A 361,819-nucleotide genomic window follows, 5' to 3' on the forward strand; every position below is an offset into this window, starting at 1 on the left:
GCGGTGACAGCCGTCATGGCCATACCTCTGGCTCTGGGAGGGCACAGTTCGAGGCTGTCAGCATAGCGCTAGCGGACCTTGTCGACGGCCTCCTTGGCGACCGCGGCCACCAGCGGATTGTCGCCCGCCGCAGCCTGATCCGGCTTGGTGGTCAACACCGCGATCACCACGGGAGCCCCGCCGCCCGCGGGCCAGGTGACGGCGACGTCGTTGGCGGTGCCGTAGTCGCCGGTGCCGGTCTTGTCGCCGGTCTTCCAGTCCTTGGGCAGGGCCGCCCGAATACGGGTGTCGCCGGTGGTGTTGGCCAGCAGCCAGGCGGTGAGCCGGGTGCGTTCGCCCTCGGCGAGGGCGTCGCCGACGACGAGCTTGCGGTAGTCCTCGGCCAGGGCGGTGGGGGTGGTGGTATCGCGTTCGTCGCCGGGGATGTTCGTATTGATATCGGGCTCCCAGCGGTCCATGCGGGTGGTCTGGTCGCCGATCGAGCGCAGGAAGTCGGTGAGGGCGCTCGGCCCGCCGAGCAGTTTCAGGATCTGATTGCCCGCGGTGTTGTCGCTGTGGGTGATGGCGGCGTCGCAAAGTTCGGTCACCGTCATGCCGGTGTCGACCTTGGTGCCGGTGACCGGTGAATAGGTCACCAGGTCGGCGGCGGTGAAATGAATGATCTGGTCGAAGAAGCCGGTTCCGAGCGGATGGGCGTGCAGCAGCGCGCCGCAGGCGAGGGTCTTGAAGGTGGAGTCGAAGGCGAAGCGTTCGTCCTGGCGGTAGCCGAGGGTCTTGCCGGTGCCGGTATCGATCGCCACCACGCCGACGCGAGCGCCGTGCTGCTGTTCGAGAGCGCGCAGTGCGGCGTCGGCGGTGGCCACGCTGATCGTCGTCGAGCTGGGCTGTGCGGCATCGCTTTTCGTGTCGGTGCCGCATCCCGCCAGCGGTGCGAGGAGCAACAGTGACGCCAAGGCACGGTATTTCAGGGTCGACAAAACAAGCCTCTCTGTGGAGTGCGTTGAATGGATTCGGCTCGCGCCGTGTGGAATTGGTCTGTGCGGCTCAGCGCTGAGCGCGCAGCATGCGGCCCGCGGCCTCGACGGCCGGTTCGGAACTGCCCGCGTCGCTGATGAATACCGCGAACGCCAGATCGCCGTCGATGCCGACGAACCAGCCGTGTGCGTGCTTGTCGTCGATGTATTCGGCGGTGCCGGTCTTGCCGAGCAGGCCCGGAATATCGCGCAGCGCGGTGGCGGTGCCGCCCGTAATCGTCTCGCGCATCATGGATTTCACCTGATCGGCGATACCGGTCGGGAGCGCGGGCGGCTGCTTGTCGGCGGTGCCGGGCTGCCCCTGCACCACCATCGGCGGCTTGACCGCGCCCTGGGCGAGCGCGGCGGCCACCAGCGCCATGCCGAACGGCGACGCGGTCACCTTGCCCTGGCCGATGCCCTCCTCCACCCGCAGCGCGGGGGTGTCGGCGGTCGGCACCTTGCCGGTCACGGTGGTCAGGCCGGGCGTCACGTAGTCGATGCCGAGCCCGAGCTGGGCCGCCGCGGTGGTCAGCCCGTCCGGTGCGAGCTGGACGGCCAGGCGGCCCATGGTGGTGTTGCAGGACTTGGCGAAGGCGGTGTGCAGCGGCACCTGGCCGAGGTCGAAGTTGTTGTCGTTGGGGATCTCCCGGCCCTCGATGTTCTCCTTGCCGGGGCAGGCGACCATGGAGTCGGGGGTGACCTCACCGGCCTGCAGGGCGGCCGACACCGTGACCGTCTTGAAGGTCGAGCCCGGCGGGTACAGGCCGGTCAGGCCGATCGGGCCCTGCGCGTCCCCGGCGGCGTTCTGGGCCATGGCCAGCACGGCTCCGGTCGAGGGTTGCAGGGCCACAATGGCCGCCGGAGTGGTGATGGGAGTCAAGGCGGCCTCGGCCGCGCGCTGTAGGCCGACATCGAGGGTGGTGCGAATATCGGTGACCGGCTTGGGATCCGGGCCGCCGACCCGTTGCGTGCCGTCGCCGCCCTGGGCGCGGACCGCCCAGCCCGCCGCGGCGTCGGCCTGCTGCTGCCAGAGGTCGGACAGGCCCGAGAAGGTCGGGGAGGCAAGGGATTTGTCGACGGTCAGCAGGCGGGTCTGCTGGGCCAGGGTGACATTCGGCAGATTGGTGAGCGCGGCCTGGACCGTGGCGTAATCGGAGTCGCGCAGGGTGACCGCGGTGATCGGCTTGCCCTGGGCCGCGGCCAGATCCGATTGCAGACTCGCCGCGGTCACATCCGGTGCCACCGGTCGCAGGGCCGCCGCCACGGCCGCCAGATCCGCGCCCGGTGCGACATTCACCAGCGTCACCACCTGCTGGGTGAGCAGCGGGCCGCCCGTGCTGTCGAGAATCTTGGCCGGATCCGGGTAGACGACGGAGTACGACAGCGGTCCGACGTTCAAACCCGGTGCGACGGTGGCCGGATCCCACTGGATCTTCCAGTCACTTCCGGACCGATTCGCCCGGCCGGTCGTCGTGTAGGTCCACTCGTCCTTGCCGTCTTTGCCGAGCTTCCAGGTGGCGTTCAGGGTGAAAGTGCCGCCGCTGTCGCTCTTGTCGACCTTGCTCGCGCTGAAGTGCACCTGTTTGCCCAGGTTGTCGTACAGCGTGCCGAGCGTGGTGGCGGCCGTGGCCGGATCGCTGGTGGCCTGCGCGGCGGCGGGCACGTCATCGCGATTCAGCGCGTCCGCGAAGCCGTCGACCGTCTTGGACAGCCCGGACGTGGAATCCGACGAGCACGCCGTCGCCGTCGCCGTCACCAGCATCGCCGCGGCGCAGACGCCGGTGAGTGCCCTCCTGCTGAACTGTGCCATGACTGCCACCCCAACATGGATGACCGGTGGCTGTCCAAGACCAACACGGACCGAAACCGATATAGGTATCGATATCGTTGCTGCTAGCAGCGGCCTTCCGGAACCGTGTCGCGGGCGGTTGACGGCCGGATCGGGGCACCCGGAATGCTGGGGGAGTGGACGAGATCTTCCGAACGGCCGGTGTCGAGGGGCGGGTGCACGCCCGCTGTTTCGACTGCGACGGCGAATTCGGCTGGGGTGCCGACGAACCGGTGGTGCTGTCCTCGGTGGTGAAGGTGCCGCTGGTGCTGGAGTTCGCGCGGCAGGTGGCGGCGGGCCAGCTCGACGCCACCGATCGGGTGCGGGCGACGGCGGCGGATCGACTCGGCGGCGTGGGGACCGCGGGCTGTCTCGACGATGTCGAGTACAGCCTGCGCGATGCCGCCTACTTCGCGCTCACCATGAGCGACAACACCGCCGCGGACCTGCTGTTCGACCGGGTCGGGGTGGAGAACGTGCGCTCGCTGGTGCGCGAGCTCGGGCTCACGCGGACCCGCGTGGACGGGTCGCTGCGGGACATCCTCTACAGCATGGCCGAGGATATCGGGGCGCGTGACCTGCAGGAATTCGCGCGGCGCTATCCGGAATCGAGTGCCGCGGAGGTGTTCGGGTCGCGGGCGGTGGATCCGCTGCGAACCACCGCGAGCACGCCGCGCGACATGACTCGGCTGCTGCTGTTGATCGGTCGCGACGAGGCCGCCGCGCCCGAGGCCTGCGGGTGGGTGCGAGACCTCATGCGGCAGCAGGTGTTCGGGCATCGGCTGCCCTCGGGGTTCCCGCCCGGGACCGACATCTGGTCCAAGACCGGGACGCTGCCCGGGATCCGCAACGAGATCGGGGTGGTCGGCTACCCCGACGGAAGTCGTTACGCGGTAGCGGTTTTCACCGTGTCACACCGGCTGGCCGGGCGACAACCCGCGGTGGATCGGGCCATCGGCGAGGCGGCGCGCACGGCGGTCGAGCGCATCGCTCACGCCCGTCCCGCCACCACGTCCCACGGTCGGCGCTGCGGCGTCTGCTGAGGCGGTGCCGGTCGGGACGCGCCATCGCCCTGCAGCACGGTGGCGATGAGTTCCGCGAGTTCACGCACCAGCGGATGCGGGGCCGCGGCGGGCCAGGTCAGGGCCAGACGCCAGCTCAGCGTGCCTTCGGGCAGCGGCCGCCACACCACGCGCGGCTCCTTCTGCGCGACCAGGCCCTGGTCGAAGGCGACACCGCGCCCGGAAAGCACCATGCCGAGCACGAATTCGGGATTGCGGGCGTGCTGCACCGACGTGGGGCGGAAGCCGTGCTCCCAACACGTGCGCAGGGTGGCGTCGTAGAGGCCGGGCGCGGCGGCGCGCGGGAAGATCACCAGTCCGTGTCCGGCCAGATCGGCCAGGGTCAGCGCGGCGCGGGCTGCCAACGGGGAGTCGCGCGGCAGCACCACGCCGAGCGGAGTCTCCACCGCCGGACCGGACTCGAGCCCGACCACATCCACCGGGTACTGCAGCAGCCCCGCGTCCAACTGCCGATCCGCCAGCAGCCGAACCTGTTCGGCGGTGGTCAACTCCTGCAGATCGACCCGCACCTCCCGGCTCTCGAACGCGGTCACCAGCGCCGCGAGCACCCGGCCCGCCAGCTCGGGCGGCACCCCGACCCGCAGCGCGTCGATCTCCCCGCGATGCGCCTTCCCGACCAGCGAGGTGGCCCGCTCCCACCGCGCGATCAAATCCCGCGCCTCCACCAGCAGAATCTGGCCCGCCTCGGTCAACTCCACCCGGCGGCTGTCGCGCTCGAGCAGTCGCGCGCCGAGATCGCTCTCCAACTTCCGGATCCGCTGACTCAGCGCGGGCTGCGCGATCCGCAACCGCTCCGCCGCCCGCCCGAAGTGCAGCTCCTCGGCCACGGCGATGAAGTAGCGCAACTGACGCAGCGGATCCATTCCCCGACGATATAGGTTTCCTTATCGCCGGGCTCAGGCTCGGGCGCGGACCTCGAGAATCTGCATGCCGCGACCGATCGGTCCCTGCTCGTCGTGCAGCACGGTCGAGCACAGGCCGACGCCGTCCGGGCCGATGGTGGTCTCGACCGCGAGGCCGATCCATTCGCCGACCGGGAGGCGGTACAGGTCGATGGTCAGGTCGGTGTTGAGAAACGTCCACTGGGACGGGTCCAGTTGTGCGCCAACGCCATTGGCGACGTCGGCGACCGAGAAGACTCGGACCAGGGGTGAGATGTGTTCGCCCTCGACCACGTCGACCAGGGGGCGGACCCACACCCGCCGGGTGATCGCGTCGCTCTCGACGGCCCGGATCTCGACCGAGCGGACGTAGCCCACATCCCAGCCGTCCGGTACGCCCCAGCCGATCTCCGCCGACTCGGGCAGGGCGGGCAGGGCCGGATCCGCGTAATGGGTCACCGACGAGCTGTCGGAGGTGGCGATGCGCCAGGCCGACGCCTTGGCCACCACCCGGCCGCTGCCGTCGGGTTGCGGCGCAATCAATTCCGCGGCCACCAGTTCGACCCGCTTGCCCGGCCGCTCCACCCAGGCCCGCACGCCGATCTCGCCGACGGGTACCGGCCCCAGGATCTCCATCGTGAAGCGCGCCACCCGTGTGCCCTCGCGCGGTGCGCAGCGCTCCACGGCCCGCGCCAGCAGCGCCGACGGGGGCGCGCCGTGCTGCATGGATGCCGCCCACACGCTCACGGTCGACTCGCTCGCCGCATAGCGCTCGTAGCCGTCGGCTCCCGGGCCCCGTGAGACGTAGTACGCGGGCAGTTCGGCCGCTTCGGCCGTCGCGGGCTCATGGGCCGCTGTCATGTCGACTCGGGTCACCAAGGCAACGTATCAGCCCACGTCCGAACCACTAGACGCCGTACGACACAAGCGGGTTCGCATTGTGCCGTCGGTCACAGTCGGTTGCACCTCCACCCGGGTGGAGCTCCTAGCGTGCTGGGCACCAACGAGAAAGGCAGCACCATGGTTGCTACGCAGGACGAAATCGTGGCCGGTATCGCGTCGATCATCGAGGAGGTGACCGGTATCGAGCCCTCCGAAGTGGGCATCGAGAAGTCGTTCGTGGACGATCTCGACATCGATTCCCTGTCCCTGGTCGAGATCGCCGTCCAACTCGAGGACACCTACAAGGTGACGGTGCCCGACGAGGATCTGGCGAGTCTGCGGACCGTCGGCGACGCGGTGGCCTACGTTCAGAAGATGAGCGTCGACAAGCCCGAACTCGCCGCTGAGTTGGAAGCGAAATTCACCGAGGTCAACGGCGAGGCCCCCACCGGGACCGAGTAGGTGATAGCCGATGCGGGCCGGGACCCCGCCACCGTCGAGCTCGGCAGCTTCCTGTCTCGACCGCCGGCCACGGTCTGGCGCTTCCTGACCGACCCGGACCTCCTCGCGCGATGGTTGTTGCGCCCGAAGGGGTTTGCCGCATCGGTGGGCACGCGATTCACCTTCCCGCTACCGAACCCCTCGGCCGGGCAGATCTCCTGCGAGGTCCTCGCCGTTCGCCCGGCCGAACAACTGACCTACACCTGGCACGGCCGCGTGGACGAGAACCCCACCCACTGGATCGTCCACTGGATCTTGCACCCGGAAGGCCGCGGCACCCGATTCCTGGTAACCCAAACAGGTTTCGACATCACCCACCGCCGCCACAAAATGGCCCGCAATGCCGTGGAACGCAGCTGGACCCGAGCCCTACCTCGCCTCGACCAGGCACTCCACCATCTCAGCTGACCCCGCCGCGCGGGTGCGGCGGGCGGCCGAGGTGTACCAGTAGGCGGCTCCCACCAGCAGTCCGCCGCCGACGATATTGCCGGGGATCGTGTAGACGAGGTTGTGGAGCAGGGCGGTGAAAGTGGTTTGGCCTTCGAAGATTCCGATGGTGTAGAGGGACATGTTGGCCACGCAGTGCTCGAATCCCACGGAGACGAAGACCAGGACCGGGAGCCAGAGTAGGGCGAGTTTGGCACCGGGGGTCCGGACCCGGGTGAACATCCACACCGCCAGGCAGACGAGCATGTTGCAGAGGACCGCGCGCCAGAACAGCTGACCGCCGTGCAGGGCATCCTTCGCCGAAAGCAGTTCGGCGAGCATGGATTTGGCGGTCGGGGAGGACATCACGCCGGAGGCGTGGGTCATGGCGGCGAAGAGCAGGGTGCCGAGGAAATTGCCGATCAGGGTGGCCGCCCACGCGGTGAGCATGGGTTTCACGCCGGTGCGGCCGGAGAGCACGCCGACGAGCATGACCATCACCGTCGAGGTGAACAGTTGGGCTCCGGCGAACATCACCAGGGTCAGTGCGATGGGGAAGACCGCGCCCTCGAGCAGTTTCACCGCGGGGGAGTGCTCGGCCACGAACGGCGAGACCGCGACGAGCAGGAGCACCTCGCCGACGGCGATGTAGACACCGGCGAGCATGGCCGACACCAGAAAACGTCCCGGACTCCGCAACTCCTCGGCCTTGTGCACGGCCTGGTCGACGGTGTCGGCGATGGTGTCGGGAACGGTATTCACCAACTCGACTTTAGAAACCGCCGACCTCGATGGATACGGACGAATGTCCCGACCGCCGAATCGGTGTGCGTCACTTGATCACGACATCGTCCGGCGGCGGCAGGGTGGTGCCGTCGCGCAGCAGGACGGGACCGACGGTGGTGGGCGTGGCCACCGGCGGGGGTGGCGGCGGTGTGGGCGTCGGCCTCGGCTGGGGCGGCGGCGGTTGCACGATGGTCGTGCCGAACGCCGGTGGGGCGGGCATCAGCGGGACGCGAGCATCCGGGCGCTGCTCGACCAGGTCGGCCAGGCCCGGATCGTCGTCCACGCGCGGCACTCCCAAGGGCGGCAATCCCAGCAGCTGCAGAACCGTTTTGGTGATGCTGGTGTGGCCGCACCACCGGTGGTCGATACCGGGACGCACGCGGCCGCCGAACATGAGCAGCGGCAGCCTCGAACCGTAGGCGAGCTGATGGCCGGAAAGATCGGATTCGATGTGCGGCGGGACGACATGGTCGTCGTAGCCGCCCCAGTCGTCCCAGGTGAGCAGGAATACCGTCGAATCCCACAGTCCCGCGGCCACAATCGCGCTCACCGTCTGCCATACGGCGTTGTGGCCGATGGTGACGTCGGCGGCCGGATGCTCATCGCTGGGCGAATCGTGCCAGAGCATCGACAGCGCCGGAAGCGTGCCCGCCGCGGCGTCGGCGGCGAGCTGATCGCTGCGGACGATATTCGGCGAGCCCTGCAGCTGCCGGTAGAACTCGACGGGATAACCCGAAGTCCCGGTGTAAGCGCGCCAGGAGATTCCGTGATCCCCGGCGTGGCCGGGCAGGCTCGGCATGTCCCAAACGGGTTGCGGCCCTTTGCGAGACGGATTCTTCAAGGTCGGCGTCTGTCCGCCGACGATCAACAGATGATTCGGCGTGGAGTTGGTCCCGAACCCGCTGCAGTGGTTTTCCAGTAGCGCCCCACTCGCCGCCAGCCACGCGTAGAACGGCATTACCGCGGCGGTATCGAATTGCACATGCGCCCCGGTGATCTTCCGCGCCAACCACCGGACCCAGGTCGCGCGATCATGCGGCTGATCCGACGCGGGTGGATTCGTCGCGGTCGGCCAACCCGTGGCAATGTTCGCGCCATAGGCGGCCGCGGACCGCAAATAATTGTCGGTGGTGTGATTCTCCTGCACCATCACTACGACGTGCTCGATGGGCCCCGGCGTTCGGCTGTGTGCCATACCCCGCACGCTATCGCTGAGTATTTGCCGAACCGTGGATGGCACGCCGACCCGGCCAACCTATCGGGAATCGCCTGTGGGCGGCTGTGTTCCGACCGACCATTATGTCGGAGGTTGCCATGTATCAGCAGATTCTCGATCCGGTCGCCCATTCCCTCGCGTGGAGTTCACTCGTCGCGGCGCTACCCCTACTGACCTTGTTCGTGCTGCTGGGCGTGCTGCGCTGGGCCGCGTGGATCGCCTCCCTGGCAGCGCTCGCGGTCGCCCTGATCGTCGCGGTCTGGGCCTACGGCATGCCGGTCGGTCAGGCCGCGTTGGCCGGATCGGAGGGGGCGGCCTTCGGGTTCTTCCCGATCCTGTGGATCGTCATCAATGCCATCTGGGTCTACAACATGACCGTCGCGACAGGCCATTTCGACGTGTTGCGGCGCTCGTTCGCCAGCGTCAGCGACGACCAGCGCATTCAAGCCATGCTCATCGCCTTCTGCTTCGGCGCGCTGATGGAGGCGCTGGCCGGATTCGGGACGCCGGTCGCGGTGACGGCTGTCATGCTGATCGCCCTGGGATTCGCGCCCCTGAAGGCGGCCGTACTGGCGCTGACCGCGAATACCGCGCCGGTCGCATTCGGCGCGATGGCTACGCCCATCATCACGCTGGGCACCGTCACCGGGCATTCCTCGGACACTCTCGGCGCGATGGTGGGCCGCCAGACTCCCATTCTGGCGCTGTTCGTTCCGCTGGTGCTGGTGTTGATCGTGGACCGCCGGAACGGGATTCGCGACACCTGGCCCGCGATTCTGGTCTGTGGAACGTCTTTCGCCGTCGCCCAGTACCTGACGTCGAACTTCATCTCGGTGCCGCTGGCCGACGTGGTGGCCGCACTGGTCTCGGCGGCCGCGGTCATGGCGCTGGTTCGCCTCTGGCGGCCTGCCCGGGTCTACACGGAAGCCGTTGTGGCACCGGTCATGTCGGGTGCCGCGGGAGATGAGCGGTCCCCCGAGGCACCGGAGGAGAGCCGCGACCTACCCCACGACCCGCCCCGCGAGATCGCCCGCGCCTACGCCCCGTACCTGATCATCATCGCCGTCTTCGTGCTCGGCCAGATCGGCCCGATCAAGTCCTGGCTCAACCGCGCGACCCACCAATTCGCCTGGCCCGGACTGCATCTGCTGAACGCCAAGGGCGGCAAGGTCGGCTCGGTGAGCTTCACCCTCAATATCGCGACCACGCCCGGCACCCAGATGCTGGTGGCGGGCGTGGTCACGATGGCGGTCCTGGGTATCTCGATTCCCCGGGCGCTGCGGGCCTACGGCGTGACGCTGTTCCAATTGCGCTGGGCCATCCTCACCGTGATGGCGGTGCTGGCCCTGGCGTATGTCATGAACGCCTCGGGCCAGACCATTACGCTGGGCACCTGGATGGCCGCGGCGGGCGGGTTGTTCGCCCTGCTGTCCCCACTGCTGGGTTGGCTGGGCACCGCCGTCACCGGCTCGGACACCTCGTCGAATTCACTGTTCGGCGCCCTGCAGGTGACCGCCGCCGGAAAGGCCGGGCTGTCACAGATCCTGATGGCCGCGGCCAATAGTTCCGGCGGCGTGCTGGGCAAGATGGTCTCACCGCAGAACTTGGCCATCGCGGCCGCCGCCGTCGGCCTGCACGGCCGTGAGGGCGACATCTTCCGCCGGGTGCTGGGCTGGAGCGTGCTGTTCCTGCTCGGCATGTGTCTGCTGGTGTACCTGCAGTCCACCGTCGTGCTGTCCTGGATGGTTCCGTGACTGGTTGCCCAGCACCGAGTTCCGGCGGCTGTAGGCGAAGTAGATCACGATGCCGATCGCCATCCAGATGACGAATCGCAGCCAGGTCTCGATGGACAGGTTCAGCATGAGCCACAGGCAGGCCAGGGCCGCGAGGATCGGAACGACCGGGACGAACGGGACGCGGAAGCCGCGCTTCAGGTCCGGGCGGGTGCGGCGCAGGATCGGAACGCCCAAGGAGACCAGGACGAACGCCACCAGGGTGCCGATATTGACCATCTCTTCGAGCGTGCCGAAGTCCACGAACCCGGCCAGCAGCGCGCACACGACGCCGACGATGACGGTCAGCCGCACCGGCGTCCCGTGCTTGCCGGTGTGAGCGAGGCCGCGGGGGAGCAGTCCATCGCGAGCCATGGCGAACAGCACGCGGGTCTGGCCCAGGAACATCACCATGACGACGGTCGACAGTCCGGCCAGCGCCCCGATGGAGATGATGTTCTTCACCCAGGTCGCGCCGTGCAACGCGAAAGCCGTTGCCAGGGTGGCGTTTCCACTGGCGAGTTCGGTGTAGGGCACCATGCCGGTCAGCACCAGCGACACCGCGACGTACAGCACGGTCACAATGGCCAGCGATCCGAAGATGCCGCGCGGCACATCACGCTGCGGATTGCGGGTCTCCTCCGCGGTGGTGGCGACCACGTCGAACCCGACGAAGGCGAAGAACACCAGCGAGGCCGCCGCCAGCAGGCCGTACCAGCCGAAATTCGTTCCGCCGGAACCGGTCAGGAAGGAGAACAGCGACTGATGCGCGCCGCTCGCCTGCGCCGAGGGCTGCGACGGCGGAATGTAGGGGCTCAGATTGGAGGCCTTGAAGTAGGTCGCGCCGACCACCAGCACCAGCGCGATCACGGCCAGCTTGATGGCGACCGCGACCGCCGAGACCCGCGAGGACAGTTTGGTTCCCGTGGCCAGCAGCACGCCGACGATCGCGATGATCAGCACCGCGCCCCAGTCGAAGGAGATCGACCCGACGTGCGCGACCGGATTCACCACATTGCCCAGCACCTCGCCGAGATACTGCGACCACCCCTTGGCGACCACCGAAACCGCCAGGGCGAATTCGAGAATCAGGTCCCACCCGATGATCCAGGCGATGACCTCGCCGAAAGTGGCGTACGCGAAGGTGTACGCACTGCCCGCCACGGGCACCGTCGAGGCGAATTCGGCGTAGCACAACGCCGTCAATCCGCACGCGATGGCCGCGAACACGAAGGCCAGCGAGACCGAGGGCCCCGCGACCGTGCCCGCGGTCCGGGCGGTGAGCGTGAAGATGCCCGCCCCGATGACCACCGCGACACCGAAGATGGTCAGATCCCGCGCCGTGAGATCCTTGCGTAGCTTGGAATCCGGTTCATCGGTATCCCTGATCGATTGCTCGACGGACTTGGTGCGGAACACTCCGCTCGCGAACGCCACTTTGCGTCTCCTCTGTTGAAAAACTACGGCGATCAGAGGGCCCGCGGAATGGCGTCGAGACGCCGCTCCGCGAACCGATTCGCCGCCGCACCGGTGCCGATTCCCTCGGCCTTGCTTTCCGCGATGATGTCGCGGCAACGGTCGAAGATGCCCCTCACCGCGTCTTCGACCTCGGCCGGTGCCGCCTTGCGCAGCTCACCGGCCACCTGAATGAGCCCACCGGCATTGGCCACGAAGTCCGGGACCCAGGTGATGCCGCGCTCGTTCAGGGCGTATTCCACCGCGGGCGTGGCCAACTGGTTGTTGGCGGCGCCGCAGACGAGTTTCGCCTCGATGGCCTCGGCGCTGGACGCGGTGAGCGTGCCGCCGAGGGCGCAGGGGGCGTAGACGTCGACCGGAGCGGTGGAGACATTGCTCAACAGTCGAACCGAGGGATGAGTCTTCGAAACGCGTTCCAGCGCGGCCTCGTTCACGTCGGTCGCGCAGACCTCCGCGCCGTCGGCGAGCAGCAGCGCGATGAGCTCGTTGCCCACCTTGCCGACACCCTCGACGCCGACCGTGCGGCCCGCCAGGGTCGGTGCGCCCCAAACGGATTCGGCACCGGCGCGCATGGCGTTGAAGACACCCAGCGCGGTCAACCGGGCGCTGTCGCCAGAGCCGCCCGCGGCCTTGCTGCGGCCGGTCACGTAGCCGGTGTAGCGGCCGATGGTGTCCAGATCGTCGGTGTTGGTGCCGACGTCACCCGCCGTGATGTACCGGCCGCCAAGGGATTCCACGAATCGCGCGTACGCCGCGAAGAGCTCCTCGCTCTTGTCGACCGCGGGATCGCCGATGATGACGGCCTTGCCGCCGCCCAGATCGCAGCCCGCGGCCGCCGCCTTGTAGGTCATGCCCCACGACAGGCGCAGCACATCGTCGAGTGCGTCCGACTCCGAGGCGTACGGGTACATCCGCGTCCCGCCCAGCGCCGGACCCAGCGTGGTCGAGTGAATGGCGATGATCGCCTTGAGCCCGCTCTTGTCGTCTTCGCAGAACACGACCTGCTCGTGGCGACGGCCACTGAGCTCGTGCGAGCGGCCGAAGACCCCTGCGTCGGTGTGCATTGCGGTCACAATCGATTCCTTTCGTGGGCGCCGCTTGTGGCGGCTGTGGGGTGGCCGCGTGGTGGGCGGCCGGTTGTGGGCGCACCTCGTCACCCCCGGCATGGGTGTGCCGGGAGGACAGGGCGATCGGGGTTAGTGGTCGAGGCCGAGTTCGCGCAGGCGGGCTCGGTAGAGCTCGACATTGCCGAGCTTGACGTCCTCGTAGCCGCGGACCAGGTCGGGTAGACCGGCGGCCTCGGTGGCCGTGGCGTAGGTCTGGTCGGTGAGTCCGGCGGCGAGGCGGTGGATCATTTCGGTGTAGTGGGACAGCAGCTCCCGCTCCACCTTGCGGACGTGCGCGTAGCCGAACGGGTCCAGCTTGGTGCCGCGCAGTGCCTTGCCCTTGGCCAGAATCTTCAGGGCCACATGGGTTTTGGGGGTCAGGCCGATCTTCTTCTTGCGGCCCATGGCCCGCAGCATCGGGGGATGCAGCTTGTAGGTGAGCTTCTCGCCGCCGGGCACCTGGGCCTGCACATCGGCCAGGAAGGCGGGATCCACCAGCAGCCGCGCCACCTCGTACTCGTCCTTGTACGCGGTGAACTTGTACAGTCCGCGCGCGACGGCCTCGCTGAACTCGGTGCGGTCGGTGACCGCCCGCTCGGCGTTCCAGGCGGCCTGGACCGTCTCGATGTAGCGGCGCGCCACCTTCACGTTCTGGTAGTCGATCAGTTCGGCGGCCCGCAACTCGACCAGCCGCCGCACCTCACCGTCGAAGCCGGTGCCCGCCAACAGTTCCGCCGGTACCGTGCGCGGCGCACGCCGCGCGGTGGTCGATTCGGTGGCGACGGCGAAGGCGTCCGGATCGGCGATGGCCACGCGTCCCCAGCGGAAGGCCGCGATATTGGCCTTCACCGCGACCCCGTTGATGGTGATCGCCTCCTCGATCGCCGCCGCGGGCAGTCGCAGCCCACCGGTCTGGAAGGCCGCGCCGACCATGAGGAAGTTGGCGGCGGCGGTATTCCCGAACAGCTGCTGCGCGGCCGCGAGTGCGTCGAAGTGGAACAGCGAATCCGACACCGCCGCAAGACGATCCAGCATCGACCCGGTGTCGGGGTAGGTGACCGACTTGTCGTAGACCATGTCGCCGGTCGGGGTCTGGCTGGTCGAGGCCACCACAACCGTGCTGCCCGGATTGCCGTACGCGAGATTCTTGGGGTCGGCCGCACCCAGTAGGTCGATGGCCATGATGCAGTCCGCGCTGCCCGGTGTGAGCCGGTTGGACGGCTCCAATTCCGTGGTGGCGAAACGCAAGTGCGACAGCACCGGACCGGCCTTCTGGCTCAGCCCGATCTGGTCCAGGCTCTCCACGAAATACCCGGCCCGCAGCGCGGCGGTGGCCAGCACCTGGTTGACGGTCACAATCCCGGTCCCGCCGATACCCGCGATGAGCACGTTCTGCGTGCCCAGCGGTGCGCCCAGGCCCGGGTCGGTGACGGCGGGCGGCTCGGGGGTCTTGCGCTTGGCGGCCTTGCCCTTGCCCTCCGGGTTCAGCTCCACGGTCACGAACGACGGGCAGTCCCCGTCCAGGCAGCTGTAGTCGGTATTGCACGAGGTCTGGTCGATGCGCGTCTTGCGCCCGAACTCGGTCTCCACCGGCTGCACCGACAGACAGTTCGACTTGGTGCCGCAGTCGCCGCAGCCCTCACACACCGCCTCGTTGATCACCACGCGGGTATTGCGCACCGGCAGCGTCCCCCGCTTGCGCTGGCGACGCGCGTCGGCGGCGCAGTGCTGGTCGTAGATCAGCACGGTCACGCCCTTGATCTCGCGCAGCATCCGCTGGGCCTCGTCGAGCCGATCGCGATGCCACAGCAGCGTGCCCTTGGCGAGCGCCTTCTTGTTGTGCCGCTTGGGATCATCGGCGCAGATGATGATCTGCTTGACGCCCTCGGTGGTCAGCTTGTGGGTCAGCTTCGCGACCGTGAGCCCGCCCTCGACGTCCTGCGCGCCGGTCATCGCGACGACCTCGTTGTAGAGCAGCTTGTAGGTGATGTTCACCCCCGCCGCCACGCACGCCTGCACCGCCAGCTGCCCGGAGTGGAAGAACGTGCCGTCGCCGATGTTCTGGAACAGGTGCGGCACATCAGTGAACGGCGCCTGCCCGATCCACTGGCTGCCCTCACCGCCCATCTGGGTCAGCCCGGTCACCGCGCTGTCGCTGCGGCCGGACAGCGTCACCAGCGTGTGGCAGCCGATGCCGCCGCCGCCGATCGACCCCTCCGGAATCGCGGTGGAGCGATTGTGCGGGCAGCCGCTGCAGAAGTACGGGGTGCGCTTGGCCGACAGCACCTCCAGCGAAAGCGCGGGCGGTGGAGCCTTTTTCAGCTCGACGTGATCGCGCAGCACCCGCCGCAGCGGGGCCAGCAGGCGGCCCGCGGTGAGCTCGCCGTCGAACGGCATGAGCGGCATGCCCTTGGCATCCAGCTTGCCGATGATGCGGGGCGCATTCGCGGTGCCGTACAGGATCTCCCGGATCTGGGTCTCGATGAAGGCGGTCTTGTCCTCGACCACGATCACCTGCTCGAGCCCGTGCGCGAACTCGAGAACCCGCTGCGCGCCAACGGGATACGGCATGCCGATGCGCAGCAGCCGGATTCCGGCGCGGTGCATGGCCGCCTCGTCGACCCCGAGGTCCACCAGCGCCTGCCGCACCGCGTCGAAAGTGGTTCCGGTGGCTGCGATTCCGATCTTCGCGTCGGCCGGATCCACCTCGATGACATCGAGCTCGTTGGCCGCCCCGAAGGCCCGCACCGTGGCCCAGCGCGGCCCGTACAGATCCGCCTCGGCCAGCACGCTGTCGGCGGGGGCCGCCATCGGCCGCTGCCGATAGGTGAAAGTCTTCCCCTCCCACTGGATCTCGGGCACCTCGATGGGCAGCTCCGCGACCGAGGAGTCCACGGTCCACGCGCCGTCGGCGACATCGGCCACGATCTTCATGGCCACGATGCACCCCGAGGCCCGCGACAGCGCCACCCCCTGCATGCCCATGGTGATGATCTCGCGGGCATTGCGCGGGAACAGCACCGGAACACCCATGGCCGCCAGCGACCGCTCGCTCACCGCGGGCACGGTCGAGGACTTCGAGGCCGGATCATCACCCACCAGCAGCAGCACGCCGCCGCGCGGATTCACCCCGTACATATTGGCGTGCCGAATGGCATCGGTGGCCCGGTCCACGCCCGGCCCCTTGCCGTACCACACGCCCACCACGCCATCGTGTGTCGCCGTGCCCGCGGGCAGATCGGCCTGACTGCCCCACACCGAGGTGGCCGCGAGCTCCTCGTTGAAACCCGGAACGAAGGTGATGTCGTGTTCGGACAGCACATTCGGCATGCCCAGCAGCATCTTGTCGACCCCGCCCAGCGGGCTGCCCTGATAGCCGGAGACGAAGGTCGCGACCCGATGCCCGGCGCGCATGTCGCGCACGTGCTGCTCGACCAGCAGTCTGGCAATGGCCTGCACACCGGTGAGAAGAACCGGACCCGCGCCGGACCGGTAGCGGTCGGCGAGGTCATAGGGCGCAGCTGGTTCGGCCTGCCGAACAGGCGCCCAGGCAACGTCGGTCATTGACAGTCACCACACTCTCTACAGCCTCGTGAGCTGCATAGGACGGGGATCAAGCGATCGGTGCAGCGAAATCTGCCGTGATGTGTGATGTGTGTCAACTGAGGCGCGAAAAGTTGATCAGATTGCTCAAAAGTGATCTGGAACACTGTGACGCGCGCATCATTTTGCTCAGGCGGTCATTCGACGGCTGGATGACGTGTCAGGTGCTCGACGAGGGGCAGCGAGCGGTACTCGACCGGAGTCGCCAGGGCGAGCATGGTTTCGGTGTGCTTGACCCCCGGGATGGAGTGCACGCGCTGAATGATCGCCAACAGATCCGGCTGCGACCGCGCGGCGATCCGCACCAGTAGATCCCCGCGCCCGGTCGTCGCGTGCACCTCGAGCACGTTCGGGAACTCCCGCAGCGCCTCGACGATGTCGTTCATCTTGTTCTGGTTCAGCTCGATCCCGAGGAACGCGTGCACCGCGAACCCGATGGCCTCGAGATCCACGTCCGGCGGATATCCCCGCACCACGCCCGACGCCTCGAGCCGTTTCATCCTGGCCTGCACCGTGTTCCGTGCGATCCCCAGCCGCTGCGCCAACTCCAGGATCGGCGCGCGCGGATCGGCCGCCAACTCCGCGAGCAGCGCGGAATCCAGGCCATCGATCTTGATGCTCATAACGCATTCTCGCATTCCGCTACATTTCCAACGCGCACCTCTGCCGGGTTCGCGGCGGGGATAACGCGATTTCCCGCGAGCCCGATCATCATGTCGTGAAGCGAGACCGGAGGGGATTCATGAAGGCCAGGTCAATGGCGGTGGCGGCAGCGGCGGCGGGCGTGGTGCTCGCCGTCGGCGGATGCGGGGGCGGGTCCACGTCGGCGGGTTCGACGACGGAATCCGTTGCCGCACAGCAGCCGGCGGCACCGGCGGGCAGCGGGCACGGGCTGTGCTTCGACGTGAATTCCGATCTCGCCCGGCAGGCCATGGCCCGGCTGTCGGCGCCGCCGCTGGGAAAGTGGCAGGTGGGGCAGTCCAGTGACGATCAGATCTCGGCGGGCTGCGACGGCGTGCTGTCGTGGATGGAGGTGGGCTCGACCGTGAATCACCCGTATTCGCACCTGCTGTTCTTCACCAACGGGACCTATCTGGGCACGGCGACCTCGGAGCCGTACATGTACACGAAGATCACCGGGCATACCCGGACGAGTCTGACGCTGACCTACCACTGGATCAAGGACAACGAGCCCATGTGCTGCCCGCAGGGTGGGCCGAGCGTGGTGACGTTCAGCCTGAACGGCACCAAGGTCACGGCGGACGGGCAGTTCCCGCCGCATACATAGGCATTCGATTTATAGACAGCAGCACTATCGGATAGTTACGCTATCCATTATGAACAGTGTTGCTGTCGCACCCGTTTCCGTCCGAGAGCGTTGGCATCCGCCGCTGGTTTGGCTGGCGGTCGCGATGTTCGCGCTCGTGTTTTTCGCCGCCGGGGGGATGGTGATCGACCATCGGGTCATCACCGGCCTGCCCGCGTGGGACAAGCCCGCGAAATTCGCCCTTTCCGTACTGATTTATGCGGTGACCTGGGCATGGCTCATCCCGCAGCTGCCCAGGGGAAGGCGGGTGGCCCAGCGGGCCGGGACGGTGGCCGCCGCGCTGTTGGGCGTGGAGATGGTCGTCATCGTGGTGCAGGTGGTGCGGGGCACCACCAGTCATTTCAATGTGAGTTCGCCTCTGAACAGCGCGCTTTGGTACACGATGGGGGTGTCGATCGCGGCCACCTGGTTGGCGACCGCGGTGATGAGCGCGCTGCTGTTCCGCAATCCCGGGCCGGATCGGGCGCGCACCCTGGGCATTCGATACGGCAGCCTGCTGTCGCTGCTCGGGATGGCGTTGGGATTCCTCATGGTCGGTCCCAAGGTGGGTCAGCACGATCTGCCGCGCACCATCTCGGGCGCGCACACCGTGGGCCTGCCCGACGGCGGGCCGGGACTGCCGCTGCTCGGCTGGAGCACGGTGGGCGGGGATCTGCGGATTCCGCACTTCGTGGGAATCCATGCGCTGCAGGTGATTCCGCTCGTGGTGATCGCGCTCGAGCTGCTCTCGCGCCGGGTGGGGCCGCTGCGCGACGGGCAGCGGCGGGCCACGCTCGTCACGATCGCCGTCGCCGCCTACACGGCCTTGCTCGGCGTGGTCACCTGGCAGGCGCTGCGCGGTGAGTCGGTGGTGCATCCCCAAGCGCTGACGCTGGTGTCGGTCGCGGCCATTGCCGCGGCGACCGCCGGTGCCGCCACCTGGGTGGTGGTGCGCCGATGACCACCACCCTGTTCTCCCTCGTCTTCTGGCTCGCCGCCCCGTTCTGGGCCGCCATGATCCTTGCCCCGCACCGGGTGTGGACCCGCCGCCTGGTCGCGTCACCGTGGATCGTGTTGCCGCCGCTGCTGGTCTATCTGGCGCTCATGCTCCCGCACTTCGCGCGGTTCTTCGCCGCCATGCTCCGCCCCGACCTCACGACCCTGCGCGACATCCTCGGCGACGACTGGGGCGCGGCCACCGTCTGGGCCCACCTGATCGCCTTCGACCTTTTCATCGGCCGCTGGATCTACCTCGACAGCCGGTCCCGCTCCATCTCACCGCTGCTCGTCTCGCCGATCCTGTTCGTCACCATCCTGCTCTCCCCGATCGGCCTGCTCTCCTATCTGCTGGTGCGCGAACTGGTTTCGCTCACCCGGCGCGGTTCAGCGGGGCTGGACGCTGTGACTGTAGACCTCGGCGGCGAGGGCGGTGTCGCCGCGCGGCGTGGGATGGAAGGGCAGCCCGACCAGGCCCACCTTGGGGTCCAGGACGGCCAGTAGCCACGGGTCGGCGGCGCAGAGGCCGTGGCCTGCGGTGACGGGGCGGGCGTCGACGAAATCGATCGAGAGCAGTTGGGCCGCATCCCGTTCGGCATTGTCGACGCGATTCCAGAACTCGTTGATGGCCCGGGCCCGCGGCTGGACGTAGCGGAAGACGCCCAGCACGTCGAGGCACCAGACCGACGAATTCTCCGGGGCCAGTTCGGGATAGCCGACGAGCTCGGTCCGGGCGTTCGGGGCGTAGTACTTGACGTAGTCGACGACCTTGCGAATGCGGTCGGCGTAGGCGGCCCCGGTGACCGCGTTCAGGTCGGGCCAACGCCCCTGGGTCACCGCGTCGGTGTCGCAGCCGTCGGCGAGGTTGAACGCGCAGGTGAGCTGGGCGGGGGCGTCGGCGGTGGTGGCCGAGTCGCGCGGCCACTCGTCATTGGCGCCCAGCTGGATGGCCACCACCTGGGTGCGCGGGCCGAACGCGCCGTTCCCGGCGGCCTTGATGGCCAACTGCGCCAGGGTGTATCCGTCGCGGCCGGGGACCTGCTGTCCGGTCGAGGTCACCGGGCCGCTGTCGATGGAGGCGTTGGTGCAGGTGGCGTTCTCGAAGTCGGCGGTGCCCGCGACACCCATGAGCGCGCTCAACTGGACGGGCCAGGAGGTGTCGCGGTGCAGGCATTCGTGCGCGGAGGTGTCGTTGTTGCCGTCGCACTTGACCAGCACTCCGTCGCACGGCGGATTGGCGGCGAACGAATCACCGAGCACCACAAGCGTTTTACCCGGGGCGGGAGCCGGTTGATCGGCCCTGGCTGTACCAATCGAACCGGCGGTGCCGATCGACCCGGCCGCGGCGAGCATCGCGACGGTGGCAGCCAGTCGGAGTGGCCACGCGCGGCCCCCGAGGGCCTTGAAACTCATCATGCAATTCCTCGACAACCAAGTAGTGATGCCTCGACAGTGTTGCTCACGAAGCCGGTGGCACGATCATGTAGGTCAAACTCGGCCACGCGACCGACAGCGGCACCCGCGGTTCGCGACAGACCCAAATGGTCACGTGGTGGTTCTGCCCGGCGATGCCGAGCGGATTGTCCATCCGCAATGCCGGTGTGGTGTGGGCGAATTCGGCCAGGAAGGCGCGGACCTGGGGGCCGTCGTTGTAGCCGACGTAGAGGAAGGTCCGGGCCGAGTCCGGCGGTGCGCCGAATTCCGCGAAACCGCGATTGGGGCTGTAGACCGGCGGAATCCATTGGGAGCGACGGTAATGGTCGAGCGCGCCCGCCTCGTTGTAGGCCTCGGTGACGACCACGGCACCGGCCCGGTCCTCGGCGGACAGACCTATCGCGACCCGGTGCACGGCGTCGGCCAGATCCGACCAGTCGTCATTGCCGTAGTGCTGCAGGAAACCCCAGTACCCGGTGTTCGGGACGTCGATCCAGCTGCGCGGGTAGGGGAGGGTCGCCAGGAAGGCGGTCAGCACCGCGGACGCGACGGTCAACGTTGTGAACAGCCGCCGCAGATGTGAACGGGCGTCGGGTGTTTCGAGCAGCCCGGACAGGATCGCGGCCCCGCTGCCGAAGATGGCGGGGACGATTCCGGCCACGTAGTAGGACCGGCCGTGTCCGCCGACGACCAGGACGATCATCAGCAGGCCCGCGACGAGGACGAACCGGTAGGGCCGCAGTCGCGGGTTCCGGGCCAGACCGTACAGGCCCAGCAAACCCAGTCCGCCGCCGAGGAATCCGGTCGTCACCATGATCGCCACGATCGTGCCCCACTGGCCGCCGTCGCTGCCCGCCGTCTCCTGGGCGATGGCCGCATTGGTGGCCAGCTGCGGCCAATCCCGGGTGGCCTGCCACAGCAGGGCCGGGGTCATGGCGACCGCGAAGATCAACAGCCCCAACCACAATGCGGGGCGGCGCAGGATCTCGCGCGGGCCGACCGCGAGCATGGCGAGGCCGATACACGCCGCCAGCATCAGCACCAGCCACTTGTCCTGCACGTCGATCGCGGCGGCCACGCCGACGCCCAGGAGCAACCGGTCGTCGCGGACGCGCACCCAGCGGATCAGCAGCCACAGGATGACCGCCTGGCAGGCCACATCGAAGGCGACACTGTCCAGCACCGTGAACGCCACGACGAACGGCGACAGCGCGTAGGCCGCCGCGGCGAGCATTTGATAGCGCGGCCGCGCGCCGCATTCGGCGGCCACCGCGGCGGCCAGCACCGACACCGCGAACAGCAACAGCAGTCCCGGAATCCGCAGGGCGAGCACCGATCCGGGCGCGAGCAGCTCGCACAGCCGGGCGATCAGCGGAATCACCGGGCCGTTGTCCACGTAGTCGACGGCCAGCCGCCGCCCGCACGCCAGGTAGTACAGCTCGTCGCCCGCGAGTTGGAAGCGCGCCGCGGAGGCCGACCAGACGAGCGTGATCAGGCCGGAGACCAGCACGACGCCCCGCCACGCGAAGCGCGGTGGCGCGACGGGCGATTCGGATTCAGAGGTGTAGGTGAGCGTCATTGCTTCTCCGGGTGCTGCCACGCGGTACTCGATCGCGGGGTGGTGCTGTCAGTTGGGCTGCGCGACGTGGTGGTAGACGGTGGCGGCCACGGCGGCGTCGCCGTGGGCGGAGGGGTGCAGCGGCAGGCCGGAGTGGTCCGGGCGCGGATCCAGCAAGCCGTTGAACCAGGGATCGTTCGAGCACAGGCCGTGGCCCGCGGTCGCGGGCCGCACATCGACGAAGTCGATGCCGAGCAGCCCGGCGGCCTCGCGTTCGGCCGTCTGCAGCCGGTCCCAGAACTCGACCATGGCCCGGGCGCGGGGCTGCACCCAGTTGCCGAGCCCGAAAAGGTCGAAGCACCACACCGAATCGCCTTCCGGCGCGACCTCGGGATAGCCGACGAGTTCGATCCTCGCGTTCGGGGCGTAGTACTTGACGTAGTCGACGACCTTGCGAATCCGCTCGGCGTAGGCGGAACCGGTGATGGCGTCGACGTCGGGCCAGCGGCCCTGGGCCACCGCGTTCTCGTCGCAGCCCTCGAGAATGTCGAAGACGCAGGTGACGACCCGGGACGCGTCGGCGGTGACCGTGGAGTCGCGGGGCCAGGCGTCATTGAAGCCCAGTTGGATTGCCACCACCCGGGTTCGCGGGCCGAATGCGCCGTCCTTCGCGGCGGCCAGGGCCTCCTGTGCCAGCGTGTAGCCGCCCCGACCCGGAACCTCCTGTCCGGTCGAGGTCACCGGGCCGGTGTCGATGGTCGCGCTGGAACACGAATTGTTCTCGACATCCTCGGGGTCGAGGGCCATGAGCGTGCTCAATTGGGCTGGCCAGGAGGAGGGTCCGTGCAGGCAGGCGCGGGGGCCGGTGCCGTCGGTGTCGACGCATTTGGTCAACAGCCCGTCGCAGGGCGGATTCGCGGTGTATGAATCACCGAGGACGACGAGTGACCGACCGGTCGGTGCTGACTCGGCGTCGGCGACCCCCGCCACGACCCCCGTGGCGAGCACGCCGACGGCGGCCAGCCGAATCAGGGACACGGCCGGACCTGTTGTCCAGGAGCTGGTCAATACACAATCCTCATCAAGCCACACACACCATGACGCAGGTCACAGCCATTGACAGTCAAAGCAAAATAGCGTTATTTCACTTAGTTGACAAGCAAGCCCCCGGCACGGCTCGCGTGCCGTCGCGATCACGCCGCGGTATGCGCGCTCGTATTGGAATTATGTTGCCGCGCAGGCGAATTCGACCCGAAAGCGGAGCGCCCCGGCTACAGTGGGCGTCCGGATCGACAAGAGGTACACGGCCAGTGAACAGATCGGCTCGGTTGCGGATGCTCGTGGCATCCGCGGTCTGCGGCGTCGCGGCGGCGGTCGCTGCGGCGGCACCGGCGACGGCGGAGGACCCCGAGGGCAAGGCTCTCGTGGTGATCGGCGATTCCTTCTCCGCGAACGGGGCGATCCTCGATCTGCTGAACTCGAACGGCGATCCGGGCTGCAAGCACGTGCCGACCTCGTGGCCGCTGCAGCTGGCCCAGCGTCTCGGCCTGTCCGACAACGACGTCGAGAACACCTCGTGCCAGGGCGGCTCCATCGACACCTCGGGCTGGACGCTGGCGCATCAGGTGAAGCGGGCGATGGCCGACGGCGCGCTCGGCGCCCGCACCCGGACCGTCACGATTCAGCTCGGCATGAACGACGCCTGGGGCACCGACAATCCGGTCGCCCTGTCCCGTGCCTTCTCGTGTCTGACCGATCTGATCAATGGTTGCGGTCCGGAAGCTGTGACGCAGGGGCGCGCGCCCGATCCCGACACCATCACCGGCCAGGCGTACGCCGATCGGGTCCGTCAGGCGGTGGTGTACCTCCGGTACTACACCCCGAACGCGCGGATCGTCTTCGTGGGATATCCGGAGATACATTCTCCCGGTCACGATTCCGCCTGCGCGGGCATTCTCGGCGTCGATGTGGTCCAGCCCCGGGCCGGTGCGGTCACCGGGTTCCTGGACCATATCGACGCGGCCCAGCGCGCGGCCGCCGCCCAGCTGAACGCGGATTTCCTCGACGCCCGCGCGATCACCGCCGGGCACGGCGCGTGCACCGCGGACGCCTGGGTCGACGGGGCGTTCGACCCGCGCACCGAACTGTTGGGCTTCCCCTGGCATCCCACCGCGCGCGGTGATGCCGCGCTCGCAATTGCCTTGCAACAGTTGATCGCTCAGCGCTGAAACGGTTCCCGTTCGCGGCCTCGCGCGCGCCGAAGTTTGTCGGTGGGTCGCCGTAGAGTTGCGGTCATGAGGATTTCGATGAGTCGGCGCGCAGGGCCGCATGAATTCAGTTGCGCGGCCGGTGGTTCGGATAACACTCTGTTCGGCGTAAGCGATTCACGAGATGGGTCATGGGGAGTGGCCCTCCGGGGGAAGGAATGAATGCCATGAACGGCAACATGATTCGCGGGGCTCATCGCGGCCCCAGGTTCGCCAAGAGCAGTTTCAGCTATGGCGGCGGCGATTGTGTCGAGGTCGCGTACCACGAAGGCCAGATCGCAGTGCGTGATTCCAAGGATCGGCACAGCCCGATCCTATGGTTCACCAAATCCGAGTGGCGAGCGTTCACTTCGGGCGTGCGCGCCGGCGAATTCGATTTCGCCGACTGACGTGCTGGTGGTGTCGCAGCGAATTCGCTGCGACACCACCACCCCCACGTGCGGCCGACCCCTCGACGGCCGCTGGAAAAAGGGGCTTGGGTTGTTGTGCGGGGGGTTTAGTCCCGAAGGCCGGTGAGAAATTCATGAGCATCGGTGCCGAACATGGCCATTCGAGTCAAGGCGTCCCAGCGACGGCGGTGGGCGTCGACGAGATCGGGGCCGCGGGTGACCATGCTGCCCGGAATCGGTTCCGCGGACGCGAGGGCGTGATCCTCGTTCTCGTAGATGACGAAACCGTGCGGAATGGTGGTGCTGGCCTCGATGTCCTGCGCGATGACCCCGATGGTGACCGTATCGAGGGTCTCGATCGAGATGATCCGGTCCAGTTGGGCGAGCAGGACGCGATGCGGTCCGGGGCGAAAGCGCAGGGCCGCTTCGGTAATCAGGAATTCGAAGCGTTTGGTGGGGTCGTACAGCACCCGCTGGCGTTCCAGGCGCGCGGCGAGCGCGGCGGCCGCGGCATCGGGGGTATACGGCGGATCGAAGGTGGCGAACACCCGGCGGGCGTAATCGGCGGTCTGTAGCAGGCCCGGTATCAGCGAGGGCTGGAAGTTGCGCACCACCTGCGCGTCCTCCTCGAAGGCCCGGACATCGTCCTGCAGGTGCGGGCGGTCGGCGAGTGAGGAGGCCCAGTCGCGCACCTCGGGCGTGTGCGCCACCTCGGTGAGCGCACGTAGCGAATGTTGCGAATCCGCGTCCGCCCCAACCGCTTTGGCCCAGTCGAGCACCTGCGGTAGTGGCGGAACCACATGGCCCGCCTCGATCCGGGACAGGGTCGACTGGCTGATTCCGACTCGCTTGGCCAGCTCCCGGCCGGAGATTCCGGCCATGTCCCGCAACCGGCGCAGCTCCACGCCCAACTGCTGGCGTGGGTGCGACTGGCGCGCAACCGCATTCGCGGCGGACACCGCTGCCGCGGTGGTGTGCCCCGCTGCCGCCGCGGTCGCGCGCTCTGTCGGTTGATTCGCTGAAACCATGATGATTCAGATCGAATCACCTTGATTCACAAGAGTCAAGACTCGGCCGGTCAGAACCTGAATCATGCGTGAATCGCATGGCCGACCCGACCGCTGCGCGCCGCGTTGCCGGGCCGGGCCCGCTGCGCGCGGGTTCGACCCTCTGTACGCTGAACCGGCTGGCAGGACGAGTGCGGCTGGGACAGTTGAGCAATGGCGGGGAGGTTGCGTGACCGGAGAACCGGAGAATCCCGATGTACGGCCCGAATGGGCGCCGCTGACGGTCGATCTCGATCGGCCCAGCGCGGCGCGGGTGTGGGACTACTACCTCGGCGGTTCGCACAACTTCCAGGTCGACCGCGCCCTGGCCCGGCAAGCCATGGAACGCATGCCGGACGCCCCGCTCATCGCCCGCGCGACGCGCGCCTTCCTGCATCGATCCGTGCGATTCCTCACCGCCGCGGGCATCGACCAGTTCATCGATGTCGGCTCCGGCATCCCGACGGTCGCCCCGGTGCACGAGGTGGCCCGCGAAACCCTTCCCGGCGCGCGCGTGGTCTACGCCGACAATGACCCGGTCGCCGTCACCCACAGCCGCGCCCTGCTTCACACCGACCCCGAAACCCTGGTCCTGGAAGCCGATCTGCGTCGCCCCGACGAACTCTTCGGCCCCGACGGCGCGGCGGGGCACCTCGACTTCACCCGGCCGGTGGCGGTGCTGCTGATCGCGGTCCTGCACTTCATCCCCGACTCCGACGATCCGGCCGCGATTCTCGCGAACATTCGCGCCCGCCTGGCCCCCGGCAGCTACCTGGTCATCGTCCACGGCAGCGCCGCGACCGAGGTCCACCAGGAAACCGCCGACCTCTACCGCCGCACCCCCAACCCGATCACCCTGCGCCCCTACGACGAGATTCTGCGTTTCTTCGACGGATTCGACCTGGTCCCACCGGGATTGGTGCCGCCGACCTCCTGGCGACCGGAACTCTCACCCCCCGGCACCCGACTCGCCATCCACTCACCCGGCTTCGCCGGTGTGGGCCGCCTCTGACCGTCGGTCGTTCAGCGGTCGAGTCGGTCGAGGATCTGTCGCGCAATACGGGTGGTGCCCTCCAGATTCGGGTGATAGGAACCGGCGGCCGCGCCCAGGCCGCCTGCGGTGGTGAGGGGATCGACCAGGCCGGAGACCCAGGGTTCGGGGCTGCACGCGGTGTGCGCTTCGGCGTCGGGGATGGTGATCACCACCGCGTCGGTTCGTTTTCCGGCGCGCTGGGTCGCGTCGAGTAGTCCGTCATAGGTGTGCCGGGCGGTGGCTGCTTGGTCCGGACGCATGGGGGCCGTGGCACAGGTGTCGCCGGTGCGGTCGAGGGCGGGTAGATAGTCGATCAGCAGCACCCGCGCTTCGGGTGCGCGCGTGTGGACGGCGTCGACCACCGCCCCGATCGCCCGCTCGACGGCATCGAAGTCGTCCCGGGTGGGAGTCTTGGCGCCGGTGAGGTTTTCGCACACCCCGGGCACGGCTCCCACGAGGGCGGCGCATCCGCTGGCGGCAACCATCGAGCCAACCAGGTTGAGGTCATTGCCCCCGATGCTGACCGTGACCAGCCGAGTATCCGCGCTCACCGCCTCGATCTGCGGCGCGCCAACCGTACCGATCGCGGTCCGCTGCGCCCGCTCGAGAATGTCGGCCGTCGTCGCGCCGCCGCAACTCACGTCCACCAGATCCAGGTCCAGGGCCCGCGCGACCTGATGCGGGTAGTTCTGCGCCGACCGCTGGCAGGCCCCGTCGATCTGATCGGGTAGCCCGGGGCCCGAGGCGTACGAACTGCCGAGCGCCACATACCGGGCACCGGCCGAGATCGGTTGCGCCGCAGCCGCTCCCGGTGATACGACCGCGGCTGCGAACGCGCAGCACAGGGCGATCCACGGGTACCGGGTCATCACGACTCCTCCTCGGTTGTGCAGGATATCGGTCGACCCGGGCAGAACCGCGCAGGGACACGTCGCCCCGCCGACGGCCACCAGCGCCGCCGGATGATGTCGGGGGTGACATCCGGCGGCGCTGGCGTCCGGTACCACCCCGAGTGACGTGGGGTGATCTACGGGCCGCGAAGGGGTTGGGCCCGTAGCGTGGCTGCCGACCAGCGGGTATCGGGGCGCCCGGAGTTGACTTCGGCCGAGATCCGTTGGTGCGGCAACGATTTCGACCGTAGATCAAGATCGTCGAAATGTCTGTATTCCGCCACCGAATTAGGGCCCTTCGCCCCCATCATTAGGGGCTTGCACAAACGACCAGTCTGTATCGCCGGTCATGCGGGTTGGTCCATCTCCGACGGCAGCCAGGCCTGCAGGTTGACCGGGTTGATCGGAACCGAGATGTGTTCGTGGGTGATGAGCCAGCGGCCGTTCGTGCGGCGCAGGCAGGTGGTTTCGCGGACCCAGATCGCGCTCTGCAGGCCGCCCTTTCGGGTTCCCGAGTCCAGGTGCAGCATAGTGGCGAAGGCGGTATCACCCTCGGTGACGACGGTCAATTCGTGCGTGTCCAGACTGATGGGTCCCTCGTATCCGTCGAACCACCGCAGGAAGTTGGCGCGGACCTCGTCGGTGCCGGTGAAGCGCAGCGGGGGAACGACATCGTAATAGACGATGTCCGGGGCGTAGTGGTGCATCAGCGCGTCGATGTCCTTCGACTGCTGAGCCTCGGCGCGGGTCTTCAAGAACGTTTCGAGCGCGAAATCGTCGGCGGTCATCGCATCCTCCATTCGACAGGCCCGGCGGCAACGACCTTTCTGGGTGCCGCCGAGGTGGTTTCACTGCTTCGACGACGCAGCCCACGCGAATGTGAGGTGGCGCAGGTCCCAGCATCGCGCTCGATGCGAGAGGCGATGGCGGCCACCGACCAATAGTCGGACGTAGGCGCGGGATGGCGGCGGGGGTGCAGCGGTACCAGCCAGGCTGCGGTGATGCCGGTGGTCAGGCCGATGAGGAAGGGCAGCCATAGGGTGGTCATGGGGTGCCTCCGTCGGTGAGATGCTCAAAACTGTTGGTGTTGCAGGTCTTCGGGGTGGGTGGTGATGAAGTCGGGGATGCGGCGGGTGCGGGCGGTCAGGTCGTGGGAGAGTTCGGCGTAGGCCAGGGAGAGTTCGGCCAGCCGGGTCCAGGCCCGGTGGAGGCCGCATTCGGTATCGCCGGTCTCGAGTGCGGTGTGGGCGTCGACCGAGAAGCGGGCCAGGCGATCGACGACCATGCCGAGGGTCTCGGTGTGCAGTGCGGCGGCGGCAAAGGGACGCGGCAGCTCGTGCGCCGTCCACCGGTCGATATCGCGAATCAATTGGACTCGGGCGCAGTCGATCTCGTGCATCGCCTCCGGTGCGGCGGCGTCGCGCGCCTCGTGCAGACTGGCCAGCTCGTACGCGGCCCGCAACAGTGGATGGGCCGAGTCGACGGTGCCCGCGCACGCCTCCAGGAGCAGATCCTTCGACGGCAGGAATGTGGTCATTGCTTGCTCCCCTCGGCTTTTCGCGTTCAGGAGTTCAGTAGACACCTGCGGCAATAGAATTGGGAATGTCCAGTTAGATTTGTGCAGAAAATGATTGGCGTTCCAGCTAGAGCATTCCAGGATGGAGTCACCCAGATAGCGAGGCAAACGAAATGGTCGGATCATCGCTTCCCAGAAGAGCTCTCGGCCGAAGGCTTCGTAGTTACCGAGAACAAGCAAATAAGAGCCAATTGGCGGCTGGTCTGCACATCGATCTTTCGCCGCAGAGCATCGGTCGGATTGAGGACGGGCAGAAGGTCAAACTCTCCACCGGCCAGATCCGAGATCTGCTCGATCTCTATGGGGTGCCGGTCGACGGCACGGAGCGTGAGGAAGTGCTGGGACTGTGGCAGGAGGTCAAGGATCAGGCGCAGGCGGCGAAACTGGCTGGTACGACCAAAGGTTGGTGGCACGCATATACCGATCAGTACGCGCCGCATTTCGACCATTACCTCGGACTCGAGGCCGTAGCGACCCATTTGACCACCCATCAGGTCGTATTGTTGCCCGGACTGCTGCAGACAGCCGGATACCGGCGGGCGGTCAGTGAGATCGCCTATCCGAATCACTCCGCAGGCGATATGGACCGACGGCTGGAATTGGCCTCGCACCGGCAGGTTCGTTTGTCGGACAGCAACTTTCGTGTGGATGTTCTACTGTCCGAAGGTGTACTTCGGCATACGCCCGGTGGCCCGTTGGTAATGGCCGACCAGTTGAACCATCTGCTCCAGATGGCCGAAGCCCGATCCAACGTGTCCATTCGGGTCGTGCCATTGAACTCTGGAAGCCATCTGGGATTGCTGGTCCAGTCGTTCACCCTGCTGGAATTTCCACCCCTGGCGAACCATCTCGTGGAGCCGCCCATCGTCTACGTGGAGGGCTATGAGGGAGGGCTGTATCTGGAGCGACCCGACATGATCGAGCGTCATCGCCGGGCGATCAGCGACATTCGACGGGTAGCGTTGAGCGAGGATGACACCAAGCAGTTGGTGCACCAGCTTGCGAAGGAGTACGTGGCGTGACTTCAGATCTGTCCCATGCCCGCTGGTTCAAGAGCACCCGCAGCCAGCCGAACGCGGATTGCGTTGAGATCGCCCATCTTTCGGCGGGCGCGGTCGGCGTCCGCGACTCGAAGGACCCGCACGGCCCCGCGCTGGTGTTCTCCGCCGACCAGTGGGACAGCTTCCTCGCCAGCGAGATCTGGCGCGGCTGAACCGCATCGGACGCGCGAATTCGGCATGCGCGGTTCGGGTCAGTCGCGGACGGTGATCGTGAGGCGGGGCTTGTCGGCGTCGGCGGATTCGGTTACGCGCTCCCATACCGCGTCGATCATCGGGGCCAGGAGCAGTTCGCCGAACTGGCTCACCAGGACGTCGACGATCTGGGTCGACTCGCGTCGGCTGGTGGAGGCCAGGCCCGCTTCGCGGAGGATGCCGACCTCGCGGCGGGTCAGCTCGATGAGCGACTCGAGCAGGCGCATTTGGGTTTCCGCCGGTTCCAGGACGGCGCGGCGGACGTAGTTCACCACGGCGGGGTTGTCGCGCAGCATCTTTCGCACGGCCTCGTTGCGGGCGGCGGCGTTCTCGCCGGGGGTTCCGGCCAGCGGCACCGAGGAGACCGCGGCGGCGAAGTAGTCGACGACCAGCTGGTCCACCGCGTCGATGAGGCCCGCCTTGGTCTTGAAGTGGTGCTGCACCAGGCCGAGGGTGACGCCCGCCTCGGCGGCGACCGCGCGCAGCGAGACCCGCGATTCGCCGTACTGGGCGAACAGGTCCATGGCGGCATTGCGAATGCGCGCCTTGGCGGTGAGGTCGTCGTTGGTGGCCCTGGGATTCAGCATCTGCCCTCGGTTCGTCGGAATGCCGTGATTCTACGGGCGGTAGTAGTCAGTGGGTCGCAGGTAAAGAATCCGCTACCATTGACCGGTCGACTATACAACCGTATCGTTCCTGCAATGTCCGAACTTTTCCCCGACTACCGGCCCACCTGGGAGACCGACGAGCACCGCGAGCTGCGCAAGCACGCGGCGGAGTTCTTCCGCAAGGAGGCCGTGCCCCACCGCGAGCGCTGGACCGGGCAGCACATGGTCGACCGTGAATTCTGGAACAAGGCGGGCGACGCCGGTCTGCTGGGCCTGGATCTGCCCGAGGAATTCGGCGGCGCGGCAGGCGATTTCGGTATGCAGGCCGTCGTGCAGGAAGAGCTGGTCTACGCGCACGACAACGGGTTCGGGTTCTCCGTGCACTCACCGATCGTGTCGCACTACATCTACAAGTACGGCAACGAGGAACAGCGCGCGAAGTGGCTGCCGGGCATCATCGGCGGTGACCTGGTGCTGGCCATCGCCATGACCGAGCCGGGCACCGGGTCGGACCTGCAGTCGGTGCGCACCACCGCCATTCGCGAGGGTGACCACTACGTCATCAATGGCTCGAAGACGTTCATCTCCAACGGCACCCACTGCGATCTGCTGGTGATCGTGGCCAAGACCGACCCGTCCCAAGGTGCCGCGGGTGTGTCGCTCATCGTGGCCGAGACCAAGGATCTGCCGGGCTTCGAGCGCGGGCGGGTGCTGGAGAAAATGGGCCAGCACGCCCAGGACACCCGCGAGCTGTTCTTCTCCGACATGCGGGTCCCGGTCGCCAATCTCCTTGGCGCACAGGAGGGCCTGGGCTTCTACCAGCTCATGGAGCAGCTGGCGCGGGAGCGGCTGATCATCGCCAGCCTGTGCTCGGCACTGGCCGAGGCCGCGGTCCTCGAAGCGCTGAAGTACTCGCGGGAGCGGGAGGCCTTCGGCCGCCCGATCGGCAAGTTCCAGCACAACGCGTTCACCCTGGCCGAGGTCAAAACCGAGGCGCTGGCCATCAAGACCTTGGTGGACTACGCGATTCAGCAATACATCGACGGCAAGAACGACCCCGCCACCGCCTCCATGGCCAAACTGTTCGCGGCCGAGACCTGCGACAAGATCGTCGACCGCTGCCTACAGCTGTTCGGCGGCTACGGCTACATGATGGAGTACCCCATCGCGAACATGTACACGGGTTCCCGCGTGAACCGAATCTACGGCGGCACCAGCGAAATCATGAAGGAGATCATCTCCCGCTCGCTGTGAGACCCGGCGGGTTCACGGGCAGACGACCGAGGAACCACGGCGGCCCGGGCGAGAGGCCCGGGCCGCCGTGTCGGGTGTGGCTGTTGCTCAGGAGCGGATGAAGGCGAGCAGGTCGGCGTTGATGGTGGCGGCCTCGGTGGTCGGCATGCCGTGGGGGAAGCCCGGGTACGTCTTCAAGGTGCTGTTGGGCAGCAGTTCCGCCGAGCGGACGCCGGTGTTGTCGATGGGGACCACCTGGTCGTCCTCGCCGTGCATGACGAGGGTGGGGATGGTGATCTTCGTGAGTTCCTCGGTGAAATCGGTCTGCGAGAACGCGACCACACCGTCGTAGTGCGCCTTGGCGCCGCCGGACATGCCCTGACGCCACCAGTTGGCGATCACGCCCTCCGACGGCTGCGCGCCGGGCCGGTTGTAGCCGTAGAACGGCCCCTCGGCGAACGTGCGGAAGAAGTCCGACCGGCGGGTCGCAACCTGCAGCTGAATGTCATCGAACACCGACTTGTCCAGTCCGCCAGGATTATTGGCGGTCTTGGCCATGATCGGCGGCACGGCGCTGATCAACACGGCCTTGGCCGCGCGGTCCTGCCCATGACGGGTGAGATAGCGCACCACCTCGCCACCGCCGGTGGAGTGACCGACATGCACCGCGTCGGTCAGATCGAGATGATTGACAACCGCGGCCAGATCATCGGCGTAGTGATCCATATCGTGACCGTGATCGACCTGAGCCGACCGCCCATGACCGCGCCGATCATGCGCGACCACCCGGAACCCGTGGTTCAAAAAGAACATCAGCTGCGCATCCCAGTCGTCCGACGACAACGGCCAGCCATGGCTGAACACAATGGGCTGCCCACTGCCCCAGTCCTTGTAGTAGATGTCCACACCGTCGGACGTTGTGATGGTAGGCATTCGAGACTCCTTCGAGTAGATGTTCGACGCCGGATCATCCTGCGGCATCACAGAATTCGTCCGCCCCGCCTGACGAGCCACGAATCCCGCTTTTTCGGCCAAGGATTCGCGCCGGTTCCCTCGCCGTCGGACACCTATGCCGTGGCAATCCAGTCCGACGGTACGAAGTCCGGATCGGCCTGGGCGACAAGGTCTTCCCCGGCCCATGCCTTGGCGTTGCGGACATGGAAGTCGACCGCCTGGCGCTGGTAGGCGACCGGGTCGCGGGTGATCGAGTCCAGGGTGGAGCGGATCGTCGCCAGGGCGTGCGTGTTGTCGGGTTCGAGGTCGGCGATCGGGCGGATGTCGCCGCGCTCGGCCGCGCGGACATGGGTGGAGCGTCCGACCCAGCACAGCAGGTTCTCGCCGACCTGTTCGCGCAGGAACGACAGATCGTCCTCATCGCAGATCTTGTTGCCGACCACGGCGATGTGGATGCCGAAATCCTTCGCGTAGGCGCGGTATTGGCGATAGACGCCGACGCTGCGCAGTGTCGGCTCGCACACCAGCGCGGTCAGATCGAAGCGGGTGAACAATCCGGAGGCGAAAGAGTCGGCCCCGGCGGTCATGTCGACCACGACGTACTCGCCGGGCCCGTCGACCATGTGGTTGAGCAGGATTTCCGCGGCTCCCACCTTCGAGTGGTAGCAGGCCACCCCGAGATCCTCCTCGGCGAACGGACCGGTCACCATGAGCCGCGCGCCCCCGACCTCGCGCACGCACGCGGCATAGATCGGGTTGTCCTCCACCACCTTCAACAGCCGCGACCCCGCCCCCGGCGGTGTCGTCTTGATCATCGCCGCCGCCGACGCGATCCGCGGATTGTCCCCGCGCAGATACTCCTTGATCAGCGGCAGACTCTCGCTGAGCGTCGGCAGCGTCACCGCCTCTTCCTCGCTCGCCCCCAGCGCCGCCGCCAGATGCTGGTTGATATCCGCGTCGATCGCCAGGGTGGGCAGCCCCTGTTCGGTGAGATGTCGAATGAACAAGGACGACAACGTCGTCTTACCGCTGCCACCCTTGCCGACGAACGCAATCTTCACCGGCGCTCCTCTCTTATCGGTAACGCCTTTCATGTGCAATACGGCCGGGGTCACTGTAGCCGATCGCCTACAAGCAGAAGGCCCAGGCGAGAGAAGTGTCTCCGGCCTGGGCCTGGCGGCTGAACGCCTGAATCAGAAGTGAACGCGCCCCGGGTCGGCCAGCGCCATGCTCACCATCGGATTGGCCAGCACCAGGGTGATCGCCACAGCAAGGACGAGCATGAACAGCGACACATAGCGGCTGAGAGACGACATAGCGGTCTCCTTCGATTTCGATCGATCTCACGAACCAATTCGGTCCCGATAACAATCGTTTGCGCTCCGAGCAGCCCGGTCAAGACTCGCGATGGCCACCAATTCGGTTGCTGTGCAAGACAATCGCCCCGTTCGTCGACAGCGCACAATCGCGCAATCCGCCATCACCGCACGACGACGGCCATCCACCGCCACCCCAGAACCGCTTCGGCGCTGGACGATTAGTTGCTACCTGGATATCCGCGCCACCAACTCGTCGGCGTGGCACGCCGCGACACGCCGACAGCATTCGAAGGTTGGAAACGCCTGGCTGCGGCTGCGGTTTGGTGCATGCCCGTCGGCGGAGGTAATGACGTGGGTTCCACGGCTGTTGCCAATCTTTGGGAACTGGTTGGGACACACCTGAACTCGAAGGCGCGCGGATTGTCGCCGACCGATGAGCTAGCCTGCTCCGCTGTGCCGCTGATGCTGTTTCGCCGCCGCCGGGTTCTGGCAATCTGGTCGGCACAGCTGCTCTCGGTCCTGGGCGATCGGTTCTACGCACTGGCGATCATGTGGCTGGCTTTGGAACGTGGTGGCCCGGTTGTCATGGGCGCGGTCGCTATCGCCGAGTCGATCCCGTTCATCGTTATCGGCATCTTTGGAGCACGTCTGCTGCAGCGGTGCGCGGCGTTTCGGACTCTCGCTGCCATCGACGTGGTGCGAGCTGCTCTGGTTCTCGTGATGCCGTTGCTCTGGGCGGTCGGCGGGACGGCCGCCATGTTGGCCACTACGGCCTTGCTCGGAGTGATGGCCGCGGTCTTCGATCCTTCGCTCGGTGCCCTGGTGCCTGATCTGGTGGACGAGAACGAGCGGCCCGCGTTGGTGGCGGCAATGGATCTCAATGGCAGGATCGCGCGAATCGCAGGCCCCGCACTAGCCGGTGTCCTGCTTCTGGCCATTCCGGTGTCGGCGCTGTTCATCGCGGACGCAATGACATTCACGGTATCAGTAGTGGCGTTGCTGTACCTGGCTGTCGGTGACTCCGCGAGCCGTGCAATACCTAAACCTGCCGAGGTGCCCGAACCGCCGACCCGGGGTGCTTCAGCGCGGGCGTTGCTGCGTGAGAGGCCTGAGCTCAGTGCTGCATTCACTGTTCACGCGGCCGGTCTGTTCTTGACCGCCTTGCCGGCTATCGGGTTGCCGCTGCTGCTCGTACAGCAGATCGGTGCGGGACCCTCAGCCTATGGATCGGTACTCACCGTAACCGGCTGTGCAGCACTCGTAGGAAATCTCACCGCCGCCCGAATCCGTTGGAGGACCGCATTTCTGCCGCGTTTCTGTCTGGCCTGGGCGACGGCCGGCGGGCTGATGGTCGCGACCGGCGCGGCTCAAAGCCTTGCCCTGATACTGGTATTCGCCGCGATGTCGGGGTTCGTGACCCCCTTCATCTCGATTGCCCTGGGTACCCGACTGGCCGCATACCCGCAACCCACTCGCCTACGGCTGATCACGGTCAACCACACCGTGATGCGCTCGGCCGGCACCGCGGGTATGGCGATCATCCCGGTGCTGATCGCGCCTTCGCCAGCCCGCGGCTTCATCCTCGGCGGCACCGCGCTGGCCGCCGTCGCAGGCACGGCTTGGGCCATCACCTTCGCCACGGCGCGGGCACCTCGGATACGAAGCGTGCAGGCAGCAGAGACCATTCCCACCACCCACACGAATTCAGCCGATCAGACCACTCGCGCGACCGGATCAACGAGGTAGCCGGTTTTCCCATCGCCGAGCTCCGCGGCGCTAGGCCATGTTTCGGTGCGATGGGCCTATTCGTGCACAAATCGCTGCCGGAGGGCAGTTTCCCGCCAATTCCGCTGCCTTAGTTGTTGTGGGTCATGACATTGGTGACAGCGGGGAGGCCCATCTCGGGAAGCTGATGTGGGTGTGGTGGGGGACACGATTGCGGTCGGATGAAGTAGGACAGATTCTGGCCTGGTCGGGTTCTAGGTTGAGCTGCATGAACGCTGACATCAATTCCTTTCGGATTCAGATTCCGCAGGTTGAGCTCGATGATCTGCGTGACCGTTTGGCGCGGACTCGCTTGCCGTTTCCGGTGCCGGGGGCCGGGGATCGGTGGGACCACGGTATTGCTCCGGACTATTTGCGGGAGTTGGCCGCCTATTGGGCCGACGGGTTCGATTGGCGTGCCCACGAAGCCGAGTTGAACACACTGCCGCATTTTGTGACCGAGATCTATGGGCAGAGGATTCATTTCCTGCACTTGCGCTCACCCGAACCCGATGCGATCCCGTTGTTGCTCAATCACAGTTATCCGACCTCGTTCGTGGAATTCCTCGCCGCCAGCGGGCCGTTGACCGATCCCCGTGCCCATGGTGGCGACCAGGCGGATGCGTTTCATCTGGTGATCCCCTCGCTGCCGGGCTTCGTGTTCTCGAGCCCGCTCTCGGCGCGCGGCTGGAACCTCGATCAGACCGCGCTGGCATTCGGGGAGCTGATGACGCGGTTGGGTTATGACCGTTTCGGTGTCGAGGGCGGCGACATCGGTGCCGGTGTGACCGGCCGGGTGGCCGCGTTGCTGCCCGAGCGGGTGATCGGAGCGCATATCCATGGTGACCGGCTCCAGCTCGGCATGGTCGGCGAGGACCTGCCCGTGCCCGACGGGCTCGACGCCGAGGAGCTCGAGCAACTCGAAGCGGCGCAACACAGTTGGGCGCAGATGAAGGGCTATCGAGTGTTGCAGTCGACCGAACCCAATGCCCTGTCGGCGGGACTGGCGGATTCGCCGATCCTGCAATTGGCCTGGATCGCGGAGAAATTCGTGGAGTGGGCCAACCCGGAAACCCCCATCAGTCGCGAGAACGTCCTGATCACCGCGAGCCTGTATTGGTTCACCCGGACCGGGCCCGCGGCGGCCGACTTCTATTGGGAGATGGCCCACGCCGAGAACACCGGCTGGGGCGGGCCTTCCCCAGTGCCGCAGGGTCAATCCCTGTTCTACAGCGACCCCCTCGTCCGCAAGGTCCTCGGCGCTGGCGACAGCGTCGCCTTCTTCCGTGATCACCCCGAAGGCGGCCACTTCCCGGCCCTCGAAGTTCCCGACCTGTTCGTCGACGACATCCGTGGCTTCTTCCGACAACTCCGCCACTGACATCCTGTGATATAGGACTCAACCTGAATGGATTGAGACATGGGGCATCTGGCCGGTCGCCGACGAAATATTCACCGCTCGAGCGTCGATAGTTGCTGAGAGTTGTCTGAAATCGTTGGAAGCTCCATTCGAGGAAGTTGGGATTGTCATGCGCAAACTGTTCGCCACCGCTGCCATTGCGGGCACTCTGACCGCCGGAGTCGTCGTTGCGGGAGTCGGCACCGCGGGTGCCACCCCGCCGCCGGCCTCGCCCCAGTGCTCGCTCGTCTCCTATCCCCTGGTCATCCTGATCGAGGCCACCGGTGGAGCATCGAGCCCGCTTCTCCCGCTGGCCAACTCGATCCAGGCCGCGGTCTGCCAGTAACCCGCGTCAGTGAAACGGCGCGACCACTTCGAAAGGTGTCACCGATGAGGCGTTTATTGATCGCGTTCGCTGGCCTGGCTCTGATCGCGAGTGTCGCTGCCTGCTCCCATGATTCGACGCCCGCGCCGAAGGCGAGCAGCACCACACCGGTGCCCACCACCTCCGGTGTCGCCTCGACCACGCCCGCACCCCCGACCACGACGCCCGTGCAGCCCACCACCGGCAAGCGCGGTGCCGACGGCTCCACCGGCAACGGGCTCAGCGCCGAATACTGTGCGAAAAACCAGGATCCGGGATGTCCGGTCGGCAGCTACATCGGCCCGAACGCCATCCAGAACCCCAACGGGGACGGCACCTGGGTGCCCTGCGAGGGCACGATCTGCACCAACCCCAACCACGGGGCAGGGCCGGGCACGACCACGACCGCGCCGGTCGAACCGACCACCACAACGCAACCCGCCACCGACCGGGTCGAAGGCGCCCCCTGCGAGGGCGATGGCCACTGGGTGCACCTCGAAGGTGGCAACGCCGACCACTACGGCACCGACTGGCTCTGCCGGCACTGAACCGCAGCCCGCGTTCATTGAACGGATCGGTCTGCAAGCCAAGAACTTTGGAGTGCATCCGATGCTCGCCGCCCGGCTCGGGACTTCCGCCCTGTGAGCGAAGCGGGCCACGCCCGCACGATCAGATGACCGCGGCCACGGTCGGTCCCGCTACTCCCTCTTACTGGCTTGCGGTAATCGGTTGTGGAAGAGGGCGTTTAGCCGTACGTCCGTCGCCGGAGGACTTTCCGGTCAGGCGGCGTGCCAGCCACGGACCGAGAAAGGCTGCCGCCCAGCGGAATTCGCTGGCGATGGCGGTGAGTGCGTCACGGTCGGGCGGGGGTGGCAGCGGCAGGCTCCAGCTGCTGTCGGCGCCCGGCAGGTGTAGTGCTTCGGCGAGGGCCGCGGCGATGCGCTGGTGTCCGGCGGGCGCGCAGTGCAGTCGGTCGGTGCTCCACATGCGGGGATCGGTGACGACGTCGTGGTCGGCGGTCTCGGCCACAATGACGCCGTGGTGGGCGGCCGCGGTGCGAATGTGGTTGTTGAGCGCGGTGATCCGGCCGCGCAATGGTCGCGCGATGGGGATGATCCGCGTGATGTCCGGGACGGTGAAGGTGGCCACCGTCGCGCCCTGCGCCGTGAGTGCGCCGAACATGGCGTCCAGGTGTGTGCCGACCGCGTCGGCGTCGAATCCGGGGCGCAGCAGGTCGTTCACCCCGGCGAGGACCGTCGCCAGATCCGGGCGCAATGCCAGCGCCGCGTCGAGCTGCTCGGCGTGCACCTGTGCGGCGAGGCGACCCCGGATGGCGAGGTTGGCGTAGGTCAACTGCGGATTGAGTTCCGCGAGGCGCTCGGCGAGCCGGTCGGCCCAGCCGCGGACGCCGGTCCGGTCGTCGCCGTCGCCCACGCCTTCGGTGTGGCTGTCACCCAGGGCGACATAGCGGAAGTACATGCACTCTCCAGTATTCAACTAATTGAGTATCGAAGGAGAAACTTAGCGGCGCTAATCCCAGGATGTCCAGAGGTGATTAGAAAACTAATTCAATAGTCTCGCATGCTGCTAGCCTGACCTGATGGCGCTGAGGAACGCGGTACTGGCAGCCTTGCTCGAGGGTGAGGCCTCGGGCTACGACCTGGCCAAGGGCTTCGACGCCTCGGTCGCCAACTTCTGGCTCGCCACCCCGCAACAGCTGTACAAGGAGCTCGAGCGCATGGCAGCGGAGGGCCTGATCGAGACCCGGGTCGTGCAGCAGGAGCGCCGCCCGAACAAGCGCCTGCACTCGATCACCCCCGCCGGCCGCGCCGCCCTGCACGCATTCATCGCCGAACCCGCCAAACCCACCGCCATCCGTGACGAGCTGATGGTGAAAATCCAGGGTATGGAGCCCGAGGACGCGCCCGTCGTGCGGGCCGCCCTGGTCGAGAAATCGGACTGGGCGAAGGCGAAACTGGCCCGCTACGAACGCCTACGCACCCGTTTGCTGAACGGCCGCAGCGAGCAGGCCTATCTAGAGGAGTCCGACCGAATCGGCCCCTACCTCACCCTGCTGCGCGGCATCTCCTTCGAACAGGAAAACATTCGCTGGTCAGAGTTCGCCCTGTCCGTCATCGACCGCCGAATCGCCGCCCGCGCCCAGTAATTTCGGCAACAAGTTTCCTACCTGCTGTCGAAGCTGGCCGTGCAGTCCGCCTGATCGTCATGTGCGCCCGGCCCGTTATCTTCGCGGGCCGGCAGGCGATTGTCGTGTACCGAGTGGGCCGGGTTACATAGATTGAACCTTACTTAGATCGAATCTATGTAAGACCGGATCTATATTTCGCGTTCGGGAGGTGGGCCCTTGCCCGCAGGGACGCTAACCCCGTTGCTGAATACCTTGCAGGACAAGCGAATCGTGGCCGCGGATGTCCCACTGTCGACCAAGCCCGACAGTAAGAACAAGCGGTACCGCATCGCCGACTCGTACCTTCGCTTCTGGCTTGCCTTCCTGCAGCGCGCGATCCCGCTCGTCGAACGAGGCAGGGGAGACTTGGCTTTGGAGCGCATCGAACGATCGTGGACAACCTGGCGAGGCCGCGCGATCGAGCCGGTGATCCGAGAATCGTTGCAGCGCTTACTGCCTGATGACCGCTGGCCCGACACCGAAGCGGTGGGCGGTTGGTGGAACCGGCAGAACAACCCCGAGATCGACCTGATCGGCACCGACCGCGAGCCTGTCGCCGGCGCGGTTCACTTCGTCGGATCGATCAAATGGCTGGAGGACCGACCGTTCGACCGGCACGACTACGACGCCCTGGCCCGCGCTGTACTCGCCGTTCCCGGTACCCAACTCGATACTTCACTCGTAGCGGTCTCGAGATCGGGCGTCGAAGGTGACCTGCCGATCGCCGCGCACTGGGGGCCAGAGGATCTGCTCCGCGCCTGGCGGTAATGCCACGACTCGGTCCCGCAGATCCGATCCGCACCGGTGGTGGCTTCAGCTGAAACATGTTCTGGGGTCGCGAGTGACCGCCGAGCATTGGTGAGAAGTTGGAAAGACGTCAAATAAGCAGAAGGCCCAGGCAAGAGAAATTTCTCTGGCCTGGGCCTTGTGGGGTGGCTGACGGGACTCGAACCCGCGACACCCAGGATCACAACCTGGTGCTCTACCAGCTGAACTACAGCCACCATTGCCGGTAACTTCCGGCGCGGTAGAGCTTAACGTGTTGGCCGGTCGAGTACCTAATCGGCTGTTCAGGAGGGGTTTACGGGGGGTTGGGCGGGGGTGGAGAGTTCGGCGGCCACGGCGGCTATTTCGGCGGTGGAGGGGCCGGGTGGGGCGACGAAGGCGGTGCGGCGGTAGTACTGGAGTTCGCGGATGGACTCCTGGATGTCGGCGAGGGCGCGGTGGGCCAGGCCCTTCTCGGGCTGGCCGAAGTAGATGCGGGGGTACCAGCGGCGGGCCAGTTCCTTGATGGAGCTGACGTCGATCATGCGGTAGTGCAGGTGGGCGTCCAGGGTCGGCATGTCGCGGGCGATGAAGCCGCGGTCGGTGGCGATGGAGTTGCCCGCGAGGGGGACGGTGCGCGGGGTGGGGACGTACTGCTTGATGTAGTCGAGGATCTGCTGCTCGGCCTCGGCGACCGTCACGGTGGAGCGGCGGACCTCGTCGGTGAGCCCGGAGCGGGCGTGCATCTCGGTCACCACCGGCGGCATGGCGGCCAGCGCGGCGTCGTCGGCGTGGATCACGATGTCCACGCCCTCGCCGAGGATATTGAGGTCACTGTCGGTCACGAGCGCGGCCACCTCGATCAGCTTGTCGCTGTCGAGCCGTAGGCCCGTCATCTCGCAGTCCATCCACACCACGTACTTATCGCTCACCCGCCAAACCCTAGCCCTTCGCGGCGCGCCGCCCCGGTTACCCGGCCGCGTCGAGGCCGCTCGCCCGCCCGGCCGGGCAGTATCGTTCTCGGCAGATCCGCGCAAAACGAGCGGTCGGCATGTTGGTTGGGCAGTTCCACGCATATCGCAGGGCAGTCGCAGTTGGCAGAGCAGACGGAGGAAGCGCGATGACCACCCCGCAGGAGAAGGCAGCGGCGGCACGGAAGGCGGCGGAGGAGGCGGCGCGGATCGCGGCGGAAGCGGCGGCGGCCGCCGAGGCCGCGGAGAAGGAAGCGGCCGATCAGGAAGCCGCGGAGAAGCAGGCCGCGGCCGCACAGGCGGATGCCGACAGCAAGGCGGCGGCCGCGGACAAGGCGGAGGCGGCTGCCGCACAAGCCGATTCGGGAGCCAAGGCCGCGAAGCCGAAGGCCGGTGCCGCCGACAAGGACGAGGCGGCCGCCCAGGAGATCGCGGCGGGCTACGCCATGGAGGGCCTGGCCCTCGAACTCGGCACCGTGATCACCGGCGGCACTGTGCATCCCGATGCGCGCGTGCGGATTCCGATGAAGACCATGAACCGCCACGGCCTGGTCGCGGGTGCGACCGGTACCGGTAAGACCAAGACTGTGCAGGGCATCGCCGAGCAGCTCTCGGCGGCCGGTGTGCCGGTCGTGGTCGCCGATATCAAGGGCGACCTGTCGGGCCTGTCGCAGCCGGGCCAGTCCAATGACAAGCTCCTCGCCCGCGCCCAGGAGACCGGCGACCCGGACTGGAAACCGCAGGGCTTCCCGTGTGAGTTCGTCTCGCTCGGCACCGAGGGCATCGGTGTGCCGATCCGCGCCACGATCACCTCGTTCGGCCCGATTCTGCTCAGTAAGGCGTTGGGGCTCAACGAAACCCAGGAATCCACCCTCGGTCTGATCTTCCACTGGTCGGATCAGAACGGCTTCCCGCTGCTGGATCTCAAGGACCTGCGCGCGGTCATCCAGTTCCTCACCAGCCCCGAGGGCAAGGAGGACCTCAAGGGCATCGGCGGCGTCTCCGCGCAGACCGCGGGCGTGATCCTGCGCGCGCTGGTGAACTTGGAGGCCGACGGCGGCGACACCTTCTTCGGTGAGCCGGAACTGGACCCGGCCGATCTCATGCGCACCGCGGGCGGCATGGGCGTGATCACCCTGTTCGAGCTCGGCGCGCAAGCCGCACGGCCGCAGATGTTCTCGACCTTCCTCATGTGGGTGCTGGCCGATCTGTTCCAGACCCTGCCCGAGGTCGGCGATATGGACAAACCCAAGCTGGTGTTCATCTTCGACGAGGCGCACCTGCTGTTCAACGGCGCGTCCAAGGCGTTCCTGAACCAGGTCGAGCAGACGGTCAAGCTGATCCGCTCCAAGGGTGTCGGCGTCTTCTTCTGCACCCAGTTGCCCACGGACATCCCGAATTCCGTGCTCTCGCAGCTGGGCGCGCGCATCCAGCACGCGCTGCGCGCGTTCACCCCGGAGGATCAGGCGGCCCTGTCGAAGACGGTCCGCACCTACCCCAAGACCGCCACCTACGATCTCGAAAAGGCCCTCACCTCACTGGGTATCGGTGAGGCCATCGTGACCGTGCTGTCGGAGAAGGGCGCGCCCACCCCGGTCGCCTGGGCGCGCATGCAGCCGCCGCGCTCACTCATGGACACCATCGGCGACGATCAGATCCGCACCCGCGCACAGCAATCCAGCCTGTACGGCAAGTACGGCACCACGGTGGACGCGGACTCCGCCTACGAGATCCTCGCCGAAAAACTGGCCGCCGCCCAGCAACAGGCACAGGACGAGCCCCCGGCGAAGTCCTCCCGCTCCTCGCGGCCCGCCCCCGAGCCGGAGTCCATGGCGGAGAAGATCGTCAACAACCCCGCCTTCAAGAACCTGCTCCGCTCGGCCGCCACCGTCGCGGGGCGCGAAATCAGCCGCAGCATCTTCGGCACCCGCAAACGCTGATTGCCCGCCCGCAATGGCCACCGCGGCCTTGCCATCCCGGCATGCTTCTTGACCGGGATCCACCGCAGCAGGGTGGATTCCGGCCAATAGCGTGCCGGAATGACGGAGGGTTCTTCCGGACGGACGCGGCGTCAGTGGCCGATGTCGCGGCACATCAGGTCGTCGATCGTCTCGCGGCGAACCAGTTCGCGGGATTGCCCGTCGCGGACGGCGACGATGGGGGGACGGCCGACGCCGTTGTAGGAGGAGGCCAGGCTGTGGTGGTACGCGCCGGTGCAGGGCATGGCCAGCACCTCGCCGGGCCGCAGGTCCGCGGGCAGTCGGACGTCGTGGGCGAGGAGGTCGCCCGCCTCGCAGTAGCGACCCGCGATGGTGGCGGTCATGTGCGGGCCGGTGGGGTGGCGGTTGACCACGACGGCGTCGTAGCGCGCGCCGTAGAGGGCGACGCGCGGGTTGTCGCTCATGCCGCCGTCGACGGTCACGTAGGTGTGGCCGCCCTCCACGTGCTTGACCGACAGCACCCGGTAGAGGGTGACGCCCGCGCGGGCCACGATGGCGCGCCCCGGCTCCAAAGCGATTTGCGGGCGCGGGAATCCGTGCCGGGCGCAGGCCGCGTCGAGCGAGTCCTCGACGATGTCGGCCAGCTCGGCCAGGTTCATTTCGGCGTCGCCGCTGCGGTAGGCGACCGCGTGCCCGCCGCCGAGATCCAGATCGGTGAGGGTGATGCCGAATTCGTCACGGATGCGGGCCATTTCGCCGATCATCCGGCGGACCGCCTCGCCGTAGGGGAAGGTGTCGTAGATCTGCGAGCCGATGTGGCAGTGCAGGCCCACGAGTTCCAGGTTCGGTTGCCGCACAATGCGATCCACGGCCTCCTTGATGCCCTGGCCGCCGATCGGGAAACCGAATTTCTGGTCGGTCACCCCGGTGCGAACCGCGGGATGCCCGTGCACGTCGATATCGGGGGTGACCCGGAGCAGCACGCGCTGCGGCTTGTTCGCCAGGGCCGCGAGCGAGGTGATCTCGGTCAGCGAGTCGATGACGATGCGCCCGACCCCGCAGTTGATGGCGGTCTCCAGCTCGCCGAACGGCTTCCCGTTGCCGTGCAGCATGATTCGCTCCGGCGCGGCCCAGGAGGACAGGGCGACGGCCAGTTCACCGGCCGAGCACACGTCCAGGGACAGACCCTCGTCGGTGATCCATTCGGCCACCGCCCGGGTCAGCAGCGCCTTGCCCGCGTAGATGATCTCCGCGTCGGGGAACCGCTTGCGGTACGCCTGGCAGCGTCCGCGCACCTCGCCCTCGTCGAGGACATAGGTCGGAGTGCCGTACTGATCGGCGATATCGGCCAGTGCGACCCCGCCGACCGTAATGCGCCCGTCGTCGTCATAGTGGGTCTCGGCCGGCCAGATGGCCGGATCGAGGCGGGGCACCATGCCCCCGTCACGCAGCGACGGAAAGATCTCGAGCAGCGTCAAGGTGTCTCCTGTTGGCGTCCCCGCTTTCCTTTCTGCGGGGCCTACTCAGGAGTACGCCCGTACCGGTGGCCGGGATACCTCCGGCTACGCGGCCTTGACGATCGCCGCGGCGATCCTTACGGGTTGTTGACCTTGAAGTGGGTTCACTCACCCAGCTTCTTGTAGGCGGCACCCGCGACCACCGAGGTGATCGAGCGCGGCCCGAACTGTCCGGCCAGGCTCATACCCTTGCTGATCAGGCCAGGAACCACGCGCATCTTGTTGCGGGCCAGCGCGTCGATGGTGATCTTGGCGGTGTGGGCGGCGGTGACCCAGATGAACTCCGGGATCTTGTTGCCCATCTCCTCCTGGTCCGGATTGTCGGTGCGGACCGGGCCGGGGGCCAGCAGCGTGACGTGCACACCGGTGCCCTTGAGCTCGCCGCGCAGCGACTCGGAGAAGGTGTTGACGAACGCCTTGCTCGCCGAATACGTGGTGTTGTGCGGAATGGGCATATTGCCCGCCGCGGAACCGGTGATCATGATACCGCCCGCGCGCCGCTCCAGCATGCCGGGCAGCACGGCCAGGGTGAGGTCGTGCACGGCAACGGCATTCAGTTCCATGATGGCGCGCTCGTAGTCCAGATCCAGCTTGGACAGCGGCCCGAAGGTGGCGACGCCGGCGTTGTTGCACAGGATCGCGATATCGCGGGCGGCCAGTTCCTCGGCCAGCGGGGCGCGCTGCTCGCGGTCGGACAGGTCCACCGCGCGCACCTCGGCGGTGATGCCGTACCGCTCGGTCAGCCGCTGCGCCAGCTCGGCCAGCAGATCGCCGCGCCGGGCGACCAGGATCAGCGAGTAACCCCGCGAGGCAAGCTCTTCGGCGAGGGCGACGCCGATCCCGGAAGAAGCTCCGGTGACGACGGCACGGTTGTCGGCGGTGGGTGCAGGCAGGCTCACGACATCGCAGCCTACCCACACCCCGGCGCGGGATTCACCCCGTGGCGGTATCGGTCAGCCCGCGTTGCCGGTGCACTGCGAATCGCTGATGTGCACCTGGCTCGCCTCGGCGCTGCCCAGGCTCACCAGGATCGGGTTCGGGCCCGAGCCGCTGGCCGCGATGGCGTTCTGCTCGGCCTGCGCCTTGGTGCGACCCAGGCCGGTGAACAGATTGCCGTCCCGGTTGGCGATGGCGGCGCATCCGTTCACGAAACGGACCTTCACATAGCAGTTGGAGAGCCCGCACTGGTCCAGCGCGCCGGCGTCGGCGGCGCCCTGGTCGGTGTAGTTCCAGGCGGTGCCGATGCTGTAGGAGTAGCCGTCGTCGCCGACGGCCATCGCGCCGTAGAGATCTCCGGCGGCCTGGGCGGTGCCCATTCCACCGATGGACAGCGCGGCGGCGGTGGCGGCCACCATGGCGAGAGCGGCCTTACGAGACAGATGCATTGAGAATTCCTCCCCCAAGATCGTTTGAATCAGGTGCCTCGCGATCATGGCAGAGCGGTACGACAGTCTTTACCATCTGAATCGGTTGCCATATAGGTCATTTCGCTTCCGGGCGGAAGATCGTGCGGTTAGCTAGGGCGTGGGGTTCCCGGAATAGACGAAGGCCCCGCCGGATTCGGCGGGGCCTTCGTCGTCTCGATGGGTCAGCTGAGCACGACCGACGTCAGCGGCACGGTGAGCGTGCGCGCATTGCTGGCCATGCAGTCGGCGGCCAGGGCGCCGGCATTGTCGATCGGTCCGGTGTTCACCGCGAGGGTCGAGCCCTCTCCCGAAGTCACGTTCAGGGTGTTGCTCGCGGCCGGCGGGGTGGGGCCGCCGGGCACGTGGAACGGGCCGGACACGTGGGTGCGGTCGCCGTTGTTCCAGATCAGGTCGGCGTCGACATTGACGTTCACATCGTCGCAGTTGCCGTTGCCGGTGAAGGTGCCCTGGAACCCGCTGATGTCGCAGCCGGTGACGGTTCCGCTGATATCGCCGTTGACCGGGCCGGGCGCCATCCCGATCGGGCTGGTGGTGATGGTGAGGCTGCCGCCGTTGCACGCCGCGCTGCCAGCGGCGGCGGCGTGCGGGGCGAGCGTGACCAGGGCTCCGCCGGCCAGGGCGGAACACACGAGGGCAAAGGTCTTGCGGGGTAATGCCATTGTGCTCGTCTCCTTGGATCAGTGCAGATCAGATGGGGCGATGCAGTGGCGAACGTGGAACTCTCGCGCGAAAACGCAGGAGACTATACCCCTGCCGATTTGGGTTCCATGAAGGCGATTCCCCAGGTCAGGTGACCAAACCAGACGCTGGCGATGCGGCCGCCCTGGACGGCCGGTTTCGGATCGCCGATGGGTCCGCCTGCGGCCCGGACGGCGGCCACCGTCGCGTCCAGATCTGACGCCATGAAGGCGACGCCGACCAGCGCGGGCGGCCGACCCGAGGTGACCGCCTCGATGAACGGCTCGCCCACGCGGTAGAAGGCCATCTCGGGCCCCTGTGGGCCGCGCGGGAAGAAGCGCCGTCGCGGCGGAACGCCGAGGACGGCAGTCAGATTGGTGACGGCGTCGTCCAGATCGGGCACCCAGTACACGACGTGATCGACGGTCGTCACACCGTTGGCGTGGGTGGGAACCCAATCGGACTCGGGCGGCTTCGATTCCAGATACGGGACGCCGAGAGTGCCCGGGTCGGCGTGGGTTTCGTCGAATCCCCAGGCCGCCTCGCCGAGCGTGCAATCGATGGTGCCGATCCGGATCCGCCCATCACCGACGGTGAAACCCAAGGCCGCCCAGGACTGCTCGTCGCCGGGCAGCCCCAGGCGGGTGAGGTTGGCCATTACAGGCCTGCCGCCAGGCGGGTGCCCTGGTTGATGGCGCGCTTGGCGTCGAGTTCGGCGGCCAGGTCCGCGCCGCCGATCAGATGCACCTTCACCCCGGCATTCTGCAGCGGCTCCTGCAGATCGCGCACGGATTCCTGTCCGGCGCACAGGATCACGTTGTCGCACTCGATGACCCGCGGGCGCTGGCGCTTCTCGCCGAAGCTGATGTGCAGCCCGCGATCGTCGATGCGCTCGTAGTTGACCCCGCCGATCTGCTCGACGCCCTTGGCCTTGACCGCGGCCCGGTGCACCCAGCCCGAGGTCTTGCCCAGGTCCTTGCCGAACGAGGACGACTTGCGCTGCAGCAGTACGACTTCCCGGGCAGCGGGGGAGGGCTTGGGAGTGGTGACGAAGCCGGGGACATTGGGATCGTCGGAGACGCCCCACTCTTCCTTCCACTCGTCGAGCTTGAGGCTGGGATGGCCGTCGACGGTGAGGAATTCGCTCACGTCGAAGCCGATGCCACCCGCGCCGATGACCGCCACCTTCTTGCCGACCGGCTTGCCCTCGCGCACCAACTCGGCATAGGTGAGCACCTTCGGATGGTCGATGCCCGGGATGTTCGGGATGCGCGGCTTCACCCCGGTGGCCAGGATGATCTCGTCGTAGCCGCCCGCGATGAGCTGCTCGGCGGTCGCTTTGGTCTGCAAATGCAAACGCACGCCGGTGATCTCGATCTGCCGGGTGTAGTAGCGGATGGTCTCGCTGAACTCCTCCTTGCCCGGAATCCGGCGCGCGATGTCGAACTGTCCGCCGATCTTGTCGTCGGCCTCGAACAGATCCACCCGATGCCCGCGCTGGGCCAGGCTCACCGCCGCCGAGAGTCCCGCCGGCCCCGCGCCCACGACCGCGAACTTGCGGGTGCGCCGGGTCGGCAGCAGCTTCAGCTCGGTCTCGTGTCCGGCGCGCGGATTCAGCAGGCAGGAAACGGTTTTCGCCTGGAAGGCGTGGTCCAGGCAGGCCTGGTTGCAGGCGATGCAGGTATTGATCTCGTCGGTCCGCGCGTCCTGCGCCTTGCGCACCCAGTCCGGGTCGGCGAGCAGCGGGCGGGCCAGCGACACCAGATCGGCGTCGCCGCGGGTCAGGATCTCCTCGGCGGTCTCGGGCATATTGATGCGGTTGGACGCGCACACCGGAATGTCCACCAGGTCTTTGACTTTCGCGGTCCATTCCACGAACGCCGCGCGCGGCACCGAGGTGACGATGGTGGGCACCCGGGCCTCGTGCCAGCCGATGTCGGTATTGATGATGCTGGCCCCGGCCGCCTCCACATCCTTGGCGACCGCGGCGATCTCGTCCCAGGTCTGGCCCTGCTCCACGAAATCGGCCATGGACAAACGGAATACGATGATGAAGTCCGGCCCGACGGCCTGGCGCACCCGGCGCACGATCTCACCCGCGATGCGCCGCCGGTTCTCCGGCGAGCCGCCCCACTTGTCCTTGCGTTTGTTGGTGCGCTCGGCCAGGAACTGGTTGATGAAATACCCTTCACCACCCATGATTTCGACGCCGTCGTACCCGGCGAACTTGGCCAGCGACGCGCAGCGCGCGTAGTCGTCGATGGTCTCCTCGACGCCCTTACTTGACAGCGCGCGCGGCTTGAACGGGTTGATCGGGGCCTTGATGGCCGAGGCCGACACGCTGGTCGGCATGTAGGAGTAGCGGCCCGCGTGCAGGATCTGCAGGGCGATCTTGCCGCCCTCGGCGTGCACGGCCCTGGTGATGGCGCGGTGGCGGTAGGCCTCGGTCCTGTTGGTCAGCTTCGCGCCGAAGGGCAGCAGCCAGCCGGTGCGGTTGGGCGCGTAGCCACCCGTGATGATCAGGCCCACACCGCCTTTGGCGCGCTCGGCGAAGTAGGCGGCCAGTCGGTTGATGTGCCAGGCCCGATCCTCGAGGCCGGTGTGCATGGAACCCATGACCACGCGATTGCGCAGCGTGGTGAATCCCAGGTCCAGGGGTTCGAAAAGGTGCGGGTACGCGCTCATCGACGAGTGCCTTTCGTGTCGCGCTTCAGGGCGTCGAGTACTTCCTCGCACCAGTCCACGATGCCCTCCTCGACGCGGATGCCGCCGCGCAGGACGAGGTACTGGTGCAGCTTCTTGCCGGAGAGCTGATCCGGCGCGGGGTAGTCCTTCTTCTCGAAGGTGCGGTACAGGTCGAGCCGGTGCTCGTGCTGGTCGCGATGGCGCTTCACCTCGGCCATGAGCGCCGATACGTCGCCGAGCGAGGCGGCGCGCAGTTTCACGCCGAGCTCGTTGCGCATGGGCTCGAGTTCGGTGGGCTCGCCGATCCAGCGGATCAGTTCCTCGCGCCCGGCCTCGGACACGGTGTAGACCTTCTTGTCGGGGCGGCCGTCCTGCGGGACCGTCTCCGCGGTCACCCAGCCCTGCTCGTCCATGCGCTTGAGGACGCGGTAGATCTGCTGGTGGGTGGCGTGCCAGAAGAATCCGATGGACTTGTCGAAGCGCTGGGCCAGGTCGTAGCCCGAGCTGGCGCGTTCGGTCAGCGATACCAGCAGCGCGTGTTCGAGAGCCATGCGGTCAGGGTAACTGCTACAACCCGTACTATGCAATTCAGTGCATATTATTGAGCCCTGCGTGTCCACAGATCACTTCTGTGGCGTACGGTTGGTTGTCTCACAATTAGCCGTGCCGGTAGCGACTTATTGGTCGCGACAGGGCATTGTGGTGGTACAGAGACTGGGCGATCGGACGTGATAAGCCCGGCTCATCGACAGAAAAGATTGAAGTAAGCAATGGCTCAAGGCAGCGTGAAGTGGTTCAACGGCGAGAAGGGCTTCGGCTTCATCGCGCAGGATGGTGGCGGCCCTGACGTCTTCGTCCACTACTCGGCCATCTCCGGCTCGGGTTTCAAGTCCCTCGAAGAGGGTCAGCGCGTGGAGTTCGAGATCGGCCAGGGGCAGAAGGGGCCGCAGGCCCAGGATGTCCGCGCTATCTGATTCACGGTAGCTCCGAAAAGCCCCGCACCAGCAGGTGTGGGGCTTTTTCGCGTCCGCGTCGGGCGCGCCGGGGAGCGCTCGGTTAACGCGCCCGTGCGCGGGGTGGATTTCAGAGCGAATCAAACGCCCGGGTCCGCCGGGCGGAGGACACTGAACGGCGAATCAGGGGAGGCAGCCGTGCGTTCGAAACTCACCACCGTCACCGCGGCGGTACTCATCGCGAGCTCCGCGATGCTCATGACAGCGTGCAACGACAAGGACACCACCAAGGCGACACCGGTGAGCACGGTCAGCGGCACGCCGCTGGGCGGGGCGAATCCGGGCGGTACCGACAAGACCGGCGGTACCGACAAGACCGGCGACTCGAATTCGCAAGCGACAGTGCGGACCATCGGCAAGACCGGCTGGTACGAGGGCTTCGAGGTCTCCGTCGACAAGGCGACCGTCACGCCCGACGGTTCCGGCGGCGCGAGCGTGCGCGTCGACATGACCTTCAAGAACACCACCACCAAGGACGCCACGCCCAGCGTCATCCCCGATATCCAGATCGACGGCGCGATCTCCCCGGGCACCGGCTTCGACCTGCCGGATGTGCCCGGAAAGGGTTCGGCCGCAGGCGATGTCACCACCTCGGTGAAGAAGCTCGACAGCGCCGAGCACCTGCTCGACACGATCACCGTCGTGTTCGGCACCTCGGCCGACAATCAGACCAAGATCCCGCTGAAGGCCGATGCCAAGGCCGACAGCGTCGCGCCCAAGACCCTGACGGTCTCCGGGAAGCTGGTGCAGGACCAGACCGGTGTCGAAATCACCAGCGGCACACTGACACCCAGCTACGTCAAGGGTGAGCGCAACAAGATGAATCTGGCCTTGCACATCAAGCTGGTCGGCGGCTCGGGCATCGGTGACGGCGGCCTGAATGTCTTCACCGAGTACTTCAGCCTCAAGACACCCGACGGCCAGACCGTCGTCGCCGACAGCCGCGGCTTCATCGACGAGCTGCTCGATCGCAATCAAACCATCGACAAGGCAGACCTTTTCGCCGTGTTCGTGGTGCCCGCCCCGGGGACCGGCAACTACACGGTGAGCTACGACGCGACCAAGGGTGCGAGCACCGCGCCCACCTACACATTCACCGTCAACTGAGAAGACCTGCGCGCCCGGGACTTTCAGGCCCCCGCGGTCACCCGGGCGCGCAGTCCGGCGGCGAAGGCGCGTGCCGCGTCGAGATCGGCCGCGTCGGGCTTGCCCTTGTTGACCCCGCCCACCAGTCGCAGCGGGGCCCAGGTGTCGAAGGCGCGCACCGAGAAGGTGTCGAGCACATCGAATCCGGCGCGCCGGGCCAGCCGGGTCATCGGCCACAACTGCGGCGGGAACCCGCTGGTGGCGAAGACGAATGCGTTGCCGCGCGGCTGTTTCGGCAGCGCCCGCACGAAGGCCCGCAGCCGCGGGTGGAACATCTGATTGAAGATTCCCGACCCGAAGCCGACCAGGTCGTACCGGTCGAGGTCGCTCACCTCGACCTGTTCGGGCTCGGCGATGGTGGCCTCGAGCACCTCGCCCATGGCCTCCGCGACGCGGCGCGTATTCCCATGCGACACCGAAACACACACGATCAGGGCCTTCATCTCGCACTCCTTCGTTTCCCCGAATGACTCGGACATGACTGGAGACACCGCCCGGACCGGCAACCGTGACACCGCATCGGTGTGTCGCCGATCACTTCTCGCGCACCAGCCCGTATACAGACACCATGCGGACATTCGCTCGTGTGTTGCAGGCTGCCGTGGCAACGGCGCTGGTCATGGCGGTCGGTCATGGCGTGGCCGCGGCCGACCCGGTGGCGAGCCCCCCTCGTACTCTGTTGCCCTGGACCGATTCCGAGCCCGAGGGCGTGCAGGCCCCCGCGGCCGCGCTGGCCGACGGGATAACCGGCACGATGCTGTGGTCCCGTCAGCAGGACACCCCGGTCCCGATCGCCAGCATCGCCAAGGTGATGACCGCGCTGGTCGTGATCACCGCGGGCGACCTCGAGCGACCCGTCACCGTCCCGTCGGAGGCCATCGCCTACTGCGTCCGCAATGACGGCAGCACGGCGGGCCTGTCCGCCGGTGAGGTGCTGCCCACCCGCGAACTGCTCTATGCCCTGCTGCTGCCCTCGGGCTGCGACGCCGCCTACACCCTCGCCGACGCCTACGGCCCCGGCCTGGACGGCTTCCTGGCCAAGATGAACGGCACCGCCGCGCAAATGGGCCTGGCCGCAACCTATTTCGCCGACCCCAGCGGCCTGCCCGTCCCCGCCGACGACTCCACCTACTCCACCCCCGCCGACCTGATCGCGCTGGGCCTGCGCGCCATGGTCCTCCCGGTGTTCCGCGAAGTGGCCGGATCCCAGAGCCACTTCCTGCCCGGCGGCCCCGGCCACCGCGAACACAATTGGCAGACCACCAATCTCCTGCTGCGCCACTATCCGGGCACCATCGGCATCAAAACCGGCTCCACCGACGCCGCCGGAGCCTGTCTGCTCTTCGAAACCGTCCGCGCCGGAATCCCTTTGATCGGCGTGGTCCTGCACAGCGCCGCATGGAGCGGCGCCGCCGCGAGGGACGACGCCGAACGCATGCTCAACTGGGCCTACGACCCGGTCCTGGCGGTACTCCCGATCCGCTAGCGCGCGGCACGGAAGGCGAAGGCCGCGGCCACGAGTGCGGTGACGGCCTCCGCGAAGGCGGTGACGCCGACCGCGTGGGCGGCCGACAGGGCGGTCCCGCCCGCGATGGTCAGGAACACGGTGCCGAAACTCGCCACCCCGATGACCACACCCAACTGGACACAGGTGACCAGGATGCCGCTGGCGTCGGCGGCCAGCGCCACGGGGATCTTGCCGGTGGTGCGGGCCATCAGAGGACTGAAGGCGAGGCCGTAGCCGATACCCATGAGCGCGAAGGTGATCAGGTCGAGCGGGCCGATGTCATGGGCGTCGCGCAGTTGCAGGCCCATGACAACCATGGTGACGGCGGCGATCAGCAGCCCGGTGGGAATCATGGCGCGGTGCAGCCGTGCCGGGATGCGGGTCCAGTACAGGCTCACCAGGCCGAAGGTCACGCCGTTGGGCAGGAACACCAGCCCGGCGTGCAGGGCGCTGTAGCCCAGCGTGGATTGCAGGTGAATGGTGAGGACGAAGGTCCAGCCGCCGAAGGTGCACATGATCAGGAACAGGGTGATGGCGGCGAGCACCACGCCGGGAGCCCGCAGCACGCGGTCGGCGAACAGGGGTTCACCGCCAACGCGATGCGCCCGCCGTTCCACCAGCGCGAAGCCCGCGAATCCGAAGACGGCCGCGCCCAGGGCAATGCGCGTCCACAACGGCCAATCCTGTTCGTGGCCGAGCACCAGCGGCACCACCAGGGCCAGCACCGAGACGGTCAGCACGGCCAAGCCGGGCAGGTCCAGCTTGCGGTCGACCCGGACGGTGGCCGCGGGCAGGATGCGGGGCGCGGCGACCAGCAGCGCCAGCCCGATCGGGACGTTCACGAGAAACACCCCGCGCCAGCCGGTTCCGGCGATATCGGCATCGAGGATGAGCCCGCCCGCGATCTGGCCCGCGACAAAGCCGCTGGAGATCACGGCCGCGTAGGTCGACAGGGCCCGGGCCCGGGTGGCACCGGTGAACTGGCGCTGGATCAACGTCATGACCTGCGGCACCATGGCCGCCGAGCCGATGCCCTGCAGGAATCGGAAGACGATGAGCGCGCCGGAGCTCCAGGCCAGACCGCAGGCCAGGGAGGCGACGGTGAACACCGTCAGCCCGGTCACGAACAGGGTGCGCTGCCCGAACCGGTCGCCCAGGCGTGCGCCCGTGACCAGCAGCACCGCGTACGCGATGACGTACCCGGAGACCACGAGCTGCAGCCCGGAACCCGTGGCGTGCAGGGAGGTTCGAATCGAGGGGATGGCGACATTGACGATGGAGGCGTCCAGGACGGCCATGAACTGGCCGAGCAGAATGACGGCGAGGACCGCGATCGGCCGCCGGGTGGCGACCGGGGCGGGTGCCGCCGCGGTGGGGGATTGGGTCAAGCTCTGTGTCATGAACCGAGGGTGCGGTGGCGCGGGAGCGGGGAACAGGAGCCTGGTTATACGGGTACCGACACCACCTGGATACGAGTAGCGGGAACCGCCACCATGGACGCATGGTGTCAGGAGCGGATCCGTGCGGACCCTTGATCGATACGATGTCCGACGCCGCGGTGCGGAACGGTCAATCGCGCTCGGTGCGCAAGGCGCGTCGGGAGGAGCTGTCGACCTTCTTGAAATCGCGGCGGGCGCGTATTCGGCCGGAGGAGGTGGGCCTGCCGGTGGGGACGCGGCGGCGCACACCCGGGTTGCGGCGCGAGGAGGTCGCGCAGTTGGCCGGGGTGGGGATCACCTGGTACACGTGGCTCGAGCAGGGGCGCGACATCAATTGCAGCGTGCAGGTTCTCGATGCGATCGCCCGGGCGCTGGCGCTGGACGGTGCGGAGCACGCGCATCTGTACCGGCTCGCGGATGTGCCGACCATCCCGTCGCCGGTCGTGGAAGAGCCGGTGCCCGAGGAGGTTCAGATCATTCTCGATCACATGCATCCGCTGCCCGCCGCCCTGTTCAGCGCGAAATACGATGTCATCGCCAACAATGCGGCCTACACCGTCATGTATCCCATGTTCATGAGCGGCTCGCGCAATGTGCTGCGCAAGGTGTTCCTGGCCGACGAGTGCTGCACCCCCTACCCCTCGCACTCCGAACCCGAGCATCTGGCCCGCATGGTCGGCTACCTGCGCGCCGCCTACGCCCGCAATATCGGCGATCCGGAATGGGTGGCGTTCATCGACGAAATGGTCGCGCTCAGCCCGCGTTTCGCCGAACTGTGGGCCCGCAATGACGTCGCCGTGCCCCTCGGCCGCACCCGCGTCATCCGCAACCTCGCCGTCGGCGAACTCGTCATGTACATGACCAGCATGTCCATGCCGTCGATAGCGGGCGCGTGGATGCAGGTCTGGACGCCCGCCGACCCCGACGCCTGGGACAAACTCCACGCCCTGCTCGCCATGACCGACGACCAACGCCGCCGCCCCTGGGCCGACCACGTCGAACAGGCCCACGGCCGGGCACTGGAGACCTGGGTCCCGGCGAACATTCACGCCTGCGGAACGAGAAGATCCGACGCCGACACGACGGGGGCAGACCGCATTTCCGAACTGTCGCCCGCTCCCTGACGCTCGCCGTCATTCCGGCGCGGACTCCCCTCGTCATTCCGGCCAAAGCATGCCGGGATGACGGAGTGAGGCATGCCGGGCGGCCGGGTTGAGCGACATTTCGGGTGGAATGGCCGGCCGGGGCACATTTTTCGGCCGAGGTCAGTAGTCTGCGCTGCATGAGCGAGGGCTCGGGGGTCGAGGGGCGGGCGGCGGTTGGGCAGGCCACCGGGCGGGGGCCGGTGCTGGCGTGGGGGTTGTGGGATTGGGCGGGGGCCTCGTTCAATGCCGTGATTCTCACCTTCGTGTTCTCGGTGTATTTGACCGACAAGGTGGGCGAGGGGCTGCCGGGCGGGGTTTCGCCGAGCGCGTGGCTGGGGTGGGCGCTGGGGGCCGCGGGGTTGGTGGTGGCGCTGACCGCGCCGGTGGCGGGGCAGTGGTTCGACGCCACGGCGAAACGCAAACTGGCGCTGGGGATTTTGACGGCGTTCACCGTCGTGGTGATGGCGGCCATGTTCTTCGTGCGCAAGGACTACCACCATCTGTGGGTCGGGCTGGTGCTGCTGGCCGTGGGGTCGGCCTCCTTCGAGCTCTCGCATGTGCCGTATTTCGCCATGCTGCGGCAGGTGTCGACCCCCGCCACGGTCGGTCGGATCTCCGGATTCGGTTGGTCCATGGGCTATTTCGGCGGCATCCTGCTGCTGTTGATCTGCTACTTCGGGTTCATCGCCGGCAAGGGGGATTACCGCGGACTGCTCGGCGTGCCGATCGATGACGGGCTCAATATTCGCCTGGTCGCGGTGTTGGCGGCGGTGTGGTTCGCCGGATTTGCCGTGCCGCTGTTCCGCTACGTCCCCGAGGTGCCGCGCACCGACGCCGATCCCGGTGCGGCGGTGCCCGCCCGGGCCTTCCTCGGCTCGTATCGCGTGCTCTGGCGCGATGTGCGCGAACTCTGGCGCGTGGACCGCCGCACCGTCGGATTCCTGCTCGCCAGCGCCATCTTCCGCGACGGCCTGGCCGGGGTTTTCACCTTCGGCGCGATCCTGGCCGTCCGCGTCTACGGTATCGCCGACTCCGACGTGCTGCTGTTCGGCATTGCCGCGAATGTCGTTGCGGCGCTGGGCGCTCTGGTCGGCGGCCGGTTCGACGACCGCACCGGACCCAAGGCCGTGATCGTGACGGCACTGACCGGCATGATCATCTGCGGGTCCTTCCTGCTGCTGCTCTCCGGCCCGCTCATGTTCTGGATCTTCGGCCTGCTGTTGACCGTATTCGTCGGTCCCGCACAGGCTTCGGCACGCTCGTTCCTGGCGCGACTGGCCCCACCGGGCCGCGAGGGGCAGCTGTTCGGCCTCTACGCGACCACGGGGCGAGCCGTATCATTCCTCGCCCCAACCCTTTTCGGCTTCTTCGTCTGGACCTTCAACGCCGAGCGCGCCGGAATCATCGGTCTGCTCCTGGTCCTCGTCATCGGCCTGATGCTCTTGCTGCCGGTTCGCGGAGACGACCTGCGCGGCCGCTGAATTCAGGGCTTCCATACACCCATGCCGAGCGCGATGAGCCGAACCTGAAGCACCGCACGCTCGATGACGCGCGCACCCTCGCGGCCGTCGCTCATCAGGTAATCGGCGATCCGGTCGGCCACCGTGGACACGATGAGCCCCGCGGCCAACTCCAGATCGTCGGGCGACCACGCGTCCAGCGCCCGCACCCGCGACAGGTCCGCCACCAATTCCCGCTCGATGAGCTGCATTTCGGCGCTGATCGCCCCGCGCAGCGCCGCCGATCCGCCGTAGCGCTCGCGCAGCAGGAATCCCCACAGGTCACGCTGCCCGTCGACCTGATCGAACACGAAGCGCACGGTCTGCGCGAGCTTGGCATCGGGCGTGCGCCGCATTTCCCGTAGCGCCAGCCGCAATTGGCGCACACCCGCCTCGACCAGGGTGGTGCCGAGCTCGTCGAGCGAGGTGAAGTGCCGGTAGAAGGCCGTGGGCACGATCCCGGCCGAACGCGCGATCTCACGCAGCGAGAGCGCGGCGAAACCGCGATCCGCGGCCAGGGCGAGGGTGCCGTCGAGCAGCGCCGCGCGGGTGCGCTCCTTGCGCTCGACTCGGGTTGCTGCCTGCTCGCTCATCTCGATGAGCATACATGCGTTCACATTCGTTCCATTCGAGAGATGTCGCGTGGGTCACACGAACTGCCGGTTGAACTGGAGGGGTTCCTTTCGGCACACTAACTCAGTGTACAGATGTGCACCGAAATCCAGGAGGCTCACATGGTCGGACTACTCGACCTGGTGCAGAAGACCATGACCACCCCGCATCCGCTGGACCGCTACCTGGAGCTGGTCCGGCCCACGCTGACCCGGCGCTCGCTGCGCGCGGAGATCACCCACGTGCGGCGCAGCGCGCTCGGATCGGTCACGCTGACGCTCCGGCCGAGTCGCCAGTGGGCAGGACATGTCGCGGGGCAATACATCCAGATCGGTGTGGTGATCGACGGCGTTCGCCACACCCGCTGCTATTCGCCGGTCAACGCCGACGGCCGTCGGGACCGGCACATCGAGCTCACCATCAAGGCGCACCCGCACGGGCTGGTCTCGAACTACCTGCACGAGAACGCGATTCCCGGCATGGTCGTGGACCTCGAACCCGCCGCGGGCGTCTTCCATCTACCGCAGCCGCGGCCCGAACAGATCGTGATGATCAGCGGCGGCAGCGGCATCACGCCCGTGCTGTCCATGCTGCGCACCCTGGCCAATGAGGGCTATCGGGGCCGGATCCTGTTCCTGCATTACAACCGTTCTCCGGAATTCGTGCCGCATCGCCAGGAGCTCGAGGCGATCGCCATGCAGCACGGCAATATCCGCATCGAATTCCGCTACCCGGAGACCCAGCGCCACGCCCACTTCGGCTACGACGAACTCGAGGCGCTCGCGCCCTGGTTCCCGACCGCGCAGACCTACCTGTGCGGCCCGCCGCCGCTGATGGCCGCGGTGCGCACGGTCTACGAGGCCGAGCAGCTGGGCGATCGGCTGCACAGCGAGGAGTTCACCCTCACCACCGCCGTGGTGGACCCGGCCGACGCCGAGGGCAAGGTGAGCTTCTCCGGCAGCGGCGTGGTCGCCGAGAACAGCGGTGAAACCCTGCTCGAGCAGGCCGAATCCGCGGGATTGAGCCCGCAGTACGGCTGCCGCATGGGCATCTGCTTCACCTGCACGGCCGTCAAGCGCAGCGGCTGCACCCGCAATCTGCGCACCGGGGAGCTCGACAGCGACCCGGATCAACCCATCCAGCTCTGCATCAACGCCCCCGTCGGGGACGTCGACATCGCTATCTAGGAGGGATCATGGCGATTCTCACCGAAACCACCGAGGGCCCGTTGGTTCTCAGCGTCGAACAGGTCGAGGAGATCGGCCGCGAACTCGACGCGCTGCGCGCCCGCATCACCGAGGACCTCGGCGATCGCGACCGCGAGTACATCTACAGCGTCATCCGCGCCCAGCGCGGCTTCGAGATCGCCGGTCGCGGGCTGCTCTACCTGGGCTTCCTGCCGCCATTCTGGCTGGCGGGCGTGGCCGCGCTGAGCATCTCCAAGATTCTCGACAATATGGAGATCGGCCACAACGTCATGCACGGCCAGTGGGACTGGATGCGCGAGCCGACGCTGAATTCCCGTGTCTTCGAATGGGATACGGTCTGCCCGGGCGACCAGTGGCGGCACTCGCACAACTACATGCACCACACCTACACCAATATCCTCGATATGGACCGCGACATCGGGTACGGCATCCTGCGCGTGGACGAGGCGCAGAGCTGGAACCCGCTGCGGCTGGGCAACCCGCTCTACGCGTTCATCCTCATGCTCGCCTTCGAGTGGGGCGTCATGGGCCACGACCTCGAGGTCGAGAACATCGTCAAGGGCAAGAAGTCCTGGGACGAGATCAAGACGCTGGTCAAGGGCCAGTGGCGCAAGGCCAGCCGCCAGGTGCTCAAGGACTACGTGGTGTTCCCGGCGCTGACCGGACCGCTGTTCGTGTCCACGCTGGCCGCCAACTTCAGCGCCAATCTGGTCCGCAACCTGTGGACCTTCTCCATCATCTTCTGCGGCCACTTCCCGACCGGCGTACAGACGTTCACCCAGGAGGAATGCGCCGAGGAGACGCAGGGCGAGTGGTATGTGCGGCAGATGCTGGGTTCGGCGAACATCAAGGGCTCCAAGCTGTTCCACATCATGTCCGGCAACCTCTCGCACCAGATCGAGCACCATCTGTTCCCGGACCTGCCCGCCAACCGCTACCCGGAGATCGCGCCCGAGGTGAAGGCGCTGTGCGAGAAGCACGGGCTGCCCTACAACACCGGTCGGTTCGCCAAGCAGATCGGCTCGGTCTGGGTGAAGCTGTTCAAGCTCGCGCTGCCGCCGTTCCTGGTGAAGAATTCGTCCGTACCCGGTGTTATCGTCATGCGGCGGGGGCAGCCGAGTGAAGTGGGCGTGTGAATGATTTCTAAATTCGAGAGCAACAAGGATCTGATCCAGGAACTGACGGCGTCGGGAGCCCGGCACGTCGGCAATATCGCCTCGATCATCACCGGCACGGTGGCCGAGGTGACGCGCGAGATCGGTGACTGGATCACCGACGCCATCGAGATGCGGGAAGCCGCCGCGGCCGCCGCGCAGGACGCCGCCGCCCAGCGCGCCACCGCCGAGGACCTGGCCGACAACCTCGATGACGAACCGGAACCCCCACCCGCCCAGGAGGATTCGGCAACGAAGCCGGTCGTGAGCGAGCGCATCGACGGCTCCGACGTCATCGACGCCGAGGTAATCGACCCGCGCTAGTTGGCGGGGTCCGGGGCGGAGCCCCGCATTCTCGAGGGGGTTCGGGGGCGAAGCCCCTGAGAGTCCCGAGAGCTGGGTTTTCTACCAGGTCGGGAGCCGTCTGCGGTGCTGGGCGACTTCCGTGATCAGATCCTTGTAGCCGTCGGCGAGTTCGGCGAGGCGGTACCACTGCAGGTGGGCTTCGGTGTCCACCCCGCGTCGGGGGCGGTCCTCGCTGATGCGGTGGGCGACCGGCCGTCGCCGTCCCCGCCCGTCGGCCGCTTTCGAACCCACGTCGGCGGGTTTCACGCCCCCGTCGGGAATTGTGGTGGCGCGCAACGGTTCCTGGTCGGTGCTGACCAGGGCCTGTTGCGCCACAACCCATTTCGCGGCCATGCGGTCGATCACCGCGCCGAGGGTCTCGGTGTGCAGCGAGGCCCCGGCGCGGTGTGGAATGTTCGCGGCCACCCAGTCGTCGATGCGGGCCACCAGCGCGGCCCGGCGGGCGTCGATCTTGTCGATCAGATGGGTGCAGCTCGCCACATCGTCGGGGGTGGCGGTGGGTGCGTGCGCCAGTTCCAGGGCGCGGTGGCGTCCCTCATGGCATTGCACCAGTTCGTGAGCGGATTCGAGGACGTCGCGGTCGTGCCGATCGGAGCCGACCGGTTCTCGGAAGGCGCGTAAGAGTGTGGCGGGCGAGGGGAGCTCGGCCCCGAATCCCGCTCCGGAGTACTCGATTGCCATTATTCCCACCCTCGGCCGTCGCATGGTTGGATGCGCCAGGGCCGAGGGGGTTTCGGGGAGGGGCTCCCCTCGGCTCCGGCGCAGCCCCGCACCCGGAACGCAACAGCCCACCACCAGCGACACGGTGAAGTAACCGGGAAATCCGCGACGATGCGATGAGAAGACTGTCCGATAATGCGGGACATATTCAGGAAAGCGCGATAGTCGGAGGGGTGCAACCGTCCGGCGCGTGATCGGCGAAGGTGCCTGAAAATTGTTATACAGCATTACAAGACGGTCACATGGCCGCGGCGGTTACGGGCTGATCGACACCTGCGCGGGTGCTGGACGAGACGGGTTCGACGGCTGGGCTCGACCTGCGCGAGGCTTCCGGCCCGGATGTGCGCTTACCAAGGCTTATGAATAGCTACCTTTGCGGCGCGCCGAAGGCGCGGCGCGCCATAGTCCGTTAGCCTCGGTATTCGTGCCCGCATACGCGTCCTCGCCGGAGCTACGATTCGGTTTCATGTTCGCGCTGGAAGACCCCGAGCGAATTGCCGAGGTTGTCCGGAATCTCATTGTTCGCCGGACGGTGTCGGTCTTCCGGCTCGCGCATCTCTCCGACGACAACGGACCGCCCGATCGGTTCGTCGTGAACTGGGGAGCGCTCCCGCAGATCTCCATCACCACCGCCGCGCCGGACCCCGACGAATTGCGTTCCAGCGGAACGATGCTGGTCAACGCGTTTCTCGGGGAGGATGGCGAGGTGAGTCTGTACTCGGCGGGCGCGCAGCCGCCGCAGTAGAAACTGGACGGTCCTCTCTCTTGTGACGGGTCACACATCGGGTCTCAGCTACGCCTCAGCTACGGGCAAGGTTCGCCTCAGTGTGCCTCGGCAGTGTGGGTCCCGTCGCCGAGCGGAAATCCCGAACGGCGGCGTCCAACAGAGAGAGGTTGAAACATGATCCCGGTTATCATCGACACTGGTTCCGCGGCGCTGAACGGCGTGCTCAACACCGGTAGCGCGGCTCTGGGTGGTCTTCTCAACACCCTGTGGACCGGATCTTTCGGCCGCTAATTCGCATAAAAGCGAAGGGTTTTCGGGCAATCGCCCCGGGTGCGTTCGCACCCGGGGCGATTTTTGGCGTCAGCCCACGAGGGCGGGGGTGCGGCGGGACTGCAGGATCTGTTCCAAGAGCGCTACGAGAACGAGCTTGACCGATTCGCGGTCGCGCGCATCGCAATCCAGCAGGCGGATGGTGGGGGAGAGGTCGAGGGCCTCGCGTACCTCTTCGAGGGCGTAGCGGGCGCCGGTGTCGAATCGGTTGACCGCCACCACGAATGGCGTGCCGCGCTGTTCGAAGAAGTCCAGGACCGGATAGCAGTCCTCGACGCGCCCGGTGTCGACCAGGATGACCCCGCCCAGCGCGCCGTCGAGCAGGTCGTCCCAGAGGAATTCGAAGCGCTCCTGGCCCGGCGTGCCGAAGAGATAGAGGACCAGGCTCGCGTCCAGGGTGATGCGGCCGAAGTCCAGCGCGACGGTGGTGGTGGTCTTGCCCGTGGCCAGGCCCGGATCATCCACGCCCATGGACACTTCGGTCATGGCCGCCTCGGTGGCCAGCGGTTCGATCTCGGAGATGGCCCCGATGAAGGTGGTCTTCCCGACCCCGAAGCCGCCGCTGGTCACGATCTTCACCGAGGAGGCCAGCGGGGCGGGTTCGTCAGAGGTTCCGAACAAGGTCCCGGATCCTTTCCAGTGCGGCGGTGGAGAGTTCGTCGGTGTGCCCGACCGACGCGTGCCCGGCGGACACCAGATCGCTCACCAGCACCCGGGCCACGCCGACCGGCACCCGCAGCGCCGCACCGATTTCGGCGATGGAATGCGGACGCTGGCACAACCGCACCACCCGTTCGAGCTCGAAACGCAGCGGTGCGGACAGCGCCGCGGGGGTGGCGCGCACCAGCGTCTCGAGGCGCAGGCCGTCGACCACGGGCGTGGTGCGGCCGGAGGTCATCATGAAGGGCCGCACCACCTGCTCTTCGGCCTCTTCGAATCCCCGCTCCCGGTCGGCGTTTTCGGGCGCGGCGGCACCGGACCACCCGGTGGGGCGGGTCAGCGCGATCATGCGCTCGTCCGGGAGCCGATGCGAATCGTTCATCGGCTCAACGACTCCCGCAATTCGCTGATCAGGGCGGGGGTCAGCAGTGCGCCCGCGCGATCGGCCAGCACGGCCATCTGATAGCCGACCAGGCCGACATCGGCGTTGTTGTCGGCGATCACGCCGATGCAGCTGCCATTGGCCATGGCCGAGACCAGCAGGAAGCCCCGGCCCATCTCGATCATGATCAGCCGTAAGCCGTCGAAATCGTAGCTGCGCGAGGCGCTTCGGCCCAGGCTGGTGAGCCCGGAGACAATGGCCGCGAGCCGGTCGCCCGCGGAGCGGTCCAGCCCCTGGGACATGGCCATGAGCAGCCCGTCGGAGGACACCGCCACGGCGTCGCGCACGCCGTCGGTGGTGCGCACGAAGTCGGCCAGCAGCCAGTTGAAGGTGTGCGGATCGGTGTCGGTGTAGTGGGTCGTCACCCGGTTCCTCCTATGCTCTCGGTCCGGGTCGAGGCGGTTCCCCGCTCTGCCCGCGCTGGTGGCCGGAGCGGAATCCGGCCAGCATGCTGCGTATTTCGTCGGGCGAGCGGTCCGCGGCCGACGCGGCGGGTCCCCCCGTGCTCGGCTGGGCGCCACCCGGTGCGGCGCCCGAATGCTCGCGAGTCTTCCGGTTGCGCTTGACGAGACCGTTTCGCGTACGTTGCACCTCCGGGACGCCTCCCGAAACGCCGGTCCCGCCGACCGGTGAGCCCACTGAAACCGATGGCGCGACACCGGTGCCCGACGGCGCGACACCGGTGCCCGACGGTGCGCTGGCGGGCCGTTGCCCCGATACGGGCGACTGCCCCGGAATCGATTGGATCGCAAAGGATCCGGTGGTCGGTCCGCCGAAGAGGCGCTCGGCGGCCGTGGCGTGCGGAGCGGTGGCCGAGTGGAGTGCGGTGTCCACGGGGCCCGGCGACGCGGTACCGGTCGGGTCGGGCAGGGGCACGAGCTCGAGCGGATTGGCGTGGGCGGATCCCGCGTCGACGCCGCCGTTCGGCCGGGACGTGCCGTTGATCCGGGGCAAGGTCCCCGAGGGCCCGGTGCCCGGCCGTGGTTCCGGTGCGGCGGACGCGTCGAACGCCTCGGTGAGCGCGACGAAAGCGGCCGTCCCGGTGTCGAATACGGGATCGGTGGCCGAGACCGCGGCATGCTGGGGCCGCTCGCCGCCACCGGGCGCGGGCGCCGGTGGTGAGCTGTGCCGACCCGCCCGCGGTTCCGGCATGGTCTCGAGCGCCGTGGGAAGCTGCGCTGCCGCAGCGTGTTTCGCGTCCTCGGGCGGTGCGGGCCGCTCACTGGCCGGATCACCCAGCAGCTCGGCGGGCAGCTGCATGCGCGCCACCACACCGCTGGTGGGCGAGACCGTCAGCTCGACCTCGACACCCAGCCGCCGGGCCAGGCGGCCGACCACGTAGTGCCCCAGGAAGCGGGTCGGCGCGACCAGGAAGTCGGCCTCCCCGCGCAGTCGTGCGTTGGCGGTGGCGAGCTGGTCGGGCGGCATTCCCACGCCGTGGTCGACCACCGCGATCATGTACCGGGAGCCGAGGCGGCGGCCGTAGATCTCCACCTCGAGGTCGGGCGGTGAGAAGGACAGCCCATTCTCGATGAGCTCGGCCAGCATGTGCGCGACCTCGCTGACATGCGCGCCCGCGATGGCCACCTCGTCGACGCGCCGCAACACCACGCGCCGGTAGTCGTCGACCTCGGACAGTCCGGCGCGAATGACGTCGGTCAGCGGAATCGGTCGCGACCAGCGACGCGGGCTGGACTCGCCGACCAGCACCAGCAGGCTCTCGGCATTGCGGCGCATGCGAGTGGCCAGGTGGTCGAGCTCGAAGAGGTTCGACAGCGCGCTCGGGTCGAGTTCCTCGCGTTCAAAGTCGCTGATCAGCCCGAGCTGGCGGCGCACCAGATTCTGATTGCGGCGGGCCAGGTTGGCCATGGACTCGGTGGTGTTGCGGCGCAGGCGCGCCTGGGCCGAGGCCAGTTCGTAGGCGGTGGTCTGCACCCGGTCCAGCGCGGTGGCCACCGAGACGATCTCGGTTCCGGCGCGGTGGTCGGCGCGCACCGGTTCCGGCGGATCCGGGTCCGCGCCCTCGGAGCTCTGCCAGCCGGCGATGAGCCGCGGCAGCCGCTCGTCGGCCACCTCGTCGGCCTGCTCGGCCAGCTTCGCCAGCGGACGCACGATGGCCCGCACGCTGGCCACCACCAGCGCCACCTCGGCGGCGATGGCCAGCAGCGCGGCCAGCGCGTACAGGCTCAGCCGTAGGGCGGCGTGGCGGCGCAGTTCGTTTGCGCGCGAGGTGATCTCGTCTCCCACGCTGCGCTGCACCTGCCGCTCGCCGTCGATGATGGAGGTCATCTGCCGCCACCAGTCGGCGGCATTGACCGGCTCGGTGAGCGTTCCGTGGTCGGAGGCGATGGCGATGGCCTCCGCCTCCCCGGCCCGCACCGACTCATCGGTCCGCATGGCGGTGTAGAGCAGTGACCGCTGCGCGGGGGTGGCGTCGCGTTCGAAGGCGGTGACGGCGGCCTGCTTGGCGGCCCGGATATCGAGGAACTTCACGTACTCGCCGGGTGCGAAGGCCCCCGCGGCGAACACGCCGTTGAGGAAGCCGCGTTCCTGGCCGGTGAACTCCTTGACGTCACCGAGCGCGTAGAGAGTCTGCAATCCCCGCCACAGCTGTTCGTCCTGCGCGTGATCCAGCCCGGGCCGCGCCTGGTTCAGCGCGCCGATGGCATTGGTGTAGAAGGTGAACGAGGCCGACCGGTCGGCCCGTCCGCCGTCCACATCCGCGCGATTGGCCGTCACGCCGGAGAACTGATTGAGCGCCGTGCGCACCAGATCGGCCCCGGGGGGCTGTCCCGCCAGGGTCGAATTCAGTGCCGACAGCGCACCGTCGGTGGCCAACCGCTGATTGCCCACCGCGGGCCGCGAGGCCGTGTCCCCGCCGAGCAGACCGTTGGTGAGCCCGCGCTCGCGCTGGATCTCGTGCACCAGGTCCTGAACGGCCAGCGCCAGCTGGACGGCCCGGGCGGTATCGCCGGTATCGCGATAGTTCTGGACCTCGCGGGTGACGATGATGGTCAGCAGGGCCAGCACCAGCGCCACCGACACAATGAGAATGCGGCGTAGTCGAGCCCGAATGGTGCGTGGCCGAAGCAATTCCACCGCTGGCGTGAGCTTCGTGTTACCCGAAGGCAACAATTTCGGCTGCCGCACCTGCACTCCGTCTCCCCAGAATCCGCTCCAGCGTCGACCCGGGTCGAACACATGGAGAATTGTCAGCAACGTCGCACATGAGCCCGGTGGCCGCAATTCGAAACGGGTCGATGTGGTGTGCGGAACTCGCTGTCGTGCGCGCTATTACGAATCTGGTCACAATGTGTGAGAAGCAGATGTGATCTCCGCGTCGCCGGGGAAACAATGGGGTGAACAACGGCTCACCGCTGTTCGGGTGGCGGTCGCGAGGGCGTGGCCGCCCGCACTCGAGAGGAGTGACGGCCATGCAGCCAAATCCCGTTTATCCGGTGCGCGTACGCGGCGATCTCGACCCGGGGCTGTCCCGCTGGATGTGGATCGTCAAGTGGATCCTTGCCATTCCACACTATATTGTCCTGATCTTTCTGAGCATCGCCTATCTCGTCGTCTCGATCATCGCCTTCTTCGCCATCCTGTTCACCCGGTCGTATCCGCGTGCGCTCTTCGACTTCAATGTCGGTGTGCTGCGCTGGAGTTGGCGTGTGCGTTTCTACGCGTTGTCGCAACTGGGCACCGACCGTTACCCGCCGTTCACCCTCGCGTCGGACCCGAGTTATCCCGCCGATCTGGAAGTCGACTATCCCGAAACGCTCAATCGCTGGATGGTCTTGATCAAATGGTGGCTGCTGGCGATTCCGCAGTATCTGATTGTCGCCGCGTTCATGGGCGGTGGCCGGAATACGATGTCGCTCTTGCTGATTCTCTTGCTCATCGCCGCCATCGGTCTGCTGTTAACGGGCGCGTATCCGGCGGGCCTGTACGACTTCGCGATGGGAATCAACCGCTGGACGCTGCGGGTGCGCGCCTACGCCTCGCTCATGACCGACGCCTATCCGCCGTTCCGGCTCGATCAGGGCGCGAGGGAACCCGACGCCGCGGCCTCGTAGAGCCGCCGCACCACGTCCTCGATATCGGGTTCCTCGATGGACAGGTCGCGGACCTCCGCGCGCGCGGACACCGCCGTGAGCAACTGTGCGGCAGTGGTTATTTCGGTGTCGAAGGCCAACCGCTGCCGCATGCCCGCGCCCGCGCTGTCGAGAAGCTTGGCCCCGGGCAGATCGGCCAGGTCCGGGGTGGGCTCGGCGAGGTCGACGGTCAGCACCCGCTGTGCGCCGACCATCGCGCCGAGCCCGGTCAGCGAGCCGTCGTAGACCAGTCGACCGTGGTCGACCACCAGCACCCGCTCGCACAGCCGCTCGATATCGCCCATATCGTGGGTGGTGAGCAGCAGGGTGGTGCCGCGCTGGGTGCGCTCGTAGCGCAGGAATTCGCGTAATCGCTGCTTGGACAACACATCCAGGCCAATCGTCGGCTCGTCGAGGATGACCAGCTCCGGCGAATGCAACAGGGCCGCCGCGACTTCCGCGCGCATGCGCTGACCCAGCGAGAGCTGGCGCACCGGGGTGTCGAGGGTGCCCTCCATCTCCAGCTGGGCGACGAGCTCCGCGGTGCGGGTGCGCGCCGCCGACGGGGTCAGCCGGTGAATGGCGGCCAGGATCGAAAACGATTCGCGCAGCGGCAGATCCCACCACAGCTGCGAGCGCTGCCCGAACACCACCCCGATGCGCCCGGCCAGCTCGCGCCGCTGCCGCACCGGGTCCAGTCCGCAGGTGCGCAATCGCCCGGCGGTGGGCACCAGGATGCCGGTGATCATCTTGATGGTGGTGGACTTGCCCGCCCCGTTCGCGCCGATGTACCCGACCGCCGCGCCGGGTTCCACTCGAAAGCTCATGTCGTCCACCGCGGTGAGCAGTTCGCGCCGCCGTCGCCAGCGGCCCTCCTTGCGGCTGAGCACGAATGTTCTTGTCAGTCCCTCGATATCGATGATCGCGTCGCTCACCCGCCGCCTCCTTGATAGTGCCTGGTACCCAGTCGCCACAGGAACAGCGCCGCGGCCCACACCCACAGCGCCGCGAACGGCGCGGCCCACGCCAGCCAACTCGGCAGCAGTGCCGGTCCGGGCTGTCCCAACAGCGCGATGGCGGGCAGGTACGAGGTGAAGGCGACCGGGATGAGAAATCCGAAAACAAGTTTCATCGGGGCGGGGAACACCGATGTCGGCTGCATGGACGCGTACGACCCGCCGTAGGTGAAGGAATTGGTCAGTTCCGCGCCGTCGATGAGGAAGAACTGCACCCCGGCCGCGCACACGAAAAGCCCGGCGAAGATGGCGATTCCGGAAAGCAGGGTGATGACGAACAGCACCGCGTGCGCGGGCGTCCATTGAATATCGTTGCGCACCAGTCCGAATGCCAGCACGGTGGCGGCGACCCCGATCCGCGCGACCCGCCGCAACTGGATATCGCTGGTCATGAGCTGCATCAGCAACGGCTGCGGCCGCAGATAGAACGCGTCGAGCTGGCCCATTCGAATGTAGTTGGGCAGCGTGTCGGCGTGCCCCACCACCATGTCCGCGATGGCGAAACAGGTATTGCTGAGCCCGAACAACAGCAGCATGCCGTTCAGGTCGAGTCCGCCCAATCGCGACACATTGTGGAAGATCACCCACATTTCGGCGAATTCCACCAGCCCGATCAGGAAGGCGCTCAGCAGATCCGTGGCGAAGGACAGCGGATAGGCCCGTTGCGCGCGCAGCCGCGACCCGAGCACGGCGCGGTAGGGCGTGAGACGTGAGGGGCGTGCCTCACCCACCCTGCACCTCCAGCTTGCGGCGTCCGGCCCGCAGCAGCAGTTGGCCGACGCTCACCAATACCAGTAACCAGAAGCATTGCACGACAAGGATTTCCACCGCATCCATCCCGGTGGTTCGGCCGGAGAGAACATCGATCGGCCACTGCAGCATGGACGGGAACGGCGTGGCGTAGGCAATGGCGCGCAACCACCCCGGGAACAGGTGCAGGGGCGCGAACAGCCCGGCCAGGAAGGTGCCCAGGATCATGTGCAGCGCGCGCAGGCCGCGCGTCTCGATGAGCCAGAATCCGGCCAGGCACACCGCGAACATGGACAGGAACGACAGCACCATGGCCAGCAGCAGGCTGATCGCCCCGAGCACGTAGGGGCCGGGTGTGGTCGGGAAGGCCAGCCCGAAGGTGATGACCCCGACGGCGACGCTCGGCAGCCCGCGTGGCACCAGCGTGCACACCGCGCGCCCCAGATACTCGGCCAGGTGCGCGAATTGGATGTCGATGGGCCGCAGGAAGTCGATGACCACGTCGCCGGTGCGGATGCGCTCCACGATGTCGGGCAGGGTCCAGAAGGCGATGGCCCCGAGCAGTCCCTGCGAGAGCCAGATGTACGCGCCGATGGTGCCGCGGTCGTAACCGCCGAAGCCGCTGTTCACCCGGACCGCGGTCATGAGCACCGCGGCCCGGACGAATCCGAACACCAGATTGGTGATGAGCCCCGCCAGCATGGCGAGGCGGTAGTGCGATTGCCTGCGAAACCCTGCCCGGACGAGCTGCCAGTACACCCCCACGTCACTGCGCACAAGAGGTTCACCTTACGGGAACTGTCATGTCCGAGTCCAGGTTTGGGTGAAACGATGGTGGGGACGACCGAATTTGTCGAAAATGGTCATGTTTCAGAGTTGGCGATGGTAGAAACATCAACGTTTCACTCTGTTGCGAACGCTAGGACCGCCGATGACCATTGCCGAGACGACCGTTTTCGAGGCGCTCGAATCCAATGTGCGTGGTTACTGCCGTTCCTGGCCCGCCGTGTTCGACACCGCGCGCGGCGCCTGGCTCACCGACGTCAACGGCAAGGAATACCTGGACTTCTTCGCCGGAGCCGGCGCCCTGAACTACGGGCACAACAATCCGCTGCTCAAGCAGGCCCTCATCGACTATCTGGTCGGCGACGGCATCACCCACGGGCTGGACATGTCCACCGTCGCCAAGCAGCGGCTGCTCGAGACCATGCGCGATCTGCTGCTGGTACCGCGCGGCCTGGACTACAAGGTGCAGTTCCCCGGCCCGACCGGAGCCAATGCCGTGGAGGCCGCGCTCAAGCTGGCGCGCAAGGTCACCGGCCGCACCACGGTCCTGAACTTCACCAATGCCTTCCACGGCATGACCCTGGGCGCGCTGTCGGTCACCGGCAATGCCGCCAAGCGCGCGGGCGCGGGCGTGCCGCTGGTGCACGCCACCCCGATGCCCTACGACGGCTTTCTGGATGAGCCCGAGGACCTTTCGTGGATGCGCCGTGCCCTCGACGACAGCTCCTCGGGCCTGGACAAGCCCGCCGCGGTGATCGTGGAGACCGTGCAGGGCGAGGGCGGGGTCAATGTGGCCCGCGCCGACTGGCTGCGCCACCTCGCCGAACTGTGCGCCGCCCGCGGGATTCTGCTCATCGTCGACGACGTGCAGATGGGCTGCGGCCGCACCGGCCCGTTCTTCTCCTTCGAGATCGCGGGCATCACACCCGATATCGTCACGCTGTCGAAATCCATTGGCGGCTACGGCCTCCCGATGGCGCTGGTGCTCATGCGCCGCGAGCTCGACCAGTGGGCTCCCGGTGAGCACAATGGCACCTTCCGCGGCAACAATGCGGCCTTCGTCACCGCCGAGGTGGCGCTGCGCCACTACTGGTCCGACGATCGTCTGGAGCACTCGACGCTGGCCAAGGGCGAGCGCATCCACCGGCACCTGGCCACGCTGGCCGACTCGTTCGACGGAATCATCACGCGCGGACGCGGTCTGGTGCAGGGCCTGGTCTTCGCCGACGCCTCGCAGGCGACCAAGGTCTGCCGCGTCGCCTTCGAGCACGGCCTGCTCGTCGAGACCTCCGGCTCCTGCGACGAAGTCGTGAAACTGCTTCCCCCACTCACCGTCACCGAGGACGAAATCACCCACGGCCTGGGCATTCTCAGCCGAGCCGTGGATATCGTCCGCGACGGTCACTAGACGTCGGTCACCGCCCACACCGGTGCCGACCCGGTGCCGGGTTCCCAGCTGCGGAGGGAACCCGGCACCACCTACACGGTGAAGTACTTCTCGAACCAGGCGCGCAGCGCCGCATCGTCTTTGGGCGAGTTGCCCGGGTAATCGGCGGGCGATCCGTTGACAATGACGAACAGGTGCAGGTCCTCGTAGATGGCGACCAGTGCGGGCCGGGCCGGATCGGCGACCTTGGACACGAAGCAGAAATACCGCCCGATGGGCGTGTTCTGCTTGCGCCATACCTCGTCCGAGCCGGAGCCGCCGCACGCGTGCCCGCCGAACTGGCTGAGGTCGGCCTGGTAGAGCGCCTTGGCCGAGTCTGTGTTGGGGAGGGCGACGAACGAGACGCCCGGATCGTCGACCTTGGTGTCGCAGTCGACGATCGCGGTCGCCGGACCGACGGGTGGATTGGTGTGGCGGCAGTTGCGGCGGACATAGGGATCGTTGAGACGGCCGAGCAGGCTTTGGTCGGCGCTGGTGAAATCGTCGGGATCACGTGCCCGGTCCTTCGTGAGCAGTTGCCCGATGGACCATTTCGCGTAGTAGTCGCGTAGCGCGGTGCTGTTCGCACCGGACCAGATGTAGGAGACCAGCGCCAGTTCGGTCTCATCGGTCATCACCAGGCCGGGATTGGCGTCACCGTTGCTGCGGTCGACGTAGCACGCCTTGCGGCCGATCTCCTTGCCGTCCTTCAGCGATGGTCCGTCCTTGCCCGCCGGATCCGAGGAGCAGGCGGTGGCGCCGAAGATTCCCATGAAGTTATCGGTGTAGAAGTCGTGCATCCCGCTCGCGGTCTTGAAGCGGAAGAACCGGGCGGCCGGTGCCGAGGCGTCCGGATTGGGATCGCACAGCACGAAGGCCACGGTGGCGGCGTCGGGATTCCCGTGCACGCAATTGGCCCGGTGGTATCCGGCCGAACTGGACAGCGAGAGCAGGTCGACATCGGGTCCGCGCAGGGTCGACGCGTCCCCGACCGGTGTCCCGGGTGTCGTGTGCCGCCAATAGGCCCAGCCCGCGAAGCCCAGCGACGCGGCGACCGCGATGAGGACACCCAGCAGGGCTGCTGCCTGGCGTAGCCGACCGCGGGAACGCGCACGGGAATTCGGGCCCGATTTCTCCCCTGTCGGATCCGATGCCGTCGGTGCGGGTGTCTGTGCCTCGCCGGAACCGGTGCCTGTTGTGACGCCGCTCGTGATGGTCTCAGTCGTATCCGTGTGCCCGCGTGCCGGATTCGCGGCGGTACGCGGGCCGGACCCGGTGGCCGTCGGCGCGCTCGGATCCGCATGCCGCCCGCTCGCACGGTCACCGAGGGCCGCGCGCGCCGCAGCGGCGAGTTCGCCTGCCGTGCCATAGCGTTCGCCGGGTTCCTTGGCCATCCCGCGGGCCACGACCGCGTCGAAGGCGGCCGGCACCGTGGGACGGACCAGACTCGGCCGGGGAATCGGATCGAAGAGGTGCGCGCGCATCAACTGCGCCTCATTGCTCGCGGAGAACGGGCGTGTGCCGGTGAGGCATTCGAACAGCACACAGGTCAGGGCGTAGACGTCGGCGGGCGGGCCGAGCTCGACGCTGGAGAAGCGTTCGGGGGACATGTAGCGGTAGGAGCCGACGGCCTGGCCGTCGCGGGTGAGGGATTCGTCGGTGGCGGACTGGGCGATGCCGAAATCCACCAGGTACACGAAGCCGCCGTGGGTGACGAGGATATTGTCCGGCTTCACATCTCGATGCAGCAGACCGTCACGGTGGGCGGCATCCAGGGCCGCGGCCACCTGTTCGACGACCGAGACCGCGTCCTCGGGTGAGCCGGGACCGTGCCGGTGCAGCAGCGAGCGCAGGCTGTCGCCGTCGACCAGGCGCATATCGATGAACAGGCGGCCGTCGATCTCGCCGTAGTCGTGGATCGGGATGACGTGCGCCTCCCGAAGCCGCGCCGCCGCATGGGATTCGCGCTGGAAGCGCTGCCGGTACACGGTGTCCTCGGCGAGCCGCTCGGGCAGCACCTTGATGGCCACCGTGCGGTCCTTGACCGTGTCGTAGGCCTGATAGACCTCCCCCATGCCCCCGCGTCCGATCAATTTCTCGAGCCGGTAGGGCCCGAATCGGGATCCGACGGTGAGCGGGTGATTCGGACCGTTCATGCGTGTCCTCGGCTCCTCGCTGCGGATTCATTGTGGCAGCCGAGCTCTCGGGCAAGCCCAGAATCACGCGGATTACAACCGGTGACCGGGCGGGACGCGACCGGCAAGGTCGATGGACGGCGGGCTGTGTTTGCGCTACCACGAGCGCAGGCCCTCGACCGCCGCCGCATTGCCTGCGGGTAATGCGCATTGCCTCCGGGCAATGACCGTCCCCGTCCCCGTTCGCCCGAGGTGCTGTCGTGTCCTCAATTGCCGTGCAGGCCAGGCCGCTTGCGGCCCGTGTGCGTCTGCCGCGCGTGTCCGTCCTGGCGCGGTTCGTCGCGCCGGTGCTGCTGGTGGTGATCTGGCAGGTGGCCAGTGCCACCGGGGTGTTGCCCGAGCGGCTGCTGGCCTCGCCGGTGACCGTGGTACAGACGGCCATCGATCTGATCAAGGACGGCACCCTCGGCAAGGCGCTGTCGGTGTCGCTGCAGCGCGCGGCCCTGGGCTTCGTCATCGGCGCGGCGTTCGGCATCGGGCTGGCGCTGGTGGCCGGATTGAGCCGGGTGGGGGAGTACCTGGTCGACCCGATTCTGCAGATGCTGCGGACGCTGCCGTTCTACGGCCTGATCCCGCTGTTCATCCTGTGGTTCGGCATCGGTGAGCTGCCCAAGATCGTGCTGGTCGCCTTCGGCGTCGCGGTTCCCCTGTACCTCAATACCTTCGCGGGCATCCGCAGCGTGGACGCCAAGCTGGCCGAACTGGCGCAGGTGCAGCGGTTGAGCCGCTTCCAGCTGATCCGCCACATCGTGCTGCCGGGCGCGCTGCCGCAGACGCTGGTCGGGCTGCGGCAATCCCTCGGTGTGGCGTGGCTGGCGCTGATCGTGGCCGAACAGGTGAATGCCGATGCGGGCCTGGGCTTCATGATCAACGACGCCCGCGAGTTCCTGCGCACCGATGTGGTCGTGGTCGGCCTGCTCGTCTACAGCGCGCTCGGTCTGCTCACCGACGCACTGGTCCGTTCCATCGAGAGGAGAGCGCTGACATGGCGACGCGACTTCCTGGCACACTGACCGATTCGGTGATCGCGGCGACGCTGGCCGAGCTGACGGAGACCGCTGCCGATGCGGCGGTTCCTACCGACACCGTGCCTCCCGCCGACACCTCGGCCACCATCGACACTGAGGACACGGCCGCCGCCGAGCCGCCGGTGGTGCGAATCCGTGGTCTGGTCAAGGACTTCGGCGAACGCCGGGTGCTGCACGGACTGGATCTCGACATCCGACCCGGCGAGTTCGTGGCCCTGCTCGGCCGCAGCGGCTCCGGCAAATCGACCCTGCTGCGCGCCCTCTCGGGCCTGGACGATCACACCGAGGGCGAGCTGACTCGCACCGGCGAGGTGGCCGTCGCCTTCCAAGAGCCGCGCCTGGTCCCGTGGAAGCGCGTGCGCGACAACGTCACCCTGGGCCTGCGCCACGAAAACCCCAAGGCCGCAGCGGAAGCCGCACTGGCCGAGGTGGGCCTGGCCGAGCGCGGCGGGGCGTGGCCGCTCACCCTCTCCGGCGGCGAGGCCCAGCGTGCCTCGCTGGCCCGCGCCCTGGTCCGCGAGCCGGATCTGCTGCTGCTCGACGAGCCCTTCAGCGCGCTGGATGCCCTGACCCGCATCACGATTCACAACCTGGTGCTGGACCTGTGGGCCAAGCACCGACCCGGCGTGCTGCTGGTCACCCACGATGTGGACGAGGCGCTGCTGCTCGCCGATCGCGCGCTGGTGCTGGTGGACGGCCGCATCGGCCGCGAGATCGCCATCGACCTGCCGCGTCCACGTCGCCGCGACCATCCCGAATTCCTGGCCCTGCGTACGGCTTTGCTCGCCGAGCTCGGCGTCTCCCCGGAAGGAACCCACGAATGAGATCCAAACGCCTGTTCGCCGCCCTGGCGGTCGCCACGGCCCTGGTCGCGGCGGCGTGCTCGTCCGGCGGCGACGATACCAAGGGCGTGAACGCGGACGGTTCGGTGGACCTGTCGCAGGTGACCCTGCACCTGGGCGATCAGAAGGGGCAGGCGCTGCAGGCCCTGCTCGAGGTCTCCGGCCAGGCGAAAGACCTGCCCTACAAGGTGGAATGGTCCAGCTTCACCGCGGGCCCGCCGATGCTCGAGGCCATCAACGCCGGGTCCATCGACTTCGGCGGCGTGGGTGACGCCCCGCCGGTCTTCGCGGCGGCGGCCAAATCGCAGATCAAGATCGCCGGTGTCTACGACTCGGGCGCGGCTGGCAGTGCGGTGGTGGTGCCCAAGGATTCGGCCATCAAGGATCCGAAGGATCTGCGCGGCAAGAAGATCGCGGTCACCAAGGGCAGCTCGGCGCACTACCACCTGCTGTCGGTGCTGACCAAGGCCGGGCTCACCTTCGCCGATATCGAGCCGCAGTACCTGCAGCCGGCCGACGCGCTGGCGGCCCTGTCCACCGGCCGGGTGGACGCCTGGACCGTGTGGGATCCCTATGTGGCCCAGGCCGAACTGTCGGGCAACCGGGTCCTGGTGGACGGCAACGGCTATATCAAGCCGGACAGCTTCTGGGTGGTGGGCTCGAAGACCTTGGGCAACAAGGCGAATGCCGCCGCGGTGCGCGACCTGCTGGGCCGCATCCAGCGCGCGCACACCTGGATCACCAGCCACCGCGAGGACTGGGCCAAGCAGTCCTCGGCCATTACCGGCGTGCCCTACGACGTCACGCTGCTGGCGGTGAATCGCGGCAATTTCCAGGACCATCCGCTCGACGACGCCACCATCACCGCCGAACAGCAGGTGGCCGACGCCTTCTCCGACGCCAAGCTGATCCCCGGCAAGGTGAAGATCACCGACTACATCGACACCCGCTACAACGACCGCTTCACCTCCTAGGAGTCCCCGAATGAGCCTGTCGTTCCACTGGTTCCTGCCCACCTCCGGCGACTCGCGCGGCCTGGTGGTCGGCGGCCACGGCACCCCGATGTCCGGTGACCGTCCGGCCTCGCTGCACTATCTGAACCAGATTTCGGCGGCCGCCGAGAGCAATGGTTTCGAGGCCGTGCTCACCCCCACCGGTTCCTGGTGCGAGGACGCCTGGCTGACCACCGCCATGCTGGTGGAGACCACCGAGACGCTGAAATTCCTGGTGGCCCTGCGGCCCGGGCTGATGAGCCCGACGCTGGCCGCGCAGATGGCGGGCACCTTCCAGCGGCACTCCCGGGGACGGCTGCTCATCAATGTGGTCACCGGCGGCGAACCGCTCGAGCAGGCGGCCTACGGCGACTTCGCCGACAAGGAGTCCCGCTACACCCGCACCGGCGAGTTCCTGCACGTGGTGCGGTCGCTGTGGGAGTCGCACGAGCCGATCACGTTCCGCGGCGAGCACATTCGCGTCGAGAATGCGCTGCTGCACAATCGGCCCGACCCGATTCCGCCGGTGTTCTTCGGCGGCTCCTCGGCCCCGGCCGGACCGGTCGCGGCCCGCTACGCCGACACCTACCTCACCTGGGGTGAGCCGGTGCTGGCCGTGAGCCGCAAGCTGGACTGGATTCGCGGGCTCGCCGTGGACCACGGCCGCCGCCTCGACTACGGCCTGCGCATTCACGTCATCACCCGCGACACCGCCGAGGAGGCGTGGGCGGTGGCCGACAAGCTGCTCGCCGGCATCGACCCCGCCGATATCGAGCGCGTCCAGGCCGCCCTGGCCAAGAGCGAATCCGAGGGCCAGCGCCGCATGTCGGAGCTGCACAACGGCAGCACCGACCGCCTCGAGATCGCGCCCAACCTGTGGGCGGGTGTCGGCCTGGTGCGCGGCGGCGCGGGCACCGCCCTGGTCGGCTCGCACGCGGAGGTCGCCGAGCGACTCATCGAATACTCGAAGGCGGGCATCTCCCACTTCGTCCTCTCCGGCTACCCGCATCTGGAGGAGGCGTACTGGTTCGGCGAGGGCGTGCTGCCGATCCTGGAACGAAAGGGCCTGTGGCAGCACCCGATTCGCCGTCCCGCCGGCCAGCTCGTGACACCCTTCGCCAGCGCCTCCAGCAGCTAGACCGTCACCGGTCGGGGGGCGGCGGCAATGGTGCGGAATCGTGGGTATTCGGGTTCATGCCGCCGTCCGGTGGGTTGAGTATCGGCGATGAGTATTTCGGCCGACGTCTGGAGCCCAGGAGCCTTCGTACGCTTCCGGCATCACCCCGCCGCGGGTGGTTCGAAGGAGGCAAATCATGTCCTACATCCACATCACCCACACGCCCGGCCTGGGCCTGAAGGAATACCGGAAGGTCCGCGAGGAGTTGGGGCCGGAGCCGATCGAGGGCAACCGGTTACACATCGTCGGCGAGCTCGACGGTGTGCTGCACATCGTCGACGTCTGGGATTCCGCCGCCGTGGGCGACAAGTTCGCCGCCGAGCGCCTCTTCCCGGTCTTCGAGCGCCTCGGCATCAAGCCCGGACCCGATGCCACCATCGAGGCCTTCGAGGGCGAGGTCACCAACCGGGGCTGACCGACCGGATATCCCGGGCGGGTGCCTCGGCCTGCGGGTAGCGTGCGGTCCGGAGGTATCCGTGTCGATGGATTTCGTCGGGCGCGACCGTGAGCTCGCGGAACTGCGACGCCGTTGGGAGGCGGCGGAACGGGGAGCGCCGTGCCTGGTCGTCTGCACCGGTGAGGCGGGCATCGGCAAGACCCGCCTGGCCGACGAATTCACCGCATGGGTCCGCACGCGGGGTGGCCGCACACTGCACGCGCGGGCACTGGAAGCCCGGGATACGCCGCCGTTCTGGCTGTGGCGGCAGGCCTTCGGCTCGCCCGGCCCCGAGATCCCCGATCCCGAGGCCGCGCGGCCGCTGCTCTTCGACGGCTTCGCCGCCCGGCTCACCGGGGACGGCACGGCGGTGCTGCTGGTCATCGACGACATCCACTGGGCCGACGAGCCGTCGTTACTGGCGCTGCGGCACATCGCGCGCGGCTGGCGGGACCGGCGCATCATGGTGTGCGCCACCGCCCGCGACACCGCCGCCGACGCCTCGGACGGCTGGCGCGCCATCGCTGCGGCCCTGTTGCGGGAACCGGCGACCCACGTCCTCGAGCTGACCGGCCTGTCGCCGACGAGTGCCGCCGCCTGCCTGAGCGCCGCCGCCGAACAACCCGTGCCCGACCACATTGCCGCCGAGGCCTACGCCCTGAGCGGCGGAAACCCGTTCTATCTGCGCGAACTCGGGCGGGGGTGGCGGAGCGCGGCCGATGGCCGGACGCCTGGCACCGGCGCGGGGCCGCGCGAGGCGGTCGGCGGTGAGCTGCGACTTCCGGCCACCGTTCGCGAGGTGGTGCGCGGCCGCCTGGCGACCCTGCCCGCGCGATCGCAGGAACTGTTGCGCGCCGCCGCCATTCTCGGCGAGGACTTCTCCGTCGCGGTGGCGGCCCGCCTCATCTCCCGACCCGTCATGGACTGCCTGCACGCCCTGGACGCCGCCGTCGAATCCGGACTGCTGGTCATCGAATCACCCGGCGGCATGGTGCGATTCACGCACGCCCTGGTCCGTGCCGCGCTGCAGGACGGTTTACCGCTACAGCAGCGCGTGCTGCTGCACGCCCGGGCCGCACACGCCATCGAGGACCTCTACCCCGAGGCCCTCGACGAGCACGCCGCCGCCCTGGCACGCCACTACTCGGAATCCGCGCTGGCCGGAGATCGCGCGCTCGCGGTCCGCTGGGCTCGGCGCGCGGGTGACAATGCCCTGCGCGCCTTGGCCTTCGAGGAAGCCGCCCGGCTCTATGGCATGGCGCTCGACCACGCCGCGGGTCTCGCGGCCCCCGAACGCGCCGGACTGCTGATGGCCCGGGCCACCGCGCGACTGCGCGCGGGAGCCCTCGAATCCGCTCGTGCCGACTGTGCCGCCGCGGGCATGCTGGCCCGCCGGGCCCGGGACGCGGTCCTGCTCGCCGAATGCGCCCTGATTCTCGAGCCTGTCGGAGATCGGCTGTGGGACAGGAACATTCATGAGTGGTGTACCGAGGCGCTGGCGGTCGAAGCCGAGTATGCGTCGGTCGATGCCATGGGTCTCGCCGGCGGGGGCGAAGGCGCTGAAGTCGGTGACCACATGAACCAGACGGGAGGCGCGGACCTCAGCGGCGCGGTAGATCCCGGCGGCCGGGCGTCGGGTGGTGCCGGATTGTCGGAGGCGCTGCGGGCTCGGCTGCTGGCGCGCTCGACCGAGGCGGCCGTCTATCTGGGCCAGTGGGACGAGGTGGAGCAAACCAGTACGCGCGCACTGGCACTGGCGGCCGCGTGCGGTGACGCCGAGGCGCAGGTGGCGGCACTGCGGGCGCGGCAACTGGTGGCCACCGCGCCGGAGCAGGGACAGGAGCGCGCCCGGCTCGCGGAGCGGATGATCGCCCTGGGAGTCGAGACCCGCCGCCCGTCCACCGAGATGTGGGGACGGTTGTGGGCGATCGACAGCTACTGGGAGCAGGCCCGGCTCGCCGATATCGCCGCAGAGCTGTCCCGGCTGCGCTGGTGCGTCGAGCACACCGGCGGACCCATCGCGGAGTGGCACCTGCTCGTTGTCGAGGCGGCGCTGGCCATGGGCCGCGGTGACTGCGACGAGGCGGTGCGCATCGCCGAGCAGGCCCGCGAACGCGCCGAATCCCTCGGTCACCCGGCCGGTTTCGGCACCTACCGGGCCCAGCTGGCCAGTGCCGGTCACCATCGCGGGCACGCCCCGCAGACCCTCGAACTGCCGCCCGCGCAGCAGCGTGGTGAGGTCCGCAATCTGTTGTTCGCGGCCCTGGGCACCGCCTTCCCGCTGATCGAATCCGATCGGCGCGCCGAGGCGGAGTCGCTCTATCGCGGTCTGGGCCCACCGCCGACCTGGGTCATCCCGCCGTACTTTCGGCTCAATGCCCTCACGGTAGGCGGTGCGGTCGCCATGGGGCTCGGTGCGTCCGACGATCTCGCCTGGTTCGCCGAGCAGCTCGAGCCCTACCGGGACATGCATGTCGTCGGACTCGGGGGCAACGGCCACTATCTGGGTCCGGTCCGGCTGTGGCTCGGGAAATTCGCTGCCGCCCTGGGGGATTCGGAGGCCGCCGAGGCCGACTTCCGCGCGGCCCTGGAGGCCGCCCGGATCGCGGGAGCCCACGGCTATGTCGCCGAGGCCCAATTCGAGCTGGCCGCCGCGCTGCTGCGGCGGGGCGCCGCCGAAGACGCGCTGCCGCTGGCGAAAACCGCGCTCGCGGCGGCGGTTTCGCTGCGCATGCGGCCGTGGATCCCGCGCCTGGAGCGGCTGGTCGCCGAGGCGTCGGCGCGGGCGGTGCTGTCCCCGCGCGAACGGGAGGTCGCCGAACTGGTGGCCAAGGGGATGAGCAATCGGGAGATCGCCGCGGAACTGGTGCTGTCCGAGCGCACGGCGCAGAACCATGTGCAGCACATTCTCACCAAGCTCGGCTTCACCAACCGCGCGCAGATCGTGGCCTGGGTGAGCCGGGCCGGGTGACGGCGAATTCATCTACTCGTCGGGCGAGTGTCGTCGGCGTCTGCCACAGTCGGAGGCTATGAACGGTCGGCGACGTGTGCTGGGACTGTGTGCCGCGGTGGTGAGCCTCGGACTGGTGGCGGGGTGCGGGGGCGGTGGGGATACCGGCAAACCAGCCGGGCCGAGTGGCGTACCGCTGATCTCGACCGGTGATCTGCCCGCGGCGCAGCCGGGCGAGGTCCACCTGTTCGGCATCAATGATCTGCACGGCAACCTGCAACCGCCGGACGGATCCAATGGCAAGGTGGGTACGTACACGGCGGGCGGGGCGGCGTATCTGGCCGCGCATCTGGACCGGTTGAAGGCCGCGTATCCGGACAGCGCGATCCTGGCGGCCGGGGACAATGTGGGTGCCAGCCCGCTCATCTCCTCGCTGTTCCACGACGAGCCGACCATCGATTTCATGAATGCGGTCGGCGTCGCGGTCTCATCGGTCGGAAATCACGAATTCGACCACGGCGTCGGCGAATTGCGGCGATTGCAGCAGGGTGGCTGCGCGGCCGACGGGTGCGCACCGAGTGAACCGTTCACGGGCGCGAAGTTCCCGTACCTGGCGGCCAATGTCACCGACGGCAATGGCCAGCTGCCGCCCGGGCTGAAGCCGTGGACCATGCTCACCATCGGCGGTCACAAGATCGGCGTGATCGGCACGGTCACCACCGACACCGAGCACATCGTGTTGCCGGAGGGCATCGCGGGCTATCACTTCGGCGACGAGGCCGACGCCATCAACAAGTACGTGCCCGAGATCAAGGCGGCGGGCGCGGAGACCGTGGTGGCCCTGCTCCACGACGGCGGCGCGCAAGAGGTCCGGGGGCAGGTCGACTACAACGGGTGCGCGAACATCTCGCCGAACGTGAAAGCCTTGGCGCACAACACCGATGGCGTGGTCTCGGTCATGTTCACCGCGCACAGCCATCAGGCCTACAACTGCACCCTCGACGGCAAGGTCGTCACCCAGGCTGCCTCCTTCGGTCGCCTCATCACCGATGTGAGCCTGCGCTTCCACGACGGCAAGGTCGACGCCAAGGCCGTCAACCGGGTCGTCACCCGCGACATCACCCCCGCGCCCGCGGCCGCCCAGCTGGTGGATTTCTTTGCCGGACAGTCGAAACCGCTCGCCGAACGGGTGATCGGCAACTCCACCGCGCCGCTGCCCGCCGAACCGGCCCCGGCCGGTGACTCCCCGCTCGGCGATGTCATCGCCGACGCCATGCTCGACGCCATGACCAATGTGCAAGCGGTGGCGGCGTTCATGAATCCCGGCGGTGTGCGCGCGGGCCTGACGGGCGGCGATATCACCTACGAGCAGGCGTACACGGTGCAGCCGTTCGGCAATCAGGTGGTGGCGGTGGCGCTGACCGGGCAGCAGATCCTGAATCTGCTGGAGCAGCAATGGGATAACGTGAGCAAGCCCGCCGTGCTGTCGATCGCGGGCATCACCTACCGCTATTCCGAGGCCGCGCCCAAGGGGCACAAGGTGATCGCCGACAGCGTCCGCGTCGGCGGGCAGCCGCTGAATCCGGCGGCGTCCTACCGGGTGTCGACCAACAACTTCCTGGCCGCGGGCGGCGACGGCTTCACCGTGTTCGAACAGGGCACCGACACCAAGGTCGGGCCCATCGACCTCGACGCGTTCGAGGCGTATCTGCGCGCGCACACGACGGTGACGCCGCCGCAGAGCCGGATCGAAAAGAACTGACGCTCAGCGCGATCCGCTCAGCGCCGGAACTCCTCGACCGGGGTGAACTCGGCATCCCGGTCGCCCACCTCGTTGCGGTACCACCGTTCCCGGCGCGACCGCTGCACTCGGTCGGCGACCGCGTCCAGCCCGGGCACGGTGCGGCGCAGGGTCTCCGCGCCGAACACCACCGGTGCCTGAAGGAGTGGATGCAGCACCCACGGGAAGCGGCGCGGCATGCGATGGCGGGCATACGTGGCGGGCGGCAGCCAGAATCCGGTGTAGCCGATCTGCACGCGGTAGTTGATCTCGTCGCGAATTCGCTTGGCCCACGGCGTATCCGGCTTCGGTGCGAAGGCGGGCAGATACGACTCCACCAGCTCCTCGCCGTCCGCGCCCGCCGTGTGGGCGCGTTTGACGAAGGCCGCGAACATCAGTCGCACGGCACCGCGGAAATCCTCGGGATACCAGGTCGGCTGCACGCCGAGCAGATGTCCGACGTAGCGCCAGAAGTGCAGCGTCGCTTCGATTTCGGCGATGGTGGTCTGGTGGCCGAGGCTCCACAGCGCCAGCCCGGGGACGACGCTGCCGCCCATCAGGGTGAGCGTGGCGTCCCCGACGCTGATCGGCACACCCCAGGCGTCGTAGTCCCACTCCGGGCGTTGCATGAGCTTGCGCCGGATGAACACGTGCATGATCCGCACCCGCATGGCGGTCTGACGGCCGCGCGCACCCGCGTCCAGGCCGCCGGGCTCGGAGACGTCGATCCAGAATCGGACCGTCTCCAACTGCCGCTTGTGCGCCTTGTCCCCGGCGTACCCGCCCGCGTAGGACAGCGGTTTGGTGATCGAGCTCTCCGAGTACATTTCCAGGGTGCTCGTGGTGGCGAAGCTGAAAACCGAAGTGCCCCAGCGCCGGAACACCTTCGCGCCCTGCTCGACCAGCTCCGGATCCAGCCACGGCGGCGCGGTCTCGAACTCCTCGAACAATCGCCGCAGCGACGGCGGCGCGTCGGCCACGCTGTCCACCCCGTGCGCCAGCGCCCGATCCAGCATGGCCCGCCCGGCCTTGGGGCCGATCTCGCCGAGATACACCTCGTCGACGAAGGCCTCGGCCACCGGATCGGCCTGGTAATAGGCCGTCGCGAAGGCGCGGACGAGTTCCTCGTCGGGTTGCGGATCGAACCGGAACACCCCGCGCCACACCCGCCGCGCCCACTGCACACGCGGATCCCCGATCCGGTCCCAGTAGCGGAATTCCGTCGGAACCTTCCCCGCCGCAGCCGCTTCCAGCGTCGCGGGAGCCTTGCCTGCCATGTCCGCAGCCTAGATTTTCCGGCCGCGCGCGAGCAGAGATTTCCGGCCAATCCGAGCGATCCGAGTAAACGTGATCAATGGGATCAATCGGTCGGTCGATGCGAGGATTGTGTGCCCTTGGTCGAGATGGTCGACTCGTACTGTCCGACCGGGTGTTTGCTGAGTGTTTTCAAATCCGCCGTGGTCACTCGGCCGGTCGCGCCATAGGGTTTGCTCGTGACTCCCGCGCCTGTCTCCACCGTCGACGACCTCATGTCCCTGCTCGCCGCCTGCGAGGACGCCTGGGACATGCCGGATCGCAGCGGCGACCCGGTCGACATCCTCGACCACGACCGCCAGTGCGCCGAGATCCTGCGCCGCGACTTCCCCTCCGACGAAGAACTCCAGGTGGCGGGTCTGGTCCACGACATCGGACACGTCCTGGTCCCCGGCGACGACGCGGGTCACGGCATCCACGGCGGCAATGCGGTTCGCCCCCTGCTCGGCACCCGCGTGGCCCGCCTGGTCGAACTCCACGTCGTCGCCAAGCGCTACCTCGCCGCCACCGATTCGGCCCACGCCGCAGCCCTTTCCCCCTCCTCCCAGCGCACCCTGATCGCCCAGGGCGGTCCCATGACCCCCGACGAAATCGCCGCCTTCGAAGCGGACCCCGACTTCACCGCCGCCGTCGCCCTCCGCCGAGCCGACGACGCGGGCAAGATCATCGGCCTCACCGTCCAACCCCTGTCCACCTGGCGACCGGTCGTGGAACGCGTGGCGTCCGCTCACTGATCCGACCCGCAAGGGAATCCCCCTTCGCCTGCGCCCCTGTCTTCCGTGCGAGCCAAGCACTCGTATCTTCGCGCGAGGCGAGCCCTCGTCATCCCGGCGTGTTTTTGGCCGGGATCCACCCGTCCCCGCGGCGCATGCGATCAATCGCGCGCCGTAGCGACGGTGTCGGGCTGCCCACCGCCGCAGCGGCATAGACTCGCTCTATGCCATTGTCGCCACGAGTGCCCGATCTGGCCGCGCTCGATCTGCTGTTGTCGGTGATCGAGCTCGGGAGTTTGGGGCGGGCGGCGAAGGCGCACGGGATCAGTCAGCCGTCGGCGAGTTCGCGGATTCGGTATCTCGAGCAGCTGGTGGGGGTGCCGGTATTGGAGCGGACCACGCTCGGGTCGCGGCCCACGGCGGCGGGGGCGTTGATCGCGGAGTGGGCGCGGGATGTGGTGGACGCGGCCGCGCGGCTGGATGTCGGGATCGACAGCCTGCGCGCGCAGCGGGATTCGCGGCTGCGGGTGGCGGCCAGTCAGACCGTGGCGGAATACCTGTTCCCCAAGTGGCTGCTCGGCCTGCGCGCCCGCATGCCGGAGACCTCCATCGCGTTGGAATCGGGCAATTCGGCGGAGGTCGCCAAGGCCGTGCTCGAGGGTCGGGCCGGTATCGGCTTCGTGGAGAGCCCGCGGCTGCCGGGCGGCCTGGAAAGCCATGTGGTGGGCCGGGATCGACTGGTCGTGGTGGTGGCCCCCGGGCATCCCTGGGCCAAGCGGGGCGGGGTCGAGGCCGCCGAACTGGCGCGCACGCCGCTGATCTACCGCGAGCCCGGCTCGGGCACCCGCAACTCCTTCGAACGGGCCATGAGCAGCGACATTTCGGGCTGGGAGCCGAATGTCGCGCTGGAGCTGTCCTCCACCACGGCCATCAAGACCGCGGTCGCCGAGGGTGTCGCCCCGGCGGTGCTCAGCTCACTGGCGGTGGCCACCGAACTGGCCGAGGGCGTACTGGTCTCGCCCGCGGTGACCGGGCTGGATCTGGAGCGGCAGCTGCGGGCGATCTGGCCGACCGGGCAGAAGCCGACCGGTCCGGCACGTGACCTCTTCGCCATTGCGCGCCGCCCCATTTGAGACCTGCTGAGCTGAGCCGTATCTGAGAGTTTTGTCCGAACTGTTGACAGAGTGACTCCCATCACCATAATCTTCCGGCGCGGGCGTACCGTATTTCCCGAATGGCCAGTCCTGCCAGCACATTTCTGTGCTCGATACAATGGCTTCGCTGAATTCGCAGCGCGAAGACACAAGTGCGCCAACGCCTCCCGCGAGCGTTATCAAAGGGTTATGGTCACGGCATGGTGCGAACCGCCGCCGCAGCCGCAGAACCGGATGAGCCTGACATTCCGGCCACTGCCTCGCGGCCAAAGCTAGAGGTTGTTCAAGAATCGCCTGACCCCGAAGCGCCACAGCCCCATTCCTTCGGCGCACACGTCCTGAGCGCGGCCGATATCGAGCGACTCCCGTCCTCGGCCCGGCACCGCATCGCAGCCTTCATCCACCTGCAGGTGGCAACCCTGGAGGAGTGGCCCGAACCGGTCCTGCCCCCCATTCCCGACCTCGACGATCTCTGACGGGATCGGTCCCGACTCCCCGTCCGGCCAGCCGAATTGTGCGTCCGGCCAGACGATTCGGCCGGATCCTGGGATTTTGCCGGATGGCTCCGGCGGCCCGGCCTGGCATGGTCAGCGACCATGAACACCTTTCGGCCCCGTACCCGTTCCGCGACGCTGTTGGCCGCGCTCCTGACCCTCGGCGCGCACACCGCCGGACTCGCTGCGGCGGAACCGGATTCGAGCACGTGGTACGTCCGCGCGGGGGCACTCGCGGGCGGAAACGGCAGCGCGGAAGCGCCTTTCGACTCCCTGGCCCGGGCCGAATCGGTCTCCCACGACGGTGACACCATCATCGTGCAGCCATCCGCCGCGACCCTGGACGGCGGCATCGCGCTCAAGCCCGGACAGAAACTGCTGGGCGACGGCCCCGCGGTAGTCGGCGCGACCGATACCGCCGCGCTGCCGCGGATCGCGAACACCACCGGAAACCACGACGGCGATGCCGTGCGGTTGGCCGCGGGGGCCGAGGTGCGCAATCTGGTGATCACCGGTGCGCGGCGCGGCGGCATCTACGGCTCCGACGCGGCGGACGTGGTGATCAGTGGCAATGACGTCACCGGGACGAATCAGCAATGCGCGGACGGTTTCATGATCGGCCCGTTCGGCCTGCCGCCCACTCTTCCGCTGGGCGCGTCCATTCCGGCCCTGCCCGACTTCATCACCCTCAACAATGGCTGGGCGGCCATCATGACCGACTATCACGCGGCGGCGGGCTCGGTGCGTATCGAGGGCAATGCCGTGCACGACACCGCCTGCGGCGACGGCATCGATCTGCGTGCGCTCGGCGCCAGCCGGATCGACGCCGAGGTGAGCGGAAACTCGCTGCGCGCAATCAATCTCGGCCTGGCCAAGCTCTCGGTGCTCGCCCTCGGCGTGCAGGCCGGTGACAATGCCCGGTTGACCGGCCGACTGAACGGCAATTCCGAGACCGACATCGCCACGCCCGCGACGGCACTACTCAATGCGATGGCCGACAGCGAGGGTGTCTTCGTCAATGTCCTCGGCCAGGCGCATCTGGATATGGCCATGGACGCCAACCAATTCCACAATGGCTACGGCAATTTCTCGGCCAATGGCCTGGAGTACGTGACCACCAGCGGTGCGCCGGAGAGTCGGCTGCGGGTGACGAACAGCGTCTTCGACAGTGTCACCGGCGACGTCATCGAGAACTACAACCTCAGCACGGGCGGTGCGCACCAGTCGCTGAGCCTGGACAATGTCTACGCTCATCACTCGACCTTCCCGGGCTCGGCACTCAATTCGCTGGTTCCGGCGAACCTCGGAACCTGCGTGGTGACAACGAATTTCGGTCGCTCCGCCAGCACCGACCTGACCGTCGCGAACTCCGATCTCGGCGACTGCAGCGCCGACGGCATCGGCCTGATCGCCTACACCCCGGCCGGAAGCGAGCCCAGCACCGCGGCGCTCACCTTCGACATCCACGACACCGTGCTGGGCGGCGCGGCCGCCAATGGCATCGATGTCCGCAATATCGGTGACACCGCGGTGCTGCGCGGCTCACTCGCGCGCACCTCGATCACGGCGGCCGGGGGATCGCTGCTGCGCACCTCCAGCAGCGGTGGCCGAATCGGTAGTGCCGCACTCGATCTGAGCGAGGTCACGCTGGACGGCGCGGCGGTGGAGTGCCGCGCCGTCACCGCGCACGCGCGGGTCGAACTGTCCGGAATCCCGGTCGACTGCTGATCCCACGCCCGCCGTGCGGGATTCAGCCGCCGATGGCCGTGACCACCTTGACGCCCACCAGGATCACCGCCAGCAGCAGGTAGCCGCGCAGTGCCAGCATGCCCGCCGTGCGCGCCGGGGAGAAGCTCGGCCGCGCCAGGGTGTCCAGGGCGGGCGTGCGCCAGGTGTCGCGGTCGGCGTCGCGGATCGCCCGTCGCTCGGCCCGGGTCAGGGACGTGGCCTCCAGCTCCTCCACCTGGTCCGGGTCGAGATTGCCGAATTCCCGTGCGGTGCGCTCGGTTTCGCGTCGCCGGTTGCGCTGCCAGGCCAGCAGCATGCCCGCGCCGCCGAGCACGCCGACCAGCGCGCCGACGCCGAAACCCAATTCCAGGGTGCCGGTGGTGATGCCCGGGAAGAAGGTGGCAGCGGTCAGCGCCAGTGACAGCAGCACCAGCGACCAGACGATGACGCCCGCGACAATGTTCTGCTTGACCGTGTTCACCCACGGACCCAGCACGGCCTTGTCATTGCAGAGCAGTACCAGAAACACCGTCGCCGAGGGCAGCAGCACTCCGGCCAGCGCCTGCACACCCTGGGTCAGCAGGCCCAGGACATGATCGGGGCTGAACGACACCGCGGCCGCGATGGCGAGCAGCGCAGCGTATCCCGCGTAGAACGCGGGCGCTTCGGTGATCTTCCAGTGCAGCGAGTGCCGCTTGCCCAGGGTGTCGCCCAGCGCGTAGGTGGTGGCCAGCCCGACGGCGTTCGCGCCGATCAGCGACGCGTCCAACAGCAGGATCGCGAACAGCGCGCCCACCGTGGTGCCCATGTGGTCGTGCAGCGCCCGCGCCACCCCGCCCGCGTCGGTGAAGTTCCCGACCGCGTCGGTCCCGGCCAGCCCGAAGGTGGTGGCGGCCATGATGGCGATCGCGCCGAGCATCACCACCACGATCCCGACCCACAGATCGATGCGCTCGTAGCGGATCCAGCGCGGGGTGATGCGCTTGTCGACGATATTGGACTGCTGGAAGAACAGCTGCCACGGCGCGACGGTGGTGCCGACAATGGCGACGATGAGCAGCAGCAGCGTCGAGTTCAACCCGCCCGGGAAGGACGGCAGGAACCCGTGCGCCACCTGAGATGCCTTGGGGTGCACCAGGAATGCCAGCGGGAACATGACGATGTTCAGCGCGATCAGCCCGAACAGGAACCGCTCCCAGCGCCGGAACGACCCGCCCGCCACCATGGCGAACAGCGCCACCGCGGCCAGCGGGACCGAAATCGCCTTGGGCAGCCCGAAATAGTTCAACGCCATGGAGACGCCGATGAACTCGGTGACGATGGTCAGCGCGTTCACCACGAACAGATCGCCCACGCTGAACGCGCCCCAGAACTTGCCGAAACGGTCGAAGATCAAGCGCGCGTGGCCGACTCCCGCGACCGCGCCCAGGCGCACCACCATCTCCTGGTTCACGTACAGCACCGGGATGAGCAGGACCAAGGTCCAGACCAGGGCCATGCCGTAGTTCTGACCCGCCTGCGCGTAGGTGGCCACGCCGCCCGCGTCGTTGTCGCCGACCATGACGATCAGGCCCGGGCCGATAATGGCCAGCAGCATGCGCAATCGCTGTCGGCGCGAACGGCCTTCGAGGGTGTCGTGCTGGCCGATGGAGCCCAGGGCGCCGACGATATCGCCGACGTGCGCGCTGTCCATGACAGCGCCGGTGGGCTTCGCCTCGGCGGTGGGTGCGGCGACGGTGGAGATGCGGCGGCTGGAGCCGTTCGCGAAGAAGGCCATGCCCTTCCCTCGCTTTCGATCATCAGGTGTTTCGACATGCGGAGAACACCCGGCCGCCAAGCGATTTCGGGCAGGGCCGCCCGCGCACACGTCAACCGGCGCACCGGTGTCGGGGACGCCGGAGCGAGGTGAGGTGGGAACGGGTCAGCCGGTGACCGGAATGCGGCAAGCCGGGGACGTCAGGATCGTGAAATCCGTACTCGGATACGGACTATCGCCGGAACTCATGGTTCGTCCCTCACCTCCTTGCCGCCGGGACGCACGCGGGCGTCGCTGGATCGTGGTGTCGCATCGCGCACGGCAAGAAGGATCGGAGCACGCTCGACGGCGTATCCCGCACCCCTCTCGTCAGAGCTTCGGCACTGCACGACGTATCCGGGGGCTCGCGGCCCGGGGAAGCCACTTCGGATCACCCCTTAATCCGGGGTGATCTGTCCTAACCCTGGGCGTCTCTCGACGTCGTCGGATCAGTGGCCTGTGTTCGTACAGGAGCCTCGCCTAGCGAGGTGCTGACTGGGCAATGGTGAGCCCCGGTCCCGCCGTTGTCAAATCCAGCCCGGTCGGTTCACAACGGGTGAACGGCGGATTAATTTGCGGCGCAATCGACTCGGAATGTGTGTGTCGAGTCACTTTGGGACTTTAGTCCATTGCTGGATTCTTCAGAACAGACTTAGAGTTTGCTTGTCAATAACTGAACCTGCGATGTGTTCGGATTCCGCAGGCCTACTCAATCGAGGTAAATCAAGTGCGCAAGAGGGGAATCGCTGCGGTTACCGCCTTGGTGGCCGCCGTCACAGCAATCACCGCGGGAACGGTCAATGCCCAGCCCGAGTCGGGTGACGTTGGCGCTATTCACTACACGGCATCGGCCACCGATCGCTCGGCGACCATTTCCACCGATATCGGCTCCATGGCCGTGGACAACGGTGCTTTCCAGATCAAAGCGCCCGATGGCAAGGTGGTTGCTGGAACCGAATTGAACTTCCGCGTGGACGATTTCGTTTTCCCCATTCTGGCCGATGTCCGGGACCGGACCGTCACGCTCACACCGCAATTCGATCTGCAGCACGCGGTATACCAGCCGGTCGCACTGCCCTTCGAGGACACCGCGCCCTGGAAGACCCCCTACGACCGTGAGCAGGCGGCCTGGAACCGCATGAAGGACACCATCGCCATGGGCGCGACCATCGGCACCCTCGTCGGCGGCATCGGCGGCGCGGCCGTCGGCTGTGCGCTGGGCGGCATCGCCGTCGGCTCCGGTGTCTCGCTGGCCACCGGCATTATCGGCGGCCTGTTCTTCTTCCTGCCCGGCGCGGTTGTCGGCTGCCTCGCCGGTGCCGCGGCCATGGGCGCGCTCGGCGCGGTCGGCGGCATGATCCTGGTCACCGCACCGGTGGCGATCGCCGCCGCGGTCCAGTACTTCACCACCATCAACGAGCCCTTCACCCCCGCTCCCACGAAGTAACCGCGTGGGCCGAACCCCGGTCGTGTCGATGAGGGCGCGACCGGGGTTTCACTGTTCCTCGTGGATCGGGTCGGGCAGCGTCCAGCGCTCGCCGCGGCGAGGGTGAAGGTAGAGCGCGCGTAATACGCGTAGCCCGCCACCATGGCGGCGACCGCGAAGGCGATCTGCTGCCAGTCGTCGCGGGCGAGGTTGTAGGCCGAGTAGAGCATGACCCCGATCACGATCGCCGGGGGCAAGGGCCACAACGGCATTCGATAGCCACCCGCGATGCCCCTGCGCGCCGCACGAATTCGCAGCGCGGCCAGCGCCACGAACAGGTAGACCAACACCAGGCCCGCGCCGGTCGCGACAATGAGCCAGCGCATGGGCAGCAGCGCGGCGGCCAGCACCGCGAACAACCCCACCACGATGGTCGAGACCACCGGCGTGTGCAGGCGCGGATGCACCGATCCGAGCGCGCGATCGATCGGATCCGGCCAGCTGCGGTCGCGGGCCGAGGCGAACAACAGTCGCGCGATCTGCAGGATGATGGCGATCACCGCGTTCACGATGGCGATCGCGATGCCCACGCTCACCGCGGTATTCACCGCCGAACCGCCCCGGGCGGTCAGGAAATAGTTCAGCGGGGCGTCGCTGTGCAGCAGGTCGGTCAGGGACGGCGCGCCCGCGACGACGGCGGCCAGCGGCAGGACCTCGATGGCGACCGTGGCCGCCAGACAGATCATGATCACCCGGCCGATGGTGCGGGTGGCGTTGCGGGTCTCCTCCGCGTAGTAGACGGCCGCGCCATAGCCGTTGTAGGCGAACAGGGCGACCGGGATCAGCGTGGCCAGTCCGCCGAATCCGATGTCCGCCAAGCCGTTCGGAGCGGCGGTCTGGGCGTGGACGAAGGCGCTCGGACCGCGCTCCGGATGTGCCGCGCCCAGCCCCACCGGGACCGCGATGGCCGAAACCTCCACGCACAGAAAGACTCCGGTGACCCACGCGTTGGCCTTGATATTGAGCAGCGCGACCACCGTCGTCACCGCGATGACCGCCACCCCCACCCACTTTCCGCCCAGACTCGGGATGGCGACGCTCAGATAATCACCGGTGCCCAGTGCGATCACCGAGATGATCAAGACCCCGTTCACCAGCGTGAGCACGAAGAGCGCGAATCCGCTCGAGCGGCCCAATAGCCGTGCCGCCCAAGTGTATTCACCACCCGCGATCGGATAGGCCGTGGCCAGTTCGGCATAGCAGAACCCCACGAAGACCGAGGCCACCGCCGCCAGCGCGAGCACGCTCACCGACGCGCCCCCGGCGGCCAGCAGGATGGCCGGAATGATGATGAACACGCTGGACGCCGGGGTCACCGCGGACAGTGTGATGAGGATGTTCTCCAGCATGCCGAGCGCGCGGGCGAGCTGCTGTGGATACTGCGAGCGCTGATCCGCCGTGGGCTTCGGGGTGGGATGAGCCGGTGTTGCCATGGCCAAGCCTTTCTTTGACTTAGAATCAAAGAATGGGGGATGGTGGCAGGACAAGTGCCTGGTTCGGACGTAACAATGACTTAACTGTCTGTCGACGGAAGGATGCCGGTGGCGCGGAAGAAGGATCAGGAGCGGGCCCGGCGGGCGATCATCGACGCCGCGCTGGCCGCGGTCGCCGATCCGGGTGTGGACCGGCTGCGCATCCGCGAGATCGCCGGTAGCGCGGGGGTCTCGCCCGGCACGGTGCACTACTACTTCGAGGATCTGGCCAACCTGCTGCACGAGGTGCATCGCTTCGCCAGCGACCGGTTCTTCGGCGACCGGCTGGCCATGGTCACCGAAATCCCCGACGCGCGAACGAAAATCGGGGCCATGATCTGGGCCGGGCTGCCGGAGTCGCCGGACGACACGCTGGTGACGGCGCTGTACCGGCTCGCCTCCTACCACGCCGTCTCCGCGCAGCACGGTGATCTCATCACGGCCCTGTTCACCCAGCAGGTGGCCGTCTACGCCAGCGCGCTCGAGGTCGGAATCGCGCAGGGGCACTTCGTGATCGAGGAGCCGATCCTGAGCGTCGCGCGCAATCTGGTGGCCCTCGAGGACGCCTATGGCCTGCACATCGTCAGCCGCAACCGGTCCATGACCAAGGCCGGTGCGGCGGCGCTGATCTGCTCCTACGCCCGCACCGCCACCCGCTGTCCCGATATCACCGCGCCCCCGAAGGAGATTCGTCCATGACCGATCCCCGCCTGTACTCACCCGACGGCCGCCCACGCGCCCGGCTGTTGGGCATCGCGCCGCCCGGTGAGACCGGAGCCTGGAACGCCATCACCGATGTGCCCGGCGTCGAAGTCGGTTACCGCACGGTGATTTCCGGTGACGGCCCGCTGCGGGTCGGCGCGGGACCTGCGCGCACCGGTGTCACCGCCATCCTGCCGCGCGGTCGCGACGGGGTCGGGCGGCCGTGCGCGGCGGGTTGGTTCTCGCTCAACGGCAATGGCGAGATGACCGGCACCGCGTGGATCGACGAGGTCGGGCAGTTGTCGATGCCCATCACGATCTCCAATACCCATGCCATCGGGCCGTGCCACGCCGGTGTCGTCGAGTGGATCAATCGCGCGCATCCGCGGCTGGCGCGGGAATGGCTGCTGCCGGTGTGCGCCGAAACCTGGGACGGCTACCTCAACGACATCAATGGCGGTCACATCACCTCGGCCATGGTCGCCGAGACGCTGGCGGCCGCGCGGAACGAGCCGCTGCCGGAGGGCTCGGTCGGCGGCGGCACCGGGATGAACTGCTACGGCTTCAAGGGCGGCAGCGGCACCGCGTCGCGGCGCGTGCCCTTCGGTTCGGCGAGCTTCACGGTCGGTGTGTTCGTACAGGCCAATTTCGGTGCGCGCCACGAACTTACGATCGCGGGACGTCGGGTCGGCGCGGAGTTGGACAGCGCCAACCCGATGGAGACCACCGCCTGGCAGGGCACCGCGAGCGCACCGGGCGGGGCGGGTTCGGTCATCGTCATTGTCGCCACCGACGCGCCCTTGGACGCCCTGCAGTGCAAGGCCATGGCGCGCCGCGTACCCCTCGGCCTGGCCCGCACCGGGACCACCGGCAGCCTGTTCTCCGGCGATCTGTTCCTGGCGTTCTCCACGGCCTCGGATCGCCTGTCCGACACCGGATTTCCGAAGGGCGAGCCCACGGCGGAGAGTCTGGTCGTCACCACGCGGCTGCCGTGGAATCGCATGGACGCCCTCTACACCGCCGTCGTCGAGGCGGTCGAGGAATCGGTCCTCAACGCCCTCATCGTCAATGCGGACATGACCGGCCGCGACGGCCACCATTCCCCTGCGCTGCCGCACGATCGGCTGCGAGAGGTGCTCGCCCGTTAGTGCCCGGTCACCGCTTCCGGGCGGGCATCATCGAGGGATGTCCGACGTGAACAAGCACAACCTCGTCTATTTCGAAAACGCCTCCATGCGAGGGCTGTACGCCGATCTGGACGAATGGCAGCGCACCAACAACCGCCGGTTCCTCTCGCTCACCATCCATCCCGACGGCGGCAACTTCTGCTGCATCGCCCTCACCAATCCGGCCGAGGTGGTCATCACCAGCGTCGACGGCCACAATCACGCCGCGGTCAGCCGCTTCGGCCTACTCGCGGTCGCCACCAACGACTAGCGCCGCGGGCGCGGCGTGGATTACCGATATTCGACTCCCCGCCGCGCCTGCCACGAGCTGATCTGTCGTGGCCGGTATTCGGCGGCGACCAAAGGATTGTGCCCGTGCCGTCCGGCCCGCTGCTCCTTGCGGAATTCCCGGAAATACTCGAACCGGATCATCAGCAGACCCGAAACAATAAGCACCACAGTCGCGATCGCGCCGGTTATCGCCCAGCCGCGGTAGCCGGACGCGGCCGCGGTCAGGGTCATTCCCAGCGTCGCGATCCCCAGCAGGCACATGACCAGTGCTGGACCTTCGCCAGGATCTTCGATCGCATCACCGGGATGCGGATGCCAATGCTCCCCATTCGGCTCGATGGCCGTCACCTTAACCATTATTACCTCCCTCGACCTGCGGAGATTCCTGATCTGCTCTCCAGAATGCCCCCAAAGACCGAACCTACGCGCGAGTAATTTCGAAAATTGCCGAAACAATGCTCGATTACCTGTACAGGCCCCGCGAAACGCCGGGCATCCTGGGCTTTCGGCGCAGTGATTGAACCCGCCGGGTGCGGCGTCGAGACTGGATTCTCGACGTGTGCGGGAGGCGATGATGACGGGTTGGCGTGGGGTGCTCGGTCTGGTCATTGCGCTGCTGGTGGGTAGCGGAATGACGGTCGCGGGGATCGGCGCGCCGAATGCCGTCGCGGACGGGCCGCACAGCGAGGAATTCACCAATCCGATTCTCGCGGCGGGCGCGGACCCGAGCATGAGTTACTACCGGGGGCGATTCCACCTGGTGCAGGGCGACTTCTACAACAACGACAACATCGTCATCCGCAGTGCGGACACCCTGGGCGGACTGGGCAAGGCCGACCCGATCGTGGTCTGGGAGCACCCCGCCTGCCCGGCCCCGGCGTGCACCAAGATCTGGGCACCGGAACTGGAACACATCGGCGACCGGTGGTGGATCTACTTCGCCGGTCAGGAGGATGAGCGCAACGAGACCCATCGCATGTACGCACTGCGGTCGACCGGCGACGATCCGACCGGCCCCTACGAGTTTCTCGGCAAGCTCGACCTGCCCGGCGGTTGGGGAATCGACGGCGTCTATCAGGAGTATCGGAACGCCGGATACTTCTTCTGGTCCTGCCTGCGCGACCCGGAAGACACACGGGTGCAAGACATTTGCGCCATCCGCATGTCGGACCCGATGACGCCGACCGGCGATCGCGTCAGCATCGCGACACCCACCGCCGGGTGGGAAACCGTTCCCAACGATGCGGGTCTGCTGATCAACGAGGCCCCGCAACCGCTGCTCGCGCCCAACGGTCGGCTGTTCATGACCTTCTCCGCCAACGCCAGCTTCGACGACACCTACCGGCTCGGGCTCCTCGAACTGGCCCAGGGCGCGGACCCCATGAACCCGAAGTCCTGGACCAAATCCGGCGGCCCCATCCTGCCCGGCACCTCCGGTGCGATAGCCCCCGGCCACAACGGCTTTCTCAGCATCGACGGCCACCCGTGGATCGCCTACCACGCCCGCCTGGAGTCCGGCACCGGCTGGGCGGGGCGCAGCATCCGGGTCCAGCCCTTCACGTTTGCCGCGAACGGGCGTCCCCAGTTCGGCATGGCCCTGGGTCCCGACGCTCCCATCGTGATCGATGGTCGGGACCCGAAGCCGCCCGAATCCCGGCCCGCCGCGGGCTAACCGGCTCGGCCCGACGCATCGGCCAGGCTGGCGTCGGCTTCGAGGAAGGCGGCGCGATACCAGCGTCGGAACTGGCCGATCAGGCGTTCCTCGGTGGTGAGCAGGGGAGTGGGGCGGTGGATCTTGTTGTCCCAGATCAGAGTGTCGCTTTCCCACTGGGCGCGGACGGCGTCGAAGATCGCCTGGTTCAGCGGCTCGGCATCCTGTGCGGCTTTGACCGCGACCAGCCCGCGTAAGACAATGCGCTCCCGGTCCAAGGGAGTGGCGTAGAGGCGGTAACAGCCCTCGAAACCCTCACCCGTGTGCACGGCCATCACCATGCCCGGTCCGTGAATCTCACTGCGCAGCGGAATGCCCGGCAGCTCCTCGTCCGAATCGGCCAGCGGGGCGAGATCGACGCGGAAACAGTGGTCGGTGGCTTCGGGCAGTCCGGTGGCGGCCATGATGCTCGACTGGTGGACCCACTTGAAATGCGCTCCGTCGACGCCGTTTTCGAGAATGTCCTGGGCGAGGCCGCGCAGGGTCCACTCGACGGTGAGATCCGGTGTCCAGCCGTCGCGGTCCAGCACGGGCATCTCCCAGTCGGGCTGCCGGTCCGGCGCTCCGTGCCAGGCCAGGATCACGCCGTTCTGCTCCCGAACCGGCCAAACCCGCACGCCCGCAGCCGGTTTGACCTTGGCGTAGGGAACCTCGACGCACCGGCCCGCGGTATCGAATCGCCAGCCGTGGAACGGGCATTGCAGCCGACCGTCGACAACGGTGCCGCCGACACCGAGATGCGCGCCCAGATGCGGGCAAAACGCGTCCATCACGTGCGCTCGGCCCTGTTCGTCACGCCAGGCCACCAACTGCTCGCCGAAGGCTCGCACGGGCACGGCGGATCGTTCGGCGAGTGCGGAGGAGAACGCCACCGCGAACCAGCCGATCGGGTATTCCGTATTCATTTGTCCACTCCTGTATTTCGGTGAAATTCCCCGGCCTACAACGGTTTCCACCGCGAGGTCGAGTGATCGCGGAAGGCCGCGAAGGAGGCGTGCAGATCACCGGTCGCCGTGCACATGACCTGGGTGCGGTTCTCCATGTCCAGTGCGTGGCGCAGGCTCGGCGCATCGACGTTCTGCCACAGGGTTTCCTTGGTCATCCAGACGGCCAGCGGTGAGTGCGCGGCGATCTGGGACGCCTTGGCCAGCGCGGTGTCGATCAGGTCGGCCGCGGGCACGGTGTCGACGGTCAGGCCGATCCGTAGCGCCTCCTCGGCATCGAAAACCCTTCCGGTGAGCATCAATTCGGCGGCTCGGGAAGCGCCCACCAGGCGCGGCAGGTGGTAGCTGGTGCCCATATCGCAGGCCGAGACGCCGTGGCGGATGAACACCGCGCCGAAAGTGGCCTCCGGACAGGCGATCCGGATATCGCAGGCCAGCGTCAGGGCGAAACCGCCGCCGACCGCCGAGCCATTGACGGCGGCGATCACCGGCTGGCGCAGGCGGTGAATCCGTTCGAACAGTGAGGCCATCAGTTCCTGCGCGGCCATGGTGCGTGCCACTTCGGAGGTCGCCGCGCCCAAGAGCGCGGCGGTCGGGGTGGCCTCGGTGCGATCGAAGTCCTCCGGTGTCGATTTCAGATCGGCTCCCGCGCTGAAGGCCACTCCCGCACCCGTGATCACCACCGCTCGGATCTCGGGTCTGCCGGCGATATCCGCGAACACCGTGTGCAGTTCGGCCACAGTCTGCGGGTCGAGCGCATTGCGCCGGTGGGGACGATCGATGGTCACCAGGACGACACCGTCCGGGCGTTCGTCGGTGCGTACCGCTGTCATGTGGATCTCCTACCGTGCGATCAGGCCGCCGTCGGCGATCACCGTCTGGCCGGTGATATAGCTGCCCGCGTCCGAGGTGAGAAGCAATGCGGCCCCGACCATTTCATCGGGCTCGGCGATCCGCTGCTGCAGGGTCGAGCGTTCGAGGGCGGCCACGAATTCGGGCGGGTTGTTGCGCACCATGGTGGTGTTCACCGGGCCGGGCGCCAGGGCATTGACGCGAATGCCGCGCGGGGCGAACTCCGCCGCCATCGAGCGCGTGAAGGACACCATGGCGGCCTTGGCCGCCGAGTAGATGGCCGTGCCGGGGGAGAAGGTGAACGCACCGACCGAGACGATATTGAGAATCGCCGCGTGCGAACTCTTTTCGAGGTGGGGGAGGGCGGCCTGCACCAGGAAGACCGGGCCGCGCAGGTTCACGTCGTAGGACTTCTCCCATGCGGCCGTGGTCATTTCGCCGAGTGGCTGCGCCAACGGGTTCGCGGCATTGTTGACCAGGATATCGATGCCGCCGAACTCGGCGGCGGCCGCGGCCACCAGGGCGTCGAGGGCTCCCAGATCGCCCATGTGGGTCGGTACTCCCACCGCGCGCCCGCCCATCTCGGTCAAATGCGCGGCGGCGGCCGCGCACGCGTCGGGTTTGCGGCCCGCGACAACGACATTCGCGCCCGCGCAGACGAAGGCCTCCGCCAGCGCCAGCCCGATCCCGCGGGTGCCGCCGGTGACCACGGCGGTGCGCCCGCTCAGGTCGAAGAGCGTCCCGAACTTCTGCCGATCCACGACTCCTCCAGTGCAGTCTCCGGGCGTGATCGAGAGCACACCCATCGAGACTTATGTTACGCAGTGTAAGAAAAGTGGCAATGGGTTCGAGCGGATCGGTTTTCGCGACCTCAGCGGTGAATCGTGATGCCCGGCACGATGATCGAGGTCAGGTGCTCGATCAAACCCTCCGGGTCCCGGTGTTTGACCAGCATGTGCATCATGACCGCGCCCCGCACGGTGTCGAACAGCGCGCTGCCGTCCACGTCCGGCCGCACCGCGCCGTCCGCCTTGGCTCGCTCGATCAATCGCACGTACACGGCCCGGATCGGTGCGCTGTACCGACTCTCGATCTGCGCCATCAGATCATCGCGCCCGTACAGCTCGGCGGCGATCCCGGCCAGTCCCGCCACGTACACCGGATCCGACTGAATCCGCACCATGGCCGCGATCAGCCCGGTCATCGCGTCCGCCAGCGGGGCATTCTCGTCGAGCAGTGAATCCTGTTCGGGCACACTGAATATCGCATCCTCGACCAGGGAGAACCGACTGCCCCAATTGTCGTACACGAACGGCCGTGACACCCCGGCCCGCCGAGCCACCTCGGTCAGCGTGAGCTCCTCGTACCCCTTCTCCAGCAGCACCTCGCGCGTGGCCGCCACCACGGCCTCCCGCCGCCGCGAATCCCTCGGCCGCCCAAGGCCCGTCCCTTCGTCGTCCACTCGCACACCATCAATCTAGCAACGCTAGACAAGCTACTGGCCGAGTGTTACCGTTGCTCTAGTAGCTAGCGATGCTAGAAATCACGAAATGGAGTAACCGCCATGAGCTTCACCAGCAATGAACAGCAGTTCCTCGCGGAGGCCGGAATCGGTCGGCTGGCCACGGTGTCACCCGACGGCATCGTGCAGAACAACCCGACCGGCTATCGGGTGAACGCTGACGGCACGATCGACATCGGCGGCATGCGGATGCGCACCAGCCGCAAGTACCGCAATGTCGAAGCAGGCAGCCGAGTCTCCTTCGTCGTCGACCAACAGGTTTCCGTGGACCCGTACGTGATTCGCGGCATCGAGATCCGCGGCACGGCCGAGGCCCTCCCCGACGAGGAGCCGCCCTTCCCGCCCCAGGAACGCGCGGTCATCCGAATCCACCCCGACCGCATCATCTCCTGGGGCCTCGACGGCGATTCCTTCGACTTCACCAGCCGCACCGCCGAATAACCAAGGACCCCAATGAAACAGCTCTACTACGCGGCAACCCTCTACACCCTGCTAGGCCTCTGCTCCGGCTTGTTCTACCGCGACTTCACCAAGTCCCACAATTTCACCGGCAAAACCGAACTAGCCGTAACCCACACCCACCTGCTGTCCCTGGGCACCCTCTTCTTCCTGATCGTCCTGGCCCTGGACAAACAATTCGCCCTGTCCTCCCAACGCCTGTTCCCCTGGTTCTTCTGGACCTACAACACCGCCCTCCTCTGGACAGTCACCTGCATGACCGCAATCGGCATCCGCACCGTCCAATCCCGCCCCGAAAGCGATCTCCTAGCCCACCTTTCCGGCGGCGGCCACATCCTCCTGACCATCGCCTTCACCCTCTTCTTCGCCTGCCTCTACCGCCCAGCCACAACCCACCCCCAAGCCCCCACCCCCTCGTTTGCAACCCCCGCCCGCGGGTAGCCCCACCTCGTGCCGCCCGATCCCAAACCAAGGACAACCGATGCCCCCGACCACCGGCGATCCACGTAAACGCGCCGACCTCGACAACAACGACCCCGAATTCGCAGACGAACACCAAGCCGTCACCACCGACCACCAAGCCAACGGCGAAACCGAATCCCCAGATGGCGTGGGCGGAATGGACCCCAACACCGGCCCCGCCGTCTAACCGCCGACCGTGCGACAACCCGCACGGTGTGGAGCTCGACGGGTGAGCGGTGAGGATCGCGTTCAGGGATGCGAACGTCCAACCGTACCGAGTTGCGCGGCGTGGTTGGCGATATTGCAGCCGATGGCTACGGGAACCGGTAGCAGCAGCAGAGTTGCCAAAGCCCAGACGAACAGCCAGGTGCGGGTGATCGCGGCGATGGTCACGCAGCTCAGTCCGATCACCAGGACCGCGAGCATCCCCAGCAGCGAGACCGCGATACCACGGCCGACCTGGTCCACGCAGGGGCCGTCAGGTGCGCACGGATCGGTTGCCATGGCGAGTAAGCCGGTGAGTCCCGTGAAGTAGGTCGCGGCCACGACGGTCAGAACAAGGCAAATGCCGGTGATCACCTTGTCCCACATGGGGATTCGTCGACGGTTGGTCTGCGAGTTCGGCACCTGGGCGCATGTGGTCGTCATGCCCGCCAGCATCGCGGTCGCACGGTTCCCGGTGAATCAGTAGAACTACCCAGCCGTCGTGGGTACCGGGGCAACGTGCGGGCGTGGGTTGCTACCAATCCGGGGCCTTGATCGAGCCGCGGTCGTGATAGTCGTCGTCGAACTCTTCGTCCAGCTTGCGCTGGCGTTCCACGCGTTCGGCTTCCAAGCGGGCCGAGTTTGTCTGTGTGTATGTCGAGACCGCTTCGAAGGTCGGATCGGCTCGCAGTTCCCGTAGGGCTTCATCGACTTTGGGGCGCTTGTCTTCTATCGCCGCCCGGTAGGCGGCCATGATGGTAGCTTCCTCGTCTACCGTCACGGATAGCAGTCGATCTGAATCGCCCCGGTGAGTCCGGAGACCTATCGGTATGACAGCCCGGCGGGTTGCTGGGCTGGTTGTTGAGAGTAGTAGGCGGTCTCCATTTCCGCGGGCGGGATATCGCCGCAGTAGCGGTAGAGCCGCCGATGGTTGAACCAGTCGACCCATTCGGCGGTGGCGAACTCGACGTGGTCGACGCTGCGCCAGGGGCCTCGCGGTTTGATCAGTTCAGTCTTGTAGAGACCGTTGATCGTCTCGGCGAGGGCATTGTCGTAGGAGGATCCGACCGCTCCGACCGAGGGTTGGATCCCAGCCTCGGCGAGTCGCTCGGAGAAGGCAATAGATGTGTATTGCGACCCTCTATCCGTATGGTGCACAACATCTTTCACGTCCCAGCCCGCTCGTTCGCGGGTCCAGATCGCGTGCTCGATGGCATCGAGCACCAGCGAGGTCGTCATCGATGTTGCGGTGCGCCAGCCGATGATCCGGCGCGCGTAGGCGTCGATGACGAACGCCACGTAGACCCAGCCCGACCAGGTCGACACGTAGGTCATGTCGGCCACCCACAACCGGTTCGGGGTCGGCGGCGCGAAGCGGCGCTGGACCAGATCCGCCGGACGCGGCGCGGCCAGATCGGGGAACGTGGTGCGTTTGCTCCTGCCGCGAACGGCGCCGCGCAGCCCGAGCTCACGCATGAGTCGCTCCACGGTGCAGCGCGCCACCCGGTGGCCTTCTCGATTCAGTTGCAACCAAACCTTTCTCGCGCCATAGACGCCGAAGTTCTCGCCGTGGACTCAGGTGATTTCCACTTTCAGTTCCTCGTCGCGAACATCGCGCTTGGCGAGGGTCCGCTTGCGCTGCTCGTAATAGGTTGAAGGGGCGGCTTTCACGCCGAGCTCGCAGAGCGCGGCGCAGATCGACTCGACACCCCAAACAAGGCCACCGGCCTCGCGGCGGCCTTGATGTTCGGTGATGAACCGAACGATCAACGACTGGGCCGGTCGATCTCGGCGGCGAAGAAAGCCGACGCGGCCTTCAGAATTGCGTTGGCGCGCTTGAGTTCTGCGTTCTCACGCCGCAGCCGCTTCAGCTCCGTCATCTCATCTGAGCTGGTGCCGGCCCGCGTTCCGGTGTCGATCTGGCCCTGGCGCACCCATTTGCGGACCGTTTCCGGCGTCCCGACCCCGAGCAGATCGGCGACCGCTTTCATCGCCGCCCACTCCGACTCGTGCTCGCCCTTGATCTCGGCGAACATCCGCACGGCCCGCTCACGCAGCTCCTGCGGGTACTTCTTCGAACTCGACACGACTCCATCCTTCACAGAGGTTGAAGTCTCCCGACACCCCGGGGCGGTTCAATCTTCGGCGTCGACGATCACGCGGATGCCCTGTACGACACCTACGCCGCGTATCTGTTCGAGTGCGTGTTGTGCGCGCTGCACTTTGAGGCCCAGTTCGTCGGAATCGTTGCGCGGAGGGAACATTCACGGCTCCTTACGGGCGCTTGATCTCGGTCGGTTGAGGAGCGGCTGTGCTTCCGGCTGCCTTGGGAAAGCAGGGGGATCCGGCGGTGACGCTCAACGAATGGTCTTGTGCGGGAGCGTATTGGAGGACGAGTGAGTAGCCGTCGGGCGTGTGTACCGGAGCCCAGCGCGAGTCGGCGTCCTGCTGCAGGGTCCAGCCTCGCGCGGTCCATGCGTTTCGGATGAGATCGAAATATTGGGTGTTCTGGCCGGCCGGAACACCTATGATCCAATAGCTCAACTGGAGGACTTCTGAGCCGTTGCCGTGTTCGTCGCAAGGGACGGTGAGGCTGGGTGTGTGCATGTTCCCGAGGTACTGGTTGTCCGAGGCGATCGAGTAACTCACGCCCGGCGGGAGTCCTTGGAGGGATTCGAGGAGATAGGCGTTGAGCCGGTCGCGAGCAGTCGACTCGGTGAGAGATGGATCCACCTTGGTTCCTCCGCTGTTTCCCGTGTCGATTACCCGAGGCGCGTCATGGTTGTCTCCGCGGTCCTTCGCGCATCCGCTCAACACCACCGCCGCGGTGAGCAGCGCGATACCGACCGCCGAAACAGACCTGTGTCGCCTGGAGCTCACTTGATCTTCACCGCCTCATTCCGTAGCCCGCGATTATGTCGCCCATGCCCCGCAAGGATTTTGAGTCCGGTAGCCAGTACTCGCTGTGCGTGTTTCCGTCGTATCCCACGCGCATATCCCACGCGCCTTGATGCGCTAAAGAAAATTCATAGCGCCGGTCGGAAGGGCCTTCGGCGCGGTGACGTTGCAGTCATTGTCCACACCCATCCCGGCGGCAGGGATTTCGGTGTCCAGAATCTTCACCAAAGCGGTCCGTCTGTCACCGAGTTGAGCGCCATAGGTTTTTGTAGTGGGTCGGCGATACCGATGATGGTGGTCGCGAGGTGATTGCTGTGCAATTTGTGTGCGATCGCGCGCTCGGAAGCAGCTGTCGCGGCATCGCCCTTCCAGCTGTTCATGGCTTTGTCGACCGATGTCTCCATCGCGTCGACCTTCGCGACGAACACATCTTCTGTTTCACCAGGTCTGAGGCATAGTCGATCACCGACTGCGGGTTGCACCCGCGCACGTGACTGATCGTGGTCAATTCACGCCCTCGCCGCGACGGATTCCGATGTCATTTCGGTAGTTCCGCGGTCGGTGCGACAGGACTGGCAGTGGGTTTGTCGGCGGCGGGCAAGCGGCAACCCGTGTCGCCACTGATGCCTCGGGTCGCGACCCACAGCACGGTGCCGTTCGGCCCGTAGAAGCGGGCCTGCCGATCGTCGACCTTCTCGTTGAACGGAAACGGGTCGTTCTCGGTAGCGCCTAGGCCAGCTGCAATCTCACGCGCCTTGTCGCGGACTTGGGGCCATACGTCATCTGGAATACCGCCTCCATGCGCTGTATCGCCGCCCTGGGTCGTGTAGGCCGGAATGTGGACTTGCCGACCGTTGGTCTGATCGAACGGAGCGTCGCATGCGTATGGGGCACTTGGGGTATCGGGCTTCCATGTCATACCGGGAACCAGAGAGCTCGCATAAGCGGCGAGTTGCTCGATTGCCTGCTTCAGACCCGCTTCGGTTTCTTCCAAGGTCGGCCTGCCCAAGAGCTCCTGTGCAGCTCGAGCCGATTCAGTCGGGTCGGTCTTGGTGTACTCGGAATCCATGGAGCCACATCCCGTCGTCGTCGCGATTACAGCCGCGGCCAAGGCCGCCCCGATACTCATTCGGTAGATGCCGGGAGCCTTCACTTCTTCACCACCGCCTCTTCTGGACTCGCGCCCGCTGATCCGTCGATGACCCAGCGCAAAGGGCACGGTCCGCGGGGGTGCATCCGGCGGCCGCCGCGCTCCACAACGCGATCGACGATCAATGAGTTTGGGGGGACTTGTGGGGTTCGGTCCCGGTTTGCGGGTTCTCCGATGTGGGTATTGGTGTAACTGCCAGCGTTGTCGCTGGTCAGTCACCCGTGATGCTCCCCCGGCAGGAATCGAATCTGCGACCTAGGGATTAGAAGTTCCTGCCCTCGAAACACTGTCCTGAGCTGCATAAATACAGCTTAGTGGCCAGTGTTACCGCATAATCCCTAGGCGTATTGGGGCCTATTCGGTGATCTTGAAAATCAGGCGTTTAGCCGGGTTACGCCTCACGTCGTCCAAATAAAGATATATCGATTCGCCACCTAGGTTAATAAGGACTTTCGAATAATGGCTTCGTGCTGCGTCAAGCCGCGTGAACCAAACAAATGGCGAGTTCGGATTTCTATACGCCTTCAGCGTCTAATTCCTGCTCCCTTCTGGCCTGGTCGTAGAATCGGTCACGGACACGTGGAGACTGCGCATCGAGCTCATTGAACTCAGTGACGAAGCATGTCAACTCCTCAACCTGCGCAACAATGGATACCTGCTCGGACATCCATCGAAGCGACGCAATATCCAATTGTCGTTTCAGTGATGCGTATTTTGCTCCGGAAGCCCTATGATTCTCGGAACGCTCAGACAGGCCAAAAAACGTTTGTAGTGCGGCTAGAACTGCAGAAGTTACTGATAAGATGCCAGTTCCAATTATGATTACCGAGTTTGGACTACTTACGAGAGTTCCAAACACTGTAGTACCTACCGCACTGGACAATACTACTGCTGGAACCCCTAGCCTAAAATGCATCACTGACATATAGTGCGCTGAAAGATATTGAGCGCGTGCGGCACGGTGACTTCTCAAACGCAATCGATTCAGTTGATTGATCGCCGAGTATTGAGAGGAATCTCCTAGTGCATCCATTGGCCTTGAATCTATTTGTGGTTGTATCGCACTCACTTATTATCCCCCTAGTTTGATTCATTCAAAGCATCGGACTTTCGATAGATATCAGCGTTCAAATACCACTCATCACCGGACGGTAGAAGCCCCACAACCCGCCGCAGCGGGTGGTGTGGGTCGTCGTCTCGTGTGCTCGCTTTCCGTCTCATGCGTGAATATTCATCACTAATTTTCGACTGGGCGCGACTAAGGGAATAGATTTTACGCTCGCTACATTGCCAACCGCGAGCAATAGCACCTTGGCAAATGTGATCTAGCGTACGAGACAGGTGCTGCCTAGGATGACCTACTAGACCGTTGTGCGGTCGTCGTGCAGCAAACACGACCGGTGAACCGCAGTCGGCCACTAGGACATTATGATTGAGCATCGACATAGCCTCGTCAACGCTAATGCCAAGATCTCGGCTACTCAAAAACAACGAAGCATCCTGCAAAATAATGATTTCATCTTGACTGCTCGCCCAATATTCAATCCCCTCCACCGTCATGGCGCCAATTCGGGATTGAGCAACAACCAGCGGCCCCGGATTACCGCCGACTGATGCAAGCCAGGCTGAGCATCTCAATTGTTCGGCAATAGAAGGTTTCAAGGCATAAACCAGACTAGCTTGATCGGACGCCCAACGTGCAAGCTCCTCGTCAGAAACGATTGGAGTGGCAGTATCACGTGCTGCCCGCATTGGTTCACCTAGTAATACCCCCACGGCACCGCGTATCGATGTATTGCTGCTTGCACCTCCAACTGTAATCACGCTTCCGGTGTCCATGTAGGTCACATCAGCGGCTTCAACATCGGCTATATCACCGTGCCTGACAAGAAGCGAAAGACGTCCTACGATCTTTTCTCCATCGTAAAGATTCGAAAGGTTTGATTCCGAGAATAAAAGAGATTCCAGCCTGGCCGGATCTCGCGCTAGCCTATCGCGCAAACCGCTGGGGGATAGTGTCTCCCAATCGTTTGGACGGACCGAAACGATAAAGCCTTCTTCTGGCGTGCCGACTTGAAGCTGGATATCGAGGGTTGGGAACAGCCTTGCGCATTCGTCGGCCAGTTTCTGGCTGTCGTATAGGGCGAAGACGTTTGCAGCGAGGTCGTCAAGCTCGACACTTATTCGTGTACCGCCAATACCCAAAACCTCATTTGCGGTCGCTTTCCGTGCCAGCGGTCTAGCGTCAAGCCCATCCGTAAACTCAAGGACGTGAGTATCTGCATAACCGGTATCAAATCGACGTGAAATGACACTTACCTTCTTTCCGAGCATAAAGACCGAAAAGAATCCGATTCCATACCTTCCCGTTGGACAAAACCCGGAGCTCAGTAACCCTGGAAGATCATTTCGGGCTGAGTTGGTGGACCAGTAAGATCTCCCGAAGTCTAACAAGGAATCTGTCAAAACTTCCAAAGTCATGCCGACGCCATTGTCGTCAACGACAAGTGTTACCTTTCCTCCTGATCTTTTCAGCTCCACTCGTACTCGCAAATTGATGTCATCAGCCGACGGGTCGCATATCTGGCGTGCGCGAATTGCGTCTGCTGAATTTGTTACCAACTCACGTAGTGCAACCTTCGGGTTATTTCCGTAAAGTTCTTGACCGCCAAGCCGCTTTACCAGCGAGATAACGTCATTCACTTTAATGCGCGCGTCTATTGGGTACCAACCATCCGTTGGTATCTGCTTGGATAGCATGCGAATATCGTCAGCAAACGCTACCGATTTCGCGGCAAATCGATCTTTTTGTTTGTCGGCCAACAGGTTGTCAACGGCACGCAGTGTTTCGTCAATGTTGCGCAAGGTTTCTACGCACAGCCACCAGGACTCGGCCTCATCAATCCGAAACCTGCGGGTCGCCGTATAGGTTAGACGATCATTTTCGAGTATGGGACTGCGGATATTTTCTTGGAACGTCCAATGAATCGCGGAATCTCCATCGATCTTTCGAATTCTGTGCAGAAATGATGGCGCTCGTGTGGCATCGATGTGACTTATGTCCGCAACCCGAAGGAGGCAGGCTATTTTGAGTGGGTCAACAATCCAAGATCGAGGGTATCCACTTGGCTGTCCGACTAGGAAATCGAACTCTTTTGCGAGTTTTTTCTCGCTCCACCAGTGGCTCGCGGCAATCTTTCCAATCAACTCTCCGTACTGTTCTCTTAATTCGCGGTCTGGGAGTAGATAGATTGGATCCTCACTGGTTCCAAACTGCCTCATTGGAAGTTGTTCTGATTGCTGAGCATGATCGCTGCGTAGAAAATCTTGCTTTGCTCTAATTGCTACGCTATTGGGAGGACTCTGAATCTCATTTTGCGTCGGCTTCCGTCCAATTTCTTGCATAAAGTGTTGATATATTAGATCTCGCCATCGAAGCGCTGGAAGATACTCTGTCAAATCTTCAGGGAAGGCGGTTTGGGTCATGGCAAGATCATGAAATAGGATTGCGGCGCCAAAAACAAGTGCCTCGGTGGGGGTCAGGTTATACTGCTCGCCAGCAATGGTGTCGGCCAATAACCAAAGCTCATCTGTGTGACTGCTATCGTGAAGTGTAAAGGTCGGGAGGTCATTCGAAATATCGGCAGCAACAAGGTCGCAGTTAGTTTTACATGCCTGTAATGTAGTGCGTAACCTAGCTCTATGCTCGGCATGCAGGTCGCCATCATAAGCCGCAAGTGCACGAGTCCACATCCCAGACTGCCTTGACAAGCTCTCCCCCTCATTCGGTATCGGAAATATTGATCGATGTCATCGACAATCTTGGACTGGTTTCGCCGATTGAACAAGGTACCAAGCGGTCACTTGACACGGCTGTTGCTGAAGCTACAGACGCCGTGTTCGGTTGGGCTCTGAACTGTGTGACGCAGTTGCCGCAGTAGATCGGTCCTACCTCGAGCACGCTCTTGGAGACGCGGATCTTGCGACCGCAATCGCATTCGGCGGACAGGCCGTTGTTGGACTGGGTCCGCCGTGTCGGCTCGGTTCGTGACGCCGATAGGCAACCAACGCGAAGGCGAGCTCCTCCTGTTCGTCTCGGTACAACTCACGGGTCTGTTCCGGCACGGTGGTGAGCGATCAGCCGATCTTGTGGTGATGCTTCAGGGTGAGGCCGAGCTCCTGCCCGAGGGCGTGGAATCTCTCATTGTGCCAACGGCCCTGGCGGCTGGTGTCTTTTCCCGCGCGTCACTGCGATGCCGTGAGCGGCTTCGTGGAGCAGCGTGCCGAGCACTCCTACAGCACCTCGCTGGAGACCTTCGCCGCCGACGAATAGCTCATATAGTTCGTATTCACCACGTGCCCGTCGGTTCGGCGCGAACGGCCCCAGCGTGAGGTCGCTTCCGATCGATCCGGAGCCACGGTCAGCACCACCTCGGACACGTCCGGGTGGGGGGATCGGATGGCGGCCCAGGCGCGTTCTACGGCAGAGACGAGAAGGCCCGTGATGGTGTCGGAGTTGGTCATGACGTCTGGGTCCTTCCGGGAGCTTGACTCGTACCTGTCAACCAGCTGCCCAATGGTTTTTGACACGTACGTGTCAATGGGATGGAAGCCTTCGGAGAGCGTGGACTCCCTGGGCGCGCGCCGCGCTCTTCGAGGGGCAGGCCCGCGGCCTGTCCTCTCCGCCTGCCCCGGGCAGCACAGTAACTCCCGATTCAGGGGACGCGCCGACCGAATTTCCCGTACTCGACCGGATGGTGTTCATGATGCCGCAGGCGGAAATTCGGTCGAGCAGGCGTGCGGACCCTGGAATCGTTGAAGGGGCGCTGCCGGTACACTGCGGCGCGTTCCCAGCGATTCCGAAACCGGTTCAGTCGCAACGACAATGCCCTTCACCGGGCTCAAGAGGATGCGTTGAGATTGAATCCCAGGTGACCGTGCTTTCGGTCGGATCTTGGTGCACTGCAACGAAATGCACCGTATCGATCACGAACTCGGCAGATATGTCGATGGCCTATAACGCGTGTGCGAGGTGATCGGAATCGTCATCGGTCGTCCCGTACCCGAGCGAGACACGGGGTACATCGGGCGGGGGTGGTAGCGCACGGTCGGTTCCGAACGCCTCCTCGACAGCGTTACGGGTTTCGTCGAGTAGTTGTAGCCACTGGGTGCTGGGCTTCGCTGCCATTCCGACGCTGTTCTCCCGGATCTCCGGTCCGGTCATCTTGATCGTGAACGGATGGAGGCTCCTCATGGCTACACTCAGGGCACGGCCGAACTCCATGAGTGTGTGCTCATCGACTTCATTTCGCCACCAGGGGATTCGAGTGACAGTTGCATGCATCCATTTCCGTGAAATCGGTGTGCAGCAATTGGATTGACTGATCACTGTGGCTGCGGGTTGCGCTAGGCTCGTGAACCTCGGTCCGGGCAGGACGTAGACATGCAATGAATCCCGCAGTTGAGGCCACCCAAGGGCATTGGGATCGAACAGATTCCGCACAGGCAGATCCTAGAGAACGAACCAGGACCCGCAACGTCCTTGCTCTGTGATGCCTACTTGTTCATGGCCTCCGTGGTCTTGATGAGGAGGTCGGCCGCTTGCCCGATTTGCGCGTCGGTGATTGCGAGGCTGCCGGTTTCGTTGAGGATCTCTAGTTCTCCTTGCCACCGGCTGGTTTCTGTGGCCAGGTGTACAACGCCTTTCGTTGTATCCGGCCTCTTCTCGCGGCTGTCTTGAACCCAGATCTCCGCCGAGTGGCCTGGAAGGAGTTTGTACCCTTTTTCTTTGAGGATGTTGATCCTGGCTGAGGGGTCTTCGCCGTTCTGGGCTGGGGCTAGCCAGGAGGCACCGCGCAGCGGGTTGGACAGGTCTCCTGCGTAGCTACAGACGGCATTTCCCTTTAGGTCGTTCACTGTCTGGCTGAGGCTGCCGCCGTAGCTGAGTTGGACGTTGTCGATCGGGAAGTCGGTCTTGAAGTAGTTAAAAAGTGGGTTGCAGAAGTCCCCGACTGTCGGGGCGTGGCTGTCGGAGTGTTCGGTTCGTGTGCAGCTTGTCAGGCCGACCACAGCGCCGAAGACGCACATCAGCAGGGCGGAGTAGGTCTTGAGTCGCGATCGCCTCACTTTATGTTGGCCCTTCCCTCCATGACTTTGGTGGCGAGATCCTGCAGGTTGTCACGCAGGATGCCACCGCGATAGTTGTTGAGGATATTGGTCAGGGCACCGTCGAGTTTCACCGCATTGCCGTAGTCCTTGACCGCGTCGTCGTAGCTCTTGAGCTTGCCGTCATGGTCGAACAGATTGGCGTACCGCGGGTCGTGGGCGAGCGTGCCGTCCATGGACTCGAGGACGTAGGCGACTTCGTAATTCTGTCGGGCGGAGGGAAATTCGGTGGACATGTCCACGGGGGAGTCGGGGGTATGCGGCAGTGAGTAGGCGTATCCGACCAGATCCAACTTGGCTTCGGCGTTTGTCAGGTCGATGATCGGTCCCGCAAATGTGCTGACCACGGGCACGTACTTCAGACTGTTCGTCAGCGCGCCCTTGAGGGTGTCGTAGGCCGCGCCTTTGTCGGCGAAGGCGTGGGTGGCGGTTCCGATGTCTGTATCCTTTTGGGCGGCAATGGATTTGTCGAGGCCCTTGTCGACGAGGCCGAGGATTTCCCCGGACTGTGTGGCCAGTTCTGTTGCAGGGTTGGCTGGGTCATGGAGCACCGATTGGGTCCACACGCTCTGCAGCTGTTGTCCTGCCAGCAACGCCTTGGCGTTGAAGTCAACCGCGGCCTGTTTGTCGGTGTCGATGACCGCGAAGATGTTCTGCGCCTTCGGGTACGCAGTGGACTGGCCGACGTCAGGTGCCTGGAATCCGTGGGTGTGAAGGTATTGGTCCTGAACACCGCCAAGATTCGGAATATAGGGGCTGAGCGCGGTCTCGATTCCCTGGACTATGTGTGGGCTGACCGTGCCCAGAGAGGCAGAGCGGTCGCCGTCCAGGTGCAACAAGTCGTTTCCGTGGTTGCCGACGTAGAGGGCTAGTTTGGAAGCAGCTTCGCCCGCGCGGGTCGAGATTGCGAGATCCGGTGAGTCAGCGTCGGATCCGATCCACGACAGCATCTTCTGCACTCCGTCGCCGTTGTCGGCCCACCGACGATGGGTAAATGCATCGAGGACGTCGTCACCAGTGAGCCCGTAGAGCAGATTCTTTCCGGTCAGTGCGTCATGGACCGCGATCTTGTCCGCCCCGCCAGCGCGTACGAGATCCTCCGTAGCCGGGCTTTCCGGGATCGCACCGCCATTGCCGGGACGCATGTGCGGCGCAATATGAGCAGCCTGGGCGAGCATCGCCTTGTTGATTTCGCTTCCGGGAGCGGAGCGGGAGTCGGCCAGTCCCATCATCTTGGCGACTCCGTCGAGCTTGTACAGCTCAGGGAATCCCGCCTGAGGGCTACCTCTGGTGCCAGCCGTCCACTCGTAGTTCTTCGTCAGGATGCTGCGCAGGTCCGTGGGTAGCTGATCGAGTCCGCCCTTGGGGTTGTCGGTACCCGTCGAATGCACGTTCGGATTGGCGAGGGTGTTCAACTGATCGACCACAGAAGCGGCAGAAGTCTTGTCGCCGATTGTCGAGAGCCGGTCGGTCATGTTGTAGAGGCCGTCGACGCCTGCGGTGTTGTAAAACTCGTGCAGGTAGTCCCATTGGGCTTCGGATAGGTCGACTTGCTTGCCCTCGTTGATGGCCTCTACGTCGTCAGGGGTGATACCTGCCGCGGCTAGTCGGGCGGCGATGTGTTGGAGATCGGCGTCGGTGGCCTTGCCGCTGGCGACCAGCTTGCCGTCGTCGACACCTTGCTGTTTCGCGATCGTCGGATCGGTCAACGCACCGGCCTTGGCTCCTTGAGCGGCTTGAGGTAGCTCGCTGAACGCTTTGGTCACACCGTCGGTGACGCCTTGCGCAGCTACCGCCGCGGCATGCAGTGCACCTCGCAATGTGATCGAATACTGGTCGGCTTGGCGCTGTAGGGCAGCGAGTTTCACGGTGGCGGCGCTCTTGTCCTTCTCAGAGAAGACACTCGCCAACTGCGACGTCGACAAGGACACGGTGCCGTCATCGTTCCAGCGATAGCCCTCGCTGGTAACGGTGCTCAGCGTTTCTTTCACCGTCTTCTGAGCGAACTGCATTCCCGGTGAGCCGAGGGTGATTGCGGTGCTGGCGTCCTCGAGCGCACCGACGGTCTTGTAGCCCTCGTCGCGAACGGCCAAGCCTTTGTCACGCAGTGCGGCGCCGAACTTGCCGACCAGAAAGTCCACCGAGTTGCCGATGGTGGTGTTCATGGCGTCGAGGTCGGTCTTCAGCGTAGTCGCCTGCTGTTTCCACCCGGTGGCTTGCGCATCGAGAGTGTCGAGTTGCCAGCTGTTCACCTGGGACACGGTCGGGAGTGCAGGATCGGCCATGGGATCAGTTCCCCTGCGGGAATTGGGAAGCGTTGTGCTGGTCCATCGCTTCCACCTGCGCTAGACCGGAATTCGTGAGGCTGGCGATCTTGCGAACCTCTACAACCGCCATCCCGACTGCGTAGGCCGCGGCCTGGGCCCCGGCCGTGCACGCCGCACCGACTCCCGTCCCCGCAACCGAGATCGCTGCTGCCTGCTTGTCGACGTGCACGGTGTCGAGGGTGTCCGCGTTCGCGTTCACGGCCGTGATCAGCTCGCGTAGTCGACCTCGGTCGACGTGTAGGAGATCGTCGTCGGTCACTTCGTGGTCCCCCTGATAGATCAGTGCTGATCTTGGTTACCGCTGGACACTCTACTGGACCTGGAATTCCAGCTCCTGGCTTCATTGCCCGCCGATATCAGTCCTTGGGGGCAAGAATCCGGCTTTTGCCGCGGTGGAAGTAGTTCTCGTCCTCGTCCCATTCATCCTGCTGAGATTGGGGCCGAGCCCCCGAAGTCGGCTTGGATCGCTCGGGGGCATCGCCGATCTGCTCGACGATGGTCGCGATGCGGGGATCGGCCTGGACTTCCTGCACGAGGGACTCGATGTCCTGTTGGGCTTGGTCCCGTGCCTTGTTGATCAGATCGGCGATCAGGGGCCCGAGTTTCGCACCACGTGGTGCCGCCTCGTCGTCGATGGCAATGGCCCGGACATGTCCGTTGGCGTAGACGTCGACGTAGACGCCTTCAGCCCGCATAGCTGCACGTCCATTGCTCAAGGCGTCGGCGACCCGGTCCATCTTCGTGGCCAACGACTCGCTGTAACCGCGGGAACGCGACTGTTGTGAACTCACTCGACCCTCCTCGAGACAGTGTTCGGTACGAATGTACGCAGTGCGCCCGAGCATCCGTGTTCGATCAGGAACCGGGAGGACCGAGTCTAGAGGTGTCGCAGGTTCTACAGCTTGTCGCCGAGGCGGGCCTTGCGGTGGGCGTCGCGGGCGCGGGTTTCGGCGGTGGCGCGGGCGTAGCGGCCGATCATCTGGCGGGAGCGCCAACCGGCCAGCATCATGAGGTCTTGTTCCTGGCCGCCGTTGGCGAGCCAGTTGTGGGCGAAGAAGTGGCGAAGCTGGTGTGGGTGAAGGTGTTTGATGCCCGCGGCTTCGACGCGGCGGGTGAGCATGCGGTAGATGCCCCAGCTGGTCATCTGGCCTCGTTTGCCGAGCCAGAGGGCGGGATTGTCGTTGGCGGCCTTGGGGTGTCGGGCTCGGGCTCGTAGGTAGCGGCGCAGCGCGATGCGGGTCTTGTCGCCGAAGGGGAGGACTCGCGGACGGCCGCCCTTGCCGATCACGAGGGCGGTGTTCTCTTGGAAGTCGAGAGCGTCGACGTCCAGTGCCGCGATCTCGCCGACGCGGGGGCCGATGTCGGCGAGGAGTCGGACTATCGCTGTGTCTCTGCGGGATTCGAAGTCGGTGCCCTCGCACTCGGCGAGCAGTTTTCGGAGGTCTTCGATCGGCGGGACCGGGATCGGCTTCTCCGGGACGTGCGGCGGGCTCATCTTGTCGAACGGGTTGACCTCGAGGATGCCCTCGGACTCCAGGTAATTGCAGAACTGCTGGAGGCTGCGGTACTGGCGGTTCGCGTACTCCGGGGTGATCCGTCTGCCAGTGCGGCGGTTGGTTCGGTTCAGGGTGTCGATGATGTAGGCACCGATGTTCTCGCGGGTCAGGGCCTCGGCGTCGGGTTCGATGGGAGGGGACTGAGAGCGGAGGAAGTCGACGAAGTAGCCCACATCACGGGATTACGTGTCGATGGTGCCTTTTGACCGGTTGGCGCGCCGTAGTTCGGTGGTGAAGTCCTCGAGAAGCTCGGGGATGGCGTCGAGATCCTGCCCCATCCCGCGAGTCTAATCTTGAAAATCCCTTGGCGTTTGAGCGTTGTGAGGTATGGGTATTGGTGTAACTGCCAGCGTTATGGCTGGTCAGTCACCCGTTGCGCCCCCGGCAGGAATCGAACCTGCGACCTAGGGATTAGAAGGCCCTTGCTCTATCCAACTGAGCTACGGAGGCAGTGCGGGCATCGGCGGTGATGCGGGCACCAAACACCTTGACCCAAATCGATCTCGGTGTCCAGCGGGTTAAGTATAGCGAGCGTCCAGATCAGCAAAGGACCGTCGCGTAGCAACTGTTCGGCGCGTCGGGGCGGGAGTGCGGACCGGAGGACGGGAAACCCTGGGGGAGTCCGGATGGGCGCTCCGAACTACGCTTGGGCCATGTCGTCAGCGCAGGACCCGCCCGCAGGATCGGACGTTTCGGCGAAAGGGTCGGGTTCGGGGGTGACGTTCGCGGCGATCACGGCACTCGGGGCGGCGGCCGCGGCACTGGTGGCGGCGCTGGTCGTGGGGTTGTCGGCGTCGCAGGCGCTGACGCTGTTGGGCATTCCGGATCCGGGACCGTTGACCACGTACGGGCTGCCCGCGGTGCGGGCGGTCGCGGATTTCTCGGCGGCGTTGACCGTCGGGTCGCTGCTGTTCGCGGCGTTCTTCGTGCCGCCGCAGGGCAGCGGGGTGCTGGATGTCGGCGGTTATCGGGCCCTGCGGCGGGCGGGAAACGCGGCGCTCGTCTGGGCCGGTGCGGCGGCCTTGCTGGTGCCGTTGACTCTTTCGGACACCACCGGGCAACCGCTGCAGAAATCGCTGCGGCCCGAAGAGGTGTGGCGGGCCGCGGACAAGGTCGATGTCGCCGGGTCCTGGCGGTTCACCGTGATGATGGTGTTGGTGCTGGCCGTCGGTTGCCGGCTCGCGTTGCGCTGGGGTTGGACCCCGGTGCTGCTCTGGCTGTCGGTGCTGTCGCTGCTGCCGGTCGCGCTGACCGGGCATTCCTCCTCGGGCGGCGCGCACGACCTGGCCACCAACAGCCTGATCCTGCACCTGGTTTCGGCCTGCTTCTGGGTGGGCGGGCTGTTCGCCGTTCTCGCCTACGCGCTGCGTGACGGCAAGTACACCGCGCTCGCGGTGCGGCGGTTCTCGAAAGTGGCGACCGTCTCGTTCGCGGTGATCGCGGCCAGCGGTGTAATCAACGCCTATGTGCGGGTGCCGTGGTCGGATCTGTTCAGCACCACCTACGGCAAACTCGTGCTCGCCAAGGCCACGGCGCTGATCATTCTGGGCGTCATCGGATTCCTGCAGCGGCAGCGCGCGATTCCGGATCTGGAGAAGGATCCGAGCGATCGGGGTGCGCTCATTCGCTTCGCGGGGGTCGAGGCGCTGGTCTTCGCCGCGACGGTCGGTCTCGCGGTCGGTCTGGGCCGCACGCCGCCGCCGGATCTGCGCACCGTGCCCACCCCGACCGAGGTCGAGATCGGCTACAACCTGGCCGGTCCGCCGACCGTCGCGCGGATTCTGTTCGACTGGCGGTTCGATCTGATCTTCGGCACGCTCGCCATCGTGCTGGCCGTGGTGTACGTGCTCGGTGTGCTGCGGCTGCGCAGGCGCGGTGACGCCTGGCCGATCGGGCGGTCGATCGCCTGGCTGGCCGCCTGCGCGACGCTGCTGCTCGCGACGAGTTCCGGGGTCGGACGCTACGCACCGGCCATGTTCAGCGTGCACATGGCTCAGCACATGATGCTGTCGATGTTGGCGCCGATTCTGTTCGCGCTGGGCGGTCCGGTGTTGCTGGCGCTGCGGGCAATTCAACCGGCCGGTCGGGATCAGCCGCCGGGGCCGCGCGAATGGATCCTGGCCGCGGTGCACAATCCGGTGTCGCGCTTCATGACCCAGCCCGTGATCGCCGCGGTGTTCTTCGTCGCCGGCTTCTACGCGCTCTACCTCGGCGGCATCTTCGACAGGTTCGTCGGCACGCACGGCGCGCACCTGTTCATGAACGTGCACTTCCTGCTCAGCGGCTACCTCTTCTATTGGGTGGTGATCGGTATCGATCCCAAGCCGCGTCAGGTGGAGCCGCTCACCAAGCTGGGCATGGTGTTCGGTTCGCTGCCGTTCCATGCCTTCTTCGGTATCGCGCTGATGAGCATGGATACCGTCCTGGGCGGTTGGTTCTACCGCAGCCTCGGGCTCGGCTGGAACAGCGACCTGCTCGCCGATCAGCACACCGGCGGTAGCCTCGCATGGGCGAGCGGTGAGATCCCACTGGTCGTGGTGATGCTCGCGCTGCTCATCCAGTGGTCGCGCAGCGACACCCGCCTGGCGAACCGGATCGACCGCAAGGCCGAGCGTGACGACGACGCGGACCTGACCGCGTACAACGCCATGTTCGCCGAGCTCGCCCGGCGAGACGGAGAGGTACGCAAGTGAACGACGTCGCCATGGCGACCCGGAAAGTCAAGCGGCTCTACCGATCCGACGTGCGCCAGGCCCGCCGCCTGCTGCGCGGGCACACCCGCAAGACGCCGGTCTTCCACACCGACATCCAGGGCCCGCGCGGTCCGGTGCCGGTGACGCTCAAGCTCGAGCATCTGCAGCACGGTGGGACGTTCAAGGTGCGCGGCTGCCTGAACGCGCTGCTGCAGGCGCGCGGCGAGCAGACCGGCGTGGTGCTGGCCTCGGCCGGGAACGCCGGAATCGCGGCGGCGCTGGCCAGTGCGCTGCGCGGAATGTCGTGCACCGTGGTGGTTCCCGAGTCGGCCTCGCACACGAAGGTGGCGGCCATGTGGTCGCACGGGGCCGAAGTGCTGTGGCACGGAACGACTTACGCCGAGGCGCACAAGTACGCGCGGCAGCTCGCCGAGGAGCGCGGCGCAATGCCGCTGCATGCCTACGACCTGCCCGAGATCGTGACGGGGGCCGGGGTGATCGGGTTGGAGATCGAGGAGCAGGTGCGCGGGCGGCCGCCGGTGCTGGTCGCGGTCGGCGGGGGCGGGCTGGTGGCCGGGGTCGCGGTGGCGTTGGGGCTGCGCGGGCGGGTGATCGGGGTCGAGCCGCAGGGCGCGCCGACCCTGCACGCGGCGCTGGCGGCGGGGCGTCCGGTGGACGTCGACGTGTCGAGTGTGGCCTCGGATGCGTTGGGGGCGAACCGGATCGGCGATATCGCGATGGAGGTGGCCACGCGGTACGGGGTGCGGTCGATACTGGTCAGCGATGACGCCATCGTGATGGCACGCGAATACCTGTGGCGCGAGTTCCGGATCGTGGTGGAGCCCGCCGGGGCGACCGCGGTGGCGGCGATTCAGAGCGGCGCGTATGTCCCGGCGGCGGGGGAGCGGCCGGTAATCGTGTTGTGCGGGGCCAATACCGACCTCGCGACTCTGTAGTTGTCCACACCCCGCGAGTTGTCCACACTCGCCGTCTCCGGCCTGTTGCCGGGATTGCCGTCGAGCGAAGCTGGAAGCCAACGGAAACCAGTTGCTCGAATCGGCAAGGGGGAGTGGAATGTACGAGGCGAATACCGCGGTCATCGGCCGGGTCGTCACCCATCCGGTGCGGCGGGTGCTGCAGAACGGGGACCACGTCTTGAGCTTCCGGCTGGCCAGCACGGCTCGCCGCTACGATCAGGGCGCGGGTGACTGGGTGGACGGAGGCACGCTCTATCTCACCGTAAGCTGTTGGCGACGGGGGATCGTCGAAGGAGTCGAGGCATCGCTGCAGCGAGGTGATCCGATCATCGCGTACGGGCAGCTGCGCTCGAACGAGTACACCACCCGGGACGGCGCGGAGCGCACCGACCTCGAGATGCGGGCCCTGGCACTGGGTCCCGACCTGGGTCGTTGCACCGCCCCGGTGGTGCGCAAAACCTTCGGTCGACCCGACCGGACCGACCCCGTAGAACGGCCGTCCGCGGATGCGGACACTGCCGGAGAACCCGCTACTACACACAGTTAGGCTTGCCCATATGGCTGAGTTCATTTACCAGATGGTGAAGGTGCGAAAGGCGCATGGCGACAAGGTCGTGCTCGACAATGTGACCTTGAACTTCCTTCCCGGCGCGAAGATCGGTGTCGTCGGCCCGAACGGCGCGGGTAAGTCCAGTGTGCTGAAGATCATGGCGGGACTGGATCAGCCGAACAACGGTGATGCCTGGCTCGCGCCCGGCGCGACGGTCGGCATCCTGCAGCAGGAGCCGCCGTTGAACGAGGAGAAGACCGTTCGCGGCAATGTCGAGGAGGGCCTCGGCGAGATCAAGGTGAAGCTGGACCGCTTCAACGAGATCGCCGAGCTCATGGCCACCGACTACTCCGACGAGCTCATGGAGGAGATGGGCAAGCTCCAGGAGGATCTCGACCACGCCGACGCGTGGGATATCGACTCCCAGCTCGAGCAGGCCATGGACGCGCTGCGCTGCCCGCCGCCGGACGAGCCGGTCACCAACCTCTCCGGTGGTGAGCGTCGCCGCGTTGCCCTGTGCAAGCTGCTGCTGAGCAAGCCCGACCTGCTGCTGCTCGACGAGCCCACCAACCACCTCGACGCCGAGTCGGTGCTGTGGCTCGAGCAGTTCCTGGCCTCCTACCAGGGCGCCGTGCTGGCCGTCACCCACGACCGGTACTTCCTCGACAATGTCGCGCAGTGGATCCTCGAGCTCGACCGCGGCCGTACCTACCCCTACGAGGGCAACTACTCCACCTACCTGGAGAAGAAGGCCGAGCGCCTCGAGGTGCAGGGTAAGAAGGACCAGAAGCTGCAGAAGCGCCTGAAGGAGGAACTGGCCTGGGTCCGCTCCGGCGCGAAGGCGCGGCAGGCCAAGAACAAGGCGCGTCTGGGCCGCTACGAGGAAATGGCCGCCGAGGCCGAGAAGATGCGCAAGTTGGACTTCGAGGAGATCCAGATCCCGGCCGGTCCGCGCCTGGGCAATGTGGTCGTCGAGGTCGAGCACCTGGACAAGGGCTTCGGCGACCGCCAGCTCATCAAGGATCTGTCGTTCACCTTGCCGCGCAACGGCATTGTCGGTGTCATCGGCCCGAACGGTGTCGGTAAGTCGACGCTGTTCAAGACCATTGTCGGCCTCGAGCAGGCGGACAGCGGTTCGGTGCGCGTCGGTGACACGGTCAAGCTGAGCTATGTCGACCAGAACCGCGGCGGCATCGACCCGAACAAGACGGTGTGGCAGGTGGTTTCCGACGGGCTGGATCACATCCAGGTCGGTCAGGTGGAAATGCCGTCCCGCGCTTACGTTTCCGCGTTCGGGTTCAAGGGTCCGGATCAGCAGAAGCCCGCGGGTGTGCTCTCCGGTGGTGAGCGCAACCGCCTGAATCTGGCGCTGACCCTCAAGCAGGGCGGCAACCTGATCCTGCTCGACGAGCCCACCAACGACCTCGACGTCGAAACCCTGAGCTCGCTCGAGAACGCCCTGGAGAACTTCGCGGGCTGCTCGGTGGTCATCTCCCACGACCGCTGGTTCCTCGACCGCACCTGCACCCACATCCTGGCGTGGGAGGGCACCGACGACAACCCGGCCTCCTGGTTCTGGTTCGAAGGCAACTTCGAGGCCTACGAGGCCAACAAGATCGAGCGCCTGGGCCCCGAAGCCGCCCGCCCCCACCGCGTCACCCACCGCAAGCTCACCCGCGGGTAGGGCAACGTCCAGTGGTCGGCCCTACCCGCGAGGGTAGGGCCGTACGGACAAGAGCCAAGGACAAAGACGCCTAGATAAGGGAGAGGTGTTGGCGGGATTGGGAGCCCGAGCTCGTTTTCCAGCCTCCTCGAGCCTCGGCCACGTCGCCCTCACGGCGTCGATACCCGAATTGCTCGGTTTCAGCCCAGCCTGATCACCGAGTGGCACACCCTGGAGGTCAAAACGGACAAATCCCCTCCAGGATGTGCCACTCGGCAAAGGCCTACGGCGCGTCGGGCAGCGGGACTGTGTCGTTGTCTCTGAAGGTGATCCGTGCAGTCCGTGGGCGGTCGAAGGCGGGACGCGGTCGGCCCTGGGAAGGGCCGGGCGCACCGAGTTGAACGGCGCAGGGGTGTGGTTCGGGTGTGCCGCTGTATTGCTCGACGGTGCAGGGCGGGGTGGACGGTGTACGAAAGATCTTGTGCGGCAGGGAGAGTAGGTTGCTTGATGGTGGGTCCGGGAGGGCCTGCCGAGGAGTGATTCTGCGGTGCGAATGCTCGGGTCGAGTTGTGGTGGGTGATTGTTGCCGTCGTGTTGGTCTAGTGATTGTTTGCTGGACGGGTTGCGGTTCGCTGGGTGGCGGGCCGGGGCCGAGATCGTGAACGGTTATCCAACAGCGAACTCGGCGGTTTCGCATTCGCACGTTTGCGTGAAATGTGTTTTGGTGCAAGGTTTGTCGGGGACGACCTGGCGGTTTCGGGTGGGGTTCGAGCGCCACGAACCGGGCGGTTCGTCCGTATTGTGAGACGCGGCGCGGCATTGAGAGGAATTCAGCCCGGCACATCTTGCGCCCAGTTACTCTCGCATCGGCGTCACTTTGTTACGGAACCGAATCCGAGGAGTTGGCGAAATGACCGTCTCGTCCGAATTGTCCAGCGCGGCCTGGGCTGCGAGTTTGCCCGAGTCCTTGCGGGGCAATCTGGTATCCCTCGAGGAGGCTTATTTCCGACACGTCGACGCCGGTGATGCCGACTGCGCCATCCCCGCGACATCCACCCACATCTTCCGCTGCCATCTGGATCTGGGCATCCAGCGCACCCCCGGCACCGCGAATGTCCATGTGTACCAAGCCGACGACGAGGCCGGCCTCGGCGTCGCCGTCCAGATGGTCACCGATGACATGCCGCTGCTGGTCGAGTCGGTCACCTCGTCGCTGAGCCGCATGGGCGTCAGCGTCAGCGAGGTCGTGCACCCCATCTTCGAGGTCACCCGGGACGCCACCGGCCGCCTGGAAACCGCGGTCCCGCACGAGGTCGACGGCAATGGCTCCACCGGCCTGCGCGAGTCGTGGATGCACGTGCAGCTGCACCCCGCCACCAGCCGCGCGCAGCTCGAGAAGATCGAAGCCTCGCTGCCCGACGTGCTCACCGATGTGCGCCGCGTCATCGAGGACACCGAGGCGATGCGCGAGGCCCAGGAACGCGTCGCCGGTGAACTCGACGCGGCCGCCGACGCGGGTAGATCCCCCTTTCCCGCAACGGATCTGACCGACTGCGCCAACCTGCTGCGCTGGCTGGCCGACGGCCACTTCACCGTGCTCGGCTACGCGCGCTACGAGCGCAGCACCGTCGATGGCCAGGCCAAATCCATCATCGTGCCCGAGACCAGCCTCGGTGTGCTGCGCCCGAATGTCGGCACCGACTTCCGCGTGCCCGACAACAGCGGCGACCAGTCGCTGCTCATGCTCACCCAGGGCCTGGTCCCCGCCACCGTGCACCGCGCGGTCTACCCGTACTTCGTCGGCGTCGCCGAAATGGACGAAAACGGCACTGTCACAGGCGAACATCTGTTCATCGGCGTCTTCACCGTCACCGCCCTGCACGAGAACGTGCTCGACATCCCGGTCATCGAGCGCCGGGTGCGCTCCATCATCGAGGCGAGCGGCTTCGACCTGGACTCCTTCTCCGGCCAGGAGATGCTCGAGGTCATCCAGTCCTTCCCCCGCACCGAGCTGTTCTCCTCCGACAGCGATGCTCTGCGCCGCACCGCCGGCGCCGTGCTGAATGTCGGTATGCGCCGCCAGGTTCGGCTGTTCATGCGCATGGACGGCTACGGCCGCTTCGTGGCCTGCATGGTCTATCTCCCGCGCGACCGCTACACCACCCGCGTGCGCCTGGAGATGCAGGACATCCTGGTTCGCGAAGTGGGCGGTGTGTCCATCGACTACTCGGCGCGCGTGTCCGAAAGCGACCTCGCCAGTGTGTATTTCACGGTGCGCCTGCCCGATCAGGGCTCGGCCGCCGATACCTCCGAGGCCAATCGCCTGCGCATTCAGCATCTGCTGGCCGAGGCCAGCCGCACCTGGGACGACCACCTGCGCGACGAGGTCTCCACCTCCGCGGTGCTGGATCCGGCCGTGGTGCAGCGCTACGTCGAGGCGCTCCCGGAGAGCTACAAGGAGGACTTCGAGCCCACCCGCGCGGTGGCCGACATCCTGCGGCTGCAGCGTCTGACCGAGGGCGGCATCGACCAGCACCTGTATCGCCAGCCCGATTCCGCCCCGGGCGCTTGGCGTTTCACCTTCTACGTCTGCGGCAGCGGCATCTCGCTGAGCCAGGTCCTGCCGCTGCTGCAGAGCCTGGGCGTCGAGGTCATCGACGAACGCCCCCACGAGCTCGAACTCGATCACGGTCCGGAACAGTGGATCTACGACTTCGGCCTGCTGGCCCGCCCCGAGCTGCTGCGCAGCGCGCTGGACCGCAATATGGACGCCGAACTGGTGGAGGCGGTCGGCCGCCTGGACGCCCTCGACGCACAGGTCCGCGGGCTGCGGGAACGCTTCACCGACGCCTTCGAGGCCCTGTGGTACGGCCGTGCGGAGGCCGACGGCCTCAATGAACTGGTACTCGGCGCGGGCCTGGGCTGGCGCACCGTCTCGATCCTGCGCGCTTACTCGAAGTACCTGCAGCAGGCCGGATTCCCGTACAGCCAGGCCGCCATCACCCGCGTGCTGCTGGCCTACCCGGAAGCGGCCAGCATGTTCGTGGACCTGTTCGCCGCCATCTTCGACCCGGACTCGGCCAACCCGGACCACGCCGCCGAACTCGAGGCCGCGGTCCGTCACCGCATCGACGAGGTGGTGAGCCTGGACGCCGACCGCATCCTGCGCGCCATCCTCGGCCTGATCAAGGCCACCCTGCGCACCAACTACTACGTCACCGATGCCGAGGGCAAGTCCCGGGACTACCTGTCGTTCAAGGTGGAACCGCGGGAGATCGCCGAATTGCCCAAGCCCAGGCCGCAATTCGAGATCTGGGTGTACTCGCCGCGGGTGGAGGGCGTGCACCTGCGCTTCGGCCCGGTCGCGCGTGGCGGCCTGCGGTGGTCGGATCGTCTCGAGGACTTCCGCACCGAGATCCTGGGTCTGGTCAAGGCGCAGGCGGTGAAGAACGCGGTGATCGTGCCGGTCGGCGCCAAGGGTGGTTTCGTGGTGAAGAATCCCCCGGCCGCCACCGCCGACCCGGTCGCCGATCGTCAGTCGCTGCAGGCCGAGGGCATCGCCTGCTATCGCACCTTCATCTCCGGCCTGCTCGATGTCACCGACAATGTCGATCGCGCCACCGGTGCCGTGTTGCCGCCCGCGCGGGTGTTGCGCCGCGACGGTGACGACACCTACCTGGTGGTCGCCGCCGACAAGGGCACCGCCACCTTCTCCGATATCGCCAATGATGTTGCCCAGCAATACGGTTTCTGGCTCGGAGACGCCTTCGCCTCGGGTGGTTCGGTGGGCTACGACCACAAGGCCATGGGCATTACCGCCAAGGGTGCGTGGGAGAGCGTCAAGCGTCACTTCGCCGAGATGGATATCGACACCCAGTCGCAGGATTTCACCGTCGTCGGTATCGGTGACATGTCCGGTGACGTGTTCGGTAACGGCATGCTGCTCTCGCGCCACATCCGTTTGGTCGCGGCCTTCGACCACCGCCACATCTTCTTGGACCCGAATCCCGATGCGGCGACCTCGTTCGCCGAGCGTGAGCGCATGTTCGCGCTGCCGCGCTCCTCGTGGGCCGATTACGACCGGTCCCTGATCAGCGAGGGCGGTGGTGTCTTCGACCGCACGGTCAAGTCGATCCCGATCAGCGAGCAGGTGCGCGAGGTCCTCGGCCTGCCCGCCGAGATCACCGCGCTGTCGCCGCCGGAGATGATCAGGGCGATCCTGAAATCGCCGGTGCAGTTGCTGTGGAACGGCGGCATCGGCACCTACATCAAGGCCAGCACCGAGACCAATGCCGATGTGGGCGACAAGTCCAACGACGTGGTCCGGGTGAACGCGAACGAGCTGCGGCTGAAGGTGATCGGCGAGGGCGGCAATCTGGGCGTCACCGCCCTGGGCCGGATCGAGTTCTGCCGCCACGGCGGCAAGATGAACACCGATGCCCTCGACAACTCCGCGGGTGTGGACTGCTCCGACCACGAGGTCAATATCAAGGTCCTGCTCGACGGCGTGGTCTCGGCCGGTGAACTGCCCGAGGCCGACCGCAACCCGCTGCTGGCGTCGATGACCGACGAGGTCTCCGCACTCGTCCTGCGCGACAACGTCTCCCAGAACATCCTCATGGGCATGTCCCGGGCCGAGGCCCCCCGCATGCTCAATGTGCACCAGCGCGTCATCGAGGATCTCGAGGCGCGCCGCGGCCTGGATCGCGAGCTCGAGGCGCTGCCCAGCGACGCGGAGATGAAGCTGCGCCTGGAACAGGGCGCGGGTCTCACCTCGCCGGAACTGTCGAATCTCATGGCGCACGTGAAGCTTTCGCTCAAGGCCGATCTGCTCACCAGCGATCTGCCCGACAGCGTGTACTTCTCGGCGCGGCTGCCGCAGTACTTCCCGACCGCGCTGCGCACCCGCTTCGCCTCGGCCATCAAACGCCATCGTCTGCGTCGCGAGATCACCACCACCATGCTGGTCAACGAGGTGGTCGATCTGGGCGGCATCACCTACGCGTTCCGCCTGGGCGAGGAGATCGGGGCCTCGGCCTCGGACGCGGTGCGCGCCTTCACCGCCGCGACCCAGATCTTCGACCTGCACTCGGTCTGGAACCGCATTCGCGCCGCGGACGTCTCCACCGGCATGAAGGACGCGCTGGAACTCGAGACCAAGCGCACGCTCGACCGCGCCTCGCGCTGGCTGCTCAACAATCGGCCGCAGCCGGTGGCAGTGGGCGCGGAGATCCACCGATACGCCCAGGGCGTGCGCAGCCTGTCCCCGAAGGTGCCGGGCTGGCTGCGTGGCCACCACATCGACACCCTCAACGACCAGTGCCAGGCCATCATGGATCAGGGCGCGCCCTCGGAACTGGCCCTCGAGGTGTTCAACCTGCTCAACCAGTTCCCGCTGCTGGATGTGCTGGACATCGCCGACATCACCGATCGCAGCGGCGAGGAGGTGGGCGCGCTCTACTACGCGCTCAACGATCATCTCAAGATCGATTGGCTCTTGCAGGCGGTCAGCCACCTGGAACGCGGTGACCGCTGGCACGCGCTCGCCCGGCTCGCGCTGCGCGACGACATGTACGGTTCGCTGCGCTCGCTGACCCTCGACGTCCTCTCCGCCGGTGACCCGGAGGAGACGGCCGAGGAGAAAATTGCATACTGGGAGTCGAAAAACCAGTCCCGGTTGGGTCGCGCACGCAGCGCCCTGTCGGAACTGTTCGAATCCGGAACCCACGACCTGGCCACGCTGTCGGTTGCGGCGCGGCAGGTGCGCAGCATGGTGAGCGGGGTGGGAGCCCAATCGGAGGTACCGCGTTGACGAGTGTCGGTTCGCTGAACGGCCACGCCAAGACAGCCGTCCCGGCTGAATCACTGCCGGTGTCGGAGCCCAAGCGGTTCCACACCAAGGTGGAGGTGCGGTGGTCGGATATGGACGCCTTCCAGCACATCAACCATGCCCGCATGGTGACCCTGCTGGAGGAGGCCCGCATCCCGTGGCTGTTCCTCGACGAGCGACCGACCGTCAAGCTGCGGACCGGGTGTGTGCTGGCCGACCTGCGGGTGCAGTACAAGGGCCAGCTGCGGCACGAGGATTCGCCGCTGGACGTGTCCATGTGGATCGAGCGGCTGCGGGCCGTGGACTTCACCGTCGGCTACGAGGTGCGCGCGGCCGGTGCCGCGCCCGACTCCCCGCCCGCGGTGATCGCCTCCACGCAGCTGGCCGCCTTCGACATCGACACCCAGCGCCTACGCCGTCTCACCACCGCGGAACGGGACTACCTGGCGCTGTGGCTGGCCGACTGACCAGAGATCGATCGTGTCGGGAGACCTGACCCTGCACGTTCCGGATCCCGCGGAACGAGAGAATCTGGCCACCTTCATATCGCACGCGGTACGTCTCGACCCGGCGGCCGTCATCCGGCTGCGCCGCCGGGGTGACCGCTACGTCTCCGCTTGGGCGGCCACGGGATTCGAGGCCCTCGCGGTGCGCACGGTGGTCGCCGAACTCGGCATGGACGACGTGACGGTCGGCGGGGACACCATCCTCGCCGGCCTGCACGGCCCGGACGCCGGTCGGGCGTTCGGGCTCGGCTATGCCATGGACTCCGCGTGGCGGACCGCCCTGCCGCCCGAGGCCGGGTTCGTCCACGTCGACGACGTGCCCGCGCGCATGCTCGTCGAATTGGCCGAGCGCGGAGCCGAATTGGCGCAGGAGCACGGCAGCCAGCACGGTCCGCCCGCTGCGCTGCTGGACCAGACGGTGCTGACCGTCTCGGGCAGCGGCGAGCGGGTGGAGGTGCCGATGCGGGTGGTATTCGCCTTGGCCGCCATGGATTTCATTCCGCACGGCGGTGACAAGACCGCCTCGCGCCGCATCTCCGTCGACGAGATCGTACGGGTGCGGGCGGCCCGCACCTGGCTGCGGCTGGATGCCCGCTACGGGTCGGTCGCGCGCCGTCGGGGACCGGCGCTGCCGCTGCTCCCGCGCTGAGCCCGCCGGGCCTCCCGTCTCGTCGCTCGAACCGGCCCCCAATGCACGGGGCACCGAATATCCTGGCTCGTATAGCTTTTCGAGCCCGGATACGTTCGAGGTGATTCGAACGCAACCGCCGGGGAGGGGCGATCACCATGACGATTCTGAGAAGCATTCTGGCTGGCGTGGCGCTGGGCATCGCATTGTTGGCTCCGGCCTTCGGGCCCGTGGTGGGCGGCTGAACATAACCCTCGGCTCCGCCACAAGGATTGGTCGACCCGCCGGGTCCGCATTACGTTGGCGGCATGACCGATGCCGCGATCGTGACCGAGTGGATCGACCTGAAGGTCGGCAGTGCCGTGATGAGTGCCTATGTCGCCCGACCGGCCGAACCGGGGCGGTACCCCGGAGTCGTTGTGGGACACGAGATCTACGGTCTGCACGACACCGCCCGAGCGGCCACCGACCGGCTGGCATCCCTCGGCGCGATCGCCGTCCTGCCGGACCTGTTCCACCGGGTGGCCCCGCGCGCCGAACTGACACTGCACGTCGACCGCGAGCGTGGCCTGGAACTCTTGCGCACCCTGAACCGCCCCGAGGTGGTCGACGATATTTCCGCCTGCCTCGACGAATTGCGCCGCCGCGGAGCGGTATCGCTGAACATGGTCGGCTTCAGTGCGGGCGGCCACGTGGCGTACTACGCGGCGACCCAGCTGCCCTTGGCCGCCACCGCCGCCTTCTACCCGGGCTGGCTCACCAATACCGACGTCCCGCTGTCCACGCCCGAACCCACCGTCGAAGCGACCCCGGGCATCACCGGCCGAATCGCGCTGTTCTTCGGCGGCGAGGACCCGCTCATCGACGCCGAGGCCCGCGACGAACTGGAAGCGGCCTTGAGCGCCAACGACATCCAGCACGAGATCGTCGTCTACGACGACGCCCCGCACGGCTTCCTCTTCCCCGGCCGCGATTCCTACCGGCCGGAGTTCGCCGAGGATTCCTGGACTCGCCTCGCGGACCTGCTGCGCGATTGAGCGCGCTTCGAGCGAGCGTTCGTCCGTCAGTGCACGCCGAGCATACGTAGTCCGGCGGTGACCACGGCCGCGGAGACGATCACCACCAGCAAAGGCGCTCGCTTCCACGCCAGCCCGGCCGCGACCAGCACGCCCGCGGGTAGCGCCCACCCGAATTGGCCACTGCCCGTGGGCACCAACGTGGTGACCGCGAGCGCGGTCAGCAGGACCACCGAGGCGATTTCCAGCAGCCGAATCGTGCGCGGCGAGATCTTCACCCGGCTGCGCAACAGCGGCCCGGCGAAGCGAAACGCGAAGGTGCCCATGGCCAAAGCCATGGCACCCAGCAGCAGAGTCTTGGTCATCGGTCCACACCCCGTACGCGGCTTCGACAGGGGCTGGCCGGTGCCGCGCCAGTTCGTTCGGGCGCGGCTGTCAGCGCATGGACGCGATTCGGCGCGACGTGGAGCATGCGGTCGACCACGGTCGTCACGCGGACGCGGTTGTCGCGGCCGCGGATTCGTTCGCGGCATCGAGTTCGTGGCGACCCGTCGCGGCGTCGAGTTCGTGATCATCCGCGTCGGCGGCCACACGACCCGCGCGGCGGACGACCAGCAGCACCGCGGTCAGGGCCAGGAGCACCGGCAGGCCCGCGCCGAGGAACGGGGTGGTCGCCGCGGCCACCGCCGCGCCCGTGAGAGCGGCTGTGCGGGTGAGGGGTTCGCGCAGGGCCGGGATCACGAGGGAGAAGAGCACGGCGGGGAACACGGCATCCAGGCCGAAGGCATTGGGGTCCGGGACCACCGAGCCGAGGATCGCGCCGATGGCCGCGCCCAGGGGCCAGGCGGCGAAGACCGCGAGGCCGCACAGCCAGTAGGCGGCCCGTCGACGGTCGCGATCGGGCTGGGCCATGGCCATGGCGACCGATTCGTCGTTCATGACGTGGGTGCCGAGCAGTCGCCGCCAGCCCGTGCCGACCACGTCGGGGACCGACAGCCCGTAGGGGAGGTGCCGTGCGTTGACCAGCAATCCGGCCAGCACGGCCGCGACCAGGCCGCCGCCCGCGGTGAGAATGCCGATGAAGACGAACTCCGACCCGCCCGCGACCACGGCCACGCTCATGAGTACCGGCAACCAGCCGGGCAATCCCGAGGTCACGGCGGTGGCGCCGTAGGATACGCCGATCATGGCGACTGCCAGGCAGATCGCCGCGATACCTGTGATCACACCCCGATCGAGTGTTCGCCATGCCGAACGCATGTTTTCTATAATGAACACATCGGGTCGGGTTCGTCAAAGGGGCACCCCGACGTCCCGGTACTGTGAAACTCATCATGACCCAGCCAGACAGCTCCGTGCCGGTGTCTCCCCAGGAGGCACCCGAGTCTCCCCAGGAGACCATCGCCGCGGCCCTGCGCCGGGAGCGCGCCCGCTCCGGACTCTCGCTGACCGAGGTCGCCCGCCGCGCGGGCATCGCGAAATCCACACTGTCCCAACTGGAGTCGGGCTCGGGCAATCCCAGCATCGAAACGCTGTGGGCGCTGTGCATCGCGCTGGACATCCAGTTCTCCCGGCTGCTGGATCCGCCCAGCCCGCAGGTTCAGGTCATTCGCGCGGGCGAGGCGCCATCGCTGGCATCCGGGCAATCCGAGTACCGCATCGCGCTGCTGGCCGCCTCGCCGCCGTCGGTGCGCCGCGATATCTACCGCCTGACCGCGGAACCCGGTTACCCCCGGGAGTCCGATCCGCATTCGCGCGGCGTGGTCGAACACGTCGTCCTGTGCGTCGGCCGTGCCAAGGTGGGCCCCGCCGAGGCTCCGGTCGAACTCGCCCCTGGCGACTACATCTGCTACCCGGGTGACATGCCCCACGTCTTCGAGGCGCTGGAGCCCGGCACCTGGGGAATGCTCATCAGCGAATACAGCTGACCGCGAATCCGAGGGGCAGCACCGCCGTGCGCTCCGCCATGCGGGCAGCGCACTCGAGCGGAACCCATCGCGGGACCGAGCGGGCAGGAGCGCGTGACTTTCTCCACGTGCCTGCTGGCCCTCGAGCCGGTCTCTCCGCGGGTTCGTGACAGGCCTACCCGTGTGGGCTCAGGCCGCGCCTTCGCCGAGGTACTGCAGCCAGGTCGGGTCCAGTTCGGAACTGGCCGACAGCAGACGCCAGTGCGGACCCTTGGGGGCGACCATCGGATGGTGCAGATCCCAACCCAGCTCGCTCAGGAGTTTGTCGGCCTTGCGGTGGTTGCACGGCGCGCACGAGGCGACGCAGTTCTCCCACGAGTGCGCGCCGCCGCGGCTGCGCGGAATCACGTGGTCGATGGTCTCGGCCTTGCCGCCGCAGTAGGCGCAGCGGTAGCGGTCGCGGTGCATGAGGGCGGCGCGGGTCATGGGTACCCGTGCCCGGTAGGGGACGCGCACGTAGTTGCGTAGTCGGATGACCGAGGGGAGCGCCACCGAGGCCCCGGCGGAATGCACGACCGGACCCTCCGGGTTGTCGTGCACGGTATCGGCCTTGTCGCAGATCAGCAGCACGATGGCGCGGCGCGCGGACAGGGCGGTGAGCGGCTCGTACGTGGCGTTCAGAAGCAGCACGCGGCGTTTGGCCCAGGCGGGAACGGGTGCTGCGGTGGGCGGATGATGCGAATGCTCGCGATGGTCGCCCGGATGGGCAGGCTCGGGATGAGCGCCCGGGTGATGCTCGGCATGAGAATGGTCGGACAGTAAGTGCAGCGGAGTAGCCCCCGACCCACGATTGTGGACGTCGGCGGGCTGGAGTTGTCGATGCGTCCGCGCCTCGTGTCGGGCGCCGTGCCGCTGCTTCATGGGCCATACCCCGGTTTCGTATTCGTCCGATTGTGTGGTATCTCGGCAGACTGCCACCCAGTTGACCATGACTCGGCGCACAATGCACGGTGATTTCACACATTGTCGGGCACATTCGGATGAACGGGACGTGACAATCTTGCACCCCCGCGCGGCGTGCGTCGAGCAACTCGTGTCGATGTGCTGAGCGGTGTACAAACGGACACCGGTCGGAGCCGCCGCGGCGGCGGTTTCGGCCCGCTCAGGGATGCGGTCCGGACGGAATCGGCGGGAGTGGGCAGAATGGGTGTCGTGACTTCGGGCGAGCAGACTGCAACTTCCTTCTACGAGGCCGTGGGCGGCGAGGAGACCTTCCACCGGATCGTGGCGGCCTTCTACCGCGAGGTGGCCGAGGACGAGGTATTGCGGCCGCTGTATCCGGAAGCGGATCTGGGTCCCGCCGAGCGACGGCTGCGCATGTTCCTCGAGCAGTACTGGGGCGGCCCCCGTACCTATTCCGACGAGCGCGGCCACCCGCGCCTGCGCATGCGGCACATGCCGTTCAAGGTGGGTCCGATCGAGCGCGACGCCTGGCTGCGGGCCATGCACATCGCGGTGGCGGAGATCGAGCCGGAGGTGCTCGACGACGCGCACCGGCAGCAGCTGCTCAACTACTTCGAGATGGCCGCCAATTCGCTCATGAACTCGCCTTTCTGAATTCGTTTCGTAGAAGACGCAGCGCCCCACAGCGATTCCGCTCGATGACGGCCGCGCGCTGATCATTTGCTGAAACTGGACAAGTCCCGCCGACGGGCACGCGAAAGTCGGTGTGCTTTGGCACCATTACGGCTGTGACTGATATTTCCGCCGGGGCCGGGGGCGGGACCGCGCAGGTCCCGTGGTGGCGATCGGCCGTGTTCTACCAGGTTTATCCGCGTTCCTTCGCGGACTCCGACGGCGACGGGGTCGGCGATCTGGGCGGGTTGCGCGACAAGCTCGGCTATTTGGAGTTGCTGGGGGTGGACGCGCTGTGGATCTGCCCGGTGATGCGCTCGCCCATGGCCGACGGCGGCTACGACGTGTCCGATCCGCGCGATATCGATCCGCTGTTCGGCGGTATCGCGGCGCTGGACGAGATCATTCTCGAGGCGCACGACCGGGACATGCGGGTCACCATGGACCTGGTGCCCAATCACACCAGCGATCAGCACCCGTGGTTTCGGGCGGCGCTGGCGGCGGGGCCGGGGAGTCCGGAGCGGGCGCGGTATCACTTCCGGGACGGGCGCGGGCCCGACGGCGCTGCGCCGCCGAACAATTGGCCGAGCATCTTCGGCGGCCCGGCCTGGACCCGGGTGACCGAGGCCGACGGCAGACCCGGGCAGTGGTACCTACATATTTTCGCGGCCGAGCAACCCGATCTGAACTGGGAAAACCCGGAGGTCGCGGCCGATTTCGAAAAGACCCTGCGCTTCTGGCTGGAGCGCGGCGTGGACGGTTTCCGGCTCGATGTCGCGCACGGCATGGCCAAACCCGAGGGCCTGCCCGATATGGCCCGCCTGCCCACCCGGATGCTGCACCTCGACGACGATGATCCGCGCTTCAACAACGCTGGCGCGCACGAGATTCACCGGCGCATCCGCAAGGTGATGGACGAATACCCGCACGCGGTCTCGATCGGTGAGGTGTGGGTCAACGACAATGTCCGGTTCGGCGAGTACGTGCGTCCCGACGAACTTCATCTGGCCTTCAACTTCCGACTGGCCCAGACCCCCTTCGAGCCGGACCGGATTCGTGAGGCGGTGGAGAATTCGCTGATCGCGGTGGCCGGGGTCGGGGCCTCACCCACCTGGACACTGTCCAACCACGACATCGAGCGCGAGGTCACCCGCTATGGCGACGGCCCGGTCGGCCAGGCGCGGGCGCGGGCGATGATCATGCTCGAACTGGCGTTGCCCGGGGCCGTATTCGTCTACAACGGAGCCGAATTGGGGCTGCCCAATGTCGACGATCTGCCCGAGGCGGCCCTGCGGGACCCGACCTGGGAACGCTCCGGCCACACCGAACGCGGTCGCGACGGCTGCCGGGTGCCGCTGCCATGGGAGGGTGACCGCCCGGCGTTCGGATTCACCACCGGCACACCATGGCTGCCCATGCCGCCCGGATGGGCGCTGCTGACCGTGGAGAAGCAGCTGGAGCGGCTGGATTCGATGCTGTCGCTGTATCGCATGGCCATCGAATCGCGGGCCGTGCGGCCGGAATTCGCGGGTGGGCTGGAGTGGTACGGGAGTCCGCCCGGCTGTCTGGCGTTCCGGCGCGAGGGCGGTTTGCTGTGCGTGCTCAATGCCACCGACGCCCCGATTCTGTTGCCCGCCGGGGACGTCATCCTGTCGAGCGCGCCCATCAGCGGAAGGAAACTTCCGGCAAACTCGACTGCCTGGCTCGTCTGAAAGGCGAATATTACGACACGGTCGCACTACCCCTTACCGGTCGTAGTAGTCGCGGCCGCATCGACTACCGTTGGGCCGTGAGCATTCTCCAGACAGTGCTGATCTACGTCGGCATCCCGGTCGCGATCTATCTGGTGATCGCCGGTTTGTCGTTCCTCGGCAAGCCGCTGCCGGGCAAGAAGCCGGCACACTATGAACTCGGTGAGAAGTGGACCCAGCCCCCGGTGCTGTGGAGCGCGACCGACGAGGTGACCGTCGCCGGCCACCACGACACTGCTGATTCGCATGGCAACCATGCGGCTATCGACTCCGCCCCGGCGGACCTGATCGGAGGCCGGGCAAGTGGCAACTTCTAATTGGCCCGCGGTGAACCAGGCCGACCTACCTCACGGCTACGCGATCACCACCAGCGGCCGGGTCTCCGGTGTGCACGAGGCGGGCGATCTGTTCAACGACGCCCCGTTCACCGACCGCGAGCGGCTGCTCATGGACAACGCTCTCACCGATGCCACCCGCGCCACCAAGGTGCGCTTCAACATCTACATCGGTGACCTGGGCGCCGACGCCGCCGCCGGTGCCGACGCGCTGTTCCCCGGCACCCCCGAGGCCGCGCGCTCGGTGCTGATCGCCGTGGACCCGAACACCAGCTCCGTCGAGGTGCGCTCCGGCCGCGACGTCGCCGAACGCGCCAACGACCGCGTCTGCCAGCTCGGCGCGACCGCCGCCACCAGCTCCTTCCGTCAGGGTGAGCTGATCGACGGCCTGGTCTCCGCCGTGCGCGTGATGGCCGCCGCCATCGGCCGGGTGTAATCCGCCGAAGAAGTCCAGCCCCGAATCCGTACAGATTCGGGGCTGTTTCATTTCCACCCCGGAAGTCCCGGCCCGTTCGCCCTCAGCAGATCGGGGCGCGGTGGCGAAGCGGGGGCACTTAGGCTCGGGGTTATGGCCGAGCATCCGCGTTTGACAGCTATTCCCGGTGGCCTCGACGAGACCGGACGGGGGGAGCGGCGCGGTGTCGCGCCCGCTCGCGATGCGGGTGTCGCGCCCGCTCGCGAGGTGTCCGGGCGTGAGCGGCCAGGTTCGGTGCGGCCGGACGCCGGGCGTGAGCCGCTGTGGCGCGAGGCGCTCGGAGCCCAATTGCGTTCGCGGCGCTTGGAATTGGGGGAGAAGCTCACCGAAACCGCTGGGCGGGCCGGTATTTCGCCCCAGTACCTGTCCGAGGTCGAGCGCGGCCGCAAGGAACCCTCGAGCGAGATGATCGCCGCGTTGGCGGGTGCGCTCGGCACCAGCCTGAGCGGCTTGACTCTGAGGGTGGCCGAGGAGCTGCGCAACCGTCAGCTGGCCTCGTTCACCCGTACGGCCGCCCCGCAGCGGTACTCCGGCCAGGCCATGCTGTCACTGGCCGCCTGATTTCACGAACATGTACCGGGCGCAAGCCTTCTCGGCTTTCGTATGCCCGATACATGTTCGTCTTGGTCAGTTGCGGGGGCCGAGGATGGTGTCGGCGAGGCCGTAGGCGAGGGCGGCTTCGGCGGTGAAGACGCGGTCTCGGTCGGTGTCGCGGCGCAGTGTTTCGGGGGATTGGCCGGTGTGGGCGGCGAGGATGGCCTCGACCTGGGCTCGCATGCGGACGATTTCGTCGGCCTGGAGGATGAGGTCGGGAATGGTGCCTTGACCGCGAATCGCCGGTTGGTGCAGGACGATTCGGGCGTGCGGGAGGACATTGCGGCGGCCCTTCGCGCCACCGGCCAGCAGGACCGCGCCCACCGCGATGGCCTGGCCCACGCAGGTGGTGACCACGGGGGATTGCAGGTGCTGCATGGTGTCGTAGATGGCCAGCATGGCCGGCAGGTCGCCGCCCTCGCAGTTGATGTAGAGGTTGATGTCCTGGCCGGGGCTCTCGGCGTCCAGGTGCAGCAGTTGGGCGATGAGGGCGTTGGCGACGCCGGAGTCGATCGGCGTGCCCAGGTAGACGATGCGCTCGGTCAGCAGGTGCGAGTAGACGTCCATGATGCGTTCGCCGCGCGGGTCGCGGGCGATGACGTTCGGGATGGTGTAGCTGGTCATGCTGTGCCTCCTGGAAATGGGCGGGGCCGCAGGTGATTACGCCGAGATGCCCAGGCGTGGACGGTCGGGGATGACCTGGTTGAAGGACTCCACGATGCCGTCGATGAAGCCGTATTCGCGGGCCTGCGTGGCGGTGAACCAGCGGTCGTGCAGGGAGTCCTCGAAGACGCGGTCGTAGGGCTGCCCGGTGTCCTCGGAGATGCGGCTGAGGATGGTCTGCACGGTGTAGCGCAGGTCGTCGGCCTGTACCTCCACCTCGACCGCGCTGCCGCCGATCCCCGCGGAGCCCTGGTGCATGAGGATGCGGGCGTGCGGGAGGGCCAGCCGCCGCCCGGGCGTCCCGGCCGACAGCAGGAATTGCCCCGCGCTGCAGGCCAATCCGAGCGCGAGGGTGGAGACCTCGCAGGGGATCAGGCGCATGACGTCGCGGATGGCGAGCATGGCCGGTACCGAACCGCCGGGGGAGTGGATCCACAGCGAGATCCCGGCGTCGGGATCCTCGGCCGCCAGCGTCAGGAACTGGGTCATGAGCAGTGCGCCATTGTCGTCGTCGAGCTGGCCGTCGAGCACCAGCACCCGGCGGGCGTAGAGCTGTTCGCGGGTCCGCCAGTTGAACATCGGGGTCTTGTTCTCTGCCATGACTTCACGGTGCCGCACACCGCCGGCGAAAGCCCGGCCGCGCTGCTGTCGGCAGATCCGCTCACAGCAGCGGGATTCGGGACCCAGGAATCGGGGGCACCGGTTCGACGGTCTTCAAAGCGTGGGTTACGAGCCCTACTGTCCTGGGCGGTCGGGAAATTCGGGAAAGGACCAACGCATGAACTTCGTCGCCACCTCCACCGGCAGTGATGTCGGCAACCTGGCTGCCGCCCTGCTGAAGCTGCTGGGCATCACGTCGATGTGCACCATTTCGGCGAACTGGGTCGGGTGCAACCCCACCCAGATTTGGTAGGGGCACGACTACCCGATTTCTGGGTGAAAAGGGCGACAGCCCCTCCCGCGCACGGGAGGGGCTGTCGCCCTTTTCGAAAGGTGTTGCCGCCGTGTCCTAGCCGCAGTCGAAGGCGCGGGCGCGCAGCGAGCGCTCGATGCCCGCCTTGCCCTCGAGCACCAGGCGGCGCAGGGCGGGCGGGTGGTCCCCGGCGAGGAACTTGTCGGCGACCGCCACCGCCTCGTCGGTGATGGCCCAGTGCGGGTAGAGGCCGACCACGACGGTCTGAGCGACCTCGCTGGAGCGGCGCTCCCACACCGAGGGGATCTCGGCGAAATACCGCTCCACATAAGGCGTCAGCAGCTCGGCCTGGCCCGCGGGTGCGAAGCCGGCGACGATGGCGCGGGTGGTGATGTTGGCGACCGAGTCGTCGTTCATCACGGTGTCCCACGCCTGCTCCTTGACCGCGGCCTGCGGGCGGGCGGTCGCGGCCGCGGCGGCCTGGCGGCGGCCGGCGGCGGTGTTGTCGCGCGCCAGTTCCTCGTCGATGAGCGGGGTTTCGATGCCGTCGGAGTCGATGGCCCCGGCCGCCGCGAGCGCCTGGGTGAGTCGCCAGCGCAGATCGGTGTCGACGGTCAGTCCCGACAGGCCCACGCCCTCCGGATCACCGGCGAGCAGCTGCCGCAGCACCTGCACGTGCCGGTCCGCGAGCACCGCGCCGGTGAGCGCGTTGACGAACGCCAGCTGGTGATCCGAGCCCGCACCCGCTGCACGCGCCAGCTCCAGCAGCCGGTCGGCGTAGGCGGGCCAGCCCTGCGCGGTCGCCCACTCCGGGTCGGCGTAGGCGCCCAGCGCGGTGCTCGCTTGCATGAGCAGCCGTTGCACGACGCCGATTTCGGTTTCCGCGCCGACGCCGCGCTGCACCAGAGCCACGAAGTCGCGGGCCTTCATCTCGGCCTGGCGGGTCATCTCCCAGGCGGCCGACCAGGCCAGCGTGCGCGGCAGCGGTTCGGCGATATCGGCGATGCGCGCCACCACCGTCTCCAGCGAGTCGGCGTCGAGGCGGACCGAGCAGTAGGTGAGGTCGTCGTCGTTGATCAGCACGAGCTTGCCGCGGCCGACGCCGACCAGCTCGGGCACCTCGGTGCGCTCGGCCGGGTCGATATCGAGCTCGACGCGCTTGGTGCGCACCAGCTTTCCGTCCTGGTCGTCGTAGACGCCGATGGCCAGGCGGTGCACGCGACGCTCACCGGCGCCGGGCTCCGCGCCCTCCTGGATGACGGTGAAGGAGGTGAACTTCCCGTCCGCGTCCACGGTGAAGTCGGGGCGCAGGATGTTCAGGCCGGTGGTCTTGAGCCACTGCGCGCCCCAGTCCGACAGGTCGCGACCCGACGCCTTCTCCAGCGCGCCGACCAGATCGTCGAAAGTGGCGTTGCCGTAGGCGTGTTCGGTGAAGTAGTCGCGCAGACCCGCCAGGAACGGCTCCTCGCCGACGTAGGCGACGAGCTGCTTGAGCACGGAAGCGCCCTTGGCGTAGGTGATTCCGTCGAAGTTGACCTCGACGGCGGCCAGGTCCGGGATGTCGGCGGCGATGGGGTGGGTGGAGGGCAGCTGGTCCTGCCGGTACGCCCAGGACTTCTCCACATTCGCGAAAGTGGTCCAGGCATTGGTGTATTCGGTCGCCCCGACCTGGCACAGCACCGAGGCGAAGGTGGCGAAGGACTCGTTCAGCCACAGGTCGTCCCACCACTTCATGGTGACCAGGTCGCCGAACCACATGTGCGCCATCTCGTGCAGGACGGTCTCGCAGCGGCGCTCGTAGGAGGCGCGGGTCACCTTGGAGCGGAACACGTAATCCTCGAGGAAGGTGACCGCACCGGCGTTCTCCATTGCGCCCGCGTTGAATTCGGGCACGAACAGCTGGTCGTACTTGCCGAAGGCGTAGGGCACACCGAAATTGGTGTGGTAGAAGCCGAAGCCCTGCTTGGTCTCGGTGAAAAGCCGTTCGGCGTCCATGAATTCGGCCAGCGAGGCGCGGCAGTAGATGCCGAGCGGGATCTCGCCGTGCGAATCACGGTAGGTGTCGGTCCATTTCGCGTACGGACCGGCGATGAGCGCCACCAGGTAGGTGCTCATGCGCGGGGTGGTGGCGAAGGTGTGGCGGACCACGGTGCCGATCTTGTGGGTGTCGACGACCGCGCCGTTGGAGATGACCTCCCAGTCCTCGGGCGCGGTGACGATGACGTCGTAGGTGGCCTTGAGGTCGGGCTGGTCGAAGCAGGCGAACATGCGCTTGCAGTCGGCGGTTTCGAACTGCGAGTACAGGTAGACCTTGTTGTCGGTGGGGTCCACGAAGCGGTGCAGGCCCTCGCCGGTGTTGGAGTACTCGCCGTCGGCCTCGACGACGAGCTCGTTGCTGGCGGCCAGGTTCGGCAGGACCAGGCCCCGCTCCTCGTCGTAGCCGCTGACGTCCAGGGCCACGCCGTTGAGGACGGCCGAGCGCACGCCCGCGCCCACGAAGTCGATGAAGGTCTGCGCACCCGGGGTCGCGGTGAAGGTCACCGTGGACTTGGTGTGGAAGCTCTCCCGGCGCGGTTCCTCGGCATTGGTGGGCTGACCGGTCAGATCCAGTTCGACCCGGTAGTTCTCCACCTGGACCGTCGCGGCGCGTTCGATCGCCTGCTCGCGGGTGAGATTCGGTGCGGACAAGGGGGCTCCTTCGCTCTCGGAGAACTACTGCCGTGCAGGTGCACCCGGCTCGCCGGGCGGCGCTGCCCGCGGTCCGGTGCGTGATGCGGTGTTCCCCACAATGCCATGTCCGGGTGGTCGGAGGTGGTGGGTACGCTGTGCGCGGCAGCAATCGCCCAGCACGAGGAGGACCGTTGAAGCACATCCACGCCGGTAAGGTGCGCGACCTGTACGAGGACGGCGACTCGCTGATCCTGGTCGCATCCGACCGGGTGTCGGTGTACGACGTGGTCCTGCCGACGCCGATCCCGGACAAGGGCGCACTGCTCACCCAGCTGTCGAACTGGTGGTTCGGGTTCTTCTCCGATGTGCCCAACCACATTCTGTCCACCACCGACGTGCCCGCCGAGTTCGCGGGCCGCGGCGTGCGGGTCAAGCCGCTGCGGATGGTGAAGGTCGAGTGCATCGCGCGCGGCTACCTGACCGGCGGCGGCCTGGCCGAGTACCAGCGCTCCGGCACCGTGTCCGGGATCGCGCTGCCGCCCGGCCTGCGTGACGGCGACAAGCTGCCCGAGCCCATCTTCACCCCCACCACCAAGGCCGACGAGGGCCACGACGAGCCGATCAGCTTCGACGACGTGGTGAACCAGGAGGGCAAGGAGATCGCCGAGAAGCTGCGCGACCTGACCCTCGAGATCTACTCGCGCGGCGCGGACCACGCCGCCGCCCACGGCGTGATCATCGCCGACACGAAGATCGAACTCGGTTGGGACGGTGACGTTCTCACCGTGGGCGACGAGGTGCTGACCTCCGACTCCTCGCGCTTCTGGCCCGCCGACGACTACGAGCCGGGTCGCCCGCAGAAGTCTTTCGACAAGCAGTTCGTGCGCGACTGGGCCACCTCCACCGGGTGGAACAAGGAGTACCCGGGTCCGGAGATCCCGGCCGAGGTGATCGACGTGACCCGCCAGAAGTACGTCCAGGCGTATGAACTGATCACCGGCAACAAATGGAACGGCGTCCAGGCCTAGGCTGGAACCGGTTCGGCGGCAAGGAATTCCGTGACGAACTCGTCGGCGCGGCGCTCCAGATCGGCGTATTGCGCCGCGCGTTCCGCGCCGACGGTGGCCGGGTCGATGAGCAGTTTGCCGTCCGCGCCGATGCGCTGGCGGCGCTCCTCGGCATCGGGTAGCAGGCCGACGGCCGAGTGGGAGAAGCCGCAGTAGTAGGCGATTCCCATATTGAGCTGGCCTTCGAGGGTCTGCTGCATGAATCCGACGAGCGGATCGTCGGCGGCCGCGCCGGCCAGGCCGAGCCACAGCATCCGCTTTCCGGCCAGGCGTGGCTTGCTGCGGCCGTAGGCGAAACCGTAGTTCCAGACGCGGTCGATCCAGCCCTTGAGCACGGCGGGAACGCTGGCCCAGTAGACGGGGAAGACGGCGATCACGAGGTCGGCGGCCAGGATTCGGTCCATGTGCTGGTGGACCTCGGGGGAGTAGGTCTTCTCGCGATTCCCCCAGTCGGGTTGATCGGCGACGGTCATGCGCGGGTCGAAGCCCTCGGCGTGCAGGTCCAGCAGGTCGACGCGGTATCCGGCGGCTTCCAGGCGCGCGGTGGCGCGGCGGGCGATGTGCGCGGTCAGCGAATCGGAGCGGTGATGGGCGACCACGACCAGTGCGGTTCGGATATTCTGATCGATATCGTTGTGCGACAAGGGATTTCCTCCTGAATCGGGTGGTTCTGGCGGTTCGATGTCTCCAGTACACCCGCCCGACCGTGGACGATCCATGGGTGATCGGCTTCATTGGATAGGAATTCGTCTACGCTGGATCGAGTGGATCCTCTGAGCAGACTGTTGGGCGGTATTCGTGCCGAGGGTTCGGTGCTGACACATGCCGTCATGCCCGCACCCTGGACCATCCGGTTCGCCGATCGCGCCCCACTCACCATGATCACCGTCCTGCGCGGCGGCGGGGTGCTGCTGCTGCCGGATGGCACGCAGCGGACGCTCGGGCCCGGTGACACCGCGCTGGTGCGCGGTCCGGACGAATTCCGCTTCGTCTCCGCGGATTACGCGATCGCGGACCGTCACCACGTTCGCCCGACCGAATACGAGATCGCCTGTTTCATCGGCGATTCCGAATGCTCGGGCGAGGAATTGACCGGAATCCATTGGGGCAGTGAGGCCGATGCCACCGCACTGCTGGTCGGCGCGTACCGCACGTCCACCCGTCGCCACGACCGTCTGCTGCGCGCACTGCCGGAATTCCTGGTGATCCATGAGAACATGGACACCTGCGCCTGGTTCGAGCAGGCCGCCGCCTCGGCGGTCGACCAGAGTGCGGGCTCGCAGGCCATGATGGATCGCCTGCTGGACTGGAGTCTGGTGTGCACGCTGCGCACCTGGTTCGAACAGGCCGGGCCCGACGCCCCGACCTGGTTCCGCGGCCTGTCCGATCCGGTCGTGGCCCCCGCCCTGCACGCCATCAACACCACCTTGGGCGCACCCTGGACGGTGGCCTCACTGGCCGCCGAATCACAGGTCTCCCGAGCCTTTTTCGCCAAGCGTTTCGCCGCCGTCATGGGCCAGCCGCCCTTGACCTACCTCACCGCGGCCCGCATGGACGAGGCCGAGGAGCTCCTCACCGACACCGACCTCACCGTCGCCCAGATCGCCAAATCCGTCGGCTACGCCGACCCGTTCGGCTTCTCCGCCGCCTTCAAACGCCACCGCGGCCTCAGCCCCACCGCCTTTCGCGCGGCGGCCGCCTGATCCGGCGTCAGGTGGCGCGGCGGAGGCGGGCGGCTCGGATGGTGAGGTAGTCGCGTTCGGGGAGGCTGGTGGTGGCTCGGGCGGCGGCCGCGTAGGCGGCGATGGCTTCTTCTGGGTCGCCTGCCATTTCGTAGAGGTGACCGCGGACGGCGGCCAGTCGGTGATTGCCCGCCAGTGAATCCTGAAGCGTGTCGGTGAGATCCAGGCCCGCTTGGGGGCCGTGCACCATGGCGAGGGCGACCGCGCGATTGAGGGTCACCATCGGGTTGGGGGATTGGCGTTCGAGGGCGTTGTACAGCAGGAGGATTCGGGGCCAGTCGGTGTCCTCGGGGCGCAGCGCCTGGGCGTGCAGGGCGGCGATGGCGGCCTGAATCTGATACTGGCCGATGAGGCCGCTGCGCACGGACGCGGTGGCGAGTCGCACACCCTCGATGATCATTTCGCGGTCCCACAGGCTGCGATCCTGTTCCGCGAGCGGGATCAGCTCGCCGCGTTCGCCGGTGCGGGCCGCGCGCCGGGCGTCGGTGAGCAGGAGCAAGGCGAGCAGGCCGGTGACCTCAGGATTATCCGGTAGCGCGCGAAACAGGGCCCGCGCCAACCGGATCGCCTCGGTCGACAGGTCGGCCCGATGTAGTCGATCACCGCCGCTGGTATGCCCCTCGGTGTAGATCAGATAGAGCACCCGCAGCACGTTGTCGAGTCGCTCATTCCATTCCCCCCGTTGCCCATTCGCCGCGACGGGCATGGCGAACGGCCGTTCCTCGGCGGCCAGCCGCTTCTTGGCGCGTGTGATCCGTTGCGCCATGGTGCGTTCCGGCAGCAGAAAGGCGCGCGCGATCTCCTCGGTGGTCAGACCTCCGACCGCGCGCAGGGTCAGCGCGATGGCGCTCGCGGGCGTCAGCGCTGGATGACAGCACAGAAAGAGCAACGTCAGCGTGTCGTCCCGGCCCGCGGCACCCGACGCCCCGCCGAGCCCATCCCGGACCGGCCGATTGCCGTTCGGTGCGTCGCCGCTCGGACGGTCGGCTCGGCCGGGTCCCATGCCGACGCCGAAGGCGTTGGGCCGCGCGCAATCCGGCGGACCCGCCAGCCCCGGCAGCTCCGCATCCGCCAGTGCCGCGATGGCGGCCTCGGCCGGATCGGGGGCGGCCTGCTGCCATGCGGGATCGCGAACCGCGTTGGCGGCCTCGCGATTCCGGCGAGCCGATTCGGCGCGGATCGCGTCGATCAGGCGGCGCTGGCCGACCGAGATGAGCCACGCGCGGGGGTTGTCGGGGATGCCGTCGGCGGGCCATTGGGTGGCGGCGGAGAGCAGCGCCTCCTGGACGGCGTCCTCGGCGGCGTCGAAGTCGTTGTAGCGGCGCACGAGTGCGCCGAGGACCTGCGGCGCGAGATCGCGCAGCAGGTCCTCGAGGGTGCGGTCCGCCGTCACAGGTCGGTGGTGGGAGCGCTCATGATGGGACGCACTTCGATGTACTCGCCGATCGGCTTGCCGCCCGGGCCGGGTGCCGCGGACGCCTTGGCCGCGATCTCCACGGCGCGCTCGGGAGAGTCGACGTCGATGATCCAGTACCCGGCCAGGAATTCCTTCGTTTCCGGGAAGGGCCCGTCGGTGACCACCGGCGCGGAACGGCCGTCGGACATGACGATGCGCGCCTGGCCCGGATCGGCGAGGCCCTGGGCGTCCACGAGTTCGCCGGACTTGGCCAGTTCCTCGCCGAGGGCGTGCTGGAAATCGATGTGCGCCTGAATCTCCTCGGGCTCCCAGTCGCCGATGAAGGTGTCGCAGTAGGCGGCGGGGGAGTAGGTCTTGATCAGGATGTACTTCACGATCGGCTCCTTCGAATGTGCGCGCCCCGGTGGCGCTCTCCTACGCAGGTCGGAGCCGTGCACGCCGTTTCGACGTACTCCTCACTCCCCATTTATATGGCCGTGGTCACAGCTTGTCGGGATCCACGGCCTCGCCGCCGAGGATCAACTGTTTGATCTTTTCCGTCACATCCCACACGTTCACATTCATTCCGGCCAGCACCCGATTCCCGGAGTCCAGCCAGTAGGCCACGAACTCGCGTTTGCCGAGGTCACCGCGCACCACGACCCGTGCCTGCTGCTTGGGCGCGACGTAGCCCGTGTACTCCATGCCGAGGTCGTATTGATCGGTGAAGAAGTAGGGCAGCCGGTCGTAGACGGCCGGTTTGCCGAGCATGGTCAGCGCCGCGACCGCGGGCTGATTGAGCGCGTTGGCCCAGTGCTCCACCCGGATTCGCTGCTCCAGCACCGGATGCAGCTGATCGGCGATATCCCCGACCGCCACAATGTCCGGGTCGCTGGTCGCCAGGCTCTCGTCCACGAGAACGCCGCCGCCGACGGCCAGCCCGGCATCGTCGGCCAGTTCGATATTGGGTCGCGCGCCCACGGCCACCAGCACCGCGTCCGCCTCGATCACGGTGCCGTCGTCGAGCCGCACGCCGGTGGCCTTGCCGTCGGCGACGGTGATCTCGTCGACCTTCGCCCCGCACCGCAGATCGACACCGTGATCGCGATGCAGCTGCGCGAACACCTCACCCATCTCCCTGCCGAGCGCCGCCCGCAGCGGCACCGATTCGGCTTCCAGCACAGTCACTTCCACGCCGGCCGAACGCGCCGCCGCGGTCACCTCGAGCCCGATCCAGCCTGCGCCGATGACGGCCAGCCGCCGCGCGGTGCCGAACATGGCCAGCAGGGCGTCCGAGTCCTCGATGGTGCGCAGCGTGTACACGCCCTCGGCGTCCGCGCCCGGCAGCCGCAGCAGGCGCGGGCGGGAACCGGTGGCCAGCGCCAGTTTGTCGTAGGGCAGCGTCGTTCCGTCCGGCAGCGCAATCGTTTTGGTGGCGCGGTCCACGGCGGTGACGGTGGTGCCGAGCAGGACCTCGACATGGTGATCGCGATACCACTGCGCGGGATCCACGGTGAAGTCGACCAGCGCCTTCTTGCCCAGCAGATGCTCCTTGGACAGCGGCGGCCGCTCGTAGGGCAGCTGCTCCTCGGCGCTGACGAGCGTGACCGTCCCGTCGAAGTCATTGGCGCGCAAGGCTTCCGCGAGCTTGGCCGCGGCCAGCCCACCTCCCGCGATGACGAACCTGGATGTGGTCATGCCGAAACCTCCCTGCTGCCGCGGTCGGGTTCCACCCCGACGCATATCCCGACGAGGCCGATATTCCGACACTAACCCCGGCCGGAGTGGGCGGCGCGGAAATATCGGCAACAATCCTGGTTGTTGCGGATGGAGTACGGCGCTCGAGCGCTTGGTGTAGAGCGCTGCCCCGAGCCGTCGACAAGCTGCGAAAGGACTTCCTGTGAGCGACACCAAGAAGGACCGGGTCGATTTCTGGTTCGACCCGCTGTGCCCGTGGTGCTGGATCACCTCCCGCTGGATCCTCGAGGTCGAGCAGGTGCGCGATATCGAGACGCACTTCCACGTCATGAGCCTGTCGGTGCTCAACGAGGGCCGCGAGGGCCTGCCGCCGCAGTACGAGGAACTGCTGGCGACCGGCTGGGGCCCGGTGCGCGTCGCCATCGCGGCCGCCCAGGAGCACGGCGACAAGGTGCTGCTGCCGCTGTACACCGCCATGGGCACCCGCTTGCACAACCGGCGGGCCGAGTACGAGCGCGAGGACGGCTCGCGCGCGGAACTGCTGGCGCAGATCATCTCCGAGTCGCTGGCCGAGGTGGGCCTGCCCGCGCAGCTGGCCGAGGCCGCCAACGCCACCGACTTCGACGAGGCCCTGCGCGCCTCGCACCACGCCGGGATGGACAAGGTCGGGCCGGACGTCGGCACCCCGACCATTCACATCAACGACGTCGCCTTCTTCGGTCCGGTGCTGTCGCGCATTCCGCGCGGCGAGGAGGCGGGCAAGGTGTGGGACGGCGCGGTCGCGCTGGCCTCCTACCCGCACTTCTTCGAGCTGAAGCGGACCCGCACCGAGGACCCCGCCTTCGACTGAGAGGCTCGCCCGAAAACCGATCGGGCGGGTCCGTACTTGCGGACCCGCCCGATCGGTGTGGATGCGAAAGCTCAGTTGGGGCGGCGGTATTCGTCGTAGCTGGGGGCCTCGCCGTAAAACTGCGGTGCGCCGTATCCGGGAGTAGTGCCGTACCCCTGGGGAGACCCGTAACCGCTCGGGGGCTGGTAGCCGCTATAGGGCGGGGGCAGGGCCGGTTGGGTCGGTGCGCTGGGGCGCCAGAACAGTTTGCCGTGGCGGCTGCGGTCGCGCAGCGCCCACATGCGCCAGGTCAGGACGGGATGGCTGGCCATGGCGTTGACGATCCAGACGAAGAAGCCCTTCTCCTGCGCGGCGCGGTCGGCCATCTCGTCGAAGCCCACCAGATTGTTGAGGTACTTGCCGCCCGCGAGGGTCTGCATGGCCGCGGGCGCGCCCTGCGGACGGTTGCAGAAGCCGTGATTGTCGGCGGTGTACTCCTGCGCACGGATCAGTGAGATGCCCAGGATCGGCACATACGAGCCCGCGAACATGCCGAGCTGTCGCCAATACGAGACGTGCCCGGCCGCGATGTGCCCGACCTCGTGGCCGATGATGAACGCCAGCGCGTCGGGATTGCGTGCCGCGCCGCCGATTTCGAACAGATCGCTGTAGACGACCACGAACCGCCGGAAGCCGTGCCCGGAGGCGAAGGCGTTGATCTGGCCGTTGCCCAGCACGACGTAGGCGTCGGGCACCTTCTTCAGGCCGAAGCGGGCGGCCGCCTCCTGCACCATCCGATAGCCCTCGGGAAACTGCGTGGGCGACATCTTGATGCCGTTGATGCGTTGGGTCGCATAGGTCATACCGCGAATCAGGTAGACGATCAGCGGCGCGAACACCAGGATCAGGGTCAGCTGCCCGGCATTGCCGGTGACCAGGAGCAGCAGCGCGATCAGATACGCGATGACCGTGATGATGACGACGATCACCAGCAGCGGGATCTCCCAGCTGTGCCGCGCGGGCATGCCGTACGGGGACAGGCCCCGGGTCTGCTGCACCACCGGCGGCGGGGGCGGCGAATACGGTTGCTGCTGACTCCAACCCGGCGGCCCCAGCCGCGGGTCCCACCCGGACACACCATTGATCGTGGCGACGGGGTGGCTCCCCGTGGGCTGCCCCGGTAGCCCGCCAGCGGTTTGCCCCCCGTAGGCGTTCGGCGGTTGTGATCTGTCGTCGGACGTCATGCCTGGATAGTACGTTTCAGCGTCCGGGCCGGTTCGGCCTCGGTGAGAGCCCCCTGCCGAGCGACCGCGAGCGCCCTGACACAATCGCTGCCATGCGCGTATACCTGGGTGCCGACCATGCCGGTTTCGAACTGAAGAACCACGTCAAGACTCACCTCGAGGGCCAGGGCCACGAGGTCGTCGACTGCGGCGCGCTGGAATACGACGCCCTCGACGACTACCCGGCCTTCTGCATCGAGGCCGCCCGCCGCGTGGTGGCCGACCCGGGTTCGCTGGGCTTCGTGTTCGGCGGCTCCGGCAATGGCGAGCAGATCGCCGCCAACAAGGTGCCCGGCGCGCGCTGCGCCCTCGGCTGGAGCGTGGAGACCGCCCAGCTGGCCCGCCAGCACAACAATGCCCAGCTGCTCGGCATCGGCGGCCGCATGCACACCACCGAGGAAGCCCTCGCCATCGTCGACGCCTTCGTGACCACCCCGTGGTCGAACGAGGAGCGCCACCAGCGCCGCATCGATATCCTCGCCGAGTACGAGAAGACCGGCGTTCCCCCGGCCCTCCCGAACTGACCTGTGCCCGAAGGTCATACGCTGCACCGCCTCGCGAAGCTGCACCACAAGCGCTTCGCGGGCGGTCAGGTCCGAGTCTCCAGCCCACAGGGTCGCTTCGCCGACGGCGCGGCCCTGCTCGACGGCCGCATCCTGACCCGCGCCGAAGCGTGGGGCAAACACCTTCTGCACCACTATGATTCGGGCGTCACCCTGCACATCCATCTGGGGATGTACGGCAAGTTCACCGAATCCCCGGTCCCCATGGACCCGCCCGTCGGCGAGGTCCGCATGCGGCTGATCGGCGGCGGCCGCAAGGGCGAACTCCACGGCACCGACCTGCGCGGCCCCAACGCCTGCGAAATCCTGCACGCCCCCGAAGTCGACGCCCTCACTTCCCGTCTCGGCCCCGACCCCCTGCGCCCCGACGCCGATCCGGACCGCGCCTGGCACCGCATCAGCCGCTCCCAACGCCCCATCGGCGCACTGCTCATGGACCAGAAAGTCCTCGCCGGAGTCGGCAACGTCTATCGCGCCGAAGTCCTCTTCCGGCATGGCATTTCACCGCATCGGCCCGGAAAGTCGTTGAGCCGCAGCGAGTGGGACGAGATGTGGGCGGATCTGGTGGCCCTGATGAAAGTCGGCGTCCGCCGCGGCCTGATGCACGTCGTGCGCCCCGAACACGACCACGGCGCACCGTCCTACGCGCCCGACCGCCCTCGCACCTACGTCTACCGCCGACTCGGCGAGCCCTGCCGCCTGTGCGCCACCCCGGTCCTGCATTCGGTCATGGAGGGCCGCAACCTCTTCTGGTGCCCGACCTGCCAGCCCGGCTGAATCAGGTCATGGGTGGTTCTGGTCGGGCGGTGAAGGCGGGGACAGTTCGTCGATGAGCTGTTCTACGCGGGTGCGGATTTCGTCGCGGATGGGCCGGACGGCGGTGATGTCCTTGCCTGCCGGGTCGTCGAGTTTCCAGTCGCGGTAGTCGACGCCGGGGAAGTAGGGGCAGGTGTCGCCGCAGCCCATGGTGATCACGATGGTCGAGGTTTCGACGGTGTCGGGGGTGAGGACTTTGGGCGTCTGGTCGGTGATATCGATGCCAACCTCGCGCATCGCTTCCACGGCGGCGGGATTGATCGTGTCGGCGGGGGCTGTACCGGCGGAACGGACTTCGATTCGATCCCCCGCCAGGTGGGTGAGGAATCCCTGGGCCATCTGGGAGCGTCCGGCGTTGTGGACGCAGACGAACAGCACGCTCGGCTTGGGGGATGTCATTGCGGGCGTGGGCCTTTCAGTCCGGGGTGTGGGAGTGCGGCATGACGACGTCGTCGGCGGGCGTGGGCGCGGAAGGGTAGAGGAGCGCGACCAGTCCTAGGCCGATCAGGGCGCCGAAAAGTTGGGCGGCGATGAACCCGGGTGCCGAGGTCGGGGCGATGCCGGCGAAGGTGTCGGTGAACATCCGGCCGACGGTGACCGCCGGGTTGGCAAAACTCGTTGAGCTGGTGAACCAGTAGGCTGCGCCGATCCACGCGGCCACGGCGGTCGGTGCCAGCGCGGTGCGACCGGTGCGCGCGAGGGCGAAGATCAGCGCGATCAATCCGGCCGTGGCGACGACCTCGCCGAGTAGGTGCCCGGCATCGACGCGATGATGGGTGGATATCTGCGCGGCGGGCAGGTTGAACATGAGGTTGGCCAGCACGGCACCGGCGATGGCGCCGAACGTCTGGGCCGTGATGTAGGCGGCGGTCTCGGCTCCGGTCAGCCCGGTGGAGTGTCGGCGGCCTGCGAGCCAATCCGCCAGGGAGACAGCGGGATTGAAGTGCGCACCGGAAACGGGGCCGAACAGCACAATGAGCACGGCCAGGCCGAGGACGGTTGCCGTGGAGTTCTCGAACAGCTGGATGCCGATGTCATTCGGTGAGAGCCGCTGGGCGGCGATGCCGGAACCGGCGACGATCGCGACGAGGGTGGCGGAACCCACCGCCTCGGCCGCCATCCGCCGGGCCAGCGTCGGCGCACTTGCGCTCATGCCGGTCCGGCCATCGCGTCGACGGGAACCAGGATGTCGGAAAGGCGTTGCAGCGCTTCGGGGATGACTCGGTAGTAGACCCAGGTGCCGCGGCGTTCGGAGGTCAGGAGGCCGGCTTCGCGCAGGACCTTCAGGTGGTGGGAGATGGTGGGCTGGGACAGGTCGAAGGACGGGGTCAGTTCGCAGACGCAGACCTCTTCGCCGCGCGCGGCCGCGATCAAGGACAGCAGGCGCAGGCGGACCGGGTCGCCGAGGGCCTTGAAGGTGGTCGCGAGTGTGGCGGCGGTGTCGTTGTCCAGAGGCGAGGACAGCGTGGTTTCGCAGCAGCTGGCGGTGGAAGCGATCAGCGAGAGATCCTGTTTCGACACTCATCAATATTGACAGATATCTAATCAGCGCGCCAGACTTACTTTGATAGATATCGATACAGCCCGCTCGGGACGTGACAATCGCCGATGTCGGGCCGTCGAAAGGATGTGATTCCCATGCCGGGACAGGGTGACGAGCTGCGCGAGACCGTGCGCGAGCGGTATGCCGCCGCCGCGGTGGCCGTGGCGGGCGGCGGCACGGCCGAGGACTGCTGCGGCGGAAGTGACTGCTGCGCGACGGGTACGATCGACATCGACGAGAACTTCGGTGCGAGCCTCTACGGTGCCGCGGACCGGGATCAGCTGCCGATCCAGGCCGTGGCCGCCTCGCTCGGCTGCGGTAACCCGACCGCGGTGGCGGACCTGCGCGAGGGCGACGTCGTCCTCGACCTCGGGTCCGGCGGCGGCATCGATGTGATGCTGTCCGCACGCCGCGTCGGGCCGACCGGCAAGGCCTACGGCGTCGACATGACCGACGAAATGCTCGCCCTCGCACGGGAAAACACCGCCAAGGCGGGCGTCACCAACGCGGAGTTCCTGAAGGGCACCATCGAATCGATCCCCCTCCCCGACAACACGATCGACGTCGTGATCTCCAACTGTGTGATCAACCTGTCCACCGACAAGCCCGCCGTCTTCGCCGAAATGGCCCGCGTCCTGACCCCCGGCGGCCGCATCGGCATCGCCGACGTCATCGCCGAGGACGCCCTGACCCCCGCCGAACGCGCCCAACGCGGCGACTACGTCGGCTGCATAGCGGGCGCGCTCTCCTTCACCGAATACCGAAACCACCTGGAAGCGGCCGGATTCGCCGACATCCAGATCGAACCAACCCACCCGGTAGCCGACGGCATGCACTCCGCGATCATCAAGGCCGTCAAACCCACCCACCCCACCTGCTGCGCCCCCGACTGCTGCCAGCCGAGTTGAACGCTTCAGTACGTCAGCACACGACGCAGGTTACATCCGGCAACGAGCCCAGATCGGCTTTGGCGTCTGTAGTCACCACCGCTCGGCCGGTTGCCGCGGCGGTCGCCGCAATAATCAGATCGTGAGCGCCGCGTGGTCGGCCGGTATGCCGTACGTATGCCATCAAGCGAGCATGGAATCGAGCGACATCCAGTGTGTGGTCTTCGATCGGCGTTGCCGCGATGAAAGCGTCCACGAAGGCTTTCCGTGCACCCTGATGGGTTGAATTCGCAAGTTCCACACCAAGATACAGCTCCGAAACGGTGATCATGGCGATGGCGATATCGTCGTCGGGCCGCAAGATGCGTGCCAAATCGACCTTGCCCCGTTCGGCGGCTATGACGACTCCGGTGTCGAGGATCAGTCGTCGTCCCATTCCGCCCCCGCCCCGTCGATCAGCAGTTCGCGGGCGGCCTCGATGTCCTCACCGAACCCGGCGAGCGGTGTGTGTTCAGCGAAGAACGCGATCACCTCGGCACCGTTCTCGCGGGCGGCGGGTGTAATCGTGGCGATTCGCCGACCGCCGCGCGTGATCGTGATCGTTTCGCCGTGCTCGGCCTGGTCCAGCACGGCAGATAGGTTGCGAGCAACCTCGGTGGCCGTCATCACCTTCATGCAAATCATATTATCTGATTCGGAGTCCCACCGGCTCCTGGATGGGTTCCGGGGTCCAGGCGTTAGATGATGACGGTCAGTGCGGATGCCATGCCGCCCGGCAGTATCTTCGCGCCGTGCACTTCTCTATCAGATGTTCCGATCGGTGAGTTCGGGGGTGACATCGACCGTGGCGGTGTCGGGGAGGCGGGGATCCGAGGCGGTGGATTCCAGGGTCGTGCCCGGGGTGAGGAACAGTTCGACGACCTCGTGTGCGTCGATGTGTCTGTGCCAGTGGCCTTTCGGGACGATGGTGAACTGGCCGGCGGCGAGGGGGAGGGGGTGGCGGTCGGTGGCGGTGAGGATTTCGACGGTGACGCTGCCGGACAGCACCATCAGCAGTTCGTCGGTGTCGGGGTGGAGTTCCCAGCTCGAGCTGGCGAGGCGGTCGCCGTAGAACATGCAGAACGCCGCGTTGTTGAAGGGCTCGAGCACCTGGAAATCGAAGGGGGAGAGGGTTTTCGCGAGGGCGAGGGGATCGTGAATTCGCATGCTTCGACCTTGCCGCGAGGCGGGGCGGTGTTCTTGTACGAATGTTCCTATCGCGCGTAGGCGAGGTGGTCGGCGGCGAAGTCGGGATCACCGGCCAGTGCGACCGGGGTCATTCCGGTGAAGGCCACCACCTCTCGATGCAGATGGGACTGGTCGACATAACCGCAGTCCGCGGCGACCCGGGCGACGTCGCGGCCCGCCGCCAAATGGTGGGCGGCCCGGTCGAAACGGACCAGTGAGGCGGCGCGTTTGGGCGGCAGACCGACCTGGTCGCGGAAGCGGGTCCACAACCGTTTGCGGCTCCAGCCGAGCTCGACCGCCAACTCCTCGACCCGGATTCGACCGCGGCTGCGGATGATTCGCTTCCAGGCCCAGACCACCTCCGGGTCCGGCGCGGGTCCGTTCTCGCCGCGCCGCGCGAGCACGGTGTCGGCCAACGCGAAACGGTCCTCCCACGAGGAGCTTTCGCCGAGTTGCTCGCGGAGGCGGGCCGATTCCCGGCCCCACAGGTCGTCGAGGGAGAGCACGGTGCGGTCCAGCTCCGCCGGGCAAATGCCCAGAACCGCTCGGACGATCAGGGGAGACAGTCGAACTTCCAGACACGCGATATCGTTGCCGCGCAGCCGAACTCCGCCGGACCGCAGCCCGGCGACCAGCCCGCCCAGCTGTCGCGGCCCCATCCCATCGTCCACGACCATCGAGCTGGCACCGAAATCCGCCACGAGGGTGACGGCAGGATGCGGGACCACCGGCATCTCGATCGGCCCGGCGGCCCGGCTCCGAAATCCGGCCATGCTGAGGCCGATCGCCGTTCCGGGGCGCACCGGTCGGGCAATGGACCAGCTCGCGCCGTCGGCGGTGTGGTGTTCGTCCCCCGCGAATAGCACCGGTCCATGGTACGAGCGGACCGGCCCGACCCGGCTAGCTTCTACGGGTGCGCAGGCGCGGGAGTTGCGCGAGGCCGACCAGCAGGAGGGCCACCGTGGCGAGAATGTAGACGTCGCCCGGGATGTGTTGCCACCAGGTCCAATTCATTTCGCGGTGCTGGCCGTTGGGCATGAGGCCGGGGCCGATCAGGAAGACCAGGGTGATGATCGCGATGGCGGCGAACGGCGCGCGACCGGGATTCTTGGTGGTCCACGCGATGGCGGTGAGCAGGGCGGGGGCGACCCACACCCAGTGGTGGGTCCAGGAGACCGGCGAGATCAGCAGGAGCACCGCGGCATTCACCAGCAGGGCGGTCACCGAGTGGATGGTGATCGGCCGGGCGAGATCGTGTGAGGTGCGCTCGACACCGATCAGGTAGTGCATCAGGACCGCGCCCGCGCACATGACGACCAGGGCCAGTGCCAGCCACACGACGGTGGTCGCCGAGTGCGGGACGCCGACACGGAACACCATCCCCTTGAGGGACTGATTGCCGACGTAATCGGGGGACCCGATGCGGTTGGTGTCGGTGATGGCGTGCAGCCAGTAGTCGCGGGATTCCCGTGGGAACAGCACGAATCCGGCCCCGATCACACCGGCGGCGGTCGCGGCCGCGGTACCGGCGGCCTTCCAATCGCGGCGAATCAGGAAGTACAGCACGAAGGCGGCCGGGGTCAGCTTGGTCACCGCGGCGATACCGACCAGGACACCGCGCGGCCAGCGCGGCTTCTCGGTCAGGCAGTCGAGGGCGACCGCCGCCATCAGCACCAGATTGATTTGACCGAACCACAGCGTGGTGCGCACCGGCTCGATGGCCAGTGCCACCACGAGCGCGCCCGTGGCGAGCGTGAACCGGGTGCGCGGGTCCAGATCCGGTCGCACCCGCGAGAGCACCAGCCACAGCGTCACGCCCAGGCAGGCCAGGGAGCTCAGGGTGACAAGGAATTCCGCGAGCCACAGCGGCATGATCGCCAGCGGAATCATCAGGACCGCGGCCGACGGGGGATAGGTGAACGGCAGATCCGTGTGTCCGGCCACCGGCAGGGTCGGGCCGTAGAGCGTGCCGTGCTCCAGCCAGCCGCGGGTGTCCACGCGATAGACCTGCAGGTCGAGAAACCCGTGCAGGGCCGAGAACGCCACCGTGAACGCCAGCGCGAGCGCGAGCACGATCAAGATCGGAATGCGGGGCAGGCCAGCGCGGCCGTCGGTCTTCAGGTTGCGCAGCAAGTTTCGTTGCCCCGCCCGCGTCGTGATCATCACCGAGACACTAACCCTTCCGGCTTTCGCGCAACTTGTCCGGATTGCCTTGGGAGGGCAGTGAATCCGTGGCAAATCCATCCGGGGCGATGCGGCCGCCCCACTGCGCCACCCGGCCCCCGGGCTGTGCGAACCAGGTCGCGTAGAAGGTGAAGACGACAGCGGCCAGCGAACCCAGCACGAGAATGCCGGCGGGCACCGGATACTCGGCCATGGTCTCGGCCAAGAATCGATACGACAGCAACAATCCGGCGAGCACGGCCGCACCCAGCGAGACGATCCGCGCGCGATACAGGTCCCAGCCCCGTTCGGGATCGCGCAGCGCCGACTCCACCGTCAGGCACAGCACGGCGCCGGCCACCAGATCGCTGCCGTAGTGATACCCGAAACCGAGCGTCGCGAGCAGCGTGCAGACCAGCCAGAACGCGCCCGCCCAGCGCAACCATCGCGGTCCGCTCCGGGAATGGATGAACAGTGCTGTCGCCCAAGCGGTGTGCATGGATGGCATGCAGTTGCGCGCGGTCACCGAGTCGAAGAGCATCGGTTGCGGGTCGCTGGTGAAGGCGGGCCACACCGTCGGCCAGTCCCCGATTTCCAGCCCGTGGCCGAGCGGCCCGTACGCGAAGACCGGGCCGACGACGGGGAACAGCACGTAGCCGATCGGGCCGATCACGCCGAGTACCAGGAAGGTTCGCACCAAATGGTGGCGCGGCCAGCCGTCGGTCGTCACCTTCCGCAGCTGCCACACCGCCACGACCACCGCCGCCACGGGCAGTTGGATGTAGACCACGTGCAGCACATGCGAGGGCACCGGTCCCAGTGCGTCGAGCAATCGCCCGATGAGCCACGCCGGTTCGCCGAGGGCCCGGTCGGCCAGCTGCACATACTGATCCAGCACGCGCGGCCCGGCGATGATGCTGACCATCAGCCAGGTGTCGGCGAGCTTGGACGCCATGATCAACAGCGCGCCGAAGCCGATCGCGTGCAGGGCCGTCCGGCGACGCTCGCCCTCCCATCGGAAGACCGTCACCGTCAGGGCCGTCAATGCCAGCGTTGGCCCGGTTCCGATCGACACGTGCCATCCGCACGCCGCCTGCAGGGCCAAGGTCAGCGCATCCAGCACCCCCGCGGCAACCAAACTGATGACCCGGACCCGCCCGGGCACACCGATGCACGCGAGCCCCAACCCCGCCCACGACACCGCCGCGGACTGCGGGTTGGCGAAGTAATCGTCGACCAGGCTGCGCAGCGGACCGAGCACCCCGTGCGCCGAGGCCCAGAGCTGCGCGGCACCGAGCAACGCCGCCGCCACGACCAGCGCGGCGGCGGGCAGAACCTTCGAACGCACCCCGTCGGTGGACAACGACGAGCTGGAAACGTTCACCTCGTGGTTGACCAGCACTGTTAATCGATAACACAGTGCAAACGGAGGCACAACATCCGGTTACCGGCAAGGTGTGATCACTTGCACGGAAGGTTAAATCCAGAGCCGTTGGCTATGGGTTGCTGAATAGATGCGGGCCGGGCGTGTCGAGGATGGTGCTAGGCCACGCCGCCGTTCACCCGCAGGATCTGACCGTTGACCCACGAGGAGTCCGGGTGCAGCAGGTAGGCGACCGCCGCCGCGATCTCGTCATTGTCGCCGAGGCGGCCCAGCGGCGATTGGGCGAGGAAGCGCCGCAGGTCCGCGTCGGTCTTGCCCGCGCGGAACATCGGTGAGTCGATCAGCCCGGGCGCGACGGCGTTCACGCGAATCCCCCTGGTGCCGAACTCCTTCGCCGCGACCCGCGTGAGTGTCTCGACACCGCTCTTGGCGGCGAGGTAGACGCCCAGGCCGGGCGTCGCGGTGTGAACGGCGGTGGAGGACAGATTGACGATCGCGCCGCCGGGCGTGAGTCGCGCCGCGGCCTCGCGCATGCCGTACAGCGCGCCGAAGAGGTTCGTGCCGAACAAGTCTCGGATCAGGGCGTCGTCGCTGTCGGCCAGGGGCTGGACCCGTGCCGCCCCCGCATTGTTCACCAGGCCGAACACCGGCCCGAATGTCGTTTCGGCGGTATCGAATACGGCGCGGAGATCGGCGGGTGAGGCGACATCGGCGGGTACGGCGACCGCTCGGCCACCGCCGCGCTCGAGCTCGGCCACGACCGCCGCGGCGCGGTCGGATCCGGTGCGATAGGTGAGGACGAGATCGTGTCCGGCCCGGCTCAGTCGGCGCGCGATGGCCGCGCCGATCCCGGCGGACGCGCCGGTCACAATGACTGGAGTTGTCATAGCAACCAGTGAAACACGATCGGGTTGCTATGACAACTAGGATGTCTCGTATGACAGAACTCACCGCCGAGGACATGACGATCTGGCATGCCTGCAAGACCCTCGGCGATCAGGTGACCCGACGCGTCGCCGCCGACATCACCGCGGCATCGGGCATGTCGGGCACCGACTACGGCGTGCTGTCGCGGCTGGCCGAACTCGGCGGCGGCCGGCTGCGGCAACAGGAGCTCACCGATTCGATGGGGCTGCACAAGGGGGCCATGTCGCACCAGCTGACCCGCATGCAGAATCGCGGGCTCCTCCGCCGCGAGCGGGTGCCCGGGGGTATCGATGTCGTTCTCACCGAGCAGGGGACGGCCGCCCTGGAGACACTGCGGCCCATTCACGCCGACGCGGTCCGCCGACACCTGCTCGACCGCCTCGCGCCCGAGGATCGAATCGCATTGCGGCGCATTGCCACCGCACTGGCGGAGGCGGCGTCAGCGGATTGATCCAGCGCTGAACATTCCTCTCGCCGTGGAGAGCCCACCCGGCACCGGCGACAGGCTGTTCGCCAAAAACGACCGCCGTGCCGGGTCCGACCTGTGAGTGGTCCGGGCCCGGCACGGTGCTCTTCGATGCGGATTCGATCAGGGGATGTTCAGTACCTGACCGACATTGATCATGTCCGGATTGTCGAGGCCATTGGCTCGCACGATCTCCATGAAGCGGGCCCGGTCGCCGAGTTCGCGTTCGGCGATGGCTTCGAGGGTGTCTCCGGCCTGGACGGTGTAAGGATGTGGCCCCGCGCCCGCCGGTGCCGCCTCGCTCACCGGCATGGGCTTGTCGGTCTTGGTCTTGGTCGACCACACACCCTTGTCACCTGCGTAGACCACGACGTTCCGGTCCGGCTGCAAGGTCACCCGATCCGCGCCCTTGCCGTTCGTCCCGGACGACCACGCGGCACTGCCGTCCGACTTGTAGAGCACGAAATTGCCGTCGTCCTGCATGACGGCCCGCTGCACATCCTGGCCGTGCGTCCCCGACGCCCACACCTCGGCGCCCGCGTCCATCAACACCAGATTGCCGTCATTCTGCAAGGTCAGCGAATACGCGCCATTCTGCAGCGACTGACCCAGCCCAAGCTCCTCACCCACGCGCAACGTATCGCTCATGGCTGTTCCTTTCGAAGAAGGTTCGCTCGTCTGTCGATCAACTTCGCAGGTGGTGCACAAGCACCCGCCTAAACGGTACGCCTGCCCGGAAACGGCATTTCGCACCGGCGATCAGCCGAGGTATGGAGTGGAACGATTCTCCAAGTAATGGCTCAGCCTGAGACGCTGCGTGTGGTGCATGTCGAGACCGTCGAGATCGGCGGGTTCGACGAACCGCAGCTCAGTGGATTCATCGGAGATGGCGAGATCGCCACCGACGACCTGGGCCCGAAAACACACGTTGAATTGGCGGCGGACTTCGCCATCGCTATACGCGATGATGTGGCGGGGATCGGTGTACGTGCCGACGAGCCCGGTGATTTCGATATCGAGGCCGGTTTCTTCCTTGACTTCTCGCACAGCACACCCCGGGAGGCTGTCGGTAATCTCCATGCCGCCGCCCGGCAACGCCCACAAGCCGCTGTCAGCGCGCCGCTGGAGCAGAATGCGGCCCTCGTCGTCACAAACTACGGCGGACGCCGCAACCACGAGGCTGTTCGGCTTCGGTGCGGCGGGATCGTCGTAGAACTCGGTGCGCGCCATCGGCTTACCCTCCCACCGGCCGGGCAGTTTGCCAGACCGCATCGAAGCTGTTCGTATAGGTGTCGAACAGGCCCCCGTCGAGCGTACGGCGCAGGTGCCAGACGGGCGCACCGTAGGCATTCACACCCCATACATGAGCATTGACCAGAATGTCCTCGTCGCCGCGGTAGATGCTGTTGTACAGCGTCGTATCGTGCGTCCGCAGTTCGATGCCACGCACTTCCAGCAGCGGCCGATAATGCATCAGAGCCAGCCGACACCGGGACTCGATGCCATGCCCGAACTTCTCCTCGCTGCCACGCTGTTGCACGTTGGCACTATCGGAGTCACCTACGGCTATCCGTATTGCGCAGCCCGCCCGTGCCCGTTCGGCCAATAAGTCGTTGAGCCGCGGATACGCTTCGTGGAGGAAAATGGCCGCGTAGACGAGGATGTCGATGCGGTCGCACGCTGCCGCTAGAAGATTGACGAACACCGACGCTGGGACATCCGCCCGCTGGTCATAGAGGGCGATGAGTTCGGGGCTGACAGCGCGGGCGTTGCGCGTCTGCTGCAGGGCAGGCCACAGGGCGTGAACGTCTTCGCCGAGTGTTTCCGTGGCGTGAATCGCGGTGCGCCGTCGGGGGACACGACCGAGATTCACCCACCGCTCAACCGATTTCGGGTCTACCCCGGTCGCCTCGGCAAGACTCGCATGGGTCCATCCTCCGGCCGCCATGGCGGTCCGTAACCGCTCATTCGACATAGGGACGTTGTACACCTGTCGGGACGTCCCGAACTGGGAAACGTACGAGGTTCCACCGTCCCGATGCTCGACGAGACGCTGTGTGCAGCACGCGGCGGCGGGCAAGATGTCGGTCGATCCCGCCGCCGGGTGCGTCAACCGATCGAATCACTGTGACGGACAGGGGCGGACTATGAGGCATCGACCGGCGGCCCTCGGATACCTTCGAACCGACGTGTCCGGGGCAAGTCAAGTGTGGGATGAGCTCCAAATAAGGTCACTCGCAACAAAACTCGGCTACGACTTCTGCGGAATGATCGTCTACGACCCCCGAACCGAACGGCCGCCGCTCGCGCGGCTGAAAGGTCAGGCGACACGGCTCGACGCCGAAGCAGTCATCGTCCCTAATTCGAACCACTTCGACGGCGGTACTGTCCCGCGAGACCTCGTGCAGCAACTCGACGTCATCACCGTAGACCCACAAACCACCTACGCTCGCTGGTCCACTGGACTCGTGGAGACGAACGGACAAGGACACACCATCGGCGTGGAATGTCGAGGCATCGGCCAAATCTGAGGCGGGAAATGCGAAATAGCCCGCAGCCCTGGAATTTACGATCTACATGTCAGCATCACCACCAGCACATACAAGGCGGCGCCGATGCAGTACAACCCATGGCGGTCCACGTGCACCACGGGCCTCGCACCTCTGCAACGATCGATTCTGGCCGAGGAGGCGCAAACTCGGCTCATTCGGACTTGGCAACCGGATCTGGTCATCGGGCTTCTACAGACCGAGGCCTACGCGCATGCGATTCTGAGCGCCTGTATCGACGTGATCGAGGTTCCGAACGATGTCGATGGTGTGGTCGCGACTCGCCTCCATCGACAACGACTGCTCGACCAGGACGGGCACGAATTCCGCTTCCTGATGGGCGAATGGGTGCTTTACCGGACGGTCGGGAATCACAAGGTCATGGTCGAGCAACTCACCCACCTGCTCGACGTAATGACCAACCCACGCCTCAGTATCGGCATCGTGCCCCTCGGCGCCGAGTTCCGCGCGCCCGCACCAGGATTCGTACTACATGATGACGTGCGGGCATCGACCGAGTTGGTGGCAGGCGAGATCGTCATCGATGACCCGGAAGGCGTCGCGCTACATCTGAAGACGTTCGAAATCCTCACGAGCCAAGCCGTCTTCGAAGACCAGGCATCTCAACTGATAGCCAAAGCAAGGGAAATCCACCAGTCCAGCTGATCCCGCACCGCAAACTTGATGACGAGCATGCAATCGAGCAGGCATCGGCCGAGAAGACCCCTGCTCAATTGCATGCTCGTGGGATTACCAGCCCATGTCCTTGGCGACGGCTTCCTGGGCGGCGGCGATTTCCTCCTGGGTGCAGGATATGACGTCGTCGTCCGCTGCCCACTCGAATCGGCTGCACAGGTCAGCGAGGGCTTGTTTCTGGGCTGGATGCGTGATCGGGACGGTGTTCACGTCGGTGCTCATCAGCCAGTCGAAGAGGACGATCGCGTCGGCGCGCCAGAGTCTGATGTTGACGGTCGGAATGTCCTCATCGAGTGCCATGCCGGTCATCATGCCGGGGCCTCGAGGCTCGTCTGCTGATTTTTCGCGGGTCGGATCAGGCGGGGATGGGGCGGTGGGGGCGGAGGGGGATGGTGTCTCGGAAGGCTTCTATGGCTGCGGCTACCTCGAAAGGGGTTGTGGTGTTGGCGATTTCGGTGCGGTAGCGGACTCGAGCGGCGACGGCGGGGAGGTCGAAGGCCCAGACCAGGGACATCAAGGGGTTGATGAAGAGTTCGGTGGGCTTTTCGCGGGTGCGGGACAGGGAGTGGTGGTTGCCGAATTCGCCGCGGGCGGCGTCGGTGATGGAGGCGCAGACGATGCTTTCGCGGCCGGGGGTGTGGCGTTGGACCCAGTCGACGACGGAGAGCCAGGAGTCGACCGCGGGGATGCCGGGGAGGAGGGAGAAGACGCCGTGGTAGGCGCCGAGTTTGGCGAGGGCGGCGACGTTTTCGAGGAAGTGGGCGTGGCAGACGCCGTGGTAGGTGTCGACGCCGAAGCCGACGCAGACCGCCAGGCCGACCGGGAGGTCGAGGGCGTTCGCGGCCAGCAGGCTGGTGATGTCTTCGACCGGGGTGCCGAGTCCGGCCTCATCGCCGGTCATGAGGAGGTCGGTGCCGCCGTCGACGAGGACCACCGCGTCCAGGCGCAGTTCGCGGGCCAGCCACGCATAGGCGGCCCGGATATCGGCCGGGCCGCCCTTGCGGATGAGGTGCACCCGGTCCGGGTAGCCGTGGTCGCGCAACCAGGACGCGAGGTGCTTCTCGGGGAAGTAGGAGGCCGATCCGCCTGTGTCGGCGTCGATTTCGAACAGCCCCGGCGCCACCGGCCGCGCGTCGGTGCGAGCGACCGGCGTGAACGTGAGGTTCGCCAGGAAGACCGTCTTGCCGCGCTCCCAGAGCGAGAAGGCGACGGGCAGGCCGCTGAGCAGGTCGAAACCGCCTCCCGCACCGGCTATCAGGATGCGTTCACTGTCCCGGAGGCGGTGCAGGAGCGGTGTGTCAAACAGGGTGAGCGTGGCCATCCGCCGAAGTATTCAGTACCTGTCGCGGCATCGCGCACCCATTTGCACGGTGGTCAGGGGCGGGTCCAGAGCTGGGCGCTGTCGGTCAGGTTCCACCAGGAGACGTAATGGGGGTCCTGGGATGCCAGCTGCCATTCGGAGTCCAGAGCGTCGAAAAAGGCTTCGTCGCCGGTCTTCCCGCCGCGGGACTCGCCGATGTAGACGAGGTGGTCGCCGCCCGCGCGGGTGAATTCGGCGAGGACCGTGGACGACATGTGATTGCCCCAGCCGGGCGGCCAGCACAGAAGCAGGGTCCGTCCGTTCAGTCCGGCATTGTGGGCGGCGTGAGTCAGGTTGGGGCTCACCGGATGCCACAGAGTTCGCTGGCCGCGGGCGGTGGGGAAGGACGGGTTCGGGGCGATGCCGGGAGGCTCGCAGTCGTAGGCGTGGACGGTCAGGCCCGCACGGGTGAGCTGGGCGGCCCAATAGCCCCGGCCCGCACCGATTTCCGTGAGGGCACGGCCGCCGCAGACATCGACCAGCCAACCGATCGTCTCGGGCGCGGGGATCGCGTACGCGTAGGCCGATTGCAGGATCGTCTGGGCGAAGGCGAGTCTCGCGCTGCCGGACACCCGGCCACCGTTCACGACCCGCCGACGTGCGAACTCGGACACGGCCGGACTGACGATGTCCCAGTACGGATTGTCCGACTCGCCGCCGGTCAGATAGTGCACGAGTCCGAGGTCGAAGGCCGCGTCGGCGCGTTCGTCTCCGGTGCCCGGTAGCCGGGAGGCGGTGTCGAGATACTCGGCGACCCTGGGGAATTCGAGACGCAGGCGCGCCTCGTCCTCGAGCAGGGCGGACAGTTCGGTCCGGCGTTGCGGCGTGAGCACCAGGTCCGTCACCCGATCGATTGTGCGGCCATCGCCTCGAATCCTCTGGCGTGTTGGTGCATTCCGGTGTCTAGGCGCGTAGACCGTTGATCAAGGCCAGGACCACGGGTTCGGTTTGAATTCGCGCGGCTTCCGGATCCTCGGCATTGGCGATGAACATGGCCGCCTCGCCCAGGGCGGACAGGATGATCAGGGCCAGCGGACGGATATCGAGATCGGCGCGCAGCACCCCCGCCTGGATCCCGGATTGCAGGCCCGCCACCACCAGACCCAGGCCGTACTTCTCGTCGACCTCTCGCCACTCCTGCCAGCCGAGCACCGACGGCGCGTCGATCAACGTGATGCGCACCCGCTCGGGATCCACGCACGACAGCAGGAAGTTGTGCAGCCCGGCCTCGAGCACGGCGAGCGGATCGGTCGGCGCGACCTGGGCCATGGTCTCGCCGACCTGCTGCAGGATCTCCTGCTGGACCTGCTCGTAGACCGCCCGGAACAGGTCCTTCTTGTCCTTGAACTGGTGATACATCGCGCCGCGGGAGCTGCCCGCGCGCTGCACGATCTCGGGGGTGCCGACGGCCGCGTAGCCGCGCTCGGCGAACAGTTCGCGCGCGGCGGCGATCAAGGTCGCGCGGGTCGACTCGGATCGTTCGGCTTGCCTGATCATCGACACCTTTCTGGGCTCGGTGGGTGGATCGTATCGCGAAGCCATTGAAAACAGGCAGCCTGTTTGTTAGTTTGGAATCCTCTTCACCGTCTCTGCTCCAAAGGGAGTCATCCAGATGACGAACACCATCAGCCCCGAATCCCCCGCCGCCTGGCGTGATCCCGCCCTCGGCACCCGACGCCAGCTCACCCTGCCGCAAGGCACGCTGACCGTATTCGACAGCGGCAGTGGCGATCCCGTGGTCTTCGTGCACGGATTGCTGGTCAACGCCAACCTGTGGCGCAAGGTCATTCCTTCGCTGTCACGCGAATATCGCTGTGTGGCAATCGATCTGCCGTTCGGCTCACACACCACCGCCATGCCCGACGCCGACCTGACCGCACCCGGTCTGGCGCAGCTGGTCATCGCGGCCATCGGGAAACTCGACCTGGGCCCGGTCACGTTGGTGGGCAACGATTCCGGCGGCGCGGTGAGCCAGCTGGTCGTCGACGCCCGCCCCGATCTGGTCGCCCGCCTGATCCTGACCTCCTGCGACGCCTACGAGAACTTCCCGCCACCGTTCTTCAATTTCGTCGGACTCGCCGCCCGAACCCCCGGTGGCCTCACCTCGCTGGCGTTGAGCATGCGCTTGCGCGCGGTGCGTCGCCTCCCCATCGCCTACGGCTGGCTGACCCGAGGTCCGCTCGACCGTGCCGTCGGGGACTCGTATGTCCTGCCGGTGAGTACCAAGGCCATTCGCGAGGATGTCCGCCGCGCGATCGGCGGCCTCGACAGCAAGTACACCCTCGCCGCCGCAAAGACTTTCGCCGATTTCCACAAGCCCGTGCTGCTCGCCTGGTCGGCGGGCGATCGATTCTTCCCGGATCGCTACGCCGAGCGCCTGGCCGCCGATTTCCCCGACGCCCGCATCGAGTGGATTCACGATTCACGCACCTTCTCGCCCGAGGACCAGCCCGCACAGCTGGCCACCGCGATCACCACCTTCCTCGACGCGACCCGCGCCGAGAGCCCGCGATGACCGTGCGCGAGCTGCCCCACCTCGCCGACGTCGAACACCGCTTCATCGACGTCGGCGGGTTGCGGACGCATGTGGCACTGGCGGGTGGCGGGGAGCCGCTGGTGCTGCTGCACGGCTGGCCGCAGCACTGGTGGCAGTGGCGGCACATGATCGGCCCACTGGCACAACACTTTCGGGTCATCTGCCCGGATCTGCGCGGGCTCGGCTGGACCGACGCCCCGCCGAACGGGTATCGGCCCGCGGTGATGGCCGACGACATCGCGGGCCTGCTCGACGAATTGGGCGTCGACCGGTTCCGCGCCATTGGCCACGACTGGGGCGGGCTGGTGGGATATCTACTGGCGCTGCGCTTTCCGGAACGCATGCGGCACTACATCGCCATCAATACGGCGAGCCCGTTCCTGCGTCCGACCCCGCGCGTGTTGGCCGACGGCGTCCGCCTCTGGCACATCGCGGCCAATGCCGCACCGTTGGTGGGTCCGCTGCTCGCGGCGCACACGATTCCGGATTGGGCGCTGCGTCATTGGACCTACCGGTCGGCGACCATGACATCCGAGGACCGGGCGATCTTCCTGACTCAGTTCGAGGAACCCGCCCGAGTCGCGGCGACCGTCAGCTACTACCGCAATCTCATCACCCACGAAATACCGCTGCTGCTGTCAGGTCAGTACCGCTGGTCTCGGCTGCGGGTTCCGACACTGATCCTCGCGGGCAATCGGGATCCGCTGCTCCCGGTCACCGCCACGCGCGAATTCGGTTCGCTGGCAACCGATATCCGCGTCGAGGTGTTCGACGAGGTCGGGCACTTCCCCGCGACCGAGCAGCCGGAGCGGGTCGTCGAGCGGGCGATGGAGTTCTTCGGCTATCAGAAGTCGCTGTCGAATCCGTCGAAGCCACCGAAATCGCCGTAGTCACCGAAGTCCTGGCCGCCGAGGTCGACACCGGGGTCGATGCCGCCCTGGTCGTATCCGGGGTCGTAGCCGCCCTGGTCGTAGCCGCCGTCGGCATACCCGCCGTCGGCGGCGTCCAGGCCCGCCTGATAGCCGTCGCCGTAACCGTTTTCGAAAGCGGCGGCGTCGTAGCCGACACCGGACATACCGGTGAAGAGGGAGTTGAACAGCATCGCGGACCCGACACCCCAGGCACCGGCGATGAGGGCGGGCTTCCACCACGGCTCGGAGTACCAACCGGCCGGGACCGGACGGCCCGCGACCCGGCCGCCCGGGTAGTAGTTCGGGGTCGCCGTCGAGGGCGTCGGCGAGGCTTCGATGCGTCGCCCGTCGAAGTCGATGGACCGGTCCTCGGTCACCCGACCGGCACTGCGCTGCCCGTCGAGCTCGGGAACCGCGGGACCGGGATCCATACCCATGGCGGTGCGCGCGGCGCTCACGTAGTAGAGCCCTTCCAGCGCGGTCTCTTTCGCGAGTCGAGCCTGCGCCGGGGTGGTGGCCTGCTCGATCTGCGAACCCGCCGCGTTGAACCGCTCACCGGCGTCGGCCAGCGCCTGCTTGGACGCCGCGTCGGTGCCATTGAGGTTGTAGACCTGCCCGCCGAGCCGTTCGATCACCCGGCGCGCATCGGCCTTCGCGTCCTCGAGCTGGGTGTTCGAGCGTGAGCGTTGCGCGCGGTTGACCGCCACCACACCCAGCAGGACGACAACCATGACAATGAGCAGTACGACGACCGTGGCCATGCGACCAGCCTACGCAGCAAATTCGCCAACAAGTTGCCAAGCGCTGTGAGCTAGGCGATTATCCGGCCACCGCCGCAAAGCGCGCTTCGCGGCGACCTGGATCAACCTCCTCTTCGTCCAGCTCCGATACCGCGAACTGGCGTTTGCCAGCGGTTTTCGCCGAATACATGGCTCGATCGGCGCTGCGCAGCAGATCCGAGAAGTCGCAGTCCCGCCCGGGCGGGCAGAAGGCGGTGCCGACACTCGCCGACGCCGGAACCGGACCCGCGGCCGTGTGCACCGGCTCGCACAGCGCGGACAGCACCCGCATGGCCAACTCGCCGAGGGTATTGCGGCGCGCCGGCAGCGCGACCACGAACTCGTCGCCGCCGTAGCGCGCGATCACGCTCTCGGCGGGACAGACCGCGCGCAGCCGTTGGGCGATGGTGACCAACACCTCGTCGCCGACCGTGTGGCCGTAGTTGTCATTGATCTGTTTGAAGTCGTCGAGATCGATGAGCAGCAGGCCGACGCCGCGCGCCGGATCGGTCGACATCACCCGCACGCGTTCCTGCAGCAGCGAGCGATTGGCGAGATCGGTGAGCACGTCATGGGTGGCCTCGTGCCGCAACCGAGTCTGCAGCGCCGCGATCTCCTGCACCCGCACCGACACCGCCTCCGACAGGCTGCGCTCCTGCTGCGCGAGGGCGCGCTGCTGCAATGCCTCGGCATAGGCGTCGATGGCTTGGCTGGCGATGAACGACCAGCGGGTAGCGATCAGCGAACCGCGCATGCCCGGCGACAGCCCGAGCAGCGCGCGGCTGGCCGGGGCGAGCATGCGGGTGCGGTCGAACGGAGACTCGGCCAGGCTGCGACCGATGCGGCGGGCGGCCTGCACCGGAAACGGTTCGGACCCGGCCAATTCGAGCAATTCATCGATGACCCGGCCGAAGATGCGCTCGAGTTCATCGGCGGGAACCGCGGGCGAATGCCCCAGCGCGGCGCTGCTCGCGCCCGGGTGCACGGACCGCACCCATTCCCGAATGGTGGCCGCCACGACGGCGGAGGTTCGAGTATCGACGCGGATGGGCATGCGCGCTCACCCTGCGTACGTGCTGTCGGGGCCGACTGCGCCGCCGGTCCTACCCTGTGGATCGAGCTCACTACTACGCGGTCGGCCACACCTGAGGTGCATGCTCACCGCCCCCTTTCCGATACCCCCGTCCGGACAAAAAGGATCCTAGCAAGCCACCCGACATCGAAAACCCCTGATTCAGAACAGGTTCCCGCTGTCTCGCGAATGGCGATCGCATGGCTCATCGCTACGGCGACGGCGGTGTTACACCCGGTTTCGGCATGTTTTCCACGACTCGCCGAACGCGCCGCGCGACCTGCCGCGACGTGCGGCTACAGGGGCGGATTGGCATTCCGGGAGTGAGGTTCGGTACAGTGCTCAACGCACGCGGCATCCACGGATGCGGTGATGCGGGTGTAGTTCAATGGTAGAACCTCAGCCTTCCAAGCTGATGGTGCGGGTTCGATTCCCGTCACCCGCTCTTGTCCCGCCCCTCAGCGGGAGCGTTCACCGAACGCGTAACGGGGTGTAGCGCAGCTTGGTAGCGCATCCGCTTTGGGAGCGGAGGGTCGCAGGTTCAAATCCTGTCACCCCGACCATCTTTCGGCTCTTCCATCCCAGGTCAGGGCTTTATCACCTTCCAGCGCAACAAGACTGGACTGTCCGTTTCTGCCCGGCAATGCCCGCGATTGTCCGATCCTTATCGCATGTAGATCGCACGGCGGTGGTGTAGCCAAATCTGTATCCAATCGGATGCGATCCACTGCCCCGTGTTCGTGTGCGGGTGGGGCATCGGCAAGCCATCCTTGGTTCCGACAGGTTCTCGACTACGGTGCTCGCATGTTTGTACCGATCTCACCAGCGCCGTTCGTTGGCCCGGTATGGCAGTGGTGGCAAGGACGGCGGGCGCCGGTCTGTGGCTGGAACTTCCGTCTTGATCGCCCGGAGGAGGTCAACGGCGGACGGATGGAGGCTTCCATCTCCATGAGATTCATCGGGGCGGGTGAAGCGTATGAGGTGCAACCGCGAATCTGGGCAGACGGCAAGTGCAAGAAGCATCTCGATGGCCCGACGCGACTGGCCAAGATGACGTGTGAGTCCGATCCGCTCGTCGTGTACATCAACTACGAGTTTCCGCAGGGAGACGGGCCTTGGATTGGCGTCTCCTGGGTCGAACCGACCAAGTACGGCGCAGTCGAGCAGGCCGCCCGACAGAGCGTCACAACGATGCAGTTCGAGCGCTGGCAGTGGCACCGCAAGCGGAACCTCTGGCGGGGTCCAAATACCGCGCCCAAAGGTGAATGGTCCGTGATTCCGGTTGTAACGACCCGGAAGACATTCAAAGTTCCGCCATCGTTGGATCTGGCGATGACTCCCGAGATCCCCGGGGCGACGTCCAGCTGATGTGCGTTAAATGACCACAGATGGCCCTGGGGTGGTCGGGTGTGCGCCGAAGCGGGCAGGTACCCCGCCTGCCCCTAGGGCCTGCCTTTCTCGCGCAGAGGCTCGCGGGTCAAGGGTGACCGAAGGTCATCGCATAGCGACGTGACGAAGGAGCGCCCTTGAGGCGTGAGTGGCGCGGGAACACAATGCAGGTCCGATCACCCCAAGGCCACGCATCCGGAGGATGCGCAGTACTTTCCAAAAGCGCTGGCGGGCGGCTGTGCAGCGACGTGCGGCGCGTCGCCGGGCGCGCGCAAGCGCGCCCCTTGAGTCTGAATAGCCAAATTCGGCAACGATCCTCGGAAGGAGGTGTTGATGGCGGCCGGGACCCGGAGAGGCATGGACCGCCGCCTCCAAAAGCACCCGAATGCTCTCCTCAGCTGTGGGGCACCGGAAGGGGTTTCGGAACCACTGAGATCGGCTCCAGGTGCGGCTGCCCCGCATTTGCCCTTCCCCTAGCGGGCAGGCCCAGTGGCCGCTCAAATCCTGTCACCCCGACCATCTTTCGGCTCTTTCATCCCCACCAGCATGCAATTGAGCAGGGGTCTTCTCGGCCGATAGCTGCTCGATTGCATGCTCGTGGTTTTTTCTCAGCGGGGGTTGGGGTGGTTTTTGTTGGAGCCGGCTCGGAGGGAGCGGAGGATTAGCCAGCAGATGAAGATGGCTATGGCGAGGGCGGCTATGAGGATGAGGATGCCTGTCATGGGAACCTTCGCGCTTGCGTTGGGTGGGTTCTCGATCGGGGGCTAGCACTGACACCGTAGTGCGGGTGGGGCGCAGAATGGGCGGGTGGTGTGGATCGTGGGGGTGGAGGCGTTCGATTCGGCGGTTGCTCGTGGGCTGTGGCGGGCGTATTACACCGAGGTGAGTGATCGGTGGTATCTGGCTCGGGGTGGGGTGGGTACGGAGCCGGGGGAGCTCGAGCGGGGGATCGCGGCAACCAGTGGGAGCGAGCTTGCGCCGCCTGGTGGGCGGTTGCTGGTTGCTTGGTACGACGGGAAGGCGGTGGGGACCGCGGGGGTCCGGTTGTTGGATACGACCACGGCCGAACTCACTCGGGTGTTCCTGCAGAAGTGGGTGCGTGGGAAGGGTGGTGCCGCCCTGCTCGTGGCGGCGGCCGAGGAGGCTGCCCGGGAGTTGGGGGCCACGCGGATGGTGCTCGATACCCGGAGTGATCTGGTCGAGGCGCGTGGTCTCTACAAGCGGTTGGGATATCTGGAGACCCAGCCGCACAACGACTCTCGCTATGCCGAGCATTGGTTCTCCAAGAGGCTCGACGCCGGCGCGTAGGCCGGGCTAGCGGACGCCGTCGGCCCAGTTGTCGCCGTGTTCGTGGCGGAGATGCTCGGCCAGGATGGCGGCTTGGGAGCGGCGGGCCAGGCCGAGTTTGGACAGGAGGGCGGAGACGTAGTTGCGGACCGTCTTCTCCGAGAGGTAGATCTTGCCCGCGATCTCCTTGTTGGACAGGCCCTGGCCGATGTGGAGGAGGATCTGCTTCTCGCGTTCGGTGAGGTCCACGTCGGCCAGCGGGTTGGCGGGGGTGCGCTGTTGCAGGCGTGCGGTGACCTCGGCGGCGGTGCGGGGGTCGATGAGCGATTCGCCCGCGGCGACCCGGCGGATGGCGTCGATCAGTTGGGGGCCGCGAAGTTGTTTCAGGACATAGCCTTTGGCGCCGGCCAGCACCGCGCCCAGCAGCGCCTCGTCGTCGGAGAAGGACGTCAGCATCAACACGTTGAGGTCGGGGATCTCGGAGATCAGGTCGCGGCAGACGGTGACGCCGTCGCCGTCCTCGAGGCGGACGTCGAGAACCGCGACGTCGGGGCGGACGGCGGGGACGCGGCGCAGCGCCTCGGCGGCGGAACCGGCCTCGCCCGCGACCTCGATATCGCCCTCGGCCTCGAGCAGGTCCTGCAGGCCGCGGCGCACGATCTCGTGGTCGTCGAGTAGGAAGACTCGGATCTTGGCTGAGTTGTCCACGGTGATCATCCTCGCAGGTGGTCGGGTCGAATCGGGGTAAGCGAACGCGGCGGGTGGCGGTCCGAAACCTCCGCCATCCGCCGCGTCCATTCCCTGTTTCCTTGTCCCCGACAAGGTCTAGTAGGCCGTCAGGCCCGCGTCCCGGAAAATATCCCGTGCTCGTTCGACCTGCTCGGTGGTCGGTGTCGGGGTATCGGCGAGCACGAAACGGCGGTTGAGCGCCTCCCATTTGGACTGGCCCAGCGTGTGGAACGGGAGCACATCCACCCGTTCGATATTGCCGAGCCCGCCGGCGAACCCGGCCACCGCCCCGATCTCCTCGATCGGGTCGGTGAGGCCGGGGACCAGCACATACCGCAGCCACACCCGCTTGCCGCGACGGGCGAGCCGATTGGCGAAATCCAGGGTCGGCGCCAGGTCGCGGCCGGTGAGCCGACGGTAGGTCTCGGGCTGTCCGGCCTTGATATCCAGCAACACCAGGTCCGTGGCTGCGAGCAGCTCATCGGACGCCAGGCGCCCCAGGTAGCCGGAGGTATCGAGGGCGGTGGACAGTCCGAGACCTTGGAACCCCTGCAGCAGCGAGGTCGCAAACAGAGGCTGCTGCAGCGGTTCCCCGCCGCTGATGGTCGCGCCGCCGCCGGAGGCGCGGATGAACGGCACGTATTTGGCCGCCTCCATGAGCACGTCGTCGACGCTCATCGGAGTTCCGTTGCTGCGCAACCAAGTATCGGGATTCTGACAGTAGAGGCAGCGGAGGGGGCAGCCGCTGAGGAAGGTGACGAAGCGGGTGCCCGGCCCGTCCACCCCGGTGGAGATGTCCCAGGAGTGGACGGACCCGGTGAGGGTCGGAGCCAGGACCGCGGTCATCACAGGCTCGCGTGGAAGGTGCGGTTGATGACGTCGAGCTGCTGCTCGCGGGTCAGGCGGACGAAGTTCACCGCGTAGCCCGAGACGCGAATCGTCAACTGCGGGTAGTTCTCCGGGTGCTCCATGGCGTCCAGCAGGGTGTCCTGGTTGAGGACGTTGACGTTCATGTGGAAGCCATTGGTCGCGATGTATCCGTCCAGCACGCCCACCAGGTTGGTGATGCGCTCGTCGGCGCTGCGGCCCAGACCCTGCGGCGTCACCGTGGTGGTGAGCGAAATGCCGTCCGTCGCATGCTCGTAGGGCAGCTTGGCGACCGACATGGCCGAGGCCACGATGCCGTGGGTGTCGCGGCCGTTCATCGGGTTCGCGCCCGGGGAGAACGGCTCGCCGTCGCGACGGCCGTCGGGGGTGTTGCCGGTCTTCTTGCCGTACACCACATTCGAGGTGATGGTCAGCACCGACTGGGTGTGCTCGGCATTGCGGTAGGTCGGGTACATGCGGACCTTCTGCATGAACCGCTCCACCAGTTCGGCGGCAATGGAGTCGACGCGGTCGTCATTGTTGCCGTACTTGGGGAAGTCGCCCTCGATCACGTAATCGACCGCGAGACCGGTCTCGTCGCGCACCGGGGTCACCTTGGCGTACTTGATCGCCGACAGCGAATCGGCCGCCACCGCCAGACCGGCGATACCGCAGGCCATGGTGCGGCGAATATCCAAGTCGTGCAACGCCATTTCGATGCGCTCGTAGGCGTACTTGTCGTGCATGTAGTGAATCACGTTGAGCGCGTGCACATACGTCTTGGCCAGCCAGTCCATCAGCTTGTCCATGGCAGCGTCGACCTCTTCGTAGTCGAGCACCTCGGAGGTGATGGGCTCGAAGCCGCGTGCGACGACCTTGCCCTTCTTCTCGTCGCGACCGCCGTTGATGGCGTACAGCAGCGTCTTGGCGAGATTGACTCGCGCGCCGAAGAACTGCATCTGCTTGCCGACCTCCATGGCGGAGACACAGCAGGCGATGGCGGTGTCGTCGCCGTAGCGCGGCCGCATCAGCTCATCCGACTCGTACTGGATGGAGCTGGTGTCGATGGACACCTTGGCGCAGAAGCGCTTGAAGCCGTCCGGAAGCGCGGGCGACCAGAACACGGTCAGGTTCGGCTCGGGGGCCGGGCCCAGGTTGTAGAGGGTCTGCAAGTAGCGGAAGCTGGTGCGGGTCACCAGCGGTCGGCCGTCGGAGCCGATGCCGCCGATGGACTCGGTCACCCAGGTCGGGTCGCCGGAGAACAGCTCGTCGTATTCGGGGGTGCGCAGGAAGCGCACGATGCGCAGCTTGATGACGAAGTCGTCGACCAGTTCCTGGGCGCGCTCCTCGGTGATCAGGCCCTCGGCCAGGTCACGCTCGAGGTAGATGTCCACGAAGTTGGCGGTCCGGCCCAGCGACATGGCCGCGCCGTTCTGCTCCTTGACCGCGGCCAGGTAGGCGAAGTACAGCCACTGGATGGCCTCCTGCGCAGTGGAAGCGGGCTTGGAGATGTCGTAGCCGTAGGCGGCGGCCATCTCCTTCAGCTCGTTCAGCGCGCGGATCTGTTCGCTGACTTCCTCACGGCGACGGATGGTTTCGTCATCGGCCCACAGATCCTCGAGCGCGAGGTGGTCGGCCTTCTTGCCCTCGATGAGCTTGTCCACGCCGTAGAGGGCGACACGGCGGTAGTCGCCGATGATGCGGCCGCGGCCGTAGGCGTCCGGCAGGCCGGTCACGATGCCGGCGCTGCGGGCGGCGCGAATATCGGCGGTGTAGGCGTCGAAGACGCCGTCATTGTGGGTCTTGCGGTACTTGGTGAAGATCTCGGCGACCTTCGGGTCCTCCTCCACGCCGTACGCGGCGAGGCTGGACTGCACCATGCGGTAGCCGCCGTAGGGCATGATGGCGCGCTTGAGCGGGGCATCGGTCTGCAGGCCGACGATGAGCTCGTTGCCCTCGTCGATGTAGCCCGGCTTGTGGGCGGTGATGGTGGAGGGGGTGTGCTGGTCCACGTCGTAGATGCCGCGCTCGCGCTCGGCGGGGAACATGGCGCTCAGCTTGTCCCAGATGCCCAGGGTGCGGGCGGTGGGTCCGGCCAGGAAGCTGCCGTCGCCCTCGTAGGGCGTGTAGTTCTGCTGAATGAAGTCGCGCACGTCGATGGCGTCTCGCCATAGGCCGCCTTTGAATCCGGTCCAGGCTTCGGTGCGCGGCTCGGTTCCGATCATCGTCATTGTGTGACTCCTCAATCAGCCGAAAGGTTCGATTTCATGCTTCTCCCCGGCGACACCCGGCCACAGAGACAAATGTCCCCATGTTGCTGGTGGGTAGCCTTTGGTCATGTCCGAGGAGTCGTGGGGTGTCGTTCCGAATGAGCTGCGGGAGCTGACCGCGCCGGGGGAGCGGCTGCATGACCTGGTCGAGGCCGTGTACGCGGTGGTTTCCGATCTGGATGTGGATCTGGTGCTGCGGCAGCTGGTGTCCGCGGCGGTTCGGCTGGTCGATGCCGAATACGGTGCGTTGGGATTGCTGGAACCGGATGACGGGTCCGGTGAGCGACGGATGGCGCAGTTCGTGCCGGTCGGGATGGACGAGGCGACCATTCGGCGGATCGGGCACTGGCCGAGCGGGCTGGGCGTGCTCGGGGTGGTGTTGTCCGGGGAGGATCCGGTGCGACTGGACGATCTCACCCGGCACCCGGCCTTCCTGGGCTGGCCCGCCGGGCATCCCACGATGGGGAGCTTCCTCGGGGTGCCCGTGCGCTATCGGGGGCGAGTGCTGGGGGACCTCTATCTCGCCAACAAGCGTGGCGGGCGCGCGTTCACCGATGAGGACGAGCGGATCATCGAGGCGTTGGCCGTGATTGCCGCCACCAAGATCACCAATGTCCGCATGTACGATCAGGTCCAGCGCGATACCGTTCGGCGACAACAGGATTCGGCCAAGATCGCCGTCATGGAGGACCGTGATCGCATCGCGCGTGATCTGCACGACTCGGTGATTCAGCGCATCTACGCCTCGGGTCTGGCGCTGCAGGGCGCGCTGCGCATGCAGCCCGCGCCCGATATCGCCGACCGCCTCGAACGCGTAGTGGCCGATCTGGACGACACCATCCAGGACATTCGCGGCACGATCTTCTCGCTGCAGTCGACGAACGGGGGACAGGATGGATTACGCAGTGCCATCACCGAATTGGTGACCACCGCCGCCCGCCACCTGGGCTTCACCCCGAATCTGCGCCAGGACGGGCCGATCGACACCCTCGTTCCGCCCGAGACGGCTCGCCAGGCCCTGGCGGTGCTGCGGGAATCGCTGTCCAATACCGTCCGGCACGCCGACGCCACCCGCATCGACGTCGCCGTCACCGCCGCCCGCGGTGAGCTGCGAATCTCGGTGGCGGACAACGGCGTCGGCGTGGGTGACGCGCCGCGGCGCGGTGGGCTGCGCAATATCGCGGAGCGGGCCACCGAGCTCGACGGCGTGGTGGAGATCGGGCTGGGACTCGACGGGCGCGGGACGACCGTGGTGTGGCGCGTGCCGATACCAGAGGCCTGACCCGAACCCGTTGTCTGCGTGCGGTTTCGGCGGGATCAGTTGCTCGGCGCGGGCTGGGGCGCGGCGGGCTGCGGGGCGGGGGTGGTCTTGTCGGCCCACCGGGTCGTACCGTCCGGTGCCTGCAAGGTCGTGAGCAGGTCGATGCCGGAGGCGATGAGGGTCGGGCCGCCCAGGGCGATGGTGCCGATGATGCCGCCGACCGTCGCGCCCGTGAGGAATCCGGCGACACAGCCCGCCATGATGGTGGCCACGCAGCCGACGGTCGCGCCCAGGGCCGTGCCGACGAAGGTGCCGATGGTGGTGGCCAGACCGAACTGGGTGGTGAAGTAGCTCAGGGCGCGGTCGTCCTCGGTCTTGGAGGCGACGGGTTTGACGGTGATGGGGTCGGTGAGCGTCAGGCCGGCGGGCTTGTCGGGGGTGAGGGCCAAGACGCTGCCGTCCTGGCGCAGTTCGGGTTTGACGGGGATGTCGACCGGGCCCAGGCGGAAGCGCAGCGGCAGGGTGAGCAGGACCTTGCCGGTGGCGTCCTTCAGGTTCACGACGTCGAGCTTGGCCGGATCGGAATCGGGGGAGGCGGTCAGGTCGAAGGTGCCGCCCTTGAGGGTGGTGACGACCGTCTTGTCGACGAGCTTGGTGGAGTACACCAGGCCGGGCGAGTCGGGGGCGGGTGTCGCGGGCTGGGCGTGAACCACCGATAGTGCGACCGCCTGGACAATAAGTGCGGCGGTCACCAGGGTGGCAGTCGCGGAGACGTTGCGAAACGACATGCGCTATCCATTCCGTCATCAGGTGTGGGCCGATCCGAATCTCGGAGCTTAATGGAATTCGTATGTTCCGAATAGGTTTCGGGTGTAAGCGGCCGATGGGAATTGTTCGTCCGATATTGGGAATTAATCCGAAACATCCGGTTTGCCGCGGTGTCGCTCACGGTAGCGCCCGGGGTGCGCGCCCGCAGGGGGATTCGGCAAACTCGATGGCATGAGTCTCAGATACAGCGCCGGAGTCCTGCTGTTCCGCCGCACCGCCGGACTGGAAGTGCTGCTCGGACACCTGGGCGGCCCGCTGTGGGCCAAGAAGGACGCGGCCGCCTGGTCGATCCCCAAGGGTGAATACGAACCCGACGAGGAGAAGCCCCGCGACGCCGCCCGCCGCGAATTCACCGAGGAACTCGGCCTGCCCGTCCCCGACGGGGATTGGATTCCGCTCGGCGATGTCGAATACGGCAGCGGTCGCGGCAAGAAACGACTCACCGTCTGGGCCGTCGAAGCCGACCTCGACCCCACCGAAATAGTCCCTGGCACTTTCGAAATGGAATGGCCACCCCGCTCCGGCCGCCTCGCCGAATTCCCCGAAATAGACCGCGCCGCCTGGCTCGACCTCGAGGCCGCCGAAGAAAAACTGGGCAAAGGCCAACGCCCCTATCTCCAGCGGCTCCACGACCACCTCTCCGCCACCGAAACCGCCGAAGCAACCGACTGACGCCGACACCTGTATCCCGGAGCGGCCCTGCCGTGTTCGGCAGGGCCGCTGCCCGGGCCTACAGGCGCGGGTCGACCGGTTCGGTCTCGAGCGCCAGGACGGCGAAGACGGCTTCGTGCACCCGCCACAACGGCTCGCGGGCCACGAAGCGGTCCAGCGCCTCCAGGCCGAGGGCGGATTCGCGCAAAGCCATGGAACGCTTGCCGCCGAGGCCGCGCGAGCGCAGCCGGGTCAGGTGGTCCGGGTGCAGGTATTCCGGGCCGTAGATGATCCGGAGGTATTCCGGGCCACGACATTTCACGCCCGGCTGGACCGGGCGGCCGCTGCGGTTGGTGCCGCTCACCAGGGCGGCGAGCGGCTTGACCACCATGCCCTCGCCACCGGCGGTGGTGAGGGCGGTCCACCAGGCCGTCGCGTCGGCCTCGGCCTCGGGGGAGGCGAGGTCGACCACGCGGCGGCCCGTCGCGGCGAAGAAATCCGGGTCGGCGGCCACCAGGCGGTCGAGGCGTTCCAGGTGCCAGTTGTGTTCGCGCACGGCGTAATTCGCGCCGGACGCGGCCAGCAGCTGGAACGGGGCCAGGCGGACGCCGTCCAAACCGTCGGTGGGCCAGCAGTAGCGGCCGTAGGCGGTGGTGAAGGCGTCGGCGTCCGCGCGGCGCGCGGTGGTGCGCGACGCGAGATCACCTACCTCCAAACCCCTTTCGGCCGCCGCCGTCAGCACCTCGGATGCCCGGGCGAGCGAGGCCCGCGCCGCCGCGCCGACCGCCGCGTACTGGGACCGCAAGAGCCCCATCGCCTTGGCCGACCAGGGCAGCAGCTCGGTGTCCAGCAGCAGCCAGTCGGTGTCCAATTCCTCGAACAGCCCGGCGGTTTCGGCCGCCACCCGCACCCGCGCCAGCAGCGTCTCGGTCCGCGCCGGGTCGTCGAAGAAGGGCCGCCCGGTGCGGGTGTACACCGCGCCGGTGCTGCCGTCCTCGACGCCGAACCGATCCCGCGCCGCCTCCGGCGATCGCGAAACCACCACGACCGCACGCGAACCCATGTGCTTCTCCTCGCACACCACCGTGTCCACGCCCTCGGAGCGGTAGTACTCGAAGGCCTGGGCCGGATGCTCGAGGTAGCCGTCCAGGGTGGAGGTGGCGCACGGCGACATGGTCGGCGGCAGGTACACCAGCCAGCGCGGGTCCACCGCGAAACGGCTCATCACCTCGAGCGCCGCGCTCGCGGCGTCCTCGCGCACGCTCACCCGGCCGAGGTGGCGGGTCTCCACCACCCGGCGGCCCAGCACGTCGTCGAGATCCAGCACGCCCGGGTCCCGCTGCACCACGGCCGCACCCGTGGCGAAGGTGGCGGCCTGCAGCGGCCGCACCGGCTCGAACCAGACCTGTTCGGCCGCAACCGAAACCGGCTCCCGCTCCGGATAGCGCAGGGCGGTCAGGCGACCGCCGAACACCACGCCGGTGTCCAGACACAGGGTGTTGTTCACCCACACCAGTTCGGTCATCGGCGTGTGCCCGTAGAGCACCAGCGCCTTGCCGCGGTAGTCGTTGGCCCACGGGTAGCGCACCGGCAGCCCGTATTCGTCGGTCTCCCCGGTGGATTCGCCGTACATGGCGAACTCGCGCACGCGCCCCGAGGTGCGGCCCTGGTACTCCTCCTTCAGCCCCGCGTGCGCCACGACCAGCTTGCCGCCGTCGAGCACGTAGTGGCTGACCAGACCGCGCATGAATTCGTGTGCGGCCTTGCGGAACTCGGCGTCCTCGCCCTCGAACTGCGCCAGCGATTCGGCCAGCCCGTGCGCCACCTTGACCCGGCGGCCGTCGAGCGCGCGCACCAGCTTGAACTCGTGGTTTCCGGTGACGCACAGGGCGTTTCCGGATCCCACCATGCCCATTACCAGCCGCAGCACGCCCGGGGTGTCGGGTCCGCGATCGACCAGGTCGCCGACGAACACCGCCGTCCGGCCCTCCGGGTGCCGCGCGTCGACCGCGCGCCCGTTCTCGTCGCGGGCGAGGACGTAGCCGAGTTCGCCCAGCAGCGTCTCCAATTCGCTGCGGCACCCGTGTACATCGCCGATCACGTCGAAGGGCCCGGTGAGATCGGTGCGGTCGTTCCACAGCCGCTCGTCCCGGATGGTCGCGGCGTCGATCTCGTCGACGCCGCGCAGCACGTGCACCTTGCGGAAGCCCTCGCGCTCCAGGAATTTCAGCGAACGCCGCAGATCCCGCTGGTGGCGGCCCACCACGTGCGGACCCAGATCGGCGCGATCGGCGCGCAGTGCGTTGCGTCGCACGCATTCGGCCTCGGGCACGTCCAGCACGATGGCGACCGGCAGCACGTCGTGCGCGCGGGCCAGTTCGACCAGTGCCTGGCGCGCCTTGGGCTGCACATTGGTGGCGTCGATGACGGTCCGCAGCCCGCGCCGCAACCGCACGCCCGCCACGTGGTGCAGCAGCGCGAACGCCTCGTCGGTGGCCGACTGATCGGCCTCGTCATCGCTCACCAGCCCCCGGTACGCGTCCGATGACAGGACCGCCGTGGACCGGAAGTGCTTGTGCGCGAACGTCGATTTCCCGGATCCGCTGCTGCCGATGAGGACGACCAGCGAGAGCACCGGTACGGACAGCTCAGCCATTACGCGGCTCCTTTCTCATCGCTGTCGTTCCGCTGTTGGGTGAATACGGCCATCTGTGTCGAGGGCCCCACCTCCGGGTCCTCGGGCCCGACCGGCTCGAATCGCACGGCGTAGCCGTACGTCTCGGCGACCCGGCCCGCCCACTCCGCGAATTCCGCCCGGCTCCACTCGAATCGGTGGTCGGTGTGCCGGAACACGCCCGCGTCGAGCCCGTCGTAGCGCACGTTGTATTCGCTGTTGGGCGTGGTCACGACCACCGCGCCCGGGGCGGCCGCCCCGAATACCGCGTGCTCCAATGCCTTCAACCGGGGCAGGTCCACATGCTCGATGACCTCCATGAGCACCGCCGCGTCATATCCCTTCAGCGACGCGTCGGTGTAGGTCAGCGCACCCTGCCGCAGCGTGACCCGCCGCGACTGCCACTCCGGCAGCCGCCGCAGTCGCCGTGCCGCGATGTGGAGTTCCCGCATCGACACGTCCACGCCCACGATCTCGGTGAACGCCCGATCCGGTGCCAGTTCCCGCAGCAAAGCCGCCTGGCCACAACCCAGATCCAGCACCCGGCTCGCCCCGACCTCGAGCAGCGCCCGGTGCACGGCCTGCCGCCGCAGCACCGCCAGCGACGGCCCACGCTCATCGACCTCGCCGGACACGGCGTCCGCCGTGCCCGGAACGGCCTCCGGCACCGCTTCGGCTTCGCTGCCCGCCGCGGCGTCGCTCGCCTCCGCGTCGGCATCCTCTTCGATCGCGTCGAGTTCCTCGGGCTCGGCGTCGTCGAGTTCGGCCAGGCGGGCCAGGGCGGCGCGGACCAGCGTGTGGCGGCGGGTGAGATATCGGCGGGTGATCCACTCGCGCTCCGGGTGGCCGGTGAGCCAGCCCTCGCCGAAGCGCAGCAGCTTGTCGATCTCATTGGTGTCGAGCCAGTAGTGCTTGCTGCCGTCGAGCACGGGCAGCAGCACGTACAGATGCGACAGCGCGTCCGCCAACCGCAGCGTCCCCGTCAATTCCACACGCACGTAATGGGAGTCACCCCATTCCGGGAACGCCGGATCCAGCGGCAGGGGCGTGGCCACGACCGTCCAGCCGAGCGGCGCGAACACCCGCTCGACGTACTCCGGCCCGCCCTTGCACGGCACCGCCGGGAGCTCGATCCGCAACGGCAGCGCGGTCTCGGCCAATTCGGGCCGCTGCGCACAACGCCCGTGCAACGCGGTGCCGAAGACCGTGGACAGCGCCACCGACAACAGCGACGACGCCGCGTACGGCCGATCGTTGACGTACTGCGCCAGACTGAATTCCGGCGTCCCCTTGGACTTTCCGCGCACCAGCCGCACCGGATCGATCTCCAGCATGAGCGCCGCCGTGCAGCGGTCGGCGTCGGCCTCGGGGTAGAACACGTGCGCCACCCCGTAGGACTGCTCGAAAGTCTGTATGCGCGAGGGATTCTTGTGCAGCAGGAAACCCAGGTCGGTCGCGGGCCAGCCCGCCGCCTCCGGTCGCGTACAAGAAATCGTCAACAGCATCCGGTGATGCTCCCGTACCAGCGGCGATGCGGCAATCACATTTCCGGCGCGTTCGAATCCGGGACCGCGAGATCCGGGTGTGGGGAGCCCGTAGTGTAGGGGGCTTGCCAGCGGGAGTGAGCCCGCTCACACTCGAAAGGGTATGTCCGGGGGAGGTTTTCGGGCGGACCCGGGCCGGAGCTGTGGTGGGCGGTGGCGGTATGCACCGAATCGATCGGACCGAGCGGCGCGTTTACGCCGGATTCCTCTCTGCTGCCGTGGTCGCGGCGTTGGTGAGCGCGTGCGCCATCGCGGGCACACCCACGGCGGCGACGCCGCGGCTGGGGGCGCTGGATCTGGGCGGGTACAGCGGTCGGCCGCTGGTCGCGCCTCGGGACGCCGGGGAAACCTATGGGCGCGTCATGGAATCGGCGCGGATGGCCGATGCTGTCGTCTCGCCGCGCGATGTCGATCCGGCGCTGTCGCGAATCTCGGCCGTTCCGGTGCCCACGCCCGAGGACGTGGTCGGCATTCTGGCCGAGGCGACCTGGGCGACCCTCGTCTCGCACGGGATGGTGGCCGGGTTCAGCATTGGCGGCACGGATGATCCGACGGGTACCCCGACGATCGGGGCGGCCCGTTCGGTGCGCATCACCGTGCTGCGCATGCGCGACAATATGACCGCCATCGACGCGGCCCGGGAGATCGACGCGCGCGACTTCGCGGTCAATCACGACAATGTCGGCGTCGGATTCCCCGAATACTTTGCGACATGGGGACATTGGCGCACCTACGTGCCGACCATGGCGGCCACCCTCGCGCACGGACCCTTCGTGGTGAGCCTGTTCATCACCCACCCGACCACCGACCGCGCGGCCATGGAGACCTTGGCCGAAAAGACCTTCGACGCCGAGCTGCCGCGACTGGACGCCTTCGCGCCCACCTCGGACGAGCAGCTGTCGACCCTGCCCATGGACTCCGACGGCATGCTGAGCCGCCTGCTCCCCACCGCACCCGGGCAATGGCCGAACCCGGTACTCGCCCATGACGAGCAGCAGCTCATCGCCGGATGGGGCGGACATCGCAGCGCCAGCGGGGTCGTCTACGGACCGGTCGTCGCCGACGCCTGGGTCAACCGCCCCGGCGACGGCGATCGCATTCCCGTCGAGGGTGTCGCGATCACCGATTCCGCTCGGCTGCTTCGCTTTCCGGACGCCGTGGCGGCCCGTCGGGCCCTGCACCGACTGTCCCAACCGGACGCGGCGCACACCGTGGTCACCGCGCCGCCCGGTGTCCCCGACGCAGTCTGCCTTCGAGACACCGACACGAATCCGGCTGCGCGCGAAAGCGAATACTCCTGCCTCGTCCTGGACGGCCGCTACCTGGCCCTGATCACCGCCTCGACCGAACCGGACGCCCACCACCGCGCGTCCGCGCAATACGCATTGCTGGTCACCGACCGCTAGGCGCACGGCCGAGCAGCCCCAGCCGTGCGCCCAAAGCGCCGTCGTGAACGGCGCTCGCCAGACTCGGCTCAGTGATCCAGCTGGGCTTGGAAGATCTCGCGATTGAAGTACGCCTTCGCCTCGGCGATCAGGCCGTCGGCGTTCAGTTCGTACACATTGATGCCGGACCAGTTGATCGGCCGCCCCGACAGCGATACCGCCGCGCCGCTCCAGGACACCGCGACCGCGTCACCCACGGTGTGCGCCTCGTGCGGTGTAAGTCCGAGGAAGGGACGGAAATTCGGGATGACACCGGCGATGAACTCGTGAATCGCGGTGCGCCCCACGATCGGCGGGGTGCCCACCGGGTCGTGGAAGACGCCGTCCTCGGCGAAGGCCGCGGCCCACGCGGCGGCATCGCCGGATTGGGAGGCGGTGAAGAACCGCAGGACGGCGCTCGGCATGGCGGGCATGGTCATTACTGCTCCTTCTGAGAGGTGAGGTGCCGCCGGTCGTAGCGGCGGGCCAGGGGGAGAACCGGGAGCGCGAGCACGGTCAGAACGGCCTGCAGGGCGCAGACGCCGAGCCAGCCCCACGCCCCGTAGCAGGCTGCGGCGAGTGCGGCGCAGATCGCGCCGCTGAGGAAGACCGCCACCATGTAGACCGTGTTGGCGCGGCTGCGCGCCTGCGGCAGATATCCGAAAATCCGTGTCTGATTGGCGATTTGGCTCCACTGCACCGACACATTCGCCAGCACGATCGCCAGGATCAGGCACGGCAGCACCGTGCCGCCCAGCGCGTACAGTCCGGCCGCCGCCAGCATGAGCGCCACCGCCGCCGCGATGATCGGCACGGCCCCGCGCCGATCGACGAACCGGCCCGCCCACGGTGCGGCCACCGCACCGGCCAGCCCGAGCGCGCCGAACAAACCGGCGACGGCGCTGCGATAGTGGTAGGGCTCGCGGGTCAATACCAGGACCAGGGAGGTCCAGGTCGCGGTGTACGCGCCGAACAACAACGCGTGCAGGGCGCACGAATGCCGCAGTGCCGGTTCACGAAACAACAGCCGGGGCAGCGACGCGAGCAGGGCCGGATAGCTCGGCCGGGCCGCCATCGCCGCGCCGTACGCCGTAGGCCGCGCTTCCCTGGGCAGCAACGCGATGGTCACCGCGCCCGCGGCCGCCGTCAAACCCGCGGCGAGCAGATACACCGCGCGCCAACCGAAGAGATCGCCGACCGCGCCGCCGATCACTCGCGAACCGATGATGCCCGTCATGAGCCCGATCTGCACCCCGGCCACCACCGAGGCCCGCCGCTGCGGCGGCGCGAACTCGGCGGCCAGGGGCACCAGTACCTGCGGGATCACCGTCGCCCCGCCCACCAGTGCGGTCGCCGCGGCCAGCAGCGTGAGCCCGGGCGCGGCGGCGGCCAGCAGCAGCCCGATCACCGTGACCGCCAACAGCATCGACAGCAACGGTCGCCGCCGGCGCACGTCCCCGAGCGGGACCAAGAAGAGAATCCCTGCGGCATAACCGAATTGAGCACACGTCACCACCACACCGGCCGCCGCCGCGGTGACGCCGAGCCCGCGGGTGAACAGCTCCAGCAAAGGCTGCGCCAGATACACATTCGCGACGGTCGCCCCGCTGCACACCGCCATCATCGGGAACAGTGCGGGCCGGGCTCGCCCCCGGGCCGGAGGGGTGTCGAGGGCGCTGAGCGGGATGGACATCGAACCATCCTTTCGATCGAACTAGTTGGTTCGGATGGCTGCCGATCGTATGAACCGCGTGGCCGAGCTGTCAAACGAACTGGTTCGTTACAATCGCGGACATGGCATACGACTCGGCCGCCACCAGGGAACGCATCCTCGCGGCGGCGACAACCGAATTCGCCGCCTACGGTGTGGCCGGGGCCAGGGTCGACCGCATCGCGGCCACCGCGCAGGCCAACAAGCGGGCCATCTACGACTACTTCGGGGACAAGAAGGCGCTGTTCGCGGCGGTACTCGAGCGGCTCATGGGTGAGCTCGCGCAGGATGTGCCGCCCAGCGGTGACCTGGGTGAATACGCGGGCCGGCTGTTCGACCATCACCGCGCCCACCCCGAGGCGCTGCGCCTATTGCTCTGGGAGGCACTGGAACTCGGCGACGACCCGGTCCCCGACGAGGAGAACCGCACCCGCCACTACTTCGAGAAGGTCGCCGCCGCCGAATCGGCCATGACCGACGGGGATCCGCGGGATCTGCTGTTCTTCGCCCTCGGCCTGGTCGGCTGGACGCTGGCCATGCCGCAGCTGCGGCGCATGATTCTCGGCGCCGACCGCGGCCTCGACGAACTGCGCCCGGCCATCACCGCCGCGGTCGAGACGCTCGCGGCCGCGCCCGCACCGGCGCGAACCGATCCGGCCGTGTAGGTTCGGCCCGGCGTCGCAATCATGCGGCATCCGGATCACGGACAGGAGCGGGAATGCGCTTGGCGGGCAAGGTCGGTGCGATCGGTGCGGTCGTGGCCGCGGTGGTGCTGGCGGCGGGCTGCTCGAGCAGCGGCGACGACAAGGCCGCGGCGACCACCACGGCGAAGGCCACCACCAGCGCGGCCGCCACCACCACGGCCAGTAAGGGCCGCGAGTGCACCGCCGACGACATCAAGGTCGACGGCGGCTTCGGCCAGGCGCCCAAGATCACCATTCCGGACGACTGCGATCCGCCCAAGCAGCTCATCGTTAAGGACCTGGTCGCGGGCAGCGGCCCGGGCGCGCAGGCCGGGCAGCAGCTGACCATGAACTACACGCTGGTCACCTGGTCGAACAAGAAGGTGCTCGACAGCTCCTTCACCCGCGGCGAGACCTTCCCCCTCAACCTGGGCGCGGGCGAGGTCATCAAGGGCTGGGATCAGGGCCTGGTCGGCGTCCAGCAGGGCGCGCGCCGGCTGCTCATCATCCCGCCGGACCTCGGCTACGGCGCGGGCGGGCGCGGCATGAAGCCGTTCGAAACGCTCGTCTTCGTCACCGACGCCGTCAAGGTCGGTAGCTGAGGTAAAACCCCCGATACCAGGGCGACCGGTCACCTGACCGGCCGTCACGCTGCCCTCTGCCGTGACCGGTTACACGGCTCATCGAGCCGTCAACTAACCTGGTCGGGATGCGTTCGGGGGGAACCTAGACGTCAACCATGAACAACGAACAAGGAGCATGTCCGTGAAGAGCACCGTCGAGCAGCTGAGCCCGACTCGGGTCCGCATCAATGTCGAGGTGCCCTTCGAGGAGCTCAAGCCGGACTTCGACCGCGCCTACAAGGCCCTCGCGCAGCAGATCCGGATCCCCGGCTTCCGCCCGGGTAAGGCCCCGGCCAAGCTTCTCGAGGCCCGTGTCGGCCGTGGCGCGGTGCTGGAGCAGGTAGTCAACGACGTCCTGCCCAAGCGCTACAGCGAGGCCGTGCAGGAGACCCAGGCCAAGGTCATCGGCCAGCCGGAGATCGAGATCACCAAGATCGAGGACGGCGAAGAGCTGGCCTTCACCGCCGAGGTCGACGTCCGCCCGGAGATCACCCTGCCGGAGTACTCGTCGCTGGCCGTCTCGGTCGACCCGATCGAGATCACCGACGCCGACATCGACGAGCAGCTGCAGTCGCTGCGCGCCCGCTTCGGCACCCTGACCTCGGTCGAGCGCGCCATCGAGAACGGCGACTTCGTCTCCATCGACCTGTCTGCCACCGTCGACGGCGAGACCGTCGAGGAGGCCTCCACCACCGGCCTGTCCCACGAGGTCGGCTCCGGCCAGCTCATCGAGGGCCTGGACGAGACCCTGATCGGCATGAAGGAGGGCGAGTCCAAGGACTTCACCTCCAAGCTGGTCGCCGGTGAGCACGCGGGCAAGGAAGCCGTGATCACCGTGACCGTGCAGTCGGTCAAGGAGCGCGAGCTGCCCGAGGCCGATGACGAATTCGCCCAGCTGGCAAGCGAATTCGACACCATCGACGAGCTGAAGGAAGACCTGAAGACCCGCGTCGAGCGCGTCAAGAAGGTCCAGCAGGCCGGCGAGATCCGCGACAAGGTGCTCGAGGCGCTGCTCGCGGCCGTCGAGATCCCGCTGCCGGAGAAGGTCGTCCAGGCCGAGATCGACGCCGTCGAGCACGACGCCGTCCACGGCTTCGACCACGACGAGGCCAAGCTGGCCGAGGCCCTCGAGGCCGAGGGCTCCTCGCTCGAGGAGTTCAAGAAGGACACCAAGGAAGCCGCCGAGAAGTCGGTCAAGACCCAGCTGCTGCTGGACGCCGTCGCCGAGGCCGACAACACCCAGGTCGGCCAGGACGAGCTGTACGAGCGGATCATCTTCCAGGCCCAGCGCTACGGCATGAGCCCGGATCAGTTCATCCAGCAGATCCAGCAGGCCGGTCAGCTGGGCGCGGTCTTCGCCGACGTGCGTCGCGGCAAGGCGCTGGCCGGTGTCGTGGTCAAGGCCGCCGTCACCGACACCGCGGGCAACACCGTGGACACCGCCGAGATGTTCGGCAACCCGGCCGAGGAGGCCGAAGAGGTGTCCGCCGAAGAGCTCGCTACCGTGGCCGATGCCACCGAGGCCGCCGAGGCCGAGGCCAAGTAAGAGCATTGACCGCAGCGCGGTATAAGTTTGCGCTGTGAGCGAAGCAGGGCGGTACCGGGAGTTCGGTGCCGCCCTGTTTCGTTAGGGTTTGTGTCAGCGCTGGATTTTCTCAGTGATCAAGTAGGGGCTTGTAACCGAGCCGTTGAGAGAGGGCAGGTATCCGTGACAATTCATCAGGCAGGGGTGCAGATGACATCGCCGACTGCTGGTCTGAACCTCAGTGATTCGGTCTACGAGCGACTGCTGCAGAACCGAATCATCTTCCTGGGCACTCAGGTCGACGACGACATCGCGAACAAGCTGTGCGCGCAGATTCTCCTGCTGTCGGCCGAGGACCCGACCAAGGACATCTCGCTCTACATCAACTCTCCCGGCGGTTCGGTGACCGCGGGCATGGCCATCTACGACACCATGCAGTTCGCCGAGTGCGACATTCGCACCGTGGGCATGGGTCTGGCCGCGTCGATGGGTCAGTTCCTGCTCGCCGCGGGCACCAAGGGCAAGCGATTCGCGCTGCCGCACGCCCGGATCATGATGCACCAGCCCTCGGCCGGCATCGGTGGCTCCGCGGCCGACATCGCGATCCAGGCCGAGCAGTTCGCCTACACCAAGCGCGAGATGAACGAGCTCCAGTCGCAGTTCACCGGCAAGAGCGTCGAGCAGGTGACCGCCGACGCCGACCGTGACCGCTGGTTCACCGCGAAGGAAGCCCTCGAGTACGGCTTCATCGATCACGTGATCACCCACGCGAACCAGGCGAACGGCAACTAGGTCCGCAGCCCACTCACACAGACTTTGGAGACGCGTATGTCCAACATGATCGACCCCCGGGCCGCGGGCATCACCTTCGCTGCCGCCGGTTCTTCCAACGGCATGCAGATGCCGCAGGGCCGCTACATCCTGCCTTCGTTCGTCGAGCACTCGAGCTTCGGTGTCAAGGAGTCCAACCCCTACAACAAGCTGTTCGAGGAGCGCATCATCTTCCTCGGCGCGCAGGTGGACGACACCTCCGCGAACGACATCATGGCGCAGCTGCTGGTGCTGGAGTCCCTGGATCCCGACCGCGACATCACCATGTACATCAACTCGCCCGGTGGTTCCTTCACCGCGCTGATGGCCATCTACGACACCATGCAGTACGTGCGCGCCGACGTCGCGACCGTCTGCCTGGGCCAGGCCGCCTCGGCCGCGGCCGTGCTGCTCGCCGCCGGCGCCCCCGGCAAGCGCGCCGCCCTGCCCAACGCCCGCGTGCTGATCCACCAGCCGTCCACCTCGGGTGGCATCCAGGGTCAGGTCTCCGATCTGGAGATCCAGGCCGCCGAGATCGAGCGCATGCGTCGTCTCATGGAGACCACGCTGGCCCGCCACACCGGCAAGGACGCCGACACCATCCGCAAGGACACCGACCGCGACAAGATCCTCACCGCGCACGACGCGAAGGATTACGGCATCGTCGACACGGTCTTCGAGTACCGCAAGCTCAGCGCCCAGAAGTGAACTGGGCGGGTGGCGGGGCCGAGATGAGTGCGCCGACGGGCGCGATCGTCCCCGCCGCCCCGGGCAGAGGTGAGTCCACGCACATGTCCGGTGAGAAACGTGCCCAAGTTGTCGACCTCGGTCACGAGAAGCGGGTACGGTCACTCTAGGGACCTTTGCTCGTGGTTGTCGGCTCTGCTTTTTGGATCCATCACAAGCTTTTGGAAACACGGCCGAATTGCCGGATCCGCAAACTCAGGGGTCGCGGCATACGCTCGAAGTAGGCAAGCTCGCCGACAACCGGGGACAGACGGTTGCACGCGGACAAGGAAGTAGGGACCCAGGAGATGGCGCGCATCGGTGATGGCGGCGATCTGTTGAAGTGCTCGTTCTGCGGAAAGAGCCAGAAGCAGGTCAAGAAGCTCATTGCGGGACCGGGGGTGTACATCTGCGACGAGTGCATCGACCTGTGCAACGAGATCATCGAGGAAGAGCTCGCCGAATCGAGCGAGGTCAAGCTCGACGAGTTGCCCAAGCCCGCGGAGATCCGGGATTTCCTCGAGCAGTATGTGATCGGGCAGGACGCGGCGAAGCGCACCCTCGCGGTGGCGGTCTACAACCACTACAAGCGAATTCAGGCCGGCGACAAGGGCCGCGACTCGCGCGGCGAGGCCGTCGAGCTGATGAAGTCCAACATCCTGATGCTCGGCCCGACCGGGTGTGGCAAGACCTACCTGGCGCAGACGCTGGCCAAGATGTTGAACGTTCCGTTCGCGATCGCCGACGCCACCGCGCTGACCGAGGCCGGTTATGTCGGTGAGGACGTCGAGAACATCCTGCTGAAGCTGATCCAGGCCGCCGACTACGACGTGAAGCGCGCCGAGACCGGCATCATCTACATCGACGAGGTCGACAAGATCGCCCGCAAGTCCGAGAATCCGTCCATCACCCGGGACGTGTCCGGTGAGGGCGTGCAGCAGGCGCTGCTGAAGATTCTCGAGGGCACCCAGGCCTCGGTGCCGCCGCAGGGCGGCCGCAAGCATCCGCATCAGGAATTCATCCAGATCGACACCACCAATGTGCTGTTCATCGTGGCGGGTGCGTTCGCGGGTCTGGAGAAGATCGTTCAGGATCGAGTCGGCAAGCGCGGCATCGGTTTCGGCGCGGAGGTCCGCTCCAAGGTCGAGATCGACACCGCCGATCACTTCGCCGACGTCATGCCGGAGGATCTGATCAAGTTCGGTCTGATCCCGGAGTTCATCGGTCGTCTGCCGATCGTCGCCTCGGTCACCAACCTGGACAAGGACTCCCTGGTCCGCATTCTGGCCGAGCCGAAGAACGCCCTGGTGAAGCAGTACGTGCGCCTGTTCGAAATGGACGGCGTGGACCTGGAATTCACCCAGGACGCCCTGGAAGCCGTTGCGGACCAGGCGATTCTGCGCGGCACCGGCGCACGCGGTCTGCGCGCCATCATGGAGGAGGTCCTCCTCCCGGTCATGTACGACATCCCCAGCCGCGACGATGTCGCCAAGGTGGTCGTCACCGCCGACACCGTCAACGACAACGTCCTACCCACGATCGTCCCCCGCAAGCGCCAGACCCCGGAGCGCCGCGAAAAGTCGGCATAAGCCACTCTCGGTCTCTCAGGGGCTTCCCCCCGAACCCCCTTCCAAGAACAAAAGAAACCGGCTCCGCGAGAATTCTCGCGGAGCCGGTTTCGCTATCTCGCTTTGTTCAGGGTGCAGGTCGGGACGTATCCGAAGGGCGCGGACCAGCCGCCGTGCGCGAACCCCCCGCTCGGATCTTCCTCCGGTCCACCCGGCGCCTGGTAGACACCGTCGATGGTGACGAACTGGGTGACCGACAGTTCCATGATGTTCTCCTGTGGGCCCTCCGTCGGGTTCGAAACCACACCGCCGGTAAGCCTCTGGAGTCGGTGACGATCGGCAAGCCGTCGCGCCCGTGGTGAGGATCGTCCTTGATCCCCCGTGGTTCGCCGTTGAACCTTTACTCCGCTACTCCGAAAATCGGTGCGATCGGGTCACCTGTTACGACGGTGTGATGCCCCGAAATTCATCGGCGCGGAGGCTCGCGGCGGGGAAATCGCAGGGTGAAGGGCGCGGGCTCGGGGACCGGGAAGCGCTCACGCGGGGCGACCAGCAGAATCGCCAGGCCCAGGGCCGGAATGAGCAGCACCGCAAGCAGTTCGAGGGTGAATTCGAACCCGCCGATGGTCTCCGGGCGGTGGAAGGCGTGGTAGATGGCATGCGGGACGCCGAAGACCAGCCAGCCGAACCCGGAAACCCGTGCGATCACGCTGTCGCGGTAGTAGAGGGCGGCTCCGGAGATGGCGGCCAGCGCCAGGAAGAAGGCCCCGACATCACCGGCCAGGTGGTGGTTGTACGGCCCGTCGGCGCGCACCCAATGCAGGCCGAAGCCGGGGAAGCTGTTGTAGAACGACTCGGGCGCGACCACGGCCCACAGGCCGCTGTAGAGGCCGATGGCGGTGAGCACCCCCAGCATGGTGAGCAGGGCGATCCAGCGCCGCCGGTTGATCTCCAGCCGGAAATTCACCCGTACGCCGTCACCGGTGCCACGCAACGAGATCCGCACAGGCCCTCCCGCCCTCGCCGAATCACTGTGCTGCCACCGTAATTCGGGGAGGGGGAGGGGACAAGCCCGCGGGCTAGATCTGCTCCATCTTCAGGTCCTCGGGGCTCCAGTAGGCCCGCATGCTGATGATCTTGCCCTCGTCGTTCAGCTCCATGACGTCGATGGGCGAGAGGGTCATGCGGTGGCCGTTGGAGACGGTCACCAGGGTGAAGTGGGCGGCCACCTGGTTCCCGGCGACCTTGACCGTGTGCAGCTCGGTCTCGCGGTCGAGGTTCTCGAGCGCCTTGTAGAGCTCGCCGATGGCCTCGTGTCCGCGCCGTTCGGGGGTGCCGATCGGGTCCTCGACCACCGCGTCCTCGGCGTACAGGTCCACGACGGCCGAGGTCGGCCCGGTGGCCACCAATTTCACGTACTGCTCGACGACATCCCGGGGCTGCGCTGCCATGGAAGACTCCCATCAGAATTGAAACGTGTTCTAACTCGGAGCCTAACAGTCGAGGCGCGCGAACGGACCCGACTGCCTCACCCTGTGGAACGGCCGGTCACAGGACGAGGCGGTCCTCCCCGGTGTAGACGTTCATGGTTTCCCCGCGCAGGAATCCGACCAGGGTGAGGCCGGTGTCGGCGGCCAGGTCCACGGCCAGCGAGCTGGGGGCCGAGACCGCGCCGAGCAGGGGAATGCCCGCCATGGCCGCCTTCTGCACCAGCTCGAAGGAGGCCCGGCCGCTCACCATGAGCAGCAGATCGTGTGCGGGGAGCCGGTTTTCACGCAAAGCCCAGCCGATGAGCTTGTCGACCGCATTGTGTCGGCCGATGTCCTCGCGCACGGCCAGCGCGGTGCCGTCGGCGGTGAACAGGCCCGCCGCGTGCAGGCCGCCGGTGGCGTCGAAAACCTGTTGGCGGGAACGGAGTTCGTCGGGGAGCTTGGTCAGGGTGTCGATCTCGACGCGCGGGGTGGCGGCGGGGATCGGGTGCCGGAGGCGGGTGCGGACCTCGTCGAGGGCGGTCTTGCCGCACAGCCCGCACGCGCTGTTGGTGAGGAAGGGGCGCGGCGTGATCGGGACGGGCGTGCGCAGCTGGACATCGAGCACGTTGTAGGTGTTCTGCCCGTTCTCGTCGGTGCCCGCGCAATAGCGGGCGGTGACGATGTCCTCGGCCGAATCGATGATGCCCTCGGCGTAGAGGAACCCGTGGATCAGGTCGATGTCCGCGCCGGGTGTGCGCATGGTGACCGTCAACGACTGTCCGCCCGTGCGGATTTCGAGCGGCTCCTCGACCGCCAGGGTATCGGGGCGGGTGATGGTGCCGGTGGGGGAGATACGCAGCGTGCGGCGGCGGGCGGTGACTCTACTCATGCGGTGTGACGGTGACGTTCGAGGCGGATGGTGACGGCCTTGGAGACGGGCGTATTGGAGCGCCGGGCGACGTGATCGAGGGGGATGAGCGGGTTGGTCTCGGGGTAGTAGGCGGCGGCATTGCCGCGCGGGGTGGAGTAGCCGACCAGCCGGAAGCCGGTCACCTTGCGCTCGACGCCGTCGCCGAACTCCGAGATCACGTCCACCAGTTCGTCTTCGGCGAAGCCGAGCGCGGCGATGTCCTCCGGATTGACCAGCACCACGCGACGGCCGTTGTGGATGCCGCGGTAGCGGTCGTCGAGGCCGTAGATGGTGGTGTTGTACTGGTCGTGGCTGCGCAGGGTCTGCAGGATGAGGCGGCCCTCGGGGACCGGCAGCCAGTGCAGGTCGTTGACGGCGAAGTTGGCCTTGCCGGTGGCGGTGCGGAATTCGCGGGCGTCACGGGGCGGGTGCGGGAGCTGGAATCCGTTGCGGCCCCGGACCTTCGCGTTGTAGTCGGCGCAGCCGGGCACCACCTTGGCGATGGCGTCGCGGATGGTGTCGTAGTCGCGTTGGAACTCGGCCCACGGCACGGGGTGGTCGGGTCCGAACAATTCCTGGGCCAGCTCGCAGACGATGGCGACCTCGCTGCGCAGTTGGTCACTGACCGGGGTCAGGCGGCCGGTGGACAGGTGCACCATGGACATCGAGTCCTCCACCGAAACCTGTTGGCGCACACCGTTCTGGGTGTCCTCGTCGGTGCGGCCCAGGGTGGGCAGGATGAGCGCGGTCCGCCCGTGCACCACGTGGCTGCGGTTGAGTTTGGTCGAAACCTGCACGGTGAGTTCGCAATTGCGCAGCGCCGCCTCGGTGACCTCGGTGTCGGGGGTGGCGGAGACGAAATTGCCGCCCATGCCGAAGAACACCTTGCCGCGCCCGTCGCGCATGGCCCGAATGGCGTTGACGGTGTCGAAGCCGTGTTCGCGCGGGCTGGTGATGCCGAATTCGCGGTCCAGGGCGGCCAGGAAGGTCTCGGGCATCTTCTCCCAGATGCCCATGGTGCGGTCGCCCTGCACATTCGAGTGCCCGCGCACCGGGCACACGCCCGCGCCGGGCTTGCCGATCATGCCGCGCAGCAACAGCAGATTGGTCGCCTCCTCGATGGTGGCGACGCCGTGGACCTGCTGGGTCAGGCCCATGGCCCAGCAGATGATGGTGGCCTTGGATTCGGCCAGCAGCCTAGCGGTGCGGTCCAGATCTTCGCGGGTGAGCCCGGTGGCCTGCTCGACAATGCCGAGATCGACCGCGCGCATGTGCTTTTCGTAGTCGGCGAAGCCCGCGGTGTGCGCGTCGACGAAGGCGCGATCCACGACGGTGCCCGGCGCGCGGTCCTCGGCCTCGAACAGCAGCCTGGCCAGGCCCTGGAACAGGGCCATATCGCCGCCGAGGCGGATCTGCAGGAAATCGTCGGCGATGGTGATGCCGCCGGTGAAGCCCTTGACCGTCTGCGGATCCTTGAAGCCGATGAGTCCGGTCTCGGGCAGCGGATTGACGGCGATGATCTTCGCGCCGTGCGCCTTCGCCTCGCCGAGCGCCGAGAGCATGCGCGGGTGATTGGTGCCCGGATTCTGTCCGGCCACGATGATCAGCTCCGCGTCCTTGAAATCGTCGATGGTCACCGAGCCCTTGCCGATGCCGATCGAGCTGGTCAGCGCCGTGCCCGAGGACTCGTGGCACATGTTCGAGCAGTCGGGCAGATTGTTGGTGCCGAAGCTGCGGACCAGCAGCTGATAGGCGAAGGCGGTCTCGTTGGCGGTGCGGCCGGAGGTGTAGAAGACGGCCTGGTCGGGGGAGTCCAGGCCGCGCAGGGTGTCGGCGATGAGGCGGTAGGCGTCGTCCCAGGCGATGGGCGAGTAGTGGGTATCGCCCTCGCGCAACACCATCGGGTGGGTGAGGCGGCCCTGCTGGCCGAGCCAGTAGCCGGACTTGTCGGCGAGGTCGGCGATCGAATGCTCGGCGAAGAATTCGGGGGTGACGGTGCGCAGGGTCGCCTCCTCGGCGACGGCCTTCGCGCCGTTCTCGCAGAATTCCGCCGGGCGACGCCGACCGGTCGGTTCCGGCCAGGCGCAGCCCGGACAGTCGAAGCCGTGCCGCTGATTCACCCGGGCCAGCGTGCGCGCGGTGCGTACCACGCCCATCTCCTCGACCGCGCGTTCCAACGCGACGGTGACCGCCTTGACGCCCGCGGCCTCGGTCTTCGGCGCGGTGACCGTCAGCGCGGACTCGTCGATATCGGACTTCGGGGCGGAACGGTGCATGGTGACGATTGTCCTCCATCGTGAGCGTGCGAAACGTTCGACCCTGTCGAAGATCAGGTCTCGAATGTGAACGTCGGTGATCGCCATCGCGATAGACAGGGCGGCGGGGGCACGCCTGGCCTTACCATCGAACAAGCGAGGTCACGCCGATGAGCACAACTGCCCATTCTGTTCGGCGTGCCGGTGGGGACCGGCATGCGAAACTGGTCCGCGCGGTGAGACTTTCACGCCGAACCTTACAGGTCATTCTGCTCCTCGCGGCGGCGTTCGCGCTGGTGGTCCCGGCCGCGGTCGGGTGGGCCAATCCCGGTGCGACCCAACCGGTCCCGATAACCAGCGAGCCGTCCCCGCACTGCGACGATCCGCTCAAGTGCGATGGCTCCGGCACCCACGACAGCCTGCCCGGCGGCAAAGGGTCCGGCGGCTCCGGCGGCAAGACGGAGCCGGAATACTGTCCGGACGGTTCGGTCAAGCCCGCCAGCGGAATTTGTCAGACGACGCCGAAGCGGGAGTACTGCCCCGACGGCTCGGTGAAACCCACGTACGGGACGTGTCCGACGACACCGAAGCAGGAGATCTGTCCGGACGGTTCGATCAAGCCCGCGTACGGAACGTGCCCGACCCCGAAGCCGGAGACGTGTCCCGATGGTTCGGTGAAGCCCGCGTACGGGACGTGCCCGACGACGCCGAGGCAAGAGACGTGTCCGGACGGTTCGGTGAAACCCGCCAACGGGACCTGTGCGACGACACCGGCGCAGCCGGGCGGGAATCAGCCGCAGCCGCAACCGGATCCGGTGCAGCCCCAGCCGAATCCGGTCCAACCGCAACCGAATCCGGTGCCGCCCACGACGCCCGTGGTGACCACCGGGGCGGTCGCGCCACCGACCACTCCGGCGGCGGCCGTGCCGCCCAGCGCGGATCCCCCGACACCCACCTCGGCCGTGCCGGTTCCGGCGCAGACCTCCGGGCTCTCGTTGAATCCGCCCGCGGTGCCGCCCGGCGCGCAGGTGACGGCCAGCGGCTCCGGCTGTGAGCCGGGTTCCGATGTGCGCCTGTCGATCGGCGGCGCCAAGGTCGGCGACGCCAAGGCCCGTTCCGATGGCGGCTTCGAGGCCACCCTCACCACGGGCGACACCGAGATCGGTCAGCACGAGGTGACCGCCGAGTGCGGTCGGAAATTGGCCGCCGATCTCGACATCGTGCTGGTCAGTCAGGTCGGTGGCGGCGCGGCCACGATGACCGTCCTGCTGTTCTTCCTGCTCGTCGGCGGCTGGTTCTACGGCCACCGCCTGATCTCCCATCTCCCGGCACGGAGGCCCCGATGATCAGTCGCACGCGTGCCCGGCGCGGGTCGGCGGCGCTCGCCGGTCTGGTGGCCGTATTCCTCGCTCTCGCGGCACCGTTCGCGGCCGGACCGGCCGGGGCGGCGGGTGGGGTGAGCGCGACCGCCACCGTCGACGGGCGCGCCATCGCCGGTGCCACCGCGAGCAATCCCGTGCGCCTGGATCCGAAGCAGGTGGTGCTGGTCGTCGTCGAGGTGAACAACGGCACCGCCGATCCCGTCTCGGTCCGGCGGGTGGATCTGGCCGGGCACGTGCTCGGTTTGAACTTCTACTCCTATTCCACGACGGTCGAATTGACCGTGGCGGCGGGCAAGACCGAGAAGCTCACCTATCGACTGGATCCGGCCGGGCTCGACGGTCAGGCCACCGGGCTGGTGGGCTCGGATCTGACCCTGATCGGCGGTGACGGCAAGCCGTTGACCTCCGTGCACACGGTCGTCGACGTGCGCGGGTCGCTGGTGTCGGTGTACGGCCTGTTCGGGATCATCATCGCCGTTCTCACCGGTCTCGCCATCGCGGACGCGGCCTTGACCGTTGCGCGTCACCGGCTTTCGGCCAATCGGTGGCAGCGCGGGCTGCGGCTGCTCGCCCCCGGCATCGGCATCGGCCTGATGATCGGTTTCACCGCGTCGGTGGCGCGGTGGTGGGTGCCCGGCACCGTGCTGTGGCTGTCGCTGGCCGGGGGCGTGGCCGCGGTCTTCTTCCTGGTCGGGTACCTCTCGCCGACGCCCCGCCAGTCCGACGACTTGGGCCTGGATCCCGAAGATCTCGCCGCCGCAAAGGAACTCGACGCCATGGGCTTCGCGGCCGCGACACCGGACGGGCCGATCAGTCCGCCCGTCGGGTTCCCGGTCAGCCCGGGTCCGTCGCCCATTTCTGGTCCGCCAGGCCCGAATCCGCCCTATGGCGGGACCTTCCCGGATCTGGCCCCGGTGGGACAACCCGGCGGAACCTTCCGTGACCTCCCATGGCCCGGCCAGCCCGGCTCCGAGGGCGAGACGCAGAAGATCCATACCGGCAACAGGTATCCGGGCAATGGCCCGCTGGCCTCGGCCATGGAACCGAACTCCGGCGGAATGCCCACGGTGAGTCACCCGGCCGATCTGCCGTCGGAGCCTGGCGTATTCGGTGAGACCACCATCGGGCGAGGTGTGGATCTGGGCAAGAACACGCCCGTGCCGATCGAGTTGGGCGAGGACGAGCCAACGATTCGGAGTGCCTTCGAGGGGCAAGGATTTTCGTCCGGGGGCGCGGGTCGATGAGCGTGGCGAATCCGACCGATGCCGAACTGGCGCGGGTGCGAGCGGCGCTGCCCGGCTACGAGATCGGCGGTCAGATCGGGCGCGGCGGCTGCGGGGTGGTGCTGGCCGGTGTCCATCGCGGGCTCGGGCGTCGGGTGGCGATCAAGCAGATCCCGCCGCAGTTCGCCGACGATATGCAGGTGCGGCGGCGGTTCGTGGCCGAGGCGCGGGTGATGGCCGCTCTGGACCATCCGCACGTGGTGCCGGTCTACGACTACGTCGAGCACGACGACCTGTGCCTGCTGGTGTTGGAGTATCTGCCCGGCGGCACGGTCGAAAGCCGGTTCATCACGGCGGGATTCGAGGCCACCGCGGCGCTGGCCGTGGCGCTGTCGTGCGCGGCCGGGCTGGACGCGGCGCACCGGGGCGGGATTCTGCACCGCGATGTGAAGCCGTCCAACCTCATGTTCGCCGCCAATGGGGCGTTGAAGCTCACCGACTTCGGCATCGCCAAGATCGTCGGCGGCGAGGACACGCTGGTGACCCGGGCGGGCGAGATCATCGGCACCCCGTCCTACATCGCCCCCGAACAGGTTCGAGGGCAACAGCTTTCACCCGCGACGGACGTGTACGCGTTGGCGACCATGCTCTACCAGCTGCTCTCCGGCGTGCTCCCGTTCCCGCCCGGGGCCGATGCCCTCGCCCTGCTCTTCGCCCACGCCTACGGTGAGCCTGTCCCGCTGACCGAGGTGGCTCCCTTCGTACCGCAACCGATCGCCGACGCCGTCATGCGCGGCCTGGCCCCCGACCCGGCCGACCGCTACGACACCGCCGAAACCTTCGGCATCGCCCTCGCCGAACCCGCCGCCCACCTGTGGGGCGCGAATTGGCTCACCCCCGTGGGCATTCCGGTCATCGGCGCGGACACCATCGTCGCCGCCGCCACCGGTAGTTCCCGCGGTCCGCGTGGCTCGAGTGCTCACCAGCCATTGACGCCGCCGCCGGGTCCCATGGGTCGGCCACCGGGTCCCATGACCCCGCCGCCCGGCGCGGTGACCCGCGGCTCCGGCCCGATCACTCCTGGCCCGCAATCGAATCCGGCCCCTCCGCCGCACGCCACCACCGCGGACTCGCTGTCACGGGAGGCGTTGCGACAGCCACCTCCCACCCCCACAGACCGCCCCGCGCCGCGTCCGGGAGCCGAACCCTTCACTCCGCAGGCCGAGCGGAGACCAGGGACCATGCCGCCTGGCCGGGGATTCGCGGGCGCGCGACCGGAATTCGGTCAGAACCCGGGGGGTGGCGGGGCTTCGGGCGTGGCGCGACCCGTTCCGGTGGAGCGGGTGCGGCCCAAGGAGCCGGTGCAGCACGGTGGGGTGCGGTTGGCCGAGGTGCAGCGGGCGGATCTGGTGCCGGTGCAGCGGGTGGTCACCTTGCCCTCGCCGCGGGTGCCGTTCCTGGCGGCGGGCGTGCTGGCGGTGGCGACCGTCGCGGTCGCGGTGCTGGGGCTGGGGGCGGCGGATCGAAACCTGCCGCCGACGGGGATGATTCGGATCGGCGGGGTCGATCCGGCGTCGGGCACGGTTGATCTGGACCTGTCGAAGCCGGTGCCGATCACGGTGGCCGGGGGCGACGCGGACGGGGCGAAGCTGTCGGTGGATGTGCTCGGGGTGCGGGCCGGGGGACAGGGCGCGGTGTTGTCGGGCGGGTCCGGAGAACTGGCCGCGCCGGTGAACCGATACGTGCTCGCGGGGCAGCTCACCGGGGAGTTGGCGTTGTCCCACAATGGGTCCCAGACGGCGGCCTACCGGTTCGGGATGAAGACTGCGCAACGGTCGACGACCACGGCGACGGCCGTCGGGCTCCTGTTGCTGCTGCTGTTCGCCGGTGCGTACGCCGAGTCCAATGCGCGGACGCTGCGGCGGGGGAGCGCGCGTTTCACCGCGAGCGTCGGTCTCGCGGTCAGCGCCGGCCTGCTCGGTGTGGCGGCGGTCGGCGCGGCCTGGATGTTGTTGGGTCGGGAGCCGACGCTGCCCGCCGTGATCGTCTGTGCCGCGGGCGGTGTCGCGGCGGGGCTGGCGCTCGCGGCGGGCTGCCGCCGGGTCGGCAAGCGGTACCGCTACGTGCGGATCCAACGGCTGCGGGAGCGCGCCTGAGGGTGTGCTGCCGCGACGGGTAATGGCGGGCCCGCGACCGGGCGATATACCCACGAGCGCGGCGTGATCGGTGATCGCGCGGGAAACAGGGGTGGTGGAACATGGCGGGGCGGCCGGTCATCGAGATCCGGGAGTGGGGACGGCCCGCGCGGCGACGCCTGCTCGACGGGCCGATCATCTTCGGACGCGAGGGCAGCCACGAGGTGCTGGCCGACGGCGGGGTGTCGCGCAAACATCTGCGCCTGGTGCCGACGCCGACCGCGCTGTCGGTGGTCGATCTGGGCAGCCGCAACGGCACCACCGTCAACGGGGTGGCCTTGACCGGGCGGCGCGAACTGGTGACCGGCGATGTGGTCCGGTTGGGGCGCAGCGAGATTCTGGTGGTGCACACGCCCACCGCCGAGCCCGAGGGGCCCGAGCTCTCCTCGACGGTGCTGGGTCCGTCGGGACCGCTGCCCCGCCCGCCCGGCGGGGACGTGGCCCTGCCGCGCTGGGTGGCCGTCGCGAACAGGGTGCTCGGTATCGACCCGACCGGGGAGCGAAACCTGTTCCCCGCCTTCACCGAACTGCCGAGCCGCATTCCCCTGCGGGTCTGGCAGGCGGTGCGATTCCTGAGCATCACCGCCTATCTGGCGCTCATCGTCACCTCGTTCGTGCGACCGGCGGCCGGGCTGTTCTGGTTCTTCAAGGTGGTCGTCCCGCTGCTGCCCGGCCTGTTCCTGATCGCACCGGGCCTGTGGCGCAATACCTGTCCGCTCGCGGCCACGAACCAGTTGCCCCGGCTGTTCGGCTTCACCAGGGCGGGCACGGCACCGGGCTGGATGCAGCGGCGCGGTTATCTCGTCGGGGTCGCCCTGTTCTTCGGCATCGCCGGATCCCGGGTGGCGGGCCTGGATCGCAATGGAATCGCCACCGGCATAGTGCTTTCGGCCGTTCTGCTGGCCGCCTTCGGCGGCGGCGTGGCCTTCAAGGGCAAGAGCGGCTGGTGCAGCAGCATCTGCCCGCTGTTCCCACTGCAGCGCGCCTACGGGCAGACGCCGTTCGTCACCATCGCCAACAACCACTGCCGGCCGTGTGTGGGCTGCGCCAAGAACTGCTACGACTTCAAGCCGCGCGCCGCCTACCAGGCCGATATGGCCGACCCGGAACGCGGTTGGAGCGGTCCGCGCAAGCTGTTCGCGGCGGCACTTCCCGGCTTCGTGCTCGGGTTCATGGTGCTGGCCGGATACGCGAATGTGCCGGTGCTGAACCGGTATCTGGTGCTGGCGCTGTTCCTGCTGGTGGCGATCGGATCCTATTTCGCGATCGAGGCGCTGACCGGTGTCAGTCCGGCCATGCTCGCGGCGGTGTACGCGGTCGTGGCGTTGAACGTCTTCTACTGGTTCGCCGGACCGGTGCTCGCCGCGTCGTTCACCACCCTCACCGGTGTGGGCGTGGCCTGGGTGCGCTGGCCGATCAGCGTTCTCATCTTCGCGGCCACCGTGCTGTTCCTGGCCCGGACCCGGGTCAGCGAGCTGCAATACGCGCTGACCACCGGAGCCCGCACCGAGCCGGTGCTGCTGCCCTTCCCGCGCCCGCGCGCCGACGCCGAAACACCGGTCGCCCCAGGGCCTTCGGTGATCATGGACGGGACCGCCGTGGCGGCCGAGACCGGTGCCAGCCTGCTCGAACTCGCCGAACGGGCGGGCCTGCCGCTGGAATCGGGCTGCCGAATGGGTGTCTGCGGCGCCGATCCCGTGGCCGTGCTCGACGGTGGCGACCAACTCTGCGAACCCACCGGCGATGAGCGGAACACCCTGCGGCGCTTGGGTTTCGCCGCCAATACCCGCATGGCCTGCTGCGCCCGTGTGAACGGCGGCGGAGTCCGGGTGGCCCTCACACCCGAGCCCGGGCACGGAAACGGCCAGCGCCCAGCCTCTTTCGATCGCTCGCTGGTGAGCCTGGTCGTCATCGGCAATGGCATCGCCGGTGTCACCGCCGCCGATTTCCTGCGGCGCGGCCACCCCGACAGCGAGATCCATCTGATCGGCCGGGAATCCCACGACTTCTACAACCGCATGGGCATCTCGCGGCTGATTCCCGGCCGCTCGGCCATGCAGGGCCTGCATCTGCTGCCCGAGCAGTGGTACGAGGACCACCGCATCCATCCGTGGCTGAATACCCTTGCCACCCGGGTGGATCCGCGCGCCCAGCGCGTGTACCTCGGGACCGGCGACGTGCTGCCCTACGACCGGCTCATCCTCGCCACCGGGTCCTCGGCCGCACTGCCGCAGATCGAGGGACTCGCCCGGCCGGGGAGCTTCGTGTTGCGGGAAGCCGGGGACGCGCTGAACATTCGCGCCTACGCCCAGCGGCGATCCTGCACGCGCGCCGTCGTCGCGGGCGGCGGACTGCTCGGGCTGGAAGCCGCGTATGCGCTGCACCAGTTGGGATTACGGGTCACCGTGCTGGAGCGCGGCGAGCGGCTGCTGGGCAAGCAGCTCGATGCGCGCGCTTCCGCCGTCGTGCTGGACCACTTCACCCGGGCCGGGATCGAGGTCCGCCATCGGGCCGAAACCGCCCGCCTGACCGGCGCTGCCGGGCCCGGCGCGCGCGGCGATGCCGACCCGGTGCGATTCGTCGTGCTGAAGGACGGCGGCGTTGTGCCGTGCGAGGTGTTCCTGGTCGCCACCGGTATCCGGCCGAACACCGACCTGGCGGTGCGCGCCGGAATCCCGTGTCGCCGCGGCATTCTCGTGGACGACCGGATGCGCACCGCCGCACCGAACGTCTACGCCGCCGGGGATGTGGCCGAGCACCGGGATCGGGTGCTCGGGCTGTGGCCCATCGCGGCCGAACAGGCGCAGGCGGCCGCGGTCAACGCGCTCGGCGGCGACCAGGTGCTGGTCGCGGAGACGCCCGCCACCATTCTCAAGGGAGTCGGGCTGGAACTGTTCAGCATCGGGCAGGTCGAGCCGGGCCGACGCGACGAGGTGATCGTGGTCGACCGCGCGGCCCAGCGGTCCTATCGACGCCTGGTCGTGTCCGAGAACCGGCTCGTCGGCGCGATCGTCCTCGGCCATCACCCCACCGATGTGGCCGCCGCGCAGCAGGCGGTCCGCGCGCGCAAGGAGATTTCCCCGTTCGCCCGCAACGACCTACAGCGCGGGGACTGGTCGTCCCTATGAGGTGCGATAGGTGAGAATCCGCTCCCCGATGCGCAGACTCCAGCCGACCTTCAGCTCCATCGGCCGCTGCCCGACCCGAACCCAGTCCGCCGCACCGGGAGCCGCGACGAACGTGCCGCCCGGCGTCCCCGCATCGCGCACGTACACCAGGCCGTTCTCGATGAACACCCGCGCGTGCACCCGCGACACATGCCGGTCCCGCGCGATCACGATGGGCGAGGCCACCGCCCGCCGGACCGCCTCGTCGATCATCGGATCGCGGCCGATGACGTACGGGCGATCCAGGGGATACACCGCGCCCTCGGGGCTGGCCAGCGCACCGCCCGCCGCCGCCAGGGTCGACGTGGCGGGCGGCGGGGTTCCGACCGCGGGATTGACGGCGGAATCGAAACCCTCGACTCCCGGAATGTAGGCGGCGGTCGGCGGCTGATCATCGGGATCCGGCCGGTCCGCCCGGCCGCCCGCCGGACTCGAATCCGGCCCGGGCGCTGGCTTTTTCGCCAGATCCGGTCCGGCCTCGCGGGGCCCGTGCGCCCGCGCCTCCGCGGGTTCGGCCGGTGTGGCCCGGGTACCGGGACCGGGGTCGGCCTGCGCCTCGATGCGCACCGGCTTGTCGAGCGGGCGGGCGGCACGCTCCGATCCGGCGTCACCGCCCAGCCGGGAGCCCGGGGCCGGGGTGGTGGCGGCATTGCGCGGATGCGCGGGCTCGGGCTCCGGCGGTGTCGGGGAAACCGGCTGTGCGGGAGCGGGTTCCGCCGCGATGGGGCCTGAGAAGCGGGTGTGCGACGGCGTCGGAGTGGGCGCGCGCCGGGTCGGCTCGGGAGCCGGTGCCGGGTCGGCGGCCTTCGCTGCGGCCTGGCTCGCCTTCGGGGTCACGAGGCCCGACACCGGGGCGTGCACCACGAATCCGCCGCCGAGCACGATCCCGGACCGCAGATCGGTGTGGGCGATCTCCCCGCTCGCACCGTCGGCGATCACGCCAATGCGCCGCACCGGATCACGCACGATCTCATCGGCCCACGTCAGGGCCCGGGCACCCGACAGCTTGCGGGAGCCTTCCGGCCCGTCCACCGCCGCCGCCACCGGACCGCGCAGCAGCACCAGAATCCCGTCCGCCGTGGGCGCGATCAGACCGAAGGCGGGCGGCTGCGCGGAACCGCTGCTGAACACGGTCGCCGCCAGCCGCTGCGCGATCGCCACGCCCGGATCCGCAGCCGTCGCCGCGGTCTCGGCGGCACCGAGAATCCGTTCCGTGGAAGGACTTTCACCGTGCAGGAAAATGACCACATTCCCGAACCGTGCGACCAGCCCGGTCCCCGGCACCAACCCCACCGTCGTCGGAATCCGACCCATCCGCGCCTCCCTCTCCGGCGCTGTCACCATCGCTGCCAAGCATAGGGCCGTTCCACGCCATCTCGCGATGACACGGAATCGGCCAGATTGCCGCAATGCCGCCCATACCCTCGACCCGCGGGCGAGGATCGAGGGTATGGGCACGATCATCAGGACCGCCACCGCGACCACGGTCGGCTGCGCCGCGCTCGCGACCGTCGTCGGCCTGTCCGCACCCGCCGGCGCGACGGGCACCCGGATCGGCATCGACCCGGGCATCAGCTTCGGCATGGCCAGCAACTACGGCACCGGCTGTAGCTATGACGTCGACGGGTACGTGGACGACCCGGTCACGCCGGTCGTGTTCTACGACAACAGCGTTCCCATCGGCATCGCCAGACCGTCCGGGGCGCTGGCCCAGATCCGCTGGACGCCCACCACCACCGGGCAGCACCGCCTCCAGATCTGGCAGTACCACCCCGACAGCGAGGACGTCTTCCCCTACGTCGACATCCACGTCGGAACCGGCATCTCCACCGGCTCCGGCTGCAACGTCTTCAACTAGCCGAGCGGACTACACCTCGTCGAGCGCGGCGCGGGCGGCCGGTTCGGCGGCCTTGCGGTCCTCGGCGACCAGGCCGATGCGGGTGCGGCGATCCAGCAGATCGGATTCGTCCAGCGCACCCTCGTAGTCGACGGCGAACGCGAATTCGGCGGCGGTGACATCCATGCCCGGGGCGACCTCCGCGGCCAGGGTCGGATGCTGTTCGGCCAGGCCGAGAACCGTGCGGGCCTCACTGCCGTAGCGCTCGACCAGCCGCGGCGGGGCGGCGATGGCATCGCGGGCCGCGCCCGACACCGCGCCGACCAAGGGCAGCCGCCGGGTGCGGCAGGGCGCGGCGGTGAGTTTCGACCGGGAGACCGCCGCGTCCACGGCGTCCTCGGCCATCTTGCGGTAGGTCGTGAGCTTGCCGCCCACCACGGTGATCACACCGGTAGGGGAGGTGAGGACCGCGTGCTCGCGCGAAATATCGGCGGTGCTGTCCCCGCCGGTGCGCAGCAGGGGCCGCAGGCCCGCGAAGGTGCCGCGAATATCGCCGCGGCGCAACGGCTCCCGCAGCACCGTATTGACGGTGTCGAGCAGGAAATCGATCTCGGCGTCGGTGGCGTGCGGCACGTCCGGCACCGGGCCGGGCGCTTCCTCGTCGGTGAGCCCCAGATAGACCCGATTGTGCGCGGCCGGGAACGCGAAGATGAATCGACTGGTACTGCCCGGAATCGGCACGGTCAGCGAGGCGGAGAGGCCGCCGAAGGCCGCCGCGTCGAACACCAGGTGGGTGCCGCGCGAGGGCCGCAGCTCGATGCTCGAATCCACCTGGTCGGCCCACACTCCCGCGGCATTGATCACCGAACGCGCTGTCACATCGAGGGTTTCGCCGGTCACCGTGTCCCGCAGCGTGGCCGAGGTGCCGGTCACCCCGGTGGCCTCGACCCGCGTCAGCACCGTCGCGCCCTCCCGCGCGGCCGTGCGGGCGATGGCCACCACCAGCCGCGCGTCGTCCACCAATTGCCCGTCCCAGGCGAGCAATCCGCCGCGCAGCCCGGCCCGTCGCACGGTCGGGGCGAAGCGCAGTGCCTCCGCCGCCGCGATCCGCCGCGAGCGCGGCAGCACCGACGGCGCGGTCCCCGCCGCCCGCCGCAGCACGTCCCCGGCCAGGAATCCCGTGCGCACCAGCGCTTTCTGCGCCGCGCCGATACTCGGCAGCAGCGGCACCACCTGCGGCAGCGCCCGCGTCAGATGCGGCGCGGTGCGGGTCAGCAGAATGTCGCGCTCGACCGCGCTCTCGTGCGCGATCCCCACACCGCCGCTGGCCAGATACCGCAGCCCGCCGTGCACCAGCTTGGAACTCCACCGACTGGTCCCGAACGCGAGGTCGTGCTTCTCGACCAGCACGGTCCGCAATCCGCGCGCCGCGGCATCCAAGGCCACACCGGCCCCGGTGATTCCGCCGCCGATCACCAGCACATCGATGACTCCGCCGTCACCCAGCGCGGCCAGCTCCCGCTGCCGCCGGGCCGCGTTCAGCGCCGAATCGCCCCGAGTCGTAGTCGTGGTCATCGAAGAACCTCTCAATCTGTGCAGCCAAAACCAGTGCAGTCATCACGCCGATCGGTGGATCAGGGCGTGGGGGTGAGATAGCCGTGCAGGGCCCGGGCGAGTTCGGTGTCGAGCTGGTCGGTCGCCAGGACCGGGGCGAAGGCGGTCGCCGACTGGACCGCGGACTGGGCGATGAGCAGCAGCATGGCGGCCAGACGATCAGGGTCGCCCGCGCGAATCGAGCCGTCGCCCTGGCCTTCTCGAATGGCCTGCGCGAACAGCTCGAGCAGGGCGCGCTGGTTGCGGCCCAGGCGCTCGAAGACGTAGGTCAGCATGATGTCGGTGTCAGCGCGGAAGATCTTGGCGAAGAGCGGGTTTCGGCGCATGACCGCGCCGCCGCCGACGATCGCGCCGACCAGGCGCTCGCGGGCGGTGCCGGCGGTGGGCGCGGTGGCGGCGATGATCTCGCGCAGTTCGCGGACGAGCAGATCCGCCACCAGGGAGCCGGTGTCGGGCCAGCGGCGGTAGACGGTCGGGCGGCTGACGCCCGCGCGGCGGGCGACCTCGGTGAGGGTGGTCCGGCGGACACCGAATTCCGCCACGCAGGCGCGCGCCGCGTCGAGAATCGCCCGATCGACGGCGGAGGATGGTGATTCGGTCGAACTCATGGCTTGCACCACCGGAGAGTAGTACTCGTTACTGCTTGACATTCTATGTCAGACTGTAACGCATGGTCGACGAACACGCAGCCGCCACTTCCTCGGGCAGTGACCTGGAGGCAATCTCGATTGAGCCCGCGGCAATCTCGGGCGAGCCCACGGTCCGCGCGAGTATGGTGTGGGACGCCTGGGGCTCCCCGTCCGGACACAAGCCGCTGCCCGAGCAGATTCGGGGACTGCTCGCACAGGTTTTCGGGGTGTCCGGCGAGCCGGTGACCCGTCGCGATGAGGGCGACGTGCCGCTGCGCGCCTCCGCGCTCACGCCGGAACAGCACGCCGGGCTGGTCGCGGTGGTCGGAGTCGAGAATGTGTCGCACGACCATCGCGACCGCCTGCTCCACGCGGGCGGCAAATCCACCCCCGATCTCCTGCGCCGCCGCGCCGACGGGGAACAGGACGCGCCCGACGCCGTCGTCTTTCCCGCCGATCACGACGAAGTCCTCGCGGTGCTGAAGTACTGCTCCGCCAAGGGAATCGCGGTCGTCCCGTTCGGCGGCGGCACCAGCGTGGTCGGCGGCCTCGATCCGGCGCGCGGGCGCTTCCCGGCCCTCATCGCCCTGGACCTGCGCCGCCTCGACACCCTCACCGCGGTCGACCCGATCAGCGGCACCGCCACCCTGGCCGCGGGCCTGTCCGGCCCGCAGGCCGAGGAACTGCTTGCCCGCCACGGCCTTTCACTCGGCCACTTCCCGCAGAGCTTCGAATTCGCCACCATCGGCGGCTTCGCGGCCACCCGCTCCTCCGGGCAGGCGTCGGCCGGATACGGGCGCTTCGACGACATGATCATGCGCCTGCGCGTCGCCACCCCCGCGGGCGAGCTGGACCTGGGCCGCGCCCCCGCCTCGGCGGCCGGACCCGATCTGCGCGAACTGTTCTCGGGTTCGGAGGGCACCCTCGGCATCATCACCGAGGTCACCCTGCGCGTGCACCCGATCCCGGAGACCACCGCGTATCAGGCGTGGTCGTTCCCCGACTTCGCCACCGGCGCCGCGGCGCTGCGGGCCGTCATCCAGGCCGGGGCCGCGCCGACGGTGATGCGCCTGTCCGACGAGGCCGAGACCGGGCTCAATCTGGCCCGCGCCGGGGACATCGGCGGCGCGGCCGTCGGCGGCTGCCTGGCCGTCACCACCTTCGAGGGCACCGCCGCGCACGTCACCGCCCGCAGTGCCGAGGCCGCCGCCCTGCTGGCCGCGGCGGGCGGCACCGCCCTGGGTGAGACGCCCGCCCGGGAATGGGAGCACGGCCGCTTCTCCGCGCCCTACCTGCGCGATGCGCTGCTGGACGTCGGCGTGCTGTGCGAGACCCTCGAAACCGCCACCGGCTGGGCCAATCTCGCCAACCTCAAGGCGAAAGTGACCGCCGCCCTGACCGATACGCTCACCGCGCAGGGCACCCCGGCCCTGGTCATGTGCCACATCTCCCACACCTACCCGACCGGCGCGTCGCTGTACTTCACCGTCGTCGGCAAGCAGGCCGAGGACCCGATCTCGCAGTGGGCCAAGGCCAAACAGGCCGCGGGCGACGCCATCGTGGCCGCGGGCGGCACCATCACCCACCACCACGCCATCGGCGCGGACCACCGCCCGTGGATGACCGACGAGATCGGCGAACTGGGCGTCCAGGTGCTGCGCGCGGTCAAGAACGCCGTCGACCCGTCCGGAATCCTCAACCCTGGGAAGCTGATTCCGTGACGATCATCCGCTCCATCGCCCTGGTGACCAACCCGCTCTCCGGGCACGGCAAGGGCGCGCTGGTCGCCGTCGAGGCGGCCAACCGGTTCACCGAGCAGGGAGTCCAGGTCACCGAGATCCGGGGCGACTCGGCCGCCGAGACCGAACGCCTGGTTCGTAAGGCCCTGGCCGACCCGGACGCCCGACCCGATGCCGTGGTGGCCGCGGGCGGCGACGGTCTCGTCTGTGTCGTGCTGCAGGCGCTCGTCGGCACCGGCGTCCCGCTGGGCCTGGTGCCCGGCGGCACCGGCAACGACCTGGCCCGCGAACTCGGCATCCCCGACGCCACCCCCGCGGCCGTCGCCACCGTGCTCGGCGGCAACACCCGCGGCATCGATCTCGGCACCGTGGAAACCGACGAATCCGGCCGGGCCATCTGGTTCGCCACCGTCACCGGCACCGGCCTCGACGCCCGGGTCACCCTGCGCGCCAATGCCTTGCGCTGGCCCAAGGGTCCGATGCGCTACACCGTCGCCGCGCTCATCGAGCTCGCGGGCAGGCTGGCGGTGCCGTACCGCATCGAACTCACCGGCTCGCCCGACCACCCGGACGGCACGGTGATCGAGACCCCCGCGGTCATGGTGGCGGTCGGCAATACCCGCACCTACGGCGGCGGCATGCTGGTCGCGCCCGACGCGGTCATCGACGACGGCCTGCTGGATCTGACCGTGGTCGGGGCCATGTCCCGCCTGGAGATGCTGCGGCTGCTCCCGGCCCTGTCCTCCGGCAAGCGGGTCGACCATCCGGCCATGACCCAGTACCGGGCCCGGGAATTCCGGCTCACCGCACCGGGCGCGCCCGCCACCGCCGACGGCGATCCGGTGGGGCTGCTTCCGGCGCTGTTCCGCGCCAACCCGGGGGCGCTGGACGTGCTCGTGCCCTGACGCCGCGAACGCGAGTGCGCCCCATGCCGGATCGGCATGGGGCGCACTGCGAGTCGAGACTTCGTGGGGTCTCACCAGTCCTGGAGAACGACCAGACCGCCGTCGACCCAGACCACATCCACCGTACCGTTCGGGTGGGCCGCGGCCTCGCCGATGATGGCGGGCATATCCGCGTAGACGCCCGTGTCGTCCTGCGGCAGCGTCGAATCGGGTTCCATGCCCACGGTCACGAAGTCGCGCGGCGCGAACCTGTCGACGAGGGCCGGAACCGGGCTGCTGGCCAGGGATTGGGTCTCACCGGGGGACAGGGCCAACCCGGCCGCACCGAGTTGCGGAATCACGTACGGGGTTGCGGCGGAAGCGGTTCCGGTCGCGAACAATCCGGCGAGGGCGAGCCCGGTGACCGCGGTGGCGGAGGCGGCGATGGTTCGAACGCGCATGATGACTCGCTTTCCAACAGGGGGACGGTGTCCCTCGGGAGCTGTCTCGGTACTGCGATGAACGATGGAGACGACTGGCGCCAGCCGGATAGCTAGAAGACATCACCGCAGGTAGTCGTGGCAAGAGGTATGCGAGTCAGCTCACTGGAAGCGGGTGGGGTGGCCTCCGACACGTCGTTTGACCGGGCGAATGCGGCCCTCGCTCAGGCGGGGCGGCCGATCAGCAGATGCCCCGGAATCGGCTTGTGCGGCAGGTCTCGATGCTCGACCGTGAGCCCGGCCCGCTCCATGGCCGCCGTGACGTCGGCGACCGGGCGCAGCGTGAAACCGTATGGCGTGAACGGCATCCTCGCCATGGCGTCCGGATCGCCGATGCCGACCACCAGTCGGCCCTTCGGTCGCAGCACCCGGGCCAGCTCGGCGCACGCCGCATCCAGATCCGGTACGAAATACACGGTGTTGCAGGTGATTACGGCATCGAGCGAATCGTCGGGCAGGGGTAGTCCGGTGAGCGAACCCTCGACCACCTTCAGCCGACCCGAGGTCAGATCGTCGGCGAACTCCGAGCGTGCCCGCGTGAGCATGTCCGGCGACAGCTCCACGCCGGTCACCGTGCCCGTCGTGCCGACCCGCTCCAGCAGCAACGTCAGTCCGATGCCGCCGCCGAATCCGATATCGGCCGCCGCGTCGACCGGCCCGACCTCGGCCGCCGCCACCGCGGCGGCGATCATCGGGCGATTGCCGCGATTGAGGAAACGGGCCACGCCTTTGCCCAACACGCCGTGTGGATTGCCCAACTGGCCCGCCACGGTCGACATCACCCGCGCCACAATCGGATTCATGCGCTCAGGCTACCCCCGCAGTCTCACTGTCACGACGGGGAAACAATGCGTTCGACGCAACGTTGATGCAACGAATGTTGGTCTACCCTGGCCGATTTGGCCTCGATCCTGAGAATTGCCTATGGAATCGGCATCGGGGCTCGAAACGACGGTAGTCTGGACTTCGAGGGCGAGGCTTCCAGCGTCCCTCATCCGCCGGAAGCCTCGCCCTTCGGCTTGCCCGGGGTAGGTCTCACCCACCCGGCCGTTCGGGCCTTCTAAAAACCCGGTCGTTGCGCGATAATCCCTGCCCTTAGAATCGACCGGTGACCAGCGCAGCCTCTGAGAACCCACGTAATCGTGCCGATGCCCTCCCCAAAAGCTGGAATCCCGGCGATGTCGAGGCCGACCTGTACGAGCGCTGGGTAGCCGCCGGTTACTTCACCGCCGACCCGAGCAGCGACAAGCCCGCCTACTCGATCGTGCTGCCCCCGCCGAACGTCACCGGCACCCTGCACATGGGCCACGCCCTCGACCACACCCTCATGGACCTGCTCACCCGCCGCAAGCGCATGCAGGGCTTCGAGGTGCTGTGGCTGCCGGGCATGGACCACGCGGGCATCGCCACCCAGACCGTGGTGGAGAAGCAGCTCGCCGTCGACGGCAAGACCAAGGAGGACTTCGGCCGCGAACTGTTCGTGGACAAGGTCTGGGATTGGAAGCGCGAGTCCGGCGGCCAGATCCAGGGCCAGATGCGTCGCCTCGGCGACGGCGTGGACTGGAGCCGCGACCGCTTCACCATGGACGAGGGCCTGTCCCGCGCCGTGCAGACCATCTTCAAGCGCCTCTACGACGCGGGCCTCATCTACCGCGCCGAGCGGCTGGTGAACTGGTCTCCGGTGCTGCAGACCGGCATCTCCGACCTCGAGGTGGACCACAAGGAGGTCGAGGGCGAACTCGTCTCCCTGCGCTACGGCTCGCTCAACGACGATGAGCCGCACGTGATCGTGGCCACCACGCGGGTGGAGACCATGCTCGGCGACACCGCCATCGCGGTGCACCCGGACGACGAGCGGTACAAGGACCTGGTCGGCACCACCCTCTATCACCCGATCACCGGCGGTCAGATCCCGGTCATCGCCGACGACTACGTCGATCCCGAATTCGGCACCGGCGCACTGAAGATCACCCCCGCGCACGACCCCAACGACTTCGAGATCGGCCTGCGCCACGGCCTGCCCATGCCGACCATCATGGACAAGACCGGCAAGATCGCCGACAGCGGAACCGAATTCGACGGCATGGACCGCTTCGAGGCCCGGGTGAAGATCCGCGAGCGGCTCGAGGCCGAGGGCCGCGTGGTCGGGCGCAAGTTCCCGTACCTGCACCAGGTCGGGCACTCCGAGCGTTCCGGTGAGCCCATCGAACCGCGCCTGTCCATGCAGTGGTGGGTGAAGGTCGAGGGCATCGCCAAGGCCGCCGGTGACGCGGTCCGCAACGGGGACGTGAAGATTCACCCCGCCAGCCAGGAACCGCGCTGGTTCGAGTGGGTCGACAACATGCACGACTGGAACATCTCGCGCCAGCTGTGGTGGGGTCACCGCATCCCGATCTGGTACGGCCCCGAGGGCGAAATCGTCTGCGTCGGACCGGACGAGCAGGCCCCCGAGGGCTATGTCCAGGACCCGGACGTGCTCGACACCTGGTTCTCCTCGGGCCTGTGGCCGTTCTCCACCATGGGCTGGCCCGACGCCACCGACGAGCTGGCCAAGTTCTATCCGACCAGCGTGCTGGTGACCGGCTACGACATCCTGTTCTTCTGGGTCGCCCGCATGATGATGTTCGGCATGTTCGTCTCCGACGACCCGGCGCTCACCGCGGGCAAGGACGCCGAGCAGAAGCAGGTCCCGTTCCAGGATGTGTTCCTGCACGGCCTGATTCGCGACGAATTCGGCAAGAAGATGTCCAAGTCGCGCGGCAATGGCATCGACCCCCTGGAATGGATCGACGAATACGGCGCGGACGCCACCCGATTCACCCTGGCCCGCGGCGCGCAGCCCGGCGGCGACCTCTCGGTCGGCACCCCGCACGTGACCGCCTCGCGCAGCTTCATCACCAAGCTGTTCAACGCCACCAAGTTCGCGCTCATGAACGGCGCGCAGCCGGGCGAGCTGCCCGCGCGCGACACCCTCACCGACGCGGACCTGTGGATCCTGGACCGGCTCGACGAGGTCATCGCCGAAGTCGACGCGGCCTTGGACCGCTACGAGTTCTCCAAGGCCCTCGAGGGTCTCTACCACTTCGCGTGGGACGAATTCTGCAGCTGGTACCTGGAATTGGCGAAGGTCCAGTTCGCCGAGTCCGACGAGCGCGCCGCCAGCACCCGCATCGTGCTCGGCAATGTCCTGGATTCGGTGCTGCGCCTGCTGCATCCGGCCGTCCCGTTCGTCACCGAGACCCTGTGGCAGGCCCTCACCGAGGGCGCGGCGGGCGAATCCATCGTCGTCGCCGCCTGGCCGACGGTCTCCGGCGCGACCGCGGATGCCGCTGCGGCCCGGCGCATCTCGGACACCCAGAAGCTGATCACCGAGATCCGCCGCTTCCGCTCCGACCAGGGCCTGGCCGACAGCCAGAAGGTGGCCGCCAAGCTGATCGGCATCGACACCGCCGACCTGCTCGCCCAGCAGCCCGGCATCGCCAACCTGGCCAAGCTCACCGCGGCGGGCGACGACTTCGCCGCCACCGCCTCGCTCGAGGTGCGCCTGAGCACCGCCACGGTGACCGTCGAGATCGACACCTCCGGCACGGTCGACCTCGACGCCGAGCGCCGCCGTCTCGAAAAGGACCTGGCCGCCGCGCAGAAGGAACTCGCGGGCACCACCGGCAAGCTCGGCAACGAGGCCTTCCTGGCCAAGGCCCCCGACGAGGTGGTTGCGAAGATCAAGGCGCGCAAGGAGATCGCCTCGACCGACGTCGAGCGCATCACCCTCCGCCTCGCCGAGATCGCCCAGTTGGCGGCCAAGTGAACGACGAACCGGAGCGGCAGTACGCCGAGGGCTCGCTGAGCGCCACCGGCACCTCGCCGGTGGACCTCGCCGAAATGGCGCTGGTCGAGGCCGAACTCGACCAGCGCTGGCCGGAAACCAAGATCGAGCCGTCGCTGGTCCGCATCGCCACCGTCATGGATCTGCTGGGCTCGCCCCAGCAGTCCTATCCGGCCATCCACATCGCGGGCACCAATGGCAAGACCTCGGTCACCCGTATGATCGACGCCCTGCTCACCGCCCTGCACCGGCGCACCGGGCGGATCACCAGCCCGCACCTGCAGCTGGCCACCGAGCGCATCGCCATCGACAACGCGCCCATCACCCCGGGCCGCTACGTCGAGGTGTACCGGGAACTGCTGCCCTACATCGAGATGGTCGACAAGCAGTCCAAAGCCGCTGGCGGACCGGCCATGTCGAAGTTCGAGGTGCTCACCGCCATGGCGTACGCGGCCTTCGCCGAAGCGCCGGTGGACGTAGCGGTGGTCGAGACCGGCATGGGCGGGCGCTGGGACGCCACCAATGTGATCGACGGGCAGGTCGCCGTCATCACCCCGATCGGGTTGGACCACACCGACTATCTGGGCCCCGACCTCACCTCCATCGCGGGGGAGAAGGCCGGAATCATCAAGAAGGCCCCGCAGGACGACCTGGTTCCGCGTGACACCGTCGCCGTCATCGCCCAGCAGGAACCCGAAGTCATGGACGTGCTGCTGCGCCGCGCCGTCGAGGTCGACGCGGCCGTGGCGCGCGAAGGCTCGGAGTTCCAGGTGCTTTCGCGGCGCATCGCCATCGGCGGGCAGATGCTCGAACTGCAGGGCCTCGGCGGCGTGTACGACGAGATCTTCCTGCCCATGCACGGCGAACACCAGGCCCGCAACGCGGCGCTGGCCCTCGCCGCGGTGGAGGCGTTCTTCGGCGCGGGCGCGTCCCGTCAGCTCGATATCGACGCCGTGCGAGCCGGTTTCGCCGCCGCGGTCAGCCCCGGCCGGATGGAGCGCATGCGCAGCGCGCCCACCATCTTCCTCGACGCCGCCCACAACCCGCACGGGGCCAAGGCCCTGGCCGCCACGCTGACAAGCGAATTCGACTTCCGCAAACTGGTGGGCGTGATCGCCGTACTCGGGGACAAGGACGCCGCGGGCATCCTCGACGCCCTCGAACCGGTCTTCGACGAGATCGTCGTCACCGAGAACGGCTCCCCGCGCGCCCTGCCCGTCGACGATCTGGCCAACCTCGCCGTCCAGCGCTTCGGCGACGAACGCGTGGCCGTGGCCCACGATCTGGCCGACGCCATCGAAACCGCCATCGCCCTCGCCGAGGGCGGGGAGGACGGCGAATTGGTCTCGGGCGCGGGCATAGTCATCACCGGCTCCGTCGTCACCGCCGGGGCGGCCCGCAGCCTGTTCGGAAAGGACCCAGCGTGAGCGAACCGACCGAAGGCCCGGCCACCCCGGACGTGCCGCCGCCCGCCACCGACCCGTGGAAGGGTCTGCGCGGCGTCATGGCCGGAACCCTGGTCCTCGAGGCCATCACGGTCCTGCTCGCGCTGCCGGTGATCAGTGCCGTCGGCGGCGGCCTGCGCTGGTGGTCGGTCCTCTACGTCGTCGGCCTGGCCGTGGTCATGTTCCTGGGCGCGGGCCTGCAGCGCCGCCCCTGGGCCATCCCCTTCAATCTCGCCCTGCAGGTCGCGCTGCTGCTCGGCGGCTTCATCCACCTCTCGATCCTGGTGATCGGTGTGGTGTTCGTCGCCGTCTGGATCTTCGTGCTGTTCCTGCGCGCGGACGTGAAGAAACGCATGGAGGCGGGGACCCTGCCCAGCCAGCGCATGTCCGGAGCCTGATCCGGACCTCCGAAATCCGGCAGACCGGGCCGTGCGTTCGGTCTGCGTTTTTCCTGCTGAGCGCATCCCGGTTAAGGTTGCGCTGTGACTGAGCAGACGCTGGTACTCATCAAGCCCGACGGCGTGGCCCGTGGCCTCATCGGGGAGATCATCGCCCGGATCGAGCGCAAGGGCCTGAAGTTCGCGGCCCTCAAGCTGGTGAACGTCTCCGAGGAGCTGGCCGCCCAGCACTACGCCGAGCACGCCGAGCGCCCCTTCTTCGGCTCCCTGATCGAATTCATCACCTCCGGCCCGGTCGTCGCGGCCGTCCTCGAGGGTGAGCGCGCCATCCCCGCCTTCCGCCAGATCGCGGGCGGCACCGACCCGGTCGAGAAGGCCGTCCCCGGTTCCATCCGCGGCGACTACGCCCTCGAGACCCAGTACAACCTCGTGCACGGCTCCGACTCGCCCGAGTCCGCCAAGCGCGAGATCGCCCTCTGGTTCCCCGAATTCGCTCTCTGATCCACCGGGGGTGAGAGCCCCCGCACTCTCCACCGACAGGTCCGGGGGCCCACCCCCGGACCCCGGAAACAGCGGACGCCCGTGAGACTCGCGAGGCCCGCTCCGGGCCGCGTGGGCACGACGCCCCGACGTGGTGTGGGATACTGGCTCTGGAAGTGACCGACGCGGGCCGTTTGCGGCGCGCGTCAGCCACCTTCGAATTGACACCGCGGAGCGACGGACGATCATCGCTGCCGCCGACGGCTTCCAAGACTCGGCCGCCGGGCAGGCACGCTGGATGAACGCTCGTGACACGGAGTTGAGCCAACCAACCAGGCGCCACGTGACCAGTTAGCCCGAACGACGAGATACCGGTGATAACGGGCCACACGGCGCGAAGACTTACGATCTCACGCCCGCGGGCGTGAGGCCGACAAGACAGCGCCCCCGCGACGGCCGCGTCACTCCTGAAGAGGAACGCGCCCGGGGGCCCCGAGGAGATTTCGTGGCCGATCAAGAGCCGCTGGAAGCATCGCAGAGCAATGGCGAAGGGGAGGGCGCTTCGATCACCCCGGCTGCCGAACAGTTGCCGGAACGGATCCGAGTGCACGCACTGGCGAAGCTGCTGGGCACCACCAGCAAACGAATTCTGGCCCACCTGACCGAGATGGGCGCGCAGGCGAGAAGCCCGCAGTCGAGTCTGGACCGCACCGTCGCCGAGACCGTCCGCGACGCCTTCGGTCCGCGTGACATCGAGGCCGCCGAACCGTCGGCCGCGCCCGCGCCGATCGCCGAATCGACCGTCGACGCGGCCATCGCCGCCGGGGACGACCGGGCCGCCGACGAGCTCGCCGCCGAGGAAGTGGAGGCCGCCGAGGCCGCCGTGCCCCCGGCCAAGCCGACCGCCCTGTTCGCCAGCCCGTTCCAGAGCGAACCGCTGGTCGAGGAGCCGGTCCAGTACCAGCCCGCGCCCGTCGTGGCCGCGCCGCTGTTCCAGGCGCCCGACGCCGCGGCCGCCGAGGAGGCTCGCCGCAGGCGTCGCGCCGAGCGCAAGTCCCGCGTCGAGGAGAAGGCCGTCGAGGACAAGGACCTCGAGGCCAAGGCCGTCGCCGTCGAGGCCGTCACCGAGGAGACCGCGTCCGAGGACACCGAGGACGAGGGCGATTGGGACGGTGATCAGGATCGCGACCAGCGCGGCGAGGGCACCTCGCGGCGTCGCCGTCGCGGCCGTCGCGGTCGCGGCCGGGGTCGCGGTGAACAGCACGGGGACAGCGACACCGACGACGAGGGCGAGGACCAGCCCGAGACCGACGAGTCGGCCGAGTCCGCCGACACCGAGGCCGAGGACGACGACGAGGGCGCGGCCGTGCCCGAGGGCTCGAGCAGCCGTCGCCGCCGTCGCCGTCGCCGCCGCAAGGGCGGGGAGGACAACGAGCCCGAGGCCGCCGACGACGATCCGCCCAACACCGTTGTCCACGAGCGGGAGCCGCGCAGCAAGCGCCGCGCCGCCAAGGACGTCGACGAGGTGCAGGGCATCAGCGGCTCGACCCGGCTCGAGGCCAAGCGTCAGCGCCGCCGCGACGGTCGCGAGGCCGGTCGCCGTCGCCCGCCCATCCTGACCGAGTCGGAGTTCCTGGCCCGCCGCGAAGCGGTGGACCGGGTGATGGTGGTGCGCGAGAAGCACTTCCCCGACCACCCGACCTCCACCACCCAGGTGGCGGTGCTCGAGGACAACATCCTCGTCGAGCACTTCGTGACCTCCACGGGCTCGGCGTCCATGGTCGGCAACGTGTACCTGGGCAAGGTCCAGAACGTGCTGCCGTCGATGGAGGCCGCCTTCGTCGACATCGGCCGCGGCCGCAACGGCGTGCTGTACGCGGGCGAGGTGAACTGGGAGGCCGCCGGTCTGGGCGGCAAGGAGCGCAAGATCGAGCAGGCGCTCAAGCCCGGTGACACCGTGCTGGTGCAGGTCTCCAAGGATCCGGTGGGCCACAAGGGCGCTCGCCTGACCACCCAGATCAGCCTGGCCGGACGCTTCCTGGTGTACGTGCCCGGCGGCACCTCCACCGGCATCTCCCGCAAGCTGCCCGATACCGAACGCAAGCGGCTCAAGGAGATCCTGCGCGACATCGTGCCGCAGGACGCGGGCGTCATCATTCGCACCGCCTCCGAGGGCGTCTCCGAGCCGGAGCTGGCTCGCGATGTCGAACGGCTGCAGGCGACCTGGCGCACCATCGAGGAGCAGTCCAAGAACGGCTCCGGCGCGCCCAAGACCCTGTACGAGGAGCCGGACCTGTTGGTCAAGGTCGTGCGCGACCTGTTCAACGAGGACTTCTCCAAGCTGGTCATCGAGGGCGAGCGGGCCTGGACCACGGTCGAGAACTACGTCCGCACGGTCGCCCCCGACATGCTGGCCCGCGTCGAGCGCTACGAGAACAACGGCGTCGACGTGTTCGGTTCGCTGCGGATCGACGAGCAGCTGGCCAAGGCCCTGGATCGCAAGGTGTGGCTGCCCTCGGGCGGCACCCTGGTGATCGATCGCACCGAGGCCATGACCGTCATCGACGTCAACACCGGCAAGTTCACCGGGTCGGGCGGGTCCAATCTCGAAGAGACCGTGACCCGCAACAACCTGGAGGCGGCCGAGGAGATCGTGCGCCAGATGCGGCTGCGCGACATCGGCGGCATGATCGTCGTCGACTTCATCGACATGGTCCTCGAGTCCAACCGGGATCTGGTGCTGCGCCGCCTGACCGAGGCGCTGGGCCGCGACCGCACCCGCCACCAGGTCTCCGAGGTCACCTCGCTGGGCCTGGTCCAGATGACCCGCAAGAAGCTGGGCACCGGCCTGGTCGAGGCGTTCTCCACCACCTGTGAGACCTGCCACGGGCGCGGCATTCTCGTGCACAACTACCCCGTCGAATCGGGTTCGGCCCCGGCCGAGAGCGGTGAGGGCGTGGGTCGTCGCGAGGGTTCGCGTCGCCGCCGCAAGGACCGCAACGCGGCCGTCGCCGAGACCCCGGTCGTTGAGCCGGTGGTCGAGGAGAAGGACGACAAGCCCGAGGAGAAGGCGGAGAAGGCCGAGAAGGCCGCGGCCAAGCGCGCCCATCCGGTCGCCATGGCCATGGCCGCGCACGCCGCCGAGGAAGCCGCGCACGCCTCCGAAGAGGACGCCGTCGCGGCCGCCGATGCCGCGAACGCGGTGCTGGCCGAGGGCGATTCGGCCACCGTGGCCGATGTCGACGCGGCCGAGTCGACCATTGTCCGCGAGGCCGAGAACGCCGCCGCCGAAGCCGCCATCGCGGCCGACACGGTGACCGAGATCGAGTCCGAGACCGAGACGGCCGTGGAGGCCGTGGAGGCTGCGGAAGACACCGCCGCGCATGCCGCGACCAATGGCACCTCGACCGCGGCGGCCGCCGATGAACCGGCCGCCGAGTCCACGCTGACCGCTCGTCGTCCGGCCCGCCGCCGGGTGGCGCGCACGGTCTCGGCGCCGGCCGCCGACAGCGCGGGCGCGGTGTTCGTGCTCTCCAGCTCGGAGCAGACCGAGAAGCCGGGCTTCAACCTCGAGGACCTGGCCCCGGCCGTGGTCCCGCCGCGGGCCCGCCCGCGTCGCCGCGCCGCGGGCCGTCCCGCCGGTGCGCCGGAGGGCGAGAACTAGCCGCTCGGTAGTGAGACGACCGTGGCCCCGCCGGAATCCGGCGGGGCCACGGCTTTTCTCCGAGTGACGAAGCTCCCTGCTACCGGCGGGCGGCCCGGTTTGGAGGGGGTTGGGCCCGTCCTGTAGTCTTGGTCAGTCGCTGCCCCCTGCGACGGCACTCTGTTGTGACTAGTGCTGTGAGTGGGCCCGGTTAGGTTCGGTAGAACCACAGGCCCGAGGCGGCGGTGAAAACCACCAGACCAGTCTGCGGCGGTTTCCGGTGCGAACCGGGCGACCAGCCGCGTGAGCAGAGTGCCGAGCACTTCGCGCACTTGAACAGAGAAAGAAGGGCAGCCGACCGATGGCAACGTACGCGATCGTCAAGACCGGCGGAAAGCAGTACAAGGTCGCGGTCGGTGACCTGGTGAAGGTCGAGAAGATCGAGGGTGAGCCGGGCACTTCGGTGTCGCTGTCGCCGGTGCTCGTCGTTGACGGTGCCGAGCTGACCACCGATGCTGACAAGCTGGCGAAGGTCTCCGTGTCCGCCGAGGTCGTCGAACAGACCAAGGGCCCGAAGATCCGCATCCACAAGTTCAAGAACAAGACCGGCTACCACAAGCGTCAGGGCCACCGTCAGAAGCTGACGGTCCTGAAGGTCACCGGCATCAAGTAATCCGACTTGGGGTTCGTCACCCCGGCACGAGGAGTTTGAGAAATGGCACATAAGAAGGGTGCATCCAGCTCGCGCAACGGTCGCGATTCGAATGCCCAGCGGCTCGGCGTGAAGCGCTTCGGCGGCCAGACCGTCAAGGCCGGCGAGATCCTGGTTCGCCAGCGCGGCACGCACTTCCACCCCGGCGTCAACGTCGGCCGTGGCGGCGACGACACGCTGTTCGCCCTCGAGGCGGGCGCGGTGCAGTTCGGCACCAAGCGTGGCCGCAAGACCGTCAACATCGTGGTGCCGGAGCCGGTGAACGCCTGACCGGCGCACCGGAGTTCGCTCCACTAGCTTTTCGCGAAGCGGGTCAGGGTTCGGAGTAACCCTGGCCCGCTTTGCTGTTTTCAACACGAACCCATGCAACACAAACGACTAGTCCCTGAAGGAGGATGATCACCGATATGTCCAAATTCATCGACCGTGTCGTTTTGCACGTGCGCGCGGGCAAAGGTGGGCACGGGTGTGCCTCGGTGCGGCGTGAGAAGTTCATGCCCCTGGGCGGCCCGGACGGCGGCAATGGCGGCAATGGCGGGGATGTGATCCTCGAGGTCGATCCGAACGTCCACACCCTGCTGGACTTCCACTTCCATCCGCACGCCAAGGGCGGCAACGGCAAGCCCGGCGAGGGCGGCAACCGCAATGGCAAGCAGGGCGAGGGGCTGCTGCTGAAGGTGCCGGACGGCACGGTCGTCATGAGCACCGACGGCGAGGTGCTGGCCGACCTGATCGGCGCGGGCGCGACCTTCGTGGCGGCCCAGGGCGGGCGCGGCGGGTTGGGCAATGCCGCGCTGGTGTCCAAGTCGCGCAAGGCTCCCGGTTTCGCGCTGCTCGGCGAGGAGGGCCAGGAGCGCGATCTCGTGCTCGAGCTCAAGTCGGTGGCGGATGTGGGCCTGGTGGGCTTCCCGTCGGCCGGCAAGTCCTCGCTGGTGTCGGTGCTCTCGGCGGCCAAGCCGAAGATCGCCGACTACCCGTTCACCACGCTGGTGCCCAATCTCGGTGTGGTGCAGTCGGGTGACACCACCTTCACCGTGGCCGATGTGCCCGGTCTGATTCCGGGCGCGAGCGAGGGCCGCGGCCTGGGCCTGGACTTCCTGCGGCATCTGGAGCGCTGCGCGGTGCTCGCCCACGTGGTGGACTGCGCGACGCTGGAGCCGGGCCGCGATCCGATCTCGGATGTGGACGCGCTCGAGGCCGAGCTGGCCGCGTACCAGCCCGCCCTGCAGGGTGACACCGGGCTGGGCGATCTGGCCGACCGGCCGCGCGTGGTCATCCTCAACAAGGCCGACATCCCCGATGCCGACGAGCTGGCCGAGTTCGTGCGGCCGGAGTTCGAGAAGCGCGGATGGCCGGTGTTCAAGATCTCGGCGGTGAGCCGGGAAGGCTTGCGGCCCTTGACCTTCGCGCTCGCGGAAATGGTCGCGCAGTACCGCGCGGCGCATCCCAAGGCCGAGCCGAAGCGGCAGATCATTCGCCCGGTCGCCAAGGGCGACAGCGGTTTCCGGGTCATCAAGGATCCGGAGGTCGAGGGCGGCTTCATCGTCATCGGCGAGCGTCCCGAGCGCTGGGTGCACCAGACCCAGTTCGACAACGACGAGGCCGTGGGCTACCTGGCCGACCGCCTGGCCCGCCTCGGCGTCGAGGAGGAGCTGGTCAAGCTGGGCGCCGAGCCGGGTTGTTCGGTGACCATCGCGGACTACTGCTTCGACTGGGAGCCGTCGATTTCCGCGGGTGTGGAGACCCTGATGACCCGCCGCGGCGTGGACCCGCGCCTGGACCAGACCGAGCGCATCGGCGCGGCCGAGCGCAAGCACGCCTCGCGCGTGCGCCGCGGTCTGGTCACCGAGGACGACGAGTAATACTGTGCCGCAGGGCCGTTCGCGAACAGGCGGGCGGCCGGTGCGGTCGAGGAACGGATTCGGGTGCGACGATGCCTCGGCATCGCGGGCGAATTGAGGTGTGGTGCAAGTGAGTTCGGGTGGCACTCGGGTGAGCGAGCTGAGCGCGGCGCGGCAGGCGATCGCCTCGGCGCGCAGTGTCGTGGTGAAGATCGGTTCCTCGGCGCTGACCAGCCTGGAGGGCGGTCTGGACACCGGGCGGCTGGACAAGCTGGCCGACGCGGTGGAGGGCCGCATGCGGGCCGGGTCGGATCTGGTCGTGGTGTCCTCGGGGGCCATCGGGGCGGGCATGGCTCCGCTCGGATTGTCCAAGCGCCCAAAGGATCTCGCGACCAAGCAGGCCGCGGCGAGTGTCGGGCAGCTGGCGTTGGCGCACGCCTGGGGCACCTCCTTCGCCCGCTACGACCGGGTGGTCGGCCAGGTGCTGTTGAGCGCGGGGGATTTCGGTCGCCGCGAACCGCACCGCAATGCCCAGCGCACCCTCGATCGGCTGCGCTCGCTGCACGCCATCGCGGTGGTGAACGAAAACGACACCGTCGCAACCGAAGAGATCCGCTTCGGCGACAATGACCGGCTGGCCGCGCTGGTGGCGCACCTGGTCGGCGCGGACGCGCTGATCCTGCTGTCGGACGTCGACGGCCTCTACGACGGCGACCCGCGCAAGGGCGCGGCCACCTTCATTCCCGAGGTGCGCAGCAGCGCCGATCTGGACGGCGTGATCGCCGGATCCGGTGGCGCGCTCGGCACCGGCGGCATGGCCTCCAAGCTCTCCGCCGCCCGCCTGGCCGCGGACGCCGGTGTGCCGGTGCTGCTGGCGGCGGCTTCCGATGCGGCCGCGGCCCTTTCGGGCGCGACGGTCGGCACCGCCTTCGCTGCGCGCCCGGTGCGACTCTCCGCCCGCAAGTTCTGGGTCCGCCACGCCGCCGACGCGCGCGGCGCGGTCCACCTGGACGCGGGCGCGGTGGCCGCCGTGGCCGAACGCCGCCACTCCCTGCTCGCCGCCGGAATCACCGAGGTGGCGGGCCACTTCTACGGCGGCGACGTGATCGACCTGATCGCCCCCGACGGTCACACCGTGGCCCGCGGCGTCGTCGCCTACGACAGCGACGAACTCGAAACCATGAAGGGCCGCTCCACTTCCGACCTCCCCGACAGCATGCAGCGCCCGGTCGTCCACGCCGACGACCTCGTCAAGGTCTGACCGTCCCGCCCTCCAGGACGCGTCATCCGTGCGCCGTCGTCTCTCGTTCTCCTCATCCTGGCGTGTTCTTGGCCGGGACCTCGCCTGCCGGTGTGGATTCCGGCCAAAAGCACGCCGGAACGACCGATTAACGGGTGCGGGCGACGGGGAGGTTGTCGCGCGGTTACGGCTGAATTGCGTTGGGGGAGAGGGCGAGTAACGGGTACAGACCGGCCGGTTGGTCTCTGGGGCGAGAGGCAGTCGCAGGGCGGGGGAAGGGCAGTGGGCGGGACGGCCGCAGCGGTCATTCTGGAAGTGCACCCGGTGCCGCATCGAGATGTGCCCTTCGCCGATAGCGGTTGCCCGGATCCGGCGCGGTCCGCCCTTGCCGCGCCGGGCTCGCGGTCCGGCGGCCGCCCGCGGCTCCGGGTGCGCCGCACCGCCGTGGAGGTAGGTATGTACGTACCCCAACCTGATAGCACACACCTGTGGCGGGCGAGCGGCCGTGCCGGAAGTTCGACCGATGCGAGTTTCGAGGAGAATCGCCCGCTATTGCCCGATTGGCACGAGTTGCTGGCCGCCTTCTGCGGTCACATCGGCGATCAGCCCGAGGATCACGCGGTCACCCGCTGGGCCCGGGCGCTGGCCGAACTGCACCTGCAGCGCCGGGACCGCCCCGGCGACACCGGCGGGATCGACGAACTACGAGCCGAATTGGTGACGTTCATCGACGAATGGGTGATGAGCCGGGCGCTGCCGAGGGGTGCAGCGCGGGCCGAATCCCTCGGGGCCGTGGTGGATGCCATGGCGGCCGCCCACGTGCGCGCCGTGCATCTGCTGAAGACGGCCGAGAAGGTATCGGACGAACAAGTACACGCCGCCTGGTTCCTGTTGGCGCAGATGGCGGACGGCTGGACCGATCGGGCCGCAGGGGTTGTCGGCCCACGGATCCGCCGTTCCGCCTGAACGCGTCTGCGCGACAGCCGAATCAGGGGGCAGCAGGCCCGTGGCGGGCGTGTGGGATTGCGCCGCGCACGCCCCGCGGGCGGCGTCGACGGGCCCGGGTGTGGATCGGTGCAGGGGGCCGACCAGCACCCGGGCCGTCGTCGACCTCCTATCGGTCTCGGGCGGCTCGCGGTGGTCTCGGGGGGGACTCACCAGGACGGATGAGCCTCGATCACGCTGACGTGGGCGACCGTCGGCACCACGCGGGTGAGCACGAAACCGGCGCGGGAGAGCAGGTTTCCGAACTCGGTCTGCGTGCGCTCGCGCCCGCCGGGGGTCTGAACCAGCATCTCCAGGTCGATGACCTTGCCCGGATGCGGGCGCTGGTTCTCGGGCATGACCACGTCGATGATGAGCAGCCGCGCCTCGGATTCCATGGCGGTGCGCACGGTGCGCAGAATGCGTTCGGCGTCCTCGTCGTTCCAGTCGTGGATGATGTGTTTGAGCAGGTAGGCGTCGCCGCCCTTGGGCACCGAGTCGAAGAAGCTGCCGCTCTCGAAGGTGAGGCGACCGGTGAGGCCGGGGCCCAGCAGTTGCTCCGGCAGGCTCTCCACCACACGCGGCAGGTCGAAGACGGTGCCGCGCATGGACGGATGCCGCCGCAGGATGTCCAGCAGCAGGCTGCCGCGACCACCGCCGATATCCACGATCGAGCCGTAGCGCCCGAAATCGTAGGCGGCCTGGATGGGTTCGGTGGCCAGGGAGCCGACGCTGGTCATGGCGCGGTCGAAGAGCTCCCCGGCCTCCGGATGCTGCTCGGCGTATTCGAAGAACTCCATCCCCTCGGTCTCGGGCCACAGGGACCTGCCCCGCCGCACCGACTCGGGCAGGGTCGTCCAGTGTTTGCGGTGCAGGTCGGATCCCAAGAGCCGGAACAGATCTCGCAGCGAGACCGCCGCGTCCGAGCGCAGCCCCTCGGAGATTCCGGTTTGCTGATACGCCCCGTCGCGTCGCTGCGTGAAGACCCCGCCGCTGATCAGCAGGCGCATCAACCGCCGTAGCGCGTCCTCGTTCACGCCGATCGCGCGCGCCAGGTCCGCCGGTTGGCGGGGACCCTCGGCGAGCGCGTCGGCGATGCCGAGTTCGGCCGCGGCGCAGGCGGCCTGGGTGAGGTAGCCCACGGTGGACAGTTCCAGCAGCGCGATGTGTCCGGGAACCATCCGCCGCTGCAGGGCGGCCAGACCGTCGCGGACACGGGTGAGGAAGCGCACGAGGGGCAGGGGCGGAACCTTGGGTGCTGCGGACGCCATGAGAACTCCCCGGGATCATTGCGGCGACTGCGGGATTTGCCTGAGCCTACGCGCTCCGCCCCTGGTGGACAGCGGTTTCCGCGACCAAGGGCAACCGGTTCGGCGGGTCGGGGTCCCCGCCGCGGTCAGGCCGGGGCGAAGGCGGCCGCGTTCTCGCGTGCCCACTGCGCGAAGGTGCGGGCGGGGACGCCGAGCAGGGTCTCGGTGGTGTCGGCGGGGGCCTGCGGGCGATCGGCGAACGCGGCCCACGTCGACAGCAGCGCGTCCGCGATGAACGGCGGCATGGTGCGCACCATCTGTTCTCGGGCCGCCTCGGGGGTGATGGTGTGGACCGGGATCTCGCGACCGATGGCCGCCGAGATCGCGCCGACCTGGGCTTGGAAGCTGATCGGCTCCGGACCGGTGAGAGCGACCGTGCGGCCGCGCAATTCGTCGCCGGTGAGGGCGGCGACCGCGATATCGGCGATGTCTCGAGGGTGGATCATCGCCAGGGCGACCTGCGGATACGGGAGTTCGACGGGTCGCCCGGCCGCGATGGCCTCGCTCCAGCCGAGCGCATTGCTGTCGAATCCGCCGGGTCGCAGCGTCGTGGTGGTGAGAGTCGAAGCGGCGAGCGCCTTTTCGACCGCGATGTGCATGGCGGCGATGGGGTTGGCGTCGGCATCGAACCCCTCGGCCGCCGAGGAGGACAGCAGCACAACGTGTTCCACACCGGCCTGCTCGGCGGCGGCGGTGAACGCGTCGGCGAGTTCGGGGCTGGCGTACAGGAAGACTTGCCGCACGTCTTGCAGTGCGGTGGAAAGACTTTCGGCGTCACCGCCGAGACCGACCGCCTCGACCCCGGCGGGCAGTTCGAGGGCGGAGGGATCCTTGCTGGCAGCGCGAACCGGCAGGCCGCGGGCGTGCAGGCTGTCGATCACGGCGCGGCCGATCTGGCCGCGGGCACCGGTGACGAGGATGGTCATGGCGAACTCCGATCGAGGGGGAATCCATGCATATGAACAAATGCATGCTGTCATGCACACATTTGTCCGTCAACACATATGTTCCGGTATGCATGTGGTTACGATGTGCACATGACCCAGGACGACCGCACCCCCGACGAGCTGCTCGATGCCATCGGCCCGGCATTCGGCAAGCTCAAGCGCGGTGTCCTGCAGGAGGTCGAAAACCCCATCTCCACCAGGGATTCCACCCGCGCCCTGGTGCTGGGCATGGTGCTGGGCTGCCCGACGGGGCCGGACGGGTCGACGGGGGAGATGACCGTCGGCGGTGTCGCCGCCGCGCTGTGCGTGGACCCATCGGTGGCCAGTCGCATGGTCACCGACAACATCAAGGCCGGTTACCTGCGCCGCGTTCCCTCTCAGCTCGACGGTCGCCGCGCGGTTCTCGAACTCAGCCCGCAGGGCATCGAGTTCATGGCCGAGTTTCGCCGCCGCCAGCGGGCGGCCTTCGAATACATCACCGCCGACTGGCCCGAACGCGACCGCCTCGACTTCGCCCGCCTGATGCTGCGCTACGTCGACGCGATCGACAATCTCAAGAACCGCGGGCCCGCCGCGGAGACCTGAGCGTCGTCAGGGCGTGCCGCCCATGCCGTACCGGGCGACGTCACGATCGGGATCGTAGGTGGTGCCGTAATCCACCGCCGCGGGTTCCCGGTCGGTCTCCTCGATCCATACGGTCGGCTCCGGCGGCAGCTTGCGCCACCGTGCCCGCGGGTCGGGTTCTTGGTTTCCGTTGTCGCTCATGATGATTCCCCTCCTGATTCGAGCGTACCGAGGTCACGACGGGGTGGCGAGGGCGAAAGGCAGGACGGCGTCGGCTCCGGCGGCGCGGAGCGTGCGGGCGGCCATGGTGAAGGTCCAGCCGGTGTCGGTGAGGGCGTCCACCAGGAGGATGGGGCCTTCGATCGCGGTGAGATCCGGTGTCTCCCAGGCATTGTGGAGGGCCGCGACACGATGGGCGGAATTGGCGGCCGACACCGGCGGCAGGTCGGGGCGCAGGTGCAGGACGCCGAGGTCCTGGAGGCGGCCGACCTGGGCAAGTCGGGCCGCGAGGGAGCGGGTCAGGATCGGGCGGTTGCCGGAGTCGAGAGCCGTGACAGCGGTGGGGCGCTGAGCCCAATCCCATTCGCGCAGTACCGTTGTGCAGAAGCGGAAGACCTCGTCGGGGATGGGGGCGTCGGGGCCGTCGAGGAGGGGGCGCAGGCGCTGACCCCAGCCCAGGTCGCTGAGGCGGCCCAGGACGCGACCGGTCTCGGGGCCGTCGGTGATCTTGCCGGACAGGGGAATTCCGAGTTTGGCCAGGCCGGTGGGCCATTGCTTGCGCGGCGCGAGGTCGATGCCGGGGCGGTCCAGGCGGGTGCGGATCTCGGCGAGGGCGGCCGCGTCCACCGTGGTGTCCTGGCGGGTGCCGGTGCAGTTGTCGCAGCGGCCACAGTGGGTGCCCAGCACCAGGCCGGGATCGTCGAGTTGGCTGCGCAGGAACGTCATTCGGCAGCCGGTGGTGGACTCGTAGTCGATCATGGCCTGCTGCTCGGCCGCCCGGGCCAGGCTCAGGCGCTCGTAGCGTTCGGTGTCATAGACCCACGGTTGGCCGGTGCCGAGCCAGCCGCCGCGGACCCGGCGCACCGCACCGTCCACATCAAGGACTTTCAACACCATTTCCAGGCGTGAGCGGTTGAGCTCCACCAGCGGTTCGAGTGCCGCGGTGGACAGCGGGCGATCGGTGTCCAGCGCCGAGAGCACCGAGCGCACGATGTGCTCGCGCGGAAACGCCACGGAGGCGAAGTAACTCCAGATCTGGCGGTCCTCCGGGCCGGGCAGCAGTATCACCTCGGCGCGCTCGGTCCCGCGGCCCGCGCGGCCCACCTGCTGGTAGTAGGAGATGGGGGAGGAGGGCGCGCCCAGGTGCACCACGAACCCGAGATCCGGCTTGTCGAAACCCATTCCGAGTGCCGAGGTGGCGATGAGCGCCTTCACCTCGTTGTTCAGCAGCGCGGCCTCGAGGTGCTCGCGTTCGGTGGGATCGGTCTGCCCGGTGTAGGCGGCGACGGTGTGCCCGTGCGAGTTCAGCACATCGGCCAGATCGTGCGCGGCGGCGACGGTCAGCGTGTAGACGATGCCCGAACCGGGCAGCTCGTGCAGCCGCTTGCTCAGCCACGCCGTGCGCTCCACCGCGTCGGCGATCCGCACCACCGACAGGTGCAGCGACTCCCGGTCCAGGCTGCCCCGCAAAACCAGTGTGTCCGTGCCGATCTGGGTCGCGACATCGGTGACCACCCGGTCATTGGCGGTGGCCGTGGTGGCCAGCACCGGCACCTCCGACCCGAGATCGGCGATGAGCGTGCGAATCCGACGGTAGTCCGGCCGGAAATCATGCCCCCAGTCCGAGACGCAGTGCGCCTCGTCGATCACCACCAGTCCGGCGTCGGCGGCCAGTTTGGGCAGCACCGAATCCCGGAAGTCCGGATTGTTCAGCCGCTCCGGACTCACCAGCAGCACGTCCACTTCTCCGGCCGCGACCCGCGCGTGAATGTCGTCCCACTCGGTGACATTGCCCGAATTGATGGTCGCCGCAACGACTCCCGCCCGCTCGGCCGACGCGACCTGGTTGCGCATCAACGCCAGCAGCGGTGACACGATCACCGTCGGCCCCCGCCCCTGCGCCCGCAGCAGCTTCGCCGAGATGAAGTACACCGCCGACTTGCCCCACCCGGTGCGCTGCACCACCAGCGCCCGCCGCCGCTGCACCACCAGCGCCTCGATCGCGGTCCACTGATCCTCCCGCAGCCGGGCATTCGGCCCGGCCAGTTCCCGCAGCAGCCGTTCCGCGTCCGCGCGCAGTCCGCCCGCGCCGGACGCGGCGGTATCGGCGGGAAGGAGGTCGGCGGTATTCGGGTCGGCTGAGGTCACGCCGACCATCGTGCCTCACGGCACCGACACCGCGGGGTCGGCGTCGGCATGTTCGGCTAACTTCGCACCCCCGGATACCGCAGGTGAGCGGCGACGAGGGTGTCGACCAGGTGGTCGAGGGGCAGCCAGGGGAAGCTGGGGCGATCCTGGCGAAGCGTGATGAGGCCGTGCATACCGGCCCAGAGACACTGCGCGGTGGCGGCGGGGTCGGGGACGCCGGCGGCGGACGCGGTGTCGACCATGAGCTCCATGGTGGGCAGGCCGGGGAGCTGACCCTCGGTGGGTTCCCAGCCGGGTGTTCCGGCGGTGCCGAACAGGACGCGGTAATGGCCGGGATGCGCGATGCCGTAGTCGACGAAGGCGTGGCAGAGGGCCGAAAGCCGCTGTGCGCCCTGGTCTTCGGGAATCGGGGCGAGGGCCGCCAGCAGTGCCTCGCGGAGTTCGCCGAAGCGGAGTCGATAGACGGCGGTGAGGAGTTCGCGTTTGTCGGCGAACTGCAGATAGACGCTCTGCGGGGCGACTCCGGCGGCGCGGGCGACCGCGCGCAGGGACAGGGCCTCCTGGCCGTCGAGATCCTCGAGCAGTCGGCTGGCGGCGGTGACGAGCTCGTCGCGCAGGCGCCCGCCCTCACCGCGGCGATTGCGGTTGCGGGAGACGGTCACTGGTTGGTCCGGCACATTGACAGGTTAACAAGACAGGCGTCTACTTAGAGCCAGCCGTTAAGTAGACGCCTGTCTTGTTAGGAAAACCCATGCTCACGGTGACCCGCGTCGTTCATGCCAGCGCCCTGCTCGACTTCGGTGGAGCCCGAATCCTCACCGACCCGTGGCTGTCGGAAACCCGCTTCTACCGCCAGGGCGAGCCACGCGCCTTCGCCACCGCGGCCGATCTGCCCGAGCTGTCCGGCATCGTCATCAGCCACGGCCACTACGACCACTGCGATCTCGACGCCCTCGTCACCTATCCCGACAAATCGGTGCCCTTCGCGGTGGTTCCGGGACTGGCGAACAAGGTGCGCGCCGCGGGCTTCTCGAACGTGGTCGAGCTGGCTCCCTGGCAGCGCACCCATCTCGGCCCCGTCGAGGTGACCGCCGCCCCGGCCAGCCACGGCGTCCCCGAGGTGACCTTCGTGCTGCGCGCCGACGGCCACACCGTCTTCTTCGGCGCGGACACCCTGCGCATCGCCGAACTCGACGAAATCGCCCGGCGTTTCCCGGATCTGGATCTCGCGCTGCTGCCGGTGAACGGCCTGCGCATCCGCCCGGCCCTGAACAAGCAGGTGGTCATGGACGCCGTCGAGGCCGCCGACCTCACCAAGGTGCTGCGTCCCCGCGTGGCCGTCCCGATCCACTACGCCTTCTCCAGCGGCCCGCTCGGCGACCGCCTCATGACGAAGGGCGACCGCGCGGGCGCCGAGCATTTCCGTGCCGCCGCGGCCGATCTCGCCCCCGACGCAATCGTGCAAATACTCCCAACCGGACATGAATTCGCCCTCTAAAACACCGCTGAACAGCGCCTTGATTGCGGACCGGTCAAGATCGCGCGGAATCCCGTGGCCGGACGCACAATTAGGTTCCGGGCACGAAGGGCGTCCGGGGGTGCGCAGGGAGACGCAGATGCCGGAGAAGTTTCCGTCGCCCGCGGGGTGGACTCCGCCCGGGGCACAATTTCGCACGAGCGGCGGTGTGTCACGGACGATGACGGGCGCGCTGGTGGGGCTGATCCTGACCCCGATCGGCATCGCCTTCGCCGCCCGCGGCGCCGCCGGAACCAGACAGTGGACGATCCTGGGTGACTTCGCCGATCGCGTCGGCTCGACCTTCGAGATCGTCATCGCCGCAGCGATATTCCTGGTGGTGGCGGCGCTGGCGGCCTATTCGGCGGCGGGCACGATCACCGCCGGTCTGGTGTGGGGCGTGCTGCCCGGGATCATCCATTTCATCTTCCCGGACGACACCTTCCGCCTGATCGGCGATCTGCCGGTCTCCGACGACATGCACATCGCGCTGTTCCAGTGGCTGCAAACCGGATTCCCGCTCATCGTGGGCATCCTGCTGGTGGGCGCGGGAGCGGCGGCGACCTTCCGCCGCCGCTGACCCGTCAACCCTTCACGCACAACACCTGGCGCAGCGTGGCGACAATATCGACCAGATCACCCTGGGCCGCGATCACCTGATCGATGTCCTTGTACGCCGCGGGGATCTCATCGATCACCCCCGCGTCCTTGCGCGACTCCACCCCCTCGGTCTGAGCCACCAGATCCGCCACGGTGAACTGCCGCTTGGCCGCATTCCGACTCATCCGCCGCCCCGCCCCATGCGAAGCCGACTGGAACGAGGCCGGATTCCCCTTACCCCGAACCACATACGAGCGCGTACCCATCGACCCGGGAATCAACGCGAGATCCCCGGCCCCCGCCCGCACGGCACCCTTCCGGGTCACCAGCATCGGCATCCCATCGATGACCTCCTCGGCCACATAGTTGTGGTGGCACGAGATCGGCTCATCGAAATGCACTGCCAGCCCATCGAATTCGTCACGGACGGCCTTGCAGACCAGTGCCAGCATGACGGCGCGGTTGCGGGCCGCATACTCCTGCGCCCAGGTCAGATCGCGACGGTAGGCATCCATTTCCGGTGTCCCGGAAAGGAATACCGCCAGATCGCGATCGGGCAGGTCGGCATTGTGCGGCAGGGCGCGCGCGACGGCCATGTGGCGCTCGGCGAGTTCCTTGCCGATATTGCGGCTTCCGGAGTGCAGCAGGATCCAGACGCGCTGCTCGGTGTCGATGCAGATTTCCTGGAAATGGTTTCCGGATCCAAGCGTTCCCATCTGCTTGTGCGCCTTGGATTCACGTGCGTGGACCGCCGAATCCAGCGAATCGAACGCCTTCCAGAAGCGGTCCCAGCCTGCCCGCATAGTGGTGCCCGCCGAATGCTGGCCGAAAACCTCTGCGTTCAAGCGGTTCACGTCGACCGGATCATCGTGAGCCCTGAATCCGACCGGCAGTGTCGCCTCGATCCGGGACCGCAGCGAGTGCAGATTGTCCGGCAGATCGCTCGCCGTCAGCGAGGTCAGCACGGCCTCCATCCCGCATCCGATATCCACCCCCACGGCCGCGGGCGCGACCGCGTCCTTCATCGCGATGACCGATCCGACCGTCGCCCCCTTGCCCAGGTGGACGTCCGGCATGACTCGCACGCCGTACACCCACTCCAGTTGCGCGATGTTTCGCAACTGCTGCAGCGCGGCCGGTTCGACCTCGTGCTCGTGGGCCCACATGAGCGTCTGCGCTCGGGTGCCGCGCAGCTCGACGGGAAACATTGGACTGTCCTTCCTTTCGACTGCCGTCGAGGGTAGGTGCACCGCCCGTCCCGGTGCACCGCATTATTCGGCGGTCGAACTCCGGTGCGCGCTCACGGTTCGACGAAGTCGGCGGCGAGGGCGCACAGTTTCCAGGAGCCGTCGCGGCGGACCATGCTTCCGGTGTAGTCGATGTCCTTGAAGTAGCCGCGGTATTTCTCGGGGACATTGGTGAAGGTTTCGTGGAATGCGAAGGTCGCGGAGTTCGGGTCGGTTTGGGTGACTCCGGTGACGGTATTGGTGTAGCCCGCGTTCTTCACCTCCGCGCCGAGCGTTTTGTCGAATTGCGGAGTGTATTGAAAAACGATTTCATCAATGGCGTCGGCGGTTTCGGGGCAGACCAGCGAGCGGAAGCCTTCCCAATCACGGGCATTCGAGGTGGCGGCGACGGCCGCGGCGGCATTCACCAATTCCGGGTCGAGGGTGGTGGGATCGCCGGGTTCGACCACTTTGTCGGGGGCATTGAAGACAACCGGCGCGGGCAGCGGCTTGTATCCGCTCGCCGCGAGATCGCTCTCCATGGCGCGCCGCCAGCTGCCGTCCTCGATCATCAGGCGAATGGCCGAGGTGATGCGACTCTGTAAATCCAAGTCCCCCTTGTGCACCCCGACCCCGTAGCGCTCGCGGGTGAAACGGTGTCCGACCACGCGCAGCAGGCCCGGGTGTTCGTGGGCGTACCCGGCCAGAATGACGTCGTCGGTGGTGACCGCGTCGACCGTGCCCGCGATGAGGTCGGAGACGCACTGCGCGTAGGTGTCTCGGGTCGTGAGTTTCACACTGTGGGCGAAGCTGCGTCGGATCTTGTCGGCGGAGGTGGAGCCCTCCGCGGTGCAGACCGTGCGCCCGTCGAGGTCCTCGGGTTGGTCGATGGCGTGTTCGCTCTGCCGTACGAGCAGGTCCTGTCCGGCCATGAGGTAGGGCCCGGCGAAGGAGACCAGTTGCTGGCGGGCCGCGGTGATGGAGTAGGAGGCGACGATGAAATCGACCGCGCCCGAGTTCAACAGGTCCTCGCGCTGCTCCGAGCGCGCCTCCCGCCAGGTGATGTGTTCGGGGGTGACGCCCAGCTTCCCGGCGATGTACACGGCGGTGTCGACGTCGAATCCGTGTGGTTTGCCGTCGGGTCCCTTCACCGACAGTCCGGGCTGATCGAATTTGATGCCGATGGTGAGCGCGCGGGGCGGCGGTTCCTGCGGTATGTCCTCGGCCTTGGGGGTGGTGCCGCAGGCTGCCACGGTCAGACCAGCCGCAATGGCGACGGCACGGATCGCACGCTTCATCGAATCTGATCTCCTGTCGTCAACTCATGCGGATGAAACACGAAGAACAGCCCCGGGCCGAGGTGCCGGTAGGGCAACCGATCAGCACATGGTGCATCAAATCATCCGAGTTGCAAAAACGTGCGGACATTGCGGAACACTGCGGGCGATTCGCCCACGTTTCAGTTCATTCCGCAATAATTCAGCGATTATTGCCCGCGGTTTGCGATCAGCGGGTACGGAGTCCGTCGGCGATCACGGCGAAGGTGCGCTCGCGCAGGCCGGGATCGGCTCCGGCCTCGTGGACGGCGAGAAAGACCCCTTTGACAATTGTCAGTAAATCGTCGACCCCGATTTCCGGTCGCACCGCCCCGGCCTCTTGGGCGCGGGAAAGCAGTGTCGCCAGAGCCTGTTTGAGGTCCTGCGAGACGGTGCGCGGATACTCGCCGCCCTGGGTGCGCAGGGCATCGGCGAGGTCGCGCTTGACGGTCCCCTGGAGAACCAGCAACTCCAGGAATTCGAAGAACACGGTGCCGGGGTCCTCGGCCTCGGTCAGTCCCCGCGCGTGCGTGGTGATCTTCTCGACCTGGTCCAGGATGGCCGCCTCGAAAAGCGCTTCCTTGGTGGGGAAGTGGCGGTAGACGGTGCCCGCGCCGACGCCCGCGCGGCGCGCGATCTCGTCGAGGGGCACCGAAATGCCCTCGGCGGCAAAGGCTTCCTGGGCGGCGGCCAGTACCCGCTCGCGATTGCGGCGGGCATCGGCGCGCAGGGGTCGATCCGTCACGACCGACAGCCTACCCACCCGTTGACAACCGGGGCGCGCGCCCCGAATACTAACCGGGTCCAACGTTCCGTTTTTGGAGGCATGGTGTCCACTTCCGTCGAAACCCCTCGTGACCTTGTCGAACGTCTCTTTCTCGGACTGCCCTCGCGCGATGCCGACCGCTTCGCGGCGCTGCTCGCCCCGGATGTCGTCTTCGAGATCCCGTTTCCCATCCCCGGCGAACCGACCCGCATCGAAGGGCGGGAGCAGGTGCGCGACTACCTCGCCTCGCGCTGGTCGGGCATGCCGGGCATTCAGGTCCACGGCATCCGGCCGGTCATTCACGAGACCACCGATCCGGAGGTCTTCGTGGTCGAGAACGATGTCGAGGTCACCCGACCGACCGGTGAGCGGGGCTGGTTTCGCAGCTCCGTCAATGTGATTCGCGTGCGCGACGGTCTGGTCGCGCTCTTCCGCGACTACATGGACACGGGTCGGATCCTGACCATGCGGCAGGAGGTGCAGGGTCGGGTGTGACCGCTATTACCCACCGAATCGTCGACTAACAGTTAGTGCGTTAACTATTGTTGCCCTAACCCAAGACGATTCGGAGGGCCCGACATGGAGTTGGCGGCCGAGATGGATGATCCGCTGCGGTTGGATCGGCAGGTGTGCTTCGCGCTGGCGGTGGCCAATCGCGCGGTGTTGGCGGTGTATCGGCCGCTGCTCGAACCCATGGGCCTGACCCATCCGCAGTATCTGGTGATGTTGGCGCTGTGGGGTGAGGCCCCGATGTCGGTCAAGGACATCGGGGAGGCCATTCAGCTGGATTCGCCGACGCTCTCACCGCTGCTCAAGCGGCTCGAGGCGGCCGGGCTCATCACCCGCCGCCGTGACAGCAACAACGAGCGCAATCTCGTCGTGGATCTCACCGACGCCGGGCGTGAACTGCGCAAGGAGGCCGAGAAGATTCCGCCCGCGGTGGTGGAACGGCTCGGGGTGAGCCTGGCCGATCTGGAAGAACTGCGCGAGGTGCTGAACCGGGTCAACGACGCGGCGCGCGGATCGGTGCTGGCGGAGCAGGGATCGACGAAGGGAAACCGGAAATGAAGCGCCCCAACCCGATTCAATGGCTCGGTTACTCGTGCGGGCGGGTGCTGCCCGAGGATCTGCACGAGTGGGTGCGCAACGACCTCACCGGCACCTGGGCGGTCCCGCGGCACATCGTGCGCCAATTGGTGCCGCTGGTACCGGTATTCGCGCTGGCGTTTCTTCTCCCGGGCGAGCTGTGGTTGAAACTGGCCGTGATCCTGCTCGGCCTGCTGCTGGCACTGTTCTACATCGTGGCGTACATGCCGATGAACCGCGCGCATCGACTCGTGAAGCACGGCTTCCCCGAGGATCTGGAGAATCCGGCCCGCGCGGCCCGACGCGCGGCCGAGCGGGCGGCGTACGAGGCCCAGTACCCGCATTGAGCCCCGACTGCGTGGAACCGTTTGCTACTGCACGTTTTTGGTGCAGGCGCTGGTGACGACGTGGGCGGCGACCGGTTGGGCGCTGCCCAGGTCCGGGAATGGGGGAGCGCTTTGGCCCAGGCCGGTGACGGCGTTCTGTTCGGCCTCCTCCTGGCTCGCGCCCGTGGCCCAGCCGAAGGTGCCATCGGCGCCCTGGGCGACCGCGCCGCAGCCGTCGGTGAACCGCAGCACGATCTCGCAGTCGTAGCTGCCGCAGTCGCGAATGGCGGCCGCGTCGGCGGCGACCCTATTGGTGTCGATGCCGCTGACCGCGGTGTTCCGCAGGCGGGAGAGGGCCAGCGTGCCGTAGCCGCCGGGGGCCGCGTCGGCGGTCGCGGCCAGTCCGGCCGTGAGGGTCAAGGCGGCGGTGAGGGCGGCGGTGCCTGTCACAATCCGTGCTACCGACAAGAGAATTCCTGACGTTTCAAAATGATCGAACGCAGGTGATGCTAACCCGTCGGGTTGTGAACCCACTGGGAATTTCAGACGACGGGTGTGCGGGCCAGGGCTCGTCGCAGCGCGGTGAAGGCCGAGGCATTGGCGCGCTGGGTTTCTCGCAGGTGCCAGGCCATGGACATGAACCCGTGCACGGTACCGTTCCAGCGGTGGATTTCGGTCGCGACCCCGGCGTCGCGCAGCCGCCGACCGTAGGTCTCGCCCTCGTCGCGCAGGGGATCGAATTCGGCGGTCGCGATATAGGCGGGCGGCAGACCGGTGAGATCGGCCAGGGTGGGATTGGCGTAGGGGTCGGACTTCTCGGCGTCCGAGGTCAGGTACTGCCGCCAGTACCAGCGCAGATGGGCGGCGGTCGTGAAGTAGCCCCGGGCATTGTCGGTATAGGACGGGCTGTCGCAGGCCGGATCCAGCATCGGGTACAGCAGCATTTGGAAGGCGATGTCGGGGCCGCCATTGTCGCGGGCGGCCAGGGCGGCGACGGTGGCGAGATTGCCGCCCGCGCTGTCACCGGCCACGGCGAGGCGGTTCGGGTCGCCACCCAGGGATTCGGCATGATCGGCGACCCAGCGCAGCACGGCGTAGGCGTCCTGCGCCGCCGCGGGGAAGCGGGCCTCGGGTGCGCGGCGGTAGTCGACCGAGATCACCAGCACACCGGCCGCATTCGCCATGGTGCGGCAGAAACGATCGTGGGAATCCAAGTCGCACAGGACGAATCCGCCGCCGTGGTAGAAGACCACCACGCCCGGAACGGTTTCGGCGTCCAGCGGACGGTAGAGCCGGACGGGTACCTCGGGCGCGTCGTCGGGTCCGGGTACCAGCCATTCTTCCACTGCCGCAACGGGAATCGGCTCGGCGGGTGCGGCGGGTCGGGCGGCCAGGAAGGCCCGCGCTTCGGCGGCGTCGAGCACCTCGGTGCCCAGTGCCGGGAACGCCGCGCTCGCGGCGTCGACGAAGCTCTGCCATTCGGGGGACAGGGTCATGTGCGGGCCTTCCTGAATCGCGCTATGTGGCCTGAATAACGCCGTCTTACTGCATGTTTCGCGGAATGAACTTGCCCGCGGCCAGGCCGCCGTCGACGGTCACCTCCGCGCCGGTGATATAGGCCGAGGCGTCCGAGGCGAGGAAGGCGACCAGTTCGGCGACCTCCTCGGGCAGCCCCGTGCGCTCCAGCGGCAGGGTCGGGAAGCTGCCCGGACCGGTGGTCAGGTACGGCACCATCGGGGTGGCGATGGGCCCGGGATGTACGGAGTTGACCCGGATCTGGGACGGGCCCAGCTCCAGCGCGGCGATCTTGGACAGGCCGCGCAGACCCCACTTGGAGGACCCGTACGCGCCGTGGTTCATCAGGCCCTCGAGCCCGGCCTGCGAGGAGATGTTCACGATGGAACCCCCGCCCGCCGCGGTCATGGTGGGGACGACGGCCTTGATGCCGTGGAACGCGCCGACCAGATTGACCTTCAGAATCCGTTCCAGCTCATCGGCTCCGGTCTCCATGATCGGCTTCATGATGTAGATGGCGGCATTGTTGACCAGCACATCCAGCTTGCCGAAGGTGTCGACGGCGACCTTGACGGCGGCATCCCAGCTCTCGGCGTCGGTGACGTCGTGCTCGACGAAAACCGCTGCCTCGCCGAGCGAGTCGGCCAGTTCCTTGCCCTCGGCCGCGAGCACGTCGGTAATGACCACCTGCGCGCCGCGCGCCACGAACAGGCGGGCCTCGGCCGCGCCCTGCCCGCGGGCGGCACCGGTGATCAGGGCGACTTTGCCGGTCAGATCAGCCATTTCGAGTTTCCTGTCTCTCTACTTGTTGCGGAAATGGGGGATGACCTTCTCCCCCCACTGACGGATGGTCTCCAGGCACGCGGACTGCGGCACGGTGCCCATTTGAATGAGGCACAGGATCTCGTCGGCCCCGGCCTCGGCCAGCCGCTCGACGTAGGCGATGGCGTCGTCGGCGTTGCCGTAGGCGTGCTCGGTGTTGAAGATCGCGGTGGAGCCCGACTTCACCGGGATCTTGGCCTCGTGCAGGAAGGCGACGTGCTCGTCGGCGACCTCGCGCACCTTGGCGACCTCGTCCACGGTGGAGTCGACGGCCTCGTCGGGGACCGGGCCCGCGCCGTAGTAGTACTTGATGGACTGGGCGAAGAACCGCTGCCCGCGCGCGCCGATCTGGCGGGCCCGCTCGCGGTCGTCGAGGACGATGGTCGGGCACAGGGCCGCGAAGTGATCGTTGACGACGGTGGAGACGAATCGCTCACCGGTGCGGGCGGCAATGGCCCGGTCGTAGATGCCGCGCAGTTCCGCGATCTCCTCGATGCCCGCGAAACCCAGGACCAGAGCGCCGATTCCGTACTCGGCCGCCAGCTTCAGGGTGTCCTTCTTGGTGCAGGCCATGAACAGCGGCGGATGGGGTCGCTGCACCGGGCGCGGCAGCAGGTGATGCGGGTCGATGTCCAAAAGCTCACCGTGATAGGAGAATTCGCCCTCGGGGTCCTGCCAGGCGGTCGCGATCATCCGCAGCGATTCCTCGACCTCCCGATACGTGCGATCGGGATCGACTCCGCAGAAGGAGGTTTCGACGGCGGTCGCGCCACGGCCCGCGCCCAGATTCACCCGCCCACCGGAGAGCACGTCGAGCATGGCCGCGCGCTCGGCGGTCCGCACGGGATGGTTGAAGCCGAACGGCATACACACCACGCCGTGTCCGATGCGCACCCGCGAGGTCCTGGCGGCCACATAGGTCAGGAAGATCTCCGGCGCGCTCATGTGGGCATACCACTTGAGCCCGTGATGCTCGACCGCCCACACGGCGTCGAAACCCAGCTCGTCGGCGAGCACCGCCTGTTCCACGCAATCGCGCAGGACCTGGGCTTCGTGGGCGGCGGTCGGGTCGGTCATCTGCGCCTCGAAGATCATCGAGAACTTCATCCGGACTCCTGCCGCACCGCTTCCGCACCCCACCGGGTCTTTATGCCTAACCGGAATACTTCTGCACCCATAGCCTCAGGTCATCGGGATGTCTCAGTGGCCGGGACCACACCGTGCCGGGCTCGAGGCTCCGGACTTAGCGTCGGGAGACGAGCAGCGGAAGGGACAAATTCGGTGGGACAGTTGGACGGCAAGGTGGCGCTGGTGACCGGCGGCGCGCGCGGCATGGGGGCGGAGCATGTGCGCCGCTTCGTGGCCGAGGGCGCGCGGGTCGTGTTCGGCGATGTGCTGGACGAGGAGGGCAAGGCCCTCGCGGCCGAGCTGGGCGCGGACGTCCACTACGTGCACCACGATGTCACCGGCGAATCCGATTGGCAGGCCGCGGTTTCCGAGGCCACCACCCGATTCGGTCGGCTGGATGTGCTCGTCAACAACGCGGGCATCCTGCGGTTCAAGCGGATCGTCGAGATGAGCCTGGACGAGTTCCAGGCCATCATGGCCGTCAATGTGACCGGCGCCTTCCTCGGCATCAAGACCGCCGCGCCCGCGCTCACCGCCGCGGGCGGCGGGTCCATCGTGAACGTGTCCTCGGTCGAGGGCTTCGTCGGCGCGGCCGGTCTTTCCGCCTACAGCGCAAGCAAATTCGCGCTGCGCGGGCTCACCAAGTCCGCCGCCCGGGAGCTGGGGCACTCGGGCATCCGGGTGAACTCGATTCATCCCGGCGGCATCGCCACCCCCATGACCGCGTCGGTCGCGGGCGCGTCCGGGGTGGACGGCAACAGTTTCTTCTCCGAACTGCCCATTCCGCGCTGGGGTCGGCCGGTCGAGGTCTCCGAGGTGGCGCTGTTCCTGGCCTCGGACGCCTCGAGCTATTGCACCGGAGGCGAATTCGTCGTCGACGGCGGCATGCTGACCAGCTGCGGCTACTAAGGATAGAGCTTTCATGGAATTCGAATTCGACGTCGTGGTCGTGGGTTCCGGTGCGGCGGGCATGACCGCCGCGCTGACCGCCGCCTATCGCGGCCTGTCGGTGACCCTCATCGAGAAGAGCCGCCTCTTCGGCGGCTCCACCGCGCGCTCGGGCGGCGGCATCTGGGTGCCCAACAACCCCGTATTGCAGGCCGCGGGCGTGCCCGACAGCCCGGAGCTGGCCCGCACCTACCTGAAAGCCGTTGTCGGCGACCGGGTTCCGGAGGCCAAGCAGCGCGCGTTCCTCGACCACGGCCCGGAGATGTTCCGTTACCTCGGGGCCCGCTCCAAGTACTGGGACTTCGCCTACGACCGCGGTTATTCCGACTACCACCCGGAGTTCCCGGGCGGGCTGGCGCAGGGCCGCAGCATCGAGCCCAAGCCGATCGACGGGCGACTGCTCGGCGGCGATCTGCACAAGATCAATCAGCCGACCATGTCCGCGCCCAAGGGCATCGCCATCACGGTCAAGGACTTCCACGACCTGAACATGATCGCGCGCACCTGGACCGGCAAGAAGACCGCTATGAAGGTGGGCGCGCAGACCGCGCTCAACCTGCTCAAGGGCGCGAAACCGCTGAGCCTGGGCAAAGCGCTGGCTGCCCGACTGTGGCTGTCGCTGCGGGACGCGGGCGTGCCGGTGTGGCTGAACACCCCGCTCGCCGATCTGATCGTGGAGGGCGGAACAGTGGTCGGCATTCACGCCGAGCACGAGGGCCGCCCGGTCACCATCAAGGCCCGCCGCGGCGTGGTGCTGGCCGCGGGCGGCTTCGAGCACAACCTGGAAATGCGAAAGCAGTACATCGACGGGCCGCAGAACACCGGCTGGACCGTGGGCGCGACCGAGAATGTCGGCGAGGGCATCGTGGCGGGCCAGAAGGCCGGTGCCGCGGTGGATCTCATGGACGACGCCTGGTGGGGTCCGTCGGTGCGCAACCCCGATGGGCCGCCGTTCTTCATGCTGGCCGAGCGCTCGCAGCCGGGCGCCATCGTGGTCAATGCCAGGGGTGAGCGCTTCGTCAACGAGTCCGCGCCGTACGTGAACGTCGTGCACACCATGTACGAGGAGGAGAAGAAGGTGCCGGGCAGCATTCCCGCGCATTTCATCTTCGACCAGAACTTCCGCGACCGGTACCTGTTCCTGGGCAACTTCCCCAAGCGGCCGCTGCCCCAGAAGTACTTCGACGCGGGAATCATCAAGCAGGCCAATACCCTTGCCGAGCTCGCCGAAAAGCTGGGTATTCCGGCCAACACGCTGGCGGCCACCGTCGAGCGGTTCAACGGCTTCGCGCGCACGGGCCGCGACGAGGATTTCCAGCGCGGCGATTCCGCCTACGACCGCTACTACGGCGACCCCACCGTCAAGCCGAATCCGACCCTGGCCCCGCTCGAGCGCGGTCCGTTCTACGCGGTCGAAATGGTGCCCGGCGACCTGGGCACCAAGGGCGGCCTGGTGACCGACGAGCACGCCCGGGTGCTCGACGATCAAGGCGAGGTCATTCGCGGCCTGTACGCGGCGGGCAACAACTCCGCGGCGGTCATGGGCAACGACTACGCCGGTGCGGGCGCGACCATCGGACCCGCCATGGTATTCGGCTACATCGCCGCCAATCATCTGGCGGACACGGAAACCGCAGCGGCACAGGAGGACTGAGATGGGACGGGTGGATTCCAAGGTCGTCATCGTCACCGGCGGCGCGCGCGGCATGGGGGCGGCCTTCGCCCGCAAGCTGGCGGCCGAGGGGGCGAAGGTCGTGATCACCGATGTGCTGACCGAGGCCGGGCAGGCCGTCGCCGCCGAAATTGGCAGCGCGGCAAGTTTTTTCCCGCTCGACGTCACCGACGAGGCCGCGTGGAACGATGTCGTGGCGCAGACCGAGGCGGCGTTCGGCCCGGTGTCAGGTCTGGTCAACAACGCGGGCATCGTGCACGTCGACCCGATCGAGAAGCTTTCGGAAACCGACTATCGCAAGGTGATCGACGTCAACCAGGTCGGTGTGTTCCTGGGCATGAAGGCCGTCATCGGGTCCATGCGCAAGGCCGGGGTCGGTTCCATCGTGAACATCTCCTCGACCGGCGGACTCATCGGTTACTCCAACATCCTGGGTTACGTGGCCTCCAAGTGGGCCGTGCGTGGCATGTCCAAAACGGCCGCACAGGAATTCGCTGCCGACAATGTCCGCGTCAATTCCGTGCACCCGGGCATCGTGGCGACCGAAATGGTGGCCACGTCCGACCGTTCGGCGAATATCGCGGCCAATCAGCCCATCGCCCGCCCCGCCAGCCCGGAGGAACTCGCCAACCTGGTGCTGTTTCTCATCTCCGACGACTCCTCCTACAGCACCGGCTCCGAATTCGTGGCCGACGGCGGCTTCACCTCTCAGTAGTAATCGCGCAGCGAGACAAGGAAATACCCATGAAGGACTTCCACGGCAAGGTCGCCGTCATCACCGGTGCGGGAGCTGGCATCGGCCGGGCGCTGGCCCTGGAACTGGCTCGCAATGGCGCGCAGCTCGCGCTGTCCGGGCGCAATCTCGACAATGTGGCCGAGACCGCGGCGCTGTGCGAGAAAGAAGGCGCGAAGGCCCGCGCCTATCGGCTCGATGTGACCGACCGGGCCGCCGTCTACGCCCACGCCGACGAGGTGGTGGCCGATTTCGGCAAGGTCAATCTGGTCGTCAACAATGCCGGTGTCTCGCTGACCGCCAATATCGAGGAAGTCTCCTGGGAGGACCTGGAGTGGATCTTCGGCATCAACTACTGGGGCACCCTGCACGGCGTGAAGGCGTTCCTGCCGCACGTGATCGCCTCCGGTGACGGGCATATCGCCAATGTCTCCAGCATGTTCGGCCTGGTGGCCTGCCCCAGCCAGGGCGGGTACAGCTCCTCGAAGTACGCCATGCACGCCATCACCGACGCGCTGCGCCAGGAAATGATCATCGCCGGACACCAGGTGGGCGTCTCCAGCATTCACCCCGGCATGATCAAGACCGAAATCGCCTGGAAGGCAAGGGCGGCCGCCAACCGTTCCCGCGACGACCTGGCCGCCAACTTCGACCGCTTGGCCCAGACCAGCCCCGAGGACTGCGCCCGCGTGATCGTCAACGGCATCCGAAAGAACAAGCCGCTCATCCTGATCGGCAAGGACGCCAAGGCCATGAACATCATGCGCCGCCTGCTCGGCTCGGGCTACATGAAGCCCCTCACCGCCCAGATGCGCAAGGAGATCTAGTCGCGCAGGCGGTCCTTGAGCACCTTGCCACCGGCATTACGCGGGAGGTCGTCGCGGAAGACGACCTCCCGCGGCACTTTGTAGTCGGCCAGCCGCGAGCGTGACCATTCGATGATCTCGGCTGGGTCGGGGGTGACGCCCTCGGCGGGCACCACTACCGCGCGACCCACCTCGCCCAGGCGGGGGTCCGGGATGCCGATCACCGCGACATCGCGAATGTCCGGATGCTGCAAGAGGACTCGCTCGATCTCGGCGGGGTAGGCGTTGAAGCCGCCGACGATGAACATGTCCTTGAGGCGGTCGGTGATGCGCAGGTAGCCGTCGTGGTCGAGGGTGCCGATATCGCCGGTGTGCAGGAAGCCGTCCGCGTCGATGGCGGCGGCGGTGGCCGCCGGATCGTCGAGGTAGCCCAGCATGACATTCGGGCCCTTGACGGTGATCTCGCCCGGGTCGCCGGGTTCGACCTCCTTGCCGTCGCGGTCGACAACGCGGATCTCGGTGCCCGGCAAGGGTTTACCCACGGTGCCCGCCACCAGTTCGGCCGCGGAGTCGGGCGGGCAGATGGAGACGACGCCGATGGATTCGGTGAGACCGTAGGCGGTGAAGACGTAGGGGACGCGCAACTCGTCACGGATGCGGCGGATCAATTCGGTGGGGATGGTCGCGCCGCCGGTGCCCGCCAGACGCAGCGAGCCGAGCATGTAGTCGTCGTGGTCGGCGGCCAGCAGATCGGTGAAAAGCGTTGGGGGACCGGCCAGGACGGTGATGCGCTCGTTCTCGATCAGGCGCAGCGCCGCGGTGGCGTCGAAGCGCTCCACCGGGATCATGGTGGCGGTGCGCAGCAGACAGGCCAGAATGCCCGCCTTGTAGCCGAAGGTGTGCGAGAACGGATTCACCAGCAGATACCGGTCGCGCGGGCGCAGGGTGACCGCGTCGGCCCAGTGCGAAAACACCTCCAGGCTCTGCCGATGGGTGGCCAGCACGCCCTTCGGCGTACCCGTGGTGCCGGAGGTGAACAGGATGTCGGAGACCGCGTCCGGCTCGATCTCGGCGGCGCGCTCCACGGCCGACTGCGGTTCGATCACCGTGCCGGGAGCCAGGAATCCCTCCCAGGAGCTGATGTCCCAGTCCGCGTCGCCGTCGCCGCGGGCGTCGTCGAGCAGGATGAGATGTTCGAGATCCGGTAGCGCGCGCCCGGATTCGGCCAGCATGCGCGGATAGTCCCGGCCCAGGAACTCCTGCACGGTGCACACCGCCTTGGCGTGACTGCGGGCCAGCACCTCCGCGGTCTCCGGGCCGCGCAATCGGGTGCTGATCGGCACCAAAGTCGCTCCCGCGCCGAGCATTCCGAGCGCGGTCACGATCCACCGCACGCTGTTGGGCGCCCAGATCCCGACCCGGTCGCCGACCTCGATCCCGGAGGCCATGGCCGCCCGCGTCACGGCGGCGACCTCGGCCGCCAGTTCGGCGAATGTGAGCCGCCCGGCCGGTCCGGCAATGGCCACCGCGTCGGGATACCGCCGCGCCCGTTCCGCCACCAAACCCGGAATCGTGGTCACGGGTCCGACCGCGGAGCTCCCGCCCGAGTGCCGCCGATCCATCCGCCCATCCTGCCCCACCACCCATCCCTGAATCCCCATTTTCGTCGTGCCATCCCGCTGACCGGGCGTGCCAGGGTGCAGGGCTGCGAAGGCACGACGTTCCGGTGATCGGGATGGGGAGTTGGGTGTGTGGGTGACGCGCGGCACGCTCGTTGTAGTGGGCCCGTGGGGGACGGGTGTGGCCCGGCAGGCTGCTCGAGTGGCGGTGGAGGGGCTGGAGTGCGGATGGATTCAGGATCTCGGAGGAATGGCATGACGGCCGGAACGGAGTTGGCGCGGCGTCTCGACAGTGCGGCGGACGCGGTGACCGTTGTCGAACTCGATGGCGCGTGTGGTTTGTCGCGGGAGAAGATCGGCGGCAAGGCGTGGAGCGTCGATCACATGCGGGCGCTCGGGCTGCCGGTGCCGCCCGCCTTCGTGATCACCACCGACGGGTGGGCCGATTACACGCGGCGCGGGGTCATCGCCGAGGAGATCTGGGCGCAGGTGCGGGAAGGGATCGCGATGATCGAGCGCGGCACCGGGCGGCGCTTCGGGTCCGGGGAGCGGCCGCTGCTGGTGTCGGTGCGGTCGGGCGCGGCCATCTCCATGCCGGGCATGATGGACACCGTCCTGAATCTCGGTATGACCGACGCGGTGCAGCGGGCGCTGGCCGAGGAGACGCGCAATCCGGCGTACGCGCAGGACACTCGGCAGCGGTTCGTGCACCAGTATCGGGAGACCGTGCTCGGTGATGCCGACGGCGTCGTCCCTGTCGATCCGTGGGAGCAGTTGCGCGGGGCGGTCGAGGCGGTGTTCCGGTCCTGGGATTCGGCGCGCGCCAAGACCTATCGCGCCAATCGCGGTGTGCCCGACACCCTCGGCACCGCGGTCACCGTGCAGGCCATGGTGTTCGGCAATCTCGACGAATCATCCGGCACCGGAGTGCTTTTCAGCCGCAATCCCAATACCGGCGACGGCCCGGTGTACGGCGAATGGCTGGTCGGCGGTCAGGGTGAGGACGTGGTGTCGGGCCGCCTGACCCCGCGTCCCCTCGACGAGCTGGCCGCCACCCAGCCCGCGGTGCACGAGCGGCTCATCGCCGCGGCGCAGCTGCTCGAGCGCGACGGTCGGGATATCCAGGATGTGGAGTTCACCGTCGAATCCGGGACATTGTGGCTGTTGCAGTCGCGTCCGGCCAAGCGGTCGGCGCGCGCGGCGGTGCGAGCCGCGGTCGCCATGGTCGAGGAAGGTCTGATCAGCGCCGACGAGGCCCTGGATCGGGTCACCGCCGAGCAGGTGCGCGATGTGCTGCGCCCGGCCTCGGGTGACTCCGGCGGTCAGGAGCCGCTCGCGCGTGGCGAATCCGCCTGTCCCGGACTGGCTTCCGGTGTCGTCGTCACCGATCCGGAGGAGGCCGAGGCGCGGGCGGAGGCGGGGGAGGACGTGATCCTGGTTCGTCCCACCACCAGCCCCGACGATCTGCACGGCATGATCGCCGCGCGGGCCATCGTCACCGAATTGGGCGGCACCACTTCGCATGCCGCGCTGGTGAGCCGTGAGCTGGGTCGCCCGTGCGTGGTCGGCTGCGGACCCGGTGTGGTGGAGGCGCTCGCGGGCAAGACCGTGACCGTCGATGGCGGTGCCGGTCTGGTGCTGCCCGGCGCGGTCACCGCCAAGCCGGTGGAACAGGCCGTGCTCGAGGACGTCGCGCAGCTGGCTCGATGGGCGGGGGTGGACAGCGCCGAGCTGGCCGATCGTTTGGAGCGACGCGTCCCCGAAAGCGTTGACCAGGAGGAGGTTTCCGGGGCCGTGCCCGTCACCGAGCTGGCCGTGCTGCGGCTGGTCGGCATCAAGGGCCGGGTGAATGCGGACAATCTGGCCGCCAGCCTGTTCGCCGATGCCAGCGAAATCGCGGCTTGCTGTGCGGGTTTGGTGAGCGCGGGTTACTGCGCCACCACCCCGGCCGGTTTCCGGCTCACCCCCGAGGGACGTCCCCGTCTCGAGCAGCTGCTCGCCGAGGAGCGCCGGACGGTCGACGCCGCCGCCGTGACCGCCGCCTACGACGAGTTCTGCGTCTTCAACGCCGATCTCAAGGTCATCATCACCGACTGGCAGATGAAGGACGCGGCGACGGTCAACGATCACGCCGACGCCGAATACGACGCGCGAGTCCTGGCCCGCCTCACCGACACTCACCGGAATCTGCGTCCGCTCATCGGCCGCCTGGGCGGTCTGGCTCCCCGCCTGTCCCGCTACCTGGATCGGCTGGACCGGGCGATCGAGCGCATTGCCGAGGGTGACCACACCTATGTGGCCCGGCCCATCATGGACAGCTACCACACCGTCTGGTTCGAACTGCACGAGGACCTCATCGGCCTGTGCGGTCTGACTCGCGCGGAAGAGGCGGCGGCCGGTCGTGCCCACTGATTCTGTGCCGAACCGCTGGATCGACTTCGCCCAGATCGACAATGTCCGGGATCTGGGCGGGCTGCCCGTAACCGGCGGCGGCACCACCCGTTTCGGCGTGGTCCTGCGCTCCTCCACGCTGCAGCAGGCCACCTGCGAGGATCTCGCGCACTTGATGGTGAAGGTGGGTCTGCGCACGGTCATCGACCTGCGCCTGCCCGACGAGGTCGAGCGGGAGGGCTACGGGCTGATCGGCGACGCCGACGTCCACATAGCCAACCTGCCCATCCGCAAATCGCCCCAATCCTCCTTGGCGGCACGGGATCTCGTGCCCGACAAGACGCGCGTCGACCTCACCGAGCTCTACGGTCAGTTGCTGGCGGGCAGTGGCGAGCACATTGTCGAGGCCGTCCGGCTGATCATCGACCCGGATCGCCGGTCGCTGCTGTTCCATTGCGCTGCGGGCAAGGACCGCACCGGCGTCCTCGCCGCGGTCCTCTTGGACGCGGTGGGTGTCCCGGCCGAATTCATCGCCGACGACTACGCCCTCACCAACGAGCGCATGCGGCGGGTCCGCGACCGCCTCGACGCGCTGCCGTCCTACGCGGGCCTGCCGCAGGCGAATACGGGCATCCTGGCGGTGACGGCCGAGGTCATGCTGCGGTTCCTCGACAACCTCTACGCCGATCACGGCGGTGCCGCGGAATGGCTGCTCACCCAGGGGCTTTCGGAGACGGAATTGAAGCGGCTCCGGGACACCCTGGTCGACTAGTCGCGGATCAGCGACTCGACACCGATCGGAAGACCGCCCGCCGCGGCCGAATCGCGCAGGAAGCCCTCGAGGGTGGTGCGAAACGCCCCGGCCGCGTGGGTCGGGGCGACGTCCTTGCGGTGCGCGAGCGCGACCGTTCGGTGCAGGCCGTGGGTCCCCGCCGTGCGGTCGGTCGCGGCGGTCAGCGGAATGCCGTGCAGCCCGGGACGTCCGGCCAGCACGGTACTGGGCACCACCGCCACCCCGAGTCCCACCTCCACGAACCGCAGGACCGCGTCCATCTCGCCGCCCTCGACGGCGAAGCGGGGTTCGAATCCGGCCGCCCGGCATGCGCCGATGGTGGTTTCGCGCAGGTCGTAGCCCTGGCGGAACATGACCAAGGGGCGGTCGCGCAGATCGGTGACGCGCAGCCGGGTCCGGCCGTGCAGGCTGGCGTCGTCGAGTCGGGCGGCGACCACGAGGTCGTCGCGCAGGATCGGGGTGGTCGCGAGGGGAGTGTCCTCGGGCAGCGGCAGGATCACCAGCGCCAAATCCAGTTCGCCCCTGGTCAATTGGCGGATCAGGTCGCGCGATCCGCCCTCTTCGACCAGCAGCCGGATGCCCGGGTACGCGTCGTGGTAATGCCGCAGCGCAGCGCCGAGCAGTCCCGAACACAGCGACGGCGTCGCGCCGAGCCGGACCCGACCGTGGCGCAGTCCCACCAGTTCCTGGACCTCGAGTCGCGCGGTATCCACGTCGGCGAGAATCCGATTGGCCAATGGCAGCAGGGCCTCACCGGCCGGGGTCAGCGTGATGTTGCCGCGGGCCCGGCTGAACAGCGGCGCGCCGAGCTCGGTCTCGAGCACCCGAATCTGCTTGGAGAGCGACGGCTGGGCGACGCCCAGCGCATCGGCGGCCCGGGTGAAGTGCTGGGTTCGCGCCACCGCCAGGAAATAGGACAACTGCTGCAACTGCACGGTCGCCAGCCTAGGACTCTGAACTGCGGGTTTTCCGATTCCGAGCGAATGATCACAGCCGGTGCGGCATCGGGTGTGACATCCTTCACGCCGCGAATTCACTACTGGCGGTAGTAATCCCGGTCCCAGCTCGGTCCATAGACGCGGGCCATGGAGACCAGATCCAAGCGGACTTGGACCGGCCTGGGCGCGCGGATCTACCTTCCGCTCATGGCTGTCGCATTACCCGAGCTCTACCGCACCACGGTGGGCAAGAAGGCCGTGATGGCGGTGACCGGGGGTATTCTCGTGCTGTACCTCATCGCCCACATGGTCGGGAATTTGAAGATCTTTCTGGGCGCGTCCGAGTTCGACCATTACGCCGACTGGCTGCGCACGGTCGGTTCGCCCGCGATACCGCGGCGGGGCGTGTTGACCGTTGTGGAGGTCGTGCTCGGGGTGAGCGTGGTCTTGCACATGTGGTCGGCGGTCGCGCTGGCCCGCATCGCACGCCGCGCCCGGCCGGTCCGGTACGCGGCCGGACGGAAGTCGCATGCGTACGGCTACGCGGTGCACACCATGCGCTGGGGTGGGGTCGTCATCGCCTTGTTCGTGGTCTGGCATCTGCTGGACCTGACGTTCGGCGCGGTGAATCCGCGGGGCGGCAACGCGACCCCCTATGCGAAGGTGGTCGCCGACTTCGCTCCCTCGCACTGGTACATCACCCTGTTCTACATCGCCGCCGTGGTCTTGGTTGGCCTGCACCTGCGGCACGGCATCCGCAGCGCCGCACAGACTTTGGGCTTGACCGTCAACGGCGGCGCGCACCGTTACGACCTGCTCGCTGCCGCGGTCTCGATCGTGCTGGTCGCCGGATTCCTTTCCGTCCCTGTCTCTGTCTCTCTCGGATGGGTGAAATAGCCATGAACGACAGTCTTTTCAGCATTGGCGAGCCGATCGCGGACACGGCCGCGCCGGGCGGTCCGATCGCCGACCGCTGGACCACCTGCAAATTCGAGGCCAAGCTGGTCAATCCGGCGAACAAGCGCAAGAAAACGGTCATCGTCATCGGGACCGGTCTGGCGGGTGGTTCGGCCGGGGCGACCTTGGGGGAGCAGGGTTATCGCGTCATCCAGTTCTGTTTCCAGGATTCGCCGCGCCGAGCGCATTCGATTGCCGCGCAGGGCGGGATCAATGCCGCCAAGAACTACCGCAATGACGGGGACAGCGTGCACCGGCTGTTCTACGACACGGTCAAGGGCGGCGACTATCGCTCCCGGGAGTCGAATGTGCACCGGCTCGCGGAGATCTCCACGCAGATCATCGATCAGTGTGTGGCGCAAGGGGTTCCGTTCGCGCGGGAGTACGGCGGTCTGCTCGACAACCGCTCGTTCGGCGGCGCGCAGGTTTCACGTACCTTCTATGCCCGCGGTCAGACCGGGCAGCAGTTGCTGCTGGGCGCGTACCAGGCGCTCATGCGTCAGGTCGACGCGGGCACCGTGGAATTGCATGCCCGCCACGAGATGCTCGACCTGATCATGGTCGACGGGGTGGCGCGGGGCGTGGTGGTGCGCGACCTGATCACCGGCGCGATTCGCTCCTACACCGGCGATGCCGTGGTGCTGGCCTCCGGCGGGTACGGCAATGTCTACTTCCTGTCGACCAATGCCATGGGCTCGAATGTCACCGCCGCCTGGCGGGCCCACCGGCACGGCGCGTACTTCGCCAATCCCTGTTTCACCCAGATTCATCCGACCTGCATACCGGTGTCGGGCGAACACCAGTCGAAGCTGACGCTCATGTCGGAGTCGCTGCGCAACGACGGGCGGGTCTGGGTGCCGAAAAGCGTTGGAGACCAGCGTAATCCCGGCGACATCCCGGAGGGTGAGCGCGACTACTACCTCGAGCGCATCTACCCGGCCTTCGGCAATCTGGTCCCGCGTGACATCGCCTCCCGTGCGGCCAAGAACGTCTGTGACGAGGGGCGCGGCGTCGGTCCGGGCGGGCTCGGCGTATATCTCGATTTCGCCGACGCGATCCGGCGACTCGGTGTGGACGCGGTGAAAGCCAAGTACGGCAACCTGTTCACGATGTACGAGCGAATCACGGGCGAGAACCCGTACGAGACGCCCATGCGCATCTTCCCGGCCGTGCACTACACCATGGGCGGGCTGTGGGTGGATTACGATCTGCGGTCCACGATTCCGGGGCTGTTCGTGATCGGCGAGGCGAATTTCTCCGATCACGGCGCGAATCGGCTCGGGGCGTCGGCGCTCATGCAGGGCCTGGCCGACGGGTATTTCGTACTTCCGACGACCCTCGGTGACTATCTGGCCCGGGGGCCGGTCGGGGAGGTGCCGGCCGAGGCGATCGCGGACGCCCAGCACCGGGTCACCGAGCGGATCGATCGCCTGCTCTCGATTCGCGGCGACCGCACCGTCGACTCCTTCCATCGCGAACTCGGCCACATCATGTGGGAGTACTGCGGCATGGAACGCACCGACGCGGGTCTGCGCAAGGCCCTCGCCTTGATTCCCGCTCTGCGCCAGGAGTTTTGGGAGCGGGTGAACGTCCCCGGCTCCGGTGGCGATCTCAACCAGTCCCTGGAGCGTGCGGGCCGGGTGGCCGACTTCCTGGAGTTGGCCGAACTCATGGTCATCGACGCCCTGCACCGCACCGAATCCGCGGGCGGGCACTTCCGGGCCGAATCGCAGACCGAGGACGGCGAGGCCCGGCGCGACGACGAGAACTTCTCCTATGTCGCCGCGTGGGAATGGAACGGCGGCGGGCCGCCGACACTGCACAAGGAGGCGCTGAGTTTCGAACACGTCCAGCCCAGTACCCGGTCCTACAAGTAGGGGGAGATCTGAAATGAAACTGACACTGCGTATTTGGCGTCAGCGCGACGCTCACGACCGGGGCAGACTGGTCGACTACCCGGTGGAGATCTCACCGGAAGCGTCGTTCCTCGAGATGCTCGACGTCCTCAACGAACGACTCACCACGGCGGGTGAGGACCCCATCGCCTTCGATCACGACTGCCGCGAAGGCATCTGCGGCATGTGCTCCCTCGTCATCGACGGCACCCCGCACGGCCCCGAAAAGGCCACCACCACCTGCCAACTCCACATGCGCAAGTTCTCCGACGGCGACACCATCACCGTAGAACCCTGGCGCGCAAAGCCTTTCCCCGTCATCAAGGACCTGGTGGTCGACCGCTCCGCCTTCGACAAGATCATCCAGGCGGGCGGCTACATCACCGCCCCCACCGGCACCGCCCCCGAGGCCCACACCCTCCCGGTCCCGAAGCCGAACGCCGACAACGCCTTCCAGGCCGCCGAATGCATAGGCTGCGGCGCCTGCGTGGCCGCCTGCCCCAACGGCTCCGCCATGCTCTTCACCGCCGCCAAGATCACCCACCTCGGCCTCCTCCCCCAAGGCCAACCCGAACGCTACTCCCGCGTCACCGCCATGCTCGAAACCCACGACGCCCTAGACTTCGGCGGCTGTACCAACACCGGCGAATGCACCCTCGCCTGCCCCAAGGAAATCCCCCAGAACGTAATCGCCCACCTGAACAAGGACCTGCTCCACGCGGCCCGAAAGCCCAACTGACAGTGCCGAATCGCTACCCGAGCACGTCCCCCCGCCGCATCCGCTGAACCGCGGCGTCGGAGGCGAGTTCGGAGCGCGATTCTGGGTGGCGGGCGTAAAAATCGATGGTGTAGTACAGCAGGGCGGGATCGATGCCGTAGACCGAGGGCGGGATCACGATGCAGTCGAGGCCGGTACGTTGCTTCAGTCGACTGGTGAACTCGAGCGACAGTGTGGACGGGTCCGTGGGAAGCACGCGGATCGCCGGGTTGCGACTGACGATCACAGGACGGACGACGGCGACCGCACTCCACGGCAGGCGTTGGTGGACAAAGCCATTGCGGAATTCGAGACCCTCGGTGGTCAGTCGCAGCCCTCGCGGCGTGCTGGCCACGGACACTCCGACTGCGAGCAGCCAGAGACCGGCGAGAAGCAGAACGATCATTGTCAATGAGCTGAATATGTTTCGGCCCGCATGGTCGCTTAATCCGTTGCCCAGCAACAGAATCAGACGTGAGGCTGCCACGAGGACGGCGACCGAGGCGAAGCACAACAGAGCGATGAGGGTTGATTTGCGGGCCGGAATGGTCTGCCCCGGCACCGCGTCGATGGTTTCGAGACGGATGGCGTCCGGGATCCTCGAACGCCGGCGACGAAGAATCGATAAGCCCAGGACCGCGAACACGAGCGATCCGAAAGTACCTGCGGCGCCGAAGAAGGCGACCGACCACTGGTGGTTCTGAATCGCTGACCAGCAGGTACTGGCGAACAAGGGTACTGCGAGGGCGATTACCACGAGCCCCGCGATCACCTTTCCGCTGGGGCGCTCGCTTCCGAACTCGCTCGGCCAAGGCAGCCGATTGCCGCCGGGACCGTCGAGGTTCTCGTTGAGGGGTTTCATTTGAATGGTTTCTCCGCTGCCCATCCACCGACCGAGCCTCCGGCGTATCCACCGAAGACCGCGCCGAGGATTGTTCCGCCAGGAATGGCTACCAGTTCGAGGGGTGGAAACCAGGCCCCGACCACGGCACCGGCGGCCGCGCCTGCTTCCGCGCCCGCCAACGCGCCACCGACATCGCCCACGGTAGTTCCTACCGCATTGGCGATCGCAGCCGGAGCGGGTTTGCCGTGTTCCCAATCCTGCCAATTCACATACGCCGCGAGTCCTGCGGTGACCGCCGGGCCGCCAAACTTGCCGACCTTCGCGAGAGTTTCTGTTTTCGACGCCAGTGCGGCCGCGTCGTCGGCGGCGGTTACGGCGGTGACCGCACTGCGTCCGGCGGCAGGGTCACCGGCCTCGAGCTGGGTGACCATCCTTGCGAGGGCATCATCCGAGGTTTGTGAGAGAGCTTGGGCGCGTTGGGCCATGGATGCCTTGGACAGGTCGAGCTGTCCACCCGCTGCGTCGGCGGCCATGCCTGTCACGATGGCGCCCGGATGCTCCTGGAACGTTCCTGTGGTCGATTCCCAGAGATCTCCGGCTTGTTTGCCGGTCCATGCCTTGACCGAATCCCACGCGGAGAGTGCGGGTTGGCCGGAACTGGGCGGTGCGGCGCCGAGTACCGAGCCATCGCTGAATTTGGTCACCACCCGCCCATCCGGCTGGGTCGTGGTCATGGCGGAACGGCCATCGGCGAATTGGGTGTAGATGGAACCGTCCGGTTCGCGGGTCGAGCGGGTACCCGCAGAGTCGGCGGTGGCGATCAGCTGTTGCTTGCCGTCGGGGCCGACAGCGAAGGTCTGGGTATTGGTTGAGCCGTCCGCGCGGGTCAGGACATTCGTGACCGTTTTGCCGTTTGCGCTCGGGACCTCCGTGAGGGTCGCGCCATTGCCGAGGGGGCTGGTGAGGGTTTCGGGGCCGAGGGTGCCGTCGGTGTTGACCGGGCGGGTGCCGATTCGGCCGTCGCCCTTGGGGATTGAGACCGTGCGGGTTTGCGAGCCGTCGGGGGCGGTGGTGACGGTGTCGATGATGCCGGTGCCGTCGTTGCGTGGGGTGGAGACGGAGGTGGTGTCCGGGCCGGTGCCGGTGTGGGTCTTGGTGACCACGGTGCCGTCGGGCTGGAGGGTGGATTGGGCGGTGGTGATGGTGCCGTCGGGGTTGGGGGTGAGGGTGATGCGGCCGCCGCCGGGGAGGTCGGTGGAGACGGGGATGCCGTCGTGGAGTTTCACGGCCGCCAGGGCGGGGTTGAAGACGTCGTCGTGGGGCTGGGTGAGGCCGCCGGTCAGGAAGTTGAACAGCGGATTGTCGAGTTTGGTTACCGGGGCGAGCTTTTCGATCTCGGCGATGGCGGCGGTGATCTTCGTGGCCCACGCCTCGTCGCTCTCGCCCAGTGTCTTGGCCAGACCCTGCAGGCGGATGGTGTCGTTCGTCGCGTCATCGGCGCGCTTGTTGTCGCTGCGCGTGTCCTTGACGGTGAAGTCCTGGTCGACCGTGAAGTGGTCGCCCTCGAGGGCCTTGACGCTAGCCTGCAGGTCCGCGATGACCGGCTGCATGGCCGAATACGCCTGGGAACAGGCGTCGGCGAGGGTGAAATACGCGGTGGCCACGGCCTTGACCTGGGTGTATTCATGGTCGGCGCGGCCGAGGGCGGCGGTGGCGGCGGTCCCGGACCAGTCGAGGTTGTGGATGGTGCGCTGGACGGTGTCGGCGCTGTTGTCGATGGTGATGACGATGCTGTTGGCCGAGGAGGCGACCTCGGCGAGGGAGAGCGGGTTCCAGGACAGCACCTGGTCCTTGGTCGGCGTTCCCATCAGGGCTGCCCGTCGTTGAGCTCGCCGATGGCCCATAGTCGCTGGGCGGCCTCGGTGTCGGAGTCGTGGTAGGTCTTGGCCGAGGTCGACAGGGCCGAGGAGAACTGGGTGAAGCGGCCGCAGAGGACCTGCGTGGCCACGGTGCTGGCCGGGTCGGCCTTACCGAGGGCGGCGGCGATGGCCGAGCCCTTCATGCCGTCGACGCCGCGACTCGCACCCAATGGCGGGGTGGCCTTGGCGTCCTTGACGGTGTTCGCGAGATTTCCGATTGTGGTGGCCGCGTCGTTCAGTGTGGCCGGGGTGACCTTCAGACCCATGGAGCCCCTCCCAGGTGATCGCGGCAACCGTATCATTGCCAACTCGTTGCTGACGACTGGAAGAGAGGGGCTGATCAGGGTGTTTCGATGATGACCTTGCCTTCTTCGTGGGGGGAGATTGCTGGCAGGAGGTGTTCGGCTTCGGTGCGGACGGCCTTTTCGGTGGTCTTTGGCATTGGATGCCATGGGGTTACTCGGAGGGTGGAGCCGTCGAGATCCCAGCGGCCGTGGACGAATCCGTCGACGAGGTAGAAGGGGACGCCGCCGGAGGCGATTTTGGTTATGCGGCGGCGGTCGGTGTCGCTGATGATGCGGGTGCGGTCGCGGTGGGCGAGGCAGGAGTTGTCGAAGGCGGGGAGGAAGCGGACGGGGGCCGGGAGGTCGGGGGAGGCGAGGGGGGCGTCGGGGAGGTCGAAGAGGTCGCGGCCGGATTCGTCGCGGAGGACGCGGAGTTCGGGGCGGAGGCGGGGCATCACCTCGGCGAGGCGGGTGACGCCGGCGAATTCTTGGATGTCGGCGATGGTGGCGGGGCCGTAGGCGGCCAGGTAACGGCGGATCAGGGTTTCGGGCTGGGGCGCGTCGGCCAGGGGTGCGCCGAGGAACTCTTCGGCGAGGGCGACCGCGACGGAACGGCCGCGCCACGCGCCCCACGCACCCGATGAAGCATCGTGCAGCAGTGGGTGCAGGACGCCGAGCGCGTAGACCAGGGCGCGCGCCTCGCGGTGGGGGAAGCGTTCGGTCAGCAGCCTGCCCAGCTCGCGGCGGGGGAGGATGCGACCGGTCAGCAATTCCCTTCCCACCGTGGAGAATTCGTCGATGTTCAAGCCCTCGAGCGAGTCGCGGAAGTAGGGCGAGCGCAGCGCGGGCTCGACGGCCGCGCGCACCGTGGGATAGAGCCACCGGTAGTCGGCGGCGTCGGCGAGGTGGACGGTGCGGCGAATCATGGTGGCGCGCACGATGGTTCGATCGCGCAGCAGCGATTCCAGCTCGTCGTGTCGGAAGTCGGTGAGCCGGGTCCACAGGCCGATGTAGGGCCAGTTGGGCTCTTGCGCCTGGACCGCGACGAGATGGCGGACGAGGTCGGCGGCGGGCATGGACACCCGTTCGTTCAACTTCTGACGCAGCAGCAGTGTGCGGTTTAGAGTCCTCAGCGAAATTTCCGGCATGAATCCATTGTCGACAGTGACTAGGACAGATTGTGTCCTAGATGGAGAGGGCGTATGGACGGGTACATCGCCGCGGGCGATTTCCGGCACATCTACGACCCGAGCGAGCCGGGCGAACCCTGGTACATCAACGACCACACCGTGATCCGCGCCGCGGACGGCCGCTGGCACCTGTTCGGCATCACCCACCCCGAACCCGCCGACCCCTTCGACGAGACCGAGTTCGCGCACGCGACCGCGGAGGATCTGCACGGCCCGTGGACCAAGCACCCCGCCGTGCTGACCGTGGATCGCGAGCGCGGCGAGACCCACCTGTGGGCCCCGTTCGTCGTCCGCGCCGACGACCGCTACTTCATGTTCTACGACGCGGGCGGAACCGACCGCACCGCAACGGGTATGGGCCTCGCGACCTCCGCCGACCTGTTCCACTGGACGCGTCATCACCACAGCCCGGTGTTCCGCGACGGCTACGACGCCCGCGACCCGATGGTCCTGCGCCTCGAGGACCGCTGGGTCATGTACTACTGCGCCACCAGCACCCCCGCCGGCGGCAATCACGTCGTCGCCTACCGCACCAGCCGCGACCTGCTGCACTGGAGCGAGCGCCGCATCGCCTACACCGATCCGACCGCCGGCACCGGCGCGGGCAATACCGAATCCCCCTTCGTCTTCACCCACGCCGACGCCTGGTATCTGCTCATCGGCCCGCGCCCCGACTACGTCGGCACCGAGATCTTCCGCAGCACGAACCCTTTTCACTTCGACACGTCCGACCGCGTGGGGCACGTCCCGGCCCACGCCGCCGAAGTCGTCACCCACGACGGCACCCACTGGATCACCCACGCGGGCTGGGCGCAGGGCGGAGTAGCCCTGGCCCCCTTGCGCTTCCGAGACGACCGATAATTCCATTTCGGGCGTGGCGTGCGGTCGGCACTGGGATTCTGGACGCAAGTCGAGAGTCCACCCACCGCGGGGAGGCAGGCAATGGCCCGAATCGGCGTAATCAGTCTTTCCGACGGCCGCGACTATGTGCACGGCGGCATTGTCGGATTCATTCGGGCGGCGGAGGATCGGCTCGTCACCGAGCTGACCGCCGCCGGACACACCGTGATTCGCGGCATGGAACCCGTCGGCGGCAATGACTGGGCGGTGGCCGTGGCGCGGGAGGTGGAGGCCGCCGGGGTCGATCTGACCGTGCTGCACTACGCGGTGTGGGCGTTCCCGCACTTCACCATGCTCGCCGCCGGTGCCCTCACCGGTCCGCTACTGCTGCTCTCGAATATCGATCCGGTCCAGCCGGGCATGGTCGGCATGCTGGCCGCGGGCGGCGCGCTGGATCAGATCGGGCGCGCCCACGCCCGGCTCTGGGGCGATCCCGCCGACCCGGACCTCATCGCGGCCATCGGCGAGCGGGCCCGCGCCGCGGCGGCGGTGGCCAGTCTGCGCGGCAGCACCTTCGGTCGTCTGGGCGGTCGGCCCATGGGCATGAACACCGCCGTCGCCAACACCGACCAATGGCAGCGCGTCTTCGGCGTCGACGTCGAGGAGATCGACCAGTGGGAGATCGTGCGCCGCGCCGAACTCGCCGACCCGGGTGAGGCCAAGGCGGCCCGAGAATGGTTGGAGCGCAATGCCGCCGGAGTCCACTACGACGGCCGCAAGCTGACCCCCGAGCTGCTGGAAAAGCAGATCCGCTCCTATCTGGCCATGCGCGACCTGATCGCCGAATGGCATCTGGACTTCTCCGGCATCAAGGGCCAGCCGGAACTGACCCAGTACTTCGCGACCATGGACATCACCGAGGCCTTCCTCAACGACCCCTACGACTGGAACGGCCCCAAACAGCCGCACATCTGCGCCACCGAGGCCGATATGGACGGCGCGCTCACCATGCAGCTGCTGCACCGAATCGCCGACACCCCGGTGCTTTTCGCCGATGTCCGCCACTATCACGCCGACCGCGACATCTGGGATCTGTGCAACTCCGGCCAGCACGCCACCTGGTACGCCGCCCGCAGCGCGGACCCGGCGGAGAATCTGTCCCGCGTGCACCTGTACCCGGAGGTGTTCTTCTTCCCCGCCGGTGGCGCGTCGGTGCACCATCTCGCCGCGCCCGGGCAGATGACCCTGGCCCGCCTCACCCGCCGAAACGGTTCCTACCGAATGCAATTGATGCTCGGCGAGTTCGAGGCCTACGACCAGGCCACCAACGAATCGCTCATGAAACAGTCCACTTGGGAGTGGCCGCACGCCTTCGCCCGCCTCGACGCGGACGCCGGTGATTTCCTGTCCCGCTTCGGGGCCAATCACATTCACGCCGTGCCGGGCGATCACCGCGCCACCGTGCGCGCGGCCTGCGACCTGCTGGGGGTCACCCTGGACGAATTCACCAGGGCGAGTTGACATGCTCCTCGGCATCGACATCGGCACCTCCGGTTCCAAGGGCGTCCTGGTCGACCACACGGGCCTGGTCGCCATGAGAGCCGAACGCCCGCATCGGGTTTCGACACCGCGGCCGGGCTGGGTGGAACACGACGCGGAAGCCGTGTGGTGGAACGACTTCGCGGCCATCGCCCGCGATTTGGTGGCGGCCGCCGACGGCGAACCCATCGACGCGCTCGCGGTCAGCGGCATCGGCCCCTGCCTGCTCCCCGCCGACGCCGACGGCAGCCCGCTGCGCCCCGCCATCCTCTACGGCGTCGACACCCGCGCCAGCGTCGAAATCGAGGAACTGGACGCGGAATTGGGCGCGCACACCGTGCTCGAGCGCTGCGGTTCCCCGCTCACCAGTCAGGCCGTCGGCCCGAAGCTGCGCTGGCTGATGCGCCACGAGCCCGGGGTGTGGCAGTCCACCCGCATGCTGTTGATGGCCAGCTCCTTTCTGGTGCACCGGCTCACCGGCCGGTATGTGCTGGACCATCAGTCCGCCAGTCAGTGCGTGCCCATGTACGACCTGACGGCCCGCGACTGGGCGCTCGACTGGGCCGAATCCGTCGCCCCCGGCCTGCGATTACCCGAACTGGCCTGGCCCACGGAGATAGTCGGCCACGTCACCGCGCGGGCCGCCGCGGCCACCGGACTGCCCGCCGGGCTGCCCGTCACCACCGGCACCATCGACGCCTGGGCCGAGGCCGCCGGGGTCGGCGTCCGCGAGCCCGGCGACTGCATGATCATGTACGGCACCACCATGTTCCTCACCCAGGTGCTCACCAATCCCCACCCGCAGCCCGGCCTGTGGACGACCTGCGGAACCTGGCCCGGCACATACACTTCCGCCGCCGGGATGGCCACCTCCGGCGCTGTCACCGATTGGCTGCGCAGCCTGACCGGCAGCGATTTCACCGAGCTCCTCGACGAGGCCGCCCACGTCCCGCCGGGCAGCCGCGGCCTGCTCGTGCTGCCCTACTTCGCCGGTGAACGCACCCCGCTGTTCGACCCGAACGCGCGCGGCATCATCGCCGGGCTCACCCTCACCCATCAGCGCGCCGACCTCTACCGCGCCGTGCTCGAGGGCATCGGCTACGGCGTCCGCCACAATCTCGAGGCCATGGCCGCCGCCGGAACCCACGCCTCCCGCCTGGTCGCCGTCGGCGGCGGCACCAAGGGCGGACTGTGGACCCGCATCGTCTCCGACATCACCGGCCTGCCCCAACAACTTCCGGCCGACACGGTCGGGGCGGCCCTCGGTGACGCCCTGCTCGCCGCCGAGTCGGTCGGCGTCGATACCGCCGCCTGGAACCCGATCATCGCCACCCTCGATCCGGACCCCGTCCGCACCGCCCACTACGACTCCTACTACCGCCACTACCGCGCCCTCTACGACTCCACCAAGGCCACCGCCCACTTTCTCGCCCGCGAACAACACCGAGCCGCGACCTGATCCGGACGTGCGGCCGTTCGAATTCGCCACCGTCCCAGGGTCTTCGAAAAAGACGCCCGGTCCCCGTATCCGATACCGCGTGCGGCGCGGAGAATTGGGGTGAGGGCACACAATGAACCTGGATGCGGAAATCAGGTGGTATGTCACCACTTCCGACGATGCGGTGGTGGCGTGGCCGCAGGGCACGGTCGACCTGGACAGCTGTGGGCGTTTCGCCGACAGCGTGGTGAAGCTGGCGGCGGAGCTGCCGCGCGCGGTCATTGTCGTGACCGACCGGTTGGATGGCTCTCCGGAGCTGATCATGTCGTCGCTCCTCAATGCCTCCATCCGGTTGAGCGAGGATTCCGGCGTGCCGGTTGTGGTGGTCCGCCGATCGGCCCGGCACCCCCGCATCCTCGGCCAATTCGTCCCCGTGTTCGCCACCCTCGCCGCGGCCCGCCGCGCCATCCCCGCCCTACCGCGTCGCCAGCGAGCCACCACCCTGGCCATGTCGGCCGAATGCGGCCAGCGCGCACGCCGATTCATCGCCCAGGTCTGCGCCGACTGGAATCTCCCCCGACTGCGCGCCCTCGCCCAACTGGTCGCCACCGAACTGGTCCACAACGCCTTTCTCTACGCCCACACCAGCCCCGATATCGGCCTGCGTCTGGAACTGCGCGACCCCTACCTCCTCATCGCCGTCACCGACGCCAACCCCCAACCCCCGATCATGCAGGAACCCCGCGCGGGCGAACACCGCTACTACGGCCTACACCTCGTCGACCGCCTCTCCACCTCCTGGGGCTACTTCCCTCGCAAGGACGGCGGCAAGGTCGTCTGGGCCTCCCTCCTCCTGTCGGGCACCCCCGCGTCCGAGCTATGAAACACGCCAATTTCAAATTTGTGTCGCATGCCGTTACCTCGAGGTGGTATGACTTGCCGGTGGCATGGACTTTGCGGCTCAGCGAGGACGAAGAAGCTGCGCTGAGCGCGCAGGCGGCGATGGAAGGGCGATCGAAGCACGAGATCGCCCGCGACGCCATCCGAACCTACATCACCCGCCAGAAGACGTGGGATGAATATCTGTCGGATGGACCTGTCGTCTACGGGTAATACGTGTCTCTGATCTCGGTGTAGCGCTGGCGGATCGCTTCGCCGATTCCCGTTGCCAGGGCGTGGAATTCGGTGCCGGTGGGGGTGGGCCAGCGGGGTGGGCGGGGGCCGCCGCGCAGGGCCCAGGCGGCTTGGCGGGCCGCGCCGAGGGCGACGTATTCGCTTGGGTTGGGGACGGTGACCGTGCGGCCGAAGATGGTGGCGGCCGCGTGCGAGATGAGGCGGGAACGGGATGCCCCGCCGATCAACAGGATTCGATGCGGCACCGTCGGCAGGCGGTCGAGGGCGTCGGCGATATTGCACAGCATGCCCTCGATGGCAGCCCGCGCCAGATGATGCGGGCGCATGGTGTGCGGGCGCAGGCCGTGCAGGCTACCGGTGGCGTGCGGGAGATTCGGGGTGCGCTCGCCGGTCAGATAGGGCAGCAGGGTGAGACCGTCCGCGCCCGCGGGGGATTGGGCGGCAAGGACTTCCAGGCCGGACAGATCGGTGCCCAGCAGCACGGCGGTGGCGTCCAGCACCCGCGCCGCGTTGAGGGTGCAGACCAGCGGCAGGAACGCGCCGGTGGCGTCGGCGAAACCATTGACCGCGCCCGAGGGATCGGCGCTGGGCCGGGCGGCGCGGGTGAACACGGTGCCGCTGGTGCCCAGGGAGACCACGACATCCCCGTCCTCGATGCCCAAACCTAGTGCGGCGGCGGCATTGTCGCCGGTGCCCGCCGCGACCAGGCGGCCGCCGGGGGTGTGGCCGGCGATCTCGGCGGGGGCCAGCACCCGAGGCAGGGCCGGATTGCGGCCGCGGAAGGCCAGCGATAGCAGGTCCGGTCGGTAGGCCCCGTTGGCGGGCGACCAGTATCCGGTGCCGGAGGCATCGCCGCGATCGGTGGTGGGCTCGGTGGCCGGATCCCCGCCGCGCAGTTGCCACGTCAGATAGTCGTGCGGCAGCAGCACACGAACTGTTCGGTCTGCCAGTTCCGGTTCGTGATCGGCGAACCAGCGCAGCTTGGCCACCGTATGCGCGGCCAGCGGCACACTGCCCACCGCCTCGGCCCACGCCTGCGGCCCGCCCAGCTCACTCACCAGCTGTGTCGCGGCCTCCGCCGAACGAGTGTCGTTCCACAGCAGCGCGTCCCGCACCGGATGCCCGGCCGCGTCCAACACCACCAACCCGTGCTGCTGCCCGGCCACCGCGATGGCCTCCACATCGCGCATCATGCGATCGCAGGCCGCGCGCAGGGCCTCCCACCACATGAGCGGCGGCACTTCCGTCCCGTCGTGGTGCGGAATCTGGCGCTGCCGCAATACCGTTCCGGTATCGGCGTCGCACACCACGATCTTGCAGGACTGTGTGGACGAATCCACTCCGGCAACGACCGTCATTGGCCCCTACCTTGTCTATCGTGCCGCCCGTCCGGGATGCAGTTGGATCTTGCGTCCGGTGCCCGCGCGGAAGGTCCGCAGGGCATCGTCGAATTCGTCGAGGGCGTAGTCGTGGGTGATGACGGTGTCGGCGTCGATCACGCCCTCGCCCATCAGGTCCACGGCCCGCCCGAAGCTGTGCAGCACGGCCATGGAGCCGACAATGGTGATCTCGTCGTTGTAGATCCGGAACGGCGAGACCTTCGCCCGCGCCGCGCCGGGAGCCACCCCGAACTGTTGGAAGGTGCCCCCGCGCCGCACCCGCGCGAGCCCGTCCTCGATGGCGGCCACCGTGCCGCTGCAATCGATCACGATCTCCCAGCCCTCGGGCCGGTCCATATCGTCGGCCGAGACGGTCGCCGCGTCCGCGCCCAGGGTGCGGGCGATGGCCAGCCGATCGGTATTGGTGTCCACCATCGACACCGATGCCGCGCCCGCCGCGATGCCCAGCTGCAGCATGAGCAGCCCCATGGTGCCCGCGCCGTAGATCAGATAGTGCGCGCCGAGTTGCCGTGGCAGCCGGTCGAATCCGTGCACCGCGCACGAGAGCGGTTCCACCAGCGCGCCGTGCGCGGGCGGAATGTGCCCGGGTAGCCGATAGCAGTTCCCGGCGGGCACCTTCACGTACTCGGCCATCGCGCCGTCCACGGTGTCGCCGATGGCGCCCCAGTTCTCGCACAGGTTGCCGCGCCCGATCGCGCAGTAGTGGCAGCGCCCGCAGAACAGCGAGGGATCCACCGCCACCCGATCGCCGATTCGCACCCCGGCTGCGTCCGGGCCGAGCGCCACGACTTCCCCGGCGAATTCGTGCCCGGGCACGATCGGATAGGGCGTGGGCGGGAATTCCCCCTCGACGATATGGATATCGGTACCGCATATGCCGACCGCGTCGACTCGGATCACCACCTCCCCGGAACCGGGCACGGGATCGGGAACCGATTCGACCGAGAAGTGTCCGGGCTTCTCGACGACCAAGGCGCGCATAGCAATACCATGCACCCGCGCGACTCGCGCTCGACGCGTTTTACGCAATAGCAATGCATTCTCGTCATTTCGGCATGTTTGTGGCCGAAATCCACCTGTATTCCGGCCGAAAGCACGCCGGAATGACGGGGACGAGTAGGGGATCGCCCCCGAAAATCACGGGGATGTATCGGGGATCAGGGGAGGGCCTGATACCAGAAGGCGGTGGAGGCGACGTGGGCCTGGTCCAACGGTAGGTAGTGCCCGTCCTCGCGCCAGCCCAGCGCCTGCACGGTGGCGCGCAGGCCGTGCTCGAAACAGATGGGGTCGGGAATGTGCCAGCGGTACATGCCGAATCGCTGGTGCGGTTCATAGATTCGATGCGGCGGCAACACCTGCGCCATGCCCAGATAGGGGGCACAGTAGGGGCGATAAGCGCCTTCGAGATCGAAATTCCAGGCGCCGCCGAAATAGTCCTCGGTACCGGTGCCGCACACGGTCGGGAATTCGGCGTCATCGTCGAGATAGAACTTCAGCTCACCCTCACCCCACCAGCCCGCCGCGCGCGGCTGCACCGCCAGATAGGTGCCGACGTAGCGGCCGGGCCCGCCCTCGATTTCGACGATCGGATGCTCGGCCGGAGTGCCCAGCGGGTCGCTGCAGCGCCACCGGGCGTGGAGATAGCCGGTGGCGTCGGGTAGCTCCTCCTCCAGGTAGGTGATCTGATAGTAGACGGGCGCGGCGCGTTCGGAGCCGTTGTGCAGGGTGATGACGGCGCGCGTGTGGAAGGGCATGGGCCAGTAGCTGTTCAGGCCGCCCGCGGGCGCGACCACCACCATGGCGGAATTGACGAGCGCCAGATGATCCCAGCCATTGCAGAAGAAGTCGCCCAGCGGCACGGCCACCGCCGGTTCCGGTGCGTCGTCCCAATACATCTGGAGGGTGAAGTCGCGCAGCAGCGTCCGGTCGGTGGTGAGCCACAGATGCCGGATCACGCCGGGCCCGGAAACATCGGCGAGCGTGGCGGTTTCGCCCGGTGGCAGATCGATCGAGGGCGAGACCTTCCAGCCCCGTCCCAGCCCGGCCGCCGCGAACGCGCCCGTTCCGGAGATGGCGCGACCGCCCCCGCCGGGTTCGCCGGTGGGGTTCTCCGCACTCACCGAGCGGGTGCGCCGACCGTCCAGTTGCCAGATCTCGTGCACCATGCGAATTTTCGCACGGACGTACCCGATCCGACTCGGACATGCGCAGGACAGGCGAATGCCGACGTCGTCCGATTCGCGACGTCGGCATTCGTGGTAAAAGGCTACTTGCCGACCAGCTTGGACTTCAGCGTCGCGACGGTGGCGTCGTCGATGCCCAGGCCCTGCGACAGGAAGTTGTCGAACGAGCCGAAGGTCTGCGCCACCGCGTCGAAGGAGGCGTCGAGGTAGTCGCGGTCCACACCGAGAATCGGGGTGAACAGCGAGGGGTCGGTGACCAGACCCTTGGCCACCAGGCCGTCCAGGGTCGCCTTGTTCGAGGCCGCCAGGGTGTCGTTGGACTTCAGGTAATTGTTGTAGATCTGACCCTTGGGCGCGTTCAGGGCGCTGAGCAGGATGGCCGACATCCAGCCGGTGCGGTCCTTCCCGGCGGTGCAGTGGAACAGCACCGGGCCGTTGGCGGTGGCGATGTCCTGCAGCGCGGCGCTGAACTGCGAACGCGCGGTGGCATCGGTGACCATCCACCGGTAGTAGTCGACCATGAACTGCTTGGCCTTGCCGTCGCCGAGGAGCTGCTGCTGCACGGCCGGGCCGCCCTGCACGGCCTTGGCGAAGAAGAGGTAGAAGTCATTGTTCGGGTCGTAGACCGGCAGCGACTTCTCCGGAATCGAGGCCGGGATCTTGTCCGGGTTCTGGCCGCGCTCGGTGGGGCTGCGGAAGTCGATGATCTCCGCGATGCCCGCCGACACCAGCTGCTGCTGTTCGGCATCGCTGAGCTTGTTCAGGGCGTCCGCGCGGAACACCGACCCGTCCTTGACCTTGCCGCCACCGCCCTGGGTCGGAATGCCGCTCAGGTCACGGGCATTCGGGGCATCGGGGAGGTTCAGCGACACGCCCTTGGGCGACTGCAGCACCGGGAGGTGCGGCGCTGCCAGCGCCGGGGTGACGGCGATCGGGGTGAGGGCGATGAGCGCGGCGGCTACACCGGTGAGTGTGCCGCGCACGGCGCGCGAAATCGTCACTGGGGGTATTCCTTTCGATCACGGACCGACCTGGAGGGGTACGTCGGCCCGGGCTTGCTATTCGGGGTCGGCGAGCAGGGTGATGGTTCCGGCCGCGCCGTCCACACGGACGCGCTGACCGTCCTGCAGGGCATCGGAGGCGGTCTTGGTGTCGACCACGCACGGCACCCCGAATTCGCGGGCCACGATGGCGGCATGGGAAGCCGCGCCGCCGATATCGGTCACCACCGCGCCCGCGTAGGCGAACATGGCGGTGTGCCCGGTATCGGTCACGGCCGCGACCAGAATGTCGCCGGGCTCGATATCGTCGTCGAGGGTCAGGACGCGCTTGACGGTGCCCTCCACCACGCCGGGGCTCACGCCGAGCCCGGAGATGGTGTCGCCCACCGCGATCGCGCCGGAGATCTCCTCCGGCTCCCACGGGCCATTGACCACGTCGGGCATGCGCACCGCCTGGAATCTGGCCCGCTCGGCGCGGCGGCGGGCCACTCGATCCTTCAGATCGGCCGGGGCCCAGAGGATTTCATCGAGGCTCAGGAAGGCCGAATCCTCGATCTCGGTGAGCTTGCCCGCCCGCACCAGGCGCGCCGCGCGCTCCTGGGTGGCCAGGCGCAGGCAGTTGGTGACCCGCACGACGGCGTCGCGGGCCCGCTCGCGGTAGACGGTCGCGCCGACAGCCATCTTGGCGGTGCGGCCGGTCGGCTCGGGCACCGGTTCCCGGTGCGGCGCGGGCATTTCCGCGGCCCGCCCGGCGGCGGTGACCAACAGCTCGGGGCGGTCCCCGAAGGTGGCGTTGATGAGCTCGCACTCGCCCGGACCGCGATGCCCGATCCGGGCCAGCTCCTGATCCAGCGCCCTGCCGAATTCCGGCGACTTCTCGCGCGCCGCGGCCACATCCCCGCTCTTGGCGACCTCCTGCAGCCCGGCATCCTTGCGGCACAGGGCCGCCAGCCGCTCCACGGCCAGCATGGTCTTGGCCGACTCCAGCCGATCCAGGTCGATCTTCACCTCGCCCTTGTGGGCGGCGGTGGCCGCGCCGGTCATCATGACGCCGATCGACGCCGCCTGCCACGCTTGATTGAGGCGGTCGCGCCACAGCAGGGCGCGGGCGTGCAGCTGCTCGTCGGTGAGCTCCGAAATCTGGTCGCGGGTCAGGGCTTCCGCGTGCGCGGCCGCGTTGATGTGCTCGGCGGTCTTGGCGTACTTCAGGGCGGTGGCCGCGACCCGGCCCATGGCCTTGAACGTGCCCGCGCGGGCGGCCATTCCGGTCGGCATGGCCGGTCGGCCCTTGGGGTGCAGTTCGACATCGCCGATGGTGCCGTAGACGTCGCGGCGCACGCTCTCCTCGTCCCAGCCGGGCATGTTCTGCGCGGAGAAGACGCCGATGGAGGCGTTGATGTACATGTGGTGGCCGAGCACGCTGGTGACGCGGGAGACCCAGTGCTCCAACGCGATTCCCTCGATGGCGATCATGGTGCCCATGGCCTCGTTGCCGAGGCGGATGGCACCGGCCTGCAGGTCGATGGTCAGCGGGGTGAGCGGGCCGGGCAGCGCCTCGGAGGTATTGGTGGCGGTGTAGACCGGGATACGGTCGTCGACCAGATCGTCGAACTCGCCCTGAAGTCCCTCCGGCGCGGCGGAACTCAACGGGTACCCGTCGGAGGTCGGGGCGTTCTGCGGCACCACGTGGGTGGGCAGCGGGATCGCGCCGCGGCGGTCGCGAATGCCGGATCCGCCGGACTTGCGCCCGTGCAGGCCGCGCGCCACATCGGCGATGGTCTCGGCGGCGGTCCAGCCGCAGCGGAAACCCCACTCCTCGCGAGCGGCGGACACGTCGATCCGGGCCCGTGCGGTCGACGACTTCGGCAGCCACGCACTGTATTTCACGCCCGCGTCGGCGAAGATTCGCTTGACCTCGGCCCCGGACACCTCGCCCGGCGCGGCCAACTCGACCGTGCCGGAGCGCTGGGACAGGGCCGCCAGCACCAGGAAACGCTCGAAGTCGTCGTAGTGCAGGACCTGAATGCTGCCCTTGCCGCCGGCCAGCGCCTCCAGCGCCCGCCAGCTGCCCTTGTCCATGCGGCGGCCCGCCACCACGGCGGTGCGCACCACCAGCACGTCCGCGCCGGAGCCGGTCACGATCTGCTCGAGGCTCGAATCCGACTCCGCGGCAACGGGAATCACGAGGCGCGCCCCGGACTCCGCGGCCGCCTTCGCGATCGCCGCGACGGCCGGGCCCGCGAGGTGGACGATGGCGTCGGCACCGGCCGCCGCCCGCGCGCAGACCTGGACATCGGACAGGTCGCCGACGCTCACCGCGACCCGCGGGTCGACATAGCGGTGCCGCCGCCGGTCCAGTCCGACCACCTCGTGGCCCGCCGCCAGCAGCATGCGCGCCACGGCCCGACCGCTCGGCTCGGTGACCCCGGTGACCAGAATCCGCATTGACTCTCCTCCTCGTGCAGGCGTCCCCAACCACAGTGACGCCGTTCACACACCATCCCCAGTGCGCAGTCGGGTGACCGGTCGCAGTCCCGGTCAACGGGATCGGGGAATCGCTCACCAAGATGGGGCGCTAAAGAAGGCCCCGGGCAGCGGGCACCGTCGAGGCATGACAGTGCGGAATTCGGTGACGCCGCGGGCGGCCGGTGCGGTGAGCCACTACGACATCGAGACCGAGGTGCTGGTCGTCGGCTATGGCGCGGCCGGTGCATCGGCGGCCTTCGAGGCCACGCACGCCGGGGCGCAGGTGCTGGTGGTGGACCGGTCCGGCGGCGCGGGCGGCGCGTCGGCCATGTCGGGCGGGGAGATCTATCTCGGCGGCGGCACCCCGATCCAGCTGGCCTGCGGCTACGACGACACCCCGGCGGCCATGGCGGCCTTCCTGACCGCGGCGCTGGGCGGCGGCGCGGACGCGGCCAAGATCGAGGAGTACTGCGCGGGCAGCGTCGAGCACTTCCACTGGCTCGTCGACCGCGGCGTCCCGTTCAAGCCGACCATGTGGGACGCGCCGACCTGGGTACCGCCCACCGACGATGGGCTGATGTGGCTGGGCGAGAACAGTTGGCCCTTCACCGAATCCGCCGCGCCCGCCCCGCGCGGGCACCGGCCCACCGCCAAGGACTTCGGCGGCAAGCTGCTGATGGAATGCCTGTCGGCGGCGGCCGAATCCGCCGGAGCCGACACGCTTTTCGATACCTACGTCAGTGCCTTGATCGTGGCCGAGGACGGCGTCGTGGTGGGTGCGGTGGCGCGGCGGTACGGCAAGGAGATCACCATTCGCGCCCGGCGCGGCGTCGTGCTCACCACCGGCGGGTTCGTCGACGACGACGAGATGCTCGCCGCCCACGCGCCGGAGTTGCTGGGGCACACCAAGGTCAGCGCGGGCACCGACGACGGGTCCGGTATTCGCATGGCCCAGGCCCTCGGTGCGGCCGTGCGGCACATGTCGGCCGGGCAGGTCGGCATGTCCCTGATTCCCGGTCTCGCCGCGCGGGGCATGGTGGTGAACGCGCTGGGGCGGCGGTTCATCAACGAGGACACCTATCCCGGTCGCATCGGCCAGCACGCGCTCTACCGCCAGAACATGGGCGGCAGTTGGGCGGGGGACGACACCGCCGTGTGGGTCATCGTGGACGAAGAGGGATTCGAGGACGTCCCCGAACCGCAGCGGTGGGGAGTCCGGCCCACCCACGTCGCCGAGACGCCCGAGGAGCTGGAGTCCCTCACCGGACTGCCGGCCGGATCGCTGGTGTCCACCCTTGCCCGCTACAACGAATTCGCCTCGCGCGGACAGGATCTCGACCATCACAAATCCGCCCGCTGGCTGCGTCCCCTGACCGCGCCCTTCGCGGCCATCGACGTCAAGGCCGGGGTCCGCCCGCCCTCGGAATCCGGCAACCGCCGCGGCACCGGAGCCTCCGTCTTCACCCTCGGCGGCCTCCACACCGACCTCGACGGCCACGTCCTCGACCTCGACGCCCGCCCCATCCCCGGGCTGTTCGCCGCGGGCCGCGCCGCCAATGGCCTGCACGGCTTCGGCTACATCTCCGGAACCTCCCTGGGCGACGCTACTTTCTTCGGCCGTCGCGCGGGCACGGCCGCCGCCCGCCGCGCCTGACCAATCGCCGACCCGACCTTGTCAATCACTCTTGAATAGCTATTTCCCAGGTATTCGCCTGCGGCATAGGGTTTTCAGCGTGGGCGGACAACGCGGGGATTGCGGCGCCCATGCCCGGACCGCCCAATGGCCCGGACCCGCCCCGGAGTTTCCCCGGGGCTATCTCGGATAACCGGCACCGCCGGACCCCGGCCTGAGCCCCCGGCGTCCGACGGTTCCGGCCCCATCTCACGCGTGTCGCTGCAGCCCGGGCGTGTCCGTGCCCGCAGACTCGAACCCATGACGGCGGAAGATCGGTCGAACGACAACCCGCAACCCGGCGATCGGTCCGCGCCGGGCGACTCGCGCGAGGGCGGTCCCGCTCGCGGCGATCACCGCGAGGACGCCACCGAGTCCACCGGCGGCGATCGACCGGACGCCGCCACCGAATCCGAGCAGGGCGGCGTCCCGGACGGGAGCGCGGAGACGTCCGAGGACGCCGCCGATTCCGGGCCCGCGGAGCTCGACAGGGGTGCGGTGACCGGTGATTCGCGGGCGACGAGCGGTGCATCGCGGGTGGTGGCGTCGGTGCTGTCGCGGTTCTGGGCCATCGCGGATCGGGCGGAGCGGGCGGTCAACCCGAGTTATCCCGGGCTGGTGGTGGCGTGGATCTTCTTCCTGTGGGCGGTGTCTCCCTCGTTGTTGCCGCGCACCTGGCTGTTCGAGGGGCTGGTGTGTGGGATCAGCGCGGCGATCGGGTACGGGGTGGGGTGTGTGTTGGAGTGGGCGTTCAAGAAGTGGGTGCGGCCGCGGTTGCCCGAGGAGGCGCAGGGGATCGCGAAGTTGTGGCATCCGACGGAGACGGCGCGGGCGGTCGGCAAGGTCGTGATCGTGGTGGGGACGATCGCGGGTGCGGCACTGGTGTTGGCGCGGTCGGCACGGTGGCAGCGCGACCTCGAGACGCTCATGGGGATGGAGCCGACCAAAACGTCGAGCTATCTGCGGGCCGAGTTGCTGGCGGCGGCCACATTGGCCCTGGTAATCGTCGTGTTTCGCGCCGTGCGGTGGCTGATTCGGTTGATCGTGCGGCTGCTCAATATCGAATGGCGGATTCCCCGCAATGTCGCCTACGTGGGCGCGACCGTCGTGGTGGCGGTGGTGGCCGTGCTGCTGTTCCAGGGTGTGTTGGCGAAAGCCTTCTTCTCCGTGGCCAACTCGGCGTTCAGTCTGCGCAATGGCAAGACCTCGGAGTTCGCCGTTCAACCGCAAATGCCCGAAAGGTCCGGCAGTCCACAGTCTTTGGCGCAGTGGAACACCCTCGGTTCGGAGGGGCGCTGGTTCGTGGCGAACGGTCCCACCGCCCAGCGGATCGAGCAGGTGACGGGAAGGCCGGCGCGCGAACCGATTCGGGTCTACGCGGGCTTGGATTCGGCGAAGACGCCGGACGACATCGCGGCCCTGGTGGTGGGGGAACTGGATCGCACCCACGCCTTCGAACGCAAGGTTCTCGTCGTGGTGACCACGACCGGCACCGGCTGGGTGGACTCCACGACCGCCGAATCCATCGAGTACATGTACGGCGGCGACACCGCCATCGCCGCCACCCAATACTCGTATCTGCCGAGCGTGCTGTCGTTCCTGTCGGACCGCCAGAAGGCGACCGAGTCCGGCAAGCTCGTCATCCACGCGGTGCACGAGCGCTGGGCGCAACTGCCGCCCGGCCAGCGCCCCAAGCTGCTGGTGTACGGCGAGAGCCTGGGTTCGCAGGGTTCGGAGGGCGCGTTCACCGGGCTCGACGATATTCGCACCCTGGTCGACGGCGTGCTGTGGGTCGGCCCGCCCAACTCGAACCGGATCTGGAGCCAGCTCGAGCAGCGCCGCGATCCGGGCACCCCGGAGATCCTGCCCATCTACGCCGACGGCCTGATCGTCCGATTCGCCGCCACCGCACCGGATCTCGCGCGACCGGACCGGCAGTGGTTCACCCCGCGTGTGGTCTACCTCCAGCACGCGTCGGACCCCATCGTCTGGTGGTCGCCGGATCTGCTGTTCACCCAACCGGATTGGCTGAAGGAACCGCGCGGCGCGGACGTCTCCAAATCCATCCGGTGGTGGCCGATCGTCACCTTCTGGCAGATCAGCGCGGACCTGGCCAACGCCCAGGGTGTGCCCTCGGGCCACGGGCACCGCTACGGGGATCTGGTGCTGGACGGCTGGGTGGCCGTCGCCCAGCCGGAAGACTGGAATCCGGACCTCGACCGGGCTGTCCGCAAGGCCCTCGATGAGGACATCACCTGGGAGTACGCGCACAAATAGCTTCTCCCACCAGGTGGCTGGGCCCCTGCCTTTGGCAGGGGCCCAGCCGTCCATTTCTCCAGCGGAACGTTGGTTCCGATCATTGGGACTATTTCGGATCGAAACACCTATCGGGCCATAACTTCGAGTGCAGAAACCTTTGCACGAGGAGGGAACACCCGCATGACGAACAAGGTGCTCGATCGGGTTCGGGACCTGCTGCCCGCGATCCGGGAACGCGCGGCCCAGGCCGAGGAGCAGCGGCGGGTGCCCGACGCCAGCATCGCCGAGCTCGCCGAGGCCGGTGTGTTCCGCATGCTGCAGCCCGCCCGCTTCGGCGGCGACGAGGCCTCGCCGGTGGAGTTCTACGAGGTCATTCGCACCATCGCCACCGTGTGCCCGTCCACCGCGTGGGTCTCCTCGGTGCTGGGCGCGCACCCGTGGCAGCTGGCGCTGTTCGAAGACCGAGCGCAGCAGGACGTCTGGGCCGAGAACCCCGACACCCTGGTGTCCTCCTCCTACGCGCCGACCGGCAAGCTGACCGTCGTTGAGGGCGGCTACGAGCTGTCGGGCCGCTGGGCCTTCTCCTCCGGCTGCGACCACGCCCAATGGGTGTTCCTGGGCGCGCTGGTGCCGAGCGAGAACGGCATGGACTACTACACGATCCTGGTGCCGCGCACCGACTACCGGATCGAGGACACCTGGAACGTGTCCGGCCTGTCGGGCACCGGGTCCAACGACATCGTCATCGAGAAGGCCTTCGTGCCCGCCCACCGCGCCTACTCGGCCGCGGATCAAGCCAACCTGGTCGGCCCCGGCCAGGCGGTGAATACCGCACCGCTGTACAAGATCTCGTTCGGCGCGCTGTTCTCCAACACCATCACCGCCCCGATCATCGGCGCGGCACAGGGCGCGTACGAGGCGCACATCGAGCGCCAGCGCGAGCGGGTGCGGCTGTCCTACGGCGGGCAGAAGGTGTCCGAGGATCCCTTCGCCCACGTCCGAATCGCCCGTGCCGCTTCGGAAATCGACGCCGCCGTGCTCCAGATGGAACGCAATATGAGCGAGCAGCTGCGGTACGCCCAAGCGGGCGAGGAGATTCCGTTCGAGCTGCGCCTGGCCACCCGCCGCGATCAGGTGCGCGGCACCGAGCGCGCGCTCGAGGCGATCGACCTGCTGTTCAAGAACTCCGGCGGGCACGCCATTCGCCGCCCCAACATCATCGAACGCAATTGGCGTGACGCGCACGCCGGTAGCGTGCACGTCATCAATGATGTGGAGCGAGCCCTGGCCATGTACGGCAAGGCCGCCATGGGCCTCGAGGTCGCGGATCGGATGCTCTGATGACTCTCACCGTCGAGAACACCACCCGCTGGGTCACCGTCGACGGCCACAAGCTGCGGTATCACGAGGCCGGAGCGGGTGCGCCGCTGGTGCTGCTGCACGGCTCCGGCGCGGGTGTGTCCGGGTGGGCCAACTTCGGCAACAACCTGGAGGTGCTGTCGCGGCATTTCCGGTGTCTGGTCCTGGATCTGCCCGGGTTCGGGGAGTCGGGTCGGCCGGAGGTGTACGAGCGCAACTATTTACGCATTGCCGCCGACGCGGTGCTGGGGCTGCTCGACGAGTTGGGCATCGCGAAGGCGCACCTGCTGGGCAACTCCATGGGCGGCACGGTCGCGACGCTGCTGGCTCTCGACCACGCCGAGCGGGTCGACCGGCTGGTGCTGATGGCTCCCGGTGGCGTCGGTGTGAACATCCTGGGACCCGAACCGTCCGAGGGTATTTCGCGTCTCATGGAGTTCAACGCCAACCCCAGCGACGAGAAGGCGATGGGCTTTTTGCGGGCCATGGTCTCCAACCCGGCCACCCTCACCGAGGAGCTGGTGGCGACGCGGTTGAAGGCGGCCGCCGACCCGAAGGCCCAGGCCGCGCTGCGTGATGCCTACGCCACCTTCTACAACCCGAAGCTGGCCGAACCGCTGCCGCTGTGGGCGCGGTTGAAGGGGCTGACCAAAGAGGTCCTGATCCTGTGGGGCCGCGACGACCGGGTGACACCGGTCGAGGGCGCGCTCTTCGCGGCCCGCCAGCTGCCGAACGCGGATCTGCGGACCTTCGCCCGCTGCGGTCACTGGGTCATGGTGGAGCGCAAGGACGCCTTCGAGCGCTCGGTCATCGACTTCCTGAACAACGGCCTCTAGCAGGCGGTTTCCGACGAGTTTCGGGGTGGGATCGCCCATCCCCGAAACTCGTTTTCGCGTATCCGGGGTCGGCGCTACAGTCCGAAGATGACGTGGACAGCCCCCGAAATCGCCCGCACCCCCCAGCTGCTCGTCGGTGACGAGCGCGCCGTGCTGCACTCGCTGCTGACCCGCGGCCGCGAGATCCTGCTCTGGAAATGCCAGGGCCTGACCGGCGAACTGCTCGCCATCCGCAGCGTGGAACCCTCCACCATGTCGCTGCTCGGCCTGATCCGCCACATGACCGAGGTCGAACGCGGCTGGTTCCGCCTGCGCGCCGCGGGCGAGCAACTCGACTACGTCTACAGCTCCGACACCAACCCCGACGGCGACTTCCACGACACCGACCCGGAGCAGGCGGAGGCCGACTACGCCCGCTTCGTCGAGGAAATCACCCTGGCCGACAAGGCCATAGCCAACCTGCCCCTCGACCACACCATCTTGCACCCCCGCTCCGGCGCCGACCTCTCCCTCCGCTGGATCTACCTGCACATGATCGAGGAATACGGCCGCCACGCGGGCCACGCCGACCTGCTGCGCGAACGCATCGACGGCTCGGTCGGCTACCAGTAGGCCCTAGGGTCGGGCCGCGAGGCTCCTGCCCTCGGAGAAGAAGGCGGTCAGTGCGACGAGGCCGCCGAGTTCGGCGAGAGTGCGTGCCGCGCCGAAGGATTGGTTCCAGAAGGGGCCGGTTCGGGGCGTCCAAGGGCCGACGTAGGCGTAGGGCTCGGGGATGAGGGCGTCGCCGGGGGAGACGCCGTAATTGACCTCGTCGAGGTCGATGCCGAGGTCGAAGTGTTCGGGCCAGAGGATGGGGGTGAGGTCGGGGGCGAGGGTGCGCAGGGCGGTGTCGCCGAGTTCGTATGCGCGGGTGAGGGTTCGGGAGTGGTCCGGATCGATCCAGAGTTCGGCGTGCGGGTCGAAGTTCGTCACGTCGGAGTAGATGCCGTCCGGCATACCGGGCTCGAGGCCCGCGGTGGCGGCGAGGTCGGCGATGGTCGCGCCGTGCAGTTTGCCGACGGGCTCGTCGTCGAGCAGCAGGAGATCGTCGCGGACGGCGAGGTTCGGCTCCTTCACCGTGGCGAAACCGCCCGGCGCGGCGGCCAGCCGAATCGTCTTGCTGCGCCGGTACTCCGGTCCGGCCAGGAGTTGTTCGGCCACCGCGTGCAAGCTCTCGCGGGTACGGCGGTAGGAGTCGGTCATATCCACCTACAGGTCGTGTTCGTGGGCCCAGGCGGCGAGCTGGGTGCGGGAGGTGAGGCCGAGCTTGGTGAGGATGTGTTCGACGTGGGTTTCGGCGGTGCGCACCGAGATCACCAGGTCCGCGGCAATGCGCTTGTTGCTGTGCCCCGCCGCCACCAGGCGGGCCACGTCCTTCTGACGGCGGGTCAGGACATTGGTTTCGGAGAGGGTGGCGGTGCTCGCGCGTGGGGCCCGCTGCAAAGCGGGCGGCGCGGCAAGGGGTTCCGGGGCGGCCGGGGTGCGGCCGAGCGCGTAATCGATGGCCTCCTCGAGCGGCAGGCTCGCGCCCGCGCCGAAGGCGGCCCGGAAAGCCTCCTCGCCCAAGGCTTCTCGCACCTTGAGCCGTTCCTTCTCGCCGACCGCGACGGTGATCGTGTGCGCCAGCCGAATGGTGCTGCGCTGCAAGGTCTCCGCCGCACCGAGCAGGCGTGCCGCGCGCTCGTAGTCGCCGCCCGCCGAAACCGTCCACGCCAGGCCCTCGAAGGCCGACGACAGCCAGATGCACCGCTCGAACAGCGCCAACTGCTCGATGGCCCGGCTGTGGAACGCGGCCGACGCCTCGAGCTCACCGCGCCGCCAGTGGTCGATGCCGACCGTCCACAGCGCCAGCCCGCCCAGCAGATGCGAGCCGCTGTCGGAGGTGAGTTTCAGGAAACGCTCGGCCAATTCGGTGCGGCCGGGAGCCTCCAGCACCATGGCCGCCATGAAAGAGAAGGCGTGCGAATCCATTTCGATCGCGTTCTGCCCGTGCGAGGCCGCCAACTCGATGGCACTGCGGCCCAGCTCCAGTGACCGTTCCCGGTCGCTGTTGGCGAAGGCCAGCAGCGACCGATCCAACGCCACCTCGGCCATGATGTCGGTATCGCCCAGTGCCGCGGCCAATTCCATGCACTCGCCGACCAGCCGCGAGGCGGATTCCTCATCACCCAGCAGCGCCGCCAGCGAGGCCGCCGAGGACAGCGCCTTGGCCCGCTCGGCGGTCGCCTCCGGATTGCGTGCGAGGGAATCGGTGAGCCAGCGATAGCCCTCGGACAGGAATCGATTGTGTTCCCAGAAGGGCCGCAGCACGGTCACGGTGGCCATGGTGCGCAGCGGCTCGTCCTCGAGTCCCGATTTCAACGCCGCCCGCAGATTCGCGTGCTCCCGGGACAATTCGCCGAACCACGCCACATCCTCGGCGGTCCAGTAGGCGGTCTGCCCGCGCATGGCGAGCTGCCGATAGTGCTCTCGATGCCGGGCCCGAACCTGGTGTGCCGCACCGCGTTCGGCGAGCCGGTCGGCGGCGAACTGGCGGATGGGTTCCAGCATCGAATACCGGGCGACGTCGCCGTCGAAGCGCAGCATCACCACGGACTTGTCCACCAGCCCGGTCAGCGCCTCCATGAGCGAGGCCGACCCGAGCTCGCACACCGCCTCCGCGGCATCGATGTCGAAGCCGCCCGCGAACACCGAAAGCTGTTCCCACAGTGACTGTTCCGCCCCGGTGCAGAGGTCGTAGCTCCAGCGGATCGCGCCCTCTATCGTCTGCTGGCGCTGCGGCGCGGTGCGCGGTCCGGCGCTGAGCAGACCGATGGTGTCGTCGAGCCGGTCCAGAATCTGTTCCGGGGTGAACATGCGCAGCCGCAGCGCGGCCAGTTCCAGGGCCAACGGCATGCCCTCGAGTCGGCGGCAGATCTCGGCCAGTACCGCGCGATTGGCGGGCGTGGCCTGGAAGCCCGGATTGGCGGCCGTCGCGCGCTCGACGAACAGCTGCAGCGCGTCCCCGTCCTCCCCGGCGGTCTCGGGCACGGTCAGCGGCGGCACCGGCATGACCTGCTCGCCCGGGATGCCCAGCACCTCCCGGCTGGTGGCCAGCACCCGCACATCGGGCGTGGTCGCGATGATCCGACCGACCAGTGCCGCACATGCCTCGATCAGATGCTCGCAGTTGTCCAGAATCAGCAGCAGCCGCTTGTCGGCCAGGAATTCGGTGAGCCGGGGCAGCGGCGCGGTGGATTCGTCGCGCAGGTCCAGCGCCTCGGTCACGGCCAGGGTGACGAGCGCGGGATCCTGCACGTCGGCGAGCTCGACCAGCCAGACGCCGTCGGGGAAGGCTCGCGACACCAGCTGCCCGATCTGCCGCGACAATCGGGTCTTCCCCATGCCGCCGGGACCCAGCAGGGTGAGCACCCGGGTGGTGGGCAGCAGACGCTTCGCGGTAGCCAGTTCTTCGCGGCGGCCGACGAAGCTAGTCACCTCTTCCGGGAGGTTTCCATTGACACGCCGCGCCATGGCGTCCAACCTATGTGATTTGCGGCATTCTATGCCAGCAGCACCGCATAAACGCTGCTCGTGGCGGGCACGAGGGTGTCCGGCGATACACTCGGGCGGGTGCCGAGCAGAACACGCCGAGCCCGACTCTCCGACGTCCACGAGTTGGCTGCCGCCATGCCGCACGTCACCGTCGTCGAAGGCCCGTCCGGCAACCCGGTCTACCAGGTGGGCCAGAAGTCGTTCGTATTCTTCCGCACCCGCCGCCCCGACGCGGTCGACCCGGTGACCGGCGAACGCTACGACGACGTCATCGTCATCTGGGTCCCCTCCGAGGACGACAAACTGGCCCTCACCCAGGACCCCGACTCTCCGTTCTTCACCACCTCGCACTTCGACGGCCACCTCTCGGTCCTGGTGCGCGGCAGCCGAATTCCCGAACTGACACTGCAAGAACTGACCGAGGTCATCCAAGACGCCTGGCTGTCGCGTGCGTCGCCAACCCGCGCCCGCCGCTGGCTCGCGGAACACGGGCCGGACGCGGGACGGTCGAGTTGACGCGGCGCGGATTGCGTTGACACTGCCCGATCGGGTTGAGGCAGCGCGGGTGGGTTGACGTGGTCCGCTCGAGCTGATGCGGCAGAGTCGAGTTGACCCAGCGGGGGCTGGGATGCGCTGACGCTGCGCTACCGGGCAGTGGGTGGGTTGAGGAGGGGGACGAGCCGAGTCAGCGTGGCGATTGGGCGGGGGTCAGGGCGCGGCTCAGCGCGTCGATGATGACCTTTCGGGCCGCCCGCCCCTCCGGAGTCGGTGTCAGCGGGTACACGTGGACGAGCCCCGGCTCCTCGACATAGTCGACGTCCACGCCTGCGGCCCTGGCCTTTTCGACCATGAGGCGGGTGTCGGGCACCAGGATGTCGCGCGAGCCGCAGAAGACCGCGAGCGGGCCGAGGCCGGTGAAGTCGGCGAACAGGGGAGAGACGCGCGGATCGTGGATGTCCAGCGGTCCCCGCCAACTCTCGCCCAGCACCAGCCCGCCCTCGCGGCCGAGCCACGGGTCCTCGGGGAGGACGGCGAGGATCTCCGGATTGCTCATCGACAGGTCGAGTGCGGGTGAAATCAGTACCGTGCGAGGCACACTCGGCTGTTCGTCGTCGCGCAGCACCACCGCGGTGGACAGCGCGATCTGCCCACCCGCCGAATCCCCGGCCAGACAGACCTCGCCGTACCGCTCCCGATTGGCGCGAACCAGCTCGGCGAAGGCCGGTATCACCTGATCGGCGGTGCCGAAGGGGATCAGCGGATAGATGGGCAGCGTGACCGTCGTCCCCGCGTCCGCGGCGATATCGGCGGCCAACTCCCAATGCTGCCGCGCAACCTCATTGACCCAGCCGCCGCCGTGGCAATAGATGACATTGCCCCGCGTGCGACCGGATCGGGGAGTGAGGGTGTAGATCGGCCAACCTCCCTCGCGGCGCATCGAGATCTCGATGTCGGAGCGGAGGACGCGCGGCGGGGCGAAGGGTTGGGGTCGGATCGTGCGCTCGCGGATGTGTTTCCGTGCGCCGTCGGCGGTGAGGAAGGGCTGGTTGGCGCGGGTGACCCGCAGGTAGGCGGGCACCACCACCCGACTCATGAAGCTCGGCATCGCGCCTCCAGTGCATTCGTCCGGCCGATCCCGCCGACCATACCGAACGGTAACCCGGACTAGTCGGACTCGACGACGGCTTCGGTGAGAAAGGCCGACATGGCCGCGGCGACGGCATCGGGTTGATCGAGCATCGAGAGCACGTAGGCGTCGTCGATCTCGACCAGCCGAGCCTTCGGAATGATCTCGGCCAGGCGGCGACCGTGCTCGCGCGGCATCACCTTGCCCGCCGAGGACCAGAGGATCAGGGCGTCGCCCGAGAAGTTCCGCAGCGCTTCGGTATTCGCGATGAGCTCGGCCTTGGAGCGCTTGGATTTGCCGTAGGCGAGCATGTCGCGCTGAATTCGCTTGTCCCGCAGGCCGGGTTCGGTCCAGCCGTGCACCAGTTCGTCGCTGAGCGGGTAGCGGGCCATCCAGCCGAACAGCAGCGGTGAGGAGCGCAGCCATGAGATGCGTAACTGCTTGAGCCCCAAGGTGAGTGCGCCGGGGATGTGGGCGACGGCGGTGACAGTCTTGCCTGGTAGGCCGGGTGGGAAGTTGGCGAACGCCTCGCAGGGCAGCACGATCATGCGGGCGATGCGGTCGTCCAGGCCATAGGCGGTGAGGAACAGGCTGCCGCCCCAATCGGTATGGACCAGGGTGACGTCGTGAAGGTCCAGTGCCGCAAGGAAATCGGCGATGATCTGGTTCATTCCCCGCATGCTCAGGTCCGCGCCCGCGCGCATGGGTTCGGGGTGTGAGCCGAACGGCAGATCCGGGAGCAGATAGCGGAACCCCTCCGGCAATTTGTCGATGACCTTGTCCCACTGCGTGTGATTCATCAGCAGCCCGTGCAAGAGCACGACCGCGGGCCCTTCACCCCGCTCGACGTAATGGATTCGACCTGCGCTTACCTCGACAGTCGGCATGATTTCCTCCTCTAGAGCAGACGCTCTAGTGCGTTTGCTCTAGTCTGTATCCGTGAGCGAGAACCTGTCAACCACCACCCGGGACCGGCTGGTCACCGCCGTCGCCGAGCTCATGCGCGTCCAGGGCTACAGCGCGATCACCGTCAAACAGATCACCGCCGCCTCGAACGCCCCCATGGGCTCGCTCTACCACCACTTCCCGGCCGGGAAAGCGGCCATCGCCGCCGAGGCTCTACGCACCTCGGGCGCGGCCTACATCCAACTGCTGCCTCTCCTGATGGACGCTCATGACGATCTGCGCGAAGCCGTCCCGGCTGCCTTCGCGGCAGCGGCCGAGACGATCGAACAGAGCGGTTGGATGAATATGTGTCCGGTCGGGACGGTCGCCGGGGAAGTGGCGGACAGTGAACCCGGAATACGTGATGTCGCAGCGGAAGTCATGAATTCCTGGATCGATGAAGGGGTCGCGTATTTCGTGCGCCGCGGGCTCGCCGAAGGCGACGCGCGGGATTTGATGATTGCGATTCTCTGTGCGCTGGAAGGGGCTTTCGTGCTCAGTCGCACTTTGCGGTCGACGGAGCCGCTATTGGCCGCCGGAAAGGCAATGGGGGCAAGGGTTTCGGAGATTATGAATGTGAAAAGCTAAGTGACAACGGACATTTCGGGTTCCATGGACTGGAATTCGGCGGTAGAATTAGAGCATGAATTCGAAGGGGGAAACACTCGAAAGCACCGGCATCAGCGCCCTGATGACCGCGATCACCAACGTCGCCGATACCGTCCTGCACGGCAAACTCAAGGCTCGAACCGATATCGATGCCGTGGAATTCATGCGCGATCTGGAGATCTGCAAGCGCCAACTGGCCGCCCTGGATTCGGCGCTCGTCATCGAGATCGCCGAGCGCGACCTGCCGCGCAAGGCCGGGGTCAAGGACGTGGTGCCGTTCCTGCGTCAAACCCTGGGCCTGTCGCGCTATGACGCGGCGATGCGCGTGAAGATCGCCGCAGCGTGTGGGGAGTTCCTCGGGGCCGACGGCACGCCGCGCCCGGTCACCCTGGCCGCGACGGCGAACGCGTTTGAGGCGGGGGTGATCTCGCGCGATCATGTGCGTGGCATCGTCGACATCATGACGCATCTGCCCGCCGAGGTCCCCGCGCCCGCTCGGGTCGAAACCGAGGCACTGTTGGTCGAACACTGCGTGACCGGGCACCCCGACGACCTCCCGAAGATCGGGCGCGAAATCCTCGCCCGCCTGGACCCGGAGGGCACGGTGATCTCCGATGCCGATCGTCGTCGCCGTCGCGGCATCACCATCAGCCGTCCCGGTGTGGATGGGATGTCGAAGATCGAAGGCTGGCTCACTCCCGAACTGCGCGCCCTGTTGGACGCGATCTTCGCCAAGCTGGCCCGCCCGGGCATGTGCAACCTCGACGACACCGACACCGAAATCCTCGCCGCCACGGCGCACGTCGAGTCGAAGGTGCTGGAAGCGGCCGCGCGCCGTGATCGTCGCGACGCCGGCCAGCGCACCCACGACGCGTTGTTCGCGCTCGTGAGCGCGTTGCAGCCGGTCATCGATACCACCGCTGGTATCGATGCCGCTGGCGCTGCGGGCGCTGGTGCTGCTGCGGGTACCGCCGCTGGTGTTGGTGTCTTCGCTGCTGCCGGTGCCGCTGCGGCCAAGGCCGGCAAGCCGATGAAGCTGGGCAAGCACCGTGGCCTGCCCGTCGAGGTCGTGGTCACGATGAGCCTGGCCGACCTCGAAAAGGGTGCGGGCGTGGCCACCACCGCCTCCGGTGGGCACCTCTCCATCAACGAAGCTCTCAAGTTGGCCAAGGGTTCTCGCCCGGTGTTGGCGGTGCTCGACAAGGACGAGATCCCGCTCTACCTGGCACATGGTGAGCGTTTGGCTTCCTCAGGGCAGCGGTTGGCGTTGATCGCCCGCGACCGCGGCTGCACCCACCCCGGCTGCGATGTACCCGCGAGCATGTGCGCCGCCCACCACGTGATCGATTGGGCCAAGGGCGGACCCACCGACCTCAACAACCTCGCCCTGGTCTGCGACCACCACCACGCCATGGTCAACGACAGCGAACACGGATGGAAGACAGTGATGCTGGGAAAGAACTCCCCGACACCGGGCCGGGTCGGCTGGATTGCCCCGGCAGCGTTGGACCCCTCCCACACCCCACACGTCAACGACAAACACCACGTTGGGGAGCGGGTCGCCACGGCAGTCGATTCCAGTTGCCGGAAGTGGGGTTCACGGGCAGCGTGACACCCGGCTGCTCGTGCCCCGCTGGCGTGCGCAAAACAAGGGGAAGTGTGGTCGCCTCGCCTGCCCTACCGGACTTGGGCTGACGCCGGGTTGGGAGCCGCCACCTCACCTCCCAGCCCACGGACTGCACGCATCACCTTCTCGAGACAACCGAAGAACTCGAAAACCACCGAACCGTTCGACAACTCCACGGCTTCAAGCTCTTTGACAATTCCACAGACGATGAACGGCCGAGCGGTGAGCGGGCTGGAACGTGAGGGAGGTTCGGTAGGTGAGGTGGCTGGTAGGTGCGGTTTTTGCGGGAGGGGGCTGGTAGGTGAGGGGGCCTCGCAAGCTCGGCCACCCTCTCTCCCTCCTCCAGGCGTCTTTTATCTTTTCTCTCTTCTTGCTTGACCTGAACTATTGTTGAGGTTGGAGAGTGGGGGTATGGACGCCAGCACACTTGCTAACGCATCGGTCGTGGGGATCGGCGAATCGACACGGTTCGCTCATGAGACGTTCGCCTTGCGCGATGATCTGTTCCGGGACTTGGTGGAGCACTACAACTTTCGGACCCTCGCTATCCAGGACAGCGCCGATGTGGCGGAGGCTCTCGATGCGTATGTTCGGGAGGGGAAGGGGACTGCGGTCTCGGCGCTCGACAATGCGTGGCGGCCTTGGCGTACGGGGGAGATGGTTGCCGCGCTGAGTTGGATTCGGGAGTTCAACGAGGCGCATCCCGGAGATCAGGTTCAGATCATTGGCGTCAAGCCGGTTCAGGCGAAACCGGAGGATTATGACGCGGTCCTGGATGCCGTTCGGGCACACGCGCCGAGCTATGCCGCGGCCTTGGCCTCGCATCTGGAGCCTATTCGTACTGCCCATGCCGTCGACGAACACGTCCAGCGCGCCCGGGGCACACACCCCGGCCGTCCCTTCCTGGATCATGCCCGTGATGCCTCGGCCCTGATCGCCGAAATCCCGGACTTGGATGAAACCATCCGCACCCGAATGGCTTTGATCGAGGACTTCCACAAGCACAGCGTCGCAGGCCGCGGCAGCTTCGCCGGTGAGGGGAGGCTCTGGGCCACATCGATCATCGAGCACCATCGGCGTACGGGCTCACGGATTGTCTACTGGGACGGCATCGCCCATGTTTCCGCCGAGTCCACGACTCTCGGGAAGGCCGCGGATCAGGGTGACATCGTCACCGTCGGCAGTGTCCTCCGCGAGCATTTCGGTCGCGACTACGCCTCGGTCGCCATCGGCTTCCATCACGGCAATGTCGGTGTCGCCGAGATCCCGGCTCCCGCACCGGATTTCCTCGATGCGGAGCTGGGAGATGGCAGTGATCGGATCCAATGGCTGGACATGCGCACCGATCCCATTTCGAAGCCGGTCAAGATGCGGGTGATCAGCGGCGTCTACGACCCGGCCCGAGATGCCGAAGAGCACTTGGCGATCCGCAACCTGTCGGAGGCATTCGACGTCCTCATCCACATTCCCGAGGTCACCCCGGTGAGCTGGTTGTCCTGACGGCCTTTCCGACCCGGGCGGCGACCACCCCGGTCGAACTCGAATCCCCTTCGACCAATAGGTCGCCGCCGGGCCGCCACACCGCCGAGCCGCCGCAGCCCACCCACGCTCCGGCTTGCCCGACATGATTCGCCAGCACCACGGACATGTTCGAATCACGCGCGATCCCGGGATAGATGCTCTCCCGCTCCCGTACCCCGCCGCCGGTGCCGTACAGCGAACTCGCCAGGTGCACATCGCAGCCGTCGGCGGCACTGCGTTCGATCAGATCCGGAAAGTGGTTGTCGAAGCAGGTGGCCAGGGAGAACCGCAGGCCGCCCAACTCGAATCGACCGTCCCGCGCGCCCGCGACGAACACCTCCCGCTCATGCTCGAACAGGTGCTGCTTGAGGTAACTCCCGATCAACTCACCTGAGCCCGCGTACACGAAGGTGGCGATGGCCGGACCACTTTCGGTGGGTGCGGCGCAATTGATCACGGTGGCGATCCCGCTGTTCCGTAGCGAATCGAGTCGCGCATCGTGCGGCCCGACCAGCAAGTCGGGATCGGCGGCCACGAGACCCGGCTCGTACCCGGTGAGCGTCAGCTCGGGAAATACCACCAGTTCCGCGCCGTCCGCCGCGGCCCGCTCGGCAAGCTCGACCGCCTGCCGCACATTGGCGACGACGTCGCCGGGAACACAGGTGAGCTGGGCGGCCGCGATCTTCATGCCCCCAGCATCGCAGCCGGGTACTCAGCGGTAGCCGACGGCCTCGAACTGCGGCAGTTGATGACTCATCCGATCGCGTTTGGTGTTGAGGTAGTGCACGTTGTGTTCGGTCGGTTGGGTCTGAAGCGGGATCCGGGTGTGGACGGTCACCCCATTGGCTTCCAAGCCCGCCTGCTTGGCGGGGTTATTGCTGAGCAGATGGACGGAGTTCACGCCGAGATCGGTCAGGATCCGTGCGGCCGCGCCGTAATCGCGGGCGTCGATCGGCAGTCCCAGTCGGACATTGGCGTCGACGGTGTCGGCTCCGGCGTCTTGGAGCTCATAGGCGCGCAGCTTGTTGAGCAGTCCGATGCCTCGGCCTTCTTGTCCGCGCAGGTAGACGACGACACCCCGGCCCGCCGAGGCGACGGCCGCCAATGCGGCGTCGAGCTGCTCGCCGCAGTCGCAGCGCAGGGAACCGAAGGCGTCACCGGTCAGGCATTCGGAATGCACTCGCGCCAAGGCGTTTTCGCCGGACGGATCGCCGTAGACCAGCGCCAGATGTTCCGCACCGGAGTGCTCATCGGAGTAGCCATAGACCCGGAAGTCGCCGAACCGGGTGGGCAACCGCGTCTCGACGATCCGAGAAATGCCGTGCTCCAACCGCTTCCGATGCTCGATCAGATCGGCGATGGAGACGATCGGGACATTCCATTCCCGGGCCATGACCAACAGCTCCGGCAATCGCGCCATGGTCCCGTCGTCGTTCACGACCTCGGCGATAACCCCCGCGGGCCGCAGCCCCGCCAGCCGCGTCAGATCGACGGCGGCCTCGGTATGCCCCGGACGCCCCAGCACGCCACGGGGATTCGCGCGCAGCGGGAACACGTGGCCGGGCCGGGACAGCTGATCCGGAGTGGTTCGGGGATCGGCCAGCACCCGCATGGTCTGCGCCCGATCGGCGGCCGAGATCCCGGTGCTGACACCGGACATCGCATCCACCGACACGGTGTAGGCGGTGCCCTTCGGGTCCTGGTTCACCGCCGTCATCGGCGGCAGTCGCAGCCGGTCGCAGTCCTCCCCGGCCATCGGCACGCAGATCACTCCGCTGGTGTGCCGCACCAGGAACGCGATATTCGCCGCGGTCGCGTGCTCGGCCGCCAGAATCAGATCGCCTTCGTTCTCGCGATCCTCGTCATCCACCACCAGCACCATGCGGCCGTCGGCAATCGCGGCCACCGCCGCGGCGATGGTGTCGAGTTCACCGGTCATCGTCGACCGCTCGGTCATCATCGTGAACCTCCTCCGGCCGCACGGGCTGTCGGCCTATTTCCAATCGAAATATGACGGCCGAAGAACAACGAGGTGAGGTCCCGCTCAGTGGTGCGCGGCACCACCCGTCGCCGGAGTGCGTCCGTGCTTCATGGTCAGCGCGCCCACCAGCGCCACCGCCGCCGAGATCGCCACGAAGTAGAAGCTGACCTCATACCCCTTGTCCGAGTACAGCAATGGAATGTCCTTGGTGACCGGGGCCGCGCCCGTCACCGACACCACCGCCTCGACCGGATTGGCATTCAGGAACGCCGTCGCCACCGCGAGCCCGATGCCCGCGCCCATGGCCTGCATGACGCCCAGCATGCCCGCGCTGATGCCCTGCTGTTGCGCCGGAACACCTTCCACGATGAGGTTCGGTGTCGAGGCGTAGTACAGCGCGAACGCGATGCCGTACACCGCGCTGATCAGCGCCTGCGTCTGCCAGCCGTGCGAGAGCGCGGCGTAGGCGAAACCGCTGCCCACGAAGATGACCAGCGCCGTCACCAGCGGCCACCGCGCACCCGAGCGTCGAATCCAGAGTCCGCCCAGGAAGCCGAACAGCATGGCGATCAACGACTGTGCCAGCGTCACATGGGTGGCGAACTTCAGCAGCGAGAAGTTGTCGCCGTAGCTGTAGCCCGGCTGCAGATCCACCTTCACCATGTCCGGCGGCAGATGCTGGTACACCGCTTCCGGCGGCACCTGCGCGTTCACCATCTCAGGCGTGACCTGCGCGTTCACGGTGTCGGTGAGCTGCTTGACCACCTCCGGCGGCAGCTCCACACCCGGCGGCATGGCGGCCTTGGCCTGCGCCTCGGCCTGGGCGAGCCCCTGGGCCCGCGCCTGGGTGAGTGCCTGCGCCTGCGCCTGGCTCAACGCACCGGCCTTCACCTGCTCCCAGGTGGCCGACTTCACCTGCGCCACCACCTGATCCGACGGCGGCGACTGCGTCATGTACCCGGTCGCATAGGACTGGTAGCCGATCATGAACGAGGCCAGCAGACCGATGAACAGCACCACGCTGACCCGCGGATTGAACAGCAGCTTCATATCCATGATCGGTTGCTTCGCACGCCGCTCCACGAGCGGGAACAGCGCCAGCAACACCAGACCGGCAATCAGCCAGGCCAAGGTGGAGGGCTTGGTCCAGCCCCAGTCCTGCCCCTTGTCCAGGTACAGCAGCGTCAGCGTCGCGCCCGCGCCCAGCAGCACCGCGCCGACCAGATCCAGTCGCTGCGGCGTGCGCAGTTTGGACTCCGGCACCACGATGATCAGCAGCGGAATCATGATCAGCGTGAAGACGAACAGGAACCAGAACAGCCCGCGCCAGCTGTAGTGATCGGTGATGTACCCGCCGATCAGCGGACCCGCGAGCGCCGACACACCCAGGCCCGTCGAAGCGATGCCGAGCCCGATGGGCACCATGCGCCGCGGCATCAGATCGCGAATCAGCCCGTAGGACACCACGGTGGTCGCGATGGCCGTCGCCTCCAGCGCCCGACCCACCAGGAACAGCGCCCAGTTGCTGGTGACCGCGCACAGCGCCGTGCCGATCAGGAACAGCACGCCGCAGACCAGGAACATCTTCTTCTTGCCCCAGATGTCGCTGAGCTTGCCGATCAGCGGGGACACGGCGGCACCGAAAATGCCGAAAACGATGATGGCCCAGTTGATATTGGCGCCCTGGTCGGGGAAGGTGGGCGCGATCTGGCGCAGGGCCGAGGCGACCATCACGTACTGCATCGGGGAGACCTCGGTGAACAGCACAATAACCGCGAGGACCGACCAGATCCTCGAGTTCGACGCGCCATCGAGGCGGCCGCTTTCGTCAGGCGTGGCGCCGGGTGGCACCGCGGTGTCGACGGAGGTGGACATAGAGCGTCCTCCAGGGTGAGCAGTAACACGATGGTGTGAACCGTGTCACGGCCGTTTCCCGTCGACTATGAGCAAGTCCGTTCAGTGGGAATCGTTGGAATTCTGCTTCTTCGCAGGTCTGCGGCGGCTACGCTGTCTCGCCAATTTGTCCAAATCCTTCAGCAGGTCCTCGGCGAATTCCTTTTCCGCCTCGTAATGCTTGACGCACCAGCGCAATACCGCGCTCGGATACGCCCAATCCGGATTCACCTCCGCGCCGTCGGCGTCGGCCAGCGCGCGTCGCCGCATGGTTTCGGTGTATTCGATGTGCTGGGTGAGGATTTCGCGCATGCGCTCGGGTTCGGCGAGATGGCCGAGCCAGGCCCGCAGCATCACGCTGTGTTTGAGCACCGGGGCCTCGACGGGGGAGTTGTTGACCCAGTGCGCGGCCGCGTCGCGCCCACTCTCGGTAATGGCGTACATGCGTTTGCCGCGCATGCCGTCCTCGGAGACGACGGTTCGCGAGGTCGCGTATCCGTGCTTTTCCAAACGTTTGAGTTCGGCATAGATCTGGCTGAACGAGGGGCTCCAGTAGAAGAACTGCAAACTCCAGTCGGCCCATTTCTTCAGGTCGTATCCGGAGAGTTCCTCGGCGTGCGAGAGCATGCCCAGCACGGCCCACGCCGTGGTGGGCAGCTCCGGAATCGCCTGTGCCGCATCGGCGGGCCCGCCCTCGGTCATCATCGAACTGTATCGCCCCCGCATCCGCCGACTCCCCTCAGCGCCAGTGGGCGCGACGCGGGAACAGGGTGCGACCGGCCTCGTGCGCGACCTCGAGCACGACGCGGGCCAGCCGGTCATAGCTCATGCCGTCGGCGCGACCGGAGAGCGAGAGCGCGGCGGGCGCGGTACCCCGGCCCCGCAAGGGCGCTGCGACGCAGGCGATTCCGGCCACGGCCTCCTCGCGGTCGATGGCCACGCCCTGGCGCATGCGGATCTGGGCCAGCTCCCGGGTCAGCGCCTCGGGCTCGCAGATGGTGCGCGGGGTCAGGCGCGGCAGGCGGGTGCGCAGCGCGGCCTCGGCGATATTCGGCTCCAGACAGGCGAGCATGGCCTTGCCGAGAGCCGTTGCGTGCGCGGGCATCCGGCCGCCGAGGCGGGTGGGCAGGCTCGCGGCGAAGCGGCCGCCCGCCTTGTCCAGATACACCACGTCGCGCCCGTCGAGCACGGCCAGGTGGCCGACCATGCCGGTGCGCTGGCTCAGCTCGTGCAGCAGCGGGGACACCGCGTCGCGAATCTCGTTGTGGTCGGCGGTGAGTCCGCCGAGTTCGAGGGCGCGCATGCCGAGCCGGTAGCCGCCCGAGGTGTGGGCCAACCAGCGCAGCTTGATCATCTGGTCCAGGATCCGGTGCACGGTGGACCGCGGCAGCCCGGTGCGCTCAACCAGGCCGAGCAGGGTGAGCGTGGGGGTGGAGGCATCGAAAGCGTCCAGGATCAAGGTCATCCGCTCGATCATCGAGACGGGGACTTCGGCGCTGGCGCGGGAATCCTTGGCGCGCATGGGATTGTGGCTGGGTCGAGCTTCCGCCGGGGGCAGCAGGGCGACGGACATGGGTACCTCCGTTGGTCATATCCAGTCTAGGTCTATTCCGATTAGGCATGTGCCTGGTTCGGATCGTGTGCTACCAGTCACAGTGCCCTGCGCCACACGCCGGGGAATCGGGGGAACTACGTAAAAGCTACGCATACGGGTCCCGATCACCGAACCACGGAGTTGACGGCTCCGGTCCACGACCTGCTGTCATGACTTCTAGCTATATTTCGGATCGAAATAAGGAGGGCCCGTGGACCCGGTCCTGGACCTGTCTCCGGCCATCGACGCGACGGCTTTCAAGACCGTGCTGGGGCGCTTCGCCTCGGGAGTCACCGTGATTACCGCCCTTGACGAGGGTGAACCCGTCGGCTTCGCCTGCCAGTCGTTCGCCTCGCTGTCCATCGACCCGCCGCTGGTGAGCTTCTTCCCGGCGCGGACCTCGAGCACCTGGCCGAGAATCCGTGCGGCGGGCCGGTTCTGCGTGAACATCCTGGCCGACCATCAGGACGCGATCTGCCGTCAGCTCGGACGGCCGGGGCCCGGCAAGTTCGCCGGAATCGAGTGGACGGCTTCGGCGAACGGTTCGCCCCTGCTCGCCGGGGCCATGGCCTCCATCGACTGCGAACTGCACGACGAGGTGGACGGCGGCGACCACACCATTGTCATCGGCCGCGTGACCGGCCTGACCGAGCATTCCGAGGCGCGCCCGCTGCTCTTCTACCGCGCGGCGTTCAACCGTCTCGCAGACCAGTAGCAACCTCCCGGCCAGTGAGACTGCGCTGTCGTCGCCGTCACATCGGCCGCAACCATTTCAAGCAAGGCAAGGGAGAGGAATTCACATGACCACCGCAGAGAGCGACGTTCGCGTCATCGACTCGGGCAAGCCCCCGACGCGATTCGCGCGCGGCTGGCACTGCCTGGGTCTGGCCGAGACCTTCCGTGACGGAAAGCCGCACACCGTCAAGGCTTTCGGCACCGAGATCGTGGTGTTCGCCGCCGAGGACGGCACCCTCAATGTGCTCAATGCCTACTGCCCGCACATGGGCGGCAACCTGGCCGACGGCACCGTCAAGGGCGACTCCATCGCCTGCCCGTTCCACGACTGGCGCTGGAACGGCAAGGGTAGGTGCACCGGCATCCCCTACGCGCGCCGCGTGCCGCCGCTGGCCCGCACCAAGGCGTGGCCGACCATGGTCGAGAACAAGATGCTGTTCGTCTGGAACGATCCGGAGGGCAAGCAGCCGCCCGCCGAGCTGGCGATTCCGCGCATCGACGCCGCCTTCGACGACGAGTGGACCGACTGGACCTGGAATTCCATGATCGTGGACGCCAATTGCCGCGAGGTCGTCGACAATGTGGTGGACATGGCGCACTTCTTCTATGTGCACTACGGCTTCCCGACCTTCTTCAAGAACGTCTTCGAGGGTCACATCGCCAGCCAGTTCATGACCTCGGTGTCGCGCGAGGACATGATGGGCGAGACCGCCAAGGCGCTGGGCGGCAAGAACGTGCTGCAGTCGGAGGCCTCGTACTACGGGCCCTCCTACATGATCGACTACCTGAAGAGCGAGAGCCCGAACGGCCTTGTCGTGGAGGGCTATCTGATCAACTGCCACTACCCGATCAACGAGAACCAGTTCGTGCTGCAGTACGGCGCGATCGCCAAGAAGCCCGCGGGTGTCAGCCCCGAGCAGGCTCAGGAGATCGCCGAGAAGTTCGTCGGCGGACTCGGCAAGGGTTTCGAGCAGGACGCGGCCATCTGGAAGCGCAAGTCGCGCATCAACAATCCGCTGCTGTGCGAGGAGGACGGGCCGGTCTATCAGCTGCGTCGCTGGTATGAGCAGTTCTACGTGGATGTGGCCGAGGTCAAGGACGAGATGACCGATCGGTTCGAATACGAGGTGGACACCACCCGCGCGGTCACCGCGTGGGAGGCGGAGGTCGCCGAGAACATTGCCAAGCGAGAAGCTGCCAACGCCTGAGAGGCACTGCGATGGACAAGGTTTCGTGCGGGTCCTGCGGGACGTGCGTGCTGGTGGAGAAGTACAGCGATCAGCACACCAGCGTGCAGTGGAACAAAACCGCGAGGGCGGATTGCACGGAGCTCACCGGAAACGGGCCGCGGGCGCACACCTGCGGCGCACTGCGCACCAGCATCGATGAGGCGGTGGCGGCGGGCGCGGTCCACGTCAGCACTCGGGATGTGGATGTGCGTACTCGTGGCCGGACCTTGGCCTAGGAATGCTGCCCCGGGGGGAGGCCGCCCGGCGTCGTCGGCGGTCGGCCCTTGGGATGGGTTACCCGGCCCGTCCCTGAACAAAACGGAAACCCCGCCGAAACGGTTGTGTCACACGTCACATTGAGTCGGTGCGGAGCATGACCGTTCGGTGCGGTCGATGGGCAAACAGCAAGTACAGGAATGGAACTGGTCGAGCATGGAGCTGGTGGAGCGATGACGGTGACGGAAATGGACGCGATCGCGTCGGCGCGAGCCGCGGGCGTCGCCACCGTGCGCATCGTGCGCGTGATCCGGGAGACCGCGGACGCGGTGTCGCTCGAACTCGCCCCCGAGTCCGCGCACGCCGAGCGGTTCGACTATCGGCCCGGCCAATTCCTGACCCTGCGCATCCCCAGTGACCGGACCGGATCGGTCAGCCGCTGCTACTCGCTGTCGAGTGCGCCGCACGAGGACGGGCCACTGCGGGTGACCGTCAAACGCACCGTCGACGGCTACGGCTCGAACTGGCTGTGCGACAACGCCGCCGAGGACATGACCTTGGATGTGCTGCCGCCCGCCGGCGTCTTCACCCCAGACTCACTGGACACCGATCTGCTGTTGTTCGCGGGCGGCAGCGGCATCACCCCCGTGCTGTCCATCCTGAAATCCGTGCTCGCACAGGGCACGGGCCATTGCACGCTGATTTACGCCAATCAGCACGAGAATTCGGTTATCTTCGCCGCACAGCTCGCGGAACTGGCGGCCGCGCACCCGGATCGACTGCTGGTGCTGCACTGGCTGCAGTCGGTCCAGGGGTTGCCGAGCGTGGCCGGCCTGGCCGCGTTGGCCCGTCCGTGGGCGGGTCGGGAGGTTTTCGTCTGCGGTCCCGGCCCGTTCATGGACGCGGTCGCGGCGGCCATGGCCGAGCTCGGTGCGCAGCGCAAGCGCGTGCACATCGAGAAGTTCGTCTCGCTGACCGGCAATCCGTTCGAAAACGACACCCCCGCAGGCGATGTCGAGATCGACGACGGGGATGCCGCGATCGCGCGGGTCGAGCTGGACGGCGCGCATCACGAGCTCACCTGGCCGCGCCGGCAAACCCTGCTCGACACCATGCTCGCCGAGGGCCTCGACGCGCCCTACTCCTGCAAGGAGGGCGCGTGCAGCGCCTGCGTCTGCCGGGTTGTCGCCGGCGAGGTGAGCATGCGCCGCAACGAGATTCTCGAAGCGGCCGACATCGCCGACGGCTATGTCCTTGCCTGCCAGGCCGTTCCGGTCACCGACAACGTCACCGTCACCTACGACTGATATTCGCGAGGAGTACACCATGGCCGCATTCGCCTCCCTCGGCTACGTGCGCGCCCACATCGCCGATGTGGACGCCTGGCGCGCATTCGCCTTCGACACCATCGGTTTCGCCGAGGGCACCGGTCCCAATCCGGACTCGATCTACCTGCGCGTGGACGAGCACACCTACCGCTTCGAGCTGGTGCCCGGTGAGCGCGACGCGGTCATCGCCGTCGGCTGGCAGGTCGCCGACCGCCGGTCTCTGCACCTGGTGCGCGAGACCCTGGAGAAGGCCGGGGTGGCGGTGGCCACGCTGTCGGTGGCCGAGGCCGCCAACCGGCATGTCGAGGAGGCCATCTCCTTCGTCGACCCGTCCGGGTTCACCATCGAGGTCTTCCACGGGCCGCTGCTTGACCACTCGCCGGTGGTCGGCAAGTTCGGAAACCGCTTCGTCACCGGCGATCTCGGGCTCGGGCACGTGGTACTGCCGGTGCGCGACATCGAGGAGGCACGGCAGTTCTACACCGACGTGCTGGGCTTCGCCTCGCGCGGCTCCTTCCGCGTCGGCCCGCCCGAGCATCCCATCTGGATTCGCTTCCTGGGCGTCAACCCGCGCCATCACAGCCTGGCGCTGATTCCGGGCTCGCGGCCGGACGGGCCGGGCATCGTGCACGTCATGGTCGAGGTCGATGCGCTCGACGATGTCGGCCGCGCGCTGGATCGCGTGAACAAGGCGGGCTATCACCTGTCCTCGACGCTGGGCCGCCACACCAATGACAAGATGATCTCCTTCTACGTCCGCACCCCCGGCAACTGGGATCTCGAATTCGGTTGCGAGGGAATGCTGGTCGGCGACGACTATGTCGCCGAGGAGATGACCGCCGACAGCTACTGGGGCCACGAATGGGCCCGCGGCTGACGCCGCCCGCGTCCGGAACGGAAGGACACTCCCATGCGCGCCGTAGTCATGCGCAATCGCGAACTCGTGGTGGACGAGGTGCCCGAGCCGGTGCCCGGGCCCGGACAGGTGCTGGTGGAGACCATCGCCTGCGGGATCTGCGGGTCCGATAAGCAGGCTCTCGACTACACCGACGAATTCCTGCAAGCCTCACGGGATTCGGGGGTGCCGACCTTCCTGTTCGACCCGCATCGAGACCTGGTGATGGGGCACGAGCTGGCGGCGCGGGTCATCGGCGCGGGTCCGGACACGCCGTTTGTCGAGGGGCAGAATGTGGTCGCGCTGCCCTGGGCCCTCGATGCGGCGGGCGGGATCCACGGTGTCGGCTATTCCAACGAGTTCCCCGGCGGCTACGGCGAGCGAATGGTGTTGCAGGCCATGGCCTTGGAACCCATCCCCGAGCACGTGCCGCCGCACGTGGCGGCCATGACCGAGCCGCTGGCCGTCGGCTTCGGCAATGTGGCCCGCACCGGTATCGGACCCGACGGCACCGGCATCGTGATCGGCTGCGGCCCCGTAGGTTTGGGTGCGGTCGCGGCACTGGTCGAGCGCGGCGTCGCCCCGATCGTGGCCTCGGATCCTTCCAAGCTGCGCCGCGAAGCCGCCCAGCGTCTGGGCGCGCACCGCGTCGTGGATCCCGCGCTCGAGGACCCGATCGAGGTGTGGCGCGAGCTCGCCTCGCCCGGCCAGAAGCTGCACGTCTGGGTCTGCGCCTCGGTCCCCGGCCTCCTCAACGACCTCATGTACAAGGTCCCCCGCGAAACCGCCATCCTCCAAATCGGGGCGGTCATGACCGACGACGTCATCCGCCCCATCGTCGGCATCTACAAGGACATCTCCCTGCAAATGTGCATGGTCTACCCCCACGAGGAATACGCGAAGACCTTGCACCGCATAGCCGACGGCACCGTCGACGCCGCCTCCTTGATTACCGACGAGGTCGGGTTGGACGGCGTCGCCGGTGCCATCGAATCACTGCGCAATCCGGACGATCACATTCAAATCCTGGTCCGCCCGGAGTTGTGAGCACGCACCAGTCGGCAGAAGTCGGCCGGGTGCAGGGCGTCGTCGCGCCGCCAAAGGGCGGCGTCGACGGCATCACGTAGCGAAACATGTTCCGCCACTGTGAAACCGGTGCTGTCGAGCAACGCCGTCACGATATGGGCGGGGAGAAGCTGGAGGGAGAAGCTTAGGAACGATTCGCTACGCGTCGGGCCTTTTCATGGCTATCCTCAGAATGTATGCTCGATATGTATATCGCCAACATTGAGGAGATTCTGATGACGGTTACTCAGATCGACCTGGATGACGACGCACTGGTCGAGGCGATGCGCCTGATGGGTACCAAAACCAAGAAGGACACCGTCAACCAGGCCCTACGTGACTACATCAGCAGGGTTCGCCGAGTCGAAGCCGCTCAGCGATTGTTCGAACGAGGCCAACGCGGTGACTTCGATCAGGCCGCTGCGGCGTACGAAGCCGAGAAGGCTGCTCGCAGGGAGGTATTCGGCGAGTGATCGGATACCTCGTCGACACATCTGCGCTCTGGCGCCTCTTCCGGGATGACAAGATCTTTTCTACATGGCAGCCGGAAATTGACGCGGCTGCTTTGTCAATATGCGAAGCGACCCGCGCTGAACTGCTCTTCTCGGCTACTGGGCCGACCGATCGCGACGAGATTGCTGCGGATCTGGACACTGTATTCGGCCTGGCAACCGTGCCGAAATCTGTCTGGCGTTGGGTCGACACCGCGCAATACAAGTTGACGCAACGTGGTCAGCACCGGTCCGCTGGAGTTGTTGACCTCGTCGTATGCGCGACCGCTGTTCACCATGGTTTGACGGTCCTGCACGCCGACGCGGATTTCGCGACTGTGGCTCGGGTATTGCCTGAATTGCAAGAACGGGATATCCGCGACTCGAGCTGACGCGGATCCCGATCGTAGTGACGGCGTGTGCCTATCGATCCGTGAAGGTGATGCGGACCGTGACCGGGTCGCTTTCCAGGGCCGCGAAGACGCTGCGGGTGAAGGGGGCCAGGGTCGGGTGGGGGGCGAAGGTGCGGGTGCGGGCCACGACGTCGTCGTCGGGGAGTAGGACCGCGGTGCCGGTACGCCAGGCATCGCCTTGGCGGACACGGACATTCGGGTTGGCGCTGATGTTGAGGCCCCAGCCCGAGCGCAGGCCGTGCTGGCAGATGGCCCACGCGCCCTCGTCGTCGAAGAGCAGGGAGACCGGGACCCGGCGCGGTTCACCGGATTTGCGGCCGATGGTCTCGATCTCACTGGCGAAGGCGGTGCGCACGCCGATCTTGTCGAGGGCGCGGACCGTCGGATTCATGACGTAGCGGCCCATGGCGCGTTCCATTCGGAACTTGCGGGCGGCCTTGTCGGTGGCCGATTTCGGGTCCGATTTGGGGGCCGCGGAGCGCTTGCTGCGGAAGGCGTCGAAACCGTTGCGGCGCAGCATGGTTACCGCCGTGCGCCACGGGGAGCGATCGGGATCGGGATCACCGCCCGCTCCGATCAGGTGGAGTTGGTCGGTGTGCCATTGCAGATCCAGCGCGCCGTCGAACGACTTCATGCTGCCGCTCGCGGCCAGCCGTGGGGGCAGGCCCAGCGAGATGTGCGGCGTGCGCAGGGTATCGGTGCGTTCGGTGAGTAGGTCGTCCGCGGCGCTGGGAATCACCGCGGACGGGCGGCCCAGCCCGACGATGTCGCAGGTGCCCTCGGCGAGCGCTTCCGACATGGCGGCGCGGGACCGGAATCCGCCCGTCACCGCGATCGGCACCGAACCCGCCGCCTGCCGCGCGGTCTCGGCGTAGTCGAGGAAGTACGCCTCCCGGGCCCGGGTGCTGGCCGACGCGGTGCGGGGGCGACCCATCATGGCGGGGGATTCGTAACTGCCACCGCTGATTTCGAACAGATCCACATGCTCTGCGGACAGCTTCTCGATGACCTCGCGCGACTCGCTCTCGGTGAAACCGCCCCGCTGGAAGTCGGCCGAATTGAGCTTGATGCCCAGCCCGAAGCCCGGACTCACCGCGGCGCGAATGCTGCGCGCGACCTCGATCACGAAGCGCCGCCGCCTTTCCGCGTCACCGCCCCAGGCGTCGGTGCGCTGATTCGACAGCGGCGAGAGGAACTGCGACACCAGATAGCCGTGCGCGCCGTGAATCTGCACGCCGTCGAATCCGGCGGCCTCGGCGACCCGGGCGGCGCGGCCGAAGCGGGCGATGATGTCGAGGATCTCCTCCTCGCTCAGCGCGCGCGGCGCGGGGACGCCCGGAATGCCCATGGCAATGGCCGACGGCGCGACCGCGCGGGTGCGCGTCACAATCGGATTCGCCTGCCGCCCAGGATGATTCAGCTGTACCCAGACCTTGCTGCCGCCGTCCTTGGCGATCTTGGCCCAGCGGGTCAGCGCGCCCAGGTGTCGTTCGTCCTCCATGGCCACATTGCCCGGCTCGCCGCAGTGCCGGCGGTCGACCATCACATTGCCGGTCACGATCAGCCCGAACCCGCCGCGACTCCAGCGCCCGTACAGCCGTTCCAGCCGCGCGTCGGGCGCATTCTCGGCATTCGCCAGCCCCTCGCTGAGGGCGGATTTCATAATGCGGTTGGGTAGGACCTGACCACTGGCCAGCGGCAGGGGATCGTGCAGGGTCGGCATGGCAGGGCCCCGTTTCTTTCTTTCGGCACGGTCTCGTCGAAGGTCGAGCGGATGACTACACTAGGTAGACCAATTGGTATATCGAAACGGTAGTACACCGATCGGTATACAGCAAGGAGGAACCGTTCATGGGTGCCCGCGACCGCCTCATCGACAGCGCCATCGCCCTGATGCGCTGCAATGGCATCGCCGGGACCGGCATCGCCCAATTGCTCGATCACAGTGGCATCTCGCGCCGGTCCATCTACCTGAATTTCCCGGGTGGCAAATCCGAGCTGGTCGCCGAGGCCACCCGGGCCGCCGGTCAGGCCTCGAGCGCCCTCATGCGGACCGTCCTCGCCAGCACGGATCTGTCCAGCGCGATCGCCGCCTTCCCGGACATGTGGCGAGAGACGCTCGTCTCGACCGATTTCACCTCCGGATGCCCGATCGTGGCCGCGGCCCTGGGGCGCTCGGAGTCGCCGCAGGCCGCCGATGTGGCGGGGGAGACCTTCACCGAGTGGGAGGGCATTCTCGCCGAGCGGCTCGAGGTGGAGGGCGTGGCGACCGATATCGCGCGCTCGCTGGCGACCACCATCGTGGCCGCCGTGGAGGGCGCGGTCGTCATGTCGCTGGCGACACGCTCGACCGCGCCGCTGGAACGCGCCGGAAAACAGCTGTCCGAACTGGTTGCCCTGCACACGGGCAAGACCTCGGTGGCCTGAGCCTCAGATCAGGCTGAGGCCGCCGTCGATGGTGACGATGGTTCCGGTGGTATAACCCGACCGGTCCGAGGCGAGAAACGCTGCCATATCGGCGATTTCGCGGGTGTGCGCCGGACGGCCGAACGGGAAGTCGGCGGCCATGTCGGCGAAGCGGGGATTGGTCTCGATGAGCGTGACGATGCGGTCGGTGGCGACCGGGCCCGGATTGATGCCCACCACCCGGATGCCGTCACGCCAGCTCTTGCTGCCCAGCGCCCGGGTGAAGGCCATGAGGGCGGCATTGCCGGTGCTGCCCGCGATGTACTCGGCATCGGGTCGCTCGCCCGCCGAACCGATGACATTCACGATCACCCCGCGGCCCTGCTCCTTCATGCGCGCGTAGACCAGGCGACTCAGGTCGATGTATCCGAAAACCTTGAGATCCCAGGCGTGCCGCCACGTCGGCGCGTCGATCGAGGCCAGGTTTCCGCCCGGAATGTCGCCCGCATTGTTGACCAGAATGTCCGGTGCCCCAATGCCTTCCAGCAAACCGTCGATATCCTCGGCCGAGCGCAGATCAACCGGATGAGTGTGGACCCGCACCCCGTGCGCCGCGCGCAACCGCTCGGCGAGCTCGTCGAGCCGCTGCTTGTTGCGCGCCGCCAGGTGCAGCCCGCAGCCCTCGGCGGCGAGCACCCGCGCGATCTCCGCGCCGATGCCAGCCGAGGCGCCCGTCACCAGGGCAGTTCTGCCGCCCAGTCCCAAATCCATTGGCCCATCTCCTGAATCCTGTGTTCGATGCCGAACGTCGTGGACGCTCGCCCGGTTCAACTCTTGGTCGAATGTCCACTGGATGGAAATGGCCGGCCGCCGTGATCTGTTCCCGTCCGGCTATCGCGTCCCGCCGTCGGCGAGCGCCCGGCGAATCTCCTCGAACTCCGGAATCGAGGCGCTGGCACCCAATTTCGTCGTGGCCAGCGCCCCCGCCGTGCACGCCCAGGCCAGCGCGGTCTCGGGGCCTTCGTGCCAGTGCGCGGCGAGCGCGCCGGTGAACGAATCGCCCGCGCCGGTGGTGTCCACGACCCGCACCGGAACGCCGGGATGGGAGCGGGTGTGTCCGTCCGGGCCGCGATAGGAGGCCCCGGCGGCCCCGAGTGTCGTGATCACATGGGGCACGTCGGCGAGGTCTGCCTTCAATCGTGTCGCTTCGCCCTCGTTGACGACCGCCACATCGACTTCCGCCCACAACTGTGCCGGAAGTTCCTGCACCGGAGAGGGATTCAACAGCACGACGGTCCCGTTCGCCCGCGCGTGCCGCGCCGCGGCGAGCACCGTCTCGACCGGAATCTCCAACTGGCACATGAGCACATCGGCGGCCGCGATCGAATCCAGGTCACCCGCGGTCAATTCCGTCATTCGCCCATTGGCGCCCGCCACCACGATGATCGTGTTCTCGCCGTCGCCGTCGACCACGATGGTCGCGGTCCCGCTCGGGCCGTCCACCTCCCGCAGTCGAGTCACCCCAACCCCGGCCTCGCTCAACACCTTCCGCAACGCCGCCGCGAACACATCCCCGCCGACGGCCCCCACGAACTCGACCGCGCCGCCCGCCCGCCGGGCCGCGATCGCCTGATTCGACCCCTTCCCGCCCGGCACCAGCGCGAACCCTTCGCCCGACACCGTCTCCCCGGGCTCCGGCCGCCGCCGCACGGTCGTCACCAGATCCATATTGACGCTGCCCACCACCACGATCCGGGCCCCGGTCATGCGGGCTCGCTTCCGGTGGTGGTGGAGTGGCGGGGTTCCAGGGGCGGGCTGGCGACGGCGGAGAAGGTGCGGCATTCGGGTTCGCACTCGGGTGGGGCGGTGCGCAGGGCGTCGTCGCGGACGGTGAGGAAGGCCAGGGCCGCGGCCGCGACCATGAGGATCACGGAGGTGAAGATGGCGATTCGGAAGCCGTGATCGAAGTCGGCGGGATTGGTGTAGGCGGCGCCGGTGAGTCCGGCCAGCGGGGGGATCGCCGCCACCGCGAGCAGACCGGCGGCGCGGGCCACCGCATTGTTGACGCCGCTGGCCACGCCCGCGTGCCGCTCGTCGGCGGTGGCGAGAACGGTGGCGGTGAGCGGGGCGACCGCGAGCACCAGGCCGAGACCGAAAACCAGTGCGGCGGGCAGCACATCGCGCAGGTAGGAGGTGTGCACGCCGATGCGGGTCATCAGGACCATGCCCGCCGCGGCCAGCAGCACGCCGACGGTGATCGGCCAGCGCGGGCCGATGCGCTGGGCGAGGGCACCGGAGCGGGCCGAGAACAGCAGCATGAGAACGGTGACCGGGAGCATGGCCGTGCCCGCCGCGATCGGGCTGAAACCGGCCACCACCTGCAGGGTCAGCACCAGCAGGAAGAAGACCACGCTCATCGCCCCGTACATGACGAAGGTGACCACATTGATGGCGGTGAACTGTTTGGAGGCGAACACGTCCACCGGCAGCATGGCCGAGGGGTCGTGCCCGGCCCGCGAGCGTCGCCGCTCCACCACCACGAAGCCCGCACCGGCCGCGACGCCCACAAGGGCGCTGCCCCACACCAGCATTCGATTCGTGTCGTGCTCGGGAGCCATGGTCAGCGCATAGGTGATCCCGGCCAGGCAGGCGGCCGCGAGCACCGCGCCCAGCACATCGAATCGCCCGTGCGCCTCCGTATCCCGGGTCTCGGGCACATGCCGGGCCGTCACCGCGACCACCACCGCGGCCAGCGGGATATTGAGCAGGAAAACCCACCGCCAGCCCGCCGCCTGCACCAGCCAGCCGCCCAGGAACGGCCCGATGGCACCGGCCACACCGCCCAGCCCGGACCAGGCCCCGACCGCGCGGGCCCGCTCGTCGGGCCGGAACGAGGCCTGAATGATGGCCAGTGACCCGGGTGTCAGCAGCGCGCCGCCGATGCCCTGCAGGGCGCGGGCCGCGATCAGCATCGAAACGTCCTGCGCCGCACCGCACAGGGCCGAGGCGATGGCGAACCACACCACGCCGATGAGGAATACCTTGCGCCGCCCGAACCGGTCGCCCAGCGATCCGCCGAGCAGGATCAGTCCGGCCAGCGTCAGCGTGTACGCGTTCACCGTCCACTGCAGCCCGGCCATGGACGCGCCGAACTCGTCGCCGATCTTCGGCAGTGCCACATTCACGACGGTCGCGTCCAGCATGGCCATCCCCGAACCGAGGACGGTCGCGAGAAGAACCCATCGGCCGGTGCCCGAGGACAACCGGATGCTCGCGGTCATCTGCCCACCGTAGCAAGATCCGCCGCGCTCGACCGGCATCTGAAGGTGTGCTGAAGAAGGGCCGCGATCGCTGGGGATCTCGGGTCCGCTGGATTTGAATCATGTTCGCGCTCCGCCACTTTCGGAGCAGTTCCCCCAATGATGAAGGTGATTTCGGCATGACTACAGCCGCTGTTCGACGCCCCACGACCGGTTTTCGCCGCTCCGCCACCCGCGGCCTGCTGGTGCTCGCGGTCGTGACCGCGCCCCTGGCCACCACGGCCCTCGCCGCCGCCGACCCGGTGCCCCTCACCCAGGACCCGGCCGTCACCGCCCCGTCGGCGCGATTCGTCGACGCCGACGACTGGCACTGGTGGCACTGCCACATCCAGCGCGAATACTGGCGCGAGGGCTGCCGCGACTGGTGGGAGGACCACCACGACCGCGATGACAACCTGCCCCCGACCGGCAGCGGAAGCTAATCAGTAATCTGTTCCCATGACTGCTCCCACGACGACCGACCGGGACGCCGTCCGCGAGGTGGTGCACGACTCGGCACGCCGGGCTCGGGTGGCGTCGCGGATCCTGGCTCAGCTCACCACCGCCCAGAAGGACGCCGCACTGCACGCCGCGGCCGACGCGCTGCTCGCGGCCAAGAGCGCGGTGCTGACCGCCAATGCCGAGGACCTCGAGACCGCCAAGGCGGGCGGCACCGCCGACTCGCTGCTGGATCGGCTGCGGCTGACCGAGGCCCGCATCGACGGGATCGCCTCGGGGCTGCGGCAGGTCGCGGGTCTGCCGGATCCGGTGGGCGATGTGGTGCGCGGGTCGACGCTGCCCAACGGGCTGGAGATCCGCCAGGTGCGGGTCCCGCTCGGCGTCGTGGGCATGGTGTACGAGGCGCGGCCGAATGTCACCGTCGACGCCTTCGGGCTGGCGCTGAAGTCGGGTAACGCGGCGCTGCTGCGCGGTTCGTCCTCGGCGGCAAAGTCGAACGCCGCCTTGGTGAAGGTGCTGCGGGAGGCGCTCGCGGCGCAGGGGCTGCCGGCCGACGCCGTGCAGCTGCTGCCGTCGGAGGATCGCTCCAGCGTCACCCATCTGATCCAGGCGCGCGGTCTGGTCGACGTGGTGATTCCGCGCGGCGGCGCGGGCCTGATCAATGCCGTGGTGCGCGACGCGCTGGTGCCGACCATCGAGACCGGCACCGGCAACTGCCACGTCTTCATCCACCGCGACGCCGATCTGGACATGGCCGAGTCCATCCTGATCAACGCCAAGACCCGGCGGCCGTCGGTGTGCAATACCGCCGAAACGGTGCTGATCGACCGGGCCATCGCCGATTTCGCGGTGCCGCGCATGATCAAGGCCCTCGAAGACAAGGGCGTCACCATTCACGGCGACCTGCCGGGTCTGGTGCCCGCCACCGACACCGACTGGGCCGACGAATACTTGTCCCTCGACATCGCTTTGAAGGTCGTCGACGACCTGGACGCGGCGGTCGAGCACATCAACGAGTGGGGCACCGGCCACACCGAGGCCATCGTGACCGGTGACCTGAAGGCCGCCCGCGAGTTCACTGCTCGCGTGGACGCCGCGGCCGTCATGGTGAACGCCTCCACCGCCTTCACCGACGGCGAGCAGTTCGGCTTCGGCGCGGAGATCGGCATCTCCACCCAGAAGCTGCACGCCCGCGGCCCCATGGGCCTGCCCGAACTGACCTCCACCAAGTGGATCGTGTGGGGCGACGGGCAAATTCGCCCGGTTTAGCCCCGAGCTGTTGATGAAAGGACGGGGGCCCGTGGTCACCACCGCACCCAACCAGGAGCCGATCTTCTCGTCGGTCGACGATGTGATCGAGCGGCTGGGCCACACCGGCTACCTGGCCGACAAGGCCACGGCCACTTCGGTTTTCCTCGCCGATCGACTCGGCAAGCCACTGCTCATCGAGGGTCCGGCCGGTGTCGGCAAGACCGAGCTGTCCAAGGCCGTCGCGCAGGTCGCGGGCGCGGAACTGGTGCGGCTGCAGTGCTACGAGGGCGTGGACGAGGCCCGCGCCCTCTACGAGTGGAACCACGCCAAGCAGATCCTGCGCATCCAGGCGTCCGCGGAGAACGATTGGGCCGAGACCAAGGCCGACGTCTTCACCGAGGAATTCCTGCTGGAACGCCCGCTGCTGACCGCGATTCGGCGCAGCGAGCCGACCGTGCTGCTCATCGACGAGACCGACAAGGCCGATGTCGAGATCGAGGGCCTGCTACTCGAGGTGCTGAGCGACTTCTCGGTCACCGTGCCGGAATTGGGGACGATCACCGCGACGCGCAAGCCGTTCGTGGTGTTGACCTCCAATGCCACCCGCGAACTGTCCGAGGCGTTGAAGCGGCGCTGCCTGTACCTGCACATCGACTTCCCGGACGAGGAGCTCGAGCGTCGCATCCTGGCCAGCCGGGTGCCGGAGCTGAAGCCCGCGGTCGCCGCGCAGCTGGTGCGGATCGTGCACGTGCTGCGCGGGATGCAGCTCAAGAAGCTGCCGTCGGTGGCGGAGTCCATCGACTGGGCGCGCACGCTGTTGGCCTTGGGCGCGAAGGATCTCGACGACAAGACGGTGCGCGCGACGCTCGGTGTGGTGCTCAAGCATCAGGCCGATCACGTGCGCGCGCTCAACGAGCTGAAGCTGGCCTGATCGTGGCCGGGGCGTCTGGGCCATCGAAGGGCAGAGAGAATTCCTCGCGGGGGCTGGTTTCGGCTGCCATGCGGGCGATCTCGGGTGGGACACCGGCCAAGACGGTGACCGTGCCCGGGCCGACGGCCGAGCACGGGCTGCCCGGGCATCTGGTCGGGTTCGTGGAGGCGTTGCGCGGGCGGGGAATTCCGGTCGGGCCGTCCGAAACCGTCGATGCCGGACAGGTTCTCACCGTGCTGGATCTGATGGATCGTGAAGCCCTGCGCGAGGGTCTGGCGTGCGCGCTGCTGCGCCGCACCACCCAGCGCGCCACCTTCGACGGCATGTTCGACCTGTGGTTCCCGGCCGCGCTCGGGGAGCGCATCGGGGCCGAGGAGGTCGAGCTGCCGATGAAGCCGGACGGCTCGGTCGACATTCTCGAACTGCGAAAGATGTTGGCGGAGTTGCTGATGCAGGATCCGTCCGGGGAACAGGCGCAGCAGTTGCAGGCGCTGGCCGCGCAGATGGTCGAGCAGATGGGCCAGTATCAGGCGGCGGGCGGGCCGTCCTTCTCGGCGTATCAGACCCTGAAGGATGTGCAGCCCGAACTGCTGGTCAGCAAGATTCTCGCCGGGCTGGCCCAGGGCATGGACAACTCCGATTTCGACCCGTCCGGATTCGACGCGGAGGTCGCGCGGCGCACGGCGCGCCAGCGCATCAAGGACTTTCGGGGCACCGTCGAGGCGGAGACCCGTCGCCGGGTGGCCGAACGGATCGGGCGTGACCGCGTCGCCACCTACGGTGTCGCCCGGCAGGCCGAGGACGCCGACTTCCTGCGCATCTCCCAGACCGAACTCGATGAACTGCGGCGCAGCAGCCAGCGCCTGGCCCGAGTCCTGGCCTCCCGCTTGGCCGCTCGCCGCCGTCGCTCCCGGCGCGGGGAGATCGATCTGCGCAAGACCATGCGCAAATCCATGTCCACCGGCGGTGTTCCGGTCAATCTGGTGACCCGCAAGCCGCGTCCCGGTCGGCCGGATCTCGTACTGCTGTGCGATATCTCGGGCTCGGTGGCGGGGTTCTCCAGCTTCACCATGCTGCTGGTGAACGCCCTGCGCGAACAGTTCTCGCGCGTGCGCATCTTCGCCTTCGTCGATCAGGTGGACGAGGTCACCCAGCTCTTCGACGCCAAGACACCCCTGGATCAATTGACCCGCCGCATCTTCACCGAATCCAAGGTGGTCGGCATCGAGGGCCACTCCGACTACGGTTCGGCCCTGGAAGGTTTCGCCGACAACTTCCCCGACGCCGTCACCAGCCGCACCTCGCTGCTCATCCTCGGCGACGCCCGCACCAACTACCGCGACCCGGCCCTCGACACCCTGCGCCGCCTGGTCGACACCGCCAAACACGCCTACTGGCTCAACCCCGAGGCCGAGAAGATGTGGGGCACCGGCGATTCCGCCGCCACCAAGTACGCGGACATCATCGAGATGCACGAATGCCGCTCCGCCCGCCAACTCACGGCGGTGGTGGGGCGGCTGCTGCCCGTCTAACCCGCGAGGAACGACAGCCGGACCTGTCGTTCCGGGTTGTCGACATTGAGGTCCACCATCGCGATCGATTGCCATGTGCCCAGCGCCAACTCGCCACCCAGCACCGGGATGGTCGCGTAGGGCGCGATGAGGGCGGGCATCACGTGGGAGCGGCCGTGTCCCCGCGAGCCGTGGGCGTGCCGCCAGCGGTCGTCGGCGGGCAGCAGGTCCCGCAGCGCGGCGAGCAGGTCGTCGTCGCTGCCGGCCCCGAGTTCGATGAGCGCGATGCCCGCCGTCGCGTGCGGCACGAACACGTGCAACAGCCCGTCACCGCCCCTCGCGGTCTCGCGCAGGAAGGCCGCACACTGCGGGGTGAGGTCATGAACGACTTCGCTGCGGCCGGTCTTCACGTCGATCAGTGTGCTCTGCATGACACCATCGTCCCCCGCACCGGTGCGCGCCCGACGCAATAGCCCCCGGTAAGCTCGCTTTTCGTGCATACGAACGGTCGCCGCAAGCTGGGCGTGATGGGCGGCACCTTCGACCCCATCCACCACGGGCACCTGGTCGCGGCCAGTGAGGTCGCGAACCGGTTCGACCTGGACGAAGTGATCTTCGTACCGACCGGTCAGCCCTGGCAGAAGGGCGATCGGGCGGTCAGCGCGGCCGAGGACCGGTATCTCATGACGGTCATCGCGACCGCCTCCAATCCGCGCTTCTCGGTGAGCCGCGTGGACGTGGACCGCGGCAAGGAGACCTACACCGTCGACACCCTGCGCGACCTGACCGAACAGCACCCCGACGCGGATCTGTACTTCATCACCGGAGCGGACGCGCTGGCCAGCATCCTGACATGGCAGGATTGGTCGGAGCTGTTCGAGCTGGCGAAATTCGTCGGCGTGACCCGTCCGGGGTACGAATTGAACATCGACCACCTGGCCGATTTTCTCCGCGATTACCCGGAGGGCACGGTCACGATGGTCGAAATCCCGGCCTTGGCCATCTCGTCGAGCGAATGCCGCCGACGGGCGGGGGAGGGTCGACCGGTGTGGTACCTCGTCCCCGACGGGGTCGTCCAATACATATCGAAACGGCACCTGTACGTGCCGCAAGACAGCGCATCGTAAGTACAGGCCGCAAATACAGACAGTGCATTGTGAGAGTGCGCAGGAAGAGGTAGCAGGGTGGCAGCATCGGCAGAAGCGGTCAAGATGGCGACGGTGGCCGCATTGGCCGCCGACGAGAAACTGGCCGCCGACGTGGTCGTGCTCGACGTCTCCGAGCAGCTGGTCATCACCGACTGCTTCGTGATCGCGTCCGCGCCCAACGAACGCCAGGTCAACGCGATCGTCGACAATATCGAGGACAAGCTGCGCGAGGCCGGTTTCAAGCCGGTGCGGCGCGAGGGCACCCGCGAGGGCCGCTGGGCCCTGCTCGACTACGTCGAGATCGTGGTGCACGTCCAGCACGAGGACGAGCGCGACTTCTATGGCCTGGAGCGGCTGTGGAAGGACTGCCCGCAGGTGCCGATCGAGGGCCTCGGGGATCCGCGGGCACGGGCGGCCGAGAACGATGAGACCGAGAACGAAGAGGCCGGGGACGACGAGTGAGCAAGATGGCCGGTGTCCGCCGGTTGATTCTGCTGCGGCACGGGCAGACCGAATGGAATGCCACCGACCGCATGCAGGGCCAGATCGATACCGAACTCAGTGATGTCGGCAGGCGCCAGGCCAAGGACTGCGCACCCGAGATGGCGTGCAGCGACCTGATCGCCATCGTCTCCTCCGATCTCAAGCGCGCCCACGACACCGCCCTCGCCGTCGCCGAATGCGCGGCCATGCCGGTGGTCACCGATGCCCGACTGCGGGAGACCAATCTCGGGGACTGGGAGGGCATGGACCACCGCGAGGTCGACGCGCAGTTCCCGGGCGCGCGCAAGGCGTGGCGGCTGGACCCGAACTTCACCCCGCCCAATGGCGAATCCAAGCTGCAGGTCGGCGCGCGGGCGCTGCCGGTGGTGCGGGAACTGCTCGTCGAGCGGGAGGACTGGCCCGGCCGTACCATCATCCTGGTCGCGCACGGCGGGCTGATCGCGGCGCTGACCGCGGCCCTGCTCGAGCTGCCCGAGGAGAACTGGCCCGCCCTGGGTGGGCTGGCCAATACCAGTTGGGTGCAGCTGACCAGCCACGGTCCGAGCATCGAGCGGCCCGGCTGGCGGCTGGATGTATGGAACGCGCTGGCGAAGGTAGCCCCCGATGTCCTCTGAGGATTCGAACGACCGACCGGTACCGAGCGCTGCGGCGGCGCAGCGCAAGGTGCTGGTGGTGGTCGCGGATTCGCTGTCCTACTTCGGACCCAAGGGTGGGCTGCCCGCCGACCATCCCCGCATCTGGCCGAATCTCGTTGCGGCCGAACTGGACTGGGATGTCGAGCTGATCGCGCGCATCGGCTGGACCTGTCGCGACGCCTACTGGGCGCTGATCGGCGATCCGCGCATCTGGGCGGCGGTGCCGCGGGCGGGCGCGGTGGTCTTCGCGACCGGCGGCATGGACTCGCTGCCCTCGCCGCTGCCGACCGCGCTGCGCGAGCTGATCCGTTATGTGCGACCGGCTTCCGTGCGCCGCCGGGTGCGCGAGGCCTACACCTGGTTGCAGCCCAAACTGTCCCCGCTGGGGTGGCCGGTGGCGCTGCCGCCCGCGGTGAGCGTGGACTATCTGGAACAGTCGCGGAACTCGTTGGCGCAGTTGCGGCCCGAGTTGCCGTTCGTGGCGGTGCTGCCGTCGGTGCATCAGTGCGATGCGTACGCGCGCGTGCACTCCGGGCGTGAGCCCATGGTCGAGGCCGTGAGCGCGTGGGCGGCGGAGAAGTCGGTGCCGCTGGTGGATCTCGGGGAGGCCGTGCGCGACAACGTGTTCCACGGACCGGCCAATCCCGACGGCATCCATTGGGGCTGGGAAGGCCACAGCGCGGTCGCGCGGGCCATGGTGAAGGTATTGACCGAGGCGACGGCATCGACCGCGGTGGCGGCGGACGAGGGTCACCCTGCATGACCGTGGTGGTGGTGACCGACTCGTCGGCCAGTCTCCCGGCCGAGCTCACGGCCGATCTCGAGGTTTTGACCGTCCCGCTGCACGTCCTGGTCGACGATCGCGAGCTCCGCGAGGGTCTCGACGAGTGCGGCGATATCGACTATGGGTCCTCACAGGTCACCACCTCGGCCGCCTCGCCCGGTGACCTGCGGACGGTTTACGAGCAAGCCCTGGAACTGAGCAAGGGCGACGGTGTTGTCGCCGTGCACATTTCGCGCCAGCTGTCGGGCACCTGGGAGGCCGGTCGGCAGGCGGTGCGCGATATGGACGCCTCCGACCGCATTCGCCTGGTGGACTCGCTCAGCGCGGGCCTGGGAACGGGACTGCCGGTCCTGGCCGCCGCGCGACGGGCCAAATCCGGTGAGCCCCTCGACGTCGTCTACGACTCGGCCGTCGCCGCCGCCAGCCGCGGCCGCGCCTTCATCGTCGTCAACCGCACCGAGCAGCTGCGCCGCGGCGGCCGATTGAGCAGCGCCGCCGCCTTTTTCGGCAGCGAACTGGTCACCAAGCCGATCCTGCAGATCGTCGACGGCCGCCTGGAACTGCGGGAGAAGGCCCGCACCCGCTCCAAGGCCTTCACCAAACTGGTCGCGGCGGCGGTGGACGCCGCCGGCGAGGACGGCGCGACCGTAGCCGTCCAGCACCTCGGCGCCGAGGAGGCCGCCACCACCATCGCCGGCCAACTCCGCGACCTGATCCCGGGCATCCGCGAGGTCATCACCGCCGAATTCGGCCCCACCCTGGGCGTACACCTGGGCATGGGAGCCGTTGGCGCCCTGGTCGTTCCCGGCGGCTGCGGATGATGTGAACCCCGCTGTTTCCTGCGGGGCCCTGCCGATTTTTGCGCGGCAACCAGCGGAAACACAGTTGTTCACAAGCGAAATCGCTATCCACAGGCTCGCGGAAAGCCCAGGTCGGCGGCGCGGCTTCGACCTGCCCGGCTTCTACCGTGAGTCCCATGCCACGACTCGACGAACGCACCCCACTGGATCGCCTCAGCGGCCGCGTAGAAGGCGAATCACGCTCCGGTCCAGCAGAATTCACTACCGGCCGCGCTGAAGCCGCGTCGGCTGCGCGCGAATTCACCCCTGGACGACCGCATTCGGCCCGTTGGGATGAGCCTTCTCTCGATCATCTGGCCGACTCCGAGCACGAGCCTCCACCCACCGCGCCCGCATGGCTGTCCGAGCCGTGCGGCAGCGTCTCCCTCTGGCACGAACGGCTTGTGCCCGAACGCTTTCGCGGCACGCGCTGGGACCCCGGTCCGCGCGGGGTGCTCGTCATCGCCGCCATCGGCCTGCTCGCGATCCTCCTCGCGGGATACGCGACCCTGCGGGAAGAGCCTGTGACACAGCCTGTTCCGCCGATCACCTCGCTCAGCGATACGGTTGCCGCCGAGCCGGGCGGGCAGGCTGCCGACGGCACCGCTGCGCCCGCCGGCGAACCCGCCGCACCGCCCCCAGCACCGGTGCCGACCTCGGTCGCGCCCGGGCCGAGCGGTGCCCGGGCCGCTGCTCCGCAGCCGGGTCGAAACCCGGTGGCTCCCACCGTGAGCGCGTCGTCCGGCGCGCAGGCTCCGTCCGGCGAGTTGGTGGTGAGTGTTGTCGGGCTGGTGGAGCACGGTGGTCTGCGTCGGCTGCTCGTCGGGGCCCGGGTGGCCGATGCGCTGCGCGCCGCCACCCCGCGGCCCGAGGCCGATCTGTCGACCCTCAACCTCGCCCAGCTCCTCGCCGACGGGGATCAGATCATTGTCGGCAAGGCCCCACCGCGGGCCGGGGCCGGGCAGGTCGGCACCACCCTCGTGAATTCCGCTCACCCGTCCCCGAATTCGGCCCCGGCGTCCGGAACAGCCCGGCCCACCGGCACTCCCGCCAAGGTGAACCTCAACACCGCCACCGAAGCCGATCTCGATACCCTCCCCGGCATCGGACCGATCACCGCCAAGGCGATCCTCACCTGGCGCACCCGCCACGGGCGCTTCACCTCCATCGATCAGCTCGCGGAGATCGCGGGCATCGGCCACTCCCGCCTCAACCGCCTCCGCGACCGGGTGACCTTATGAGAGACCCGCTCGAAACATGCTGCACCGCTAGCGGTTTGGACTACGGCCAGAAGGTGGGAGGTGATGGTGATGACTCGCTCCGAGGGGGATCGGATGACGGCCACGGACGGGGACGAGGGCGGTATCGCCGAGGCGGCCGAGGTACCCGAGGTGTTGGATGCGCGGTTGGTTCCGGGGGCCGTGTGCTGCTGGGCTGCCACGGCGGTGGCATTGGTCGGCGGTTGGCGCGGTGGGCTCGGCGTGGCGGTCGGCTGTCTCTTGATCGGGTTCTGTGTCGCGGCGCTGGTGGTCCGCCGGGTTCGGGCCCGGCGGACCACCATGCTGGCCTGGGTCTTGTTGGGGGCCTTGCTCATCGGGGCCGGGTTCGGGTTTGCCGGAGCGTGGCACGCGCACCGGGTGGAGACGCATCCGTTGCGGGCGGTGCGGGTGGGGCAGCGGCTGGTCGCGGTGGTGGAGTTGAGCGACGACCCGAAACGGGTGTCGGGCAGGCCGTTCGGCGGGCCGAAGGTGATGGTGCGGGCGGGGCTGGTCGAGTATCGGCTGGGCGGGCAGGTGGTGCGGGCCGGCGGGACGGTCATGGTGCTGGCACCCGCCGGGGGATGGAAGTCCCTGTTGCCGGGTCAGCGGGTGGAATTCCGTGCCCGCGTGGCGCGCCCGTGGCGGCCCGATCTCACGGTGGCCGTCCTGCGTGCCGACGCCGCGCCCGTCGCCGCGAGCGACCCACCCTGGTGGCAGCGCGTAGCGGGCCGGGTCCGAGGCGATTTCGGCGCCTCCGCCCACCGCGCGCTCTCCGAGGACGCGGCAGGATTGTTGCCGGGCTTGGTGATCGGCGACACCTCGGCCCTGACCGAGCACGTCCAGGAGAACTTCCGCGAAACCGATCTCACCCACCTCACCGCGGTGAGCGGTGCGAACGTGACGATCCTGCTCGGCGCGGTGCTGGTTTCGATGCGCGCGCTCACGGTCGACCCGCGGGTCGGTGCGATCGCGGCCGGTGCGGCGTTGGTGATGTTCGTGATCCTGGCCCGCCCCTCGCCGAGTGTGCTGCGCGCCGCCGTCATGGGAGCCATCGCGCTGCTCGCCCTGTGCACCGGCCGCCGCAAACAGGCGCTACCGGCGCTGTGCGGTGCGGTCATTGGCCTGCTGGCCTGGTCGCCGGGCCTCGCGGTGGACGCCGGTTTCGCCCTCTCGGTCCTGGCCACCGCGGGTCTGATCGTCATTGCCCCGGGTTGGGCGGATTGGCTTCGCGCCCACGGCTGGTGGCGCATCCCGGCCGACGCCTTCGCCGTCGCGGCCGCCGCCTTCGTGGTCACCACCCCACTGGTCATCGCCATGACCGGCCACCTCAGCCTGGTCGCCATCGCCGTGAACATGCTCGTCGAGCCGGTGATCGCCCCCATCACCATCCTCGGCGCAATCGCCGCCCTCCTCGCCTGCCTCTGGTCCCCCCTGACAACCCCGATCCTGCACTGCACTTCCCCACCCCTGTGGTGGCTGCTCACCGTCTCCGACCGAGCCGCCGCCCTCGGCGCGTCGATCTCCCTCCCCACCGGCACCCGCTCGGGCCTGCTCGCCGCGGTCGTGTGCGGCGTGGTGATCGTTGCCCTGCGTCCCCGGGCGCTGCCGCCGCCGACGTCCGGGGAATCGGGTGCGGGGTGAGGGGGATGTCGGGGTGGGCTCGTAGGATCGGGGCGTGAATCAGCGACTTGCGCCCCTGCATCTGGTGCTCGGTGAAGAGGAACTGCTGATCGAGCGGGCGGTGTCGGGGATTACCGCGCAGGCTCGGGCGGGGACTCCGGATCCGGATGCGTTGCCGGTGGATCGGCTGCGGGCGGGGGATGCGAGCACCGCGGAATTGGCGGAGCTGCTGAGTCCTTCGCTGTTCGCCGAGGATCGGGTGATCGTGCTGGAGTCGGCCGCCGAGGCCGGGAAGGACGCGGTCGCGGTCATTCAGGACGCCGCCGCCGCGCCGCCCGAGGGCGTCGTGCTGGTGGTGCTGCACACCGGGGGCGGCCGGGCCAAGGCGCTGGCACCGGCCTTGCAGAAGCTGGGCGCGGTGGTGCACGACTGCGCGAAGGTGACCAAGGCGGGGGACCGGGTCGAGTTCGTGCGCAACGAGTTTCGGGCCGCCAATGTGAAGGTCTCGGCCGACGTGGTGCAGGCCATCATCGAGGCGGTCGGGTCGGACCTGCGGGAATTGGCCGCCGCCAGTTCACAGTTGGCGGCCGACACCGGCGGCAAGGTGGATGTCGCGGCCGTGCACCGCTACTACTCGGGCAAGGCCGAGGTGACCGGGTTCGACGTGGCCGATCTGGCCGTCTCGGGGGATCGGCCCGCGGCCATGGAGGCGCTGCGCTGGGCCATCGACCGCGGCGTTCCGGCCGTGCTGCTCGCCGACGCGCTGGCGGATTCGGTCCACACCATCGCGCGCGTCGGGTCGGCCGGGCGCGGGGACCCGTTCAAGATGGCGGGCGATCTGGGCATGCCGCCGTGGAAGGTGAAGAAGGCCCAGGGGCAGGCGCGCGGCTGGACCGGTGCCACGATCGGCCAGGCCATGCAGGTGGTGGCCTCGCTCAACGCCGATGTCAAGGGCCAGGCCGCGGATACCAACTACGCTCTGGAACACGCCCTCTCGCGCATTCTGGAACTGCGCGAGAGTGCCTCGTAGCGAAGCGATCGGGGTTTACTCCGACGGCTTCCAGACGATCTTGCCGCCCTGGAAGTCCTGGGCCTTGCCGCCCTGGTAGTCGTACTCGTCGCCGGTCGGGTAGCCGTAGCGGCCGTTCTCCGCGCCATTGCGCACCCACTCGTCGCGGATCGCGCCCCACACGATGTGGGTGCCGGTCTTCTGGGTGGAGTAGATGGCACCGCCCTCGAACAGCTGCTCGTGGGTGGTGGCGCTGTTGGTCTTGTTCTCATCGGCGATGGGGAAGCCCAGCGGGCTCGACTCCCAGCCGACCGAGGAGTACTTGTCGCGGATGACGCCGCTGATCACATGCGTGCCCGCACCCACCGACCAGTAGATCGACCCACCCTGGAAGTGCTGGAAGCGGCCGGGTTTGGCGGTCTGCCCCTCATCGGTGACCGGATACTTCAGCGAGCCCGACTCCGACCCGGTGCCACGCCACTTGTCGCGGATCGCGCCGCCGATGGCGTGCGCGTCGGTGGCCGGAGTCCAGTAGATCGAGACATTGTTGGCGAAGTCCTGCTTCTTGCCGCCGCCCGCCGCATCGGTCTCGGGCGTGGTCGGATCCCCGAAGAAGTCGGGCCCGCCCGCCGCGTCGTACTCCACCTCGATGGCCCCGCCCACGTCGAACGGGCCAATGGGCCGCGCGCTCGCCACGCCGATACCGGCGGTCAACGCGACCGCGGCGACGCTGATGGCCAGCGTGCCCCGAGTCCAGGAACGGTTGTCACGACGCAGCGATGCCAAGAGAACTCTCCCCATGCAGATATCCGATAGCCGCCGGATGTATCGGAGTCATCCTGCGGTCTGTTTCTCGAGTCGGCAAGCGCACCGGTCGTAGCGGTGCGGGACAACTGATTTCGTTGCGAACCTGGCAACCCACGACAAAAGCCGCCGTGGTCTTCGTGGCCACGGCGGCTGTTAGAAGCATGTTTCCGGTAGAGCTACCGGGAAGCTCAGCCGAGCTTGTTGAAAGCCAGCGACAGGGCCGACTTCTTGTTGGCGGCCTGGTTGGCGTGGATGACGCCCTTCGAGGCGGCCTTGTCCAGGCTCTTGCTGGCGGACTGCATGAGCTCGAGCGCCTTGTCCTTCTCGCCCGCCGCGGCGGCCTCGCGGAACTTGCGGATCGAGGTGCGCAGCGCGGACTTCACCGACTGGTTACGCTGACGCGCAAGCTCGTTGGTGCGGATCCGCTTCATCTGGGACTTGATGTTGGCCACGCCGGTTTCCTCGTGTTCCTTCGTTTGGTGGGTATGCAGGATGCAAAGTCTTCGTGCGCGCACTACGAGAGGGGAAGTGCCGCGCCGACCGTCGAGGTTACCAGGCAACGTGCGCGGGTATGAAATCGGGCCTGTCCGCTACATGGCTGAAACCAGAAATTTATCGCCGTCCAACTGCGTGTTGCCCCTGCGTGATGGACCATTTTCCCATGACCCCCGCCGCGCCCGCCACGGGTCTTTCGAAGACAGACAGATCCTCCGCCCCAGCCCCCCTCGCCCCCGACCCTGCCGGAATCGCACGCCCGAAACCGGATAAAACGGGTGTTTTCGCCGGTTATCGGCCCGGGCGCTACGACCGGGCCTACGACGAGATGTTCGATCCCGCGGGCCGCGCGCGTGCGCCCTACCGGGGGATATTCAACGCACTGGCCACCATCGACGCCCAGGATCTGGCCGCCCGCGCCGAGGCCCTGGACCGCGCCTTCGTGGATCAGGGCATCACCTTCTCGCTGTCCGGGCAGGAGCGGCCCTTTCCGCTCGACCTGGTGCCGCGGGTGATCGCCGCCACCGAATGGACCAAACTCGAGCGCGGCATCAAGCAGCGCGTGCGCGCGCTCGAGGCGTTCCTGGCCGATGTCTACGGCGAACAGACCATCCTGCGCGACCGCGTGATTCCCAAACGCCTCGTCACCTCCTGTGACCACTTCCACCGCGAGGCCGCGGGTCTGGTGCCGCCCAACGGCGTCCGCATTCACGTCGCCGGCATCGACCTGGTCCGCGACGAGCACGGGGATTTCCGTGTGCTGGAAGACAATTTGCGCTCGCCCTCGGGTGTGTCCTACGTCATGGAGAACCGCCGCACCATGGCGCGCGTCTTCCCGGACCTGTTCGCCTCCCACCGGGTGCGGGCCGTCGGCGACTATCCGACCCATCTGCTGCGGGCCCTGCGTGCCGCCGCCGCGCCGAACGAGGCCGACCCGACCGTGGTCGTGCTCACCCCCGGCGTCTACAACTCCGCCTACTTCGAGCACTCGCTGCTGGCCCGGCAGATGGGCGTGGAGCTGGTCGAGGGGCGAGACCTGTTCTGCCGCGACAATGTCGTCTACATGCGCACCACCGCGGGCGAACGCCAGGTGGACGTCATCTACCGGCGCATCGACGACACCTTCCTCGACCCCATGCAGTTCCGCCCGGATTCCATGCTGGGCGTGGCCGGGATCCTGAACGCGGCCCGCGCGGGCACGGTGGTGCTGGCCAACGCGGTCGGCAACGGTGTCGGCGACGACAAGCTCATCTACACCTATGTGCCCGCCTTCATCGAGTACTACCTGGGCGAGAAGCCGATCCTGCCGAATGTGGACACCTACCGCTGTTGGGAGCCGGCCGAGCGCGACGAGGTGCTCGACCGGATCGCGGAACTGGTGATCAAGCCGGTGGAGGGCTCGGGCGGGTACGGCATCGTGATCGGCCCGGCGGCGGGCACTCGCGAGCTGGAGGCGACGCGGCGCAAGGTGCGCGCGAATCCGCGCGGCTGGATCGCCCAACCGGTCGTCCAATTGTCCACGGTGCCCAGCAAGATCGACGGCACGCTCGCGCCCCGGCACGTGGACCTGCGGCCCTTCGCCGTCAACGACGGCGACGACATCTGGGTGCTGCCCGGCGGTTTGACCCGGGTGGCGCTGCCCAAGGATTCCCTGGTGGTGAATTCCAGTCAGGGCGGCGGCAGCAAGGACACCTGGGTGCTGGCGCCCAGAACCTCTGTGGCGGAACGGGAATTGGCGGGTTCGCAGTTGGTCAGCGAACTGCAGATCGCCCCCGAACGCGATCAGTCGCGGGAAGCCTCTTCCACGCGGACCAATCAGCAGCAACAGTAGTAATCGGACAGCAGCAGTTATTTCGGAAACATCGGCGGCAACGGTGCTCGGCAGGTGGTTGAAGCGTTAGGTGGTCGGATCATGTTGGCGCGCAATGCCGAATCCCTGTTCTGGATCGGGCGTTACATCGAGCGAGCCGAATATACGGCGCGCATTCTGGATGTCGCGGTCCATCAGCTACTGGAGGACGCCACCGTCGATCCGGACCGCACCTCCCGGGTGCTGCTGCGGGTACTGGGCATCGAATCGCCCGCAGAGGAATTGGACGTCTGGTCGGTGACCGAGCTGGTGGCCTTCGGCCGCGACGGCGGGTCCATTGTCGATTCCATCAGCCGGGCCCGCGAGAATGCCCGGGGCGCAAGGGAAGTCACCTCCACTGAAATGTGGGAGTGCCTCAATGCCACCTACAACGGATTGGCGGCGGCCGAACGCGCGGCACGGGCGCTGGGGCCGCACGAGTTCTGCCACTACATCACCGACCGGGCCGCCATGTTCGCCGGACTCTCCGATTCCACCCTCAGTCGCGACGACGGCTATCGCTTCCTGCTGTTGGGCAGATCCATCGAACGCGTGGATATGACCGTGCGGCTGTTGCATTCACGCGCCGGTGACCGCACGTCCTCGCCCGCGTGGGTGACGGTATTGCGGTCGGCGGGCGCGCACGACCCGTATCTGCGCACCCATCGCGGCGTGCTCGACGCCAATCAAATCGCCGAATTCATTCTGCTGGACCGGCTTTTCCCGCGGTCGGTCTTCCATTCCCTGCGGGTCGCCGAGGCCTGCCTGCAGGAATTGGATCAACGCCCCAACTCCCGATTCGCGGCCCGCTACGAAGCCCACCGCCTGCTCGGCCGGGCGCGCAGCGAGCTGGAATTCATTCCGCCTGCCGGACTGCTCGAGGACCTGCCCGGCCGTCTGCTGTGGCTGCAACAGACGTGCCGTGAGGTCGGGGAAGCCGTGGCGCTCCAGTATTTCCACGCCGAATCCTGGGTGGCGTGGACCGGACTGCACGGCCGGGCCGTCGAGCGGGTGGAGGAATTGGCGTGAGCTGGCGGATGCGGGTGGTGCACACCACGGGATATGTCTATGACGCGCCGGTCACCCGGTCGTTCAACGAGGCCCGGCTGACGCCGCGGGCCGACAGTCGGCAGAACGTGATTCTGAGCCGGGTCGACACGGTGCCGTCCACGCGGTCGTATCGATATACGGACTACTGGGGGACGGCGGTGACCGCCTTCGATCTGCACGCTCCCCATACCGAATTGGAGGTCACGAGTGCCTCGGTCGTGGAGACCGAGCCCTTCGCCGGACCGGCCGAGGAGTTGTCCTGGGAGGAATTGCGTGACGACGCGGTCGCCGATCGCTTCGACGAGCTGCTGAATCCCACCGACTACGTGCCCCGCGAACGGCGGCTCGCCCCGATCGCCCGGCAGCTCGCGCGCGGCGTGCCGCCCGCGAAAGCGGTTGTCCGGGCCGCCGAATGGGTGCACCGGGAGATGAACTATCTGGCCGGAACCACCTCGGTGCACACCTCCGCCGTGCAGGCCTTCGCCGAACGGCAGGGCGTGTGCCAGGATTTCGCGCACCTGACCCTGCTGCTGTTGCGCACCATGGGGATTCCCAGTCGCTATGTCTCCGGCTATCTGCATCCCGATCCCGCCGCCGAGGTGGGCGACACCGTGGCGGGCCAGATGCACGCCTGGGTGGAGGCCTGGACCGGCCAGTGGTGGGGCTACGACCCGACCAACAACATCCCGGTCACCGAGCAACACGTATCCGTCGGTGTCGGACGTGATTACGCGGATGTGCCGCCGTTGAAAGGTATCTTCAGCGGGAGCGGCTCGACCGACCTCGAGGTCGTGGTGGAGATAACCCGCCTGGCCTGACATGTTCCGTCGGACAATACGAGCTCCCCTGCGAGCGGAAGGCAGCCGATGTCACCCACAGCTCAGGAAGTCGCCGAGGATCTGACCGACCTGCAACCGCCCAGTCTGATCCGCAAATTGTTCGCCGAATTCCTGGGCACCTTCGCACTGGTGCTGGGCGGCGTCGGCACCATGGTGCTGGCGGGAGACAAGGTCGGCTCGCTCGGCGTCGCACTGGCCTTCGGTCTGACCCTGCTGTTCCTGGTCTACTCCATCGGCCCGATCTCCGGCTGTCACGTGAACCCCGCCGTCACCGTCGGCCAGCTGCTGCTGGGCCGGGTGGGCATCGTGGTCGCCGCCGCCTACTGGGTCGCCCAGTTCCTCGGCGGTCTCGCCGCGGGCACGGTCATCTACGCCATCGCCAAGAACCTGCCCTCCTACGACCGCGCCAAAAACGGTCTGGGAGCGAATGGTTGGGGCGAGCACAGCCCGTCGAAGGTGGTGCTGGGCGAGGTCACCACCAATGGCTACGGCCTGGCGGCCGCCATCACCGTCGAGGTCATCCTCACCGCGCTGCTGGTCTTCGTGGTGCTGGCCTCCACCGACCAGCTTTCCGATATTCCCCTGGCGGGCCTGTCGACCGGTGCCGCGCTGTCCGTCGTCTACCTGATCGCGATCCCCGTCGACAACGGCTCGGTGAACCCGGCCCGCAGCCTCGGCGTCGCGTTCTATCAGGACGGCGCACCCGCGCAGCTGTGGGTCTTCATCGTCTTCCCGCTCATCGGCGGCGTCCTGGGCTCCCTCGTCTACGGGATGATCTACGGCCGCTCCCGCAACATGATTTCCTGATAGCTCTCGATCCCGACCCCCGCTCCGTTCCGGAGCGGGGGTCGGCTGTGTATCGGAAGTGCGCTAGTGCCAGTGGTATTCGGCGCAGAGCCGATGTGCCACCCGGTCGAAGGTCTTGCGCGGCAGGATCGCGCCCTCGCGGCGGATACCCATTTCGGGGACGTCGAGGACGCGATCCAAGCGCACCCAGCTGTCACGGCCCGCGCTGTCCCACGCGCCCGCGCCGATGCCGACCCAGTTGTGATGGTGCGCGTGTTCGGCATTGGAGGACAGCATCAGTCCGAGCAGGGTCTTGCCCTCGCGGCCGACCACCAGGACCGGACGGTCCTTGCCATTGTTCGGGTCCTCTTCGTAGGGGACCCAGGTCCAGACGATCTCACCCGGATCGGCCCGCCCGTCCAATTGCGGGCTGTAGACGATCTGCCGCGCGCGTTCGTGGGAGGGGACCCCGGCCGAGGACGTCGGCCGCACCGACACCCCCGGACCCTGCCGCGGGGTCCCCATGGCGCGCAGTGCGCGGTCCCACACGCTCGACTGCCGCACCCGCCCGATCAACTTCGGGGCCTGGTTCGTGACGAGCTGGGTCCCCTGCTCCTTGGCCACGATCCCCAACTGCTTCCCCAGAGCGTTCCACCTGCCAGCCATGTCCGGCAGCCTAACGGCGTGCCACGGGTTTCTCATCCGGGCCGGATTCGCCTGCGGCGATGGGCCGTTCGCGTGCCGACGCGGCCGGGGCGAGGACATCCGGTCCAGCACCGTAGACTGGCACGTTGACATGCCGCTGTTTCGCCATGCCGAGGAGTGACTCCGATTAGCAGCTTCGCCGACAAGACGTTCACCGATCCCAGCCGGATCAGGAACTTCTGCATCATCGCGCACATCGACCACGGGAAATCGACCCTGGCCGATCGCATGCTGCAACTCACCGGAGTGGTCGAGGAGCGTGCCATGCGCGCCCAGTACCTGGACCGCATGGATATCGAGCGGGAACGCGGCATCACCATCAAGGCGCAGAACGTGCGCCTGCCGTGGCAGGTCGACGGCGAGGACTACGTCCTGCACCTGATCGACACCCCCGGCCACGTCGACTTCACCTACGAGGTGTCGCGCGCGCTCGAGGCGTGTGAGGGCGCGGTGCTGCTGGTCGACGCCGCACAGGGCATCGAGGCGCAGACCCTGGCCAACCTGTACCTGGCCATGGAGCGCGATCTCACGATCATCCCGGTGCTCAACAAGATCGACCTCCCGGCCGCCGACCCGGACCGCTACGCCGCCGAGATCGCGCACATCGTGGGCTGTGAGCCCGAGGACGTGCTGCGGGTCTCCGGCAAGACCGGCGTCGGTGTGCCGGAACTGCTGAACAAGGTGATCGCCGAGATCCCCTCGCCGGTCGGCGATGCCGACGCGCCCGCCCGCGCGCTCATCTTCGACTCGGTCTACGACACCTACCGCGGCGTGGTCACCTACGTGCGTGTGGTGGACGGCAAGCTCACCCCGCGCTCGAAGATCAAGATGATGTCGACCGGCGCGCAGCACGAACTGCTCGAGATCGGCATCGTCTCGCCCGAACCCAAGCCCACCACCGGCCTGGGCGTCGGCGAGGTGGGTTACCTCATCACCGGCGTGAAGGACGTGCGCCAGTCCAAGGTCGGTGACACCGTCACCACCGCGCGCGACGGGGCGACCGAGGCGCTGGCCGGGTATCAGGACCCGCGGCCCATGGTCTACTCCGGCCTCTACCCGCTCGACGGCTCCGACTACCCGGACCTGCGCGACGCGCTGGACAAGCTGCAGCTCAACGACGCCGCGCTGACCTATGTGCCGGAAACCTCGGTGGCCCTGGGCTTCGGCTTCCGCTGCGGCTTCCTCGGACTGCTGCACATGGAGATCACCCGCGAGCGCCTGCAGCGCGAATTCGGCCTGGACCTGATCTCCACCGCGCCCAACGTGATCTACCGGGTGGTCATGGAGGACGGCACCGAACACGTGGTCACCAACCCGTCGTTCTGGCCGGAGGGCAAGGTGCGGCAGATCTTCGAGCCGATCACCAAGTGCACCGTGATCGCGCCGAGCGAATTCGTCGGCACCATCATGGAACTGTGCCAGTCCCGCCGCGGCGAGCTGCTCGGCATGGACTATCTGTCGGAGACCCGCGTGGAGATGCGCTACACGCTGCCCATGGCGGAGATCATCTTCGACTTCTTCGACTCGCTGAAGTCGCGCACCCGCGGCTACGCCTCGCTCGACTACGAGGAGGCGGGCGAACAGCAGGCCGAGCTGGTCAAGGTGGACATCCTGCTGCAGGGCGAGGCGGTCGACGCGTTCTCGGCCATCGTGCACAAGGATGCAGCGCAGGCCTACGGCCACAAGATGACCACCAAGCTGCGCGAACTCATCCCGCGCCAGCAGTTCGAGGTGCCGATTCAGGCGGCCATCGGCTCGAAGGTCATTGCGCGCGAGAACATTCGGGCGATCCGCAAGGACGTGCTCGCCAAGTGCTACGGCGGTGACATCAGCCGTAAGCGCAAGTTGCTCGAGAAGCAGAAGGAAGGCAAGAAGCGCATGAAGACGATCGGTCGCGTCGACGTGCCGCAGGAAGCCTTCGTGGCGGCGCTGAGCACGGACTCCGCGTCCGACAAGTCGAAGAAGTAAGAGCGACCTCTCGAGACTCTCGTGCCCCGCTGCCTGTCGGCAGCGGGGCACGGTGCTAGCTGGGGAATGTTGGTGTGGGCTGCGGGTGCGAGCCGGTGGGGTTGGCAGCGGGGCACGGTGCTTGTAGGGTTCGGGAACTTGATCTTCCGCCGGTCAGGCTCCGGGTTCGGTAAGCAGGCGGAAAATGGGGCTTCCGTACTGATATGCCGGGTGACAAGCTATGTGACGCACCGCTGTGCACACCGCCCCCGACCTGGTGGATGTGACAGACCGGTTATCCGGAAATAGGGTGTGAAACGAGTTTGGTTCGGTGAACCGCCTGACGGATCGCCGGAGCCCTGAGAGCGGAGCCTTGTATGACACGTGATCTGCCCTTCGACGACGCTGCCGATACCGAGGACAACGGCGGAGACGCCGCCTATCGCATTGCCAACGGTGTCGCGCGCGTGGCCAGGGCGGGCGCGTATGTCACCGGCGGCGCTCTCATCGCGGCGGGCGGCAGCCGCGGTGGCACCCCGGCCATCACCCACGACTCCCAGAACACGGGACTGGTCAACGATCCGCAGCCGCAGACGCCCAGCCCGACCATCACCTTCCCGGACCTGACGCCGGACTCGATCCCCCCGCATCACGGGTCGACCCCGGTCCTGCCGGTGAACGCCCCCTTCGCCCACCTCGACGGCGCCCAGCACGGCACCGATGCGGGCATGTTCCCGACCTCGTTCGACGCGATCCCGCAGCCCGAGACCCCCGTCAACGGTTTCCACGGACTCGGCCTGCCCGACAACGAATCCGCGGGCATGGGTCTGCCCACGTACGGCACGCACCCGAACTTCACCCTGCCCACCATGGGCAACGAACAGTCGGACACCGCGACCGCCCAACCGCACCTGCCGACCCTGGATCAGCAGCAACCGGCCTTCCAGCTGCCCGGCACCACGACCGGCGGCTTCCACCTACCCGGCACCGACGGCATGCACCTGCCCGGCCTGCCGGGCGCGCCCTCGATCCCCGGCATCGACACCGGCCACGCCTTCGACGGCATCGGCGGGACGCCGGGCCAGGGGACGGGTGTATTCGTCGGCACCGATTGGTCTTTCGACGCGCATGTCGGTCTGGACGGCGCGTGGGTGCACTCCAACCTGTCGGTGAACGTGGGCGTCGGCGCGGTCGGACATCAGCTCGACGCCTTCGGCCAGCAGCTGGGACAGGGGATTTCACACGTCCCCGAGAACACGACGCTGCCCAACAACGGTGGCGCGCCCAGCCTGCCGGGCGCCACCACGCCCAAAGACATGGGCACGCCGTTCAATTCGCCGGGTGCCAACGCGCCCGCGAATGCCATTCCGGGACACGGCACCTCCACGATTCCCGGTTCCGGGAACCCCGAGTCGCCGACCGCGACCTCGCCGACTTCGGCTGTGCCGGGCGCGAATTCGCCGATCGCGCCGGGCGCTTCGAGCGCCGCGCCGCTGAGCTCCTCGACCGCGCCCGCGGGTGCGCTCGGTGCGTCCAGCCCGGCCGCCGTGTCGAGCCCGCTGAGCCTCGGCACCGCGCCCGCCGCGCCCGCGCCCATAACCCTCACTCCCGCACCGGCTCCGGTCGCCGCGCCCGTGGCGCCCGCCCCGGTCGCCCCGGCCGTGGTGGTACCCGTCGCGGTGGCCCAGCCGGTCACCGTGACCCCGTTGCAGACCACGATTCAGCCCGACGCCGCCAACCAGCCGATCGCGAATCTGCTGTCGACACACGGTGGTCCGTCGCCGCTGACCGCGCCCGCCGCCGTCGCGCCCGCCCTCTTCGATCACGGCCGTGCGCCGGTGCTGGCCAGCAGTGAGCCGAACGCGCCCGGCCATCCGACGACTCTGGTGGACAAGTCCGTCCCGCTGACGGCCGCGCCGACGCCCGCGCCGCACGTGAGCACCCCGGAAAAGGTCGATCCCTCCCCGGTGTTCACCACCGTGCCGGTCCCGACCAAGATCCCGGGCCTGGACACCGACATCACCAAGCCCGGCGGCACCCCGGTGACCACGCCGGTCACCCCGCCGACCAATACCGGCGGCAAGGACGACACCACCAAGCCGCACACCCCGACCGATGACGCCGGAACCCGCGGCGGCACACCGACGGTCACCGTGCCCACCGACGACGCCGTGCCGACCCACCAGCCGACCGTCACCAACCCGGCGCACCCGACCCAGCCGGAGGTGTCGGTCCCGACGGTCGCGCCGACCGTGCCGGATTCCTCGGGTCACGGTGGGCAGCCCAGTGTTTCGGTCGCGCCCGTGCCGACCACGATGGCGCCGGTCCCCACACAGGCACCCCTGACCACGGTGCCCCACGTCGATCCGGTACCCGCCAAACCCATAGCGGACCAGTACGATTCGAGCCATCACGGGCTGCCGGTCGCGGCCGACGCGGGCACCCATGCCCTCGGCCTGCACGATGGCGGTCTGTTGACGCACGACGCGGGTCTGTTCTCCGCCGTCGTGCCCGATGCGACGGTCGTCGATACCCACTCCCCGGTGTTCGGTCCGGGCGATCACACGCTGCTGCTGTGAGCGCTGCCGAACGTCAGCTACTGGTGAAGAATCCCGACGCACTGGGTCCGCTCGTCGAGCTCGTCGACCGACTGCTCGAACTGACCCACGCCTCCGGCCGCCTAGACCTATCCGGCCGCCTCGGCATCGCCCGCGCCCGCCTGACCGATCCGCGAGTGCGGCTGGTCGTGGTCGGCGAATCCCGCAGCGGGATGAGCACGCTGGTCAATAGCCTGGTCGGGGCCGCGGTGAGCGCCACCGAGGGGCGGCCCAGCGTGCCGGTGATCGCGGAGTACGGCCCCAAGGCCGCGGCGACGTTGGTGAAGGCGGGCCCGGGCGGCACCGCCGAGCGCACCCCCGTCGATCCGCAGCAGGCGTTGGCCGAACTGGCCTCCGGTGAGGTGATCCGGGCCGAGTTCACCCAGCCCAGCCCGCTGTTGGCCGAGGGCTTCGTGGTGTTGGACGCGCCCGGTTCGCCCGGTGACACTCCGGCCACCTGGTCGCTCATCGCCGCCGCGGACGCGGTGCTGTACGTCGCCGACGCGCGCGCCCCGTTCACGCCCGCGCAGATCGAACAGCTGCAACGCATTCGGCAGGTGTGCCCGACGGTCGTCTGTGTGCTCAACAAGATCGACCAATACCCGCAGTGGCCGCAGGTGCAGCAGCACGACCGGCAGCTGCTCGACGACGCGGGACTGGCCTTCGCCGTCGCCCCGGCCTCGGCGCGCCTGCACGAGCACGCCGCCGCCCAGCACGACGAACAGCTGGATCTGGAATCCGGTGTGCCGCAACTGCTCGAGCATCTGCGCTCCTACGTGCTGGGCCGCGCCGACACGGTGGCCATCCAGGCCGCGGTGCGCGATATCGCGCTCATCACCGACCATCTGGCGCTGGCGTTGCGCAGCGAGGCCGAGACGCTGCGGGATCCGCAGCGGCTCACCGTGATCACCGAACAGCTGCGCCGCACCCGCGAGGAGGCCGAGCAACTGCGTCAGCGCACCGCCAACTGGCAGGTGACGCTGGCCGACGGCGCGGGCGAGCTGATGGCCGACACCGAACACGATCTGCGGCACCGGCTGCGCAGCCTCATTCGCGATGCCGAGGCGGACATCATGAAGGGCGATCCGTCCAAGGGCTGGGCCGATTTCGGCGCGGACCTGGACGCCAAGATCTGCGAGGCGGTGGAGGAGAACTTCGTCATCGCCCACTACCGTTCGGTGGAGCTGGCCGAGCAGGTGGCCGCCAAGTTCCCCGAGAGCGGTATCCCCACCCCGGATCTCAAGCTCGACAATCCGGGCGATGTCGGCGCGGTGCTGGAGCCGGTGGCCGCGCTGGACAAGCTGGACAGCTCCAAAACGGTTGTCACACAGCAGTTCCTGACCGCGCTGCGCGGTTCCTACGGCGGTCTGCTCATGGTCGGTCTGATCACCAGCCTGCTGCACATGTCGCTGGTGAACTGGTATTCCGCCGGAGCGGCCGTGCTCTTGGGCGTGCACGCGCTGTGGGAGGACCGCAAGACCCGCCGCCAGCGCCGCCAGGCCGAGGCCAAGGTCGCGGTGGCGCGGCTCATGGACGATGTGATCTTCCAGGTGAGCAAGGAGTCCCGGTACCGGCTGCGCGCGGTACAGCGCAGCCTGCGCGATCACTTCACCGAGATCGCCACGGCCACCCTGCGTTCGGTGGACGCCTCGCTGCGGGCCGCCGAAGAGGCGGCGACCGTGCACTCGGGTGCGGGTCGCGAGGCCCGGCTCACCGAGATCGAGCGGTCGCTGGTGCGGCTGCGCGAGATCCGCGAGAGCGCCGACGCCCTCGGCGAAAACCCCGCGTACTGAAGAAAATCGGCCGCCGACGCGGCCGATTTCCTTTGTTCAGCGTCCGGGGTGGGCCGGGTTGAAGGTGCTCGCGGTGCGGGAGTCCTCGGCCCGGATCACGTGCATGACGGCATTGATCAAGGCCAGGTGGGTGAACGCCTGGGGGAAGTTGCCCAGGTGCCGCCCGGTGCGCGAATCGATCTCCTCCGCGTACAGCTTGAGCGGGCTGGCGTAGCCGAGCAGCCGTTCGCACAGCTGCCGGGCGCGTGCCACCTCGCCGATCTCCACCAGCGCCGACACCAGCCAGAACGAGCAGATGGTGAACGACCCCTCCGCGCCGGAGAGCCCGTCGTCGGTGGTGTCGGTGCGATAGCGCAGCACCAGGCCGTTCTCGGTGAGCTCGTCGGCGATGGCCAGCACGGTGGCCCGCACCCGGTGGTCGGTGGGCGGCAGGAAGCGGGTCAGCACCACCAGCAGCAGCGAGGCGTCGAGGGTGTCACTGCCGTAGCTCTGGGTGAACACGCCCGCGGCGTTCACGCCATTGTCGAGGATGTCGGCGCGGATCTCGTCGGCGATGTCGTGCCACTTCTTGGCGTAGTCGAATTCCCCGTGTAGCTCGGCCAGTTTCGCGCCGCGGTCCAACGCCACCCAGCACATGACCTTGGAGGAGGTGAAGTGCTGCGGCTCGCCGCGCACCTCCCAGATGCCGCGATCGGGCTTGCGCCAGTTCTCGATCGCCGCCTGCACCTGCCGCTCCAGCATTGGCCACAACGTTTCCGGCACCTGCTGGCGCGATTTCACGTGCAGGTAAACCGAATCCAGGATGGTGCCCCAGATATCGTGCTGGTCCTGGTTGTAGGCCCCGTTGCCGATGCGCACCGGCCGCGCGCCGTCGTAGCCGGACAGGTTGGGCAGCTCGGATTCGGTGATCTCGCGTTCCCCGCCGATGCCGTAGAGCACCTGCAGCGGAACGGCTTTCCCGTCACCGTCGGTGGCCACGTCGTGCAGGAAGGCGAAGAAGTCGTCGGCCTCGCGATCCAGTCCGAGCGTGTAGAGGCCCCACAGCGCGAAGGTGGAGTCACGCACCCAGGTGTAGCGGTAGTCCCAATTGCGTTCCCCGCCCGGGGTTTCCGGCAGCGAGGTGGTCGCCGCGGCCAGCAGCGCGCCCGTCGGCGCGTAGGTCAGGCCCTTCAGGGTGAGTGCGCTGCGTTGCAGGAACCCCCGCCACGGGTGATCCGGGAAGCGGCCCTGGGTGATCCACTGCCGCCAATACTCGGTGGTCTGCCACATCTTGTCGGCCGCTTCGGCGAAGGTGCGCGGCGGCGGCAGATCCGACCAGGACAGCGCGACGAAGACCTGGTCGCCCTCCTTCATGCGGGTGCGGGCCCGCGCCTCCCGGCCCTCCAGCCCGAGCCGCAGGTCGGTGGTGAGGGTCAGGGTGGGGCAGCCCTCGATATCGCAGGTGGCGCTGGCCCGTTCGTAGACGTCGCCGCTGTAGTTCCAGTTGGCCGGGCCGCGGTGGTAGTCGAAGGCGGGTTCGCAGCTCATCTCCAGCTCGACCACGCCGTTCACGCACTTCACCGTGCGCAGCAGCATGTGCTCGGCATCCCAGTCCATGGGGGTGCGCTTGTGGGTGCGGCTGCGCGAGCGGTTGTTGTGCCACGGGCCCAGCACCAGCGCGTCGCGCACGATGAGCCAGCCGGTCTCGGTCTGCCAGGTGGTCTCCACGATCAGCCCGCCCGGCAGATACCGGCGGGCGGCGGGCACATTGCGGCCGTAGGGGCCGAGGCGGAAGTGCCCGGCGCTGCGGTCGAGCATGGCCCCGAAGATGCTGGGGGAGTCCGGTCGCGGCACGCACATCCACTCCACCGAGCCATTGCGGGCGATGAGGCAGTTGGTTTCGCAGTCGGACAGGAAGGCGTAGTCGTCGATGGGGGGAAACACCGAATGATGCATACCACCGCTCGCCGACGGCAGATAGTTGTCCGCGAGCGAGGGATCGGTGCGGTCGATACCCTCGCGCGGGGCGTCTACCGGGGACGGATCGTCATAATCGGCGATGGGATCGACCCCGAGCTCGCTACCGAGCGGCCGCTCGACAGACTCCGGTTCGTCGTACGAATCCATAACAGACATGATCCCACCCGTCGCCCACCACCACCCTTCAACGGAGGCCTACGGCCGCTCCCTTTGTGGCCCGAATCGTCCACTACCGGTCCGTCGGCGTAGGTTGGGTTCGTGCATGCGATTGCTAATTGGTGGGACAGCGTCGAACTGTGGGTAGCGGGCCTGCCCTTCATTCCCCAGTTCGCCGTGGTGCTGGCCGCCATGGTGCCGGTCTGCCTGGCCATCGCCTACGTGTTGGACCGCACCCTGCGGGTGGTGCTGCGCGCGCTGGGCCGCGATCGGATCGCCGCCCGCGAGGCCACCGTGGCCGCCACCGCGCAGCCGCGTCGCGTGCGGAAGGAAGCCGCCTGAGATGCCGCGTTCTCGTGTCCAGCTTGCCCTGATCGCACTTCTTGTTCTCGTAGTCGTCGCCTGGTTGTTCACTCGCTGAATCGGTTTCGGTACCGCTGCGGCGAATTCTCCGCGTACTGTGCAGACCCATGTCAACAACCGATGAAGGTCTGGAAGTGGAGACCCTGTTGTCCGAAGAGGACTTCGACGACGAGCCCCGTCTGATCGCCACCCACTATTGCGGCCCGGACGAGGCCATCGAGATGGTGAAGGCCGCCCAGCTGCTCGGCCTGGGCGTCAAGCTCAGCAACCGCATCCGCCCCGACGAGGAAGATGCCGAGAGCGCCACCGAGGAGTGGCTCCTCGACATCTTCGAAACCCCGCCGGTCGTCGACGCCGAGGACTAATCGTCCGATCCTCGGATTCGCTTGCCCAGCTTCGAGAGTGTTTCGCCGACTTCCTGACCCACCGTGCCGACCGTCTCGCCGAAATCTCGGCCCAGGTTGCGCACGGTGCGGATCAGGGGGTCCTCGGACTGCTCGAAGTTCTGCCGGTAGGACCGCGCCGCGTGCTTGATCTCCTCGGAGATGCGCGCGTTCTTGTCCTGATCGCGGCGCGGGTACTGGCCGTCGAGCATCCGGTCGTAGTCGCCGCTGGCGATCCAGCGCCGCAGTTCGGCCGCGCGCAGTACCGAGAACGGGTGGGTCTGCAATTCCAGGTTCAGCAGTTTGAGCACGCCGTCGCGCAGGTCGCCCGCGCGGTCGTAGGCGTCGGCCTGTTCCAGGAACGACGCGTGGCTCATCTGGTCCACCCGGGATCCGCCCGCGAGCTTCATGTGGACCCGCACCGACGCCTCGACGTCCTGTCCGACCAGCAGTCCGGCCCGGTCGCCGGAGAGTTCGGACTTGCGGCTCCACTCCATCAGGGCCGCGATGATCGCGCGAACGGCCCAGCCGCCCACCGGCATCCAGCCGATGCTGTCGGCGATTCGCATGAGATGCATGAGCATGGTCCGGTAGACCGCGTGCCCGGACAGCGCGTGCCCGAGCTCGTGGCCGACCACGAACCGCAGCTCCTCGGGATCGAGCAGATCCAGCAGCCCGGTGGTGAGCACGATGAAGGGCCGGTCCATGCCGATGGTGAAGGCGTTGGCCTCCGGCTGCTGCAGCACGAACATCTCCGGCGTGCGCTGCGCGTCGAGGATCTTGACCGCGTCGGCGCGCAGCTGATGGATGCTCTTGAACTGCCGCTCGTCGACCCGCACCGCGGTCGCCAGGTACATGAGCCGGTGCTGGCGCTCCTGCAGCAGCCCGGACAGGGTGCGCAGCAGGGTGTCGAATCCGGCGAGCTGGCGTAGTCCGACCAGGGCGGTGCGGTCGGCCGGATGCTCCCAGGCGCGCGTGCTGATACCCGGGAATTCCCGTCGTATGCGGGCCGGTGTGGTCATCGATGTCCCCCAAGGATCTCGAGAAGCGCCGGATTTCCCGGAAAATTCCGGTGATTCGCGGCAGAACAGGTCGCTCTGCTACAGTCTGCCCCGTGTCATCGAGTGTTGTGCCCCAGGTCCGCCATGAATTGGCGTTGATTGCTGTGGGCTGCCTCGTGGTCGCGGATATTCACTGTCGTTGATTGCCGACCGGGCACTGCTGCACCGTCTGAGTAGACTGGCGCGCGCACCTTTTCGCAGTTCGTGTTCGTCCCCCCGGCGGCCCTCGGGCCGGAGCGCCACCGTCGCATGGTTCCCGCGGCGGGTCTACGGCAGTACGCAATCTTCCCGCCGGTCGACGTGACTACCGGCGGGGGTCCCCCGGAAAGGTCCACGCCGATGTTCCGCACTACCCGTCTCTCTCGCCGATCTACCTTCGCCGTCGCCGCGACGGCCGTTGTCGCCACCGTGCTGACCGCCTGCGGCGGCGGCTCGAGCGACACCAAGGACGGCGGCCAGGCCACGAGCGGTGGCGGCACCGTGAACCTGTACGCGTACTCGGTGGCCAAGGCCGCCTACGACAAGGTGACCCCGGTCTTCAACAAGACCGACGCGGGCAAGGGCGTGCAGTTCCAGGCCTCCTACGGCCCGTCGGGCGATCAGTCCCGCAAGGTCAAGGACGGCGCGGAGGCCGACTTCGTGAGCTTCTCCGTCGAGCCCGACATCACCCGCCTGGTGGATTCCGGCCAGGTCGACGCGAGCTGGAACGCCGACGCCAACAAGGGCGTCCCGTTCGGTTCGGTCGTCGCCATCGCGGTCCGCAAGGGCAACCCCAAGGGCATCAAGACCTGGGACGACCTGCTCAAGCCGGGCATCGAGGTGGTCACCCCCAACCCGTTCTCCTCGGGTTCGGCCAAGTGGAACCTGTTGGCCCCCTACGCCGCCAAGAGCGAGGGCGGCAAGAACCCGCAGGCCGGTCTGGACTACCTGAGCCAGCTGCTGGGCCACGTGCACGTGCAGCCGAAGTCGGGCCGCGAGGCCACCGACACCTTCCTGCAGGGCACCGGCGACGTGCTGATCAGCTACGAGAACGAGGCCATCTTCTCCGAGCAGAAGGGTGATCCGATCGAGCACTTCATCCCGGACACCACCTTCCGCATCGACAACCCGGTCGCGGTGCTCAAGAACGCCAAGAACCTGAAGCAGGCCACCGCGTTCCGCGACTTCCTCTACACCACCGACGCCCAGCAGGCGTTCGCGGACGCCGGCTTCCGTCCGGTCGACCCGAAGGTGGTCGCCGACCACGCCAAGGACTTCCCGACCCCGGCCAAGCTGTACACCATCGCGGACCTGGGTGGCTGGAAGACCGTCGACAAGGAGCTGTTCACCCCGAACACCGGTTCGGTCGCGCAGATCTACGACAAGGCCACCAAGTAGTCGGGTGACCTGCGACACAAGCGATACTCGACACTGTGAGTGACAGCAGTTCGAACGCCGGAACCGATCTCGGTTCCGGCGTTTCGATAGACGACAACCCGCGGCGGCCGGGTGCGGGGCGGCTCCGCTCCTGGTTCCGGGTGAGCGGGTCGGTGGGCCCGCTCGGGATCGGCACCTCGGTGCTGTGGCTCAGCATCATCGTGCTGCTGCCGTTGGCGGCGCTGACCGTCAAGTCCTTCGACGACGGTTGGTCCGGATTCTGGGACGCGGTGACCGCGCCCGCCGCGCTGGACGCCCTGCGGGTGACCGTGTTGGTCTCGGTCATCGTGACGGCCATCAATGTGGTGATGGGCACGCTCATCGCGTGGGTGCTGGTGCGGGACGACTTCCCGGGCAAGGGCATCGTGAACGGCTTCATCGATCTGCCGTTCGCGCTGCCCACCATCGTGGCCAGCATCGTGCTGTTGGCGCTGTACGGCCCGCAGTCGCCGTTGGACATTCACCTCAATGCCACCCAGCCCGGTCTGGTGGTGGCGCTGGCGTTCGTGACGCTGCCGTTCGTGGTGCGCTCGGTGCAGCCGGTGCTCATCGAGGCCGACCGGGACGTGGAGCAGGCGGCCGCGTCGCTGGGCGCGGACAACTGGACCACCTTCCGGACCATCATCCTGCCCACGCTGGCCCCGGCCATCGTGAGCGGTTCGGGTCTGGCCTTCGCCCGTGCCATCGGCGAATACGGGTCGGTGGTGCTGATCGGCGGCGGCATTCCGAAGAAGACGCAGATGGCCTCGCAGTACATCCAGCAGCAGATCGAGGTGGACCGGCCGGTGAACGCCGCCGCGGTGTCCGTGGCGCTGCTGGCGATCTCGCTGCTCACCCTGTTCGTCCTGCGGGTCACCGCGGACCGCCTGGCGCGCAAGGAACGGGAGGCGTAGATGAAAGTCGGCTTCTGGACGAAGATCTCGCTGCGCACGGTGGCGCTGGCGTATCTGTTCATCCTGCTGCTGGTGCCGCTGGGCATCATCCTGTGGCGCACCTTCGAACGCGGTCTCGGCGCGTTCTTCGATTCGATCACCACGCCCGCGGCCATCTCGGCGTTCAATCTGACGCTGACCATCGTGGCGATCACGGTGCCGGTGAACGTGATCTTCGGCGTGATCATCGCGATCGCGCTGGTGCGCGGAAAGTTCCCGGGCCGCAACCTGCTGCAGGCCGTGGTGGACCTGCCGATGGCGACTTCGCCGGTGGTGGTGGGTGTTTCGCTGATCCTGCTGTGGGGTGCCAACGGCTGGTTCGGCGGGCTGGAGAGCCACGGGTTGAAGATCATCTTCAATCTGCCGGGCATGATCATCGCGACCATCTTCGTGACGCTGCCGTTCGTGGTGCGCGAGGTCGAACCGGTGCTGCACGAGATCGGCGACGATCAGGAGCAGGCCGCGGCCACGCTGGGCGCGTCGGGCTGGCAGACGTTCTGGCGCATCACCCTTCCGGCGATCCGCTGGGGCCTGACCTACGGCATCGTGTTGACCGTGGCCCGCGCGCTGGGCGAATTCGGCGCGGTGATCATGGTTTCCACCGGTCTGCCCGGCAAGTCGCAGACGCTCACGCTGCTGGTGAACGGGCGATACGTCAACGATCACAACACCTTCGGCGCGTACTGCGCGGCGACCCTGCTCATGGGCATCGCCCTCGTTGTCCTTCTGCTCATGACCCTTCTAGAACGCAAGCGGGGCACTGCCAAATGATCACCGTGACCAATGCGAACAAGCGCTACGGCAGCTTCGCCGCCCTCGACGACGTCAGCATCGACATTCCGTCGGGCGAGCTGACCGCGCTGCTGGGCCCGTCCGGTTCGGGCAAGTCGACGCTGCTGCGCTCGATCGCGGGACTCGAGAACCTCGACACCGGCGTGGTCACCATCGCGGGCAAGGACGTCACCAATGTGGTGCCGCAGAAACGCGATATCGGTTTCGTGTTCCAGCATTACGCCGCGTTCAAGCACATGACCGTGCGCGACAATGTGGCCTTCGGGCTCAAGATCCGCAAGCGGCCCAAGGGCGAGATCAAGAAGAAGGTCGACGACCTGCTCGAGATCGTCGGCCTGGACGGCTTCCAGCACCGGTATCCGGCGCAGCTGTCGGGTGGTCAGCGTCAGCGCATGGCCCTGGCCCGCGCGCTGGCCGTGGATCCGCAGGTGCTGCTGCTGGACGAGCCGTTCGGCGCGCTGGACGCGAAAGTCCGTGCGGACCTGCGCACTTGGCTGCGTCGGCTGCACGAGGAAGTGCACGTCACCACCGTGCTGGTCACCCACGACCAGGAGGAGGCCCTGGATGTGGCCGACCGCATCGCGGTGATGAACAAGGGCCGCATCGAGCAGGTCGGCAGCCCGGAGGACGTGTACGACCGGCCCGCCAATGAATTCGTCATGTCGTTCCTGGGCGCGGTGGCCAAGCTCAACGGACATCTGGTGCGGCCGCACGACATTCGCGTCGGCCGGGATCCGAGCATGGCGCTGGCCGCGCACGAGGGCACCGCGGAGTCCGCGGGCGTCACCCGGGCGACGGTGGAGCGGGTGGTGCACCTCGGCTTCGAGGTGCGGGTGGAACTGCGCAACGCCGCGACCGGTGATCTGTTCACCGCGCAGGTCACCCGCGGTGACGCCGAGGCGCTGCACCTGGCCGAGGGTGAGACCGTCTACGCCCGCGCCACGCGCATTCCGGAGCTGCCCGTCTCGTAAGTTCGTCCCATTTAAGCGATTTCGGCCGGAAATCACGACACGCCCATACCGACCGCCATTTGGCGAGTCGCCTCGAGCCGTGTACGCCGGGCCCTGCGCTGCCGTAGCGTGAGGCCGGGAACGTGCAGGTCCAGAGGGGATAATCGGACGTGACGAGTGCGGGCGGCAGGGACAACTTCACGGGCGGACGCGTCGGGGTCATCGGCGCGGGCATCGCGGGACTGGCGACCGCGAAGGTGCTGCGGGACGACGGATTCGAGGTCGTCGTCTTCGACAAGGAGGACGCCCCGGGCGGTGTGTGGATCGAATCGCGCACCTATCCGGGCTTGCGCACCAACAATTCCCGCGACACCTACGCCTACACCGATCATCCGTATCCGGAGTCGGCCGATGTGTTCCCCACCGCCGGACAGGTGCGCGAGTATCTCGCCTCGTATGTGGACCGGTTCGGATTGGCCCCGATGCTGCGGCTGTCCACCGAGGTGATTCGGGTGTCGGAGGTGACCGACGGCTTCGAGCTGAAGGTGTGCGGGCCGGACGGCGTCGAGGATCTGCGCTTCGATTTCGTGGCGGTGTGCGCGGGGGTGTTCTCCACACCGCAGGTCCCGGATATCGAGGGCGGCAACGAGTTCGGGGGCGTGCTGCTGCATTCCAGCCAGGCCGTCGATCCGGGGCTGGTCGCCGGGCGGCGGGTGATCGTGGTCGGGGCGGGAAAGTCGGCGCTGGACTGCGCGGCGTGGGCGGGGGAGCACGCGCGCGAGTGCACGCTGGTGTTCCGCAAGCCGCATCCCATGCTGCCGCGGTTCCTGCCGGGCGGGACGCCGTCGGATCGGACGATTCTGAATCGCTTCGCCGAGTCGTTCTTTCGGTATCACCGGCAGAGCCGGATCGAGCGGTTCCTGCACGGGCCGGGCAAGAAGATGACCGAACGGTATTGGCGGGTGATCTCGGCCGTCATGCGAATGCTGCTGCGCTCGCCGAAGATCATGACGCCCGATGCGCCGCTGCCCGCCGGAATCGAGAACCTCGGTGTCGGCGACGAGTTCTTCCGGATGGCGCGGCGCGGGCGAATCGCCTTGCGGCGGGACAGCATTGCCGCGTTCCCCGGGGGAACGGCGGTCCAACTCGCCAGCGGCCAGCGGCTCGAGGCCGATGTGATCGTCTTCGCCACCGGCTGGCGGCAGGAGCTGGAATTCCTCGCACCGGACCTGGAGAAGACCGTGCGGTCCGAGGGGCGGTTCCGGCTGTACCGCCACATCCTGCCCCCGACCCTGCCGCGGCTGGGCTTCATCGGCTACGGGTCCTCCGACGCCTGCCAGCTCAGCGCGGAGGTCTCGGCGCACTGGCTCTCCCAGCATTTCCTCGGCGAGCTGAACCTGCCCACGGCCGACGACATGCACAGCGAGATAACACGAGTCGGCGAATGGCTCAGTGAGGTCATGCCCGCCCGCCCCGAGGGCTACTACCTCGGCCCCTACCTCGCCCACCACATCGACGACCTCATGCGCGACATGGGTCTCCCCGTCCGCCGCACCGACAACTTCCTCTCCGAATACTTCGACACCTTCCTCCCCGGTCGCTACGCCGACCTCACCGAGGAACGCCTCCAGCTCCGAGTCCGCGGCGCGCGGCGTCGCCGCTACGTGAGCGCCGGTCGCTCCCTGGGCGGGGTAGCGGCGATCACCCTCGCCTACGCCCTCTATCGCCGCCTGCGCGCGCCGTCGCGCTGAGCGGATGCTCAGCGCAGGGTTCGAATCCAGCGGCGCGTGTCGGCGGGGTCGATGACGTCGTCGAGTTCGAGAACCGTTGCGGCGGTGAGGGCCTTGCCCGCGTCGTAGGCGGCCTTGACGAGGGCGTCGAAGGCGGCCTGGCGTTGGACGGGGTCCTCGAGGGCGGCGAGTTCCTTGGCGAAGCCCAGGCGGACCGCGCCTTCCAGGCCCATGCCGCCGATTTCGCCGGTGGGCCAGGCGATGACGAAGCGCGGTGCGCGGAAGGAGCCCGCGGCCATGGCCTGTGCGCCCAGGCCGTAGCCCTTGCGCAGTATGACGGTGCCGAAGGGGACGTCGAGGGCGGCGGAGTCGATGAACAGGCGGCTGAACTTGGTGACGGTCGCCTCCTTCTCGGCCTCGGGTCCGACCATGAAACCCGGTGTGTCGCAGAGGGACACGATGGGCAGGTCGTGCGCGCCGCACAGCTGGAGGAACGCGGAGAGCTTGTCGGCGGCGGGTGCGTCGATCGCGCCGCCCAGGTGATGGCAGTCATTGGCGATGAGGCCGAACGGGCGGCCCTCCACGCGCACCAGCGCGGTGACGATGCCCACGCCCCAGTCGCGGCGCAGTTCCAGGAACGAGCCGATATCGACGATGGACTCGATGGCGGCGCGAATGTCGAAGGCCCGCAGGCGATTGTCCGGAACCACGTGGCGTGCCAGCCTCGGGTCCGGTGCCTCCCAATCGGTCACGGCCCCTTGGAAATACGACAGATACCGCCGGGCGACCGCCACGGCCTCGGCCTCGTCGGCGGCGACCACGTGGATCACCCCGTTGCGCCGCTGCACGTCCACGGGCCCGATGTCCTCGGGCGCGTACACGCCCAGCCCGCCGCCCTCGATCATGGCCGGTCCGCCCATGCCGATATTGGCGTCGGGCGTGGCGATCACGACATCGCACATGCCCAGCAGCGCGGCGTTTCCGGCGAAGCAGCGGCCGGAGACGATGCCGATCAGCGGCACCTGCCCCGAGAGCGCGCCCATGGCGCGGAAGGTGGTGACATCGAGCCCGGAGATGCCGCCGTGGTCGGTGTCGCCGGGCCGGCCGCCGCCGCCCTCGGTGAAGAACACCACCGGAAGTCGTTGTTCGCGGGCCAATTCCAGCATGCGGTCGGTCTTGGCGTGATTGCGCATGCCCTGGGTGCCCGCCAGGACCGTGTAGTCGTAGGACATGACCAGGACGCGCGAGCGGTCCGGGCCGAAGCGGTCGGCATCGATGGTGGCCAGGCCCGCGATGAGACCGTCGGCGGGGGTGTTCGCGATCAGGTCCTCGAGGCCGCGGCGACTGCGCTGCGCGGCGACGGCCAGGGCCCCGTATTCGACGAAGCTGTCGGCATCGACCAGATCGGCGATGTTCTCGCGGGCCGTGCGCCGCCCGAGCCGGTGCCGCTTGGCGACCGCGGACGCGCGCCGGGCGTCCAGGGTGATGTCGTGGCGGTCGCGGACCTCCGCGAGATCGGGGCGGATCGAATCCAGGTCCACCACGGTCGATTCCGTCGCCGGACCGTCGTGGTCGGCGGCCGCCCAGGTCACCAATACGGCATGGGGGTCGACCACGTCTCCCGGCGCGACGGCGTGCCGCAGCACCCGCAGCGGCTCGGTCGCCCGCACCACGTGCTGCATCTTCATGGCTTCCAGCACCGCGACCTCGGCGCCCGCCGCGAGCACGCTGCCCGGCTCGGCGAGCGAGACGACCGTGGCGCCCATCGGGGAGCGCAGGGCCTGTTCGCCTTCGGAGAGTTCGAGCGCGGTCGCGGTGGCCCGCTCGGTCGGCTCCGGTGCGGTTGGATCTTCGAAGGATTCCGCCCGCGAACGCAATTCGTCGAGGTTCTGCTCGAACCATTCGGTGGTGACCGGTTCGCTGCCGCCCAGGTCGGCGAGCGCGGCCCGCAGCAGCTGCAGGTTGGTGTCCACGCCGTGGATCACCGTTTCGGCCAGCGCGTCCGAACACCGTTGCAGCGCGGCGCGATACGTCGGCGCGGCGGCGATGATCTTGGCGAGCAGCGAGTCGAAGCCGACGCCCTGCCGCATGCCCACCTGAGCGGCGGTGTCCACCCGCACGCCCGGCCCGGTCGGGGCATCGAACCGGCCGATCACCCCGGTGCTCGGCAGCACCGTGCCGTCGGCCGCCAGCAGTTCCGCGTTCACCCGCGCCTGCACGGCATAGCCCCGCGGCTCCTGCTTGGGCAGATCCAGTTCGGCCAGCGTCGCGCCCCGCGCCAGCTCCAGTTGCAGCGCGACCAGATCCACGCCCGTCACCGCCTCGGTCACGGTGTGCTCGACCTGCAGTCGCGGATTCACTTCCAGGAACCAGACATCCGTGCCGTCCACCAGGAATTCCACGGTGATGACGCCCCGGCAGCCGACGGCCTCGGCGATCCGCACCGCCTCGCGCTGCACCCGATCCCGCACGCCCGCGGGCAGATCCGGGGCGGGCGCGACCTCGATCAGCTTCTGGCGTCGCCGCTGCACGCTGCAATCGCGATCACCCAGCGCCACCGCCGCGAGTCCGTCGGCCACCACCTGCACCTCGATATGGCGGGCCCGGGTCACGAGCGCCTCCGCGTAGAGGCTGTCGTCGCCGAATCCCGCGCGGGCCTCGGCCCGGCAGCGTTCGACGACCTCGGCCACCTGCGCGGCGTCGAGCACCGTGCGCATGCCGCGGCCGCCGCCGCCCGCCGCGGCCTTGACCATCACCCCGTTCGGGTGATCGGCGAGGAAGGCCGCGACCTCGTCGGCGGAGATACCGGATTTGGTGGCGGGCAGCACCGTCGCCCCGGCCCGCTCGGCCGCCTCACGCGCGGCGACCTTGTCCCCGAACACGCGCAGCACGTCGGGCGACGGTCCGACGAAGGTCAGTCCCGCCGCCGCGCAGGCCGTCGCGAATTCGGCGCTCTCACTGAGGAACCCGTACCCCGGGTGCACCAGCGCCCCCGGCCCGCAGGCCGCCGCGGCCGCGACCACCGCCGCGATGTCGAGGTAGCCCGCCGCGCCGCTGCCCGGTGTCACATACGCCTCGTCCGCGAGCCGCACGGCGCGACTCCCGTAGTCCTCCGCGGTGTGCACCACCGCCGTCCGGTATCCGAGCTCCCGCGCCGTCCGGATCACCCGGACCGCGACCTCACCACGATTCGCCACCACTACTCGCACGCCGCCAGGCTATGGCACCGATCACGCTGCGCCCGTGGATATGCACACCGAAGCCGTGGATTCGCGCGGAATCCACGGCTTCGGTGTCCCCGATGAGGAGGAGGGGATCAGGTGGCGGCCACCGTGTCGGTGGCGTCCGGGTCGGGTGTCGGGGTGGCGGAAGTCAGTGCGCCGCGGGCGTATTCGCCGAGTGCGGTGTGGTTGAACAGGAGGTTGAGGGTGAAGGCGGTGAGGGCGGCCAGGCTGATGCCGCTGTTGAGCAGGATCTGGGCCGAGGAGGGGAACTTCTCGAACATGCCCTTGGTGAGGACCGGCACCAGGCCGACGCCGATCGAGACGGCGATGATGCTGAGGTTCACCCGATCCGAGAGGTCGGCCTTGCGCAGGGTGTCCACGCCGATGACCGCGATGGTGGCGAACAGCACCAGGCCGACACCGCCGACCACCGGCTGGGGGACCGCGGCGACCAGCGCGCCGAAACGCGGAATCAGGCCCAGCACCACCAGGATCGCGCCGCTGACCGCCGTCACGTAGCGGCTGTAGACGCGGGTGTTGGCGAGTGCGCCCACGTTCTGGTTGAAGATGGTGTCCACGAACGAGTTCAGGACACCGGCCAGCACGGCCGAGAGCCCGTCGCCGATGAGGCCGCGCGCCAGATCGGCTCGGGTCAGCGGCTTTCCGGTGATCTCACCGATGGCCAGCATGCTGGCGGTGGACTCGGCGAAGATGACGGCCATGGCGATGGTCATGGCCACCACCGCGGTGATCGGGAAATGCGGTGCGCCGAAATGGAAGGGGTGGGGCGCGCCGAACCAAGCCGCCTTCGACACCCCGCCGAGTTCGATCAGACCCATCGGGATCGAGATGACGATGCCCACGATCAGCGCGATCAGCACGCCCAGCTGAGACCACACGCCGCGCCCGAGCACCGTGCACACCAGCGCGACGACCAGCACCGCCGCGGCCAGCGCGATCCGCGAGGGCGCGGCGAAGCTGGCGGCCGTGGGATCGCTGCCCACGACCAGGCCGCCCGCCACCCCGATCAGCGAGATGCCGACCACGGTCAGCACGGTTCCGCTCACCAGCGGCGGGAAGAAGCGAACCAGCGCGGCGAACGGCCACGCCAGCGCGATGCCGAGCACGCCGCCCAGCAGCAGTGACCCGTACATCGCCTGAATCCCATAGTCCTTGGTGATCAGGATCATCGGGCTCATGGCCACGAAGGTCGCGCCGGTGATGATCGGCAGCCGCGCGCCCGCGAACCTACCCAGCCCGAGGCTCTGCACCATGGTGATAATGCCCGCCACCAGCAGGTCGGCGCTGATCAACAGGGCGACGGTGGACTTGTCGAGGCCCGCGGCCGCGCCGAATACCAAAGGCACCGTGACACATCCGGTGTACATGATCAGCACGTGCTGGATGCCGAACACCAGCAACCGAGGCCACGGCAGTCGGGTGTCGACGGGATGAAGCGAGGTCATGGAGTCACCCTAGGCAGCCGCCGCGGCGCACGGCTTTGTCCGGTTCGCCCAAAGGCCGCCAGGATTCGGTCCGGCGTTTTGTCTCCGGAACCAGCCTGCGCCACCGGGTTCGTGCGCGAAAGTGTCGGCATGACTGAATCCACCGGCCGGATCGTCCTCGGCCCGCACCAGTACGGGAAGGCCGAGAACCGGGTGGTGCGCATCTACCGCGACACGCCCCGGCACGAGATCCGGGATCTGAACGTCTCCTCGTGCCTGCGTGGCGCGTTCGACGAGGCGCACACGACCGGTGATCAGGGCGCGGTGCTGCCGACGGATTCGCAGAAGCAGACCATCTACACCTACGCCAAGAGTCACGGCGACGGCAGCATCGAGGCGTACGGGCTGGCCCTGGCCCGGCATTTCGTGGACGATATCGCGCCGGTGGATTCGGCCCGCATCGAGATCGAAGAGTATGCCTGGCAACGGGTTCCGGTGGCGGGCGTCGAACACGACCACACCTGGACGCGGATCGGGCCGGAGGTGCGGATCGCGGCGATCACGGTCGCCGGCTCCGGCGCGGACCGCCGCGAATGGGTGATCGGCGGGGTCAAGGATCTGGTCATCCTCAAGTCCACCGGCTCGGAATTCGCGGGCTTCCTGACCGATCCCTTCACAGTGCTCGAACCAGCTTACGACCGGATTCTGGCCACCAGCCTCATCGCCCGCTGGCGCTTCACGACCCCACCCGACGACTGGGACGCCGCCTACCACGGCGTTCGCGCCGCCCTGGTCGAGACGTTCGCGACCCGACACTCGAAAGCCCTGCAGCAGACACTGTTCGACATGGGCAAGGCCGCGTTGGAGGCCTACCCCTGCCTGGGCGAGGTCCGGCTCTCCGCTCCCAACAAACATCACTTCGCCTATGACACAGAGCGTTTCGGCGTCCCGAACCAGGGCGAGGTGTTCCACGCCGACGACCGCCCCTACGGACTGATCCAGGCCAGCGTGCTGCGCGAGGGCGCACCCGACGCCGGAATCGCCTGGGACCTCTACACCGGCGCGGTCTGACCGAACAGCGTCCGCACCGCCAGATACAGGTCCAGCCGATCGTCGAGTCGCCCGAGATCGCGCCCGGTCAGCTCCTCCACCCGCCCGATGCGATAGCGAACGGTATTGAGATGCAGATGCATTCGATCCGCGGCCTGCCGCCACGAACCCTCACAGCCGAGATACACGCCGAGCGTCTCCACCAGTCCGGCCCCGTGCCGCCGGTCGTACTCCAGCACGGGTCCGAGCACACGCTCGGCGAAGCGGCGCTGCAATCCGCCGGGCACCGCGGTGAGCAGCCCGACCGCCGAATCGATATCGGCCACCCGCAGACTGACCGGGGCGAGGTCGTCGCGTGCCGCGGTCGAGGCGGCCGCCGCCGCGGCAATGGCTCCCGCCACGGTCTCCTCCGGCTGCCGCGCACCGATCCCGATGGCCAGCCGAATATCGCTGAGCGCGGGCGCGATTCGACCGATGCGCTCCCGCACCAGGGCGGCCACCCCCTCCTGGGTCCCGCCCGTCACCCCGACGAGCCTGCCCTCCCGGTCGATGGAGGTGACGAGCTCCGGCAGGGCGTCGTGCAGGGCGGTGCGCACGGCCATCGCGCCGGTCGCCTCCGAAACACGCCGCGCGGCATCGGAGTCCGGGTCGACCACCGACACACCCGGCTGGGCGGCATGTATTTCGCAGACCAGCGCGACCCCCGCCGCGCCGGGTTGTTCGGAGAACGGCACCGGGAAGCGGTCGGCCAGTTCCCAATCCAGGTGCTGCCGGTCGGCGCGGCGCTGGCGGTACAGCTCCGCGACGGCGGCCAGATCCGTGCCGTACGGGTCGAATTCGGGGGCCGAGGGGCGGATGACCAGGTACCAGGCGGTGATTCGGTCGCCCGCGCCGACCTGGAGCACGCGCATCGCGCCGGTGGTGACCGCCGGGAGCCGCGGGGCGGTCAGGGCGGTCGCGATGATGGGATCGATCTCCTCGGGTGCCAGGTCGGCGGTGCCGGTGATCACGGTGCCGGTGGAGGTCAGCAGCCACGCCGAAACCTGTTGCTCGGCCGCGAAATCCGCGACCAGGGTCTCGATATCGGCTCCGGCGGCGACCGCGGCGAGCAGCTTGCGCTGCCGGTCGGCCCGCGACTGCACCCGCCGCCAGCGCACCTCGGCGGCCTGCTCGGCCAGATACTCGATGATGCGGCTGAACGGCACGCTCTGCGGCGCGGACAGCAGCGGCAGACCGTGGCGCTCGCAGGCGATCACCACATCCTCGGGCACGTGCCCGTGCAGCGCCTGCCCGGCCACCACGCCCGCGACCCCGGCCCCGGCCAGCAGGCCGACATAGCGGTCGGAATCCCCGGCGTCCTTGCGCCACACCAGTCCGGTGCAGACCAGCGCGCCCGCGGTGACGAAGGGGCGCGGGTCGGGCATATCCGTCGCGCAGACACGGGCGACCGGTCGGTCCAGCTCGCCCGCGTCCCCGTGCAGCAATCTCATACGCAATTGCGGCGCATCGAGTAGATCCCGCACCCGCACGGCGCACCTCCCGTGGTCGGTCCGAATAGCCAGTCAGGCTAGATCCCGGGTATTTCCAGCCGGTTTCATCCGTGCTGCGGCAGCCTCAAACCGGTGGCCGCTCGCCCCGGCGCGCCTGGGTAGGGTGGTCGCCGTGAGTCCGCGCATTCCAGTCCTGATCGTGGCCGGATTCCTCGGTGCCGGGAAGACGACGCTGCTCAACCGCCTGCTGCGCACCCGCGATCTGCGGATCGGGGTGGTGGTCAACGACTTCGGCGCGGTCAATATCGACGCCATGCTGGTGGCCGGGCAGGTCGACGCCATGGTGTCGCTGGGCAACGGCTGCGTGTGCTGCGCGGTCGATGTGAGCGAACTGGACGAGCTGTTCGATCGGCTGGCGCATCCCAGGCAGAAGATCGACGTCATCGTGGTGGAGGCCAGCGGGCTGGCCGAGCCGCGCAATCTCATTCGCATGGTGGTCAACAGCGACAATCCGCGCATTCGATACGGCGGGCTGGTCGAAGTCGTGGATGCCGAGCATTTCCGGGAGAGCCGGGAACGGCATCCCGAACTCGCGACGCATCTGCGCATGGCCGATCTGGTGGTGCTCAACAAGTCCGATCGCGTCGAACCCGAGGCGCTGGAACGACTTCGCGCCGAGCTCACCGACCTGGTCGGCCAGGTCCCGGTGTATTCGACCAGTCACGGCCGCGTCGATCCCGGCCTGCTGTTCGACGTGCCGACCCGCGAGCCTCACGAGCCCCGCGTGGGTGAGCAGCTCAGCTTCGACGTGCTACTGCACGACGAGCACGACCATCACGACGACTGCCACGACCATCACCACCTGCACGACGCCTACGACAGCGTGTCCTTCACCTCCGACACGGACCTCAATCCGCGCGAACTCATCGCGCTACTGGAGGACCCGCCCGCCGGGCTGTTCCGCGCCAAGGGCGTGCTCGCCTTCGCCGTCCCCGACGATCCGCGAAAATTCGTGCTGCACATGGTCGGCCGGCACATCGGCATCGAGCCCACCCGCTGGGGCCGCCACGAGCCCCGGGTCAGCAATCTGGTCTTGATCGGCTCCGGCCTCGACCGGGACGCTCTCCTCGACCGGCTGCACGCCACCGTCCACCGCGACGACATCCCCCTCGACGACCACGCCCTGCTCCCCATCTGGCGCTACGTCGCCGACGACGACACGGTCTCCGAGGTCGACGCTCTCGCCGACGACGCGCTTGTCGGCGAGGGCTGATTCGGCCTCGAGCTCGGCCCGCAGTTCGGCCACCTCGGCGGCCAGCTCATCGCGCATCTGCTCGCGCTCGACCAGCGCGGCCCGCATGGTCTCGACGCTGTCGTTCATGGCGGCCAGCCGTTGGTCGGCCCCCTTCAACTGCCACTCCACGACATCGCGCCGCCCCACCTCGGCACTGGCGTATTTGACCCAGCCGACCACGTAGTCCAGCCACTCCTGCGGCTTGGGCACGTCCTTGGGATTGTCGAAACCCTTGCGCTGCGCGGCCTTGGTGGACAGCACCAGCTCGGAGCGCTTGCCCCGGCCCGGCGACAGCATTTCCGCCATGGTCAGTTTGCCCATGCTGGTCACGACCGCGGTGAAGCGGTACTTGCCCGCCAGATGCATCCGCAGCTCGGCGGTGCCGCGCCCGTCGGAATCCATGGCACCCAGCCACGGACCCTCGGCCGCCTCGATGATGGTCGCCAGAATCTCCAACTGCCCCACACCGCGCCGCAGTCGTGCCGCCGCGGTCCGCAGCGCCCCGGGCGTGGCCGTCATCTGATCCCAATGCATGCCCCGAACTTACTTCGCTCTCACCCGCAGGCGTTGACCCACTCCGAGAGGCCGTCGGCGAACATCTGGCGTTTCCAGATCGGGACCTCGTGCTTGATGCGGTCGACGAGTTCGGCGCAGGTGGTGAAGGCCTCGGCGCGATGCGGGGCGGCCACCGCCACCACGATGGCCAGATCGCCGATGGTCAGCGAGCCGATGCGGTGCACGGCCGCCACCGGCAGCCCGGACGATGCCGCGACCTCGGCGCACACCTTGCGCAGGAACTGTTCGGCCTGCGGGTGGGCGGAGTACTCCAGCGCCGAAACCGATTGCCCGCCATCGTGATCGCGGACCTTGCCGGTGAAGACCACGACGCCGCCGTGCTCGGGACCGCTCACGGCCTTCTCCACCTCGGCCGGATCGAGGGGCTGTTCGCTGATGCGGGCCAGCAGCTCACTCATGGTTGCCTCCTCCGGCCACCTGGGCCAGCAGATGTTCGAGAATCGGGGTCAGCACGGCAACGCCGTCCTTCACCCCGCCCGGCGAACCGGGGAGATTGACGATCACGGTGCGCCCGACCAGGCCCGCCACGCCCCGGCTCAGGGCCGCCAGCGGGAACTTCGCGGTCCCGGCCTGTCGGATGGCGTCGGCCACGCCCGGCAGTTCGCGATCGATCAGCGCGAGAGTTGCTTCCGGGGTGGCGTCGGTGGGGGAGGCCCCGGTGCCGCCGGTGGTGATGATCAGATCGGGCTCGCTCGACAGGGCTTCGGACAGACCGTAGGCGATATCGGCGTCGGCGAAGACGAGCGGGCCGCGCACCGAGAAGCCCTGTTCGGCAAGCCATTTCGCGAGCACGGGCCCGGTGGTGTCGGTGCGGGTGCCCGCGGCGGCACCGGTCGAGGCCACGACCACGGCGGCGGTGCGCCCCTCGCCCGCCAGCGGAGCCGGTGCGGCAGTGGGCTTCTCGTGCTTCTCGTGGTGGTGCCCGGCGTGCTGCTCCGCTTCGGGTCGCACCCAATGTCCGTGCTTGCCACCCTCTTTGGTGATCAGCCGCACCCCGTTCAGCGTCGCCGCCGGGTCCACCGCCTTCACCATGTCGTGCAGTGTGAGCCCCGCGACCGCCACCGCCGTCAGCGCCTCCATCTCGACCCCGGTCGGCCCCTTGGTCTTGGCGGTCGCCTCGATGGTGATGGTGGTGTCGGTGAATCCGAACGACATGTTCACCGAGGACAGGGCCAGCTGATGGCACAGCGGAATCAGCTCGGAAGTCTTCTTCGCGCCATTGATTCCGGCGATGCGCGCGGTGCTGAGCACATCGGCCTTGGGCATATTGTCGGCCCGGACCAGCGCGATCACCTCGGCGGTCGTCTGGAGTTCGCCCGCAGCGACCGCGATGCGCGCCGTATCGGCCTTCGCGCTCACATCCACCATCCGGGCGCGACCCTCACGGTCGACATGCGACAACTCACTCATAGCGACCACCTTGGCACAGTGCGGATGCGCGGATTCACAGCGGCCGCACCTCCACGATCGTGCCCGCGGCCACGTCGGTGACGGCGGCCGGAATATCGATGAGCACCTCGGCCTGTGCCATCGAGACGATCAGATGCGAGCCCTGACCGGTGGCCAGCGCCACCCCGCCCTCGACCAGCTTGCCGCGCAGGAACTGTCGCTTCCCGGCGGGGGAGCGCACCGAATCCAGCAGCGGCAGTTCGGAAATCGGCAGTGCGGGCAGTCCGGCCAGCTCGCGCAGGATCGGGCGGGCGAAGACCTCGAAGGACACCATGGTGCTCACCGGATTGCCCGGGAAGCTCAGCACCGGCACGCCGTCGACCGTGCTGAGTCCCTGCGGGCCGCCGGGTTGCATTGCCACCGAACCGAATTCGCCGCCCTGGGCGGAGAGGACCTCCTTGACGACCTCGAAGTCGCCCATCGAGACCCCGCCGGAGGTGAACACCACATCGGCTTGCGCGACCGCCTCGGCGAGCCGGGCGCGGAACTCGTCGTGCGCGTCGGTGGAATGCGCGACCGACACGACCTCGACGCCATTGTCGGCCAGGGCCGCGGCCAGCGCGGTGCCATTGGAGTTGAAGATCTGGCCGGGCAGCAATGTCGAACCGGCGGGACGCAATTCGTCACCGGTGGTCAGCACCGCCGCCCGCACCTTGCGCAGCACCCGCACCTCGCCCAGGCCGACCGCGGCCAGCGCCGCGATGTGGCGGGGGCGCAGCGGGGTGCCCGCGGCGGCCAGCAGGTCGCCGGTGCGCACGTCGGTGCCGGGCTCGCGCACGAAATCGCCTGCGGCACGGCTGGTTTTGACCGTCACAGTGACGCCGTCGGAGGTGGTGTGCTCCACCGGCACGACGCAGTCCGCGCCCGGCGGCACCGGGGCACCGGTCATGACCTTGACCGCGGCCCCCGGCGGCAGCGTCACCTGCCCGGTATTGCCCGCGGCCACCACCCCGATGAGCGGCAGCGTGGCCGGGACGATGGCCACCGATTCGGCCGCCACCGCGTAGCCGTCCATGGCCGAATTCCGGAATACCGGCAGGTCCAGGGGTGAGTACACATCCTCGGCCAGGACCCGGCCCAGCGCCCGATCCATCGGGACCGTTTCCGCGATCCGACCGGCCAGCGGGCGCAGCGCATCCTCGATGCGTCGACGGTGGTCTTCGACGGGTCGGGCCGGGGCGAGCGCGTGCCGGGAACTCATGCTGGTGAGCCTATACGCGGGTGAATCCTCCGAGGCGTGACCGGGCGTTGCGCCGACTCGGCTCGTGCGAATCTACGAACACTTGCCAACCCGGCAATAATGGTCGAATGACCGTGGTCGCGATGGGCATGCCCGCTGTGCGTACCGGGCGGCCCGCGATGGACGGGCGCCCGGACACGCCGTATCTGCTGGACCGTTTCGGTCGGGTCGCGCGGGATCTGCGGGTGTCCATCACCGAGAAATGCTCACTGCGCTGCACCTATTGCATGCCCGAGGAAGGGCTGCCCGCCATTCCGGCCGAGGAGCTGCTCTCCACCGAGGAGATCGTGCGCCTGGTCGTGCTCGCGGTGCACGAGCTCGGCGTGCACGAGGTGCGATTCACCGGCGGCGAACCGCTCATGCGCCGCGACCTCGAGCGGATCATCGCCGGGTGCCATGCGGCGCTGCCGGACACGCCGCTGGCCATGACCAGCAATGGCGTCGGGCTCGAGCATCGGGCGCGGGGGCTCGCCGAGGCCGGACTGGGCCGCATCAATGTCTCGCTCGACACCGTGGACCGCGATGGCTTCCACCGCCTGACCCGCCGCGACCGCCTGGATTCGGTGCTCGCCGGTATTCGCGCCGCCATCGCGGCCGGGCTCACCCCGCTCAAGGTGAACGCCGTGCTCATGCGCGAAACCCTCGACGGCGCAGCCGATCTGCTGCAATGGTGTCTCGACGAGGGCGCGGAACTGCGCTTCATCGAGGAGATGCCGCTCGACGCCGACCACGAGTGGGCGCGCGCGAACATGGTCACCGCCGAAGAACTTCTGGAGGTGCTGGGCCGCCGGTTCACCCTCACCGAGGTCGGCCGCGAGGACCCCTCCGCACCCGCCGAACGCTGGCAGGTCAACGGCGGTCCGGCCACCGTCGGCATCATCGCCTCGGTGACCCGCAAGTTCTGCGGCGACTGCGACCGCACTCGCCTGACCGCCGACGGCCGAATCCGCTCCTGCCTGTTCAGCGATCAGGAGTACGACATTCGCGGCGCCCTGCGCTCCGGTGCGACCGACGCCGAGATCGCCCAGCTGTGGCGCGGCGCCATGTGGAACAAGTCGGCCGGCCACGGCATCGACATGGTCGGATTCGTCCCGCCCGAACGAACGATGGGAGCCATCGGTGGTTGAGGTCCGCTATTTCGCCGCGATAGCCGATGCGGTCGGCAAGGAGAAGGAGACCCTGGATCTGCCGTCCGGGGCCACCGTCGGCGACCTGCGCACCACCCTGTCGGCCACCTACGGGCCCAAGCTCGACCCGATGCTCAAGGTCTGCGCGTATCTCATCGGCGATGAGCTGACCCGCGACGCCACCGCGCCGCTGTCCCCGCGGGTCGACGTGCTGCCGCCCTTCGCGGGTGGTTAACCCTGAATTTCACTGCCGGGCGCTAGCATTCGCCGGTGACGCAAGCCCCCAAACCACAGCCGCATCCGGCCTTCGCCCAGATTCGGGCCGATCGCGCCGCCAACATTCAGCTCCGAGTGGCGGACTGGATCACCAAGTTCGCGGGCTCGATGAATTTCGTCTACATCCACGCCGTCGGCTTCGCGGCGTGGATGATCTTCTTCGAGAAGAGCCCCTGGCCCACCCTGACCCTGGCGGTCTCCCTCGAGGCGATCTTCCTGTCCACCTTCGTCATGATCGGCCAGAACCGCCAGGCGGATTTCCAACAGGCCAAGGCCGACCACGACTTCCAGGAACAAGAGCTCGAGCTCAAAACCAACACCGAACTCACCCGCGCCATCCACGCCATGACGGCCGAACTGCATCGCCGCCTGATCGAGGACCCGGATCAGAACAAGAACTGACGCAGCCGCTCGATCACGCCGGTGAGGCCGTCCTCGCGCATGGCGGGGTCGTCGGTGTCGTACCCGCGCAGCACCTCGTACCAGGGGCCGAGCAGATGCCAGTCCTGGGCGCGGGCGCGCAGTTCCGGTGTGACGCCGTAGGTTTCGGTGAGCGCGTCGGCGAATTCGGGAGAAGTGCCGAACAGCGCCCAGGCGAAGTCGATCGCGGGGTCGCCGAGGTGGGCGTCGCCGAAATCGATGATGCCGCTGATCCGTCCGGCCTCGGCGAGTACGTGCTCGGGACCGAGATCGGCGTGGACCACGGTGTCGGCGGGTGCGGCCAGGATCCGGTCGAGCAGAGCGGTCGCGGGCGAGGTCAGCGAATCCGGAAGCAGCGGAAGGACTTCGCGACGGCAGCGGGTATCGGCCCAGGCCCGTTCGCGACGAGTGTGGGTATCGGCCGGGAGGCCGAGTTCCGTGGCCTCGCCCGGCGGGGTGGAGTGCAGCGCGCGCAGGAACCGTCCGAGCGCTTCCCCGTTCTCCGCCGTGTAACTGTCGATCGGCTCGCCACGAACCACCGCGTGCCGGACCACGAACGGTGATTCGCTGACCAGCTCCGGAATCGGCACGGGCAGCGGCAGTCGCGGTGCGAGCCAGGGCAGCAACCGGGTCTCCCGCAACAACTGCGCCTCGACCTCCGGCCGCCGTGGGCGTCGCTCCACCCAGCGGTCAGCCACCAGGGTGGCCGAACTGTCCCATCCGTTGTCGCCGTCGAAGTTCACGCCTCGACCGTAGAAACGTAGCGGCAACTACGGCAAACGCTTTTCACCCGAGCCGGGTGTCAGCGCCACCAGGTGTCGAGCGGCGTAACCGGGACGGTTCGCTTGTGGCGGGTGTTGAGGAAGATGGTCTCCAGGCGCTCGGCGACCTCGGGGGCGACGGGCTTGCCCTCGAGGTAGTCGTCGATCTGGGAGTACTTCAGCCCCAAGGCTTCCTCGTCGGGCAGCGAGGGGCGGTCGTCCTCGAGGTCGGCGGTGGGGACCTTCTGCCAGACGCTCGGGGGCGCGCCGAGTTCCTGCAGCAGCGCCGCGCCCTGGCGCTTGGTGAGACCGGTCAGCGGGGTGATGTCGACGCCGCCGTCACCGAACTTGGTGAAGAAGCCGGTGACCGCCTCGGCGGCATGGTCGGTGCCGACGACCAGGTGGTTGAGCTGTCCGGCGATGGCGTACTGGAGCACCATGCGCTCGCGCGCTTTGATATTGCCGCGCACGAAGTCTCGCAGGCGGGGCTCCTGATGCAGTTCCAGGATTCCGGTGGCGGCCTCACCGGCGGCGGCGTCGGCGCTGGGCTTGACGTTCACCACGACGGACCGATCCGGCTGGATGAAGCGCAGCGCGATCTGCGCGTCCTCCTCGTCGAACTGCACGCCGTAGGGCAGGCGCACGGCCACGAAGGTGGCGTCGTGGCCCTCGGCGCGCAACTCCTCGGCGGCCAGCTGGCACAGCCGGCCGGTGAGGGTGGAGTCCTGGCCGCCGGAGATACCGAGCACGAAACCGGTCGCGGGCGTGGAGCGCAGATAATCCTTGAGGAAGTCGATGCGCCGCCGCACTTCGAGTTTCGGTTCGATGGTCGGTGCGACGCCCAATTCGGCGATGATCTGTTCGCGCAGGTTCCCCATGGCCACACTGTACTTCGCGGGCGGTACTACCTCGCGACGGGCGCGGTGACCTGGCGGACCAGGGTCTCCCAGTGGTCGCCGACCTGGTCGAGGGTGTAGCGCTGCTCCCGGATCTGATACAGCACCAGTGCGGCGTCCAGGGTGGCCAGCAGCGTGTCGGCGGTGAGCGCGATGTCGCCGGGGGCGTGCGCCTGCCGGAGCAGCAGCGACACATGGGTTTTCGCGATGTTGTAGGGCGGCCCGGCGTACTGCCCGCCGATGGCGGCGTTCTTGCGCACATCGCCCTCCACCTCGGTGAGCGCCAGGCGGGCGCGCCCGAAGGCGATGAGCCGCTCCACCGGCGGCGCGCCCGGCCCCAGCGGCGGCGGCCCGAACATGTAGGCCCACTGCAGCTTCTGATCGGACTGGTCCAGCAGCGCCAGCATGAGCCCGGCGCGATTGCCGAACCGCCGGAACACCGTGCCCTTGCCGACGCCCGCCAGCTTGGCGACCGCGTCCATGGTGACCGCGTCCGCGCCCTGCTCGCGCACCAGCGTCTCGGCGGCGTCGAGCAGCAGCTGCCGGTTGCGGGCGGCATCGCTGCGCTCGTGGCTGCTGCCGGGCATGAGCAGCGGGACCGCATGCGCGGGCGGGCGCTGGGAGCCGACGGGTTCGATCGGCAGGGCGATGGCGGGTAGCGCGACATCGTCGCTGGTGGGGGTGCCGCGGCCGGCTGGGGTGTCGCGCGTCACAGGCTGTCTGCTCCTACCCGGGAATGTAAGCGGACTGGGGTCCGGTTACAGTCTATCGAAAGTTCCGCCGCTGATTCAGTAACCCTTGGAGTGATCATCATGTCGCAGACCCGCATTCTCGTTCTGGTCGGCAGCCTCCGCGCCGCGTCGATCAACCGTCGGCTGGCCGAGGCCGCCGTCAAGACCGCTCCCGAGGGCGTCGAGCTGTCCCTCTACGAGGGCCTTGGCGATATTCCTTTCTACAACGAGGACATCGATGTCGAGGGCAAGGTTCCGGCCGCCGCGCAGGCGCTGCGTGACGCCGTCGCCGCCGCCGACGCCGTGCTGCTGGTGACGCCCGAATACAACGGCACCCTGCCGGCCGTGCTGAAGAACGGCATCGACTGGGCCTCGCGTCCGTACGGCGCGGGTGCGCTCAAGGGTCTGCCCGCCGCGGTCATCTCCGCCTCGATCAGCGCGAACGCCGGCAAGTGGTCGCACGACGACGCCGTCAAGGCGCTGGGCGTGGCCGGTTCCGGGGTCGTCAAGGACGCCTCGCTGCACTTCGGCACCATCGGCTCGCGCTTCGTCGAGACCCACCCGGCCGACGACGCCGAGGCCATCACCCAGCTGGCCGCCACCGTGCGTCAGCTGGCGGAGGCTGTCAAGGTTCGGGCGAACGCGTAATAAACCGCAGCGATCCCTCGCTGAATTCAGCGCAAGGCCACGGCTTTTCAGCCGTGGCCTGCCGCTGTTTCGGGGCATTTCGGGCTACCGTCAGATCATGAAGCTATCAACGGGCAACTCTGCGTTAGGCCGTTGTTTCATGGCGATGACCCTGGCCGTCTCCGCGGTCGGCGTGGTGGTGAACGCGGCCGACGCCGTCGCCGAGGTGGACGCCGTGGCCGAAATCGACTCGGTGGCCGCCTCGAATGCCCGCCTCTACCTGGGTAACTGGGCCGGATACGTGGTCAAGGGGGACTTTCACGAGGTCAGCGCGACCTGGGTGCAGCCGGAGATCGACTGCTCGGATCCGGGCCTGCTGCAGCGCGTGGTGCCCTGGGTGGGATTGAACGGTGCGCAGGGCCTCAACGGCCAGGTCGCGCTCCCGCTCATGCAGACCGGCGTCGAATCCCTGTGTGCCAGTGACGCGGCCGTCTACGCGGCGCTGCCCGGGCTGCAGGTCGAGACCCTGGCCGCGGGGGTGGCCTATGCCGATCCCCGACTGGCCGGAACGGTCATGAACGCCGGGTCCGCACTGTCCAACGCGCTGGGCGCGGCGGCGGACGGGCTGTGCTCGATCGGCTTGCTCGGCGGATTCTGTCGGCCGGACAAGGAAGTCGACGGCTGGTGGGAGTCGTATCCGGATGCGCCGGTGAGCTACGACGATGTCGAGGTGCGTCCCGGCGACGTCATGCATTCGGTGGTCAACTGGGATGGCGGGCGCTATCTCATGACGTTGGAGAACCGCACGGCGCATTGGACCCGCACGACGACGGTGGCCTCGACCGCGCCGGTGCGGACCGCCGAGATCGTGGTCGAGGGTCACCTGGACGCGGCCCTGCCCGGGTTCGCGCCGATCACCTTCAGTGAGATCAGCATCGATGGCCAGCCGCTGTCGGCCTACGACGCGCAGACCTATGGCATTCCGGCCACCAATCGATTGCTGGCCCCCGGTCCGGTCGACGGCGCGTCGTTCACGATCCAGTAGATCCTGCGCGGATGCCGCGACACGCCGAGCCGAGCGGGGCCCCGGGAATTGGGGGCACGGCTCGGCGGGGCTCGCAAACCGTCTGGTCGCTCGAGTCTGCTGTGACTCGTGAGATGGGTGTTGATCAGCGGTAATGGTGTGTTTGCTGGAAATGAACTGAATGCCGAAATTGTGATGTGCGTCGCAGTCGTGTCGAGTTGCGAATCGAGTGTCCAGGTACTTACGGCACCGGAATTTCACCTTTGTGAGTCGCAACATGTCGTGTTGTATGAATCTGTCGGCCACTAGGTGTAGTGTCTTGGGAGCTGGAAGGCCACTAGGCGAACACCTCGAAGTTCACCGAGTGAGCTGGGGCTTCGGTTCCGCTTCCAGGGGTTTGCGCACTTACTACGTGGATCTTGTTTCAGCCGTGCACTGCCGACGGACCGAAGGCAAGGAGAAGGGGATACCAATGACCATCACCGTTTACACCAAGCCCGCTTGTGTCCAGTGCAACGCCACCTACCGCGCCCTCGACAAGGCCGGTGTCGACTACAGCGTCGTCGACATCTCCGAGAACCCCGAAGCCCGCGACTACGTCATGGCACTGGGCTACCTGCAGGCCCCCGTCGTCGTCGCCGGTGACGATCACTGGTCGGGTTTCCGCCCGGACCGCATCAAGGCTCTGGCCGACGTCGTCGCCGTCGCCTAGCGGCTCGGAGCCGCCGGTGCACCCGGTGGCCTCCTGCAGGTTCGTCCGAATCGAAAGGAGGGAAGATGGCCGAGAACTCCGGTGAGACACCGAATCTGGTCTACTTCTCGAGCGCTTCGGAGAACACGCACCGCTTCGTCGAGCGGCTGGATGTCCCCGCCGTTCGCATACCGCTGCATACCGCCGACTCGCTTCGCGTCGACAATCCCTACGTGCTGATCGTCCCCACCTACGGGGGAGGTCGGCACGTTTTGGGTGGACAGCGATCCGACAAGGAATTCGTCCCCCGTCAGGTGGCCAAGTTCCTCAACGATCCGCACAACCGCGCCCTGCTGCGCGGGGTGATCGCGAGCGGCAACACGAACTTCGGCGATACGTACTGCTATGCGGGAGATGTCATCTCGCGCAAAGCGGGGGTCCCGTACCTGTATCGCTTCGAACTCATGGGAACTGCCGAGGACGTCGCGCGCGTCCGAGAGGGATTGGACTTGTTTTGGCAACGACAACAGCACCGGTCGGAAAGACTGCCCGCGTAGAGCGCCCCGTCAGCGGCGATTCCTCCACGACCGAGGGTTTGGACTACCACGCCCTCAACGCCATGCTGAACCTGTACGGCCCCAACGGTGAGATCCAGTTCGACAAGGATCGCGAGGCCGCGCACCAGTACTTCCTGCAGCACGTCAACCAGAACACGGTGTTCTTCCACAACCTGGAAGAGAAGCTGGACTACCTGGTGCGCGAGAACTACTACGAGACAGAGGTTCTCGACCAGTACCAGCCCGCGTTCATCAAGGGCCTGTTCCAGCAGGCGTACGCCAAGAAGTTCCGTTTCCCGACCTTCCTCGGCGCGTTCAAGTACTACACCTCGTACACGCTCAAGACTTTCGACGGCAAGCGCTACCTGGAGCGCTTCGAGGACCGCGTGGTCATGGTGTCGCTGACGCTGGCCGCGGGTGATGAGAAGCTGGCGTCGGAGCTGGTGGACGAGATCATGGACGGCCGCTTCCAGCCCGCCACGCCGACGTTCCTGAACTCGGGCAAGAAGCAGCGCGGCGAGCCGGTGAGCTGTTTCCTGCTGCGCATCGAGGACAACATGGAGTCCATCGGCCGCTCCATCAACTCCGCCCTGCAGCTGTCCAAGCGCGGCGGCGGTGTGGCGTTGCTGCTCAGCAACATTCGTGAGGCCGGCGCCCCGATCAAGAAGATCGAGAATCAGTCCTCGGGCGTCATCCCGATCATGAAGCTGCTGGAGGACTCGTTCTCCTACGCCAACCAGCTGGGTGCCCGTCAGGGCGCGGGCGCGGTGTACCTGCACGCGCACCACCCCGATATCTATCGGTTCCTGGACACCAAGCGCGAGAACGCGGACGAGAAGATCCGCATCAAGACGCTGTCGCTGGGTGTGGTGATTCCGGACATCACGTTCGAGCTGGCGAAGAAGAACGAGGACATGTACCTGTTCTCGCCGTACGACGTGGAGCGCATCTACGGCGTCCCGTTCGCGGACATCAACGTCACCGAAAAGTACTACGAGATGGTCGACGACAAGCGAATCCGCAAGTCCAAGATCAAGGCTCGCGAGTTCTTCCAGACGATCGCCGAGCTGCAGTTCGAGTCGGGCTACCCGTACATCATGTACGAGGACACCGTGAACCGCGCCAACCCGATCGCGGGCAAGATCACCCACTCCAACCTGTGCTCGGAGATCCTGCAGGTCTCCACCGCGTCCGAGTTCAACGACGACCTGTCCTACTCCAAGGTGGGCAAGGACATTTCGTGCAACCTGGGCTCGCTCAACATCGCCAAGACCATGGACTCGCCGGACCTCGGCAAGACGGTCGAGGTCGCGATTCGCGCGCTGACCGCGGTGTCGGACCAGACCCACATCTACTCGGTGCCGTCGATCGAGCAGGGCAACAACGAATCCCACGCCATCGGCCTGGGCCAGATGAACCTGCACGGCTACCTGGCGCGCGAGCGGGTCCACTACGGTTCCGAAGAGGGCGTGGACTTCACCAACATCTACTTCTACACGATCGCCTACCATGCGATCCGCGCGTCGAATCTCATTGCGATCGAACGCGGTTCGGCCTTCGGCGGCTTCCCCGAGTCCAAGTACGCGTCGGGTGAGTTCTTCGACAAGTACACCGAGCAGGTGTGGGAGCCCAAGACCGACCGCGTCGCCCAGATCTTCGCCGACGCCGGCGTCCACATCCCGACTCAGGACGACTGGCGTGAGCTGAAGGCCTCGGTCATGAAGCACGGCATCTACAACCAGAACCTGCAGGCCGTTCCCCCGACCGGCTCGATCTCCTACATCAACCACTCCACCAGCTCCATCCACCCGGTGGCGTCGAAGATCGAGATCCGCAAGGAAGGCAAGATCGGCCGCGTCTACTACCCGGCTCCCTACCTGACCAACGACAACCTCGAATACTTCGAGGACGCTTACGACATCGGCTACGAGAAGATCATCGACACGTATGCCGCTGCTACGCAGCACGTCGATCAGGGGCTGTCTCTGACGCTGTTCTTCAAGGACAGCGCTACCACCCGTGACGTCAACAAGGCTCAGATCTACGCCTGGCGCAAGGGAATCAAGACCCTCTACTACATCCGCATTCGGCAGATGGCGCTGGAAGGCACCGAAGTCGAGGGCTGCGTGAGCTGCATGCTCTGACGAGCGGCAAACAGTAAGGGACAAAAGACAAAAGAAGAAAAGATAAAAGACGCCTGGAGGAGGGAGAGAGGGTGGCCGAGCTTGCGAGGCCCCCTCACTTACCAGCCTCCTCCGGGAAACACCCGCACCTTCCAGCGCACTCACCTACCGGACCTCACTCACGTCCCAGCCCCTTACGGCTCGGTCGTTCATCGTCTCGATGTAGTTGTCAAAGAGCTTGAAGCTGGTGTGTTTTCGGGGGATGGAAGTGTTGGGGTGTCTCGAGAAGGTGATGCGTGCAGTCCGTGGGCCGGGAGGTGAGGTAGCGGCTCCCAACCTGGCGTCAGCCCCAGTGCGGTAGGGCAGGCGAGGTGACCACGCTTCCTCGTTGTTTTGCGCACGCCAGCGTGACACGAGCAGCCGGAGTGCACGCAGCCCGAAGGGCCCCACTTTCGGTGAGGCTCGGGCTGGAGTTAGGGGCGTGACCACCATCGGACCGGTGGGCGGGGGTGTGGGCGCGTGCGGGCCTTGGCCAGCGAGGCGGCCAACAGTTCCCCGGCATGGTGGCGATCATTCACCTGCGGGGTCCCGGTCGGGTCGAGATGGTGGGGTGCGATCCATCCGATGCGTCCGGCGTGTTCGGAGTCCGGTGGCATGACCACGGTCTTCCACTGCTTCGGGCCGTCACCCACCAGCGAGTGGCAGGAATCGCAAGCGAGGGTGAGGTTTTCGATGTCGGTGAGACCGCCCTTGGACCATTCGGTCACATGGTGCACAGCGGTCAGCGTGGCGGGGGCGTTGCAGCCGGGGCGGGTGCAGCCGCGTTCGGTGGCGATCAACGCCATCCGCTGATGCGAGCTGGCCATCCGCTTGGTGTCCCCCAAATGCAGGGGACGCCCGTGGTGGTCGAAGATCGCCAGGAACGGATGCGACTTCTGCGCCAACTCCAAAGCTTCTTCCAGCGGGACGGTGCCCCCGGAGGCAGTGGTGGCGACCCCGGCGGCGGCTTCGACCTCGGCCAGGCTCATGGTGATGATCGTCGAGACCGGCAGCCCGCGATGCGAGCCCGGGGTCGGGGCGAGTTCGGGGCGCAGGTAGGCCAGCAGGGCGTCGTGGTTGCGTTGGGCGGTGGAGCGGTTGTCGCGGCGTGCGGCGTCCTTGAGCTTGTCGGTGTCGAGTCCGTCGGTGTGCCAGGGGCTTTCAGGGTCCTCGGCGTTGCACATGCCCGGGCGGCCGAGGCTGGCGAGGATCGGATCCAGCACCGCGCGCAGCTGCGGGGTGAGCTCAGCGGTCAAAGTGCTCATGCCGTCGACGCCTTGCTTGCCGAGGGTCAACCCCCGGCGGTTTTGCCGGTCGGTTTCGTCGGTGAGGCGGCCGTCGGGGTCGAGGTAGGCCAGGATCCGGTCACCGACCTTGGGCAGGTCGTCGGGGGTGGAGCGGGTGGCGAAGTGCGCCAGCTGGTATTCGGCTTCGTCGCGCAGGTCTTGGTCGACCTTGGCGGGGATGCGGCGCATGATCTTGCCGATCGCCCGCGCATGATCGGCGGAGATGAAGCCTTGTTCTTGGACGGCGGCGGTCCAGGCCAGCCACGGCTCGACCAGCTGCCCGCCCTCCTGGCGCACGCTCAACAGTTGGGCGGCGTTGACGCGGGCTCGTGCGTCGG

Annotated in this window: 344 protein-coding genes, 4 tRNA genes, 2 pseudogenes and 1 riboswitch (1 of these 351 only partly in view); of the genes and pseudogenes, 180 read left to right on the forward strand and 170 right to left on the reverse strand. The window is 67.6% G+C overall.

Annotation, left to right across the window (positions count from 1 at the left end; all coding sequences use genetic code 11):
- From VMT65_RS28540 to VMT65_RS28550, 3 genes are all read right to left on the reverse strand, one after another.
- Window positions 1-17 carry the start of a cyclase family protein gene (locus tag VMT65_RS28540; RefSeq protein WP_326311577.1) on the reverse strand. Its footprint begins 754 nt before the window's first position, so the window shows 17 of its 771 coding nt (coding positions 1-17); the start codon lies at window positions 15-17; its stop codon lies off the left edge, out of view.
- 51 nt (window positions 18-68) lie between these two features.
- Complete coding sequence (bla, locus tag VMT65_RS28545; protein WP_442790334.1) at window positions 69-944, reverse strand: class A beta-lactamase; 876 nt, start codon at window positions 942-944, stop codon at window positions 69-71.
- Between the two features lie 100 nt (window positions 945-1,044).
- Window positions 1,045-2,826, reverse strand: a complete 1,782-nt coding sequence (locus VMT65_RS28550; protein ID WP_326311579.1) for a penicillin-binding transpeptidase domain-containing protein — start codon at window positions 2,824-2,826, stop codon at window positions 1,045-1,047.
- A gap of 155 nt (window positions 2,827-2,981) precedes the next feature.
- Between VMT65_RS28550 and VMT65_RS28555 the strand changes: the two genes are divergently transcribed.
- Entirely contained in the window at window positions 2,982-3,887 is a 906-nt protein-coding gene (locus VMT65_RS28555) for a serine hydrolase (protein ID WP_326311580.1), read from the forward strand.
- Here VMT65_RS28555 and VMT65_RS28560 read toward each other — a convergent pair.
- On the reverse strand, window positions 3,836-4,789 hold the full coding sequence (locus VMT65_RS28560; protein ID WP_326311581.1) for a LysR family transcriptional regulator: 954 nt from the start codon (window positions 4,787-4,789) through the stop codon (window positions 3,836-3,838). The two genes, VMT65_RS28555 and VMT65_RS28560, sit on opposite strands and share 52 nt — an antisense overlap.
- Before the next feature lie 33 nt (window positions 4,790-4,822).
- Entirely contained in the window at window positions 4,823-5,683 is an 861-nt protein-coding gene (locus VMT65_RS28565) for a thioesterase family protein (protein WP_326311582.1), read from the reverse strand.
- 144 nt (window positions 5,684-5,827) lie between these two features.
- Between VMT65_RS28565 and acpM the strand changes: the two genes are divergently transcribed.
- Both acpM and VMT65_RS28575 read left to right on the forward strand, forming a co-directional pair.
- Window positions 5,828-6,151 (forward strand): meromycolate extension acyl carrier protein AcpM, encoded by a 324-nt coding sequence (gene acpM / locus VMT65_RS28570; RefSeq protein ID WP_326311909.1) that lies wholly within the window; start codon window positions 5,828-5,830, stop codon window positions 6,149-6,151.
- The gene (locus tag VMT65_RS28575) at window positions 6,152-6,598 is read left to right on the forward strand and encodes an SRPBCC family protein (protein ID WP_326311583.1); all 447 of its coding nucleotides are present in this window, start codon (window positions 6,152-6,154) and stop codon (window positions 6,596-6,598) included.
- Here the strand turns inward: VMT65_RS28575 and VMT65_RS28580 are convergent.
- Both VMT65_RS28580 and VMT65_RS28585 read right to left on the reverse strand, forming a co-directional pair.
- Window positions 6,560-7,378 carry a formate/nitrite transporter family protein gene (locus VMT65_RS28580; protein WP_326311584.1) on the reverse strand — a complete coding sequence of 273 codons (819 nt, stop codon included), beginning with the start codon at window positions 7,376-7,378 and terminating at the stop codon, window positions 6,560-6,562. The genes VMT65_RS28575 and VMT65_RS28580 overlap by 39 nt on opposite strands.
- A gap of 70 nt (window positions 7,379-7,448) precedes the next feature.
- Window positions 7,449-8,597 carry an alkaline phosphatase family protein gene (locus tag VMT65_RS28585; RefSeq protein WP_326311585.1) on the reverse strand — a complete coding sequence of 383 codons (1,149 nt, stop codon included), beginning with the start codon at window positions 8,595-8,597 and terminating at the stop codon, window positions 7,449-7,451.
- A gap of 119 nt (window positions 8,598-8,716) precedes the next feature.
- On the opposite strand from VMT65_RS28585, the pseudogene VMT65_RS28590 reads away from it, so the two are divergent.
- A pseudogene (locus VMT65_RS28590) lies at window positions 8,717-10,279 on the forward strand (L-lactate permease); the annotation flags it as partial.
- On the opposite strand, the gene VMT65_RS28595 reads toward VMT65_RS28590, so the two are convergent.
- The 4 genes from VMT65_RS28595 to VMT65_RS28610 form a co-directional block, all read right to left on the reverse strand.
- The gene (locus VMT65_RS28595) at window positions 10,211-11,827 is read right to left on the reverse strand and encodes an amino acid permease (protein WP_326311586.1); all 1,617 of its coding nucleotides are present in this window, start codon (window positions 11,825-11,827) and stop codon (window positions 10,211-10,213) included. The pseudogene VMT65_RS28590 and the gene VMT65_RS28595 overlap by 69 nt on opposite strands.
- 32 nt (window positions 11,828-11,859) lie before the next feature.
- Window positions 11,860-12,930 carry a Glu/Leu/Phe/Val family dehydrogenase gene (locus VMT65_RS28600; RefSeq protein WP_326311910.1) on the reverse strand — a complete coding sequence of 357 codons (1,071 nt, stop codon included), beginning with the start codon at window positions 12,928-12,930 and terminating at the stop codon, window positions 11,860-11,862.
- 132 nt (window positions 12,931-13,062) lie between these two features.
- Complete coding sequence (locus VMT65_RS28605; protein WP_326311587.1) at window positions 13,063-16,536, reverse strand: indolepyruvate ferredoxin oxidoreductase family protein; 3,474 nt, start codon at window positions 16,534-16,536, stop codon at window positions 13,063-13,065.
- A gap of 176 nt (window positions 16,537-16,712) precedes the next feature.
- Entirely contained in the window at window positions 16,713-17,198 is a 486-nt protein-coding gene (locus VMT65_RS28610) for an Lrp/AsnC family transcriptional regulator (protein ID WP_326311588.1), read from the reverse strand.
- A 119-nt stretch (window positions 17,199-17,317) separates the two neighbouring features.
- Between VMT65_RS28610 and VMT65_RS28615 the strand changes: the two genes are divergently transcribed.
- Genes VMT65_RS28615 through VMT65_RS28625 form a run of 3 tightly spaced genes read left to right on the forward strand, consistent with a single transcriptional unit; the run spans window position 17,318 to window position 19,381 of the window.
- Window positions 17,318-17,863 (forward strand): LppP/LprE family lipoprotein, encoded by a 546-nt coding sequence (locus VMT65_RS28615; protein ID WP_326311589.1) that lies wholly within the window; start codon window positions 17,318-17,320, stop codon window positions 17,861-17,863.
- 49 nt (window positions 17,864-17,912) lie between these two features.
- Window positions 17,913-18,842, forward strand: coding sequence for a hypothetical protein (locus VMT65_RS28620; RefSeq protein ID WP_326311590.1), 930 nt, complete (start codon window positions 17,913-17,915; stop codon window positions 18,840-18,842).
- Complete coding sequence (locus VMT65_RS28625) at window positions 18,839-19,381, forward strand: ABA4-like family protein (protein WP_326311591.1); 543 nt, start codon at window positions 18,839-18,841, stop codon at window positions 19,379-19,381. The genes VMT65_RS28620 and VMT65_RS28625 overlap by 4 nt, the downstream gene beginning before the upstream one ends.
- Here the strand turns inward: VMT65_RS28625 and VMT65_RS28630 are convergent.
- Genes VMT65_RS28630 through VMT65_RS28640 form a run of 3 tightly spaced genes read right to left on the reverse strand, consistent with a single transcriptional unit; the run spans window position 19,265 to window position 22,937 of the window.
- Window positions 19,265-20,290: an SGNH/GDSL hydrolase family protein gene (locus tag VMT65_RS28630; RefSeq protein ID WP_326311592.1), complete on the reverse strand. Its 1,026-nt coding sequence runs from the start codon at window positions 20,288-20,290 to the stop codon at window positions 19,265-19,267. The genes VMT65_RS28625 and VMT65_RS28630 overlap by 117 nt on opposite strands.
- A 46-nt stretch (window positions 20,291-20,336) precedes the next feature.
- Window positions 20,337-21,890: an ArnT family glycosyltransferase gene (locus tag VMT65_RS28635; protein ID WP_326311593.1), complete on the reverse strand. Its 1,554-nt coding sequence runs from the start codon at window positions 21,888-21,890 to the stop codon at window positions 20,337-20,339.
- Between the two features lie 48 nt (window positions 21,891-21,938).
- On the reverse strand, window positions 21,939-22,937 hold the full coding sequence (locus VMT65_RS28640) for an SGNH/GDSL hydrolase family protein (protein WP_326311594.1): 999 nt from the start codon (window positions 22,935-22,937) through the stop codon (window positions 21,939-21,941).
- A 242-nt stretch (window positions 22,938-23,179) separates the two neighbouring features.
- Between VMT65_RS28640 and VMT65_RS28645 the strand changes: the two genes are divergently transcribed.
- On the forward strand, window positions 23,180-24,097 hold the full coding sequence (locus VMT65_RS28645) for an SGNH/GDSL hydrolase family protein (RefSeq protein WP_326311595.1): 918 nt from the start codon (window positions 23,180-23,182) through the stop codon (window positions 24,095-24,097).
- 206 nt (window positions 24,098-24,303) lie between these two features.
- Entirely contained in the window at window positions 24,304-24,525 is a 222-nt protein-coding gene (locus VMT65_RS28650; RefSeq protein ID WP_326311596.1) for a DUF397 domain-containing protein, read from the forward strand.
- 107 nt (window positions 24,526-24,632) lie between these two features.
- Here the strand turns inward: VMT65_RS28650 and VMT65_RS28655 are convergent, their stop codons facing one another.
- Window positions 24,633-25,553, reverse strand: coding sequence for a helix-turn-helix domain-containing protein (locus VMT65_RS28655; protein WP_326311597.1), 921 nt, complete (start codon window positions 25,551-25,553; stop codon window positions 24,633-24,635).
- Window positions 25,554-25,761: 208 nt separating this feature from the next.
- On the opposite strand from VMT65_RS28655, the gene VMT65_RS28660 reads away from it, so the two are divergent.
- Window positions 25,762-26,583: an SAM-dependent methyltransferase gene (locus VMT65_RS28660; RefSeq protein ID WP_326311598.1), complete on the forward strand. Its 822-nt coding sequence runs from the start codon at window positions 25,762-25,764 to the stop codon at window positions 26,581-26,583.
- 11 nt (window positions 26,584-26,594) lie between these two features.
- Here the strand turns inward: VMT65_RS28660 and VMT65_RS28665 are convergent, their stop codons facing one another.
- From VMT65_RS28665 to VMT65_RS28680, 4 genes are all read right to left on the reverse strand, one after another.
- On the reverse strand, window positions 26,595-27,473 hold the full coding sequence (locus tag VMT65_RS28665; protein ID WP_326311599.1) for an SGNH/GDSL hydrolase family protein: 879 nt from the start codon (window positions 27,471-27,473) through the stop codon (window positions 26,595-26,597).
- Window positions 27,474-27,841: 368 nt separating this feature from the next.
- Entirely contained in the window at window positions 27,842-28,282 is a 441-nt protein-coding gene (locus VMT65_RS28670; RefSeq protein WP_326311600.1) for a YybH family protein, read from the reverse strand.
- Window positions 28,279-28,542 (reverse strand): hypothetical protein, encoded by a 264-nt coding sequence (locus VMT65_RS28675; protein WP_326311601.1) that lies wholly within the window; start codon window positions 28,540-28,542, stop codon window positions 28,279-28,281. The genes VMT65_RS28670 and VMT65_RS28675 overlap by 4 nt, the downstream gene beginning before the upstream one ends.
- Window positions 28,543-28,566: 24 nt before the next feature.
- Window positions 28,567-29,031, reverse strand: a complete 465-nt coding sequence (locus VMT65_RS28680) for a DUF4254 domain-containing protein (RefSeq protein ID WP_326311602.1) — start codon at window positions 29,029-29,031, stop codon at window positions 28,567-28,569.
- A gap of 152 nt (window positions 29,032-29,183) precedes the next feature.
- Between VMT65_RS28680 and VMT65_RS28685 the strand changes: the two genes are divergently transcribed.
- Together VMT65_RS28685 and VMT65_RS28690 are read left to right on the forward strand one after the other, a co-directional pair.
- Window positions 29,184-30,092, forward strand: a complete 909-nt coding sequence (locus tag VMT65_RS28685; protein ID WP_326311603.1) for a helix-turn-helix domain-containing protein — start codon at window positions 29,184-29,186, stop codon at window positions 30,090-30,092.
- Window positions 30,089-30,283, forward strand: coding sequence for a DUF397 domain-containing protein (locus VMT65_RS28690; protein WP_326311604.1), 195 nt, complete (start codon window positions 30,089-30,091; stop codon window positions 30,281-30,283). The genes VMT65_RS28685 and VMT65_RS28690 overlap by 4 nt, the downstream gene beginning before the upstream one ends.
- 39 nt (window positions 30,284-30,322) lie before the next feature.
- Here VMT65_RS28690 and VMT65_RS28695 read toward each other — a convergent pair whose 3' ends face one another.
- Complete coding sequence (locus VMT65_RS28695; protein WP_326311605.1) at window positions 30,323-30,910, reverse strand: TetR/AcrR family transcriptional regulator; 588 nt, start codon at window positions 30,908-30,910, stop codon at window positions 30,323-30,325.
- A gap of 114 nt (window positions 30,911-31,024) precedes the next feature.
- Between VMT65_RS28695 and VMT65_RS28700 the strand changes: the two genes are divergently transcribed.
- A complete protein-coding gene (locus VMT65_RS28700; protein ID WP_326311606.1) occupies window positions 31,025-32,185 on the forward strand; it encodes an acyl-CoA dehydrogenase family protein in 1,161 nt (386 codons plus the stop codon).
- Window positions 32,186-32,272: 87 nt separating this feature from the next.
- On the opposite strand, the gene VMT65_RS28705 is transcribed toward VMT65_RS28700, so the two are convergent.
- The 3 genes from VMT65_RS28705 to VMT65_RS28715 all read right to left on the reverse strand — a co-directional run bounded on the left by VMT65_RS28705 (window position 32,273) and on the right by VMT65_RS28715 (window position 34,434).
- Window positions 32,273-33,097 (reverse strand): alpha/beta fold hydrolase, encoded by an 825-nt coding sequence (locus VMT65_RS28705; protein ID WP_326311607.1) that lies wholly within the window; start codon window positions 33,095-33,097, stop codon window positions 32,273-32,275.
- 134 nt (window positions 33,098-33,231) lie between these two features.
- Window positions 33,232-34,179, reverse strand: a complete 948-nt coding sequence (locus VMT65_RS28710) for an ATP-binding protein (RefSeq protein WP_326311608.1) — start codon at window positions 34,177-34,179, stop codon at window positions 33,232-33,234.
- Between the two features lie 132 nt (window positions 34,180-34,311).
- Window positions 34,312-34,434 (reverse strand): hypothetical protein, encoded by a 123-nt coding sequence (locus tag VMT65_RS28715; protein WP_326311609.1) that lies wholly within the window; start codon window positions 34,432-34,434, stop codon window positions 34,312-34,314.
- Between the two features lie 354 nt (window positions 34,435-34,788).
- On the opposite strand from VMT65_RS28715, the gene VMT65_RS28720 reads away from it, so the two are divergent.
- From VMT65_RS28720 to VMT65_RS38485, 4 genes are all read left to right on the forward strand, one after another.
- Window positions 34,789-36,183 carry an MFS transporter gene (locus VMT65_RS28720; RefSeq protein ID WP_326311610.1) on the forward strand — a complete coding sequence of 465 codons (1,395 nt, stop codon included), beginning with the start codon at window positions 34,789-34,791 and terminating at the stop codon, window positions 36,181-36,183.
- A gap of 37 nt (window positions 36,184-36,220) precedes the next feature.
- Window positions 36,221-37,582: an epoxide hydrolase family protein gene (locus VMT65_RS28725; RefSeq protein ID WP_326311611.1), complete on the forward strand. Its 1,362-nt coding sequence runs from the start codon at window positions 36,221-36,223 to the stop codon at window positions 37,580-37,582.
- 148 nt (window positions 37,583-37,730) lie between these two features.
- Complete coding sequence (locus VMT65_RS28730) at window positions 37,731-37,946, forward strand: hypothetical protein (RefSeq protein ID WP_326311612.1); 216 nt, start codon at window positions 37,731-37,733, stop codon at window positions 37,944-37,946.
- A gap of 44 nt (window positions 37,947-37,990) precedes the next feature.
- Window positions 37,991-38,512 (forward strand): hypothetical protein, encoded by a 522-nt coding sequence (locus VMT65_RS38485; RefSeq protein ID WP_442790319.1) that lies wholly within the window; start codon window positions 37,991-37,993, stop codon window positions 38,510-38,512.
- A gap of 160 nt (window positions 38,513-38,672) precedes the next feature.
- On the opposite strand, the gene VMT65_RS28740 is transcribed toward VMT65_RS38485, so the two are convergent.
- A complete protein-coding gene (locus tag VMT65_RS28740) occupies window positions 38,673-39,461 on the reverse strand; it encodes an SGNH/GDSL hydrolase family protein (protein WP_326311613.1) in 789 nt (262 codons plus the stop codon).
- 103 nt (window positions 39,462-39,564) lie between these two features.
- Between VMT65_RS28740 and VMT65_RS28745 the strand changes: the two genes are divergently transcribed.
- On the forward strand, window positions 39,565-40,131 hold the full coding sequence (locus VMT65_RS28745; protein ID WP_326311614.1) for a PadR family transcriptional regulator: 567 nt from the start codon (window positions 39,565-39,567) through the stop codon (window positions 40,129-40,131).
- A gap of 222 nt (window positions 40,132-40,353) precedes the next feature.
- Window positions 40,354-40,920, forward strand: coding sequence for a DUF234 domain-containing protein (locus VMT65_RS28750; RefSeq protein ID WP_326311615.1), 567 nt, complete (start codon window positions 40,354-40,356; stop codon window positions 40,918-40,920).
- A gap of 160 nt (window positions 40,921-41,080) precedes the next feature.
- Here VMT65_RS28750 and VMT65_RS28755 read toward each other — a convergent pair.
- Both VMT65_RS28755 and orn read right to left on the reverse strand, forming a co-directional pair.
- A tRNA-His gene (locus tag VMT65_RS28755) sits at window positions 41,081-41,156 on the reverse strand.
- 66 nt (window positions 41,157-41,222) lie between these two features.
- Window positions 41,223-41,849, reverse strand: coding sequence for an oligoribonuclease (gene orn / locus VMT65_RS28760; RefSeq protein WP_326311616.1), 627 nt, complete (start codon window positions 41,847-41,849; stop codon window positions 41,223-41,225).
- A gap of 188 nt (window positions 41,850-42,037) precedes the next feature.
- Here orn and VMT65_RS28765 point away from each other — a divergent pair, with 188 nt between their 5' ends.
- Entirely contained in the window at window positions 42,038-43,828 is a 1,791-nt protein-coding gene (locus VMT65_RS28765; protein ID WP_326311617.1) for a helicase HerA-like domain-containing protein, read from the forward strand.
- Window positions 43,829-43,959: 131 nt separating this feature from the next.
- On the opposite strand, the gene lysA is transcribed toward VMT65_RS28765, so the two are convergent.
- From lysA to VMT65_RS28800, 7 genes are all read right to left on the reverse strand, one after another.
- Complete coding sequence (gene lysA / locus VMT65_RS28770) at window positions 43,960-45,306, reverse strand: diaminopimelate decarboxylase (RefSeq protein ID WP_326311618.1); 1,347 nt, start codon at window positions 45,304-45,306, stop codon at window positions 43,960-43,962.
- Window positions 45,307-45,449: 143 nt separating this feature from the next.
- Window positions 45,450-46,244: a mycolate reductase gene (gene cmrA / locus VMT65_RS28775; RefSeq protein ID WP_326311619.1), complete on the reverse strand. Its 795-nt coding sequence runs from the start codon at window positions 46,242-46,244 to the stop codon at window positions 45,450-45,452.
- Window positions 46,245-46,298: 54 nt separating this feature from the next.
- Window positions 46,299-46,730, reverse strand: coding sequence for a DUF4189 domain-containing protein (locus tag VMT65_RS28780; protein ID WP_326311620.1), 432 nt, complete (start codon window positions 46,728-46,730; stop codon window positions 46,299-46,301).
- A gap of 203 nt (window positions 46,731-46,933) precedes the next feature.
- A complete protein-coding gene (locus VMT65_RS28785; RefSeq protein WP_326311621.1) occupies window positions 46,934-47,431 on the reverse strand; it encodes a hypothetical protein in 498 nt (165 codons plus the stop codon).
- 83 nt (window positions 47,432-47,514) lie between these two features.
- The gene (locus tag VMT65_RS28790) at window positions 47,515-48,108 is read right to left on the reverse strand and encodes a VOC family protein (RefSeq protein ID WP_326311622.1); all 594 of its coding nucleotides are present in this window, start codon (window positions 48,106-48,108) and stop codon (window positions 47,515-47,517) included.
- Window positions 48,108-50,135, reverse strand: a complete 2,028-nt coding sequence (locus VMT65_RS28795; RefSeq protein WP_326311623.1) for an NADPH-dependent 2,4-dienoyl-CoA reductase — start codon at window positions 50,133-50,135, stop codon at window positions 48,108-48,110. Before VMT65_RS28795 ends, VMT65_RS28790 begins: the two co-directional genes overlap by 1 nt.
- A complete protein-coding gene (locus VMT65_RS28800) occupies window positions 50,132-50,686 on the reverse strand; it encodes a PadR family transcriptional regulator (protein WP_326311624.1) in 555 nt (184 codons plus the stop codon). Before VMT65_RS28800 ends, VMT65_RS28795 begins: the two co-directional genes overlap by 4 nt.
- 219 nt (window positions 50,687-50,905) lie before the next feature.
- On the opposite strand from VMT65_RS28800, the gene VMT65_RS28805 reads away from it, so the two are divergent.
- Both VMT65_RS28805 and VMT65_RS28810 read left to right on the forward strand, forming a co-directional pair.
- Window positions 50,906-51,109 carry a cold-shock protein gene (locus VMT65_RS28805; RefSeq protein ID WP_062996784.1) on the forward strand — a complete coding sequence of 68 codons (204 nt, stop codon included), beginning with the start codon at window positions 50,906-50,908 and terminating at the stop codon, window positions 51,107-51,109.
- Between the two features lie 177 nt (window positions 51,110-51,286).
- On the forward strand, window positions 51,287-52,255 hold the full coding sequence (locus VMT65_RS28810; RefSeq protein WP_326311625.1) for a hypothetical protein: 969 nt from the start codon (window positions 51,287-51,289) through the stop codon (window positions 52,253-52,255).
- Between the two features lie 23 nt (window positions 52,256-52,278).
- Here the strand turns inward: VMT65_RS28810 and VMT65_RS28815 are convergent, their stop codons facing one another.
- Entirely contained in the window at window positions 52,279-52,737 is a 459-nt protein-coding gene (locus VMT65_RS28815; RefSeq protein ID WP_326311626.1) for a flavodoxin domain-containing protein, read from the reverse strand.
- Window positions 52,738-52,862: 125 nt separating this feature from the next.
- On the opposite strand from VMT65_RS28815, the gene VMT65_RS28820 reads away from it, so the two are divergent.
- Window positions 52,863-53,780, forward strand: coding sequence for a D-alanyl-D-alanine carboxypeptidase family protein (locus tag VMT65_RS28820; protein WP_326311627.1), 918 nt, complete (start codon window positions 52,863-52,865; stop codon window positions 53,778-53,780).
- Here the strand turns inward: VMT65_RS28820 and VMT65_RS28825 are convergent.
- Window positions 53,777-55,201 (reverse strand): MFS transporter, encoded by a 1,425-nt coding sequence (locus VMT65_RS28825; protein WP_326311628.1) that lies wholly within the window; start codon window positions 55,199-55,201, stop codon window positions 53,777-53,779. The two genes, VMT65_RS28820 and VMT65_RS28825, sit on opposite strands and share 4 nt — an antisense overlap.
- A gap of 101 nt (window positions 55,202-55,302) precedes the next feature.
- On the opposite strand from VMT65_RS28825, the gene VMT65_RS28830 reads away from it, so the two are divergent.
- Both VMT65_RS28830 and VMT65_RS28835 read left to right on the forward strand, forming a co-directional pair.
- On the forward strand, window positions 55,303-56,364 hold the full coding sequence (locus VMT65_RS28830) for a helix-turn-helix transcriptional regulator (protein ID WP_326311629.1): 1,062 nt from the start codon (window positions 55,303-55,305) through the stop codon (window positions 56,362-56,364).
- Window positions 56,365-56,522: 158 nt separating this feature from the next.
- Complete coding sequence (locus VMT65_RS28835) at window positions 56,523-57,866, forward strand: MFS transporter (protein WP_326311630.1); 1,344 nt, start codon at window positions 56,523-56,525, stop codon at window positions 57,864-57,866.
- Between the two features lie 2 nt (window positions 57,867-57,868).
- Here the strand turns inward: VMT65_RS28835 and VMT65_RS28840 are convergent, their stop codons facing one another.
- On the reverse strand, window positions 57,869-58,477 hold the full coding sequence (locus tag VMT65_RS28840; protein WP_326311631.1) for a TetR family transcriptional regulator: 609 nt from the start codon (window positions 58,475-58,477) through the stop codon (window positions 57,869-57,871).
- Between the two features lie 141 nt (window positions 58,478-58,618).
- Here VMT65_RS28840 and VMT65_RS28845 point away from each other — a divergent pair, with 141 nt between their 5' ends.
- The 3 genes from VMT65_RS28845 to VMT65_RS28855 are packed head-to-tail and all read left to right on the forward strand — an operon-like array spanning window position 58,619 to window position 61,182.
- Window positions 58,619-59,683: a ferredoxin reductase gene (locus VMT65_RS28845; RefSeq protein WP_326311632.1), complete on the forward strand. Its 1,065-nt coding sequence runs from the start codon at window positions 58,619-58,621 to the stop codon at window positions 59,681-59,683.
- Between the two features lie 8 nt (window positions 59,684-59,691).
- Window positions 59,692-60,840: a fatty acid desaturase family protein gene (locus tag VMT65_RS28850; RefSeq protein ID WP_326311633.1), complete on the forward strand. Its 1,149-nt coding sequence runs from the start codon at window positions 59,692-59,694 to the stop codon at window positions 60,838-60,840.
- Window positions 60,841-61,182 carry a hypothetical protein gene (locus VMT65_RS28855; protein ID WP_326311634.1) on the forward strand — a complete coding sequence of 114 codons (342 nt, stop codon included), beginning with the start codon at window positions 60,841-60,843 and terminating at the stop codon, window positions 61,180-61,182.
- A gap of 81 nt (window positions 61,183-61,263) precedes the next feature.
- Here the strand turns inward: VMT65_RS28855 and VMT65_RS28860 are convergent, their stop codons facing one another.
- Window positions 61,264-61,905, reverse strand: coding sequence for a DUF4254 domain-containing protein (locus VMT65_RS28860; RefSeq protein WP_326311635.1), 642 nt, complete (start codon window positions 61,903-61,905; stop codon window positions 61,264-61,266).
- 463 nt (window positions 61,906-62,368) lie between these two features.
- On the opposite strand from VMT65_RS28860, the gene VMT65_RS28865 reads away from it, so the two are divergent.
- Window positions 62,369-62,689, forward strand: coding sequence for a hypothetical protein (locus VMT65_RS28865; RefSeq protein WP_326311636.1), 321 nt, complete (start codon window positions 62,369-62,371; stop codon window positions 62,687-62,689).
- A 342-nt stretch (window positions 62,690-63,031) separates the two neighbouring features.
- Here the strand turns inward: VMT65_RS28865 and VMT65_RS28870 are convergent, their stop codons facing one another.
- From VMT65_RS28870 to VMT65_RS28885, 4 genes are read right to left on the reverse strand one after another with little or no spacing between them, the layout of a single operon-like run.
- Window positions 63,032-63,592: a GTP-binding protein gene (locus tag VMT65_RS28870; protein WP_326311911.1), complete on the reverse strand. Its 561-nt coding sequence runs from the start codon at window positions 63,590-63,592 to the stop codon at window positions 63,032-63,034.
- 13 nt (window positions 63,593-63,605) lie between these two features.
- A complete protein-coding gene (locus VMT65_RS28875; RefSeq protein WP_326311637.1) occupies window positions 63,606-64,043 on the reverse strand; it encodes a DUF742 domain-containing protein in 438 nt (145 codons plus the stop codon).
- The gene (locus VMT65_RS28880) at window positions 64,040-64,468 is read right to left on the reverse strand and encodes a roadblock/LC7 domain-containing protein (protein ID WP_326311638.1); all 429 of its coding nucleotides are present in this window, start codon (window positions 64,466-64,468) and stop codon (window positions 64,040-64,042) included. The genes VMT65_RS28875 and VMT65_RS28880 overlap by 4 nt, the downstream gene beginning before the upstream one ends.
- 10 nt (window positions 64,469-64,478) lie before the next feature.
- Window positions 64,479-67,202, reverse strand: a complete 2,724-nt coding sequence (locus tag VMT65_RS28885; RefSeq protein ID WP_326311639.1) for a sensor histidine kinase — start codon at window positions 67,200-67,202, stop codon at window positions 64,479-64,481.
- Window positions 67,203-67,537: 335 nt separating this feature from the next.
- Between VMT65_RS28885 and VMT65_RS28890 the strand changes: the two genes are divergently transcribed.
- Window positions 67,538-68,179, forward strand: a complete 642-nt coding sequence (locus tag VMT65_RS28890) for a DUF4389 domain-containing protein (RefSeq protein WP_326311912.1) — start codon at window positions 67,538-67,540, stop codon at window positions 68,177-68,179.
- On the opposite strand, the gene VMT65_RS28895 is transcribed toward VMT65_RS28890, so the two are convergent.
- From VMT65_RS28895 to VMT65_RS28905, 3 genes are all read right to left on the reverse strand, one after another.
- Window positions 68,143-69,024: an ABC transporter ATP-binding protein gene (locus VMT65_RS28895; protein WP_442790335.1), complete on the reverse strand. Its 882-nt coding sequence runs from the start codon at window positions 69,022-69,024 to the stop codon at window positions 68,143-68,145. The two genes, VMT65_RS28890 and VMT65_RS28895, sit on opposite strands and share 37 nt — an antisense overlap.
- 104 nt (window positions 69,025-69,128) lie before the next feature.
- Complete coding sequence (locus VMT65_RS28900) at window positions 69,129-69,944, reverse strand: ABC transporter permease (protein WP_326311641.1); 816 nt, start codon at window positions 69,942-69,944, stop codon at window positions 69,129-69,131.
- Window positions 69,937-70,740 (reverse strand): ABC transporter permease, encoded by an 804-nt coding sequence (locus VMT65_RS28905; RefSeq protein ID WP_326311642.1) that lies wholly within the window; start codon window positions 70,738-70,740, stop codon window positions 69,937-69,939. Before VMT65_RS28905 ends, VMT65_RS28900 begins: the two co-directional genes overlap by 8 nt.
- A gap of 154 nt (window positions 70,741-70,894) precedes the next feature.
- On the opposite strand from VMT65_RS28905, the gene ectB reads away from it, so the two are divergent.
- Window positions 70,895-72,157 carry a diaminobutyrate--2-oxoglutarate transaminase gene (gene ectB, locus VMT65_RS28910; RefSeq protein WP_326311643.1) on the forward strand — a complete coding sequence of 421 codons (1,263 nt, stop codon included), beginning with the start codon at window positions 70,895-70,897 and terminating at the stop codon, window positions 72,155-72,157.
- 71 nt (window positions 72,158-72,228) lie between these two features.
- On the opposite strand, the gene VMT65_RS28915 is transcribed toward ectB, so the two are convergent.
- Window positions 72,229-74,331, reverse strand: a complete 2,103-nt coding sequence (locus VMT65_RS28915) for a serine/threonine-protein kinase (protein ID WP_326311644.1) — start codon at window positions 74,329-74,331, stop codon at window positions 72,229-72,231.
- Between the two features lie 239 nt (window positions 74,332-74,570).
- Here VMT65_RS28915 and VMT65_RS28920 point away from each other — a divergent pair, with 239 nt between their 5' ends.
- The 7 genes from VMT65_RS28920 to VMT65_RS28950 all read left to right on the forward strand — a co-directional run bounded on the left by VMT65_RS28920 (window position 74,571) and on the right by VMT65_RS28950 (window position 83,557).
- Window positions 74,571-75,383, forward strand: a complete 813-nt coding sequence (locus tag VMT65_RS28920) for an ABC transporter permease (protein ID WP_326311645.1) — start codon at window positions 74,571-74,573, stop codon at window positions 75,381-75,383.
- Window positions 75,356-76,222, forward strand: a complete 867-nt coding sequence (locus VMT65_RS28925) for an ABC transporter ATP-binding protein (RefSeq protein ID WP_326311646.1) — start codon at window positions 75,356-75,358, stop codon at window positions 76,220-76,222. Before VMT65_RS28920 ends, VMT65_RS28925 begins: the two co-directional genes overlap by 28 nt.
- Window positions 76,219-77,214 (forward strand): ABC transporter substrate-binding protein, encoded by a 996-nt coding sequence (locus tag VMT65_RS28930; protein ID WP_326311647.1) that lies wholly within the window; start codon window positions 76,219-76,221, stop codon window positions 77,212-77,214. Before VMT65_RS28925 ends, VMT65_RS28930 begins: the two co-directional genes overlap by 4 nt.
- A 10-nt stretch (window positions 77,215-77,224) precedes the next feature.
- A complete protein-coding gene (locus VMT65_RS28935; protein WP_326311648.1) occupies window positions 77,225-78,370 on the forward strand; it encodes an LLM class flavin-dependent oxidoreductase in 1,146 nt (381 codons plus the stop codon).
- A gap of 175 nt (window positions 78,371-78,545) precedes the next feature.
- Complete coding sequence (locus VMT65_RS28940) at window positions 78,546-78,824, forward strand: hypothetical protein (RefSeq protein ID WP_326311649.1); 279 nt, start codon at window positions 78,546-78,548, stop codon at window positions 78,822-78,824.
- Between the two features lie 67 nt (window positions 78,825-78,891).
- A complete protein-coding gene (locus VMT65_RS28945; RefSeq protein WP_326311650.1) occupies window positions 78,892-81,816 on the forward strand; it encodes a helix-turn-helix transcriptional regulator in 2,925 nt (974 codons plus the stop codon).
- Between the two features lie 58 nt (window positions 81,817-81,874).
- Window positions 81,875-83,557, forward strand: a complete 1,683-nt coding sequence (locus tag VMT65_RS28950) for a bifunctional metallophosphatase/5'-nucleotidase (RefSeq protein WP_326311651.1) — start codon at window positions 81,875-81,877, stop codon at window positions 83,555-83,557.
- 17 nt (window positions 83,558-83,574) lie between these two features.
- Here VMT65_RS28950 and VMT65_RS28955 read toward each other — a convergent pair whose 3' ends face one another.
- Window positions 83,575-84,852, reverse strand: a complete 1,278-nt coding sequence (locus tag VMT65_RS28955) for an oxygenase MpaB family protein (RefSeq protein WP_326311652.1) — start codon at window positions 84,850-84,852, stop codon at window positions 83,575-83,577.
- A 216-nt stretch (window positions 84,853-85,068) separates the two neighbouring features.
- On the opposite strand from VMT65_RS28955, the gene VMT65_RS28960 reads away from it, so the two are divergent.
- From VMT65_RS28960 to VMT65_RS28975, 4 genes are all read left to right on the forward strand, one after another.
- Window positions 85,069-85,623, forward strand: a complete 555-nt coding sequence (locus VMT65_RS28960; protein WP_326311653.1) for an HD domain-containing protein — start codon at window positions 85,069-85,071, stop codon at window positions 85,621-85,623.
- A gap of 203 nt (window positions 85,624-85,826) precedes the next feature.
- Complete coding sequence (locus VMT65_RS28965; RefSeq protein ID WP_326311654.1) at window positions 85,827-86,735, forward strand: LysR family transcriptional regulator; 909 nt, start codon at window positions 85,827-85,829, stop codon at window positions 86,733-86,735.
- 221 nt (window positions 86,736-86,956) lie between these two features.
- Window positions 86,957-87,232, forward strand: a complete 276-nt coding sequence (locus VMT65_RS28970) for a hypothetical protein (protein ID WP_326311655.1) — start codon at window positions 86,957-86,959, stop codon at window positions 87,230-87,232.
- Between the two features lie 120 nt (window positions 87,233-87,352).
- Window positions 87,353-88,978, forward strand: coding sequence for a hypothetical protein (locus tag VMT65_RS28975; RefSeq protein ID WP_326311656.1), 1,626 nt, complete (start codon window positions 87,353-87,355; stop codon window positions 88,976-88,978).
- A gap of 22 nt (window positions 88,979-89,000) precedes the next feature.
- Here the strand turns inward: VMT65_RS28975 and VMT65_RS28980 are convergent, their stop codons facing one another.
- The 3 genes from VMT65_RS28980 to VMT65_RS28990 form a co-directional block, all read right to left on the reverse strand.
- Entirely contained in the window at window positions 89,001-90,755 is a 1,755-nt protein-coding gene (locus VMT65_RS28980; protein WP_326311657.1) for an NRAMP family divalent metal transporter, read from the reverse strand.
- Between the two features lie 333 nt (window positions 90,756-91,088).
- A riboswitch (M-box (ykoK) riboswitch) is annotated at window positions 91,089-91,268 on the reverse strand.
- Between the two features lie 214 nt (window positions 91,269-91,482).
- On the reverse strand, window positions 91,483-91,824 hold the full coding sequence (locus tag VMT65_RS28985) for a hypothetical protein (RefSeq protein WP_326311658.1): 342 nt from the start codon (window positions 91,822-91,824) through the stop codon (window positions 91,483-91,485).
- 56 nt (window positions 91,825-91,880) lie between these two features.
- Window positions 91,881-93,692: an APC family permease gene (locus VMT65_RS28990; protein ID WP_326311659.1), complete on the reverse strand. Its 1,812-nt coding sequence runs from the start codon at window positions 93,690-93,692 to the stop codon at window positions 91,881-91,883.
- Window positions 93,693-93,800: 108 nt separating this feature from the next.
- Between VMT65_RS28990 and VMT65_RS28995 the strand changes: the two genes are divergently transcribed.
- Genes VMT65_RS28995 through VMT65_RS29005 form a run of 3 tightly spaced genes read left to right on the forward strand, consistent with a single transcriptional unit; the run spans window position 93,801 to window position 95,870 of the window.
- On the forward strand, window positions 93,801-94,430 hold the full coding sequence (locus tag VMT65_RS28995; RefSeq protein WP_326311660.1) for a TetR/AcrR family transcriptional regulator: 630 nt from the start codon (window positions 93,801-93,803) through the stop codon (window positions 94,428-94,430).
- The gene (locus VMT65_RS29000; RefSeq protein WP_326311661.1) at window positions 94,427-95,581 is read left to right on the forward strand and encodes a DmpA family aminopeptidase; all 1,155 of its coding nucleotides are present in this window, start codon (window positions 94,427-94,429) and stop codon (window positions 95,579-95,581) included. The genes VMT65_RS28995 and VMT65_RS29000 overlap by 4 nt, the downstream gene beginning before the upstream one ends.
- A 37-nt stretch (window positions 95,582-95,618) precedes the next feature.
- Window positions 95,619-95,870, forward strand: coding sequence for a hypothetical protein (locus tag VMT65_RS29005; protein ID WP_326311662.1), 252 nt, complete (start codon window positions 95,619-95,621; stop codon window positions 95,868-95,870).
- Between the two features lie 20 nt (window positions 95,871-95,890).
- On the opposite strand, the gene VMT65_RS29010 is transcribed toward VMT65_RS29005, so the two are convergent.
- Complete coding sequence (locus VMT65_RS29010; protein ID WP_326311663.1) at window positions 95,891-96,238, reverse strand: hypothetical protein; 348 nt, start codon at window positions 96,236-96,238, stop codon at window positions 95,891-95,893.
- Between the two features lie 226 nt (window positions 96,239-96,464).
- On the opposite strand from VMT65_RS29010, the gene VMT65_RS29015 reads away from it, so the two are divergent.
- Entirely contained in the window at window positions 96,465-97,562 is a 1,098-nt protein-coding gene (locus VMT65_RS29015) for a glycoside hydrolase family 43 protein (RefSeq protein ID WP_326311664.1), read from the forward strand.
- On the opposite strand, the gene VMT65_RS29020 is transcribed toward VMT65_RS29015, so the two are convergent.
- The 4 genes from VMT65_RS29020 to VMT65_RS29035 all read right to left on the reverse strand — a co-directional run bounded on the left by VMT65_RS29020 (window position 97,559) and on the right by VMT65_RS29035 (window position 100,859).
- Entirely contained in the window at window positions 97,559-98,506 is a 948-nt protein-coding gene (locus tag VMT65_RS29020; RefSeq protein WP_326311665.1) for a Rieske 2Fe-2S domain-containing protein, read from the reverse strand. The genes VMT65_RS29015 and VMT65_RS29020 overlap by 4 nt on opposite strands.
- A 35-nt stretch (window positions 98,507-98,541) precedes the next feature.
- Window positions 98,542-99,378, reverse strand: coding sequence for an enoyl-CoA hydratase/isomerase family protein (locus VMT65_RS29025; protein WP_326311666.1), 837 nt, complete (start codon window positions 99,376-99,378; stop codon window positions 98,542-98,544).
- 9 nt (window positions 99,379-99,387) lie between these two features.
- The gene (locus tag VMT65_RS29030; RefSeq protein ID WP_326311667.1) at window positions 99,388-100,158 is read right to left on the reverse strand and encodes an SDR family NAD(P)-dependent oxidoreductase; all 771 of its coding nucleotides are present in this window, start codon (window positions 100,156-100,158) and stop codon (window positions 99,388-99,390) included.
- Window positions 100,159-100,268: 110 nt separating this feature from the next.
- Window positions 100,269-100,859: a TetR/AcrR family transcriptional regulator gene (locus VMT65_RS29035; RefSeq protein ID WP_326311668.1), complete on the reverse strand. Its 591-nt coding sequence runs from the start codon at window positions 100,857-100,859 to the stop codon at window positions 100,269-100,271.
- Window positions 100,860-100,961: 102 nt separating this feature from the next.
- On the opposite strand from VMT65_RS29035, the gene VMT65_RS29040 reads away from it, so the two are divergent.
- The 3 genes from VMT65_RS29040 to VMT65_RS29050 are packed head-to-tail and all read left to right on the forward strand — an operon-like array spanning window position 100,962 to window position 102,027.
- On the forward strand, window positions 100,962-101,360 hold the full coding sequence (locus tag VMT65_RS29040; protein ID WP_326311669.1) for a PPOX class F420-dependent oxidoreductase: 399 nt from the start codon (window positions 100,962-100,964) through the stop codon (window positions 101,358-101,360).
- A gap of 12 nt (window positions 101,361-101,372) precedes the next feature.
- Window positions 101,373-101,819 (forward strand): DUF2871 domain-containing protein, encoded by a 447-nt coding sequence (locus VMT65_RS29045; RefSeq protein ID WP_326311670.1) that lies wholly within the window; start codon window positions 101,373-101,375, stop codon window positions 101,817-101,819.
- A 40-nt stretch (window positions 101,820-101,859) separates the two neighbouring features.
- Window positions 101,860-102,027, forward strand: a complete 168-nt coding sequence (locus tag VMT65_RS29050; protein WP_326311671.1) for a hypothetical protein — start codon at window positions 101,860-101,862, stop codon at window positions 102,025-102,027.
- Between the two features lie 62 nt (window positions 102,028-102,089).
- Here the strand turns inward: VMT65_RS29050 and VMT65_RS29055 are convergent, their stop codons facing one another.
- The 16 genes and pseudogenes from VMT65_RS29055 to VMT65_RS29125 form a co-directional block, all read right to left on the reverse strand.
- Window positions 102,090-102,488 (reverse strand): hypothetical protein, encoded by a 399-nt coding sequence (locus VMT65_RS29055; protein WP_326311672.1) that lies wholly within the window; start codon window positions 102,486-102,488, stop codon window positions 102,090-102,092.
- Between the two features lie 91 nt (window positions 102,489-102,579).
- Window positions 102,580-102,825, reverse strand: a complete 246-nt coding sequence (locus VMT65_RS29060; RefSeq protein ID WP_326311673.1) for a hypothetical protein — start codon at window positions 102,823-102,825, stop codon at window positions 102,580-102,582.
- Between the two features lie 41 nt (window positions 102,826-102,866).
- Window positions 102,867-104,131 (reverse strand): annotated as a pseudogene (locus tag VMT65_RS29065) (IS3 family transposase).
- 48 nt (window positions 104,132-104,179) lie between these two features.
- On the reverse strand, window positions 104,180-104,308 hold the full coding sequence (locus VMT65_RS29070; protein ID WP_326311674.1) for a hypothetical protein: 129 nt from the start codon (window positions 104,306-104,308) through the stop codon (window positions 104,180-104,182).
- Between the two features lie 10 nt (window positions 104,309-104,318).
- Complete coding sequence (locus tag VMT65_RS29075) at window positions 104,319-104,924, reverse strand: hypothetical protein (protein ID WP_326311675.1); 606 nt, start codon at window positions 104,922-104,924, stop codon at window positions 104,319-104,321.
- A gap of 239 nt (window positions 104,925-105,163) precedes the next feature.
- Complete coding sequence (locus tag VMT65_RS29080; protein ID WP_326311676.1) at window positions 105,164-105,370, reverse strand: hypothetical protein; 207 nt, start codon at window positions 105,368-105,370, stop codon at window positions 105,164-105,166.
- A gap of 110 nt (window positions 105,371-105,480) precedes the next feature.
- The gene (locus tag VMT65_RS29085; RefSeq protein WP_326311677.1) at window positions 105,481-106,011 is read right to left on the reverse strand and encodes an LppA family lipoprotein; all 531 of its coding nucleotides are present in this window, start codon (window positions 106,009-106,011) and stop codon (window positions 105,481-105,483) included.
- A gap of 595 nt (window positions 106,012-106,606) precedes the next feature.
- The gene (locus VMT65_RS38490; protein WP_442790320.1) at window positions 106,607-107,125 is read right to left on the reverse strand and encodes an SLATT domain-containing protein; all 519 of its coding nucleotides are present in this window, start codon (window positions 107,123-107,125) and stop codon (window positions 106,607-106,609) included.
- 47 nt (window positions 107,126-107,172) lie between these two features.
- The gene (locus tag VMT65_RS29090; protein WP_326311678.1) at window positions 107,173-109,845 is read right to left on the reverse strand and encodes an HD domain-containing protein; all 2,673 of its coding nucleotides are present in this window, start codon (window positions 109,843-109,845) and stop codon (window positions 107,173-107,175) included.
- 540 nt (window positions 109,846-110,385) lie between these two features.
- Entirely contained in the window at window positions 110,386-110,616 is a 231-nt protein-coding gene (locus tag VMT65_RS29095) for a hypothetical protein (RefSeq protein WP_326311679.1), read from the reverse strand.
- A gap of 1,032 nt (window positions 110,617-111,648) precedes the next feature.
- Window positions 111,649-112,218 (reverse strand): hypothetical protein, encoded by a 570-nt coding sequence (locus VMT65_RS29100; RefSeq protein ID WP_326311680.1) that lies wholly within the window; start codon window positions 112,216-112,218, stop codon window positions 111,649-111,651.
- Window positions 112,215-114,542 carry a TPR repeat region-containing protein gene (locus VMT65_RS29105; RefSeq protein ID WP_326311681.1) on the reverse strand — a complete coding sequence of 776 codons (2,328 nt, stop codon included), beginning with the start codon at window positions 114,540-114,542 and terminating at the stop codon, window positions 112,215-112,217. Before VMT65_RS29105 ends, VMT65_RS29100 begins: the two co-directional genes overlap by 4 nt.
- A gap of 4 nt (window positions 114,543-114,546) precedes the next feature.
- Window positions 114,547-114,843, reverse strand: a complete 297-nt coding sequence (locus VMT65_RS29110; RefSeq protein WP_326311682.1) for a hypothetical protein — start codon at window positions 114,841-114,843, stop codon at window positions 114,547-114,549.
- A 97-nt stretch (window positions 114,844-114,940) separates the two neighbouring features.
- On the reverse strand, window positions 114,941-115,375 hold the full coding sequence (locus tag VMT65_RS29115; protein WP_326311683.1) for a YbaB/EbfC family nucleoid-associated protein: 435 nt from the start codon (window positions 115,373-115,375) through the stop codon (window positions 114,941-114,943).
- A gap of 104 nt (window positions 115,376-115,479) precedes the next feature.
- Window positions 115,480-116,313 carry a tyrosine-type recombinase/integrase gene (locus tag VMT65_RS29120; protein WP_326311684.1) on the reverse strand — a complete coding sequence of 278 codons (834 nt, stop codon included), beginning with the start codon at window positions 116,311-116,313 and terminating at the stop codon, window positions 115,480-115,482.
- Between the two features lie 203 nt (window positions 116,314-116,516).
- Window positions 116,517-116,590 (reverse strand) — tRNA-Arg (locus VMT65_RS29125).
- A 203-nt stretch (window positions 116,591-116,793) separates the two neighbouring features.
- Between VMT65_RS29125 and VMT65_RS29130 the strand changes: the two genes are divergently transcribed.
- The 8 genes from VMT65_RS29130 to VMT65_RS29165 all read left to right on the forward strand — a co-directional run bounded on the left by VMT65_RS29130 (window position 116,794) and on the right by VMT65_RS29165 (window position 130,024).
- The gene (locus VMT65_RS29130) at window positions 116,794-118,833 is read left to right on the forward strand and encodes a cytochrome c oxidase assembly protein (RefSeq protein ID WP_326311685.1); all 2,040 of its coding nucleotides are present in this window, start codon (window positions 116,794-116,796) and stop codon (window positions 118,831-118,833) included.
- A gap of 11 nt (window positions 118,834-118,844) precedes the next feature.
- Window positions 118,845-119,789 carry a threonine/serine dehydratase gene (locus VMT65_RS29135; RefSeq protein WP_326311913.1) on the forward strand — a complete coding sequence of 315 codons (945 nt, stop codon included), beginning with the start codon at window positions 118,845-118,847 and terminating at the stop codon, window positions 119,787-119,789.
- A gap of 118 nt (window positions 119,790-119,907) precedes the next feature.
- The gene (locus VMT65_RS29140; protein WP_326311686.1) at window positions 119,908-120,357 is read left to right on the forward strand and encodes a single-stranded DNA-binding protein; all 450 of its coding nucleotides are present in this window, start codon (window positions 119,908-119,910) and stop codon (window positions 120,355-120,357) included.
- A gap of 10 nt (window positions 120,358-120,367) precedes the next feature.
- Window positions 120,368-122,044 carry an energy-dependent translational throttle protein EttA gene (ettA, locus tag VMT65_RS29145; protein ID WP_326311687.1) on the forward strand — a complete coding sequence of 559 codons (1,677 nt, stop codon included), beginning with the start codon at window positions 120,368-120,370 and terminating at the stop codon, window positions 122,042-122,044.
- Between the two features lie 889 nt (window positions 122,045-122,933).
- Window positions 122,934-127,835 carry an NAD-glutamate dehydrogenase gene (locus tag VMT65_RS29150; RefSeq protein ID WP_326311688.1) on the forward strand — a complete coding sequence of 1,634 codons (4,902 nt, stop codon included), beginning with the start codon at window positions 122,934-122,936 and terminating at the stop codon, window positions 127,833-127,835.
- Between the two features lie 53 nt (window positions 127,836-127,888).
- On the forward strand, window positions 127,889-128,320 hold the full coding sequence (locus VMT65_RS29155; RefSeq protein WP_326311914.1) for an acyl-CoA thioesterase: 432 nt from the start codon (window positions 127,889-127,891) through the stop codon (window positions 128,318-128,320).
- A 13-nt stretch (window positions 128,321-128,333) separates the two neighbouring features.
- Entirely contained in the window at window positions 128,334-129,008 is a 675-nt protein-coding gene (locus tag VMT65_RS29160; RefSeq protein WP_326311689.1) for a hypothetical protein, read from the forward strand.
- 287 nt (window positions 129,009-129,295) lie between these two features.
- The gene (locus tag VMT65_RS29165; RefSeq protein ID WP_326311690.1) at window positions 129,296-130,024 is read left to right on the forward strand and encodes a dienelactone hydrolase family protein; all 729 of its coding nucleotides are present in this window, start codon (window positions 129,296-129,298) and stop codon (window positions 130,022-130,024) included.
- A gap of 26 nt (window positions 130,025-130,050) precedes the next feature.
- On the opposite strand, the gene VMT65_RS29170 is transcribed toward VMT65_RS29165, so the two are convergent.
- Together VMT65_RS29170 and VMT65_RS29175 are read right to left on the reverse strand one after the other, a co-directional pair.
- The gene (locus VMT65_RS29170; RefSeq protein ID WP_326311691.1) at window positions 130,051-130,368 is read right to left on the reverse strand and encodes an AzlD domain-containing protein; all 318 of its coding nucleotides are present in this window, start codon (window positions 130,366-130,368) and stop codon (window positions 130,051-130,053) included.
- Window positions 130,369-130,492: 124 nt separating this feature from the next.
- Complete coding sequence (locus VMT65_RS29175) at window positions 130,493-131,263, reverse strand: AzlC family ABC transporter permease (RefSeq protein WP_326311692.1); 771 nt, start codon at window positions 131,261-131,263, stop codon at window positions 130,493-130,495.
- 74 nt (window positions 131,264-131,337) lie between these two features.
- On the opposite strand from VMT65_RS29175, the gene VMT65_RS29180 reads away from it, so the two are divergent.
- Window positions 131,338-131,931: a helix-turn-helix domain-containing protein gene (locus VMT65_RS29180; protein WP_326311693.1), complete on the forward strand. Its 594-nt coding sequence runs from the start codon at window positions 131,338-131,340 to the stop codon at window positions 131,929-131,931.
- Window positions 131,932-132,099: 168 nt separating this feature from the next.
- Here the strand turns inward: VMT65_RS29180 and VMT65_RS29185 are convergent, their stop codons facing one another.
- Complete coding sequence (locus VMT65_RS29185; RefSeq protein ID WP_326311694.1) at window positions 132,100-132,831, reverse strand: HNH endonuclease; 732 nt, start codon at window positions 132,829-132,831, stop codon at window positions 132,100-132,102.
- A 282-nt stretch (window positions 132,832-133,113) separates the two neighbouring features.
- On the opposite strand from VMT65_RS29185, the gene VMT65_RS29190 reads away from it, so the two are divergent.
- The 5 genes from VMT65_RS29190 to VMT65_RS29210 all read left to right on the forward strand — a co-directional run bounded on the left by VMT65_RS29190 (window position 133,114) and on the right by VMT65_RS29210 (window position 136,667).
- Complete coding sequence (locus VMT65_RS29190) at window positions 133,114-133,527, forward strand: globin (protein WP_326311695.1); 414 nt, start codon at window positions 133,114-133,116, stop codon at window positions 133,525-133,527.
- Between the two features lie 134 nt (window positions 133,528-133,661).
- Window positions 133,662-135,257, forward strand: coding sequence for a glycoside hydrolase family 13 protein (locus tag VMT65_RS29195; RefSeq protein ID WP_326311696.1), 1,596 nt, complete (start codon window positions 133,662-133,664; stop codon window positions 135,255-135,257).
- A gap of 77 nt (window positions 135,258-135,334) precedes the next feature.
- On the forward strand, window positions 135,335-135,613 hold the full coding sequence (gene ctaJ, locus VMT65_RS29200) for an aa3-type cytochrome oxidase subunit CtaJ (RefSeq protein WP_326311697.1): 279 nt from the start codon (window positions 135,335-135,337) through the stop codon (window positions 135,611-135,613).
- Window positions 135,600-136,067, forward strand: a complete 468-nt coding sequence (locus VMT65_RS29205; protein ID WP_326311698.1) for a DUF5130 family protein — start codon at window positions 135,600-135,602, stop codon at window positions 136,065-136,067. Before ctaJ ends, VMT65_RS29205 begins: the two co-directional genes overlap by 14 nt.
- A gap of 132 nt (window positions 136,068-136,199) precedes the next feature.
- Window positions 136,200-136,667: a helix-turn-helix domain-containing protein gene (locus VMT65_RS29210; RefSeq protein ID WP_326311699.1), complete on the forward strand. Its 468-nt coding sequence runs from the start codon at window positions 136,200-136,202 to the stop codon at window positions 136,665-136,667.
- Between the two features lie 66 nt (window positions 136,668-136,733).
- Here the strand turns inward: VMT65_RS29210 and VMT65_RS29215 are convergent, their stop codons facing one another.
- A complete protein-coding gene (locus tag VMT65_RS29215; protein ID WP_326311700.1) occupies window positions 136,734-137,324 on the reverse strand; it encodes a ClpP family protease in 591 nt (196 codons plus the stop codon).
- A 36-nt stretch (window positions 137,325-137,360) separates the two neighbouring features.
- Window positions 137,361-137,963: a ClpP family protease gene (locus VMT65_RS29220; protein WP_326311701.1), complete on the reverse strand. Its 603-nt coding sequence runs from the start codon at window positions 137,961-137,963 to the stop codon at window positions 137,361-137,363.
- A gap of 178 nt (window positions 137,964-138,141) precedes the next feature.
- Between VMT65_RS29220 and VMT65_RS29225 the strand changes: the two genes are divergently transcribed.
- Window positions 138,142-138,276 carry a hypothetical protein gene (locus tag VMT65_RS29225; protein WP_326311702.1) on the forward strand — a complete coding sequence of 45 codons (135 nt, stop codon included), beginning with the start codon at window positions 138,142-138,144 and terminating at the stop codon, window positions 138,274-138,276.
- A 96-nt stretch (window positions 138,277-138,372) separates the two neighbouring features.
- Here the strand turns inward: VMT65_RS29225 and pepN are convergent, their stop codons facing one another.
- Window positions 138,373-140,964 carry an aminopeptidase N gene (pepN, locus tag VMT65_RS29230; RefSeq protein WP_326311703.1) on the reverse strand — a complete coding sequence of 864 codons (2,592 nt, stop codon included), beginning with the start codon at window positions 140,962-140,964 and terminating at the stop codon, window positions 138,373-138,375.
- Window positions 140,965-141,137: 173 nt separating this feature from the next.
- Here pepN and VMT65_RS29235 point away from each other — a divergent pair, with 173 nt between their 5' ends.
- On the forward strand, window positions 141,138-141,974 hold the full coding sequence (locus VMT65_RS29235) for a phosphoribosylaminoimidazolesuccinocarboxamide synthase (protein WP_326311704.1): 837 nt from the start codon (window positions 141,138-141,140) through the stop codon (window positions 141,972-141,974).
- On the opposite strand, the gene VMT65_RS29240 is transcribed toward VMT65_RS29235, so the two are convergent.
- Window positions 141,971-142,657, reverse strand: coding sequence for an NAD(P)H oxidoreductase (locus VMT65_RS29240; RefSeq protein WP_326311705.1), 687 nt, complete (start codon window positions 142,655-142,657; stop codon window positions 141,971-141,973). The two genes, VMT65_RS29235 and VMT65_RS29240, sit on opposite strands and share 4 nt — an antisense overlap.
- Window positions 142,658-142,777: 120 nt before the next feature.
- Between VMT65_RS29240 and VMT65_RS29245 the strand changes: the two genes are divergently transcribed.
- Complete coding sequence (locus VMT65_RS29245; RefSeq protein WP_326311706.1) at window positions 142,778-143,716, forward strand: AraC family transcriptional regulator; 939 nt, start codon at window positions 142,778-142,780, stop codon at window positions 143,714-143,716.
- Window positions 143,717-143,723: 7 nt separating this feature from the next.
- On the opposite strand, the gene VMT65_RS29250 is transcribed toward VMT65_RS29245, so the two are convergent.
- The 3 genes from VMT65_RS29250 to VMT65_RS29260 all read right to left on the reverse strand — a co-directional run bounded on the left by VMT65_RS29250 (window position 143,724) and on the right by VMT65_RS29260 (window position 146,849).
- Window positions 143,724-145,148 (reverse strand): RNA polymerase sigma factor, encoded by a 1,425-nt coding sequence (locus tag VMT65_RS29250; protein ID WP_326311707.1) that lies wholly within the window; start codon window positions 145,146-145,148, stop codon window positions 143,724-143,726.
- Complete coding sequence (locus tag VMT65_RS29255; protein ID WP_326311708.1) at window positions 145,145-145,546, reverse strand: YciI family protein; 402 nt, start codon at window positions 145,544-145,546, stop codon at window positions 145,145-145,147. The genes VMT65_RS29250 and VMT65_RS29255 overlap by 4 nt, the downstream gene beginning before the upstream one ends.
- Window positions 145,547-145,652: 106 nt before the next feature.
- Window positions 145,653-146,849, reverse strand: a complete 1,197-nt coding sequence (locus tag VMT65_RS29260) for an NAD(P)/FAD-dependent oxidoreductase (RefSeq protein WP_326311709.1) — start codon at window positions 146,847-146,849, stop codon at window positions 145,653-145,655.
- 202 nt (window positions 146,850-147,051) lie between these two features.
- On the opposite strand from VMT65_RS29260, the gene VMT65_RS29265 reads away from it, so the two are divergent.
- Window positions 147,052-147,699, forward strand: a complete 648-nt coding sequence (locus VMT65_RS29265) for a mycothiol-dependent nitroreductase Rv2466c family protein (RefSeq protein WP_326311710.1) — start codon at window positions 147,052-147,054, stop codon at window positions 147,697-147,699.
- Between the two features lie 71 nt (window positions 147,700-147,770).
- Here the strand turns inward: VMT65_RS29265 and VMT65_RS29270 are convergent, their stop codons facing one another.
- Window positions 147,771-148,814, reverse strand: coding sequence for a M48 family metallopeptidase (locus VMT65_RS29270; RefSeq protein ID WP_442790321.1), 1,044 nt, complete (start codon window positions 148,812-148,814; stop codon window positions 147,771-147,773).
- A 200-nt stretch (window positions 148,815-149,014) separates the two neighbouring features.
- On the opposite strand from VMT65_RS29270, the gene VMT65_RS29275 reads away from it, so the two are divergent.
- The gene (locus VMT65_RS29275) at window positions 149,015-149,485 is read left to right on the forward strand and encodes a ribose-5-phosphate isomerase (RefSeq protein ID WP_326311711.1); all 471 of its coding nucleotides are present in this window, start codon (window positions 149,015-149,017) and stop codon (window positions 149,483-149,485) included.
- Between the two features lie 3 nt (window positions 149,486-149,488).
- Window positions 149,489-150,301: an Fpg/Nei family DNA glycosylase gene (locus tag VMT65_RS29280; protein WP_326311712.1), complete on the forward strand. Its 813-nt coding sequence runs from the start codon at window positions 149,489-149,491 to the stop codon at window positions 150,299-150,301.
- Between the two features lie 6 nt (window positions 150,302-150,307).
- Here the strand turns inward: VMT65_RS29280 and VMT65_RS29285 are convergent, their stop codons facing one another.
- From VMT65_RS29285 to VMT65_RS29295, 3 genes are read right to left on the reverse strand one after another with little or no spacing between them, the layout of a single operon-like run.
- Complete coding sequence (locus VMT65_RS29285; RefSeq protein ID WP_326311713.1) at window positions 150,308-150,739, reverse strand: arsenate reductase ArsC; 432 nt, start codon at window positions 150,737-150,739, stop codon at window positions 150,308-150,310.
- A 16-nt stretch (window positions 150,740-150,755) separates the two neighbouring features.
- Complete coding sequence (locus VMT65_RS29290; protein WP_326311714.1) at window positions 150,756-151,493, reverse strand: MIP/aquaporin family protein; 738 nt, start codon at window positions 151,491-151,493, stop codon at window positions 150,756-150,758.
- On the reverse strand, window positions 151,490-151,861 hold the full coding sequence (locus VMT65_RS29295) for an ArsR/SmtB family transcription factor (RefSeq protein WP_442790322.1): 372 nt from the start codon (window positions 151,859-151,861) through the stop codon (window positions 151,490-151,492). The genes VMT65_RS29290 and VMT65_RS29295 overlap by 4 nt, the downstream gene beginning before the upstream one ends.
- A 117-nt stretch (window positions 151,862-151,978) precedes the next feature.
- Here VMT65_RS29295 and arsM point away from each other — a divergent pair, with 117 nt between their 5' ends.
- Complete coding sequence (gene arsM, locus VMT65_RS29300) at window positions 151,979-152,791, forward strand: arsenite methyltransferase (RefSeq protein ID WP_326311715.1); 813 nt, start codon at window positions 151,979-151,981, stop codon at window positions 152,789-152,791.
- Window positions 152,792-152,804: 13 nt separating this feature from the next.
- Here the strand turns inward: arsM and VMT65_RS29305 are convergent, their stop codons facing one another.
- The 7 genes from VMT65_RS29305 to VMT65_RS29335 all read right to left on the reverse strand — a co-directional run bounded on the left by VMT65_RS29305 (window position 152,805) and on the right by VMT65_RS29335 (window position 158,431).
- Entirely contained in the window at window positions 152,805-153,206 is a 402-nt protein-coding gene (locus VMT65_RS29305; protein WP_326311716.1) for a PIN domain-containing protein, read from the reverse strand.
- A complete protein-coding gene (locus VMT65_RS29310) occupies window positions 153,191-153,436 on the reverse strand; it encodes a type II toxin-antitoxin system Phd/YefM family antitoxin (protein WP_326311717.1) in 246 nt (81 codons plus the stop codon). Before VMT65_RS29310 ends, VMT65_RS29305 begins: the two co-directional genes overlap by 16 nt.
- A 138-nt stretch (window positions 153,437-153,574) precedes the next feature.
- Window positions 153,575-153,976 carry a cupin domain-containing protein gene (locus VMT65_RS29315; protein ID WP_326311718.1) on the reverse strand — a complete coding sequence of 134 codons (402 nt, stop codon included), beginning with the start codon at window positions 153,974-153,976 and terminating at the stop codon, window positions 153,575-153,577.
- 47 nt (window positions 153,977-154,023) lie between these two features.
- The gene (locus VMT65_RS29320) at window positions 154,024-154,863 is read right to left on the reverse strand and encodes a helix-turn-helix domain-containing protein (protein WP_326311719.1); all 840 of its coding nucleotides are present in this window, start codon (window positions 154,861-154,863) and stop codon (window positions 154,024-154,026) included.
- 34 nt (window positions 154,864-154,897) lie between these two features.
- Window positions 154,898-156,160, reverse strand: coding sequence for a glycosyltransferase 87 family protein (locus VMT65_RS29325; protein ID WP_326311720.1), 1,263 nt, complete (start codon window positions 156,158-156,160; stop codon window positions 154,898-154,900).
- Window positions 156,161-156,170: 10 nt separating this feature from the next.
- Window positions 156,171-157,523: a phosphatase PAP2 family protein gene (locus tag VMT65_RS29330; protein ID WP_442790336.1), complete on the reverse strand. Its 1,353-nt coding sequence runs from the start codon at window positions 157,521-157,523 to the stop codon at window positions 156,171-156,173.
- 179 nt (window positions 157,524-157,702) lie between these two features.
- On the reverse strand, window positions 157,703-158,431 hold the full coding sequence (locus VMT65_RS29335; protein ID WP_326311722.1) for an SDR family NAD(P)-dependent oxidoreductase: 729 nt from the start codon (window positions 158,429-158,431) through the stop codon (window positions 157,703-157,705).
- A 50-nt stretch (window positions 158,432-158,481) separates the two neighbouring features.
- On the opposite strand from VMT65_RS29335, the gene VMT65_RS29340 reads away from it, so the two are divergent.
- Complete coding sequence (locus VMT65_RS29340; RefSeq protein WP_326311723.1) at window positions 158,482-158,922, forward strand: MarR family winged helix-turn-helix transcriptional regulator; 441 nt, start codon at window positions 158,482-158,484, stop codon at window positions 158,920-158,922.
- A 138-nt stretch (window positions 158,923-159,060) separates the two neighbouring features.
- On the opposite strand, the gene VMT65_RS29345 is transcribed toward VMT65_RS29340, so the two are convergent.
- The 3 genes from VMT65_RS29345 to VMT65_RS29355 all read right to left on the reverse strand — a co-directional run bounded on the left by VMT65_RS29345 (window position 159,061) and on the right by VMT65_RS29355 (window position 160,912).
- Window positions 159,061-159,585 (reverse strand): LysM peptidoglycan-binding domain-containing protein, encoded by a 525-nt coding sequence (locus VMT65_RS29345; protein ID WP_326311724.1) that lies wholly within the window; start codon window positions 159,583-159,585, stop codon window positions 159,061-159,063.
- Between the two features lie 111 nt (window positions 159,586-159,696).
- On the reverse strand, window positions 159,697-160,167 hold the full coding sequence (locus VMT65_RS29350; protein ID WP_326311725.1) for an NUDIX hydrolase: 471 nt from the start codon (window positions 160,165-160,167) through the stop codon (window positions 159,697-159,699).
- A 4-nt stretch (window positions 160,168-160,171) separates the two neighbouring features.
- A complete protein-coding gene (locus tag VMT65_RS29355) occupies window positions 160,172-160,912 on the reverse strand; it encodes an XRE family transcriptional regulator (protein ID WP_326311726.1) in 741 nt (246 codons plus the stop codon).
- Window positions 160,913-161,204: 292 nt separating this feature from the next.
- On the opposite strand from VMT65_RS29355, the gene VMT65_RS29360 reads away from it, so the two are divergent.
- Together VMT65_RS29360 and VMT65_RS29365 are read left to right on the forward strand one after the other, a co-directional pair.
- Window positions 161,205-161,468 carry a hypothetical protein gene (locus tag VMT65_RS29360; protein ID WP_326311727.1) on the forward strand — a complete coding sequence of 88 codons (264 nt, stop codon included), beginning with the start codon at window positions 161,205-161,207 and terminating at the stop codon, window positions 161,466-161,468.
- An 84-nt stretch (window positions 161,469-161,552) separates the two neighbouring features.
- Entirely contained in the window at window positions 161,553-162,152 is a 600-nt protein-coding gene (locus VMT65_RS29365; RefSeq protein ID WP_326311728.1) for a DUF5753 domain-containing protein, read from the forward strand.
- A gap of 84 nt (window positions 162,153-162,236) precedes the next feature.
- On the opposite strand, the gene VMT65_RS29370 is transcribed toward VMT65_RS29365, so the two are convergent.
- The 4 genes from VMT65_RS29370 to VMT65_RS29385 are packed head-to-tail and all read right to left on the reverse strand — an operon-like array spanning window position 162,237 to window position 165,039.
- Window positions 162,237-162,482 (reverse strand): hypothetical protein, encoded by a 246-nt coding sequence (locus VMT65_RS29370; RefSeq protein ID WP_326311729.1) that lies wholly within the window; start codon window positions 162,480-162,482, stop codon window positions 162,237-162,239.
- Window positions 162,483-162,537: 55 nt separating this feature from the next.
- Entirely contained in the window at window positions 162,538-163,503 is a 966-nt protein-coding gene (locus VMT65_RS29375) for a DUF1152 domain-containing protein (protein ID WP_326311730.1), read from the reverse strand.
- 53 nt (window positions 163,504-163,556) lie between these two features.
- A complete protein-coding gene (locus tag VMT65_RS29380) occupies window positions 163,557-164,387 on the reverse strand; it encodes a hypothetical protein (protein ID WP_326311731.1) in 831 nt (276 codons plus the stop codon).
- A 58-nt stretch (window positions 164,388-164,445) separates the two neighbouring features.
- A complete protein-coding gene (locus VMT65_RS29385) occupies window positions 164,446-165,039 on the reverse strand; it encodes a TetR/AcrR family transcriptional regulator (RefSeq protein WP_326311732.1) in 594 nt (197 codons plus the stop codon).
- A gap of 115 nt (window positions 165,040-165,154) precedes the next feature.
- Between VMT65_RS29385 and VMT65_RS29390 the strand changes: the two genes are divergently transcribed.
- Window positions 165,155-166,057 (forward strand): alpha/beta fold hydrolase, encoded by a 903-nt coding sequence (locus tag VMT65_RS29390; protein ID WP_326311733.1) that lies wholly within the window; start codon window positions 165,155-165,157, stop codon window positions 166,055-166,057.
- Window positions 166,054-166,968, forward strand: coding sequence for an alpha/beta fold hydrolase (locus VMT65_RS29395; protein ID WP_326311734.1), 915 nt, complete (start codon window positions 166,054-166,056; stop codon window positions 166,966-166,968). Before VMT65_RS29390 ends, VMT65_RS29395 begins: the two co-directional genes overlap by 4 nt.
- Here the strand turns inward: VMT65_RS29395 and VMT65_RS29400 are convergent.
- Together VMT65_RS29400 and VMT65_RS29405 are read right to left on the reverse strand one after the other, a co-directional pair.
- A complete protein-coding gene (locus VMT65_RS29400) occupies window positions 166,923-167,750 on the reverse strand; it encodes a DUF1542 domain-containing protein (RefSeq protein WP_326311735.1) in 828 nt (275 codons plus the stop codon). The genes VMT65_RS29395 and VMT65_RS29400 overlap by 46 nt on opposite strands.
- Before the next feature lie 58 nt (window positions 167,751-167,808).
- Window positions 167,809-168,822: a GGDEF domain-containing protein gene (locus VMT65_RS29405; RefSeq protein WP_326311736.1), complete on the reverse strand. Its 1,014-nt coding sequence runs from the start codon at window positions 168,820-168,822 to the stop codon at window positions 167,809-167,811.
- A gap of 392 nt (window positions 168,823-169,214) precedes the next feature.
- Between VMT65_RS29405 and VMT65_RS29410 the strand changes: the two genes are divergently transcribed.
- From VMT65_RS29410 to VMT65_RS29425, 4 genes are all read left to right on the forward strand, one after another.
- A tRNA-Gly gene (locus VMT65_RS29410) sits at window positions 169,215-169,285 on the forward strand.
- 41 nt (window positions 169,286-169,326) lie between these two features.
- Window positions 169,327-169,403 (forward strand) — tRNA-Pro (locus VMT65_RS29415).
- A 241-nt stretch (window positions 169,404-169,644) separates the two neighbouring features.
- The gene (locus VMT65_RS29420) at window positions 169,645-170,208 is read left to right on the forward strand and encodes a hypothetical protein (RefSeq protein WP_326311737.1); all 564 of its coding nucleotides are present in this window, start codon (window positions 169,645-169,647) and stop codon (window positions 170,206-170,208) included.
- 828 nt (window positions 170,209-171,036) lie between these two features.
- Window positions 171,037-171,537, forward strand: coding sequence for a GNAT family N-acetyltransferase (locus VMT65_RS29425; protein WP_326311738.1), 501 nt, complete (start codon window positions 171,037-171,039; stop codon window positions 171,535-171,537).
- A 6-nt stretch (window positions 171,538-171,543) separates the two neighbouring features.
- Here the strand turns inward: VMT65_RS29425 and VMT65_RS29430 are convergent, their stop codons facing one another.
- The 3 genes from VMT65_RS29430 to pflB all read right to left on the reverse strand — a co-directional run bounded on the left by VMT65_RS29430 (window position 171,544) and on the right by pflB (window position 175,343).
- Window positions 171,544-172,224 carry a response regulator transcription factor gene (locus VMT65_RS29430; RefSeq protein ID WP_326311739.1) on the reverse strand — a complete coding sequence of 227 codons (681 nt, stop codon included), beginning with the start codon at window positions 172,222-172,224 and terminating at the stop codon, window positions 171,544-171,546.
- Between the two features lie 117 nt (window positions 172,225-172,341).
- Entirely contained in the window at window positions 172,342-173,091 is a 750-nt protein-coding gene (gene pflA / locus VMT65_RS29435; RefSeq protein WP_326311740.1) for a pyruvate formate-lyase-activating protein, read from the reverse strand.
- The gene (gene pflB, locus VMT65_RS29440; RefSeq protein ID WP_326311741.1) at window positions 173,091-175,343 is read right to left on the reverse strand and encodes a formate C-acetyltransferase; all 2,253 of its coding nucleotides are present in this window, start codon (window positions 175,341-175,343) and stop codon (window positions 173,091-173,093) included. The genes pflA and pflB overlap by 1 nt, the downstream gene beginning before the upstream one ends.
- Before the next feature lie 106 nt (window positions 175,344-175,449).
- On the opposite strand from pflB, the gene VMT65_RS29445 reads away from it, so the two are divergent.
- The gene (locus tag VMT65_RS29445; protein WP_326311742.1) at window positions 175,450-176,664 is read left to right on the forward strand and encodes a GAF domain-containing sensor histidine kinase; all 1,215 of its coding nucleotides are present in this window, start codon (window positions 175,450-175,452) and stop codon (window positions 176,662-176,664) included.
- A gap of 35 nt (window positions 176,665-176,699) precedes the next feature.
- Here the strand turns inward: VMT65_RS29445 and VMT65_RS29450 are convergent, their stop codons facing one another.
- Window positions 176,700-177,431, reverse strand: coding sequence for a hypothetical protein (locus VMT65_RS29450; protein WP_326311743.1), 732 nt, complete (start codon window positions 177,429-177,431; stop codon window positions 176,700-176,702).
- A 211-nt stretch (window positions 177,432-177,642) separates the two neighbouring features.
- Between VMT65_RS29450 and VMT65_RS29455 the strand changes: the two genes are divergently transcribed.
- On the forward strand, window positions 177,643-178,143 hold the full coding sequence (locus tag VMT65_RS29455) for an NUDIX domain-containing protein (RefSeq protein WP_326311744.1): 501 nt from the start codon (window positions 177,643-177,645) through the stop codon (window positions 178,141-178,143).
- 58 nt (window positions 178,144-178,201) lie between these two features.
- Here VMT65_RS29455 and VMT65_RS29460 read toward each other — a convergent pair whose 3' ends face one another.
- Complete coding sequence (locus VMT65_RS29460) at window positions 178,202-180,778, reverse strand: polynucleotide kinase-phosphatase (RefSeq protein ID WP_326311745.1); 2,577 nt, start codon at window positions 180,776-180,778, stop codon at window positions 178,202-178,204.
- A complete protein-coding gene (locus VMT65_RS29465) occupies window positions 180,778-182,301 on the reverse strand; it encodes a 3' terminal RNA ribose 2'-O-methyltransferase Hen1 (protein WP_326311746.1) in 1,524 nt (507 codons plus the stop codon). Before VMT65_RS29465 ends, VMT65_RS29460 begins: the two co-directional genes overlap by 1 nt.
- A 200-nt stretch (window positions 182,302-182,501) precedes the next feature.
- Between VMT65_RS29465 and VMT65_RS29470 the strand changes: the two genes are divergently transcribed.
- Complete coding sequence (locus tag VMT65_RS29470; protein ID WP_326311747.1) at window positions 182,502-183,746, forward strand: DUF7373 family lipoprotein; 1,245 nt, start codon at window positions 182,502-182,504, stop codon at window positions 183,744-183,746.
- 68 nt (window positions 183,747-183,814) lie between these two features.
- Here VMT65_RS29470 and VMT65_RS29475 read toward each other — a convergent pair whose 3' ends face one another.
- Both VMT65_RS29475 and VMT65_RS29480 read right to left on the reverse strand, forming a co-directional pair.
- A complete protein-coding gene (locus VMT65_RS29475) occupies window positions 183,815-184,204 on the reverse strand; it encodes a nuclear transport factor 2 family protein (RefSeq protein WP_326311748.1) in 390 nt (129 codons plus the stop codon).
- Window positions 184,204-185,457, reverse strand: coding sequence for an MFS transporter (locus VMT65_RS29480; RefSeq protein WP_326311749.1), 1,254 nt, complete (start codon window positions 185,455-185,457; stop codon window positions 184,204-184,206). Before VMT65_RS29480 ends, VMT65_RS29475 begins: the two co-directional genes overlap by 1 nt.
- Before the next feature lie 101 nt (window positions 185,458-185,558).
- Here VMT65_RS29480 and VMT65_RS29485 point away from each other — a divergent pair, with 101 nt between their 5' ends.
- The 6 genes from VMT65_RS29485 (at window position 185,559) to clpX (ending at window position 191,431) form a co-directional block, all read left to right on the forward strand.
- A complete protein-coding gene (locus VMT65_RS29485) occupies window positions 185,559-186,140 on the forward strand; it encodes a TetR/AcrR family transcriptional regulator (protein WP_326311750.1) in 582 nt (193 codons plus the stop codon).
- A gap of 53 nt (window positions 186,141-186,193) precedes the next feature.
- Entirely contained in the window at window positions 186,194-186,760 is a 567-nt protein-coding gene (locus VMT65_RS29490; RefSeq protein ID WP_326311751.1) for an FKBP-type peptidyl-prolyl cis-trans isomerase, read from the forward strand.
- Between the two features lie 163 nt (window positions 186,761-186,923).
- Complete coding sequence (tig, locus tag VMT65_RS29495; protein ID WP_326311752.1) at window positions 186,924-188,327, forward strand: trigger factor; 1,404 nt, start codon at window positions 186,924-186,926, stop codon at window positions 188,325-188,327.
- Window positions 188,328-188,516: 189 nt separating this feature from the next.
- Complete coding sequence (locus VMT65_RS29500; protein ID WP_326311753.1) at window positions 188,517-189,098, forward strand: ATP-dependent Clp protease proteolytic subunit; 582 nt, start codon at window positions 188,517-188,519, stop codon at window positions 189,096-189,098.
- Between the two features lie 102 nt (window positions 189,099-189,200).
- Complete coding sequence (locus VMT65_RS29505; RefSeq protein WP_326311917.1) at window positions 189,201-189,824, forward strand: ATP-dependent Clp protease proteolytic subunit; 624 nt, start codon at window positions 189,201-189,203, stop codon at window positions 189,822-189,824.
- Window positions 189,825-190,150: 326 nt separating this feature from the next.
- Window positions 190,151-191,431 (forward strand): ATP-dependent Clp protease ATP-binding subunit ClpX, encoded by a 1,281-nt coding sequence (gene clpX / locus VMT65_RS29510; RefSeq protein ID WP_326311754.1) that lies wholly within the window; start codon window positions 190,151-190,153, stop codon window positions 191,429-191,431.
- Window positions 191,432-191,523: 92 nt separating this feature from the next.
- Here clpX and VMT65_RS29515 read toward each other — a convergent pair whose 3' ends face one another.
- The 5 genes from VMT65_RS29515 to VMT65_RS29535 all read right to left on the reverse strand — a co-directional run bounded on the left by VMT65_RS29515 (window position 191,524) and on the right by VMT65_RS29535 (window position 196,068).
- Window positions 191,524-191,676, reverse strand: a complete 153-nt coding sequence (locus VMT65_RS29515) for a hypothetical protein (protein WP_326311755.1) — start codon at window positions 191,674-191,676, stop codon at window positions 191,524-191,526.
- A gap of 200 nt (window positions 191,677-191,876) precedes the next feature.
- Entirely contained in the window at window positions 191,877-192,416 is a 540-nt protein-coding gene (locus tag VMT65_RS29520; protein WP_326311756.1) for a hypothetical protein, read from the reverse strand.
- Between the two features lie 73 nt (window positions 192,417-192,489).
- Window positions 192,490-192,861, reverse strand: a complete 372-nt coding sequence (locus tag VMT65_RS29525; protein WP_326311757.1) for a nuclear transport factor 2 family protein — start codon at window positions 192,859-192,861, stop codon at window positions 192,490-192,492.
- Between the two features lie 97 nt (window positions 192,862-192,958).
- Window positions 192,959-193,771, reverse strand: coding sequence for a formate dehydrogenase accessory sulfurtransferase FdhD (gene fdhD, locus VMT65_RS29530; RefSeq protein ID WP_326311758.1), 813 nt, complete (start codon window positions 193,769-193,771; stop codon window positions 192,959-192,961).
- Window positions 193,768-196,068 (reverse strand): FdhF/YdeP family oxidoreductase, encoded by a 2,301-nt coding sequence (locus VMT65_RS29535; protein ID WP_326311759.1) that lies wholly within the window; start codon window positions 196,066-196,068, stop codon window positions 193,768-193,770. The genes fdhD and VMT65_RS29535 overlap by 4 nt, the downstream gene beginning before the upstream one ends.
- A 716-nt stretch (window positions 196,069-196,784) precedes the next feature.
- Here VMT65_RS29535 and VMT65_RS29540 point away from each other — a divergent pair.
- The 4 genes from VMT65_RS29540 to VMT65_RS29555 all read left to right on the forward strand — a co-directional run bounded on the left by VMT65_RS29540 (window position 196,785) and on the right by VMT65_RS29555 (window position 203,975).
- Entirely contained in the window at window positions 196,785-197,393 is a 609-nt protein-coding gene (locus tag VMT65_RS29540) for a hypothetical protein (protein ID WP_326311760.1), read from the forward strand.
- The gene (locus VMT65_RS29545; RefSeq protein ID WP_326311761.1) at window positions 197,390-198,673 is read left to right on the forward strand and encodes a hypothetical protein; all 1,284 of its coding nucleotides are present in this window, start codon (window positions 197,390-197,392) and stop codon (window positions 198,671-198,673) included. Before VMT65_RS29540 ends, VMT65_RS29545 begins: the two co-directional genes overlap by 4 nt.
- Window positions 198,670-200,808 carry a serine/threonine-protein kinase gene (locus tag VMT65_RS29550; RefSeq protein ID WP_326311762.1) on the forward strand — a complete coding sequence of 713 codons (2,139 nt, stop codon included), beginning with the start codon at window positions 198,670-198,672 and terminating at the stop codon, window positions 200,806-200,808. The genes VMT65_RS29545 and VMT65_RS29550 overlap by 4 nt, the downstream gene beginning before the upstream one ends.
- Window positions 200,809-200,909: 101 nt before the next feature.
- Window positions 200,910-203,975 carry an FAD-dependent oxidoreductase gene (locus VMT65_RS29555; protein WP_326311763.1) on the forward strand — a complete coding sequence of 1,022 codons (3,066 nt, stop codon included), beginning with the start codon at window positions 200,910-200,912 and terminating at the stop codon, window positions 203,973-203,975.
- On the opposite strand, the gene VMT65_RS29560 is transcribed toward VMT65_RS29555, so the two are convergent.
- Window positions 203,970-205,328 carry an FHA domain-containing protein gene (locus VMT65_RS29560; RefSeq protein WP_326311764.1) on the reverse strand — a complete coding sequence of 453 codons (1,359 nt, stop codon included), beginning with the start codon at window positions 205,326-205,328 and terminating at the stop codon, window positions 203,970-203,972. The two genes, VMT65_RS29555 and VMT65_RS29560, sit on opposite strands and share 6 nt — an antisense overlap.
- 136 nt (window positions 205,329-205,464) lie before the next feature.
- On the opposite strand from VMT65_RS29560, the gene VMT65_RS29565 reads away from it, so the two are divergent.
- Window positions 205,465-205,872: a hypothetical protein gene (locus VMT65_RS29565; protein WP_326311765.1), complete on the forward strand. Its 408-nt coding sequence runs from the start codon at window positions 205,465-205,467 to the stop codon at window positions 205,870-205,872.
- A 9-nt stretch (window positions 205,873-205,881) separates the two neighbouring features.
- Here VMT65_RS29565 and VMT65_RS29570 read toward each other — a convergent pair whose 3' ends face one another.
- Together VMT65_RS29570 and VMT65_RS29575 are read right to left on the reverse strand one after the other, a co-directional pair.
- Window positions 205,882-207,426, reverse strand: a complete 1,545-nt coding sequence (locus VMT65_RS29570) for a glycerol-3-phosphate dehydrogenase/oxidase (protein ID WP_326311766.1) — start codon at window positions 207,424-207,426, stop codon at window positions 205,882-205,884.
- 59 nt (window positions 207,427-207,485) lie between these two features.
- Entirely contained in the window at window positions 207,486-208,073 is a 588-nt protein-coding gene (locus VMT65_RS29575) for a TetR/AcrR family transcriptional regulator (protein WP_326311767.1), read from the reverse strand.
- A 164-nt stretch (window positions 208,074-208,237) separates the two neighbouring features.
- On the opposite strand from VMT65_RS29575, the gene VMT65_RS29580 reads away from it, so the two are divergent.
- On the forward strand, window positions 208,238-209,815 hold the full coding sequence (locus VMT65_RS29580; protein ID WP_326311918.1) for an FAD-binding oxidoreductase: 1,578 nt from the start codon (window positions 208,238-208,240) through the stop codon (window positions 209,813-209,815).
- Window positions 209,812-210,738, forward strand: a complete 927-nt coding sequence (locus VMT65_RS29585) for a diacylglycerol/lipid kinase family protein (protein WP_326311768.1) — start codon at window positions 209,812-209,814, stop codon at window positions 210,736-210,738. Before VMT65_RS29580 ends, VMT65_RS29585 begins: the two co-directional genes overlap by 4 nt.
- A gap of 71 nt (window positions 210,739-210,809) precedes the next feature.
- Here VMT65_RS29585 and VMT65_RS29590 read toward each other — a convergent pair whose 3' ends face one another.
- Both VMT65_RS29590 and VMT65_RS29595 read right to left on the reverse strand, forming a co-directional pair.
- The gene (locus VMT65_RS29590) at window positions 210,810-211,178 is read right to left on the reverse strand and encodes a hypothetical protein (protein ID WP_326311769.1); all 369 of its coding nucleotides are present in this window, start codon (window positions 211,176-211,178) and stop codon (window positions 210,810-210,812) included.
- Window positions 211,179-211,381: 203 nt separating this feature from the next.
- Window positions 211,382-212,020: a class I SAM-dependent methyltransferase gene (locus VMT65_RS29595; RefSeq protein ID WP_326311770.1), complete on the reverse strand. Its 639-nt coding sequence runs from the start codon at window positions 212,018-212,020 to the stop codon at window positions 211,382-211,384.
- A gap of 305 nt (window positions 212,021-212,325) precedes the next feature.
- On the opposite strand from VMT65_RS29595, the gene VMT65_RS29600 reads away from it, so the two are divergent.
- The 10 genes from VMT65_RS29600 (at window position 212,326) to VMT65_RS29645 (ending at window position 225,768) form a co-directional block, all read left to right on the forward strand.
- On the forward strand, window positions 212,326-215,025 hold the full coding sequence (locus VMT65_RS29600) for a valine--tRNA ligase (protein WP_326311771.1): 2,700 nt from the start codon (window positions 212,326-212,328) through the stop codon (window positions 215,023-215,025).
- A gap of 74 nt (window positions 215,026-215,099) precedes the next feature.
- Window positions 215,100-216,470 carry a bifunctional tetrahydrofolate synthase/dihydrofolate synthase gene (gene folC / locus VMT65_RS29605; RefSeq protein ID WP_326311919.1) on the forward strand — a complete coding sequence of 457 codons (1,371 nt, stop codon included), beginning with the start codon at window positions 215,100-215,102 and terminating at the stop codon, window positions 216,468-216,470.
- Window positions 216,467-216,886, forward strand: coding sequence for a DUF4233 domain-containing protein (locus VMT65_RS29610; RefSeq protein ID WP_326311772.1), 420 nt, complete (start codon window positions 216,467-216,469; stop codon window positions 216,884-216,886). Before folC ends, VMT65_RS29610 begins: the two co-directional genes overlap by 4 nt.
- Window positions 216,887-216,970: 84 nt before the next feature.
- The gene (ndk, locus tag VMT65_RS29615) at window positions 216,971-217,387 is read left to right on the forward strand and encodes a nucleoside-diphosphate kinase (protein ID WP_326311773.1); all 417 of its coding nucleotides are present in this window, start codon (window positions 216,971-216,973) and stop codon (window positions 217,385-217,387) included.
- A 484-nt stretch (window positions 217,388-217,871) separates the two neighbouring features.
- On the forward strand, window positions 217,872-221,030 hold the full coding sequence (locus tag VMT65_RS29620; protein WP_442790323.1) for a translation initiation factor IF-2 N-terminal domain-containing protein: 3,159 nt from the start codon (window positions 217,872-217,874) through the stop codon (window positions 221,028-221,030).
- A gap of 340 nt (window positions 221,031-221,370) precedes the next feature.
- Window positions 221,371-221,682, forward strand: coding sequence for a 50S ribosomal protein L21 (gene rplU, locus VMT65_RS29625; RefSeq protein ID WP_036547931.1), 312 nt, complete (start codon window positions 221,371-221,373; stop codon window positions 221,680-221,682).
- A 42-nt stretch (window positions 221,683-221,724) separates the two neighbouring features.
- Window positions 221,725-221,991: a 50S ribosomal protein L27 gene (gene rpmA / locus VMT65_RS29630; RefSeq protein ID WP_040806195.1), complete on the forward strand. Its 267-nt coding sequence runs from the start codon at window positions 221,725-221,727 to the stop codon at window positions 221,989-221,991.
- Between the two features lie 137 nt (window positions 221,992-222,128).
- Entirely contained in the window at window positions 222,129-223,583 is a 1,455-nt protein-coding gene (gene obgE / locus VMT65_RS29635; RefSeq protein WP_326311774.1) for a GTPase ObgE, read from the forward strand.
- A gap of 139 nt (window positions 223,584-223,722) precedes the next feature.
- Window positions 223,723-224,823, forward strand: coding sequence for a glutamate 5-kinase (proB, locus tag VMT65_RS29640; protein WP_326311921.1), 1,101 nt, complete (start codon window positions 223,723-223,725; stop codon window positions 224,821-224,823).
- A 261-nt stretch (window positions 224,824-225,084) separates the two neighbouring features.
- A complete protein-coding gene (locus VMT65_RS29645; protein ID WP_326311775.1) occupies window positions 225,085-225,768 on the forward strand; it encodes a hypothetical protein in 684 nt (227 codons plus the stop codon).
- A 188-nt stretch (window positions 225,769-225,956) separates the two neighbouring features.
- Here VMT65_RS29645 and VMT65_RS29650 read toward each other — a convergent pair whose 3' ends face one another.
- The gene (locus VMT65_RS29650; RefSeq protein ID WP_326311776.1) at window positions 225,957-227,057 is read right to left on the reverse strand and encodes a methyltransferase; all 1,101 of its coding nucleotides are present in this window, start codon (window positions 227,055-227,057) and stop codon (window positions 225,957-225,959) included.
- A 125-nt stretch (window positions 227,058-227,182) separates the two neighbouring features.
- Complete coding sequence (locus VMT65_RS29655) at window positions 227,183-228,022, reverse strand: NAD(P)H-binding protein (protein ID WP_326311777.1); 840 nt, start codon at window positions 228,020-228,022, stop codon at window positions 227,183-227,185.
- A gap of 111 nt (window positions 228,023-228,133) precedes the next feature.
- On the opposite strand from VMT65_RS29655, the gene VMT65_RS29660 reads away from it, so the two are divergent.
- Complete coding sequence (locus VMT65_RS29660; RefSeq protein WP_326311778.1) at window positions 228,134-228,628, forward strand: MarR family winged helix-turn-helix transcriptional regulator; 495 nt, start codon at window positions 228,134-228,136, stop codon at window positions 228,626-228,628.
- A 6-nt stretch (window positions 228,629-228,634) separates the two neighbouring features.
- Here the strand turns inward: VMT65_RS29660 and VMT65_RS29665 are convergent, their stop codons facing one another.
- Genes VMT65_RS29665 through VMT65_RS29675 form a run of 3 tightly spaced genes read right to left on the reverse strand, consistent with a single transcriptional unit; the run spans window position 228,635 to window position 231,651 of the window.
- Window positions 228,635-228,808 (reverse strand): hypothetical protein, encoded by a 174-nt coding sequence (locus tag VMT65_RS29665; protein WP_326311779.1) that lies wholly within the window; start codon window positions 228,806-228,808, stop codon window positions 228,635-228,637.
- Window positions 228,809-228,841: 33 nt separating this feature from the next.
- Window positions 228,842-230,983 (reverse strand): RecQ family ATP-dependent DNA helicase, encoded by a 2,142-nt coding sequence (locus VMT65_RS29670; RefSeq protein WP_442790324.1) that lies wholly within the window; start codon window positions 230,981-230,983, stop codon window positions 228,842-228,844.
- 47 nt (window positions 230,984-231,030) lie between these two features.
- Window positions 231,031-231,651: a TetR/AcrR family transcriptional regulator gene (locus VMT65_RS29675; RefSeq protein WP_326311780.1), complete on the reverse strand. Its 621-nt coding sequence runs from the start codon at window positions 231,649-231,651 to the stop codon at window positions 231,031-231,033.
- 74 nt (window positions 231,652-231,725) lie between these two features.
- Here VMT65_RS29675 and VMT65_RS29680 point away from each other — a divergent pair, with 74 nt between their 5' ends.
- Together VMT65_RS29680 and VMT65_RS29685 are read left to right on the forward strand one after the other, a co-directional pair.
- Window positions 231,726-232,472 (forward strand): MBL fold metallo-hydrolase, encoded by a 747-nt coding sequence (locus VMT65_RS29680; protein WP_326311781.1) that lies wholly within the window; start codon window positions 231,726-231,728, stop codon window positions 232,470-232,472.
- Between the two features lie 187 nt (window positions 232,473-232,659).
- Window positions 232,660-233,070, forward strand: coding sequence for a hypothetical protein (locus VMT65_RS29685; protein WP_326311782.1), 411 nt, complete (start codon window positions 232,660-232,662; stop codon window positions 233,068-233,070).
- Window positions 233,071-233,074: 4 nt separating this feature from the next.
- Here the strand turns inward: VMT65_RS29685 and VMT65_RS29690 are convergent, their stop codons facing one another.
- From VMT65_RS29690 to VMT65_RS29700, 3 genes are all read right to left on the reverse strand, one after another.
- Window positions 233,075-234,298 (reverse strand): RtcB family protein, encoded by a 1,224-nt coding sequence (locus tag VMT65_RS29690; RefSeq protein ID WP_326311783.1) that lies wholly within the window; start codon window positions 234,296-234,298, stop codon window positions 233,075-233,077.
- Window positions 234,299-234,390: 92 nt separating this feature from the next.
- On the reverse strand, window positions 234,391-235,614 hold the full coding sequence (locus VMT65_RS29695) for a glutamate ABC transporter substrate-binding protein (protein ID WP_326311784.1): 1,224 nt from the start codon (window positions 235,612-235,614) through the stop codon (window positions 234,391-234,393).
- Between the two features lie 208 nt (window positions 235,615-235,822).
- Window positions 235,823-236,377, reverse strand: coding sequence for a TetR/AcrR family transcriptional regulator (locus tag VMT65_RS29700; protein ID WP_326311785.1), 555 nt, complete (start codon window positions 236,375-236,377; stop codon window positions 235,823-235,825).
- A gap of 84 nt (window positions 236,378-236,461) precedes the next feature.
- Here VMT65_RS29700 and VMT65_RS29705 point away from each other — a divergent pair, with 84 nt between their 5' ends.
- The 3 genes from VMT65_RS29705 (at window position 236,462) to VMT65_RS29715 (ending at window position 237,831) form a co-directional block, all read left to right on the forward strand.
- Window positions 236,462-236,893, forward strand: coding sequence for a nuclear transport factor 2 family protein (locus VMT65_RS29705; RefSeq protein ID WP_326311786.1), 432 nt, complete (start codon window positions 236,462-236,464; stop codon window positions 236,891-236,893).
- A gap of 84 nt (window positions 236,894-236,977) precedes the next feature.
- Window positions 236,978-237,466, forward strand: a complete 489-nt coding sequence (locus VMT65_RS29710; protein WP_326311787.1) for a MarR family winged helix-turn-helix transcriptional regulator — start codon at window positions 236,978-236,980, stop codon at window positions 237,464-237,466.
- Entirely contained in the window at window positions 237,463-237,831 is a 369-nt protein-coding gene (locus VMT65_RS29715) for a DUF5313 family protein (protein WP_326311788.1), read from the forward strand. The genes VMT65_RS29710 and VMT65_RS29715 overlap by 4 nt, the downstream gene beginning before the upstream one ends.
- Window positions 237,832-237,855: 24 nt before the next feature.
- On the opposite strand, the gene VMT65_RS29720 is transcribed toward VMT65_RS29715, so the two are convergent.
- From VMT65_RS29720 to VMT65_RS29735, 4 genes are all read right to left on the reverse strand, one after another.
- Window positions 237,856-238,260, reverse strand: a complete 405-nt coding sequence (locus VMT65_RS29720) for a DUF4189 domain-containing protein (RefSeq protein WP_326311789.1) — start codon at window positions 238,258-238,260, stop codon at window positions 237,856-237,858.
- 92 nt (window positions 238,261-238,352) lie between these two features.
- Window positions 238,353-239,306 carry an alpha/beta hydrolase gene (locus VMT65_RS29725; protein ID WP_326311790.1) on the reverse strand — a complete coding sequence of 318 codons (954 nt, stop codon included), beginning with the start codon at window positions 239,304-239,306 and terminating at the stop codon, window positions 238,353-238,355.
- Between the two features lie 46 nt (window positions 239,307-239,352).
- Window positions 239,353-240,108, reverse strand: coding sequence for an SDR family NAD(P)-dependent oxidoreductase (locus VMT65_RS29730; protein ID WP_326311791.1), 756 nt, complete (start codon window positions 240,106-240,108; stop codon window positions 239,353-239,355).
- A gap of 18 nt (window positions 240,109-240,126) precedes the next feature.
- Window positions 240,127-241,254, reverse strand: coding sequence for an LLM class flavin-dependent oxidoreductase (locus VMT65_RS29735; protein ID WP_326311792.1), 1,128 nt, complete (start codon window positions 241,252-241,254; stop codon window positions 240,127-240,129).
- Between the two features lie 174 nt (window positions 241,255-241,428).
- On the opposite strand from VMT65_RS29735, the gene VMT65_RS29740 reads away from it, so the two are divergent.
- From VMT65_RS29740 to VMT65_RS29755, 4 genes are read left to right on the forward strand one after another with little or no spacing between them, the layout of a single operon-like run.
- On the forward strand, window positions 241,429-242,184 hold the full coding sequence (locus VMT65_RS29740) for a glucose 1-dehydrogenase (RefSeq protein ID WP_326311793.1): 756 nt from the start codon (window positions 241,429-241,431) through the stop codon (window positions 242,182-242,184).
- Window positions 242,185-242,197: 13 nt separating this feature from the next.
- Entirely contained in the window at window positions 242,198-243,877 is a 1,680-nt protein-coding gene (gene kstD, locus VMT65_RS29745; protein ID WP_326311794.1) for a 3-oxosteroid 1-dehydrogenase, read from the forward strand.
- 1 nt (window position 243,878) lies between these two features.
- Window positions 243,879-244,610: a glucose 1-dehydrogenase gene (locus VMT65_RS29750; protein WP_326311795.1), complete on the forward strand. Its 732-nt coding sequence runs from the start codon at window positions 243,879-243,881 to the stop codon at window positions 244,608-244,610.
- A gap of 29 nt (window positions 244,611-244,639) precedes the next feature.
- Entirely contained in the window at window positions 244,640-245,455 is an 816-nt protein-coding gene (locus tag VMT65_RS29755; protein ID WP_326311796.1) for an SDR family NAD(P)-dependent oxidoreductase, read from the forward strand.
- On the opposite strand, the gene VMT65_RS29760 is transcribed toward VMT65_RS29755, so the two are convergent.
- Window positions 245,452-247,056, reverse strand: a complete 1,605-nt coding sequence (locus VMT65_RS29760) for a FadD3 family acyl-CoA ligase (protein ID WP_442790325.1) — start codon at window positions 247,054-247,056, stop codon at window positions 245,452-245,454. The two genes, VMT65_RS29755 and VMT65_RS29760, sit on opposite strands and share 4 nt — an antisense overlap.
- Before the next feature lie 252 nt (window positions 247,057-247,308).
- Between VMT65_RS29760 and VMT65_RS29765 the strand changes: the two genes are divergently transcribed.
- A complete protein-coding gene (locus VMT65_RS29765) occupies window positions 247,309-249,465 on the forward strand; it encodes a pyruvate, phosphate dikinase (RefSeq protein WP_326311798.1) in 2,157 nt (718 codons plus the stop codon).
- The gene (locus VMT65_RS29770; protein WP_326311799.1) at window positions 249,455-250,216 is read left to right on the forward strand and encodes a tyrosine-protein phosphatase; all 762 of its coding nucleotides are present in this window, start codon (window positions 249,455-249,457) and stop codon (window positions 250,214-250,216) included. The genes VMT65_RS29765 and VMT65_RS29770 overlap by 11 nt, the downstream gene beginning before the upstream one ends.
- Here VMT65_RS29770 and VMT65_RS29775 read toward each other — a convergent pair.
- Window positions 250,213-251,172, reverse strand: a complete 960-nt coding sequence (locus VMT65_RS29775) for a LysR family transcriptional regulator (RefSeq protein WP_326311800.1) — start codon at window positions 251,170-251,172, stop codon at window positions 250,213-250,215. The genes VMT65_RS29770 and VMT65_RS29775 overlap by 4 nt on opposite strands.
- A 150-nt stretch (window positions 251,173-251,322) precedes the next feature.
- Between VMT65_RS29775 and VMT65_RS29780 the strand changes: the two genes are divergently transcribed.
- Genes VMT65_RS29780 through VMT65_RS29790 form a run of 3 tightly spaced genes read left to right on the forward strand, consistent with a single transcriptional unit; the run spans window position 251,323 to window position 254,766 of the window.
- Window positions 251,323-252,072 (forward strand): succinate dehydrogenase cytochrome b subunit, encoded by a 750-nt coding sequence (locus VMT65_RS29780; protein WP_326311801.1) that lies wholly within the window; start codon window positions 251,323-251,325, stop codon window positions 252,070-252,072.
- 2 nt (window positions 252,073-252,074) lie between these two features.
- The gene (locus VMT65_RS29785) at window positions 252,075-254,009 is read left to right on the forward strand and encodes a fumarate reductase/succinate dehydrogenase flavoprotein subunit (protein WP_326311802.1); all 1,935 of its coding nucleotides are present in this window, start codon (window positions 252,075-252,077) and stop codon (window positions 254,007-254,009) included.
- 13 nt (window positions 254,010-254,022) lie between these two features.
- Window positions 254,023-254,766 carry a succinate dehydrogenase/fumarate reductase iron-sulfur subunit gene (locus tag VMT65_RS29790; RefSeq protein WP_326311803.1) on the forward strand — a complete coding sequence of 248 codons (744 nt, stop codon included), beginning with the start codon at window positions 254,023-254,025 and terminating at the stop codon, window positions 254,764-254,766.
- Window positions 254,767-254,779: 13 nt separating this feature from the next.
- On the opposite strand, the gene VMT65_RS29795 is transcribed toward VMT65_RS29790, so the two are convergent.
- The 4 genes from VMT65_RS29795 to VMT65_RS29810 form a co-directional block, all read right to left on the reverse strand.
- A complete protein-coding gene (locus tag VMT65_RS29795) occupies window positions 254,780-255,646 on the reverse strand; it encodes a hypothetical protein (protein ID WP_326311804.1) in 867 nt (288 codons plus the stop codon).
- Window positions 255,643-257,496, reverse strand: coding sequence for a hypothetical protein (locus tag VMT65_RS29800; RefSeq protein ID WP_326311805.1), 1,854 nt, complete (start codon window positions 257,494-257,496; stop codon window positions 255,643-255,645). Before VMT65_RS29800 ends, VMT65_RS29795 begins: the two co-directional genes overlap by 4 nt.
- On the reverse strand, window positions 257,496-257,813 hold the full coding sequence (locus tag VMT65_RS29805; RefSeq protein WP_326311806.1) for a type VII secretion target: 318 nt from the start codon (window positions 257,811-257,813) through the stop codon (window positions 257,496-257,498). Before VMT65_RS29805 ends, VMT65_RS29800 begins: the two co-directional genes overlap by 1 nt.
- Window positions 257,814-257,887: 74 nt before the next feature.
- A complete protein-coding gene (locus VMT65_RS29810) occupies window positions 257,888-258,925 on the reverse strand; it encodes a winged helix DNA-binding domain-containing protein (RefSeq protein WP_326311807.1) in 1,038 nt (345 codons plus the stop codon).
- Window positions 258,926-259,033: 108 nt separating this feature from the next.
- Here VMT65_RS29810 and VMT65_RS29815 point away from each other — a divergent pair, with 108 nt between their 5' ends.
- From VMT65_RS29815 to VMT65_RS29835, 5 genes are all read left to right on the forward strand, one after another.
- Window positions 259,034-259,882: a glycosyl hydrolase family 32 gene (locus VMT65_RS29815; RefSeq protein ID WP_326311808.1), complete on the forward strand. Its 849-nt coding sequence runs from the start codon at window positions 259,034-259,036 to the stop codon at window positions 259,880-259,882.
- Between the two features lie 81 nt (window positions 259,883-259,963).
- Window positions 259,964-261,382: an L-fucose/L-arabinose isomerase family protein gene (locus VMT65_RS29820; protein WP_326311809.1), complete on the forward strand. Its 1,419-nt coding sequence runs from the start codon at window positions 259,964-259,966 to the stop codon at window positions 261,380-261,382.
- Between the two features lies 1 nt (window position 261,383).
- Window positions 261,384-262,859: an FGGY-family carbohydrate kinase gene (locus VMT65_RS29825; protein WP_326311810.1), complete on the forward strand. Its 1,476-nt coding sequence runs from the start codon at window positions 261,384-261,386 to the stop codon at window positions 262,857-262,859.
- A gap of 112 nt (window positions 262,860-262,971) precedes the next feature.
- Complete coding sequence (locus tag VMT65_RS29830) at window positions 262,972-263,721, forward strand: ATP-binding protein (RefSeq protein ID WP_326311811.1); 750 nt, start codon at window positions 262,972-262,974, stop codon at window positions 263,719-263,721.
- 59 nt (window positions 263,722-263,780) lie between these two features.
- A complete protein-coding gene (locus VMT65_RS29835; protein ID WP_326311812.1) occupies window positions 263,781-263,951 on the forward strand; it encodes a CopG family transcriptional regulator in 171 nt (56 codons plus the stop codon).
- Here VMT65_RS29835 and xylB read toward each other — a convergent pair.
- The 5 genes from xylB to VMT65_RS29860 form a co-directional block, all read right to left on the reverse strand.
- Window positions 263,942-265,330 (reverse strand): xylulokinase, encoded by a 1,389-nt coding sequence (xylB, locus tag VMT65_RS29840; RefSeq protein WP_326311813.1) that lies wholly within the window; start codon window positions 265,328-265,330, stop codon window positions 263,942-263,944. The genes VMT65_RS29835 and xylB overlap by 10 nt on opposite strands.
- 15 nt (window positions 265,331-265,345) lie before the next feature.
- Window positions 265,346-266,353 carry a zinc-dependent alcohol dehydrogenase family protein gene (locus VMT65_RS29845; RefSeq protein ID WP_326311814.1) on the reverse strand — a complete coding sequence of 336 codons (1,008 nt, stop codon included), beginning with the start codon at window positions 266,351-266,353 and terminating at the stop codon, window positions 265,346-265,348.
- 176 nt (window positions 266,354-266,529) lie between these two features.
- Window positions 266,530-267,534: a glycoside hydrolase family 172 protein gene (locus tag VMT65_RS29850; protein ID WP_326311815.1), complete on the reverse strand. Its 1,005-nt coding sequence runs from the start codon at window positions 267,532-267,534 to the stop codon at window positions 266,530-266,532.
- Window positions 267,535-267,638: 104 nt separating this feature from the next.
- The gene (locus VMT65_RS29855; protein WP_326311816.1) at window positions 267,639-268,556 is read right to left on the reverse strand and encodes a tyrosine-protein phosphatase; all 918 of its coding nucleotides are present in this window, start codon (window positions 268,554-268,556) and stop codon (window positions 267,639-267,641) included.
- Window positions 268,557-268,613: 57 nt separating this feature from the next.
- Window positions 268,614-271,001 carry a PEP-utilizing enzyme gene (locus VMT65_RS29860; RefSeq protein WP_326311817.1) on the reverse strand — a complete coding sequence of 796 codons (2,388 nt, stop codon included), beginning with the start codon at window positions 270,999-271,001 and terminating at the stop codon, window positions 268,614-268,616.
- Between the two features lie 166 nt (window positions 271,002-271,167).
- Here VMT65_RS29860 and VMT65_RS29865 point away from each other — a divergent pair, with 166 nt between their 5' ends.
- The 5 genes from VMT65_RS29865 to VMT65_RS29885 all read left to right on the forward strand — a co-directional run bounded on the left by VMT65_RS29865 (window position 271,168) and on the right by VMT65_RS29885 (window position 277,760).
- Window positions 271,168-272,676, forward strand: coding sequence for an FAD-dependent oxidoreductase (locus VMT65_RS29865; RefSeq protein ID WP_326311818.1), 1,509 nt, complete (start codon window positions 271,168-271,170; stop codon window positions 272,674-272,676).
- A gap of 279 nt (window positions 272,677-272,955) precedes the next feature.
- Window positions 272,956-274,971: an alpha/beta hydrolase gene (locus VMT65_RS29870; protein ID WP_326311819.1), complete on the forward strand. Its 2,016-nt coding sequence runs from the start codon at window positions 272,956-272,958 to the stop codon at window positions 274,969-274,971.
- Window positions 274,972-275,133: 162 nt separating this feature from the next.
- Window positions 275,134-276,294, forward strand: coding sequence for a 3-hydroxy-9,10-secoandrosta-1,3,5(10)-triene-9,17-dione monooxygenase oxygenase subunit (gene hsaA, locus VMT65_RS29875; RefSeq protein WP_326311820.1), 1,161 nt, complete (start codon window positions 275,134-275,136; stop codon window positions 276,292-276,294).
- Complete coding sequence (locus tag VMT65_RS29880; protein ID WP_326311821.1) at window positions 276,294-277,148, forward strand: alpha/beta fold hydrolase; 855 nt, start codon at window positions 276,294-276,296, stop codon at window positions 277,146-277,148. The genes hsaA and VMT65_RS29880 overlap by 1 nt, the downstream gene beginning before the upstream one ends.
- 87 nt (window positions 277,149-277,235) lie before the next feature.
- Window positions 277,236-277,760: a DinB family protein gene (locus VMT65_RS29885; RefSeq protein WP_326311822.1), complete on the forward strand. Its 525-nt coding sequence runs from the start codon at window positions 277,236-277,238 to the stop codon at window positions 277,758-277,760.
- A gap of 3 nt (window positions 277,761-277,763) precedes the next feature.
- On the opposite strand, the gene VMT65_RS29890 is transcribed toward VMT65_RS29885, so the two are convergent.
- Both VMT65_RS29890 and VMT65_RS29895 read right to left on the reverse strand, forming a co-directional pair.
- Window positions 277,764-278,390 (reverse strand): hypothetical protein, encoded by a 627-nt coding sequence (locus tag VMT65_RS29890; RefSeq protein WP_326311823.1) that lies wholly within the window; start codon window positions 278,388-278,390, stop codon window positions 277,764-277,766.
- 6 nt (window positions 278,391-278,396) lie between these two features.
- Window positions 278,397-280,700 carry a LuxR C-terminal-related transcriptional regulator gene (locus tag VMT65_RS29895; RefSeq protein WP_326311824.1) on the reverse strand — a complete coding sequence of 768 codons (2,304 nt, stop codon included), beginning with the start codon at window positions 280,698-280,700 and terminating at the stop codon, window positions 278,397-278,399.
- 156 nt (window positions 280,701-280,856) lie between these two features.
- On the opposite strand from VMT65_RS29895, the gene VMT65_RS29900 reads away from it, so the two are divergent.
- Entirely contained in the window at window positions 280,857-281,237 is a 381-nt protein-coding gene (locus tag VMT65_RS29900) for a hypothetical protein (protein WP_326311923.1), read from the forward strand.
- A gap of 169 nt (window positions 281,238-281,406) precedes the next feature.
- Here the strand turns inward: VMT65_RS29900 and VMT65_RS29905 are convergent, their stop codons facing one another.
- The gene (locus VMT65_RS29905; protein ID WP_326311825.1) at window positions 281,407-282,327 is read right to left on the reverse strand and encodes an alpha/beta hydrolase; all 921 of its coding nucleotides are present in this window, start codon (window positions 282,325-282,327) and stop codon (window positions 281,407-281,409) included.
- 59 nt (window positions 282,328-282,386) lie between these two features.
- Complete coding sequence (locus tag VMT65_RS29910) at window positions 282,387-283,235, reverse strand: alpha/beta fold hydrolase (RefSeq protein ID WP_326311826.1); 849 nt, start codon at window positions 283,233-283,235, stop codon at window positions 282,387-282,389.
- 52 nt (window positions 283,236-283,287) lie between these two features.
- Between VMT65_RS29910 and VMT65_RS29915 the strand changes: the two genes are divergently transcribed.
- The 3 genes from VMT65_RS29915 to VMT65_RS29925 all read left to right on the forward strand — a co-directional run bounded on the left by VMT65_RS29915 (window position 283,288) and on the right by VMT65_RS29925 (window position 287,029).
- The gene (locus tag VMT65_RS29915) at window positions 283,288-283,881 is read left to right on the forward strand and encodes a TetR/AcrR family transcriptional regulator (protein ID WP_326311827.1); all 594 of its coding nucleotides are present in this window, start codon (window positions 283,288-283,290) and stop codon (window positions 283,879-283,881) included.
- Between the two features lie 55 nt (window positions 283,882-283,936).
- Window positions 283,937-285,514, forward strand: a complete 1,578-nt coding sequence (locus tag VMT65_RS29920) for an HNH endonuclease signature motif containing protein (RefSeq protein ID WP_326311828.1) — start codon at window positions 283,937-283,939, stop codon at window positions 285,512-285,514.
- Between the two features lie 426 nt (window positions 285,515-285,940).
- Window positions 285,941-287,029, forward strand: coding sequence for an erythromycin esterase family protein (locus VMT65_RS29925; RefSeq protein WP_326311829.1), 1,089 nt, complete (start codon window positions 285,941-285,943; stop codon window positions 287,027-287,029).
- Here the strand turns inward: VMT65_RS29925 and VMT65_RS29930 are convergent.
- From VMT65_RS29930 to VMT65_RS29950, 5 genes are all read right to left on the reverse strand, one after another.
- On the reverse strand, window positions 287,004-287,738 hold the full coding sequence (locus VMT65_RS29930) for a carbon-nitrogen hydrolase family protein (protein ID WP_326311830.1): 735 nt from the start codon (window positions 287,736-287,738) through the stop codon (window positions 287,004-287,006). The genes VMT65_RS29925 and VMT65_RS29930 overlap by 26 nt on opposite strands.
- Window positions 287,739-287,762: 24 nt before the next feature.
- Window positions 287,763-289,007, reverse strand: a complete 1,245-nt coding sequence (locus tag VMT65_RS29935; RefSeq protein WP_442790327.1) for a bifunctional 3,4-dihydroxy-2-butanone-4-phosphate synthase/GTP cyclohydrolase II — start codon at window positions 289,005-289,007, stop codon at window positions 287,763-287,765.
- Window positions 289,008-289,094: 87 nt separating this feature from the next.
- Window positions 289,095-290,906 (reverse strand): MFS transporter, encoded by a 1,812-nt coding sequence (locus VMT65_RS29940; protein ID WP_326311831.1) that lies wholly within the window; start codon window positions 290,904-290,906, stop codon window positions 289,095-289,097.
- 81 nt (window positions 290,907-290,987) lie between these two features.
- Complete coding sequence (locus VMT65_RS29945; RefSeq protein WP_326311832.1) at window positions 290,988-291,626, reverse strand: PadR family transcriptional regulator; 639 nt, start codon at window positions 291,624-291,626, stop codon at window positions 290,988-290,990.
- Window positions 291,627-291,663: 37 nt separating this feature from the next.
- Window positions 291,664-292,497, reverse strand: coding sequence for an IclR family transcriptional regulator (locus tag VMT65_RS29950; protein WP_326311833.1), 834 nt, complete (start codon window positions 292,495-292,497; stop codon window positions 291,664-291,666).
- Between the two features lie 232 nt (window positions 292,498-292,729).
- On the opposite strand from VMT65_RS29950, the gene VMT65_RS29955 reads away from it, so the two are divergent.
- From VMT65_RS29955 to VMT65_RS29990, 8 genes are all read left to right on the forward strand, one after another.
- Window positions 292,730-293,233, forward strand: a complete 504-nt coding sequence (locus tag VMT65_RS29955; protein ID WP_326311834.1) for a flavin reductase family protein — start codon at window positions 292,730-292,732, stop codon at window positions 293,231-293,233.
- Between the two features lie 85 nt (window positions 293,234-293,318).
- Window positions 293,319-294,461: a Rieske 2Fe-2S domain-containing protein gene (locus tag VMT65_RS29960; protein WP_326311835.1), complete on the forward strand. Its 1,143-nt coding sequence runs from the start codon at window positions 293,319-293,321 to the stop codon at window positions 294,459-294,461.
- 11 nt (window positions 294,462-294,472) lie between these two features.
- A complete protein-coding gene (locus VMT65_RS29965) occupies window positions 294,473-294,718 on the forward strand; it encodes a hypothetical protein (RefSeq protein WP_326311836.1) in 246 nt (81 codons plus the stop codon).
- A gap of 228 nt (window positions 294,719-294,946) precedes the next feature.
- On the forward strand, window positions 294,947-296,005 hold the full coding sequence (locus VMT65_RS29970; protein WP_442790338.1) for a 2Fe-2S iron-sulfur cluster-binding protein: 1,059 nt from the start codon (window positions 294,947-294,949) through the stop codon (window positions 296,003-296,005).
- A 19-nt stretch (window positions 296,006-296,024) separates the two neighbouring features.
- Entirely contained in the window at window positions 296,025-296,903 is an 879-nt protein-coding gene (locus tag VMT65_RS29975) for a VOC family protein (protein ID WP_326311838.1), read from the forward strand.
- A 33-nt stretch (window positions 296,904-296,936) separates the two neighbouring features.
- Complete coding sequence (locus tag VMT65_RS29980; RefSeq protein WP_326311839.1) at window positions 296,937-297,968, forward strand: zinc-binding dehydrogenase; 1,032 nt, start codon at window positions 296,937-296,939, stop codon at window positions 297,966-297,968.
- A 215-nt stretch (window positions 297,969-298,183) separates the two neighbouring features.
- Window positions 298,184-298,459, forward strand: a complete 276-nt coding sequence (locus VMT65_RS29985; protein WP_442790329.1) for a type II toxin-antitoxin system VapB family antitoxin — start codon at window positions 298,184-298,186, stop codon at window positions 298,457-298,459.
- Window positions 298,456-298,869: a PIN domain nuclease gene (locus tag VMT65_RS29990; protein WP_326311840.1), complete on the forward strand. Its 414-nt coding sequence runs from the start codon at window positions 298,456-298,458 to the stop codon at window positions 298,867-298,869. Before VMT65_RS29985 ends, VMT65_RS29990 begins: the two co-directional genes overlap by 4 nt.
- A 31-nt stretch (window positions 298,870-298,900) precedes the next feature.
- Here VMT65_RS29990 and VMT65_RS29995 read toward each other — a convergent pair whose 3' ends face one another.
- Window positions 298,901-300,613: a nitroreductase family deazaflavin-dependent oxidoreductase gene (locus VMT65_RS29995; protein ID WP_326311841.1), complete on the reverse strand. Its 1,713-nt coding sequence runs from the start codon at window positions 300,611-300,613 to the stop codon at window positions 298,901-298,903.
- A 128-nt stretch (window positions 300,614-300,741) separates the two neighbouring features.
- Here VMT65_RS29995 and VMT65_RS30000 point away from each other — a divergent pair, with 128 nt between their 5' ends.
- On the forward strand, window positions 300,742-301,317 hold the full coding sequence (locus VMT65_RS30000; RefSeq protein WP_326311842.1) for a TetR/AcrR family transcriptional regulator: 576 nt from the start codon (window positions 300,742-300,744) through the stop codon (window positions 301,315-301,317).
- Between the two features lie 3 nt (window positions 301,318-301,320).
- On the opposite strand, the gene VMT65_RS30005 is transcribed toward VMT65_RS30000, so the two are convergent.
- The 3 genes from VMT65_RS30005 to VMT65_RS30015 form a co-directional block, all read right to left on the reverse strand.
- Window positions 301,321-302,067 carry a short-chain dehydrogenase/reductase gene (locus tag VMT65_RS30005; protein ID WP_326311843.1) on the reverse strand — a complete coding sequence of 249 codons (747 nt, stop codon included), beginning with the start codon at window positions 302,065-302,067 and terminating at the stop codon, window positions 301,321-301,323.
- Between the two features lie 120 nt (window positions 302,068-302,187).
- Window positions 302,188-303,063 (reverse strand): ribokinase, encoded by an 876-nt coding sequence (locus VMT65_RS30010; RefSeq protein WP_326311844.1) that lies wholly within the window; start codon window positions 303,061-303,063, stop codon window positions 302,188-302,190.
- Window positions 303,060-304,577 (reverse strand): MFS transporter, encoded by a 1,518-nt coding sequence (locus tag VMT65_RS30015; RefSeq protein WP_326311845.1) that lies wholly within the window; start codon window positions 304,575-304,577, stop codon window positions 303,060-303,062. The genes VMT65_RS30010 and VMT65_RS30015 overlap by 4 nt, the downstream gene beginning before the upstream one ends.
- A 158-nt stretch (window positions 304,578-304,735) precedes the next feature.
- Between VMT65_RS30015 and VMT65_RS30020 the strand changes: the two genes are divergently transcribed.
- The 4 genes from VMT65_RS30020 to VMT65_RS30035 all read left to right on the forward strand — a co-directional run bounded on the left by VMT65_RS30020 (window position 304,736) and on the right by VMT65_RS30035 (window position 308,768).
- Complete coding sequence (locus VMT65_RS30020; protein ID WP_326311846.1) at window positions 304,736-305,038, forward strand: hypothetical protein; 303 nt, start codon at window positions 304,736-304,738, stop codon at window positions 305,036-305,038.
- Window positions 305,039-305,054: 16 nt separating this feature from the next.
- Complete coding sequence (locus tag VMT65_RS30025) at window positions 305,055-306,323, forward strand: glutamate-5-semialdehyde dehydrogenase (protein WP_326311847.1); 1,269 nt, start codon at window positions 305,055-305,057, stop codon at window positions 306,321-306,323.
- Window positions 306,324-306,354: 31 nt separating this feature from the next.
- Window positions 306,355-307,236: an AAA family ATPase gene (locus VMT65_RS30030; protein ID WP_326311848.1), complete on the forward strand. Its 882-nt coding sequence runs from the start codon at window positions 306,355-306,357 to the stop codon at window positions 307,234-307,236.
- A gap of 68 nt (window positions 307,237-307,304) precedes the next feature.
- Complete coding sequence (locus VMT65_RS30035) at window positions 307,305-308,768, forward strand: vWA domain-containing protein (protein WP_326311849.1); 1,464 nt, start codon at window positions 307,305-307,307, stop codon at window positions 308,766-308,768.
- Here the strand turns inward: VMT65_RS30035 and VMT65_RS30040 are convergent.
- Window positions 308,765-309,178 carry a secondary thiamine-phosphate synthase enzyme YjbQ gene (locus VMT65_RS30040; protein WP_326311850.1) on the reverse strand — a complete coding sequence of 138 codons (414 nt, stop codon included), beginning with the start codon at window positions 309,176-309,178 and terminating at the stop codon, window positions 308,765-308,767. The two genes, VMT65_RS30035 and VMT65_RS30040, sit on opposite strands and share 4 nt — an antisense overlap.
- 63 nt (window positions 309,179-309,241) lie before the next feature.
- Here VMT65_RS30040 and nadD point away from each other — a divergent pair, with 63 nt between their 5' ends.
- From nadD to holA, 8 genes are all read left to right on the forward strand, one after another.
- Window positions 309,242-309,874 carry a nicotinate-nucleotide adenylyltransferase gene (gene nadD / locus VMT65_RS30045; protein ID WP_326311851.1) on the forward strand — a complete coding sequence of 211 codons (633 nt, stop codon included), beginning with the start codon at window positions 309,242-309,244 and terminating at the stop codon, window positions 309,872-309,874.
- Between the two features lie 57 nt (window positions 309,875-309,931).
- Window positions 309,932-310,357, forward strand: coding sequence for a ribosome silencing factor (gene rsfS, locus VMT65_RS30050; RefSeq protein WP_326311852.1), 426 nt, complete (start codon window positions 309,932-309,934; stop codon window positions 310,355-310,357).
- A 5-nt stretch (window positions 310,358-310,362) separates the two neighbouring features.
- Window positions 310,363-311,013 carry a histidine phosphatase family protein gene (locus tag VMT65_RS30055; protein WP_326311926.1) on the forward strand — a complete coding sequence of 217 codons (651 nt, stop codon included), beginning with the start codon at window positions 310,363-310,365 and terminating at the stop codon, window positions 311,011-311,013.
- Complete coding sequence (octT, locus tag VMT65_RS30060) at window positions 311,003-311,797, forward strand: diglucosylglycerate octanoyltransferase (RefSeq protein WP_326311853.1); 795 nt, start codon at window positions 311,003-311,005, stop codon at window positions 311,795-311,797. Before VMT65_RS30055 ends, octT begins: the two co-directional genes overlap by 11 nt.
- On the forward strand, window positions 311,794-312,639 hold the full coding sequence (locus VMT65_RS30065) for a DegV family protein (RefSeq protein WP_326311854.1): 846 nt from the start codon (window positions 311,794-311,796) through the stop codon (window positions 312,637-312,639). The genes octT and VMT65_RS30065 overlap by 4 nt, the downstream gene beginning before the upstream one ends.
- A gap of 155 nt (window positions 312,640-312,794) precedes the next feature.
- Entirely contained in the window at window positions 312,795-313,898 is a 1,104-nt protein-coding gene (locus tag VMT65_RS30070; protein ID WP_326311855.1) for a ComEA family DNA-binding protein, read from the forward strand.
- Window positions 313,899-313,967: 69 nt separating this feature from the next.
- Complete coding sequence (locus VMT65_RS30075; protein ID WP_326311856.1) at window positions 313,968-315,557, forward strand: ComEC/Rec2 family competence protein; 1,590 nt, start codon at window positions 313,968-313,970, stop codon at window positions 315,555-315,557.
- Window positions 315,558-315,591: 34 nt separating this feature from the next.
- Window positions 315,592-316,566 carry a DNA polymerase III subunit delta gene (gene holA / locus VMT65_RS30080; protein WP_326311857.1) on the forward strand — a complete coding sequence of 325 codons (975 nt, stop codon included), beginning with the start codon at window positions 315,592-315,594 and terminating at the stop codon, window positions 316,564-316,566.
- A gap of 15 nt (window positions 316,567-316,581) precedes the next feature.
- Here holA and VMT65_RS30085 read toward each other — a convergent pair whose 3' ends face one another.
- Both VMT65_RS30085 and rpsT read right to left on the reverse strand, forming a co-directional pair.
- Window positions 316,582-317,346: an LGFP repeat-containing protein gene (locus VMT65_RS30085; RefSeq protein ID WP_326311858.1), complete on the reverse strand. Its 765-nt coding sequence runs from the start codon at window positions 317,344-317,346 to the stop codon at window positions 316,582-316,584.
- A gap of 194 nt (window positions 317,347-317,540) precedes the next feature.
- Window positions 317,541-317,804, reverse strand: a complete 264-nt coding sequence (rpsT, locus tag VMT65_RS30090) for a 30S ribosomal protein S20 (RefSeq protein ID WP_033086444.1) — start codon at window positions 317,802-317,804, stop codon at window positions 317,541-317,543.
- Between the two features lie 209 nt (window positions 317,805-318,013).
- Between rpsT and VMT65_RS30095 the strand changes: the two genes are divergently transcribed.
- From VMT65_RS30095 to VMT65_RS30110, 4 genes are all read left to right on the forward strand, one after another.
- On the forward strand, window positions 318,014-319,678 hold the full coding sequence (locus VMT65_RS30095) for a circularly permuted type 2 ATP-grasp protein (protein ID WP_442790330.1): 1,665 nt from the start codon (window positions 318,014-318,016) through the stop codon (window positions 319,676-319,678).
- A gap of 81 nt (window positions 319,679-319,759) precedes the next feature.
- On the forward strand, window positions 319,760-320,725 hold the full coding sequence (locus VMT65_RS30100; RefSeq protein WP_326311859.1) for an alpha-E domain-containing protein: 966 nt from the start codon (window positions 319,760-319,762) through the stop codon (window positions 320,723-320,725).
- 8 nt (window positions 320,726-320,733) lie between these two features.
- Window positions 320,734-321,564 (forward strand): transglutaminase family protein, encoded by an 831-nt coding sequence (locus VMT65_RS30105; RefSeq protein WP_326311928.1) that lies wholly within the window; start codon window positions 320,734-320,736, stop codon window positions 321,562-321,564.
- A 48-nt stretch (window positions 321,565-321,612) separates the two neighbouring features.
- Entirely contained in the window at window positions 321,613-322,392 is a 780-nt protein-coding gene (locus tag VMT65_RS30110; protein ID WP_326311860.1) for an aquaporin, read from the forward strand.
- A 63-nt stretch (window positions 322,393-322,455) separates the two neighbouring features.
- Here VMT65_RS30110 and VMT65_RS30115 read toward each other — a convergent pair whose 3' ends face one another.
- The gene (locus tag VMT65_RS30115; protein ID WP_326311861.1) at window positions 322,456-323,037 is read right to left on the reverse strand and encodes a type II toxin-antitoxin system PemK/MazF family toxin; all 582 of its coding nucleotides are present in this window, start codon (window positions 323,035-323,037) and stop codon (window positions 322,456-322,458) included.
- Window positions 323,038-323,193: 156 nt separating this feature from the next.
- Here VMT65_RS30115 and lepA point away from each other — a divergent pair, with 156 nt between their 5' ends.
- From lepA to VMT65_RS30130, 3 genes are all read left to right on the forward strand, one after another.
- A complete protein-coding gene (gene lepA / locus VMT65_RS30120) occupies window positions 323,194-325,044 on the forward strand; it encodes a translation elongation factor 4 (RefSeq protein WP_326311862.1) in 1,851 nt (616 codons plus the stop codon).
- Between the two features lie 356 nt (window positions 325,045-325,400).
- Complete coding sequence (locus VMT65_RS30125; RefSeq protein WP_326311863.1) at window positions 325,401-327,602, forward strand: hypothetical protein; 2,202 nt, start codon at window positions 325,401-325,403, stop codon at window positions 327,600-327,602.
- On the forward strand, window positions 327,599-329,413 hold the full coding sequence (locus tag VMT65_RS30130) for a hypothetical protein (RefSeq protein WP_326311864.1): 1,815 nt from the start codon (window positions 327,599-327,601) through the stop codon (window positions 329,411-329,413). Before VMT65_RS30125 ends, VMT65_RS30130 begins: the two co-directional genes overlap by 4 nt.
- Window positions 329,414-329,449: 36 nt before the next feature.
- Here VMT65_RS30130 and VMT65_RS30135 read toward each other — a convergent pair whose 3' ends face one another.
- On the reverse strand, window positions 329,450-331,348 hold the full coding sequence (locus VMT65_RS30135; protein ID WP_326311929.1) for a glycoside hydrolase family 15 protein: 1,899 nt from the start codon (window positions 331,346-331,348) through the stop codon (window positions 329,450-329,452).
- Between the two features lie 282 nt (window positions 331,349-331,630).
- Here VMT65_RS30135 and VMT65_RS30140 point away from each other — a divergent pair, with 282 nt between their 5' ends.
- On the forward strand, window positions 331,631-331,870 hold the full coding sequence (locus VMT65_RS30140; protein WP_326311865.1) for a hypothetical protein: 240 nt from the start codon (window positions 331,631-331,633) through the stop codon (window positions 331,868-331,870).
- A gap of 128 nt (window positions 331,871-331,998) precedes the next feature.
- Window positions 331,999-332,256: a hypothetical protein gene (locus VMT65_RS30145; protein WP_326311866.1), complete on the forward strand. Its 258-nt coding sequence runs from the start codon at window positions 331,999-332,001 to the stop codon at window positions 332,254-332,256.
- Here the strand turns inward: VMT65_RS30145 and VMT65_RS30150 are convergent.
- Window positions 332,253-333,296: a M48 family metallopeptidase gene (locus VMT65_RS30150; RefSeq protein WP_326311867.1), complete on the reverse strand. Its 1,044-nt coding sequence runs from the start codon at window positions 333,294-333,296 to the stop codon at window positions 332,253-332,255. The genes VMT65_RS30145 and VMT65_RS30150 overlap by 4 nt on opposite strands.
- 92 nt (window positions 333,297-333,388) lie before the next feature.
- On the opposite strand from VMT65_RS30150, the gene VMT65_RS30155 reads away from it, so the two are divergent.
- From VMT65_RS30155 to VMT65_RS30180, 6 genes are all read left to right on the forward strand, one after another.
- On the forward strand, window positions 333,389-333,478 hold the full coding sequence (locus VMT65_RS30155; protein WP_324192512.1) for an Ms4533A family Cys-rich leader peptide: 90 nt from the start codon (window positions 333,389-333,391) through the stop codon (window positions 333,476-333,478).
- Between the two features lie 196 nt (window positions 333,479-333,674).
- Window positions 333,675-334,712 carry a sulfate ABC transporter substrate-binding protein gene (locus tag VMT65_RS30160; RefSeq protein WP_326311868.1) on the forward strand — a complete coding sequence of 346 codons (1,038 nt, stop codon included), beginning with the start codon at window positions 333,675-333,677 and terminating at the stop codon, window positions 334,710-334,712.
- 86 nt (window positions 334,713-334,798) lie between these two features.
- Window positions 334,799-335,644 (forward strand): sulfate ABC transporter permease subunit CysT, encoded by an 846-nt coding sequence (gene cysT / locus VMT65_RS30165; RefSeq protein WP_442790339.1) that lies wholly within the window; start codon window positions 334,799-334,801, stop codon window positions 335,642-335,644.
- Entirely contained in the window at window positions 335,645-336,454 is an 810-nt protein-coding gene (gene cysW, locus VMT65_RS30170; protein WP_326311869.1) for a sulfate ABC transporter permease subunit CysW, read from the forward strand. It begins immediately after the preceding gene.
- On the forward strand, window positions 336,451-337,446 hold the full coding sequence (locus tag VMT65_RS30175) for a sulfate/molybdate ABC transporter ATP-binding protein (protein ID WP_326311870.1): 996 nt from the start codon (window positions 336,451-336,453) through the stop codon (window positions 337,444-337,446). The genes cysW and VMT65_RS30175 overlap by 4 nt, the downstream gene beginning before the upstream one ends.
- A 149-nt stretch (window positions 337,447-337,595) precedes the next feature.
- Window positions 337,596-339,176, forward strand: a complete 1,581-nt coding sequence (locus VMT65_RS30180) for a flavin-containing monooxygenase (protein WP_326311871.1) — start codon at window positions 337,596-337,598, stop codon at window positions 339,174-339,176.
- Window positions 339,177-339,184: 8 nt separating this feature from the next.
- On the opposite strand, the gene VMT65_RS30185 is transcribed toward VMT65_RS30180, so the two are convergent.
- Complete coding sequence (locus tag VMT65_RS30185) at window positions 339,185-342,364, reverse strand: acetyl-CoA carboxylase family protein (protein WP_326311872.1); 3,180 nt, start codon at window positions 342,362-342,364, stop codon at window positions 339,185-339,187.
- Between the two features lie 107 nt (window positions 342,365-342,471).
- Window positions 342,472-343,845, reverse strand: coding sequence for a uracil-xanthine permease family protein (locus VMT65_RS30190; protein ID WP_326311873.1), 1,374 nt, complete (start codon window positions 343,843-343,845; stop codon window positions 342,472-342,474).
- A gap of 129 nt (window positions 343,846-343,974) precedes the next feature.
- Between VMT65_RS30190 and pucL the strand changes: the two genes are divergently transcribed.
- Window positions 343,975-344,895: a factor-independent urate hydroxylase gene (gene pucL, locus VMT65_RS30195; RefSeq protein WP_326311874.1), complete on the forward strand. Its 921-nt coding sequence runs from the start codon at window positions 343,975-343,977 to the stop codon at window positions 344,893-344,895.
- Here the strand turns inward: pucL and VMT65_RS30200 are convergent.
- Window positions 344,877-346,397 (reverse strand): helix-turn-helix domain-containing protein, encoded by a 1,521-nt coding sequence (locus tag VMT65_RS30200; protein WP_326311875.1) that lies wholly within the window; start codon window positions 346,395-346,397, stop codon window positions 344,877-344,879. The genes pucL and VMT65_RS30200 overlap by 19 nt on opposite strands.
- 139 nt (window positions 346,398-346,536) lie before the next feature.
- Between VMT65_RS30200 and VMT65_RS30205 the strand changes: the two genes are divergently transcribed.
- Window positions 346,537-347,637 (forward strand): CobW family GTP-binding protein, encoded by a 1,101-nt coding sequence (locus VMT65_RS30205; protein WP_326311876.1) that lies wholly within the window; start codon window positions 346,537-346,539, stop codon window positions 347,635-347,637.
- A 575-nt stretch (window positions 347,638-348,212) separates the two neighbouring features.
- Here VMT65_RS30205 and VMT65_RS30210 read toward each other — a convergent pair.
- Genes VMT65_RS30210 through VMT65_RS30220 form a run of 3 tightly spaced genes read right to left on the reverse strand, consistent with a single transcriptional unit; the run spans window position 348,213 to window position 350,884 of the window.
- Window positions 348,213-348,632 (reverse strand): molybdenum cofactor biosynthesis protein MoaE, encoded by a 420-nt coding sequence (locus tag VMT65_RS30210; RefSeq protein ID WP_326311877.1) that lies wholly within the window; start codon window positions 348,630-348,632, stop codon window positions 348,213-348,215.
- Window positions 348,625-349,644, reverse strand: coding sequence for a bifunctional molybdenum cofactor biosynthesis protein MoaC/MoaB (gene moaCB, locus VMT65_RS30215; RefSeq protein ID WP_326311878.1), 1,020 nt, complete (start codon window positions 349,642-349,644; stop codon window positions 348,625-348,627). Before moaCB ends, VMT65_RS30210 begins: the two co-directional genes overlap by 8 nt.
- 34 nt (window positions 349,645-349,678) lie before the next feature.
- Window positions 349,679-350,884 carry a molybdopterin molybdotransferase MoeA gene (locus VMT65_RS30220; protein WP_326311879.1) on the reverse strand — a complete coding sequence of 402 codons (1,206 nt, stop codon included), beginning with the start codon at window positions 350,882-350,884 and terminating at the stop codon, window positions 349,679-349,681.
- A gap of 107 nt (window positions 350,885-350,991) precedes the next feature.
- Between VMT65_RS30220 and moaA the strand changes: the two genes are divergently transcribed.
- From moaA to VMT65_RS30235, 3 genes are read left to right on the forward strand one after another with little or no spacing between them, the layout of a single operon-like run.
- The gene (moaA, locus tag VMT65_RS30225; protein WP_326311880.1) at window positions 350,992-352,050 is read left to right on the forward strand and encodes a GTP 3',8-cyclase MoaA; all 1,059 of its coding nucleotides are present in this window, start codon (window positions 350,992-350,994) and stop codon (window positions 352,048-352,050) included.
- A complete protein-coding gene (locus VMT65_RS30230) occupies window positions 352,043-352,285 on the forward strand; it encodes a MoaD/ThiS family protein (RefSeq protein WP_326311881.1) in 243 nt (80 codons plus the stop codon). The genes moaA and VMT65_RS30230 overlap by 8 nt, the downstream gene beginning before the upstream one ends.
- A 35-nt stretch (window positions 352,286-352,320) precedes the next feature.
- Window positions 352,321-352,728, forward strand: a complete 408-nt coding sequence (locus VMT65_RS30235; protein WP_326311882.1) for a DUF1003 domain-containing protein — start codon at window positions 352,321-352,323, stop codon at window positions 352,726-352,728.
- On the opposite strand, the gene VMT65_RS30240 is transcribed toward VMT65_RS30235, so the two are convergent.
- The 3 genes from VMT65_RS30240 to VMT65_RS30250 are packed head-to-tail and all read right to left on the reverse strand — an operon-like array spanning window position 352,713 to window position 354,990.
- Window positions 352,713-353,489, reverse strand: a complete 777-nt coding sequence (locus VMT65_RS30240) for a phosphotransferase (RefSeq protein WP_326311883.1) — start codon at window positions 353,487-353,489, stop codon at window positions 352,713-352,715. The two genes, VMT65_RS30235 and VMT65_RS30240, sit on opposite strands and share 16 nt — an antisense overlap.
- Window positions 353,490-353,548: 59 nt before the next feature.
- Window positions 353,549-354,385: an ammonia-dependent NAD(+) synthetase gene (nadE, locus tag VMT65_RS30245; protein WP_326311884.1), complete on the reverse strand. Its 837-nt coding sequence runs from the start codon at window positions 354,383-354,385 to the stop codon at window positions 353,549-353,551.
- A 26-nt stretch (window positions 354,386-354,411) separates the two neighbouring features.
- A complete protein-coding gene (locus VMT65_RS30250; RefSeq protein WP_326311931.1) occupies window positions 354,412-354,990 on the reverse strand; it encodes a TetR/AcrR family transcriptional regulator in 579 nt (192 codons plus the stop codon).
- A 225-nt stretch (window positions 354,991-355,215) separates the two neighbouring features.
- Here VMT65_RS30250 and VMT65_RS30255 point away from each other — a divergent pair, with 225 nt between their 5' ends.
- From VMT65_RS30255 to nrdE, 5 genes are all read left to right on the forward strand, one after another.
- Window positions 355,216-355,782: an NAD(P)H-dependent oxidoreductase gene (locus VMT65_RS30255; protein ID WP_326311885.1), complete on the forward strand. Its 567-nt coding sequence runs from the start codon at window positions 355,216-355,218 to the stop codon at window positions 355,780-355,782.
- A 139-nt stretch (window positions 355,783-355,921) separates the two neighbouring features.
- A complete protein-coding gene (locus VMT65_RS30260; protein WP_326311886.1) occupies window positions 355,922-356,806 on the forward strand; it encodes a G1 family glutamic endopeptidase in 885 nt (294 codons plus the stop codon).
- A gap of 451 nt (window positions 356,807-357,257) precedes the next feature.
- Window positions 357,258-357,497: a redoxin NrdH gene (locus VMT65_RS30265; protein ID WP_326311887.1), complete on the forward strand. Its 240-nt coding sequence runs from the start codon at window positions 357,258-357,260 to the stop codon at window positions 357,495-357,497.
- Between the two features lie 65 nt (window positions 357,498-357,562).
- Window positions 357,563-358,033, forward strand: coding sequence for a class Ib ribonucleoside-diphosphate reductase assembly flavoprotein NrdI (gene nrdI / locus VMT65_RS30270; protein ID WP_326311888.1), 471 nt, complete (start codon window positions 357,563-357,565; stop codon window positions 358,031-358,033).
- 62 nt (window positions 358,034-358,095) lie between these two features.
- Entirely contained in the window at window positions 358,096-360,177 is a 2,082-nt protein-coding gene (nrdE, locus tag VMT65_RS30275) for a class 1b ribonucleoside-diphosphate reductase subunit alpha (RefSeq protein WP_326311932.1), read from the forward strand.
- 452 nt (window positions 360,178-360,629) lie between these two features.
- Here nrdE and VMT65_RS30280 read toward each other — a convergent pair.
- A partial coding sequence (locus tag VMT65_RS30280) for an HNH endonuclease signature motif containing protein (RefSeq protein WP_326311889.1) occupies window positions 360,630-361,819 on the reverse strand: 1,190 nt, incomplete at its 5' end.

The sequence above is a fragment of the Nocardia sp. CDC153 genome, assembly GCF_035818515.1.
Taxonomy (GTDB): domain Bacteria; phylum Actinomycetota; class Actinomycetes; order Mycobacteriales; family Mycobacteriaceae; genus Nocardia.

What these genes read in the sequence shown, in the direction of transcription:
- VMT65_RS29555 (WP_326311763.1), top strand. Translation starts at nt 200,910, where the DNA reads ATGGCGGGGCGGCCGGTCATCGAGATCCGGGAGTGGGGACGGCCCGCG.
- VMT65_RS29505 (WP_326311917.1), top strand. Translation starts at nt 189,201, where the DNA reads ATGCAGATGCCGCAGGGCCGCTACATCCTGCCTTCGTTCGTCGAGCAC.
- VMT65_RS29465 (WP_326311746.1), bottom strand. Translation starts at nt 182,301, where the DNA reads ATGCTGTTGACGATTTCTTGTACGCGACCGGAGGCGGCGGGCTGGCCC.
- obgE (WP_326311774.1), top strand. Translation starts at nt 222,129, where the DNA reads ATGTCCAAATTCATCGACCGTGTCGTTTTGCACGTGCGCGCGGGCAAA.
- VMT65_RS29790 (WP_326311803.1), top strand. Translation starts at nt 254,023, where the DNA reads ATGAAACTGACACTGCGTATTTGGCGTCAGCGCGACGCTCACGACCGG.
- VMT65_RS30265 (WP_326311887.1), top strand. Translation starts at nt 357,258, where the DNA reads ATGACCATCACCGTTTACACCAAGCCCGCTTGTGTCCAGTGCAACGCC.
- VMT65_RS29325 (WP_326311720.1), bottom strand. Translation starts at nt 156,160, where the DNA reads ATGATCACGACGCGGGCGGGGCAACGAAACTTGCTGCGCAACCTGAAG.
- VMT65_RS28830 (WP_326311629.1), top strand. Translation starts at nt 55,303, where the DNA reads ATGGTGTCAGGAGCGGATCCGTGCGGACCCTTGATCGATACGATGTCC.
- VMT65_RS29885 (WP_326311822.1), top strand. Translation starts at nt 277,236, where the DNA reads ATGACGTGGACAGCCCCCGAAATCGCCCGCACCCCCCAGCTGCTCGTC.
- VMT65_RS28890 (WP_326311912.1), top strand. Translation starts at nt 67,538, where the DNA reads ATGCAGCCAAATCCCGTTTATCCGGTGCGCGTACGCGGCGATCTCGAC.
- ettA (WP_326311687.1), top strand. Translation starts at nt 120,368, where the DNA reads ATGGCTGAGTTCATTTACCAGATGGTGAAGGTGCGAAAGGCGCATGGC.
- VMT65_RS28970 (WP_326311655.1), top strand. Translation starts at nt 86,957, where the DNA reads ATGGTGCGAACCGCCGCCGCAGCCGCAGAACCGGATGAGCCTGACATT.
- VMT65_RS29165 (WP_326311690.1), top strand. Translation starts at nt 129,296, where the DNA reads ATGACCGATGCCGCGATCGTGACCGAGTGGATCGACCTGAAGGTCGGC.
- VMT65_RS29375 (WP_326311730.1), bottom strand. Translation starts at nt 163,503, where the DNA reads ATGGCCACGCTCACCCTGTTTGACACACCGCTCCTGCACCGCCTCCGG.
- VMT65_RS29180 (WP_326311693.1), top strand. Translation starts at nt 131,338, where the DNA reads ATGACCCAGCCAGACAGCTCCGTGCCGGTGTCTCCCCAGGAGGCACCC.
- VMT65_RS29210 (WP_326311699.1), top strand. Translation starts at nt 136,200, where the DNA reads ATGGCCGAGCATCCGCGTTTGACAGCTATTCCCGGTGGCCTCGACGAG.
- VMT65_RS29815 (WP_326311808.1), top strand. Translation starts at nt 259,034, where the DNA reads ATGGACGGGTACATCGCCGCGGGCGATTTCCGGCACATCTACGACCCG.
- VMT65_RS29525 (WP_326311757.1), bottom strand. Translation starts at nt 192,861, where the DNA reads ATGGCAGCGCAGCCCCGGGATGTCGTCGAGCAGTACGTGAAATTGGTG.
- VMT65_RS28915 (WP_326311644.1), bottom strand. Translation starts at nt 74,331, where the DNA reads ATGAACGGTCCGAATCACCCGCTCACCGTCGGATCCCGATTCGGGCCC.
- VMT65_RS28700 (WP_326311606.1), top strand. Translation starts at nt 31,025, where the DNA reads ATGTCCGAACTTTTCCCCGACTACCGGCCCACCTGGGAGACCGACGAG.
- VMT65_RS28605 (WP_326311587.1), bottom strand. Translation starts at nt 16,536, where the DNA reads ATGACCGACGTTGCCTGGGCGCCTGTTCGGCAGGCCGAACCAGCTGCG.
- xylB (WP_326311813.1), bottom strand. Translation starts at nt 265,330, where the DNA reads ATGACGGTCGTTGCCGGAGTGGATTCGTCCACACAGTCCTGCAAGATC.
- VMT65_RS30190 (WP_326311873.1), bottom strand. Translation starts at nt 343,845, where the DNA reads ATGACCTCGCTTCATCCCGTCGACACCCGACTGCCGTGGCCTCGGTTG.
- VMT65_RS28840 (WP_326311631.1), bottom strand. Translation starts at nt 58,477, where the DNA reads ATGAGCGAGCAGGCAGCAACCCGAGTCGAGCGCAAGGAGCGCACCCGC.
- VMT65_RS29390 (WP_326311733.1), top strand. Translation starts at nt 165,155, where the DNA reads ATGACGAACACCATCAGCCCCGAATCCCCCGCCGCCTGGCGTGATCCC.
- pucL (WP_326311874.1), top strand. Translation starts at nt 343,975, where the DNA reads ATGACTGAATCCACCGGCCGGATCGTCCTCGGCCCGCACCAGTACGGG.
- fdhD (WP_326311758.1), bottom strand. Translation starts at nt 193,771, where the DNA reads ATGAGTAGAGTCACCGCCCGCCGCCGCACGCTGCGTATCTCCCCCACC.
- VMT65_RS28705 (WP_326311607.1), bottom strand. Translation starts at nt 33,097, where the DNA reads ATGCCTACCATCACAACGTCCGACGGTGTGGACATCTACTACAAGGAC.
- VMT65_RS29190 (WP_326311695.1), top strand. Translation starts at nt 133,114, where the DNA reads ATGGGTGTCGTGACTTCGGGCGAGCAGACTGCAACTTCCTTCTACGAG.
- nrdI (WP_326311888.1), top strand. Translation starts at nt 357,563, where the DNA reads ATGGCCGAGAACTCCGGTGAGACACCGAATCTGGTCTACTTCTCGAGC.
- VMT65_RS29085 (WP_326311677.1), bottom strand. Translation starts at nt 106,011, where the DNA reads ATGGATTCCGAGTACACCAAGACCGACCCGACTGAATCGGCTCGAGCT.
- VMT65_RS30150 (WP_326311867.1), bottom strand. Translation starts at nt 333,296, where the DNA reads ATGACCACACCGGCCCGCATACGACGGGAATTCCCGGGTATCAGCACG.
- VMT65_RS29690 (WP_326311783.1), bottom strand. Translation starts at nt 234,298, where the DNA reads ATGTTTCCCGTCGAGCTGCGCGGCACCCGAGCGCAGACGCTCATGTGG.
- VMT65_RS29795 (WP_326311804.1), bottom strand. Translation starts at nt 255,646, where the DNA reads ATGAAACCCCTCAACGAGAACCTCGACGGTCCCGGCGGCAATCGGCTG.
- VMT65_RS30040 (WP_326311850.1), bottom strand. Translation starts at nt 309,178, where the DNA reads ATGCAGAGCACACTGATCGACGTGAAGACCGGCCGCAGCGAAGTCGTT.
- VMT65_RS28600 (WP_326311910.1), bottom strand. Translation starts at nt 12,930, where the DNA reads ATGCACACCGACGCAGGGGTCTTCGGCCGCTCGCACGAGCTCAGTGGC.
- VMT65_RS29930 (WP_326311830.1), bottom strand. Translation starts at nt 287,738, where the DNA reads ATGAAGATCGCGGCCGCCCAGCTCACCTGTGTTCCCGGCGACGTCGTC.
- VMT65_RS29315 (WP_326311718.1), bottom strand. Translation starts at nt 153,976, where the DNA reads ATGCGAATTCACGATCCCCTCGCCCTCGCGAAAACCCTCTCCCCCTTC.
- acpM (WP_326311909.1), top strand. Translation starts at nt 5,828, where the DNA reads ATGGTTGCTACGCAGGACGAAATCGTGGCCGGTATCGCGTCGATCATC.
- VMT65_RS29950 (WP_326311833.1), bottom strand. Translation starts at nt 292,497, where the DNA reads ATGTCCGTCGCCCTGCTGCCCCCGGCGGAAGCTCGACCCAGCCACAAT.
- VMT65_RS30100 (WP_326311859.1), top strand. Translation starts at nt 319,760, where the DNA reads ATGTTGGCGCGCAATGCCGAATCCCTGTTCTGGATCGGGCGTTACATC.
- VMT65_RS29570 (WP_326311766.1), bottom strand. Translation starts at nt 207,426, where the DNA reads ATGACCACGACTACGACTCGGGGCGATTCGGCGCTGAACGCGGCCCGG.
- VMT65_RS30070 (WP_326311855.1), top strand. Translation starts at nt 312,795, where the DNA reads ATGCCACGACTCGACGAACGCACCCCACTGGATCGCCTCAGCGGCCGC.
- VMT65_RS29215 (WP_326311700.1), bottom strand. Translation starts at nt 137,324, where the DNA reads ATGACCAGCTACACCATCCCGAACGTCATCGCCCGCGACCCGCGCGGC.
- VMT65_RS30250 (WP_326311931.1), bottom strand. Translation starts at nt 354,990, where the DNA reads ATGCCCGGCAGCAGCCACGAGCGCAGCGATGCCGCCCGCAACCGGCAG.
- VMT65_RS29130 (WP_326311685.1), top strand. Translation starts at nt 116,794, where the DNA reads ATGTCGTCAGCGCAGGACCCGCCCGCAGGATCGGACGTTTCGGCGAAA.
- rpmA (WP_040806195.1), top strand. Translation starts at nt 221,725, where the DNA reads ATGGCACATAAGAAGGGTGCATCCAGCTCGCGCAACGGTCGCGATTCG.
- VMT65_RS29960 (WP_326311835.1), top strand. Translation starts at nt 293,319, where the DNA reads ATGACCACCGCAGAGAGCGACGTTCGCGTCATCGACTCGGGCAAGCCC.
- VMT65_RS30175 (WP_326311870.1), top strand. Translation starts at nt 336,451, where the DNA reads ATGATCACCGTGACCAATGCGAACAAGCGCTACGGCAGCTTCGCCGCC.
- VMT65_RS29940 (WP_326311831.1), bottom strand. Translation starts at nt 290,906, where the DNA reads ATGTCCACCTCCGTCGACACCGCGGTGCCACCCGGCGCCACGCCTGAC.
- VMT65_RS28685 (WP_326311603.1), top strand. Translation starts at nt 29,184, where the DNA reads ATGGTCGGATCATCGCTTCCCAGAAGAGCTCTCGGCCGAAGGCTTCGT.
- VMT65_RS29560 (WP_326311764.1), bottom strand. Translation starts at nt 205,328, where the DNA reads ATGGGTCGGATTCCGACGACGGTGGGGTTGGTGCCGGGGACCGGGCTG.
- VMT65_RS29755 (WP_326311796.1), top strand. Translation starts at nt 244,640, where the DNA reads ATGAAGGACTTCCACGGCAAGGTCGCCGTCATCACCGGTGCGGGAGCT.
- VMT65_RS29170 (WP_326311691.1), bottom strand. Translation starts at nt 130,368, where the DNA reads ATGACCAAGACTCTGCTGCTGGGTGCCATGGCTTTGGCCATGGGCACC.
- VMT65_RS28850 (WP_326311633.1), top strand. Translation starts at nt 59,692, where the DNA reads ATGGCGATTCTCACCGAAACCACCGAGGGCCCGTTGGTTCTCAGCGTC.
- VMT65_RS28820 (WP_326311627.1), top strand. Translation starts at nt 52,863, where the DNA reads ATGCGGACATTCGCTCGTGTGTTGCAGGCTGCCGTGGCAACGGCGCTG.
- VMT65_RS38490 (WP_442790320.1), bottom strand. Translation starts at nt 107,125, where the DNA reads ATGGATGCACTAGGAGATTCCTCTCAATACTCGGCGATCAATCAACTG.
- VMT65_RS28725 (WP_326311611.1), top strand. Translation starts at nt 36,221, where the DNA reads ATGTTTCGGTGCGATGGGCCTATTCGTGCACAAATCGCTGCCGGAGGG.
- VMT65_RS28875 (WP_326311637.1), bottom strand. Translation starts at nt 64,043, where the DNA reads ATGAACGATTCGCATCGGCTCCCGGACGAGCGCATGATCGCGCTGACC.
- VMT65_RS29475 (WP_326311748.1), bottom strand. Translation starts at nt 184,204, where the DNA reads ATGACCATGCCCGCCATGCCGAGCGCCGTCCTGCGGTTCTTCACCGCC.
- VMT65_RS28615 (WP_326311589.1), top strand. Translation starts at nt 17,318, where the DNA reads ATGAAGGCCAGGTCAATGGCGGTGGCGGCAGCGGCGGCGGGCGTGGTG.
- VMT65_RS29985 (WP_442790329.1), top strand. Translation starts at nt 298,184, where the DNA reads ATGCTCGATATGTATATCGCCAACATTGAGGAGATTCTGATGACGGTT.
- VMT65_RS29285 (WP_326311713.1), bottom strand. Translation starts at nt 150,739, where the DNA reads ATGACATCCCCCAAGCCGAGCGTGCTGTTCGTCTGCGTCCACAACGCC.
- VMT65_RS29865 (WP_326311818.1), top strand. Translation starts at nt 271,168, where the DNA reads ATGACAGTGCGGAATTCGGTGACGCCGCGGGCGGCCGGTGCGGTGAGC.
- VMT65_RS29575 (WP_326311767.1), bottom strand. Translation starts at nt 208,073, where the DNA reads ATGAGTTCGACCGAATCACCATCCTCCGCCGTCGATCGGGCGATTCTC.
- VMT65_RS28990 (WP_326311659.1), bottom strand. Translation starts at nt 93,692, where the DNA reads ATGGCAACACCGGCTCATCCCACCCCGAAGCCCACGGCGGATCAGCGC.
- VMT65_RS29360 (WP_326311727.1), top strand. Translation starts at nt 161,205, where the DNA reads ATGATCGTCTACGACCCCCGAACCGAACGGCCGCCGCTCGCGCGGCTG.
- VMT65_RS30020 (WP_326311846.1), top strand. Translation starts at nt 304,736, where the DNA reads ATGACTACAGCCGCTGTTCGACGCCCCACGACCGGTTTTCGCCGCTCC.
- VMT65_RS28650 (WP_326311596.1), top strand. Translation starts at nt 24,304, where the DNA reads ATGAACGGCAACATGATTCGCGGGGCTCATCGCGGCCCCAGGTTCGCC.
- VMT65_RS30125 (WP_326311863.1), top strand. Translation starts at nt 325,401, where the DNA reads ATGACACGTGATCTGCCCTTCGACGACGCTGCCGATACCGAGGACAAC.
- VMT65_RS30035 (WP_326311849.1), top strand. Translation starts at nt 307,305, where the DNA reads ATGCGGGCGATCTCGGGTGGGACACCGGCCAAGACGGTGACCGTGCCC.
- VMT65_RS29965 (WP_326311836.1), top strand. Translation starts at nt 294,473, where the DNA reads ATGGACAAGGTTTCGTGCGGGTCCTGCGGGACGTGCGTGCTGGTGGAG.
- VMT65_RS29820 (WP_326311809.1), top strand. Translation starts at nt 259,964, where the DNA reads ATGGCCCGAATCGGCGTAATCAGTCTTTCCGACGGCCGCGACTATGTG.
- VMT65_RS29750 (WP_326311795.1), top strand. Translation starts at nt 243,879, where the DNA reads ATGGGACGGGTGGATTCCAAGGTCGTCATCGTCACCGGCGGCGCGCGC.
- VMT65_RS30055 (WP_326311926.1), top strand. Translation starts at nt 310,363, where the DNA reads ATGGCCGGTGTCCGCCGGTTGATTCTGCTGCGGCACGGGCAGACCGAA.
- VMT65_RS29710 (WP_326311787.1), top strand. Translation starts at nt 236,978, where the DNA reads ATGGAGTTGGCGGCCGAGATGGATGATCCGCTGCGGTTGGATCGGCAG.
- hsaA (WP_326311820.1), top strand. Translation starts at nt 275,134, where the DNA reads ATGACGAACAAGGTGCTCGATCGGGTTCGGGACCTGCTGCCCGCGATC.
- VMT65_RS28860 (WP_326311635.1), bottom strand. Translation starts at nt 61,905, where the DNA reads ATGGCAATCGAGTACTCCGGAGCGGGATTCGGGGCCGAGCTCCCCTCG.
- VMT65_RS29515 (WP_326311755.1), bottom strand. Translation starts at nt 191,676, where the DNA reads ATGGAACTGTCGGTCACCCAGTTCGTCACCATCGACGGTGTCTACCAG.
- VMT65_RS29015 (WP_326311664.1), top strand. Translation starts at nt 96,465, where the DNA reads ATGACGGGTTGGCGTGGGGTGCTCGGTCTGGTCATTGCGCTGCTGGTG.
- VMT65_RS29355 (WP_326311726.1), bottom strand. Translation starts at nt 160,912, where the DNA reads ATGTCGAATGAGCGGTTACGGACCGCCATGGCGGCCGGAGGATGGACC.
- VMT65_RS30095 (WP_442790330.1), top strand. Translation starts at nt 318,014, where the DNA reads ATGACCCCCGCCGCGCCCGCCACGGGTCTTTCGAAGACAGACAGATCC.
- VMT65_RS29185 (WP_326311694.1), bottom strand. Translation starts at nt 132,831, where the DNA reads ATGAAGCAGCGGCACGGCGCCCGACACGAGGCGCGGACGCATCGACAA.
- VMT65_RS29020 (WP_326311665.1), bottom strand. Translation starts at nt 98,506, where the DNA reads ATGAATACGGAATACCCGATCGGCTGGTTCGCGGTGGCGTTCTCCTCC.
- VMT65_RS29660 (WP_326311778.1), top strand. Translation starts at nt 228,134, where the DNA reads ATGACCCAGGACGACCGCACCCCCGACGAGCTGCTCGATGCCATCGGC.
- VMT65_RS28805 (WP_062996784.1), top strand. Translation starts at nt 50,906, where the DNA reads ATGGCTCAAGGCAGCGTGAAGTGGTTCAACGGCGAGAAGGGCTTCGGC.
- VMT65_RS28965 (WP_326311654.1), top strand. Translation starts at nt 85,827, where the DNA reads ATGCCATTGTCGCCACGAGTGCCCGATCTGGCCGCGCTCGATCTGCTG.
- VMT65_RS29095 (WP_326311679.1), bottom strand. Translation starts at nt 110,616, where the DNA reads ATGACCAACTCCGACACCATCACGGGCCTTCTCGTCTCTGCCGTAGAA.
- VMT65_RS29870 (WP_326311819.1), top strand. Translation starts at nt 272,956, where the DNA reads ATGACGGCGGAAGATCGGTCGAACGACAACCCGCAACCCGGCGATCGG.
- VMT65_RS29485 (WP_326311750.1), top strand. Translation starts at nt 185,559, where the DNA reads ATGGCATACGACTCGGCCGCCACCAGGGAACGCATCCTCGCGGCGGCG.
- VMT65_RS28980 (WP_326311657.1), bottom strand. Translation starts at nt 90,755, where the DNA reads ATGGCCTTCTTCGCGAACGGCTCCAGCCGCCGCATCTCCACCGTCGCC.
- VMT65_RS29305 (WP_326311716.1), bottom strand. Translation starts at nt 153,206, where the DNA reads ATGGGACGACGACTGATCCTCGACACCGGAGTCGTCATAGCCGCCGAA.
- VMT65_RS29470 (WP_326311747.1), top strand. Translation starts at nt 182,502, where the DNA reads ATGCACCGAATCGATCGGACCGAGCGGCGCGTTTACGCCGGATTCCTC.
- VMT65_RS28930 (WP_326311647.1), top strand. Translation starts at nt 76,219, where the DNA reads ATGAGATCCAAACGCCTGTTCGCCGCCCTGGCGGTCGCCACGGCCCTG.
- VMT65_RS38485 (WP_442790319.1), top strand. Translation starts at nt 37,991, where the DNA reads ATGAGGCGTTTATTGATCGCGTTCGCTGGCCTGGCTCTGATCGCGAGT.
- VMT65_RS29545 (WP_326311761.1), top strand. Translation starts at nt 197,390, where the DNA reads ATGATCAGTCGCACGCGTGCCCGGCGCGGGTCGGCGGCGCTCGCCGGT.
- cysW (WP_326311869.1), top strand. Translation starts at nt 335,645, where the DNA reads ATGAAAGTCGGCTTCTGGACGAAGATCTCGCTGCGCACGGTGGCGCTG.
- VMT65_RS28785 (WP_326311621.1), bottom strand. Translation starts at nt 47,431, where the DNA reads ATGGCATTACCCCGCAAGACCTTTGCCCTCGTGTGTTCCGCCCTGGCC.
- VMT65_RS28730 (WP_326311612.1), top strand. Translation starts at nt 37,731, where the DNA reads ATGCGCAAACTGTTCGCCACCGCTGCCATTGCGGGCACTCTGACCGCC.
- VMT65_RS29975 (WP_326311838.1), top strand. Translation starts at nt 296,025, where the DNA reads ATGGCCGCATTCGCCTCCCTCGGCTACGTGCGCGCCCACATCGCCGAT.
- VMT65_RS28610 (WP_326311588.1), bottom strand. Translation starts at nt 17,198, where the DNA reads ATGAGCATCAAGATCGATGGCCTGGATTCCGCGCTGCTCGCGGAGTTG.
- VMT65_RS29040 (WP_326311669.1), top strand. Translation starts at nt 100,962, where the DNA reads ATGAGCTTCACCAGCAATGAACAGCAGTTCCTCGCGGAGGCCGGAATC.
- moaCB (WP_326311878.1), bottom strand. Translation starts at nt 349,644, where the DNA reads ATGAGTGAGTTGTCGCATGTCGACCGTGAGGGTCGCGCCCGGATGGTG.
- pflA (WP_326311740.1), bottom strand. Translation starts at nt 173,091, where the DNA reads ATGACCGCGGTCCTGGCTCCGACCCTCACCGGGTCCGTCCACTCCTGG.
- VMT65_RS30110 (WP_326311860.1), top strand. Translation starts at nt 321,613, where the DNA reads ATGTCACCCACAGCTCAGGAAGTCGCCGAGGATCTGACCGACCTGCAA.
- VMT65_RS29825 (WP_326311810.1), top strand. Translation starts at nt 261,384, where the DNA reads ATGCTCCTCGGCATCGACATCGGCACCTCCGGTTCCAAGGGCGTCCTG.
- VMT65_RS29275 (WP_326311711.1), top strand. Translation starts at nt 149,015, where the DNA reads ATGCGCGTATACCTGGGTGCCGACCATGCCGGTTTCGAACTGAAGAAC.
- VMT65_RS30025 (WP_326311847.1), top strand. Translation starts at nt 305,055, where the DNA reads ATGACTGCTCCCACGACGACCGACCGGGACGCCGTCCGCGAGGTGGTG.
- VMT65_RS29860 (WP_326311817.1), bottom strand. Translation starts at nt 271,001, where the DNA reads ATGCGGATTCTGGTCACCGGGGTCACCGAGCCGAGCGGTCGGGCCGTG.
- VMT65_RS29045 (WP_326311670.1), top strand. Translation starts at nt 101,373, where the DNA reads ATGAAACAGCTCTACTACGCGGCAACCCTCTACACCCTGCTAGGCCTC.
- nadE (WP_326311884.1), bottom strand. Translation starts at nt 354,385, where the DNA reads ATGGGGAACCTGCGCGAACAGATCATCGCCGAATTGGGCGTCGCACCG.
- VMT65_RS29935 (WP_442790327.1), bottom strand. Translation starts at nt 289,007, where the DNA reads ATGACCGAGCGGTCGACGATGACCGGTGAACTCGACACCATCGCCGCG.
- VMT65_RS28825 (WP_326311628.1), bottom strand. Translation starts at nt 55,201, where the DNA reads ATGACACAGAGCTTGACCCAATCCCCCACCGCGGCGGCACCCGCCCCG.
- VMT65_RS29895 (WP_326311824.1), bottom strand. Translation starts at nt 280,700, where the DNA reads ATGGCGCGGCGTGTCAATGGAAACCTCCCGGAAGAGGTGACTAGCTTC.
- VMT65_RS28715 (WP_326311609.1), bottom strand. Translation starts at nt 34,434, where the DNA reads ATGTCGTCTCTCAGCCGCTATGTGTCGCTGTTCATGCTCGTCCTTGCT.
- VMT65_RS28950 (WP_326311651.1), top strand. Translation starts at nt 81,875, where the DNA reads ATGAACGGTCGGCGACGTGTGCTGGGACTGTGTGCCGCGGTGGTGAGC.
- VMT65_RS28800 (WP_326311624.1), bottom strand. Translation starts at nt 50,686, where the DNA reads ATGGCTCTCGAACACGCGCTGCTGGTATCGCTGACCGAACGCGCCAGC.
- VMT65_RS28780 (WP_326311620.1), bottom strand. Translation starts at nt 46,730, where the DNA reads ATGCATCTGTCTCGTAAGGCCGCTCTCGCCATGGTGGCCGCCACCGCC.
- VMT65_RS29880 (WP_326311821.1), top strand. Translation starts at nt 276,294, where the DNA reads ATGACTCTCACCGTCGAGAACACCACCCGCTGGGTCACCGTCGACGGC.
- VMT65_RS28585 (WP_326311585.1), bottom strand. Translation starts at nt 8,597, where the DNA reads ATGGCACACAGCCGAACGCCGGGGCCCATCGAGCACGTCGTAGTGATG.
- VMT65_RS29780 (WP_326311801.1), top strand. Translation starts at nt 251,323, where the DNA reads ATGGAGACCAGATCCAAGCGGACTTGGACCGGCCTGGGCGCGCGGATC.
- VMT65_RS29550 (WP_326311762.1), top strand. Translation starts at nt 198,670, where the DNA reads ATGAGCGTGGCGAATCCGACCGATGCCGAACTGGCGCGGGTGCGAGCG.
- VMT65_RS29695 (WP_326311784.1), bottom strand. Translation starts at nt 235,614, where the DNA reads ATGAAGCGTGCGATCCGTGCCGTCGCCATTGCGGCTGGTCTGACCGTG.
- VMT65_RS30005 (WP_326311843.1), bottom strand. Translation starts at nt 302,067, where the DNA reads ATGGATTTGGGACTGGGCGGCAGAACTGCCCTGGTGACGGGCGCCTCG.
- VMT65_RS29830 (WP_326311811.1), top strand. Translation starts at nt 262,972, where the DNA reads ATGAACCTGGATGCGGAAATCAGGTGGTATGTCACCACTTCCGACGAT.
- VMT65_RS29450 (WP_326311743.1), bottom strand. Translation starts at nt 177,431, where the DNA reads ATGTCGTTTCGCAACGTCTCCGCGACTGCCACCCTGGTGACCGCCGCA.
- VMT65_RS28925 (WP_326311646.1), top strand. Translation starts at nt 75,356, where the DNA reads ATGGCGACGCGACTTCCTGGCACACTGACCGATTCGGTGATCGCGGCG.
- VMT65_RS30105 (WP_326311928.1), top strand. Translation starts at nt 320,734, where the DNA reads ATGCGGGTGGTGCACACCACGGGATATGTCTATGACGCGCCGGTCACC.
- VMT65_RS29725 (WP_326311790.1), bottom strand. Translation starts at nt 239,306, where the DNA reads ATGACCCTGTCCCCCGAATGGCAGAGCTTCGTCGACGCCGCGAGCGCG.
- VMT65_RS28855 (WP_326311634.1), top strand. Translation starts at nt 60,841, where the DNA reads ATGATTTCTAAATTCGAGAGCAACAAGGATCTGATCCAGGAACTGACG.
- VMT65_RS28815 (WP_326311626.1), bottom strand. Translation starts at nt 52,737, where the DNA reads ATGAAGGCCCTGATCGTGTGTGTTTCGGTGTCGCATGGGAATACGCGC.
- VMT65_RS29335 (WP_326311722.1), bottom strand. Translation starts at nt 158,431, where the DNA reads ATGACAACTCCAGTCATTGTGACCGGCGCGTCCGCCGGGATCGGCGCG.
- VMT65_RS29670 (WP_442790324.1), bottom strand. Translation starts at nt 230,983, where the DNA reads ATGGTCGGCGTGACCTCAGCCGACCCGAATACCGCCGACCTCCTTCCC.
- VMT65_RS30220 (WP_326311879.1), bottom strand. Translation starts at nt 350,884, where the DNA reads ATGAGTTCCCGGCACGCGCTCGCCCCGGCCCGACCCGTCGAAGACCAC.
- VMT65_RS29735 (WP_326311792.1), bottom strand. Translation starts at nt 241,254, where the DNA reads ATGAAGTTCTCGATGATCTTCGAGGCGCAGATGACCGACCCGACCGCC.
- VMT65_RS29090 (WP_326311678.1), bottom strand. Translation starts at nt 109,845, where the DNA reads ATGTGGACTCGTGCACTTGCGGCTTATGATGGCGACCTGCATGCCGAG.
- VMT65_RS29905 (WP_326311825.1), bottom strand. Translation starts at nt 282,327, where the DNA reads ATGCCGAGCTTCATGAGTCGGGTGGTGGTGCCCGCCTACCTGCGGGTC.
- VMT65_RS29290 (WP_326311714.1), bottom strand. Translation starts at nt 151,493, where the DNA reads ATGAGCGCAAGTGCGCCGACGCTGGCCCGGCGGATGGCGGCCGAGGCG.
- VMT65_RS29760 (WP_442790325.1), bottom strand. Translation starts at nt 247,056, where the DNA reads ATGGATCGGCGGCACTCGGGCGGGAGCTCCGCGGTCGGACCCGTGACC.
- rplU (WP_036547931.1), top strand. Translation starts at nt 221,371, where the DNA reads ATGGCAACGTACGCGATCGTCAAGACCGGCGGAAAGCAGTACAAGGTC.
- VMT65_RS29350 (WP_326311725.1), bottom strand. Translation starts at nt 160,167, where the DNA reads ATGGCGCGCACCGAGTTCTACGACGATCCCGCCGCACCGAAGCCGAAC.
- VMT65_RS29535 (WP_326311759.1), bottom strand. Translation starts at nt 196,068, where the DNA reads ATGCACCGTTCCGCCCCGAAGTCCGATATCGACGAGTCCGCGCTGACG.
- VMT65_RS29480 (WP_326311749.1), bottom strand. Translation starts at nt 185,457, where the DNA reads ATGTCCATCCCGCTCAGCGCCCTCGACACCCCTCCGGCCCGGGGGCGA.
- VMT65_RS28945 (WP_326311650.1), top strand. Translation starts at nt 78,892, where the DNA reads ATGGATTTCGTCGGGCGCGACCGTGAGCTCGCGGAACTGCGACGCCGT.
- VMT65_RS29365 (WP_326311728.1), top strand. Translation starts at nt 161,553, where the DNA reads ATGCAGTACAACCCATGGCGGTCCACGTGCACCACGGGCCTCGCACCT.
- VMT65_RS30260 (WP_326311886.1), top strand. Translation starts at nt 355,922, where the DNA reads ATGGCGATGACCCTGGCCGTCTCCGCGGTCGGCGTGGTGGTGAACGCG.
- VMT65_RS28835 (WP_326311630.1), top strand. Translation starts at nt 56,523, where the DNA reads ATGAGCGAGGGCTCGGGGGTCGAGGGGCGGGCGGCGGTTGGGCAGGCC.
- VMT65_RS29580 (WP_326311918.1), top strand. Translation starts at nt 208,238, where the DNA reads ATGGTGTGGGACGCCTGGGGCTCCCCGTCCGGACACAAGCCGCTGCCC.
- VMT65_RS28895 (WP_442790335.1), bottom strand. Translation starts at nt 69,024, where the DNA reads ATGAGCTTTCGAGTGGAACCCGGCGCGGCGGTCGGGTACATCGGCGCG.
- VMT65_RS29500 (WP_326311753.1), top strand. Translation starts at nt 188,517, where the DNA reads ATGACATCGCCGACTGCTGGTCTGAACCTCAGTGATTCGGTCTACGAG.
- VMT65_RS29890 (WP_326311823.1), bottom strand. Translation starts at nt 278,390, where the DNA reads ATGACCGACTCCTACCGCCGTACCCGCGAGAGCTTGCACGCGGTGGCC.
- VMT65_RS29140 (WP_326311686.1), top strand. Translation starts at nt 119,908, where the DNA reads ATGTACGAGGCGAATACCGCGGTCATCGGCCGGGTCGTCACCCATCCG.
- VMT65_RS30115 (WP_326311861.1), bottom strand. Translation starts at nt 323,037, where the DNA reads ATGGCTGGCAGGTGGAACGCTCTGGGGAAGCAGTTGGGGATCGTGGCC.
- moaA (WP_326311880.1), top strand. Translation starts at nt 350,992, where the DNA reads ATGACCGTGGTCGCGATGGGCATGCCCGCTGTGCGTACCGGGCGGCCC.
- VMT65_RS28845 (WP_326311632.1), top strand. Translation starts at nt 58,619, where the DNA reads ATGGTCGGACTACTCGACCTGGTGCAGAAGACCATGACCACCCCGCAT.
- VMT65_RS30000 (WP_326311842.1), top strand. Translation starts at nt 300,742, where the DNA reads ATGGGTGCCCGCGACCGCCTCATCGACAGCGCCATCGCCCTGATGCGC.
- VMT65_RS29260 (WP_326311709.1), bottom strand. Translation starts at nt 146,849, where the DNA reads ATGACCACATCCAGGTTCGTCATCGCGGGAGGTGGGCTGGCCGCGGCC.
- VMT65_RS29665 (WP_326311779.1), bottom strand. Translation starts at nt 228,808, where the DNA reads ATGAGCGACAACGGAAACCAAGAACCCGACCCGCGGGCACGGTGGCGC.
- octT (WP_326311853.1), top strand. Translation starts at nt 311,003, where the DNA reads ATGTCCTCTGAGGATTCGAACGACCGACCGGTACCGAGCGCTGCGGCG.
- VMT65_RS29070 (WP_326311674.1), bottom strand. Translation starts at nt 104,308, where the DNA reads ATGTTCCCTCCGCGCAACGATTCCGACGAACTGGGCCTCAAAGTGCAG.
- VMT65_RS29565 (WP_326311765.1), top strand. Translation starts at nt 205,465, where the DNA reads ATGGGCACGATCATCAGGACCGCCACCGCGACCACGGTCGGCTGCGCC.
- VMT65_RS29655 (WP_326311777.1), bottom strand. Translation starts at nt 228,022, where the DNA reads ATGACCATCCTCGTCACCGGTGCCCGCGGCCAGATCGGCCGCGCCGTG.
- VMT65_RS28975 (WP_326311656.1), top strand. Translation starts at nt 87,353, where the DNA reads ATGAACACCTTTCGGCCCCGTACCCGTTCCGCGACGCTGTTGGCCGCG.
- VMT65_RS28795 (WP_326311623.1), bottom strand. Translation starts at nt 50,135, where the DNA reads ATGAGCGCGTACCCGCACCTTTTCGAACCCCTGGACCTGGGATTCACC.
- VMT65_RS29455 (WP_326311744.1), top strand. Translation starts at nt 177,643, where the DNA reads ATGAGTCTCAGATACAGCGCCGGAGTCCTGCTGTTCCGCCGCACCGCC.
- VMT65_RS28560 (WP_326311581.1), bottom strand. Translation starts at nt 4,789, where the DNA reads ATGGATCCGCTGCGTCAGTTGCGCTACTTCATCGCCGTGGCCGAGGAG.
- VMT65_RS29105 (WP_326311681.1), bottom strand. Translation starts at nt 114,542, where the DNA reads ATGGCCGATCCTGCACTCCCGACCGTGTCCCAGGTGAACAGCTGGCAA.
- VMT65_RS29995 (WP_326311841.1), bottom strand. Translation starts at nt 300,613, where the DNA reads ATGCCGACCCTGCACGATCCCCTGCCGCTGGCCAGTGGTCAGGTCCTA.
- VMT65_RS29980 (WP_326311839.1), top strand. Translation starts at nt 296,937, where the DNA reads ATGCGCGCCGTAGTCATGCGCAATCGCGAACTCGTGGTGGACGAGGTG.
- VMT65_RS29370 (WP_326311729.1), bottom strand. Translation starts at nt 162,482, where the DNA reads ATGGCACTCGATGAGGACATTCCGACCGTCAACATCAGACTCTGGCGC.
- VMT65_RS29310 (WP_326311717.1), bottom strand. Translation starts at nt 153,436, where the DNA reads ATGACGGCCACCGAGGTTGCTCGCAACCTATCTGCCGTGCTGGACCAG.
- VMT65_RS28695 (WP_326311605.1), bottom strand. Translation starts at nt 30,910, where the DNA reads ATGCTGAATCCCAGGGCCACCAACGACGACCTCACCGCCAAGGCGCGC.
- VMT65_RS28675 (WP_326311601.1), bottom strand. Translation starts at nt 28,542, where the DNA reads ATGACCACCCTATGGCTGCCCTTCCTCATCGGCCTGACCACCGGCATC.
- nrdE (WP_326311932.1), top strand. Translation starts at nt 358,096, where the DNA reads ATGCTGAACCTGTACGGCCCCAACGGTGAGATCCAGTTCGACAAGGAT.
- VMT65_RS28665 (WP_326311599.1), bottom strand. Translation starts at nt 27,473, where the DNA reads ATGACCCGGTACCCGTGGATCGCCCTGTGCTGCGCGTTCGCAGCCGCG.
- VMT65_RS29715 (WP_326311788.1), top strand. Translation starts at nt 237,463, where the DNA reads ATGAAGCGCCCCAACCCGATTCAATGGCTCGGTTACTCGTGCGGGCGG.
- VMT65_RS28790 (WP_326311622.1), bottom strand. Translation starts at nt 48,108, where the DNA reads ATGGCCAACCTCACCCGCCTGGGGCTGCCCGGCGACGAGCAGTCCTGG.
- VMT65_RS29650 (WP_326311776.1), bottom strand. Translation starts at nt 227,057, where the DNA reads ATGGCGTCCGCAGCACCCAAGGTTCCGCCCCTGCCCCTCGTGCGCTTC.
- VMT65_RS29340 (WP_326311723.1), top strand. Translation starts at nt 158,482, where the DNA reads ATGACAGAACTCACCGCCGAGGACATGACGATCTGGCATGCCTGCAAG.
- VMT65_RS28955 (WP_326311652.1), bottom strand. Translation starts at nt 84,852, where the DNA reads ATGGCAGGCAAGGCTCCCGCGACGCTGGAAGCGGCTGCGGCGGGGAAG.
- VMT65_RS29970 (WP_442790338.1), top strand. Translation starts at nt 294,947, where the DNA reads ATGGACGCGATCGCGTCGGCGCGAGCCGCGGGCGTCGCCACCGTGCGC.
- VMT65_RS29050 (WP_326311671.1), top strand. Translation starts at nt 101,860, where the DNA reads ATGCCCCCGACCACCGGCGATCCACGTAAACGCGCCGACCTCGACAAC.
- VMT65_RS28620 (WP_326311590.1), top strand. Translation starts at nt 17,913, where the DNA reads ATGAACAGTGTTGCTGTCGCACCCGTTTCCGTCCGAGAGCGTTGGCAT.
- VMT65_RS30255 (WP_326311885.1), top strand. Translation starts at nt 355,216, where the DNA reads ATGTCGCAGACCCGCATTCTCGTTCTGGTCGGCAGCCTCCGCGCCGCG.
- folC (WP_326311919.1), top strand. Translation starts at nt 215,100, where the DNA reads ATGGCGCTGGTCGAGGCCGAACTCGACCAGCGCTGGCCGGAAACCAAG.
- VMT65_RS28550 (WP_326311579.1), bottom strand. Translation starts at nt 2,826, where the DNA reads ATGGCACAGTTCAGCAGGAGGGCACTCACCGGCGTCTGCGCCGCGGCG.
- VMT65_RS29220 (WP_326311701.1), bottom strand. Translation starts at nt 137,963, where the DNA reads ATGGCAGAGAACAAGACCCCGATGTTCAACTGGCGGACCCGCGAACAG.
- VMT65_RS29385 (WP_326311732.1), bottom strand. Translation starts at nt 165,039, where the DNA reads ATGATCAGGCAAGCCGAACGATCCGAGTCGACCCGCGCGACCTTGATC.
- VMT65_RS29345 (WP_326311724.1), bottom strand. Translation starts at nt 159,585, where the DNA reads ATGAGCGATACGTTGCGCGTGGGTGAGGAGCTTGGGCTGGGTCAGTCG.
- VMT65_RS29150 (WP_326311688.1), top strand. Translation starts at nt 122,934, where the DNA reads ATGACCGTCTCGTCCGAATTGTCCAGCGCGGCCTGGGCTGCGAGTTTG.
- VMT65_RS28935 (WP_326311648.1), top strand. Translation starts at nt 77,225, where the DNA reads ATGAGCCTGTCGTTCCACTGGTTCCTGCCCACCTCCGGCGACTCGCGC.
- VMT65_RS28635 (WP_326311593.1), bottom strand. Translation starts at nt 21,890, where the DNA reads ATGACGCTCACCTACACCTCTGAATCCGAATCGCCCGTCGCGCCACCG.
- VMT65_RS29765 (WP_326311798.1), top strand. Translation starts at nt 247,309, where the DNA reads ATGACGGCCGGAACGGAGTTGGCGCGGCGTCTCGACAGTGCGGCGGAC.
- VMT65_RS28765 (WP_326311617.1), top strand. Translation starts at nt 42,038, where the DNA reads ATGACCACCCCGCAGGAGAAGGCAGCGGCGGCACGGAAGGCGGCGGAG.
- VMT65_RS29680 (WP_326311781.1), top strand. Translation starts at nt 231,726, where the DNA reads ATGCTCACGGTGACCCGCGTCGTTCATGCCAGCGCCCTGCTCGACTTC.
- VMT65_RS29800 (WP_326311805.1), bottom strand. Translation starts at nt 257,496, where the DNA reads ATGGGAACGCCGACCAAGGACCAGGTGCTGTCCTGGAACCCGCTCTCC.
- VMT65_RS30010 (WP_326311844.1), bottom strand. Translation starts at nt 303,063, where the DNA reads ATGACCGGGGCCCGGATCGTGGTGGTGGGCAGCGTCAATATGGATCTG.
- VMT65_RS30210 (WP_326311877.1), bottom strand. Translation starts at nt 348,632, where the DNA reads ATGAGTGAGCTGCTGGCCCGCATCAGCGAACAGCCCCTCGATCCGGCC.
- VMT65_RS29920 (WP_326311828.1), top strand. Translation starts at nt 283,937, where the DNA reads ATGAATTCGAAGGGGGAAACACTCGAAAGCACCGGCATCAGCGCCCTG.
- VMT65_RS29910 (WP_326311826.1), bottom strand. Translation starts at nt 283,235, where the DNA reads ATGCCGACTGTCGAGGTAAGCGCAGGTCGAATCCATTACGTCGAGCGG.
- VMT65_RS29055 (WP_326311672.1), bottom strand. Translation starts at nt 102,488, where the DNA reads ATGACGACCACATGCGCCCAGGTGCCGAACTCGCAGACCAACCGTCGA.
- VMT65_RS29595 (WP_326311770.1), bottom strand. Translation starts at nt 212,020, where the DNA reads ATGAATCCGATTGTGGCGCGGGTGATGTCGACCGTGGCGGGCCAGTTG.
- VMT65_RS29460 (WP_326311745.1), bottom strand. Translation starts at nt 180,778, where the DNA reads ATGGCTGAGCTGTCCGTACCGGTGCTCTCGCTGGTCGTCCTCATCGGC.
- kstD (WP_326311794.1), top strand. Translation starts at nt 242,198, where the DNA reads ATGGAATTCGAATTCGACGTCGTGGTCGTGGGTTCCGGTGCGGCGGGC.
- VMT65_RS29395 (WP_326311734.1), top strand. Translation starts at nt 166,054, where the DNA reads ATGACCGTGCGCGAGCTGCCCCACCTCGCCGACGTCGAACACCGCTTC.
- VMT65_RS29490 (WP_326311751.1), top strand. Translation starts at nt 186,194, where the DNA reads ATGCGCTTGGCGGGCAAGGTCGGTGCGATCGGTGCGGTCGTGGCCGCG.
- VMT65_RS28940 (WP_326311649.1), top strand. Translation starts at nt 78,546, where the DNA reads ATGTCCTACATCCACATCACCCACACGCCCGGCCTGGGCCTGAAGGAA.
- VMT65_RS30075 (WP_326311856.1), top strand. Translation starts at nt 313,968, where the DNA reads ATGACTCGCTCCGAGGGGGATCGGATGACGGCCACGGACGGGGACGAG.
- VMT65_RS29135 (WP_326311913.1), top strand. Translation starts at nt 118,845, where the DNA reads ATGGCGACCCGGAAAGTCAAGCGGCTCTACCGATCCGACGTGCGCCAG.
- VMT65_RS28625 (WP_326311591.1), top strand. Translation starts at nt 18,839, where the DNA reads ATGACCACCACCCTGTTCTCCCTCGTCTTCTGGCTCGCCGCCCCGTTC.
- VMT65_RS29225 (WP_326311702.1), top strand. Translation starts at nt 138,142, where the DNA reads ATGAACTTCGTCGCCACCTCCACCGGCAGTGATGTCGGCAACCTGGCT.
- VMT65_RS30160 (WP_326311868.1), top strand. Translation starts at nt 333,675, where the DNA reads ATGTTCCGCACTACCCGTCTCTCTCGCCGATCTACCTTCGCCGTCGCC.
- VMT65_RS29445 (WP_326311742.1), top strand. Translation starts at nt 175,450, where the DNA reads ATGTCCGAGGAGTCGTGGGGTGTCGTTCCGAATGAGCTGCGGGAGCTG.
- VMT65_RS30135 (WP_326311929.1), bottom strand. Translation starts at nt 331,348, where the DNA reads ATGCATCATTCGGTGTTTCCCCCCATCGACGACTACGCCTTCCTGTCC.
- VMT65_RS30015 (WP_326311845.1), bottom strand. Translation starts at nt 304,577, where the DNA reads ATGACCGCGAGCATCCGGTTGTCCTCGGGCACCGGCCGATGGGTTCTT.
- VMT65_RS29000 (WP_326311661.1), top strand. Translation starts at nt 94,427, where the DNA reads ATGACCGATCCCCGCCTGTACTCACCCGACGGCCGCCCACGCGCCCGG.
- VMT65_RS29175 (WP_326311692.1), bottom strand. Translation starts at nt 131,263, where the DNA reads ATGCGTTCGGCATGGCGAACACTCGATCGGGGTGTGATCACAGGTATC.
- pflB (WP_326311741.1), bottom strand. Translation starts at nt 175,343, where the DNA reads ATGACGATGATCGGAACCGAGCCGCGCACCGAAGCCTGGACCGGATTC.
- VMT65_RS29900 (WP_326311923.1), top strand. Translation starts at nt 280,857, where the DNA reads ATGCCGCACGTCACCGTCGTCGAAGGCCCGTCCGGCAACCCGGTCTAC.
- VMT65_RS29785 (WP_326311802.1), top strand. Translation starts at nt 252,075, where the DNA reads ATGAACGACAGTCTTTTCAGCATTGGCGAGCCGATCGCGGACACGGCC.
- VMT65_RS29005 (WP_326311662.1), top strand. Translation starts at nt 95,619, where the DNA reads ATGTCCGACGTGAACAAGCACAACCTCGTCTATTTCGAAAACGCCTCC.
- VMT65_RS29420 (WP_326311737.1), top strand. Translation starts at nt 169,645, where the DNA reads ATGTTTGTACCGATCTCACCAGCGCCGTTCGTTGGCCCGGTATGGCAG.
- VMT65_RS28670 (WP_326311600.1), bottom strand. Translation starts at nt 28,282, where the DNA reads ATGACCGCCGACGATTTCGCGCTCGAAACGTTCTTGAAGACCCGCGCC.
- VMT65_RS28630 (WP_326311592.1), bottom strand. Translation starts at nt 20,290, where the DNA reads ATGAGTTTCAAGGCCCTCGGGGGCCGCGCGTGGCCACTCCGACTGGCT.
- VMT65_RS28655 (WP_326311597.1), bottom strand. Translation starts at nt 25,553, where the DNA reads ATGGTTTCAGCGAATCAACCGACAGAGCGCGCGACCGCGGCGGCAGCG.
- VMT65_RS29925 (WP_326311829.1), top strand. Translation starts at nt 285,941, where the DNA reads ATGGACGCCAGCACACTTGCTAACGCATCGGTCGTGGGGATCGGCGAA.
- arsM (WP_326311715.1), top strand. Translation starts at nt 151,979, where the DNA reads ATGCCGGGACAGGGTGACGAGCTGCGCGAGACCGTGCGCGAGCGGTAT.
- VMT65_RS29590 (WP_326311769.1), bottom strand. Translation starts at nt 211,178, where the DNA reads ATGCGCGTTCGAACCATCGCCGCCTCCGCCACCGCGGTCACCGGGCTC.
- VMT65_RS30085 (WP_326311858.1), bottom strand. Translation starts at nt 317,346, where the DNA reads ATGGGGAGAGTTCTCTTGGCATCGCTGCGTCGTGACAACCGTTCCTGG.
- VMT65_RS29845 (WP_326311814.1), bottom strand. Translation starts at nt 266,353, where the DNA reads ATGCGCGCCTTGGTCGTCGAGAAGCCCGGACACTTCTCGGTCGAATCG.
- ectB (WP_326311643.1), top strand. Translation starts at nt 70,895, where the DNA reads ATGACCATTGCCGAGACGACCGTTTTCGAGGCGCTCGAATCCAATGTG.
- VMT65_RS28745 (WP_326311614.1), top strand. Translation starts at nt 39,565, where the DNA reads ATGGCGCTGAGGAACGCGGTACTGGCAGCCTTGCTCGAGGGTGAGGCC.
- VMT65_RS29025 (WP_326311666.1), bottom strand. Translation starts at nt 99,378, where the DNA reads ATGACAGCGGTACGCACCGACGAACGCCCGGACGGTGTCGTCCTGGTG.
- VMT65_RS29805 (WP_326311806.1), bottom strand. Translation starts at nt 257,813, where the DNA reads ATGGGTCTGAAGGTCACCCCGGCCACACTGAACGACGCGGCCACCACA.
- VMT65_RS29730 (WP_326311791.1), bottom strand. Translation starts at nt 240,108, where the DNA reads ATGGCTGATCTGACCGGCAAAGTCGCCCTGATCACCGGTGCCGCCCGC.
- VMT65_RS29400 (WP_326311735.1), bottom strand. Translation starts at nt 167,750, where the DNA reads ATGGCCACGGTCGTCGTACTGCTCATTGTCATGGTTGTCGTCCTGCTG.
- VMT65_RS28680 (WP_326311602.1), bottom strand. Translation starts at nt 29,031, where the DNA reads ATGACCACATTCCTGCCGTCGAAGGATCTGCTCCTGGAGGCGTGCGCG.
- VMT65_RS29405 (WP_326311736.1), bottom strand. Translation starts at nt 168,822, where the DNA reads ATGCCCATCCGCGTCGATACTCGAACCTCCGCCGTCGTGGCGGCCACC.
- VMT65_RS29945 (WP_326311832.1), bottom strand. Translation starts at nt 291,626, where the DNA reads ATGACCGAGGGCGGGCCCGCCGATGCGGCACAGGCGATTCCGGAGCTG.
- VMT65_RS30065 (WP_326311854.1), top strand. Translation starts at nt 311,794, where the DNA reads ATGACCGTGGTGGTGGTGACCGACTCGTCGGCCAGTCTCCCGGCCGAG.
- clpX (WP_326311754.1), top strand. Translation starts at nt 190,151, where the DNA reads ATGGCGCGCATCGGTGATGGCGGCGATCTGTTGAAGTGCTCGTTCTGC.
- VMT65_RS30145 (WP_326311866.1), top strand. Translation starts at nt 331,999, where the DNA reads ATGTCAACAACCGATGAAGGTCTGGAAGTGGAGACCCTGTTGTCCGAA.